Annotated in this window: 316 protein-coding genes, 1 tRNA gene and 11 pseudogenes; 182 read left to right on the forward strand and 146 right to left on the reverse strand. The window is 56.6% G+C overall.

The window, feature by feature from the left end; translation table 11 throughout:
• Window positions 1-69 precede the first annotated feature (69 nt).
• On the forward strand, window positions 70-435 hold the full coding sequence (locus KW848_RS00900; protein WP_218534752.1) for a histone-like nucleoid-structuring protein, MvaT/MvaU family: 366 nt from the start codon (window positions 70-72) through the stop codon (window positions 433-435).
• Between the two features lie 93 nt (window positions 436-528).
• Here the strand turns inward: KW848_RS00900 and KW848_RS00905 are convergent, their stop codons facing one another.
• The 4 genes from KW848_RS00905 to KW848_RS00920 all read right to left on the reverse strand — a co-directional run bounded on the left by KW848_RS00905 (window position 529) and on the right by KW848_RS00920 (window position 3,506).
• A complete protein-coding gene (locus KW848_RS00905) occupies window positions 529-1,086 on the reverse strand; it encodes an NADPH-dependent FMN reductase (protein ID WP_218534754.1) in 558 nt (185 codons plus the stop codon).
• 33 nt (window positions 1,087-1,119) lie between these two features.
• Window positions 1,120-1,560, reverse strand: coding sequence for a cupin domain-containing protein (locus KW848_RS00910; protein WP_223530927.1), 441 nt, complete (start codon window positions 1,558-1,560; stop codon window positions 1,120-1,122).
• A 179-nt stretch (window positions 1,561-1,739) separates the two neighbouring features.
• Window positions 1,740-2,855 carry an alcohol dehydrogenase catalytic domain-containing protein gene (locus KW848_RS00915; RefSeq protein WP_218534759.1) on the reverse strand — a complete coding sequence of 372 codons (1,116 nt, stop codon included), beginning with the start codon at window positions 2,853-2,855 and terminating at the stop codon, window positions 1,740-1,742.
• 69 nt (window positions 2,856-2,924) lie between these two features.
• Window positions 2,925-3,506, reverse strand: a complete 582-nt coding sequence (locus KW848_RS00920; protein ID WP_218534761.1) for an amino acid synthesis family protein — start codon at window positions 3,504-3,506, stop codon at window positions 2,925-2,927.
• A gap of 125 nt (window positions 3,507-3,631) precedes the next feature.
• Between KW848_RS00920 and KW848_RS00925 the strand changes: the two genes are divergently transcribed.
• The 3 genes from KW848_RS00925 (at window position 3,632) to KW848_RS00935 (ending at window position 6,856) form a co-directional block, all read left to right on the forward strand.
• Window positions 3,632-4,483, forward strand: coding sequence for a fumarylacetoacetate hydrolase family protein (locus tag KW848_RS00925; protein ID WP_218534762.1), 852 nt, complete (start codon window positions 3,632-3,634; stop codon window positions 4,481-4,483).
• Between the two features lie 40 nt (window positions 4,484-4,523).
• The gene (locus tag KW848_RS00930) at window positions 4,524-5,084 is read left to right on the forward strand and encodes a VOC family protein (RefSeq protein ID WP_218534764.1); all 561 of its coding nucleotides are present in this window, start codon (window positions 4,524-4,526) and stop codon (window positions 5,082-5,084) included.
• Window positions 5,085-5,209: 125 nt separating this feature from the next.
• Window positions 5,210-6,856 carry a bifunctional 3-(3-hydroxy-phenyl)propionate/3-hydroxycinnamic acid hydroxylase gene (locus KW848_RS00935; RefSeq protein ID WP_218534766.1) on the forward strand — a complete coding sequence of 549 codons (1,647 nt, stop codon included), beginning with the start codon at window positions 5,210-5,212 and terminating at the stop codon, window positions 6,854-6,856.
• 146 nt (window positions 6,857-7,002) lie between these two features.
• Here KW848_RS00935 and KW848_RS00940 read toward each other — a convergent pair whose 3' ends face one another.
• Window positions 7,003-7,686 (reverse strand): GntR family transcriptional regulator, encoded by a 684-nt coding sequence (locus tag KW848_RS00940; protein ID WP_218534767.1) that lies wholly within the window; start codon window positions 7,684-7,686, stop codon window positions 7,003-7,005.
• Between the two features lie 332 nt (window positions 7,687-8,018).
• Between KW848_RS00940 and KW848_RS00945 the strand changes: the two genes are divergently transcribed.
• From KW848_RS00945 to KW848_RS00970, 6 genes are all read left to right on the forward strand, one after another.
• Window positions 8,019-8,528: a heme-binding protein gene (locus KW848_RS00945; RefSeq protein WP_218534768.1), complete on the forward strand. Its 510-nt coding sequence runs from the start codon at window positions 8,019-8,021 to the stop codon at window positions 8,526-8,528.
• Between the two features lie 108 nt (window positions 8,529-8,636).
• Window positions 8,637-10,289 carry a DUF1302 domain-containing protein gene (locus KW848_RS00950; RefSeq protein ID WP_218534769.1) on the forward strand — a complete coding sequence of 551 codons (1,653 nt, stop codon included), beginning with the start codon at window positions 8,637-8,639 and terminating at the stop codon, window positions 10,287-10,289.
• A 24-nt stretch (window positions 10,290-10,313) separates the two neighbouring features.
• Window positions 10,314-11,666: a DUF1329 domain-containing protein gene (locus KW848_RS00955; protein ID WP_218438196.1), complete on the forward strand. Its 1,353-nt coding sequence runs from the start codon at window positions 10,314-10,316 to the stop codon at window positions 11,664-11,666.
• An 88-nt stretch (window positions 11,667-11,754) separates the two neighbouring features.
• A complete protein-coding gene (locus KW848_RS00960; protein ID WP_218534771.1) occupies window positions 11,755-12,879 on the forward strand; it encodes a YCF48-related protein in 1,125 nt (374 codons plus the stop codon).
• Entirely contained in the window at window positions 12,876-15,278 is a 2,403-nt protein-coding gene (locus tag KW848_RS00965) for an RND family transporter (protein ID WP_218534778.1), read from the forward strand. The genes KW848_RS00960 and KW848_RS00965 overlap by 4 nt, the downstream gene beginning before the upstream one ends.
• Before the next feature lie 80 nt (window positions 15,279-15,358).
• Window positions 15,359-16,120 carry a hydroxypyruvate isomerase family protein gene (locus tag KW848_RS00970; protein WP_218534781.1) on the forward strand — a complete coding sequence of 254 codons (762 nt, stop codon included), beginning with the start codon at window positions 15,359-15,361 and terminating at the stop codon, window positions 16,118-16,120.
• A 143-nt stretch (window positions 16,121-16,263) separates the two neighbouring features.
• Here the strand turns inward: KW848_RS00970 and KW848_RS00975 are convergent.
• The 6 genes and pseudogenes from KW848_RS00975 to KW848_RS01000 all read right to left on the reverse strand — a co-directional run.
• Window positions 16,264-16,470 (reverse strand): annotated as a pseudogene (locus KW848_RS00975) (hypothetical protein); the annotation flags it as partial.
• Window positions 16,471-16,987: 517 nt separating this feature from the next.
• Window positions 16,988-17,923, reverse strand: a complete 936-nt coding sequence (dsdC, locus tag KW848_RS00980) for a DNA-binding transcriptional regulator DsdC (protein ID WP_218534782.1) — start codon at window positions 17,921-17,923, stop codon at window positions 16,988-16,990.
• A gap of 48 nt (window positions 17,924-17,971) precedes the next feature.
• Entirely contained in the window at window positions 17,972-19,324 is a 1,353-nt protein-coding gene (locus tag KW848_RS00985; protein WP_218534783.1) for a D-serine ammonia-lyase, read from the reverse strand.
• A 44-nt stretch (window positions 19,325-19,368) separates the two neighbouring features.
• Window positions 19,369-20,712: a gluconate:H+ symporter gene (locus tag KW848_RS00990; RefSeq protein ID WP_218534785.1), complete on the reverse strand. Its 1,344-nt coding sequence runs from the start codon at window positions 20,710-20,712 to the stop codon at window positions 19,369-19,371.
• A gap of 480 nt (window positions 20,713-21,192) precedes the next feature.
• Entirely contained in the window at window positions 21,193-22,770 is a 1,578-nt protein-coding gene (locus KW848_RS00995; RefSeq protein ID WP_218534786.1) for a hypothetical protein, read from the reverse strand.
• A 39-nt stretch (window positions 22,771-22,809) separates the two neighbouring features.
• Window positions 22,810-22,956 carry a hypothetical protein gene (locus tag KW848_RS01000; RefSeq protein WP_218534787.1) on the reverse strand — a complete coding sequence of 49 codons (147 nt, stop codon included), beginning with the start codon at window positions 22,954-22,956 and terminating at the stop codon, window positions 22,810-22,812.
• Between the two features lie 485 nt (window positions 22,957-23,441).
• Between KW848_RS01000 and KW848_RS01005 the strand changes: the two genes are divergently transcribed.
• On the forward strand, window positions 23,442-24,896 hold the full coding sequence (locus KW848_RS01005; RefSeq protein ID WP_218534788.1) for a toxin-antitoxin system YwqK family antitoxin: 1,455 nt from the start codon (window positions 23,442-23,444) through the stop codon (window positions 24,894-24,896).
• 447 nt (window positions 24,897-25,343) lie between these two features.
• On the opposite strand, the pseudogene KW848_RS31600 reads toward KW848_RS01005, so the two are convergent.
• Window positions 25,344-25,466 (reverse strand): annotated as a pseudogene (locus tag KW848_RS31600) (AbrB/MazE/SpoVT family DNA-binding domain-containing protein); the annotation flags it as partial.
• Between the two features lie 101 nt (window positions 25,467-25,567).
• Here KW848_RS31600 and KW848_RS01010 point away from each other — a divergent pair.
• The 3 genes from KW848_RS01010 to KW848_RS01020 are packed head-to-tail and all read left to right on the forward strand — an operon-like array spanning window position 25,568 to window position 27,832.
• Window positions 25,568-25,885: a transposase gene (locus KW848_RS01010; protein WP_123366398.1), complete on the forward strand. Its 318-nt coding sequence runs from the start codon at window positions 25,568-25,570 to the stop codon at window positions 25,883-25,885.
• The gene (tnpB, locus tag KW848_RS31605) at window positions 25,882-26,217 is read left to right on the forward strand and encodes an IS66 family insertion sequence element accessory protein TnpB (protein ID WP_223530941.1); all 336 of its coding nucleotides are present in this window, start codon (window positions 25,882-25,884) and stop codon (window positions 26,215-26,217) included. Before KW848_RS01010 ends, tnpB begins: the two co-directional genes overlap by 4 nt.
• A gap of 58 nt (window positions 26,218-26,275) precedes the next feature.
• The gene (locus KW848_RS01020; protein ID WP_218534793.1) at window positions 26,276-27,832 is read left to right on the forward strand and encodes an IS66 family transposase; all 1,557 of its coding nucleotides are present in this window, start codon (window positions 26,276-26,278) and stop codon (window positions 27,830-27,832) included.
• Between the two features lie 7 nt (window positions 27,833-27,839).
• On the opposite strand, the gene KW848_RS01025 is transcribed toward KW848_RS01020, so the two are convergent.
• Together KW848_RS01025 and KW848_RS01030 are read right to left on the reverse strand one after the other, a co-directional pair.
• On the reverse strand, window positions 27,840-28,055 hold the full coding sequence (locus KW848_RS01025; protein WP_123366397.1) for a hypothetical protein: 216 nt from the start codon (window positions 28,053-28,055) through the stop codon (window positions 27,840-27,842).
• 162 nt (window positions 28,056-28,217) lie between these two features.
• Window positions 28,218-28,307: pseudogene (locus KW848_RS01030) on the reverse strand (AbrB/MazE/SpoVT family DNA-binding domain-containing protein); the annotation flags it as partial.
• Window positions 28,308-28,728: 421 nt separating this feature from the next.
• Between KW848_RS01030 and KW848_RS01035 the strand changes: the two are divergent.
• The 4 genes from KW848_RS01035 to KW848_RS01050 all read left to right on the forward strand — a co-directional run bounded on the left by KW848_RS01035 (window position 28,729) and on the right by KW848_RS01050 (window position 31,335).
• The gene (locus KW848_RS01035; RefSeq protein ID WP_218534794.1) at window positions 28,729-29,160 is read left to right on the forward strand and encodes a hypothetical protein; all 432 of its coding nucleotides are present in this window, start codon (window positions 28,729-28,731) and stop codon (window positions 29,158-29,160) included.
• 313 nt (window positions 29,161-29,473) lie between these two features.
• On the forward strand, window positions 29,474-29,779 hold the full coding sequence (locus KW848_RS01040; protein ID WP_207282913.1) for a hypothetical protein: 306 nt from the start codon (window positions 29,474-29,476) through the stop codon (window positions 29,777-29,779).
• Between the two features lie 654 nt (window positions 29,780-30,433).
• Window positions 30,434-30,919 carry a hypothetical protein gene (locus KW848_RS01045; protein ID WP_218534795.1) on the forward strand — a complete coding sequence of 162 codons (486 nt, stop codon included), beginning with the start codon at window positions 30,434-30,436 and terminating at the stop codon, window positions 30,917-30,919.
• A 200-nt stretch (window positions 30,920-31,119) separates the two neighbouring features.
• On the forward strand, window positions 31,120-31,335 hold the full coding sequence (locus KW848_RS01050; RefSeq protein ID WP_218534796.1) for a hypothetical protein: 216 nt from the start codon (window positions 31,120-31,122) through the stop codon (window positions 31,333-31,335).
• Between the two features lie 206 nt (window positions 31,336-31,541).
• On the opposite strand, the gene KW848_RS01055 is transcribed toward KW848_RS01050, so the two are convergent.
• Window positions 31,542-31,925: a hypothetical protein gene (locus KW848_RS01055; RefSeq protein WP_218534798.1), complete on the reverse strand. Its 384-nt coding sequence runs from the start codon at window positions 31,923-31,925 to the stop codon at window positions 31,542-31,544.
• Window positions 31,922-33,391, reverse strand: a complete 1,470-nt coding sequence (locus KW848_RS01060; RefSeq protein WP_218534799.1) for a PAAR domain-containing protein — start codon at window positions 33,389-33,391, stop codon at window positions 31,922-31,924. The genes KW848_RS01055 and KW848_RS01060 overlap by 4 nt, the downstream gene beginning before the upstream one ends.
• A 379-nt stretch (window positions 33,392-33,770) precedes the next feature.
• Between KW848_RS01060 and rmuC the strand changes: the two genes are divergently transcribed.
• From rmuC to KW848_RS01085, 6 genes and pseudogenes are all read left to right on the forward strand, one after another.
• Window positions 33,771-35,915 carry a DNA recombination protein RmuC gene (gene rmuC / locus KW848_RS01065; RefSeq protein ID WP_218534801.1) on the forward strand — a complete coding sequence of 715 codons (2,145 nt, stop codon included), beginning with the start codon at window positions 33,771-33,773 and terminating at the stop codon, window positions 35,913-35,915.
• A 189-nt stretch (window positions 35,916-36,104) separates the two neighbouring features.
• Complete coding sequence (locus KW848_RS01070; RefSeq protein ID WP_218534803.1) at window positions 36,105-36,515, forward strand: hypothetical protein; 411 nt, start codon at window positions 36,105-36,107, stop codon at window positions 36,513-36,515.
• Between the two features lie 352 nt (window positions 36,516-36,867).
• Window positions 36,868-38,451: a DUF3696 domain-containing protein gene (locus KW848_RS01075; RefSeq protein WP_218534805.1), complete on the forward strand. Its 1,584-nt coding sequence runs from the start codon at window positions 36,868-36,870 to the stop codon at window positions 38,449-38,451.
• Window positions 38,444-39,325, forward strand: a complete 882-nt coding sequence (locus KW848_RS01080) for a hypothetical protein (protein ID WP_218534807.1) — start codon at window positions 38,444-38,446, stop codon at window positions 39,323-39,325. Before KW848_RS01075 ends, KW848_RS01080 begins: the two co-directional genes overlap by 8 nt.
• A 131-nt stretch (window positions 39,326-39,456) precedes the next feature.
• Window positions 39,457-39,639: pseudogene (locus KW848_RS31610) on the forward strand (ParA family protein); the annotation flags it as partial.
• Window positions 39,640-39,805: 166 nt separating this feature from the next.
• Window positions 39,806-40,021, forward strand: a complete 216-nt coding sequence (locus KW848_RS01085; RefSeq protein WP_218534809.1) for a hypothetical protein — start codon at window positions 39,806-39,808, stop codon at window positions 40,019-40,021.
• Between the two features lie 88 nt (window positions 40,022-40,109).
• On the opposite strand, the gene KW848_RS01090 is transcribed toward KW848_RS01085, so the two are convergent.
• A complete protein-coding gene (locus KW848_RS01090; protein ID WP_218534810.1) occupies window positions 40,110-41,012 on the reverse strand; it encodes a hypothetical protein in 903 nt (300 codons plus the stop codon).
• 262 nt (window positions 41,013-41,274) lie between these two features.
• Between KW848_RS01090 and KW848_RS01095 the strand changes: the two genes are divergently transcribed.
• Window positions 41,275-44,037, forward strand: a complete 2,763-nt coding sequence (locus KW848_RS01095) for a UvrD-helicase domain-containing protein (protein WP_218534814.1) — start codon at window positions 41,275-41,277, stop codon at window positions 44,035-44,037.
• Between the two features lie 1,380 nt (window positions 44,038-45,417).
• The gene (locus tag KW848_RS01105; protein ID WP_009043509.1) at window positions 45,418-45,798 is read left to right on the forward strand and encodes a hypothetical protein; all 381 of its coding nucleotides are present in this window, start codon (window positions 45,418-45,420) and stop codon (window positions 45,796-45,798) included.
• A gap of 114 nt (window positions 45,799-45,912) precedes the next feature.
• Here the strand turns inward: KW848_RS01105 and KW848_RS01110 are convergent, their stop codons facing one another.
• The 5 genes from KW848_RS01110 to KW848_RS01130 form a co-directional block, all read right to left on the reverse strand.
• A complete protein-coding gene (locus KW848_RS01110) occupies window positions 45,913-47,097 on the reverse strand; it encodes a hypothetical protein (RefSeq protein WP_218534819.1) in 1,185 nt (394 codons plus the stop codon).
• Between the two features lie 103 nt (window positions 47,098-47,200).
• On the reverse strand, window positions 47,201-47,410 hold the full coding sequence (locus KW848_RS01115) for a hypothetical protein (RefSeq protein ID WP_218534821.1): 210 nt from the start codon (window positions 47,408-47,410) through the stop codon (window positions 47,201-47,203).
• A 79-nt stretch (window positions 47,411-47,489) separates the two neighbouring features.
• Window positions 47,490-48,356 carry a patatin-like phospholipase family protein gene (locus KW848_RS01120; protein ID WP_218534823.1) on the reverse strand — a complete coding sequence of 289 codons (867 nt, stop codon included), beginning with the start codon at window positions 48,354-48,356 and terminating at the stop codon, window positions 47,490-47,492.
• Window positions 48,357-49,131: 775 nt separating this feature from the next.
• Window positions 49,132-49,926: an NYN domain-containing protein gene (locus KW848_RS01125; RefSeq protein ID WP_218534825.1), complete on the reverse strand. Its 795-nt coding sequence runs from the start codon at window positions 49,924-49,926 to the stop codon at window positions 49,132-49,134.
• Between the two features lie 217 nt (window positions 49,927-50,143).
• On the reverse strand, window positions 50,144-51,490 hold the full coding sequence (locus KW848_RS01130) for a hypothetical protein (RefSeq protein WP_218534833.1): 1,347 nt from the start codon (window positions 51,488-51,490) through the stop codon (window positions 50,144-50,146).
• A gap of 196 nt (window positions 51,491-51,686) precedes the next feature.
• Between KW848_RS01130 and KW848_RS01135 the strand changes: the two genes are divergently transcribed.
• The gene (locus KW848_RS01135; protein ID WP_218534835.1) at window positions 51,687-51,902 is read left to right on the forward strand and encodes a hypothetical protein; all 216 of its coding nucleotides are present in this window, start codon (window positions 51,687-51,689) and stop codon (window positions 51,900-51,902) included.
• Window positions 51,903-52,177: 275 nt separating this feature from the next.
• Here the strand turns inward: KW848_RS01135 and KW848_RS01140 are convergent, their stop codons facing one another.
• Window positions 52,178-52,732, reverse strand: coding sequence for a hypothetical protein (locus tag KW848_RS01140; RefSeq protein ID WP_218534837.1), 555 nt, complete (start codon window positions 52,730-52,732; stop codon window positions 52,178-52,180).
• A gap of 177 nt (window positions 52,733-52,909) precedes the next feature.
• Between KW848_RS01140 and KW848_RS01145 the strand changes: the two genes are divergently transcribed.
• On the forward strand, window positions 52,910-54,181 hold the full coding sequence (locus KW848_RS01145) for a hypothetical protein (protein ID WP_218534838.1): 1,272 nt from the start codon (window positions 52,910-52,912) through the stop codon (window positions 54,179-54,181).
• Window positions 54,182-54,365: 184 nt separating this feature from the next.
• On the opposite strand, the pseudogene KW848_RS31620 reads toward KW848_RS01145, so the two are convergent.
• The 6 genes and pseudogenes from KW848_RS31620 to KW848_RS01170 all read right to left on the reverse strand — a co-directional run.
• Window positions 54,366-54,449, reverse strand: a pseudogene (locus KW848_RS31620) (serine recombinase); the annotation flags it as partial.
• Between the two features lie 54 nt (window positions 54,450-54,503).
• Window positions 54,504-55,754, reverse strand: coding sequence for a hypothetical protein (locus KW848_RS01150; protein ID WP_218534840.1), 1,251 nt, complete (start codon window positions 55,752-55,754; stop codon window positions 54,504-54,506).
• A gap of 1,404 nt (window positions 55,755-57,158) precedes the next feature.
• The gene (locus KW848_RS01155) at window positions 57,159-57,371 is read right to left on the reverse strand and encodes an AbrB/MazE/SpoVT family DNA-binding domain-containing protein (RefSeq protein ID WP_256364983.1); all 213 of its coding nucleotides are present in this window, start codon (window positions 57,369-57,371) and stop codon (window positions 57,159-57,161) included.
• A 77-nt stretch (window positions 57,372-57,448) separates the two neighbouring features.
• Window positions 57,449-57,730 (reverse strand): hypothetical protein, encoded by a 282-nt coding sequence (locus KW848_RS01160; protein WP_218534844.1) that lies wholly within the window; start codon window positions 57,728-57,730, stop codon window positions 57,449-57,451.
• 92 nt (window positions 57,731-57,822) lie between these two features.
• Complete coding sequence (locus tag KW848_RS01165) at window positions 57,823-58,746, reverse strand: Kiwa anti-phage protein KwaB-like domain-containing protein (RefSeq protein WP_218534845.1); 924 nt, start codon at window positions 58,744-58,746, stop codon at window positions 57,823-57,825.
• 3 nt (window positions 58,747-58,749) lie between these two features.
• Window positions 58,750-59,328, reverse strand: coding sequence for a hypothetical protein (locus KW848_RS01170; RefSeq protein ID WP_218535380.1), 579 nt, complete (start codon window positions 59,326-59,328; stop codon window positions 58,750-58,752).
• Between the two features lie 1,466 nt (window positions 59,329-60,794).
• Here KW848_RS01170 and KW848_RS01175 point away from each other — a divergent pair.
• Window positions 60,795-61,484 (forward strand): hypothetical protein, encoded by a 690-nt coding sequence (locus KW848_RS01175; protein WP_218534846.1) that lies wholly within the window; start codon window positions 60,795-60,797, stop codon window positions 61,482-61,484.
• Window positions 61,481-62,575 carry a serine protease gene (locus KW848_RS01180; RefSeq protein WP_218534847.1) on the forward strand — a complete coding sequence of 365 codons (1,095 nt, stop codon included), beginning with the start codon at window positions 61,481-61,483 and terminating at the stop codon, window positions 62,573-62,575. The genes KW848_RS01175 and KW848_RS01180 overlap by 4 nt, the downstream gene beginning before the upstream one ends.
• Before the next feature lie 654 nt (window positions 62,576-63,229).
• Here the strand turns inward: KW848_RS01180 and KW848_RS01185 are convergent.
• From KW848_RS01185 to KW848_RS01195, 3 genes and pseudogenes are all read right to left on the reverse strand, one after another.
• Window positions 63,230-63,793, reverse strand: coding sequence for a hypothetical protein (locus KW848_RS01185; RefSeq protein ID WP_218534848.1), 564 nt, complete (start codon window positions 63,791-63,793; stop codon window positions 63,230-63,232).
• 300 nt (window positions 63,794-64,093) lie between these two features.
• Window positions 64,094-65,263, reverse strand: coding sequence for a hypothetical protein (locus KW848_RS01190; protein ID WP_218534849.1), 1,170 nt, complete (start codon window positions 65,261-65,263; stop codon window positions 64,094-64,096).
• A 740-nt stretch (window positions 65,264-66,003) separates the two neighbouring features.
• Window positions 66,004-66,970, reverse strand: a pseudogene (locus KW848_RS01195) (endonuclease).
• Window positions 66,971-68,338: 1,368 nt separating this feature from the next.
• Here KW848_RS01195 and KW848_RS01200 point away from each other — a divergent pair.
• The 6 genes from KW848_RS01200 to KW848_RS01225 all read left to right on the forward strand — a co-directional run bounded on the left by KW848_RS01200 (window position 68,339) and on the right by KW848_RS01225 (window position 75,699).
• Entirely contained in the window at window positions 68,339-69,838 is a 1,500-nt protein-coding gene (locus tag KW848_RS01200) for a DUF3375 domain-containing protein (protein ID WP_218534852.1), read from the forward strand.
• A gap of 2 nt (window positions 69,839-69,840) precedes the next feature.
• Window positions 69,841-70,587 carry a DUF4194 domain-containing protein gene (locus KW848_RS01205; RefSeq protein ID WP_256364984.1) on the forward strand — a complete coding sequence of 249 codons (747 nt, stop codon included), beginning with the start codon at window positions 69,841-69,843 and terminating at the stop codon, window positions 70,585-70,587.
• A complete protein-coding gene (locus KW848_RS01210; RefSeq protein ID WP_218534854.1) occupies window positions 70,584-73,895 on the forward strand; it encodes an ATP-binding protein in 3,312 nt (1,103 codons plus the stop codon). Before KW848_RS01205 ends, KW848_RS01210 begins: the two co-directional genes overlap by 4 nt.
• A 6-nt stretch (window positions 73,896-73,901) precedes the next feature.
• Window positions 73,902-75,053, forward strand: coding sequence for a Wadjet anti-phage system protein JetD domain-containing protein (locus KW848_RS01215; RefSeq protein WP_218534855.1), 1,152 nt, complete (start codon window positions 73,902-73,904; stop codon window positions 75,051-75,053).
• 190 nt (window positions 75,054-75,243) lie between these two features.
• Complete coding sequence (locus KW848_RS01220; protein ID WP_218534856.1) at window positions 75,244-75,429, forward strand: hypothetical protein; 186 nt, start codon at window positions 75,244-75,246, stop codon at window positions 75,427-75,429.
• Window positions 75,430-75,438: 9 nt separating this feature from the next.
• Window positions 75,439-75,699: a hypothetical protein gene (locus tag KW848_RS01225; RefSeq protein WP_218534859.1), complete on the forward strand. Its 261-nt coding sequence runs from the start codon at window positions 75,439-75,441 to the stop codon at window positions 75,697-75,699.
• A 451-nt stretch (window positions 75,700-76,150) separates the two neighbouring features.
• On the opposite strand, the gene KW848_RS01230 is transcribed toward KW848_RS01225, so the two are convergent.
• The 3 genes from KW848_RS01230 to KW848_RS01240 form a co-directional block, all read right to left on the reverse strand.
• Window positions 76,151-76,765 carry a hypothetical protein gene (locus KW848_RS01230; protein WP_218534861.1) on the reverse strand — a complete coding sequence of 205 codons (615 nt, stop codon included), beginning with the start codon at window positions 76,763-76,765 and terminating at the stop codon, window positions 76,151-76,153.
• Window positions 76,766-76,846: 81 nt separating this feature from the next.
• A complete protein-coding gene (locus KW848_RS01235; protein WP_218534863.1) occupies window positions 76,847-77,293 on the reverse strand; it encodes a hypothetical protein in 447 nt (148 codons plus the stop codon).
• A 207-nt stretch (window positions 77,294-77,500) separates the two neighbouring features.
• The gene (locus KW848_RS01240; RefSeq protein ID WP_218534865.1) at window positions 77,501-77,902 is read right to left on the reverse strand and encodes a helix-turn-helix domain-containing protein; all 402 of its coding nucleotides are present in this window, start codon (window positions 77,900-77,902) and stop codon (window positions 77,501-77,503) included.
• A gap of 462 nt (window positions 77,903-78,364) precedes the next feature.
• On the opposite strand from KW848_RS01240, the gene KW848_RS01245 reads away from it, so the two are divergent.
• The 5 genes and pseudogenes from KW848_RS01245 (at window position 78,365) to KW848_RS01265 (ending at window position 85,852) form a co-directional block, all read left to right on the forward strand.
• Entirely contained in the window at window positions 78,365-78,700 is a 336-nt protein-coding gene (locus KW848_RS01245) for a hypothetical protein (RefSeq protein ID WP_256364985.1), read from the forward strand.
• Between the two features lie 652 nt (window positions 78,701-79,352).
• Window positions 79,353-80,510 (forward strand): PD-(D/E)XK nuclease family protein, encoded by a 1,158-nt coding sequence (locus tag KW848_RS01250; RefSeq protein ID WP_218534867.1) that lies wholly within the window; start codon window positions 79,353-79,355, stop codon window positions 80,508-80,510.
• A gap of 176 nt (window positions 80,511-80,686) precedes the next feature.
• Window positions 80,687-81,790, forward strand: coding sequence for an HNH endonuclease (locus tag KW848_RS01255; protein WP_218534868.1), 1,104 nt, complete (start codon window positions 80,687-80,689; stop codon window positions 81,788-81,790).
• 6 nt (window positions 81,791-81,796) lie between these two features.
• Window positions 81,797-81,979, forward strand: a pseudogene (locus KW848_RS01260) (transposase domain-containing protein); the annotation flags it as partial.
• A 342-nt stretch (window positions 81,980-82,321) separates the two neighbouring features.
• A complete protein-coding gene (locus KW848_RS01265; protein ID WP_218534871.1) occupies window positions 82,322-85,852 on the forward strand; it encodes an RNA-directed DNA polymerase in 3,531 nt (1,176 codons plus the stop codon).
• A 54-nt stretch (window positions 85,853-85,906) separates the two neighbouring features.
• On the opposite strand, the gene KW848_RS01270 is transcribed toward KW848_RS01265, so the two are convergent.
• Entirely contained in the window at window positions 85,907-86,155 is a 249-nt protein-coding gene (locus KW848_RS01270) for a hypothetical protein (protein WP_218534873.1), read from the reverse strand.
• Between the two features lie 154 nt (window positions 86,156-86,309).
• On the opposite strand from KW848_RS01270, the gene KW848_RS01275 reads away from it, so the two are divergent.
• The 6 genes from KW848_RS01275 (at window position 86,310) to KW848_RS31635 (ending at window position 93,187) form a co-directional block, all read left to right on the forward strand.
• Complete coding sequence (locus tag KW848_RS01275) at window positions 86,310-90,860, forward strand: NACHT domain-containing NTPase (RefSeq protein ID WP_218534876.1); 4,551 nt, start codon at window positions 86,310-86,312, stop codon at window positions 90,858-90,860.
• 25 nt (window positions 90,861-90,885) lie between these two features.
• Complete coding sequence (locus KW848_RS01280) at window positions 90,886-91,890, forward strand: hypothetical protein (RefSeq protein ID WP_256364986.1); 1,005 nt, start codon at window positions 90,886-90,888, stop codon at window positions 91,888-91,890.
• Window positions 91,877-92,164, forward strand: coding sequence for a DUF5677 domain-containing protein (locus tag KW848_RS31625; protein ID WP_309140061.1), 288 nt, complete (start codon window positions 91,877-91,879; stop codon window positions 92,162-92,164). Before KW848_RS01280 ends, KW848_RS31625 begins: the two co-directional genes overlap by 14 nt.
• 6 nt (window positions 92,165-92,170) lie before the next feature.
• Window positions 92,171-92,401: a hypothetical protein gene (locus tag KW848_RS31630; protein ID WP_256364987.1), complete on the forward strand. Its 231-nt coding sequence runs from the start codon at window positions 92,171-92,173 to the stop codon at window positions 92,399-92,401.
• A 373-nt stretch (window positions 92,402-92,774) separates the two neighbouring features.
• A complete protein-coding gene (locus KW848_RS32360; protein WP_375154704.1) occupies window positions 92,775-93,098 on the forward strand; it encodes an antitoxin Xre-like helix-turn-helix domain-containing protein in 324 nt (107 codons plus the stop codon).
• A complete protein-coding gene (locus KW848_RS31635) occupies window positions 93,095-93,187 on the forward strand; it encodes a hypothetical protein (protein WP_224791233.1) in 93 nt (30 codons plus the stop codon). Before KW848_RS32360 ends, KW848_RS31635 begins: the two co-directional genes overlap by 4 nt.
• Window positions 93,188-93,514: 327 nt before the next feature.
• On the opposite strand, the gene KW848_RS01290 is transcribed toward KW848_RS31635, so the two are convergent.
• Window positions 93,515-93,721 (reverse strand): hypothetical protein, encoded by a 207-nt coding sequence (locus KW848_RS01290; RefSeq protein WP_218534877.1) that lies wholly within the window; start codon window positions 93,719-93,721, stop codon window positions 93,515-93,517.
• Between the two features lie 212 nt (window positions 93,722-93,933).
• Between KW848_RS01290 and KW848_RS01295 the strand changes: the two genes are divergently transcribed.
• A complete protein-coding gene (locus tag KW848_RS01295; RefSeq protein WP_218534878.1) occupies window positions 93,934-94,236 on the forward strand; it encodes a nucleotidyltransferase family protein in 303 nt (100 codons plus the stop codon).
• Window positions 94,237-94,354: 118 nt separating this feature from the next.
• On the opposite strand, the gene KW848_RS01300 is transcribed toward KW848_RS01295, so the two are convergent.
• Window positions 94,355-94,717, reverse strand: coding sequence for an MbcA/ParS/Xre antitoxin family protein (locus KW848_RS01300; protein ID WP_218534881.1), 363 nt, complete (start codon window positions 94,715-94,717; stop codon window positions 94,355-94,357).
• A gap of 453 nt (window positions 94,718-95,170) precedes the next feature.
• On the opposite strand from KW848_RS01300, the gene KW848_RS01305 reads away from it, so the two are divergent.
• Window positions 95,171-95,695, forward strand: a complete 525-nt coding sequence (locus tag KW848_RS01305; protein WP_218534888.1) for a hypothetical protein — start codon at window positions 95,171-95,173, stop codon at window positions 95,693-95,695.
• Window positions 95,696-95,825: 130 nt separating this feature from the next.
• On the opposite strand, the gene KW848_RS31640 is transcribed toward KW848_RS01305, so the two are convergent.
• Both KW848_RS31640 and KW848_RS01310 read right to left on the reverse strand, forming a co-directional pair.
• Window positions 95,826-96,134 carry a hypothetical protein gene (locus tag KW848_RS31640; protein ID WP_256364988.1) on the reverse strand — a complete coding sequence of 103 codons (309 nt, stop codon included), beginning with the start codon at window positions 96,132-96,134 and terminating at the stop codon, window positions 95,826-95,828.
• Between the two features lie 85 nt (window positions 96,135-96,219).
• On the reverse strand, window positions 96,220-96,771 hold the full coding sequence (locus tag KW848_RS01310) for a site-specific integrase (protein ID WP_218534889.1): 552 nt from the start codon (window positions 96,769-96,771) through the stop codon (window positions 96,220-96,222).
• A gap of 30 nt (window positions 96,772-96,801) precedes the next feature.
• On the opposite strand from KW848_RS01310, the gene KW848_RS01315 reads away from it, so the two are divergent.
• The 5 genes from KW848_RS01315 to KW848_RS01335 all read left to right on the forward strand — a co-directional run bounded on the left by KW848_RS01315 (window position 96,802) and on the right by KW848_RS01335 (window position 104,083).
• Window positions 96,802-97,050 carry a hypothetical protein gene (locus tag KW848_RS01315; RefSeq protein WP_218534890.1) on the forward strand — a complete coding sequence of 83 codons (249 nt, stop codon included), beginning with the start codon at window positions 96,802-96,804 and terminating at the stop codon, window positions 97,048-97,050.
• A 483-nt stretch (window positions 97,051-97,533) separates the two neighbouring features.
• A complete protein-coding gene (locus tag KW848_RS01320) occupies window positions 97,534-98,958 on the forward strand; it encodes a Shedu immune nuclease family protein (protein ID WP_218534892.1) in 1,425 nt (474 codons plus the stop codon).
• A 95-nt stretch (window positions 98,959-99,053) separates the two neighbouring features.
• A complete protein-coding gene (locus KW848_RS01325; protein WP_218534896.1) occupies window positions 99,054-100,787 on the forward strand; it encodes a hypothetical protein in 1,734 nt (577 codons plus the stop codon).
• A gap of 622 nt (window positions 100,788-101,409) precedes the next feature.
• Entirely contained in the window at window positions 101,410-103,023 is a 1,614-nt protein-coding gene (locus tag KW848_RS01330; RefSeq protein ID WP_256364989.1) for an ATP-dependent endonuclease, read from the forward strand.
• Window positions 103,016-104,083, forward strand: coding sequence for a UvrD-helicase domain-containing protein (locus KW848_RS01335; RefSeq protein ID WP_218534900.1), 1,068 nt, complete (start codon window positions 103,016-103,018; stop codon window positions 104,081-104,083). Before KW848_RS01330 ends, KW848_RS01335 begins: the two co-directional genes overlap by 8 nt.
• A gap of 981 nt (window positions 104,084-105,064) precedes the next feature.
• Here the strand turns inward: KW848_RS01335 and KW848_RS01340 are convergent.
• Window positions 105,065-106,378 (reverse strand): site-specific integrase, encoded by a 1,314-nt coding sequence (locus KW848_RS01340; protein ID WP_256364990.1) that lies wholly within the window; start codon window positions 106,376-106,378, stop codon window positions 105,065-105,067.
• Between the two features lie 1,536 nt (window positions 106,379-107,914).
• Between KW848_RS01340 and KW848_RS01345 the strand changes: the two genes are divergently transcribed.
• The 4 genes from KW848_RS01345 to KW848_RS01360 are packed head-to-tail and all read left to right on the forward strand — an operon-like array spanning window position 107,915 to window position 113,199.
• On the forward strand, window positions 107,915-109,168 hold the full coding sequence (locus tag KW848_RS01345; RefSeq protein ID WP_218534901.1) for a site-specific integrase: 1,254 nt from the start codon (window positions 107,915-107,917) through the stop codon (window positions 109,166-109,168).
• Between the two features lie 11 nt (window positions 109,169-109,179).
• Window positions 109,180-110,700, forward strand: a complete 1,521-nt coding sequence (locus KW848_RS01350) for a site-specific recombinase (protein WP_218534903.1) — start codon at window positions 109,180-109,182, stop codon at window positions 110,698-110,700.
• Window positions 110,687-112,795, forward strand: coding sequence for a hypothetical protein (locus KW848_RS01355; protein WP_218534904.1), 2,109 nt, complete (start codon window positions 110,687-110,689; stop codon window positions 112,793-112,795). Before KW848_RS01350 ends, KW848_RS01355 begins: the two co-directional genes overlap by 14 nt.
• A 41-nt stretch (window positions 112,796-112,836) precedes the next feature.
• Entirely contained in the window at window positions 112,837-113,199 is a 363-nt protein-coding gene (locus KW848_RS01360; protein ID WP_256364991.1) for a hypothetical protein, read from the forward strand.
• 266 nt (window positions 113,200-113,465) lie between these two features.
• On the opposite strand, the gene KW848_RS01365 is transcribed toward KW848_RS01360, so the two are convergent.
• Window positions 113,466-113,735, reverse strand: a complete 270-nt coding sequence (locus tag KW848_RS01365; RefSeq protein ID WP_218534906.1) for a helix-turn-helix domain-containing protein — start codon at window positions 113,733-113,735, stop codon at window positions 113,466-113,468.
• 110 nt (window positions 113,736-113,845) lie between these two features.
• Between KW848_RS01365 and KW848_RS01370 the strand changes: the two genes are divergently transcribed.
• The 4 genes and pseudogenes from KW848_RS01370 to KW848_RS01380 all read left to right on the forward strand — a co-directional run bounded on the left by KW848_RS01370 (window position 113,846) and on the right by KW848_RS01380 (window position 117,465).
• Window positions 113,846-114,256 (forward strand): hypothetical protein, encoded by a 411-nt coding sequence (locus KW848_RS01370; protein WP_218534907.1) that lies wholly within the window; start codon window positions 113,846-113,848, stop codon window positions 114,254-114,256.
• Window positions 114,257-114,467: 211 nt separating this feature from the next.
• On the forward strand, window positions 114,468-115,307 hold the full coding sequence (locus tag KW848_RS01375; protein ID WP_218534909.1) for a hypothetical protein: 840 nt from the start codon (window positions 114,468-114,470) through the stop codon (window positions 115,305-115,307).
• 295 nt (window positions 115,308-115,602) lie between these two features.
• Window positions 115,603-115,876: pseudogene (locus tag KW848_RS31645) on the forward strand (hypothetical protein); the annotation flags it as partial.
• Window positions 115,877-116,364: 488 nt separating this feature from the next.
• On the forward strand, window positions 116,365-117,465 hold the full coding sequence (locus tag KW848_RS01380; RefSeq protein WP_218534910.1) for a low temperature requirement protein A: 1,101 nt from the start codon (window positions 116,365-116,367) through the stop codon (window positions 117,463-117,465).
• A gap of 228 nt (window positions 117,466-117,693) precedes the next feature.
• Here the strand turns inward: KW848_RS01380 and KW848_RS01385 are convergent, their stop codons facing one another.
• Window positions 117,694-118,509 (reverse strand): CmcJ/NvfI family oxidoreductase, encoded by an 816-nt coding sequence (locus KW848_RS01385; RefSeq protein WP_049810806.1) that lies wholly within the window; start codon window positions 118,507-118,509, stop codon window positions 117,694-117,696.
• 319 nt (window positions 118,510-118,828) lie between these two features.
• Window positions 118,829-120,136 (reverse strand): OprD family porin, encoded by a 1,308-nt coding sequence (locus tag KW848_RS01390; RefSeq protein WP_218534911.1) that lies wholly within the window; start codon window positions 120,134-120,136, stop codon window positions 118,829-118,831.
• 753 nt (window positions 120,137-120,889) lie between these two features.
• On the opposite strand from KW848_RS01390, the gene KW848_RS01395 reads away from it, so the two are divergent.
• Window positions 120,890-121,873 carry an LLM class oxidoreductase gene (locus tag KW848_RS01395; protein ID WP_015095116.1) on the forward strand — a complete coding sequence of 328 codons (984 nt, stop codon included), beginning with the start codon at window positions 120,890-120,892 and terminating at the stop codon, window positions 121,871-121,873.
• A 51-nt stretch (window positions 121,874-121,924) separates the two neighbouring features.
• On the opposite strand, the gene KW848_RS01400 is transcribed toward KW848_RS01395, so the two are convergent.
• Together KW848_RS01400 and KW848_RS01405 are read right to left on the reverse strand one after the other, a co-directional pair.
• A complete protein-coding gene (locus tag KW848_RS01400; RefSeq protein WP_218534912.1) occupies window positions 121,925-122,236 on the reverse strand; it encodes a putative quinol monooxygenase in 312 nt (103 codons plus the stop codon).
• Between the two features lie 83 nt (window positions 122,237-122,319).
• On the reverse strand, window positions 122,320-123,327 hold the full coding sequence (locus tag KW848_RS01405) for a zinc-binding alcohol dehydrogenase family protein (protein ID WP_218534913.1): 1,008 nt from the start codon (window positions 123,325-123,327) through the stop codon (window positions 122,320-122,322).
• A 109-nt stretch (window positions 123,328-123,436) separates the two neighbouring features.
• Here KW848_RS01405 and KW848_RS01410 point away from each other — a divergent pair, with 109 nt between their 5' ends.
• The 3 genes from KW848_RS01410 (at window position 123,437) to KW848_RS01420 (ending at window position 125,986) form a co-directional block, all read left to right on the forward strand.
• Complete coding sequence (locus tag KW848_RS01410; protein ID WP_218534915.1) at window positions 123,437-124,327, forward strand: LysR family transcriptional regulator; 891 nt, start codon at window positions 123,437-123,439, stop codon at window positions 124,325-124,327.
• A 554-nt stretch (window positions 124,328-124,881) separates the two neighbouring features.
• On the forward strand, window positions 124,882-125,625 hold the full coding sequence (locus tag KW848_RS01415) for an SPOR domain-containing protein (RefSeq protein WP_218534918.1): 744 nt from the start codon (window positions 124,882-124,884) through the stop codon (window positions 125,623-125,625).
• Between the two features lie 70 nt (window positions 125,626-125,695).
• Entirely contained in the window at window positions 125,696-125,986 is a 291-nt protein-coding gene (locus tag KW848_RS01420; protein ID WP_218534919.1) for a DUF6388 family protein, read from the forward strand.
• Between the two features lie 104 nt (window positions 125,987-126,090).
• Here KW848_RS01420 and KW848_RS01425 read toward each other — a convergent pair whose 3' ends face one another.
• Both KW848_RS01425 and KW848_RS01430 read right to left on the reverse strand, forming a co-directional pair.
• The gene (locus KW848_RS01425; RefSeq protein ID WP_218534921.1) at window positions 126,091-126,945 is read right to left on the reverse strand and encodes an AraC family transcriptional regulator; all 855 of its coding nucleotides are present in this window, start codon (window positions 126,943-126,945) and stop codon (window positions 126,091-126,093) included.
• Between the two features lie 188 nt (window positions 126,946-127,133).
• Window positions 127,134-128,105 carry an XdhC family protein gene (locus tag KW848_RS01430; RefSeq protein WP_218534923.1) on the reverse strand — a complete coding sequence of 324 codons (972 nt, stop codon included), beginning with the start codon at window positions 128,103-128,105 and terminating at the stop codon, window positions 127,134-127,136.
• 90 nt (window positions 128,106-128,195) lie between these two features.
• Here KW848_RS01430 and KW848_RS01435 point away from each other — a divergent pair, with 90 nt between their 5' ends.
• The gene (locus KW848_RS01435; protein ID WP_218534924.1) at window positions 128,196-128,981 is read left to right on the forward strand and encodes an alpha/beta fold hydrolase; all 786 of its coding nucleotides are present in this window, start codon (window positions 128,196-128,198) and stop codon (window positions 128,979-128,981) included.
• Here KW848_RS01435 and KW848_RS01440 read toward each other — a convergent pair.
• The 9 genes from KW848_RS01440 to wrbA form a co-directional block, all read right to left on the reverse strand.
• Complete coding sequence (locus KW848_RS01440; protein ID WP_116579520.1) at window positions 128,974-130,326, reverse strand: MFS transporter; 1,353 nt, start codon at window positions 130,324-130,326, stop codon at window positions 128,974-128,976. The two genes, KW848_RS01435 and KW848_RS01440, sit on opposite strands and share 8 nt — an antisense overlap.
• A 101-nt stretch (window positions 130,327-130,427) precedes the next feature.
• A complete protein-coding gene (locus KW848_RS01445; protein ID WP_116579521.1) occupies window positions 130,428-131,231 on the reverse strand; it encodes an enoyl-CoA hydratase/isomerase family protein in 804 nt (267 codons plus the stop codon).
• Window positions 131,232-131,250: 19 nt separating this feature from the next.
• Window positions 131,251-132,789 (reverse strand): AMP-binding protein, encoded by a 1,539-nt coding sequence (locus tag KW848_RS01450; protein WP_008060979.1) that lies wholly within the window; start codon window positions 132,787-132,789, stop codon window positions 131,251-131,253.
• Window positions 132,790-132,794: 5 nt separating this feature from the next.
• Complete coding sequence (locus KW848_RS01455) at window positions 132,795-133,295, reverse strand: (2Fe-2S)-binding protein (protein WP_008060977.1); 501 nt, start codon at window positions 133,293-133,295, stop codon at window positions 132,795-132,797.
• A 2-nt stretch (window positions 133,296-133,297) separates the two neighbouring features.
• Window positions 133,298-134,104 carry a xanthine dehydrogenase family protein subunit M gene (locus KW848_RS01460; protein ID WP_218534925.1) on the reverse strand — a complete coding sequence of 269 codons (807 nt, stop codon included), beginning with the start codon at window positions 134,102-134,104 and terminating at the stop codon, window positions 133,298-133,300.
• Window positions 134,101-137,100 (reverse strand): molybdopterin cofactor-binding domain-containing protein, encoded by a 3,000-nt coding sequence (locus KW848_RS01465; protein WP_218534928.1) that lies wholly within the window; start codon window positions 137,098-137,100, stop codon window positions 134,101-134,103. Before KW848_RS01465 ends, KW848_RS01460 begins: the two co-directional genes overlap by 4 nt.
• A gap of 132 nt (window positions 137,101-137,232) precedes the next feature.
• On the reverse strand, window positions 137,233-139,473 hold the full coding sequence (locus tag KW848_RS01470; RefSeq protein WP_218534929.1) for a bifunctional diguanylate cyclase/phosphodiesterase: 2,241 nt from the start codon (window positions 139,471-139,473) through the stop codon (window positions 137,233-137,235).
• Between the two features lie 465 nt (window positions 139,474-139,938).
• Entirely contained in the window at window positions 139,939-140,547 is a 609-nt protein-coding gene (locus tag KW848_RS01475; protein WP_218534931.1) for a dTMP kinase, read from the reverse strand.
• A 307-nt stretch (window positions 140,548-140,854) separates the two neighbouring features.
• The gene (gene wrbA, locus KW848_RS01480; protein WP_008155417.1) at window positions 140,855-141,457 is read right to left on the reverse strand and encodes an NAD(P)H:quinone oxidoreductase; all 603 of its coding nucleotides are present in this window, start codon (window positions 141,455-141,457) and stop codon (window positions 140,855-140,857) included.
• A 928-nt stretch (window positions 141,458-142,385) separates the two neighbouring features.
• On the opposite strand from wrbA, the gene wecB reads away from it, so the two are divergent.
• Genes wecB through KW848_RS01515 form a run of 7 tightly spaced genes read left to right on the forward strand, consistent with a single transcriptional unit; the run spans window position 142,386 to window position 153,054 of the window.
• Window positions 142,386-143,624, forward strand: a complete 1,239-nt coding sequence (wecB, locus tag KW848_RS01485; protein WP_218535353.1) for a non-hydrolyzing UDP-N-acetylglucosamine 2-epimerase — start codon at window positions 142,386-142,388, stop codon at window positions 143,622-143,624.
• Between the two features lie 41 nt (window positions 143,625-143,665).
• Entirely contained in the window at window positions 143,666-145,879 is a 2,214-nt protein-coding gene (locus KW848_RS01490; protein ID WP_218534932.1) for a hypothetical protein, read from the forward strand.
• Window positions 145,880-145,891: 12 nt separating this feature from the next.
• A complete protein-coding gene (locus tag KW848_RS01495) occupies window positions 145,892-148,006 on the forward strand; it encodes a glycosyl transferase family protein (protein ID WP_192409317.1) in 2,115 nt (704 codons plus the stop codon).
• Entirely contained in the window at window positions 148,003-150,546 is a 2,544-nt protein-coding gene (locus KW848_RS01500; protein ID WP_218534933.1) for a bacteriophage N4 adsorption protein A, read from the forward strand. Before KW848_RS01495 ends, KW848_RS01500 begins: the two co-directional genes overlap by 4 nt.
• 8 nt (window positions 150,547-150,554) lie before the next feature.
• Window positions 150,555-151,208 (forward strand): alginate O-acetyltransferase AlgF, encoded by a 654-nt coding sequence (locus KW848_RS01505; protein WP_218534935.1) that lies wholly within the window; start codon window positions 150,555-150,557, stop codon window positions 151,206-151,208.
• On the forward strand, window positions 151,205-152,194 hold the full coding sequence (locus tag KW848_RS01510; protein WP_218534937.1) for a twin-arginine translocation pathway signal: 990 nt from the start codon (window positions 151,205-151,207) through the stop codon (window positions 152,192-152,194). The genes KW848_RS01505 and KW848_RS01510 overlap by 4 nt, the downstream gene beginning before the upstream one ends.
• Complete coding sequence (locus KW848_RS01515; protein WP_192409313.1) at window positions 152,161-153,054, forward strand: hypothetical protein; 894 nt, start codon at window positions 152,161-152,163, stop codon at window positions 153,052-153,054. The genes KW848_RS01510 and KW848_RS01515 overlap by 34 nt, the downstream gene beginning before the upstream one ends.
• Window positions 153,055-153,073: 19 nt before the next feature.
• Here KW848_RS01515 and KW848_RS01520 read toward each other — a convergent pair whose 3' ends face one another.
• On the reverse strand, window positions 153,074-155,683 hold the full coding sequence (locus KW848_RS01520) for an EAL domain-containing protein (protein ID WP_218534939.1): 2,610 nt from the start codon (window positions 155,681-155,683) through the stop codon (window positions 153,074-153,076).
• A gap of 400 nt (window positions 155,684-156,083) precedes the next feature.
• On the opposite strand from KW848_RS01520, the gene KW848_RS01525 reads away from it, so the two are divergent.
• Window positions 156,084-160,910: a glycosyl hydrolase family 28-related protein gene (locus tag KW848_RS01525; RefSeq protein WP_218534944.1), complete on the forward strand. Its 4,827-nt coding sequence runs from the start codon at window positions 156,084-156,086 to the stop codon at window positions 160,908-160,910.
• A gap of 873 nt (window positions 160,911-161,783) precedes the next feature.
• On the opposite strand, the gene KW848_RS01530 is transcribed toward KW848_RS01525, so the two are convergent.
• From KW848_RS01530 to KW848_RS01540, 3 genes are read right to left on the reverse strand one after another with little or no spacing between them, the layout of a single operon-like run.
• Window positions 161,784-163,133, reverse strand: coding sequence for a TolC family outer membrane protein (locus KW848_RS01530; RefSeq protein WP_218534945.1), 1,350 nt, complete (start codon window positions 163,131-163,133; stop codon window positions 161,784-161,786).
• A 2-nt stretch (window positions 163,134-163,135) separates the two neighbouring features.
• On the reverse strand, window positions 163,136-164,488 hold the full coding sequence (locus KW848_RS01535) for an HlyD family type I secretion periplasmic adaptor subunit (RefSeq protein ID WP_111451667.1): 1,353 nt from the start codon (window positions 164,486-164,488) through the stop codon (window positions 163,136-163,138).
• Entirely contained in the window at window positions 164,481-166,202 is a 1,722-nt protein-coding gene (locus KW848_RS01540; protein ID WP_111451668.1) for a type I secretion system permease/ATPase, read from the reverse strand. The genes KW848_RS01535 and KW848_RS01540 overlap by 8 nt, the downstream gene beginning before the upstream one ends.
• Before the next feature lie 529 nt (window positions 166,203-166,731).
• Between KW848_RS01540 and KW848_RS01545 the strand changes: the two genes are divergently transcribed.
• Complete coding sequence (locus tag KW848_RS01545) at window positions 166,732-171,339, forward strand: DUF5801 repeats-in-toxin domain-containing protein (RefSeq protein WP_218534947.1); 4,608 nt, start codon at window positions 166,732-166,734, stop codon at window positions 171,337-171,339.
• Window positions 171,340-171,483: 144 nt separating this feature from the next.
• Here the strand turns inward: KW848_RS01545 and KW848_RS01550 are convergent, their stop codons facing one another.
• The 8 genes from KW848_RS01550 to otnI all read right to left on the reverse strand — a co-directional run bounded on the left by KW848_RS01550 (window position 171,484) and on the right by otnI (window position 180,844).
• Complete coding sequence (locus KW848_RS01550; protein ID WP_218534950.1) at window positions 171,484-172,227, reverse strand: LuxR C-terminal-related transcriptional regulator; 744 nt, start codon at window positions 172,225-172,227, stop codon at window positions 171,484-171,486.
• Entirely contained in the window at window positions 172,227-172,358 is a 132-nt protein-coding gene (locus KW848_RS31655) for a hypothetical protein (protein ID WP_256364992.1), read from the reverse strand. The genes KW848_RS01550 and KW848_RS31655 overlap by 1 nt, the downstream gene beginning before the upstream one ends.
• A gap of 346 nt (window positions 172,359-172,704) precedes the next feature.
• Window positions 172,705-174,084 (reverse strand): TolC family outer membrane protein, encoded by a 1,380-nt coding sequence (locus tag KW848_RS01555; RefSeq protein ID WP_218534954.1) that lies wholly within the window; start codon window positions 174,082-174,084, stop codon window positions 172,705-172,707.
• 2 nt (window positions 174,085-174,086) lie between these two features.
• Window positions 174,087-175,400, reverse strand: a complete 1,314-nt coding sequence (locus KW848_RS01560; protein ID WP_218534955.1) for an HlyD family type I secretion periplasmic adaptor subunit — start codon at window positions 175,398-175,400, stop codon at window positions 174,087-174,089.
• Window positions 175,381-177,165, reverse strand: a complete 1,785-nt coding sequence (locus KW848_RS01565) for a type I secretion system permease/ATPase (protein WP_218534958.1) — start codon at window positions 177,163-177,165, stop codon at window positions 175,381-175,383. The genes KW848_RS01560 and KW848_RS01565 overlap by 20 nt, the downstream gene beginning before the upstream one ends.
• 299 nt (window positions 177,166-177,464) lie before the next feature.
• A complete protein-coding gene (locus tag KW848_RS01570; protein WP_111449924.1) occupies window positions 177,465-178,700 on the reverse strand; it encodes a saccharopine dehydrogenase family protein in 1,236 nt (411 codons plus the stop codon).
• A gap of 27 nt (window positions 178,701-178,727) precedes the next feature.
• The gene (gene nspC / locus KW848_RS01575; protein WP_008157394.1) at window positions 178,728-179,825 is read right to left on the reverse strand and encodes a carboxynorspermidine decarboxylase; all 1,098 of its coding nucleotides are present in this window, start codon (window positions 179,823-179,825) and stop codon (window positions 178,728-178,730) included.
• A gap of 236 nt (window positions 179,826-180,061) precedes the next feature.
• Window positions 180,062-180,844 carry a 2-oxo-tetronate isomerase gene (otnI, locus tag KW848_RS01580; RefSeq protein WP_218534960.1) on the reverse strand — a complete coding sequence of 261 codons (783 nt, stop codon included), beginning with the start codon at window positions 180,842-180,844 and terminating at the stop codon, window positions 180,062-180,064.
• A 407-nt stretch (window positions 180,845-181,251) separates the two neighbouring features.
• Here otnI and KW848_RS01585 point away from each other — a divergent pair, with 407 nt between their 5' ends.
• The gene (locus KW848_RS01585; protein ID WP_218535362.1) at window positions 181,252-181,899 is read left to right on the forward strand and encodes an MliC family protein; all 648 of its coding nucleotides are present in this window, start codon (window positions 181,252-181,254) and stop codon (window positions 181,897-181,899) included.
• A gap of 88 nt (window positions 181,900-181,987) precedes the next feature.
• Here KW848_RS01585 and KW848_RS01590 read toward each other — a convergent pair whose 3' ends face one another.
• The 5 genes from KW848_RS01590 to KW848_RS01610 all read right to left on the reverse strand — a co-directional run bounded on the left by KW848_RS01590 (window position 181,988) and on the right by KW848_RS01610 (window position 187,994).
• On the reverse strand, window positions 181,988-183,172 hold the full coding sequence (locus KW848_RS01590; protein WP_218534970.1) for a patatin-like phospholipase family protein: 1,185 nt from the start codon (window positions 183,170-183,172) through the stop codon (window positions 181,988-181,990).
• 100 nt (window positions 183,173-183,272) lie between these two features.
• Entirely contained in the window at window positions 183,273-183,737 is a 465-nt protein-coding gene (locus KW848_RS01595; RefSeq protein ID WP_111449927.1) for a MaoC family dehydratase, read from the reverse strand.
• 191 nt (window positions 183,738-183,928) lie between these two features.
• Complete coding sequence (locus tag KW848_RS01600; protein WP_218534973.1) at window positions 183,929-184,999, reverse strand: AI-2E family transporter; 1,071 nt, start codon at window positions 184,997-184,999, stop codon at window positions 183,929-183,931.
• A gap of 78 nt (window positions 185,000-185,077) precedes the next feature.
• On the reverse strand, window positions 185,078-185,713 hold the full coding sequence (locus tag KW848_RS01605; RefSeq protein WP_008146422.1) for a response regulator transcription factor: 636 nt from the start codon (window positions 185,711-185,713) through the stop codon (window positions 185,078-185,080).
• A gap of 4 nt (window positions 185,714-185,717) precedes the next feature.
• Entirely contained in the window at window positions 185,718-187,994 is a 2,277-nt protein-coding gene (locus KW848_RS01610) for a PAS domain S-box protein (protein ID WP_218534974.1), read from the reverse strand.
• A gap of 230 nt (window positions 187,995-188,224) precedes the next feature.
• Here KW848_RS01610 and KW848_RS01615 point away from each other — a divergent pair, with 230 nt between their 5' ends.
• The 6 genes from KW848_RS01615 to phaR all read left to right on the forward strand — a co-directional run bounded on the left by KW848_RS01615 (window position 188,225) and on the right by phaR (window position 195,961).
• Window positions 188,225-189,847 (forward strand): acyl-CoA synthetase, encoded by a 1,623-nt coding sequence (locus KW848_RS01615; RefSeq protein ID WP_111449931.1) that lies wholly within the window; start codon window positions 188,225-188,227, stop codon window positions 189,845-189,847.
• A gap of 124 nt (window positions 189,848-189,971) precedes the next feature.
• Entirely contained in the window at window positions 189,972-190,301 is a 330-nt protein-coding gene (locus KW848_RS01620) for a DUF485 domain-containing protein (RefSeq protein ID WP_111449932.1), read from the forward strand.
• Window positions 190,298-191,968, forward strand: a complete 1,671-nt coding sequence (locus KW848_RS01625; RefSeq protein ID WP_218534978.1) for a cation acetate symporter — start codon at window positions 190,298-190,300, stop codon at window positions 191,966-191,968. Before KW848_RS01620 ends, KW848_RS01625 begins: the two co-directional genes overlap by 4 nt.
• A 64-nt stretch (window positions 191,969-192,032) precedes the next feature.
• Window positions 192,033-193,805 (forward strand): acyl-CoA dehydrogenase C-terminal domain-containing protein, encoded by a 1,773-nt coding sequence (locus KW848_RS01630; protein WP_218534980.1) that lies wholly within the window; start codon window positions 192,033-192,035, stop codon window positions 193,803-193,805.
• 129 nt (window positions 193,806-193,934) lie between these two features.
• A complete protein-coding gene (locus KW848_RS01635; RefSeq protein ID WP_218534982.1) occupies window positions 193,935-195,203 on the forward strand; it encodes an OprD family porin in 1,269 nt (422 codons plus the stop codon).
• A 209-nt stretch (window positions 195,204-195,412) separates the two neighbouring features.
• Entirely contained in the window at window positions 195,413-195,961 is a 549-nt protein-coding gene (phaR, locus tag KW848_RS01640) for a polyhydroxyalkanoate synthesis repressor PhaR (RefSeq protein WP_192408535.1), read from the forward strand.
• A 35-nt stretch (window positions 195,962-195,996) separates the two neighbouring features.
• On the opposite strand, the gene phaP is transcribed toward phaR, so the two are convergent.
• Window positions 195,997-196,566 (reverse strand): TIGR01841 family phasin, encoded by a 570-nt coding sequence (gene phaP, locus KW848_RS01645; protein WP_218534987.1) that lies wholly within the window; start codon window positions 196,564-196,566, stop codon window positions 195,997-195,999.
• Between the two features lie 255 nt (window positions 196,567-196,821).
• On the opposite strand from phaP, the gene KW848_RS01650 reads away from it, so the two are divergent.
• Window positions 196,822-199,359: a DUF3141 domain-containing protein gene (locus KW848_RS01650; RefSeq protein WP_218534988.1), complete on the forward strand. Its 2,538-nt coding sequence runs from the start codon at window positions 196,822-196,824 to the stop codon at window positions 199,357-199,359.
• Window positions 199,360-199,384: 25 nt separating this feature from the next.
• Here KW848_RS01650 and KW848_RS01655 read toward each other — a convergent pair whose 3' ends face one another.
• Complete coding sequence (locus tag KW848_RS01655) at window positions 199,385-200,422, reverse strand: AraC family transcriptional regulator (protein ID WP_218535364.1); 1,038 nt, start codon at window positions 200,420-200,422, stop codon at window positions 199,385-199,387.
• A gap of 342 nt (window positions 200,423-200,764) precedes the next feature.
• Between KW848_RS01655 and phbB the strand changes: the two genes are divergently transcribed.
• The 5 genes from phbB (at window position 200,765) to KW848_RS01680 (ending at window position 206,751) form a co-directional block, all read left to right on the forward strand.
• Entirely contained in the window at window positions 200,765-201,511 is a 747-nt protein-coding gene (gene phbB, locus KW848_RS01660) for an acetoacetyl-CoA reductase (protein ID WP_111449940.1), read from the forward strand.
• A gap of 57 nt (window positions 201,512-201,568) precedes the next feature.
• A complete protein-coding gene (locus tag KW848_RS01665) occupies window positions 201,569-202,747 on the forward strand; it encodes an acetyl-CoA C-acetyltransferase (RefSeq protein WP_218534990.1) in 1,179 nt (392 codons plus the stop codon).
• Window positions 202,748-202,845: 98 nt separating this feature from the next.
• Window positions 202,846-204,549, forward strand: coding sequence for a class I poly(R)-hydroxyalkanoic acid synthase (phaC, locus tag KW848_RS01670; protein ID WP_218534996.1), 1,704 nt, complete (start codon window positions 202,846-202,848; stop codon window positions 204,547-204,549).
• Window positions 204,550-204,693: 144 nt separating this feature from the next.
• On the forward strand, window positions 204,694-205,347 hold the full coding sequence (locus KW848_RS01675) for a hydrolase (protein ID WP_008146861.1): 654 nt from the start codon (window positions 204,694-204,696) through the stop codon (window positions 205,345-205,347).
• Window positions 205,348-205,410: 63 nt separating this feature from the next.
• Entirely contained in the window at window positions 205,411-206,751 is a 1,341-nt protein-coding gene (locus KW848_RS01680; RefSeq protein ID WP_218534999.1) for an OprD family porin, read from the forward strand.
• A gap of 9 nt (window positions 206,752-206,760) precedes the next feature.
• On the opposite strand, the gene KW848_RS01685 is transcribed toward KW848_RS01680, so the two are convergent.
• From KW848_RS01685 to fdnG, 7 genes are all read right to left on the reverse strand, one after another.
• Window positions 206,761-206,856: transfer RNA gene (locus KW848_RS01685), tRNA-Sec, on the reverse strand.
• Between the two features lie 6 nt (window positions 206,857-206,862).
• Window positions 206,863-208,770 (reverse strand): selenocysteine-specific translation elongation factor, encoded by a 1,908-nt coding sequence (gene selB, locus KW848_RS01690; RefSeq protein WP_218535001.1) that lies wholly within the window; start codon window positions 208,768-208,770, stop codon window positions 206,863-206,865.
• Window positions 208,767-210,191 carry an L-seryl-tRNA(Sec) selenium transferase gene (gene selA, locus KW848_RS01695; protein ID WP_218535003.1) on the reverse strand — a complete coding sequence of 475 codons (1,425 nt, stop codon included), beginning with the start codon at window positions 210,189-210,191 and terminating at the stop codon, window positions 208,767-208,769. Before selA ends, selB begins: the two co-directional genes overlap by 4 nt.
• 76 nt (window positions 210,192-210,267) lie before the next feature.
• Window positions 210,268-211,194, reverse strand: coding sequence for a formate dehydrogenase accessory protein FdhE (gene fdhE / locus KW848_RS01700; protein ID WP_218535007.1), 927 nt, complete (start codon window positions 211,192-211,194; stop codon window positions 210,268-210,270).
• Window positions 211,195-211,198: 4 nt separating this feature from the next.
• Window positions 211,199-211,852 (reverse strand): formate dehydrogenase subunit gamma, encoded by a 654-nt coding sequence (locus KW848_RS01705; RefSeq protein WP_192408513.1) that lies wholly within the window; start codon window positions 211,850-211,852, stop codon window positions 211,199-211,201.
• The gene (gene fdxH, locus KW848_RS01710) at window positions 211,849-212,784 is read right to left on the reverse strand and encodes a formate dehydrogenase subunit beta (protein WP_218535010.1); all 936 of its coding nucleotides are present in this window, start codon (window positions 212,782-212,784) and stop codon (window positions 211,849-211,851) included. Before fdxH ends, KW848_RS01705 begins: the two co-directional genes overlap by 4 nt.
• A complete protein-coding gene (gene fdnG / locus KW848_RS01715; RefSeq protein WP_218535013.1) occupies window positions 212,785-215,850 on the reverse strand; it encodes a formate dehydrogenase-N subunit alpha in 3,066 nt (1,021 codons plus the stop codon).
• A gap of 243 nt (window positions 215,851-216,093) precedes the next feature.
• Between fdnG and KW848_RS01720 the strand changes: the two genes are divergently transcribed.
• From KW848_RS01720 to KW848_RS01745, 6 genes and pseudogenes are all read left to right on the forward strand, one after another.
• Window positions 216,094-217,248 carry a MalY/PatB family protein gene (locus tag KW848_RS01720; RefSeq protein WP_218535020.1) on the forward strand — a complete coding sequence of 385 codons (1,155 nt, stop codon included), beginning with the start codon at window positions 216,094-216,096 and terminating at the stop codon, window positions 217,246-217,248.
• A 300-nt stretch (window positions 217,249-217,548) separates the two neighbouring features.
• Window positions 217,549-217,986 (forward strand): annotated as a pseudogene (locus KW848_RS01725) (SDR family oxidoreductase); the annotation flags it as partial.
• Window positions 217,987-218,066: 80 nt separating this feature from the next.
• The gene (locus KW848_RS01730; protein ID WP_218535022.1) at window positions 218,067-218,678 is read left to right on the forward strand and encodes a Yip1 family protein; all 612 of its coding nucleotides are present in this window, start codon (window positions 218,067-218,069) and stop codon (window positions 218,676-218,678) included.
• A 45-nt stretch (window positions 218,679-218,723) separates the two neighbouring features.
• The gene (locus KW848_RS01735) at window positions 218,724-220,067 is read left to right on the forward strand and encodes a sodium:proton antiporter (protein ID WP_218535023.1); all 1,344 of its coding nucleotides are present in this window, start codon (window positions 218,724-218,726) and stop codon (window positions 220,065-220,067) included.
• Between the two features lie 188 nt (window positions 220,068-220,255).
• Window positions 220,256-220,552, forward strand: coding sequence for a hypothetical protein (locus KW848_RS01740; RefSeq protein ID WP_218535024.1), 297 nt, complete (start codon window positions 220,256-220,258; stop codon window positions 220,550-220,552).
• Window positions 220,553-221,033: 481 nt separating this feature from the next.
• The gene (locus tag KW848_RS01745; RefSeq protein ID WP_218535029.1) at window positions 221,034-221,510 is read left to right on the forward strand and encodes a hemerythrin domain-containing protein; all 477 of its coding nucleotides are present in this window, start codon (window positions 221,034-221,036) and stop codon (window positions 221,508-221,510) included.
• A 746-nt stretch (window positions 221,511-222,256) separates the two neighbouring features.
• On the opposite strand, the gene KW848_RS01750 is transcribed toward KW848_RS01745, so the two are convergent.
• The 4 genes from KW848_RS01750 to KW848_RS01765 all read right to left on the reverse strand — a co-directional run bounded on the left by KW848_RS01750 (window position 222,257) and on the right by KW848_RS01765 (window position 229,246).
• The gene (locus KW848_RS01750; RefSeq protein WP_218535031.1) at window positions 222,257-224,179 is read right to left on the reverse strand and encodes a PAS domain-containing sensor histidine kinase; all 1,923 of its coding nucleotides are present in this window, start codon (window positions 224,177-224,179) and stop codon (window positions 222,257-222,259) included.
• Window positions 224,180-224,266: 87 nt separating this feature from the next.
• The gene (locus KW848_RS01755) at window positions 224,267-225,175 is read right to left on the reverse strand and encodes a zeta toxin family protein (RefSeq protein WP_218535033.1); all 909 of its coding nucleotides are present in this window, start codon (window positions 225,173-225,175) and stop codon (window positions 224,267-224,269) included.
• 127 nt (window positions 225,176-225,302) lie between these two features.
• Complete coding sequence (locus KW848_RS01760; RefSeq protein WP_218535035.1) at window positions 225,303-227,582, reverse strand: ATP-dependent DNA helicase; 2,280 nt, start codon at window positions 227,580-227,582, stop codon at window positions 225,303-225,305.
• The gene (locus KW848_RS01765) at window positions 227,579-229,246 is read right to left on the reverse strand and encodes a VRR-NUC domain-containing protein (protein WP_218535039.1); all 1,668 of its coding nucleotides are present in this window, start codon (window positions 229,244-229,246) and stop codon (window positions 227,579-227,581) included. The genes KW848_RS01760 and KW848_RS01765 overlap by 4 nt, the downstream gene beginning before the upstream one ends.
• 209 nt (window positions 229,247-229,455) lie before the next feature.
• Here KW848_RS01765 and KW848_RS01770 point away from each other — a divergent pair, with 209 nt between their 5' ends.
• On the forward strand, window positions 229,456-229,680 hold the full coding sequence (locus tag KW848_RS01770) for a YgdI/YgdR family lipoprotein (RefSeq protein ID WP_111449962.1): 225 nt from the start codon (window positions 229,456-229,458) through the stop codon (window positions 229,678-229,680).
• A 119-nt stretch (window positions 229,681-229,799) separates the two neighbouring features.
• On the opposite strand, the gene KW848_RS01775 is transcribed toward KW848_RS01770, so the two are convergent.
• From KW848_RS01775 to KW848_RS01840, 14 genes are all read right to left on the reverse strand, one after another.
• A complete protein-coding gene (locus KW848_RS01775; protein WP_218535040.1) occupies window positions 229,800-231,653 on the reverse strand; it encodes a polyurethanase in 1,854 nt (617 codons plus the stop codon).
• Between the two features lie 95 nt (window positions 231,654-231,748).
• Window positions 231,749-233,437 carry a polyurethanase gene (locus KW848_RS01780; RefSeq protein ID WP_218535041.1) on the reverse strand — a complete coding sequence of 563 codons (1,689 nt, stop codon included), beginning with the start codon at window positions 233,435-233,437 and terminating at the stop codon, window positions 231,749-231,751.
• Window positions 233,438-233,460: 23 nt separating this feature from the next.
• The gene (locus tag KW848_RS01785; RefSeq protein ID WP_218535044.1) at window positions 233,461-236,508 is read right to left on the reverse strand and encodes an autotransporter serine protease; all 3,048 of its coding nucleotides are present in this window, start codon (window positions 236,506-236,508) and stop codon (window positions 233,461-233,463) included.
• 224 nt (window positions 236,509-236,732) lie between these two features.
• Window positions 236,733-239,690 carry an autotransporter serine protease gene (locus KW848_RS01790; RefSeq protein WP_218535048.1) on the reverse strand — a complete coding sequence of 986 codons (2,958 nt, stop codon included), beginning with the start codon at window positions 239,688-239,690 and terminating at the stop codon, window positions 236,733-236,735.
• A 36-nt stretch (window positions 239,691-239,726) separates the two neighbouring features.
• Entirely contained in the window at window positions 239,727-241,091 is a 1,365-nt protein-coding gene (locus tag KW848_RS01795) for a TolC family outer membrane protein (RefSeq protein ID WP_218535051.1), read from the reverse strand.
• A gap of 2 nt (window positions 241,092-241,093) precedes the next feature.
• Window positions 241,094-242,428 carry an HlyD family type I secretion periplasmic adaptor subunit gene (locus tag KW848_RS01800; RefSeq protein WP_218535052.1) on the reverse strand — a complete coding sequence of 445 codons (1,335 nt, stop codon included), beginning with the start codon at window positions 242,426-242,428 and terminating at the stop codon, window positions 241,094-241,096.
• Window positions 242,425-244,200: a type I secretion system permease/ATPase gene (locus KW848_RS01805; protein WP_218535053.1), complete on the reverse strand. Its 1,776-nt coding sequence runs from the start codon at window positions 244,198-244,200 to the stop codon at window positions 242,425-242,427. Before KW848_RS01805 ends, KW848_RS01800 begins: the two co-directional genes overlap by 4 nt.
• Window positions 244,201-244,388: 188 nt before the next feature.
• Complete coding sequence (locus KW848_RS01810; RefSeq protein ID WP_111449969.1) at window positions 244,389-244,814, reverse strand: AprI/Inh family metalloprotease inhibitor; 426 nt, start codon at window positions 244,812-244,814, stop codon at window positions 244,389-244,391.
• Between the two features lie 67 nt (window positions 244,815-244,881).
• Window positions 244,882-246,339: a serralysin family metalloprotease gene (locus tag KW848_RS01815; protein ID WP_218535056.1), complete on the reverse strand. Its 1,458-nt coding sequence runs from the start codon at window positions 246,337-246,339 to the stop codon at window positions 244,882-244,884.
• A gap of 421 nt (window positions 246,340-246,760) precedes the next feature.
• Window positions 246,761-247,210, reverse strand: a complete 450-nt coding sequence (locus KW848_RS01820) for a hypothetical protein (protein ID WP_218535058.1) — start codon at window positions 247,208-247,210, stop codon at window positions 246,761-246,763.
• A gap of 182 nt (window positions 247,211-247,392) precedes the next feature.
• On the reverse strand, window positions 247,393-248,478 hold the full coding sequence (locus KW848_RS01825) for a polyamine ABC transporter substrate-binding protein (RefSeq protein ID WP_192408490.1): 1,086 nt from the start codon (window positions 248,476-248,478) through the stop codon (window positions 247,393-247,395).
• Window positions 248,479-248,525: 47 nt separating this feature from the next.
• A complete protein-coding gene (locus KW848_RS01830) occupies window positions 248,526-248,867 on the reverse strand; it encodes a cupin domain-containing protein (protein WP_218535060.1) in 342 nt (113 codons plus the stop codon).
• 47 nt (window positions 248,868-248,914) lie between these two features.
• Window positions 248,915-250,318 (reverse strand): FAD-binding oxidoreductase, encoded by a 1,404-nt coding sequence (locus KW848_RS01835; RefSeq protein WP_218535062.1) that lies wholly within the window; start codon window positions 250,316-250,318, stop codon window positions 248,915-248,917.
• Between the two features lie 50 nt (window positions 250,319-250,368).
• Window positions 250,369-251,184 (reverse strand): AraC family transcriptional regulator, encoded by an 816-nt coding sequence (locus tag KW848_RS01840; RefSeq protein WP_218535064.1) that lies wholly within the window; start codon window positions 251,182-251,184, stop codon window positions 250,369-250,371.
• 263 nt (window positions 251,185-251,447) lie between these two features.
• On the opposite strand from KW848_RS01840, the gene KW848_RS01845 reads away from it, so the two are divergent.
• Entirely contained in the window at window positions 251,448-251,720 is a 273-nt protein-coding gene (locus KW848_RS01845; RefSeq protein WP_111449976.1) for a DUF1652 domain-containing protein, read from the forward strand.
• 66 nt (window positions 251,721-251,786) lie between these two features.
• Here the strand turns inward: KW848_RS01845 and KW848_RS01850 are convergent, their stop codons facing one another.
• Window positions 251,787-254,261 carry a UvrD-helicase domain-containing protein gene (locus KW848_RS01850; RefSeq protein ID WP_218535066.1) on the reverse strand — a complete coding sequence of 825 codons (2,475 nt, stop codon included), beginning with the start codon at window positions 254,259-254,261 and terminating at the stop codon, window positions 251,787-251,789.
• Window positions 254,262-254,541: 280 nt separating this feature from the next.
• On the opposite strand from KW848_RS01850, the gene KW848_RS01855 reads away from it, so the two are divergent.
• Window positions 254,542-255,237 carry a pirin family protein gene (locus KW848_RS01855; RefSeq protein ID WP_123364433.1) on the forward strand — a complete coding sequence of 232 codons (696 nt, stop codon included), beginning with the start codon at window positions 254,542-254,544 and terminating at the stop codon, window positions 255,235-255,237.
• Window positions 255,238-255,299: 62 nt separating this feature from the next.
• Here the strand turns inward: KW848_RS01855 and pgm are convergent, their stop codons facing one another.
• From pgm to KW848_RS01875, 4 genes are all read right to left on the reverse strand, one after another.
• Window positions 255,300-256,946, reverse strand: a complete 1,647-nt coding sequence (gene pgm, locus KW848_RS01860; protein ID WP_218535069.1) for a phosphoglucomutase (alpha-D-glucose-1,6-bisphosphate-dependent) — start codon at window positions 256,944-256,946, stop codon at window positions 255,300-255,302.
• A gap of 112 nt (window positions 256,947-257,058) precedes the next feature.
• On the reverse strand, window positions 257,059-258,459 hold the full coding sequence (locus tag KW848_RS01865) for a PLP-dependent aminotransferase family protein (RefSeq protein ID WP_218535073.1): 1,401 nt from the start codon (window positions 258,457-258,459) through the stop codon (window positions 257,059-257,061).
• 67 nt (window positions 258,460-258,526) lie between these two features.
• A complete protein-coding gene (locus KW848_RS01870; protein WP_218535074.1) occupies window positions 258,527-260,014 on the reverse strand; it encodes a hypothetical protein in 1,488 nt (495 codons plus the stop codon).
• A 574-nt stretch (window positions 260,015-260,588) separates the two neighbouring features.
• Entirely contained in the window at window positions 260,589-261,611 is a 1,023-nt protein-coding gene (locus KW848_RS01875; RefSeq protein ID WP_218535077.1) for a zinc-dependent alcohol dehydrogenase family protein, read from the reverse strand.
• Window positions 261,612-261,880: 269 nt separating this feature from the next.
• Here KW848_RS01875 and KW848_RS01880 point away from each other — a divergent pair, with 269 nt between their 5' ends.
• From KW848_RS01880 to KW848_RS01895, 4 genes are all read left to right on the forward strand, one after another.
• Window positions 261,881-262,798, forward strand: coding sequence for a LysR family transcriptional regulator (locus KW848_RS01880; RefSeq protein WP_008156370.1), 918 nt, complete (start codon window positions 261,881-261,883; stop codon window positions 262,796-262,798).
• Between the two features lie 312 nt (window positions 262,799-263,110).
• Window positions 263,111-264,364, forward strand: a complete 1,254-nt coding sequence (gene mexE, locus KW848_RS01885) for a multidrug efflux RND transporter periplasmic adaptor subunit MexE (RefSeq protein WP_008156373.1) — start codon at window positions 263,111-263,113, stop codon at window positions 264,362-264,364.
• A 12-nt stretch (window positions 264,365-264,376) separates the two neighbouring features.
• A complete protein-coding gene (locus KW848_RS01890; protein WP_218535079.1) occupies window positions 264,377-267,559 on the forward strand; it encodes an efflux RND transporter permease subunit in 3,183 nt (1,060 codons plus the stop codon).
• Window positions 267,556-268,977, forward strand: coding sequence for an efflux transporter outer membrane subunit (locus tag KW848_RS01895; RefSeq protein WP_192408479.1), 1,422 nt, complete (start codon window positions 267,556-267,558; stop codon window positions 268,975-268,977). The genes KW848_RS01890 and KW848_RS01895 overlap by 4 nt, the downstream gene beginning before the upstream one ends.
• Before the next feature lie 218 nt (window positions 268,978-269,195).
• Here KW848_RS01895 and KW848_RS01900 read toward each other — a convergent pair whose 3' ends face one another.
• The 3 genes from KW848_RS01900 to KW848_RS01910 are packed head-to-tail and all read right to left on the reverse strand — an operon-like array spanning window position 269,196 to window position 272,503.
• Window positions 269,196-270,161 (reverse strand): HlyD family secretion protein, encoded by a 966-nt coding sequence (locus KW848_RS01900; protein ID WP_218535081.1) that lies wholly within the window; start codon window positions 270,159-270,161, stop codon window positions 269,196-269,198.
• Window positions 270,162-270,165: 4 nt separating this feature from the next.
• Window positions 270,166-270,366 carry a DUF1656 domain-containing protein gene (locus KW848_RS01905; protein ID WP_192408439.1) on the reverse strand — a complete coding sequence of 67 codons (201 nt, stop codon included), beginning with the start codon at window positions 270,364-270,366 and terminating at the stop codon, window positions 270,166-270,168.
• Window positions 270,356-272,503: an FUSC family protein gene (locus KW848_RS01910; RefSeq protein WP_218535082.1), complete on the reverse strand. Its 2,148-nt coding sequence runs from the start codon at window positions 272,501-272,503 to the stop codon at window positions 270,356-270,358. The genes KW848_RS01905 and KW848_RS01910 overlap by 11 nt, the downstream gene beginning before the upstream one ends.
• 204 nt (window positions 272,504-272,707) lie before the next feature.
• Between KW848_RS01910 and KW848_RS01915 the strand changes: the two genes are divergently transcribed.
• From KW848_RS01915 to KW848_RS01945, 7 genes are all read left to right on the forward strand, one after another.
• Complete coding sequence (locus KW848_RS01915; RefSeq protein ID WP_111449989.1) at window positions 272,708-273,763, forward strand: lipopolysaccharide assembly protein LapB; 1,056 nt, start codon at window positions 272,708-272,710, stop codon at window positions 273,761-273,763.
• A gap of 115 nt (window positions 273,764-273,878) precedes the next feature.
• Window positions 273,879-275,381: an ATPase domain-containing protein gene (locus KW848_RS01920; protein ID WP_218535083.1), complete on the forward strand. Its 1,503-nt coding sequence runs from the start codon at window positions 273,879-273,881 to the stop codon at window positions 275,379-275,381.
• A gap of 14 nt (window positions 275,382-275,395) precedes the next feature.
• Window positions 275,396-277,048, forward strand: coding sequence for an ATP-binding protein (locus tag KW848_RS01925; protein ID WP_256365008.1), 1,653 nt, complete (start codon window positions 275,396-275,398; stop codon window positions 277,046-277,048).
• A 382-nt stretch (window positions 277,049-277,430) separates the two neighbouring features.
• A complete protein-coding gene (locus KW848_RS01930; RefSeq protein ID WP_218535088.1) occupies window positions 277,431-278,402 on the forward strand; it encodes a hypothetical protein in 972 nt (323 codons plus the stop codon).
• A 71-nt stretch (window positions 278,403-278,473) separates the two neighbouring features.
• The gene (locus tag KW848_RS01935) at window positions 278,474-279,553 is read left to right on the forward strand and encodes a hypothetical protein (RefSeq protein ID WP_218535089.1); all 1,080 of its coding nucleotides are present in this window, start codon (window positions 278,474-278,476) and stop codon (window positions 279,551-279,553) included.
• Complete coding sequence (locus tag KW848_RS01940) at window positions 279,543-280,646, forward strand: mandelate racemase/muconate lactonizing enzyme family protein (protein ID WP_218535090.1); 1,104 nt, start codon at window positions 279,543-279,545, stop codon at window positions 280,644-280,646. Before KW848_RS01935 ends, KW848_RS01940 begins: the two co-directional genes overlap by 11 nt.
• A gap of 58 nt (window positions 280,647-280,704) precedes the next feature.
• Window positions 280,705-281,943, forward strand: a complete 1,239-nt coding sequence (locus KW848_RS01945) for an acetyl-CoA carboxylase biotin carboxylase subunit family protein (RefSeq protein ID WP_218535097.1) — start codon at window positions 280,705-280,707, stop codon at window positions 281,941-281,943.
• Window positions 281,944-282,074: 131 nt separating this feature from the next.
• Here KW848_RS01945 and KW848_RS01950 read toward each other — a convergent pair whose 3' ends face one another.
• The 5 genes from KW848_RS01950 to KW848_RS01970 all read right to left on the reverse strand — a co-directional run bounded on the left by KW848_RS01950 (window position 282,075) and on the right by KW848_RS01970 (window position 288,601).
• Window positions 282,075-282,452 carry a response regulator gene (locus KW848_RS01950; protein ID WP_008146959.1) on the reverse strand — a complete coding sequence of 126 codons (378 nt, stop codon included), beginning with the start codon at window positions 282,450-282,452 and terminating at the stop codon, window positions 282,075-282,077.
• Window positions 282,453-282,529: 77 nt separating this feature from the next.
• A complete protein-coding gene (locus KW848_RS01955; protein ID WP_192408434.1) occupies window positions 282,530-283,711 on the reverse strand; it encodes a hybrid sensor histidine kinase/response regulator in 1,182 nt (393 codons plus the stop codon).
• Window positions 283,705-284,298, reverse strand: a complete 594-nt coding sequence (locus tag KW848_RS01960) for a chemotaxis protein CheB (protein ID WP_218535098.1) — start codon at window positions 284,296-284,298, stop codon at window positions 283,705-283,707. Before KW848_RS01960 ends, KW848_RS01955 begins: the two co-directional genes overlap by 7 nt.
• A complete protein-coding gene (locus tag KW848_RS01965; RefSeq protein WP_192408432.1) occupies window positions 284,295-285,110 on the reverse strand; it encodes a protein-glutamate O-methyltransferase CheR in 816 nt (271 codons plus the stop codon). The genes KW848_RS01960 and KW848_RS01965 overlap by 4 nt, the downstream gene beginning before the upstream one ends.
• On the reverse strand, window positions 285,110-288,601 hold the full coding sequence (locus tag KW848_RS01970; RefSeq protein ID WP_218535103.1) for a response regulator: 3,492 nt from the start codon (window positions 288,599-288,601) through the stop codon (window positions 285,110-285,112). Before KW848_RS01970 ends, KW848_RS01965 begins: the two co-directional genes overlap by 1 nt.
• Window positions 288,602-288,862: 261 nt before the next feature.
• Between KW848_RS01970 and KW848_RS01975 the strand changes: the two genes are divergently transcribed.
• The 13 genes from KW848_RS01975 to KW848_RS02035 all read left to right on the forward strand — a co-directional run bounded on the left by KW848_RS01975 (window position 288,863) and on the right by KW848_RS02035 (window position 307,392).
• A complete protein-coding gene (locus tag KW848_RS01975) occupies window positions 288,863-289,222 on the forward strand; it encodes a response regulator (protein ID WP_218535107.1) in 360 nt (119 codons plus the stop codon).
• Window positions 289,223-289,384: 162 nt separating this feature from the next.
• On the forward strand, window positions 289,385-290,890 hold the full coding sequence (locus tag KW848_RS01980; RefSeq protein ID WP_218535110.1) for a PhoPQ-activated protein PqaA family protein: 1,506 nt from the start codon (window positions 289,385-289,387) through the stop codon (window positions 290,888-290,890).
• Window positions 290,891-291,256: 366 nt separating this feature from the next.
• Window positions 291,257-295,063 carry a hypothetical protein gene (locus tag KW848_RS01985; RefSeq protein WP_218535112.1) on the forward strand — a complete coding sequence of 1,269 codons (3,807 nt, stop codon included), beginning with the start codon at window positions 291,257-291,259 and terminating at the stop codon, window positions 295,061-295,063.
• 77 nt (window positions 295,064-295,140) lie between these two features.
• The gene (locus KW848_RS01990) at window positions 295,141-296,436 is read left to right on the forward strand and encodes a glycosyltransferase (protein WP_218535114.1); all 1,296 of its coding nucleotides are present in this window, start codon (window positions 295,141-295,143) and stop codon (window positions 296,434-296,436) included.
• A 139-nt stretch (window positions 296,437-296,575) separates the two neighbouring features.
• Entirely contained in the window at window positions 296,576-297,439 is an 864-nt protein-coding gene (locus KW848_RS01995) for a phospholipase (RefSeq protein WP_218535117.1), read from the forward strand.
• Window positions 297,440-297,517: 78 nt separating this feature from the next.
• Window positions 297,518-298,423 (forward strand): AraC family transcriptional regulator, encoded by a 906-nt coding sequence (locus tag KW848_RS02000; protein ID WP_192408425.1) that lies wholly within the window; start codon window positions 297,518-297,520, stop codon window positions 298,421-298,423.
• Window positions 298,424-298,767: 344 nt separating this feature from the next.
• Complete coding sequence (locus KW848_RS02005) at window positions 298,768-300,078, forward strand: sugar ABC transporter substrate-binding protein (RefSeq protein WP_218535118.1); 1,311 nt, start codon at window positions 298,768-298,770, stop codon at window positions 300,076-300,078.
• A gap of 175 nt (window positions 300,079-300,253) precedes the next feature.
• Window positions 300,254-301,180, forward strand: a complete 927-nt coding sequence (locus tag KW848_RS02010; protein WP_046055095.1) for a carbohydrate ABC transporter permease — start codon at window positions 300,254-300,256, stop codon at window positions 301,178-301,180.
• A gap of 10 nt (window positions 301,181-301,190) precedes the next feature.
• Complete coding sequence (locus KW848_RS02015; RefSeq protein WP_111450004.1) at window positions 301,191-302,021, forward strand: carbohydrate ABC transporter permease; 831 nt, start codon at window positions 301,191-301,193, stop codon at window positions 302,019-302,021.
• Between the two features lie 165 nt (window positions 302,022-302,186).
• A complete protein-coding gene (locus KW848_RS02020) occupies window positions 302,187-303,290 on the forward strand; it encodes an ABC transporter ATP-binding protein (protein WP_111450005.1) in 1,104 nt (367 codons plus the stop codon).
• A gap of 16 nt (window positions 303,291-303,306) precedes the next feature.
• Entirely contained in the window at window positions 303,307-304,779 is a 1,473-nt protein-coding gene (locus KW848_RS02025) for a mannitol dehydrogenase family protein (protein WP_218535120.1), read from the forward strand.
• 158 nt (window positions 304,780-304,937) lie between these two features.
• Complete coding sequence (xylB, locus tag KW848_RS02030; protein WP_218535122.1) at window positions 304,938-306,434, forward strand: xylulokinase; 1,497 nt, start codon at window positions 304,938-304,940, stop codon at window positions 306,432-306,434.
• 13 nt (window positions 306,435-306,447) lie between these two features.
• The gene (locus KW848_RS02035; RefSeq protein ID WP_218535124.1) at window positions 306,448-307,392 is read left to right on the forward strand and encodes a carbohydrate kinase; all 945 of its coding nucleotides are present in this window, start codon (window positions 306,448-306,450) and stop codon (window positions 307,390-307,392) included.
• A gap of 109 nt (window positions 307,393-307,501) precedes the next feature.
• Here the strand turns inward: KW848_RS02035 and KW848_RS02040 are convergent, their stop codons facing one another.
• Entirely contained in the window at window positions 307,502-308,803 is a 1,302-nt protein-coding gene (locus KW848_RS02040) for an OprD family porin (RefSeq protein ID WP_218535126.1), read from the reverse strand.
• 241 nt (window positions 308,804-309,044) lie between these two features.
• Here KW848_RS02040 and KW848_RS02045 point away from each other — a divergent pair, with 241 nt between their 5' ends.
• From KW848_RS02045 to KW848_RS02085, 9 genes are read left to right on the forward strand one after another with little or no spacing between them, the layout of a single operon-like run.
• Window positions 309,045-311,099 (forward strand): type VI secretion system tip protein VgrG, encoded by a 2,055-nt coding sequence (locus KW848_RS02045; RefSeq protein WP_218535127.1) that lies wholly within the window; start codon window positions 309,045-309,047, stop codon window positions 311,097-311,099.
• On the forward strand, window positions 311,090-311,953 hold the full coding sequence (locus tag KW848_RS02050) for a DUF4123 domain-containing protein (RefSeq protein WP_218535128.1): 864 nt from the start codon (window positions 311,090-311,092) through the stop codon (window positions 311,951-311,953). The genes KW848_RS02045 and KW848_RS02050 overlap by 10 nt, the downstream gene beginning before the upstream one ends.
• 36 nt (window positions 311,954-311,989) lie before the next feature.
• Entirely contained in the window at window positions 311,990-315,229 is a 3,240-nt protein-coding gene (locus KW848_RS02055) for a hypothetical protein (RefSeq protein ID WP_192408416.1), read from the forward strand.
• Window positions 315,230-315,245: 16 nt separating this feature from the next.
• Window positions 315,246-316,226, forward strand: a complete 981-nt coding sequence (locus tag KW848_RS02060) for a tetratricopeptide repeat protein (protein ID WP_218535129.1) — start codon at window positions 315,246-315,248, stop codon at window positions 316,224-316,226.
• A 5-nt stretch (window positions 316,227-316,231) separates the two neighbouring features.
• Window positions 316,232-317,203, forward strand: coding sequence for a sel1 repeat family protein (locus tag KW848_RS02065; protein ID WP_192408625.1), 972 nt, complete (start codon window positions 316,232-316,234; stop codon window positions 317,201-317,203).
• Window positions 317,204-317,208: 5 nt separating this feature from the next.
• Window positions 317,209-318,177: a tetratricopeptide repeat protein gene (locus tag KW848_RS02070; RefSeq protein WP_192408414.1), complete on the forward strand. Its 969-nt coding sequence runs from the start codon at window positions 317,209-317,211 to the stop codon at window positions 318,175-318,177.
• A gap of 12 nt (window positions 318,178-318,189) precedes the next feature.
• On the forward strand, window positions 318,190-319,164 hold the full coding sequence (locus KW848_RS02075; protein WP_218535130.1) for a tetratricopeptide repeat protein: 975 nt from the start codon (window positions 318,190-318,192) through the stop codon (window positions 319,162-319,164).
• Between the two features lie 34 nt (window positions 319,165-319,198).
• Window positions 319,199-320,167, forward strand: coding sequence for a tetratricopeptide repeat protein (locus KW848_RS02080; RefSeq protein WP_218535131.1), 969 nt, complete (start codon window positions 319,199-319,201; stop codon window positions 320,165-320,167).
• 5 nt (window positions 320,168-320,172) lie between these two features.
• Window positions 320,173-321,147 (forward strand): sel1 repeat family protein, encoded by a 975-nt coding sequence (locus KW848_RS02085; protein WP_218535366.1) that lies wholly within the window; start codon window positions 320,173-320,175, stop codon window positions 321,145-321,147.
• Between the two features lie 109 nt (window positions 321,148-321,256).
• Here the strand turns inward: KW848_RS02085 and KW848_RS02090 are convergent, their stop codons facing one another.
• The gene (locus tag KW848_RS02090) at window positions 321,257-321,553 is read right to left on the reverse strand and encodes a hypothetical protein (RefSeq protein ID WP_218535133.1); all 297 of its coding nucleotides are present in this window, start codon (window positions 321,551-321,553) and stop codon (window positions 321,257-321,259) included.
• 508 nt (window positions 321,554-322,061) lie between these two features.
• Here KW848_RS02090 and KW848_RS02095 point away from each other — a divergent pair.
• The gene (locus KW848_RS02095) at window positions 322,062-322,331 is read left to right on the forward strand and encodes a DUF2790 domain-containing protein (RefSeq protein ID WP_008149978.1); all 270 of its coding nucleotides are present in this window, start codon (window positions 322,062-322,064) and stop codon (window positions 322,329-322,331) included.
• A gap of 92 nt (window positions 322,332-322,423) precedes the next feature.
• Window positions 322,424-322,819 (forward strand): hypothetical protein, encoded by a 396-nt coding sequence (locus KW848_RS02100; protein WP_218535134.1) that lies wholly within the window; start codon window positions 322,424-322,426, stop codon window positions 322,817-322,819.
• Here the strand turns inward: KW848_RS02100 and KW848_RS02105 are convergent.
• Window positions 322,816-323,085 (reverse strand): DUF1652 domain-containing protein, encoded by a 270-nt coding sequence (locus KW848_RS02105; RefSeq protein ID WP_111450020.1) that lies wholly within the window; start codon window positions 323,083-323,085, stop codon window positions 322,816-322,818. The genes KW848_RS02100 and KW848_RS02105 overlap by 4 nt on opposite strands.
• Window positions 323,086-323,391: 306 nt before the next feature.
• Here KW848_RS02105 and eco point away from each other — a divergent pair, with 306 nt between their 5' ends.
• Entirely contained in the window at window positions 323,392-323,874 is a 483-nt protein-coding gene (gene eco / locus KW848_RS02110) for a serine protease inhibitor ecotin (protein WP_218535143.1), read from the forward strand.
• A 29-nt stretch (window positions 323,875-323,903) separates the two neighbouring features.
• On the forward strand, window positions 323,904-324,209 hold the full coding sequence (locus KW848_RS02115) for an NIPSNAP family protein (RefSeq protein WP_074876451.1): 306 nt from the start codon (window positions 323,904-323,906) through the stop codon (window positions 324,207-324,209).
• Window positions 324,210-324,233: 24 nt separating this feature from the next.
• Here the strand turns inward: KW848_RS02115 and ilvA are convergent.
• Window positions 324,234-325,229 (reverse strand): annotated as a pseudogene (gene ilvA, locus KW848_RS02120) (threonine ammonia-lyase, biosynthetic); the annotation flags it as partial.
• Between the two features lie 248 nt (window positions 325,230-325,477).
• Here ilvA and KW848_RS02125 point away from each other — a divergent pair.
• Window positions 325,478-325,813, forward strand: coding sequence for a DUF2834 domain-containing protein (locus tag KW848_RS02125; protein WP_218535147.1), 336 nt, complete (start codon window positions 325,478-325,480; stop codon window positions 325,811-325,813).
• Window positions 325,814-325,940: 127 nt separating this feature from the next.
• Here KW848_RS02125 and KW848_RS02130 read toward each other — a convergent pair whose 3' ends face one another.
• On the reverse strand, window positions 325,941-326,864 hold the full coding sequence (locus KW848_RS02130) for a magnesium transporter CorA family protein (RefSeq protein ID WP_218535149.1): 924 nt from the start codon (window positions 326,862-326,864) through the stop codon (window positions 325,941-325,943).
• 7 nt (window positions 326,865-326,871) lie between these two features.
• On the reverse strand, window positions 326,872-328,446 hold the full coding sequence (locus KW848_RS02135) for a RimK family protein (RefSeq protein ID WP_256364995.1): 1,575 nt from the start codon (window positions 328,444-328,446) through the stop codon (window positions 326,872-326,874).
• Window positions 328,447-328,538: 92 nt separating this feature from the next.
• Here KW848_RS02135 and rimI point away from each other — a divergent pair, with 92 nt between their 5' ends.
• Window positions 328,539-329,636, forward strand: coding sequence for a ribosomal protein S18-alanine N-acetyltransferase (gene rimI, locus KW848_RS02140; RefSeq protein ID WP_218535158.1), 1,098 nt, complete (start codon window positions 328,539-328,541; stop codon window positions 329,634-329,636).
• A gap of 189 nt (window positions 329,637-329,825) precedes the next feature.
• Here rimI and KW848_RS02145 read toward each other — a convergent pair whose 3' ends face one another.
• On the reverse strand, window positions 329,826-330,977 hold the full coding sequence (locus KW848_RS02145; protein WP_218535170.1) for a PQQ-dependent sugar dehydrogenase: 1,152 nt from the start codon (window positions 330,975-330,977) through the stop codon (window positions 329,826-329,828).
• A gap of 51 nt (window positions 330,978-331,028) precedes the next feature.
• On the reverse strand, window positions 331,029-331,385 hold the full coding sequence (locus KW848_RS02150) for a hypothetical protein (protein WP_192408404.1): 357 nt from the start codon (window positions 331,383-331,385) through the stop codon (window positions 331,029-331,031).
• 203 nt (window positions 331,386-331,588) lie between these two features.
• Here KW848_RS02150 and KW848_RS02155 point away from each other — a divergent pair, with 203 nt between their 5' ends.
• The gene (locus tag KW848_RS02155) at window positions 331,589-332,449 is read left to right on the forward strand and encodes a Ku protein (RefSeq protein ID WP_218535176.1); all 861 of its coding nucleotides are present in this window, start codon (window positions 331,589-331,591) and stop codon (window positions 332,447-332,449) included.
• Window positions 332,450-332,567: 118 nt separating this feature from the next.
• Here KW848_RS02155 and lpxO read toward each other — a convergent pair whose 3' ends face one another.
• Entirely contained in the window at window positions 332,568-333,467 is a 900-nt protein-coding gene (gene lpxO, locus KW848_RS02160; protein WP_218535189.1) for a lipid A hydroxylase LpxO, read from the reverse strand.
• 496 nt (window positions 333,468-333,963) lie between these two features.
• On the opposite strand from lpxO, the gene KW848_RS02165 reads away from it, so the two are divergent.
• Together KW848_RS02165 and KW848_RS02170 are read left to right on the forward strand one after the other, a co-directional pair.
• Complete coding sequence (locus tag KW848_RS02165; RefSeq protein WP_008149954.1) at window positions 333,964-335,553, forward strand: ABC-F family ATPase; 1,590 nt, start codon at window positions 333,964-333,966, stop codon at window positions 335,551-335,553.
• Window positions 335,554-335,800: 247 nt separating this feature from the next.
• A complete protein-coding gene (locus KW848_RS02170) occupies window positions 335,801-336,988 on the forward strand; it encodes an MFS transporter (protein ID WP_218535191.1) in 1,188 nt (395 codons plus the stop codon).
• Window positions 336,989-337,110: 122 nt separating this feature from the next.
• Here the strand turns inward: KW848_RS02170 and KW848_RS02175 are convergent, their stop codons facing one another.
• Window positions 337,111-338,148: a dienelactone hydrolase gene (locus KW848_RS02175; protein ID WP_111450029.1), complete on the reverse strand. Its 1,038-nt coding sequence runs from the start codon at window positions 338,146-338,148 to the stop codon at window positions 337,111-337,113.
• Between the two features lie 180 nt (window positions 338,149-338,328).
• Window positions 338,329-338,940, reverse strand: a complete 612-nt coding sequence (locus KW848_RS02180) for an FMN-dependent NADH-azoreductase (RefSeq protein ID WP_046055117.1) — start codon at window positions 338,938-338,940, stop codon at window positions 338,329-338,331.
• Window positions 338,941-339,069: 129 nt separating this feature from the next.
• Here KW848_RS02180 and KW848_RS02185 point away from each other — a divergent pair, with 129 nt between their 5' ends.
• Window positions 339,070-339,978 (forward strand): LysR substrate-binding domain-containing protein, encoded by a 909-nt coding sequence (locus KW848_RS02185; protein WP_111450031.1) that lies wholly within the window; start codon window positions 339,070-339,072, stop codon window positions 339,976-339,978.
• The gene (locus tag KW848_RS02190) at window positions 339,975-340,334 is read left to right on the forward strand and encodes an MmcQ/YjbR family DNA-binding protein (RefSeq protein ID WP_111450032.1); all 360 of its coding nucleotides are present in this window, start codon (window positions 339,975-339,977) and stop codon (window positions 340,332-340,334) included. The genes KW848_RS02185 and KW848_RS02190 overlap by 4 nt, the downstream gene beginning before the upstream one ends.
• Here KW848_RS02190 and KW848_RS02195 read toward each other — a convergent pair.
• Together KW848_RS02195 and KW848_RS02200 are read right to left on the reverse strand one after the other, a co-directional pair.
• On the reverse strand, window positions 340,331-340,759 hold the full coding sequence (locus KW848_RS02195) for a DUF1294 domain-containing protein (RefSeq protein WP_218535193.1): 429 nt from the start codon (window positions 340,757-340,759) through the stop codon (window positions 340,331-340,333). The two genes, KW848_RS02190 and KW848_RS02195, sit on opposite strands and share 4 nt — an antisense overlap.
• Window positions 340,756-341,586: an undecaprenyl-diphosphate phosphatase gene (locus tag KW848_RS02200; RefSeq protein ID WP_218535195.1), complete on the reverse strand. Its 831-nt coding sequence runs from the start codon at window positions 341,584-341,586 to the stop codon at window positions 340,756-340,758. The genes KW848_RS02195 and KW848_RS02200 overlap by 4 nt, the downstream gene beginning before the upstream one ends.
• A 294-nt stretch (window positions 341,587-341,880) precedes the next feature.
• On the opposite strand from KW848_RS02200, the gene KW848_RS02205 reads away from it, so the two are divergent.
• The 9 genes from KW848_RS02205 (at window position 341,881) to KW848_RS02245 (ending at window position 350,566) form a co-directional block, all read left to right on the forward strand.
• Window positions 341,881-343,515 carry a methyl-accepting chemotaxis protein gene (locus tag KW848_RS02205; RefSeq protein ID WP_218535197.1) on the forward strand — a complete coding sequence of 545 codons (1,635 nt, stop codon included), beginning with the start codon at window positions 341,881-341,883 and terminating at the stop codon, window positions 343,513-343,515.
• A 262-nt stretch (window positions 343,516-343,777) separates the two neighbouring features.
• Window positions 343,778-344,341, forward strand: coding sequence for a nicotinamide riboside transporter PnuC (gene pnuC / locus KW848_RS02210; RefSeq protein ID WP_111450036.1), 564 nt, complete (start codon window positions 343,778-343,780; stop codon window positions 344,339-344,341).
• On the forward strand, window positions 344,338-344,862 hold the full coding sequence (locus tag KW848_RS02215) for an AAA family ATPase (protein ID WP_218535376.1): 525 nt from the start codon (window positions 344,338-344,340) through the stop codon (window positions 344,860-344,862). The genes pnuC and KW848_RS02215 overlap by 4 nt, the downstream gene beginning before the upstream one ends.
• Window positions 344,863-345,191: 329 nt before the next feature.
• On the forward strand, window positions 345,192-345,629 hold the full coding sequence (locus KW848_RS02220) for a hypothetical protein (RefSeq protein ID WP_218535206.1): 438 nt from the start codon (window positions 345,192-345,194) through the stop codon (window positions 345,627-345,629).
• Window position 345,630: 1 nt separating this feature from the next.
• Entirely contained in the window at window positions 345,631-346,203 is a 573-nt protein-coding gene (locus KW848_RS02225) for an adhesin (RefSeq protein WP_111450039.1), read from the forward strand.
• 51 nt (window positions 346,204-346,254) lie between these two features.
• Window positions 346,255-347,721 (forward strand): heme utilization protein, encoded by a 1,467-nt coding sequence (locus KW848_RS02230; RefSeq protein WP_218535209.1) that lies wholly within the window; start codon window positions 346,255-346,257, stop codon window positions 347,719-347,721.
• 62 nt (window positions 347,722-347,783) lie between these two features.
• Window positions 347,784-348,464: a C39 family peptidase gene (locus tag KW848_RS02235; RefSeq protein ID WP_218535211.1), complete on the forward strand. Its 681-nt coding sequence runs from the start codon at window positions 347,784-347,786 to the stop codon at window positions 348,462-348,464.
• Between the two features lie 34 nt (window positions 348,465-348,498).
• Window positions 348,499-349,239: a hypothetical protein gene (locus KW848_RS02240; protein ID WP_218535213.1), complete on the forward strand. Its 741-nt coding sequence runs from the start codon at window positions 348,499-348,501 to the stop codon at window positions 349,237-349,239.
• 46 nt (window positions 349,240-349,285) lie between these two features.
• Window positions 349,286-350,566 carry a hypothetical protein gene (locus KW848_RS02245; RefSeq protein WP_218535215.1) on the forward strand — a complete coding sequence of 427 codons (1,281 nt, stop codon included), beginning with the start codon at window positions 349,286-349,288 and terminating at the stop codon, window positions 350,564-350,566.
• Window positions 350,567-350,622: 56 nt separating this feature from the next.
• Here KW848_RS02245 and KW848_RS02250 read toward each other — a convergent pair whose 3' ends face one another.
• Window positions 350,623-351,948 (reverse strand): sigma-54 dependent transcriptional regulator, encoded by a 1,326-nt coding sequence (locus tag KW848_RS02250; RefSeq protein ID WP_192408391.1) that lies wholly within the window; start codon window positions 351,946-351,948, stop codon window positions 350,623-350,625.
• Window positions 351,949-352,289: 341 nt separating this feature from the next.
• Here KW848_RS02250 and KW848_RS02255 point away from each other — a divergent pair, with 341 nt between their 5' ends.
• The 3 genes from KW848_RS02255 to nhaB all read left to right on the forward strand — a co-directional run bounded on the left by KW848_RS02255 (window position 352,290) and on the right by nhaB (window position 355,669).
• The gene (locus KW848_RS02255) at window positions 352,290-352,559 is read left to right on the forward strand and encodes a hypothetical protein (protein WP_008149930.1); all 270 of its coding nucleotides are present in this window, start codon (window positions 352,290-352,292) and stop codon (window positions 352,557-352,559) included.
• 239 nt (window positions 352,560-352,798) lie between these two features.
• Window positions 352,799-354,088 carry a hypothetical protein gene (locus KW848_RS02260; protein ID WP_218535217.1) on the forward strand — a complete coding sequence of 430 codons (1,290 nt, stop codon included), beginning with the start codon at window positions 352,799-352,801 and terminating at the stop codon, window positions 354,086-354,088.
• Between the two features lie 78 nt (window positions 354,089-354,166).
• Complete coding sequence (gene nhaB / locus KW848_RS02265; protein WP_192408389.1) at window positions 354,167-355,669, forward strand: sodium/proton antiporter NhaB; 1,503 nt, start codon at window positions 354,167-354,169, stop codon at window positions 355,667-355,669.
• 118 nt (window positions 355,670-355,787) lie between these two features.
• On the opposite strand, the gene KW848_RS02270 is transcribed toward nhaB, so the two are convergent.
• The 3 genes from KW848_RS02270 to gnd are packed head-to-tail and all read right to left on the reverse strand — an operon-like array spanning window position 355,788 to window position 359,106.
• Entirely contained in the window at window positions 355,788-356,609 is an 822-nt protein-coding gene (locus tag KW848_RS02270) for an HAD family hydrolase (protein WP_218535226.1), read from the reverse strand.
• Complete coding sequence (gene zwf / locus KW848_RS02275; RefSeq protein ID WP_218535228.1) at window positions 356,606-358,129, reverse strand: glucose-6-phosphate dehydrogenase; 1,524 nt, start codon at window positions 358,127-358,129, stop codon at window positions 356,606-356,608. The genes KW848_RS02270 and zwf overlap by 4 nt, the downstream gene beginning before the upstream one ends.
• Window positions 358,126-359,106 (reverse strand): phosphogluconate dehydrogenase (NAD(+)-dependent, decarboxylating), encoded by a 981-nt coding sequence (gene gnd / locus KW848_RS02280; protein WP_046054127.1) that lies wholly within the window; start codon window positions 359,104-359,106, stop codon window positions 358,126-358,128. Before gnd ends, zwf begins: the two co-directional genes overlap by 4 nt.
• Before the next feature lie 272 nt (window positions 359,107-359,378).
• Between gnd and KW848_RS02285 the strand changes: the two genes are divergently transcribed.
• From KW848_RS02285 to KW848_RS02295, 3 genes are all read left to right on the forward strand, one after another.
• Window positions 359,379-359,561 carry a DUF6026 family protein gene (locus KW848_RS02285; RefSeq protein ID WP_008149922.1) on the forward strand — a complete coding sequence of 61 codons (183 nt, stop codon included), beginning with the start codon at window positions 359,379-359,381 and terminating at the stop codon, window positions 359,559-359,561.
• Between the two features lie 177 nt (window positions 359,562-359,738).
• On the forward strand, window positions 359,739-361,976 hold the full coding sequence (locus KW848_RS02290) for a TonB-dependent siderophore receptor (protein ID WP_218535230.1): 2,238 nt from the start codon (window positions 359,739-359,741) through the stop codon (window positions 361,974-361,976).
• Between the two features lie 93 nt (window positions 361,977-362,069).
• Complete coding sequence (locus tag KW848_RS02295) at window positions 362,070-362,273, forward strand: hypothetical protein (RefSeq protein WP_218535232.1); 204 nt, start codon at window positions 362,070-362,072, stop codon at window positions 362,271-362,273.
• 48 nt (window positions 362,274-362,321) lie between these two features.
• On the opposite strand, the gene KW848_RS02300 is transcribed toward KW848_RS02295, so the two are convergent.
• The 5 genes from KW848_RS02300 to KW848_RS02320 all read right to left on the reverse strand — a co-directional run bounded on the left by KW848_RS02300 (window position 362,322) and on the right by KW848_RS02320 (window position 365,847).
• Window positions 362,322-362,813 carry a GNAT family N-acetyltransferase gene (locus tag KW848_RS02300; protein WP_111450052.1) on the reverse strand — a complete coding sequence of 164 codons (492 nt, stop codon included), beginning with the start codon at window positions 362,811-362,813 and terminating at the stop codon, window positions 362,322-362,324.
• Between the two features lie 113 nt (window positions 362,814-362,926).
• Window positions 362,927-363,508, reverse strand: coding sequence for a DinB family protein (locus KW848_RS02305; RefSeq protein WP_218535238.1), 582 nt, complete (start codon window positions 363,506-363,508; stop codon window positions 362,927-362,929).
• A gap of 16 nt (window positions 363,509-363,524) precedes the next feature.
• Window positions 363,525-364,643, reverse strand: a complete 1,119-nt coding sequence (gene zapE / locus KW848_RS02310; RefSeq protein WP_218535240.1) for a cell division protein ZapE — start codon at window positions 364,641-364,643, stop codon at window positions 363,525-363,527.
• Window positions 364,644-364,736: 93 nt separating this feature from the next.
• Window positions 364,737-365,078 (reverse strand): nuclear transport factor 2 family protein, encoded by a 342-nt coding sequence (locus KW848_RS02315; RefSeq protein WP_111450055.1) that lies wholly within the window; start codon window positions 365,076-365,078, stop codon window positions 364,737-364,739.
• Between the two features lie 52 nt (window positions 365,079-365,130).
• Window positions 365,131-365,847, reverse strand: a complete 717-nt coding sequence (locus tag KW848_RS02320) for a YafY family protein (RefSeq protein WP_218535242.1) — start codon at window positions 365,845-365,847, stop codon at window positions 365,131-365,133.
• 203 nt (window positions 365,848-366,050) lie between these two features.
• On the opposite strand from KW848_RS02320, the gene KW848_RS02325 reads away from it, so the two are divergent.
• Entirely contained in the window at window positions 366,051-367,103 is a 1,053-nt protein-coding gene (locus tag KW848_RS02325) for an aldo/keto reductase (RefSeq protein WP_218535244.1), read from the forward strand.
• Between the two features lie 115 nt (window positions 367,104-367,218).
• On the opposite strand, the gene speB is transcribed toward KW848_RS02325, so the two are convergent.
• On the reverse strand, window positions 367,219-368,178 hold the full coding sequence (speB, locus tag KW848_RS02330; RefSeq protein WP_192408383.1) for an agmatinase: 960 nt from the start codon (window positions 368,176-368,178) through the stop codon (window positions 367,219-367,221).
• Window positions 368,179-368,199: 21 nt separating this feature from the next.
• Window positions 368,200-369,291, reverse strand: a complete 1,092-nt coding sequence (locus KW848_RS02335; RefSeq protein WP_218535246.1) for a polyamine ABC transporter substrate-binding protein — start codon at window positions 369,289-369,291, stop codon at window positions 368,200-368,202.
• A gap of 102 nt (window positions 369,292-369,393) precedes the next feature.
• On the opposite strand from KW848_RS02335, the gene KW848_RS02340 reads away from it, so the two are divergent.
• The 3 genes from KW848_RS02340 to KW848_RS02350 all read left to right on the forward strand — a co-directional run bounded on the left by KW848_RS02340 (window position 369,394) and on the right by KW848_RS02350 (window position 372,499).
• Window positions 369,394-370,287 (forward strand): LysR family transcriptional regulator, encoded by an 894-nt coding sequence (locus tag KW848_RS02340; protein WP_218535248.1) that lies wholly within the window; start codon window positions 369,394-369,396, stop codon window positions 370,285-370,287.
• Window positions 370,288-370,495: 208 nt separating this feature from the next.
• The gene (locus tag KW848_RS02345) at window positions 370,496-371,968 is read left to right on the forward strand and encodes a nucleobase:cation symporter-2 family protein (RefSeq protein WP_218535250.1); all 1,473 of its coding nucleotides are present in this window, start codon (window positions 370,496-370,498) and stop codon (window positions 371,966-371,968) included.
• A gap of 57 nt (window positions 371,969-372,025) precedes the next feature.
• Window positions 372,026-372,499, forward strand: a complete 474-nt coding sequence (locus tag KW848_RS02350; protein WP_218535252.1) for an LEA type 2 family protein — start codon at window positions 372,026-372,028, stop codon at window positions 372,497-372,499.
• 156 nt (window positions 372,500-372,655) lie between these two features.
• On the opposite strand, the gene KW848_RS02355 is transcribed toward KW848_RS02350, so the two are convergent.
• Window positions 372,656-373,579, reverse strand: coding sequence for a carbon-nitrogen hydrolase family protein (locus tag KW848_RS02355; protein WP_218535254.1), 924 nt, complete (start codon window positions 373,577-373,579; stop codon window positions 372,656-372,658).
• A gap of 85 nt (window positions 373,580-373,664) precedes the next feature.
• On the opposite strand from KW848_RS02355, the gene KW848_RS02360 reads away from it, so the two are divergent.
• Window positions 373,665-374,600, forward strand: coding sequence for a LysR family transcriptional regulator (locus KW848_RS02360; RefSeq protein ID WP_218535261.1), 936 nt, complete (start codon window positions 373,665-373,667; stop codon window positions 374,598-374,600).
• Here the strand turns inward: KW848_RS02360 and KW848_RS02365 are convergent.
• On the reverse strand, window positions 374,575-374,826 hold the full coding sequence (locus tag KW848_RS02365) for a hypothetical protein (protein ID WP_008155229.1): 252 nt from the start codon (window positions 374,824-374,826) through the stop codon (window positions 374,575-374,577). The two genes, KW848_RS02360 and KW848_RS02365, sit on opposite strands and share 26 nt — an antisense overlap.
• A 165-nt stretch (window positions 374,827-374,991) precedes the next feature.
• Here KW848_RS02365 and KW848_RS02370 point away from each other — a divergent pair, with 165 nt between their 5' ends.
• On the forward strand, window positions 374,992-375,309 hold the full coding sequence (locus KW848_RS02370) for a YqjD family protein (RefSeq protein WP_111450066.1): 318 nt from the start codon (window positions 374,992-374,994) through the stop codon (window positions 375,307-375,309).
• Window positions 375,310-375,403: 94 nt separating this feature from the next.
• On the opposite strand, the gene KW848_RS02375 is transcribed toward KW848_RS02370, so the two are convergent.
• Complete coding sequence (locus KW848_RS02375) at window positions 375,404-376,444, reverse strand: Ldh family oxidoreductase (protein WP_218535264.1); 1,041 nt, start codon at window positions 376,442-376,444, stop codon at window positions 375,404-375,406.
• Between the two features lie 230 nt (window positions 376,445-376,674).
• Here KW848_RS02375 and KW848_RS02380 point away from each other — a divergent pair, with 230 nt between their 5' ends.
• The 3 genes from KW848_RS02380 to KW848_RS02390 all read left to right on the forward strand — a co-directional run bounded on the left by KW848_RS02380 (window position 376,675) and on the right by KW848_RS02390 (window position 383,170).
• Entirely contained in the window at window positions 376,675-381,480 is a 4,806-nt protein-coding gene (locus tag KW848_RS02380; protein ID WP_218535378.1) for a dermonecrotic toxin domain-containing protein, read from the forward strand.
• A gap of 98 nt (window positions 381,481-381,578) precedes the next feature.
• Window positions 381,579-382,583, forward strand: a complete 1,005-nt coding sequence (locus KW848_RS02385; RefSeq protein ID WP_218535267.1) for a FecR family protein — start codon at window positions 381,579-381,581, stop codon at window positions 382,581-382,583.
• Window positions 382,584-382,798: 215 nt separating this feature from the next.
• Window positions 382,799-383,170, forward strand: a complete 372-nt coding sequence (locus KW848_RS02390; RefSeq protein ID WP_111450070.1) for a fe2+ zn2+ uptake regulation protein — start codon at window positions 382,799-382,801, stop codon at window positions 383,168-383,170.
• Between the two features lie 19 nt (window positions 383,171-383,189).
• Here KW848_RS02390 and KW848_RS02395 read toward each other — a convergent pair whose 3' ends face one another.
• A complete protein-coding gene (locus KW848_RS02395; RefSeq protein ID WP_008024801.1) occupies window positions 383,190-383,378 on the reverse strand; it encodes a hypothetical protein in 189 nt (62 codons plus the stop codon).
• Window positions 383,379-383,915: 537 nt separating this feature from the next.
• On the opposite strand from KW848_RS02395, the gene KW848_RS02400 reads away from it, so the two are divergent.
• The 5 genes from KW848_RS02400 (at window position 383,916) to KW848_RS02420 (ending at window position 391,023) form a co-directional block, all read left to right on the forward strand.
• Window positions 383,916-385,157: an MFS transporter gene (locus KW848_RS02400; RefSeq protein ID WP_218535275.1), complete on the forward strand. Its 1,242-nt coding sequence runs from the start codon at window positions 383,916-383,918 to the stop codon at window positions 385,155-385,157.
• 21 nt (window positions 385,158-385,178) lie between these two features.
• Window positions 385,179-386,309, forward strand: a complete 1,131-nt coding sequence (locus KW848_RS02405) for an acyl-protein synthase (RefSeq protein WP_218535278.1) — start codon at window positions 385,179-385,181, stop codon at window positions 386,307-386,309.
• Window position 386,310: 1 nt separating this feature from the next.
• Window positions 386,311-388,713: an aldehyde dehydrogenase family protein gene (locus KW848_RS02410; protein WP_218535286.1), complete on the forward strand. Its 2,403-nt coding sequence runs from the start codon at window positions 386,311-386,313 to the stop codon at window positions 388,711-388,713.
• A gap of 67 nt (window positions 388,714-388,780) precedes the next feature.
• Complete coding sequence (locus KW848_RS02415) at window positions 388,781-390,070, forward strand: AMP-binding protein (RefSeq protein ID WP_218535288.1); 1,290 nt, start codon at window positions 388,781-388,783, stop codon at window positions 390,068-390,070.
• Window positions 390,070-391,023, forward strand: coding sequence for a GNAT family N-acetyltransferase (locus KW848_RS02420; protein ID WP_218535291.1), 954 nt, complete (start codon window positions 390,070-390,072; stop codon window positions 391,021-391,023). Before KW848_RS02415 ends, KW848_RS02420 begins: the two co-directional genes overlap by 1 nt.
• On the opposite strand, the gene KW848_RS02425 is transcribed toward KW848_RS02420, so the two are convergent.
• Window positions 391,012-391,938, reverse strand: a complete 927-nt coding sequence (locus KW848_RS02425) for a LysR family transcriptional regulator (protein ID WP_218535293.1) — start codon at window positions 391,936-391,938, stop codon at window positions 391,012-391,014. The two genes, KW848_RS02420 and KW848_RS02425, sit on opposite strands and share 12 nt — an antisense overlap.
• Before the next feature lie 118 nt (window positions 391,939-392,056).
• Here KW848_RS02425 and KW848_RS02430 point away from each other — a divergent pair, with 118 nt between their 5' ends.
• The 5 genes from KW848_RS02430 (at window position 392,057) to KW848_RS02450 (ending at window position 396,209) form a co-directional block, all read left to right on the forward strand.
• A complete protein-coding gene (locus tag KW848_RS02430; RefSeq protein ID WP_218535295.1) occupies window positions 392,057-393,052 on the forward strand; it encodes an aldo/keto reductase in 996 nt (331 codons plus the stop codon).
• 198 nt (window positions 393,053-393,250) lie between these two features.
• Window positions 393,251-393,697, forward strand: a complete 447-nt coding sequence (locus KW848_RS02435) for a DUF411 domain-containing protein (protein ID WP_033055117.1) — start codon at window positions 393,251-393,253, stop codon at window positions 393,695-393,697.
• Window positions 393,697-394,131 carry a YqaA family protein gene (locus tag KW848_RS02440; protein ID WP_218535297.1) on the forward strand — a complete coding sequence of 145 codons (435 nt, stop codon included), beginning with the start codon at window positions 393,697-393,699 and terminating at the stop codon, window positions 394,129-394,131. The genes KW848_RS02435 and KW848_RS02440 overlap by 1 nt, the downstream gene beginning before the upstream one ends.
• A gap of 85 nt (window positions 394,132-394,216) precedes the next feature.
• Entirely contained in the window at window positions 394,217-395,242 is a 1,026-nt protein-coding gene (locus KW848_RS02445; protein ID WP_218535299.1) for an alpha/beta fold hydrolase, read from the forward strand.
• Between the two features lie 13 nt (window positions 395,243-395,255).
• The gene (locus KW848_RS02450) at window positions 395,256-396,209 is read left to right on the forward strand and encodes a D-2-hydroxyacid dehydrogenase family protein (RefSeq protein WP_218535302.1); all 954 of its coding nucleotides are present in this window, start codon (window positions 395,256-395,258) and stop codon (window positions 396,207-396,209) included.
• 120 nt (window positions 396,210-396,329) lie between these two features.
• On the opposite strand, the pseudogene KW848_RS31665 reads toward KW848_RS02450, so the two are convergent.
• Window positions 396,330-396,449: pseudogene (locus tag KW848_RS31665) on the reverse strand (SAM-dependent methyltransferase); the annotation flags it as partial.
• Between the two features lie 107 nt (window positions 396,450-396,556).
• On the opposite strand from KW848_RS31665, the gene KW848_RS02455 reads away from it, so the two are divergent.
• Genes KW848_RS02455 through pncA form a run of 4 tightly spaced genes read left to right on the forward strand, consistent with a single transcriptional unit; the run spans window position 396,557 to window position 399,107 of the window.
• Window positions 396,557-397,093, forward strand: coding sequence for a tetratricopeptide repeat protein (locus tag KW848_RS02455; RefSeq protein ID WP_218535305.1), 537 nt, complete (start codon window positions 396,557-396,559; stop codon window positions 397,091-397,093).
• A gap of 54 nt (window positions 397,094-397,147) precedes the next feature.
• Window positions 397,148-397,645 (forward strand): sigma-70 family RNA polymerase sigma factor, encoded by a 498-nt coding sequence (locus KW848_RS02460; protein ID WP_218535379.1) that lies wholly within the window; start codon window positions 397,148-397,150, stop codon window positions 397,643-397,645.
• Entirely contained in the window at window positions 397,642-398,418 is a 777-nt protein-coding gene (locus KW848_RS02465; protein WP_218535318.1) for an anti-sigma factor, read from the forward strand. The genes KW848_RS02460 and KW848_RS02465 overlap by 4 nt, the downstream gene beginning before the upstream one ends.
• Before the next feature lie 50 nt (window positions 398,419-398,468).
• Window positions 398,469-399,107, forward strand: a complete 639-nt coding sequence (gene pncA / locus KW848_RS02470) for a bifunctional nicotinamidase/pyrazinamidase (protein WP_218535329.1) — start codon at window positions 398,469-398,471, stop codon at window positions 399,105-399,107.
• A 179-nt stretch (window positions 399,108-399,286) separates the two neighbouring features.
• Here pncA and KW848_RS02475 read toward each other — a convergent pair whose 3' ends face one another.
• Window positions 399,287-400,588, reverse strand: coding sequence for an ATP-binding protein (locus KW848_RS02475; protein WP_218535331.1), 1,302 nt, complete (start codon window positions 400,586-400,588; stop codon window positions 399,287-399,289).
• 4 nt (window positions 400,589-400,592) lie between these two features.
• Window positions 400,593-401,294 (reverse strand): response regulator transcription factor, encoded by a 702-nt coding sequence (locus tag KW848_RS02480; RefSeq protein ID WP_074876325.1) that lies wholly within the window; start codon window positions 401,292-401,294, stop codon window positions 400,593-400,595.
• A gap of 276 nt (window positions 401,295-401,570) precedes the next feature.
• Here KW848_RS02480 and KW848_RS02485 point away from each other — a divergent pair, with 276 nt between their 5' ends.
• Together KW848_RS02485 and KW848_RS02490 are read left to right on the forward strand one after the other, a co-directional pair.
• Window positions 401,571-402,728: an efflux RND transporter periplasmic adaptor subunit gene (locus tag KW848_RS02485; RefSeq protein WP_192408353.1), complete on the forward strand. Its 1,158-nt coding sequence runs from the start codon at window positions 401,571-401,573 to the stop codon at window positions 402,726-402,728.
• A gap of 15 nt (window positions 402,729-402,743) precedes the next feature.
• A complete protein-coding gene (locus tag KW848_RS02490; protein WP_218535333.1) occupies window positions 402,744-405,842 on the forward strand; it encodes an efflux RND transporter permease subunit in 3,099 nt (1,032 codons plus the stop codon).
• Window positions 405,843-405,936 lie beyond the last annotated feature (94 nt).

Below are 405,936 nucleotides of genomic sequence, written 5' to 3' on the forward strand. Positions count from 1 at the left end.
TTGAGCGATGAAGATGCAGTTGGTTTAGCTCTTTCCCATGCTTATCTAGATCACTCGTAGAGGTGCTATATGTCGAAGCTTGCAGAATTCCGTCAACTCGAACAACAATTGGCCGCACAACTCGCAGAGCTTGAGTCGATGAAAAGCGATTCTGGCCTAAAAAAAGAGATGGAATTTGAGAGCAAGCTGCGTACTCTGCTAGGTGAGTACAGCTACAGCCTAAAAGATGTAATCAAGCTGCTTGATCCACAGGCCGGTCGTCGTGCTCCAGCAGTCGAATCCAAAGCTGGCACTCGCAAGCCACGCCAAGTGAAGATCTACAAGAACCCTCACACCGGCGAAGTCGTAGAGACCAAAGGCGGCAACCACAAGACTCTGAAAGAGTGGAAAGCAGAACACGGCTCCGCGACCGTCGAGTCCTGGCTGACCAAATGATCTTGGTTTGAGTACAAAAGGCCCGAGAGGGCCTTTTTTGTTAAACACGACGAGTGAATAGACTTAGGTATTGGTATCGTCCCGGATAGCCTTCTACGAGGCTGCTTTGATTTCACTAATCAAGTCATCAACGGCGGCAAGCATGAACTCAATCGTTTTTTCATCAATGAATCTGCCGTCCTGGATCTTTTCATTGACGCCCGGAATGACTATCTGAGGGCCGCGAATGACTCTGGAAAGGGTCGCTGATAGCGTCTCTCTCAATTGTGCCTGGGCGCGCACCCCGCCAAGCACGCCTGGTGAAGACGTCATGATGAGCACGGGTTTATTTTTCAACGGTGAGTTGAAGCCCGGGCGAGATGCCCAATCCAGTGCATTTTTCAGCACGCCTGAAGTGCCGTAGTTGTATTCAGGCGAGCAGATGATCAAGCCATCGGCTTGTTCGATAGCATCTTTCAGTACCGCCACCGATGCAGGCAGCATCTGCGCTTCGAGATCGGAGTTGTAAAGGGGGATCTCATTCAGTGCGAAGAGACTCATTTCTACCTGATGGCCCAACCGATTGGAGAGGGTCTTGAGTACCGCTGTATTGGTTGATTGTGAACGCAGGCTGCCTGAAATACCGAGTAGACGATAAGCGACAGTGGCCATAAAAATCCTTCAGAGAGATGGATAATCAAAAAACTACACGACCTGTTTCTCTGGAGATGACACGCCGATCATCACAAACAGTGCTCGGGCAATCCCCTCACTTTTGTTGCGCCACGCGTGTCGTGTGCCATTTTGAATAACGATGTCTCCCGCCTTTACGAGACGGCTTTGACCGTTATCCAGTTCCAGCCACATCTCGCCCTCCAGAATGATTCCGTAATCGATGGTGGCGGTGGTGTGCATACCCGGGTTTTCCGGTTCAAAACTTTCGATCAAGCCAGGCAAAGCCGCCCCCAACTCTTCATAGGCCCGCACACCATCCACGGGGTTCTGCATCACCGAGTCCGGTGGGAAATCGAACATGGCGATGCTGGTGCCGCCCTGAGGAGGAATCAGTGAAGAGTTGCCTAGCGTGGGATCACGTTCCTGTTCGAGGCGTACCGGATTTGCTGGGGTCGCCCACAACTGCGCCATGGCATGTCCAGGGATTGAGGCAAAAGATTGAGCTCTTGGGGCGTAGTCATCTGAAACGAACACGGAGTTCCCTTGTTCGTCGTGACCGGTCACGATTCTTCTTATTTTCATTTGGATTACTCAACGAGCAGTCAAAGAGGCAGCGAGGGAAGGGCGAACCGCTCCCCTCGCTGCGTGCATCAAGGACAAATGACGTAGTTGCTGAAGCCGCCATGGCGGTTTTCGATACCGGTAATCGCGTTGTTGACGTCTTCTAGCTTGAAGGCCGTATTTTCAAAAAATGAAAGATCCAGCACACCAGACTCAACCATGTCAGCCATAGCTTGTCCTTGACCAGTGGTGAACCAGGCAGATCCACTGATCTGGATGTCGTTGTCCATGATCCAATGCAGGTCGATAGGGACTTCACCAGCGATAGCGCCAATGTTCACTAAGTGTCCGCCACGATGCAGAGATTTGAGAGCTTGGGTCAGGCTTTCGTGCGGTGCGCCTGGGCCCAAGGCATCAATAACCACATCCACTCCCTCGCCATGCGTAACCTCGTGGGCCCATTCGTTGGTAGGAATAGTACCGAGCGTGTGAATTTCAATTCGCCCAGGAGCTGCGAGGTCTTTCACCTTCTGAAACAAATCTTGATTGCGGGCAGTGCCGAGAATTTTACGAGCACCTAAAGCAAGCGCCAGGACGACGGCACCGAGACCAAGCGTCCCGCTAATCCCGTTGATGAGTACGGTACTGCCAGGGCCAACATTCGCCTTGAGAAGCGCCTTGTAAGCGGTGCCCATGTAACCCAAGCGTGCAGCCGTTTCAAAACTGATATTGTCAGGCAGCTTGACCAAGCTGTATTGGGGCGCAGGGATGTACTCGCAGAGGCCGCCGTAAGGGTAATCTTCGAACATGCGGGGACTTTTTGGTGTGAAACCGAAGTAGCCGTTGAAGGTATAGGCAGTGCACGCAATGGTGTTGCCCGCACGGCATGCCCGGCAGGAACCGCAGTATCTGCCAGGGTTAACGTACACCCGGTCACCCACCTTGAAGTCGTAGACCTGAGCACCTACTGCTTCGACGACACCTGATGGGTCGAGCCCGAAAATGGCAGGAAGTTTTGGCAGCGGATTTTGAGGGAACCACTTAACCCAATTTGTCAGAATGTTGTGCAGGTTTGGGACGATCCCACATGCCTTCACCTTGACCAGCACCTCAGTAGGGCGGATTTCGGGTACAGAAACTTGCTCGATGACCATGGGTTTGCCGCCTTCGTACAGGCGTGCAGCGCGCATTTTTTTTGCAGTCATGATGTTCTCCAACACATATTGTTTTTGTAGTGGTATCTAACCTTTGGAGCACGCTTCAAATCTAAGGCACTAACGCAGTCCGTCTTCGCCCTTTACGTCGGAGGCAGCGAGACCGCCCAATCGTGCATGTATCCGTCCGCCTGTAGCCATGGCTAGGCCAAAGGCAATTTCGCCACGGCGAGGGCCATCCCATACAGTCATTTCAGCAACGCCGAAATGGCTACGAACGTATGCAGCTTGGATATGCCCTAGTGGGATCATCACTCGGCAGCCTGGGCCGCCAATAGTTTTGGCCGCAGGGACGATCGCCTTCGGGTTGCCTAGCGCTTCGCGCATTGCCCAGCCACCTGCTTCGTGCCATACGGCGCCGTGCTCTAACTCACCGTCTTCACCAACGATTGCGCCCTTGCCATATGCCTGTACGTGTTTAGCTCCGCCCAGGGTATGGATCAGTTGCTCCGAAAGCTCTGCGCCTAAAGCTCGCAGTTCCTGCATAAACGGCAGCAAGTCTTCTACATACTTACCTGCGTAAGGATTGGCGACCACCGCCGTGGCTACTGCAATCCGCAGCGGGGCTGACAAACGAGGCCCGCCCTCGTGGAATACCTCTTCAACGTCCAGCTTGACCTTTCGAACCATCACAAGCGACATGCGTAACCTCCAGAACCGAGAGCCTCATGGGCTCGCTATTTTTTTAAGCCGGCCTTTTGCATTATGCATTTAATGATGTATGGTGCAAGAAGTTAGTTTTTATGCACAAAAATAGGAGAGGCAAGATGAAGCTGATTTCGTACCGTAAAGAAGGAGAAGCCCATTTCGGTGCCGTGGCCGGTGACGGAGTGGTTGAACTGACCAACCGTTTCTCGGAAGTGCCAGATCTCGCGACTTTTCTGAGCAACCCGTCCTTGCTTCAGGAGGCGCGCAAGATTATTGATGCTGCGCAGCCTGACTACCCATTCTCGAGTATCCAGTTGGAATCAGTGATACCCAATCCTGGAAAGGTGATTTGCGTAGGCATTAACTATGTTGCTCACGCTGAAGAGGCGGGCCGAAAGGTCGGCGAGTTTCCAGTGATTTTTCAGCGTTTCGCCGAAACTCTTTTGCCCCACGGCGAACCACTGGTTAGACCTCAAGTCTCAGAGCAATTTGATTTCGAGGCCGAATTGGCGGTTGTGATCGGGAAGGGTGGTGCACATATCGATCCGGCGGACGCGATGGATCACGTTGCGGGTTACACCTGCTTCAACGATGCCAGCGTCCGCGATTGGCAGTTCCATACGCACCAGTACGGTATGGGTAAGACCTTCAGAAAAACGGGTGCTCTGGGGCCTTGGCTCGTTCCGGCATCGGAAATTTCAGACTACCGAAAGCTGGTTGTGCGGGGGGTACTTAACGGCGAGCAACTGCAGGAAGGCAGCCTTTCGGAGCTGGCATTCGACATTCCTCATTTGATTTCGTATGTATCGAAAGCGCTTCCATGGAACCCTGGAGATATTCTGGCAACTGGTACTCCGAGCGGCATTGGCTTCAAACGCAATCCACCGATTTTTCTGAAGCCTGGTGATGTTTTTGAAGTGGTGATTACTGAGATTGGCACGCTGTCGAATGGTGTTATTGACGAAGTCTAAGCGTTGCCCTCTACACAATCATAAAAATTGGAGGCTCCAAATGTCCGCATTACCTAAAATCAATTTCACCCACTCCGGCGTGTTTTGCGAAGACCTCGACCGGATGGTTGATTTTTACTGCCGCACCTTGGGTTTCATCGTAAGTGACAAGGGGGTCGCTTCTACAGGTCACCGTTTGTTCTTCATGACTCAGAACCCTGAGTTACATCATCAGGTCGTTCTCTTTGACGGAAAACCAGTCGACCTACCGTTCAACCCGATCAATCAGCTTTCGTTTCTCCTGGACTCCCTCGACGACCTGAAAACGTACTATCAATTCGCCAAGAAAAGCGGAATTGAAGGGATTGCACAGGTGGATCACGGCAACGCTTGGTCGATGTACTTCAAAGATCCTGAAGGCAATCCCATCGAAATGTATGTCGATGCGCCGTTCTACACCGCACAACCTTGCAAGGAACCGCTGGATCTCGAGATGCCGACTGAGGCTATCCTCGCCCAGACCGAGGCTATGTGTAAGCGCCGTCCCGGTTTCCAGACTCGCGAGCAATGGAAGGAATCCATACGGGCGAAGATCGAAGAGCAGCGCGTTCGTATCGGCTAATGACATTTGGAAGGGCTATATAGCCTGCTCCAATCAGTGGTCGTTGAAGCCTGGTTGATGGGGGCGCAAAAGTCTGCTCATCAACCAGAAGTCGCAGTAGAGAAAAACAAAAAGCGGAGTTGACGATGGACTACGATGTCATCATTGTTGGAATGGGGCCAGTGGGTGCTCTGTGCGCAAATCTCGCCGGCATGTGGGGGCTAAGCGCTCTCGTCGTGGATAAGTCCGAGACGGTGTACACCAACCCTAGGGCTATGGGTTTTGATCACGAAGTGATGCGTGTGTTCGGCAATATTGGGTTGGCCGATGACATTGCTGAGCATGTCATGCCGTATCGTCCTTCGGAGTACCGTACCACTGGTTCTCAGTTGATCAAACGCATTGATGCCGCCAAACCTCCCTATCCGCTGGGTTGGGCGCCTAACTATGTCTTCTCACAGCCCCCCGTCGAGCGCGCCCTACGCAGTAAAATTGCGGATATGAAGTCGGTCACCGTGGAACTCGGTTCAGAGGTTCTGTCGGTAGATTCCAAAGGTTCACAGGCGGTTGTTCGCATCCAGGCCAAGGATGGAACCGAGCGCACAGTCACTGCGGACTATGTGTTGGCGTGTGACGGAGGCACCAGTCCAATCCGTACCCGTCTAGGGTTGAAAATGGAGGATCTAGCCTTCGACGAGCCATGGCTCGTGGTTGACGTAATCCTCAACGAAGGGGCGGGCGAGCATCTACCAAAGACCAACGTGCAATTTTGCGAGTTGGCCAGGCCATGTACCTTCGTCGTCGGGCCGGGTCAGCATCGACGTTGGGAATTCATGATTAACCCTGACGAACAGCCGACGGAAATCTCACAACCCGAAGCGATCAAAAAGCTGATCGCCCGCTGGTTACCTGAGGGCGACTATCAGCTGTGGCGTGCGTCTGCCTACCGATTCCATGCACTGATTCTGGAGCAGTGGAAGTCCGACCGGGTGTTTTTCCTCGGGGACGCAGCGCACATGACGCCCCCCTTTCTGGCACAAGGCATGTGCCAAGGGATTCGCGATGCATTGAATTTGGTTTGGAAACTGGCGCTGGTTAAAGAAGGCTTGGCTGCTCCGGCGTTCCTCAATACCTACCAGACCGAACGCATTCCTCATGTCCGCCAAACCACGATGGCGGCAAAAGAATTCGGCGGGGTGATTTGCGAGCGTGACAGCGAGAAAGCAGCGATCCGCGATGCGCGCTTGATCCAGCAAATGACGGAAAATCCGGGAGGCACCATCAGGCAATCGCTGATTCCTGGTTTGAACCAAGGCTTTATCGCCAATGTTCCGCCTGCCGGTGAGCTGTTTCCGCAACCGATGGTCATCAACCATGCCGGCAAGAAGGCACTGCTGGATGAGTTTACCGGACAGTCCTTTCGAGTGGTCATTGCGCCAGGGTTCGACGCCAGCGCGCTATTAAGATGTCTGCGAAGTAGCCAATCGCTGAAAGGTCTGCCTATCCAGGTCGTTCGGTTAGTCAGTTCCCAACAGTCTGGCACACGCGCTGTTGATGATTACGAAGAGGTTGACGGCGTGCTGGCCGAATGGCTGGAGCGTCGTGGCTGCAATGTGGTCATCGTGCGGCCGGATCACTACGTTTACGGCGGGGCAGTCACTGTCGCCTGGGCGATGGAGATGCTTGAGGGCATGGAGCTTGCGTTGTGGTGCAAAGAACCTGAACAGGCTCTGCAGAATAGTGGCGGCGCTTGCGATAAGACGATCAGGTTTGCGCAAGCGATAACCTTGTAAGGAGCAGTACGCCCTTTGCTTCGTACTGCCCACGAAAGCAGTTGCGAGGTGAAGGGTTTTTTTGTGGGATACGTTAAATGCAGCTGTCGATGACGCGTGACAACGTCATCGAGCCGGAAACCCGAAACCCGTGGCAGGTCGATGATTTACTGAAGCGTAGCTTGTTGACGCTCGATGGCTTCTACGGTTCGACCCAAGGTGTTTTGGATGTGATCGCGTAAGAGCGTCACAGCTTTTGAGTCTCGTGCCAGAGCAGCATCCATCAACTCTTGATGCTCATTTCCTTTATGTCTTGGAGTGATCCGCTGCTTGGCGGAAAAGCGCCTGTAGCGCTCTGCTCTGTCGAATAGAGAGTCGATCATCTTTAGCATCAGCGGTGATGGACATGCCGCAAACAACGCGAAGTGGAAGGCCTTATGCCGGGTAGACCACTCATCGTCGAGTGCGAGTACGCCACTTCCCAGTTTTTTCTCAATCAGATTCAAACGGTGAAACGCACCCAGTACATCGGCTTCCCAGGCATCGTCGCCAAACTGGATGGCATCACTTAGCGCTTCGCACTCAAGCAGGCAGCGCATCCGCGTAATGTCGCGGAAGTCGGTAGTGGAGATCGGTGCGACCCTGAACCCCTTGTTGTCGCTGGCTTCTACGACACCGTCCTGGGTCAGTCGATTAAGCGCTTCACGAATGGGGGAGCTGCTAAGCCCATAGGTTTTGGACAGTTCGGCAACCTTGAGTTTTTCGCCCGGGGCCAGTTCGCAGCAAACAATCGCTTTTTTCATCTTCGTCAGCGCGACATCGATTAGCGGACTGCCGGGGGAGGTGATCATGGTCGGAGCTTCCTGGAATTTGCATTAAACGGATTTTATGCGCAAAACACCATTTGGTGCAAATGGCTAGTGCCCGAATTGCGCATAAATTTCCCCGCGCTGCAAGCGTAAAATAGTAAGCGACTCTGCCGAACGCTCTAATTTGCTTTCTACCTCTGCAGCGTCCACCTGTATCCCTTCCCGATTCTTTCCTTACCTCCTGAACGTGCCGTCGTTTGAGCCCCCAACCGGGTGGCACCGTATGCCTTCTTCAAATCTCGCCCGTATCTGCGCAACGGAATACTTGCCCTCGAGAATCTTCTTGACTTTAAATTTGCTCAGGATTACGTTTTGTGCACAAAGATATGTCGAGTGCATCAAATGTACTTTTACGCATTGTTGTATTGGCTTACATCGATCCCGAACTCAAGGTTCAGAGGCGTGTGATGAAAACGAAGCAGGTTCTCGAGTTGGCAGACGCTGAATTGATGCTCATGGCGGCCATGGAAAAAGCCACCAAGGAGAGCTGGAAGGTATCCATGGCCGTGGTCGATGAGGCGGGTTGCTTAATGACGTTCAGAAGGCTTGATGGCGCATCCGTCTCGTCTGTCCAAACGGCCATTGATAAAGCCCGCAGCGCCGCGCTCACTCGCCGGCCCACCAAGTTTTTCGAGGAGATGGTCGCGGCTGGCCGGGTAGGCGCTTGGATGATTCACGGCGTCTTTCCGATCGAAGGCGGGCTTCCGATTCTTGTCGAGGGTGAGGTCGTAGGTGGGGTCGCCGTAAGCGGGTTGAAGTCGCAACTGGACATCGTCCTTGTGGAGGCCGGCTTACAAGCGTTGGCCGTCCATCAAGAACGATAAGGCGGGTAAGAAAGGAGCTCAGAGCGTTACGCAGCACCCTGATGTATTCGCAGCCAATGCTGTGAGTGGATGACCTTTTTACAAAAACAAAAAAACAGGAACATCTTCATGAAAATAGCCAACCAACGGCTCTGCCCGTTGCCGGTTTCCAGCATTGCCTGCGCGGTCAGCGCAACGGTATTGCTGAGCCTCTCAACGTCATCGCAAGCCTTTCAGATCGACACAGGTAACCCCGATCTTTCGGCGACTTGGGACAACACGATCAAGTACAGCAACGCCTGGCGTGTAAACAAACTTGATCACAAGGTCGCGGTTGGCCCAGGCACTTCCAACAGTAATCCCAACCTGGACGACGGCGACCGAAATTTTGATCGCGGGCTCATCTCCAATCGCCTGGATGTCTTGTCCGAATTTGACATCAAGTACAAGGACGTCGGCGCGCGTCTCAGTGCTGCTTCTTGGTACGACACTGTTTACAGCCACGACAATGATAACGACTCGCCTAGTACCGCCAACTCCGTGAGCGTCGATCACGATGAGTTCACCAGCGACACCCGCCGCATCCATGAACAGAATACCGAAATCCTCGATGCGTTTGTCTACGGCTCTAAGGAGATCGGCAGCACTTCGTTGTCTGGGCGGTTGGGGCAGTTCACGCAAATCTATGGCGAAAGTCTATTTTTCGGGGCCAACGGTATCGCTAACGCGCAGTCCACTGTCGATCTGGTGAAGCTTCAGTCCGTCCCCGGTTCCCAGTTCAAGGAGATCCTGATGCCCACCAAACAGGTGTCAGGTAACTGGCAGCTGAACGATACAGTCAGTGTCGGCGCTTACTACCAATTTGAGTGGAACAAAACTCGTCTTCCTGCGGCGGGCAGCTACTTCAGCGGCGCGGATTTTGTCGGCGAAGGAGGCGAGCGTGTATTTTTCCCCACGGGTGCGCTACTTCACGGCAAGGACATTGAAGCCAAGGATTCAGGCCAGTTTGGCGCTCAACTGAAATTTGCTATCGAAGACTGGGAGTTTGGTCTCTACGCGGCTAAGTACCACGAAAAAACTCCGGTGTTTTACTTCCGACCAGCAGCTTTGGTGCCTGGAGCAGATGACACTTTCGTCAACGTTTATCCCGAGGATATTAAGGTCTTTGGCGCAAGTTTCAGTACCTTGGTCGGTGAAGCGAACATTGCGGGTGAGACGTCAATCCGGGTCGATACACCGCTGGCAGGTGTTGGTGGAACGATTATTACCGGCTTGGAATCTGACAACGATTCCAAGCCGGCTTACCCCATTGGTCGCTCGTGGCATGCCCAAGTGTCGATGGTCAATGTGTATGGCGGATCGGCACTTTGGGATGGTGCCTCACTCATCGGCGAGCTTGCATTCAACCGTCGGTTGAGTGTGACAAAGAATGCCGATCAGCTGGATCCCAACACAACGCGTGATGCCTTCGCACTGCGGTTCACCTTTGAGCCTCAGTACTTCCAAGTCTTTCCTGGGATCGACGTTCAAGCCCCAATCACCATTGGCTACAACCCGTCCGGGCGCTCTTCAGTCACACCTCAAGCATTTGGCCCTGAGCATGGTGGGGATCTGACACTAGGTCTCAAGGCTGATTACAAGAAGCAATGGTATGCGTCCCTGAGCTACACCAATTTCTTTGGCGAAGCGGGGCCTGTCATCAACTCCTCCAACTCATTCACCTACCAGCAAAACATGAAAGACAGAGACTTCGTGGCGTTCTCGATCCAGCGAACCTTTTAAGCAAAGTAAAGGCGGGCCCTGATAATGACAAAAATTAAATTGCTGCTGCTTTCCACCCTGTCTATCTCAATGTGTGCCAGCACCGCATTCGCGGCAGTGAGCCCTGAAGAGGCGGCGAAGCTCAAGACCACATTGACCCCCATGGGCGCCGAAAAAGCAGGAAATGCTGACGGCTCCATCCCCGCCTGGACAGGCGGGTTGACCAAGGAAGTGGCAGGGGCAAAGTTGGGCGATATGCCGGCGGATCCGTTCCCAGGCGAGAAGCCGGTGCTGCAGATAACTGCCAAAAACGCTGGGCAATACGCGGACAAGTTGAGCGAAGGCACGAAAGCCTTACTGGCCAAATATCCCGATACTTTCCATTTGGATGTATACCCGACCCACCGTACTGCCGCAGCACCTGATAGCGTTTATCAGAACACGTTCGCCAACGCGACTCGTTGCAAAACGACCAGCAACGGTTTGTCAGTAGAGGGCTGTTACGGCGGAATTCCGTTTCCTATTCCGAAAACAGGTAATGAGGTCATCTGGAATTTTCTGCTGCGTGTAGAGGCAGAATCCATTCAGATGGGGTATGCCAACGTCATTGGTAATGCTGACGGAACCCGCACGCTCGCAAGCCGTGGCGTCGAAAATTGGCAATATCCGTATTACTACAAAGACGGCAGTGCAGATAAATGGTCGGGACAATATGCGCTGTTGCGCTTTTTGACCAACGAGCCACCCTTTAAGGCTGGTGAGTCGCTGGTGACTCACGACAGTATCAATGTGCAAGAACCACGTGAGGCCTGGCAGTATTTGGTAGGCCAGCGCCGAGTGCGCCGTGCTCCCACTGTCGGCTATGACACACCCGATTTTGTAGCGTCGGGAGCTAACTACTTTGATGAAGTGCATGGCTTCATCGGCCATCCGGATCGCTATGACTGGAAGCTCGTTGGCAAAAAAGAAATGTACATCCCGTACAACGACAACAAGTTCAATGCCGAAAAACGTGACGACGCTTTCGTGGCTAACCACCTCAATCCAGACAAGGTGCGCTGGGAACTCCATCGTGTCTGGGAGCTTGAGGCCACTGTTGCACCAGGCAAGCGCCATGCAGTACCTAAACGCAAATTCTTCATCGATGAAGATAGTTGGACGGTCTCTCTGGCGGATGGTTACGACGCCGAGGGCAAACTGTGGCGCGTCTCCCAGGTGCTTCCCTTTGTTGTCCCTTCGATCCCAGCAGTAGTAGTAAAACCGGTGGTGATCTACAACCTGCAAGCCAAGACGTACAGCGTCGTGCAAAGCCTCAACGGCGAAACCTATAGCGTAATTCCGCGCAAGCCCGAGAACTTCTTTACCGGTAACTCGGTAGCGTCAGGGTCAGTGCGCTGAGCCTCGAAACAGCTAATTCACACATGGGTTACTTGGACGCTGGGTCACTGACGCGGTGTCCAAGGAAACGCATCATCGAGGCTCACAAATGAGTAATCAAACACTAAGGTTAAACTCAGGTCTTCCGCTCAAGGCACTGTTGTTGGGCGCGTCGGTCGTGGCGGCGTTCCTGAGCACTTCAGCATCCGCACAAACCGATGGCTTGCCAATGCAGCCATCGATAATCAGTTCAATGGCGGCTCAATCGGTCATGCTCAGCGTTGCGCGGGCGGGGCATCGCTTGGTAGCTGTGGGCGAGCGCGGGTTCATTATTGTTTCCGATGACAATGGCGTTAGCTGGTCACAAGTTGGTTCCCCTGTCAGCGTGACGCTGGTCAAGGTTCGGTTCATCGACGATGTCGAAGGATGGGCCGTCGGGCATGCTGGCGTCGTTCTACACACTCGAGATGGCGGACTGAGCTGGAACAAGCAACTGGATGGCGTCCAAGCGGCCGAAATCGAACTCCAGGAAGCCAAGCAGGCAACTGAAGGTTCCGACGACGCTGAAAAGATGCAAGAGCGTTTAGCTCAAGCACAGCAACTCGTGGACGATGGCCCCGACAAACCGCTGCTCGATACGCTCTTTCTGGACGCCAAAAACGGACTGGTGGTGGGCGCTTACGGTCTGGCGTTTGTCACCCATGATGGCGGGCTCAGCTGGCAGTCGATCCGTTCTCGTATCGATAACCCAAACGGATTGCATCTCTACAGCATCGAACGGGTGGGAGGGGATCTCTTCATTGCCGGCGAACAGGGCACTCTGTTTCGGTCAAGTGACGAGGGAAAAACCTTCGAGCCGCTGACATCACCTTACGAGGGAACGACCTTCGGGCTCCAAGCGACAAACAGCAATTCCATTGTGGCATTTGGGCTTCGCGGCAAAGCATTTGAGTCTAAGGATCGCGGCGATACTTGGCAGCCCCTCGACACCTTACAGCCCGTCACTTTGACCAGTGGGTTGCGTCTTGCCGATGGATCGGTGCTGCTCACCGATGAGTCGGGAAGAGTGTTGCGATTCGCAGATGGCAATGCCAAAGCAGCTGTCCTCCAAATTGCTCAACCCAGTTATTTCACAGGCATGGCACAAGCCGCGAACGGCAACCTGATCATCAGTAGTGCGCGCGGCATGCTTTCGTCCGCAGTTGCAGTGGACTTGCCGGAGCACGATCAATGAATAGCTATACACGTTCTGCGGAGCATCACACCATCCCTCAGCCAGATGCTTTCGATCCTTCGTCTGGCACCTTGGTTGAAAGGCTTCTATTCAATAATCGCAGCATCATTTTGGGCATTTGCGTGTTGCTCAGTTTGATACTGGGTTATCAGGCATTGAGCCTGAAGCTTAATGCCGCCTTCGAAAAAATGATCCCAACAGATCACCCATATGTGCAGAACTACCTGAAAAACCGGGGACAGTTGGGGGAGGGTGGCAACACTTTGAGGATTGCGGTTGAGGCCAAACAAGGCAGTATTTTTGATGCTGCCTACCTCGAGACGGTCAAGAAAATCAACGATGAGGTGTTTCTACTCCCCGGCGTCGACCGCTCATACATGAAGTCTTTGTGGACTCCGGCAACTCGTTGGATCGGCGTGACTGAAGAGGGTTTCGATGGCGGGCCAGTCATACCTGACGATTACGATGGCTCTGCCAAGAGTCTTGATCAGGTTCGGCAAAACGTTGATCGGTCGGGCGAAGTAGGTAGGCTTGTAGCCTCCAATTTCAAATCCAGCATCGTACTGTTACCTCTGCAGGACATTACGTCGGACGACGGCAAACCTCTGGACTACAACGCTCTTTCTGGCCAGCTCGAACAGATCCGAGCCAAGTACGAAACCGATAACATCAAAATCCACATCACTGGCTTTGCCAAAGTGGTGGGCGATCTGATTGACGGCATGCGGCAGATGCAGCTGTTCTTCGCCGCGACATTGATAATTTGCGGCATCGTGCTGTTCTGGTACACCCGTTGCGTACGCAGCACATTGTTGGTGTTGCTGTGCTCGATTGTCGCGGTTGTTTGGTTACTGGGATTACTGCCCACCTTGGGGTTTGATCTCGATCCATACTCGATCCTCGTCCCGTTCCTGGTGTTTGCGATCGGATTGAGTCATGGCGCCCAGAAAATGAATGGCATCATGCAGGACATTGGGCGCGGAGCCGACAAGCTCGTGGCCGCACGTTTCACCTTTCGCCGTTTGTTTTTGACTGGGCTGATGGCACTGGTGGCGGACGCCGTAGGTTTTGCCGTGTTGATGATCATCAAAATTCCAGTCATTCAGGATCTAGCTGTTGCCGCGACGATTGGCGTTCTGACGCTGATCTTCACAAACTTGATTCTGCTACCGATTCTGTTGTCATACACAGGTGTCAGCAAAGCCGCTGCACAGCGTGAAGCGGCGAACGACAAGTTCTCGCAGCTAGATACTCATCACACCCGCCATCCATTTTGGGCTTTTCTGGATCGATTCACCGAACGCAAGTGGGCTAGCGGAGCAATCATTGTCGCCGTGATTCTAGGAGTGGCAGGCTTTGCGGTGAGCCTTCATGTGAAGATCGGCGATTTGAATCCCGGGGCACCGGAACTGCGTCCTGAATCGCGTTACAACAGCGATAACCGCTTCATGGTCAGTAACTTTTCCGCCAGTAGCGACAAGTATGTTGTGATGGTAAAAACGCCCCAATACTATTGCGCCAATTACCAAACCTTGGTGTCAGTCGATGCGCTGGAAGCGCAGCTTCAGCAGTTGCCGGGTGTGGTATCCACGACGTCTTTAGCAGCGCTGAGTAAGCAGGCAGCTGCCGGCATGAATGAAGGCAGCATGACCTGGTACGAGATACCCCGTAACCAGGGATTGTTGAATGCAATCATCACCCGAGCGCCGCGAGAGCTGTTCAACCAGAATTGCGATCTGCTGACGGTGTATGTCTATCTGAAGGATCACAAGGCAGACACGCTCACCAGCGTGGTTCAAACCGTCGAACAGTTCGCGGCGACCCATAACTCGGATCAGATCCAGTTCCTCAATGCGGCAGGCAATGCCGGCATCGAAGCGGCTACCAATATCGTGGTGAAGCGTTCGAACGTGCAGATGCTGTTCATGGTGTACGCCGCTGTCATCGCGCTTTGCTTCATTACGTTCAGATCCTGGCGTGCGGTCGTGTGTACGGTTCTGCCGCTGATGCTGACCTCCATATTGTGCGAAGCATTAATGGTGGGGCTGAACATCGGAGTGAAGGTCGCGACGTTGCCCGTGATCGCCTTGGGGGTGGGTATTGGTGTGGACTACGCGTTGTACATCCTCAGCGTAACACTCACCAATCTGCGAAATGGCTCAAGCCTGTCGGATGCTTACTACCTGGCCCTGCTTTCCACGGGGAAAGTGGTGGTGATGACTGGGATCACGCTGGGCATTGCCGTCCTCACCTGGGTGCTGTCACCTATCAAGTTCCAAGCTGATATGGGCATCTTGCTCGGGTTCATGTTCATCTGGAACATGGTGGGCGCGCTGGTATTGGTTCCGGCATTGGCGCACTTTCTGCTCAAGCCAAAATCCCTTCCTGAAACAGCGTAATTTCCAAATACGAGTGCGGATTCAGTAGCGCTGAATCCGCACTCGTTGTGCATCTAAAACACGATGGCTTGATTAACTCAATGATCAAATATGCAGCGAACCTCACCTTGCTCTTCACCGAATGGTCTTTCGAGGATCGATTTAGCGCCGCACGGGACGCTGGCTTTGAGGCTGTTGAGTTCAGTTTTCCTCGCGACATGGCGGCAGCAGAAATAGCTGGAACTTTACGTCGCACAGGCCTTCAACAAGTATTGGCAACAGTTCCTCTACGACCTGGTAGTAAAGGGCTAGCTGCTCAGTCCGGAATGGCTAGGGACTTTCGTGAGGATTTTGACCGGGGACTTGAATATGCCGTCGAAGGAGGAAGTCCACTGCTTCACGTGCTATCTGGAGTGGTTGAGCAGAAAAATTACGCTGTATCAGGGGGGCAGTTTGACGACAACATGCGCTGGGCCATCGAGGAGGCTGGACGTCATGGCGTAAAGGTTGTGATTGAAGCCATCAATCAAAATTCAGTGCCAGGCTATTTCATTCGGACACTGGCGGGAGCCGTCAGCTGGACGCAGAGACTTGAAGGGCTAGGCCTGATCTTGGATCTTTATCATGCAGCGATGGAACGGTTGGATCCTCTTGCTTGCCTCGATCTCCTTCTTCCTCAATCCGACCATTTACAGATTGCCGGATACCCAGGACGGCATGAGCCAAATATCGGTAATTTGAACCTAGCTAGAGTTCTTGATTTGATAAATTCACATTCTTATACAGGGTGGGTTGGGTGTGAGTATCAACCTGCTATCGGCACACTCGAAGGTATAAGCTGGCGTGATCGTGTCGTCGTTTGATAATGAGACCCGGCCATGGTTTCGCAAGGCCGGGTACTGATGGGCGTGCCCATAGTTAAGCTGCGGTATGAAGTGGCGTCAACGAGGAGCTCGATCCTTCGGGCCGATGGGCCCTGCTGATCTATACGCTGGTGAGCTTCTCTCTCAGGCGTCATCAGCACCGCAAGCGTCATATTGATGAACTCTTCGTTCTTGCTGATTGTGTCCAAAGCACCACGAACGTTGTCGGCGACCTCCGCTGATCCGTGCTGTTCAACCCAAAGCGTTAGCTCCATGATTGCTGCTTCGAGAGCCAGCTGATTTTGATTGATCTTGAAGAGTAGGGAAGGGAGCAGGTCTGCGTTGGACATCGCGATTCCTCCGTGGAAGCGTACAGCGTAGCAGCACGAGATCGGATAGAACGGACGGACACCGTCGAGTCTTGGCTGACGAAGTGATTTTGATTTGAGTACAAAAGGGCCCGTGAGGGCCCTTTTTTATGGGTGCGCCAGGCATGGCGCGTTGCGCGCAAGCGCAACCAGCTTGGCTGTGGTGGCCTCGCTGGTGACTTGGAGGTGAAAGTCCTCTACACACCCGGCAAGGGGAAGTTGTTGGCGCCGACGCCAAATTGATCCAGTTACCGAGATGCCACTGACCCAGTCTGATTCCTCGCAAACCGTTTCCTGTGCTGGAATTTTGCTGATTGGAGTTGGGTCAGGCTAGCGTCGGCACGTAGGTCAACTCAGCGTTGGTGCCAACACACTCGTAGAATTGTGCTCAGCAAAGCCTCACGAGTTCCTGATAGAACTAATGAGTTGATCGAGTGTTGGAGCGACAAGCGTTCAAAGAGCGGGACTCAGATGTTCAGCTACAGGCAGTCTCAACGTTTCAATTATCCGTTTGCTCGATGAGCCAATCGATCAGCACCTGAAGCCTTTTGGGCATCGTTTCGTGAGTAGGATGAACTAGGTAGTAGCCATAGTTAACTGCTTCTCTAAATCCACCGAACGGAAGTACGAGTTCGCCATCCTGAATTCGTTTGCGAACCAGTTGCTCCCGGCCAATCGCCACACCTGCATGATTGATTGCGGCCAGGGTGCTCAAATCCGAGCGGTCAAACGTCATGAAGCGACTGGGGAGTTCGGTGGGCTCGCCAACCGCGTCAAGCCATAGACGCCATTCCGCATCGAACGAAATGTTGTCCCACGCCGCGACATCATGCAGTGCAGTGCATTGCGACAGGCGCTCGGGATGTCCTACCAGACCATGTGCCTCGGCGTATTCTGGGCTGCACACTGGCGCAATTCGCTCTGGCATCAGTCGAACGCTTTCAAGGCCAGGGTGCTCACCGTTCGAATAGCAAAGCACCAAGTCAATACGTCGGGTTCGATAGTCGATCGGTTCATTGCCAACCCGAACATCCAGTTGAATCCCTGGATAGCGTGCAGTGAAATCGGATAGCCTCGGAACCAGCCAGCACTGTGCTACCGAAGGTCTGGCATAGAAGCACAGTTGCCCTTCAATCTGAGCGTGCGAACGCTCCTGCACAGCCTCGGATAACTTATCCATGGTTTGCTGCATGACCTTGAAAATCCGCTCACCATCATCGGTCAGCTCGACCTTTCTAGGCAAACGGTGGAAAAGTTTGAGCGATAGCTCCTCCTCCAGACGAGCTATCCGGTGACTTACTGCGCTAGCGGTCAGGCACAGTTCCTGCGCTGCGCGGGCGAAACTGAGATGGCGGGCGGCGACGAGAAAAGTATGCAGGTTGGACAGATGGGCTCCGTTAAGCTTCGAAGCTTTCGTAAGACCAAGTTCTGGCATTGCTGTACCCCTTCAAGTCAACCGCCGTCGACGAACGATGCGTTGTCGTTACTGCGGAGGATGTTGCAGAGCGCGGCCCTTATCAAGGTAGGTAGTGAACTCTGCGGCGGGTACCATGCTTCCGCCTGTTCCCCAAATCAAATGCGTTGCGTTGGCTAACTTAGCGGTAGAGACACCGATGCGCTCCAGATACTTCTTATTTTTGAGTACCCGCACAACGCCTGGCGCACCTGCCAAAGCCGATGGTTCCAGTTTTACATTTTCAAGCTCGTGGGCCAGGAACATCAGGCGATAAAGCTCTTCATCCGTGACGGTATAGTAACCATCGATAAGTCGCTGCATCGCCTTTCCTACGAAGCCGGAGGGGCGGCCAACAGCCAACCCGTCAGCTGCGGTGACGTTGTCGATGCCAAAGTCCTGAACACTCACCTCGTCATGCAGTCCGGTATAAACCCCGAGCATCATGCATGGGGAGTGGGTCGGTTCTGCGAAAACACAGTGCACTGCATCGCCAAAGGCAAGTTTCAATCCAAACGCAACGCCTCCAGGGCCTCCGCCAACACCGCAGGGCAGATAAACGAAGAGAGGATGATCGGCGTCCACTCGTACATCCGCCAATTCGAACTGTCGAGCCAGGCGCTCGGCTGCAACCGCATAGCCCAGGAACAGATGTGGCGAGTTTTCATCGTCTATGAAGTAGCAGGCAGGGTCATTTTCGGCTTGCAGGCGCCCGTTTTCGACCGCAACGCTGTAGTCGGACTCGTACTCGACCACAGTCACACCACTGGCCCGTAGCTTATCCTTCTTCCATTGGCGGGCATCCGACGACATGTGGACAGTTGCCTGAAAGCCTAACTTGGCGCTCATGATGCCTATGGATAGTCCAAGATTGCCCGTGGAGCCGACCGCAATCTTGTAGCGGCTGAAGAACTCAAGCGCAGAGTCGCTGGCCAATGCCTCGTAATTATCGTCCAGCTTGATCAACCCTGCTTGCAGGGCGAGGTCTTCAGCATGTTTGAGCACTTCATGGATACCCCCTCGCGCCTTTATCGAGCCAGAGATAGGCAAATCGCTGTCTTTCTTGAGCCACAGAGAACCGACGTCCGGAAGGCCGGCTTCACTCAGAAGCCTTTGCTGAAATTTTCTCAGTGGCTGGATACTGGACTCGATGATCCCGTGCGCCGCTGCCGTTTCTGGAAACACCTTGGCGATGTAGGGTGCGAAGCGGCGGAGGCGTTCACTGGCATCTTTGACGTCGTTATGGTTCAGGCCTACATCCCCAAGTGCGGTGGACACCGATGCAATAGCTGGATTGAACCATGTGATTTCCTGAAGTGAGACCAGCTCCTTGATAATGGGATGGCTTTCATACCAGGCGTCTAGTGTTTTACCTTGAATCATAGGAACTTCCTTTCGATAAGTTGTAGGTGAAGAGGGAAGGTTCATCACACAAATCTGGAAAGTATTAGCGTAAATACCAGCGCGGTAGAGGAGGCGAGCACGGTGGCGCCAGTGAATTTTTTGATGGCCTCAGACAAGGGAATACCCAGGTATTCTTTTACGACCCAGAACGCAGAGTCAGTGACATGCGTCCAGCCGATTGCGCCTGCACCGATGGCGATAACAAGTATCTCAGGGCTGTATTCAGGGTGCTGACCCAAGATGGGCAGAACCATGCCAGCGGTGCTAATCATGGCGACCGTGGCGGAACCAACAGCGAAGTGCATTAACCCAGCGATCAGCCATGCCAAAATGATCGGATTGATTTGGGACTGCCCTAGCACGTCCGCCAGAACCTTCCCAATACCGCTGCCTACCAACATGTCGTTGAACGCGCCGCCGGCTCCGATAATCAAGAGAATGCCAGCTAGCGGCGGGAAGCAGCGGTTGGTTAGATTGAGCAAGGCGCCCATGCCAAGTCCACGTCGCAGGCCAAGCGACCAGTACGCGAAGCAAATCGACAGCGCGAGAGCAATCAGCGGGTTGCCAATGAACGAAACCCACTCAAGCGTCATTGAACCTTTCATTAGCAAAGGTGCAGCAAGTGTCTTGCCTACCATCAGTGCCAACGGCAGAAGCACCGTCACCATCGCCATACCGAAGCTTGGTGCCTTACTGTCGTCGATGACCGCTTCGCTACGGGCAGCCAGAAACTGAGCTTGCCCCTCAGGGGACTCCCGAGTGCAGGTCAGCTTCACCCAGATGGGCCCGGCAATAACCGCCGTTGGCAAACCGACGATAAGTCCGTACAGAATCACCTTACCGATGTCGGCATTTAGCATGCCTGTAATCGCAGTGGCGGCTGGATGCGGAGGGAGAATGCAGTGGACAACCATCAGTGAGATGGCCAACGGTACTCCCAAATACAGCACGTTGATCCTGGTCTGACGGGCGACGACATAGATCAGTGGAATGAGGAGGACAAATCCGACCTCGAAGAAAACTGGAATACCTGCAATGAAGCCGACCAGCATCATCGCCCAAGAGGCATTCTTCTCACCCAGCACTCTCAAGAGCGTGGTAGCAATGCGTTTGGCGCCGCCAGACTCCTCAAGCAGCTTGCCGAGAATGCTGCCTAAACCGATGATGCCGGCAAGGAAACCTAGCGTGCTGCCCATGCCTTTCTCAAAAGCCGAGACGATTGCTGTTGGGGCCATTCCTGTCCCAATCCCCACTAGCAGGCTTGCTGCGATGAGGGATAGGAACGGATGGACACGGAATTTACCGATCAGGACTACGATCAGTAGGATTGACGCTCCTAGGGTCAATAGGGAATACGTAGGGGTCATGTTTGGATCTGCTCCATCGCAGTTCACATCCTTGCGAGTTATTGTTAGTTGTTTGCGATGGATTAAATTTCAGAGCTATAGCTGGTACAAACGATGATTCCTCAGGCTGTAGATGACGCTCCGTCACCTATCGTTTTTACATCTCACCTCCTAGGAAGAGGCATATCGACACTGCAGCGGAATGGACGAGCACCACCGTTCATGGGCTGGTTCGAAACGCCCTTTGGAAATGTTGAGGACAAGGATGGAAACGAAGGCCGTCTTTGATCTTCTTAGCAGAATGGAGTGGGGCGTTCTGGCTACTTGTTAGGCTGTGGAGCTAAAGCTACTACGGCTATCGCTCCTTCGGGCTTAAGCCCGGCTCGACCCCAAGCCTTCACATGCCTTGCCCGGGCAGCGGCAATACGGCCATTGTCCGTCACGAGCGGTGTGTGCCAACCAAAGGGCTGACACGTTTTTTCGAGCTCAGGGCGTGCGAATTCACAAGCTCGTATATTGCATCTGGGTGAGACCCAGAATGCCGAAGGCGTTTCGCATATTTTCTTCTGTGGGCTCTTTGTCTCTTAGGTATCGAATCGAGATTCCTAAGAAGCATGCCCATTGAGCGCCTTGCTTGAATGGCAGCCACCGTTTGTTTTTGGCCATCACTTCTAGGTACTGATTCACCAGAAGGTATTGCATCTCACCGGCACTGTATTTGGCGTGCTCGAAAGCACGAACATAATGTGTGGAGGCCGCTTCGTAATCACCAGTCCGATAGCACGCGACCCCGCGCAGCCAATGGGCAATCCAAGGCAAGCGCGCGGCCACTTCAGCATAATCCGCTCTGTCGCAGAATCGATTTACATCGTTCAAGGTAGCTTGTGGATTTTTTTTGATCGCGAGAGCGCTTTCTACATAGGTGTCCAAATTTGCAGGTTTGCGCAGCTGCCAGCGTGAAATTATGTCTAGATGAAGTCTTGCGGCGTAGGCTCCATATCTAGCCTCCGTCCACACGATGACTGGTGCTGGCACACCTCCTTTTTCATCCATGTGCGGCCGCTGTAATTCTTTGGCCATGGTTCGTTTAGACTCGAAAAACGCCCAAAAACCAGGAGCCATCTTGATACCTAGATCCACCCTGGTCTGGGGCTTGCTATGCGGATCTTGCTTCAAGACTTCCTCTGCCAGATTGACCATGTACTCGTGGATCTCAGTGCTAATCCAGCCTGCGTAAAGCTGAATCTGGCCGATAACCTCTCGCAGGTACTCGTGCCCAAAAGCGTCTCGAATGTCTAACGCAATACATGTGGTCATTCGGGCGATGGTTGCGCACGTCACGATCGCCTTCTGAAGCTCGGGGTCTACAGGTTTACCCTCGGCAGCCTGAGCTTCGAAGGACTCATCAAGGTTTCTAACCAGTACGGGTAAAGACGGCGGTCGCTTCGCGCTCGTCCAGCTACGGGCGGCTTTTTCATTGCGCTTGAGCTTATGGGCCGGGTCATCGACCCCAACAGGGTAATGAAATGTCGCCAGACTCTTTCCGCACGATGCATGGGCCCATGCAAGCACCTTATCGAGTGGCGTCACCAGACTCTCACCAGTCTCTGTCGGCAAGAACCAAAACGGCTCTGGTGGCTGTGCTGATGCGTAGATATACCCTTGAAACCTTATCCACTCCCTAGCAAGGGATCGCACTGCCACGTCGATCCCGTGGGTAGTCAAAAAATAACGCACGGTATTGGCTTTTGTCATGAACGTGCCTTGCGTCTTGATCATCGTGGTGTACGACTCATAAAGATCACTAAGCAGCTCGCTCATCTGTGTAGCACGGAAAGGGCAGCGGATATAACGGCAGAGGGCATCGGCATGGAGCTGCAGGATTTCATCCATTGTTCGCTGCAGGTCGCAGTCTTCTTTGGCCAGTCGCTGCATACGCTTCTGGTAAGTTTTGGCCATGACTTCGTCAAACTCAGTCTTGTCCAATCGATCGCGAGCTTTTCTAGGCATGATTCCAGAAGCGTCAACCAGATATTTCACCACATCGCCTAGCGTTGGTGAGGTGTAAAGTCTGTCCATCTTTTCGTCCTTGTGTGGGCGTCCTTGCCCGTTGAGAATTTACTTCTGGTTCGGGTTTAATTGCTTGCCGCGATTCCCATTTACGTGGTCATTTGTCTTGTTTGATCCCGTGGTACCTCGATTGGTATTCAGCGCGTCAGAGCGTTGATTTTGTTGCGTGTGGTGCTGAGGGTTCTTCTGGTTCATGTAACGATCTCCTGTGTTGGAGAGCGCAGGTTAACGAGCACCCCCTGGCCTCGCTATGTCGAAAATGGCGACGTGTTTTTTCCATGAGGGAAAGCAGTGGCTCGGCTGGAGACCATTTGCGAGGAGGAGGCTATTGCACACACACACACACTCCCGCATACGGCTTCTTACCCCCGTACCCCACCGACACCTACTGCCTGTGACCGATGCTCATTGATAGGATGGGCCAAACAGCAAAGGTAAGCGCAGCGTGCAAGCGTAATAATAGAGCCGCGTCGCGAAGGCGGCGCTGGAGAGGCGACAACGTTTACGACCGCCGTTTCCAAAGGGCACGCAACCAGCCTCATTTCTTCTCAAGGTTTTGGTGTCACTGACGTTAAGGATGTGTACGCAAAGCGTTCCTGAGGGAGCCAAGCTGCGCAAACTCGGGACTTATAAGCCCCATCACGGCCAGAGGGCCGTTGTATACCAAACAGGAGTTTCAGGTGAGATTTATCGCAGGTCGCGCTTTCGCGATTGGTGCCATTGGATTGGCCACCCTCAGCCTCACTGGCTGCAACGAAGAAATTGACGCCCGTCAAACTAAAGAAATACAAGGCCTCTTGTATAAAATCCACGCCGAAGATCCGTTCACCGGTCGTGTCACGAATTACCCCATTTCAGTTCTAGGGCTCTTCAATATCGGCACATGCATTGTCGACTTCAAAAAAGGGCTTCCCGATGGGGACATGAAGTGTGCGGACAACGCAGGCACAGTGGTTGCTACCGGTGAATTCAAGGCAGGTAAGAAGGACGGCAAGGCCGAGCGCTTCGATCCCAAGACCAACAAAAAGGTGGTCGTTGAACACTGGAAAAACGGTCGGCAAGATGGCGTTCAGGAGCAGTACGACGCCCAGACCGGCGAGAAAATTCTAGAGGTAAGCTACACCGAAGGCCGTAAGGATGGTCGTGAACGTGCTTGGGATAGTGCTGGCAAGGAAAAAATTGCAGACCTCGAATGGAAGAACGGTCTGCAAAGCGGGTTCGACAACCGGGGTACCCAGCACCGCAATTACGTTAACGGCAAGAAGCAAGGCCTGCAGCAGGACTACAGCATCGATGGCAATCGCTGGTACCTAGCCAGCGAGAACATCTACGATAACGATGTAATGGATGGTGTCCAGAAGCAAATGGACGCTCGGGGCAATGTCACAGAGCTTAGTGTCTTCGACCACGACAAGATTCGCTCTCGCACCGTAGATAAGTACAGCTACACCGGAGCGCACGTACATCACTACACTGGTCTCGCAATCATTCCAGATGCAAATCGCTACATGGCAAGCGACCTCAGCAAAGATGGCGTTGAGCAGTATTGGGACGATCAAGGCCACCTGATTCGCGAGCTGCAATGGAGCAAGGGCATCCTGCAGAGTGCAGTGGCTACGGTATGGGCCGGTAATAAGCAGGACAGCCAGTTCCAAGGCATCGGGGTTCGTACAACACTACCAACCCAGAGCGTTGTCAAAGAGGGGCAGGAGAGGGTGTTCAGCGATAAGGGTGAGCTGCAGGCCGTTATCTTCTGGAACAACGGTAAACCTACTCAGATCCTTGCCGCACTGGCTCCGAGCTTGAGCGCGGAGCATCCAGGGAAAATGGCTCTGATAGATGAAGACCGCTATGGAAACGGCGTTACCAGCACCCCTGATTTTGAAGAAGCAAGTCGCTTTTCAGGGCAGGGAATACGGGGAGAAAACTTGCAGTTGGTGGACATGCCGGCGCCGGGCCAAACATCTGCTGCAGGGGCGACACTAGCATCCTCGGAACCTGTGGTCGCAATACCAGGTATCAGCGGAGATTCGGACACTTGCGTCCAGCGGAAGGTTGATGCAGTTCACGCGGAAGATTCCGAGGCATTGATCCCTGCGGATATGCTCGAGGAGTTTGAGCAAGACTGTAAATAATCTGGAGCTTCGACTTTGCGGCACTTGGTTAAGGTGCTGCAATCTCAGGCAGAGGTAAGGATGCCCCCCCAAGGTAGTTTGAGCAGCAGCGTGCTCTCTCATCCTGACTATGGAGGCCCATTTACGTCGTTAGCGGCTCACCTTGGAAGCAGTGGGAGCCTAGCTCAACATAGCTCGGCTCCCCACCTCCCCTTGCCCCTAACAACCAGCCCGCTACGAGCGCAAATGTTGTGCGCCCGGCCTGATCAACTCTGTAGTGATATTCGATAGGCGACTTGTAGGACTTCGGAGCTAAAGCTAATTTGGCTATCGCTTCTTCGGGCTTAAGCCCGGCTCGACCCCAAGTCTTCACATGCCTTCACTCCACAGTAGGCCCACCACGATTGATTCAAGAAGCGCATTGCGGCTGTTTCATTTCTCCTGGGCGTTTTCAAGCTGTCCGCTATCTCATGCTTCCGTGAACTCGTCTATTCGATCCGCGATTTGAGGCTTTTTTGATAGGACAAGGCAGCGCGTGTTGCCAACAAATTCTTCTATCAGGTACACAGCGTCGCCGACATCCAGTTCGAGCGTAAGCGTCCGGCCAAGTCACCTTCCGAATTTCAGCATTAAGGGCGATGGTGTCCGCGTATTTTTAAGTGGACGCGATAGCCCTTAACGTCAGGATTTCCATGCGCCAACGAAGCTCTTATCCAAAACCCTTCAAGGCCCAGGTTGTTCAGGAGTGCCTGCAACCGGGGGCGACACTATCCAGCGTCGCCATCAGTCACGGCATCAACGCCAACGTAATCCGCAAGTGGCTGCCGCTTTATCGAGACCAGCCGCCAGTGGTGTTGCCGGCTTTTGTCCCGTTAAGAGCCAGCCCCAAACGGCCGGAAGAAGCGTCGGCGACTATCGAGCTGCCGCTTGGCGAGCAAACGCTCACAGTCAAATGGCCAACTTCCGATCCCGAAGGATGTGCTCGGTTTGTCCGCGGACTCACCCAATGATCCGCATTGACGCCATCTGGCTCGCCACCGAGCCCATGGACATGCGCGCCGGTACTGAAACTGCGCTGGCCAGGGTGATTGCGGTGTTCGGTGCGGCGAAGCCGCACTGCGCTTATCTGTTTGCCAATCGCCGGGCTAATCGCATGAAAGTGCTGGTACACGATGGGATCGGCGTTTGGCTGGCGGCACGCCGGTTGAACCAGGGCAAGTTTCACTGGCCAGGCATACGACAAGGTTGCGAGGTGGAGCTGGATATCGAGCAGCTTCAGGCTTTGGTACTCGGCCTGCCTTGGCAACGCGTTGGAGCCGGCGGCGCGATCACTATCCTTTAAAAGGCTGTAACGCCTGGGCCTGCTGCCGCAGGCGATCTGCTTTGGTAAAATCCAAGGCATGACTTCGACGCCCAACCTCGATCAAATGACTCCGGATCAACTGCGTGCATTCGCTGCGCAGTTGCTATCGCAGGTCGACACGATGGGCAAGAAGATCCATCGGATCGAAACAGTCAACGAACAGCTCACCTATGAAATCGCAGTGCTCAAACGGCACAAATTCGCCAAGCGCAGCGAGCAACTGAGCCCTGACCAAGGCAGCTTGCTCGACGATCTGCTCGACATTGATATCGCAGCCATCGAAGCTGAGTTGAAGGCGGTCAATCCGTCGGCTGCACCGGCCGAACCACGTCAACAACCCAAACGTGCGCCGTTGCCGACGCAGTTTCCACGCACGGTGATCCGTCACGACCCCGAGAGCACGCAGTGCGCATGTGGCTGCCAGCTTCAGCGCGTCGGCGAATACATCAGCGAGAAGCTCGATTACACGCCGGGCGTGTTCACGGTCGAGCAGCACATACGTGGGAAGTGGGCCTGCCGGCAGTGCGAAGCACTGATCCAGACACCGGTGCCGGCTCAGGTTATCGACAAGGGCATCCCGACCGCAGGCCTGTTGGCGCATGTGATGGTGGCGAAGTTTGCCGACCACTTGCCGCTGTACCGGCAGGAGAAGATTTTTGGTCGGGCCGGTCTGCCGATTGCACGCTCGACACTGGCACAGTGGGTTGGACAAACTGGTGTGCAACTCCAGCCGATAGTTGATGCGCTGCGCGATGCCGTGCTGACCGAGAGCGTCATCCACGCCGATGAGACCCCGGTTCAGATGCTCGCGCCCGGCGAGAAGAAAACTCACCGAGCCTACGTCTGGGCCTACAGCACGACACCATTTTCGGCGCTGAAGGCCGTGGTGTACGACTTCAGTCCAAGCCGTGCGGGCGAGCATGCGCGCAACTTTCTCGGTTCATGGAGCGGCAAGCTGGTGTGCGACGACTTCGCTGGGTACAAAGCCGGTTTCGAGAAAGGCATGACCGAAATCGGCTGCATGGCCCACGCCCGCCGCAAGTTTTTCGATCTGCACGTGGCCAACAAAAGTCAGCTGGCCGAGCAAGCCCTGCACTCGATTGGCGGTTTGTACGAAGTTGAACGGCAGGCACGAGACATGAGTGATGAAGATCGTTGGCGTATACGTCAGGAAAAGGCTGCGCCCATAATTACCACGCTGCATGACTGGATGTTGGCCCAGCGCGATCTGGTGCCCAACGGATCGGCCCCAGCCAAAGCCCTCGATTACAGCCTGAAACGCTGGGTAGCGCTGACGCGCTACCTGGACGATGGGGCTGTGCCCATTGATAACAATCAGGTCGAAAATCAGATCCGCCCATGGGCACTTGGGCGCTCTAACTGGTTGTTTGCCGGCTCGCTACGCAGTGGAAAGCGGGCGGCGGCGATCATGAGTTTGATCCAGTCTGCGCGCATGAACGGGCATGATCCGTATGCTTATCTCAAGGACGTTTTGAATCGCCTGCCGACGCAGCGGGCGAGTGACATCGGCCAGTTACTGCCGCATCAATGGATACCTGCTCGAACTATGCAAGTGTCTTCTCCTCCTGCTTAGCCATTCGCTAAGCAAGCACGAACTGCTTCATCGCTGCCATCATTGCAATGACCAAAACGGCTAGCCCAATCGCAGACGTCCATTGCGCTGAAGGGCTTTCTGAAAACCAGGAGCCTTTAGCAGGGTATTTCCCTAGGGTAAGGGCCTTCATCAAAGGCCAGCCGATAGGGAAGCAAATCGCTTGGAAAACAAAGTCAGCCAGTACACCCAATAGTTCACTCACAGGCCAGATCCCGCTGAATTACCAGTCCTTAAAGCTTAATCATGCTGCTCCAACCTGGCGATGACAAGGGGGAGCCGATGGGCAAACGATACCGAGCAAACTGCTTGCATATCAGTTGATATCTGGCGGAATGACGCAAGGTGACTTGGCTGAACGCTTACGTTCGAGCTCCTGCAACGCTTCGTCCGGAATTCGAATCGCACCGTCACCATCCCATTCTTCGATCATGATTTTCTTAGGTGGCTTTCTCACGTGTGGTCTCCATGGCTTCTGGGTCGGCAATGGTAACGTGCTTTTGCGTAAAGACTCAGAGTGCAGCGAGCAACGTTCGAGTTGTACACGCTCCAAGGTACTTAACAGGTCGATAGGATCAGTTACGTAGCCACGGAAACCGGCACTCATGTAGCGATCTTGCTACAAGCTGAAAAGTCCTGATCACTGGATGGGTGGGTAATTGCACGGACTTGCCCACCTATTTGCATTCGACCTGACCAGTCATTTGCATCGGATTTGACCAGCACGATTCGTGGACATGACCGGCAGAGAACGACCCATAGCTGCCAGTCGCGGTAGACAGGCAGTGATCGATTTCCACGAAGGCTTTACCCCCACTGTACCTGGGATTTGATTAGCTACGCTTGGTGTATGACAAACAGCACGGACGGTGGCGAACATGCAAAAAAAGCTGTTTCTTTTCGATGATTTCTCAAAGAGTTGGCGGTTGATCAAAAGCTTGGTGTGTTCCTTATTTTTGTTGTGCGTCATCTGGGAGACGGCTTACGCAGCAAAGCGTTCCTCCGAATCGAGACCGGAGTTGTCGGCTGCCTTGGTGGGACGATATGTGGATAGTGGAATCTGTAGTAATGAGGAAGAGTGCCGTGCGTTACAGGTAATGTTGGATCGCGGTGGGAATGATGGGTTTAATATAAATTTTTACCGAGTATCTAATCCAGGGCTGGCTCAGTTATTGATTTCAGATATCTTGAATTATTGCGCAGCGCATCCTGGGGCCACAGCGAACGTTGCTTTTTATCCTGATGAAAAAAGGGTTGATTCCTTTTTTTTCACTACAGCCAAGCCTAAATGGACATTGGAGGTTAGATAAATAAAACCCTACCGTGAATGTGCGAGCATTGGATGATTTTGCCCGACATTTTCTGGCAATGATTGGCCGGAAATAGCCATTGGCGACAGACAGCAAACGACCCATTGCGGTCGGTCGCCGCTTTTAGAAAACTAGGGGCGATATACAACCTGCCACCCTCCAAGGGAGGCTTGTCGACGAGCTGACTCTTTTACAAAGGCCTCCGCCGCTGGTCTACGCTGAGAACTCAGCGCGCTTGAGCTAGGCGCAGGCTTCAAATGGCGTTGGAACTGTAAGGGAATGATCCAGATTCAATCAACGAAGGAGAGATTGTATGCCGCAAGCTTATCGAGGAAGAAACAACGTAAACCCCCAATTTTCAAGGGTTCAAGATATCCTCGCGAGAATAAACGCGCAAATCACTGGGGTGGGACAAGAGGTGACAATTGGAATTGCAAAGAACGACCTGCTTATTGAGTGCGGCCGCCTATGGATGGCCCAGCTTTTAGTACCCGGCGGAAGAACCTACGGCTATTATGCATCAAACTATAAAGACCCGGAGCGTGGTTGTCAGGCCAATTACCTTATTTATTTGAACGGATCAACCATATTGAACGCTCATGTAAGTCAAATGCCTTAGCCGGAATTGGGGGCGTCTTTGCTCCGGTGGCCACGGCCATGATGTGTAAGCGTCCAGCAAACGCGCCACATCAGGCTTGCCGTGTGAGGCAATGAACAAGAAATACTTATGTACATAGAGTTGGGGGGGCGAGATTCGCGCTTTTGAAATGGGTATGCGTCTTTAAACAATGAACTGCCCCCGAGTCCGTCATTACCACGGCCGTCCGCTGTAGGTCGAATGGCGATGGCTCGTCTGAGCCTTCGCAAATCAATCAGACTTCGGTGTGTTCCGAAATTGGCAGCGCATCGTCGACTTCAATGCCGAGGCAATCATCGAAGCCTACCAAGCAGTTCGTCTTCTGAAGTTGATTTTAGCGCTGCACCCTAAAGTTAAAGCAAACCCTCCAGAAATTATTGATTGGCTTCGAGGCGGTAAGATCCGTGATTTTAGGTCAGTTAAAACGATTGTCCGCGTCACTCGTAAATGCCTTCTCCTCTAGCTCATCGATGACCGCTGTGCGTCGATTTCGGCCTGTCACGACTCGTTGCATTCGACCCAATGCTGCCGGTCAGATCCCGTGGATGTCGGACAAATAGCCCAAACGCCTATGGCATTCCCAGGCTGGTGTTTGAGAGGGTAACCTGAGTACCTTTCCATCTGTGTGGTACTGATATGGACATCAATCTACTGACCGAATCGATGCTTGGCCGCTGGCGTGTTCCCTCGGGTGTCTGGCAATGCGAATTCCAGTTCGGCAGCCGATTGATTTACGTCCAACACCACAATGACGAGCCACCTTGCGCCAGGCTCTCCGCCGCGCAACGCGCGGTCAACGCTGCGTGGGATGATTTGCCCCAGGCACTGAAGTTTGCCGAACGGCACTGTATAGCAAAGATGCCCGAACTGATGCGGTTATACGAAACCCACATGCCCTGGGAATCTCCGTTGTTCGTGTACTCGATCCACTTCGATCTCGACAAACCTTACCCTAGTTACGCCATTTCCAAGAACCCTGACTTCGATTGGGATCGCATCCTGATCGACAAAGATGAACTGTGCCAGGATCACAGTGTTTGCATGGAGCAGTATGAGGCAAGGGATGACTTTTGGATTTACGTCAGGCGCGTGGGGTTTCAGCAATTCGAACTTGGGGATTAGCTTGGTAATCAACTATGGCCGATAACTGCCGGTGATGTTTGCTAAAGGTAGGGGGCAAACCCGATACAAATGTCCGGTTAGGTCGATTACAAATGGTCAAGTCAGTGCAATCACCCAGGTGACAGCGGATCTGAAGAAGTGGCTCCAGTCAGCCGCGAGATGATCTAGGCTTCCCGCATTATCAATCAAGGACGATAGACATGTCAGTTAACTCAGAAGCCAAGATCGCCACGGCGGATGCGCTTACATTGCTCCTGCATAACCAGCACGCCCTAGCCGCTGCTATAGAAGAGGTCACCAAGTGGCTCTCTGAAAATGGTGTGGGAAATGTTGCCGCTAACGCGATGACAGCCATGGAAACGCTGGATACGAATGCTCAAGGGATCACTGACGCAATCATGCGACTACGCCTTTGATCGCTGACAGCCAGAGAGTAGCAACCTACAAGCTGTCCCGCTCGCCAGGTTTTGGCAGTGCCCGTCTTCGCTGGATGTCGACTTAGGTGCTAGGCGGGCAACTATCTTACTTTCTCAGGCTGGTTCACAGATCGCCCCCCGCCCTTAGTGACCGCTAAAGCGGCAGAGCTAGGGACTGGTAAAATCGAACGGGGTGAGCCGGGGAGCTACTTGAGTACCCCAGACTTTCCTACAGCGACAAGCAACGCCAAAGCAGCGAATAACCCTATAACAGTCCATTGCAAGGCTACGAGCTTGCGTCTGAGTGGCACGGGAAAATTGTTTACATCTTCGGCATTGATGCTGCCGCGCTTCAGATAAAAGCCGGGAAACGTAATGAACCCAGAAACCCCACCAACCAGTAACAACTTACCCCAAGGGCCGCCATGCCTTAGCGAAGCCATACTCATGACTGAAGAGCTGTTCTTGAGACATCCAAGCATCACGTCCATTTTGGTGTAAGCCATGTACAACGCAACCCCGATCCAAATGAACATGCAAACAATCACTAAGCCGCAGAGGCCGCCAACAACAAGTTCAGCGGTGTTCATTTCGCAATCTCGTAAATCACTTCGCCAGTCATTTCACCGCCCAGTCCTCCAAGAGTGCCAGCAGCATAAGAGCCCACAGCAACCGCTATAATACCGCACGCCAGTGTTGCTAAGCCGCCAGTTGGGACGCCTAGTCCAACACAGAGTCCACCGACTACCGGAGCTGTTAAGGCTGCACCCGCTGCTGCCCCACCTACAACTCCACCGGCAAAGCTGCCAGTCTCAGTGTATTTGATTCGGGCACATGCCTCGGTGTTTCCGGCTGTACACACGTCTTGGACTTTCAGGTAAGACGCGCCACCACCAACGGCAGTGCCAATCCAGCCACCGTATTTGATGACTTTTGCCGCTTTGGCCACACCTTGAAAGTGCGTGGCGTATCCCGGTATTTGTCCCGGTGCACCCGCCTTAGTCCATTGGTGAACCAAGCTTCGACTGGAGATTCCCAATGCACTTTTCAAGTCGGGATGATCCGGGAAGCCAATGCCCTTACGGGTCATGGAAGTCAGCTGCGTATTGAGTTGTGCAAGCAAGCGTTTGCGTTCAGCAAAAAATTCCGGCGAGCGCAAATTGCCGTCGGTCTGAAAAGCCCGTTGGTGAAGTAATTCAATATCACGCAGAACGTTTTTCACGTCTTCCAGATTCTTGGCGAACATGGATTGGCCAATGCCAATGGAGGTCGAGCCTTGAGCCAAAAATGTTTCGATTTCGTCACGGTGTCGGTGCAGGAAGCTGGCCTCTTCGGCACTAAGGGGCCCGAGTCCATCATTGACCTTGCTCGCCGCTTCCATCAAGACGGCTTCTTCTCGGGTGCATTGCAGGTTTTTCGGGTCACTCAGTACGACAAGATGACCGGGTTTGGCACCGTTCGATAGTTGTGGATTGAGCGTACGAAACTTATCCAAGACTGCTTGAGTTGGTTTCTCGAACAGCGACGCTTCCAGTGCATCACGAGACATGGACTGTTGGACGATATGGAAGCCGGGTTCAGCCTCTTGTGAAGTGCTGGAAGCTGGCTCTTCTGTCGTAGCTGTTTTCTCCGTTGTAGGGCCTACCAGAGCATTTGCAGCAACGGCCTTCTCTGTCAACTTAGGATCAGCCAGCAGGGTAGCCATACGTTCATCATCTACAGAGCCATCAGGACGTATTGCCCCAAGAACAGCAAAGTTGATGATTGATGCACCGGGAGCAGCCCCCATAACAAAACCACCGCCGACATCACCTGATCCGGTGATGATAGTTCCACCATGGCTGGTAGGGCTGCCCAAGTGAGCCATAGGACGGCCATTTACCTGGATGGAGGGGAATCCGGTGGTAATAACTGCACCACAACCACAGGTATCGCCAACACGGGCAGAGCCCATGAAGTTGATATTGGTATCAGCAGAAGCAGATGCTATTGGAGTTGTGCCGTGTCCCGGTAATGGGCAGACATGCTTGTCACCCAATCGAGCAGAGGAAATCATTCATCGTCCTTGTGTCGAGCATAAAAAATGCCTCCGTCAGTGGAGGCGAAAAGCGTTTGTAGGCGCCGCAAGACTACCGCATGTGATGGTGAGTGGTCTGTAGGAAAAATCTGAGCTTTTGTCACTCGCTCGCCTGAGACCTAATCCAAGCTGTCGCACGTCATTGAAAAGCGTAAGCATCTAGCCGTTGATTTCAACTGGCATGAGGCCGCTAGAGATTTCATTACAGGACTGATCGCAGGATCTCGTCATTTGAGTATCAAGCGCGACGCCATTCATCATTTGGTAGAAGACATTTTTATCCTTGGGGTCAGCTACGCTAAAGACCTGAGACCTCATTCACCTTCAATAATTACAACTTGGACGTAGGAGAATGGACATGGAAAACTTGGTGATTCGCATCGTATTACCGTTAGTGACCTTTATTGTGGCCTTCATTTTGGCCTGGGTGATCGCCAGTTGGCGTGCCCAGCGCTACAACCAACAGCTACAGACTGATCTGGAAGTGACACGGGCCGATCTGACGCGAGTTCAGGCAGAGTTGTCGGAACATCAGGCCACAACTGGCAGCCTGTCTGGAGAGAAAGCAGCACTGGATATTGCTTACGGACGGTTGGAAACGGAACGGGATAGCAGCAAGACACGGATCGACCGTCTTGAGGGTGATATGGTCGCCCAGCAAGCTGAGATAGATCGCTTACGACAATCCGAACAAGCGGCCAGAGAGACGAGCTCGAAAGCACAAGAAGCGGCCGACAAGCTGAAAGACCAGATAGCCAGTAACAGTACCGCCTTCAAAGAACGTCTCGAAGAGAAAGATCAGCGCATCTCAGGGTTGGATCAAAAGCAGATCACCGCAGAACTGCAACAAGCCAACACGGCGAAGCTGCTGTCCGAAAGTCGTGAGGCACTGAAACAAGCCCAGACCCAGCTGGAGGAGAAACTGGTCGCTCAAGAGCGTTTTGAACGTGATTGGACTGCCCAGAAAGCCGAACTCGAAAGCCTGCGTAAGACAGAAAAACAGGCCCGTGAGGTTGGGGCCACGGCACAGGAAGCGGTGAATAAGTTGAAAGAGCAACTTGTCATCAACGGTACGACCTCCAAGGAGCGTATCGAAGAGAAAGATCAGCGCATCGTGCAGTTGGATGAAAAGCTGGCGACCGCCGACGCAGCGCAAAAGCATACTGCTGCTCAACTGGCTGAGATTCGCGAGACGCTAAAGAAAGCGCAGACGCAATTGGAAGAAAAACAGGAAGCACTCACCAACTACAAAGGGTGGTGGGAGCAGTGCAAGATCGAATTGAAGACCACACAAGACAGATATGCGGAACTGGACAACACCCATGGCCGGCTTAAAACTTCCTTGGCTGAAAAGCAGCAGCACTTTGACGCGCAGTTGAAGCTGCTGCAGGAGAATCGGGAGGAACTGACCAAAGAGTTCGAACGCCTCGCCAACGAGGTTCTAGAGCGCAAAGGCAAAGCATTTAAAGAGCTGAACCAGGAAAGCATCACTAACCTGCTTAACCCTCTTCATATCGAAATGAAAGGTTTTAAGGCGAAGGTGGAGGATATTCACGCTAAAGATGCGGAGCAGCGCGTCGAGCTCAGAACTGAGCTGAAGAACCTACAAACACTCAACAAGGAGATTACCGATCAGGCCGACAAGCTGACTACCGCCCTGCAAGGCCAGAAGAAGGTGCAGGGCAACTGGGGTGAGCTGATGCTGGAGAACGTACTAGACAATTCAGGCCTTCGACTCGGTATCGACTACAAACGGGAAGTCAGCTTCACCACTGAAGAGGGCCGGCAACGTCCCGATGCAATCATCTACCTGCCACATAAACAACACCTGATCATCGATGCCAAGACATCGTTAATGTCCTACACCCAGTATGTAAATGCCGATAACGACTTGGAACGCGGTCAAGCGTTGGCGGCCCATACCAAGGCGGTAAGTGACCGGGTCAATGAGTTAGCCGATCGAGATTATTTCAAGCTGCCTGGCCTGAACTCACCTGAGGTAGTGATTATGTTTATCCCTATCGAATCCGCCTACGTCGAAGCCCTTAAGTACGACGAAACCCTGTTTCAGCGGGCTATCGAGCGTAACGTGCTGGTTGCCACGCCCACCACCCTGTTGACCAGTCTTAACATCGTCCGTCAGCTGTGGCGGTTCGAAGATCAGAACAAGCACACCGCTGAGCTGGCCAATCGCGCTGAGAAGTTTTACAACAAGCTCAATGGCTTCCTGACCAGCATGCAGGGAGTAGGCAACCAGTTGAACAGAGCTCGTGAAAGTTACGACAAGGCCTTCGGTCAGCTGTACATCGGAAAAGGGAATCTGATTAAACAAGCCGCCGAGTTTAAAGATCTGGGTGTGTCTGTCCAGAAAGAGCTGCCAGCTGATCTGGTCGAACGTGCAAACTTGGAGCTCAGCAGTGCTGTCGAAGAACTCGCAGAGATTGAAGCTACAGTATTGATAGCCTCATCTGACTCCATCCAACCTAATAGTTCACACCAATAGGAGGTGATAGACACACGAATGATTCAGCTTGAAGACTGGATGGTGGCCGTCTCCAAGGCGAGCTGGTTTCCATTGGTCTTGCATTGCAGGCAAGGGAGATTTCAGGACGTCAGGAACGTTATACGACATTACTGTCACATTTAAATGCGACAGCAAGGTCGCCTAATTGTAGTTAGAGGTATAGGAAATATGAAATTTCGCCCCACTTCCTTAGAAGATGAGAACAACAAATTAACCGAAGAGCTCTATGTTGCACGAGAAACTATTTTCTATTTAGTTTCCACGCAAGCTCAAAAAGCTTTAGAAGGGTGCTTTGTATGCAAGTCATACGCGGACACTGTAAGGTGGAGAAGAGAGTCTATTGAAAGACTACTTTTAGTAGCTGAACCTAAGTCGGCAGGCGAAATGGACGAATACGCCAGCATCACGGATCGTGCTTTTTGCCCCCTTTGCGGGGGGAGCGCAGACATTCCTTATGGTGGGAAAGGCTATGCTTTTCCTGATGGTTTACGCCGACACCTTGCAGGTTCGCACAACTCGCGTCAATGCGCTGTTTTTGAAGCCATTCATAGCCTGTGCCGGTCACATATACGCAAATAATCAAGGGACATAGCGCCTACAAAAGCTCTAACAATGCGCTCAACGCCGCTCACTTAGTTCGCTGACCGCCCAAAAGCTGTGCTTTGGGCCGCCCGTTCGCTTAACACTTAACGAATATCAGAGTCAGTTTTCTATTGCTTCATCAAACAATGATAATTTTCTTGTTCATTGTCATCTTGCGCTTTGATTGTTAGTGCTAAGCCACAAAACTCTATTGTTCGAAAACTTAACTAACACTGACGCCTCATATGACCAATATCTCCTTTCCTTGCAAAAAAGAAATGTCTATCTACACTGTGGATACATGACAGGAAACGTTTTGCTATAAATAAAAATAGCGCAAGGGGTAGATATGAAAATTGGAGCAAAAAACTTTCAGGGGATAACACGCTATCAAGAAATTGAAATCGAAAAACTTTGCTTGTTGTACGGAAAAAATTCTTCTGGAAAAAGTTCAATACTTGACGCGATTCGAGTAGGAAAAGACCTATACAAAAAAGGCAGTTCCGCACTACCAGGAAAATGGGTGTCCTCGATGCTAGGCACCCCAAGAGAAGATGAAGATGAAGATGAAGATGAAGATGAAGATGAAACAATTCTGCTTTTCGAAGAAAAAAACTCTATCAGTTTTAATGACTGGTACAGAGATACTCTCAGAACATGCTTTTATCCACAAGAAGACTTCCTCCCTCTGAAACTATTAGAAGGCCCTTTGTATCAAGTAAAAAAAATCGCCATTCAGATAACATGGACGTCCCCAAACAGTTGTCCAAGTATCACCGGTTACAAGGTGCTTTTTGATGGAAGCCCAGTTCTAACCTGGAACAGAGGCAACAACAGAATCGGGAAGGGAACCATCCACAAGAATCACGACTTCATAACAAATGTAACCATCTTCTCCGAAGATGATCCTTGGGCAGCTTCATCCATATCCAGCAGTTGCACCCAGAACACTAGCGAAGACTTTAGCTGTAATTTCAATATTTATTCATTCGACGAATCGGTCAACCTTGCATTAGATAACGAAGAAGATTACCTGTTTTCCAAACAAGATGATCTGGCGCTTTTCTTGTTCATGTTCCTTGTCTCTGGAACATCCTACTGGCTAAGCCAAGCATTAAATTTTAACGAAGTTCCAGAGGTTCGCACAATTAACAATATATCATTTAGTCAGAAAGATTTGTTATCCAGTAATACTGACAAGTCGAGACATCACGAGGCGATCCTGAACATATTTGCACTCGAGTCCGAACTCGGCGAAGACAAGGAGTCTTACAGGCAGTACATTGCTCAAGTAAATGAGTTTCTTTCCAGCGAGAAATACTTGAACTCTGGGTTTAAAATAGAAACAGAACTCAGATACCATATGACTCGGAAATTAATAGATGAGTACCGCGAAGCATCACCAGATAAGATAGCCGATTTTTTGAGTGGCCTCGATCCCGAACACATAACCACAAAACTAACTCTAAGAGACATAGCGCGCAATTCATTAGTGGATCTTGATGACGTAGGAGTAGGAGTATCCCAAGTAATACCGGTAATTACTGCTGCCGTAATAGGGCTAAATACCTATATCCAACAGCCCGAGCTGCACTTGCACCCAAAAATGCAAGCAAGCATCGCTGACGTATTTATTGCCGCATTAAATATACAGCAAAATCCCTACCAGGAATCACCAACATTTATACTTGAAACACATAGCGAACTTCTCGCTCTACGCTTGCTAAGAAGGATTTGTGAAACCAATAGAGCACAAATTAAAGACCACAAGCTAGAGCTCCACCCAGATGACGTATCCATAATATATGTAGACAAAAACGACAAAGGAGAAACCACTCTAACTAAATTGCGGATATCTGAAGCTGGAGATTTCCTAGATCGCTGGCCGGATGGTTTTTTCGCTGAAAGAGATGCGGAGCTATTCTATGATTAACCAAAAATTTGCTCTCAATCCTGAAGTGCAGCTTGAGCCATTAGAGCTAATACTAATTTTGAGCAAGTTCGGACTAAGCGAAGGAAGATTCATATCTCGCCTGCCAGATGGCTGGCGACAGCAGGTCATACAGGAGTTCGAAAAGAGAAATCTCGGAACAATCGAAATGGTGAGAATTAGAAGGCACTTGCAGAGCCTCAAGGAAAGATGCGGAATTTTAAATGTCTCTATAGAGTACAAGGAAGAGCTATCCTGGCTTAAAAATGCCCTCCAAGCAAAAACCAAAGGTCTGATAGATGATATTATCAGCGATGATATCAACCATGGTCTTTCTGCAAAAGACATCATTGATAGTGATTCGCTACGCGAGTGCAGGGACACAAAAATCACTTGGACAGCCGATGAGATGATAAAAGTTTCAATGCCTCTGCTTAGTATGAGCGAGGAAATTTACATAGTCGACCGATACATAAAGCTCCGAAGCAAAGAGCCAGACGGATACTTAGCATTTTTCAAAAAGATTATTGAGGCGACGCAAAGCAAGAAAACAAAATTAATAGTCTATTGTGCCCAGGGAAGTTTTAATCAAACAAATTCCGAGAGAAATCTTCGTGAAAAAATCAGTCCACTACTCAGTTGCAGGCAATCGATTGAGTTTTTTCTCCTTCCTGACGATGTTATTCCGCATGAACGATTCATTATTTCCATAAAAGGCGGAATTTATTTTGACAAAGGATTTCATTCCAGCATAGACCCTAGTGAGCGACACTTGGTTGGCTATTACTCAAAAAGCGCACATGAAGAGCAATGGAAAGAATTTGTCGAAAACCGAAGCAACCTTAAAATAGAAAAGCACATCATAATCTCTGGTTAACCAAATGTTGAAAGGCGATATTAATGTGGCCCAGCCCATGTTGGCGATGTTTTTAGTTCGTTCTCCGGTTTTTTGGTATGGTCTTAAATCCGAAAAGTATTAAGAAAGAGCTGAAAAGCCTGGAGTCGAATCATCAAAATCTCGTTGATGGGTTGTTGGCCGAAGGTTTACCTGTGCTGCCGGTGTACCTAAGCAGCTCCATTAAGATGCGCGAATCTCACGAAGTTTCAGTACCTATCATCCATTTGGCCCCTCGGCATAAGCTTTCTCGGGAGTTTTTTGGTTTGCTGGACGCTCTGGAACGAGCCGCTTAGCTTTATCAATGACGGGTTGCTACAAGCGTAATCGACCCCTCAGGTTGTCCTTTCAGCTAGCGTCAAATGAGCTGGAGCCGGTGATTCAAGCCAGTTCGTGCAGCTGAAATACTGACGAAACATTCTGGCCATATGATTCGCGTCACTGAAATCCAGGGAGTTGGAGATGAATCGACCATCAAGAAGCATGCGCAAACTGCTCGACGCCGTTGCCACCAACAATGAGGCAGCGGCACTTGATGTGATGCGTGCTGCTGAGCAGCTCCAGGACGAGGTGTTGCGTCAACGATTGCTCAACCTGATTCACCGACTCAACCAGGACGCTATTGACTTACGAGCGGCGCGTGACGATATCCAGGGCGGAGCCGTAAAGCTCGCGTGATGGGTCTCGGTGACGTCTCTTTGTCTGTATGCCGCACTGGTCTCTTGGGCCAAGGGCGTGCTGACCCGTCCCGAGCTATCCCGGTTGGTCAGCGGGGGGAACTCCGGGTGAGTAGTAGGTAGATCACATTGCGATAGGGGTCGAAATACAAGCAGGAATGTGGTGATGAGTCCGCAGGTATGAACGCCCTCATCTGTTCGCGCGTCCTGAGCACGAGCTTCCAGTCCATGAAAGCTTCCATGTAGCCCCGCCCCCAGTTGTCCGGTGTAAAGTTTGCAATCAGGAGTTTACCTCCTGGATTCAGTTTCCCCATCAGCCAAGCTGTAAGCGCCATTGCCTGGGCGCGATTGAGGTAGTCATAGATGCCAATACTGTAGATGAAGTCGAATCCATCGTAATCATCACTTTCAGGCAGCTTCTTGACATTGCACTGCCACTTGATGATTTCCGACCAAGTTAGAGTGGCAAGCTTCAGCGTCTCTAAGTCATTATCAAATGCGACAAAGCGATGGATCCGCTGTCGGGTCTCGGGTTTGAGAAGCTCCAGTTCTCGGCAGTGGCCACAAGCGACGCTCATGATAGAAAGCGTTTCCCGATGGGATGCTAGCCGTTCAATCAAGCCTGCAATGTGCTCACGGCGCCAGCGTACGCTCAGTGCATTTGGGCTTGAGGTGACAACCTCGAATATTAATTTTCCGATCGCGCTGGAATCGGGAGGCGGATTCTGAAAGTAGGCGTAATCCAGCATTACAGCATCCCCTGGGTAGCCTCTGGGCTTTTCGAAAGCTCGTGAGGTGTAGGGGTCTTCCTGGAGTAGTTGAAAAATCGGATGTTCACGACATTGATGGACTATGTCGTCCCGCCAGAGCGTGTCGGGCAAACTTTGGCGGTACTCCGTTAGCAGCTCGGTCATGCAAGTGATGGCGTGCATATGGTCGCCACCGAGAATTTCTTGCTGGAAAATATCAAGTTCGCTAATCAGGCCTCTCATCATCAACCTCCGCTGTGCCGCAAAGTAGGTGAGCCACTGTATAGATTAGTAGAACCGGTGCGGTGCAGTACCTCATACAGCTTTGCCCACAGGGTAGGAGAGATCGCTTCTTTGCGACGTAGTATGTCGTGGCTATTTTTTGAGTTCAAAGCCACCAGAATGCTGTCAAAAAAACTGGGCGGCTTCTGTTTTTCTTGGCTGACGTTCAGACGCAGCCTGCTGCGATACACTGACCAACAATTTTTTGGTCACGGAAAGACGTATGACGCAGGAATGGGCTCCATCGGACTGGGGGCGACGCATAACGATGTCGTCGCAATGGCGATTACGTCTAGGCGACGAACAGTTGGAGCTGAGGGTACTGGAGCAGGTGCAGGAAATCCCAATTGAGGATCTTCCGCTGCTACGAATACACCAAGGTCTGTTCTGGACGGATCTGACATTTCGCGCAGGTCAGCCAAATAGTACCCGCGTGGATGGTCTGCCCAACGCACAAACACCGGCACTGCAGGAAGCTCTACGACAGCTACTTGTTGATTCCCGTCAACGGCGGTTCGGTTCCTACTACGCCCAAATTTGCAGTTGGTTAGCTGACGCTATTCAACTGATCGATACGGTGCGTGTCAAACACCACTGGATTACTCATCTGGCACAGCAGTCTGTACTGAGTAACCGTCCTAATATGCGAATTAGCGACGATGCTTTGTGGGAATTATTCAGAACACCGGAGGTACAGGTAGCCATCTCTGATCGAGCCGGTGTGGTCGAGCGAGATCTAAAGCGCTGGCAATATGATTGGCCTGCAGTTTGGACGCGCGAAAATGAGCAGCATGTTCTGAACGAGCTCGTCGAGTGCAAAGACCTATTCGACCGAGTGGAAAGCAAGCCGCTAACGGAAGAGCAGGCGCGGGCTGTGATCTGCTTCGATAACCGTGTTCAAGCGATCGCTTCTGCTGGGTCTGGGAAGACGTCGACGATGGTCGCCAAGGCTGCCTACGGCATTCACCGTGGTTATGTCGAGCCAGCGTCGATTGTAATGCTCGCGTTCAACGACGCAGCGTCGAAGGAACTGGAAGAAAGGGCTGTGTTGTCGTTCAAACGCCTGGGTATGGATGATATCACCGTCCAAGGGCTGACTTTTCATAAGCTAGGTCTTTTGATCATCGGCAAGGCGAAAGGGAGGCGGCCGAATGTGCCAACGTGGGCAGTAAAAGATGTGGCATGCATGGAGAAGCTAACCGAACTTGTCGACCAGCTGAAGGATCGATCAGAGATATTCAGAGTTAACTGGGATCTCTTTCGGCTGGTGTTCAATCGCGACTTGCCTGCCGTGGGGCAGAGCTCTGTCGCTGACGTTTGGGACAAGGAAGGTGTAGGCCAGTTAACTACCCTCCAAGGTGAACACGTCAGCAGCCAAGAAGAGTGCATTATCGCGAATTGGCTGTTCTACAACGGTGTGGAGTACAAATACGAAAGAGCATACGAATACGACACTGCTACTGCAGATCATCGTCAGTATTACCCCGATTTTTTCTACCCTGAAATCTCCCTCTACCACGAACACCTGGCGTTGAATGCTGATGGTCAGCCTCCTGCCCATTTCGAGAAATATTTAGAAGGAGTCGATTGGAAGCGCAATCAGCACCTGCGACGGGGAACAGTGCTCATTGAAACAACCTCACACCAGATGAGAACTGGGGAGCTGTTCGAGCACCTTGGGAAGGCTCTAACGGATAGAGGAATTCAGCTAGATCCCAATCCAGATCGACCTATTCCAAAGGAAGGTCGAAAGCCTATGGAAAATGGCGAACTAATCGGTTTGGTTCGCACTTTCATTCGTCACGCCAAGAGCAATAGTTTAAGCCCTGGCATGATGGCCGAGCGGTTGGATGCACTTTCAAATCAAGGATTCAAGTATCGGTACAAGATGTTCTTGGACATTGCCTTGCCCGTGATCAGCGCGTGGGATGCAGCCCTAAAGCTGGAGCATGGGATCGATTTTGAAAGCATGATCAACGAAGCTGCAGAATGTCTCGAGCAGGGTTATGCAGCCCCGTATGATCTTGTTATGGCTGATGAGTATCAGGACGCCTCTCGTGCACGCGCTCGCTTTTGCCGCGCCTTGGTAGCCAAGCCTGGCAAGTATTTTTTTGCAGTAGGCGATGATTGGCAATCGATCAATCGGTTTGCAGGGGCCGATGTTTCTGCAATGACGAAGTTTCGAGAATGGTATGGACATGGTCAGGTGCTGCGATTGGAGCAGACCTTCCGTTGCCCTCAAGAAATCTGTGACGTCTCTAGTAAGTTCGTATCCAAGAATCCCGCTCAAATAAAGAAAATCGTCCGATCTGAAACCCCTCCAAACGGGCCAGCCATACAGGCATTCCAGGTTGATGGAAGGGGGCAATTGAGCGGTGCCGTCGGCCGTTACCTAGCAGACCTGTACGTTCGCCTTGTAGATGGCAGTATTCCTCTTGGTCGAAACGGAAAGGTCTCGATTTTCATTCTCGGGCGCTACAACAACGATGAGGTCTACGTTCCTGAGGGATGGAAGCAGCGTTATGGCGATCGCATCGATCTGGCATTCAGGTCGATTCATAAATCTAAAGGTGCCGAAGCCGACTATGTGATCCTGCCTGCAATGCTGCAGCGTGGGTTTCCGAATCTTAGAGAGGATGACCCTGTGCTTACGCTGGCCATGCCCGAGGGGGACACATACCAGCACAGCGAAGAAAGGCGTTTGTTTTATGTAGCGCTGACGCGGGCCCGGAGGTCGGTGGCCATGTTTACGGTCAAGGGCCATTCCTCACCATTTCTTGATGAGTTGGTGGAAGAACACGCTATCCAAGTCTTCGACACTGAAGGGGAGATTGTTCAAGAGGATCGGTGTCCAGCATGCAAGTCAGGCGTGATCATCATGCGTAATGGTCGCTACGGAGAGTTCCGCTCCTGTTCCGGCTTCCCAAAATGTAGCTATAAACCAAAAGCTCACCAGCCGCATCGAGCTACCAAAGCTTTCCGATGAACTACTATCCTGCCTCTCGTAGGCGGATGTGGTACGGCTGCACGGTTACCGAGAGGCGCAAGTCAAAAGCTTCAAAGCCGCTTCTAATTGTTCAATTTTTGATGTGCGTAAAAAGTCCACTAGGCGATCACTCTGGGCCTGATGCACGCCGAGCGACCGGCACAAGTCAGCCTTGCGCATATCTCGCTCCATCATGGCGTTCCATAGCCTCACCCGATCCACGCTGCTCGACCCATAGCGTGAGCTCCATGATGGCGGCCTCAAGGGCGAGTTGGTTTTGATTGATCTTGAATAGCAGGGAAGGGAGTAGGTCTGAATTTGGCATCTTGATTCCTCCGTGGAAGCGGTCAGCGTAGCAGCACCAGAATTTTTTAGGACTGGAGGATCTTTCCAGTAGAGCAGAGCACGTCACATCAGCTTTTGCGATGTTGCGAACCATTCCTGGGCCGCTTGTGCTTGTCATCGGAAACTGACTGCGGTCGCTTGCGATGGTGGCTCATAGCCGCTAATAGTGAGGAGGTGCTTGGAGAGGGCGTGAAGATGATTTCGAGATTTGTTGTTGTCCCTGCAATCCCAACGGAAACGGGATCAATGCGTAACGGATCGCGCTTCTACTGTCAGACTGCACCTATAGGCTTCAACCTCTATGACAACGAGGAGAAGCTTCGGCTGAAGACAACCTATCAGACCCGAGAAGAAGCCGAGGGAGAGTGTCAGCGGCTTAACCTTGAGATGCTTCAAAGAGTCCTTTCGGAACGGGAATCCGTGACTGCGCTATAGGCATTCACTCCCGCATAGTCATTAGGCGCCCGGTTTCCGAAACGAGTGGCTCAGGAGCTCGCGTAAGCACGACCTACACCACTTTGACGTGGATGCTCGGCATTTAGGAGCGAGCAAACAGTCTCTGCCTCCGTCCTGATTTTGAAAACGCCATGCTTGCTGGCTGAACCTCCTTCGACAAGATCAACGACCCTGTATCGCTTACTGCCATCTTCCATTCCTGTGGTCTCGATGACTCTGAATCTTGCGTGCATGGTTGCTTTCCGTGCATGACATTGGTGACCTACAAGTACCGCCAATACGAGACGATTTCAAGAACGGCGCAGGTTTCAGCTGAGACAATTTATGACGGTGCACCATGCTTTCTCATCGCATGAAGCACGGTTTAGCAGGAGGTACCGAGTTGGGCTATGTTTCCTATAGTCGATACTTCGGGCCAGCAGGGCCGGCTATGGGCGCATCGTTCGAGGGTTCTGACGACGATCAGACGCTTGATGCCAAAAAGAGGCGGAGAGTTGATTCTGGCAAGCGAAGAGCAGGCATTTTTTTGCGATTTACTCTGATACGCTGCTGAAACACTCGCTTACAGGAGTTGTTCGCATGATTGGCAAGTTAATTTCGACTGGTTTCAGTTTGGCCACCTTGCCCGCCCGCCTGACTTTTCGCAGCGTCCGCGCCTTGGCCATGACGCCTGCCGAAGCCAGCCGACTACTGGCGGACATGCGTCAGGCATCGGATCAGGCGGTGCAGGAACTCCAGGGGCTGTTGGCCAACGTCGATGCGGACATGACCCACAAAACGGCGCACCTCAGCGCTGCCGACAAGCGCCTGGCAGCCGAACTGGCCCTGCACGCCGCCGAACAACACCTGAACATGGCCGCGATCAACATTCTGCGGGCCGTCTGGCTGACGCTTCACTCGACGCCGAACTTGCCGCCAAGCGAGCTCGATAAGCGGCTTGAACAGACGCGTAACGACTAACAGACCGTCCGGCGGATCGGTCGATCCGAGCGAGAAATGGGAGCTCAGCATCCTTGAATCGGCACTTCATGTGCATGTGGGGTTTATGGAGCGCTTACATTCCTGCGCGTTCTTTCATTCAGACCACCAGTCTTTTTCTGCGCGCATCACATAGCCGTTGAACCAGCTCTCGATAGTGACGGCTAGCGATGTGACGGAGGAAGTATCTGGGTGAAGTGGGTCGAGTAGGTTCGCTTGCGATGTAGCCCATACCGCCCACAGCGCAGTTTGTTGCTGGGTTTGCTCTGAGGTATTGGCATTGGCATCGCAGGTGGCCTGGATGAAAGATCTCAAGCGCTGAGACTGCTCCCAACGCTTTGTATTTTTCACGAGTCTGTGACGCAGGCGTCTATGAATTTCTTCACGCTTGACGAGCTCAAGTCGTACCGCTTCTTGAGCCATTCGCTCACGACGATCCTCTTCATTCTTCAAGCGCAGCGCTTTCACGGATTCAGCTATCGAACCGAAACCATCAAGGATGCTTGTAAGCTTTTCCTCGATTTTCCCGGTCTTAGTATCCGTCCAGTTTTTCCGCTTTCCGTATTCCGCGCGTGCATCAATCTGCAGGCTTAACTCTCCGGTGGAAGACCATTCAAACTGGGGCGAACGCAGCATCGAGAAATTAGGTTCCCATCGAGCATTGCGTTTAGGGGCGGGTGGAGGCGGGGGCGGGATAACGTGTTTTTTCAAGCGCTCCACAAATTTGATGCCTAGGTGCTCGCCGTTGACCGCTACCAACGTTTTGTCGTCCGAGATCTTCCACTGGAAGCCGAGCACTTCACTCTCTTTTATTAGGGTGTCGAAGATCAGTGCACAGCGCTCAATGAGTCCGATAGAGATTTTGGCATCAAGCACATTTTTGCCCGTGGTCTCGAGATGGCCTTCATGGGGCTTGGCTGTGTAAACGCATTTCAACCACTTGCTCACTAGGGAGTGAGGCGCAAGGAGGGTATGAGGTACTTCGATTGCTGAACGGACTGCTTTCGGCTGAACGGGATCTGCGCTGCGAACTGGAAGCGTAGTTCGATCCAATACCGTGAAGCTGATGGGGTGTTCATTGGTGGGAGGATTAGGCTTGCTAGGGCGTTTAAAAATTGGCTTTGCCCAATGTCCTCGAGGGGGGAGGGTCAGGCCAGCTTTACGACATGCTTTGGAAAGCGCGACGTCTGATATACCGATTTCTTGTGCCAGTTTCAGCACAGGTGTTTCCCACACTTGGTCGAACAGTTCCCTGGGAGTGAAGGTCACGATCTTGTACATAGACTCATCCGGAGTTTGGCATTCCGGTATCAGCGTAGATTCCCTCAAGCCAATCTCAAGTTGAAGCCTGCAGGTGCTCCTTTCGAAAATCTGAGGGGAGACGTCACTCGGGAGCCATCAGCACCGCCAGAGTCATACTGATGAACTCTTCGTTCTTGCTGATGGTGTCCAACGCATCTCGAACGTTGCCAGCGACGTCTGCGGAACCGCGCTGTTCCCCCCAGAGTGTTAGCTCCATAATCGCGGCTTCGAGCGCCAACTGGTTTTGATTGATCTTGTATAGCAGGGAAGGGAGCAGGTCTGAATCTGGCATCGCGATTCCTCCGTGGAAGAGGTCAGCGTAGCAGGAGGAAAAATGAGGGGGGGAAGGGCTCTTAGGTAATTCACATCACTCAATGCTCATGGGCATGTGAATGGATGGTCAGGGCACCAGGTACCTTGGTGCGTTCGAGCCCCCCACGTTCCAGCCACCGGAGGGTCTGCTCATAGGCGCGCTGCAGCAAAGACTCGGTCTGGTCAAAGTTGAACACTGAGACATCCACAGGGCACAAGGGCGGGACGATGTGCAGGCTGGTGAGAGTGCGGAAGTGTTCGATGTCGCTCACCAGTTGGCGCATGCTCATCAGATTGACGGTGTGCAGGGCTAAGGCGACCAAGCCTCGGGGCGGTTGTGTTAGGGCGCAACTCACGCCGGTGGGGATTACCACGACGTTGGTGGCTCCCAAGGCTACGGCAGTCGAGATAGGTGTATTGCTTGACACGCCGCCGTCAACCAGGAACTGATCGGCGATTTGTACGCAGGGGAACACCAGCGGGATAGCAGCGCTGGCCAGTAACGCCTGTTTGAGTTCGCCACTGGACAGAACAGTCTCGGCACCACTGAGCAGGTCGGTGGTGACGATGTAGAGGGGCAGCGTCGCCTCTTCAATGCGATGAATGGGCAGTGCCTGATCCAGCAATCGGTTCAAGGCCGCCGGCTGCAACAGAAAGCCACGCCGTTTGATCAGTCCCCTACAAGTATCGAGCCAGGAGAGGGGGAAGATGTCAGATTTACCTAGCCCGAGCCAGAAACCGGCGAGGGCCTCGACGCCATCTGAATCGGGCCTTGCGGCAAAGTAGGCACCATTGATAGCGCCTACCGAAGCGCCAACCACAATATCGCATCGAACATTGGCCTCAACCAGGGCCCGCAACATGCCCACCTGCACCGCACCCAAACTGCCGCCGCCAGCGAATACGATTGCGGTTTTGGTCGCCATGGTCGAAGTCTCTGTGCGGCAATGCGTCGAATCAGTGTAGCTGACGGGTCAGCATTCCTTTCGGGTGTTCGCTACATGATCGAGACGTCTCAAGCTTGGAGTTCCGGATGATGCCGAATCCCAATGGAAACGGGATCAATGCATAACGGAATCCACTACTACTGTGAGACTGCGCCCTTAGGATTGAGGGTTTATGACAGCGAAGAGAAACTACGTTTGAAGACTACATATGAGGCCCGAGAAGGTGCCGAGGTTGAGTGTCGACGACTTAACCTGGAGCGCTTTCAAAACGTGCTTTCGGAACGGGAATCCACGACTGCGCTATAGGCATCAATCAGTCCAACAAAGTCATTGGCGGTTGGAGTTCAGAAACGAGTTGATCATATGCTCAGGGACGTACGACCAACACCACTCTGACGCGGACGCTCGGCATTCTGCAGCGAACAAACAGCGTCTGCCTCCGCCCTGGCCTTGAACACACCATGCTTGCTAGCTGAACCTCCTTCGACTAGATCAACGACTCTGTATCGCTTACTGCCGTCTTCCTGGCCTGTGGTCTCGATGACCCTGCTTGGGTGCATGGTGCGTTCCCTGCTAAAGATTGTGTTCTGGGAGTACCGATATGACTCCATGAATTCAACAATTATGCGGGACTGAGCTGAGACAATTTATGACAGCGCAACGCGCTTCTCTTTTCCCCGACCGCTAACGTCTATCTAACAATACTTAAGTCGGCGCACGTCTATGCCATCCATGGCTTCACATGCCTAATCGGTCATTTGCTTGGTTGCTTGTGACGAGCGTACATCACTGCCGTGCCCCCTGAAGTGGCTCTGGCCTGCAACTCAAACGCCTGCGTGTAGCCTTTGATGAGGTCGCTCAGTTTTTTGTAGCCATGAGTGCGTGGGTCAAACTCTGGACGTAGTTTCGTAATGTTCGCGCCCAGCGCGCCTAAATGTGCCCAGCCATCCTCGTCAGCAATGTCGTCCATGATCTTGGCGATGAAGCCCACCGGTGCTTTAGGCTTTTTAGAAGGCTCAGCAACCGCTGGTTTGGCCACATCGGGGGCAGCAGCGAAAGCGGTACTAGACTCACCGTTGGTAGTCGCAACGACATCCTCACGGAGTAACTCGATGTAAATGAATTTGTCGCATGCTGCCACGAACGGCTTGGGTGTTTTCTCTTCGCCGAACCCGTAAACGGTCAACCCTTCTTCACGTAATCGAGAAGCCAATCGAGTGAAATCGCTGTCGCTCGATACTAGGCAAAATCCGTCGAAACGGCGGGTGTATAGCAAGTCCATGGCATCGATGATAAGCGAGCTGTCGGTGGCATTTTTGCCTTTGGTATAGGCAAATTGCTGGATGGGCTGAATCGAGTGATCGAGCAGGACTTTCTTCCAACCACCGAGATGGGGGCCAGTCCAGTCGCCGTAGATGCGCTTGACGCTGGCGACGCCGTACTTAGCAATTTCTTCAAACAGGCCTTCGACGATTGCTGCTGGGGCATTGTCGGCGTCGATCAACACTGCGAGGCGTTTCTGAGCGTTATTGGATGTATGCGTGGCCATGGTTCATCCTTGAGTGAAAGCGTAACCATACCTGTAAACGAGGGGCTAATCTTGGCTTCGATCGCTCGTATTCCCACCCACTAAGGGCCCGGATCAGCGGCGTTGTGCTGCCAGATTTAAAGTGTTCCAACTCGTCACTCGGGTGACCTGTAATTACTCGCAGTAATCCAAGCTGTCGCAAGTCATTGAAAAGCGTAAGCGCCTACAGCTCTTAAACTTACTTCCAGTCCAAGCCATCCACCGCAAACTCAATCGTCTGAGCGCCTTCCTGGTAGAACTGAGCCTCGATGTAGACCTTGTCGACCTTACGCAGCTCGCTGACAAAGCTGTTATAGCCCCTGATGAAGATGTAGGTGCTGTCGTTGTCGCTCGGCTCGCCCGCAGAAAACCGCTTAGGCTTTCCGTTCCCGAAACGCACCGACACATCGCAACCGTCGTATGAATTGCAGAGGAACTGGCCTTTTTGGATTTGCAGAATCACGTCCTGACCCCAACGCGGGTGCTTGCGCAGTTGGAGCATGGCCTGTTGCGCTCCGCGGTAAGGGAAGTCGAACGACAATCTGTTGGTCGACTTAATGAAGGCCGTCGTGACCGGCTTCTGGCTCATTGAATCCTGCATAGTCTCATACTCCCAAGCTTCTCCGGCTATCCTGCGCTGCTGAAACTCACTGGCCTTCTTGATCTCATGAGAAGCCGCCGCGAGTTTGTCCGTGTACTCCTTGTTGCCTGGGTAGAGCGCCAGTAGGGCCTTGTAGGTCGTCTCCTGGCCGGCGTAGTCGTCCTTGCCCAGTTGCGCGAGCTTGGCCTTTAGAGAGGCGGTCTGCTCGTCTCTGGCGATGTCCTTAGCCTTTGCATCGACTTTGGCGAACATGGCGTCTACGTCGGAATCACCCAGACCGTTGTACTTTTGCAACAGATTCTTGGCCTCAGAGATCTTCTTCGCATCCAGCAACTGCTGAAACTGGGCAATGATGGCTGGCTTGTTTGCAACTAAATAGTCCGTATTCGCCTTCTTCTGCTCGACCTTCTTTTGAGCCGCTGCCGACTCCGCCGCCGTATTTTGCACAGTGATTTCATCACTCATGTGATTGGAGAACAGGAGCATCCCTGCGACCCCGAGCACAACGGCACTGATCGCACGAACCGGGGGCTGGAGATCAAACTGAAATTTCGCCATGAGCATGTCGCATAACGGTGGTAGCAACAGAACAGTCGCGACCATGAGCGGTATCGCCGCCAGCGGATCTTCGAAGATGACCCCCAGCGTCCAAAGAGCGAAAAGCAGACCGAAGATCCAGTAGAGAAACGTTCCAATGAACGACTTGGCCTTATCCGCCAATGGAACAGATTTAGGGCCAGCCGGTTGCACCGGAAGGTCGACCCTCGCCGGGTCTTCAGCCCAGGACTGCTTAACATCCGGGGCATCCGTCTCGTCGATATCGAAAACCATTGGGGCTGGCACGATCAACAACGACTGGCAATGTGGACATTTGCCTTGCTTGCCGGCCATCTCTATAGAGACCTGAATCGGCTTGCTGCACTCATCGCATTTGAAATTGATCATGTTCGTCCTTGAAAGGAACTAAACCCAGCACTTCAGACTAGGTGATGGCTATATGCTGGTCAATTGCGCGGGGGGCGCCCCTTCAGCTAGCGTCAAACCCGCTGGAGCGGTGATTCAAAACCAGTTCATGCGACTGAAACACTGACGAAACATTCCGGCCATATGATTCGCGTCACTGAAATCCAGGGAGTTGGAGATGAATCGACCATCAAGAAGCATGCGCAAACTGCTCGACTCCGTCGCCACTAACAATGAGGTAGCGGCGCTCGATATGATGCGCGCAGCAGAGCAACTCCAAGACGAGGTGCTTCGTCAACGATTGCTTAACTTGATTCACCGACTCAACCAGGACGCCAATGATTTGCGAATGGCGCGCGACGATATCCAAGGCGGCGCCATAAAGCTCGCGTGACCGGTCTCGGAGGCGTTTCTTAGTCGCTCCTTCGGGCCAATGAGGCCCGGCCAGGCATTTGATTATTGCTATCGCTTCTTCGGGCAAGGCCCAGCTGGCTCCACGTAATGCTTTAAAAGGTCAGAACACAATATTGAGTGCGGCAGATAGCCACGCTGTTGCTTACCTTCCAGTTGAGCAGCTTGAGTCTGAGTGACCCCAGCCGATAATGAGACTGCGACAGCAACTGTGCGCTTACCTGTTCCAGCATGCTAAAAACGCGATGCTTCGACCTTCTAATGCCTGAGGAGGGCGTCATCAATGACTTTCCATTGGCCAGTCTTTTCATCACGCACAAAATTTTGCTGGGCGGGGTAATCGCGTCCAACGGTTCGAAATAGATGGACAATGTGTTCAAGTGGAATGAAGTAAAGCCGGCGATGTCTCATGGTATCCGATGCCAGGAAGGCGCCCTCGGCTCCTGATTCAGCTAGCGTCAACACAAAGACGAAGCTGTGGATCACCTGATTGCAGATGAAGCCAACGTCTTTTCTATCCGCCACTCCTTTATCAAACTCGTAGTGTTCGTGAATATCGCTACGATTGAAGTAGTCCACGCTAGCGTCTTGTCGCACCGGATAAAAAGTCAAATCGTATGTAAGATGTTTAGTGGCCTCGGAGAGCTTGAACGTCTCAAGAAGCTTGCGCACTGCATAAAATCCAATAAACATTTCTCGTTCAGCACTGGCTAGATCCCTCTCGCTTAACTCGCCATCTTTGATCAGTACCTTTTCTAGCCAGCCAGCAGAGCGGACGAGAGGCTGTTTCCAGTAACGAGATTCGTAAATCATAGCGACTCCTAGGCCTAGGAAGCTTGAGATAAACCCGACGAAGTGGGCAATGGGGATTTTCGGCTTTTACAGCCAAGCATGATCTAGGCTCTTGAGCTATACATTTAACAAAGACTACAACAACTCTGCTGTTATAGCCCGCAGGCCCTCCATTTGAACGAAGATGCAAGGACAGCCATGAATCACTGGATCGAAAGGGTTGAGGATAATGAGGTTTTTAAAGCGGTAAGCGATTTCGAGGACACATTAGTAGTCGCCAAGGAAGCGTGCCAAGAGGAAACGGCACACATTGACTCATGGGGGCGAGCGTACGCGGTTGTGCAGCACCTTCGAGAAGTCATATCACAAGTGAACCCTCTATTGGTAAATCCAGCTAACTTAAGTGGCATTTCAAGTGGGTTGATGCAAGCCCAGACTGAAATTCAAAATTTTACGTCCAACAAAAATGCTGGACATTGGATTAACGCCCATTCTCATTTAGACACCGCACTTGCTCATGCGGCAGCCATACCTCGTCTATCGATTACTGGTCTAGATGATATGCGCAAAGAAGCCTCTAGCTACCGAACTTCTATTTCGAAGTTTCTCGAGACGATTAGAGATAACGCTGAAGGTATTACGAAAGCACAGGCGGATTTACAGGAAAAAATTACTGAAGCTATCACTGAAATCACCAATCAAAAATCAAGGCTCGACAATGCGATATCTGCCTTCCAACAGCAGTTTTCAGACTCGCAACAAACTAGGCAAACCGAGTTTTCGAGTGCTGAACAAACTCGATCCGCTACAGCCATAAAAAATGAGGAAGATCGGAAACTTCTATTTGATGAGGTACAGAAATTACGTAGTGATGAAGCGAAAAACTCAACTGCCGCAGCCACAGCGATACATGAAGATCTCGTAACCGAGCTAAAAAACAGTTCTGCCAATGTCGTTAGTGCGCTTGAAGCACAGAAGGCTCATGTGCAGAAGCTAGTGGGAATCATAAGTGATACAGGTATGGCGCATGGTTTTCAAAAGACAGCTAATGCGGAAAACAAAGAAGCAAAAACTTGGAAAGCCATTGCGGCTTGGTCGCTTGTTGCCTGGATTGTTATCGGATGCATATTTTTTGCCCTAACCTACGATAAAGATTTGACCTTAGCAGCCGTAGCCCGACAGTTCCTGATCTCTACTCCTTTTGTCCTTCTCTCTGGTTTTGCGGCGATGCAGGTAGCTAGACACCAGAAGAATGAAAGACAAATGCGCCAAACGGAACTGGAAATTGCTTCGATAGATCCATTTCTGGCGACACTAGATGATGCGGATCGTAACGAGGTAAAACGGGAGTTTGCAACTCGTTATTTTGGGCAGAGGGAGGTTAATGAGAAGGCTGAGCCGACTCCCTCGAGCTTAATTGAGCTGACGGGGGCCTTAGTCAAAATAGTGCAAGAGTTGACCAAGAAATAATAAAACGTCTGGGGGGGGAGCGAAGACTTGAGCTAGGTAATAGCGAATCTAAAAGCGATTGCGGGAAGTGAACTGTATTGAGACATTAGACTCGATGGAATAGTCGCTTTTTCGGGCGCCCAAGCCCGGCTCACGCTGTCAGGCAAGCATCTCTTTCACGATGGAAGCGACATTTCTAGCATCGTCTATAGATGCCATCGGCTTTAACCTTTGCAATGTCCTGTGCCTGACGCTCGCGGCGTCGTTCGTAATCCTTGCGTGCGATTGACGGAGAGATGGCCCTGATTTGCGACGTCCCGGTCAGAGCCGATAGGGATAGAGCTTATTGGCTATGCAGCTGGTCAATCACTGCCAAGTAGCGCTGGAATGGCTCCGCAAGACGTTTGGGCAAGGTACGGTGCCAGGTTCCACGTCGATACTCATTCCAGACGTCTTCTTCAGGACGATGGTTAATGATACCGAGCCGGTTCTTGTAACCCACCAAGGCATTGCCCTTGCCAGCTAGTAATGCGGCGATGGCAATGTGCATGAGGTGGCTTGGCACGTCCTGCGGTGTCCTGGGGCGATCCAAGGTGATCGTCAGGCAGCGGTGCTCGTGGAACTCACGCCAATCCGGCCCCGCGATGTCGCCGAGGTTGGCAACTTGCTTGGCTGCTGACTCGCTTTTGCCGTTGACGACTCCCAGTAGAACTGTAGGGCTCTGAAGCCCGAGTGCCGAACTGACCTTGGCTAGGGTCGCTTTTACCCGCTCCAGATGCTCATCAGCGGCAAATACAATGAACTGGTGCCGGAAGTCATCCCCCTCGATTAGCGTAGAGGGCAACTGAACATAAAGTGGATAGAGCAGGTCATTCAGGTAGATGAACGTCTTGCGCCGGCCCTCATCATCGCTGGACTTCGTTGCTGTCAGCGCCTGCCGGGCCCACTGCGGTGTCAGCTGATCCAGACTCATGTCGGTGATGTCGATGGATATGAGTGGAAAGCCCATTGAGCGACTTGCCAGAGCCTTTCGCCCATCAAATGCGTGGCCAAGCTCAATTTCGATACCCGCCAGCACCATCGGATGCCGAAGAATGGGCTTGCCAAGCACCGCCACATCAAGGCGATATGAGTTGCCAAACGGAGTCTTGATGTTCTGTTCTTGGGTAACGCCATTAGCCCCGAGCAGGAGATTGCCGGACAGGTGATACTGGCTAATCGTTTCATCCCTGTAGTACCAGGGCATAGCCAGCCCTGCGTCGAGTCGGCGCTGAAGCTCATCGGCTATCAGCTGCTTGGCTCGCCTGTGCTCCTCGCTTTCGCCAATATGACGTTGTCGAGCTTGTTCCTGGCTGTCGAAATAGTCCGCGGCTCGAACGCCGCGTTTGCCAGTGTACGTTCTGAAATAGCTGCGTGTTTTCAGCTTTCCATCATCATTGAAACAAGGGCTCACCCAGCTTACGAGGCGGTGGGGTTTGTCAGCAGTGACCAAGGGCCACATCTTTCGATAATGCTCCCGGCTTTTAATCTCGTAAGCCGTAATCGGAGTTTGGAAGAGGCCTTTCCGTGAAAAGACCACCAGCGCGTCATCCATAGCAATGCAATCCGAAGAGGTGTAGCTAGGGAGAATAGCGCTTCGCTATCAGGCCTTAAACGCTTGAGTTTGGAGAATGTGAAAGTGGTGGGCTAGCACCGTAACGATACGTCGACGAAGCTACGGCAGCTTCATCAGCGTTGGCTTCTTGTTTTACATCCTTCAGGATTGCTGGCTCAGCGTGGTAGACGGTGCTTCCCATCATGATGCGTTGGCCGAGCGCGACGTCCGTCAGTACCTGGCAGACTTCGCGGGTGGCGAGAGGAGAGGTTGTATTCAAAATGCTCTGCGTTCGAGTCGTCGCTTGAGCTACGTTTCGAGCGTCATCAATGCCTCAATGATATGTCCCTTGCTTTCAAAACACCTTATCCGAACACGCCCTTGCATCTCTAATAGCAGCAACGACACTCTTTCTGACTGAATCATCCTCTGAGCCCCAATTAATGCTTTCCTTGTCTGATGCCATTCGCCTGACTGCAACAGGTGAGCCGGAGGAGAGGGTTCTGACTGAAGGATCTTGAGCTGGGTCTTTTGGCCATGATGTCATCTTGAAAACGGCTACATCTGAGCAAACTACACGAAGGGGTGCTGGCTCCGGCACCATTTGATTTGAAGAACGGTATGTTGGAGCGGGGCCTTCGACTGGTACTTGGTCTTCGTACACAATCGCGACATACCACGAGCTCCTCCTTAAATCCGAGTTTGATGCCCAGCTAATGTCGAATGGAACACTGTATTCGGTATCCTTTGGCAGGGTAGCGACTGAAACCTTAGAGCCGGCACTAGACAAAGCGATCCAAGCTCTTTGTGTGTCACGTAGCCCAGAGTTCTTCACAATGAGAGAAGCAGTGTATTTTTTTGTTGTTCGATCTGAGTACGAATACTCTAACTCCTCAGAGATCGATGTTTCTCCGGAAAGAATTGATATGGATGGGCGCCCAACGCGATCTGATCGCTATAGATTTTCTGAGCAAACGCCTGAGAAGCTTCGGCCACGCTGGTGGCGCTCTGGGTAGCCTGAAAGGAAAGAAAGGCAGCGTACGCCGACATTGTTGTCGCTATAACTGAAAGCACACCCAGCACGCTCGTGCTGGAAAAACATCTCCAGGCTATCCCAACCCATCTGGCGACGACTAGCAACGATTTTCGAAAAGTTTCCACACGTAACCCTTATTCACAGAATTGCGTGCTGTATCGGCAAGTTGAATGCTGACTTGATGACTGGAAAGCGGTAGGTGGATTGGAGATGGAGCTGATTGTGTCCATTAAGCAGTTGTTGGGCCGCGCCTTTGGCTGTCGCTCCTTCGGGCTACGGCCCGGCTCGCCGTCATGTAATGCGTCTATGTATCCGTCCTGCTGGCGAATGATTCCGCATCTCGGCCAATGAAGCGCTTTATAGCTTTCTCATTTTAGCTGTGCGCTATCCCAGGCTTCAGTGAGCTCGTCTATTCGATCCGCGATTTGAGGCCTTTTTGATAGGACTAGGCAGTGCGTGTTGCCGACAAATTCCTCTATCAAATACAACGAGTCGCCAACATCGAGCCCCAGTTCCTGCAGCGCCTCATCGGGAATTCTAATTGCACCGTCACCATCCCATTCTTCGATGATGATTTTCATAGGTGGCTTTATCACGTGTGGTCTCCGTTGCTATGAACCGGCAAGCCGTTCCCGCCTGTAGATTCTCAGTGGCACGTTTACAGATCAGGATAATCATCAAGCTTAGGGCTAGGAGCGCCTCCGCCCTCCGGTTCGCGCTTAGGCGTATGTATCACTCCAGCTTCGGCGTCTGCACGCATCTGCTCGAGCTCTTTGTGAAATGCCTTATCCTGAACCGTGGGTTTGCTGGTGTACGGCTTTCGGTCAGGTACAGGCTGGGCTGCGTAAGTCGTTACCGCGTCTGGATCGTGCTGCAGCTTTTCTTGAACTTGCGATTCCAGCATTGCACGGAGCGCGTCTTTGTCGGGACGGTTCAGCAATTTGTTACTCCTATTCGTAAACCAGGCACTAACGATTCGATTGGTGCATTGACCAGATGGTGAAGGTACCAAGCCTACTCGGCCGCAACATTTCATGCGATAGGGTTAGCCGAGGGTACGTCAAAGTCGTGCCCGGTCAGCTCCGAATGAAGCCGGTGATTCAACAGAACTTGAATGATTGCGCGCACCGACTCGACGGAAGGAACAATCTTGCCATTGTCGTCGAATATTATATTCCACTGCCGCTCGCGGTTGACTAGACGCAGTTTTTCCATGAAGGCTACGTCGTTGTAGTACGCACGTTCCTGTACCACCGCCATCCTGCGCAAGTGCATGGTATTGCTGCCGACATGGTCAACCAAGACGGCCATGTCAGAGAAGATGGCCTGAAAGCCTGCGTCAGCCCGTAGCTCGGTGAACGAAGTGACGTAGGTTTGTTTGTACTCCAGGATCGATTCGAAGTTGCCTTTGTTCGTGACCAAAATATCGGTATTGAGAGCGAAGAAATCAAACCGTTTGGGAATGATGAACGCTTCATCACCTGCCAGGTCGAGCTGGTTTCGGTTGAGCACAAGGTTAAGAACATGTGCCCGTTTTTTCACCTTCCAGTCGTTCCCAAGTCGGCATACGCAATGGAGCGTATCCGTGCCTATGGTCAGGCGAACGAGATAGCCTAGGCTTCCTTCCAGATCCGAGATGGCCTCAATGAGATGCTCCTCGGGTGGGTTGCTGACGAGATCCTCCAACTGCGGGAAAATCGTCTCATCGGATTCAAGATAGAGGCAGGAGCTCTCGTTAATCGTCGCGATGAGGCTGTAATCATCGACCTCAGTACACCGATCGATCCATTGTCGGGCAATTCGCTTGAGCTCAATCTCCAGTTCGGGTGTTGCAACCACCGAGGATGCTCGGAATTTGGCGGTTTTGCTGTTGCTCTTTTTGAACGCCCAAACGCTCACTGTAGCGTTTACCAGATCTAGACCCCGTAGCTTATTCAACGCTTCAACTGCAGCCATCGCTTACTCCTTTTTTGTGAGAACGTATATTCCATGGATGACACAGGAGCTTAATTTGTCTCCCGGGTAAATCTTTGTCTTCGCTAGCGCAATCACGCTGCGCTCCTTGCCGGACGTAATCACCTCCAGCTCATGTAGTTGCCAGCCAATCGCCAAGAGCAGCGGATTCATGAGGATTTGTCCTGATCGATAAGTGATGAGAAACATCCAGATCAAGAACACAAGGAAGCCGTAGAACTTGCCATCGCTGCCTAGATCAAGGCCCATGAACGAGACAACGTAGGGAAAGACGTAATTGATGAGGTCATTGGGAACAGTCTTCGCTTCCTTGACCGTTAGCTCATGGTCGGCCGGCAAGCTTTTAAGCACCCAAGTGAAGAAAGCGAGACTGATCAGGCATATGGTGAATAGGGTCAGCGAGCGACCTGGGTTCATCAGGGCGGGCAGGGTGCAATCGTGAAGCGACCAGCAGATTGATTTCTTCCAAGTAGCGTCAGAGACGTCTTGGAGCAGCAGGATCACGCTCAGCGGGAAGTAGGAGCCTAGGAACAGGAAAATAGCCGGAAGGATCTTTACCTTCATTTCGCCCGCTCCTTGGTGTGCTGATCAGTGACGCTCGATTACCTACTATGGCTCTGTGCCACTGAAAAGGAAAACGAAGAATCACTATTCCCATGTCGGGCCAGATGTCATCGATCAAGCAGTACTACTTAACCCACCAAATCCTGGAATCATTTGGATCACCTTGCAGGCTAAAAATTCCTAGTATCCAGTATTGGATGCAGATTTCGGGATGACTGAAGTGGCCAAACCCTCACCTGCCGTTTTGAATGGAGACTCAGAGGGCACCGAGCAATCGTTCGCGCTGTTCTCGTTCCCTGGCGCTCAATAGCTCGACAGGATCTGCTCCGTCGCGCTGCCAGAGTTCAAGTGACCCGACTCGGCCATCTGGCGACCTGCAGTACTCACAGTAGTACAGGGTGTCACAGTCATTGAAGAGGGGAGTACCCAACCATCAGTACTCACGGGCATGAGGCCATGATAGATCTCGCTCCAGGACTGGATGGAACTTCGCATCATTATGCGTTTGCCGGCAGCGACGTCCGTCAGTACCTGGCAGACCTCTCGGGCGGTGAGGGGAGAGGTTGTGTTCAAATCATTCTGCGTTCGAGCCATCGCTTGCCCAGAGCTAAGCTGCACAAGGGAGGTGGCGAGGGCGCACTGGCGACTTATACAGCGACCAAGACGACATGATCTTTGTGGAGGGTCGTCCAGTGTCACTTGATAGCGCAGAGATCGTTACGGAGCAACTCAAGGAGCTTGAGCAAGTCCTGAGCAACCTTAAGACCATGATCAATCGCAATAAGCTTATCGAGTCGCAGAGCTTGAGCCTGTAGGGTGAGACTCTGGTCAAGCGGGTGAACTCCGTTTGGCTAAATTTGAGAGAACAACTCGCGGAATCATGTGCTTGCTGGTCGGTGACCCAAAAGCGGCTGACCGTGATGGCTGTCAGTAGTCCCGTTGGCTCAATATCAGTTCTAGCGACTTACCCAGGCGACCATGCCCGTTACATCCGTAGTGTATTGCCATCCTTGTGTTTGAAACCGGCGATCTGCTCACAGTCTTCCAATTTTTTAATTGCCCTGCCGCACGAATCCGCGCGCCAGTGAAATGATGAGTCAAAGTCAATAGACATGACGTAGGTGTGTGATTCAATTGGATGGTTTGTGATAAACCGCTATAGCAATAATTCCGAATAGTTGTAATTGCAATGTTGCGCCTTGAATGTCGATCTGGGGCATGTAACTTAGAGGGCGTTGTAAATCTAGCGTAACAATCTGGCCAGCTAATTTAATATTTCATGGGGGCGATTTGCTGTACTAGACTTTTTGAAAGTCATCAGAGGAGGACTTGTTATGATCTTAGCCTTCGAGGCGCCCCGTTATGGGCGCGGGTGGATGTGCATCTTGTTGTTAATCATATCGGGATGTCAGGCAGAGCAACATGAAGCCTTATACTCTGAGTCCCAGCCCGTTGGAGCTGCAGCGATGACTGACGAAGCGGCTCAACCAGACATGATGGCCAACGTCCAAGCGCAGGGGCGGGTAACGACCGTTAATGGTGTTGGGAATTTTGATAGCAAAATTACACCTTATGCTTTCGTACTATCTACTGCAGTGTGGCAAAAAGGATCAGACGGTTTCACTAATATTGATGTGTGTTGGGAAAATCCGGATGCCCAATATGATGCTGAGCAAGCCCTTGTCCGAAAAGCTGTAGAGGCAACATGGCAGGCTTACTCCAGAATTAAATTCGCAGGGTGGAAAAAATGTGTCAATGGGAACTACGGTATACATATTTTAGTGGAAGATTCTGGGCCACATACCAAAGGCCTTGGCAGTAAGCTTAACCAAGTTTCTAATGGCATGGTGTTGAACTTCACATTTAAGAATTGGAGTCAGACATGCAGTCAAAGCAAGAAGATGAGAGACAAATGCATCTACTCAATAGCAGTGCATGAGTTTGGGCATGCCATAGCTTATGCCCATGAGCAAAATAGATATGACACACCTGGCGAATGTGCGATCCGCCGGCAAGGAAGTGATGGCGATTTGCTATTGACTTCTTATGATCCAAGCTCGGTTATGAATTACTGTAACCCTGTCTATAATAATAATGGGGTTTTAAGTGAGAGGGATAAAATTGGCCTTGCAATGGCATATGGTGCGCCAAAATGAAATTTATTTATACCACCGCTTGGATGGCACTTCTATTGGGCATAGTTGTAGGTTTTGGAAGTGCTCAGGGCATGACCCCAGAGGACGTAAGAACTGCTAACAAAAATGCAGTGGTGATGATTAAAGTTAGTGGTTCTGGAGAAAACGGTGTTCCTTACGAAAATACCGGTACTGGCTTTATCGTGACGCCCGTAGGGGAGGTCTTTACGACATATCATCTAATTCTGGATGAAGCAAAAAAGCCTTTGTCGAATTTAAATATTTTGGGCGCGCCGGGCTCCCGATATGGGGTATACACCGAAATGGAGGTTATCAGTAAAGATGAGGGCTTAGATTTCGCTTTGATGAAGTTTAAAGGTAATAAAGATGACTATGTAGCTACAAAAATATGCAATGGATACAATATTGGAAGTAACGCAGATTTGATTGCTATGGGCTACCCTCTTACTATGGAGCTATCGTTGGTTAACGGTAAGTTGAGTAATAAGAACGGCCCGGGTGGTTGGTATCAAACACAGACCCCTTTTGCTCCTGGGTATAGCGGCGGGCCGGTTTTTGAAAGTGAAAAAGGGTCAGTTGTAGGCATGATAATGGGTGGTAATACACAAGTGCAGAGCCTCAATTTTTTTATGCCTATGCATAGAGTTGCAAATTTTATTGCGGTGCTTTCCACCCCTCCGGCTTGCAATCCTGACCTTAAGACTATCTCTATTTCTGAGGGGAACTTAAATTTTAATCAAAGCGGGTATAATTTTTCTTCACATGAAATTGTTCCTTGGAATTCCATAAGAGGTGACATTTTAGTAAGTAGAAATACCGCGGATAGCGTAGGTAAGCCGATGTTTTTTCTGCCATTTGATGCACCGCCTTATAACTCCGATCAGGATGGCCAAGCTCATAGCGGTATTCTTGAGATCCCCGGAGACTCATATGGGAGAAATGCCGACTGTCCTACATCTGGATACACTTATCATTGGTATCCTGCTACAGTTGGGCAGTGGTATTGCGTTCGTAATCGGAGTGGTAATCAATACTATAAAATCAAGGTTGAAGTCGTTAACGAGAATTTCATTGCTATCATGACAGAGTAGCTTTTTTTCATATATCTCTTTATGGATATGAAAAAATCGAGCAGACCTCCCTCGTCGTGGTCAGGTTTGGCAGGAACATGGTGATCCAAAGGAAAAAATACGCTGGCTCCGTAGGCAGCGCCGCTGTGCAGCTGGCCATCTTGGCCTGAGCCTTCTAATGCTGCGACAAGGCGACCGTTACACAAAATCCGCGAAGTAGAGTGCGGGTCGAAGCGGTGCCTCATTCATTCCGACCACCAGTCCTTTTCTGTGCGCATCGTAGTCGTTGAAGCAGCTCTCGATATTAACGGCGAGCGATGTGACTGATGAGGTAACTGGGTGAAGAGGGTCAAGCTGGTTCTGCTTGGGCTGATGCCTAAGCCGCCCATCGTGCAGTTTGTTGCTGTCTATGCTCTCTCTGAGGTAGCCGCACTGGCATTGCAGGTTGCCTGGATAAATGCTTTCAATCGCGGAGCCTGCTCCCAACGCTTTGTATTCCCAACGAGTTAGGCGCCTATAGGGCTCTTCACGCTTTGCTCGCTCAAGTCGTAATGCTTCTCAGCTATTTGCTCACGACGAGCCGCTTCAATCTTCAAACATATAGCTTTCACCGATTCGGCTATCGCCTCGAAGCCGTCGAGAATGCTCGTCAGCTTCTCTTAGAGTTGATCTCATTCAAAAAGCATCAGCTCGGTAATTTTTGATTTTTTCCAGCAAATCGTCCGTCGGTTTCCAGAAAGTATAATCTTTGTCGCTTTTGAGCCCATTTTTGAATGCGAGCCAACTTTCAACTTGACGCTCCAGCACTGGTTTTAAGGGCTGTCTGACCCACACTGCGTGTATATGATTTGCGCCATTCCACCCATCAGTACCATTTTTACGGTACCAAGCGACAAATCCATTTGCCGAAAGCGCGGTGAGAATCCTCTTAATTTGATCATCCTCCTCGCCCTTTAAGCATCGAATGCTAATATCAACCGCGCCAGTGTATAAGATACCATTTATCGTTTTGTCAGCTCCGTGGACGTTTTCCGCCTTTTTGGCTGTATTAAGTGCCTGTGTTATTCGGGCAGAGAGCCCAAGATTAGCCAGCTCGGCAGCGGCATCAGGGTAGAGTCCTCCAGGATGTGGTCGGCTTAGATCACAACCCTCTCGCGGTGCCCAATTTTCTTCATGGGCGTTCGTACAATACGGTACCAACAAGATCAGGCTTGCTAAGCATGCTCTGTAGTAAGACATGAGTTTTCCTTGAGTGCCTTAAATTGGTGTCAGTATTGCGGGAAGTCCACGCTGCTGAACCAAGTGCCCTTGTTGTTGAGCGACTGCTTCCACTCGCTTACGCATTGGGTGACTTTTGGTATGGACGTGTAATCTATGTCGGGGTTTGAGCTAATCGACATGCTTGTGATTTTTGGTTTAAGGCCGTTGTTAGCTTCGGATTTTGTATAGAGCTTGTCGACAGTTGCAGTTATATAATAAGGTTGGCTACCGATGGTTTGGACGAAACCTACTCGATTTGAGGATACAGCTGTGTGGCAATTAGGGGGGGGTGACATTTTGTAGTGATACATAATCTGCTATGGTTTTGATCCGCAGATTGGTGTCGATGTCATTGACCTTTATGTTGCGTGTTGCAAGAGTGCCATACTCTGCGCGGTTAAGATATTTCACAAAGTAGGTGTCTACAGTTTCAGTTGGAGGAGCGAGTTCGTCGACGATGGTTTTGAAAGTCAACTCTCGCTGCGGATCCCTTAGTGGATGGCCTAAGCAAAGCTCTAGAGTTCGAGGAGACAAGAAACGGCGGTGCTGTTCTAAAAGATATGCCTCCAATAGGCGCTGCACGTCATAAGAATTTAGCTTTTCCGAGTAATTTAATTTGAGGTTGTCGCATTCGTTTTGAATTGTGGAAAAATTACCAGCGGCGTAATTAATACCCTCCTTTGTGCGACGCTCTTTCAGTTGAGAAATTACTGTAGTGTTACTGTCTAGCTGTAAGCTCATAATGCGGTCAGCATTTTTGTCATCTAATAGGGAGTTCTTTTTGGTGAGATATATGTCGGCCAGATAGTATTTCTCTGATCCGATTTGCGCAGATAAAGAGATCTTACTTTTTCCGTCATTGTCTGGAAGTAGAAATGTTATTGTTTGACTGTCTGTAGTGCTAGCCGAACTGGCGATTGCGTTGTCTACTATTGAAGTCAGCTCTTTGGTTGCTGGTTTGGCTATGATCGCGGCAGCTACATTGGTGGCTGCGCTCAGATATTTGAATGCGTCGACTGCGTTTTGCAAAGATGTGACTTTTTCATTTGTCGCGTAGGATAATATTAGTTTGTGCTCTTTGTTAAGTTTTTCGAGTAACAGGTATCCGGTTAGGTTGCTGCTTAGGATATATTCCTTTTTGCAATTTCGACCGTCTTGTTCATATTTTGCAGTTAACAGTGGGGCTCCGTCGTAAGTCAGGAGGAGCATGGTCTGATTGCTTGCGCCAATGACTTTTCGTCCGATCGCACTCAAGAAGCTGTCGTTGCAAAATCCTAGAAGATCTGGACTTGTGCCAGTAGCCCTTACATACATAGAGTCATTCAGTTGTTGTGGAATACTTAAGCTTGGGATCAACTGAACTGTCTCAGATAGGGAGAACCACCCTGCGAATGAAATTGTGGGGCATGCCGTCAGAACCACGATCATGGCAGTCGTTGAAAGTTTCATTCTTGGCCTTCCCCATAAAAGATTGAACGACATTCACTTAATGATCTATACCTATAGACGATGGTTAACTGGCCTGCAAGGTTCCGCGAAACTAAATTTCCTGAGCTTACTTTCGGCGATGCACAAAAAATAGCGTTCTGCTGTCGCTGTAGCATAGTATATTAACGTGCAGGCAACATAAGTATTGCAGCAAGATTTTTACCTTTCGCAGAAATTTTTTGTCGTTTGTAATAGATGGCAGAAAGTAGCAATTGCTGTCGCTTCGCGGGAATGGTGAACCATCGATAACTGGGCGCGGTCGTCAGGCCTCTGCCACTACAGCCTAGCGTATCACGCCTCTTTTTTCCCTACGCCAGTTGAAGTTCTGGCTTCACGTACAGCAGTGGAGTCGATCCGCTCCTTGCCTCCGACGATTGACACTGACGGTTGGGTACCTATTGGTAAGCGTCCGGCAGACAAGTCTTCCAATCCCGATGCTAAGCATCTGAATACCAACCTGTCCGGGGGGAAGGGCAAAAAGGTCATTCATCAGACTGTATGAAGACACTCGAGCGATGGCTCCAACAAGCGTCCTGATATATTCGGAGTATTTGTTTTTGTGCTGGAAAAGGCCTTAAGCGCTTGGTTGAACTTCGTCGCGCACTCCGCTTTCTAGTCGTTCTTTCGGCCGTTGAGGCCCGGCTCGTTGTAGGACTATCGAGCCGGACACTCCATAACGTTCCGTCAACACAGAAGTACAGCTACTTGCAGTTGCCTGCCTTTCGATATCCCGCCGCCTGAGCCTCAGATTCAGAATCAAAAGTTATTTGGTTTTTAGCAGACACCTGACCATACCCAGGGCATCCCATGGAGAGGTGATAGATCTGGCTCTTTCGGTTACCAATGATCGAACCCACTACGGCTGCGCTCGCAAGGGATGGCTGAACTGATGACCGTGGAGGATTGACTGAAACGTCGCTAACCACTCCATCACCAACCGCCTTGTATCCTTGCAACCATCGACGCTCGCCAGTTACGAATGGATTGGAGTGCCCCATGATTGCTGCAATGCGTCGATCCCGCTCTTTTTCCCAAGACGAAACGGGGTACTGCTTGTCCCAGGCCATCAGTAGCTGTTGCTGCTGACGAGACATGTTCAGGTTGTATCGGTCGAACATGTAAAAGGTTGTCCTGGCTACCAGCCCCTTAACCTCGTCGCGCGGTTCCGCAGCACGTTGATCGAAATCAACCCGCGTCTTGCACTGCCCATACTGCGGCGACACCCCCGGATGCCATGCCGTAGTTGAAATTGCTACGGTCGCCATTCACCTCCCCAACAGATGGGTAAAGGTTGAACAGGTCTGCTTCCATTGCTCGGAACACAGGATCATCGTCCACACAGTGCTCTCTACCACCGTTCTTCCAGCATTGACGTTGGTTGCCGAATGTCCAGGCTGGAACTATGTGTTCCCACTCAGTCCGCTCTGCCCGATTCTCTTGCTTTCTGGCCTTAAGGCCACATGACTCAGCATCGATACGACCACCTGATTTGCCAACCCACGTCCATTTGCACCCGCAATAAAGTTCGCCCATGGAGCTGTTCGCTTGGTCGAGGTAGATCTTCTGCTTTGCGACGACCTTGGCTTCGGAAAAGGTCGAGGGAGGGCTTGAGAAGGCGGGGGTAATTACCGAGAGGGCTAGCGCTACTACGGAAAGCAGTTTTTTCATTGGAAAGCTTAAGCAATTGAGAAGAAGCGAAGTATACGCACGACTCAATGTCCACCGAAGGGCAACTGCCCAATGCGAAGATGCATGTGCGTCGTGGAGCGTAGGTTGGGCCGTGTCGGCACTGGTCATGCCGAGCTCCATGCGTATGTGGTGGGGGGGGGGAAGATGGCCGGCTGCCGCTTCGGCACAAGGGCGCGGAGTCAGCACTTTGAGCTAGGAAATCGTGGCAGCACAGTCTGATTCAGTTAGCGATAACAGCAGCGCCAAGAAGCCACCCAATAAAAATTATTTTGGCAGTGCCCCTTGAATCAAAAAAACGAAATCGGAGTTCTTATTTGATAGCAAAATAGAAGCAGAGATCTTGGAGCCTCCACCCAATTTGGGCATTCATAGTTTCAGGTCAGTCGACTCGATTGACTTCCGCTGCTTTTGCCTAGAACACGTTTTTTTGTACTGAAAAATGACGGCCGGAGTGAGTGGATACTTGGCTCGGCGATGGAGAAGGGCAGCTCGCATGTTCGCGACGTGAGTCGCGGCTAGCTTTTCAAGCCACTCGAAAAATCAAAACCAGGTCGGGTGCCCGAGAACCTCCGGGGTTTGTTTTTTGTGTATCAGTGACGCCGCATGGCCGAGAGGGCCGACGACGTACAGGAAGAAGCGAATGACCAATAATGACAGTCAGAGTTAGGTTTCATTGGCGCTTGGATCTGGCGCAAGAAAGTAGGCTATGGGAATTAGCCAGGTCACATCTTGGCGCTGCAGCACTTCAACAAGCTGTGGTAGACCTTCTTCTCAGCCATGGGCCGCTAAAAGTGCGAAGTAAAGTGGAGTATCTCAGCCGAGAATGGTTGAGTGACGAAAATCTTCAGCTGTTGAAGAACGCCTTGGTCGAAGCCGACTTGGCGCTTCCCCATCTCGACCAACCTCCAGAAAAGGTCGCGCTCTTGTCGTGCTACAGCCAACACATCGCACAGGGTCTTCTGTGTCTAATGCCTTTGCGTAAGCTTTCTCGAGATCTACGAGGTTTGCGGCTTGAGTACGAATTGGGCATCTGAAAATGTGAGTGTTCGCATGGTGCAAACATCTGCGCGTACGATCGATATGTCTTTTTGGACACATCCAGACCGACGGTGCTTCCAGGGGGGGTAGGACGCGCCCATACGCCTAGATAAGGCATCTCGCAGCTCAGTTTCCCAGCTTTTTCTTGGTCATCGGACGGTCGAGTGCATCTGGGCAAGCTTTGGCTGAACTGAAAATTTGCTAGTTCAGCCGAACCGTCTACGCTTGACCGGGCAAATAGCGTAGCGGTGACCTATTTCGCAAGCAGCACAACATCTTCGCCGCGTTCACCTATGGGGTACCAATCCCATGGAAGAAAATCTTCTGCAGAGAGCGGAGCGTTTCACAGCGCTTCGCACCCATCATCCCGCGTGGTTATTGTTGGCGTCGCGGTATGCGCCCTTGGTTCTTAGCAGCCTACGAACGCTATTTGAGCCCGGCCAAGAAGGCATCGACTTAGACGATGCCCTGCACTCGCTAGCAGAGGCCCTGACCAATAGTGCAGATCAAGAACTCTACCAAACCGAACCTGGTTCTGAGCTTCAACAAGCAAACCGAGAGCTTGGAGAGTGGATTAAACGAAAGCTGGTCGTCGAGCGCAACGGACGGCTATATGCGACCGATGCTTTGGAGTCAGCGTTTCGCTTCGCAGAGATGCTCGATAATCGAGTAATGACTTCAACTGCATCCAGGCTTTCAGTGGTTCAGCGTGAGATTGAGAATCTCGAGACGAACCTCAATTCTGATCCCAAGAGCCGTGCGTTAAGCCTGAAACGACGTATTCGAGAACTGCAGAGTGAACTCGATCAGGCTAAGGCCGGCCACATCCCAGTATTTGATGAAACGAAGGCGATTGAAGGGATCCGGGAGATCTACGCGCTCGCGACTAGCTTGTGGGCAGACTTTCGGCGAGTAGAAGACTCCTGGCGCGACGCAGACCGAATGCTTCGGCAATCGATCATCAGTGAGCAATGCCACAGAGGAGAGATCGTCGACAACCTTCTGGACGGTCAGGATGCTCTACTCAACACGCCAGAGGGCAAGGTTTTTGAAAGCTTCCAGCAACAGCTATGGGCGCCTGTAGAGCTTGATCAAATGAGGACGCGTCTGCGCAACATTATGCGCCATCCCGCCGTTGCTCTAGCGCTGCACAGATATCAGCAAAACGAGCTACTACGTTTGGTTCCCCGTTTACTCCAAGAGTCAGAGGCCGTACTGCGAGCGCGAGCGCGAAGCGAGCGTGATGTCAAAAGCTTCGTCAAAACTGGACTTGTCGCTGAACATCACCGTGTCGGTCACCTGCTGAACGAATTTTTGAGCTTGGCATTAATGCTTAATTGGCAACGCCAGGCAGTCAGGCATTTGCCGGTACCAATTCGACCAGTTGGTATGGCGCTGGCTAGGGTGCCCGCAATAGAGCGCCTCCGGTTCAAAGGTATCGCTGAAGACAGTGCGCCAGATTTGGATCTGAACACACATCCGGCAGCCCTAGATGAGATTGAAGAAGAGTTCTGGCAGTCATTCGATGGATTGGATCGAGACGCTTTCGTACGTGAAACGCTGATGATTTTGGCAGAGCAGGGAAAACCTCTATCCCTTGCTGAATTGGCGTTGTTGCTTCCTCCAACACATGACCTGGAGTGCTTCACACTGTGGATTACGATGGCCAGGGAGGCGGGCATCGTCATCGATGCCGAGGAAGTACAGGTGCTTGACTTAGCGGACACTGAAGAACGCTGGTGGCGGTTTTACCTCCCCTTCACCCAACTTGAGTCCGAGAAGCTTCGGGACATCAAATGGGAGCTCTGATCATGCCGAGTATTTTTGATGAATTGACAAGTAAATCTGAAAATCAGGAAGGCTTCGACGAAGGCATGGAGCAGGAGCAGGATACCGAGGAGCCAGATGACCAGCTTGTTGGAAATATTGATGATGAGCTGCGAACCACCCGGGTCATCCGAGAGGTTGTCCAGAAGCTCTATAAAAATGGAGACATCGAAGAGGTCGAGGATCCAGGTCTCTACAGGGCCGCGGTTGCGAATGCGGATTTGGTTGAGCGGATTTTGGAGCCGTTTGATCTCAACATCCAACTAGACGAGCTAAGAGGCTTAGCTTTTATTACCGTGCGGCAGGAGCCAAATGACACTGCAGATGGGTGGACACACCCGCTAGTTCGCCGACATACCTTCACGCTCGAACAGACCCTGCTGATTGCATTGCTGCGACAGCACCTGATAGCGTTTGAGATGGAAAGCGGAGTAGGCGCCGGCGTTGCGCAAATGACCGTAGACGACGTGGTTACTCAACTCCACGCATACCTGGGTGAGCCAGGCAGCGACCTCAAGGATCGAGGCCGTGCTACAAGTCTCTTGGAGCAACTGAAAAACCATCACCTCGTGACCACGATCGACAGCAACGACCGTTTTACAATTCGCCCGCTTATTGCTCACGTTGCGAACCCGGAAAATCTCACTACGTTGATCCGATGGTTGGAGACTTATGGTACGAGTCTCGATCGATCTACCCCTGTAGATGAGGAAGGGGAGGAACGGCCATGATTAATTCGAACGGCAGTTACGTCTTGACCGCTATGGAGTTGTTCAACTGGGGGAGCTACAACGGCCTTCACCAAGCGCCCATTGATCCCGCGGGAACGTCGCTGATTGGCACCACTGGTAGCGGAAAGACAACGTTCATTGATGCCTTCATGACACTGATTTGTGCGAACCCGCGCTATAACCTCGCCTCAACAGGGGGCGTGGAGAGCGACAGGGATTTGGTGTCGTACGTGCGAGGGGTGTCAGGGCCTGGAGAAAGCCAGAATGCCAAGCATCAGAGCGCTCGTCCAGGACGAACCATATCTGGAATTTGTGCAACATTCCGACGCGCAGACGATCTTGTTCGCTTGGCTGCGCTGTTCTCGTTCGAAGGCACTAGCTCAGCCGCGACCGAGCTCGAAAAATGTTGGATTCTCACGCAAAACCCAGAGCAAACCCTAGAGTCCTGGCTACTTGCTTATCACGGTGAAGGCAAACGTGGGTTGGGTGGAATTGAAAAAAACGTTCAAAGTTTCTGGGTGCATTGGACTCGAAAGGAATATTTGGCACGGGTGCGTGCTCTGTTTCAGGTGGGAGACAACGCGTTTTCCTTGTTGAATCGTGCCGCCGGCATCAAGCAACTGACAGACATTGACTCGATCTTTCGAGATTTGGTGCTGGACGACCGTTCTGCCTTCAATCGAGCTGCAGAGGTGGTGAAGAGTTTCGATGATCTCAGTGAGATACACCAGGAGCTGGAGACTGCCCGTGCGCAACAGAAATCGCTTAAGCCAATCGCTGACTGCTGGGAGACTTACAAGTATCAGGCCGATAGCCTGCGAGAGTTGAAGACTGTAGAAGTGGTGGCTCCAGTGTGGTTTGCGGAGCAATCCCATCAGCTTTGGTTGGCAGAAATGACCAGGCTGGATATTTCAACGAAGGAATCAGCATTAAGACTACAGCGGCTGGTTAATCAGCGATCCGAGCTGAAACAGCAGTGCGATTTGCATATGCAGGCCTACCTTCAAAAAGGTGGCGCCAGCATTGATCAGCTGCGTAAGCGAGTGGAAGAGTGGGAGGCTGTTCGTGAAATCAGAGTTAACCACTCCGCGCAATACCAGTACCTTGTGCGAAAGCTGGGGCTACCGGACGAGCTTTCTTCCAACTCACTTGCCGCGAACAAAACGCAAGCCATCAAGCAGTCTGCTGCGCTAGTAGAAGATATCAAGGCGCAGCGTAGTCAGACATTCCAGCGAGGGATTGTCGAGTCGGACATGCGTGCTCGACTTCTGACAGTGCGCGAAGAAATAAATGAAATCAAACAACGACCAGGGTCAAACCTACCCGGCCAGTTTCATCAATTCCGCAGCCAATTGGCAGCGCACCTCCACGTCGATGAAGGAGAGCTGCCGTTTGTAGCAGAGCTTGTTCAAGTCAAACCTGAAGAGAACGCGTGGCGAGGGGCTATCGAGCGAGCAATTGGAGGGCATCGACTCCGTGTTTTAGTCCCCTCGACCATGGCGAAAACAGCTTTGCAGTGGATTAATTCGCGACACAATCATTTGCATGTGAGGATTCTCGAGGTCGCTCCTGAGATTGATGCCCGTGCTTTTTTCCAAGATGGGTATGCCCGGAAACTTGTCTTTAAGGCACATCCGTTTCGCAAAGCGGTAGAGGCACTGATTGCCGCGAATGATCGCCATTGCATCACCGATGCAGATGATTTGCTCGCTACACCTCATGCCATGACCAAAGAGGGTCTGATGTCCGGCAGAGAGCACTACTTCGAGAAAAAAGATCAACGCCTACTCAGTTCTGACTGGTTCACCGGCTTTGACAACCGAGATCGACTGGCTTATCTGGGGCAAGAAGCTGCAACTGCTGACCTGCAGCTTGCCGCTGCCGTTGATGCTGTGCTTGCGGCTCAGGATCTACTAGGCAGACTTGAGGAAACCAATTCCACCTACGTGATGATCAAAAACGTTGAGTTCGACCTGATTGACCTCCCAGGTGCAGAGAATCAACTTATCGATCTCCAGGGGCAATTGGATTATCTGACCCGCCCGGACACCGATGTCGCGCTGGCAAAAGCGCTTCTCGATGACGACACGGCTCGATGGAATGCGGTTGATGAAGCTCATGAAGCCGCGAACGTCGAATATGCTTTGTCGCTGAAAGACCATGAGAAGGCGAAGGCAATGGTCGTCAAGACATCCAGCCAAGCGGAGGCCGGAATGACGCAGGAGGCGCGAACCGCAGCCGGCAAACACCTTCCAACTATCACTACCGATGAACTACAGGATCTCTTCGATATAGAGCGCAAGGGCTACGAAAAACTAAGCGAACGTATCAGTGACGCGACCGAACAGTTGGGCGAGCTGCAGAAAGAGCTGGTCAAAAAAATGTCCGATGCCAAGGGTCGAGATACAGGAGCACTAGCAGACGTAGGTCGTGACCTGATTGACGTGCATGCTTACATCGAACGCTTGCGAGTGCTAACTGAAGAAGCATTGCCCGAGAAGGTGGAGCGCTTTCTTAGCTACCTCAATCGCTCCTCAGACGACGGTGTCACTCAGCTATTGAGCTACATCGATCAGGAAGTGATACAAATTCAAGAGCGGATAGACGAGCTGAACGGCACATTACGTCGAGTTGAATTCCAGTCAGGTAAATATCTGCGCCTTGTGACCAGTAGAGTCGTGCATGACAGCCTTCGCGCTCTGCAGGCCTCGCAGCGCAAACTCACCTCCGCGCGGTTTGTTGACGATGTTGGAGAGACTCACTATCGGGCCTTGAAAAATCTAGTAGAGGATCTGAAAGACGCTTGTACGAAAAGTCGGAATATTTCATCGAAGGCAATGTTAGATCCAAGGTTCCGGTTGACATTTTCAGTATCTGTAGTGGATGCAGCTACTGGGGTTGCAACAGAAGGGCGCAAAGGCTCACAAGGCGACAGCGGCGGTGAGAAAGAAATTGTCGCGTCTTACGTCCTTACAGCATCGCTGGGCTACGCCCTATGCCCTACCGGAGAGACCAGGCCGTTGTTCGGCACCATTGTATTGGACGAAGCATTCTCCAAGAGCTCGCCAAGTGTCGCCGCGCGGATCATTGCTGCTCTGAAAGAGTTTGGTCTGCATGCGATCTTCATCACCCCAAATAAAGAGCTACGTCTCTTGAGAATGCATACGCGTTCCGCAATTGTCGTTCACAAAAAAGACGGTCGATCGACGCTGGTCACGATGAGCTGGGAGGCGCTTGAGAAATACCATCGTGCTAAGAAGCAAGAGGGTGATGCGCCTGGCGATACCAATCCCGAGGAGCCTCGATGAGCAGCCATGAAATCACCAGACGAGCTTCGTCACCAACTGATCAAGTATTGGGATCTGCCGAACGTACGACTTAGGCATCTCCTGAGTTCGTCTGCATGGCCAATGGTGCTAAATATCGGCAAGCCTGCAGCACGAATTTTCAACGCTGAAGTAACTACGGCGCAGAGGCATGTCGAAGCATGGCGACAGGTGACGGTCGGAAAGATCGAATGGACACGTGTCGCATATCGAAGCGGCGCTGAATCGATCTGCCTCCCCACCAAATGGTACCTGCGCAACCCTTCCGAATGGATTTCAGGAACATCTGATCCAAGGGTCAGCGCAGAGTTTGCTGCACTAGGACACCTGGTGCAGCTTGCCCCAGAAGGCTTCCATCAGCTGCTCATCACTCGAAGGGGCTTGTGGAAAAACAAGTCGAGCGAGGAGGTAATCCAGGCCGCCAAGCTGGCCCTTCAACTATTTCCAGGGTGCGCGCAAGGGCGTCCACTCCGGCTGCTCTCTGGGTATGGCGTGGATACTAAATTCTTCGAGCGCAACGAATCGCTTTTGAGAAAGATGCTTGACGTCTTGTACGAAGGTGAGGCGTCAGCACAGGGGCTCTGTGGCTTTCTTGATGCATACGACGACACCAGTCACTGGGTGCTCGTCACACCATTGGATCAAGGTCTTTTGCCATTCAAGCGCCAAATGGTAACGACCTCTGAGCTAGCCGAGGCCAGGTTACCTGGCTCGCGACTCCTGATTGTGGAGAATCAAAAATGCCTTCATCTGTTGTGTCCGCTACCAGAGACTATTGCGGTTTTGGGATGTGGGTCGGATCTCGCGTGGTTGGGGACTGCCCAGCTCGAAGACAGATCCGTAGGCTATTGGGGAGACCTCGATACTTGGGGCTTGCGTATGCTTGCTCGAGCTCGTTTGAGGCATAAGGGTGTAATACCCCTGTTGATGACTGAGGCGGTGTATGACGCACATCAGTCCAAGTCAGCTGTACGTGAGCCCGTCAGAGCGCAAGACACACCGCCAGTTGGCCTCACTTCAGCAGAGGCCGCGCTGTTTTCACGACTTGTGAATAGCGACAAAGGCCGCCTCGAGCAAGAGTTCATTCCGCCGTACGAGGTTCACACCGGACTCAAAGAATGGGTGTTTCGGGGAAAGTAGGGTGGTTTAGAGGCCAAGCTGGTAGCTTCTTAACCGAATGCGGTTGAAGGGTTTCAGGCGGCTGCCGAGTATAAGCTCCGAGCTATCGGTGGGCTCCCTGGGGCGAGCCATTGATCGGTAAAAAATCTCGCTTATTACCCAGGAACTAACCTTATTTAGTTGGTCTGTCTCAATTAGAGGTAGCGCCGCTATGTCCGATCCATTCACCGCAAAGTATCACAACCCACGTACCGGCAACGAAAGCTCCGGAGCGGCTGCTAGGGAAGGGCGTATCAAGACATTAGGGGGCGTTGGTCAGATCATCAGCGATACCGTAATCAAGACGCTGATTGCCAATGCTGACCAATCTCCGGCTGCAAAGAAAGCTTCGAAGTGAGAGCCGGTTATGTCGGGTAAAGTCCTCGAATTCAAGGCGCCGGCAATAGCGGGACAGAAGAAAGCTGCCGTTTCTCCCGCTGGAGCTAGGTTGGCGGATTCCATCCTTCTGCAACTTTTGGAGGAGGCTGACGCGCCCGCGGGGAATGAAAGCACGCCTGCACAAATCTTTGATATCAGCCAGCGGATGAAGGGTGGCCCACTTCAAATCGGCAGTCAGATGCTGTTACGCCTAACCGCACCCTACACGATGACATTCTGGCTGAGCTAGGGTGCGCGCGCATGCCCAATCTCCCTGCTTGGCGGAGCTTTAACCCGTTGCGATTACTTATCATCATTCGTCCGCACTGAAATCGTAGCTCCCCGTGGCTATAAAGGTATCGGCGTGCACGTTTTCCAGTTTGAGAACTTGACGGCAGTAGAGCAGGGGACACCTTGAGCTCCTTCGTCGAAACGTCGCTTGAGTCACCTTATGGCAATCAAGACATAGATAGAGCTCTGTTGCTGGCGCCGACTGCCTTGTCAGGATGGAGAAACAGCTTGAGTAGACGTCCAGTAGCGAAAGGGAGGTAGGCGATGCCCTCGGTTATCTCACGAAATGCTTAAGCGTCAAGTCAATGGTCTGTAACGTGCTTTTCGCTAGTAACGCTTGCTGCGTTGGGAGTGGATGGGGGCAGCGGTGCACCATGCATGTCACCGCCCGATTACCTGCTACCAAGAAGTCAGACTGGTAACGCTTCGCGCTCAGGATTCCACAGTCGCTCAATCGCCCAGAGCGACTGATTTCCTTGGAAAGTACGTATGGCCGAAATGTAAGCGTCGTAGGTGGTGCGATCAAACGTTGTCCAGGTTTTGCTCATGTCCTTTGCAGTTTTGAGCTTTCGACGAAAAACTGGAAGGTCGCTTTCCTGGTCAATGGAGTCCGAGGAGTCCAATGCCTTCAAAAGCACTGCGTCCAGTGGCGGATGCATTGCCTTCACGTGTGGATGGTCATGGTAACCAGCGCAGACGATTTTCAACTTCAAGTACATGTTTACAAGCTTCTGTGCACGGCCGTAGGTGCACACTAAGGCCTTGCAAGCGTCAGGTTCACCTTTCGCGCGCTTCGTGTAGTTGACGCCTTGAGAAGCATCAATCACCGCTTGAATTCGCTGGTGAATGAAGTCATCCATTTCCTCTGGAGGAGGCAGTTGATTGGCTGTGTTGATTGCACCCAAACCAGATTTTTCAATCAGGTGTTTTGCCACCGCAATGGTATGGCCAGGCCCTTGCCGAGAGTAGGCTCGACCGGCGCCCCAAACAGCTACACGGTGACGGTGCTCATGAATGTCATACATGCTGAATTTCCCCAATTCTCATTGAAATGCTGCACCGCCTACGCCTAGGGTAGGTGTCGTGCTTCGGACGCTCGCGCTTGCTTATTTAATTCGCAGTTCGAAGTTAACTAAGCCGTCTCTGGATTCGAGCCTGGTGATTTCACAGGATTCCAGAGCTACTCCGGAAAGGCGTTGCAGGCTGGATCGGAACTCCTTCTCGATATCACCTAAAGTGAGCGTGCGAACAGCTTCAGCGAATGTGCGTGCGATCATAGGCGGCTGTTCTATTGCAACATCGCCACCTTCAGACTGCTCAGCTAACGAGCGTGCGTACTGGATCAAAGGGGCCAGGCGTGTTTTTTGGCCACTGTCCAAACTTACCCAGCGCTGAATTCCAGCAACACTACACTGGCTGATTTCGGCAATTCGTGACTGAGGAAACCCCGTTTTTTCTTGGATCGCCGAAATCAATGCCCGAGTACCCTTGATTGTTTTGCCGTCTTGCGAGGGTTTAAGCGCATCGATAGCTGTACTGATATTCGAATTCATGTGAATCACTCTATGCTGACTAGGGCTTTTCATAAGCCTACACTAGGTCTAGCTAGGCAGTCAATTGCTGTAGGCGTAGGTGTGTTGTACGTATGTTTTTTTGGGGGGGAGGGTTACGAAGGGTCGCTGGAGGCCACGCTGTCCATCAGATCAGACGCGCACAGATGGCAATTAGAGCAAGGGGAGAGAAAGCGCCAAGGGCAGCATCTATTCAGCGAAGCGGAATTCAACTTGCTGGGACGTCGTCGCCGAGCGATTCCTTGAGGGCTTAGTAGAGGGGCGCGGCACTAGCAACTCGTCAGACGGAATCTTCAAGTCCTTGAGAACTCCCGCCTGGGCTAGATCCGCCAGCTCTTCTTGAGTGCTACGCAGCAAAGCTTTAACGGACTGCCCCGATTCGGTGCTGAGGGTAATGGCAACCAGGGTCAGAGGATTCACATTGAGCGGGCCACTCAGAGCAGTAATCATCTCCAGCGTGGGACTTGATTGGGCTCGTTCTAATTTCGAGACGTATGTTCGACTGCTGACTTCGGCAAGGTTTCTCTGAGTCAATCCCTTGCCGGCGCGCATTGCTTTAAGCACAGCAGCAAAAGCAATTTTGAGCGACATAAGCACGTTCCTGATATGAGCCAGTCCCTTTGAGCGTCGATACGCTGGAGAGAGCCATTCTAGAAGATGGAGAAGCCTATCACGGTATCGTTGTGCTCCATGCTCGTGACCACCGAGATGAACCTTGCCCCCGCATTGTTGAAGGAATACACATTTGTCTATTCACTTGGCCATGAACACCTCAGTCACGAGTACGAATGATCACGCATGTGATGGAGATGTCTCCCCTTAATGCCCTTCAGGGGATTGGTTATCGCCAACTCATCGCGATCCTGCGAAGCATGACCAGTGCCAGAGGCAACTGATCTCCTCATTTGGTGGGGGCTGCTGAGTTTTTGCATTCATCGACATCGATGGTGGCTTTTTGCCTTGTCATCACTACACCTCAAAACAACCTGCAAAACACAGAATACCGAATCAAGGATTGATCAATGTTCACCCCCCCCTCACTCGAGTCGCAGCTTGCGCAGTCCTGTCCATGATGTGCTCCGCCAGAATCTGGCGGACAGCCGAACCTGTTCCGACCCACAGGTCAAGGAGGCGCTGGCTCTCAAGGCTCAAAACGCCCGCAACAGCTACGTCGACATGCTCAACCGACAAGGCCGCAACGTCTGGGCCAAAGTTTCAGGCATCCACGAGGTCGAGAGCATTTCGACCCACAAGGAGTCGGGGCGCAAAAGATGCTTCGCCAAGGCGTCCGTGGAGTCCAACATGGGCATGCTGGCGCAGCCGCTGTGGATGACACCTAGACCCTGGGCCAATACGATGAAGGCAAGCAGTACACTGACATTCACGTGATGTCGGCAGACGAGCGCCAAAGTTTCTCTCGCAATCGCTGATTTTTTGGGCACTACCCATGATTGCAAAGGGGGGATCGACTGAGCTCAACAAAAAAAGGTGACTGTTGCCGTACCTGGCCGGAGTGAGTGCATTGTTTGTCAGTCGACTGAGCTCGGATATTGAGCCTCACTCCCCAGCTCATGCTCCCATAACCGCTGCATATTCGGTCTTGAATACCCAAGGCCGGCAACCACTTCGCTCCTGCTTAACCCCTTGCTTTTCAGGGCTTGAATCGCGCGTCACTTATCTCTCGCTGCCACCAGTCTGGGAGATTCGAGCTGCCTGGGCGCGTCGGCGAAAACCTCATCGGTTAGATGACTTGGCCGGACGGATACCCAGCAAAGCGGTTTGGGCTCAAATACGTAAATTCTTCAACGGGCCATATTTCGAATAGAACGTGAGAGACGCGTTCAGTGGATGGAAGAGCGGTTGCGATGGCGCGCTCGAAGGGGGAGAAGATGATCAGCTAAGGTTTAAATAATGCATGGTTCTCGATGCGTCATTTGGACTTTATTGCTCCGGGAGCTTTCTTGAGATGGCATTATGCCTCTTGCTTGCTCTAACATCCCAGCCACAGCGAACATCTCGATCACCTAAAAGGATTCATGGTATGGACGCCTCAGAGCAACTGGAAGTCTTGCGTACCAGTTCTGATTTTGCCGCTTTAAGCCTCTATACGAAGGCTTTCGACCTTTTCAAAGTGATGGGTGTGAGTTCCAAAGAGCTGGTTCATTCCAACATTTTGGCTGCGCTTATGAATGAGCGCGAAGCACATGGTTTGGGCGCGTGGTTCAGGGATGCTTTTGTTGCCTCTCTTTCCCAAATGCCATGCATGGGGCAGCCATTGTCACTGCAGGTGCTGGAAGGCACGAAAGGGGCCAAAGCCAAGATTGCTAGGGAGTTGGCACATATCGATGTCTTGCTCGATTTTCCGACCCGGCGTCTCGTCATTGCGATAGAAAACAAGATTTGGGCTGCTGATCAGCACAACCAAGTTGCGCGCTATCAAAAAGCGCTGTGCGAGCTCTACCCGAACTACGAGTCTCGGGCTCTAGTTTATCTCACCCCGACTGGTAGGGAATCTCCCACTCTCGACTTAAGTTCCAGTGTGCCGGTTTACTACCAATCCTATGGCGAACTAGCAGCGCTTCTGCGTCAATCCCCGTCCAGCATTCCAGCTGCCGCCCACTTTATCGACCAGTTCATCACTAACGTGGAAAAAACAATGTCAGGTAACTCCGAGCTGAACCGCCTGTGCTGGGAAGTATTCCAACAGAACGAAGAAGCGTACACACACCTCGTGAAGCATTATGAATATTGCAAGGCGCGCAAGATGACTGAGCTATTTCGCTGTCTACAGGAGCGTTTGGGCAGTGACGGTTTGTTTGTGGAATGTGCAAGTGAGATGGAGACCAGATTTTCAGCCAAATCAGACAAGCAACAGTATGACCTGGATGTACGATTGCGCGGTTGGCCTGATGGTGTGTGGGTCAAGATCTATAAGCACACCTGGCTTGGAGTGTTTCCTTTCTTCAGTGGCCGTGATTGTGAGGGGCTGACTCATCGACTTCCCTCATTCACCCAGCCTGCGCATGCCGTTCCGGACTGGGCAGATCTGTATTTTGCCTCGACCCGCTATGTGGTCAAGGAGGATCGCTGTGTGCTGGATCAAGGTGACAAGGCAACGGAAAGTCATCTCGATGAAGTGTTGACTCGTGTGCATGACTGCATTGTTGAAATCAGTAGGGCGCTAGAAACCACTAATTAAAAACGGTCGGGGAGGTTAACCGTTGTCGGCACCTTTCTCTTCTGGTCGCTTTGGACACCTATCAATGTTTTTCAAGAACTGATGCCTGTGTCTGTGAGTACGTTACACACGACGTGGCGTCTTCCAATGTGCTCACAAGCGGGGAAATGCCCGATTTCGTAGGAGCGAGGAAACGAATGGCACTTTTCATTCTGAAGCCTGTTTTTTGGAATACTAATCAGTACCTGGCACCATCAGGAGTCATTGGCTCCGGTGGTTATCCCAAGGAGAATGGTTATGGCCATGAAGAGTGGAACAACTCCCCAAGGATGCACCTATCGCGCGGAAAACAGCATTTTCGCGTTTTTCATACGGAAGGGTTAGGCGCAGCTCCGCTCGACGAAAATTCTGGTCAAACTTTCGTATTCCTGACCGCATCTCATGATGGAATCCAGCAGTTAGTGGGTATTGCGGGGAATGCTTTCGCACTCTCTCATGATCAGCATCGGCAGCAACGTGAGGAAATTGTCCAAAAGTTATCGCTGCACGACCTTTGGGAAGATGCCTGGGAAATCAAGAATGTCCAAAAACAGCATCGGAATAACCAGCGTCAATTTCTTAAAACCTGGGAAAAGGATCTGCATTGGATTCCGAACTGGATCTGTCCAGAAGAGTTTTACTGGTGGTTTGACGAACCGGTGACACTCGATCCTCGGAGGATTACCGGGAAGGAACGGTTGCTTGGAATGTATAGCAGCTACACCGAGCTTGACCTCCCAACAGTCGGTCGAATCATGGATGCGATTCCAGCTAAGCAGCGCAAAGAGATGTGGGTGAGGCTCAGTGATGCCATTCAGTGTGCTCCGACTGAGCCCTTAGCCGCTGAGGACATGTTTGACGGCAACGACCCGGTCACGGAGGTTCTCACCAGGATTAACGCACGGCGCGGTCAGGGTAAGTTTCGAGAGGATCTGATGCGAGTATGGGGCAACGCCTGTTCTGTAACGGGATTGGACTGCAGAGAAGTTCTTCGTGCTTCTCATGTTATCCCATGGGTTGATTCAACGCCTAAGCAGCGCCTCGATAGCAACAATGGTCTTCTCCTTTCGGCGAATCTCGACGCGCTGTTCGACAAAGGGCTTATTACGTTCGACAAGATCGGCCAAATGCAGATCTCTAAGCGTGTCGATGCCAAACATCGGAGGGCATTGGGCCTACCCAAGCCACTGCGGTTCGTTCCTAAAGAACTCGTTGCTTACCTCAAATATCATCAGGATGAGGTGTTTCAGGATAGGTGTTGACCCACGTCCATTTGCAGCCGCAAACGGGCGGCAGCGATCATGAGTTTGATCAAGTCTGCACGGCTGAATGGCCATGATCCGTATGCCTATCTGAAGGATGTTCTCACGCGCATGCCGACACAGCGGGCTAGTGAAATCGATCAGTTGCTGCCGCACAACTGGCAACCGGTTTGGTTGCGCGGGGCGTGATCCCGGAGCCACAGCTTCACAAAACAATTTAAAGGATTATTGATGAGCCTCGTGGATTCACGGTACGACAGATTATGGCCTCGCGGCTCTGCACTCCAGGATGAGGTTGTTCTAGCGCAGGCTTGGAAGAAAACTCACACTTTCATACGACGCCATAATTGGTACGCGGATGTGCTGGAGCTGGATGCGTCAGCGGTATGCTTGTCCCGAAACCTGTCAAAATGGTCTCGTTCTATCGCTTCTGGAAGCTATCGCACAGCGCCAGCGTGGCTCGTACCTGCCCCCAAAAACGGTCTTTGGTGCTTCCGTTCTGAAGATCAGGGAGGCTGGGGGCCGCGAGAAATGTCTGAAGGTAAAGCTCCTGTCTTGCGACCGTTGGCTCATATTGGTATCAGAGAACAGACGGTCGCTACTGCAGTGATGTTGTGTTTAGCAAACTGCATCGAGTCTGCGCAGGGGGACACGTCGCAAGAGCCAGCGGAGGCATTAGCATCTAAGGTTTACAGCTATGGCAATCGTCTCTTCTGTAGCTGGTCGAGTGATCACCTCAGCGCCAAGTTCGCCTGGGGGAATTCCGACACGTACAGCCGATACTTCCAAGACTATCAGCGTTTTGCAGAGCGACCCATTGCCATAGCAACGGCTGTTGAGGCTGATGAGCAAAACGTATTTATCGTCAGCCTCGATCTGCGCTCATTTTTTGACAACATAGATATTGACCTACTCGTTTTGAAGATGCGGGAAGAGTATGCGGCGTTTGTGAAAAACATGGGAGATGAGCGGTATGAGTCCGATGAGCCTTTTTGGGAAACGGCGCGCGAAGCGCTGAAGTTTCAATGGCGCCCGGAAGACGAACAACTGTCGGGGCTTTTCAGGGATAACACATTGCCCGAGGGTTTGCCTCAAGGTCTTGTGGGGAGCGGTTTTTTTGCGAACGCCTATCTTCTAACTTTTGACCGTGCGATGGGTAGTTTTACCGACCGACGAGCCGGACGAAAAAGTTTCCGAGTCCATGACTATTGCCGATACGTTGACGATCTGAGGCTCGTCATCTCGGTCGACACAAAGGTGGATGAGGTAGTAGACCCGGTTGCACTAAGCAGCGAAATCAGTGATTGGGTGCAAACGCTTCTTAAAAAGCACACAACACCTGCAGGGAGACCCAAAGCTTTCTTGCAGCTTAATGCATCGAAAACTCAGCTTGAGCCGTTAGCTGAGGTAGGCAGTGAGTCTGGGACTGCTGCCCGAATGAAGGCGCTTCAGCAGCAAATGAGCGGGCCCTTTGACTTGGACTCTTTAAAGCAAACAGAGGCAGGTCTCAATGGACTGCTGTCCCTGGCCGAGCTTGGTCTGATTGAGGACGCCGGTACGCCTCAGGTGAACGATGCACTGCGACTTGCTTCGGTAGCTAAGCTGAAGTTAGAAGTGCGTGACGACACGTTGACTAGATTTTCGGCTTATCGGCTTGTTCGGTCACTACGGATGCGGCGAAGCATGACCGACCTGTCGGAGTTCGACGACGCGAAGAATTCCAAGGATGTGAAGGAAGGACTCACTCATGACTATCAAGCCGTTGCACGGCGGTTGATTTCAGCATGGGCTGTCAACCCTTCATTGGTTCAAGTTCTGAGGTACGCACTAGATCTTTATCCCAGCACAGACCTACTTGAGTCCGTTGAGCAGGCATTGATGAGCAAGATCGAGACCTCCTCATCGGATGAGTTCGGTCGACGCGTTGCCTTCTATGTACTTGCGGATCTGTTTAAGGCAGGAGCTACCGAGACGGGTAGGCAAGCTGAACTTGACTCGACCTTCAAAGTGGCCGACGTAGATGCTTATCGGCACGCCCTGGCGGATCTGGCGAATCGTATATTGAGCATGAAGAACGTCCCTTGGTATGTGCAGCAACAAGCAAGCCTACTTTTGGCCTCGCTGCGCAAGACCGCAAAGTTGACGGGGGATGCGCCGGAACTACGGTTCTATCGAGTGCTTAATGCATTCGTAAGGAACCGGGCAATCGGTAACGAAGTGACTGCGCTAGAGGAAATTGTCGTATCGCTCGTCGGACACCAACTCCTCGGCGATATCTCTCACTACGAAAGGTGGTTCATTAGGTTTAGCGAAGAGAGGCCCAAAGCCGCCGTTACGAACGCTTGGAAGGTTATTGCCCAAACATCCCCTGATCTATCTACGGCGCTGTTGAGCTCTAGTCGCACTGGAATGCAGGGGCTAATCTCGCGGGCACCGCGCTATCTGCGTCTATATGCGTTGGCAAAATGGTCGGATAGTTTTGACCTACCACCAGTTCGGACATGGCTACCACTTCTCACAGTCATTACGCACCCTAATGGACTTTTCAGCCAAGAAAACGCGCTACTCGTGCTTGCACGAGCAATTGGTCGGGACGAGTCAATCAAGGGATTTGACCCTGAGCAACTGACACCGTTGAACGTCGAGGTGCAGAGCAAAGATTGGTCTCAGCTCAATAACCCAAGAGACGCTCATCTTGAAGCTCGTGCAGTCATCAATGTGAAGACTACGGACGGCACTTATGACACGCCATCTTGGTGCCGACCGAAAGATGCTTGGATGTACGCATTTGGTCGGTTGCTTCGTGCAGCAGCTACGGGCGAACCAGATTTTACCGCTCGTCATTGGCTAGCCCGTGAGGACTCTGGTTGGTATTCCGGGCTTCGCAGTACTTGGCAGAAAAGGCGCATGGGTATGCTTCATACCGCCGAAGGTTTAGGCGGCACCACTGCGGCAATAACCCCATGGTTTTCGAACCTGCTGCTTCATCTTCTCAGATGGCCAGGCATTGCTGGGGATGAAGACCCTGAGTTTGCAACTATGCTCAAACGTCGCGATTTCCGATCCGCCGTGTCCAAACGTATTAAGGCCCAATCGGTTATTTTTGGAGCAAGTAGCAGGCTACCCATCTACCGTTATCCGGTCGAGTGGCCTCTGAACCGCAGCCGTGGTCTACGTGTCGTGATGGTTCAGGGATTGATGCCTATGCATGCACATTTTGAGAGCGGACTTGATGGTCTTGAGGTGCCCGGCTACAGAGAGAAACATCGAAACCATACTGCTGCGTTACTACATCTGACTACTAAGCATCTAGCCGCACGGGACTACGTGCTGGGGCGCTCCCAGAAGCCGCATTTTGATTTGGTAGTGTTCCCCGAGCTAAGCATTCACGATGACGATCAAGACCTTATGCGCGCATTTTCAGACGCAACCGGTGCGATGCTGTTCTACGGGTTACTTGGCGCGAAGGAGCCAGGAACAGGCGAAACAATCAACACCGGTCGATGGTTAGTCCCTCAGCGGCGCGCAAACCGTCGTTCTTGGGTGCAGGTCGATCAAGGTAAATTCCACCTCACGCCTGAGGAAGTTGAACTCGGAATCAAATCCTGGCGGCCTTATCAAGTGGTGATAGAACTGTCTGACCCATCGAGTTCAGGCGATATGCCCTACCGCTTGACCGGATCCATCTGTTTCGACGCAACAGATTTAGCATTGGCGGCAGACCTGCGAGATGAAAGCCACATGTATGTCGTGTCGGCCATGAACAAGGATGTGAAGACGTTCGATGGGATGGTTGCGGCGTTGAGGTACCACATGTACCAGCATATTCTGATCGCAAACATCGGCGAGTTCGGTGGCTCGACGGCCCAAGCTCCTTACGATAAAGAGCACCGTCGATTGATTTCCCATTCTCACGGCAGCGAGCAGATAGCCATTTCAATTTTCGACGTGCGCATGGAGGATTTCGGCCCAGAGCTAGAGGCCGCGAATCCCGGTATAACCCGGATGCAACCGGTAACCACCCGAATTGGAAAGGCCCCACCTGCGGGATTGAAACGATGAAAGCTGCACCGCGTCGGCAGGCGCTTAAGAATAACGTTCAGGTGCACACAGGGATCATGACCAGTCAGCCGTACCGACTGGCTCAAAATCATCATCGCCGTCGCTCGTTTTTTCCGCTGCGTAACTTGGCAGGGTGCTTACCCTGAGGGTGTAGTGTTGGTTCTCGAGTATGGACGCACGCTCCAGAACTTTAGGTTCAGAAGGGCATCCATCAATCACGCTTGAGTAATGAGTGTTGGTGACTTCAAGCAGCTCACTCAAGCATGCAGCGGTTTCTGGTGCGACCATGCCAGCGAGGAACACTGTCCTCCTTACAAGCTCATCTGCTCGAGCCAGAGTCGATATAGGAATCGAATCGGGAAGGGAGGGGAGGCGAGTCCGCCAGCACCTCGAAACGGATACACTCATCTCTAGGGATTCGACTATCAAATCTTAAAGTTCTAACAATGGACACCTCATGGATTACAGACGCATCAGGGGCATGGATTCAGGACAGCGCCTCGCCTTTGAGGAGCTCATTTGCCAGCTAGCAAGACGCGAACCGCCAGCCGCTGACGCAGAATTTAGGCGAATAGAAGGTGCCGGGGGGGACGGAGGGATTGAGGCGTACTGGTTGCTCAGTGATGGGAGTGAGGTCGGTTACCAAGCGAAATACTATTTAAAGTCCAGTGAAATCGACTGGGCCAATATCGACGACTCGGTTGAGCGTGCTCTCGAATCGCACCCATTACTGACCACATATGTGGTCGCCCTACCTTGTGACCTGACGCATAAAACGGGCCGCCAAGGAGGCGGCAAAACAGGGTGGGAGCATTGGGATACCCATAAGGCAAAGTGGGAAAAACTCGTCCCTCAAGATAAACACGTAAACTTCATCGCTTGGACAGCCTCAGACATCACTGACCGTTTGATCCACCCAAGCGCTGAAGGCCTCCGAAGTTTTTGGTTTGGAGAGATCGAGCTTTCGCCACGATGGTTTCAAGACAAAATTGATCTTGCCATCAGGTCACTGGAAGAACGCTACCATCCTGAGGATCATGTTGAAGTAAGCATCGAGCGACTGTTCAAAGTAGCGCTCCATGACGAAACTATCGTCGCTGAGATCCATGAACACATTGCCAAAACAATTGACACCATCGACCTGGAAAATATCGAGAGGTTACTAGGTGCTGAGAGCACGCCTATAACAGACGAAATCAGAGGTGAAGCACAAAGACTTGAGGAGCTGGCCTTAAGGATCAACGCTGACCCATGGAGCGCCTGGCCAATTGCGGATTGCCTGCAGCGGGTAAGCAACATATCGAAATACGTATATGAGCTCCTCGCCGTTAAACGCACGGTGCAAGAAGGCAAGCCTAAGTCAAAAACTGAGCACGACCACGATTCTAGCAACCTAGAATACAGGCTGGGGCGGATCGGCAATGAGGCCTATGCGCTCAGCTCGCTTCTAGAAAACCAATACTTTTCCGGCGAGAAGGCTCGCACTATTCTCCTGTATGGAAAAGCTGGCACCGGAAAATCTCATCTTCTCGGCAGCATCGCCCAGGAGGCAATTTCAGAAGATAGAAAAGCCATACTGATTTTGGGTCAGCACCTGACAAGCGATAACGTCTGGCGTCAAATTACGACGCGGCTAGAGTTGGGCGATACCACGGCTGATGTCTTCCTGCAAACTCTAAGCGCTGCCGCTGAAGCTACAGGAAAACGAGGCCTACTTCTGATCGATGCCATCAACGAAGGAGCCGGTCGAAGACTCTGGCGTGGTGAATTAGCAGAGTTCATCACCAGGGTGCAAAAGTACCGCAATTTAGTATTGGTGATCAGCTGTAGGACTGAATACAAGAAGGCTGTGATCCCTGAGCCTCTACTCACGAACCTGCCGTCATTCGAGGTTCGCGGTTTCGAGACAGCAAAAGAGCAGTCCAGAGCCGCCAAAATCTACTTAGGCAAACGCGGGATTTCCCAGCCAACCAGCCCATGGCTATCTGCAGAGTTTGTAAATCCGCTTTTTCTGCGAAGTGCGTGCATCGCCCTTGAAAGAGACAACAAGAAGTTTTTCCCGCAAGGTTTGACGGGCACCAAACAGGTATTTGGTTTCTACCTAAAGAGCATTGCACGCAACCTAGGCGTTGGTCAGGATGGCACCGACGATCTTGTAAGGCCCACGACCCAAGCTCTCTCAGCCATAGCGCTGGAGATGGCTTCCAAGCGCCGAGACTACGTCCCGCGTAACGAGGCTATTCAAATTGTTGCTGGTAAATTCTGCGACCATCCAGCCCCAACAGACACAAACTGGTTGGGCGTTCTTCAGCGAAATGGCCTTTTTAGAATCGACCCAGGCCCTCAAACCAGTGAGGATCTATTCGACAACTCGGAAGACATAGTTAGATTCAGTTTTCAACGGCTGCAAGATCACTTGATGGCCGATGTATTACTGAAAAATATCGATAATCCTTCAGAGGCGTTGGAGAGCGGCTCACTTAGCTTTATTCATGACAGTGAACGCCTAGACTGGGAGTGGGCCGGATTAGCGGGGGCTCTCGCCATACAGCTGCCTGAGCGATTTGGCGAAGAGCTTCTAGATCTCTTGCCAGGTGACGTAAATATTTGGGCGAATGATTACGATCTTCGCGAGTCATTTATCGAAAGCCTGAAATGGCGAAGCAATCAAGCGTTTAGCGTGCGCACCCTAGAAATATATGATGCATTCCGATCACACTTCGATGGTTATTTCGACGTTGTTATTCAGTTAAGCGCTAGCGCAGACCATCCCTGGAATGCAATGTTCATGCATCGGAAGCTATTAAGTTTGAAGATGGCAGAACGCGACGAGTTTTGGACACGCCAGATTAACGATCTTTCCCTGGAGGAGGGAAGCACAGTCCGACGTCTAATCGATTGGAGCGCACATGAACAGAGCGATCAAACAGATCCGAAGATTCAGCACCTCTGCGCAATAACCTTGACCTGGTTCACCTCGAGCTCATTCAGGGAACTACGAGACAAAGCGACAAAGGCCATCGCCTCCCTGCTGCGTTGCAACCCAGGCCTGTACAAACAGCTGTGTAAGGATTTCCACACCGTTGATGACCTGTACATTCATGAGCGGCTTCATGCCGCCGCTTACGGTGCCTGCTGCGTAGATCCAGGCAAAGAACGGTTGTCTGCCTTCGCTGAGGTCGCCTACAAATCCGTTTTCGACCGAGAAATCGTTCCGCCGTCGATACTCTTGAGGGATTCAGCGCTAGGTATCATCGAGTTGGCCCACCTTCACGGCTGCGTACCTGTAGGTATTGATGTTCAGAAAGCCCGTCCTCCTTATGGAACGAAGGCTATTCGACTTTCCGTCACTGAAGAGGCGCTTAAAAAGGTCGCCGAAAAGGCCGGAGACTCGCAGATAAGTCGTTCCTGCACTGGCTGGATCGGCGACTTTGCAAATTATGAAATAGAACCTAGAGTCGGTTCTTTCCTAAACGTTTCCCTGAAGCAGCCTGAGCCGTTCACGTCATCTGAGACCTATGAGCGTTTTGAACAGGAGGTGATCAAGCATTGCGCGGAAAGGACTGAGATCCTTCGGTTGATGCATGTGTTCAGCCACAACCCCTTTCGAAATCTTCTCAACCGTAACCGCGACGATGAACCCGACGAGAGCCTGGAGCACTTCAAGCAATGTGAAGCTCTGCTGCTCTCTGTGCTGAGTCGCTCTGAAAAGCTGAGGTACAAAAAGGAATACAAACCGCGCTTTGGCGTCTCAACGACCCGGCCCGAGAAGTTGCCACACATAAATACCACAGCGGTACAGCGCTGGGTTGCCAAGCGAGCCTACAGCTACGGCTGGACAAGCAAGCTGTTCCCTCATGATCAAAGCTTCCGCCATACGCATGGCCGCGAACGCCCTGCCGGCGAGCGAATAGGTAAGAAGTATCAGTGGATGGCTCTCGATGAGCTTATCTGTAGCTTGGCTGATAACAACTGGATGTACGAGAGGGCTTCCCACGGATCGCGTCAGTACGCTGGCCCGATTGATATTGGGTTCCAACGGGACATAGATCCGACGGTTTTGCTAACCGACGACACGAAGTCCACGCAGGGCAGATCGATCCCGAAGTACGAGATCTCAATGCGCCAGACCACAGAAGACGAGTTGGGCAAGTGGCCGTTCGAGGCAGATCCCTCTCTGGACAAGAAAGGCCTCATTGCCAGGGAGGATTCTGAGGGCCGTAGGTGGGCGGTTCTGCATGAACACCGCTCTGTGTCCGAATACTACAAGGACAAATCCAAACGCGAACATGGGCTAAGAAAGCAGGAATGGCGATTCCTGCTGCCAGTGATCGTGAGGCAAGAGGATGAGAAGACACTCATCAAATATCTACTTGCCAAAAAGGACATAGATGTTGACCGCTGGTCGACTCGTGACGCTACCGACGCCGGTTATCTACTGGAAGCTCCCTGGCGGTCTGTGTGGGATCAAGAGCAATGGTCGATCATGGATTTCCACGATATTGGGGAGGTGGAAGTTGCCTATCCTTGCTACCGATATTACTGGGAGTCGCACTTGGACGCCTCTCTCCCCGAAGGGGCTCAAGCGCTGATACCTGCACCTTGGCTAGCTCACCGGCTTGGCCTAGTACCCCACCATGATGATCCGAATGTTTACGTAGACAGCTCCGGCAACCCCTATTTTGTAAGTGGTCGAAGCCCTAATGATGGCTCCCATGCGTTCCTCGATCAGAATCTATTCAATGCTTTCCTCAAGGAAGATGGACTGTCATGCGTGTGGATTTTCGTCGCAGAACGAGGAGCCTGGCCAGGTGGTGGAAATTGGCATGCATCCTGGCGTCGATCCGAAGGATTCATGTGGCTCAAAAACGGCAAGCCTGAAATGCATCACTGGAAAGAGGATTTCGACAAGGGGGAAGCAGAGGCGCCGCTTGACCCCGAGTCCCGAGCTTGGGCACTCCAAAGGGCTGGTCAGCTAGGTTTGCAGACGCATATCGGCAAGAGTTAGAGATCACATGAACGAGGAAGATCTCATGTCTAAGAAGAAAAAACCGCATCGCAGTAACAGGAACACAACGCCGCTTGCTGGCCACAAAAGGGTTGGCAAGGCGCTGGTGCCTCCTTTCATGCAAATTCCCGGCATAAGCTTCGCCTCGTGGTCTAATGTCCGCCTTCCAGAGATGCTCTGGGCCTGCTTGGTCATCACCGTTATTCCTAGGGCAGAAGCGCTGGAGCTTTTCCGGAACATCGCATCAATCGGTCTGCGCTACCGGAAAGGCCCAGAGGAAAATGCAACTGGGTGGACACTTAGGCATTCCGATCTTCCAAATCAGCCCCGTCAGCTTATTGATGGAATTGTGGGCTTAGTGCGCCAGAGCCATACAGGGATCCAAGCTCTCCGTCCGCTGCTCCTCCTTGAAGACCTACCGGGGTTTGCCTGGTGGAAAGCTGCGCTTGCAGTTGAGCCCAATGAAGATGATTGGCAGACCCTCGGGCAAGCTGTGCAGACCACCTTTGACCATCAGTCCCAAGAAGCCACCGACGTCCGCTGGGTCAGCATCCTCTTCAGAATGGCATTGGGTGAAATCCATATGCCGGAAGAGGAGTGGTACGAAATCGCGGAGTATCCCAACAGAGGTGATATGCGGTCAGTACGACCTTCCATTCGTGCGATGGAAATGACCTTCGCCGACGACGCTCGTAGTCCATGGCCAGACTCATTTTGGAACTACGTGATGCGGCACACGGCCTGTATACCCGCACCACTCGAATCGAGAGAGAGAACGACTCAGGATCTTGGCGATATCCGACAGGTGCTCCCTAGAGTGCGAGAAGCTTTACTTGAGCACTGGCACACGTCCTTGAACACCACAGGTTTAGATCCGAAACACGACGGCGTCTTTGGGTTCGGTTTCTTCGCTCTGGCCTGCCTGGCCGAGATGAGTAGGCCCGCTGAGCGCAGCGATTACCGGAAGGCTGCTGCTTCGCTCTCTCACAGAATGCCGGATTTCCCTGGCCTACCTGGTGCGATGTGGTAGCGACGAGATGTGGAAGAAATTCCGCTCCTATGGTGCCGGCCAGGCCAAGCTAGCCCTCCTGAAGCACGAGGAGATGTCTGGGCAGAAGCCTCGATTCGTGACCCACGAAACGCTGGAAGCCTTGGCAAACGAAGACTACTTCCAGGAATACGTGGAGATCGATCTGGGCCACTGGTGCGGGAAAGACCTTCGCCGGCTGGCAGAGGAGTCAGGCACGAAGGACGATTACGACCGTTACTACGGTTGGGCCTCGGGCTTCGTCCATGGCCAGTAGGGTGCGATGCGGGACAGTAACTTCACCCATTGCCTGAACCCGCTGCATCGGTTCCATCGCATTCCGCTGCCGTTCCACCGCATGATGGAGCCCACCACAGATGACGCAGTCCACCTGGTCAACCGCATTCTCGATGATGTGAACGCAGCATACCCAGGCTTCGATACCCGCTTCGAAATTGAGAAGGTGCCAGGCGAAGAGGAAGAAGATGCAGAGGCTCCTGCTGAGCCCGCATAGGGCTGGTAGAACTGTCCACGGCTGATCGGCGCCGAACAGTTCAGGGGCGCCGAGACATCCGCAGTACCGCTCAAATGTTCGCGTCGTAAGCCTTGATCGCTGCCGCCACTGACGGGTGGCTGCCCACGCAGGCTGCTTTTTCCGCAAAGAGCTCTGCCAACCGTCTCAACCAACCTACCTTCAATCTCACTACCTCATGCTCCACCTATCCGAGGGCGATTACCTTTTCCCATCCCCCAAGAGATCCGCAGCGCCCAATGTCGAGGCCCGCGTTGGCCGTGCTGTTATCCTCCTGGTCTCACGAAGCGAGCATCGAAGCGGGGCTTGTCACTCCGCATGGAGTTCGCACCACGAATAGATATGGATTTGAGAAGTGAATTTCGAATACCAACCTGGCCCATCAGTCTCTGGGAGTATTTGGGAAGCCCTTGGATTGCCTTCACGCGGAACAAGACTCCATGACCTCATTCACGAGGGTCTATCTTTTGAGCTACTTGATCAGGTATCGAGCCTACTGCAGATGCGGCGAGCGGATACCTCCAAGGCGATCTGCATGTCTCTCACAATGTTGGCGCGTAGGGCGAAAACAGGTCACTTGAACACAGCTAAAAGCGATCGTCTGGTCGCATTGATAGCTGTGTTTGAGCAAGCCCGTTTCCTATTTGAGAACGTGCCGCCGCTGCGAAAAAATGGATGAATTCTTCAGTTCGTGGTCTTGGCTTGAGGCGTCCGCTCGACATGCTGGGGACTAGGGTGGAAACGAACGCGGTGTTCGATCTCATGTGACGATTAGAGATGAGAGTGCTTGTGTGAGAGTGTCCGTGCTCGTTTTTTGCGGCTAATCCGGAAATATGCGCTTAACGTAAATCAGGTATGGATATACAGTTTTCTCAATGGCATAGACGGTGCCAATCCTGGTCGTAGCCTCTGGGGGACGCCAGCACGGATCGTGATGCAAATCGAAAAATGGGGCTTTTTTTTGCCTGAAAATCGAGTATGAATTTGGTGGCCCCTGCGCAATGCACCATAAGGTCGCTGAGCACGATGTAAGCTGTCCTGCCATCGCTCCTTCGAGCCAACGGCTCGGCCCAGCACACCAAATGAATCAAACGGTCATCGCACGAATCGTTTGAGTGACTGCCGATTCGCTATTACTTTTTCTCGAATCTCGTCGGGATCAATCGACATGCCACCCTCAGGTGTCACGCGCAAAGATTTCAGATTGTTGAGAGCAGCTATGAACGCGCGATCTCTCACTTGCTCTGAGCTTGGTCTTTTGTCTTTCAAGAAAAGAGCCATGCATCGCTCGAACATTTTCATACCGCGCTCCGTTGTCCATGAACCATGGAACGCATCTTCAGCGAAGGGGCGGAAAATGTCCTGGCTTTTTCGTCCAGCCTCTCGTGTGGCCTCGGCAGTTGAGCCCGTGTGCTCCTCGTGTGTGAGTGACGGAGGTGCCAGCGCTGACAAGCTAAATGTCACTCACGCAGCGTGGTCTATGTCGGCTGCATCACTACACGAGAGCCCCTCAAATGAAGCCTTCTGATGCCATCAAAGGTAAGGCAGATGAGATCAGAAAGATCATAGAGTCCTACGGATTTGTGGCGCCCGGGATTTTTGGATCGACAGCGCGCGGAGAGGATAGGGAGGGAAGTGATCTCGACCTGCTGGCGACCATCCCAGAGGGCATGGCCGGTCTGATTTCGCTGTTTGACATCGCCGATATGCAAGATGAGCTCGAGCAGATGCTCGGAGTGGTTGTAGATTTCAATGTCGAAAACAACATGCCAGAAACCTACAGGGCGTCGATTGAGCCTGAGATGATCAAGCTGTAGTGGGGCGTCATTGGCGTTCGATAAGAGCGAACCCTAGTCAACTCGAGACAGTCGTAGAGTTGAAAGCGTTGCGGTTGGTCGTTCTGCATTGAGCACCCGGCTGGCTCAACCGGACGCATTAAATGAGTGAGCGAGTAGCAGCCAAGTATTGGACAACTTGCTCGAGTCCTGTTCGGCATGTGATGAGATCACGCGGTCGACTACTCAGACCACGATTCCTGCTACTTAGCCAGATCTTTGCATTTTGCTCGGTTCCTACGAGCGCGAGCAATGACTGATACAACTCAACCAAAAGCAAGGCCCGGCTCCACGCTTCAGTGTTGGGTTGCAGTTCCTGTCCATGGCGTAGAAGCATTACCGGGGAAACATGCTCGCCCAGGACGGCTGATAGCTCATCGTCATCAAGCCCCAGCCCTTCGCCAACGCGGATAAATGCTTTGCCAAGCACACCGTTTTTAGCGCTCGATGTGACTGATTTCATGCTCCACCATATGACCTGTGATCTGGTTTGTGATGACCGAATTTATTAACCTAACTCCATCGACCAGTATGGCCGCTTCTGACCCAAAATCGCACCATCGACAATAAGCATCTTGGCCCCAGCAGCTAGGCGATCAATGGCCTGTAACGTAGTTTTGTGCGCTGTAACACTGCTTACGTTACAGCGCAAAAAGTTACGTTACAGAGCGCGTCAGAAAGCAAGCGGAGCGCGCAGGCCGACGGCCGTAGGCGTGCGGATGGACGCCCGGAGGGCCAAGACCAGCGCCTTGCGCAAGGGCTTGGTTCACGACAGCCCACCCCTGAAAGGGGCACGCACAAACCACAATCGATTAAAGCCCTTTTGATAACAGCCACCAAAAATATTTCACACTTTCGCTAAAGTTTTTCTTCAAAACATCCGTTGTTATTTTTAACAATGACGAAATGGTGATTTGTGAGCAAAACTGAAATGCAACCGGCAGTGTTTTTTGCGGAGCGCGAATTTACGTGCTGGCGAGAGCGTGAGTGTAAAGACGTGTACCCGTGTCAGGTGTCTAGGCAGGGTAGTGATAGTGTGAGGTTGAAGCTAGATGATGTATCCATTAGGTTTTCAAAGGGCGTAGCGCAGGAAATTGCGCATTGCCTTAAAGATGCTTTTTTGGTGAATCTTGGTAACCAGGTGAACGTGTTATTTACTTCAAAGAAGCGCAAAAGTAAGTTGGAGAGAAAATTCCATAAAGACGTGTCGGGTCGCTGGAATTATATGGCTGACGGACGATTCAAGTGCCAGCAGACGGAGAATGAAATTTACTTCAGCAAGCTAGTCAAGATTCCGGGCGATACGATGGAGGAACTAGGAATTTACACAGTTGAAGATGGGGGAGTAGAACTCGTTTTTGACTTCATGTGCTATTCGTTCAGTATGCAGGATGCTTTTTGGCTTGCTGAGAGTTTAATGGACGCCAACAGGTATGAGTGACCGGGTACCTTGGAAGCCATTTTCATCAGGGCAGATCGATAGCGGTATTGATCCTAACGGATCACTCCTGTGCCAGTGGAGGCTCGATACGCAGGTCTCGCAGCGTGTTCGATCAATGTCTGATGGTGGATCAGATACGACGAAGCAGTTCTTCTAACTGTCGATGCTCGTCAGGTAAAAGAAGCTCGACAGGATCTATGGCATCCCGTGAGCTAAAGTCGTACTTTCGGCCGTCGGGGCTGTAACAGCTATCGCAATAGTCAAGCTCACCGCAATCTTCGAAAAACGTGATCACCCACCTATCTACTTCGACGGTCATCAATCCACAGTAAATCTCGTTCCATGTGATCTCTGTGATTCGGCGCATTGAGCGTGAACCGACAGTAACATCACGGAGTACCTGGTGAACCTCTTGAGCGGTGAGCAATCTTGTATCCATGGTGGGATAGCCTGAAAACTGTGACGATTGAAAACTCCAGTGTCTAGCCTAGACGGACTGTGCCAACCGATCTTGAAAGGCGGCTTTAAAGGATTTCCACTTTGGGCGCTGATGGCTTCAACGCAAGGCCGCCAAAAGAGGAGCCCGCATCAACGTACCTCAGCGCTGACTTGATGTCCTTCCAGCCGACGTAGCCCATCAGCGACTTGATATCCCAACCATTAGCGGAAGCCCAAGTGGCAAACCCGCGCCGCATTGAGTGGCTACTGTAGATGTCCGATGGCACACCCGCCTGCGCAAAGATACGACGCAGCATTGGGATCAGGCTGTTGGAGTTGATGCCCCCATCAGCAAGGTTGCCCCAGCGATCGATCTTTCTGAACACAGGCCCATGGGCAATGCCAGCCACGGTGATCCAGTTGATGTAAGCCTGGACTGGACACAGTTTCTTAAGGGCAGGAGTGTGGAAGGTCGTCCCCTGATGCTGTCGATCGCCTTTGGTGTAAGGCAAATAGAAGGTGATGCCGGCGCCGGCTTCTGCTTGAGTATGCTCGACTTGTAGTCGTGCCAGTTCGTCCCCGCGAAACCCTCGCCGAAAACCAATCAACACCAAGGCTATGTCGCGTCGACATTTCATCACGCTTCGGTAACAGGTGATCTCAACGCTTTGGCCATTGCGTCTGCTAGAGAGGAGGACGCTAAAGAGCAGCTTATCGCCCAACTTGCCCACTCCCACGAGGAATCAGCCTCACTGCGCGAATCCGGCTATCAGGCCGATACAAAAGCCAAGAATGCACAGACGCTGCTGGAGACGACTCAGCATGAGGTCGATCTACTGCGGCAAAAGCTGAAGCAACTTCAACGTGAAAAGAAACCATCGCGGAGCGAGCAAGCGGATGATCAGGGCCAAGAGTGATTTGCATCGATATGAACCACACGCTTCTGGATTTCGGGACGCACTTCAAAGGCTCAGGGAGCATGCTATGGCAGGACACCTGCAAGTGCGGGGGAAGCGATGCCCAGGCGACATTCTGAAGGGTGGGGCATTAACAAGCTTGCGCGCGAAATAAACCAGCAATCATCGTGATTAGTGAGAAAGGTGTGCGCGAGTTCGTCTAGATCAAAGGTACGCGCCAAACCACTTTCAAGTCCTGCCATCTCTTGAGATCAAGCTTTTTCCGAATCAGCCTTCAACTGGGCCGACCTAGATAGGATAGAGAGCTTCTGTTTGATGTTGCCATGACGACGGCTAGCCTTCAGCTTTTATCGCAGCCACAGCGATGCAGTACCTAGATTGAACGCAAAAAGTGTAAGTTCCAGAATTTGGGGGTGATGGCATCTTAGATATGGTAGGTGTATTTACGAGTCTAGGAATAGGGACGCGAGCCAGGGGGCAATGATGACAGGAGTAGAATCGCAAGAAGAGGCAGTGGTTTATGACGGAGAGGAGGTGATGTCTCCCGATTACAAGGTATCCGTCGGGATGACAGAGGGCGGTCAGTATGTGGATCTACACATGCAGCTTTTTGACCGGACATCACCAGACGGTTGGACGTCCTTGGACGAAGGCCATTGGCATCATGTCGCACGTATTGAGCCGGGCTGGATCTCCAGCTACCCCATCTACACTAACCCACACACCCTTCGTTATCGAGATTCCAAACACGGCGGTGTTACGTGCATTTGTCACGAAACCCGCACAAACGACGCGCCGCCTACGGACATCGATGGCGTATTGCTTCACATCGCTCGTGAGCTGGATGGAAAACTTTATGAGTCGTGCGAAAGCGGCCTCGGTTTAGTGAGACAACTAAGCCCGTTCTGGTCGTGTCTGCGCATGCTTCCCGATATCCATACCCTGCTCATTGTCAGACAGGGAAGCCCAAGTTGGGTCGAAGGTACAGTCACGATCGCAGAGTCCGATCTTGACGAGTTTCGACGTACCTTCTTGCGGATCACCCGAGTTCGGCGAAAGAACGAGTTATTGGTAAAGAAAAATTGGGTGGTTAACAAGCTGCTTTCCAAGCTGATGCCCGATCGAATTATAGATTCCCTGCCTAACGCTCTCACACCAACCGACCAGATGGCTCCTCTCAGGAGAGCAACCGCGCAGACGGCCTCATACGAGCGCCGCAGTCGGCTAACGGAGGTGAAACACGAAGTTTCGCTTCTGGCACAGGAGGTTCCTAAGGCACTCATCGAACTGCACGCTGAAATTGAACGGGTGACTTTGTCCCAGATGATCCAAAAACTGCAGCAGATGCTCGATCAAGGTCACCCCGAAGCTCACTGGCAGCGCTTCTTTGAGGACAACACTTTTATCCTCTCCATGGTTTTCGCACGACCGGTAACACTTCTACGTAAGCAATTCCATGCACGAGGCTCCCAGTTGGATGGTGCTGGCGCCCACATAGGTGATCTGCTGTTCACACACGGTAGAGAGCTGGCGCTGGTCGAGATCAAGACACCTTCAACACCCCTAATGCGTGCTAAACCGTATCGAAATCAGGATGTCTATGCTCCACACCTTCAGCTGAGCGGAGCCATCACTCAGGTGCTCCACCAACAAAGCCTCATGCGTACAAATTGGCTCGTCCATCGACAGGCTCGCGATCTACAGGAGAAACATTCAGACACTGCACAGTGTGTAGTGATAATAGGCACGACACCAACTGAGGAGGCTCGTAGACTCAGCTTTGAACTCTTCCGTAGCGCCTGCAAGGACGTTGAGGTAGTGACGTTCAACGAGCTGCTCGGGAAACTTCAATTGCTGGCAGAGCATTTAGCACCAAAGGTTCATGAACAAAAGCCCTCCATTTTTTAGCCCCATTAGGCGTTCAGTGATTATTCGGTGGTGATCCAACCACAAAGTTTAACTCTTAGTGATCAGGCAACCGCATTCCAATGACGAGACCCTTTATGAAGGAACATGATTCCGCCACAGAATTCACGCTGGCATACCTTAAACTCCTGGAACAGCATCTCAACGTCACCTGGAATGAAGAGGGTGTCCCTATTTGCGTCATTGACTGGATCTCAGACGAATCGATTGAAGCTCTTCGAGCCGATTTAACTCATCTGATCACGAGCGACCTGGAAAGTGAAGCCCGGAATGCTGCCGCCACTTACGGGCTCAACCATATTCAAACAGTGGGCTTTGGTCTTGCCCCGGATTTCGATCAGTTCGTCAAACTCGGCCTGATTTATGGTGAACGGGTTGTCCTGTGGGACGTCATTCACAGTCGTATCCTGTCGCAAAACAACCCGGTAGATCGTAAAGGACTGATTGGTCAGATCGCCTGCGAACTGCTTATGTTGCGGGCAGTGGTTCTGCAGGGTGGGGTGGTGGTATTAGCTCATCCTATTGTTTGGAGCCCAGATGCGGCAGAGATCGATGCTGAGCTGCGTGCGAACGGCCCTGCTCCAGCTTCGAGCCTTGGCTTGGCGATGGCCTTTGCAGCAATTCATGAAGGTCTTCAGCTGCACCCGTATACGTTGTTGTCAGACACCACACGGCAGGAACTGACGCCGACCATCCACGCAACTGATCACGAACTATTTTCTCGCGAAAACTTCAGATTCCAGCAGTGCCTTTCTACGGTGCTACAGGATCATCGCGTAGCCTTTGTAGAAGACGTACCTACTGATACGTTCTACAGCATCCTGTGCAAACACGAGATGCTTCGTCAAAAGCTCAGGCAGCACTTTCAGCCAGCGCTAACCGGTCTTTCGCCTCAGCAAATGGGCCAGGTAAATAGTGCTCTCGTCGAAGATTTGTTTGATCTATTTGATAAACGCAACGCGGACATGAAGCAGTACGTCGCAGATGGAATTGATGCATCCGTAGCATTCCTCACGGCTTCAGCATCCGCCACCCTGACAGGCCAACCATTTTTCGTCGCATTGGGCGCCCTTGGCTTGCCCGCGTTAGCGTTAATTACCGCGGCTCGTAAATGGGCACACAAGCCTGAAAAGAACGTCATGATCCAAGCCTTCCGGACTTTGGAAGAATCGGCAGCACAAAATCGCACGATAGATCCAGTCGATATTCAAAATCGCTTGAACACAATGAAAAAAGGCTTGGCCAGTCTGAATGATCACTATCGGGAGTTCATGAGCTATGGCTGGACAGAAGGCCGACATGATTATTTGATGAGCGTGTCACCTGAAGTGGCTAAGGCAATTCTGGCTCTGCTAACGCCTGATGACATCAATAGGATCGTCAATGCACGACAGTTTCAAGCTGATTACATCGGAGATTATCTGGAATATATCTCAGAATTGGATGAAGCTATTCATTGGGCTCATCTGGAAAAAACCTTTGAGTCCGAGGATGGCTTTTTGCTCTATGACGGCGATGCTCATGTCACTGCCATGGAAGAGAAGCAAATTCCAATGTCGCTGTGGCATCTACTACTGGATAACCTGTCATCCCTCTCCACCGACCATGATCTCACGCATGTTATCCATTTTCAGACCGAGCACGCCGACGACCAGGATGAAAAGCGCACTGCATTGATCGCCTTAGCAAAAACTTTGGAAGAAGAGGAGAGAACCGAGCTTATTGACTTAGTGCGACAGGGAAATGATGGGGAAGCACCTGCATGGATACGTACCGCGCTCCGCTCTAAAGATCCCGCATTCGCTGAGTAAAGACCTGTACGCTGCAGCTCGCCATTGCGTGAGCGTGCAAGTCCTATGTCAGTATCTCTTTCAAAACATTTGAGCCACGGTTACTGCTTAACTCACGTAATGCTCACTAAAACGAGCATTACGACTGTTTCGGCGGATTATTTCTCTCAGATAGACCAGAAGCAGAGGTGAACCGGCCGCGCGGAGGGAAAGGCTGCGCTCCAAGCTGTCGCTAACTACCAACTGGAAGTATCGATACCTGGCCACTAGGCGAAGGTGCTCCACGTTATTCAGAATAGTTGTCGTTCTGCCGGGCGCTTTACCATCCAACCATCACTGGACACCAGCGCACACACATCGCACGTATTCGCATCCCATGCCCCAAAAATGATTTTTCGATCTTGATGGTTCACAAGCGACTAGCTCCACGTCCAGTTGCTGCACGCCTCCCTAAAGAATGCATCAATGACTTTCGGTTAAGGAACGATTTGATTGGCATACACAAAACCCGATGCAGGATAGAGTATTGGCAAATCGGAAACGAAGTTAAAGGCTGTGGCTGAGTCAACAAATTTACCGCTTCGCATACAGCATCAGCTCACCGCGCCGTCAAAGCGCCATCCAACAACAATTCGTCAAAGGAATGTCGACCGTGATCACCAAAATCCGAATCCGTGGTTACCGTATTTACAAGGATTTCCTACTCAAGCCAAACCCTGGCGTGAACATCCTGGTCGGAGACAACGACGCCGGGAAATCCACTCTAATGGAGGCCATCTCGCTAGCGCTCAACGGGCGGATCGGTGGGCGGGGGATTCTGGATGAGCTCAACCCTCATTGGTTCAACACCGAGATGGTGGCTGAATTTCTTGCCCTCAGGAATGTAGGGAAGAAACCTAAACTCCCGGAAATCCTGATTGAGCTCTACCTGCAAGACACACTGGAACTCCAAGCGTTGCTCGGTGCCGTTAACGCGGACGTCCCCACGAACGCCTGCCCTGGAATCGTACTGTCGATTGCCCCCAATGAGGAGTATCAGGACGAGCTGGATGAATGGCTGAAAGCCCCGTCTGCACTGCTCCCCGTCGAGTATTACACCTACGAATGGCGCTCCTTCGCTGATAGTGAACTCACACGACGGCCACGGGCACTTTCGGTGGCCACCATCGATTCTCGCACGGTCAAATCCGCCGCCGGCGTTGACTACCATCTCCGCCAGATCCTGAGCGACCACTTGGAAACATCCGAGAAAGCACAGATTTCGCTGGACTACCGCGGTATCAAAGCATCCATGACGGATGGTGCGCTGGCGCCGGTGAACAAGCGACTTTCCGGTCTGGGCGCTGCGCTGCAGTCAGAGCCTATGGCGCTAGCAATGGATCAGACGTCTCGTACGTCTTGGGAAAGCGTTGTTACTCCACATGTCGACGGACTCCCATTCGCAATGGCAGGCCAGGGGCAACAGGCTGCTATCAAGATCTCGCTCGCGATGAAGCGTCATTCCTCGAAGGCGAACATCGTGATGATCGAGGAGCCCGAAAACCATCTATCTCACACGAGCCTAACGACCCTACTCAATCGCATCGAAGATCTGGCCACGGAAGAACAGCAGTTATTCATTTCGACTCACAGCACATACGTGTTGAACCGGCTCGGCCTCGACGCATTGCTGCTTCTTCACCGCAACAGCGCGTCCAAAATCACAGAACTTCATCCAGATACAGTGAGCTATTTCCAAAGGCTGCCTGGCTACGACACCCTCCGCTTGGTACTCGCCAAGAAAGTCGTCTTGGTGGAAGGCCCGTCCGACGAAATCATCTTCGAGCGCGTCTACAAGGATTGCTTCGGTCACGGCCCAATGGCCCACGGCATAGATGTCATCAGTATGCGTGGGCTGGCATTGGCCCGATGCCTTGAGCTTTGTGCTGCAATCAACAAGCCTGTAGCGGTGATGCGCGACAACGACGGCATTGACCCAACCGAACTACGTAAACCAGTTGAAAAGTGGCTGCAGGATAAGCGCAGAGATCTATTCATCGGTGCCGTGGCCGACGGTATTACACTCGAGCCTCAGCTAATTACGGCGAATGGCGAGCCCCAGTTACGCAAGATGCTTGGAGTTAATGCGGGAGCGACCCTATTGATTTGGATGGCGCGTGAGAAAACAGAAGGTGCAATTCGACTGGCTGAATCGGCTGAGGTGCTCAGCCCACCGGCCTACATGAAGGCCGCGGCGGAGTTCATCCACAATGCCTAACCTTCTTACCTTGGCTGTCGCTGGTGGTAGAAAAACTCAAGGGCTGGTCGATCACTGCAAAGCCATACCTACCGAACGGCGCGTGCTTGTTGTCACGTTCACCCAGACCAATCAGCAGGAACTGATCCATCGCCTCGGCTCCCAAGCTGGCGATCGCCACAGCATCGAAGTGCTTGGCTGGTACACATTCTTGCTTCGCCACTTTGCAAAGCCGTTCCTACCATTCAAATTCCCGGGTGAGCGGGTAGGGGGCTTCAACTTCGAGGGCCGTCCCAGCATGTTTGCGAAGGACAGGCAAAGGTTTATGGATGGTAGCAACCAAATCTACGCATGCGAGCTCGGCCGCCTCGCGCGGGAGCTTATGGCGGCCACCCCGGCGTTGATACGCAGACTTGAGTGTCTCTACGACGAAATTCTGATCGACGAGATACAAGATCTCAGTGGCTACGATTGGGAAATCGTCCATGAATTGCTTGAGTCGCGGATCGACGTCCGCATGGTTGGTGACGTGCGCCAAGCGGTGCTCTCAACAAACCCACGGGGACAGAAAAATAAACAGTATGGGTATGCAGGTGCACTTGAATGGTTCCTTGTACGCGAAAAGGGAGGGCTGCTTAGCATTGACTATGCGACCACGACTTACCGCTGCCGAACCGAGATTGCGACGTTCTCTGACACCATTTTTGATGAGTCATGGGGTTTCCCAGGAACGACATCTGAGAACCACGTGGTGTCTGAACATGATGGCGTTTACCTGGTGCACTCAAAACATGTCGACCAATACGTCGAGCGATACCGACCTCAGTGCCTGCGCAGCACCATAGCTTCTGGTAAGGAGTTCGCTTTGGACTTCATGAATTTTAAGGTATCAAAAGGCACCACGTTCGAGCGTGTGCTGATCATGCCAACGGCGCCGATCAAGGCCTTCATCCAGAAGCAGACTTATCTGGAGTCAACGTCCGCGGCTGCCTTTTATGTTGCTGCTACGCGGGCCAAGCAAAGCCTGGCGATCATCATCGACAAACCTGGAAACTCCAAACTACCGGTGTGGGTGCCGTAATAGAAAGGAGCAGGGCGCTCATGAGGGTAATGATCTCATGGCAGAGCGAAAGCTCATTTTCCAGTGGCCCCTTGGGTATCGATGAATACGCGGTGGCTACTGTGAAGCGGGTTCAACGCTGTGCGTAGCGTTAATTTCGCAAGAGATTTCAGAGTCTGAAGCCTCGAGCAGGGGGCTCGTATCGAGCGCCGACTTCGTTGAGAACTCCAAGCTATGACCACCACGCTGGAACAGGCAAGCGGAGCGCGCAGGCGTGAGGATGGAAGTCCGCAGTGTCAAGACGAACGCCTTGCGGGCGGCTTGATTCACGACAGCCGAGTTCGGAGAGCCACGCCCACAGGATGAGTTTTCAGGATTTTGGTATGAAGGGGGGCAGGAGCTTCTGGAAGTTTGCAATATTGCACAACAATTCATCTGACGATTTGCTGCACGTAAGCCTAATAAGAGGAGTGTTGCCTAAACCACCTACCCACCTATCCCAGCAGTCACTGAGGAGGAGCAATGTCAAGGCAAGATAGCGTTCAAAATGAAGTCGTGTGGCTGATGCAGAGATTCAGCGCACGGGCAAAATAGTATAGATAGCTCAACTAAATAGTCATTTAGTTGAGCTATAAAGGCTTATTAGAAATAACCCCGTAAAGAGCAGGGCAGGCCTGCTAGATCCTAACCACGCCACGCAAAGAAACGTTGGTAGGCACTTTTAGGTTTTTTTGCCTCCAAAATGCTCCAGAGCAAGTATCGTTCGATACAGCTTCAGTAGTTTGAATAGCGCGTAGGTTCGGTATGCTTAATCAAAAACTGCTTCACCAGCAGGTAGCTTTTTGTCGGCAGACTGCTAGCTGGGCATTGGTTGAGAAAACCCTGAATTACAGAGAGCTCGCCATCGAGGTTGTCGGGGTCTAGCAGTGAAAAATCTTGTAGCGTTTCGAAGCAAGGACGGGGGATTGAATCCATGATTTTTCTACCAGTTGTCTCTGAAAATTAGTCGCGATTTTTCAAACCCAGTTTTTTAAGCGAGTACGAGCGCTTATCTTCATAACTGCTGTAGTAGATGTCCTGAGTTGTGGACAAATTGTTGTGACGTAGATCCATCTGCAAGTCCTTGGGGTCTCGCCAAGGGGCATCGAGTGTCGCAGCCGTATGCCTTAGCCAGTGTGTGGAGGCCACCCGCAGAGCCTCGATCTCGCCAGGTTGGCGATCTTCGTTCACCATTTCATCAACAGCGCGGTCAAATAACTTCTGGATGATCGAATGAACCATTCGAGTGGATAACCCTGGACGACCATTCAAGGTCGCAATCAGAGGGGTCTGTTCATTAGGTAATGGCAGTTCAGATAGCCCCATGAACCGCCGGTAGCGCTTCAGGTAACGATCAATGTATTCCGGCCTTACAGCTACCTTAGCGGCTTTGTCACCCTTACCAATGAGGTGGAACCACCAGTTGCCTTCATGATCTGTCTTGAAGGAACCCATTGTGGGCTGCCAATTCACCCGACCACAGATATCTGAAACGCGTAGGTACATCGAAAATAACGTCGCGGCGATGAACAGAGTGCGTTCATGCTGTTCAGGAGCCGTTGCTGCCATTTTTTCAGCGGTGGTCAGTACGAAGTCCCATTGAAGTGGCGTGAGGGCGCGTCCGGTTTGCTCCATTGAGCGCGACGCTTTGAAGCGCGATTTCTGTTTGATCGCCCTGAAGGGATTCGTCGACGTCAGTCCCTCATCCAGACCGTATTCGTACAAGCTGCTACAAACCGAGAAAACTTGGGAAATGCTCCCTCTGGATGGTTGGTACGGTACGCCAGTAACTGGGACTTCAAGATCAGTTGCATTACTTATGCGATTCGCGGTCTTCAGCGAGAATGGGTGCCAGCGTGGATTTGGGCATAGCTCTATATCTTTGTCGGATGCCACGATCAGAAACCTGCTGCGTGTCACGGGGCCAAGCCAACCTATGGGTGGAGCCATGCAGAACTCCAAGAAGGCTTCGGCGTCTGCGCGACGCAACTCCATCAGGGGCTTCTTTCTGATCAACAATGTCCAAAGCAGCAGGCGCTCGGCATGGGTGCGATATGAAACGAATGTCGCCTCGACGTTGGAATATGAACGCAGAAAACCACGGACGGCTTCGAAACCGTCCACGGGTTTCAGATGCGCATCAAAGTTCGCCAGATAGTTCATCACCAGCGGTAGGCACGGGGCGGGTTCATCGCTAGTGTGATTGACGAATTCCTTATAGGTGTTGAACAGCGGATACGGCCCCGGCATCTTGTTATCCTTCACGGGATACTGCATTGCAGATTTCCGATTCTGGGAGTTATCGGAAGTAGGGGGCGTATCCTTCCGTTTGTTCGAGGCGAGTGTGTCCGTCTGCCTGGATGAATCGCTCATCGCATAGCCCTAACCATTTGATCGATGGCATGTAGGTTATACATGGCAAACATGTCTTTGCAAGTTTTCTCTTTCAAAGCTTGACTGAAGGCCAGACAACTAAAGACTAATTAGTTATATATTGACAGTTTTGACTGAGCCCTGGCTGAGAAACGCCGACTGCACGGCCACAAGCCGCAAACTGTGCGGGTTCCGTGCTCAAACTACCCAGCTATTGAGAGGCGCCAATAGCGCTTTAGATAGGGGGTTTGGTCTTCACTACAACCATAACTTAAGGGGCCATTTTTTAAAGATTCAGCCATTTTTAAAAGTGTTATAGCTGCACCATCCTAATAACACGCACTGCACGGTAGCAACCGCCATAATTAGTGGGTCTGACCAGTTTTAAAGGTTTCGATCATTTTTAAAAGCTTTTTTAAATGAGGGGGGGGGTATCTTGAGCAACCAATTGTCAGCCCATAAGAAATACTCTTGAAATCAAGAACTGTTAGTGATTTTATAATGAAGCTTCTTCGAAGCTTCAGTCTGGAATACACCTTTAGATACGCTCCTTTCGTCTATATAGCGCTATTCTCCGTGCTTGAATCTCTCTGAGCTGACATATCGGTCGCTCGCTCCAATGTTTATCCACGCAACGCACGCCGGTGTTGCACGCCCTCAACCAAGCTTAGCCTTCATGGCGCAGGCGAAGTTTAGACTACCTAGGCGTAGCTTCCGGGTTGCCGCCCTGATATTCGATCTTTCTGGATCTTCGCGTACCGGTCGATGAGACTGGAGCGTTCTGATGCGAACGATCGAACCTACGCGGCCAAGCACATATTGCGAACGCTTTTTAGGTTTCAGAAAATCGCAAACCATCGTTTTCATTGGGCTACAGACGGGGTCATTTTTAAAGGTTTCAGCCAGTTTTAAAAGAGGTCGTGCATTCGGGCTCTTTATTGCACTGGGGCAACATGCTCGAAATGGGCGCTTACCAGGACGCGTGGAAGCATTTCTACGCGGCATACGGCGTCCCGAACTAACAAAAAAGTAGTCATACCATGGGTTAGGGCCTATTCCGCCAGATTAAAAAGCACTGAAATGGCGTTCTACGAGAGTGAAGAATGTTCGCAGAGGCACGGCCTACAAGGCTTTCGAAACAAAAATGGGTGGCGCCACTTAAGGCGCCATCTTTAAGGGGGGGCCACAATATCTCTATGATTTAAAAGCATTGTCATTTGCTAGGGGTTTTTGTCATCTATAAAGGAAGCGCACATTAACCGGGCTAATCTTGAAATATCTTGTTACGTGTAATGTATATTATGTTAAACGACAGGTCATGTCATAGATGTTCATGAGCTGCCTAAGCCACTGATTCGACAAACCTGCTTCTGGCGTCCACGCTTTCAACGGGCCATGTACTTCGTGTTCATGGTGAGACATTGAATGAGGTGGCTGCCGATGAAGCTGATTCAGTGCCGTTACTCTTCTGGTCAGCGTGTACCGCTGCTTGTGCAGGATGGTCAGGCGGCGCCATTGCCCAAGCTAGTCCCATTCATCTACGTCCAGCTCAAGCTCAGGCATCGTGCATACAACACCGCCGCAGCGCACCTGCGTGCGATCCAGGCTTTCTACACCTATGCCAAAAGCCGGGAGCTGGATATCGATGAGGCCATCTTGGCTGGCCGTTTTGAGGCGATTCTCGCCTTGTTGGATGGTTACGCCATTTGGCTCCAAAGCGGCCGTCAGGCCGATAATCTGGTCGCCCGAATCGGCACAGCTGCAACGGCACCTTTTCCGCAGGTCGATCCGCGTACTCGTGACCAGTACCTGCGATTGCTGAAGCAATACCTGTCCTGGTGTGTCACCCGTTACATCCCGCGCGCCCGTCAAAACTCAACCACCCTGGCTAACATCGAGGTGGTATTTGCAGATGTCGCCGACGTCATTGAACGACGCTTTGAGAGCCATATCATCAATGTTCGTCCCGACCACACTCGTTACCGCAGCCTGACAGATACGCAACTCCAGATCATTCGCACACTGATTCGCCCGGGCGCTGCGGAGAATCCGTTTCCGGAACGATTGCAGTTGCGCAATTGGCTAATGATTGAATTGCTGTTGGAGACCGGTATCCGTCGCGGTGAGCTTCTGAAGCTCTACACCACGGATATCAATCAGGGTTCACAGCATGCCTATGTCAGCGTCAATGATCGCGAACATGACCCAGGTGACCCGCGCGCTGAAGAGCCTGCGCTGAAAACGCACGGACGGACCGTAGGTATCTCCGCACAGTTGTATGAGGTCTATGAGCGCTATATCCAGAGCGAACGGCGCCCACTGCGTGACGGAAAACCGATGAAATTGCTGTACCGCTATCTGTTCATATCTGACAGAGGTCGCCCGCTGTCGATTCGCGCGTTGTCTAACGTCCTTGATCGGCTGTTTTTGACCATTGAACTGGCTCATCCGGGGTTGTTGCCTACACTTTCCGCGCATGACTTTCGCCACACCTTTGCCGACCACTTTTTGGCTTACCTGGTCGAGAAGCGTGGGCATGACCTGGAGCGGGCCACGGACGAACTCCGGCGAGTCTGCGGTTGGTCTGAGACTTCAACGATGCCACGCCGTTATGCAAGTCGTTATCTAGCCGAGTCGGCCAACCTCCACAATGCCCAGCGTGCCTCGGCAGCCTGGAGCCGATTTGACAGTTAAGGAGGTTCGCTGTGACTAAATCAGTTGGCCAAGATCATGCTTCACCCTCCTCCTCTTTTGCGGGTTATTTGTTCCAAGGGCCGGCTCAGGTTGCTATTCGAACACGTACCAATGATCAGCCACGATACGTCGATACCCGGCTGAAGGTGTGGACGTGGTACGACGGTGGACTCGCAATGAAAATCGATTGGGCTGCACTCCAATTGAATTCGGAGCTAATCGAAATAGGTAAAGGCTTTATGGCCTATGCACTTGAGAAATATGCGCCTCGAACCGCGGTAATGTTCGCAGATACCCTACGCTTTTTATCTAGTACAAATCTCGCGACCGGACTTCCTTGGGACACCCATCAACTGGTCACTGCTCTCGAAGAAATCAAAAAAACGAGGACAGTACTTATAGGATTTCGAAGGCTTTACCGTTGGGCAATGGATAGAGGAATCAATGGCTTCGATCCAATCACCTACTTAGAAATCAAGGATGTGAAATCAGATCGGGTTGACCCGTATGCGCGAATTTTTCTCTCGCAGTCTGGTTTAGACCTTGATGAGGAAGTTCGATTGCTCAAACGCATTGAACGAGAGGTTTCATCTAACTCTTGGGAGGAAGCCCAGTTTAATATAGTGCTTCACTTAGGGTTCGAACTCGCACCACGCTCGATTCAATTCCACTCGCTTGATATCGCGGATTTTGAGTTCATTGAAAGCGCTGATCTTGAGAGGTACTACACACTGTGGCTACCCATGGCCAAAAAGGTCGGCCAACGCCGACCTGAGCGACGGCCCCGCAAAGTTACCTCCCGACTGGGTGAAAAAATCTCACGCCATATCTTGGAAATTCAACGCCGGTTTGGCAGCGACTGCGGCCCCTTATTTGTAAATCCTAACGGAAGGCGCCTATCGGTAACCGAAATAGGTATGGGCCTTAAACAGGAGCTGCGTGAAGCAGGAATAGACAAGCCGAACCAGGTAACTATGTTGCTGCGTCATCACCTCGGGCAAGGTTTGGCGGATCAGGGAACTCCGGCAACCATGATTGCCGAACTGCTCGGCCACAACAGCACGGTTGCGGCGCGTGCTTATGTTACGGCAACCCCCAACATTGCCCGGATTAAAGAGAAAGCACTCGGTAAGAGCCCCTCCTATCAGCGCATTATGCGCAGTTTATTAACCGGGGAAATCGTCCAGCGTCGAAATACAGTCGCAGAAAGAGCCATCCACGGCGTCATCGATACGCAGTACATCGGGGACATCGGTGCCTGTGCCCTGCCAGTTCATACGCACTGCCCCTACAATCCCGTGTATGCCTGCTACACCTGCAAGAAGTTTCATCCCTTTGCTGACGGCCGCCATGAGCAGGTGAAAGAGGCGTTGCAACGAGAAGCCCAACGGTTCATTGACATGGCAGAACAAGCCGGTGACCTCATTCACAACCGGCCCCTCGCCCAGCATCAGACAACCATCCTGGCGGTAAGCGCTACCATCGAGCGCTGCCGGCAGCACACGGAGGATGCCGCAGATGACGCTGTCTAGGGCAAGGCAGAGCCTCGATGGCTTTATTACACAGGAACAAGCGATTTTTCAGTCGTTACCAATTTCAACACCGTGGGCGTCACCGGTGTGGGGCGTCGGAAGTTGGTTACCACAACGGGATAACCAACATGCTCTTACCTTCGAAACGCATCGGCAAGCCCTAGAGAAGACAGGCTATCCCGCCCCGCCTAAGGGACCACTCCCCTGCACTTTCCAAGATTTTAGCAAGGCCTTGATTGTGTATCTGCAACGCACCCGGAACCTGAAGTTTTCGATGGTCGCGGCCTACAATATTGCCGTCCGGCGGCTTTACAATCCCTTGTTTGAAAGACGCGTGCCCGACCCCACACAGTTGACGCGAGGCGATTTTGATCGGGTCGTAGCCTTTCTCCGCGACAGTGGCTACAAGAACCTTTACGACGCGATCTCTCATCTTCAGGTAATAGCGGATACGATTGATAATCTGCAATTAACCGAGATCGCCATCCACTTTGAGCATGATGCAAAACCAGAGAAACGCCGCCACGACTACATTTCATTGCACGATCCTGATCGTGCGGTAAAACAGCGTAAATCTGATGAAAAGTTGCCTTCTCGCGAGGCGATGGAAGCCTACGCCTTATGCTCGAACCACCCGCTCACTGAGGGCGAAGAAATTTTGCTGCGTGTGATCGATTTGTTGATCGCGACTGGGCAACGGGGTAATGAGGTAGCAGTAATTCCCTATGACTGTTGGGTCGAAAGACCAATCAAAGGGACAGCAGGAAAGGTAGTTGTAGATGCCAATGGTAAACCCATAGTCGAATGCGGGATCAGGTACTTTGCGGAAAAGCAATTTCAATCCCGTGTTCATTGGTTCGCAGAAAGCGACGTTCCTTTAGCCAGGCGCGCGGTCGAACGATTGAAGATGCTGACCCAAGAGCAGCGAGAGCTCGCTAGGTGGCAAGAAGCCCATCCAGGGCGTCTCTGGAACTACTCACCACAAACAGCAATGTCAGAGATTGAGGTTCTAGATTGGCTCGGGTTTAGCGAGAACCGAGATACCCTTAGGAATCTCTCTGTGTATTTTTCCCGAAACGGAGTTCAACCCATAATTGAGACTAGCCATCAGTATAATGCGATCAAGCGTAGATATTTGGCCGGTGATATTGAGCGCCTACTCGTTCCCAAGCTTCATGGCCATGCAGTATTAGCAGAAAATATCGGTGGCACTCTTCGTATTGTCCTTAGAACCAGCGAAACACTTGCTATCGCTTTTGATGGTCAATTTCGGCTCGGTGGACGTGAAGCGAATGTGTTTCGTGTCTTACCGCGAGGGGTCACCCTTCGGGACATCAATAATGCGCTGGGTGCCAATGAAGCGTACTCGTCCATTTTTTCCCGCCGATCATTAACCGAATCCGATGGAGCTCCGATTCGGCTAACAAGCCACCAACCTCGACACTGGCGGAACACTATTTACCACCTGACCGGCATGAGCGACGTTCAGCAAGCGTTGGCCCTGGGGCGAAAACGTCTCGACCAGAATGTCTATTACCAGCACACAAGTATTGAAGAAAACACTGCTGACCATCAGGAGTTCTTGGCGTTCAATAGTCATCACGAGCGTATCGACTTTCTACATAGCGGCATAAGAGATAAGCGCATTCAGGGCGCCTTGACCGACAGTTACCATGCTTTGCTGTCAGATAAAGGCACGACCACAGCAGAAGCATTCCTTACCGTACACGCTACGGCGCTGCATGTGACACCCTTTGGAGGTTGCATTCACGATTTCTCCCAAGCGCCCTGCCCTAAGCATCTTCAGTGCTGGAATGGCTGCTCGCATCTCCATCTGATGGGCACTCCATCGGAACGGACCAACCTGGAGAAACAAGCCGAGAATCTTACGACCGCAATTAATATCATGCGCGATGCCGGCGCCGGAGAGGCAGGCAGCGATGTATGGCTGGCGGACCAGGAGGACAAACTCAACAATCTAAAATCCGTCCTCGCACGCGACACCAATGCAGGTGTGCAACGCGTGTTTCCAAATGGGCGTCCAATGACGGTTGCGGACACGGACAAACGACACAGTTCGGTTTCAGATGATTAGGGGCGACCATGACGCGACGACAGACGTTGAGGGGCGGCACGTTGGACGAGGCAATCGACGCCCTTCTCGCCCAAATGGTTAGCTTGGGATTGGAGCTCGCGCCGATCTCACGCCCCGAAGTGCAGCGTCGATTGGGCCTGACAAGCCGCGCGACCTTAGTAGGTGATCGTGGTCGGCGGATAGATTCCGCCCGTATCGCACAACTGAAGGAAAGCGGGTTAGATCCGGACGGTGCCCGCCGGCGGAGAAGCTACGAAGAGCGCATTGCTCATCTACAGGCGGAAAATGCCGCCTTGATTACACAGCGCGATAGGCTCTACGAAGCGCTGTCCGTGATCGTGCATAAGTGCCTATTGAAAGGGTTGGATGTCGAAGACGTAATGGAGCCGTTACGGAAACGATGAGCGGATGATTACTAACGTTTGCTCTGCACGGGTTTGACTGACCGGGCCATCCAGGTTTGAGCGAGTATTTGAATGTGTCAGACAGCTATTGACGCCACGGAGGTGAGGCAAAAGCTTCTGACTCCGGACTGGCTGCTTTCTAGCGTTTGGTGTTCAAACGCTTCCCAGTATTGCGGGCCAGGAGACACCTGCAGCTCGATGACGTCGAAGACCTCGGCACGGCGCACCGGCCTCAGTAAGTCAAAGCCCTGTATGAGAGTTGCGTACTACCTGAGATCGCTGCGGACCTGCTCAAGGATATCTTCCAGTTTAATGTCTGGGTCTTTCTTGAGGTAGCAGGCGACGATGACGGATACCGGATGCACCCCAATTGTGCCCGCCAGCTCGTCGACCTTCTCTATGGTCGCACCTTTGATACCTCTCTCCAGCGAGCTCAAGAACGTGCGGCTGCTGACTAAAGCAAAATCCTCCTGTGTTAATCCTCTGCTGATACGTAAGGCGCGAAGCGCTAACCCGAACGCTTGTTTTACTTCCATTTGCTTTACTCGCAAATGGAAAGATAAAGCCTTTTATGCACTCTATAGAGCTACAATCTATAGTGTTCATTTTGGGGTTTTTCATGTTTAGAACCTATCGGCGAGACGTAATGAGTTTTTCTTCCCTGCTTGAGCCGGATCTCCAGCTGTGGTCGTGCGTGGAGCAGATCATCCCGTTACCTTGGTTTTATGTCACGGCCCTCAAATGCGGTGGCGATTCCACATCGCGACACATGCTCATGGTTTCCGACGTCCAAACGTTGGAATATCTGAGTTTGTCCAAGTCAGCTGGTACGGCAATCGAGTCAATTCTCCTCGCCACACCGCCTGCCATGAATGGCAAAGAGAGATGGCTAATGGAGCAGCTCACAGAGATAGCATACGTTCCAAAGTCAAAGGGCACGGTCCGTCACTACCGATTCAAGGTCAAAGAGGGCGCGGTTTACACCAACTCATGTGACCCTGGACTGGAGGTAGAGCAAGGTAACATCAGCAGGGTCGTGATCTCGCTGTGCTCTTGATTTATGCCACTCGGTTCGCCCATCGTGCGCCTGAGGGCATCGGCCCGCCCGATTGGCCGGACGGTTCTCCACTACCACTTGAAGCCCGGCAGCCAGCCAGGCTCGAGCGATGACCTCTTAGTGATCTATCCGAGCTCCGATTATGGGCTGTCTCGCTGCTATTATTTGGCCTGCTGGTCACGCCTCTTTCCAATCTTGCGCGGATGATTCAATGAATACAGATGGACTCCCAGAACTGACGGATATCGGTATCAAATGCTTCCTTGAGTCAGCTCCGCTTTACTCCAAGAGAAGTTTCAAACTGCCGCCGGAGCCGCGCGAGGACCTGCGTATCAATGAGATCGACTCATTTTGCGAATTTTGCGAACAGAAACGTCCGTTTCATGACAGCACTTTGCGCAGTGATCGTGTTGTTGGTGCGAAGGCCGCACTGATGGCCTTTCAGCCGTTGAGAACTGGAAAGGCTGGTTTTTCTTTCACCTGCGTCTCGTGTAAAAAATCAAACAGAATCTATCTGCTTGAGCAGACTGTCGAAGATGAAACCATAACGATTCAGAAGTACGGCCAACTGCCGCGTGCGGGAATACCGCGAGACAAAACGCTGCAAAAATTCTTTAAGGAAGATCGCGATAACTACGAAAAAGCAGTGATCTGCCTAAGTTATGAGTACGGTGTCGCTGCCTTCGCCTACTTTAGGCGGATCGTGGAAAACAACATCAACCGTTTACTGGATCTACTACAGGAGGATGTGCAATCGTCCGGAGGGGACCAAGAGACTTTCACTGCGATTCAGTCTCTGCGCGATGAATCGCCAATGAGCGAAAAAATTAAAATCGCCAACCTTGCGCTTCCCGCGCATCTGAAGCCGGATGGTCTCAATCCTTTGGGCAAGCTGTATCAGGTTTTGAGCGAAGGGGTACATAACCTTCCCGAAGGGGAATGCTTAAAGAAAGCAAAGGCTGCAAGTGAATGCTTGGCGTTCCTTGTGAGTGAGCTGGCGTCGCGCAAAGAGCATCGAGCGCGCTTCAAGAGTTCGATCAGCCAATTGTAAGATCAGTCAAAAGCGGGTGAAAGCCCAGCGCAAGCCAACACCAGGACAGGACGACATGGCTCAACATCCTGAATCGCCCCAGGTTACCGACGAACGACGTCTGATAAATTCATGATCAAAAATACCGCCAGTGGTAAACCACCAGCTAATCAGCAATTGAGGCTATGGAATCACCAGAGTGATCGAGCAACGCTTCGATATCCGAATTCGCAGGGGCAAATCGATCGGCAATGAGATGACCGCGCGTTTACGGTGAAGGCGGATGGGCAACAGAACGAGCACGCGAGGCCTTGCTAAGGAAACCGAAAACGCGTTCAGCGACTACGGCACCCGACAATAGCGACTATAGTCATTGGTGAGCCAGAGCGAATCCTGTCGCCGCTTTACCCACCTGGCCCTCTATCAATACCGCGAAAGCACAGCGGACGTCGTCGTGCTTCTTGACGCGGAACGTGAACGTCTAGCTGCCGAAAACACTCAGGCTCAAGCTGAGATCAGGGCATCGTTGCCTTTATAAATCCCTTGATGGTGGATGGAGTTTTCCCGCCGGGCAATTCGTTTCCCGCTGAGCACACCCCAACCATCCATCTATCAGGGCTCAAGCAATGAACGTTTGCATTCGATGATATTTCAATACGGGAGATTGAAGAATCCACGGTGCTACCAGCGACAAGCATCGCTCATAAAGCAGTGGCACGAAAATATCAGCCCAGCGAACCGAGGACATAAAAAATGGCGATGTTAATTTTTGACAGTTCGGAAGATTCCATAGTCGAGGCCCGTGTCCTGGTCGAGGCGCTGAATGAATGGTTGGCGGAACAGCAGCCCAGTTGCCCGCTAAGGTCCGCCCGTGCGCAATGTTGCTATCGGCCCGATGGCACGCTGGATTCTGTATTGACCGTACTAACAAACGTGGTGGTGGACTAGATCAGGTGTTGCACTCAGTTTTTGCGACCGCCCCCCAAGGTTGACGCCTATACCCGTCCACCCGGCCACCCGTTCGCTTATCCGTTAGTTTCCTTCTACATTAAAGAGGTGCACACGGAGCCAGCAGCGAATGAAATCTTTGAAGTATTATGAAAAAAATCGACACGCCACATGGTTAGAGTTGTTTTTTGACCTGATTTTTGTTGTTGCAATTGGCAAGGTTACGCATACTCTCGGACATCTTCATCACGGCCACTTTGAACAGGAGCAATTATGGACATTTTTACTGCTTTTTGTTCCATTATGGTGGATCTGGTCCAGCCACACGATTTACTCAAACAGGTTTGATACAGACAGTAACCTTCACCGCTTGGCAACATTATTTTTAATGTTGCTGCTCATTGTGCTGTCTGCACGGATTGGGGAAGAATTGGAAGTAAATTATACGCTTGTTATTGCCTGCTATTTTGGTATACGTGCCATCATCAGCATTATGTACATTTCGTCCATAAGTAAATTCGATCACCGTAGCGAATTCTCCTCCAGGCTTGGCTTCGCCCTGTTAGTTAGCGCAGTTGTTAGTCTTTCATCCATTCTTTTTGACCCACCTATGCGTTACCTTGTCGCTTACATTGGGATTCTTCTTGATATTCTGCTCCCTTTATTTTCTTGGAGTAAGCTAAAGCCATTGCCAGCACATACAGAGCACTTGGTTGAACGACTAGGTTTACTCACCCTCATCTTATTGGGCGAGTCGGTAATTAGCCTTTCTGGAGGGTTATCTAACATTCAATGGGATCGTTATAATGTGATGGCGGCAATCACCGGATTTATCATGATTTGCAGTATCTGGTGGATCTATTTTGATAGCTTTTACCTACTGAGCAAAAATGAAAGTAGTATGAGTGGACACTCCTTAATCTACTCGCACCTTTTTCTATTTATGGGGCTAGCACTCCTCGCAAATTTGATCAGACATGCGATCTTGAATGACATTGCAATGCGCGATTTCCAGATTATGTCAATCATCGGCATGGCCTTATTTTTCCTAGGCAAGCAATATGGCTATTTCATAGCCGTACCTAAAATAAGGAAATACATACTACAAAACACCTTGATCGTGTTTTCTCTAGGTGGGTTGGTTATATTCCTACCCCGCGTCGAGTACATATTGGTCGGCCTAACAGCAACCATGATCTGCTATGTTTTCCTTAACTTCAGGTATCGTTGAATCTTTATAATTAAGCCATATCACGGGTGGATCAGCTATCCGCGCGCACCAAAGACTGAGCAGCTGATTGTCGAGGACTGGCGCACTGCGGATCGTGCAGAATGTGGTTAGCTGTTCAAACCCTTCACCCAGTCGCTATACATCCCTACCAACGAGAAGCGGATGGTCGCCTGGTAAAGCACGGGGGCAAACACCGTGCGGGGGGAAGCCCGCGCCAAGTGGCAAAATCTAATCGAAGAAGGCCAGGGTGCGAACTTCGATACTCTCTCGCGGCGGCGCTCCCGGCGGCGTATTGGGGTCTTTGAAGGCGGTATGGGGCGTGAAGCGGGCACGGCCGTCGTGACGTGAGTCATACCCCTTGATCAGCAAGACTTCGTCACGGCGCATGTCCGGAAAATAGTACCAGCGCTGTTGCGGATTGTAGGCCAGGTGGTAGATCTCACCGATACGATCCGGATAGACCAAGTCGGTGGCCAGAAGGTCATTGGGGTCGAGCGTCGAGGCGTCCAGCACGGCCAGCGGTGAGCGCTTGACGGGCCCGCTCATCGGGCGCCAGAGGTTAATCTGGGCCACCGACACCAGTGCGGCGGCCTGATCCTGGCCCAGCACGTCGCGAATACGCTCAGGTCCCGAGCGGTCGGTGTAGTCATTATGCACACGGCTGGCTGGGCCGCGAATATCCCGCCGCTCGGCGTCGCTGCGCCTAGTGTGGTCGAAGATGACGACCCGGCTCGCGCCCGTCAACTCCTTGATCAAGGCCTTGACCTCGTCATAGTAGACGCTTTCCACTGAGGTATCGTCGTAGAGATCGTCGACCACCGTATCCTGCCGATGGAGTTTAAACCCCTGCTTGTCCAGAGAAAGGCTGTCTGCCAACGGACGACCGTTGTGTATCGTGACCTCGCGCTCCTCCTGCTCAGCAAAGTAGTGCGGTTCACTGTTACCGGTCAGAGCCTCGGTATGCACATAGGGCTTCGCATCGTGCTTGACCAGGTAGGTCAGTTTCGTGATGACGCTAGCGGGCATATCAGTTGTGTGCTTCAAGTAACACCTCCCGGTCTGCTGACCGCATCCGGCGTGGTGTCACCGTGGCGGCGCTGTAACTTGTACGTAGACACCCTCGCGCTCAATCGTATGCCTTCGAATGGACACTATCAAATTTAGCCCGAGGTGCATGGCTCCCGACTGGTAAAAAAGGACCACTGTTACCTCGGCATCGACGACCAGCTTGACCATGACTGGCGCGTCGCACTCCGGGTCTGCGCCGATCATGAGCATCCGATATCCCGGCCCGCCCTTTACATTCGTTTGTCTGCCATGACGGGTTCGGACGTTGGTTGAATCAAACTTCCCGCACCACTATCTAGAAAAGCGGAATGCTATAACTCACAAAAACACGATTCTGATCTACGTTACGAGATGCTTCGCTGTTGGACTTGCCGTTACGCCAGCCGAACCCTACGCCTTTGAGCGCTCCGGATTGAAGGACGTAGTCCAGACTAATGTCTCTTTCCCATTCCTTTTGGTTGTTGCCTGACGTAGTTTTAATATTATCACCGGAGAGGTACATGACAGAGCCTTTCAGGCCAGGGACACCCAGAGCGGTGAAGTCGTAAGCATACTGACCGAAAGCTGTGCGCTCGCCTGCGCGGGTGAAAGTTTGGATAAGGCGGTCTGTATACAAGTACAGGCTTGCTCCACCGGCGCCCTTGTCAGTCAGGCTACCCTGATTGAGTTGAGTGAAGTTGCTGCCATCTGACACACTTTGGTACCCCGCAGTAATCGCGTGACCACCCAGTGTGTAAATCAACGCGGCACTCCAGGTACGGTTGTCGATCTCTCCACTACCGTTTTTGGTGTAGCCACTCATTCTGTAGCCTGACGTCCCGGAGCTATTTGCCCCTGACGAGTCAGTTTTGAAATAGCGCAGGTCGGTTTTAAGGGACTGATTGTCCGAGAGGGCAAGGGTGTGAATTAATCCCATAAAATGCTGCGTATAGTAGTTGTCGAGGCTGGCGTAGTAGTACTGAGCTGTCAGATTCTTGGTAACGTTCCAATCGCCCCCGGCGAAGTCAAACTGATTGCTTTCCCGCGTACCACCGGCAACGGCCAACCCCGTCTGATCGCTCGAACCACGTCCTGTTGCATGTTCGATACGACCTCCAGTCAAGGTCAACCCTTTGAACTCGCTCGAGGTGATTTGACCGCCCTCGAAGGTTTGTGGAAGCACGCGCCCGTCGTTGGCGACCAGAATTGGGAGTTTCGGAATCAAAGTGCCGTAGCGAAGTTCAGTTTTCGACATTTTGACTTTTACGGTCAGCCCCAGCCGGCTCCACTCGTCGACGGCACGGTTGTCACTGTCAGAAGGCATCATGCTGCTACCGACATGCCGTCCTTTGCCACTGTCCAAGGTAACTCCCAGCAACCCCAGGCCATCGACACCAAAGCCAACCATTCCATCGGTATAGCCCGATTTGAAGTCCAGCGTGAAACCCTGCGCCCATTCTTCGGTTTTGGAAGGTGCGGCAACGCCATCGCGGTTGTCGTTATTGAAGTAGAAGTTTCTCATTCCCAAGGTGGCTTTGCTGTCACTCAGGAAGTCCGCATGCACCTGAGCACTCAGGGTAATACTAAGAAGCACCGAACTTGCAGTTATTGTTTTTCCACTCATTTATATAGCGCTCCATTTGTTATTTTAAAGTAATAGAAGCAACGCAAGATTTTCAGGTGCGCGTTTTTTATTATTCTTAATATCCTGCTGAAAACGAGAAATCGACGATGCCTCGCCCCTCCTGCATCAAGTTAATATTGTTAATGCAAGTTCCAAAGTCGCTCATCGCACCTGTTTCTGTTATGCAGCGCGATAGCGATAGAGCGGATTGTGTGAGAAAGGCGCAGGGAGTGCCTTGCCTGGGGAAATGGAGTTCTGCGTTGCGGTCTGAAAATTTATCTTATCGTCTGAATTTCAGGATTGGGGCCGGACCCAATTGTCGGTCGAGTACCCAAAGGCTCAGCGGGCTGACCTGACGACTGTCCTCTATAGCAACCCGCGGCGCGGCGATCACGACGTCCAAGGCCCAGACTGCAGTGTAATCATCTGCAACAGGTACCGAGACGGACGACGAACATGGCGGTTCCCCGCAATGCCGCCTACGCTTGCTGGATGGTCCCCATGCGTTTGCTCAGGCGATGTATCGGGTTGGTACGATCTGATTTATTTTGACCGTCCGCTCAATGCTAATCTGGACCTGCCCGCGCGTATCGCCAGCAACTGGCCCCTCACTCCGGTCGACCCGACCAGCATGTACGGCGCAACGGGCAAAGATTGCACCCACTACCCCACCTGTCGTTCCCAAGCGACCGATGCCGCAGCACCTCTGGAAACAGGGGCGCTGTTCACGCTCTCCCATTGAGGAAGATGAGTATGTATCGGCCGAGCACGATTCCTTATCAGGAGCATCGAGGGTTCAGCCGAACCTTCACTCCGGGTCATTTGAGCCTGGGATTGTTCTTTCCTTTGGAGGCCTTCGATGGGGACACGCCGAACATGCTCAACCAGGTCGCATTGGCCAAACGAGCAGAGGCGCTGGGCTTCTGCGCGCTCTGGTTTCGCGATGTGCCTCTTCGGGACCCTAATTTCGGTGATGTCGGCCAAGTCTTCGACCCCTGGGTTTACCTGGGCTATATGGCCGCTCATACGTCGGAGATAGCGCTTGGCACCGCATCCATTGCCATCCCGTTACACCATCCTCTGCACACGGCCAAGGCATCAGCCAGCGTCGATCAGTTGAGCGCAGGTCGCTTGATTCTGGGTGTGGCTTCCGGCGATCGCCCAGTGGAGTTTTCGGCTTTTGGCATCGATCCCGAAAGGCGCGGAGACATCTTTCGAGAGCACTACGAGGTGATTCGCCAAGCCCACAGCACCAGCTTTGAGCCCATTCGCTGGAGCGGTGGTGAGATGCAGGGTGCAGACCTCATTCCGAAACCCACAACCCAAGTCATTCCAATGTTCGTGACAGGCAATAGCCGCCAGTCACTGGATTGGATCGCGCGCGAAAGCGTCGGATGGATCAACTATCCACGCCCACCGAACATGCAGCGACTGATCGTGGAAGATTGGCGGCTGGAGGTCATGAAGCAATGTGGTTCCGTCTATAAGCCCTTCACTCAGTCGCTTTACATCGACCTCGATGAGAACCCGTCCACGCCGCCCACTCGCATTCATTTGGGGTTCAAACTTGGACACTACCATCTCCGGTTTTTGCTGGAGTCGCTTGAGGAAATCGGAGTGGACCACGTTATCCTGAATCTCAAATACGGAAAGCGCCCTGCTGCGCAAGTCATTGAGGAGCTGGGGACTCACATCGTTCCGCAATTCGGAGTACAGCCACGTCCTGAAGCGAATTGATCCGCCGGCCGCCTCCACGCCGGCTGAGGTGGTGCGGTTCAACTGGTTGAATCATAAGGCCAATACCTGCTCAAGGAATATCAGTTGCAACGGCTCTTCGAGCAGGTCATCTGCCGTGGCGGCAAAGCGCTGAAAGTAAGGCATCGAAAAATGCGCATCCAGCGCCGTCTGATCCCTGAAAGCCTCGCGCATGTAGAACGTGTCCTGCTTGTCGCGCAGCTTGAACAACACATAATCGAGATTGCCCGGCTCTGCTCGGGTCGGCTCTACCAGCGCCAGCAGTTCTTGTTTCAATGCCAGTTCTTTGCCTGCTTTGGCCTTGAGCACGGCAATCGGTACCAACACGTTACTGGACGAATTCATCGTCAACGCTCCAACATTAAAAAAATGGCAAGTGATGCCGCAGGCGGTTCAGCGGGCCCGCAAGCGCCCCGCCTGAAGTGAAATCAGAAACCTTCGAGAACGATCTTGCCCCGGGCCTTGCCGCTCTCGACTAGCGCATGGGCACGACGGATGTTTGCCGCATTGATCGCACCGAAGTGCTCGCCCACAGTGGTTTGCAGAACTCCTTGGTCAATCAGAGCGCTGACCCGATTGAGCAGGTGATGCTGGTTGATCATGTCCGGGGTTTCATACAGCGAGCGGGTGAACATCAGCTCCCAATGCAACGACAGCGACTTGCGCTTGAGCGGCATCACGTCAAGGCTGTCGGGATCGTCAATCACACCCAGACGCCCTTGCGGTTTGAGCACGTCGATCAGTTGTGCAAAGTGCTGTTCGGTGTGAGTCAGGCTGGCGACATAGTCGATTTCCGGCACGCCGAGCGCTTGCAACTGTGCGAGCAGTGGCTGGCTGTGATCGATCACGTGATGCGCGCCCAGCTGCCGCACCCAATCAGCGGTTTCCTGGCGTGAGGCAGTTCCGATGACGTTAAGGCGGGTCAACTGTCGGGCCAGTTGCACCAGCATCGAACCGACGCCCCCAGCCGCTCCGGTGATCAACAGGTACTTGCCCTCCCCCGAACCCTCGACGACACCGAGCCGGTCAAACAACAATTCCCAGGCAGTGATCGAGGTCAACGGCAACGCTGCCGCATCGGCGGCACTCAATGACCGAGGCTTGTGCCCGACGATCCGCTCATCGACCAGATGGAATTCGCTGTAGCTGCCGGTGCGGGCAATCGAGCCGGCATAGAACACTTCATCGCCCGGCTGAAACAACGTCACTTCAGAGCCGATCTCGCGGACAATGCCTGTGGCATCCCAGCCGAGGATTTTCGGTTCTTTTGTGAAAGTTCCGGCGCGCACCTTGGTATCGACCGGATTCACTGACACCGCGCGAACTTCAACCAGCAGATCCCGTGGACCAGGCGTGGGCACCGGGAGGCTGATGTCGATCAATGCGTGTGGATTGTCGATGGGCAAAGCGTGTTCGGTAAAGGTGATGGCTTTCATAAACACTCGCTGTCTGAAGGGTGATGCACTCGTTTGCAGCCATCTTCGACTTCCCAAGTACAAAGAAAAACAAGCAGAATGCGCCAACACTTTCACTGCAGGAGTGAAAATGATCCGCATCGATGATCTTGGTTTATTCATCCGCAGCGCCGCGCTGGGCAGTTTCACCGCAGCGGCGCTGGAGGCTGATCTATTGCCTGGTCAGGTCGCCGCCGCCATCAAACGTCTGGAGCGCGAGCTGGACGTACGCCTGTTCGCCCGCACCACTCGCAGCCTGCGATTGACTGCCGAAGGCGAGCAATATCTGCCCACCGCCCACTCAGTGCTTGAGACCCTGCAGCAAGGCAAGGAAAATTTGCGTGGTAAGAACGCCACGCTGCGGGGCGTCCTGCAGGTGACAGCACCCTCCGATCTGGGGCGCAACATACTGCTGCCGTGGCTGACGCTGTTCCGCCGTCAGCATCCAGAATTGACGTTGCGTTTTTTCCTGTCAGACCAGATGGCCAATCTGTTTCGCGACCCGGTGGACGTGGCGATTCGATATGGCCCGAATGAAGACGCCAACTACGTGGCACTGCCGCTTGCACCGTGGAACCAGCGGGTTCTGGTTGCCTCGCCGGAGTATGTGAAACGCTGCGGTTCTCCCCAAACGCCGGATGACTTGAGCAAGCATCACTGCCTGCTCTATCTGCAAAATGGCCGGGTCTACGACAAGTGGAACCTGGGCGGGCAAACCGTGCAGGTTTCAGGGCCACTGTTCAGCGATGACGCCGATGTCGTGCGACGCTGGTCGTTGGACGGTGACGGTATCGCCTACAAATCCTGGCTGGATGTCAGTGCCGATATCGCCACTGGGCGCCTGCTTGTGCTGCTGCCGGATTTTCCTGGCGAAGCTTCGCCGTTGAGTCTGGTGTGCCCGCATCGCAAGCAGATCAGCCCTGCGGTTTCCCAGCTTTATACGTGGTTAAGTGGTCAGTTTTCTGCGCTGAAGCGCAGTTGAACCGAATGACGACAATTGATGCTTGTTGAGCATCCCTCGCTTCGTGGTTCGGCGGATCAATGCGCTCACCAAGCACAATGTCCGGATCGTTCACCAAGAACGCTCCAAGGTAGGAATGACACCTGAAATGTAGCGCAGGACACCGCCATCGTTTGAAAGGGTGACAAAAAATTCAATAGCTTCTCCCTGTCCGTACCGTAAAGGGCCGGCTAATAGTCCTTTCCTTTATAGCAAGTGCATAGGTATGACCTAAATCTTTGGCCAGTTACTTCGGCCACAAAATTTACCTTAAATACAAGTGTTTTAATAGGCCAGCATAACAACCCATCTGATACTATTTTTTTTCGCTCACCTGAGCCTTTTTCGTCAACCAGCATTCTATAAAGTGCAAGCCCGATGTTCTTTAAAACAACAAAAAAGAAGCCAACTTATTTTGGCGCTTGGGCACACTGACGCGCTCAAGAATCCAGACCATCCCAGGATAAACAATAGAACCATGCTTTATCAGAAAGAAATGGGACAAATAACTATTCATTTGATTTGGAGATGGTGCCGTGCGAAAGCTTGGCTTGGGTTTCCTGGTAACGGGCGTTGTAGGGCAACTATCAGCATTATTATGGACGTACACATCCATAGGACCACTTTGTGAAAACAATGTCGACAATTCATACATCCAGAAAAACGTGACAAAGCTAAAACAGCTCATCGATGACACCACTAATGAAGTTGTAACAAACCTCACTACGAAATATTCCGACGGGCTCACGCCCCTTGCGGAAAACGAATCCCCCATACCCGACTCAACGGAGGCTCACACCGCACAGTTTTTGATCGAAAATCCAGACGAATCGCCAGTTTTTTCGCTGCCTTCACTGCCCACACAAGCACGCAATTGGACAATTATCCTTAGCGGCCTGATTGCTTCTACCGGCCTGCTCCTGGTGCACTTCGCCCGCAAAAAAACCTCTGATCCGCAATGGCACGTCTTTCGCTCCGTGCCTGGGTCGCTAATCACGCTGGAAAGCCCGTGCTTAACGTGTGGTAGCTATATTCTCCACGCTAAAAAAGAAGCTTCAACCACGCCTTCATCCGGCTTGTGGGTGATCGAAATAGCGTTGAACACACCCAGCCGTCATCGTGCCACAAATGCCATTAAGCAACTGGAATTACCGGTAGCGCGTAAAGAAAACAACTTTGTCGTCATCGGCCCGTATAGACAAAAACAAGACGCAGCTCGAGTCGTGAAAGAGTTGAGTGAAAGTCATGGCGTTCGAGGATGGATGATGGCAGGAAATTGACATAGTCCGATTTAGCGCTGGGCCGACCTCGTACAACCCGCCACATTTTTCATGCCACAAGAGAATATTCATGATCGCAAAAGAATTCAGAGCCGAACTCGCCCTGAAGAAATTCCTGGACGCCAACTTATGGCTCCAGCTTGAACTCAGCGAGTTGAACTACAGCCTCGCTGAAAGTTGCGGGCTGTCGCCCAAAGAATATCGCCAGAAATTCCTGCAAGAAGCATTTGAAACAGAAGCAGACGCTCATGACTGTGATTGTTGGGACTTCACTCTCCAATGGGTAGCCAACACTAATGAAGAGCTTGAGTTGATGCGTGAAGAACGCATGAAAGAGATTTATGAGTTTCTGGACGATTAGTCCACTCTATAACTTTCGTAGCCTATACACGCCTCCAATGCTGTAGATAAACGACTAACTTCACCGACGGGAGTATTGCCCAATACCCCCGCCCTTCTCTCGATTCAAACCGTCGGATAACAATCCACTACACGCCGATACTGGCTGGGTGAAGCTCCGATGTGCTGACGGAAAAACCGTGTGAAATGACCTTGCTCGGAGAACCCGAGGTTCTCCGACAACAGGCCCAATGTTCCACTGCGCTCACGCTCAAGCCAGGCAAAAGCCCGGCGCATGCGCGCGTCGTTAAGCAGCAGGGTCGGCGTCATGCCGGTATCTTTCTTGAACAGCGCAAAAAAGTGCGCCCGCGACAGACCACAAGCCCGTGCGGCGTTGTCGATCGGGTTCGGATCATCGAGGTGCTCAAGCAACCAGGCGGTGCCACGGCGCACGCGTGCGTCCCGGAACTCACCTGAGTTCGGCGCACCCAGTAGCGACAAATGCCGCCAGCTGGAAAAGTCCTCGATCAGCTCGATCAGGAAATCAAACAGCATGAATTCCATGCGCTCTTTCGGAACAATCCCGCAGCCATGCGCTTCGGCGACCAAGATGTCAGCCAAGGTGCGATTACGACTCGACAGCTCGATGCACGACTGGGCAAAAAAGTCCGGCCGACCGCTGAGCGCCAGCGACTGCTGGGCAGTGGCCAGCCAGGCGGGCTCGATGTAGAGCGCCAGGATCAGGGTGGCACCGGCATCCGGCTGCGGATCGTAGAAATGCGGCTCCCAGGCGTTGACCAGCACCGCCGTGCGATCGCTGAGCGGTACCCGCCGACCGTTAACGTTGAAGTAAGTGTCTTCGCCAGACACTTTGACCAGCACATGGCATTCGGAATGGGTATGGGTGACCAGCGAATGATCCATATTCAGCAAGGCGACCCGGCCAAACCTGCCGTGGAAAACCCGTTGGGCAATCGACATCAGATTCCTCCGCTCGCTTGAAGCGATATCGTTATCGGCCTCAATGCATATCATCGGGGCGTCTATCTATTTCTCAAGTCCGGCGATCGCTCTATGGTTCAGCAACACTTGGCTGGCCACTATCGCGCGCGAATGACCGAGCGTCTATATCGACTTTCGCAGGCCCCACGCTCGTCGGGAAAACCGCCTTACAAGGCATGGCGCTCTTTCCCGTGATAAACGCGCAGGATATCGGCCACCACCGCCAGGGCGATTTCCGCCGGGGCCTTGCTGCCCAGATCGAGGCCGATGGGCATGTGCAAACGGGCGATCTGTTCATCCGTCAGACCACCGATGCGTTTGAGCCGCTCGGCGCGTTTGGCCGAGGTTGCCTGAGAACCCATGGCGCCAATGTAAAACGCCGGGGTGTGGACTGCTTCCATCAGCGCCAGATCATCGATTCGCGGATCGTGAGTCAGCGCCACTACCGCGGTCGCCGCGTGGCAACCTCCGGCGGCAATGAACATTGAGGGCAGCACACGTTGCATCTCCACGCCTTCAAGATGTACATGCAGCATCTCTTCCCGGGGGTCGCAGGCGATAACTTCGCAGCCGATGGCTCGGGCGAAACTGGCGCAAACTTCAGCGACCGGCGAGAGCCCTGCCAGAATCAGGCGTAATGCCGGGCCAACGCTGATGCGCACCCTTTCGTAGTCGACTTGTACCCGTTCGCTGCCGTGGCCCGCGTCCGGATCCAGGCGCAAGGCACCGCTGCTCAGCTCGATATGGCGCTGCAGACGTCGCTGACCGAGTAACGCCGCTTGCAGACTCTCCAGGTGTGCGATCCATTCAAGGCTGGCAGCGCGGTGTTCGACCAGCACTATCAGCACGCCACCACAGGGCAACCTCAGGCGGTGGCGTTGCTCGACGCTGTCGCCATAACTGACGATCTGTGCCGGTTCGCGTAATTCACCGCGCGCCAGACTTTCGAGAAACTCCTCTTCGACGCAGCCACCCGACAGCGAGCCGACGTGTTCGCCCGAGCCGTTGGTCACCAGCATCGCACCCGGCGCACGCGGCGCCGAGCCATAGGTGGAGAGCACCGTGCACAGCCACTGTGCCTGCCCAGCGCGAGCCCATTGCAGTGCCTGGTCGATCACCTGAACATCGAGATGACGCATGTTTTCTGTACCTCAAGCAAAGCGTGGTGCTGCATGCAGGGTTACGTTTACGGTAACCTGCGAGCAACCTTGTTCAATCGTTGATTCAACATGTCGCCACAACAATTTTTGCAACTTGGGCCGCTGCGCCTGGAATATCGCCAAATCCCTGCGGCTGACCCATCGCGACCGACGCTTGTGCTGCTGCACGAAGGCCTCGGAAGCGCCGATCAATGGAAAGACTTCCCCCAGCGCCTGGCCCAGGCCAGCGGTTACGGTGTAGTCACTTACAGCCGTCAGGGTTATGGGCAATCGAGCCCGGTAACCCTGCCGCGTCCGCTGAACTACCTGAGCAGCGACGGCCCTCGTGAACTGCGGCAACTGCTCGATGCCTTGCAACTGCCGCAAGTGGTCTTGCTCGGTCACAGTGACGGCGCATCCATCGTCCTGGCCTATGCCGCCGCCAACGATCCGCGCGTGTTGGGCAGCATTGCATTGGCGCCTCACGTGATTGTCGAGACCGAAAGCCTCGATGGCATTCGCCATACCACTGAGGCTTGGCATCAGGGCGAATTGCGCGAACGCCTGGCGCGCCACCATGGGAGCAATGTCGACGGTGCTTTTCACGGCTGGAGCGACAGTTGGTTGCACCCGGACTTTTCCCTGGACGATCTCGAAACGCAGTTGGCTTATATCGAAAAACCGCTGCTGGTCATCCAGGGTCGCGAAGACCACTACGCGACGCCCGAGCAACTGGCAGTCATCCAGCGACAGGTGCCTGGACCGTGCCGCTGTGCGTTGCTGGATAACTGTCGGCACTTTCCCCAGACCGAAGCGCCCGAGCAGACCTTGCAGCTGATCTGCGAATTCCTGGAGCACCTCCCCGCGTTTATTTGAAATTGCCTTGGGTTTCTGGAATCACCACACTGCCAATCAGGTAGATCACAGACAGACCGACGGCAAAAAACGCCAGTACCATGGGGATCTGCGCGGGGCTGCTGCTGACCAGAGACACAAAGGTCGGCATGGTTCCGCCGAGGGCGAAACCGATGTTCCAGGACAATCCGGTGCCGCTGGCTCGCAGCTCGGTGGCAAAGCGTTCGTTGAGGAAGATCAGGATAGGCGCGATGATCGCCCCGCCCATGAAGCCTATGCCCATGCAATACAGCGCAGTGCGGGTCAGCGAACCCGGCTCGGCGACCCCATGGAACATCATGGGCAGGCCCACCAGGTTGATCACACCCAGCAGCATGAAGGTCTTCTTGCGACCGATCAGGTCACTCAGGTAACCGAAGGCCAGTGCTCCGACAATGGTTGCCACCGACCCATACATGAGCAGCTGCGAAGTCTGCGTATGAGGCACTTTGGCGACCACGTTGAGCAATGTCGGCAGATAACCGCAGGCCAGGTAATAGGTGGCACCGCCGCCGAAGGTAATCAGCAGATTGACCAGCATCACGGCGCGGTACTCACGACCGAACAGACGCTTGAGTGGCGACACGACCACGACCGTCGGCCCCTTGGTTTTGCGGGCCTGTTGCAGTTGCCGCCAGACCGGGCTTTCATCCAGGTAACGGAACATCACCAGACCGAAAAATGTGCTGAGCAGGCCGCAGAAGAACATGAAGCGCCAGCCCCAGACGTCGAATTCGCCCCCCGGAAAGATCTCCGACAACACCAGATAAGTGAATGACGCCAACAGCGCGCCCATGCCGGCACCGGCGCCACCGATCAACCCGGACATCAAGCCGCGATAGCGCGGCGAGATGGATTCGGTGCCGATGGTGTGAGTGGAAGCGACGATGCCGCCAACGAAAATGCCCTGAATCACCCGCAATACCAAAAACAGTATCGGGGCCAACACCCCGACCTGGTGAATGGTTGGCAACACGCCAAACAGTGCCGTGGAAATACCGACGCCGACCATCGATACCATCAGCGCACGCTTGCGACCGTGTTTGTCGGCATACGCGCCAAAGATCGCCGAGCCCAGCGGACGTACCAGCAAGGCCACGGCGAACGAGGCGTACACGGCGGCCAGCGACAGTGTCGGGGTGTCCGAGGGGAAGAACAGGCGGCCGATGATCGGCGCCACATAGAGCAGAATGAACAGGTCAAACAAATCCAGCGCCCAGCCGAATGTCGAGGCAAATGCCGCGAGCAAAGCCTTGCCCGGTGGAATCTGCGGCGTATCGATAGCGGCGCTGGTGGGTGATGCAGTTATTGTTGTTGTCGTAGTCATGGTTGCCTCACACAAGCGGTGAATCAAAAGGAGCGGCAGGCCCTGCTCCGTAAGGCGTACGCCGTTACCAACATACTCCCGGGCCTGTTCGCCGGTACGATCTACTCGCCGATAAATACGGCCTCACGCTTGCTGTGAAACGCTTCGACGCCTTCCTTGAAGTCCTTGGAACTGCGCAGACGGCTGTAGCAGTGACCTTCCATTTCGATCGCGACGGTCAGCGGCGCGTCTTCGTTGTCGTTGATCAGTTTTTTCGCCGTGCGCTGAGCCAGCGGCGAGAAGCGCCGCAGTTCATCGACCAACGCATCGACGGTGCTTTCCAGTTCGGTATCCGGCACGACCTCGGTCGCGATACCCCAGGCGTAGGCCTGGTCGCCGGTAATGCGTTTGGCGCGCATCACCATGTGCTTAGTGCGGGTGATGCCGATGATTTTCTGCAAGCGCGCGGAGCCACCCGAGCCCGGGATCTGACCCAGGTTCTGCTCAGGCAAGGCGTAGCGAGTGGTTTGCGAAGCAATACGGAAATCGCAGGCCAGGGACAGTTCGAAACCGACGCCGAAGGTGTAACCACGGTTGGCGACGATCACCGGTTTTTCGCAACGTGCCGGTGCCGCGACGTTCCAGGCCAGCTTCGAAACGTGCTCGGGCGAGGCTTCGAGGAAACCCTTGATGTCGCCGCCGCTGGAGAAGTGTTCACCCACCGAGCGCAGCACGATGACGCGCACGTCTTTGTGTGCATCGAGGGCTTCGAAGACCAGGCGCAATTGATCGCGCTGCCCCATGGAAATGACGTTCAATGGCGCCCGGTTGAGGATGATGTCGGCGCGCTCGCGGGACACATCGACTTCAACCTGGAAGCCATCGAACTGAGTGTCGAGAAATTGCTGGATCGCTTGTTGTTGCATGAGAGTGTCCTCTGGATGATTAGCTGATGGCCTTCAAGGCCTGTTCCTGGAATTGGGCCAGCAGCACGCGCCGCAGCACCTTGCCCACTGGAGACTTGGGAATCTGATCGATGAACTGGTAACGCCGTGGCCGCTTGAATTTGGCCAGGCCCGAAGCGATGCAATGGGCATCGAGGTCTCCTTCCGAGACCTCGGCGCGCGGCTTGATAAACGCGGCAATGATCTTGCCCCACTGCTCGTCGGGCAGACCGACCACCACCACTTCTTCCACTGCCGGGTGCAGAGAGAGCATGTTTTCGATTTCCGCCGGGCTGACGTTTTCGCCGCCGGTGATGATCAAGTCATCGACACGCCCCGTGACGAACAGATCGCCCTCCAGATCGAAGTAGCCGATGTCACCGGTGAAATACCATCCGTCACGTAATGCCTTGGCGGTCGCTTCGGGGCGGTTCAGGTAGCCTTCGAACGCCTCGTCACTCGCCAGGTCGGCGATGATCTGGCCCTCCTCCAATGGGTTGACCTGCACATCCGCCGTTTCAGCATCGATCGGCACCACGCGCACGCGCTGGTTCATTGCACTGCGCCCTGACGAACCGGGTTTGCGGTTGGCTTGCTGGTCGATGGTGAAGGTGTAGATCTCCGAGCTGCCGTAATGATTGACGAACAATTGCGGCTGGAACGCCTGCTCGACACGACGCATCAAGCCGTCGCTCATCGGCGCACCGGCAAAGCCGATTTTCTCCACACTGGCAACTCGCTCGCGAGCAAAGGCCGGGTGTTCGATGAGCATGTGGTAGAGCGTCGGCACCAGGTAAAGGTTGCTGACTTTTTCCCGCTCGATGGCCTGCAGCGTGGCTTCCACGTCGAACTTCGGCACACAGACGAAATGTCCGTCGATCAACGCCATGGACAGCAACGAACGCACGCCCATGGTGTGGTAAAGCGGCATGACACCCAGCGTGCACTCGCTCTGGCGGTAGAGGTTTTGCGCCACGTGGGCAACCGCCGCGGCGCGTTCGCAACGGTGCCGACGGGGCACGCCCTTGGGCTTGCTGGTGGTTCCGGAGGTGTAAAGCAGCAGTGAATAGTCTTCGGCGTCGGCCTGCAAAATGATGCCGGAGGGGGTCTGCGAACACAGTTCCTCGAAACTCAGGTCGGTGTTGGCGGCACGAAGTCCGGCGGCGATCCGAGGCAGCCTTGTGGCGGCGCTGCAACCGGCCACGGCGGTCACGGTAGCGTCGTCGTAAGCCACTGCCCGGATTTGCGCATCTTCGATGCAGTAACCCAGTTCATCGGCCGTCGAACGCCAGTTCAACGGGGTCATGACGATGCCCGTAAACTGACAGGCCCAATGCAAGGTTGCCATCTGCCAGCGGTTTTGCATTGCTACCAGCAGTCGATCACCGCGTTGCAGCCCAAGGCATTGCATGCCCCAAGCGGCGCTCTGGATATCGACGAACCAGTCTTCATAGGTTTTCTTCAACGCACCGTCACTGACCGCCACGGCGTGCGGCCGGCGTTCAACAGCAGCGAGGAAACTGCGTCCGAGATCGAACATTATTGTTATACCCCTTTGTTCGTTTGGCGCTGGGCAGCGACTTCGAGCACGGCCTGGACGATGCCGGTGTAGCCCGTGCAGCGACATAGATGCCCCGAAAGCATGTCGCGTACCTGGGTCTCGTCCGGGTTGGGTACCCGTTCCAGGAAATCCACGCAGGACATGAGAATGCCCGCAGTGCAAAAGCCGCACTGCAAGGCGTGATGACGGCGAAAGGCTTGTTGCAGGTCGCTCAGAGTGTCGTCGTCGGCCAGGGACTCGACGGTCTCGATACGCCGCTCGTGTCCCTGTACTGCGAGCATCAGGCAGGAACGCATGGCGACTCCGTCCACCAGCACCGTGCAGGCACCGCAGACACCGTGTTCGCATCCGACATGGACACCGGTGGCACCGAGGTCGTGGCGCAGGAAGTCGCAGAGTTGGGTCCGCGGTTCGGCTAGCGCTTCGCGGGAGCGGCCATTGAGTTCCAGGCGAATCGGAAAGGTTTGGTCGGCAGTTACACGCATGTTCAGACTCCTTCGATCAGCTGATGACCCAGCTCGCGAATCAGTTGGCGGCGATAGGCAGCGCTGGCCTGCACGTCGTCTTGAGCGTCGAGCGACCAGGCGGTTTGATTGAGCGCGTCCGGCAGCGCCGCACCACGTGGCAGGCTGCGACGTTGCGGACGGTCGGCGACCCCGCCGATGCCGAGTTCGACCTGGTCCGCGCCGATGGCCGCGGCCAGGGAGACAATTGCAAAGTCGCCGTGGCGCATGGCGATTTCACGGAAGCGATAGGTGATGCCTTCGCGCTTGAGCGGAAAACGCACCTCGACGACCAGTTCATCTGCACGCTTGTCGGTGGTGAGAATGCCTTGGAAGAAGTCGGAAGCCTTGACGATGCGCTTGCCTTTTTTCGACTCGAGAACGATCTCGCCGCCCAGCGTCACCAGGCACAGCGGCAACTCGGCGCTGGGGTCGGCGTGAGCCACCGAACCGCAGACGGTGCCGCGATTGCGCGTCTGGAAGTGACCGATCCAGGGCATCGCCAGTGCCAACAGAGGAACCTCGTCCATCAGGGTCGAACGCGCCAGCAGCTGCGCCTGGCGTACCCCTGCGCCTACCGCCAGGCAATCCTTGCGCAGTTCGATATAGGTCAGCTCAGCCACATGATTGATATCGATCAGCAACTTGGGTTGAGCCAGGCGCATGTTCAGCACCGCCATCAGCGACTGGCCACCGGCAATGATGCGAGCGTCCTGGCCGTACTCGGCGAGCAACTCAACCACCTGACGACGGGTGTCAGCCCGAACGTAATCGAAAGCAGCCGGTTTCATTGCGCACCTCCCTTGCCAAACAGCGCGCCAAGCGAGGCCCGCAGTCGCGCCCACCAGCCGGTGGAGATGGCTTGGCCGCTGACCCGTTGCGACAGGCGAGTAAAGATTTGTCCGATGATCACTTTCGAGGCCCCTTGCAACATTCGGCCGCCGACCGCAGCGACTTTGCCGCTGACCGCCACCTGGTATTGGTATTCCAGACGTGTGTGGCCATTTTCCAGTTGGACGAAACGAACCTTGGCCTGACCCTGGGCCGAACCCATCGAGCTGCTGCCGGAACCGGACAGACGCAATGAATGCGGCGGGTCCAGATCACTCAGGGCAACCTTGGCCTCGAAGCGCGCACGGATCATGCCGACGCCGACGGTGACGTCTGCGCGGTAACGGTTTTCGCCTTCAAGCACGAGGTCGTGGCAACCGGGAATGATTGCCGCCAGCGTCTGCGGGTCGAGCAAGGTATCGAAGACCTGTTGCGGCGCAGCAGGAATCACCACCGAGTCGTTGGCCCGCAGTGCCGGTCCACCGGCAGCTGCCGCGTCCAGGTTTTCATCGGGCTCCATACCGGCGGGCCGTGGCGGCTCGTCGATCCCGATGAGCGTGCGTACTTTCGATGGCGTCAGTGGCAGACGGATGTCCGAGCGGCCAAGGGCGTCGGCCACCGCGTTTGCGATGCACACCGGCGTGCTCATATTGTTGCCCTCGCCCACACCCTTGGCGCCCAGTGGGGTGAATGGCGATGGCGTTTCCATGTGCAGGATCACCGGTTCGATCACTTCCGGTGCGGTCGGCACCAGATAATCGGCGAAGGTCCCGGAGAGGAAGCTGCCGTCCTCGCCATAGGCGAACTCTTCCATCAGCGCCGCGCCCAGGCCCTGGGTGAAGCCACCACGAATCTGGCCATCGACCAGCGCCGGGTTGAGCAGGCGGCCGGCGTCATGGCAGGTGATGTAGCGATCAATGTGGATCTCGCCGGTCATGCGGTCGATTTCCAGACCACAGATGTCGAAGACAAAGCCGTAGCACAGCGAGCTGTTGACCTGATCCTGGTCGTCCGGGGCCACCAATTGCGGCGGGCTCCAGAAGGCGGTTTCGCGCAGTCCGCCACTTTCACCTTCCGGCAGCAGGCCCGGCGACCAGTGGGTCGCACCAGCAATCCGATGGAATGGCGCCACCGCCCCGCCATTGACCACAAAAATCTTGCCACCGGCGAAACGAATATCTTCGGGACTGGCCTGCAATTGCTCGGCGGCAATCGCGGCGAGGCGATCGCGGATCTTCAGCGCGGCCTTATAGGCGGCACCGGCCACAGCGCCGGCGAAGCGGCTGGAATAGTTGCCAGATGCAATCGACCAGGCGTCCTTCTGGGTATCCAGCTCGACGTTGACCACGATGGATTCCAGCGCGACGCCTAGCACTTCGGCGACGACCTGAGCGACGGTGGTTTGATGGCCCTGCCCTTGCGGTGCCGAGGACACGTGCACACTGACGTCACCCAACGGGCCGACGTTGATGGTGGCGGTTGCGACAGCGCCGTTTTTCGGACCGGCCTTGCGCCGCTCTTCGGGCGTCATCGCGGTGGTGATGTAACCCATGTTGGAAATCGAAGGCTCGATGACAGCGGCATAGCCAATGCCATAGATCCGGCCTTCGGCACGGGCCTGATCACGACGTTTGAGCAACTCGTCGAGTCCACCGTCAGCCGCCGCCAAGGCAATGCCTGCCTGGTAATTGCCGGAATCGAGCAACGCACCGGCGGCCGCGCGATAAGGGAAGGCATCGGCCGGCACCAGGTTGCGGCGGATCACGTCCAACGGATCAAGGTTCAATTGCACGGCGATGTGTTGCAGCAGCCGCTCCAGGGCGAAATACACCTGCGGGCCACCGAAACCACGGTTCAGGCCGGATGGGGTTTTGTTGGTCAGCACCACTCGGTTGCGCACTTGCAAATTGCGGATCGCGTAGGCGCCCGTCAGGTTGCCGTGCATGCGGTAGAACGTCGCCGGTTCAGGCGCTCTCAGGTAGGCACCACAATCGTCGATCTGGTCATAACGCAAAGCGGTAATGCGGCCATCCGCTTCCACCGCCGCTTCAATTTCGGTCACCCGATTGGTCGCCGAAGAAGCCCCCTGCAAATGTTCCAGACGGTCCTCGACCCACTTTACCGGTGCGCCGACCTTGCGTGACGCCAGGCCCATCATCACCACGTAAGGGAAAACCCCTTGCTTGATGCCAAAGCTGCCGCCGGAATCTTTCGGTGTGCGCAAACGCAAGCGGTTGCCGGGCACATTCAGTGCACGGGCCATGACCGTGTGCAACGCGTAGGGACCCTGGAAATTGGCCAACACGTCATAAATGCCGGTGGCGCGCTCGTACTGAGCCAGCACCACATAGCATTCAATGGGTGTGCAGGAACTGCGCGGAAACTTCACTTTAAGCGAGACTTTGTGCGGCGCCTGCTCGAAGGCCTGCTCCGGCTCGCCATAACGAAAGCGTCGTTCGTTGACCACGTTGCTGCCGACGGCTTCGTGCAGGATCGGCGCCTGTTCGGCGGTGGCCAGTTCGGGGTCGATGATCGGGGGCAGCGGCACGTATTCAACGCGCACACCTTCGATGGCGTCCTCGGCCAGATAGCGGCTCTCGGCGATCACCACGGCCACAGGCTCTCCGACGTAACGCACCTTGTCGACGGCGACGCACCAGTGCTCCATCGGCTGCCGCACCCCCACCGGGAACGGTAGCGCCCAGCGTTTGACGTCTTCGCCGACCAGTACGCCGTGCACGCCTTTCATCAGCAGCGCTTTGGAAAAGTCCACCGAGGTGATCCGCGCATGAGCGTGGGGTGAACGGATGATCGCCGCGTGTAGCGTACCCGGCGGGATCGCAGCGTCATCGGCATAGCAGCCAAGGCCGCGCAACAATGCGGCGTCCTCGACACGGGTCTGACGGGCGCCGATGTGGCCGGTCTGGCTTTCGGTAGCAGGTTGGAAACTAGTCATTTTTCGCGGCTCTTGTTGTTTTGCAGCGCGATAGCGTTAGAGCCGAGTGTGTGAGAAAGGCGCAGGGAGCGCCTTGCCTGGGGAGAGGGAGTTCTGCGCTGGGGTCTGAAAATTTGCCTTAGCGTCTGATTTTCAGGTCTGGGACCCGACAGAATTGCCGGTCAGAGAGGGGGAAGCGGGATGGCTCAGGAACGCTTCGATTTCTGCAAAGGGCATCGGTTTGGCAAAGTAATACCCCTGAAAAATATCGCAGCGACTGCCCTCCAGGAAATCCACCTGAGCAGCCGTTTCCACGCCCTCGGCGACCACCGTCAGGCTGAGGTGATGGGCCATGGAAATGATGCCTTGGGTGATCGCTGCATCGTGATGGTCAGTAGCGATTTCCTGGATGAACGAGCGGTCAATCTTGATCTTGTCGATGGGCAAACGCTTGAGGTAGCTGAGGCTGGAAAAACCGGTGCCGAAATCATCGAGCGCAAGATGCACCCCCAACGCCTTGAGCCGGTGCAACGTGTCGATCGCCTGTTCAGCGTTATGCAACAGAAGCGACTCGGTGATCTCCAGCTCCAACTGCTCACCCCGCAGACCATGTTTGTCCAGGGTAGCCTGGACACACTGGACGAAATGGCCACGCTGAAAATGCATCGGCGAAATATTCACGGCCATCGAGATGCCCGTGATGCCCTGCTCGCCCAGCTGGCGCAGCTGCGCGCAAGCCGTATCGAGTACCCACAGGCTCAGCGCGATGATCTGGCCGCTGTCCTCTGCCACCGGCACAAACACCGCGGGTGAGATAAATCCTTTTTCCGGATGCTCCCAGCGCAGCAACGCTTCGATCCCGACCACCCGGCACGTGCGCGCCTCTATCTGCGGTTGATAATGCAGCTGTAACGATTGAGTTTCGATAGCTTTTTGCAGGTCATTGCGCAGGCTCGCGTGCTCACAAACGCGCTGATTAAGATCGCTGGTATACCACTGAAAGTTGTTGCGCCCTTGCTGCTTGGCTTTGTACATGGCCATGTCAGCCTGCTGGATCAGCTGCATCGGCTGCTCGATGTGACCATCGCTCAGGGTGATACCGATACTGGCACTCACGTGCAGGTCAATGCCCTGGACACAGTAGGGTCTGGCAATGCTGGCCATCAAGCGCTCGGCCACCGGGACAACGTCCTCATCACGAAGCAGGTCTGGCAGCAGAACGATAAATTCATCACCGCCCATGCGCACGATGGTATCCCCGGGACGAACCTGCTCGGTCATACGCTGCGCCACCTCAATCAGCACCTGATCGCCAAAGTAGTGCCCGGTCGAATCGTTGATGGATTTGAATCCATCCAGATCAATGCACATCACCGCCAGACGACGCTTACGCCGACGACTGATGTGACAATCCAGAACAAGCCGGTCTTCAAGCGAAACACGGTTGAGCAAACCGGTCAGCCGGTCATGGCTGGCGTTGAAGCTCAATTGGCGCTCGAAATGCTTCTGTTCGCTGATGTCCCGGGCAATGCCAAATACCCCGACGATCTCTCCGTTGACCATGATCGGCAGGTTGGAGATGTCCATGGTCAACAGTTTTTCACTCTCGTCGCGAACCCGTGCCTCGAAGCGCTGGGGCGCTCCGGCGCGGGCTGCGGAAAAGTGCTGACTGACCCGTTGCAGGTCTTCTTCAAGCACCAGATGGGAAAAGTGATGACCAATGAAATCGGTTGCTGTGTGCGGTTTCAGCTTCAGGCCTGCTGGATTCACACTCTGGATGTTGCCGACCAGATCGAGGGCGAACACCGGATTGGGGTTGTAGGTGAACAATGAACGAAAACGCTGTTCGCTTTCCTCCAGACGTTGGCCGTCACGCTCATGGAGGATCGCGATGACTGCCAGTTGGGCCGCGCAGGCCAGTTGTTGAATCTGCGCCTCGTCCGGCGCATGGGCGCGGTTCTGGTACAGAGCAAATGTGCCCAACACGCTTCCTTGATGGGAGAGCAACGGCACCGACCAGCAGGAACGCAGGTTATGCCCCAGCGCCAGGCTGCGGAAACGCTCCCAGTTCGGATCCTGGGCGATGTCTTCGGTGACCACCAGTTCGCGCCGGAACGCTGCGGTGCCGCAGGTTCCTTCGTGTGGACCAATGGCCATGCCATGAATCGCCTCGCTGTATTCCACCGGCAGGCTGGGCGCCGCGCCGCTCAGCAAGCGTTTGCCCTCGGCATCAGTGAGCAGGATAGAGCAGAAGGTTTCGGGGGCCTGATCGTCAAGCATCTGGCAGATGGCGCAGAGTATTTCGCTCAGATGATGGTCGGTCGCGATCATGCCGAGAATGTCACGTTGAGACTCGGGGAGTGCCTTGCTGTGAAAGCTGGGACGAGTATTCACGGTGATTCCTGAAGACTCTCGAGGTCGTCCGGTCTTCAGAGAGCCTGAAATAGTGGGCGGCCGATCACTGTCCACTAGTGCGTCGGACGCGCACTCTATAGAGCACCGGCTAACTAATAAAAGGCTCAGATTCAACACAAAAAACAGTATCAGATTGCCGCCGTTGAGCTGGAATGGTCGGGGTGTTCGGCCGTTTCGATGTTCTGCTGGGCCGGACAGTTCGGAAGCTGCTGCCCGGTTTCCATGAACATCGACCGATGAACATTTCCACGCCAATAGCCTTCGGACCTGCGGCAGTACATAGTAACGGCCTGCTTATGAACATATGACATGGCCCACTTGTTAAATCATGTATTGCTCTATAGCTGCGCATAGGTCCTGTCCGCTTTCCTCTAGGCATTACATCTCCAGCAATCGATGACAGGCACCCAGATCAAAGCGTCAGCCCGCTACCGCTGTGGCGCATCAAAGGACTCTATAGATCTCAGAAACCACCTGCATCGTTGCGTCTTCGATCGTTCCTTCATTTCGGCATAAAACCCAGTCGTGATCTGCAATCGCTTGCTCGAACGCTTGGGTACATGCGACATGTTCTTCCAGCTTATGGATCACCGTACTGCTCAACCCACGCCGTCGTGCCGCTGCCCTTGCCCATGAAATTTCAGGATTAGTGACAACCCCGACATGCAGGTCTGGCACTCGCACGTTTCGATCAATGTTCAACTGCAGAATCTCTGCAAACGGGATTATCCGGCGAAACGCGGCATCAGACGGGTACCAGCGATCGATCAATATGATGCTGCCTGGTGGCTGTTTAGCCAGCACGTGCTGGGAAATCCAGGTACGGCTATCAGCAAAACGCTCACAAACTTCCAACTCCAAATCCCGGGTGGGATTTCTGACGAGTTTGTTAACGAGGGTCATTGTTTCCCCCCTATGGGGATCGCTTTTTCTCTCGCAAAGTCGGATCACCTTTTTGTTGTCTGCTCTCAGTGCTTTCGTAACGGCCTCCAACAGTGTGGTTTTGCCGGCTCCCTTGGGCCCATCTAGAGAAATAAACAGCGGAGGATTCATTCTTCACATAACGATTGATATACGGTTTTTTTTGCCCGGTTCGTTCGCTGAAACCGCTTGGCGCGACTATGCGAATCGAGTGGAGGGCCCTTATGAACAGACATTGATGAGCACTCTAACGTATCTTGCCGGCTGATTGCTCCACCGAACCTTCCCAGTCAGGCAAAAGGCGAATGAGTCAGTTTGACTAACGGGATTAGGAGCGGCCTCGCTAGAGCGTCGCTCCTCTGAAAACTCCGCCACGGCGTTACACAGGCCAGCGAAGCTGGACCCCTGTCCTGCAGCATGTGCCCATTGACGTGCTGCGTTAACCCGCGATCTTTTTTGCAAGCTCAGCGACGTGTTTGCCTTGGAAACGCGCAATATCCAGTTCATTTTGTGACGGTTGCCGTTTACCGTCGGCGCCTGCCAGGGTGGTCGCGCCATAGGGCGTACCGCCGGTGATCTCGCTCATGTTGGTCAGCCCTGCGCAGGTGTAAGGCACACCCACGATGACCATCCCCTGATGCAGGAGTGTGCTGTGGAACGACGTAATAGTGGTTTCCTGACCACCGTGCTGGGTGCCGGTCGACGCAAAGACACTGCCGATTTTCCCGACCAGCGCGCCGCTCATCCACAATCCGCCGGTCTGGTCGAGAAACGTGCGCATCTGTCCCGCCATATTGCCAAAGCGCGTCGGTGTACCAAAGATGATGGCATCGTAATTGCCCAGCTCGTCAGGTGTCGCCACCGGAGCCTTCTGGTCAAGTTTGACGCCGATGGCTGCTGCCTGTTCGGCCGGGATGGTTTCGGCGACACGCTTGAGCGTCACGTCGGTGCCGGGGACGGATCGTGCGCCTTCGGCCACTGCGCCAGCCATCGTTTCGAGGTGACCGTACATTGAGTAATAGAGAACCAGTACCTTCGCCATGATTTTTTCCTCGATTAGTGCCATTCGATGGATCAGGGAGATCTTGGATTACACCGCTGCCAACGACCAACAGCGGCAGGGCTTGGTCACGAACAAAACTGCGGCTCACACCTACCCGACTGCAGAGACTTTGACGGCATGCGGACTTAACACTAGCAGCTCCATATGCTGCCTGCCGGCAGGCTGAAATGCTTTTATTGCCCTTCCCCACCCCAGAGCAGGACCAGACTTGCTTGCGCATCCTCCGGTGGTTGGGAATACCCAATCTACTCTTGCGCCGAGGTAACCGGCATCCTCGCCCCGGCGCCACATGCGCAATCCCGGTACAAGATGCCTGTCTCAAAGATCCCCTTCTTCGAGTTATCTGCCTGACCAATATAGGCGCAGGGCTTATCAATAATTGAAGGCAGAGGGAAAGTTCATTTATTAGTCCGAAATAACACTTATTGCATCATGACAATATACAGGCGTCAGTTCAGTGACTATCATAACCCTCACGCTAGAAAGCCAGACCGCAAGCGCATTGATCGCGACCGTTATAATGAATGAATAATTCATTAAAGTTGACGAGCGGGGATAAAATAAATAATAGCCATAAAAAACAATGAGTTAAATGAATAGTGATAATCAGAAAAACCTTCTTGAAATCATGGAAAAACTAAACAAGACCGATCACAAACATAAAAGTTTCAACCGTTAATCATTAAAACGAATTACACATATAACGCTTTGAAAGATTCGCTATCAATGCTAATAATCCGGCCGGTTCCGGGTTCTTGGGCAGCGCACCACCTCACATAAAGTGAACATCTGATCTCACGCTGATTATCCCGGTCTTTACTCAATTCAAATAACGATGGCGCGCTAAAGTTCAATAAAACTTGGGCCGTTGTTGTGCTGCGCACTAAAACTGCGCAAGGAAGACATCATCGCTCGCCATCATTCAAGGATTAAAATCCTTTCGATCTTTGGTACCCGTCCAGAAGCCATCAAGATGGCGCCTTTAGTCAAAGCCCTCGCTGCGGAACCAGGCATTCATTCGCAGATATGCATCACCGGCCAACATCAAAGCATGCTTAAGCAGGTGCTGGATCTGTTCGACCTCAAGGCCGATTACACCCTCGATGTGATGACGCCGCACCAATCGCTCAACTCGTTGACCGCGGCGCTTTACGGGGCGATTGACCCCGTGCTGGAAATGACCCGCCCGGACCGGGTGCTGGTACACGGCGACACCACTTCGGCCATGGTTGCCTCAATGGCTGCGTTCCATCGACGCATCCCGGTTGGTCACGTCGAAGCCGGACTGCGAACCGGCGATATCTACAGCCCATGGCCGGAAGAAATGAACCGCCGCTGCATCGACCTCAGTGCGGACATGCTGTTTGCACCGACCCACGAATCACGCCAGAACCTGCTCGACGAACGTCTTCAAGGTCGCGCTTTCGTGACCGGCAATACGGTGATTGACGCTTTGCAGATGACGGCGCGGCGCATTGAGCAAGACGCTGACCTGCGGGCAAGCCTGGACCAACAGTTCTCGTTCCTGCAAGCCGGCCGCAAGGTTCTGCTGGTGACCGGGCATCGCCGGGAAAACTTCGGCGAAGGCTTCCTGGATATCTGCAAGGCCCTGAGCCATCTGGCCCGACGCACGGATATCCAGATCGTCTATCCGGTGCACTTGAACCCCAATGTCATGGGCCCGGTCACCGAGCAGTTGGGCGATCTGCCCAACGTGCACTTGATCAAGCCGCTGGACTACCTGGCCTTCGTGCGCCTGATGCAACGTGCGCATGTGATCCTTACCGACTCCGGTGGCGTGCAGGAAGAAGCGCCGTCGTTGGGCAAACCGGTGCTGGTCATGCGCGATGTGACTGAACGCCCCGAAGCTGTCGCCGCGGGCACCGTTCGGCTGGTCGGCACCTCGCCGGACTCGATCATCGCTGGCGTCAACGCACTGTTCGATGACGACCTGCTGTGGCGCCGATGCTCCCAGGCGGCCAACCCTTACGGCGATGGCAAGGCCAGTGCGCGCATCGTCGATGCCCTGATGGGGCGCCCGGTCGATGATTTCGTCGTAACTGGGGTGCGGTTGCCAAAGTTCCAGCACCAGCCGTCAGGGCTAGCTGTACCCGAGAAAAGTCTCCCGGCTTTCACATCTTTATAAACCAAACCGCTCCTCCCCTTATCAGCTCGAGATCTACCTGAATGAAGTCTTCCGTTGCCATCCATACGGGCACGCTCAGCGCCCTCGCCTGTGGCGTGAGCCTGCTCGCGCTCATGCCGACTTTCGCCCTGGCCGCGGACAGCCCGCTCACCCAGGCGATCAACCGACTCAACGCCGACACGCGACAAGAGCGTGAGATCCGCTTGAGCGATCTGGGGATCGATGCACCGATCATCCTCGGCTCCACCGACGCCCGACGCGAGCTGTATCTTCCCGTTCCGGCGGGCGTGCCGCTGACGGATGCCACACTGAATTTCGACGCCAGCTACCTCAATGGCGAAGGCGGTCGCAACACGCTGCTGTTGTCGCTGGACGGTTATCCGGTGCGCGCGCAAGGGCTCAGCGAACCCCAGGGTGACGCCAGCGCCACGCTCGGCGTGGATAAGAATGCGCGCGAAAACGGCTCGTTGCGCCTCGGAGTTGCCTGGTCGTCAATCGTGTCCCGTGTGCTGTGCGAAGACGAACGCGCGATCGGCAATGTATTGCGTATCGAACCGGACACCCGCCTCAATTACAGCTACGACGCCAGCCAGTTACAGGACGTCGGCGCCGCCTGGACGGCATTGCCCGGCAAGCCGGGAATCATGGTCGCGCCGGGCACCTTGTCCGCCGACAGCTACGATGCGGCCTGGCGTCTCGGTGTCGCATTGGAGCGGATTGGCAAGCACAGCCGCGTTCTGCCCTTCCCCGCCGTACAGGACACAGTCGACCTGACCAGCCTGCGCATCCCGGCCGAACTGCTGGCTATTCCAGCGTTCGCCAGCCTCAATGGCAAAGGCCCGCTCGTTCTGGCCAACCCGGCGCAAATCGGTGCGCTGTTGATGTTGGGCCAGACCCCGAACGTCCAGGCGGATCTGGCAATCAACGACCCGCAACTGCTCAAAGCCGTCAACGAATCGCTGGACGCGCTGCAGAGCCAGCTTCAAGGCCTCGACGCCACAGCCGCCAACGCCTTCACGCAATGGCGTGAGCGGCATATCAATGCAGGTCTGGCCGCCACCGGCACTGACAACGTGCGCCTGGCATTGCTGGGCACCCGCCCGGTGCTGATGATCGCGCCGCAAGCAACCGGTAAGGCGCTGGCCCTGTTCAGCACGGCCTGGAACGCACTGGCACGCAGCCGCCAATTGACCGTCAGCGAAGCACAAATGCCCTTGAGCGCCGACGGTCGTGTGGCCTTGTCGCGCCTGGGTGGTAACCCCGGCGCCATTGACGTGCTGGCCAAATCCGACTGGAGCACTTCGTTCCCTCTTGGCAGCGTGGCTTACGACGGTCGTCTGCCGGTGAAGGCGGTAGTCGATGTGTCTGCCGCACCCGGTGCCTCGGACACCGCGCCGGTGGCCTCGCTGTTTCTCAACGATTACCTGATTGGCGCGCAACAGCTCGTGGCCAACGGTGAACAGCAACGCATCGAAGCACGAATCCCTCGTTACGCCTTGGGTTCGAAGAACGTTTTGCGCGTGTCGTTCCAGCGCCAGCCCGTCAGTGATCGTTGCCTGGAAACGCCACAGGCCTTCCCGGTCTCGGTGCTGCCGACCAGCCACATCGTGCTGGATAAAACGGCCCTGGGTGATGACTTCTCCGGCATGGCCGCGCGCTTTGCCATGGACGCGCAAATCCTCGTGCCACAGGCCTACCTCGAGCATCCAGCGAGCAGCTTGCCACACGTGATTTCGGTGGCTGACGCTGCCGGTGTTTCGCCGCTGCGGGCGCAACTGAACGTCAGTGCCGACCCGAAAGCCTTGGTCGCACCGGACAAAGCCTTCCTCGCCTTCGAGCTGCCGATCAAGGACAGCAAAGAGTCGGTGCAGGTCGATGAGCAGGGTCGCCTGCGCATCAATCACAAGGATCAGGTGCTGCTGGACGTGCATCCCCTCAACCACCTGGCCTCGTTGCAAGTGGTGGATGCCGGCGGCCAGCACGGTCTGGTCTATCGCGCCCTGGGCAATGACACGCCCCGCTTTGCCAGGCAGATTCTGCTGACCCGCGGCGACGTGGCCATCCTCGGTGACAACGGTGCACTGACCACCTTCGACACTCAGGACCCAAGTGGCAGCCAACTGATCGACAACGAAGAACCCAAGGGCCTGGACGCCTGGCGCAAGCCGTCGTTGTTGTGGCTGATTCCGGGTGGAATCCTGTTGGCCCTCATCCTGTTGCTGGCCGGCCGTAACGCCCGTCGCAATCGCCAGTAACGGAACCTTCCGATGACGTCGCTTTATTGGCCCTATTGGCTGGCCCACTACTATAGCTTCCTGGAAATCTCGACCATCGTGATCGCGGTGCTGATCCTGATCTCCAGCCTGGACGATTTGTTCATTGACCTGTGGTACTGGTCTCGCCGCCTGTTTCGCAAGTTCACCGTGGATCGCAAATACCGGCCGCTGACCGCCGAGCAACTGATGGCCCGGGATGAACAGCCGTTGGCGATCATGGTCCCAGCCTGGCTGGAATATGACGTCATCGCACCGATGATCGAGAACATGGTGTCGACCCTGGATTACCAGAACTATGTGGTCTTCGTCGGCACCTACATCAATGACCAGCGCACCATCGATGAAGTGGAACGCATGCGTCGGCGCTACAAGCAGCTGCATCGCGTGGAAGTCCCGCATGCCGGGCCAACCTGCAAGGCCGACTGCCTGAACTGGGTGATCCAGGCGATCTTCCTGCACGAGAAAACCCACGGCATGACCTTCGCCGGCGTCGTATTGCACGACAGCGAGGACGTACTGCACCCGCTGGAATTGCGGTTGTTCAATTACTTGCTGCCGCGCAAGGACATGATTCAGCTGCCCGTGGTTTCGCTGGAACGCAACTGGTACGAATGGGTGGCGGGCACCTACATGGACGAATTCGCCGAATGGCATGGCAAGGATTTGGTCGTGCGTGAAAGCATGACCGACACGGTGCCGTCTGCCGGGGTTGGCACCTGTTTCTCCCACCGTGCCCTGCGAGTGCTGGCCGGGGAAACCCAGAACCAGCCGTTCAACACGGACAGCCTCACCGAGGACTATGACGTCGGCGCACGCCTGGCCAAGGTCGGCATGAACGCGATCTTTGTGCGCTTTCCGGTGCAGTTTCGCGTGCTGCGTAAATCCTGGTTTCGCAAACCTTACGAGTCGACCCTGAAGATGCCGTTGTGCGTGCGGGAATTCTTTCCCGACACATTCCGTACCGCATTCCGCCAGAAAGCCCGCTGGACGCTGGGCATCGGCCTGCAAGGCTGGGAGCAAATGGGCTGGAACGGTTCGCTGGCCAATCGGTATCTGCTGTTTCGTGACCGCAAGGGCGTGGTGACGGCGTTCGTCAGCATCATCGCCTACGTGATTCTGGTGCAGCTGCTGGGCCTGGTCATCCTGCGCCAGAGTGGCCTGTGGGATGTGAGTTTCCCGACGCCGTTTGAAACCAACGGCTTCATCAAATACCTGCTGCTGGCGAACGGTATCGCGCTGGCCTGGCGTATCGCGCACCGCTGCTATTTCACCACCGTGTTGTACGGCTGGCAGCATGGATTGCTGTCCATCCCGCGCATGGTGGTGGGCAACTTTGTCAACTTCATGGCTGCATCACGCGCCTGGCGCATGTTCATCGTCGGCAAGGTAATGAACCGCAAACTGGTGTGGGACAAAACCATGCACGACTTCCCGTCCACCGACCTGGTTGCCTTCGCACCGCGCAAGTTGGGCAGCGTGTTGCTGTCCTGGCAGGCGATCAACGAAACCGACCTGCAAAGCGCTCTCCACGAACAGAAAACCCGGCACATGCCATTGGGACGGATCTTGCTCAGCAATGGCTGGCTGGACGACGAGACACTGGCGGAAGCCATCGCCTTCCAGAACGATCTGCCGCGGGTGTTCGATGTGGCCAACAAGGCACAGGCGTCGCCCCCTACCCTGGACGATGAATTCGCTCTGCGCTGGCGCGTGGTGCCGGTCGGCTTGAATGCCGACGGCCGAGCACAACTTGCCGTGGCCAGCCCGCTGCCGGCCGAAGGTCTGCAACAAGTCAGCGAGGTACTGGGCAGCGAACCGGTGCAGCTGATTGCCCGGGAAAGCGAAATCGTCGCGCAGTTACGTCAACTGAACGTGCGCGAAGGCCAGTCCGTGCCGGATGCTCGCGCGCCACTGCTGGGTGACTTGTTGATCGAAATGGGCCTGCTGGATCGCGACGTATTCAATCGCACCATGTTGCAGTACCGCCCGCAGCGTCACGGACGCATCGGCGACTATCTGGTCGACAGCGGCGTGCTGCCCCGCGCCACCATCGAAAAGGCCGTGGCGCGTCAGCACAGCCACTACCCTGCGGAGCTTCCGGCATGAAACGCCCCTTCCTGTCCCTCATGGCCACGGGGCTAAGCCTGTTACCTGGGCTTGCTCTTGCCGAGACGTTGCCGCTGCCATTGACCGGCCCGGCCTATGTCTCTGCCAACGAGGCCTACAGCGCCTACGCGCGCAAAGATTACGACCTGGCCATCGCCAAGGCCCGCGAAGCCTTGCGTCAGCGGGCTGACATCACCCGTTTGAACACCTTGATTGAGCTGGCGCAGCGCGACAAGGAACTGCGTGATCATCCCAAACGCTACCCCCAATCGCGTCAGGCCCCCGGCTTCGGCGCCGCGGCCCAGGCGTTCAAGGCCTACGATCGCGATGACTTCGGCACGGCTGCCCAGGCATCACGCAAAGCCATCGCCCAAGCGCCCAAACGCATGGATTACCGATTGCTGCTGATCGAGTCTTTGCAGCGCCAGCAGCACTTGCAGGAAGCGGATCAAGCCACCACCCAGGCGCTTGTGGTGTTCCCGGACGACGATACCTTGCTGATGCGTCGCGAAGCGATTCGTCGTCAATTGGCCGCTCCGCTGGCGGTTGAGGGTTATCGTGCCCTGGAGCAAGGCCAGGTGTCCCTGGCCGTGGACCAGGCCAGAAAAGCCGTCGCCTGGGCTCCGGAAATCGGCGCCAATCAGCAACTGCTGATCAGTGCCCTGCTCGCGGCCAAGGATTATCCAGGGGCCGAACAGGCCGCGTCAGGCGCTTTGGCGCAAGACGATGGGGAAATCGCTCCGTGGATTCTGCGCAGCTACGCCCGTGATCGTCAGGGTAAAACCCAGGCGGCCGAGGCTGACCTGAAGCATGCCCTGGCCATCGATGGTTTGCTGGAAGCGGAAAACCGCGACATTCGCTTCTTCGCCGCCGATGCCGCACTGGCCCACGGCGAGCCTCAACAAGCGCTCGATCATCTGCAGCCATTGGCCGACGATGAAGGCGGTGAAGTGGCCCGTCGACGCACCAATGCCCGCTTGGCGTTGCGGCAGAAAAACAACGGCGCGAACGTTATTGCCCACTTCCCTGCTCCGGCCTTGAACTGTCAGGAAACGGCTTTCGGCCTGGTCTGTGATATCTGGCCGGGCAACCAGCGTGATGGCGGAACCGACATGGCCGGCCAAGCCTACGCGGCCCTGGCCCGCAAAGACGCCGCTTCGGCGGTGGTTCTGGCCAACCAAGCCATTGTCCGCGCGCCACAGAATCCGGCGTACCGCCGACTGCTGGTGAGCGCCCTGAGTGATCAGAAACGTGTGCCCGAAGCCATCGCGGCAGCCAGCGAAGGTCTCAAGTTCACGGGCGATGACGCTCGTCTGCTCGCCCAGCGCGGCCGTCTGCGTCAGCAATCGGGTGACGATGCCGGGGCGCGCAAGGACTTTACCCAGGCACTGGCACTGGCCAGCCTTCCCGCCTACGAAGAAGCCAGTCTGTATGCCGCCATCGGCCAGCGCCGAACCGCGCGCGAACGGTTGCAACAAGCGCGGGACACGGGCGAGCTGGAATCGATGAGCGACCTGCAGATCGCTTATTTGTCGGTCCAGGCCGGCGACGATGACGGTGCCCACACTTCGTTCCGCAAGGCCGATGCCGACACCCGACTCACGCCGACAGCAACGCAGGATGCGGCGTACACCGCCATGCGGGTCAATGACGACGAGCAAGCCGTCACCTACTTCAAACGAGTCATCGACGCTAAAAATGCCGGTGAACTCGACATGTCCCCGCAGAAACTGTTCGACACCCGTCGCGCGGTGGCCGATGTGTCGCGCACCTGGGGATTGACCAACACCACCAGCTATCGCGGCAACAGTTCGAGCAGTGGCCTGAGCTCAGCCCCGAGTAGCGGCAGCAACAGCAATGACAGCCTGCAAAACAGCACCGAGCTTTCCTGGCGCCCCTTGGGCTATCGCAACGCACGTTTTGTCGAACTCTACGGACGCATCACCGACACGCTGTGGAGCAAGAACGGCGATTCGGATACCGGTTTCGATGCGCTGCAAGGCGCCGTGGGTGTCCGGATCAAACCCTTCACATCGCTGAACGTGATGGCCGCCGTCGAGCGTACATTCCCCTTGGGGTCGTCGGACGTCGACGGTGACTGGCTGGTGCGTCTGGGCTACGGCTCAAGCATCGGCACCGATCTGCGGGTGGATGCCTCCAGCTGGTGGACCTCGCAGTTGTTCGCTGAAGCCGGTCATTACGTCAACGACTCGCGTGACTACTTCAACAGCGAATGGCAGATGGGTCGCAGCTACGCCATCGGCGGTGCAGGCTCGCGCTGGGTGAGTTTCCCCCACGTCGTGGCCGCGTTCGACTACGACTCCAAGATGAACAGCAAGACGGACACCGACGGCAGCACGGACTCATCATCGGGCAAGGCCGGCGGCGTTGGTATCGGCAACAACGTCCGATACTGGTTCCGCGAAGATGCGTACAACGCCCCCCGCTCCTATGTGGACTTTTCTTTGCAGTACCGCGTGAAGGTGCTGGGCGATGATCGCGCTGAAGGCGTGTTCGCTCGCCTGACTTATTCCTATTGAGGACTTGCATGAACGTTCGAATGTGTTTGTGGCTAGGTCTTGGCCTGGTCCCGATGTGGGCACAGGCCGCCCCTGAAATCGCCCAGCTGTATGCGCCAAAACTGCCCGAGGGTTCCGCCTGGGTGCGAGTGGTCAATCCCGGTGATACCGCCATGCAGGTCCAGGTGGGCCAAGGCCCGGGTTTTGCCCTTGCCGCACAGACCGCAGTGGCCAGTCCCTTTCAGGTCGTGGACTCGCGACAGCCGTTGCACGTGACCGTCAATGGTCGCGAGATAAAAGGCCTCAGCGCACCAAAAGGTGCGTGGGTCACGCTGATTCTCGACAGCGACCCGGCACGGGCGCCACGTCTGGTCATCGACCCGCCACTGCGCGGTAAAGACCTGCGCGCCGAACTGAATGTCTACAACCTGGCCAACGGTTGCGACAAGGCCGAGGTCAAACTCGCCAACGGTGCTCCCGTGTTCAACCAGCTGCCGTTCAACGGACAAGCCCAGCGCACGATCAACCCGGTGCAGGCGACGCTGGTTGCCAGCTGCAATGAGAATGCGAGCGTGCCGTTGAAGCTGGCGCCCTTCAAGGCCGGGGATCGTTATAGCCTGTTCCTGATCGGCTCCCGTCAGGCTCCACGGCTGATTGGCCTTGTCGACCAGACCGCCCCATGAACCTTCAATCCAGACCCGAACGTTTTATCCGTCGATTGTCGATGACCGCCATGATCGCTGGCCTGCTGTCGAGCCTGCCAGGCACCGGCGTTCAAGCAGCCTCGGCGGTGATCACCGGCAACGATGGCTGGTTATTCCCGGCCTGGGAAAGCCTGAGCAAGGTCGACAACACCGGTACTGCCCGCAGCATTGCCCTGGTCAGGGAACTCCAGCAGCAACTTCAACGCGAACACATTGGGCTGGTCGTGCTGGTGGTGCCGATGAAAGCGCCGTTTTATGCTCAGCGCCTGCCCGTCGATCAACCCTTGAGCGTGGCCGTGATGCAGCGTTATGACCACCTGCAAAACGACTTGACCCAAGCAGGCCTGACCACGCTGAACATCAAGCCAATCCTGCACCGGACCGAGCAAGGCAAACAGACCGCGTTTTACCGCGCCGACTACCACTGGACAGCCTGGAGCGCCGAAAACACCGCAGACGCCACGGCGCAACTGATTACCGAGCGCTATCGCCTGCAAGGTGACCCCGGTGGTGGCGCGGCGCTGGGCCAATGGTTCGACAGACGCGCGTTCGGCGATCTGGCCAGTAATTTTCTGCCCGCAATCAAGCGCAAGGCGATTGGTCGCGACATCTACACCGTTCGCCATCAGGCCGAAAACGACTTGCTGATCGACGATGCGCCGGCACCGGTCCAAGTGATCGGCAACAGCTTTGTCCAGCCTTACCTGGGGTTTACGCAGAAGCTCTCAAATGCCTTGGACCGTCCCGTCGCACTGACCTGGAACCCCGGCGACGTCGGTCCGTGGGCTACGCTGCTGCAATACTTGGAGTCGGCGGATTTTGCCGAACACAAGCCGCAAGTGATCGTCTGGCAATTCAACGAGGGCCAGTTCCACCTGGGCCCTGATGCAGCAGCCAACTGGAACGCCAAAGGCGTCACCTCGCTGAGCCAATGGCATCAACGTCTCCAAAAGGCACTTCCGTGAACATTTTCGGCTACACCGCCAGTCGTGCGACCGTTGCGGCCCTGTTGTTTGCCGTCACCGTCGGCGCAGGCACCAGCATGCTCTACGTGACGAAGACCAAGGCCCTGGCCCCGGGGCTTGTCGGCATCGTCTGGCAGCCGGACAACAAGACCGTCGGTATCAGCGGACACTGGGAAAAACTGGGAGCGCGTGAGCTGCTGGTGCAATGGACAGTTGTCGACGATCAGGCCTTCGTTCCCGGTACTGGCCTGCCCGCCGTACCGGTGCTGCCCGATTGGGCGCGCATCGCCAAGGCACCCTGGGCGCAGGATGTGATCCTGGGACTGGCGGGTTATTTCAGCGAGAACCGCTCACGGGACAACATCGAACAGCTGGCCGCCGTCTCGGAACGGATCGCCAAATTGCCTACGCCGTTACACGTGACCGGCTGGTATTTCCCGGCTGAAGTCGACCCCAGCTGGACCCGTGCCAAAGAACTGCCCGCGCTGCTGGCCAAGCTGCCGCGACCGTTGTGGATCAGCGTTTATGACGGTGCCAATATCGGCCCCGTCGCCACCGCCGAATGGCTCAAGCAATGGCTGCCGGATGACATCGGCGTGTTCTTCCAGGACGGTGTCGGCGTGTACGCCCGCACGGCACCGGTCGCGCGAACCTACGCCGACGCCCTGAGCCAGCGTCTGGGCAAAGATCGTGTGCGGATCATCGTTGAAGCCTTCCGCCCCAACTTTGGTGGCGGCTTCCGCTCTGCGACCGCTGCCGAGCTCAAGCCGCAACTGGCGGCCTATGACGGATATCCGCTCTACCTGTTCGACGGGCCGCACTACGTGACGCCAGAGTTGGTCGAGCAACTGGTGCAGTAAAGCGTGCGCCGCTGACGTGTCAACTTTCAGCGAAAGCGCTTTCGGCCAGCGTTCGCAGCCCTGAATGCTTCGCGTGGACGCCAATCAAGTGTCCAATCGCCTGCGCATCCATAGGCCGGCTCAAGAAATACCCTTGAACCTCATCGCACCGGGCATCCTGCAAGGCCTGAAGTTGCTCGATCGTTTCCACCCCCTCCGCCGTGACTGTCAGCGACAGTGCCCTGCCCAGCCCGACGATGGCCTCGATAATCGACTGATCGTCACCGCTGGCGGCCAGCCCGGAGATAAAGCTGCGATCGATCTTCAACCCGTCGAAAGGAAATGAACGCAGGTAGCTCAATGACGAGTACCCAGTGCCGAAATCGTCCATTGCCAGGCGCACACCCAAGGCTTTCAAGTCGTGCATGATCTGCAGTGCGCCCTTGGCGTCGTCGAGCATGACATTCTCCGTCAGTTCCAATTCCAGCCGGGCTGGATTCAAACCGGTCTGCGTTAACACCGCCTGAACCCTGGACACCAACTGCCCACGCTGAAACTCTGTCGGCGACAGGTTCACCGAGACAAAGAGCTCTTCGGGCCAGGTCGACGCGGCCCTGCAAGCGGTGTCCAGTACCCAGTTGCTCAGCGGCAGAATCAACCCGGTTTCTTCCGCAATGGGAATGAAAACGTCGGGCGACAACAGCCCTCTCACCGGGTGCTCCCAGCGTACCAGCGCTTCGGCACCGGCCATGACCCTGCCGGCAATCTGATAGCGCGGCTGAAAGTGCAGACGCAACTCATCATGTTTGATCGCGTGACGCAGATCGCTTTCCAACTGACGACGATCGAGGATTCGAGCATTCATGTCGCCCGCGTAAAAACGCCAGGTGTTGCGTCCAGCATCCTTGGCTTCATACAGCGCGATGTCGGCATAGCGCAGCAACTCATCGGCCAGGGTGGCGTCAGCCGGTGCCATGGCAATGCCGATGCTGGCACTGATAAACACCTCATGCTCATCAATCTGGAACGGCTGTTCGATGCAATCGATCAAGCGCTGGCACAGGTGCTCGACCTCATCCTGAGAAACCATATTCGCCACCACCAGCACAAACTCATCGCCACCGATTCGCGCGACCAGGTCATCGGAGCGCAAGCACTGCCCTAGCCTTTTGGAGACCTCGTTGAGCACCTGATCGCCTGCGGCATGCCCGAGCAGATCATTCACCGGTTTGAAGCGGTCCAGGTCGACGCTGAGCATGACCAACGGATCACTCAGGGTCGGCGCAGCCTTGAGTTTGCCATCGAGGAATTCCTGCATACGGGCGCGATTCGCCAGGCCCGTCAGCGCATCGTGTTGCGACAGGTATTCGATCCGTCGGCGGGCCGCCACTTCTTCGGTGATATCGCTGGCCGTGCCGCGATAGCCCAGCCCCTCCATTTCTCGCACGGAAAGACGGAAAATCCTGGCTTGCCCGTCCCCTGACAGATAACTGCATTGCAAGATGGCGTTGGCCCGTCGCGAGTGGTTTTTCAACCACTGGGAAAGTGGGCCCTGATCAGACACCAGCAAGTCATCGATAGGACGACCAAGGCACTCGGCCCTGCGCAGTCCCGTCACGGTTTCGAAACGCTCTGACAGGTAGGTGAAGCGCAACCCGGTATCGATTTCCCAAATCCAGTCGGAGGACGCCTCGGCGACATCACGAAACCGCGCCTCACTGGCCGCCAACGCCGTTCGACTGACCTGCAGGGAGGTGTAACTGGCATCCATCACTTGCGCAGCTGCCGTGGTACGGCGCTGAAAAAGCCAGGTCATCAGTCCGATAATCAGCCCCGCGATACCGATCAGCGGCAACACCACGATCATCAACCGATGCCCCGGTTGCGCCGGTGTCCACTGCAGGGTGCCCGCCGTACCCCTTTCCCCCAGGCGCAAAAACGATGTGCCGAGCGCTGCACTATCACCTGAGGCCACGCGCAATTGAGCAATCCCGAAATCACTGGCCATGGTGCTCAATCGGGCAGCATCGAGCCTGGAGACGAACAACAGTATTGAGGCTGGCCTGTCATCCGTTTCGACCTGGAGGTTGGTGCCAGGCGTCAGGGGCGCGGCAGCGACCAACACCGGGGTGCCGTCAACATCGAGAAACGCCTTGATGGGTGTTTCGCCTTCGACATCAATGCGTGCACGTTCGATGAGCGCGGTGATGGGTTGTTTCAGCCAGTCTTCAGCGGTGACCGATTCCAGCTGCCCATTGATGACCGAGTACACCGTACGATCGGTCGGATCGATCACAAACACACCCTCAAACCCGAAGTCCTTAAACAGCGACGAGCCGGCATTCTGGCGGACAAATGCCCAGTCGATATCCACCTTCCTGTGCAGGTGCTCATAGGCATCGCCCCAGAATGCGTAGTCCTTGATCGTCAAAAGAACCGACTTCTCCAGGGATTGCACGGCCTTTTCCGCATAGAAGCGACTGCGGCGCTCGGCGTCCTGGTTTTGCTCGAAGGCGATGTAAACAATCAAGGTGCTGGCCAACAGGAAGATCGATAACAACAGACAAGAGAAGGCCATCAAAGACATGCGGGTCAGGGAAAGATTGGAGGTTTGCTTCTGCGGCAGACGGGCAAGTGGCTTGCTTTTCATAGGGCTTCCAGGCGGTACAACGACTACAGGCCTTATCGGCCCGACTGTCGATGCCTTGACCCGCTATCGCCTTCAACCGCTCAACGGTCGGGTCTTGCGAGACAAGCCAACCCTGAAGCTTCAGTCCACTTTTTCTGACTCTGTTTGCGGCGGCCGGGCTTTCGAGCGCGACGCCGGTAATCGCGGAACCTGTGGGAGCGGGATTGTTCGCTAGCTGAATGAGCGTCAACAGAACGTTGTTTTCTCGAAATACCGCATAACCACTGATCAGTTTGTTCGGTTTTTTGACACTTCCCCGATGTGCGGTCACAACTTTTGCGCTCCGCTAGGTCATAACACGGTGGCTGTCGATGGAATATTGGCATCTTTCGAGGTTTTAGGCTGATACGGAGATAAGCTCATGATTTTTAACGTACAAAATTTTGGCGCCAAAGGAGATGGCATCACCGACGACACGGCGGCGATACAAAGTGCCATTGATGCAGCGGCAGCCGCAGGTGGGGGGCAGGTGTATATGCCGACCGGAACTTATATCGTTTCGGGAGGTGTGGAACCCTCCGACGGCTGCCTGATGCTCAAGAGCAACGTCTACCTGTACGGCGATGGCATGGGCGCAACCACTGTCAAAGTGGCTGACGGCTCCGACACCAAGATCACGGGGGTCATCCGCTCCGCCTATGGCGAGGAAACCCATGACTTTGGCGTCAGCAACCTCACCATCGACGGCAACCGTGATCACACTACGGGCAAGATCGACGGTTGGTTCAACGGCTACATTCCCGGCCAGGCAGGCTACGACTCCAACGTCACCCTCGACAGCGTCGAGATCAAGGATTGCTCCGGGTACGGTTTCGACCCCCACGAGCAGACCGTCAACATGGTCATCAAGAACAGCGTGTCCCACGGCAATGGCCTGGACGGCTTCGTTGCTGACTTCCTCAGCGACAGCACCTTCGAAAACAACGTCGCTTATGACAATGACCGCCACGGCTTCAATGTCGTTACCAGCACCCACGACTTCACCATGACCAACAACGTCGCCTACGACAACGGCGGCAATGGCATCGTGGTGCAGCGCGGCAGCGAGGACATTCCCTCCCCCAGCAACATCACCATCACCGGTGGTGAGGTGTACGGCAACGGCGCCGAAGGGGTGCTGATCAAAATGTCCAGCGAGGTGACGGTCAGCGGCGTCGATATCCACGACAACACCAGCGCCGGGATCCGCATCTATGGCAGCAACCACGTCGAGATCATCGACAACACGCTCAGCAACAACTCCCTGGGCAACCCCGTACCGGAAATCATCATCCAGTCCTACAACGACACCCTGGGCGTGTCCGGCAAGTACTTCAACGGCAGCGATAACACGATCCAGGGCAACATCATCACCGGCAGCAACCTGTCGACCTACGGTGTTGCAGAGCGCAATGAAGACGGCACCGATCGCAACGCCATCATCGGCAACACCATCAGCCACACCAGCAACGGTGCCACGCTGGTCTATGGCGACGGCAGCTACGTCAGTGCCACGGTGCCGATGACCACCGTGCAAGGTACGGCTGGCAACGACACCCTGCTGGGCGGTGCCGCCAGCGAGATTTTCTATGGCGTTGGCGGCAACGACACCATCAATGGCGGTGCTGGTGGCGACATTCTGGTGGGCGGCGCGGGCATCGACAAACTCACCGGCGGTACCGGTGCCGATACGTTCCGGTTCGTCGCTCAGTCCGACAGTTACCGCAACGCAACCGCAAGCTTCGATGACACCATCACCGACTTCGACGTCACCCAAGACAAGATCGACCTCGCCGGCCTCGGTTTCACCGGCCTGGGCAATGGCCGTGGCGGCACCCTTCAGGTCAGCTACAGCGCCAGCAACGACCGCACTTACATCAAGGACTACGATGCCGACGCCAGCGGCAATCGCTTCGAGTTGATTCTCTCGGGCAACCTGGCCAGCACCCTGACCGCCAGCAATTTCATCTTCAATCGTGTGATCACCGGCACCAGCGGCAGCGACTCGCTTTTGGGTAGCGACTCGGCCGACACCCTGCTCGGCCTGGCGGGCAACGACAGCCTCAGTGGCGGCGCGGGCGACGACAAGCTCGACGGCGGTGCCGGCATGGACTCCCTCACCGGCGGCTCTGGCGCGGACATCTTTGCGTTCTCCAATCGCCTGGACAGTTACCGCAACTACAACACTGGCGGTGCCAATCTTAGCGACGTGATCACCGATTTCGATATCACCGCCGACAAGATCGACCTCTCGGCCATTGGATTCACCGGCCTGGGGGATGGCAAGAACAACACCGTGTACGTGGTGCTCAACAGTGCCGGCACCAAGACTTACATCAAGTCCCTGACCGCCGACGCCAATGGCAACCGCTTCGAAGTGACACTGGACGGCAACTACCTCAACAAGCTGACCAGTGCCAATTTCGTCTTCGCCACGTCGCCAACGGTCAACCATGCGCCGGTGGTGGCAACGGCGTTGCTGGATCAGAACGCGACCGAAAACACCCCGTTCAACTACGCGGTGCCGGCCACCAGTTTTACCGATCCGGATAACGACAGCCTCAGCTACACCGCGACCCTGGCCGATGGTAGCGCCCTGCCCGCCTGGCTGAGCTTCAATGCCACCAACCTGACCTTCACCGGTACGCCGACCAGCACCGCCTCCGGCAATTACAACGTGCTGGTCAAAGCCACGGACCCGGCCGGTGCATCGGTCAGCGACAGTTTTGCCCTGGCGGTGGCTGATGCGCCCGCCAACACCATCACCGGCACCAACAACGCCGAAACCCTCAATGGCACAGCGGGTGCAGACCTGATCCTCGGTCTCGGTGGCAACGACACCATCAAGGCCGGCACCGGCGCGGACATCGTCGATGGCGGCGCCGGACGCGATTCGATGTACGGTGGCGACGGTGCCGACACCTTCCGCTACACCAACGTACTCGACAGCTACCGCGACTACGACACCGGCGGTGTCACGGCCACCGACACGATTTATGATTTCACCGTTGGCGTCGACAAGATCGATGTTTCGGGCCTTGGCATTCTCGGCCTCGGCGATGGCAGCAATGGCACGTTGTACATGACCCTAAACGCGGCCGGCGACAAGACTTACATCAAATCCGCCGAGACCGACGCCGATGGCAATCGCTTCGAAATCGCCCTCAGCGGCAACTACCTCAACACCCTGACCGCCAGCGATTTCGTGTTCGGCGAGCGCGCCCAGCAGGACATCCTCTACCTGCCCGTCCTCGGCCAATCCAATGCACGCCTGCTGCGCATGACGGAGGATGACAATCAGTCCGGCACCTCGATGCTGGTCAACGACCTGGACCGCTACACAACCTATGACGTGCGCAGCCAGTTCAACGACGCGGATGGCAACGGCATCGACATCGCGGTGGGCGGCAGCACGGTCACTGGCCTGTCGACACTCAGCGCCGAGGAACTCAAGTTGTGCTGGTGGCTGACCGACACCAACCAACCCGGGCCTGCGTTGTTGCGCGCCGTGACGCTGCTGCGGGACCAGCTCACCGAACTGCAATCCATAGACAACGTCACCATGGGCATCATTTGGGGCCAGGGTGAGGAAGCCGCCCAGGAGATCGGCCGCGCCACGGACAAGGCAGCGGCAGCAGCGGCCTACAAGGCCGCGACCCTGAAGGTGTTTGATTACCTGCATACCCAGTTCGGCAGCTTCAGCGTGTACCTGATGGAAACCGGTCACTACGAGCAGGACGCAGCGCGTATCCGTGGTTATTCGGAGGAGAAGATTGCCTCCATCGTCGAGGGGGTTGGCTATGTCCGCGCCGCCCAGGAAGCCATCGCTGCCGAGCGCTCCGACGTAAAGCTGGCGGTGGACTACACCGACCTCCCCTTGCGCCACGAAGTCGATCCGCAGGCGTATCCCGACGACGTCTGGCACCTGCACGAGGAGTCAGCGGAGATCGTCGGCCAGCGCCTGGCCGACTACATTGCCGGTGACCTCGGCTTCCAGGGCAACCCTAACGACAACAACAGCGTGCAGGACATTTTCGACAACGCTCATAACATGATTTCCGGCACCGACCAGGCCGATACCCTGGTGGGCACTTTGGGCAACGACACGATCGATGGTCACCTGGGCGCCGACACCATGACCGGTGGCGATGGCAACGACATCTATGTGGTCGATAACGCGTCCGACCGCGTCGTGGAAACCAACACCTCGACCTCGCAGATCGATACGGTGCAGGCCTCGGTCAGCTGGACCCTGGGTGCCAATCTCGAGAACCTGGTGCTCACCGGCACGTCGGACATCAACGGTACCGGCAATGAGCGGCAAAATTTCATCACCGGCAATGCCGCCAATAACGTGCTCAATGGTGCTGCAGGGGCCGACAGCATGAGCGGCGGCGATGGCAACGACACCTACTATGTCGACAACGCCGACGACATCGTGATCGAGACCAACAGCAATGCAGTGCCTGGAGGGATCGACAGCGTGCACAGCAGCCTGGCGGCCCATACTCTCGCCAACAACGTCGAGCGTCTGTATATCGATAGCACGGGCGCCGCCAATGGCACGGGCAACGCGCTGGACAACACGCTGTTCGCCGGAGCCGGCAACAACGTGCTGGACGGACGCGATGGCAACGACACAGTGTCTTTTGAACGCGCCCTGTCCGGGGTTACCGTAAACCTCTCGACGTCAGCGCAACAAAACACCGTGGGCTCCGGGCTCGACACCTTGAAATTTTTCGAAAACCTGACGGGAAGCGCCTACGCCGACAGTCTGTCGGGCAACAGCGCCGCGAACGTTCTGAACGGTGGTGCGGGCAACGATACGTTGGTGGGTGGTTCGGGCGATGACCGGCTGATCGGCGGTGCAGGCACTGACAACCTCACCGGCGGCACTGGCGCGGACACCTACGCGTTTGGTGCGTTGTCGGACATGGGCGTCGGGGCTTTGCGCGATGTGGTCAACGGTTTCAAGACCACCGAGGGTGATCATCTGGACTTCACCGGCCTGGACGCCAACCCGCTGACCGCCAATATCGACGCCTTCACGTTCATCGGCAGCAACGCCTTCGACCCTGCCAACGCCACCGGCCAACTGCGCTTTGCCGATGGCATTCTCTCCGGCAGTGTCAACGCCGACGCCACCCCCGAGTTCGAATTCGAACTGGTGGGCGTCAAGGAGCTGCACGCCAGCGACTTTACAGCCTGACGTTGTGGGAGCGAGCCTGCTCGCGATGACGGCGGTACATTCAGCATTGCTGCAGGCTGACCCACCGCTTTCGCGAGCAAGCCCGCTCCCACAAGGGACTTGCAGTGCCACAAAAATCCAAGACAACCGCAGATCAAATGTGGGAGCGGGCTTGCTCGCGAAGGCGGCGGCACATTCAGCATTGCTGCAGGCTGACCCACCGCTTTCGCGAGCAAGCCCGCTCCCACAAGGGATTTGCAGTGCCACGAAAATCGAGGACAACCACAGATCAACTGTGGGAGCGGGCTTGCCCGCGAAGGCGTCGGCACATTCAGCATTGATGCAAGCTGAACCACCGCTTTCGCGAGCAAGCCCGCTCCCACAGGGGGATTTGCAGTGCCACAAAAATCGAGGACAACCGCAGATCAAATGTGGGAGCGAGCCTGCTCGCGATGACGGCGGCACATTCAGCATTGATGCAGGCTGATCCACCGCTATCGCGAGCAGGCTCACTCCCACAGGGGACTGGCAGTGCCACGAAAATCGAGGACAACCACAGATCAAATGTGGGAGCGGGCTTGCTCGCGATGACGGCGGCACATTCAGCATTGCTGCAGGCTGACCCACCGCTATCGCGAGCAGGCTCACTCCCACAGGGGACTGGCAGTGCCACAAAAATCGAGGACAACCACAGATCAAATGTGGGAGCGAGCCTGCTCGCGATGACGGCGGCACATTCAGCACTGATGCAGGCTGACCCACCGCTATCGCGAGCAGGCTCACTCCTACAGGGGATTTACTGTGCCTGAAAAATCGAGGACAGCCACAGATCAAATGTGTGTGGGCCTGCTCGGCACATAGGCATCAGTCTTGAACCTGGTCGCGACCCGCCGCTCAGAACAGGTTCTGCACCTGCTCCAGGACGCCGCGGCTCATCTGGCCGGTGTGGGTGTGCAGGCTGACATAGCTTTGCAGCATGTCGAGTTTGGTGTTGAGCAGGTCTCGGCGGGCCTGGAACACCCGCTGCTGTGCATCAAGAATATCCACCGTGGAACGCACTCCACCCTGAAAGCCTTTTTCCGTCGAGGTCAGGGCCCGCTGATTGGACTCCACCGCCCGCTGCATCGCCTTGCTCTTGGTGAACCCGGCCACGACGCCCAGATAATCGGCTTCGATGTCCTCGGCCAACTGTTGACGCTGCACATCGTAGTCGGACTGGGCACCGGCCAGTTGCGCTTCGGCCTTCGCCACCGAGGCGCGTACCGCCCCGCCGCGATACAACGGAATATCCAGCTGCACCCCCACGTAATAGCTGTCCTGGCGCGGATCGAGTTCCTGGTACTGACGGGTTTCCCGGCGGGTTAGCTGGGTGGTCAGCGACAAGGTCGGATAATGCCCGGCGCGTTGACTGTCGGCTTGCGCCTCGGCGACTTTCACCGCTGCCAGCCGGGCTGCCAGCTCGGGGCTGGCGTCACGGGCAACCGCCGTCCAGTACGGCAAATCCTGCTCCGGCGGGATCGGGCTACCGGCGGCGAGTTCTTCGCGCATCGGCTGGATGTCATCGATGGGCACGCTGGCGCGACCGGACAATGCCCGCAACGCGGCCACGCGGCGGGCCTGGGCTTCAGTCTCCTGGGCTTCGACAAGATCGAGCCGCGCCTGGGCCTCATCAATATCGGTGATCGCACCTTGGCCGCCCTGATAAAGCTTTTTGCTCTGCGTCACCAATCCACTGATGGCAGCCTTTTGCTGGGCGATCAACTTGATCTCGTTTTCAGCCCGGGCGACGTCGAAGTAGCCTTTGGCGACCCGGTCGTACAGGGTCTGGCCGGCAACGTCGAATAGCTGGTTACCCAACTGCCCCCGCGCCTTGCCCTCCTGATACGCCGCCCAGCGCCCCTTGTCATACAGCGGTTGTTGCGCCGCCAGGGTGACGTTGTTTGCCTGGTAATCATTACTGTTGACGTAGCTGCGGTCGTCGCCGCCATCGATACGCCCACCGTAGCCGTAGCGCGACGTCAACGACACTTGCGGATAGAGGCCGCCGCGGCCAATCGCCTCTTCCTGCTTCGAAGCATCAAAGGCATGGGCCGCCGATTGCACGGTCGGGTCATTGGCGCGCGAGGCGTCGTACGCCGCGGTCAGGCTCAGGCCTTTTTCGGCGGCCCATACGGGATTGATCGCGGCCCAACTGATATACAAACCCAGCAACGCACGGGAGCGATAGCGACAACGATCGGTCATGCTCATTCCTCTTTGAAGGCTGCAAGCAAGCGTTCACGCAAAGGTTTCATCAGGTAATTCATCAAGGTGCGCTCCCCCGTCACCACCGTGACATCGGCGAGCATGCCGGGGCGCACCAGCAGGCCGGCGGCCTGGAGCGAGGCGACAGTGTCGGCGGGGATTTCGACCTTGGCGGAAAAGTACGGCTGGTGCGTCTGTTCATTGATCAACTGGTCCGCCGACACCGTAGTCACCGTACCGGTGACCGTCGGCGTATCCACCCGTTGCAGCGCGGTGAAGTGCACATGCACCGGCAGCCCCGGGCGCAACTTATTGGCCATCAGCGGCTCAAAACGCGCGGTGATCGCCATCGGCGCATCCAGCGGCACCACCTGCATCAGGGTTTGGCCGGCCTGCGCAACCCCCCCGACCGTATGAAGGCTCACGTCCATGACCTGCCCGGACACCGGCGCACGGATCGCACCGTTGTCGACTTCAAACTGCAAGGCACGAATCTGATCGGCATAACCTGCCGCCTCGGCAGAAACCTCGCTGAGCTGGGTTTCGGCATCGCGGCGAAATTCCTGCTGCGCCTGCAAGGCCTTGAGGCGACTTTCGTTGATCGCCTGGCGGGTCCTGCCCACATCGCCCACCCCGGAGGCAATCTGCCCGGCCAATTGGGCTGCGTTGCGCTCGGCCTCGAAAAGTTTATTGCGCGGAACGTAGCCTTCACGGGCCAAATCACGCAGGCCTTCCAGCTCCTGCTGCTGGAAGCGCATCTGCGTGTCGTAGTTGCGCTTGACGCCTTCGTAGCCGAGCAATTGCTGCTGCAATGCCACGGCTTCGTGTTCGATGATCTGCAAACGGCTGCCCAGCTCTGCGCGGCGAGTCAGAAACAACTGGCTCTGCAAGGCCATGGCGGCCTTGACCCGCGGCTCATCGGCATGTTCCAGCAGTTCAGCGGGCCATTGGATCTCGGCCGAGCCCAGGCGCTCGGCAATCAACCGCGCTTCGACGCTGCGATCGTTGAGCAACTTGCCCAGCGTCACGTCCCGTTGCGACTGCGCCTGCACCGTATTGAGCTGCACCAGCAACTGCCCCTGGCTGACGCGGTCGCCATCGCTGACCAGCAGTTTTTCCACCACCCCACCGACCAACGACTGCACAGCCTTGCGTTCGCCCGCCACCACCACGGTGCCGCTGCCCACGACACCCTGGTCGAGCGGCGCCAGGCAGGCCCAGAGCAGGAAGCCGCCCAGCGTCAGGACCAGGAAACCCACACCATAGCGTGCCGCGCCTCCGGCGTCGGTACTGGCGCAGGGCAATGTTGTGGCGCCGCGCACGCTCAGCCGCTGCTCAGGGGTCAGATCATGCATCTTCGCCAGTCTCCTTGACCGCGGCCGGTCTAGGCCCCGGCATCAATGCCTTGAGCACCTGGTCCCGTGAACCGAATGCTTGTTGAGTGCCGTCCTTGAGCACCAGGATGTAATCGACCACGGCCAGCACATTAGGCCGGTGGGTAATCAGCACCACGGTGCTGCCAGCAGCCTTGATCGCAGTGATGGCCTGCACCAGCGCCAGCTCTCCGGCTTCATCGAGGTTTGAGTTGGGCTCATCGAGCACAATCAGCGACGGGCGCCCATAGAGTGCGCGAGCCAGCCCGAGGCGTTGCTTTTGTCCACCGGACAAGCCAAGCCCGCCGGGGCCCAGAGGTGTGTCGTAACCCTTGGGGAACCTCAGGATCATCTCGTGAATGCCGGCGTGACGCCCGGCGGCGATGATCTTGTCGGCATCCTGCTCGCCGAAGCGGGCAATGTTGTCGGCCACACTGCCGTCGAACAGCTCGATGTCCTGGGGCAGGTATCCAAGGTGCGGACCCAGGGCGTCGTGGGACCATTGACTGATCTCGGCGTCGTCCAGGCGCACCGACCCGCCCAACGCCGGCCATACCCCGACCATCGCCCTGGCCAGCGTTGATTTACCACTGGCGCTGGGGCCGACGACGGCGAGCACATCACCTTTGGCCAGGCTGAAATTGATGCCACGCAGGATCGGTTGCGAGGCGCCGGGCGGGCCGACATACAACTGCTCCAAACGCACTGCGCCGGTGGGCGGTGGCAAAGGCATTCGCAGACGCTCGCGCGGATGCTCGGCCAGCAGTTGGCTCAGGCGCTGGTAGCTCTGGCGGCCGGAGTTGAATTGCTTCCACGAGCCAATGGCGATTTCCACGGGCGCCAGGGCACGCCCCAGCAGCAGCGACATCGCAATCATCATGCCCGCCGACAATTGGCCTTCAAGCACCAGCAACGCCCCCAGGCCCAGGGCCAGAGACTGTCCGGAGATGCGCACGAAACGGGTCATCGAAGTGATACGCGCGCCGCGGTCGCTGGCATGGGCCTGGGCAGCAATGATGCGTTGCTGCAGCAGGCTCCAACGCTGGCGCAACGGCCCGAGCATGCCCAGGGCCTGGATGACTTCGGCATTGTGTAACGTGCTGTTTACATAGATCGACGACTGCACGCCCAGGCGATTGGCTTCGCCCAAACGCGTGCGAGTCGCCAACTCGCCCCACAGCGCCAGACCGATCAGCACCAGGGCCAGAACCAGCGTCAGCACGCCGAACCAAGGATGAAAGATGAACGCCACCAGCAGGAAAATTGGCAACCACGGCGCATCGAGCAAGGCGATCAGGCCCTGGCCGGTGATCAACTGCCGCAACGTCGCCAGATCGGTGAGTACCTGCGCCGGGTTGGCGTTGTGCTCGCGCAGACTGCGGGCGAAGGCGGCGTCGAAAATCCGCTCGCCCAAGGCATCGTCCAGCCCCGCGCTCATGCGAATCATCACCTCACCGCGTACCCACTCGATCAGGGCGCTGAACATGAACAGTCCCAGGGCGATCAAGGTGAGCATGAACAAGGTGGTTTCGTTGCGGCTGGTGAGGACCCGGTCGTACACCTGCATCATGTAGAGCGACGGCACCAGCACCAGCAGGTTGATCACCCCACTGAACAGGGCCAGCGACCAAAACACCCGGCGATAGCTTAATAAAGCGGCATCAATGTCATGACGCGGATCGAGAAGCAAACCCATAGAGTGACGCCCGCAAAAGAAATAGTCGGTCCAAGACGCAATCCATCGCTGGTTTTTTGCCCTAAGGCTTTAGAGAAAACACTAAACGCAACCTGATGTGCCGCTATCAGAGACGATCCTCGTCGCTACAGGCGCCATTTACTGACCGCGCAACCACGGGTTAGTGCCGGTTCGATGGGCGGGGTTTGCATGTGGGTGACGGGCGGGGATGTTGCACGGCAAGTGGACGAGCGCTTCGGCAAGCAGGACGTCGTGTACCTCCGTCAAAAAAGCTGCCCCCGACCCGGCCACCTGAGCCGACTCAAATTCTGCTGGACGCGCTGGAGGTTAAAGCCCGGGCGGCTTTGAGCACCGGCAGTACGTCCTCATTCCTCATCCCGTTGCTCCTCTCCCAAGTAGTCTGAAACTCCCACCCCGCCTGGGAGTATCGGCCGATGCGCAATCCCCGGCGCTTACACATAGTTGCAAGCTATAGCAGTACAAAGTCTACGGTCAGGCCTCGATGGCCCTAGTTGCTCTGGAGAAAATCATGGCTAATCAAAAGAAAAACTCATCGCTAACAAGCAACCAGGCCGATAACACCGGTGCCGATCCGTTACCCATCAGCCATGGCGTCAACGCAAACGACGCCCCCCCATATTCTCCGACCGTCACCACCAACCTGAGCGACTACGCGCCTGGCAGCACCGCCACCATTACGGCCAGCGGCTTCGCCGCCGGCAGCACAGTGATGCTCGAAGTGGAACACGCCACCGGCGCCGGCGCGGATAACCTATGGGGCACGCCCGACGACGTGCTCGATACCGACACCGGCGAGGGACACGAGCCCTGGTATGTGACCGATGGCGGTGCCGGCGATCTTGACGGCCAAGTCAACGGCAGCGTCACGACCTCGTGGTACGTGAATCCAGACGACTCGGCTGGTGCGACGTTTCTGCTCACCGCGGCCTCTTCGGGTGACGATCGTGTGTTCGGTACGAGTGACGACACAGTGGCGACAACGTCATTTACGGACAGCGGTCTGAGCGTCGTGGCCACCAGCGCGAACGTTACGCTGGACGAAACGGCCGGGTTGCAGAACGCCGCCGCCACGCCAAGCCCTGCGGGAGACGCTGACGACAACGACATTCTGGTGACCTCCCTGCCCTCGACCTTCTCTGCCCGATTGACTGCACTGGGTGCCGGTACCGCAACGGGTGCAGCGTTGAGTGGCTATACCGGTGCCGTGGGCAACACGGGCAGCAATGCGTTCACCGTCACCGCTGACCCCGGAGCCAGCATTACCAATATCAGCTTCGTCGACAGCGCTGGTGCACCGCTCAATGGCCTGGACAGTGGACTGGATACCCTCAATGGCACCAGCATCTTTCTCTATACGGATGCGAACAACGACAACATCGTTCTGGGCCGAGCCGGTGGCTCGACCGGCGCGATCGTGTTCGCGGCCTATATCGAAGAAACCGGATCGCCGGTTTCGGGCGGCAAGATCTGGACCGTGGAGTATCAACCGCTTAAGCATCCAGATACTACGAACGCCGATGATTCGCTCAATCTGCTGAATAAGGTGTTCATCGGAGCCAGTCAGGACCTGGAGTTCAGTCTGGCCGGTGTGCCCTCCGGTGCGAACCTGTTCCTGATGTTCACGAAGGCGAACCCGACAGTTGTCGATGTCGCGGGTGTCTTGCGGATCACGGATCCCACCATCATCGCCACTGGCAAGGACCCCGCAGACGAGTCAAGCGGCGCCAATATAAACACTGGCGACACGATCATCACCAGCCAGGCGGCCAACCCGACCACCTTCGGCACCAACAACCAGATGATTACGGAACAGGAAGGCATCCGTTTTTCATTCGTCACGGGTGCCAGGCAGGATGTGACCATTCCCAACCTGAGTCCGACCGAAGCAGATGTTGAGTCCAACATCGACTTTACCGACGTCTTCAATGCGAAGATGGCCAGTTTCGACGTCGTGCAGTTGCAAAGCGGCAAGAGTGCCGTGGTAAAAGTCAGTGCATTCACTACCGCTGCTGAACCTGGCGTGAATTTCATCAACGGCTATGCGGGTGATACGTCAATTGCCATCACCAATGTTCGCGTCTTCAATAGCGCCGGGGTGGTGATCGAGAATTCAAACGGATCGGTGAATGATCCGGCCATTGGTATCACCTTATCCGGTGGGGTTGCTACCATCACCGGCGTTTTGGCCGGGTACCAGATTGAATACACCACAGCGTCGGATCACAACCGCGTGCTCGTCGAGAACGGGGCAGCCCTCGACGCCAAGGGTAATAACCACGCCGATTTTGATGTGGGTGGCTTCACATTGGTCCAAGCCTCTATTTCGAAAACTGAAATCGGCTCCAAGATGCTGTTCGAGGACGACGGGCCGAGCATCAGCACCACCGGCACCGAGCCGACGCTGACAGTGGACGAGACCGTCCTGGCGACTAATGCCACGCAGAACTTTGCCGCCAACTTCACCTCGGCGTTTGGCGCCGATGGCGCGGGCACGCTGACCTATGCGCTCGGCGTGGTGGCGGGTGCCTCCGGGCTGGTGGACACGGCCACGAATGAGGCAGTGAACCTGTCGCTCAACGGCGCCGTGGTGGAAGGCCGTACGGCCACGACCAACCTGTTGGTGTTCACGGTCAGCGTGGCCGCCAATGGCGACGTCACGCTCGACCAAATACGCGCGGTGGTGCATCCCGATGCCAGCAATCCCGATGATTCGAAGAGCCTGACGGCGGACAACCTGGTGACGCTGACGGCGACCAAGACCGATGGGGATGGCGACAGCGCCCAGGCGGCCCTCAACATCGGCCAGAACCTGGTGTTCAAGGACGACGGACCGAGCGTCAGCACCACCGGCACCGAGCCGACACTGACGGTGGACGAGACCGTCCTGGCGACCAACGCCACGCAGAACTTTGCCGCCAACTTCAACTCATCGTTTGGCGCCGATGGGGCCGGCACGCTGACCTATGCACTGGGCGTGGTGGCGGGTGCCTCCGGGCTGGTGGACACGGCCACGAATGAGGCAGTGAACCTGTCGCTCAACGGCACAGTGGTGGAAGGCCGTACGGCCACGACCAACCTGCTGGTGTTCACGGTCAGCGTGGCCGCCAATGGCGACGTCACGCTTGACCAGATACGGGCGGTGGTGCATCCCGATGCCAGCAATCCCGATGATTCGAAGAGCCTGACGGCGGACAATCTGGTGACGCTGACAGCGACCATAACCGACAAGGACGGCGACAGTGCCCATGCCGCCCTCAACATCGGGTCGAACCTGGTGTTCAAGGACGACGGGCCAAGCATCAGCACCACTGGCACCGAGCCAACGTTGACGGTGGACGAGACCGTCCTGGCGACCAACGACACCAAGAACTTTGCCGCCAACTTCAGCTCGGCGTTTGGCGCTGATGGCGCCGGCACGCTGACCTATGCACTGGGCGTGGTGACGGGTGCCTCCGGGCTGGTGGACACGGCCTCGGGCCAGGCGGTGAACCTGTCACTCAACGGTGGCGTGGTGGAAGGCCGCACGGCCTCCTCCAACCTGCTGGTGTTCACGGCCACCTTGGCCGCCAACGGCGACGTCACGCTCGACCAGCTCCGAGCGGTGGTGCATCCCGACGCCAGCAATCCCGATGACTCGAAGACTCTGTCGGCGGACAATCTGATAACGCTGACGGCGACCAAGACCGATAGAGACGGTGACAGCGCCCAGGCGACGCTCAACATCGGCCAGAACCTGGTGTTCGAGGACGACGGCCCATCACTCGCGTTCGGCAACCTGATCGGAACCGGTAGCGTCCTTCCACAATACGGGTTCTGGGACAAGGCGGCAGGTGCCGACGGGCTGGGTGCAGCCGGTCTGGATATTTCGTTGGTGAATGACCAGTTCACTCTCGTCAGGCCAGACAACACGACCACGACCGGGACCGGCACGCTCACCGAGCAGTCGCCCTCACCGGACGCCAATGGCGCGTACCATTTCGCCGGGACGTTGACCGGCGATTTCGACAATAACGCCTCCACGGCAAATACCAGCGTCGACTACACGCTGACCGCCTATGACAATGGCAGCTATACGCTGGATTTGGTGCAAGGCTTCAGTTCGACGATCGTCCAAAGCACTAACGATGGCTCGCTCGGTGCCGGCGGCCCGGATCCCGTGCGCACATTGTTAATCCCGGCGCAGGATCCGCCGACTATCCCTTCGCCATCTGAGGAGATTGTCTTTTTTGGTGTTAACGCGACCACTAGCTCAAGCGACATATTTTCCGCCATCGGACTGGGAGCGCACGACCTCACCGAAACGCAAATAGAAGCCGGCGGGTTTACATTCATCGGCACCGCGAACATGAACGTCAGCACGTCCGGCATCGGCATTGCCAACAACAACCTGGATGGCAACGGGACGGCAGGCATCAATGCCGGTGACGAGAGTTTCGTCATCAATCCCGAGACCTTGTTGACGGGCATGAAAGTTTTCATCGACAACTCGGTGCAGGGGTACAACCCGGCAACGGAGGAGCTGTACTACAAGATCTTCTACGATGACGGCACGACTTCGGCTCAGACGAAGGTGCTTGCCGCTGATCTGACCTCGGAGGCTGGAGGAAAGACGTCCTTCGTCATCGATACAGCGGACCCGAAACTCATTGATGCGGTTCAACTCACGATGGGCCTGGGCGTGATCAAGATCCCGACGATCGAGTTCATTCAGGAGACCGAGAACCTGGCCAGCGATGTCAAGCTGACGTTCAACGCGACGCTGACGGACAAGGATGGGGACTCGGCGACGAGTACGTTTGACGCCAACCTGTTCGCCAACGACTTGGCCGGCGCACAGTTCGACTTCACCCTGATTGGCACGGGCGGTGAGCGTGATGCCTTCAACGTCGATTTGTCAGCCACTGCGAACCGGTATCAGGTCACCGGCTTCGATGCGAGCGCAAACCTGCGAGACACGCTGGTGCTCAACGGCGATCAGAACTCCGTTGTCCAATCGATCGACAACTCCGGCGCAGACAGCATCGTGACGATTGCCGAAACTGGCGGACAAGTCACGACCATCACCTTGGTCGGGGTCGATCTTCTGAGTACCGACATTGTTCATGGCAGTGCCTGATACAGCGAGCGCGTGAAAGGATGCGAGGGTGGCGAAAACCACCCTCGCATTGTTTTTTGCAGTTCCAATATGAGATCCGCGCGGATCGCATCCGTGGTGAACTCTCGAGCACCACAAGGCTTAAAGAACGTGGCGGGGTATCAGTCAGAGCGTCTTGTTTTGACGTGAAGCCAAATCCATTTCCACCCACGTGGACTCGGGTGGTTTTTCGTTGTTGGTGAGCCCGTGCTTCAGCGCATACATCAGCAAGTCGATGCGGTTGATGAGATTGAGCTTTTGATAAATGTTGCTGAGGTGGTTGTGCACAGTGTGCTCGCTGATGCCCAGACGCCCGGCGATGCTCATGTATTTGGCGGACGGATCCCCCACGATGGCGCGAATCAGTTCTCTCTCGCGTAGCGTCAGCCGTGCCTGTTTCGCCTGCTCCAGATTGCATTTCAAGTGTATATGTCCGGTCGCGGCATAGCCGGAAAGCCCACCGGCCCAGGCTCTATCCAGTCCGACGTCGCGGTGGTGGACCGTGATGATGGCCTGGATGATCGATTCCGTCGGGTCTTCCGCCAGCACGATGCCGCGTGCGCCCGCCTCTATTGCCTGGGCAACGGGGACGGCTTCGTACAGGCCCTTGAGCACCAGTAACTTCATTTCGGCGCTGCGGGTGAGCTCCGCGACGACCTCCAGCGGGTTCAGCGCATCTGGAAAGAAACTGAAAAAAATGACATTGGGACGCAACTGATCGGCAAGATCCAGCGCATTGGTATAGGTGGTGGCCTGGCCGCTCACTTCCATCTGAGGTTTCCTGGCATTGATCAAGTCGTGAAGCCCCATGAGAACGAGGGGACGACAATCGATCAGCATCACGCGTATTGGTTTTCTGTGGGTCGTCATTACTTTACTGACTCCCTTGAAAAATGAACCGTGACCTCCATCCACTGGCCTTCCTGGATCAGCAACTCGCTCACTTCGTCACCGTGATCGAAGACAGAGACAATAGGAATAACAATCAACAGCTTGCACATGTGGATGTGCTCCCTCGAACCGCTGAACTGAGTTTAGGCCAGCCCAGCGCGCTGCCCGCCCGCCCTTCCCATCAGTTGTCGCCTCAAACCTCATTCGGGTAACCCCGTCGATGTTCCCAAGGGTGCCCTCCCCCCCAAGAAATCAAGGTCTTAGGCTCGCTGCGGGAGACCTGCAACCAAAGCCGGAATTCGATCAAAATCGTCAACTAACCGACAAGTGGCGTGAAGCCAGCACAAATTAAACTCTGGCGTCAATTTTTCGGCGAAACCTGCCTCGCCGAGCCATGGGAATGCTCCCGGTAAGCGTCCAGTTTGGGTGGGAGCCACAGTTGGTATTGCGGCAGGATCAGGGGGATGTGAGGTTTTGGCTGGAGCTGACGGGGCTCAACCAGGCATTAACGCTTTCGACACTTTCGGCAGGCGGTTTTCCCGCCCAGCGATTGAGCGTGAGGACATTGGTGACGAAGTCGTATTGGGTCTTGAGCAGATCACGACGAGCCCGGAATTCGTTGCGTACGCTGGTCAGCACATCGACGGCATTGACCATTCCGTAATTGAGCGCTTTCTCTGCCGCCACTCTGGACAGCTGTGCCGAGGCCAGGGCATTGCGGCTCGCACTGATCTTTTCTCCACTCGAATTGGCGGTCAGGTAAGCGCTGGTGATCTCTTTGACCACCCGGCGCCGGATCGCTTCCAGTTCCTGCTCGGCGGTAATCTGATCCTGGTAGAGACCACGGACCCGCGCCGAGGTCGAGCCGCCGCTGTACAGCGGCACCTGAACACCAATTCCGGCGACATAGCTGTCGGTGCGCGGCGTCAGGGTATTGTTGTAGCCTTCGTTTGTCTCTTGTGCGCTCAGACTCAGACTCAAGGTCGGATAGTGCCCGCCCTTACCGCTACGCAACGCAGCGCCCGCCGCTTCGACACCGCTTTCGTTGGCCTTGAGCGCCGGGTTTAGCGCCATACCCTCGCGCACCCAGGTTTCAAGGCTTTGCGCCGAAACCCGTAGTTGCACGTCATCGCGAATCCGGTTGAGCTTCTCCTTGACCGGCCGGCCGACGATCTCCGCCAGTGCCTCGCGACTGATACTGGCCTGGTTGCGGGCATCCAGTTCCTGCGCCGCGAGCAAATCGACCCGGGCCTTGAGGTCGAGCTGATCAGTAACCAATGCCAGCTGCTTTTCGTACAACGCATTGACTCGGTCCAGACTCTTTTGCGTGGTTCGACGTTCCGCCCTCACCAATTCCAGTTCATCTTCGGCTGCCAACGCGGCGAAGTAACGCTGCGCCAATTCCACTGTGGCCTCGGCCTGGGCTTCCAGCGCTTGCGATTCGGACTGTTTGGCCAGGCTTTTGAATTTTTGGTAGTTCTCCCACGCGGCCTTGTTGTAGAGGTACTGACGCAACACCAGGCTGTAGCTTTCGCTATCGTAACTCTGCTGCACCAGGTCGTTTTCCTGGCGAATCAAGTTCGACCCGGCGTTCAGCGATACTTGCGGCAACAGCGCTCCCATGGCCTCGCGCTGATGTTCCTGGCCCGCCTGCGCTTGCGCATAGGAGGCCAATACCCGCGGGTCCTCCAGCCGCGCCTCGCGATACAACTGCATGAGGTCGGTAGAAAACGTCGAGGCACTGACCCCGGTCGATGTTGCTGCAGGGGTTTGCGCCAGCGCGGCACCCGCTGCAAGCATCAACAGACCGCTCAGCAGAACTGCCGACGCGCGCACGGTTATTCCTCGATCAACGATTGAGACATGGCATCGCGGGCCGGCTGCAACAAATACTGCAACAACGTGCGTTGACCGGTGATGATCAATACGTCCGCTGGCATCCCCGGCAACAATTTGCGCTCACCCAAGGTGCGCACGCCTTTCTCGGTGACCCGGACCCGCGCCAGGTAATAGGCAGTCCCGGTCTTTTCGTTGGTCAGCCGGTCAGCCGATACGCTGCTGACTTCGCCTTCGATCACCGGAGTGGTCGAGCTTTTGAACGCGCCGAAACGGATATCGGCACGCTTGCCGATGGCGATACGATCAATATCCACCGGCGCCACCTGGGCCTCTATCACCAGCTCGGAAACCGATGGGACGATGTCCAGCAGCGGCGTCGCCGGGCTCACGACACCACCAATGGTGTGTACTTTCATGCCAATCACCATGCCCGCTTCGGGTGCACGGATGACGATACGACTGAGCCGGTCTTCCAGGGACGAGGTTTTCTCTTGCAGGTCGTACATCCTGGTCTGAACCTCGGCCAGCTGCTTGACGACATCTGTATTGAAATCCTTGTCGATTTGCAGAATCTGCAGCTGTGTTTCGTTGATCTGCAGACGAGTCTTGTTAATAGCGGAACGGTGATCAGCCACCTCCGACCTGAGCATCCCCAGCTTGCGTTCCTGATCGAGCAGACGTTGTTTGTCAACGAACCCTTGCTTGAGCAGGTCGGTCAATTCAACGATTTCACTGCTGTAGGATTGCTCCAGATGAACCTTGGCACTAATCATCGATTCCAGTCCCTTGATCTGTTGATGCAACTGCCCAATGCGTTCGCGCAACACCGCCATCTGGCCCAGCCGCGAGCCCTGCCGAGCGTTGAATACTTGGGTCTCGCCCTGGCGCGCTTCCACTCCTCGCAGACTGGCGGGATCGGCTATCTCCCCAAAGCTGACCGACGACTGCGTGTCGCGCTCGGCTCTGAGCCTTGCCTCCATGGCTCTGGTCGCGATCAGCTGGCCTCGGGCTATCTCGTATTCGAAGCGCAACTGGGTATCATCAAGAATGATCAGCGGATCATCACGCTTGACGATGTCACCGTCATGGGCCAATACCGCTTTGACGATGCCCCCTTCCAGATGCTGGACCGTTTTGCGGTAAGCCTGCACGGTGACCACCCCCGGCGCGAAAGCCGCACCGTCGAGGGGCGCGAGCGCCGCCCAGGTGCCGAACAGGCCGAAGGTCACCCCTACAATGCCAAGGCCCAGGCGACGTGCTTTACGATCAGATACCGGCAGGTCGGCGAAGCTTTCAATTTGACGACTGGGCATCAAAGGGTTCATCGGCATCACCCTTGCTGGAATTGACCGAAGCCATGCTGGCGCCTGCTTGCATGGCGTGCTTTTGTAGCTGCTGTTGCTGTGCGTTGAGTTCGGCCAGCACCTGATCGCGTGGCCCAAAGAGACTGATAACCCCTGCGTTCATCACCATGAGCCGGTCAAGCTGCGACACGATGTTGGTTCGGTGGGTAATGACAAACAAGGTCGCGCCGGTCTGCTTGAATTGCTGGATGGCCGCCGCCAGGGCGCGATCACCGACTTCGTCGAGATTGGAATTGGGCTCGTCGAGAATAATCAGCCGCGGGGTGCCATACAGGGCACGGGCCAGCCCGATGCGCTGGCGCTGCCCTCCCGACAGCATGAGGCCCTCGCTGCCAATGACAGTGTCGTAGCCATCGGGCAACTGTAAAATCATTTCGTGAACGCCTGCGGTCCTGGCAGCCAGAATGACTTTCGCCGAATCGACCTCGGCGAAGCGGGCAATGTTCTCGCCGATGCTGCCTTCGAACAATTCAATGTCCTGGGGCAAGTAACCTATATACGGCCCAAGCTCATTTTTGTCCCACGCGCTGATGTCCGCGCCATCCAACCGGACCACCCCATGCTGCGGCGCCCATACCCCCATCAGTGTTCTGGCCAGGGTCGACTTGCCGGCGGCACTTGGACCGATGATTCCCACCACGCAGCCGGCAGGTACGCTGAAGCTTATGTTTTTGATGATCGGGGTTTTCGAGCCAGGTGCCGAAACAATCAGATTCTCGACCTGCACATGCCCCTTGGGTGCAGGCAAAGACATACGTTCAGGTTGCGCCTGTTGTTTATCGAGGATGTCGTTGAGACGGCGGTACTGCGAGCGGGCCGCAATGAAGCCCTTCCAGCTGCCGATGATCAGATCGATGGGGGCCAATGCGCGCCCTAGCAGCACGGACCCGGCAAACACCAAGCCGGCCCCCACCTGATGGTCCACGGCCAGGTACGCCCCCAGGCCAAGGATCAATGATTGCACCAGGATCCGGAAGGTCCTGGAAAGCGTGCTGACTATGGCACCTCTATCGCTCGCCTGGGCCTGCAGCAACAGGACGTTTCTTTGACGACGCCCCCAACGGTCCATCAGGGTTTCAAGCATGCCCATGGACTCGATGACTTCAGCGTTGCGCAGATTTTTCGTGGTGTAGAGCGTCGCGCCAATATGTTCCTTGTTAGCCTGGGCCAGTGCCGGCCCCGTCAGCCTCTCATTGATAAACGCGAGCATTAACAACAACAGCGCGCTGCCCGTCGCTACCCAGCCAAACCAGGGATGGAACATGAACATCACAGCGATATAGATAGGCAACCAGGGCGCATCGAAAAAGGCGAACAATCCATTACCGGAGAGAAACTGTCTCAAGCCCGTCAAGTCGTTGAGCGACTGGGCCGAAGCATCCATGCCGCCGCTGTCCAGAGCCCGTTTGAAACTGGCCTTATAGACTTGGCGACTCAGCAACACATCCAGCCGGGTACTGACCCGAACCATGATGCGCGAACGAATCCATTCCAGAGAGCCGAGCGTGACCACCAGCCCGGTCATGATCAGCGTCAGCATTGCCAGGGTTGTCAGACTTCCGCTGGTTATCACTCGCCCATACACCTGAAGCATATAGAAGGTGGGAACGAGCATTAACGCGTTGATGAAAAAGCTGAAAAAACCAACTGAAATAAAGCTCTCTCTACAGGCTTTCAACGCATGTTGCAGGCTGTTTTCAGGTGTGCTTCGCATTGAAACCCCTGCTCGAGAAGCCATCCATTGTGGAGCTTAGATCATGCCGAACCACTACGTACGGCAATCGGGCGGATCGCCTCAGGCAACGAGTATTGCCCCTGCAACAACCCGGCGGTGAAGAGCGCGCAAGATACCGGCGACATTGAGGCCAAGATGGATTTCAGTGGTTCCCGCCAAAACGAAAAAAGGACCCGAAGGTCCTGATTTCAATGATTTACAGAATTCAATGGAGCTCTGTAGATCTATAGCTGGAGCGGGAAACGAGACTCACCTGTATTTCGCGAGCCTCAAGCGTTTCAGCTCCACGGACGATCTCCATTTTCGTCCTTGATGCGGGTCGGCAGGCCCATCATATCCAGCGCCTTGAGGAACGGCTCAGCCGCAAGCTCCTCGACGTTGGCCATGCGCTGCACGTCCCACTCGCCACGGGCGACCAGCAAGGCTGCGGCCACGGGCGGCACGCCTGCGGTATAGGAAATGCCCTGGCTGTCAGTTTCCGCGTAAGCGTCTTCATGATCAGCCACGTTGTAGATGAACACTTCGCGCGGCTGGCCATCCTTGGTGCCCTTGACCAGATCGCCGATGCAGGTCTTGCCGGTGTAGCCGGGCGCCAGCGAGCTCGGATCAGGCAGCACGGCCTTGACCACTTTCAGCGGCACGACTTCCAGGCCCTCGGCGGTTTTGACCGGTTGCTCGGAGAGCAGGCCAAGGTTCCTGAGTACGGTGAACACATTGATGTAGTGCTCGCCGAAGCTCATCCAGAAACGCACGTTGGGCACGTCGAGGTTCTTCGACAGCGAGTGCACTTCATCGTGGCCGGTCAGGTACAGGTTCTGCGCGCCTACGACCGGCAGGTCGTCGGTGCGTTTGACTTCGAACATCGTGTTGCTGGTCCACTGACTGTTCTGCCAGCTCCACACTTGTCCGGTGAATTCGCGGAAGTTGATTTCCGGGTCGAAATTGGTGGCGAAATACTTGCCATGGGAACCGGCATTGACGTCGAGAATGTCGATCGAATCAATGCGGTCGAAATACTGTTGTTGCGCCAGTGCTGCATAGGCGTTGACCACACCCGGGTCGAAGCCCACGCCGAGAATGGCGGTAATGTTCTTCTCTTTGCACTCTTCGAGGTGGTTCCACTCGTAGTTGCCATACCAGGGCGGCGTCTCGCAGACTTTGCCCGGCTCTTCGTGAATGGCGGTGTCCAGATAGGCCACGCCGGTATCGATGCAGGCGCGCAGCACCGACATGTTGAGGAACGCGGAACCGACGTTGATGACGATCTGCGATCCGGTTTCGCGGATCAGCGCCTTGGTCGCTTCGACATCCAGGGCGTTCAGCGAGAAGGCCTGGATGTCGGCAGGCACTTTGAGGCTGCCCTTGGCCTTGACGCTGTCGATGATGGCCTGGCACTTGGAGATGTTGCGCGACGCGATAGCAATACGACCGAGTTCATCGTTGTGCTGCGCGCACTTGTGGGCCACCACCTTGGCGACACCTCCTGCACCAATGATAAGCACGTTCTTCTTCAATTTTTCTCTCTCTCCTTCTCTGCCAGCTTACGAAAGGCTGGACATGTAGTCGTTGTAACCAAACTCACGAACCACCTCGACTGTACCGTCGAGTTGTTTCACTACGATGGACGGCATTTTCAGGCCGTTGAACCAGTTCTTCTTGACCATGGTGTAACCCGCTGCGTCGATGAACGACAGCCGATCCCCGATAGCCAGCGGACGATCAAATTGATATTCACCGAAAATGTCTCCGGCCAGGCAGGATTTGCCGCACACCATGTACGTGTGCTCACCCTCGCTAGGCGCCAGCTTGGCATTCAGGCGATAGATCAGCAGATCGAGCATGTGCGCTTCGATGGAGCTGTCCACAACCGCCAGGTGCTTGCCGTTGTAGAGGGTGTCGAGCACGGTGACTTCCAGCGACGCGCTCTGCGTGATGGCCGCTTCGCCCGGTTCGAGGTAGACCTGCACGCCGTATTTTTGCGAGAAGGCCTTGAGGCGCGCGCAGAACTCGTCCAGCGCGTAGCCTTCACCCGTGAAATGGATACCGCCACCGAGGCTGACCCACTCGACCTTGTGCAGCAAGTCGCCGAAGCGTTCTTCGATGGTGCACAGCATTTGGTCGAACAGGCCGAAATCACCGTTCTCGCAGTTGTTGTGGAACATGAAACCAGAGATCTGCTCGATGACCTGTTCGATCTTCACCGGGTCCCACTCGCCCAGACGGCTGAACGGCCGCGCAGGGTCGGCCAGCAGATAATCCGAGCTGCTCACCTGCGGATTGACCCGCAGACCGCGCACCTTGCCTGCTGAAGCCTCAGTGTAGCGCTGCAACTGACCGATGGAGTTGAAGATGATCTTGTCGCAGTTTTCGAGCATCTCCTCGATCTCGTCGTCGGCCCAGGCCACGCTATAGGCATGGGTCTCGCCTGCGAACTTCTGTCGACCGAGCTTGAGCTCGTAAAGCGACGACGACGTGGTGCCGTCCATGTATTGCTGCATCAGGTCGAACACCGACCAGGTGGCGAAGCACTTGAGTGCCAGCAGGGCCTTGGCCCCGGACTGTTCGCGCACGTAGGCGATCTTCTGCATGTTCGCCAGCAGCTTTTGTTTATCGATGAGGTAGTACGGCGTTTTGATCATTTCGAGGCGCCTCCGGCAAGGCCAGCCAAAAAAGGATGCGCATTGTGCCTTCACTGGCTACATATCGAAAGAGCAGGAAGCGCTCTCCACGTGAAACGCGGCTCAATTTAAGTACCAGGCTTCAAACAAGCCTGAGTGACGGCCTTTGTCCCCGGGCCCGTCACATCGCCGTGCTAATGATCCGGCTACAGATTCACTACTATGTTTGACCGTTAGCTTTACCGTCAGCTTTGCGCTTAGCGCGCCTTCCAGTCCCGCAACCACTGCAAGCCGGCAGACGTGTTGCCACGCGGCCGATATTCGCACCCTACCCAGCCGTCATAGCCCAACTGGTCGATCAACTCGAACAGGTAGGGATAGTTGATCTCTCCCAGGTCCGGTTCATGCCGGTCCGGCACGCCAGCGATCTGGATATGGCCGATGCCATCGAAGTCCCGACGCAGTTTGGTGGCCAGGTCGCCCTCGACGATTTGGCAGTGATAACAGTCGAACTGAACCTTCAGGTTACTGGCGCCTACTTCCTTGCAGATGGCCTGGGCCTGGTCCTGGCGGTTGAGGAAAAACCCCGGCATGTCTCGTGTATTGATCGGCTCGAGCAATACCATGACATCTGCCTTCGCCGCTTGGGCGGTGGCGTAGGCGAGGTTTTCCAGATAAATGGCGTGATGCCGTGCGCGATCACGTTCGGAAGGTAGCAGGCCGGCCATGACATGGATGCGCGAGTTGCCCAGCACGCCGGCGTACTCCAGGGCGCGATCGAAACCGCTACGAAATTCACTTTCACGGCCCGGCAACGACACCGTGCCCCGCTCGCCTGCCGCCCAATCACCGGGCGGCGCGTTGAACAGAGCCTGCACCAGGCCGTTGTCGCTCAAGCGTTGCTTGAGTTCTTCAGCGCTGTAGTCGTAGGGGAACAGATACTCCACCGCTTCGAAACCATCGGCGGCCGCGGCGGCGAAGCGATCCAGAAACGCATGTTCCGGGTAGAGCATGCTGAGGTTGGCAGCGAAACGAGGCATGGTAGTTCCTATGGATGGCTTTTTTTGTAGGAGCCGAGCTTGCTAGCGATAGCGATCTCAAGGACGCCATCGCCGGCAAGCCGTGCTCCTACAGGTCGAGTTCGTTAAACAAACGGCCAGATCAGCAGGGTAATACAGAAACCCGCCATGTGATTCGACGTGAGATCGAGGGTCACAATCAGCGGGCTGATGATGCCGGCGGTGGTCACCAGCGCCGAGAGCTGCTACAGAGCCGAACGCAGGCTTCGCCAGCGGCTACAAGGCATGGGTTTCTGCGCCCGGCGGTGTGGCAAGTTCTGAGCACTGACTTACACTGCGATACACCCAATGCGAACGAATGAATGTTCAACAGATCGATAGGTTCCATGGCGATCCGGGGATCACGTAATGATCTGGGTGAAGCCAACATGAAAACGGTCACGAGCCTTTTCTCCTGTCTGCTCGCTGCCAGCGTTTGCGCGGCGACGAGCACCTGCGCAAATGCTGCGTCGTTCAAGACCAGCTTCGACTGCGCCACGGCAAGGGCCGCCGTCGAAAAACTGATCTGTCGCGACTCGCAACTGGCGCAGATGGACATCGAATTGACGCGTCTTTATCGCCTGGCGCTCACGGATCAACGTTCAGTACCGCGGCCAGACAAAGTCTTGATCGACCAGCAGTTCTGGATCGACTCCCGTAATCAGTGTGCGTCCACGTCTGAGCCCAAGGCGTGCACGATCCGAAGTTATGCCGAGCGCGCGTACCAGCTACGCCAAGGTTCGGCCATTGTGAGAACCAAGGATCCAGACAGGCTCACCGAAGGCCCGTTGGCGTTTCGTTGTACCGGGTTTAACGCGCTAATTTCCGCCACCTTCTTTAATACGCAGCCAGGTGTCGTGTACCTGAAATGGGCGAACACCTCGATCACCCTGAACCAGGTGCCGAGTGATTCGGGAACCCATTACACCGGCAAGGATTCCCAGGGGAACTACCGCTTCTGGCAAGACGGCAACGGGGTGATTTTCCAGAAGCCAGGTTCAGGGGCGATGAGTTGTACGGCTGAGCCGGTCAGCTGATTTCGCCGAGACAAGTACGCGAGGCCGTGGCGAGGGGATTTATCCCCTCGCCACAACGGCACGCTTCTGGCACAGCGCCACCCCTCTCTCACGTACTCGGCGATTTATGCCACGGATAGCCTTTCGCGCTGAGTTCAAAGGCGTATTCGAACAAGCGCTTCATGTACTCGCCATCAAATCTGTGATTGCGGGAAATATCGAAGTCGGAGCCGATGTACGCCAGATTGAAGTCCGCGCCATCCTGCTGTGCAATTCGGTAAATCCGATCCAGATCACTGATCCCCTGGGTCTGGATCAATGCGCTGATGGCGCGACCGCCGATGCTCAAGGTGCGACGCTTGGTTCCGGACCACTGCAGTTCCAGTTTGCCGTTGCGAATGACATAGAAATGCCGTTCATCACGCATACGCGCCCCGGTCACGCGGTTCAGCGCCATCACGGTGCCGGGTGGGTAAAGGAACACCTGCGTCAGGACGCCTCCGTCCACGTGCATTTCCTGAAACTGTTGACCGTCTACCTCCACATCGATCATGACGGGTGAAACGGCGCCGGGAATACTCATCGATGCGATCATGATATTGCGAAACAGGTCGAGCGCGCCGGGTGCCTGGCTTGAGGCAATAGCGCCCATGTTCCAGGTAACCGGGCGTCCTGAATCAAGGTCGGTGGTGCCGATCATCAGCAGACGTCCTTTGGCGTATTCCGCCGCGATCGCCGCAAGCACCTCGGCGGTGACGTGCTGTGCAATCAGCCGCGACAGTGGCTTGCTGTGCGCCATACCATCACTGGCAAGACGGGTCAGCATATTGCGCGGGTGGAAAATGTCTTTTGGACCGACTGCATTGCAGATACCCAGAATGACACCATCGTACTGAGGCCCCAGGTAGGCAAACGGGGCGACCAGGGCGCCAGCGCTAATGCCGGTGACGACTTTGAACACGGGACGAGACCCATGCAGGGTCCATCCCGCAATGATGCCCCCCGCGAAGGTGCCGGCATCGCCGCCCCCCGAAACGGCCAACATGCTGGCCAGCGGCAGGGTGTCGTTGGGCATCCCTGCGCTGGCGAGTGCCTCGGCTTCTCGAAGGTTGGCCTGACTCACGTCCCGAATGAACGGCGTCAGATCCTGGTCCAGCCAGTAGCGGGCATCCGGAATGCCAGGGATGAGCGCTTTTTCGGTTAACGTTGGCGGCACCGCATCCCGGCGTTGCAGGCACGCTTGACGCAACATGTTCAGCGTTGAGGCGCTAGGTCTGAGCAGGAATGTTTTCAAAACGCCGCCTCCGGCCCCTGCAATCGACAAAGAACGCGCTCAATGTAACGGCAAGACGCCTTGCCGAACACGCACGCTCCCCACACCCATGACTACGTTCTCAATCAGGCGCCGGTCTTCTGAAGACCAGCAGTTTGCCGGTGGCTCGCTGCACGACCTTGTCGTTTTGATTGAGTGTTTCCATGAACAGGGTCACCACGCCCCGATCTGGTTTGGAGCTGGATGGTTCGATGGCCTGCACGGTGCATTGCAGGCGCAACAGATCGTCCGGGTAGGTCGGCGTAGGCCAGCTCAACTCGATGCTCAGGCCGATGATCCCGTCTGCCAACGGCACGCTTTCCACCAGCAGCTTCATGGTCAGGGCTGCGGTGTTCCAGCCACTGGCTGCCAGACCACGGAACAGGCTCAGCTCGGCGGCTTCAGGATCGAGGTGAAACGGTTGCGGGTCGAACTCCTGAGCGAAGGCCAGCATCGACGCTCGATGGACACGCAAGCTGTCGCTTTCGAACTGCTGACCCAGGCTCAGGTCATCGAGGTAGAGTTTTTCCCAGGAATGGATGGTCATGATTCAACCTCTTCAGGCGTAGCTGATGTCGCTGAGGTCGCGAAAGAGTTCCCAGGGCGCTGATCGCTCGGTAGATGATGATTTTGTGCCGTCATGGTGGCAGCCCTGCTCGTCAGGGCGAGTGGCCTGAACACCTTTTATGCTAGCGCATGCCCGGGCAGTCATAACGTCGGCGGGACGTCCGGTCTGTTCTACGGCTGATCCTCCACCCATTGCCAGAACAACTGATAGCCGACCGCAAGCACCACCGGGCCGATGAACAGACCGAGGATACCGCTGGTGACCATGCCGCCCAAGGCTCCGATCAGCACCACCGGCATTGGCACATCGACACCGCGCCCCAGCAGCAAAGGCTTGAGTACGTTATCCACCAGGCCGGCAACGAACACGTAGATGGCAAAAACAATGCTCGCCGTACTGGCCCCTTCGGTGGCGAACACATACACAATCACGGGCACTGTAATCAGCGTCGCCGGTAATTGCATGATGCCGAGCAGCAGCACCGCCAAGGCAAGCAGCCCGGCGCCGGGAACGCCCTTGACCACGAAACCGAGGCCGACCAGCAGCATCTGGATGAAGGCGATGCCGACGACCCCCAGCGCCACCGCACGAATCGTAGCGGTACACAGTTCGGCAATTTTCGGTCCTTTGCCCGGACCGCTGATGCGGGACGCGATCTGTATCGCACTGCGCGTGCCGCTCTCGCCATAAGCCATGAAAATGCCGGCGATGATCAACGCACAGATAAAGGTGAGGAACCCCATGCCGACGCCGGCGAGTTTGCCCAGAAAGCCGATGCTGAATTGCTTGATCTGCGGCAGGTACTTCGCTGTCAACTCGGGAAGATCGGTTGAGGCCTGCAGCCATATGGCAGAGATAGGCTTGCCCACTAAAGGCCAGGCAGCAACTGAATCGACGGGCGGCGGAATATGGAAGTTGCCGTCCTTGACGATGGTCCTGGCCTGATCGATCGAATCAACCAGGGAGGTGCCCAGCAGATAGACGGGCACCATGAGAACAACGATGGAGAAAAGCACGATCAGCGTCGCAATGAGCCCGTCTTTGTGGCCCAGCGGCTCCCGCAGCCGCTGTTGCAGCGGGTAAAGGGTGATCGCCATAATCAGCGACCACAGCATGAGGTCGCGGAACGGGCTGAAGATCTGAAAGCAGAACAGCACCAGTACGGTAATCAAGCCCGCACGGATCAAAACATCGAGCAGATTGCGTGTGAACGCCTTCTCGGAGCTGGATGTGGGCACCATTGCTGCCTCCTTGCAGATCGCTGCAGAGGGATGGGATCGGTAAGCCCAGCATAGACGCCAAATGGAAAACGCGAGCAATCACCGCAGCTTCAGCGGATCAACCAGTTCAGCGGCGATGGCCATGCCCACCAGATCCGGCAAGGTATTGGCCTGCATGCGTTTCATCACCCGCGAGCGATAAAGGTCGACGGTTTTTGCGCTCACGCCCAGTTGTTCAGCGATCTCACGGGTGGTGTAACCCTGGACCAGCGGCAGCAAGACATCGCGCTCCCGTGGGGTCAGTGTCAGCAAGCGTGCCTGCAAGGCTTCGTGACCCTGATTGCCCGAGCGGTTTGCTGCGCAGTTACTGAGCGCCTGTTGCACGCTGTCCAGCAGCAATTGCTCGTTATAGGGCTTCTCGATGAAGTCATGGGCGCCCGCCTTGAAGGCGCGAACCACGATCGGCACGTCCGCGTGCCCGCTGACGAAAATGATCGGCAGGTTCAGCTCACGTGCACGCATTTCTTCCTGCACGTTCAAACCGCCCATGCCGGGCATGCGAACATCGAGCAGCACACAGGCATCGAGCGTGGCATCACAGGCATTGAGAAACTCCACGCCACTGGTAAACGGTAAGGCCTTGAGGCCGACCGATTCCAATAACCAGACCGTTGAGTCGAGCATGCCTTGATCGTCGTCGACCACATACACCACGTGCTCCGTCACACCTGCCATTACGTTATTCCTGTTGTTGTTTTATTGGGCCGGCCAGCGGCAAACGGCAGCACATCAGCAACCCGACAGGTTGGCGTCGGGCCTGCAATTCGCCACCGAAACCTTCGATGATGCTGCGGCTCATGGACAAGCCAAGTCCCAGGCCATCGGCCTTGCTGGTATAGAACGGGGTAAATATCTGCTCCAGTTCCGGCTCGCTGACGCCCGGTCCCTGGTCTTGCACACTGATTTCCACGGTTGCACCACCGCCCTGCTCCGCAGCCATCACGATCAGTGAAGGTTGCCCCGGATGTTGTTCGCGGTTGGCGTCGATGGCATTGCGCAACAGATTGAGCAGCACCTGCTCCAGCAGCACCCGGTCGGCATAAATCGGCGGCAGATTATCCGGCAGGCGATCCTCGATTGTCACTTGGCAATTACTCGCTTCCCAGGCACATAAACGCACGGCCTCGCGGGCGACGTCGGTGAAATTCAGGGCCTGCATCCGGCGTTGTCCCTTGCGCAGAAATGCGCGCAATCGTCTGATCACTTCTGAAGCATGCGTGGCGTGATGGGTAATGCGTTCCAGCCCTTGCGCCACTCGGGCGGCGGCCTGGGGATTGGAATCCAGCGTCTGTAAATAGCGCTGGCTGGCATTGGCGTAATTGACCACCGCCGCCAACGGCTGGTTGATTTCGTGTGCGATGCCCGAGGCCAATTCACCCAGGGTGACCAACCGCGCGGTGTGCGCCAGTTCGTCCTGATGACGGCGCTGTTGCACCTCACGCAGTTCACGCTCGGTCATGTCCCGCGCCACCAACGAGTAATAGCGTTCGCCACCGGCCGAACGGTGCGCCAGCAGCACCAGCGACACCGGCACTGAAGTGCCGCCACCCGGTGGCTGCAACCGCGCATCGGTGCTCCAGACACCGTCGCGTTCGGCGCTGCTCCAGCCATCACGCTGCAGACGTGCCAGGTCGCTACTGGCGAACAATTGCGCCAGGGCCGGCATCGGTTGTTGCTCGTCGATCCCGAGGATGCGCCGCGCCGCCGGGTTGAGGTAAGTGACTTGCCCCTCGGGGTCGATGAACAACACCGGATCGGTGTTGGCCTCGACGACCTCCGCCAGGCGCCGCTTGTTCTCCTCGGCTTGCACCCGGGCGGTAATGTCCCGGGACACGCTGACCACTTCCACCACCGTCCCGGTGTAGGTTTCACGAATCGCCCGGCTCGCGGTTTCGAACCACAGGTAATGCCCGTCACGATGGCGAATGCGATAGGTCATCGTGTGATAACCGTCCTGCTCCAGGGCATCTCGCGCACGCTGCATCAGGCTGGCCAGGCCCTGACCATGGAACAAGCCCTGGGCCATTTGCCCGCGTAACTCTTCCGGCCAGTAGCCGAGCAATGTCCAGGACGCGGGCGAGGCATCGAGAAAGCGCCCGTCCGGTGTGTGTCGGGAAATCAGGTCGGTGGTGTTTTCGATGATCAGCCGGTACAACCGGCGTGCCGTGGCCGCTTCACGCTCGGCCAGTACTTGTGCCGTGGCATCACGGCAACGGGCAAGCACGCGGTTGTCCTGGGGATCGGGGATAAACGTCCAGATCAGGATCTGCGCTTCGAACTGGGCTTCGACCCCTTCGATGGCGCGTTGCTGGTCGAGGCAGGCACGGACCAGCACCCGGTGATTGACCGGTAGAAAACCCAGCACATCAGTCAGCGGCTTTTCAGCGAGCAGTGCCAACAGCGCGGCATTGAATTCCAGCGGTCGGCCTTGCGCATCGAGCAACAGGCTCGGTTGTGGATCGTGGCCCAACAGCGGCGAGCCGCGCAGCATACCGTTGACGCTGCTCAGCAACGTTGTCAGCAAGTCTTGCACCCAACCCAGCCAATCAAGACTCACGCCCTCGCACACTTCCACCAGCAACAGCCCCGGCTGCCCCGGTTGCAAAGCCAGATCAAACACCTGGCCATGGCTGATAGCGGCCCGGCGCAGTCGCCCGGCCAACCAGCAATCGAGTTGACGCACTTGCGCCAGGTCCAGCCGCCCCGCCTCGACCAGCCGATCAAACAGCCGCTGATCGCTGGCCAGCGAAGGGTCGCCCAGGCCCGGTGGAAAATGCTGGGCGGCGCCCTCGTGGCTGTAAATCCGCACATTGGCTTGCCAACTCAGATAAACCGCCCGGCGCACTTCGGGGCAATCCTGCAACGCACGGCACAACGCATCGGCCCGGGCGGCCAGGGACACGCCCTCGCGCTGCAGGCGCAACCAGCTGTGCAATCGAACGGGGGTCAGGGTCATCACAGGTCCGCTTCGTTGGGGAAGCCAAGGATATACCGGCCTTGGTGGTGTGACTGTATTGATTTAGATCCGCAAGAATCAAATATAGTACAAATCCTATATGACGTAGGTTGTACTTCCATATCGGAGGCTGAATGTTATATAAAGCAAACCGGACATAAAAGGTGCCCTCAGCGGCAACGCTGCCAGGACATCTATAGAGCTAACAATCAGCCACCGAGTACCCGTACATGTCGATCTATGAACAAGGGCTAGGCCCTGCGGCTGTCAATCATATTGCCTTGTCTCCGCTCAGCTTCATCGAGCGCACCGCCAGCGTTTATCCAGACTACCCCGCCGTCATCCATGGCTCTATCCGCCGCACCTGGGCGCAGACCTACACCCGCTGCCGCCGTCTGGCTTCGGCGCTGGCCGGTCGCGGGATCGGCAAGAACGACACGGTGGCGGTGATGCTGCCCAACATTCCCGAGATGCTTGAAGTGCACTTCGGCGTGCCGATGATCGGCGCGGTGCTCAACCCGCTCAACGTGCGCCTGGATGCCGAAGCCATCGCCTTCATGCTGCAACATGGCGAAGCCAAGGTGCTGATTACCGACCGCGAGTTCCATGATGTGATTCACGCTGCCATTGGCATGCTGGATCACCCGCCACTGGTGATCGACGTCAATGATCCAGAATACGGTGAAGGCCAGGCGGTCAGCGATCTGGACTACGAAGCGCTGTTGGCCGAAGGCGACCCGGCTTTCGCCTGGCAGTGGCCGGCGGACGAATGGCAAGCCATCTCGCTGAACTACACCTCAGGCACCACCGGCAACCCCAAAGGTGTGGTTTACCACCATCGCGGTGCATACCTGAACTCGTTGGGCAACCAGATGACCTGGGCCATGGGCAACCACCCGGTCTACCTCTGGACCCTGCCGATGTTCCATTGCAACGGTTGGTGCTACCCGTGGATCATCACCGCCATGGCCGGTGTGCATGTGTTCTTGCGCCGTGTCGATCCACAGAAAATCCTCACGCTGATCCGCGAGCATCAGGTCACCCATCTGTGCGCCGCGCCGATCGTGCTCAATGCTTTGGTCAACATGCCGGAATCGGCGAAAGCGGCGATCGACCATCCGGTCAACGCCATGGTCGCCGGCGCCGCACCGCCGGCCAAAGTGATCGGTGCCGTGGAAGAAATGGGCATCAAGGTCACCCACGTCTATGGCCTGACCGAAACCTATGGTCCGGTAACGCTCTGCGCCTGGCATGCCGAATGGGACGAGTTGCCGCTAGACGAACGGGCGCAAATCAAATCCCGTCAGGGCGTGCGCTACCCGACGCTCGAAGGCGTGATGGTCGGCGACTCGAAGACGCTGGAGCCGACCCCGCGAGACGGTCAGACCATCGGTGAGATCTTCATGCGCGGCAACACCGTGATGAAGGGCTACCTGAAGAACCCGACCGCCACAGCCGAAGCGTTCGAAGGCGGCTGGTTCCACACCGGCGACCTGGCGGTGTGTCATCCGAATGGTTATGTCGAGATCAAGGACCGACTCAAGGACATCATCATCTCCGGCGGCGAGAACATTTCCACCATCGAACTGGAAGGCGTGCTCTATCGCCATCCTGCCGTCATGGAAGCGGCCGTCGTCGCCCGTCCCGATGAGAAGTGGGGCGAAACGCCCTGTGCGTTTGTCACGTTGAAAGCTGATCACCAGGACGTTCGCGAGGCCGACATCATCAGTTTCTGCCGCGAACACCTGGCCGGCTTCAAAGTCCCGCGCACGGTGATTTTCACCCTGCTGCCGAAAACTTCCACCGGCAAGATCCAGAAGTACGTTCTGCGCGACAGGGCTAAAGCGCTCTAACCCGAACCAACGTTGTACCCGTCAAGCGGCAGGTGCTTTTACCTGCCGTTTCGGGCTCGTGCACGCCGAATTCGGCGCTGCCCTGCCCCCACACACTGATAACAAAAACAATGTGGAGCCACCCATGATCGACATCCATTCAACCGATACCCAACGCTGTGAGCGCATTCGGGCCAACCCGAAATTCCTACAATTGGTGAGCAGCCGTTCGCGCTTGGCCTGGTCGCTGAGTGCTGCGGTACTGGGTACTTACTACGCGTTCATGCTGGTGGTGGCGTTTGCCCCGCAGTGGCTGCATGCGCCGCTCGCCGAACATCGGATGTTGACCCTGGGCATGCCGGTCGGCGCGGCGATCATCATTTTTTCCTGGCTACTGACCGGTTGGTACGTCTACAGCGCCAACACGCGTTTCGATGCACTGGGCGCCGCCATTCTCGAGGAGAGCAAGTCATGAACCTGCTGCGTAAACTTCTCCTCGCCGCTGCCGGGCTGTTGCCGGCTTCTTTTGTACTGGCTGCGCCCGCGCTGGGTGCGGTGGAAAAACAACCGCTGAACCTGCACGCGATCGGCATGTTCTTTGTCTTCGTGCTGGGCACGTTGGCCATCACCTGGTGGGCCGCGCGGCAAACCAAATCCACGTCGGACTTCTACACCGCAGGCGGTGGCATCACCGGGTTCCAGAACGGTCTGGCGATTGCCGGTGACTACATGTCCGCCGCCACGCTGCTGGGGTTGTCCAGCCTGGTGTTCGCCAAGGGCTACGACGGCTTCATCTATACCATCGGCTTCTTCGTCGGCTGGCCGATCATCACCTTCCTGATGGCTGAGCGCTTGCGCAACTTGGGGCGCTACACCTTTGCCGACATCGTGTCTTATCGACTGGACCAGAACAAAGTGCGGATCTTCGCTGCGTTTGGTTCGCTAACGGTGGTGTGCTGCTACCTGATCGTGCAGATGGTCGGTGCCGGTCAGTTGATCAAGTTGCTGTTCGGTCTCGACTACCCGGTTGCGGTGGTGATCGTCGGTGCACTGATGCTGGTGTATGTGATCTTCGGCGGCATGATCGCCACCACTTGGGTACAGATCATCAAGGCTGTATTGCTGCTGGCTGGCGGCACGACCCTGGCGTTCATGGCCATGTCGCAATTCGGCTTCAGCTACGAAACCCTGGCCACCAAAGCCGTCGAAGCCCATGCCAGTGGCTGGAACATCATGGGCCCCGGCTCGATGCTCGCCGACCCGATCAACACCGCTTCGATGTCGCTGGGCCTGGTGTTCGGGATTGCTGGTCTGCCGCACATCCTGATGCGTTTCTTCACCGTGCCTAACGCCAAGGAAGCGCGTAAGTCGGTGTTCTACGCCACAGGCTTCATCGGTTTCTTCTTCCTGGTTGTCTGCACCCTGGGCTTTGCCGCGATGGTGATCATCGGCACCGACCCGCAGTACTACGTTAATGGTGAAGTCGGCGGCGCCTTGATCGGCGGTGGCAACATGGTCGCCATGCACCTGGCCAAAGCGGTCGGTGGCAACCTGTTCTTCGGTTTCCTCTCGGCGGTAGCCTTCGCCACCATTCTGGCGGTGGTCTCCGGGCTGGCCCTGGCCGGGGCTTCGGCGATTTCCCATGACCTCTACGCCACGGTGTTCAAGAAAGGCAAAGCCAGCCAGAAACAGGAAATGCGCGTGACCCGCATGGCCACCGTGGGCCTGGGCATCATTGCGATTCTGCTGGGCATTCTGTTCGAGAAGATGAACGTCGCGTTCCTGGTGGGCCTGACCTTCGGCATCGCCGCGTCGACCAACTTCCCGGTGCTGATCATGGCCATGTACTGGAAAGGCCTGACCACCAAAGGCGCAATCATCGGCGGTTTCGCCGGCCTGATCTGCGCGTTGGTGCTGGTGATCCTCTCGCCAGCGGTCTGGGTCACCGTGCTCGGCCATGCTCACGCGATCTTCCCGTACGACCACCCGGCGCTGTTCTCCATGCCGCTGGCGTTCTTCGTGATCGTTGTGGTGTCGAAACTCGACCGCAGCGTGCGGGCCGACAAGGAACGTGACGCCTACGCCGACCAGTTCGTTCGCGCCCAGACCGGTCTCGGTGCCGCCAGCGCTTCCGCTCATTGATTGAAAAGGCACGGCCTGCTCCAGCGGCGCCGTGCCCATCGCACAACCTTTTGAGGTTCACGTTATGCCCGAATTCAACGCCCCGCTGCGCGACATGCGCTTTGTCTTGCATGAAGTGTTCGACGCCCCGGCCCTGTGGGCACGCTTGCCGGCCCTGGCCGACAGTGTCGACGCCGCCACCGCTGACGCCATTCTTGAGGAGGCGGCCAAAGTCACCTCGCACCTGATTGCGCCCTTGAACCGTAGCGGCGACGAAGAAGGCGCCCAGTGGGTCGATGGCCAGGTCAGCACGCCAATCGGTTTCAAACAGGCTTATGCCACCTACATCGAAGGCGGCTGGGTGGGTCTTTCCGGTAACGCCGATTTCGGTGGTATGGGCATGCCGAAGATGCTCGCCGTGCAGTTCGAAGAAATGCTCTACGGCGCCAACTCAAGCTTTGCTTTGTATTCGGCGTTGAGTTCCGGTGCCTGCCTGGCACTGGATGCCCACGCCAGCGACACCTTGAAAAACCTCTACCTGCCGCCGATGTACGAAGGCCGCTGGGCCGGATCCATGTGCCTGACCGAGGCCCACGCCGGCACTGACCTGGGGATTATCCGCACCCGCGCCGAACCTCAGGTCGACGGCAGCTTCAGCATCACCGGCAGCAAGATCTTCATTACCGGTGGCGATCAGGACCTGACCGAAAACATTGTCCATCTGGTGCTGGCCAAACTGCCGGACGCACCGGCGGGGCCGAAAGGCATCTCACTGTTCGTCGTGCCCAAAGTGCTGGTCAATGCCGACGGTTCCCTCGGCGCTGCCAACGCCGTGAGTTGCGGCTCCATCGAACACAAGATGGGCATCAAGGCCTCGGCCACCTGTGTGATGAACTTCGACGGCGCCAGCGGTTGGCTGGTCGGCGAAGCCAACAAAGGCTTGGCGGCGATGTTCACCATGATGAACTACGAACGCCTGTCCATCGGCATTCAGGGCATTGGCTGCGCCGAAGCGTCCTATCAGAGCGCCGTGGCTTACGCCCGTGAACGGGTTCAGAGCCGCGCGCCGACCGGTGCCATTGCCCCGGACAAAGTGGCTGACCCGATCATCGTCCACCCCGATGTACGCCGCATGCTGCTGAGCATGAAAGCCATGACCGAGGGCGGCCGTGCGTTCGCCAGTTATGTCGGCCAGCAACTCGATCTGGCGAAGTTTTCCGATGACGTCCAGGAACGGGACAATGCGCAAACCCTGGTCGCGCTGCTGACGCCGGTGGCCAAGGCATTCTTTACCGACACCGGTCTGGAAAGCTGCATCAACGGCCAGCAAGTGTTCGGTGGCCATGGCTACATCCGCGAATGGGGCCAGGAACAATTGGTCCGTGACGTGCGCATTGCGCAGATCTACGAAGGCACCAACGGCATTCAAGCGCTGGACCTGCTCGGACGTAAAGTGCTCGCCGACAAGGGTTTCGCGCTGCGCCAGTTCACCGCTCAGATCCGTCATTTCGCCCTTCAGCCTGACGCGCCCTACTCCACTCAACTGTTCGATGCCGTGCAGCGTCTGGAAGACCTGAGCGACTGGCTGCAGGATCAGGCCGCGACCAATCGCAACGAAGTCGGCGCCGCATCGGTGGAGTATTTGCACCTGTTCGGTTACGTCGCCTACGCCTGGCTTTGGGCACGTATGGCGCAGGTCGCCAAGCAAAAGCTGCACGACGACGAAGGGTTTTATGGCGCGAAAATCGCCACCGCCGACTTCTATATCCACCGCCTGCTGCCGCGCATTTTGAGTCTGGAGCAATCCATTCGCGCGGGCAGTGCCTCGTTGTTTGGCCTGAGCGCCGAACAGTTCTAACGATTGAACCGCACGCGGCGCCGCGCTCCTGTCTTTTTGGCGTTCGCGTTTTTTTATCGATAAGCCCTCGCCCACCTGGCGAGGGCCGCGGGACCTGTCTTTCCATAATAAAAACAAAGGGGCTTCACCATGGACCGCAATACCCGCACCCTCGCTACCCGACTGTTGCTGGCCGGCGGCGTCATCAGCCTCTCGGCCCCCGCCGCTGCTGACTTTGTCAAAGACAGCAAGGCCAGCCTTGAGCTGCGCAACTTCTATTTCAACCGCGACTATCGCCAGGACAACGCCGCCCAATCCAAACAAGAGGAATGGGCCCAGGGTTTCCTGCTGCGCTATGAATCGGGCTTCACCGAAGGGTTGATCGGTGTCGGTTTCGACGCCATCGGCCTGCTCGGCGTCAAGCTCGATTCCAGCCCGGATCGCGCAGGCTCCGGCCTGCTCAAACGTCACCGCGACACGAGCAAAGGTGCACAGGACGAGTACGGCGAACTGGGCCTGACCGCCAAAGTGCGTGCCTCGAAAAGCACGCTGAAACTCGGCACGCTGCTGCCGAAACTGCCGACGGTACTGGCCAACGACTCACGGCTGTTGCCACAAACCTTCAAGGGCGGTCAGTTGACCTCGCTGGAGCTCGAAGGCCTGACCCTGGATGCCGGGCGACTGACGCAGGTCAATCAGCGCGACTCCTCGGATTACGAGGACATGGGCATCACCCGCACCGGCGCCAAAGGCATCACCACACGTCATCTCGACAGCGACAGCTTCGATTTCGCCAGCCTGAACTACAAATGGACCAGCAACCTCGCCACCGGCTACAGCTATGGCCACCTCGACAATTTCTACAGCCAGCATTTGATCAACCTGACCTATGTGTTGCCGGTGACGACGGGCCAATCGCTCAAGACGGATCTGCGCTTCGCCCGCTCCACGGATGATGGCGGCAGCAATGTCGATAACAACGCCATCGGCGCAATGTTCACCTACAACCTTGGCGGGCATGCGTTGGGCCTGGGTTATCAAGGCATGAGCGGCGACACCGGCTACGCCTACGTCAACGGCACCGATGCCTTTTTGGTGAACTTCGTGCAGATCGGCGACTTCGCCAGCAAGGATGAAAAATCCTGGCAGGCGCGCTACGACTACAACTTTGCGGCCATTGGCGTTCCGGGCCTGACCTTCATGACCCGCTATCTCACCGGTGACAACATCGATCTGGGCGGCAACCGCCCGGAAGGCAAGGAATGGGAACGGGATACCGACATTGGTTATGTCGTGCAGAGCGGGCCGTTGAAGAATGTCGGGGTGAAGTGGCGTAACGCGACGGTGCGCTCGACCAATTTCGGCAGCGATCTGGATGAAAACCGGTTGATCGTCAGTTACACCTTGCCGATCTGGTAAGCCGATTCAATTTCTCTGAGGGGGGCATGCTACCGGCGGGCTCCCCTTTTTTACGACTCGGGAATCTTCGGTGTGCTGGAGGGCCCCATCGCGGGCAAGCCCGCTCCCACAGGGTTCTTCTTTGAATGCAGAATTTGTGAACAACAGACATCACTGTGGGAGCGGGCTTGCCCGCGATGGCGGCCTGAATTACACCAATGTAGGTTAAGATGCCTGCAAACCAGGCCCGCCGCGAGACGCCCCGCATGACTGATACCACCCCCCGCCTGATCAAGAAGTACCCCAATCGCCGACTGTATGACACCCACACCAGCAGTCATTTGACGCTGGCGGACATACGCCAGTTGGTGGTCGACAAAGTTGCCTTTCAGGTGGTCGATGCCAAGAGCGGCGAGGACCTGACCCGCAGCATCCTGCTGCAAGTGATTCTGGAAGCTGAAAGCGGCGGTGAACCCATCTTCACTACCGAAATGCTGATGGGGATTATCCAGTTCTACGGCCCTTATCAAGGCGTACTCGGTAGCTATCTGGACAAGAGCATTCAGACCGTGATCGACATCCAGTCCCAGACCGGCGCGCAATCGTCCGAGGCCTGGAGCGACTTCATGCATCAACAGGCCCCGGTGATGCAGGATCTGATGCGCCAATATGTCGACCAGTCGAAGGCGCTGTACCTGAACACCCAGAACCTGTTCGGCATGTTCGGCGGCAAGCCGGATACCAAAAACGGGCCGAAAAAAAATGGCGATGGGGAATAAACCCATCGCCATTGTTGCCGCTGATCTAATGCGACTTACTTATTACCGCTGGTAGCCTTGGCGCTTGCTTCTGAAGTCGCTTTGGTGGCCGCGGCAGTGGCTGCTTCGAAATTGCTTTGAGCGGCTTCGGAAGCCTGTTTCACGGCTTTCTGTGCGCTTTCAAATGCTGTACCGGCATTTGCCAGACCCGACTTGAACGCGGCCACAACAGGCTCGGAACCGGCCGGTGCATTCTTGCTGATGGCTTCAACGAACTCTTGCACCTGCTGGGTGCCCGCTTCGACCTGGCTCGAGGTCAACTTGGCGATGTCCGACTGGGTACCGACGATCAGCGCTTGAACCTGACGGTTGAATTCGGCCAGGCGTTCGGTCTGCGCGCTCGGCTGGGTGAAAGAAGCCTGCAGCTCGGCGAAACCTTGTGGATCACGCACGGCCAACAGTTTGCGAACACCTTCGAACTGCTCTTCGGTGGAGTCGCGCAGGGCCTTGAACTGCAACTGGCTGAGCTGTTCAACGCTGGCGAAGACTTTGCCGCTGATTTGCTGCAAAAGGTCGAGGTTGGCTTTCTGAGCGGTTTGCAGTTTTTCCGAATTGAAAAAAGACATGCTTGAATCTCCTGGTACTGGAAGGCCCTGATGGACCAGAGGACGCGATAGCGATCCGGCCAGTCATCGCGTTAGCCTTGATATTGCAGTGCACAAAACCATTTGGCAACGTGTATTTTTGTGCGGTGCAAAATAAACTTTGCTAAAGCCCTCCTTGTTAGCTGTAAACTCCTGCTCATCGAACGGCCAGGCTAGCCCTCTTTAACTAAAGGGGTCTGATGGGCCGGTTCCCATGCACAGCGTCAGGAGATCACGATGGGTCAGGAATTAAATATTGCGCTGCAAGATGAAGAGTTCTCCGAACCCGCCGGCTTGTTCGAACACCTGAATCATCTGCAACGCCTCAATACCCGCAACGTCCTCGACGCCGTGCAGAAGCGCCAGGCAAAAACCTTCGCGCCTTTAAACCTTGGACAACTCCGACAGCCAACGCCTGCTGACTGGCAGGAATACTTCACGGACCTCGGCCAACGTAGTGTGTTGTTCTGGGACACCTTGCGTCAGCGCGGCGACAACACCCTGGCCCACGAACGCGCCGGGTATCCACTGCTGCTCAAGTTCAATCATGAAACACTGGTCGCCGGTGAAGACCTGCCCCGCCCGGTCAACTATTCGTTGTTGCAAATCCTCGGCGGCCCCGGTCAGCGGATCGACAGCAAAAAACAGCCGGTGATCATCATCGATCCCCGCGGCGGTCACGGCTCGGGCATCGGCGGGTTCAAACAGGATTCGGTCATCGGCGAAAGCCTGAGAGCCGGCCACCCCACCTACTTCATCTCCTTCAGTCACGCGCCCCGCCCAGGGCAAACCCTTGCTGATATCACAGACGCCCAAGCGCGGTTCATCGAAGTCGTCAGCGCCCGGCATCCAGACAGCGCCAAACCAGTCGTCATTGGTAACTGCCAGGCGGGCTGGGCGTTAATGGGCCTCGCGGCCACCCGTCCAGAGCTGCCAGGGCTGATCATCGTCAATGGTGCGCCGTTGTCGTACTGGGCCGGCGTCAACGGCCGCAATCCAATGCGCTACACCGGTGGTTTGTTGGGCGGTGGCTGGATGGCACGCCTGGGAAGCGATCTGGGCAATGACCGTTTCGACGGCACCTGGCTGGTGAGCAATTTCGAAAACCTGGACCCGGCCAACACCTTTTGGGGCAAGTACTACCACCTGTTCAGCGAAGTCGACAGCGAGGCGGCACGCTTTCTGGACTTCGAACGCTGGTGGGGCAGCCCGACCCTGCTCAATGGCGAAGAGATCGAGATGATTGTCGACGACCTGTTCATCGGCAATCGGCTGTCCGGTGGCCTGGGCCGCAAGAGCAGCGGGCTTGACCTCAAGCTGATCGAAGTGCCGGTGGTGGTGTTCTGCTCGTATGGCGACAACATCACCTCCCCACAGCAGGCACTGGACTGGATCACCGACGTCTATCCCAGCGATCTCGCGTTGCAAAATGCTGGACGCACCATCGTTTACCTGCGACACGCGAGCATCGGTCACCTGGGCATCTTCGTGTCCGGTGACGTGGCGCGGCGTGAACACCGTGAATTGCTCGGTGCGGTCGATGCGATCAATGCGCTGTCAGCCGGGCTGTATGAAATGCTGATCGAAGACCTGCCAGAGAATTCGGCGACGCCGTATGCCGTGCGTTTCGAACGCCGGCGTATCGCCGACATCCATGGCCAGGTGCAACCGCCCCGCGATGACGATCGCGAATTTGCGCTGGTCCAGCGCGTGTCCGCTATCAACAACAGTGCGTACGACGAATGCATACGCCCGTGGTTGCGCCAGTTGATCAATGAACCAAGTGCCGAAATGCTGCGCCGGGCACATCCTTTCCATCAGCAGCAAGTGGCCTGGAGCAGTTTGAACCCGGCGCTTTGGTGGCTGGCAGGCAGTGCCGCCCAAGTGAGCAAGGATCGTCACCCCGCCAGCCAGAACAACCCGTTGCTGGTCTGGCAGGAACTGTTTTCCAACCAGATGCAGGATGCCTTGAACGGCTATCGCGACCTGCGTGATGCGGCTCAGGAAATGTGTTTCTACGGCGTGTATGGCGTGCTCAACAGCCTCGCTGGCAATGCCCCCGGACGAAATCTGCAGGAACATGCCGAGCAGCACGACAAGGTTTTGATCGAGCGCTTGCAGGATGCCCTGCCCCTCGGCGGCCTGATGGAAGCCTTGATACGGATCCTGTTCCTGCTGGGCCGCGACAGCGACGAGCCGGGCAAGGAAAGTGTCGAAAAATTGATCCTGCAACTGCAGGCGCTGCTCCAGGACTACAGTGCCGAGCCGCTTGATTTGCGCGAAACCCTGCGCCTGCAAAAACTGCTGGTCGCCACCCATCCGCAAGAAAGCCTGCACAGCCTGCCCTTGATGCTTGCAGAGGTCGAAGAACGCCAGCAAGTGTTGGCGGCTGTCGCCAATTTGTTGCCGGAACTGCTGACCAGCGGCGCAGACAACCTCTTCTGGCGGGAACTGCACACGCTGCTCGACGTGCCGCTGCCAGGTTTCAGCCTGACCCAACCACCCGGTGAAGCCGATGCCATCGAAGGGAAAGTCCCGGCGGTAACCCCTGAGCCGATCAAGCAGATCACCCCGGTGGAAATCCCCAGGCCAATCAAGCAGAAAACCCCTGTGGTCATCCCTGAGCCCGTTAAGCAGGAAGCCCCAGCGCTAATCCCCGAGCCAATCAAGCAGAAAATACCCGCAGTGACCCCAGCCCCCATCGCCAAGGTTGCCAGTCCTGTGCGCAAACCTGCCAAGGGCAAGAAAGGCGTGAAAAAACCTCCGGTGAAATAACGTTGAACTTTGACGGGAGGCTGCGTCAGACCGACGCGGCCTCCTTGATTTCAAACGATTCATCGGCCCGATACTGACCGGGTGTCATGCCAAACCAGCGGCTACAGGCTTTGTTGAAACTGCTGTGATCATGAAAACCAAGGAGATACGCGACATGCTTCATGTTGAAGTGAGAATGGCGCAGGTAGAAATCAGCCAATTGCCGGCGCACCGCGTTCTGCACGTCCTTGAATTGCGTCCCTTCCTTTTCCAGCGCGCGTTGCAACGTCCGCTTGCTGATGTTCAATGCCGCTGCGATCGACTCCATGTCGCATTGCCCCTGGCCCTGACTCAAGCGCTCGGTAATCAATGCGCGAATTCTGCTGACAATGCAAAAACCAAACAGCAGGTCCAGTTGAGCCTCGGCAAAACTGTCATGCAGCACCGCCAACGCTTCATTGGCCATGCTCAACGGACGCATCAGTTCCTCACTGTCAAACAAAATGCTGTCGTAAGGCGCGTCGAAATGCAGGTCGCAGCCAAACAACCGACGATGCTCGGTGGTGTCTTCAGGTTCGGGATAGGTGAATCCCACGCTCAAGGGTTGCGGTGCGTTGCCGCCCGCCAGCTTACGGCAGAAACCCAGCAATGAAGCCAGCGCTGCATCGGTGTATTGGCGAGGTTTGATCGAGCCTTTTTGTTGATGATCAAGGCCGGAAAGTCGGTAATTCTGCTGTTCCGATGTAAAGAAAAGGCTGAACCCGGTACCAATCAACGGACTGAAACGGACCAGTCGTTCAAGGGCGTTTTTCAGATTCAGGCTGGACATCATGGTGTAGCCGACGATCTGAAAGCTGCCGGGGTGGAAACTTCCATAGGCCTTCAAGCCAATGTCTGGATCCCCCGAGGCCTGAGCGGCCAGATCCCATAGTCGATAGATAGCCCTTCGCTCGCAAAACGCTCCTGGTTTGTTCGCGAGTTTCATGTCTAGTTCAGCCTCCTGGCACAGACTGGCAACATCCAGTCCTTGAGCCAAGAGCGTATTTACCAGCACGCTGGCATAGCCTGAACTCATTCTATACATGGCGTCCTCAATGACCTGTGGAACCGAACATCCTGTCCGGGGCCGTGACTGATCTGCGATGAAACAAATACTAACGGGTGGTTCAGTTGCCAATATTGATCCCAGTATAGGTACTCCTCACTTTTAACCACTATTTCAGACCACTCGTCACCTTGCAGCAGCTGCCGAGCCCGCGAGGCTGTAGTGAGAGGATTGTGGAGAGGCGACGACAGAAAGCTCAGTTTCGCCTCGGACATGGCGCCTTTGGACACCAGACCGTCACCTCTCAACACTTCCGCACGCCCTGCCAATACCGAACAATCCCCCATCTTGCCGCGCAAAATACAAAAAGGAAGAGAGCATATGAAGTCGCTTGGTCGTATTGCGTTGGTCACGGGTGGTATGGGTGGAATTGGCACTGCGATAAGCCAACGCCTGTACAAGGAAGGATTCAAGGTCATCGTGGGCTGCAGCTCCGATTCCGCCCGCAAGAAAGAATGGATGGCGAGCCAACAGGAGGCGGGTTATCAATTCGAATGCATCTATGGCGACATCACCGATTGGGAATCAACACGCAACGCGTTCGAGATGGCGCGTGAGCAATTCGGCCCGATCGATGTCCTGGTCAACAACGCCGGGATCACCCGTGATGCGTCCTTTCGCAAGCTGACGCCCGAAGACTGGAACGCGGTCATCGGCACCAACCTGAGTGGCCTGTTCAACACCACCAAACAGGTGATTGAAGGGATGCTGGCCAAGAAGTGGGGACGGGTCATCAACATCTCCTCGATCAACGGTCAGCGTGGTCAGTTCGGTCAGACCAACTACAGCGCGGCCAAGGCCGGTATCCATGGCTTCACCATGGCGCTGGCCCGGGAAGTGTCCGGCAAGGGCGTGACCGTCAACACCGTTTCCCCAGGCTACATCCAGACCAGCATGACGGCGGCCATTCGCCCGGACATTCTCGAGACCATGATCGCGGCCACACCGGTCGGGCGTCTCGGTCAACCAGAAGAAATCGCCTCCATCGTGGCCTGGCTGGCTTCCGATGAATCGGCCTACAGCACCGGGGCCGACTTCTCGGTCAACGGCGGCATGAACATGCAGTAGACCTGTCAGGGCATGGATGCCCTGCTTTCGCTCGACAACATCTTAATGAGGTCACGCATGAACGAAGTCGTAATCGTTGCCGCTACTCGTACCGCCATTGGCAGTTTTCAAGGTGCCTTGTCCGCGATTCCAGCCACCGAGCTGGGCGCAGCGGTCATTCGCCGTTTGCTGGAAGAGACCGGTCTGGACGGCTCGCAGATCGATGAAGTGATCCTCGGCCAGGTACTCACCGCAGGCTCGGGGCAAAACCCGGCACGTCAGACGGCGATCAAGGCCGGCCTGCCCCATACCACCCCTGCCCTGACCCTGAACAAGGTTTGCGGCTCGGGCCTCAAGGCGGTCCAGCTGGCCGTCCAGGCCATCCGTTGCGGCGACGCCGAACTCATCATTGCTGGCGGCCAGGAAAACATGAGCCTGGCGCCGTATGTTCTGCCCAAGGCCCGCACCGGTTTGCGTCTGGGTCATGCGCAACTGCAAGACAGCGTGATTCAGGACGGTTTGTGGGACGCCTTCAACGATTACCATATGGGCATCACTGCCGAGAACCTGGCGAAGAAATACGAACTGAGTCGCGAAGACCAGGACGCTTTCGCCGCGGCTTCGCAACAGAAAGCCTCTGCCGCCATCGAAGCGGGTTACTTCAAGCGTGAAATCACCCCGATCCTGATCCCTCAGCGCAAGGGTGAGCCGCTGGTCTTTGACACCGATGAACAGCCGCGTCCGGGCAGCACGCTGAAGGCGCTGGGCAACCTCAAACCCGCGTTCCAGAAAGACGGCAGCGTGACCGCCGGGAACTCGTCGACGCTCAACGACGGTGCCGCCGTACTGTTGCTGGCCAGCGCCGCCAAGGCCCAGTCCCTCGGTTTGCCGGTTCTGGCACGCATCAAGGCTTACGCCAGCGCTGGCGTCGACCCCTCAATCATGGGCATCGGCCCGGTACCGGCCACCCGCTTGGCATTGACCAAAGCCGGCTGGAGCCTGGACGACCTCGACCTGATCGAAGCCAATGAAGCGTTCGCCGCGCAATCACTGGCCGTCGGCAAGGAACTGGGTTGGGACACCAGCAAGGTCAACGTCAACGGTGGCGCGATTGCCTTGGGTCATCCGATCGGCGCATCGGGCGCGCGGATTCTGGTGTCGCTGTTGCACGAACTGATTCGTCGCGACGGCAAAAAAGGCCTGGCCACGTTGTGCATCGGTGGCGGCCAGGGCGTCAGCCTGGTCATCGAGCGCTAGAAGAAACACAGGACTGCTTGCTTGACTGCTAACGCGGCGCCGAAGTCCGGCGCCGCGGTTTTTTTCTGCCAGGTTTACTGATGTGGGCAAGGAGTTCCATGGACAATAACGCGCATACCTTCAACACCTTCTGGTCAGGCCAGGTTCCGTTCATTGCCTCCTTTGCAGTGCAACAACTACGTCTCTGGGTCAGCACCAATCCGTGGTTTACCGGCCAGGACTACAACGAGTGGTTTGACCTGCCGCGCGGCACCCTGGACAGCCTTCAATCGGACTACCAACAGCAATGGGGCGAACTCGGCCAGCAACTGCTGACCGGTCAGCCATTCAGCTTCGACGATCGACGTTTTGCCAGCGGCAACTGGAGCCAGCCCCTGTTCGGCTCGCTCGCAGCGTTTTACCTGCTCAACGCAGGGTTTCTGCTGAAGCTGCTGGACACGTTAGCGATCCCGGACAAAAAGCCGCGCCAGCGCCTGCTCTATCTGGTGGAACAGGCCATCGCGGCCGGCGCGCCCAGCAACTTTCTGGCCAGTAATCCCGATGCGCTGCAACGGGTCGTCGACACCCAGGGCAGCAGCCTCCTCACCGGCCTGTTGCACCTGGCCAGCGACCTGCAAGAAGGCAAGATGCGCCAGTGCGACGCCGGCGCCTTCAAAGTCGGTGTCGATCTCGCCAACACCCCCGGCGAAGTGGTGTTCGAGAACGAACTCTTCCAGCTGATTCAGTATTACCCGCAAAGCGAAACCCAGTACCGGCGCCCGGTGTTTGTCGTGCCGCCGTCCATCAACAAGTACTACATTCTCGACTTGCGCCCGGACAACTCGATGGTTGCCCATTTGTTGAAACAAGGGCACCCGGTGTTTCTGATGTCGTGGCGTAACTTCGACCAGGAGCACGCTGGCACCACTTGGGATGACCTGATCGAAACCGGCATCCTCAAAGGCCTGCAAGTGACCCGCGAGATCAGCGGCGAGCAGCGGCCCAATTGCGTCGGCTTCTGCATCGGCGGCACCTTGTTGAGCTCGGCGCTGGCGGTCCTGGCGGCGCGTGGCGACCGCGAGATTGGCAGTGTGAGCCTGTTGACCACCTTCCTTGACTACCTCGATACCGGCCCCATCGACATCTTCGTCGACGAACAACTGGTGGCCTACCGCGAGCGCACCATCGGCGGCCAGGATGGCCCCATCGGCCTGTTCAAGGGCGAGGACATGGGCAATACCTTCTCGCTGCTGCGTCCCAACGACTTGTGGTGGAACTACAACGTCGACAAATACCTCAAGGGCCAGAAACCGATCCCCCTTGACCTGCTGTTCTGGAACAACGACAGCACCAACCTGCCCGGGCCGATGTACTGCTGGTATTTGCGCCACACCTATCTGCAGAACGACCTGAAATCCGGTGAGCTGGACTGTTGCGGGGTCAAGCTGGACCTGCGCGCCATCGATGCTCCGGCGTACATCCTCGCCACCCATGACGATCACATCGTGCCGTGGAGAAGCGCTTACGCCAGCACCGAGTTGCTCTCCGGGACCAAGCGTTTTGTACTGGGCGCATCAGGGCATATCGCCGGGGTGATCAACCCGCCGGCCAAGGAAAAACGCCACTACTGGACCAACAACCGGGTCACCAAGAACCCGGAAACCTGGTTCAAGAACGCCCAGCAACATTCCGGTAGCTGGTGGAATGACTGGTTCGTCTGGCTGGCTGAACAGTCTGGCGAACGCCAGCCCTCGGTACTGCATACCGGTAACGCGCAATACCCGGCGATTGAGTCGGCGCCTGGGCGTTATGTGATGCAGTGACCGACAGCCCCGCGCCTTGACCGACAGCGCGCGGGGCCGTCCTTCAGCGTCCTCGCAAAAAAACCAAACACAGCACATCGGTTCAATATTCCCGCCTGAATCTACGCAACCATGGCCTCCTCACTCACCCGTAAGGACATCGCCATGGCCCTCGCAAAAGCTGTTCCCGGCAAAACCCTGCTGACCCCGTCCGACCACACCCTGATCATGATCGATCACCAGTCGCAGATGTCCTTTGCGACCAAGTCAATTGACGCCGTCACCCTGCGCAACAACGCTGCACTTGTGGCCAAGGCCGCGCGGGGCTTCAAGGTCTCGACCATCCTGACCACCGTCGCCGAGAAGAGCTTTTCCGGGCCGATCTTCGACGAAATCAAGTCAGTGTTCCCGGAACACAACGTCATCGACCGTACCAGCATGAACACCTGGGAAGACGAGCGCATTGCCGTCGAAGTCAACGCGTTCGGCAAACAGAAAATCGTCCTCGCCGGTCTGTGGACCTCTGTGTGCATCGTGGGCCCGGCACTGTCGGCCATCGACCAGGGTTTCGAGGTTTACGTGATTGCCGATGCCTGTGGCGACGTCAGCACCGAAGCCCATGAAATGGCGATGCAGCGCATGATCCAGATCGGTGCCCGCCCAATGACCTCGCTGCAATACCTGCTTGAACTCCAGCGCGACTGGGCACGTACCGAAACCTATGACGAAACGGTGAAAACCTCGATTGCGAACGGAGGCTCCTACGGTCTTGGCCTGATCTACGCCAAAACCATGTTCGGTGCCTCGGAAGGCCATTAAGCGCCGTCTAAAAACAAGCGACTCCAGACATTCTGGAGTCGCTGTCCTCGTGATGAATAAGCCATGAAGCTTTGCGCGCAAGAACTGAAACTCGCGTTGCCGTTCTGGGTGTCGGTGCTGTTCGCGGGCTCGGCCGGGGCTGCTCTGGCTGATGAACCGACGCAACCCTCCCAGGGCTTTCTGGACGGTGCATCGTTGTCGGTGCTCAGTCGAAATTTCTACCTCAACAGTGACTATCGGTCACCGTCACCCGCGGACAAAAACTATAAACAGGAGTGGGCTCAAGGATTTATCGGCGCTTTTGAATCTGGATTCACACCCGGCACATTTGGATTTGGCCTGGATGCCCATGGGTTTCTGGGGCTCAAGCTCGATGGCGGCAAGGGCCATTCCGGGACTGGACTGCTGCCCGTGGATGCTGATGGCCGCAGTGAAGACAACTACTCCAGCGGCGGCGCGGCGTTGAAAATCAAGGCCTCCCGAACCACAGTGGCCTTCGGTGAAATGATGGTGGAAACCCCGGTGTTCGACACCGCAGACAAACGCCTGCAACCGGAGTACGCCACGGGTTTTTTGCTCAACAGCCGTGAAATCGACGGTATGAATCTGCAGGCCGGTCACTTCACCGCGTTCAAGAACCAGGACAGTTCTTCGAGCAAAGACGACTTTTACGGCTACGGCGCCAACACCGAGGCCGGTGGCATCTCGTTTCTCGGCGCTGACCTGTTCACCCAGAGTCCCGTCGGCGGCGCGCTCTACGCTTCCGAGCTGACCGACACCTGGCACCAGTACTACGCCAACCTGCACCTGAAACAATCCGGCATGTTCCTCGATGCCAATGTCTATCACACGCAGGACACCGGCCAGGCGTTGGCCGGCGCCATCGATAACACGGCATTCAGCCTGTCGGGCAAATACACTCACGATGCCCACGGGTTCACGCTGGCTTATCAAAAAATCAATGGCGACACGCCCTTCGATTTCGTCGGTGGCGACTCCATCTACCTCGCCAACTCGATCAAGTACGCGGACTTCAACGGCGCTCATGAACGTTCCTGGCAAGCACGCTATGACCTTGACCTGGGCCCCTACGGGATTCCCGGGCTGAACTTCATGACCCGTTATGTGAAAGGCAGCCAGATCGACGGCACCCATGCGCCCAAAGGTGGAGCCTACAACCCGTTCGACGAGACGCTCGGTGAGTACGTTCCTCAACAAGGGGACGGCGGACGGCATTGGGAGCGGGACATAGACCTTCGTTATATCGTGCAGTCCGGCTCGGCCAAAGGGCTGTCCGTGCAGCTGTCCCATGTTTCGCATCGAGCCAACACAGCCCAGGCGGGCGATGATATCGACAGGGTTTATGTGGTCATCCAGTACCCGTTGAGCTTCGGGCATCTCTGATGGGGAAAATGGCGGAAGGCAGCCGGAGTCGAACCTGCCCGGGAACGGATGCCGTCCCCAACCGGGTTTGAAGCCCGGCCGCGCCACCGGGCGCGATTGCCTTCCTTGAAATCAGTGGTCGGTGCGTTGGGCCAAGGCATTGTCGAGGCGGATGTGGCGCTTGTCGCCAAACCGTCGCGTCAGGCCGATCCGGTCGAAGTATTCGAGAATCTGGATGCTGCGCTTGCGCCCCAGGCCCACCGCATCACGAAACGCCGTGACCTGAATCACCGGGTTTTGCGCCGCCAGTTGCACAAGCATAGCCGCCAATCGGCGGATCATCGTGTCGGTGTAGAACAGGTCACGGACGACTTGATGCACCAATCCCAACCTCGCCATTTTGCACAGCAGCAAGCGCACGGCCGCCTCGTCATGGCCAAGGTCGCGCACCCACGGCGGATCAAAACCAGCCTGTTCGAACAATGGCTGCAAGTGTTGCCACAAGGCGTCGTCGTCTTCGCTCAAACGCACCTGATGATCGGGTAAATGCAACCATGGCCCGCTGGCGGCAATGGCCGCGCTGGCGAGTAATTCGTCGAGCAGGCTGATGAACGTCGCACGCTCCAGCGCTGTGCCGCTGAACCGCCGCAGGCGATCCCGGTCCGGGCCCATTTGATCCGGTTCCAGTTGATGAAAACGTGCGAGGTGTTCCAGCAACAGTGCTTTCAGTGCTTCCCAGCGGGCCGCACTGAACAGCAACGGGCCTTGGCGGGTGTCGATCAGGCGCACGTCATCGGGCAAAACCCAGGTGTTGCGGGGGCGGTTGAACTGACGCTCAAGACGCCGCGGGTCGAGCCCGGTGTCGCTGTTGGCCAATAATGCCGGCAGGATCTCCTCCAACTGATTACCTGTGGCGAGGGCGTATAACTGCGCCAACCGTTCGGGGCTGCGGCGTTGTCGGGTCGGTGCAAACGGGTCGAGCACCCGCGCGCCGCCGAGGGTGCGTTGGGCGCTCTGGTCCCGCAGGATCAAGGGATCGCCCTTCACGGCCTGCACCGGCGCATTCAACAGCAGTTGCGCGAACATCCGTTCACCCGGCAAAAGGCGAGTGCCTTCCAGCAACGCCACCCGGCCGGTCACGTCCTGAGTCCCCACGTGAACATGCACAGGGTGAAAGTGCTCGAAGGCTTTGGGTTCGCTGGCCAACAATTGCAGGTCGATATCCACTCGCTGGGTTGGCGCGTACAGCCACTCGGACGACAGCCACTGACCGCGATGGATCTGCTCCAGGGCCAAGCGTTCGGCACTCAGGTTCAACGCCACTCGCTGTCCGGCCATGGCGATCTCGGCAGCCTGACTCTGCGCATGCAAGCCACGCACGCGAACGGGTTTGCCCAGCGGGCCGAGCATCAGCGTATCGCCCACGGCCACCACGCCAGACAACGCAGTGCCGGTCACCACGATACCGACGCCGGCCACGTTGAAGGCTCGGTCAATCGCCAGGCGAAAACCGCCGCTGGTGCTGCGTTGAAGAACTTCACGTTGCGCCGCGAGCAAGGCCTGACGCAGCGTCTCGACGCCCTCCCCGGTCACGCTCGACAGCGCAATCTGCGGCGCGTTGGCATAGGGGCCCGGGGCCAGCAATGTCTGGATCTGATCGCGAACGGCTTGCACCCTGGACGGTTCGACGCGGTCGCATTTGCTGATCGCCACCAGCGCTCGAGGGATACCCAGCAGTTCAACGATGGCCAGGTGTTCGCGAGTCTGCGGCATGACACCATCGTCGGCCGCGACCACCAGCAACACCAGATCAATGCCCTGAGCCCCCGCCAGCATGTTGTGGGTGAAGCGCTCATGACCGGGCACGTCGATAAAACCGGTCAGGGGCGCGTGGGGTTCCAGCGCCGCGTAGAGGTAGCCGAGGTCGATGGTCATGCCGCGTTCACGTTCTTCCCGACGCCGGTCGCCGAGCAGGCCGGTCAGTGCCTGGAGCAAGGCCGTCTTGCCGTGGTCGATGTGCCCGGCGGTGCCGACGATCACGCTACGGTTCCTGCCATTTGATCGAGTTGCGCCAGCCACGCCGGTTCATCGTCCAGTTGCCGCAGGTCCAGCCACAACGCATCGTCATCAATGCGCCCCAGCACCGGAATCGGCAACGCACGCAGGACCGCTTCCAGACCCTGCAGCTGCCGCCCGCGAAGACGTTTGGATACGTGCGGTCGCAGGCATAACGCGGCACTCGGCAATCGCGCCACCGGTTGGCTGCCGCTGCCGATCATGCCCAGCGCCGGTACTGCGCTGACGCTCCAGCCGTCGCCCAAGGCTTTGGCCAGCGAGGGTTGCAGGCGTTCAGCCTGGGCGAGGATGTCCGCCTGGGGTCGGGTCAGCAGGCGCAAACTCGGCAACCGTTCGGCCAGTCGATCAGGGTCGCGGTACAGGCCCAACACCGCTTCGAGGGCGGCCAGGGTCAGTTTGTCGACCCGCAAGGCGCGTTTGAGTGGATTCTTCTTGATCTTCGCGATCAGGTCTTTGCGGCCGACAATCAACCCGGCCTGGGGGCCACCCAGCAGTTTGTCGCCACTGAAGGTGACGATGTCGGCGCCATCGATCAGCGCCTGGCGCACCGTCGGTTCGGCGGGCAAGCCCCAGCGCGTCAGGTCCAGCAGGCTGCCGCTGCCGAGGTCTTCAAGCAATGGCAAGCCGTGTTGATGCGCGAGTTGCGCCAACTCGGCGGTCGGCACCCGCGCGGTGAAGCCTTCGATGTTGTAGTTGCTCGCATGGACGCGCATCACCAAACCGCTACGGGGGCCGATGGCCGCCTCGTAATCCCGGGCATGGGTGCGATTGGTGGTGCCGACTTCGTGGAGCCTGACCCCAGCCCTGGCCATGATGTCGGGAATGCGGAAGGCGCCACCGATTTCGATCAGTTCGCCCCGGGAAATGATGCCTTCCTTACGCGCGCCCAGGCTGTTGAGCGCCAGCAACACCGCCGCGGCGTTGTTGTTGACCACCGTCACCGCCTCGGCGCCGGTCAGCTCGCGGATCAGGCCTTCGATCAGATCGTCACGGTCGCCGCGCTTGCCGCTGTTTAGATCGAATTCCAGGTTAAGCGGATAACGGGCCGCCCTTTGCACCGCTTCGATGGCTTCCTCCGGCAACAACGCTCGCCCCAGATTGGTGTGCAGCACCGTACCGGTAAGATTGAACACCCGGCGCACGTTGCTGCGATGCTGACTGGCCAAGCGTTCACCCGCCCTGCCCGCCAACGCTTCAGGCGCGACTTCAATGGCGTCGAGTTGCCCGAAAAGGACCGGTTCACGCAAGTCATCGAGCAATTGCCGCAGGCTGGCCAGCAGCGCATCTCGCCCGTAACGTTCGGCCAATGGCTGACAGGCGGGATGGCGCAGCAAACTGTCGATAGAAGGCAGCCGCAGGGTTGAGCTGGCGGATCTGGAAGACATCAGGCGCTCCCGCAAACGTTGACCGTCGCGCCTGAGTGTAGTCGCTGAGCCCGGAGGGATAGCTTAAAGGGCTCGCTCAGTCACCTCCCGGTGCCAGCAACAGATTAGGCGCCGGACGCTGGTAGCCTTCCTGCTCCAGGCGCATGTCCAGTAGCAGGCTGGTCAGGTCCGTCGACAGCGCTTCGGCCTCGGCGTCGTTTTCCAGGTAAAGCAGTTTCAGGTAGCTGCGACAGCCCGGACAGACCTCCGCGCGCAACGGGGCCTGGTTGGCGGCGTGGCGGTCGTCATCGAGGCTGACGTATTCAAGGCCTTTGCTTTGTTCGCAATACACGCACTTGACCCGCACCACATGCCATTCGCAGGCACACAACGAGCACACCAGATACCGCAAGCCGTTGTACTTGCCGCGATGACGAATCACCCCGGCCATGGCCGGCGAACCACAGGCCGGGCACTGACTGAGACTGTCACCGGGCTTCAACGCAAGGTCCGGCGTGCTCAGCAACCAATGACTCCAGGCCACCTGCAACGTTGCGCCGAGAAACGGCACCACGGCGGCGGGCAGCAAGGCGAACTGGCCGCTGACCAGCGCAATCGCCCAGGCCTTGCGTTGCCCGACGTTGGCGCTGCGCAAGGTCGCCACGGCTTTTTCCACGGCCGGTTGCGGCGGTGGCTGGTAACGCTGCAATAGCGCTTCGAGGTAAGGCAGCCAATGGTCTTCGCGCACCAGACTGTCGGCTGCGAACGGCGGCAAGCCATGTTGCTGGCACACTCGCCTACGTTCGGGATCGGGCATGGCGGTGACAGGCGGATCGTCCAGCAGACGCTGCTGCACGTGGCACAGGCCGGTCACCAGCCGCAGGTAATCGGCCAATGGATGGCCGTCGACCAGACGCTCCAGGCGCAAGGCGCGCAAGGTGAACAGGTTGTTCGGTGGCAGGTGCAGAAACGGCGGCGAACTCGCCGCCGCTTCGATCTCGCCAGGCTCAAGAATCGTCGCCAAGGGGTTATCCTTTTTTGCTGATTGGCCGGTCGGGGTGTTCGTCGCGGGTCACTTCGCGGTACCAGAGTTCATGGTGTTTCCTCGCCCAGGCGCGGCTGACCCAGCCATGCGTCATGGCGCTGACCGAACCCTTGATCCAGATGCCAGCGTAGATGTGAACGATGATGCTCAGCACCAGGATCAAACCCGCCAACGCATGCAGCAGCATCGCCCAACGAATGCTGGTGATGCCGAAGTACTCGCTGAAATACGCGCGCCAGATCACCAAGCCGCTGAACAACAGCACCAGCATGCAAATCAGCAAGGTCCAGAACAGCAGCTTCTGCCCAGGGTTGTACTTGCCGATGGGCGGCACGCCCTCTTCCTCGTTCTTGATCACCCGCCCGACGCGTCGCAGCCACAAGCGGTCATTGCTGATAAAGAAGTTCGCCCGGAAGAATTGAATCACCAATCCCAGGAACAGGACGAACATCACCACGCCCATGAACGGATGCAGAATGCGCGTCCACGGCCCACCGCCAAACAGATTGCTCAGCCAGAACAGCGCCGGGTGGAACAACGCCAGCCCCGACAGCGCCGCCATGAAGAAGAAAATCGCCACCAGCCAGTGATTGGTGCGCTGGTTCGAGGTGTAGCGCAGGATCTGTCTGCGGATCATGGTCTGTCCTCCCCGCGCGGATCAAAGGTGTGTACCGACGGATCGACTTCATGCACCGCAGGATCAACGGTGGTCGGCAGTTCGTCCTCCTCGACCAACTGCGGCCCGACCCGTACGTAGTGGAAGAACCCGGCCAGCACGGCCAAGCCCATGGCCAGTAAGCCCAACGGTTTACTCACGCCTTTCCACAACTCCACCAGCGGACTGATGGTCGGAGCGCTCGGCAGGCCGGCATACAACTTCGGCGTGTCGGCGTGGTGCAGCACGTACATGACGTGGGTGCCGCCGACACCTGCAGGGTCATAAAGACCGGCGTTGTCGAAGCCACGACTCTTGAGGTCGACGATCCTTTCGGCCGCGTGTTCTTTCATATCATCCTTGGTGCCGAACACAATGGCGCCGGTCGGGCAGGTTTTGACGCAGGCTGGCTCCAGCCCCACCGCCACCCGGTCCGAGCACAATGTGCATTTGTAGGCCTTGTGATCCTTCTGCGAGATTCGCGGGATATTGAACGGGCAACCGGTGATGCAATACCCGCAGCCGATGCAATGGTCCTGGTCGAAATCGACAATGCCATTGGCGTGCTTGATGATCGCCCCCGGACTCGGGCACGCCGCCAGGCAACCGGGCTCGGCGCAGTGCATGCAGCCGTCCTTGCGAATCAGCCACTCCAGGTTGCCGGCGTCGGTTTCATGCTCGGTGAAGCGCATCAAGGTCCAGGTTTCTGCGCTCAGGTCCTGTGGGTTGTCGTAGGTGCCGAGGTTGTGGCCGACATCGTCGCGCAGCTCGTTCCATTCCGAGCAGGCGACCTGACACGCCTTGCAGCCAATGCACTTGGTGGTGTCGATCAGCTTGGCCACTTCCTCTTGATTGCGTACCGAGGACGGGACGGTCGTGGTGGCCGAACGGGCGATGATGTCTTGGCTGGCCATTTAGACTTTCTCCACGTTGACCAGGAATGACTTGGATTCCGGGGTCTGAGTGTTGCCATCGCCGAGGAACGGCACCAGGGTGTTGGTCAGGTAACCGTGACGGGTGGCGCCAGTGAATCCCCAGTGCAACGGGATACCGATCTGGTGCACCACCTGATTGTTGACCTGCAGCGGACGAATCCGCTTGGTCACCACCGCCACTGCTTCTATATGCCCGCGCTTGGAACTGACACGCACCCGGTCGCCGGCCACGATGCCTTTCTCCTTGGCCAGCACTTCACCGATTTCGACAAACTGCTCGGGCTGGGTCACGGCATTGATGGGGCAATGCTTGGTCCAGAAGTGGAAGTGTTCGGTCAGCCGGTAACTGGTCGCCGCATAAGGGAAGTCCTTGGCCTGCCCGAGGGTTTCCCAGACTGAATCGAAGATCCTCCCGGCCGGGTTGCTGGTCGCCTGCTTGTTGTTCGGGTGCATCGGATTGATGCCAATGGGCGTCTCGAACGGCTCATAGTGTTCAGGGAACGGGCCTTCGTTCATCTTGTCGAGGGCGAAGAAACGCGCCACGCCTTCGGGGTTCATGATGAACGGGTTGATGCCCGCTTCCGGTGGGGCATCGACCTTGTAGTCGGGCACGTCGGTGCCAGTCCAGGCCTTGCCGTTCCACCACACCAGACGTTTGTTCGCGTCCCATGGTTTGCCTTGAGGGTCGCAGGAGGCGCGGTTGTAGAGAATCCGCCGGTTCATCGGCCAGGCCCAGGCCCATCCCAGGTTCTGTTTCATGCCGAAAGGATCGCTATTGTCGCGCCGGGCCATGTTGTTGCCCTGCTCGGTCCAGCTGCCGCAGAAGATCCAGCACCCGGAAGCCGTGCTGCCATCGTCCTTGAGTTGGCCAAAGCCGGACAGCTGCTGACCGGCCTTGACCACCGCACCTGAGGCGTCAGTGACATCGGCGATGGCATAGCCGTTAAATTCCCGGGCCAGCTCTTCCGGTGTCGGGTCTTCCGCCGTCTTGTAGGGCCAGTCGAGCTTGAGGATCGGCTCGGCCCAGGCACCGCCGTTGGCCTGGTAACGCTTGCGCAGGCGCAAGAACAGCTCGGCCATGATCTTCACGTCCGTGCGCGCCTGCCCTGGGCCATCGGCGCCCTTCCAGTGCCATTGCAGCCAGCGACCGCTGTTGACCAGTGAACCGTTTTCTTCGGCGAAACAGGTGGTCGGCAGACGAATGACTTCTGTCTGGATGCTGGCCGTTTCCACATCGTTGTAAGGCCCGACGTTACGCCAGAACTCTGAGGTTTCGGTGGCCAGTGGGTCCATCACCACCAGCCATTTGAGTTTGGCGAGCGCCTTCATCACACGGTTCTTGTCCGGTAATGCGGCGATCGGGTTGAATCCCTGGCACATGTAGCCATTGACCTCGCCCTTGCCCATCATGTCGAACATTTTCAGGATGTCGTAGCCGGGAATGTCCAGCTTGGGCAGCCAGTCGTAGCCCCAGTTATTCTCAGCAGTGGCGTTGGCGCCGTACCAGGCTTTCATCAGGCTGACGTGAAACTTGCCGTAGTTCTGCCAGTAGGACATCTGCCCGGGACGCAGCGGCTTGAGTGCGCGCTTGGCGATATAGGCGTTGTAATCCTGTTCGGCCTCAGACGGCAGGGTCAGGTAACCGGGTAGCAGGTTGGACAGCAAGCCCAGGTCGGTCAGGCCCTGAATGTTGGAGTGCCCGCGCAGGGCGTTCACGCCCCCGCCCGGCATGCCGACGTTGCCCAGCAGCAGTTGCACCATTGCCGCGCTGCGAATCATCTGCGAGCCGGTCGAATGCTGGGTCCAGCCCAGCGCATAGAGAATCGTCATGGTTTTGCCCGGTTGCGAGCAGGTGGCGATCTCTTCCCAGATTTTTTGCATCGCGTCCGTGGGCATGCCGCAAACCTGACTGGCCAGCTCCAGGGTGTAGCGGCTGTAATGCTGCTTCATCAATTGATAGACGCAGTGCGGGTCCTGCAAGGTCGGGTCGACTTTGGCGAAGCCGTCCTCGCCGATTTCGTAGCCCCAGCCGGACTTGTCGGTGTAGGTGCGTTTGTTAGCGTCGTAACCGCTGAACAATCCGTCCTCGAAGCCGTAGTTGGCTTTGACGATGAACGACACGTCCGTATAGGCGCGCACGTACTCGTGCTGGATCTTGTCTTCAGTCAGCAGGTAATTGATCAGCCCGCCCATGAAGGCGATGTCGGTTCCGGTGCGGATCGGCGCGTAATAGTCGGCCACCGAGGCGGTACGGGTGAAACGCGGGTCGACCACAATCAGCCGCGCCTTGTTGTGGGCTTTGGCTTCGGTCACCCATTTGAAACCGCAAGGGTGCGCTTCTGCTGCGTTGCCGCCCATCACCAGAACCAGATTCGCGTTGGCGATATCGGTCCAGTGGTTGGTCATGGCACCACGGCCATACGTCGGGGCAAGACTTGCCACCGTCGGGCCATGTCAGACACGTGCCTGGTTATCGAACCCCAGCATGCCCAGACTGCGAATCACCTTGTGGGTGATGTAACCCGCTTCGTTGGACGACGCCGACGCCGCAAGGAAACCGGTGGTCAGCCAACGATTCACCGTTTTCCCCTGAGCGTTCTTCTCGATGAAGTTGGCGTCACGGTCAGCCTTCATCAGGTCAGCGATGCGATCCAGCGCTTCATCCCAGGAGATTCGCGTCCACTCTGTGGTGCCGGGCTTGCGCACCTGTGGGTACTGAAGACGGTTGGGACTGTGAATGAAGTCGAGCAGACCGGCACCTTTGGGGCACAGGGTGCCGCGGTTGACCGGGTGGTCGGAATCGCCTTCGATGTGGATGATGTTTTGCGCGACGTTCTTGGCCGCATCGCCCTGGCTGTACATGATCACGCCGCAGCCGACCGAGCAGTACGGGCAGGTGTTGCGGGTTTCATGGGTGTGGGCAAGCTTGAAGTGGCGCACCTGCTCGGCGAAGGCAGTCGCGGGGGCCATGCCCAGCGCGCCGAGGCTCGAGCCCGCAAGGCCGATACCAGCGACCTTGAAGAACTGACGACGGTTGAGGTCCATCGTGCACTCCTGTCAGGTGGAAACCCGGTATTTTTGCCGGGTTTTTCTGGACAATCATGGTGGCGGCAGTCTGGCTGCCGACACTTAAAACTGTAGACAATGTTAGAACTGACTGTGTGAAAACCGACCATCGGGCAACACCGCAGCCTCAGCCATCACACCCAACCTGTGGGTGCTCGCTCCCACAGGGGCTTGGCGTTTATCATGACCCCACGTTCAACCACGCTTTTTATGAGACTGAGCATGACTTTCGATTTTGATCAGGTGTTCGACCGCCACAACACCGGCAGTACCAAATGGAGCCGTTACCCGGCCGACGTGTTGCCGATGTGGGTGGCCGACATGGACTTCTCCGCACCGCCGGTGATCATCCAGGCCCTGCAAAAACGTCTGGAACACCCGATGCTCGGCTACAGCGTGGCCCAGGATGACTTGCGCAATGCCATCGTCGCCGACCTCTGGAACAAGTACGCCTGGCGCGTATTGCCTGAGGATTTGATTTTCCTGCCGGGCGTGGAGTCGGGGTTCAACATGGCGCTGAATGCGCTGGTCCAGCCCCAGCAGAACGTTGTGGTCCAGGTTCCAAACTACCCGCCACTGCGCCATGCGCCGGGTCACTGGGGCTTGAACAAGGTTGAACTCGAATTCGACGCGTTGGCGGACGGCACTTACGCCACGCCACTCGATGCCTTGAATCGGGCGCTGACCGGTGGCGGTGCGCTGCTGCTGAGCAACCCGCACAACCCGGTGGGCAAAGTCTTCCCGCGAGAAGAACTGCAAGCGGTCGCCGACATTTGCCTGGAGCAGGATGCCTGGATCATCTCTGACGAGATTCATGCCGAGCTGTGTTTCGACGGGCGCGTGCACATTCCGACAGCTTCCCTGAGCCCGGAAATCGCCAAGCGCACCATCACGCTGATGTCGGCGAGCAAGGCCTACAACATTGCCGGTCTGAAGACGTCTTTCATGATCATTCAGGACTCGGTTTTACGTGCAAAGGTCAACCACGCCCGCTGCGGCATGGTCGACAGCGTCAACCCGCTGGGCATGGAAGCGACGCGCGTCGCCTACAGCGAAGGCGGTCCTTGGCTGACCGGGTTGAAGGCGTATCTGCAAAGCAATCGGGATTATCTGGTGGACTCGGTCAATACGCGACTGCCGGGGGTGACCATGAATATCCCGCAAGGCACGTATCTGGCGTGGCTCGATTGCTCGGCGCTGGGCCTGGATAACCCTCAGCAGTTTTTCCTTGAACAGGCCAAGGTCGGGTTGAGCCCTGGTCTGGATTTCGGCGATGACAGCAAACAGTTCGTGCGCCTGAATTTCGGCTGCCCACGGTCATTGCTGGAAGAAGGCATTGCGCGGATGGAGCGCAGCTTGCTCAATCGCAAGGCCTGACAAAACCTCAGCAACACCACAAATCCCTGTGGGAGCGGGCTTGCCCGCGAAGGCGGAGTGTCAGTCACCATTGATGTTGAATGTGACGACCTCTTCGCGGGCAAGTCGGATCGCCGCACCGCCGCTCCCACAGGGTAATCTGTTTGATTTGAGAGATTCGACAGCCCCTGAAATCCAACCGAACTCAAGGCAAAACACCAGGGTCAATCCTTTGACTCCTCTGCCTTGAGAACGGAGATTTCGCAATGACTGCCTATCCACCCCCCCCCTTCCCGAAACAAAGCCAGCCAGTCCCCGGCTCCCAAAAGAAAATGGGTGATGACCTTCGACGTCAACATCACCGCCATTTTCAGGCTCTGTCAGGCCGCGTTGAAGCACATGAAACCCGGCAGTTCGATCATCAACACCCGTTCGGTCAATTCCGACATGCCCAAACCGACCCTCCTGCCTTACGCCACGACCAAGGGTGCGATTGCCAACTTCACCGCTGGCCTGGCGCAGATGCTGGGGCCGGAGAACATTCGGGTGAACTGCGTGGCACCGGGGCCGATCTGGACGCCGCTGATTGTCTCGACCATGCCCGATGAAGAGGTTCAGAACTTCGGCGGTCAAACCCCACTCGACCGGCCGGGTCAACCGGTGGAAGTGGCGCCGATTTATGTGTTGCTGGCGTCGGACGAGGCCAGTTACATCACGGGGCAGCGCTATGGAATCACCGGTGGCAAGCCGATGCTTTAAGTTGAACCCGTCGCCATTTCCAGAGCTCCACATTCTTATAGGCCCTCCAATGGCGGGCCTTTCGATATCTGGAGGTCATCATGTCCGCACCTATCGTCAAGCTGTTCACCCAACCGAACTACGCGTGGACGGATATCCGCAAGGAAGAGGAAGCGCATCCATACCACTACCTCGCTCATTTACTGTTGCTCGCCATGATCCCTGCTGTGTGCCTGTTTATCGGGACCACCTACATCGGCTGGAGCCTGGTCGAAAACGAAACGGTCAAACTCAGCAGCGCCAGCGCGCTACAACTCTGCGTTCTGCTGTACGTGACCATCGTCGCCGGCGTGGCGCTGATGGGGCTGTTCATCCGCTGGATGTCGCGCACCTTCGACGCGCGGCCGACCGTCAACCAATGCATCGGTTTTGCCGCTTACACCGTGACCCCGTTTTTCCTCGCAGGCTTCGCCGGTTTGTACCCGAGCCGCTGGCTGGCGATTGTGGGGCTGGGCGCGGCGTCGATCTATTCGACGTTTCTGCTGTTCGTCGGCTTGCCGACCTTTATGCATGAGCGCAAGGAACAAGGCTTGCTGAATGCCACTTGCGTCTGGGGCGTCGGCCTGCTGGTGCTGGTCACCCTCCTGGTCTCGATGATCCTGCTATGGTTCAACGTATTGACGCCTGAATACCTGCGCACGACCGTCGGTTGATGGCGCAGGCCCTGCATCGCGGCATGCACCCGGCGAGTACCGAGCATGAGCTTCATTTTATGGGTGGCGGTGTTGGGTGCGGTGCTGCTGACGCTGGCGCTGACCTCTTCGTACCTGCGCTGGATGCCGGTGACCACGTCGGCGGTGTGTCTGGTGCTGGGCGCAGCCATCGGTCCCGCCGGGCTTGGACTGTTGAAACTGGACACCGAAGATGCGTCCACCTGGATGGAGCACCTGACGGAAGTCGCCGTGCTGTTTTCGTTGTTTGTCTGCGGTTTGAAGTTGCGCTTGCCGCTCAGGAACGAAAACTGGCGCATTGCCTACGGCCTGGCTGGCCCGGTCATGGTGTTGACCATTGCCGGGGTCAGCCTGTTGCTGCATTACGCTTTCGAATTGTCCTGGGGCGCGTCCGTGTTGATCGGCTCGATTCTGGCGCCCACCGACCCGGTGCTCGCCGCCCTGGTGCAGGTCAACGACGCCCGGGATGACGACAGCGTGCGCTTCGGGCTGTCGGGTGAAGCCGGGCTCAATGACGGGATCGCCTTCCCGTTTGTCATCCTCGGCCTGCTGCTGGTGCAACACGACAGCAACCCCGGCTGGCTCAGCGACTGGGTGTTGCGCAGTCTGTTGTGGGCAATCCCGGCCGGTTTGCTCACCGGTTACTGGATGGGCCGCGGTATTGGCCGCCTGACCTTGTTAATGCGCATCAAAAATGACGACAGCACCCTTTCCCCGAATGATTACCTCGCCCTCGCCTTGATTGCCCTGGCGTATGTCGGGGCCGAGTGGATTCACGGTTACGGCTTTCTGTCAGTGTTCGCCGCCGGCTTGGGTTTGCGCCACGAAGAAGTCAAATCCACCGGCGACGACGAGCTTCCTGCCGAGCATCTGGTTCAGCCTGTCGTGGGACATCAGAACGTCGAGCCGCAGCACGCGGTTCATGGTGATACCGCAAGCCTTGAAGACACGCAGGTTGCCGCGGGCATCATGATGAGCGACATGCTCGCCTTTGGCAGTCTGGTGGAACGGGCCATGGAAGTGTTTCTGGTGACGCTGCTCGGCGTGGTGCTGATGGCGCATTGGGACTGGCGTGCGTTGTCGATCGCCGGCGTGTTGTTTTGCCTGATACGACCACTGAGCGTCGTCGCCATGCCGTGGGGCAGTTTGCTCAACGGCCACCAGCGAATGTTGATTGGCTGGTTCGGCATACGCGGCATCGGCAGTCTGTATTACCTGTTTTATGCCCTGAACCACGGGTTGGGTGAGTCAATAGCAACGCTATGCACCGACCTGACGTTGTCCGTGGTCGCGCTCAGCATCCTGCTTCACGGAATCAGTACTCAACCGATCCTGGCTCAATATGAACGGCAAAAAAAACAGATTTTTTGATTTGGTCGTGAGTATTTACGGCATGAATTATCGAATTTCTTCACTGATAAATTTGAAGTCCTTGAGCGACCCCGCAGGTCACAACCTTAATCCCACTCGGCTTTTGCACGGTCGGGACATGCCAGGTTCGGTTCCCCTGCGGCATCGATACCTATCAAGAAGAACCTCGAAAAAATCAGGTGTTGGTCATGGTTCACTATTCCACCTCCGATGAAATCAAAGCTTGCCGGGCTTTGGCCCTGGAACGTAATCATCAAATGTTTGAAGAGGCCCAGGCGCTCAGCCGTAGTGCCTTCGCGTTACTCGAGGGCAGCGACATGGATGTGGAACAGTTCGATCGTTATCGGGCCTTGCGTAGAAAGGCCGACTTGAAGTTCAAGGAAGCGATCGAGCACTTGCGGCTGCTCAACGAAGATTTCCCACCTGTCTCGATATCCACGCAAAACGCTCATCGTCCGCTCCAGCAACCCGAATCCATCTCCTGAGCGTTGAAAAGCCCGGCGACTGCGCCGAATGCTGTTCACTTAAGCGCGGCGTCCACATTTGTGGCGAGGGGATTTAGCGAAACGTCGCACCGCCCCGTTCGGCTGCGAAGCAGTCGTAATCCAGACAACTTAGTCTGTCTGAAAAGACGCTGGGGCCGCTTCGCAGCCCAACGGGGATAAATCCCCTCGCCACAGGTTCTAGCTCGACTGAAGAATGTCTTAAGTGAACAGCATTAGGCGCAGTCACCGAGCTTTTTTATTGTCTGAAACATCAATGTTCCACTGCGAACTGCATGAGTCAATTTCCGGACTCATGCAGGCTGCATGCCCCCAGTTCGCCATCAGTCACTTCAACTTATTGTTTTGTAAACACGTTATCGCACTGGCAAAAACCGGCACGACAAATGCTCCAGGACAATGAGCGACTTTCGGCCTTGAGACCGTTCGCGCTCACCCCCAGACATGTTGGAGAGACTCGACCATGAATGCCATAGACCTGTTGAAAGCCGACCATGAACGTGTAAAAGGCATCCTGACCCAATTAAGCGAATCCACCGAGCGTGGTGTTAAAAAGCGCGGCGAGTTGCTGGCCAAGCTGGAAATGGAGATCGCCATCCACACCCGTCTCGAAGAGGAAGTCTTGTACCCGGCGTACAAGAAAGCCGGGGGCAAGGAGCAGGACGTCATGTATTACGAAGCCAAGGAAGAACATCGCGCCGTAGATTCGCTGGTGCTGCCAGACTTGAAGGTCACCGACCCGTCCACGCCGGAATTTGCCGGTCGGGTGAAAGTGGTCAAGGAGCTGCTGGAACATCACATTGAAGAGGAGGAAACCGAGATGTTTCCTCAGGCCAGGAAGCTGTTGGGCAAAGCCACCCTGGAAGAGTTGGGTGCGCAAATGGAACGTTTGAAAGTTCAGTACAAGAAAGAGATGAGTGCAGGCAATCTGGCGGCTTGATGCTGGAGGAATGGCAAGGCACTGTAATGCTGTTCGCTTAAGGTTGGGGGCATATCCGTTTCTGCGGTAACGGCGGCTGGCGGTTTCGCTTTTACAGCGAGTCACTTGGAAAAGCCCCAAGTAACCAAGGGCTCTTGCCCCGCCATTCGGTGCCTCGCTGTGGCTCGGCATGCCGTAACGAAGGCATTGCTCCGGGGGCCCGCCGCCATCGGCCATCCATGGCCGGGGGCGGCTACCGCGGCATCCTTGCCGCGGTGCCCCCTGCGCAACGCCTGCGTTCGGCCTCTGGGAAAGGGGCAACAGATCAAAATCAAAAGCCAAAGCAACGGCAACGGCAACGGCAAGATCAACAGCTTCGCGAGCAAGTCGAATCGTCGCACCGCCGCTCCCACAGAAAGCAGATCGGCGTACAGCTTTTGCTTCTCACCACTCATCAGGCCGAGCGTTAGCTCGCCTCCAGCTTTTGATCTTGGGGTGCACCCCCCATCGGGAGGCCGAGTGGAGGTTCTGCGCAGTGGGCAACCCGGCATGGACGCCGGGTTAGCCGCCCCCGGCCATGGATGGCCGATGGCGGCGGGCCCACGGAGCAGGACCGGAGCGAGGCACCGAACGAAAGGGGCAAGAGCCCTTGGTTTCTTGGGGCTTTTCCAAGTGACTCGCTGTAAAAGCGAAACCGCCAGCCGCCGTTACCGCAGAACCGGATATGTACCCGACCACAAAAGCGGCCAAACACCGAGCAAGCGTTGTCACTTCATGGTCGAGGCAATGATTTCCACCAGATTAAGTTGGGTAAAAGGTTTGGACAGCCGCGGCAGTCGGGTCGCGAAACCTTCCAGACGCTCGGCGTAACCAGTAGCAAGGATGATCGGCAGGTTCGGCTTGATGATCCGGATAGCCTGCGCCAGTTGCGCGCCATTCATCTGCGGCATGGCCATGTCGGTGATTACCAGATCAATCGCCTGTTCGCTGTCGAGCATTGCGAGCGCCTGCGCGCCGGACGCTGCACTGATCACTCGATGCCCCAGGTCCTCGAGCAACAGGCAGGTACTGGTCAATACCAGGCTGTCGTCGTCCACCACCAACACACACAGTCGGGGCACCGGCGGTGCGGCTTGCTCCTCGGCAACAGGTTGGGCAACTGAACCCGCGGCGGCGACGGGTATCCACAGTTCGGCGGTTGTGCCTTTGTCCTTCAGGCTCTTGAGAACGAATCGGCCGCCCAATTGCTCAATAAAACCATGAACCATCGACAGCCCCAGGCCAGTGCCTTTGCCAACGCCCTTTGTGGTGAAAAAAGGGTCCGTTGCCGATGCCAGCGTCGCGTCATCCATGCCCTCGCCCGTGTCGGTGACACTCAGGCAGACATAACGACCGGGCGCCAGGGAAAGATGCGCCTTGTCCAGAACAGCATCAGTCTGGGCACTGATCACGATTTTTCCGCCATGGGGCATTGCATCTCGAGCGTTGGTCACCAGATTCAGTACCGCCAGTTCGAGCTGATTGATGTCGGCCTGGACCGGTTCAAGTTCTGGCGAAAAGCGTGTTTCGAGCATCACCGAAGGCCCAAGTGAGCTGCGCAACAGTCCGGTAATCCCTTGCACCAGCGTCGGGATCTCGACAGGTTCGGACTTGAGCTCCTGGCGTCTGGCAAACGCCAGCATGCGCTGAGTCAGGGTTACGCCACGCTGGGCACCCTGGGTAGCGTTGTCCACCAATCGGGTAATTCTCGAATCGTCGCCGACGCGTTTGCCGATGATTTCCAGATTGCCAAGGATGACGGTCAGCAAGTTGTTGAAGTCGTGGGCAATGCCACCACTGAGTTGACCGATGACCTGCATCTTCTGCGCCTGAAACAGCGCTTCGCGGGTTTGCTCCAAGGTCTGCTGGGCTTGTGTGACTTCGGTGATATCACGGGTGATCTTGGCAAAGCCGAGTAACGTGCCGGTGTCGCCCCAAATCGGGTCGACCACGACATGCGCCAGGAACCGCGTACCGTCCTTGCGCATGCGCCAGCTTTTGTTTTCGAATCGCCCCTCACGTACCGCAATGTCCAGAGTCCGTTGTGGTTCGCCGGCCTCGCGATCTTCCGGGGTGTAAAACATCGAAAAATGCTGGCCAATGACCTCTTCGGGCAAGTAGCCCTTGATGCGCTGAGCCCCAAGATTCCAATTGGTCATGCGGCCATCCGGGGTGAGCATGTAGATGGCGTAATCAGTGACACTTTGAACCAGCAGGCGGAATTGCTGCTCGCTTTGCTTGAGGATCTCTTCAGCCATCTTGCGGTCGGTCAGGTCCCGGGTGATCTTGGCAAACCCAAGCAACGTGCCCGACGGGTCAAGAATCGGATCAATGACCACGTGGCACCAGAAATGCGTGCCGTCCTTGCGAACCCGCCAGCCTTCCCCCTCGAAACGCCCCTCCCGGATCGCCGTATCCAGTGCCTGCTGGGGCAAACCGGCACGGCGATCCTCTTCGGTATAGAACCGCGAAAAATGCTGACCGAGGATTTCAGACTCCTCGTACCCCTTGAAACGCCTGGCGCCGGTGTTCCAACTGGTGATGATGCCATCGGGATCAATCATGTAGATCGCGTAGTCAATCACAGCATCGATCAACAGGCGAAAACGACTGTCGTCGATGGCGCTGGCTTTGGTCCGATCCTCGTTCATTGATGCCTCTTGGTACGACCGTTTTTTTGGAGTATGCGACAAACCACGCATTTGGAAAGCCGGAAAAACGGTACTCCTCGCCCAACGTTATCGATTCACGTGTTTGACGATGTAGGCGTACAGATCGTTGTAGACGAATTTCGGAACATGCGAAGCATAAGTCGCCATCTTGAGCAGCGCCAGGTGGCACTCTTTGATGACTTCATCGCGATCGCTCGCCGCGAAGACGTGGTTGTCGATAATGTTCGAATAGATGCTGTACGCAAAATCCACCTTGGTTGTCGTTGTGGTGACGGAACCGTCGGCAGCTTTGGAGTAAGTACTCTGGGCAATCAAGGTTCGCTCGTTCAACACGCCGAACCCGCGTTCATACACATTGACTTGCGAGCCGCTGACCGCTTTTGCAGCCGTCTCGAAGGCCAGGATGATCGCAGGCGCATAATTCATGCTGGCATCCAGTTTCGATACCGTGAGAAACCGTTCCATTTCCTGGTCTTCAAGGCTTTTGAACGCTCGTTTAATGCTCGACACATGAGCAAACTCTTGAGTGCAACCAACGATGTGAGTTTCGAACTGATAACCGGCGGCGGTCGCCGACGGCGGGAAGGTCGCGAATGCGAGGCTATCGAACGCACATTCCATGATGATGTTGAATTTGCGGCTGAAGGCTTGCTTATAGATTTTCGTACTGACTTCGCGAACAAATGCCTCGGTATGCTCATACGCATGCAAGACGCCGAGTTTGATCATCTCTGCGTATTGGGGGTGTTTCTTGCGGTAGTCGGGCAGGTAAAGACGAACATAATTGTTGTAGCGATTTGAAGGCAGCAGGGTCTTTTCCAGCAGGTAGGTTTTACCTGACCCTTGCAGCCCGGCAACGACCAGGATTTTGGGGGTTGCCTCGGCCGTGATGCCGCTGAACAGCGTCGCTTTTATTTCATTGAATGCTGCGGTGACCTGCTCAGGGGTGTACGTGTATTGCGGTGCTACTGACATATCTTGATTTCCTTATCAAAGATTCAGCTGAAAGTGATGACGGGCTCTTTGAATAAAGACAGTATTCGCTGCTTGTTCAAATGGGCGTGTCTTTCAAGATATGTCGATGTTTTTAAAGTAAAAAATCCTACTCGATAGTGTGAAAAATCCTCGGAGCAATCGACCACCAGCGCGGCAATAACTGCTTGACCTTGCTGTCGCCAAACCGGTCATCGATCAACATCACCACCCCTTGGTCCTGCTGGGTGCGGATCACCCTCCCTGCCGCCTGCACCACTTTCTGCACACCGGGAAACAGGTAGGTGTAGTCATAACCGGCACCGAAAATGGCTGCCATGCGCTGTTTCAACTGCTCGTTGACCGGGTTGAGTTGCGCCAGCCCCAGGGTGGCGATAAACGCTCCGATCAGGCGCGCGCCCGGCAAGTCGATGCCTTCGCCAAAAGCCCCGCCCAACACCGCAAAACCGACACCCTGACTTTCGGCGGTGAATTGATCGAGAAAGTCCTGTCGCTGCCCTTCCCCCATGCCCCGGGACTGCGACCACAGATTGATATGTGGATGTTTCTCGGCCAGCAACTGCGCCACTTGCTGCAAATAATCAAAGCTGCTGAAAAACGCCAGGTAGTTGCCGGGACGCTGGCTGAACTGCCGGGCAATCAGCTCGACGATCGGCGCAAGGGATGACTGGCGATGGACAAACCGCGTGGAGATCTGGCTGACGATGTGCACTTGCAGCTGATCGGCCTGAAAGGGCGATTCAACGTCTATCCACACCGTGTTCGCCGGCGTACCCAGCAGGTCGGCATAGTAGTGGCGAGGGCTCAGTGTCGCGGAAAACAGCACGGTGCTGCGTGCAGCCGTCAGGCGTGGGCGGATGAAGCCGGCGGGCACCACGTTGCGCAAGCAAAGCTGCGACAGGTTGCGTTGACGGTCCAGGTCGCGCTTGCTGATGTCGAACAGGAACTGTTCATCAAACAGCTCAGCCACCCGGCTAAATTGCAGCATGTCGAAATAGAAGTTCTGTAACGCCCCGTCCAGGCCTTGCGGATGATCGTTCAGGTAATCGCCGATGCTCGCGCTGCACGATGACAACGCCTGGAGCAGTTTTTCCGGCGCCTTGTCATAGGCCTGATAGGCGCCGAGTTGCAGGTTATGCAGGGCATTCCACTCACGGTTGACCCGCTGCAAGGATTTTTTCAACGCCTCGGGAGCGGTTTTTCGTACAGCGTTGAGGGTCGATTGGTCGAGGCTGGCGCTGTACATCTGCCGGCCGCGTTCCACCAGGTTGTGCGCTTCGTCCACCAGCACCGCGACGTTCCAGTTATTGGCCTGGGCCAGCCCGAACAGCAGCGCGCTGAAATCGAAGTAGTAGTTGTAATCGGCGACTACCACGTCTGCCCAGCGGGCCATTTCCTGGCTCAGGTAGTAGGGACAGACGTCGTGTTGCAGGGCGACCTCGCGCAAAGCGTTCTGGTTCAGCAGGGACAATTGGCTGGCCGCCTGGCGAGCGGCGGGCAAACGATCATAAAACCCTTGGGCCAACGGGCAGGATTCGCCGTGACAGGCTTTGTCCGGATGCTCGCAGGCCTTGTCCCGGGCGATCATTTCGAGCACCCGCAAGGGTGGCGCATCGGCGCTGTCGAGGATCACTTGCGCGGCGTCCAGCGCCAGTTTGCGCCCCGGGGTTTTCGCCGTGAGGAAGAACACCTTGTCCAGTTGCTGCGGCGCCAGGGCCTTGAGCATCGGGAACAGCGTGCCGACGGTCTTGCCGATCCCCGTGGGCGCCTGCGCCATCAAGCAACGACCGGTGCTGACCGCCTTGAACACCGACTCCGCCAGATGACGTTGCCCCGGTCGAAAGTCGGCATGGGGAAACGCCAGGTGTTGCGCCGCCCGATTACGCCCTTCGCGATGAGCCATTTCCTGCTCTGCCCAGTGCAGGAACAAAGCGCAATGTTGTTCGAAGAACAGCCTTAGTTGCGCGGAGCTGAATGCCTCGACCAGGCAGGTTTCCTTTTCATTGACGATGTTGAAGTACACCAGGGCCAGATTGATCTGCGTCAGCTGCAACTTCTGGCACATCAACCAGCCGTAAATCTTCGCCTGCGCCCAGTGCAGCTGACGGTGGTTGGCCGGTTGCTTGCTCAAGTCGCCGCGATAGGTTTTGACTTCTTCCAGGCAGTTTTGCGCGGGGTCGTAGCCGTCAGCCCGGCCCTTTACCTTCAACGTCTGATACAGGCCTTCAAGCGCGACTTCACTCTGGTAGCCCTCGCTGCGCCGGGACGCCACCGTACGGTGCCCGACAATCCCTTCCAGCGCCGTCGGCGAAGGCGTAAAACGCAGGTCGAGGTCACCGACCTTGGCGGTGAATTCACACAGCGCCCGCACCGCGATGCTATAACTCAAGCGCCCTGCTCCGCCCATTGCACGTAGCAGACGGCAATCGGCATCTGGTGCTCATGGCAGAACTCGAGCCAGCGCAATTGATTGTCTTGGAGGCGATCACCGGGACCTTTGACTTCGATCATCCGGTAGGTTTTGTCCTGGGGCCAAAACTGGATCAGGTCCGGCATGCCGGCGCGATTGGCCTTGATGTCCAACAGCAGTCGATTGAACCAGTGCTTGAGGTGTTCGGCCGGCAGGCAATCGAGTGCCTGATCGAGCAATTCTTCGCTCAGCACACCCCAGAACATGAAGGGCGACTGCACGCCCCACTTGCTGGCATAGCGTTCTCGAATCGTCTGGCGGTAACGCCCGTCATCGAGTTCAGCTAGGCAGCCCTGGAACAGCTCCGCGCGGCGTGCGTGAAAGTCCTCATTGAGCAGATCCACCGGCCCACGCTGGAACGGGTGGAAAAACGCCCCCGGCAACGGCGCGAAAATCGCCGGCCAGCACAGCAGACCGAACAGCGAGTTGATCAGGCTATTTTCGACGTAATGCACCGGCGCCGACTCTTCCGTCAAATGCGCCTGAACGTAACTTTCCACCGACAACGCCGGGTCGGTTCTGGGCAGTTGCAAGTCCAGGCGCAGCATTTCCCGTTGGGACGTGCGCTTTATCACCGGACCGCCCAACTTGCGCCGCAGCCTGGGCAGCACACGCAACAATTGTTGCTGCTCGGCGGCACTTTCCGGCGATTGCTCCACCGCAGTGGCCAGGTCCATGGCCAGCTGATATTCACCGCAGCGCTCCAACACGCGAATCAACCGCAGGCGCGCGCCGGGATAGGCACACTCGCGGTAGATCGCCAGTGCGGTAGAGAAATCCGCCACACGCTCGCAGTGCTGACCGATCTGGAACAACAGTTTTTCGCGACGTCTTTGCAGCCAGGGATTGCTCAGCACCAGCCCTTTGATCTGCTCGACAATGCCTTCCACGGCTTCGCCGGCCTCGAAATGTTGCTGACATTCATGAAGGAAGAGGCAGGCGTCCACGTCGTCGCGGCTGCGCAGGCCTCGGGAGTCGGCGCAGAACTCGACTTTTTCATAGGTAAAGATGCCCAGGTCCGCCAGCACGAACTCGGACCAGTCCTGGTAAAGATTGCCAAAAAACATCAAGCGCAGCCGGTCGCACAGGCCCATGATGGTCAGGCTGAACAATCGATCATCCAGCGATGGGCACCACTGGCCGAAACGTTGGACCTGGGGAAACTGTTCGCTCAGTGCGGGCAGCCAATCGGTCTTTTTCCCCTTGGGTTGATCGATGGTGGTGCCAAAACACTGGAGAATTTCCGCCTTGAGCAGCACCTCGAACAGCGCTTCGATCGACAGCGGCGATTGCTCATCGATCCAGCCCAGCGCCAGCAGTGGGCCGGCGGCAATGGCGATGTCGCCGATCTCGAGGTAATGCAGCTTGCTCGCCCGGAAATGAATCCCCTTGCGCATCACCATCCGGACCAGCAGCGCCCTGGACTCACGGGGCAACCGCTTGAACTCGCGGGTGAAGTGTTGCTCTTCGACGCTCAACACATCGGCATAACGATGCTCAAGCCAATCAAGCACTTGCATGAAGTTGTTCAAGTAATAGAACGGATCGTCGAGAGGATTTGCAGTCACAGGAAAATGGGCCATGGCGAGCGAGTACTGGTTATGCGTACAGATACCAGCTGCGCCCCGCCTGGTGCAAACGGAAAAGGATAAGCGGCGACGTTATTCGGTAATTTTTCGAGTGGCTATGAACTTTCTGCCGCTCCATTGCACCTAACCGCGATAGAGGTACAGCGAAGATTGATTTCGTTCGTGGCAGTCGCGCTGTTTTTTTTGAAGGATGAGAGGTGGTTATGAATATCAAGACTCTGGGTTTGCCCTTGGCGGTAGCGGCCTTTCTGGCCCTGGCCGGTTGCTCGACGCCAACAGTTGTGACGCTGCAGAACGGCACCCAGTATTTGACCAAGGACATGCCGAAAACCAAGACCAAGGACGGTTTCTTCGAGTTCGAAGATATTTCCGGGGCGAAAGTGAAGGTCAAGGCCGATGACGTGAGCACGATTCGTCAGGAAGACTGAAGACCGAGTCATCGTTCTTCGCGAGCAAGCCCGCTCCCACATTGGATCTGTGGCGTTCACAAATCCCCTGTGGGAGCGGGCTTGCTCGCGAAGAGGCCCTTACAGGCAGTAAATCACCCTCAGGCGATAACAATCCCTCCACTGGACAAGCTATCCAGCCCAACCCCAACCAACGTCACCGAATCCCCCCCAAACGTCAGCACCGTGTCGTGCCCCACCGCCGTGGCATGCGCCCGATAGTCATCGTTCGGCGTCACACCCTGAACCCCGACAAACACCAGTTTGTCGCTGGCCTGGTAGCCAACCACCCGGTCCTGACCAAACGCGCCGCTAAACAGGAACGTATCGATTCCGCCTCCCGACTCCAACAAATCATTGCCCGTCCCGCCGACAAACACGTCGTTACCGTTGCCGCCGAGCAAATGATCGTTGCCGTCCAGCCCGAACAACCAATCACCACCGGCATGAGCCGTGAGCGTATCGGTGCCGGCCCCGCCCTTCACCGTTGACGCGTACTGAGTCAGGTTGGTGCCCGCCTTAAGGCCGTCGGCTGTGACGCTGTGGATCACGTCATCCTTGAACAGCCCCCACAGAAACCCCGGTTCCTTGGTCACAATGCTGCCGATATCGCGGGTCATGCTGATGCCGCCATTGGCGTCTCGGATGTACAGGTTGCCCGCGCCGTCGTTGGCGAAGTCGAGATTTTTCACCGACTGCTGCACGTCCAGCACGTTGTTGCCCTTGCCGCCCAACAGGATGTTGTAGCCACCACCGTCGCGGAAGGTGTCGTCGCCATCGCGGCCTTCCAGATAGTCGTTGCCCCGGCCACCCTGGATCAGATCGTTGCCGTCACTGCCGATGATGAAGGTGCTGCCCTTGTGGGTTTCAGCGTTGCGATTCAGATCCTGAACCCACGTGTTGGCGCGCGCCGAGTCCGACAGATTGGCAACGATGATCGTCGAGTCTTTGCTGGTCAGGTCGTAGAACTTCGACTCGATCACCCGGTTCATGCCGTCGCCATAGGCGGTGGGCAAGTGCGAGATCCAGGTCGGGATGTTGAGGATGGAAAATGGCAGCACATTCCACGCGGTCGAAGCGTAGTGGTCATTGAAGCTGACGATGTTATCGGTCGCCGAGACCTTGGCGGCATCGTGCACGCCCACCGATGACAGGTTGAACGATGAACCGTCGAGGGCGCGGTACACCGGGTCGTTCTCGTAACCGACGTTCAGCACTTTATCGGTGCTGCTTTGGGTCGGCGAGGCGTAGGCGATGTAGTTGGAATCCTGGTAGAACCCGCCCCACTTGTCGCTGCTCAAATCCGCCAGGCTGTTGACCGCCAGCCCGCCGAGGCTGTGACCGCTGACCAGCACGTCCTTGCCCGACAGACCATTGGCCCGGGCAAAGGCCGCCACATCGTCGAGCAGATTACCGAAGGCTTCGCCGACGTAGTTTTTCGCATAATCCTTTGGCCCCAACGCCGCCAGCAGATCATTGATCACATCGCCGATGGAGTCGCTGATCTGGCTTTCTCGTGGGCCGCTGGTGCCGCGAAAAGCGATACCGATTTCGCTGAGATGACCCTGCGCGTCGTACTTGCCGAGGATCTCCACCTGAGCGCTGGTGTACCCGGCCTTTTCTCCGAAGAACGTTCCCCGTGCATCGACCTTGCCGGCATAGCCCAGTTGCGTGGCGGTGATCGGCGTCCAGCCGGCTTTCTGCACCGCGTCCAGTGCGGCTTTTTCCGAGTCGGGGTTCCAGGGGATTCCGGGAATGACGCCCTGGGAGTCGGTGCCACCGATCAGTGCGGTCACCAGTGTCGCCGGCAAGCCAAGGCCGAAGCCGTTGTGCTGATAGCCAGTGGCAAAGCCGTTATCCAGGTTGTGGTAGGAATACAGCGTGATTGCCATCGCGTCGGTAAATAACGCTTTGGAATCAGCTGTACCGAAGTTTTTGTAGTCGTACACACCCATTGGTATTGCCTCTCTCTTTGTTGGAATTGTTAGAGATAGCTCACAACCAGGACGCCCGATCACGAGGCGCCCCGGAGCATTTAGTGCATGCAGCCTCAGGCAAACGTAATGCCTGAAGCCGACAGGTTATCCAGTCCCACCCCCACCAGCGTCACGGCAAAGTCGCCAATTTTCAGCACCGTGTCCTGGCCCGACTGCGAAGCGTGTTGTTTGTAGTCATAGCCCTGCCCTGCGCCCTGAACGCCCATGAACAGCAGTTTGTCGCTGCCCTGGTAGCCATTGATCGCGTCGAAACCGAAAGCGCCGCTGAACAGGAACGTGTTGTTGCCACCCGAGGCCTGCATCACGTCATTGCCCGCGCCACCGACAAAGGTCACGTGGCTTTTATCGCTGCGCAGCAGGTCGTCGCCGGCATTGCCGAACAACCAGTCGCCATCGACGCTGGCTGCCAGCGTGTTGCCGTAGGCATCACCGTTAAGCGAGTGGTTGTACTGGGTCAGCCCACTGCCGTTGAGCAATCCGTTGGCGGTGACGCTGTAAGTCACCTCCTTGCTCCCCCACCATGAGCCCGACTCTTTACTGACCAGCGCGCCGATGTCGCGGGTCATGCTGATGCCGCCATAGGCATCACGCACGTACAGCGTGCCGTCGCCGTCATTGGCAACGCTGAAGTTCTGCAACGGCTTCTGCAATTCGAAGGTGTTGCTGCCCTTGCCGCCCAGCAGGAGGTTGTAGCCACCGTCATCGCGGAACCGGTCATTGCCGTCGCGGCCTTCGATGAAGTCATTGCCGGCGCCGCCCTTGAGCAGGTCGTTGCTGTCAGTGCCGATAATGAAGGTGCTGCCGGTGTGAGGTTCGCCGCTGCGACCAAGGTCCTCGACCCAGGTCTTGCCCCGGGACGCTTCTGCCAGGTTGGACACGATCAGCGTCGAGTCCTTGTCGGTGAGGTCGTAGAAACGCGAGTCGATTACCCGGTTCAACCCGTCGGCATAACCCAACGAACCGTGAGCCGACCAGTTCAGCGGGTTGAGGATGCTGAACGGCACCAGGTTCTGTGAGGTGGACGCGTACTGGTCATTGAAGTTGACGATGTTGTTGGTCGCCGAGTCCTGGTGTCCGTCGTGCTTGCCCAGGGAACCGCTGCTGAACGTGGTGCCGTCGAGTACCCGAAATACCGGATCGTTCTCGTAGCCGATGTTCAGCACGTTGTTGCCGGTAGCGCTCTGGGTCGGCGAGGCGAAGGCAACGTAGTTGGCCTCCTTGAAGAAACCGCCCCAGTTGTTGCCACTCAGTTCGGCGAGGCTGTTGACGCCCAGCCCGCCCAGGCTATGGCCGCTGACCATGACGTCCTTGGCGTTCAGACCATGGGAAATCGCAAACTCGGCAACGTCCTTGAGCAAGTTGTCGAAGGCATTCTTCGCGTAGTTCGTCGCGTAATCCACCGGGCCGACGGCGGCCAGCAGGTTGTTTTTCATGTCGCCGAAAGTGTCGCTGTAACCCAGGCCGCCGGTACCACGAAAGGCAATGCCGATACCGATCAGTTTGCCCGCCGCATCGTACTTGCCGAGCACTTCGGCTTCGGCGCTGGTGAAGCCGTCCTTCTCGCCATAGAAGGTGCCTTGTGCGCCGACCTTGCCTTGATAACCCAGCTGCGTGGCGCCAATCGGCGCCCAACCGGTCGCCGGCAGCGGCTGACCGGTTGGCGTGTACGCATATAGCGTCAGCGCGATGGCATCGGAGTACAACGCCTTGCCGTCAGCCTTTTTGTAATCAAACAGTCCCATAGGTTTGCTTCCTTTGCGTTAAATCAGAACTGCCAGTCGAGCGTCAGACCCACACCGTGGTCTTTCTCGTTAGAACCAAGCAGTCCGTTGTAATCCAGGCTCAAACGAACGTCCTGCGCCACCGCCAGACCGGCACGCGCCCCCACAACGGCGGCGTTGCGATCCAGGGAAACGCTCTGCACGCTGAACGCGGTGTTGCCGTTGGCGAAGGCCAGATGATCTTCGGAACGGGTGTTGCTCAGGTTGTGCTGCCAGCCCAGCGTGCCGGACAGTTCCAGCTGCTGTTTGTCCGACAGGGCAATCGCTTTGCTCGCCCGCAGGCCGAGGGTCGAGAGCACGGCGTCGCGGTTGTCTTCGCCGCCCTTGAGCGCAGCGGCATCACCTTTCTCGGTAAAGCTGTCGCTGTTGAGGTGCACGTAAGCCAGGTTGGCGAACGGTTCCAGCGCCAGCGGTTGCAGGTCCAGGCGATACGCCGCTTCGGTAAACAGTTGGGCGGTTGTCGCATCGCGTTTGGATTTCTGTTTGCCGCTGACGTCGCCCAATTGCAGGTCACGCTTCACGTCAATGCGGTGCCAGCTGTAAGCGCCGCCGACGCTCAGACGCAGTGCATCGATTTCATGGCCCAGATAGGCGCCCAAGTGGTAGCTGTCGACGGAGGCTGACGAATGCGTGCCATCGCCCATGCTCAACGAACTGTCGCTGTAACCGGTCACGAAACCCAGCCGCGTATCTTCAGTGATCAGCCCGTCGACACCAGCCAGCAAGCCGCCGATGGAGCTGTTGGAACTGGCGTTGTCATGCCCGCCATCGCTCTTGCCCCAGGCGCCAAGGACTTTGACCCAGGCGTTGCTACGGTCATCGGTGGGTGCCGCCGCGTTGAACAGATCACGCTCGCGCAGGCGTTCGCCGACGGCATCGCGCAGGTAACGGCTGTCGTTGATCAGCAGCGTGCCGATTGCCGGGTGAATCTCACCCGACAGTTGCTGGAAGGCTTGTTGCGCGACGGCAGCGGTCGGCGAAAGCAGCAAGGTTTCATAGAGCGGATTGCCAGCGCCCAGTTGCTCGGCGGCTGCGGCGACGGCGCGTTGATTCGGTGTTTGGCCGACGCTGGCGAAGGACGCTGCATTGCGCTCTACCGCCAGCTGGATGCCATTGGCCGAGTAGTCGAGTGTGCCTCCGATGAACAGATAATCCGGTAGCACGGCACCGAAACGCCCTTCGATCCCGCCGGCCGCTTGCAGAATGTTGTACTGATGACCAAGCAAGGATTTCACTTCGCTGGTGGTCAGCAAGGTCGGACTGTTTTCCAGGGACAGGCTGACGGTAGCGCCTTCGATCACGGCTTTACCGCCCGCCACGATCTGATCGCTGCTGGTCGGCGATAGCTCCACGGCGTAGGTCGAGCCAGGTTCGAAGGTCACGTCGCCCGCCACTTGTAAGGTGCCGATGGAGTTGCCTGGTGCTACGGTGCCACCGCTTTTCGCGGTCAATGCGCCGATGCGGCCATTACCGCCGAGGACCCCGCTGTCGTTGACGGTGACCGCCGAGAGCAGCGAGCCGTTGATTGCCAATCGGCCCTGATTGACCAGCGTCGGACCGGTGTAGGTGTTGGCGCCAGTCATGACCAGCGTGCCGATGCCTTGCTTGGTCAGGCCACCATGGCCGGAAATGTCGTTGCGCCACGTGTCGAGGCCGCAGTGCACGTCATTGCACATGCGTTCGGTCGGTTTGCCTGCGTCGATGATTGCGCCGATGCCTGGCAAATCCGCGACAAACTGGCTCGAACCGTAGGCACCCTGGATGCGGAACTCCTCGGGAATGTCTTGCTCGGTGACAAACATCGCCGGGCCATCGATGCCTTTGCGCAGGTTGATCATGCCCCAGCCGTACAGCGAATCGACACCTGGCGCACCGAGGTCGGTGGCCGTGGTGCGCAACACGCTGGCGACCTGGGCGCCGGTCATGTACGGGAAGCGTTCCATCAGCACAGCCATGGAACCGGCGACGTGCGGCGCCGCCATCGAGGTGCCGTTGTAGTTGGCGTAGCCGGTGGTCAGGTTGTCGGCGTCGGTACCGCTGATGATCGAGCTGTAGATCTTGCTGCCCGGTGCGGACACGCAAAAGCTGGCGGTGTAGCCGCAGCGTGATGAGAAGGTGCTGATGTTGTAGGGGTTCGGGCTATTGAGGTCCGGGTTTTTCTGCAATGCGGCCACCGTGACCCAGTTCGGCGCGATGTCCGGGACGAAATAGCCCAGGCCGGCAATGGCGTCCGGGTTGTTGAGATTATAGTCGTTGCCGGCCGCGAAGATCGTCACGATACCGCTGCGGGCCGCCGCGATGGCGCCATCGTAGGCTCCGCCCGGTTTGGTCCCGAGCAACGGACGGATCTCGTTGAACTGCAATTGCGCGTCCTGCACGGTGAAATGCGGGTAGGCGGGGTTGCGTCCGCCGAGGTCGAAGCGATCGGTGATGCCGATGCCCCAACTGTTATTGATGATCCGCGCGCCGCTGGCGATCAAGGCATCCCAACCGGCCTTGTAGACCGCACCGTCGTTGCCGCGAATGATGCCGTCTTCCGGGCCCGGATCTCCGTTGTCCGCACTGATGATTTGCGCGCCAAACGCCACGCCATGCATCGGGCCGCCATCGCGACTGCCGGCAGCGATACCGGCAACGTGGGTGCCGTGGGCACCATACTCGCCGTCGGAATCGATCGTGGGCGAACCGTCATAACGAAACGCATCGCCGGCTTTGACCGGGATGTACGGGTCGGTGTATTCGCGGATGCCGCTGGTGACCAGGTTGATCACTTTGTTCGGGCCGGAGAATTCCGGATGCGCGGCGTAGACCGGTTGGTCGAAGATCCCCAGCTTCACGCCTTTGCCGGTGTAACCGGCGGCATAGGCCGTTTGTGCGTTGACCGCTCCCAGGCCCCAATCAGCGTTGAATTCAGTGCTGCGCCAGCTGTTGGGATCGCCTGCTCTACCGTTTTCCACGTAAGGCGCCGCTTGCGCGGTACCGAGGGTGGCCAATGCGCAGAGCAAGGCAAGGTTGTTGTGCTTGTTATTCATCCAGCTACCGTCCTTAGTTGTGTTGCCAAAATCCTGGTGGCTATAGGGCTTGCCCCAGTTCCTGTCAGTTGAAGTGCGAGACCTGTGGGAGCGGGCTTGCTCGCGAAAGCGGTGTGTCAGGCGACATCAATGTTGACTGTGCCGCCGTCTTCGCGAGCAAGCCCGCTCCCACAAGGGATCTCGCTTAACCGACAACCCCCTTCTCACAATTGGTGTTCACAGGGTTAAAACTGCCAATTGAGGCTGAGGCCTACGCCATGGCTTTTCTCGCGGCTGGCCAGTTGGCCGGTGTAATCGAGGTTCAAGCGGATGTCCCGGCTCAGGGCCAGGCTGGCATGGGCGCCCACCAGCGCCGCATCACGCACCATCGGCGAGCTCTCTACGGAAAACGCTGTGCTGCCGCCGGCAAACGCCAGGTGCTCTTCGGAATCGGTACGACTCAGGTTGTGCTGCCAGCCGAGGCTGCCGCTCAAGTCCAGTTTCTGCTGGCCGGACAGGTTCACGGTTTTCAATGCGCGCACGCCCAACGTGCTGAGCACGGCGTCACGCGTGTCGCCACTGCTTTTCAGTGCGGCGGCGTCGCCTTTCTCGGTGAAACCTTCGGTGTCGAGGTGCACGTAAGCCAGGTTCGCGAAGGGTTCGAGCGCCAGAGGTTGCAGGTTCAGGCGATACGCCGCTTCACCGAACACTTGGGTGGTCCCGGCATCGACCTTGGCTTTCTGCTTGGCGCTGACGTCGCCGTATTGCAGGTCACGTTTGACGTCGGCCCGATGCCAGCTGTAGGCACCGCCGGCACTCAGACGCCAGGCCCCCGACTCGCGGCCGGCATAAGCACCCAGGTGATAGCTGTCGACCTTGGCCGATGAGTGAGTGCCGGAGCCCATGTTCACCGAGCTGTCGCTATAGCCGGTGACCAGGCCGATCCGGGTTTGCTCATCGAGCGCCCCGTCGACCCCGGCGAGCAAGCCGCCAATCGAGGTGGTGTAACCGGCGGTGTCATGGCGCTCATCGGTCTTGCCCCAGGCGCCCAGCGCTTTGATCCAGCCATTGCTTTGAGTGCCTTGGGCGTCAATCAGCCGCTCGCCAACCGCATCACGCAGGTAGCGGCTGTCGTTGATCAGTACCGAACCCAGCGCCGGATAGATTTCCCCCGACAACTGCTGAAACGACTGTTGGGCGGACGTCGCGGTGGGCGACAGCAGCAGGCTTTCGTAAACCGGATTGCCCGCCCCAAGCCCTTCAGCGGCGGAGGCTACGGCGCGCTGGTTGGGCGTTTGGCCGACACTGGTGAAGGTCGTGTCGTTGCGCTCGACACTCAGTTGAACACCCGTGGCGGCGTAATCGAGGCTGCCGCCGATGAACAGGTAGTTGGGCAGCACCGCGCCGAACTGACCTTGAACGCCGCCGGCCGCTTGCAGGATGTTGTACTGATGACCGAGCAGGCTTTGCACTTGTTGAGTGCTGAGCAAGGTCAGACTGTTTTCCAGTGACAGGCTGACGGTCGCGCCACTGACCGTGGCCGTGCCGCCCGCGACGATCCGGTCGCCATCGGTCGGCGATAGCTCCACCGCATAGGTCGAACCCGGCGCAAACGTGACGTCGCCGCTGACCTGCAAGGTGCCAATGGAATTGCCGGGGGCAACCGTAGCGCCGCGGTTGGCGGTCAGTGCACCGATGCGTCCCGATCCGCCCAGCGTGCCGCTGTCATTGACGGTCACTTGCGATGCCAGCGAACCGTTGACTGACAGCAGACCGCCATTCACCGTGGTCGGCCCGCGATAAGTGCTGTTGCCGGTCAGCATCAGGCGTCCGGCACCGGACTTGATCAGGCTGCCTTCGTAGACCCGAGTGGCGGCGGCGAGATCCCGGGCCGTGCCCACCGCATAGTCGGTCCGATCCTGCTGGCTGGCACCGACCGGTACACCGTTCTCCCAACCTTTGGTTTTCAGTGTCTGTTGCCAGGCACTGTGTTCCGCTGCGTCTTCGCTCTGGCGCTGAATCAGCGCCTTGTCGGTGATGTCATTGCTCCAGACATCGCTCTGCCCTGCCCCCAGATTGGCGTCGAAACGCCCGAGCAATTGCCCCGGCCCGTGCATCGCCCGTTCGAGGTTAGCCACGCCCCAGCCGACGCGGGTATTCGGCGCCTCGGTGATCGAACCGTCGAGTTGGGTGGCAGTGGTCAGCAGGGTTTCCAGCGCCTGCTGGTTGTTCATGTACGGATAGCGTTCCATCACCAGCGCCAGGGCACCGGTGGCATGCGGCGCGGACATGGAGGTGCCGGACTTGATTGCATAGCCTGCGCCGGGAATGGTGCTGTCGATCTTCGCGCCGGGCGTGGTGATGCACCAATACTTGGCGATCCCGCACTGGTTGTATTTCTGTTGGTTGCCTTGATCCAGCCCCGACACCGCCAGCCAGTGGCCTTCCAGGTCCGGCTCAAAATACGGCAAGGCTGAACGCACGCTGGCGTTGGGGTAACCGCTGTTACCGGCGCTGAACACGTTGATCACGCCGCGCCGGGAAACGCCTGCGGCCTCGTCGAGCCAGGTGCCTTTGTTCCAGTGCTGGGCGTAGGCCGCCTGCAGATCGTCGAGGGTCCGATAGCTGACATCCGGTGGCTGGCTGCCCCAGCTGTTGTTGATCGCTCGCACACCGGCATCCGCCAACGCGTTATAGACCGCTTTGAAGTAGCGTGGATCAGGGTTGGGGCCGAACAGGAAGCTGTCGTTCTTGTTGGTGTTGCCAACATAGACCTGCGCGTCGTAGGCCACGCCGTGCATGCCGGTGCCGTCGCGCGAGGCACCGATGGTGCCGGCGACGTGCGTGCCATGGGAGTCGTTGTTGGCGTTCAGTGTGCCGTCGACATTGAACCGGGAGCCGTCAACGTAGCTGCCGCTGGCGGTCACCCCGTGGTAACGGTCGGTAGCGAATTCGGGATGGGCAGCATCGAAGCCTGAATCGAGCTCGCCGATTTTCACGCCTTTGCCCGTGATGCCGGCGGCGTAGGCTTGATCGGCTTGCATACGGGCGAGTCCCCAGTCGCGCTGGAACTCCGCCGTGCGCCAACTGGCGGCATCGCCGGGTGTGCCGGTTTCCAGGTAAGCGGCTTGCACCGAGACCGGCATTGCTGACACCAGGAGTAATAGCGTGCCGACCGACATCGGCTTGATCTGTACGTCCATGTTCACTTCTCGCTTTTTTTGTTTTTTTTGGGGCATTTATTGCGTTCTCGGACCTTGGCCGAACGCCTCGTCAACCTTGGCCAAATCCTGCTCATTTAACGTCCCGGCGTAGTAATGCAGCTTGGTCCAGGCCATCAAGTAGTCGTAGCGTGCCTGTGCCAGATCGCGGCGGGTGGTAAATAGTTGTTGTTCTGCATTCAATGCATCGAGGTTGACGCGCTCACCGCCCAAAATGCTTTGCTTGGTCGAAACCACCAGCGCTTCGGCAGACGTCAGGGCTTTCTGATAAGCGCGCAACTTGTTCACGCCCGACAGGCAGGCGCTGAACTGGCGACGCAGTTCAATCAACGTTTGCCGGGTTTTGCCGTCCAGTTCGTACTCGGCCTGCTCCATGGTGCGGCTGGCCTGGCGAGTCGAGGCCGAGACCCCGCCGCCGGCGTACAACGGCACGCTGACTTCAATCCCGATGGTGTTGGTGTCGTAACGCTGGTTGTAGGTGTTGCCGCTTTCCGACTCGTTCTGGCGCACCGAGGCGTAGGCGCTGACTTTGGGCAGGTGCCCGGCGCGGTTGCGTTCGACTTCATAACGTGCGACTTCCACGGCATGGCGCTGCGAAGCCAGGTTCGGGTTGTTGGCCACGGCCATCTCATACCAGGTGTCGTAATTGGCCGGCTGCAGAGTGAAGGTCTGGAAGCTCTGATCCAGCGGCGCCAAATCCCCGATGTTGATCGCCGGCACGCCAATCAGCGCGCCCAGCTCTCGTAACGATGCGTCCTGCTCATCACGGGCTTCGATTTCCTCGGCCGTGGCCAGTTCATAGCGGGACTCGGCCTCAAGGATGTCGGTCCGCGTGCCCTCGCCCTGCCGGAACATGTGCTCGTTCTGCTGGAACTGTTGCTCAAAAGCCTTTTTCTTGGCTTGTGCGATGTCGATCTGATCCTGAGCGAACAGCGCCTGGGTGTAATGCTCCAGCACCCGAACCAGCAATTCCTGGCTCTTGCCGCGAAAGGCTTCGTCGGCAAACAGCGATTGCGCCACGCCTTTGCGGTACGACGCGTAAGCCTCGTAGTCGAGCAGCGGTTGTTGCAGGGTCAGGGTCGAGCCGTAACTGCTGTAGTTGCGATCATCGGTGCGGTTTTGCCCGCGCTCATTGAGCGCGGTGGCCTTGGAGGAGTTGCGCCCCTTGTTGTAGTTGTAACCGATCCTGGGCAACAGCCCGGCGCGGCCGATGGCGCGGTTTTCAAGGCCGGCATCGCGTTCCTTGATGGCGCCGAGAAACACCGGATCATTGCGCAATGCTTGTTCGTAGATGTCGAACGGTCCCATCGCCAGCACACTGTTGCAGGTCAGCAACGCCAGGGTCGCTGCGAGCATGGAAAGCTTATTCATACAGCGGAACATCCTTATTCCTCAGTCAACGCGGAACCTGCCCGGTCGAGCAGCGGTTTGAACAAATAGTTGAGGAGCGAACGTTCACCGGTGCGCACGAACATTTCCGCCGGCATGCCAGGCTTGATCACCAGACCGTTGAGTTTTTCCATGGCCTGATTACTGACGCTGCTGCGCAGGACGTAATACGGCGCACCGGTTTTCTCGTCGATCATCTGGTCGGCGGAGATCAGGCTGACTTCGCCGGGCACCCGCGGCGTGCGGCTCTGGTTGAACGCGGTGAACAAGATGTCCACCGGCAAGTGCGTGCCGACCTTGTCGACCAGGTTGACCGGCAGGTGCCCTTCCACCTCCAGACTCGTCCCCTGAGGCACGATCTCCAGCAGGGTTTCGCCCTGACGCACCACCGCGCCCACGGTGTGAACCCCGAGGTTGATCGCAATGCCATCGGCGGTGGCGATGATCTCGCTGTGTTGCAGATCGAACCCGGCGGAAGTCAGTTGCTCTTCCAGCGTCATGCTTTTCAATTGCGCATCGGCCAGTTGGGTGCGGACCTCTTTCTGGTATTCCTCGATGTGCTGTTGCAGTTTCAGCCGCGATTCGAGGATGCCCTGTTCGACACGGCCGCTGTCGCCGCTGTTTTCCGCCAATTGTTGCTGAACCTGTGACAGCTGACGCTGGTACTCCATCAACCGATTACGCGGGATGTAACCGTTATCCGCCAGGGGCTGAAGGTTGCTCAGCTGTTGTTGCAGAGAACTGGCCTGGGCAGTCAAGTCCGTGCGGGCGCGGCGCATGCCGGCCAATTGCGCGCTGGCGCCTTCGATGCTCGCGCGCAAGGCAGCCTGTTCGCGGGAAAACGCTTCACGGCGGCTGCTGAACAACTGCCGTTGACCTTCCAGCACCAAGGCCAGGCGCGGGTCAGGATTGTTGCTCAGTTCAGCGGGGAAACTCACCTGTTTGAGGTTGTCCCGTTCACTCTGCCACCGCGCCAGACTGGCCCAGGCCATGCGGTATTGCGCTTGCAGCGATTGCACGTCAGCCGCGACTTGGGTCTGGTCGAGCTGGAACAATGGCTGGCCCTGCATCACCACTTGACCCTCGCGCACCAGTATCTGGCTGACCACGCCACTGCTCATCGATTGCACGGCTTTGCGCTTGCCCGACACCACGACCGTGCCTTGCACGGGAATGCCTTGGTCAAGCGGCGCAAGACTGGCCCAGGTGAAGAAACTGCCGGCGCCGACGATCGCCAGAATCCAGCCCATTCGGACGAAGAAACGCGCGTCGCGCTCAGGGCGTTCTGCGATGTAGTCGTGTTCCATGGTGGCTTCGCTGATGTTGCTCATACGCCCGAATTCCTTGTCGAGGGCTGATACTGCCGGCTCATGCTGAGCCCGCCCGGTGCTGGCGCGGTTTTCTCCCGCGGCGGCTCCTGATTGGCGGCGAGTGCCTTGAGCACGTCCTGGCTTGCACCGAAGGCTTGCAGGCGCCCTTCGTTGAGCACCAGCAGCTTGTCGGCCTGGGCCAGTGCCGAGGAGCGATGGGTCACCAGAATCACGCTGGTGCCTTGGGCTTTCATTTGCGCAATGGCGCTGGCCAATGCGGCTTCGCCCACGGTGTCGAGGTTGGAATTGGGTTCGTCCAGCACCACCAGGCGCGGGTTGCCGTACAACGCCCGCGCCAGTGCCACACGCTGCTTCTGCCCCCCGGACAAACCGCTGCCGTCCTCGCCGAGCACGGTGTCGTAGCCTTGCGGCATGCGCAGAATCAGTTCGTGAACGCCGGCCTGCTGCGCGGCTTCAACGATTTTTTGCGGGTCCGCCTCGCTGAACCGGGCGATGTTTTCGGCGATGCTGCCGCTGAACAGCTCGATGTCTTGCGGCAGATAACCGATGTAGGGACCAAGATCGTCGCGGTTCCAGCGATGAATGTCCGCGCCGTCGAGCCGCACCGTCCCGCCCAGCGTCGGCCAGACGCCGACCAGCACCCGGGCCAATGTCGATTTGCCAGAACCGGAGGCCCCGAGCACGCCGAGCACTTCCCCGGCACCGAGGCTGAAATTGACCAAATGCAGCGTGGCGCCCCGTTGCCCCGGCGGCGCGGCACTGACCTGTTCGAAGCTGATCTGCCCCTTCGGCGCCGGCAGCGCCATGGCTTCGTCACTCGGTGGAAAGGCTTGCAGCAACGAATCAAGACGACGGTAAGCGAGCTTGGCGCCGCTCCACTGCTTCCACACGGCGATCAACTGATCGATGGGGCTCAGGACGCGACCCATCAGAATGGAACCGGCGATCATCATCCCGGCCGTCATATCCCCCTTGATCACCAGCAATGCCCCCAGCCCCAGCACCAACGATTGCAGGCACAGGCGCAGGGTTTTGCTCAGGGAGCTGATGACGGCACCGGTGTCGCTGGCCTGGTTCTGCAAGCCGAGGAAACGTGAATGGACCTGGAACCAGCGTGTACGCAACGCCCCGAGCATACCCATGGCCTGAATGGTTTCGGCGTTTTGCAGGTGACTGGTGGCCAGTTGGCTGGATTTCTGGGAAAACCCTGCGGCTTCGCCCAAGGGCTTTTTGGTCATTGTCTCGTTGAGGCAAGCCAGGCCGATCAACAGCACCGTGCCCACCGTCGCAAACACGCCAAGCCAGACATTGAACAGGTAGATCACGAACAGATAGACCGGAAACCACGGCGCATCGAAGAAGGCAAACAGCGCAGGCCCCGTGACGAATTGGCGAATTTGCGTCAGGTCCCCCAAGGCTTGCCCGGCGTTGCCCTCGCCCCGAAACAGATTGCGCTCGAATGCGGCCTGATAAACCCGCAGGTTGAAGCGGCGCTCCAGTTGGCTGCCGATGCGGATCACGATGAAGCTGCGCACGATCTCAAGCAAACCGATGAAGGCAAAGAACCCGACCACCATCAACGACAGCATCGCCAGGGTGGTTTCATTTTGCGACGACAGCACGCGGTCGTAGACCTGAAGCATGTAAATCGACGGGACCAGCATCAGCACGTTAATTAACGCGGTAAAACTACCGACGCTGACCAGGATGCTCTTGTAGTCGCCCAGCGCTTTGAATAAAGGTGCGGTGGCCGGGCTCTTTGCCATCTTCATGGGTTATTCCTGAGGTGTTATTCCACGCCCTTTTCTGGCGAAGTTTCCATTAACTGTCCGCGCAGGGGCGGATATAGGCCTTGCGATAGCGCTTACAAACTAATAACAACTTTTCGTGGGCGACAGAGCGCTTCCACTAGTTGTGTTGTGCTTATGCCCGCAATGACTAGCGCTCTATTCGAATTGTGTTATTGCACCTGGCGCACAAGTGTTATGACCAGATCGGATTTCAATGTGGCTTTATACGATCCGTCGCGTTGGCGGCTGAGAAATAGAATCTTCGAACCTTCTTTGCCGGTGATCGCCAGGCCATCCGGCTCAGGGAACCAGCCAATCGCAGATTCACCATCCAGCCAGGCGCTGAGACAATCGGCGCCCTCGCCCAGTGTCTGTTTCGGTTGAAAGTCGATGACACAGACGTTGGACGGTTTGTCCTGCAACGCCTGGGACTCTGGCGAGTCATCTTTGGCGATCAGGGTCGCCTGCCATTTGCCGGCCAGTTCCGAGGGGTCTGCTAATTTCAGGCTGCTCGCCATGGCTACATCTCCAAAAATCATCATGAACGTCGCCAATAGCCACGCGGTTGTTCTGCAGGTGAAGCGGTTATGGATCATAAGGCGCGTTACTCCAATCAAGGGGCAGAGAGCAGCGCGTCTGCGCCGCTCTCCTTTTCACCTCACATCACGCAGCGATGTCGGAGTAAGCCGCCTGGCCCACGGTGCTGACCAGGAAATCAGCCACCCCATGCCCGGAGAAGTCCACTGACAACAGGCTATTGCCGCCCGAAGAGGTCAACACCGCATCGCCTGCCGCACCGGTGAACGCGTTCACGAAATGCAGGCCAGCGCCGTTGGTGATGCCGGTCAGGTCGATCTTGTCCAGGCCGCTGACAAAATCGAGGATCTGATCGATAGCACCGGGTTTGGAATCGCTGCTGGCGGCGAACACGAAGGTGTCCGAACCGGCGCCACCCCACAGTTTGTCTGCGCCGCCCGCGCCGAAGAGGATGTCGTTGCCGGCACCGCCCTTCAGTTCGTTGGACACGCTGTTGCCGATCAGCAGGTCGCTGCCCGAACCGCCGATAGCGTTTTCGATGGTGACGCCCTTGGCGATGGACACGTTACCCACCATGCCGCCAACGTCGGAGAACGAGGCCTCATTGAGGTTGATCTTCTGGTTTTGGGTGAAACCGGAGAAGTCCAGGGTGTCCTTGCCGCCCGCATCCCATACCGAAAACACAACCTTGTCCGACGACGAAGTCGCGCTCAGGAAGTCGCGCCCGGCGTTGGAGTTGAAGCCGTAAGTGGTGTCACCGGTACGGGTGGTGGTGTTGGCGCCGTAGAGCTTTTGGATGGCCGCGATATCGTCCATCAGCGGACCGGACGAATAAGCTTCGACACCGCCCTTGCTGAAGTTCTGGCTGGTATTGCTTTCACTCCAGTAGCTCATGACGCTGTAACCGCGGGTGTCTTGCCCGTAGGACGCGTCGTTGTAGGTCGGAGCACCCTCGCCGGCGTTGTAGTCGCCAGGATGGGCAAGGCCCAGGGTGTGACCGATTTCGTGGGTCAGGGTTTGTCGGCCGTAATTGTTCAGGTCCGGCGTTTTGTTTGGCGTGTAGCTGCTGTTGGTCAGGTACCAGGAAGTACCGTCGTAACCCGCGCCCGTACCAGGCAGATAGGCGAAGGCCGCCGCGCCATCCTGGCCGCCGCTGTAGTTGCCGAAGGTCATGTGACCGTCGCCACCCGTGGCCTTGTCGGTGAACGTGACATTGGCCACGTCGGCCCAGGATTGCATGGCCAGCACGGCCTGGCCTTTCTGCTGAGCGCTGAACTGGCTGAACCCGGTAATCCCGTGCTTGTTCATGGTGCTCGACGACGCAGAGGTCAGGAACGTGTAGGTGAGTTCGATTTTGCCGCTGCCGTCCTTGTCCTGGTAGGCAGCACCATCGCGCAGCAACTGGGTCGCTGCCTGGTCGACGGAGAAGGAGGGTTTGCCATTGACCGTGAGGTTACCGCCCCGATCATACTGATGGCTGAAGCTATTGATCTGGTTGAACGCAGAACTGGATGCAGCCAATGCTTGCAGTGGCTGGAACGCCTGTGCGGCGGTATCAATAGCGTTGTCTTTTACTTTCGACATAAACACACTTCCTTGTTTAGCTATGGAACAGTTTTTTGTCAGACAGCAACGATCTCTGGCGAGATCGTCCTATCACTCGCCCAATGAAGGCGAAAGAAAACTGACACAATTTGAAATCAAACGTCTACATTTTTTTTGACGTCAAATTGAGTTGTTCCTGCAAGTACCCGGAAACAATGCCTGTGCTGTCGAAATATTGTTTGTTAGATGGCGATTTGCGCAAATTGTCTGACGATTTGTTATTTAATTATTAAATAGAGGTAAGTTGCTTTTTGTCGATGGGGTCTCACTTTGCTGAACTTATTAATATGGGTGCCATCGCATTGCCATCAATCAATTAAACGTTTGGTGAGTACTGCGTGTAACAAGGTCGCGGAAGGAATTACCGACCAGATAAATCCCGCCGCTCTCCACTGATAGATCAATCCTGAAGCTTTTTGCGTCCAGGCGGCACATCGATGCCTTCTATCGCATACACCACATTGACATCAACGTACCTGCCGTTCTTGGCTCTCGCGCGGAACGCCATGCGCCCGTTAATGCGAAGTGGTTCGCCAGTGTGCCTCTCAATCTCGATGAACCCCTTCTCTGCTTCAAAAACGGGACCAAAAGGTTGAATGATGTAGGATGCGCTTACTACCTCACGGCTGTTCACATCGTATGTGCCGCCAGGTAAGTCATTGTTATCAAGAGTAAAACTAATTGATTTGCCGGCCCCGGACACCTCTCCTTGCTCCCCGTCAACCATTATTCCCCAAACATGGAGTTGGCCTTGCGGTTCTGCCCTACCCACGTGCGTAGCCAGATATTCGATCTCTTCGGCACCCTCTTCGGTGACCGTCCCCTTCATGACATCCGTTTGCGTAGACATAACAAATCCTCGATTAAAAATCAGTCCTCCCTGACGACCATCAGCCGTCAAAGCATTGAACCAATCGCACGAGAGCTTTGTGACTGTCATAAATGACAGTTAGTTATACTTTTTCGTGATATCAGGCAGCTCGGTTTCCATGAACGGAAGCTAGCGCTTCCGTTCTGAACACTTCTAATGCTTCAACTCCCCGTCCGAATCTTGTTCCAAACCCGCGTCCGAACCCGGTCAATGTTCAGCGGCATCGCCTCCAGCGCAAACAATTTCCCCATCATGTCCGGGCTCGGGTAGACCTTGGTGTCATTCTTGATCGCCGGGTCGATCAGGCTGTCGGCCTGTTCGTTACCGTTGGCGTAGTGCACGTAGTTGCTGATGCTGGCCATGACGTCCGGGCGCAGCAGGTAGTTCATGAAGGCATAACCGGCCTTTTCGTCCGGGGCGTCTACCGGCATGGCGACCATGTCGAACCAGATCGCGGCGCCTTCCTTGGGAATCGAATAGCCGATGTCGACGCCGTTCCTGGCTTCTTTCGCGCGGTTTTCAGCTTGCAGAATGTCACCGGAGAAGCCGACGGCCACGCAGATGTCGCCGTTAGCCAGGTCGCTGGTGTACTTGGACGAGTGGAAGTAGCTGACATACGGGCGGACTTTCATCAGCAGCGCTTCAGCCTTTTTGTAGTCTTCCGGGTTTTTGCTGTGATGCGGCAGGCCCAGGTAGTTCAGGGCCGCCGGCAACAGTTCGGGCCCGTTATCGAGGATGGCCACGCCGCACTTCTGCAGCTTTTGCATGTTTTCGGGTTTGAAAATCAGGTCCCAGGAATCCACTGGCGCGTTATCACCCAACACAGCCTTGACCTTGGCGATGTTGTAACCGATGCCGGTGCTGCCCCAGAGGTACGGGAAGCCGTGTTCGTTGCCGGGGTCATTGGTTTGCAAGGCCTTGAGCAGCGCCGGGTTGAGATTTTTCCAGTTCGGCAGTTGGCTCTTGTCGAGCTTCTTCAGCGCCACGCCTTGAATCTGCCGCGCCATGAAGTGGTTGGACGGAAACACCACGTCGTAGCCGGATTTGCCGGTCATCAATTTTCCGTCGAGGGTTTCATTGCTGTCGAAGACATCGTAGCTGAACGCGATGCCGGTTTCTTTCTGGAAGTTTTTGGTGGTGTCCGGGGCGATGTATTCCGACCAGTTGTAGATCTTGACGGTTTCGGCCGCATGGCCGAGGGTCGCGAAAAGCGCAAGGGGAGCCAGAGTCAGTGTCTTTCGGATCATGAGTCGATTCCTGATGGGTTTGTTGTTGTTGGCAGGCAATCAGAGGATCAAAAAATCAAAACGTAGGTCTTGCGCACGGTTTCCTGGATATCCCAGATACCGAGGCTGTTGGCTGGCAACATCAGTGCATCGCCGGCTTCTATGTGCAGGGTTTCACCGTCATCGGGGGTAAATGTGCAGCGCCCCTGGATGAAGTGACAGAACTCCTGGGCGACGATCTGCCGTCGCCAGCGTCCGGGCGTGCATTCCCAGACGCCGGTTTCGACGCCATCGTCGCGTTCAACGCTGGTGGTCGAGGCCACTGCCACGGGCAAGCCCAGTGGTACGGCGACCGGATTCGACGCTTCCAGCTCCAGGGTTGCGGTGTTCTTGAATTGCGTGATGCTCATGGGAGTACCTGTCGATCGATTGAGCCTTTAGATGAAGAACGCACCATTTACTGCATGAAACCTTCCATGAAGCCGGCAATACCGGTGGCCAGTTTGCGACGCCAGGGTGCGGTGGCCGGGTTGGCCAGGGTCTGGTCTTCATGGACGAAGCTGCGGATGATCGCGTTGTAACCAAGCCAGCGGCAGGGCTCCGGCTCCCAGGCCCGGAGCGCGTCGAGCCCTCCCTGAATGACCCACGGTTGACGCACCAGCTCGGTATCGCGCTGCAGAATCAGGTCGGCCAGCGTCCGGCCGCCCAGGTTGCTGGCACCAACGCCCTCCCCGCCATAGCCTCCCGACAAGGCGATGCCGCTGGCCTGATCGCACAGCATGTGCGGCTTGAAACGCCGGGACATTCCCAGATTGCCGCCCCAGGCATGGGTAATCCGCACGCTCTTGAGTTGTGGGAAGAGTTCGCCAAACAGATAGCGCCGCAGCTCTACTTCGCTGGTGGTCAAGTCGAAGTCATGGCGCAACTTGGCAGCAAACTGATAACCGCCCCGAGCGCCGAACACCAACCGGTTGTCAGCCGTGCGCTGACCGTAAGTGACCTGGCGACTGTTTTCGCTGAAGGCCTGGCCGCGACTCAGGCCGATTTCATCCCACGTGGCAGCGGATAACGGCTCGGTGGCCACTATCAAGCTTTGCACCGGTAGCTGATAACGCCCCAACGGTGGCAAGGTGACTGAGTAACCTTCGACCGCCGGCACGATCCAACGGCTACGAACCGAGGCTTTCGCCGTGTGCAGGCCACCCGATTGCCATTGGGTGACCGGGCTGTTCTCGTAAATCCTGACGCCCATTTTCTCCACCGTCCGAGCCAGACCTCGCACCAACTTTGCCGGGTGAAGGGTCGCAACGTGCGGTGCATAGATACCGCCATAAGGTTTGGCGACTCTGATCTGTTGCGCCAACTGCTCGGGGTTTAGCCAGCGGTAATCACTTTCGGTCAATCCCTGGCGATAGAGCGTGTCGAGATAGTGCCGAAGGCTGGCTTCCTGTTCCGGATAGCGGGCAGCGCAATACAGCGCCCCGCCTTTGCGGTAATCGCAGTTGATGCCTTCACGTTCGAGGACCCTTCCGACTTCATCCGGAATGCCGTGCAGTAAATCGAAAGAAGCCCGGCGCTGTTCAGGCGACAAGTCGGCGAGCAAGCGGTCTTCGCCCAGCACATTGCCCATCAGCCAGCCGCCGTTACGCCCCGAGGCGCCAAAACCGGCGGTTTGCGCTTCAACGATGGCAATGCTCAGGTCGGGCGCCTGGCGTTTGAGGTAGTACGCGGTCCAGAGGCCGGTGTATCCGGCGCCAATGATGGCGACGTCGACGTCCAGATCCTTTTCCAGCGCCGGACGCGCCAATAATGGCTCGTCGAGTTGATCCATCCACAAACTGATAGTGCGCCACGCCGACATGCAAGACTCCGCCACTCAAACTTCGATGGCGTCGATCCTAGTGCGTGGACTCAGAGGCTGTCTTGCGCGCGTGCACGCAAAGAAATTTGTTTTACGTAGGCCTTGGGCGACTGGCCGGTGTGCTGACGGAAGCAGCTGTAAAACGCCGACAACGAATTGAACCCGGCGGCAAACGCCAGTTCGTCGATACGCAGTGGCGGCGTGGCGTTATCCAGTGCCGTGAGCAAATGCTGCAGGCGCGCCTGGTTGACGTATCGGTAGAAGCTCTGGCCAAGCACCTGATTCAGCAGATAGGAAATCTGATTGCGGCTGTACCCGCACTCCTTCGCCACCCGTTGCAGGTCGAGTTCGGGATCGAGATAAGGTTGTTGGCGCTGAAAATATTGCTGCAAGTCTTCAGCCATGAAACTCAGTTGGCGTGCAGACAGCCCGAGCCGACTGACCGCCGGGCGTTGGCTGCTGGCGGCTTTGCTGGAGGGCTGTTCATGCACCAGCGAGGCGTATTCGTTGACCCGCCAGATCAGTCCGTCACGTACGGTAATCGCCTCGCTGGCCCTGAATGACACCAGGCCTTCACCGCCGCGCAGGGTTATACGGTACTGAATGAACGCCGTGTTGCCGTCCAGACGAATACGGTCCGAGTGCTCCAGGGCCTCATCGGGATCGCGGGGCATGCTGTTGCGCACATATTCACGTAATTCGGACAGCCCCATCACACGGTTCTGGAAAAAATCGCTGTACTGGATCTCTGGATGATAGAGCGCCATCACCCCATCCAGGTCCCGGTGTTTCCAGCGCAAGTGATAACGCATCACCGTGTCGCCCGTGGCCAGGGTTTGCAGCGGACCATCATCATCGGCGTGCATAAAGGACTCGGCGAGAAAAAGCCGAGCTTGCCGAAATTCCGTCTCAGCTTCAATGACCAACCATTGGTGGCCAACGGCGGAACACCGACCATTTCCATGACCTGCATCAAAAAAACTGAACCAATCGCTAAACGGCCTGAAAAAACCACATTGTTTTCACATTTGGCTGCTACTTTTAAAGGCAGTCACCGGTTGAGCCATTGAAGGTTCTTCCCTCCTAACATGAGCTAAAGGAAGCGCTCGATGAATAAGGCGGGCTATATATGAATAGAGGGTTCAGCAAAGTCACCTTTCCAAACGCCTGCCAGCTGATGCGCTGGCATTTTCATCCCATGGGTTTCGAGGCGAGCATGGATGCGCCGGGCAGCATGATTGCCCGTCTATTTGACCGTGCCAGTGGCGAGACCATGATCGCCATCGCCGGAATTCCTTGCGCGACAGTAATGAATGCTGCGGATGTAGAACGAATAATCGAAGCGGTGGAAGACGAGCTTGAGGCTTTCATTCCGCCAGCCGCCCTCAGGAGCTATGCCTGAAGGCTGTACCTTCAACAACAAGCCCACGTTAAGTGGGCTTTTTTGTGCGCGACGATTTTTTACGGTTCACGCCGATGTCTTGCCCTGTCGGTGGTCGGCAAAGAACGCCTTGCCCTTGCCGATCCGATCGGACGCTTTAGGCAGGTTGGCCGCCTGGGTGTCTTGCCCATCGACATACCAATAGCAATGACTCACCGCCCGAGTGATGCCGACGTAAGCCAGTCGCAGGATCTCGTCTTTCTGTGCGCTGTCGTACGCTTCGCTGTCGCCTGACTTACCCAGACCTGCCATGCGGTAGACCTGGTTCTTGTACGGTGAACTGGTCAGGTGCTGACAATCACCCAGCAGGAACACGGCGTCGGCCTGAAGTCCCTTGGCGCTGTGATAAGTCAGTTGCTTGAGCCTTCGCGCTTCATACGGCAAGCTAGAATCCACATTAACTACAGACTGAATATGCTCTTCTATCAACAACTTATCGCTGCTTTTTCGATAAAGCATCAAGATTGAATCGCCCTTTTTGTAATGCTCCATCAGGCGTTTGGCCATGCCTTGATCGTCACGATCGAGAACGTTAACCGGCAGTAATGCCTTCGGCTCGCCACTGGCCTTGGCCTTCTTGCCCGCAATCGCCGGCGCCGCACGAACGATATGTTCGGCAGCATCGATGATGTGCTGGTGACTGCGGTAGTTGTCGCTCAGCATGACTTTGGTCGTGCTGGGTGAAGGGAATTCCTTGTTGAATTCCATGAAGTACGTCGGCGAACTGCCCCGCCAGCCGTAGATGGATTGCCAGTCATCGCCGACACAGAGCAACGACGAACGTTGTGCGCCGCGCCCCACGTGCATGGCCGGCCCCCGACTGCGGATTTCCGCCAGGCTCGCGCGAATCCAGGAAACGATCTGCGGCGATACGTCCTGAAACTCGTCGATCATCAGGTGCGACATCGGCCTGAGCAGCTCATCGCTCAGCAGCTTCAGGTTTTCCGGCGAATGTTCACTGAACAAGGCGAACATCCGGTTATAGGTCATCACCGGTGGCTTCTGATCGAGCAGATGATCTTCCAGCGCTCGCCAGTACAGGCTCAAGGCCTCGAAGAAAAACCGGTCGGGGTCGTCCTTGGCAAAACTCATCTGGCCCACGGCATTGGGTACATCCAGGCCAAGATTCTCGATAAATCCGGCGGCAGCGACAAAACAGTCCAGTAACGGTGCAGAGCTGAGCTCGCCCTTGACCTTGTAATCGAAGCCCGGCCCGGCACTGGCATCGCCTCCAAGAGACGCCAATACACGCTTTGATGACTCGTAACTATCAAGCCATATCAATGGTTTACGACAGAAAGCTTGAAACAGGGTGCGTTTTACAGCCCATTCCGCGCGCACGCTCAATTTGGCATTGGGGCGGCTGACCTGCGGGTTTTCCCGGGGATCGAATCCCAGCACCACCCAAGCGTCCAGGCTCGGAATATAGCCATGACAATGAAATGTCGAGCCGTTGATATCGAATGTGTGGCGCTTCGGCTCGATGCCTTTGATTGGCCAGGCACCCGCGCGAAACCACAAATCTTCGATAGCGTCGCAGAGTTCTTCATCACGCTTGGCGGCCAGTTCGGTCACGGCCATGCGTTTCTGCACGTCCGGGTGATCGCGCTCCAGCTCCTTGAGTTGCAGCGCATGACGGGACAATGGCTTGATCAATTCGCGAAAGCGCTCATCACGGGTGTGCAGGCTGTGATAACAAGCGTTGAGTTGTTGGCGCTGGGCGTCGTTGATGCGCAGATCGAAAGGATTGCTGTCGACCTCCTCATCGCCGCTTTGCGCACGGTGACTGAGGTTTTCGAAGGCTTGCAGCCGCTCGAAACCCGGCAGACTGCGAACCATCGGCAGGATTCTTGAATGGAAGGTGCGCACCAGATCGCGCGCCTCTTTGAAACTGAGCGACCGGCCCCAGAGTGCAAACAGCTCGATCAGTTTGTTGATGAAGTCTTTGCGCGATTCACGGGTAAAGGTCACCACCGTCATCGAACTCAACTCGAACCCCAGATAATGGGTCAGCAGCAAAATACGCAACACCAACGTGGTCGACTTACCGGCACCCGCGCCGGCAATCACCGAGGTCGACGGCGTGTCACTGAAGATCATTTTCCACTGCGCGGCGCTGGGCTGGGCGTGCGGTGGCAGCAGTCGAGCGACATCCGTCTTCATGCGCTTCTTCAACTCAGCGCTCAACGGCAGACGCCAATCGTCGAACAGATTCTCGTCAACGTTGGGTGGCCGGTGTTCAGTCGAGCGCGAGTCGCGGATCAACAATACCTGCCGGCCTTCCTCCAACCCTTCAAGTTTGCCTTCCTTATAGCCGTAATCCACCCCGGCACTGTGCCCGCTGCGAAATCCGTCGGCCTGGCCGTGCAGCCAGGATGCCCGGTGTTGTGCGCGCAGACGCGTCAGGCCATGACCAAAGAACCGGGCGGCCAGACGCTTGAGCAGCGGCATCTCGGCCAGGGGACGAAGTTCAGGAGGAAGATCGGGGGTGTGTTGCGGCACGCGGGCTGACTCCAGGGTGTGAGGCTGTTGAGGGCTATGGTGTCTGCATTTGCCGTTCAGTTCTAGTGAAATGCTTACAGGTCATTGGCTTATGCGATGAAGTGAAGGTTGGGTGAGAATCTTTCGAGGTGATTTGATATCAAATTATTCGATTGTATTGAGGCATTTTTTACGCTTTTTATCGATCAATGCCTGATAGATGATGCTCCCCATCAACCACCGGTTCGCGTTTCGTGGCTCAGTAGCTCTGCCCCATGACGAACCTTTTCAGGAGACGATCATGCTTGAACTCAGACCCTTCAAATCCCTGGGCGGCGCCAACCATGGCTGGTTGGATGCTCATCACCACTTTTCGTTCGCCGAGTACCATGACCCAAAACGCATGAACTGGGGCAACCTGCGGGTGTGGAACGACGACGTGATTGCCTCTGGCACCGGGTTCCCGAAACACCCGCACCGGGATATGGAAATCATCACTTACGTCCGTGAAGGCGCAATCACTCACGAAGACAACCTGGGCAACAAGGGTCGTACCGAAGCGGGCGACGTTCAGGTCATGAGCGCCGGCACCGGGATCGCCCACAGTGAATACAACCTGGAAGCCACGGAGACCAGGATCTTCCAGATCTGGATCATCCCGAACGAAACCGGTTTGGCACCGTCCTGGGGCGCGAAGCCCTTTCCAAAAGGCCAGCGTGAGGGTTTCGTGACGCTGGCGAGCGGTAAGGCCGGCGACGATCAAAGCCTGCGGATTCGAGCCGATGCGCGATTGGTGGCCGCGAACCTGAAGGCCGGTGAATCCGCCGAGTATCGCCTGGACAATGGCCGTCGAGCCTATCTGGTACCGGCCACCGGCATCATTGAAGTCAATGGCTTACGTGCACAAGCTCGAGACGGCATTGCGGTTGCCGATGAGCAAGTGTTGCGGGTGACCGCCATCGAAGACAGTGAAATCGTCCTGGTGGACCTGGCTTGATCGGGTAAACGCGGGACAAAAAAAGGGGCGACCGTCATGGCCGCCCCTTTTTACATTCTGGATTACTTCGCAGAGATTGCGCCGTCCACCAGTGTTTGCGCTTCTGCCACCAATTGTTTGAGGTGTTCGTCACTGACGAAGCTTTCAGCGTAGATCTTGTAGATGTCTTCGGTGCCCGACGGACGCGCCGCGAACCAGCCGTTCTCGGTCATGACTTTCAGACCACCGATCGCCTGGTCATTACCCGGTGCATGACTGAGGATGCTCTGGATTGCTTCGCCCGCCAGCTGGGTCGAAGTGACCTGGTCCGGCGACAATTTGCTCAGCAGGGCCTTCTGCTCAGGGTTGGCCTTGGCATCGACGCGCACCGAGAACGGTTCGCCCAGTTCGTCGGTCAAGGCGCGATAGGCCTGACTTGGGTCGCGGCCGGTGCGGGCGGTCATTTCTGCGGCCAGCAGTGCCGGGATCAAGCCGTCCTTGTCGGTGCACCAGACGCTGCCATCCTTGCGCAGGAACGAAGCGCCGGCGCTTTCTTCGCCGCCAAAGCCCAGAGAACCGTCAAACAGGCCGTCAGCAAACCACTTGAAGCCGACCGGCACTTCGTACAGGCGACGCCCCAGACGTTTTGCCACGCGATCGATCAAGCCACTGCTGACCACGGTTTTACCCACGGCCGCATCGGCGCGCCACTGCGGACGGTTCTGGAACAGGTAATCGATCGATACGGCAAGGTAGTTGTTCGGCGCGAGCAAACCACCGGACGGGGTCACGATGCCATGGCGATCGTGGTCCGGGTCGCACGCGAAAGCCACATCGAAACGCTCTTTCAGACCGATAAGGCCCTGCATGGCGTGAGTGGACGATGGGTCCATGCGGATCTGACCATCCCAGTCGACCGTCATGAAGCGGAAGGTCGGATCGACCTGTTGGTTGACCACTTCCAGATCCAGGCGGTAATGCTCGGCAATCGCCGACCAGTAGCGCACCCCTGCTCCGCCCAGCGGATCGACACCCAAACGCAGCTTGGCATCACGGATGGCGTCGAAGTCGATCACGTTGATCAGATCGGCAACATAGGTATTGAGGTAGTCGTGACGATGGGTCGTGCTGGCCTTCAGCGCCTGCTCGTAGCTGATGCGCTTGACGCCAGCGAGCTTGTTGCTCAGCAGTTCGTTGGCCTTGGCTTCGATCCACTTGGTGATGTGGGTATCGGCCGGGCCACCATTGGTAGGGTTGTATTTGTAGCCACCGCTTTGCGGCGGATTGTGCGACGGCGTGATGACGATGCCGTCCGCCAGGCCCGACGTGCGTCCGCGGTTGTAACAGAGAATGGCGTGGGAAATGGCCGGTGTCGGGGTGTATTCGTCACCTTGGGCGATCATTACCGTCACGCCGTTGGCGGCCAGTACTTCAAGGGCACTGGCGCCGGCCGGGGTGGACAACGCGTGGGTGTCGATGCCGACGAACAGCGGACCGTCAATGCCTTGGGCTTCGCGGTACAGACAGATTGCCTGGCTGATCGCCAGAACGTGCCATTCGTTGAAACTCAAGTCGAACGAGCTGCCTCGGTGCCCGGATGTGCCAAACGCTACGCGCTGGGTCGAAATGGCGGCATCGGGCTGACCGGTGTAATAGGCCGTTACCAGTCGCGGGATGTCGACCAACAGTTCTACCGGTGCCGGTTTGCCCGCAAAAGGACTGAGTGTCATGCAAAACCTCTGAAGTAGAGTGGTTCAGGAATAGGAACGCAGTTTACTGGCAGTTTGACCGTAGCGCGATGGGATCGATCCATGAGAGTCGCGCAGGGTGTGTGACCCCGGTTCAATCGATCGATTCCAGACGCAAGGCGTCCCCTAACAAGCCCATTGCCGCGCCAAGGTCGTGATCACCGCCGAAGGTGTGACTCAGGCGCAAGTGTTGCGCATGCAAGCCCTGGAGGCTGAACAGCTCTCCCGGCGCGATCACCACCTGATGCTTGAGCAGACGCTGGAACACCCGACGTACATCGACCTGGCGCAGAGAACGAACCCACACGGTCGCCCCGCCCTGAGGGTCGACAAAGTGCAAGGCATCGCCCAGACGCTCCTGCAACAGCTGCGTCATCTGCACCTTGCGGTCCTTGAGCATCCGCCGTAATACCTGAAGGTGCTGATCGACACGTCCATTGCCGTACAGGCGGGCGATGGCTTTCTGGCGAATCGGTGACAAGCGGAACGACCGCAGCAGAAAGTACCGTTGCAGTTCAGCACTGAAATGCCGCGACAGCAGATAGCCGTATGGCGCCTCCGGTCCGATGATTTTCTCGAAGGTGGAAAACACGATCAGCCGATCAGGGTCCAGCAAGTCGCGAAACCGCTGGCCGTCCGGTTCGAATCCGAGTTCGCCGTAGCAGTCGTTTTCCAACACCCAACTGCCATGTCGCTCCAGCAACTGCGCGACGGCTTGTCGGTTGTCATCGGGTGCCCGGCTGCCTCGCGGCATGTTCAGCCCGGATGAAACCATCACCAGCCGCACCGGCTCGGTCTCCAGCAGCTCCTTGAGCCATTCGACGTCCAGGCCACCGCTCGATTGCACCGCCAGCTCGATCACTCGCACCTGCGCAGCCTGGAGCAACCGCAGAATCGCCCAGTCGCACGGCGACTCGACCAACACCGTGGCGTCCTTGAGATTCAACACCGCGATCAGAATTTCCAGCACGCCACGCAGGTCAGCGCCAATATAGACATCGTCGGCGTGCCAGCAGCGCAGCGGCGAGGTGGTGTAGCGCGCTGCCAGGGCAATGCGCAATTCCAGCTCGCCGCAAGGTTGCGATGTCGGTTGCGGCTGACGCGGATACTGACGCAGCAGTTCTCGTTCCAGCAGTAACAACGGACTGTCGAGGGGTTGCAACAACGCCGGTTCATCGGCGCTCAAGACCAGCATTCCGGGACGTCTGGCGTTGACATAAACGGTTTCCAGCAGGTCGTTGCCACTGCTGAGCGTGCTGATGGAGGACACCGGTAACGCGTAATAGCCGGACTTGGCCACCGAATAAACGCGCCCTTCCTTCTCTAGCAGCGAATAAGCGTACTGAATGGTCGAGATAGACACGCTCAGACGCTCCGCCAACTGTCGCAACGAAGGCAGACGGACTCGCGTGTCACTGACCGGTTCGTTGATCAGGTTAGTCAGATATCGGTACACCGCCTGATACGCGAAGTCAGTTTCTCGTGGCCCTTTCATGGGCGAGGGCCGAATGCCGTATGAACGTCATCATGCATCGTCAAGAAATCTGTCAAGCCACGCACTTTCAGCGCCCCGCTGACCATTCATCCGCCACCGCCGTGTCGTCGTCATAGTCGGTTGCGGCTTGCACACCCGCGCCGTCGATTTCCAGCGCGCCGACCCTACCTTCATCCGCAGACACCGGGCCCATGCGGTAAAGCTTGCCGATCAAGCTGACAGGCAACCCGCTGACGTCGGTCATCCATTGCAGAACCTGCTCTGGCACAGGATTGCCCTGCATTGCCCGGTGCAAATCAGGCATCGCCACGAGCATGCCGGGGTGGCACTGGCGCAGAAAAAACTCAAGCGCCGCGCCATTCTCGACGAAAGGTGAAAAGAGCAGGCACACCAGTTGAGCCTCGCTCAGGCCAAGGTTTTTTTGAGCCTCGGCCGCTGCCAGCACGCGCTGCTCGCCCAACGTCGCCGGATTGCCGAACGCCTCTACCGCTTGTTCGCACAACCGTTGCGCCAGTTGTTTGCGCCGCATCATCACCAATGCCCGCTGCAGGAATTCGGCGACACCCGTCTCGTAGCCGCGGTCCTGCACGAAGCACGACTGCAAACCCCGTATGTGTGCAGAGATAGAAAGGCTGACGTACTCGTTGTCGCGGAGCTGGGCCGCCAGTTCGTCAGGTTGAAAACCTAGAAACTCGGTGAGCAGTGGCCAACGCTCTTCCAGGTTGCTGACCAACAAGTCGTGAATGTCGATGTACGTGGCGCGACGACAGGTCTCGAATTGTTCGGCCGGACGCCACGCAACCTGGTCATGCTCAGCATAAAAAGCGCGGTAGCAGTCACTGCCCAATTCATCGAGCAGCGCGAAAAGCGCCTCGTAGCCGGTTTCATGGTGATTCGAGGTCTTGAGCCCGGCCTTGGCGGCAGCACGTTTCAAGCCGTCGAGAAACTGCTTCTGCTGACGAGGTGAGTCGCTGCTGATCAATGCATCCACGCCGCTGTCCCAGCGAGCTATTTGCCCATAGAACTCGCCGGTAGCCAGATACCCGTCGTCCCACAGATCAAGCGGCCCGTTCCAGGCGCGACAATGGCCCACCATCAAAAGATTGAGCCGATTCGACTCACGGCCGCCTTCGGAAATCGGCGCCAGGTGGTTGAACGGCAGGACTTCCCGGTTATCAACCATCAACACTTCGACCCGCGGATCGTCGTAGAGGAACAAGGCGCTGTAGCTGCGATGGATGTTTTCCAGGGCCGTCGGGCTTGCGTCGTTCAAGCGCAAGGATGCCACTCGCAACTGAAATGTCGCTGGCGCCCGGCCGGCGATACTCAGCTGCGCGGCGCGCAGCAGCGCCAGGGTGTAACAACTGTCGCGGGACCCGGACTGAATCGCCAGGACCTTGTAATCGCCAATACGCTCCATGCCCCCCGCGGCCACCACCAGTCGCTGAATCATCAGTTGCAATGCCGTGCGCTCGGCGCGCGAGAAGAAACTCAGCAATCGCTGCAGCACTTGCTGATAGACATAGTTCATCGCTTGGTCATGGATATTGGTCATCTTTATTTACCTGATGCTTGTAAGTTCGATATCGCGCCAACAACGACACGCATTGCGCAATGGGTTGCTTGCCACGATTGAAGTACTGGACGCTATTGCCAAATGCTAGCACTTAAGCTTTTAGTAATTATTTGAAATAACTAGAAGTCTCCCCTACTCCCGCCAGAGACAGGTGGCCGCCAACCCCTGTAGAGCCGGCCTTTTGCGACTGCGAGCGACATCCTAGGAAATGTCCGACAGCGTCCCACAGACAATTAGCACAAGAAATAGAGAAAGAAGTCACCCATGTTTTTTTGGCAACTGCGCAACGACGAACTATTGGTCGGATATGTATTAACAGTGCGTATTGAAAAGTATCAAGCCGATACCCAGCCATGACTCATTCCTTGAGATGAAAGTAATCATTCAATTATCAAGGCTTATATGATGATTAGAAGATACAGATTGCGAGCAAAAACCAGTTCAGTTGCTGAACTGCCCCATTGACGGGGCAATGGGATGTCTCATTTTGGAAGGTGCTGAAAACAGAAGAGTCCGTGAGGGCACGGACTCTTGCAGAGGGGCTTTGAAGGGCTTATGCAGGTACGACCTGGAGGGCGACCCGTTCGCGGCATGGGCATTCGTCCATGTAACGGTGTGCTTCTACAAACTCGGCAAACGGGAAGACCCGAGTCTTGAGCGGCAGCAGCACGCGGTCGGCGGTCATCTGGTTGATGTCGCGCAAGGCGCGTTGCAGTGCGACCTGGTCCTGGATGATGCCCAGTTCAGGCTTGCCAGTAAAGTTGCCGATGCAGTGCACAAAGAACTGGATGTTCTTCTGGAACGCTGCGCAGGCCGGGAACGGCGTCTGGTTGCCACCTTGCAGCCCGTACAACACCAGGCTGCCACGAGGCGCAAGCACATCGCCAAGCAACGACATCTGTGGACCGCCGAGACCGTCGAACACAACGTCCACGCCACGGTTGTCGGTGATCTTGTTGATCTGCATCAGCAGATCCTGTTCTTCGGTGACGATGACTTTCTCGGCACCCAGGGACAGCAGGTTTTCACGCTCTTCTGCGGTCTTGGTCGCGGCAATGACCCGGATACCCAGAGCCTTGCCCAATTGTACAAAGGACGGACCGGCACAGTGACTGGCATCGGTCACCAGGGCGAATTGCCCGGGTTTGACCCGTGCCAGATCGACATAAGCGAAGTAAGCGATCAGCAGCGGCGTGTAATGCACGCTGGCTTCGATCGGGCTGAGCACGTCCGGGTAGCGGGTCAGTGCCGAGCGAGGCAGGACGATCTGTTCGCCGTAGACCGGATAATCGTTCGGGCTTTCAGCCGGGAAGCTGGCGACCTTGTCGCCGATTGCCAGATCATCGACGCCCTCGCCGAGCGCCGTCACGACACCGGACATTTCATGGCCAAGGCCTGAAGGCAGACGAGCGTGGGACGAGGCCAGGTTCTGGCGCCAGAGAATGTCGTACCAGCTGATGCCAATCGCCTCGACGCGCACCTGCACTTCGCCCGGCGCAGGGAGAGCGGCCGCATGCTCTTCGCATTTGAGCACCTCGGCTGGACCAAACTTGTGAAAACGGATCGTGCGGGACATCGCAAACCTCGTCAAAGAAACCTCTAATGCCATGAACTCTATCTGGGCTTTCTACCCAAGACTATCAGTGGCTATTAATAGTCGACATGCCTGTCATTGATTCCGCAGCGCCGGCGACATCGTCAAATGCCGTGAAAACCGAAGCAGCCCTTTTCAGGAAAACTGAATTACTCGGTGCAGAGTAGCAGCCTTTCCCCGTAATATTCATGCCGGCCATTGTTCTCATATGGCCGCTCTCGTCAAGCTTGATGACTCTGCCAGGACTCCAGATGAATCGTAATGACCTGCGTCGTGTCGACCTGAACCTGTTGATCGTTTTCGAAACATTGATGCATGAACGCAGTGTGACCCGCGCTGCGGAGAAACTGTTCCTCGGCCAGCCGGCCATCAGTGCGGCGCTCTCGCGCCTGCGCGGGCTGTTCGATGATCCGTTGTTCGTGCGTACCGGCCGCAGCATGGAACCGTCCGCCCGGGCGGTGGAAATCTTCGCCCTGCTCTCGCCTGCACTGGATTCGATTTCCACCGCGGTCAGTCGTGCGGCGGAATTCGACCCGGCGACCAGCACCGCGGTGTTTCGCATCGGTCTGTCGGACGATGTCGAGTTCGCGTTGCTGCCGATGCTGCTCAAGCGCCTGCGCGCCGAATCCCCAGGGATCGTGCTGGTAGTGCGCCGGGCCAACTACATCCTGATGCCGAGCCTGCTGGCCTCGGGCGAGATTTCCATCGGTGTCAGCTACACCGCCGACCTTCCGGCCAACGCCAAGCGCAAAGTACTGCGCCGCAGCATGCCGAAGCTGTTGCGGGCCGACACGGTGCCAGGGCCGTTGAGCCTGGATGATTTCTGTGCACGGCCTCATGCTCTGGTGTCGTTCGCCGGTGACCTGAGCGGCTTTATAGATGAAGAACTGGAAAAGCTCGGACGCAAACGCCATGTGGTGCTCGCGGTGCCGCAGTTCAACGGACTCAGCACACTCATCAGCGGGACCGATATTGTCGCGACCGTGCCGGATTACACGGCTGAAGCGCTGACTGCGGCCGGCGGTGTGCGGGCTGAAGACCCGCCGTTGCCTGTGCGCAGTTTTGAATTGCACATGGCCTGGCGTGGGTCGCAGGATAATGATCCGGGCGAGCGTTGGTTACGCTCGCGAATTCAGATGTTCTTTGGTGATCCGGATAGTTTGGCCTGATCCTGATTATGTGTGAGGGCTTCTGGCCCTTTCGCGAGCAAGCCCGCTCCCACAGGGGAATGCATTCCAAATGTGGGAGCGGGCTTGCTCGCGAATAGCCGCAACACGGTTTCGAACCTTACCTTTGCACTCCCCGCAACACTGAATTGTCATCAACCTGATTGATAGCCGCCTAACGACAGGTGCACGCTAGAGAGCTTGGCTGTCGCTTATATCATTCCGAATGATAGTTACCTTTAGCTCATTCGATTCGTGCGATACATCCTCGCCGAGCATCATCCGTCCATTCTCAATACATTGGCGGATGCATCCATGGAACAATCACTCAAACATTTACGCTTCCCGTTGGCCCTGTTGGCCGTACTGGTGATGAGCGCCTGCGGCAAGACTCCGGACACGGCCGCCACTATGCCCGCAGCCAAGGTCAGCGTGGCCAAGGTGCTGGAACAACCGGTTAACGAGTGGGACGAGTTCACCGGGCGCCTCGAAGCCCCGGAAACCGTAGAAATACGTCCACGGGTCTCTGGCCAGATCGATGAAGTGGCCTTTACTGAAGGCGCTTTGGTCAAGAAAGGCGACCTGTTGTTCCAGATCGACCCGCGTCCATTCCAGGCCGAGGTCCGCCGCCTCGAAGCTCTGGTCGCCCAGTCCCGCGCCAACGCCACCCGCAGCGAAAACGAGTCCCAGCGTGGCGAACGTCTGCGCACCAGCAACGCGATCTCCGCCGAGCTGGCCGATTCGCGCACCAGCGCTGCTCAAGAAGCCCGCGCCGCCGTCGGTGCCCTCCAGGCGCAACTGGACCTGGCCAAACTGAACCTGAGCTTCACCCGTGTCACCGCGCCGATCAGTGGCCGCGTCAGCCGTGCGGAAATCACCGCCGGTAACCTGGTGACCGCCGATACCACCGCGCTGACCAGTGTGGTGTCCACCGACAAGGTCTACGCCTACTTCGACGCTGACGAGCGTGTGTTCCTCAAATACACCCAGCTCGCTCGCCAGGGCAAACGCGGTGCGACCACGCCGGTGTACCTCGGCCTCTCCAACGAAGACGGCAACCCACACCAGGGCGTGATGAACTTCGTCGACAACCAGGTCAACCCGAAAACCGGCACCATTCGCGGTCGTGCCGTGTTCGACAACAGCGACGGCGCCTACACCCCAGGTCTGTATGCCCGTCTGAAACTGGTCGGCAGCGGCACCTATTCTGCCGTGCTGATCAACGACGAAGCGGTCGGTACCGATCTGGGTAAAAAGTTCGTGCTGGTGATGGATGCCGACAACAAGACTGTTTACCGCTCGGTCGAGCTGGGTCCGAAGATTGAAGGTTTGCGCATCGTGCGCAGCGGGCTGAACAAGGACGACACCGTCATCGTCAAGGGTCTGCAACGGGTTCGCCCTGGTTCACCGGTCACCCCAGAAGTGATCCCGATGGCCAGCGAACAAACCCTCGCGGCACTTGCACAACAACGACAAGCGCTGGAAGCCAGCAACCTGCCCCAAGTCGCACCTGCCAAGGTCGCGCCGGGTTCGGTTGTGAAACTGGCTGCTGCGACTCCACGCGGTTAAGGGATCTCTACGATGAATTTTTCCCAATTCTTCATTTCACGGCCGATCTTTGCAGCGGTACTTTCGCTGCTGATCCTGATCGCCGGCGCCATCTCGCTGTTCCAGTTGCCGATCAGCGAATACCCGGAAGTGGTACCGCCGACCGTTGTGGTTCGTGCGAACTTCCCGGGTGCCAACCCTAAAGTCATCGGTGAAACCGTGGCCGCTCCATTGGAGCAAGCCATCACCGGCGTCGAGAACATGCTGTATATGTCCTCGCAGTCCACCGCTGACGGCAAGATCACCCTGACCATCACCTTTGCGCTGGGCACCGACCTGGACAACGCACAGGTACAGGTGCAGAACCGCGTGACCCGGACCGAGCCGAAACTTCCAGAAGAAGTGACGCGCATCGGTATCACCGTGGACAAGGCTTCGCCCGACCTGACCATGGTTGTGCACTTGACCTCGCCGGACAAACGCTACGACATGCTCTACCTGTCCAACTACGCCTTGCTCAACATCAAGGATGAGCTGGCGCGTCTGGGCGGTGTCGGTGATGTGCAGCTGTTCGGTATGGGCGATTACTCGCTGCGTGTATGGCTTGATCCGAACAAGACCGCTTCGCGCAACCTGACCGCCACCGATGTCGTGACTGCGATTCGTGAACAGAACCGTCAAGTGGCTGCCGGTGCACTGGGTGCGCCACCCGCGCCGAATGCCACAGCGTTCCAGCTGTCGGTCAACACGCAAGGTCGTCTGGTTTCTGAAGAAGAGTTCGAGAACATCATCATTCGCTCCGGCGAAAACGGTGAAATCACTCGCCTGAAAGATATCGCTCGCATTGAGTTGGGTTCCAGCCAATACGCATTGCGTTCGCTGCTGAACAACCAACCGGCAGTGGCGATCCCGATCTTCCAGCGCCCTGGTTCCAACGCGATCGAAATCTCCAACGAAGTGCGCGACAAGATGGCGGAGCTGAAAAAGGGCTTCCCGGAAGGCATGGACTTCAGCATCGTCTATGACCCGACGATCTTCGTGCGTGGCTCCATCGAGGCGGTGGTTCACACCCTCTTCGAAGCGCTGATCCTCGTTGTGCTGGTGGTGATCCTGTTCCTGCAAACCTGGCGCGCCTCGATCATTCCATTGGTGGCGGTGCCGGTTTCGCTGATCGGTACGTTTGCCGTGATGCACCTGTTCGGCTTCTCGCTGAACGCCCTGTCACTGTTCGGCCTGGTATTGGCCATCGGTATCGTGGTGGACGACGCCATCGTGGTGGTGGAGAACGTCGAGCGAAATATCGGACTGGGATTGACGCCGGTCGAAGCAACCAAACGTGCGATGCGAGAAGTAACCGGCCCGATCATCGCGACGGCGCTGGTGCTGTGTGCGGTGTTTATCCCGGCGGCCTTCATCTCCGGGTTGACCGGGCAGTTCTATAAACAGTTCGCCCTGACCATTGCGATCTCGACTGTGATCTCGGCGTTCAACTCGCTGACCCTGTCGCCTGCCCTGGCCGCAGTGTTGCTCAAAAGCCATGACGCACCGAAGGACCGTTTCTCCAAGGTCCTCGACAAGATCTTCGGTGGCTGGCTGTTCCGTCCGTTCAACCGCTTCTTCGACAAGGCCAGCCATGGTTATGTCGGCACCGTGGGCCGGGTTATCCGCAGCAGCGGCATCGCCCTGCTGCTGTACGCAGGCCTGATGGTGCTGACCTTCTTCGGTTTCGCCAACACCCCGACCGGTTTCGTACCCGGCCAGGACAAGCAGTACCTGGTGGCCTTCGCGCAACTGCCGGATGCCTCGAGCCTGGACCGTACCGAAGACGTGATCAAACGCATGTCTGACCTCGCCCTGAAACAGCCAGGCGTGGAAAGTGCCGTGGCCTTCCCGGGCCTGTCGATCAACGGTTTCACCAACAGCCCTAACGCCGGCATCGTGTTCGTCACCCTGAAACCGTTCGACCAGCGTAAAGACCCGAGCATGTCTGCCGGTGCGATTGCCGGTGCCTTGAACGGCCAGTACGCCGGGATTCAGGAAGCCTACATGGCGATCTTCCCGCCGCCGCCGGTACAAGGCCTGGGCACCATTGGTGGTTTCCGTCTGCAGATCGAAGACCGGGGCAACCTGGGCTATGACGAGCTGTACAAAGAAACCATGAACATCATCACCAAGAGCCACAACGTGCCGGAACTGGCCGCCCTGTTCACCAGCTACACCGTGAACGTGCCGCAAGTCGATGCCGCCATCGACCGCGAAAAAGCCAAGACCCACGGCGTGGCCGTCAGCGACATCTTCGACACCCTGCAGATCTATCTGGGTTCGCTGTATGCCAACGACTTCAACCGCTTCGGTCGCACCTACCAGGTCAACGTTCAGGCTGAACAGCAGTTCCGTCTCGAACCGGACCAGATCGGTCAGCTGAAAGTGCGTAACAACAAAGGCGAGATGATCCCGCTGGCGACCTTCATCAAGGTCAGCGACACCTCGGGCCCGGACCGCGTGATGCACTACAACGGCTTCATCACCGCAGAAATCAACGGCGCGGCAGCCCCTGGCTACAGCTCCGGCCAGGCTCAAGCGGCCATCGAGAAACTGCTCAAGGAAGAACTCCCGAACGGTATGACCTACGAGTGGACCGACCTGACCTACCAGCAGATTCTGTCCGGTAACACCGCACTGTTCGTGTTCCCGCTCTGCGTGCTGCTGGCGTTCCTGGTACTCGCGGCGCAATACGAAAGCTGGAGCCTGCCACTGGCGGTGATCCTGATCGTACCGATGACCCTACTGTCGGCCATCACCGGTGTGATTGCTTCGGGAGGCGACAACAACATCTTCACCCAGATCGGCTTGATCGTACTGGTGGGACTTGCCTGTAAGAACGCGATTCTGATCGTCGAATTTGCCAAGGATAAACAGCAGGACGAAGGCATGAACCCGCTGGCTGCGGTGCTCGAAGCTTGCCGTCTGCGTCTGCGCCCGATCCTGATGACTTCCTTCGCGTTCATCATGGGTGTTGTGCCTCTGGTGTTCTCCAGCGGTGCCGGTGCCGAAATGCGTCATGCCATGGGTGTGGCAGTGTTCTCCGGGATGCTCGGGGTGACCTTCTTCGGTCTGTTGCTGACGCCGGTGTTCTACGTATTGATTCGTAACTTTGTGGAGCGCGGTGAAAAGCGCAAAGCGGCCAAGGCCCTGAAACTGGAGGCGCAACAATGAGTCTGAAAGCCTTCCTGCCGAGCCTTCTGGTACTGGCCCTGAGTGCCTGTGCCGTCGGCCCGGACTATAAGACCCCAGCCACTGAGCCGGCCAACATCACCACCGCCACCGATGGCAGCGCCGGTCAGAAGAACTTCGACCGCTCGCGTTTCGAAGGCATCTGGTGGCAGCAGTTCGAAGACCCGACCCTCAACCAGTTGGTGACTCAATCGCTGAAAGGCAACCGTGATTTGCGCGTGGCCTTTGCCCGCTGGAAAGCAGCGCGAGCGATTCGTGATGACGTCAGCAATGACGCCATGCCAACCATCACCAGCCGGGCCAGCAGTGACCTGGCCAAGGGTCAGATCCCGGGCCAGACCACCAAGCGGGTCAATAGCGAACGCTACGACCTGGGCCTGGACATGGCGTGGGAGATCGACCTGTTTGGCCGTATCCAGCGCAACCTGGAATCCGCCGACGCCGAACAGCAAGCGCTCGAAGCCGATCTGTACCAACTGCAAGTCTCGATGATTGCCGAACTGGTGGATGCCTACGGTCAACTGCGCGGTGCGCAGCTGCGGGAAAAGATCGCCCTGGCCAACCTGAACAACCAGCAGGAATCGAGCAAGATCACCGTCAGCCTGCGTGATGCCGGCGTCGGCGATCAGCTCGATGTGGTTCGCGCCGATGCACGCCTGGCGTCCGTCGAAGCCAGCGTGCCGCAATTGCAGGCCGAACAGGTTCGGCAGAAAAACCGCATCGCCACTCTGTTGGGTGAACGTCCTGACAAGCTGACCGTCGACCTGAGTCCAAAAGACTTGCCGGCGATCGCCAAGGCCCTGCCGATCGGTGATCCGGGTGAACTGCTGCAACGTCGCCCGGACATTCTCAGCGCCGAGCGCAAACTGGCCTCCGCCACCGCCCGAATCGGCGTGGCCAAGGCTGATTTGTTCCCACGGGTCAGCCTCAGCGGCTTCCTCGGCTTCACCGCCGGGCGCGGTTCGCAAATCGGTTCTTCGGCGGCCAACGCCTGGGCACTGGGCCCAAGCATTACCTGGGCGGCGTTCGACCTTGGCAGCGTGCGCGCTCGTCTACGGGGTGCCGATGCGGATGCCGAAGGCGCCTTGGCGACCTACGAGCAGCAAGTACTGTTGGCGCTGGAAGAATCGGAAAACGCCTTTAGCGACTACGGCAAACGCCAACAACGCCTGATCTCGCTGATCCGTCAGAGCGAATCCAGCCGCGCCGCGGCCGACCTCGCCCAAATTCGCTACCGCGAAGGCACGGCGGACTTCCTCGTCCTGCTCGACGCCCAGCGTGAGCGCCTGGCGGCCGAAGACACTCAGGCCCAGGCCGAAGTCGATCTGTATCGCGGCATTGTCGCGATTTACAAAGCCCTGGGCGGTGGCTGGCAACCAGAGACGGTCGCCAGCAAGTAAAGTTTTAACGAGCTCCTTTGGTTGGTCGCAACCAGCCAATTCCTTTGCCCTGCGCCTCATTCGGTCGCGGGGCTTTTTTTTTGCCGATCCCGAATTCCACACATATCCCTGTGGGAGCGGCGGTGCGGCGATCCGACTTGCTCGCGAATGCGGTGTGTCAGTCGACATAATCTCGCCTGACACACCGCATTCGCGAGCAAGCCCGCTCCCACAGGGGGTTAGCGGCGTTCTTGAGTATTGCGGGTTTCCAGGATTGTTACGGTGGCCGTGGTCCCGGCACGCAGTCGGTTTTTGGCTGCGTAATCGGCGTCGATCTGTATCCGCACCGGCACCCGTTGTGCCAGTTTGACCCAGGTGTAACTGGGGTTGATGTTGGCCAGCAGGCGACCGCCGGGCAGGTTCTCCCGGTCGGAAATGGCGAAGGCAATGCTTTGCACGGTGCCGCCGAAGGTTTCGCCGCTCATCAATTCGATCCTGACCCGGTCGCCCTCCTCGATTCGCGGCAGCTTGGTTTCTTCAAAGTAGCCGCTGACATAAAACGAGTCGCTGTCCACCAGCGCCAGCAGCGCGCCACCGGCCGCGGCATAGTCACCCTGACGGGTCAGCAGGTTGGTGACGTAACCACTGACGGGCGCTTCGACCCGCGTGCGCTTCAAATCCAGTTCGGCCTGGGTCAATGCGGCGATTGCCAATTGCACATTGGCCTGGGCCAAACCGAGGTTGGCCTGGTTGCGCAGCAACTCGGCCTGCGCCACCGCCACTTCCGTGCTGGATTTCTCCCATTCTTCGCCAGAAATGGCGAAACGCTGCTTGAGCGTGCGCCGTCGGCGTTCTTCACTCTGACGCTGGTGGAGCAGCGCTTCACTGGCGACAATCGTTGCCTCGGACTGACCAAGGGCGGCTTTCGCCACTTCCACCGAGCGTTTGGCATGCTCCACCGCCAGGACATAGCGCGCCGGGTCGATCTCCAGCAGCAACTGGCCTTTCTCCACGTGCTGGTTGTCCTGCACGCCGAGGCCGACGATGCGCCCCGAGACATCGGCGGACAAGGTCACCACATCGGCACGCACCCGTGCATCGCGGGTCCAGGGCGCACGGGTGTAATGCTCCCAGGCAAACCAGCCGAGAACAAAAGCCAGCAATACCACCGCCACCGTTACGAGTCGGGCAAGGATCTTCTTCAACGCATCAAGCTCCCATCACCAGAATCAGCGTTGCGCAAACGCAGGCGTACAACGCGCCTTCGAACAAGGCTTCATGCCAGACGAACCGCAGCACGCCAGCACGGCGCAAGATCCAGTCCAGCAGCAAGTAAATCGGCAAGGCCAGCAATAACGCCTGGGCAATCGGCGGCAAGTAGACGCCACCCAATTCGAAATCAATGGGCAAGGGCTGGCACTCCTTCCGTTTCTGCGGGTTGAAAGTGTTGGCGATGTCGCTCCAGAAACGACACCACGATCAACAACGCCACGCGCATCCTGAAGACCGACCACAGGTGTTCATGAACGTCTAAATGCAGGTCGTCCATTTCATCACCCAAGACACGCAGCTTTCCGAGCAACTGCTCAAGGTCAATCCCGGGCCGCCCGGCAATCAATCGTCCTGTCTCACGAACCGCCGCCAGCAAACGGTTTTGCTGATCAGTACTGAGCAAGGTGTTGCTTTGCCCCTGTTGCCTGAGTTGGTTCAACGCCACACCCAGCGCCATGCACCCGAGACTGACTTCGAACAGCTCGCTCGATTGCTTGTCGTTGGTGGCCGGCAACAGTCCCAACATCATGGTCAGGCGGTCGACCATGCGACTTTCAAACGCAAATTGCTGCTCATCGGTGGCCGGCGTCTTCAGCAATGCGTGGACCTGCTCACAGTTCTCATTGAACAGTCTACGCATCCGTAAATCGGGCCTGAACGGGAAGATCAAGGCGTAGACACTGAGCGCCAGCGCGGCTGCGCAGACATACGAACCGGCAAACTCGAACCACTGAATGGCACTGTTTTGGCCGATTTCCGTGTTTTGCGGGCCCAACAACAGCATTGTCGTCAGTCCAAGACCAATGCCTGTGCCCGTGGTGGCCGGACTGGACAACCCCACCGCGACGGCATACAGCAATGGGGTTAACAACAAGGCGAGTAACTCGAAGTCACTGATCATCGGTATCAGCAGGAACAGATACAACGCCGAGACCACCAAGGCCAGACCCAGCCCCCTGGCGAAGCTTTGGCTGGCCAGCAACGGCCTTGGAAAAGTCGCCATCAGCGAACAGAGAATTCCCGCCACGATCATCCCGCCACGCGCTCCGTCCCAGGCGGTCTCGATCCAGATCAGGCCGGCCACCAGCAACGCGGTAAATGCGCGGATCGCGTTCATTGCCGCCAACGTGAAATCCAGGTGGAGCGGATTCTCCTGGCCGCGAAACATGCTGCTGGCCGCACGCCCTTCCTGAATCGCGTCGCTCAGCTCCAGAATCTGCCCCAGTTGCTCCAGCATCCGCGCCTGCTCCCAGCGCAGTGACCAGGCCAGTGAACGCAGCGTGGCAGGCATCGTCTCGGTCAGTTGTTCTGCCTTATAGGCTTGATCATCGAAACGCTGTTGCAGCGCCGCGAAAGGGTGCCGCGCTTCGGTCGACAGTGAGCGCCCTTGCAGGGCCAATTCATCGAGAAACGCCAGTTCTTCGCCACGCAAACGCTGTATCTCTTCGGGCAACGCTCCTTTCCAGCGCTCGGCCAGCAGTTGCCGCTGGTGACGTAGCGCCGTCAGCCGCGAGGTTAGCAGCACCAGCTGATTGCCCAGCAGTTGCACCAGACCATTGGCGCTGCGCAATCGGGGTGCGTCGTAATACAAATGCCGCCTTACACCTTCCAGGGCGCTGATGGAGCCGAGCAGTTGCATCTGCCGCCGATGGAAATCGGCCTCGCTTTCTTCGGTTCGAATGACGGCAGCAGCGTGGGTCGCGAGCAGCTTGATGACCTGATCGATCTTGGCGAAGTAATCCCGGGCCACCGCTTCCGGTCGCGCGGTCAGCAGACTGACCACGCACACACAAGCCACCGCCAATAGCGTCTCGGTCACGCGGGTGACGGCTAGAAGGAACGTACCGCCCTGATCGGGTACCGCCAGCAGTGCCACGACCACTGCCGTGTACCCGCTCAAAACAAACGCCTGGGAACTGGTGTAGCGCAACAAGGTGCCGCCGGCGGTACACAGCGCCAGCCACAAGGCCAGGGTGAGGATGAAAGGCAGGGGCGCCTGGGGAAAGATCGCCATGATCAACACCGCCACGACCGCCCCTAGCGTGGTACCGATGACCTGGCCGAAACTTCGGGCCAGGGCCATGCCACCCAATGGCTGGCTGACGATGACCACCGCCATGATCGACCACTTGGGTTGTTCAAGGTCGAACAGGAACGCCAGATACAACGTCAGCAGCCCGGCCACGATGGTCCGCAGAGCGAACAACGCCACGCCGGACCCGGGGTTGAGTATCGCCTTGAAGTACTGAAGCAGCGGTTGCATGGGAGCGCTCATTGAGTCATCTCCAGCAAGCGTAGTCACTGCCAAGGCGCCTCGACGGGTTTCAATATCGACGCAACCTGTAGGCAAAATCATTGAAAAGCCAGCCAGCCTCGAATTGCCTGACTAACGAATTGAACTGAGTCTGGGTTTGACTCACAGCCTTGGCTGACCGAAGCTGGCACCTTTGCAACAGCTTGCCAGCTCCCGGATTCCTGCATGCCCCAGTCTCGCCGCTACCTGCTCATCAGCCTCTGCGTCCTGTTTGCCATCGGCCTTGCCTGGTTTTTCCTGCGCAGCACACCCCCTGCCGTGCCGGAGGCGATCAAGCGTGGCTACAGCGAGGCGCTGAATCAGGCGCGCGCGGGCCAACCGGGTGCAGCGCGGGTTCTTTACCAGCAATTGGGCCGCCCCGATATATCGCCCAAACGCCGCGTCTGGTTGCATGCCGAACTGCCCAACTACCCCAGCTCCGTGGCCCTGAAACTGGCGGATGCGGACTTGCAGCATGAATCACCGGACGTGCGCATCGCGGCGATCAAAAGCATCAGCGGTCTGGTGCCCAGCGGTCAGCGCAGCCTGCTGCTGGGCCCGTTACTCGATGACAGCGAACAGCGCGTCCGCTATGCCGCCGTGAATGCCTTGCTGGGGCTATCGCCGGACGATCTCGGTTTGTACTTCGGGCCGCTGGAGCAAGCCATTGATGCCTGGGAACAGGACCTGAAGAGTCAACCGGAAAGCGCCGACAACCAATATCAACTGGCTCGGCTGCATCTGCACAATGCCGAATTGAAAGAGGCGCAGCAGGCGCTGGAGAACACCTTGCGTCTTGCGCCCGGCAACCTGCCCGCGCTGGTGATGCAAATCGACGTGCTGGATCGCCTGGGCCAAAACGATGCGGCCCGGCAACTGTTGGCCAAGCAACTGAAGGCTCAGCCCGACTCGGCCTACCTGCAACATGCCCTGGGACTCTGGCTGTTGCATCACGGGCAAAGTGAGTTCGCCCTCCTCGGCCTTTCCAAAGCCGTGGAGCTGGAGCCGGACAACAAGGATTACCGCTACGACCTGGCCACCACGCTACACGCTGAACAGGAACTGGAAGCAGCGCAGAAACAACTGCAGGAGATCGTCCAGCGCCACCCGGCCGACCGAAGAGCCCGGGTACTGTTGATCAACTACTGGAAAGAAAGCGGCCAGCTGCAAAACGTACAGATTCTGTTGGCGCAACTTGAACAACTCAATCCCGACGACCCCGCCTTGCAGCAAGGGCTTTAACAACAGCAAAAATTTCGTTGAACTCGTCGTCTCGGCCAAGGGTCAAGAGAACAGGCAGTCCATTCAGGCGCTACGGCCTGCTGCCTCGTTTCCCCTAGTCATGAGAGGGCATTTTTTGTCTACATCAAACGAGTTGATCAGTGCAAAAGCCGCCTCCGGCATCGAAGGTCTGGATGACATCCTGGCCGGTGGTTTGTCCCGCGGGCATGTGTTTTTACTGGAGGGGGAACCCGGAACCGGCAAAACCACCGTCGCTTTGCATTTCCTGCTGGCCGGCGCTCGTGCCGGCGAACGCTCGTTGTACATCACGTTGTCGGAAACCGAGCGGGAGCTGCGACAGGGTGCGTTGTCCCACGGCTGGGAGCTGGATGAAAACATCCACATCTTCGAGTTGACGCCCCCGGAAAGCCTGCTCAATGCTGAGCATCAGCAGAGCTTGTTGTATTCCTCGGACCTTGAACTGGGCGAAGCCACCAGGCAGATTTTCGAAGTGGTCGAACGGGTCAAGCCGACCCGCGTGGTGCTCGACAGTCTTTCCGAGATCCGTCTGCTGGCCCAAAGCTCATTGCGCTACCGTCGCCAGATCCTCGCGATCAAACACTACTTCGTGCGCTATGACGCCACGGTGGTGTTGCTGGACGACCTGACCACCGAATCCCTCGACAAAACCGTGCACAGTGTGGCCCACGGCGTCATTCGCCTTGAGGAACTGACCCCAAATTATGGCGCCGAGCGCCGGCGAATCCGTGTGGTGAAGTACCGTGGCCAGAAGTACCGTGGCGGGTTTCATGACTTCACCATCATGGGCGATGGCGTTCATGTGTTTCCGCGCCTGGTGGCTGCCGAGCATCGCGGTCGCTATATCCGTCAGCAACTGTCCAGCGGCATCAGGGAAATGGATGCCTTGCTCGGTGGCGGGATCGAGACCGGGTCCAGCACGTTGATCCTCGGCCCGGCCGGTACCGGCAAATCGCTGATCTCGATGATCTTCGCCGCTGCCGCCGTGGCCCGTGGCGAAAAAGCCGCGCTGTTTATTTTTGATGAAGAGCTCGGGTTGCTGTTCGAACGCATGAAGAACATTGGCATCGACCTCCAGGCGTTGCAAGACACCGGCAACCTGCTGATCGAGCAAGTGGACGCGGCCGAGTTGTCCCCCGGGGAGTTTTCCTACCGGGTTCGTCGCTGCGTCGATGAGCGCAACATCAAAACCGTGGTGATCGACAGCATCAATGGCTATCAGGCAGCGATGCCCGAAGAAAACTCCCTGGTACTGCACATGCACGAGTTGCTGCTGTACCTCAATCGCCAGGGTGCCGCGACCTTCATGACCGTCGCCCAGCATGGACTGGTCGGTGACATGCAGGCCCCCGTGGACATCACCTATCTGGCCGACACGGTCGTCCTGCTGCGCTACTTCGAGGCACTGGGCAAGGTGCGCCGGGCGATTTCGATCATCAAGAAACGCACGGGCAGCCATGAATCGACCATTCGTGAATACCGCATCAGCGCTCAGGGCATGACCATTGGTGAACCGCTGGATGCATTTCAGGGGGTATTGCGCGGTGTCCCGACCTATCTGGGCGCCAGCAATCCTCTGCTTGAGGAACAAAGCCCGTGATCGCCCGGGAAGCGATGTCCGAGCGTGCAATCATTCTCGCGCCGCTGGGTCGCGACAGCCAGATTGCGCTGATGATGCTCAATGAAGCGGGTTACGACGGGGTCATTACTCGGGACCTGGTGGCGTTGTGCAGCGAACTGCAGCAAGGGGCAGGATTACTGCTGATCTCTTCCGAGGCCTTGCTGGGCGGTGATCTTGAACCGCTGCTCGGGCTGATCGAGCAACAGCCGGCCTGGTCCGACCTGCCGATTGTATTGATGACCTACCATGGCGGCCCGGAACAGAACCCGGCGTCGCGCTACGGCCCACAGCTGGGGAACGTGACCTTTCTTGAGCGCCCTTTTCACCCGGTCACGTTGATCAGCCTGGTGACCACCGCATTGCGCGGTCGTCGACGACAGTACGAAGCCAGGGACCGGCTGATCGATTTGAGTCAAAGCGAATTGCGACTGCAAAACACCCTCGAAACCCTTGAACAGCAGGTTGAGGAACGCACCGCCCAGCTGCGACACAATGAAGAAGCCCTGCGCCAATCGCAGAAGATGGAAGCCGTCGGCCAGCTCACCGGTGGCATTGCCCACGACTTCAACAACATGTTGACCGGCATCATCGGCAGCCTTGAGCTGCTGCGCCGACGTCTGGCCCGTGGGCGCACCGAGGATCTGGACAGCCTGATCGACCTCGGCGTGACCTCAGCCAACCGCGCGGCGGGCCTGACCCACCGCCTGCTGGCGTTCTCCCGGCGTCAGTCGCTGGACTCCAAACCCGTGGAGATGAATACCCTGGTGGTGTCCATGGGCGAACTGCTTCAGCGCAGCATCAACGAAACCATTCAGCTGGACATGCAGCTGAACGAGCAACTCTGGGTGGCCGAGGCTGACCCCAATCAACTGGAAAGCGCCCTGCTCAATCTGGTGATCAATGCTCGGGATGCGATGCCCGATGGCGGCAAACTGGTGGTAAAAACCAGCAATCAGTATCTGGACCGCGACTTCACCGAGACGCAAAGCAACCTTCAACCGGGTGATTACGTGGTGCTGAGCGTCACGGATACCGGGTGTGGCATGCCGCAAAGCACCGTCAACCGGGCCTTTGACCCGTTCTTTACCACCAAGCCTATCGGTCAGGGCACAGGCCTTGGATTGTCGATGATCTATGGCTTCAGCAAGCAATCACGCGGCCACGTCGCCATTCACAGTGAAGTAGGCGAAGGCACCACGGTGAGTCTGTTTCTGCCGCGATTCGACGGTGACCTGCCTAAGGACAGCCCGGTGAACGTCCAGCACGCTCCGTTCGCGCGCAATGGCGAAACGGTGCTGATCGTCGAGGACGATCCGGCGGTGCGGGTGTTGGTCAGTACAGTCTTGAGTGACCTGGGCTATGCCTTCGTCGAGGCGGGCGATGCGGACAGCGCGGTGCCGATTCTCGATTCCGGGCAGCGTATCGATCTGTTGATCAGCGACGTTGGATTGCCCGGCATGAATGGCCGGCAACTGGCGGAAATCGGCCGGCAATACCGGCCTGATCTGAAGGTGTTGTTCATCACCGGCTACGCCGAGCACGCGGCGGTGCGCGGTGGCTTCCTTGATCCAGGCATGCAGATGATCACGAAGCCCTTCACCTTCGACCTGTTGACGGCGAAGGTGCGGGAGATGATCCGCGTGTGAGACGTCTGCGTCCATGGGTCAGGTTCACTTTTCACCCCCATAGGGGTCGCTGACTGCTGCGCTAGAGCGGTGGAACAGTAGCTGACAGCGGATCGCAGGACTGAACCGGCCTCTTCTTGGCACGGCCAGTACCCTTCTTTGATAGCCCCGAATCTGATTCGCGCCGTAATATTTATACATTAATTTTGTATTGCCTAAATTTCGCCTTGGGGTCCAATCTTAGAAGCGATGTTAACGGCGACGAACTCAAAGAATATAAACACGCAAGTTAAACCACCTGGTTTTCTGTTTAATTTTGTATTGCACCATGGCGCAATACAAAATCTGTATGCGCTGCGCGAGATATGGATATCTCCAAAATTCGTTTTAAAAGGAACTTTAAATGGAATTGACTCCGAAGTTCATACACGACCACCTTCGTCATGAGCGAGTTTTCACGCGAGACGTAGGATATATCTGTGACCCAGTTGAAGTCTGGTGGACAAATCACCAGCCCGACCTGTCAAATCACGCTTTGAAGCTTCAGCTAATTTCCCTGTTCAGCGATACATTGCGTGAAGACGACAAGCGTTACTTTGATAGTGTCGGAAAGAATGGCGTCTCAGCAGTATGCTTGACAGGCGTGTTCCGAACGGACAATTACCGCCTCGCCTTTATAGTTCACGAAGCATTGTGCGAACTTTTCCATCTTCGGGACATCAAGTATCCTTATGAAAATCATAAAGCGATATTCCTCAAAGAAAATGCCGAAAAGTATCGAAACTGGGGAAATGGCTATGGTGACATCACGCCTCATTCCGATGATCTGTACGAAGTTGAATCAACCGATCTTCTCGCACTAACCGTCTGTCGCGATGAGACATGCACGCCAACACAGTGTTTTCTTGCTAAGAATATTATTGACTGTCTCAGTGATACAGAGCTGAAGCAACTTGCGCAAATGAGCGCACGCTTTCGATCGGGAAAAAACGTTGAACTTTTGAAAAGTCATGAGAGAAAACTGATCCAGTACGATCCAACCTACGGAATACAGGTTTACCTCGACTTCCGTATTGATACTGATATCGGCGCGCGCATGGTGCCAACCAACCCTGTCGACAGTCAATTGATTCGAATCATAAGGCAGCGAATACCGTCGTGGACCCCGATCTGTTCAGCCGCTACCACGGGTACCTTTCTTATTTTAGCGAACCATAAGGTGCTGCATGCCCGTCCCATTTTAAATCTGGACATCCATACCGCAGCCACTCATGCACGGAGGATAAAGCTCAACGAAACACCCCGCCTGTTGTTTCGTAGCAAAGGACCGAGACACAATTTGTCTTTATCACCCGGATATGACGCGTATCTCTAAAGCAGTCAGAAGTACGGCCCTCGCTTGAATTTCAGAACCACATCGTTGTATGCCTACCATAAGGATATCCAATGAAAGGAGCCTTCATCGTTCGACTCATTATTGCGACTTCGTTCTACACGATTCTGGGTCGCGCTACCGTCTGGTTTGATCCCATTTCGAATGCGATACTTGTTTTCGGTAGCCGCTTTTTTCTGGTTTTTTCGCCGTTCTTTTTTACGCACTTCAGGGCTAACGCAATCCTGGCAGCCACATTGTTAGCCGCGTTGGGTGCTGTATTGCTCTTGATCCCAGGCCAGATATTCCTCATTGCGGGAGCGATATGTCTGGCGACCGGTGTTAGCGTGGCGGGTTATCTGATTAGAGCGTACGCCTCCGAAAACATCGGTGCAGCGGCGCGAAACAAGGTTGCAATAAACTCAGGTGTCATCCTGGCCGGCATCGCTCTTTCAATTCCAGCCCAAAGCAACACTGTAATAGCGCTGACAAGCTTCATACTTCTGTTACTGGCGGCGTATGTGGCTCGAAGTATCGTTTCCTCCCGGACCCGTGTCGAATTACCCGCAGGAAGCACTGCGTCCAGATCCATTCAATTGGCATGGGTGCTCCTGGGTTTAACAATGGGCATCAAACTGTACAGCCCGTTTACCCTGCTGCCCCAATATATCGTGTCGACAACTGGATCACTCGCCCCGTGGTATGGAATGGTTGTCTTGGCCAGTAGCGTGTTCATCGTCATTCTTCAAAAACCAGTTATCAGCGTTATGGGCAAGTTCACTGGTGACAGAGTTTCGATGATCACCACGTGGCTGGCAATGTTCTGCGGCCTCTGCGTAATAGCGCTGCCCGGGCCTTTCCATGCAGCGACATTCACCGGCGCACTTGTATGGGTAATGATGCTCTCGTTAGTTGAATGTTTTGCCAGCTACCTGGACGTATTTGGAGCGAAAGACAACTGTCTTTTTATCAAAGAGCTTGCGGTCGGGGCTGGTGGAGGACTAAGCGCCCTGGTCTCACGTTACGCCCCTCTGGAAATATCTGGCCCAATCCTGGCATTGACCGGGATGGCTTTCATCGTTGTTGCGGTGATGATCATTCTAAATTCAAGCTCGGCTTATCGACCGAAACTCAGGAAATACGATGCGAATTAACAGAGTGTCCATCAGTTTGCTGCGCATCCCCCTTCGAAAACCGTTTGTGTCATGCCTTCGCCGTGTTCAATACATCGAGGACGTGGTCATCGAGATAGAGACGGATTGCGGCTTGCGTGGCTACGGAGCAGGTACACCCTCTTTGCGAATGAACGGCGAAAGCGTCGATTCGATAATATCGGCAGTGAGAAACGTATTTGCACCCACCTTGATGGGCAAGGATGTTTCGAAGTTTGAAGCGATCCTAACGTCGCTGGATCATTCCATTGCCGGGAACACAGCCGCAAAAGCATCAATCGACATAGCGCTACACGACCTTATGGCTCAAGCCGCCGGCCTTCCGCTTTATCGTTTCCTGGGTGGTGACAGCCAGCAGATAACGACGGGCATCTCGATTTCCCACAACACGCTTGATGAGATGGTGAGCGATGCTGCTGCCGCTGTCAGCAACGGTTTCACTACCTTGAAGCTTAAACTTGGCTCCGAACAGGGTATTGAGGACGACCTCCGACGGGTTCGAGAGATCCGTCGCTCGGTTGGGGGACATATTGAAATCGGAGTCGACGCCAATCAGGCATGGAGTGAAAACGATGCGCTGAGATTTGCCGAACATGTCGAAGCTACCGCAATGAATCTCTCTTTTATAGAACAACCTGTGCTATTTACCGAGAGGTCCTGCCTTGGTCGAGTCACCGCCGCCTCGCGTGTTCCTGTGCTGGCAGATGAGAGTTGCTCATCGCTACTTGACGCAGCCGATTTGGTAAAACACGGAATTGTAGACGGGCTCGCCATAAAACTGATGAAGCTGGGGGGTATCCGCTCCGCAAGATCGGCTTACGACCTCGCTCGCCTGCACTCCAGGATTTGTGCGGCGACGTGTCTCATGGAGTCTCCCATCGCGATAGCTGCAATGGCGAGTTTTTGCTCAGGCAGGAATTTCAGATTCATTGATCTCGACGCTATGGCGTTGATCACTCGCAATCCCGTAATCGGTGGCGCGACGATGTCGATAAATACGCTTCTCTTGAGTGATAAGCCGGGTCTGGGAATACAACGAATCGAGGGCTTGGAGCCGGTGCTCAGTATTAGCTGACGTGCGGCTATCGGAGTCGAATACGTTCATTGCGCCTCAATCAAAGGATAAGACCGACATGGAAAAATGCTTGATCGTCGTTGGATACAACAACGTCCGTATTTACGACATCCCCAAAATTCAACGAGCTTGCCATCAACTCTTCGACGCGAAGTTATTACTTGTGACAGAAAAGATCGAAGAAGCCGATCGTCACGCCGCCGATGAATTAGTCGCGTGCCCCCTTGGGAATGACGCCGTAGAAACGTCGACTCGATGGGTGTGCGCAGAGCTTGATCGGCTTGAGCTCAAACCCATCGGCATCCTGCCATTTTCAGACCGTGGCGTGCTGCTTGGCGCCACACTGGCCAAGCATTTCGGGCTTGCTGGAGTAACGCCGCACGATGCACTTGCAGGCCTCGACAAGCATGCGTTTCGCAACCGGGACGCACAAAGTAAAGCTCACGCTCCAGCGTACAAACCTGTTCGTTGCGTTCATGTACGATCAAAGGCGCAGTTCCAGAACGCTGTAGCTGAGCTCGGTGGGCGAGCTTTCGTCAAGCCGGTGAACGAAGGAAATAGTCGTGGTTGCCATGTCGTCCCCTCCATCGAGCACTGCGAAATCATCTGGGCAGACTTAAGGCAATATCACGACAGTGGAATTATCGTCGAAGAATTGATCGAGAATGCTCAAGAGTACAGTTGGGATTACGTGGCGGGATGCTCGTGGATAACGGAGAAACATACAACAACGGGGCTATACCGCGCAGAAGTACAACAAATTGTGCCTGCACCATTGCCAGAAGATATCCGTCGTCAGGTTGACGCCGCCGGGAATCACATGCGGCGACTGGTTCCAGACGGCGGCGCCTACCACAACGAAATATTCTCGCGCCCCGGACTCACTGCCGCAGTAGAAACAAACATGCGGCCAGCCGGCCTGCACATTTGGGACTTGGCTGCGTTGTCGTTTAAAAATCTGGATCCCTGGGAGATCTGGGTGCGGTGGGCTGTCACTGGCGTTGTCGACGAGAGGTCGCCAGATCCTCTGTGCTACTCCGGTATTCGGCTGATTAAAGCACCGGTGTCAGGGGTTTTGACTGCGCTTCCGGACATTGGGCAAATCGCGGCCGAGCTCGGAATCGACGTGCGAGATTATCGATATACGAAACAACCTGGAGAGCGCGTCACGGATATCCCTCAAGACAACTCAGACTTTTTGGGTGAAGTCATAAGCTGTTCCACTGAGTACACAGATCTCTGCGCGCAGCTGCTTGAATTGACGTCGACGATTGAATCCAGGATGAGCTTCGCTTGATGGGTGCACTCTCCCACTGGTGAGTCGCATCCGCCGCGTCTGCGATCTTCTGATTTTTCAAGTATTTCAAAAGATCGCAGTTCACGGCTGCCCCCACCTGAAGGTTTGGTGCCGAAATCCCCCGACAGGTCTTACGAGAGCATTTCCTGCATAAGCTCCTGCAGCACATCCAGATCAAACGGCTTGGCCAGGATCGGCGCCTTACGGGTGATCGGGCTGTCCGTCTCGCGGATCTCCTGCGGATAACCGCTGATAAAGATCACCTTGAGCTCCGGTCGCAGCTTCACGGCAGGTTCCGCAATCTGCACGCCAGAGATCCCGCCCGGCAGGCGGAAATCGGTGATCATCATGTCCAGGTGCGGTTTGCTCGACAGAATTTCGAAGGCCTGCTCGCCGTTTTCGGCCTGCAATACCCGGTAGCCCTCACCCGACAGATAGGCAGACAGCACCATCAAAATCGAGGGGTCATCTTCGACGATCAATACGACGTCTTGTGCATCTTCACTCATGGGAAGCCTTTGTTCGGTCAATAGCTGCTGATACGACCGTGGGGTCGATCAGAGGTTGCGTTTATCTGGCTGTTTTCCTACAGCGGCAGACAAACGCGAAACAAGGCGCCTTCGCCAATCCGGCTTTCGACGGTAATAAAACCGCCATGGGCGGCCACAATCTGCTCGGAAATAAACAACCCCAGGCCCAGCCCCGCGACAGCGTGTTTAGCCGTGACGCGTTCGAACTGCTGGAAAATACGCTTCTGGTTCTCTTCGCCGATGCCGATCCCCAGATCGCGCACTTCCACCCAAGCCTGACCACTCTCACTGTACACCTTAACGGTGATCGGACTCTTGGCGCCGTAGCGCAAAGCATTGGTCAGCAGGTTGGACATCACCTGTTCAATGCGAAATTCGTCCCAGCTGCCCAGCACCGGTTGCTCGGCCTCCAGGGTGACCGAGGACTCGGCAGCATCGATCTGTGGTGCAAAGTTCTGCAACAAGTCGCGAACCAGCGCCGACAGATCGAAGCGCGTCGGTCGGATCGACAACTTGCCCGTGCGAATGCGCGACACATCGAGCATGTCCTCGATCAAGCGAATCAGGCTTTTGATCTGCCGCTCATCGCGATCGACCATCGCGTGCATTTTGTCCAGGGTGAACGCCGCCGCGTTGTCCCGGGCCAGGTGCATCTTGCGCAACTGGGTTTCGAGGATAAGGCCATTGAGTGGCGTGCGGACTTCGTGGGCAACGATGGACATGAAGTCATCGCGCATGCGCACCGCTTGCTCCAGTTCCAGCTGGGTACTCTGTAACTGCTTGAGCAGCGCTTCCTGCTCGCGGCGGCTTTGCTCCAGCTCTTCGACCTGTTGTTTCATCGCCTTGCTTTGGCGATACAGTTCGACGAACACGTTGACCTTGCTCTTGACCGCATGGATATCCAGCGGCTTGTAGAGGAAATCCACGGCGCCGCTTTCATAGCCCTTGAACGCGTAGTTCAGTTCACGACCGCCCGCACTGACGAACACGATCGGAATGTTCTTGGTCTTTTCCGTACCGCGCATCAGCTCGGCCAGTTCGAAGCCGTTCATGCCGGGCATTTGCACGTCGAGAATGGCCATGGCGAACTCGTGTTGCAGTAACAGCGACAAGGCTTCGTCGGCGGACAAGGCTTTATAGACGATACGGTCTTCGCGCTTGATCAACGCTTCGAGCGCCAACAAGTTCTCCGGCAAGTCGTCGACGATCAGCAGTTTGGCCTGGATATTACTTAGCATGCGATTCGTTCCAGCTCGACAAGCAGACGGCCGATGCCGCGAATAGGGAGAATATGGTCCGGCTGGTGTATATCAAGCGCCGCCCGGGGCATGGTCGCGACCTGGGCTTCGTCCGGGTCCTGAACGATGGTCATGCCTCCACGACGCTTGACCTGGGCCAGGCCGCGGGCACCATCACGGTTGGCGCCGGTCAACAACACCGCGGCCAGCGTTGAACCGTAGGCATCGGCGGCTGACTCGAACAGGTAATCGATGGCCGGTCGCGAATAATGCACGCGGGCTTCCAGGCTCAAGGAAAAACTGCGGTCCTGCTCCACCGACAAGTGATAACCCGGAGCCGCGAAATACAGCGTTCCCGCTTCGACCAGCGTCTTGTCGCAGGCTTCCCGCACAGGCATGGCTACCCGCCGTGCGAACACCTCGACCAGATGACTGCGACGTACGTCCGGCAAGTGCAAAACCACAATGATCGGCAGTTTGAAGCCCTCTCGCAGTGAGCCGAGGATATTCAGCAATGCCTCCACTCCGCCGGCCGAGGCGCCGATCACAATAGCCTCTATAGAAGGCAGATCCGCTGCACTGTTCATGATTTTCGGTAGACCCGTTCTTGTTTGACCAACGGTTCGAACTGGTTGCCGTAAGACGAGAAATCAAGGGTTTCCTTGCTGCCCAGCACCAGAAATCCTCGATGGCAAAGGGAATCATGGAACAAACCGAAAGCACGATCCTGAAGCTTTTTATTGAAATAAATCAAAACATTACGGCACGAAATCAATTGAGTTTCTGAAAAAACACTGTCAGTCGCCAGGCTGTGATCGGCGAAGGTCACGTTCTCACACAGGGTCTTGTCGAAAATGGCGTAACCGTAAGCCGCCGTGTAGTACTCGGCGAACGAACCCTGGCCACCTGCCTGCTGGTAGTTATGAGTGTAGGCGCGGACACTCTCCATGGAGAAAATCCCTTGCTTGGCTTTATCCAGCGAGCGCGGATTGATGTCGGTGGCATAGATGATGGTGCGATCGAGCAAGCCTTCTTCGCGCAGCAGAATGGCCATCGAATAGACCTCCTCACCGGTGCTGCAACCGGCAATCCAGATCTTGATCGAGGGGTAAGTCTTGAGCAGCGGCACCACTTCCCTGCGAATCGCCAGGAAATGCGAAGGGTCGCGGAACATTTCGCTGACCGGGATCGTCAGCAGTTGCAACAACTGCATGAATGCCGCCGGGTCGTGCAGGACCTTTTCCTGCAACGCTGAAATGGTCGTGCACTCGAACTGGCTCAACGCGTGATTGACCCGGCGTTTGATCGAAGCACCGGAGTAATCGCGAAAGTCATAGCTGTATTTGAGGTATATCGCCTCGATCAACAAGCGCAATTCGATTTCAGTGTTCTTTTCCACTAAATGCGTTCCATCTTCGGCAACCACACGCGAATCAGCGAGAACAGGCGATCCAGGTCGATGGGCTTGGCCAGGTAATCGTTGGAGCCCGCTTGCAAGCAGCGCTCCTGATCGTCCTTCATGGCCTTGGCCGTCACCGCAATGATCGGCAGCTTGCGCCAGCGCGGGTCCTTGCGGATCTCGATAGTGGCTTCGTAGCCATCCATCTCCGGCATCATCACGTCCATCAACACCAGATCGATGTCCTCGACTTCATTCAGTCTTTCAATCGCTTCACGGCCGTTCCGGCCGATGACCACGACTGCACCCTTTTGCTCCAGGGCACTGGTGAGGGCGAAGATGTTGCGTACATCGTCGTCCACCAGCAGCACCTTACGACCCTCGAAGACCTTATCGCGGCTGCGCGCGGTCTTGAGCATTCTCTGGCGTTCATGGGACAACCCGGATTCGACTTTGTGCAGAAAGAGTGTCACCTCATCGAGCAAACGCTCTGGCGAGCGCGCCCCCTTGATGATGATCGAGCGCGAATACTTGCGCAGCTCGGCTTCTTCGTCCCGGGTCAGGTTGCGCCCGGTGTAGACGATCACTGGAGGGAACGAGCAGATATCTTCCGTGGACATGCGCTTGAGCAAGTCGTTGCCGAGCATGTCCGGTAGCTTCAGGTCGATGATCATGCAATCGAAAATCGTCGTGCGCAGCAGGTCCAGCGCATCTTGTGCCAGGCCAACGGCAGTGATCTCGATGTCCTCGTCACCGATCAGCCGGGCAATGCTGTCGCGCTGCAAATCATCGTCTTCGACCAGCAGGACGCGTTTGACTTTCTGGGTCAGCTTGGCCTCAAGGCGGGCAAACACGTCCTTGAGTTCTTCGCGGGTGGTCGGTTTGACCGCGTAACCAATGGCCCCCATGTGCATCGCGGCTTCGACCCGGTCTTCCACGGAAATCACATGCACCGGAATGTGTCGGGTTTCGGCGTGTTCCTTCAGGCGTTGCAACACAGTCAACCCGGAATGATCCGGCAGACGCATGTCCAGCAGAATGGCGTCCGGGATGAATTCCCTGGCCAGGTCGTAACCCTCGTCCGCCCCGTGCGCCACCAGGCACTGATAACCAAGCTCATGCGCCAGGTCGTAAAGGATATTGGCGAAGTTCGGCTCGTCTTCCACCACCAGAATGCAACGCGTGGCGAATGGCGCTTTGGTGCGATCGTCGTCGAAACGCGGAATATCGACTTCGGCAATCAACGGCACCGGCGCGGCGGGCGTTACTCTCGGTGTTATGGCAACCGGCGTGGCTCTCATCGGTTCGACAGGCTCTTCGCCCGGTTCAACGTATTGCTGCGGCAACACCAGGGTGAACACACTGCCCTGCCCCGGCTCGCTGGTGACGCTGATGGAGCCGCCGAGCAAAGCGGCCAGGTCACGGGAAATCGACAAGCCCAGGCCGGTGCCGCCGTAACGACGATTGGTGGTGCCATCGGCCTGGCGGAAGGCTTCGAAAATACCGTCCTGCTGATCCGCGGCAATGCCAATCCCCGTATCGCGAATGATAAAGGCAATACCGTCGGCGGGCTGACTGGCAACTGTCAGGCTGACTTCGCCTTTTTCGGTGAATTTCACCGCGTTGGACAGCAGGTTCTTGATCACCTGCTCCAGACGCTGGCGGTCGGTGAAGATCATCATCGGCGCACCGGCCTGCACTGCGACCTGGAAATCCAGTTTCTTGTCGGTCGCCAAGGGTTGGAACATCCCGCGCAAACCATCCACCAGACGCGCGACACTGGTGTTTTCCGGTCGCATCTCAAGCTTGCCGGCCTCGACCTTGGAAATGTCGAGAATGTCGTTGATCAAGTTGAGCAAATCATTGCCGGCGGAATAAATCGACTCGGCAAACTTGACCTGCTCGGCGCTGAGGTTTTCCTGAGGGTTTTCTGCCAGCAACTTGGCCAGGATCAACGAGCTGTTCAGCGGCGTGCGCAACTCGTGGGACATGTTGGCGAGGAATTCAGACTTGTACTTGCTCGAGCGCTGCAACTCTTCGGCGCGTTCTTCGAGCTGGATCTGGGCCTGATTGAGCTGGGTGTTCTTCAGGTCCATGGCGTCGCGCTGGTCCGCCAGGATCTGACCCTGTTCGGCGAGTTGCTCATTGGTTTGTTCAAGTTCGACCTGCTGGGTCTCCAGATGCACCTGAGATTCCTTGAGAATCCGCGACTGCTCTTCCAGCTCTTCGTTGGCGGTCTTGAGTTCTTCCTGCTGGACTTGCAGCTCTTCATTGAGCTGCTGGGTTTCAGCCAGCACTTCCTGCAGACGCTGGCGATAGCGAGCGGCCTCGATGGACGTGCCGATGTTGCCGGCAATCAGTTCAAGCAATTCGACATCGCGGTCCGTCAGCGGGCGCAGGAAACCCAGCTCGATCACACCGTTGACCCGATCGTCATCACTGGTCGGCACCACCAGCACACTGTGCGGCAGACCTTCACCCAGGCCGGAGCTGACCTTGAAGTAACCGCTCGGTACGTCATCGAGACGGATCAAGCGAGCCTGGTGCGCTACCTGGCCGACTATGCCTTCATCGTTGTAAATCTGCTGTTCGCGCGCTTCCTGCTCGCGGGAGAAACCGTAAGAAGCAATGCGCTTGAGACCGCCATGGTCTTCGCGGACATAAATGGCAGCGACGGCGGTGCCCAGGTACTGCGCGCAGAACTGCAGAATGTTGCGACCCAGCAGATTCAGCGACAGTTGCCCCAGCACTTGTTCGGCCAGTTCAGTCTGGCCATTGCGCAGCCAGGCTTGCTGTTCCAGACGCTGGGCACTGGCCTGTTGCCTGGCGAGGGTGGCGCTGTAGCTTTGCGAAAGATTGAGCAAATCCCGACGACCAATATAGGCCAGCAAGGCGCTGATCCCGGCGATGAATAACAGGTAAAGGCTGATGCTCCAGATCGTGGTACGGCGCACTTCTTCGTTGCGCGTGGTGCGCAACTGTTGCTCCATGTCGATCACGTCTTCGAATTGCTTGCGGATCTCATCGGTCAGCCGCTTGCCGCGCCCGGCCTTGACCGCGCTGCGGTAATCGCCGCTGGATCGCTGCAATTCAATCAGGGACTGCGCGTAAGTGGCCCACTCATTCTGCAAGGCCTGGAGCCGGTGCAGACGATCGGTCTGCACCGGGTTGTCCGCGGTCAGGTCGAGCAAGGTATTGAGGGCGACAGCGATTCGCGGCTTGGCCGTTTCGTAAGGTTCAAGGAAGTGCTCGTCGCCAGTGAGCAGGAAGCCGCGCATACCGGTTTCCAGATCGACGGTCAGCTTGATCGATTCATTGGCGTTATTGATCACCCGGTCAGTGTGCTCGACCCACTGGATCATCGACAGAAGGTAAGTAATCAGCGAAACAAAGAACACTGCACTGAGCACGCCGACACCTAACGGCAGGCTGAGGTTGCGGCTCAGGAGTTTGCGGAATCGTTGCTCATCAACCGAAGACGCGGATGTCATGGGGGGAAACCTTGTCGAACTGTTGAAAACCAAGGAGTTTGCCCCAAAAGCGCCGGTTTGATCCAACTATCTGATACCTTTCCGCGCAAAATCCTACATTCTACTGCTACACCGCAAAGGAGCGGTTATCCTTGCCGGCACTTGGGCGGCTATTCTTTTTTCTACCGCGTGGGAACTTGTCGGGTTCCGTCACTTACTCAAGCAAGAGCCCGGCGATTTCGATCGACCGACAACCGCGAATTCATCCTCTGAGAACCCACTATGTCCGCCACCGCGTCCATCATCCTTGTAGTCGAAGACGACGCCATCGTGCGCATGCTGATTGTCGATGTGCTGGAGGAACTCGAGTTCAAGGTGCTCGAGGCCGATGGCAGCGAACAGGCGCTGGAGTTTCTCAACGATGAAGACCAGTACATCGATTTGATGATGACCGACGTTGGTTTGCCGGTGATGGACGGCCGTGAATTGGCCACCCAGGCGCGGATGCTGCGTCCCGAGCTGCCCATCCTGTTTGCCAGCGGTTATGCCGAAAGCATGGATGTGCCCGAAGGCATGTCGGTGATCGGCAAGCCGTTCTCTATTGATCAGTTGCGCGACAAGGTCAAAGGCATGCTGGCTTGAGAAAGTTGTCTGGGGCTGTGGCCCCTCCATTTCTGCATAAACCGACGCAAGGCTGCATTTTTCGGCGTTTTTCGGCTCTGACCTGTCAACTCTGACAGTAGAAAAGGCCGCCCGCCTGGCGTTTGATTGGACCGGTGATCCCACTCATAAGGAACCGAGTCCATGCCGAGTCGAACCGAACGCTACGCACGTTATTTGAGAATCAGCGGATTGTCGTTGATGCTCATCGCCGGATATGGTTGCCAGTCAGCCTCTTCCGACAATCCCCAGCACTGCTTTGAACAGAGCGGACAGGCGTTCAGCGAAGTATTGAGCTGCTATCGCAAAGCCGCAGCGACGCAACCGCTGCGCTACATCAGCAAGGGGCAAGAGCAACAGCCCGGCGTCAACATCCGGCGCTTCGAGCTGATGTCACAGTCCTGGGGCCAGAGCGGTCAAGTCGCCCCGGCAGACTGGATTCACGGAGTCGACCTGTACATTCCCGACCACGTAAAGGGGACGCGCGCCGTGCTGGTCGCCAACGACGGCGTTAATAACCCTTTGCCCGGTGGGTCCCCGGGAGCACCCAATAACTTTTCGCAGCAAACACTGCTCAACATTGCCCGGCAAACCGGTTTGATCGTAGTGGCTGTCAGCAATGTCCCTAACCAGTATTTGACCTACAGCGATGACGGCGTGCGGCGCATAGAAGATGACAGCGTTGCCCGCAGCTGGGACCTATTCATGCAGGCCCCGGAACAACAACCCTTTATGTCGCTGCATGTGCCAATGATGGAAGCGCTGGTCAAGGCCATGGACCTGGCGCAAAAGGAAACGCAGCCAGGCCAGGTGGTGAGTTTTCTGGCTACCGGCGCGTCGAAACGCGGTTGGGCGGTATGGCTGTCTGCCCTTGCGGACTCACGCGTCGATAGCATCGTGCCGTTTGTCATAGACGTCTTGAATACGGACAAAGTGTTCGACCAGACGGCTCTGGCTTACGGCGGTAACTGGCCTCTGGCGTACTTCGACTACCACTCGCAAGGCGTGATCGCCCAACGCAAGAGCGAGCCGTTCAAGAAGTTGCTGCAAGTCGAAGATCCGATGAACTATCGAAATCTATCCGGCTACATCGACCGCTTGAAGATCCCGAAATACATCGTCAACGCCAGTGGCGATGACTTCTTCATCCCGGATGCTTCACGCCAGTATCTTATGGATCTGCCGGGTGACAATACACTTCGGGTCATTCCCAATGCCGCCCACGATGTGCGGGCGTTTGTTGAAGCGAACCTGATTCCTTACATCAAGCGGCGGCAGGCCGGCAATACCGCACCGAGGTTAAAGGCACAGGAACAGCACCTGGACGCCACATCGACCACGTTGCAACTGACCTTGTCCGAAATGCCAATCAGGATGACCCAGTGGACAGCCCACAACCCAAAGGCCCGGGACTTCAGGTACAACTGCGGCGTGCGCTACACCGCAGCACAGTTGCCGGCCTCCACGGAAGTCCATGCGACTCTCCGTGCTCCCAAGGTGGGTTGGAGCGCAGCGTTCTTCGAGGCTGAGTACGCAGACGGCGTTATCGAAACGACGATGGTCAAGGTTCTGCCGGATACGTATCCGAATCAGGCACCACCCGCCGATGAGGCGTTTTGCAGAACACTACCCCCCACCCTGGGTCAGTGAATCAAGACACGACAATCTCGACCGTTTTGCTCAGTGGAGTTGTCGTGTTTCCTTAACTGTTTTTGGTCATTCATTTTCTTGCGCCTGCCGCCGGAGCGTTCAGCTCAGTGCCACGCTTGCTGTCGCTTAATACAACATCAATAACTTACCTCCCCCTGAAACTGATTCTTCTCTCCAATAGTTTGCCGCCTTGCCAGCAAACATCGTCTATTTATTACCCTTAGGCCGTGTGCCTTCGCGAATGAACACAACTTATAAAAATTCGCTATCGAAATACGCATTAACACAACGCTCTTTGCTTCCCAGATCGAATTAAAAGAGTATTTCCGCCAACTTTCAACCCACACAAAGTCAACGGATTTACTTATGAGCAGTATCATCACCTCACCCCCTCAGACACCTGACTACTTTGAACTGACAAAAACAATTCGAGGCGAACAAGAGGATTTTATTCGCGCACTTGAAATTATCATTCAGGGCGCAGAAGACAATGAACCTGTCGATCTTTCGAACATCCATATTCCCCACCGCCCAGGCACTCCGTTTGATGAGGCCTATGAGCCAGGAAGAGTGCTTCTGGAAAAAATGGTTCACACTTCCGACTTTTCCAAGCTCAGCGAAGCCCTGACTATTTTTGACAAAGAAACTTGCCTTAGAGTCAATGTGCGCGGTGATCTCGATGTTCGCCGACACACCCCTTGGATAAGCCTGAGGGATGAATTTAGATATTTTCCTGGTCTCGAACATTCATTATCAGTGATAGGTGAATTGGCAGAGATGGCGGGCGGTTATATTTACTTCAACGACCCTATTAGCGTTGAACAGTGGCTAACCTTCCATCAGTTCAATATCCCGAAGACGGTGGGCGAAACAAAAAACCTGATCAGGTTTCTACACCTCGATTTACCCGATGCCTCTCCGGTTGGTAACTACTGGCAAGCAATCTCGGGCGCTGAAAGCTCCCCGTTTTTGCTGAGCGCAGCGGAACGTGAGCGAGTGATGGCGCTCACCCGTGAGGTGTTCAAGCACCCTCATGAAATTCTGGAGGAGCTCGCTCGACCAGTCATTTCAGATAAATCCATCGAACAGGTGGAAGCGGGAGCCGGTTACCTGCTGGACCAGATCCTGGAAACCGAGAGAGCAATAGAATATGGACGCGAATACCTCGCCGCTGTGGAGTGGTATGGCACCGATGATGGACAAGACGCCTGTAAAGAACACGTACAGTCGTTGCTGTTGGCAGCGGTCATCCTTGGATTTGATTCATCGGCTGGCCAAACACGAAATCAGATCGCAGGCTATGACCTCTATCAGCCTGGTAACGTTGATCGTAGTCCCCTCGCTGTTCGTGGGGATCTTGAAGATCACCTCGCCGGATTGAACAAAGAGGCAGGCCGTGCGACACCGCTGGCTTCGTTTATCCTCCTTGCGGGTATCGCGCCTGAATTTCTCGTCAGGGACCTGCCCGAGTCATTGCGACTGGGCTCCCCGGCCTGGGTCACATTCAGTCAGGCCGTAGCGTTGGCCGAGCTCAATGACCCCGGATCGTCTCGGATGATGACGTACAGTCAGCTGCTGGATTTTGCGGCGCTTGAGCCTGTGACTTCAGAACTCTCGCTGCTACACAGTGTTGTGGCGATCAACCCTATTATCAACTGGGCAGCATTAAATGGAGTGATTTCGGCTGATACGCATGGCAATTACAATGAACACGCATTGCATGTTGCGACTTCCGCCTTCAGCGAATATATCGGTCACTTCGATAGTGTTATCCATGCACTCACCAGCCCTCTGCCTTCCCGGCAGGCCCTCGCACTTTCACAGTTGCAAAAAGAACTTCCGGGGTGCGACTATCTCGACAAAAAAATTCTGGTACAGGCAGGGAAAGGATTTTACGCCAATCGCGGATCATCACTAAAGATGTCGATGGTGGATTTGCACATGTCTGATGATCTTGCATTAGGTGAGTGGAACCGAAGTGGCACCAGCATTTATAAGTCTTTCCCGCAAATCACATCGTTGTATCCCGTGAGTGAGCTGTTTGAGCCCGCATTCGATGCCTACTATGAAAAACTTGAAGCCGGTGTCGTCACTAATATAAAACTCGCTCTGGCACAGTTGCCCGATCAGGACCGGATCGCACTTCAGGTGGGCGAAATCAGTTTTTATACGATTCGAGAGTCGGTAGCGGCCCTGCACAGCACGCCAGCCAGTTCAGTCGGTCTTGTCGGCGTGAACACCAAACCTGCGCAACGGACAGAGAGACAGATCGACAAAGACGCGGCCATCTGCCGTTACGGAATAGTCCTCTGTGCGACTTACCAGGGCCGCGTCAGCTGTTATGAAGTGTTCACTCTGCGCGGCGAATGTCGAAAAAATACCAGGCTGGGTCGCTTACTTGTCGACTCGGGCAAATTAAATTCAACTTCCCGGTTGGACTTCAAGGGGAACTTGACTGACCCAAGTCCGGCGGTCGCCCCCTTTCACTTGCCGATTGATTTCGTCGCTTACAGTCAGGGAGTTGCACCTCGAGACGATATTTCCAGTAAGGCGGTGATCGAAAAACTCGGAGTACTGTCTGCCCCGTCGATACTTCCACCCTTGTGCAGTAGTCCATACCATAGCTTTTGCACCGAACAGTTTGAGGCTATCGCTCGCTTCATCTTCAAGCACCGCCCCTTCGCGACGTATGAAGAGCTGTACCGCAATGCCGAGGGTAGAACGGCGCTGGAGCTTGAGCGAGAAAAAGCCGAGCGCATAGGCACCTTCATCATTGATTTGATTGTGCCATTCAAAAAATGCATTGAGGACCTCTCTTCGGATGACAAGACGCGCCAGGCTGAAGGTGCCGTCGGGTGCATCATCGATGGGCTTGCGATTCTCGCGGTGGTGATCGGTGTCCCTGCACAGTTTGCGAACGCAGCAGCCAAGACCGCCTCCCTGGCCGCAAAAACCGCCCACTTGGCCAGGATTGGTGTCGGTGTGACGCTCTCAATCCTCAATCCTTTGGATGGCACGCCTCAATTGTTGTTTGGTGGTGTCAATCTGCTTAAAAAGGGTTTCCTTAAATTGAGCAAACAGGGAGCGGTTGCCCTGGACAACGCGACGTTTCAGCTGCAACGGCTCACGGGACGCGCACAATCCTATGACCTGTTCAGGGCGGCCAATCGTACGGATGTCAGGCAAGGTACATGGCAATCGCTGGGAGACTCTGCTGAAGCTGTCTCAATTTTGGCTATTCGCCACAAGCACCAGTGGTATGCCCTCAATCTGCGGACTGGCGAACCGTGGGGCCCCGCTTTGAAGAACTTTCGTGTCACCAATGATTTGGTGCGAGTACCCGGCTTGCATCGAGTCATGCCTAAAAGCTATGCACGAACCGTCATCACCAACGCGTTACCCATTGCGGGCCAAAAAATCGACTTTGCAATTGACGTACTGGGCAAGCGAATTCACGACGGCGACAGCAAATTCGTACTCAAGGCGTTCTTCGGTTCGGACTCGGATGAGGTGATCGAATGGTATCTGGACGGTCTCAAAATCATGAGAGACGATCTCAAGACTGTCTCGATCAGTAACTTCACGGTTGATGGATCCAGCGCAGGGGATGTAATGGGCGGACTTTACACCAATCGCTACAAGGCTTGGCAAGCCTCTACGAAGGCAGATCAAGCACACGAACAATTCATAGTGTTCTATGCCGACCAACTAAATCATTACTACCGACGCATGAAATACGACGACAGCAGAATCGCTGACATATTGGTGCACGAAATGTCTCATGGCGGGCCAGGCACTCTGGATTTTTTCTACGCAGACAAAAGTCTTAGTAAGTCCTCGGGGCTGGGTGACACGGAAGTATCCGAATTGCTCAATCTGGCCAAGGGTAGTGAGTATATTGCCCCCTCCAGCAGGCTTGCCGGTAAAGATGTCGGAGTGCTGCTCAACCCATCGGAGGGTGACATCGTGCCGTTTCTAAACGAGGCGCCCGGTTTACTTAATGCTGACTCCCAAGCCGTTGTTACTTCGTTACTGAGTCAGTCGGTGACGAATGCTCCGGCTTTTCAAGCCAATCTCTCCCATCTACGCGCAATGTTGAAGGAAGCCGGAAACAAGCGCATTACCGGACCTATACGGCTGAATCTAGGACAGGGTTCCATTCCCGTGAGGTGAACTTCAGTTCGGTCTGCTGTGATTTAATGGCGCCCCCTCTCTCGCGCCCATCTACCTACATCAAGGAATACCGGTTCATGACCCAGCCCCACGCAACCAAAGTCCTGGTCATCGGTTACGTCTGGCCCGAGCCCCGTTCTTCAGCGGCCGGTGGGCATATGATGCAAATTCTCGAGACTTTCTTGCAGCAAGGCTGGGACATAACTTTCAGTAGTCCGGCCAGCTCCGGTGAGCATCGGGCAGACCTGACGGTGTTGGGCATTCGCGAAGTTCCGATCGAATTGAACAACAGCAGTTTCGACACGTTCATCAGTGAACTGGCCCCGGATATCGTTTTGTTCGATCGGTTCATGATGGAAGAACAGTTCGGCTGGCGAGTTGAGAAGCACTGCCCGGATGCCTTGCGCGTGCTTGAGACTTCCGACCTGCAAAGCCTGCGAGATGCCCGCCATCAACGCCTCAAGGAGCGTTTGAAGGCGAGCGACGACACCAATGACTTCAATGAGCTATTCGCGCCAGCGTTACGTGAAGAGTTTGAGCTCATGGCCGAGACCGATCTGGCCAAACGGGAAATCGCAGCGATTTATCGTTGCGACCTGAATCTGATGATTTCTGAAGTAGAGATCGAGTTGCTGGTCGAGCAATTCAAGCTGCCGCGCCACTTGCTGCACTGGTGCCCGCTGATGGTCGATCTACCGAGCGTGCCACCGGTTTCTTTTGAAGACCGCGCGCACTTTCTCAGCATCGGCAACTTCCGACATGCGCCGAACTGGGATGCGGTGCTCTGGATGAAAACCACTATCTGGCCGCTGATCCGCGAACAACTGCCAAAGGCTCAATTGCACATTTACGGTGCCTACACACCGCCCAAAGCGACGGCATTGCACAACCCCGGCCAGGGTTTTCATGTGATGAATTGGGCGCAAGATGCATTGCAGGTCATGTCTGGCGCGCGGATTTGTCTGGCCCCCCTACGCTTCGGTGCCGGAATCAAAGGCAAAATTGTCGACGCCATGTTGTGTGGCACGCCCACCGTCACAACGCCAATCGGCGCAGAAGCGATGCATGGCGAACATCTCTGGCCGGGGGCTGTGACCCGAACGGCACAGGCGTTCGCCGAGTGCGCGGTTCAGCTGTACAAGGACGAGGCTCTGTGGACGGATGCCCAATCCCAAGGGAAGACATTGCTGGCCGATCGTTATCGACAATCGGAGCATGGTCCGGCACTGATCGAAAAACTGTTGCATTGCCAACAACATCTGGCACAACTTAGAAACGACAACTTTATGGGAAGTATGTTGCGTCATCACCATCACAAAAGTACGCAATACATGGCGCAATGGATTGAGGCAAAGAATCGGAATCCGCGATAGAACTTACGCCAACAACAAACATTTTGCATTATCACTATTATTGACCGAACCTGACACTCAACTTTATAAGTACCCAGCCAAACTTACTTAAGTTCGGCGCCATCAACCCTTCTTATAAATTAATGCAAGGATGCATTAAATGAGCAACTACGCCAATAACAACTGGATGTCCGCCACGCCAGCCATTAACACTTTATCCCTCAGCGAACTGACGCTGCCTGGCACTCATAACGCCGGCTGCGACTGGAAAGCGCCCTGGCCTTTTTTCGGCCCTCCCCCCCACTGGGTGGCCTGTCAGCATGAATCGTTCTATAGCCAACTGTGTCATGGGTCTCGAGTACTTGACGCCCGCCTGATCTATGACGCCGCTGCCCCGGGGTTAGGAAAATTCATATTTACACATGACAGTCATCGCTCTAATCGCACGCTGGGAAACCTGATAACCGACCTAAATAGATTCCTTATGGAAAATCCAGATGAGTTTGTCATTGTGGACTTTCACCAACTCAAGAATGGCGAGCATCCATTTGACTTCAAATACTTCAACGACATGATGTTGAGGTTTATCGACCACCGGATGATTCCTGTCCAAAACCAGGGCCTGAGCCTTGAGAGACTCAAGCAAATCAGCCCACTGCAAAGGATACTGGTCGCCGCTCCATGGCACAGCGCTCTTGATCGGACTGTATTTCACGAGCAGATCAGGCACAAATGGTCTGGCAGCGGTATCACTAACGCCGCTGATTTGAAGCAGCACATTATTAATGTACTGGAATACCCGCCAGGCACAGGGGCACCGTGGTCACTTTCCGCCACCAGTTACAGCGCGCTCGGTGGCCCCGTGGATATTCATGACGAGCTTGATTCCTGGTTCGATCCGAATACCAGCGACTGGGCGTCAAAATGCAACATCATCAACGTCGATTTCATTGAAGAGTCCAACATCGTCTCTTATTGCCGAACGGTAAACCTGATGAAAGCGCGCGATCGGGTCCCCCGTTAGCGAAAGTCGTGGCAGGCTGGCACAGCAGGCGCCAAAAGAGGCATGATCGAACAGCGATAACAAGAAAAGCATCCTGACATGACCCGAACAGCCCGCGTGACAGACCCCTCCTACGAATTGATGGACGACCACAACGGGTTGTCCATCATCTACCGTCAGCACGGATTCCCTTGCCCGCTGGTGCGTTGGCATTTTCACAAGGAATACGAACTGCATCTGATCGTTGCCAGCTCCGGCAAAGTGTTCATCGGTGACTACATCGGTAATTTCTATCCGCAATCGCTGTTCCTCACCGGCCCCAACCTGCCCCACAACTGGATCAGCCAGGTGGCCGAAGACGAAGTGGTGCCCAAGCGCGACATGCTGGTCAATTTCACGGACGAGTTGTTCGACAGCGGCCACTTGGTGTTTGCCGAACTCAAGGCACTGGCGCCACTGTTGGAGCGCGCCCAGTACGGCATCGAGTTTCGCTGCAAGCACACCATCCGCCAGGCCATGACCTTGATGCAGCGCATCGCCGATACCCAAGGCGTGACGCGTCTCGGGCACTTTTTCATTCTGCTGGAGTTGTTGGCCGCCTCTGACGACTATCAGCTGCTGTCCGGGGCCACGACGCCGCAATTGGCCGACGAGCACAATATCGATCGCACCAACCGGGCGGTGGATTACATCTTCGCGCATTACGCTCGGGAACTGCCGCTGGAAGAAGTCGCCGAGCACTTGGGCATGAAGCCGACCTATTTCAGTCGAGTGTTCAAGCAAGCCACCGGCCGCTGCTTCATCGAATTCGTCAATCGCCTGCGCATCAGCAAATCCTGCGAGCTGCTGGCCGATGGCAACAAACCGGTCACCGACGTGTGTTTCGAGTCGGGCTTCAACAATATTTCCAACTTCAATCGGCGCTTCCAGCAGCTCAAGGGCATGACGCCATCGCATTACCGACGGTTGGCGGTGCAGCGGTTGACCGAACAAAACCTTGGTTAACCACAAATCCCTGTGGGAGCGGGCTTGCTCGCGAAAGCGGTGGATCATTCAACAGTGATATTGACTGACACGACGCCTTCGCGAGCAAGCCCGCTCCAACAGGTCAAGACCTGTTTTAGCACTGAAAACCTGTACGTATTCAATAGGCTTTAACCGCTGAAAACCCGTCCCCTGCACCTCTCCCCTCAAAGTCCAGTGCAAAATAGTATCGATTGAAGTGCGATGGATGATTTGTCACGTCATCAATTGAAGGCTGTAATCAGTGCACATTCTTCCTGCCGTCGGAAGACACAAAAACAATAACTGTCCTTCTGTACCCGCTGGGTGCAGAAAAGGAGTGCACGATGCAACCTTCTGTAAAAGCTCTGCTTGCCCTCACCTGCATGACCCTCAGCAGCGTCAGCCTCGGCGCCCAGACCCTGACCATCGCCACCGTCAATAACAGCGACATGATCCGTATGCAAAAACTCTCGAAAACCTTCGAAGCCGAGCATCCGGACATCAAGCTCAATTGGGTGGTGCTGGAAGAAAATGTCCTGCGCCAACGCCTGACCACCGACATCGCCACTCAGGGCGGACAGTTCGATGTACTGACCATTGGCATGTACGAAGCCGCACTCTGGGGTGCCAAAGGCTGGCTGGAGCCGATGAAGGATTTGCCGGCGTCTTATGCCCTCGACGACGTGTTCCCATCGGTGCGTGAAGGCCTGTCGGTCAAGGGTTCGCTGTATGCCCTGCCGTTCTATGCCGAAAGCTCCATCACCTATTACCGCACCGATCTGTTCAAGGAAGCCGGGCTGACCATGCCCGAGCACCCGACCTGGACCCAGATCAGCGAATTTGCCAGCAAACTCACCCAAAAGGATAAAGAACAGTACGGCATCTGCCTGCGCGGCAAGGCCGGTTGGGGCGAGAACATGGCACTGATCACCACCGTCGCCAATGCCTATGGCGCGCGCTGGTTCGATGAGCAGTGGAAGCCGGAATTCACCGGCCCCGAGTGGAAGAACGCGCTGAACTTTTACGTCGACACCATGAAAAAATCCGGCCCGCCGGGTGCGTCGAGCAACGGTTTCAACGAAAACCTCGCGCTGTTCAACAGCGGCAAATGCGCGATCTGGGTAGATGCCAGCGTCGCTGGCTCCTTCGTCACCGACAAGACCCAAAGCAAGGTCAGTGACCACGTCGGCTTCACCTACGCACCGCACGAGACCACCGACAAGGGCTCGGCCTGGTTGTATTCCTGGGCACTGGCGATTCCGACCAGTTCCAAGGCCAAGGACGCGGCGAAAACCTTCAGCGCCTGGGCCACTTCCAAGGAATACGGAGCGTTGGTTGCCGAGAAAGACGGCATTGCCAACGTGCCGCCAGGTACCCGCGCATCGACGTACAGCGATGCCTACATGAAGGCTGCGCCGTTCGCCAAGGTGACCCTTGAATCGCTGAAAGCCGCGGATCCGAGCAAGCCGACCCTCAAGCCCGTGCCGTACATCGGCATCCAGTTGGTGACCATTCCTGAATTCCAGGCCGTGGGCACCCAGGTCGGCAAATTGTTCTCGGCAGCACTGATCGGCCAGACCACGGTCGACCAGGCCCTGACCGCTGCCCAGTCAACCACCGAACGTGAAATGAAGCGCGCCGGTTACCCCAAGTAACCCCCTTTGCGGGTAACCCCCGCTCCCACTGGTGAAACACAATCACTGTGGGAGCGGGCTTGCTCGCGAAGACGGCGCTTCATCCAGCATCAATATTGCCTGACACACCGCTTTCGCGAGCAAGCCCGCTCCCACATTAGATCTTCATAGGTCTGCATGAATCGGTTCTATCACCATGAATATTTCAACTGCCAAAGCTCACATGGACATTCCCCAACCGGTGCGTAAAAGCCGGTTGGCCAACCCCGGCTGGTTCCTGGTCAGCCCCTCGGTGGCGTTGTTGCTGCTGTGGATGATCGTGCCGCTGGGCATGACCGTTTACTTCTCGCTGATCCGCTACAACCTGCTCTACCCCGGCGAAAACGAGTTCGTGGGACTTGAGAACTTCAGCTACTTCCTCAGCGACTCGGGGTTCCTGCCCGGCGCCACCAACACCTTGCTGCTGGTCGGCAGCGTGCTGCTGATCAGCGTGGTGTTCGGCGTGTTGATCAGTGCGCTGCTGGAGGCCAGTGAGTTTCTCGGTCGCGGCATCGTGCGAGTGATGCTGATCTCGCCATTTTTCATCATGCCCACCGTCGGTGCGCTGATCTGGAAGAACCTGATTTTCCATCCGGTGTCGGGGATTCTCGCCTACGTCTGGAAACTGTTCGGCGCGCAGCCGGTGGACTGGCTGGCGCACTACCCGCTGCTGTCGATCATCATCATTGTGTCCTGGCAATGGCTGCCCTTTGCGATCCTGATCCTGATGACCGCCATGCAGTCCCTCGACCAGGAGCAGAAGGAAGCCGCGCGCCTCGACGGTGCCGGGCCGATCGCGATTTTCTGGCACCTGACCCTGCCACACCTGGCCCGCCCGATTGCCGTGGTGGTGATGATTGAAACCATCTTCCTGCTCTCGGTGTTCGCCGAAATCTTCACCACCACCAACGGCGGCCCCGGCTACGCCTCGACCAACCTCGCGTACCTGATCTACAACCAGGCGCTGGTGCAGTTCGACGTCGGCATGGCGTCCGCCGGCGGTTTGATCGCAGTGGTGATCGCCAACATCGCCGCCATCGTGCTGGTGCGCATGATCGGCAAAAACCTGACAGACAAAGCCTGAGGCCTGCGCCATGACCCTTCAACAATCCCGCCGTCTGCAAAGCCTGCTGCTCGGCACCCTGGCCTGGGCCATCGCGATCCTGATCTTCTTCCCGATCTTCTGGATGGTGATGACCAGTTTCAAAACCGAAATCGATGCGTTCGCCACGCCGCCGCAGTTCCTCTTCACGCCCACGCTGGAGAACTACCTGCACATCAACGAGCGCAGCGACTACTTCAGCTTCGCCTGGAACTCGGTGGTGATTTCCTTCAGCGCTACGGCTCTGTGCCTGCTGATCGCAGTGCCGGCGGCCTACTCCATGGCGTTCTACGAAACCAAGCGCACCAAAGGCACGCTGCTGTGGATGCTCTCCACCAAGATGCTGCCGCCAGTGGGCGTGCTGATGCCGATCTACCTGCTGGCCAAGAGTTTCGGCCTGCTCGATACGCGCATCGCGCTGATCGTGATCTACACCCTGATCAACCTGCCGATCGTGGTCTGGATGATTTACACCTACTTCAAAGACATCCCCAAGGACATCCTCGAAGCCGCGCGCCTCGACGGTGCCACGCTGTGGCAGGAAATGGTCCGGGTGCTGTTGCCGATCGCCAAGGGCGGTCTGGCGTCCACGGTGCTGCTGTCGCTGATCCTGTGCTGGAACGAGGCGTTCTGGTCGCTGAACCTGACCTCGTCGAAAGCCGCGCCGCTGACTGCGTTGATCGCCTCGTACTCCAGTCCCGAAGGGTTGTTCTGGGCCAAGTTGTCGGCGGTGTCGACCCTGGCCTGCGCGCCGATCCTGATCTTCGGCTGGATCAGCCAGAAACAATTGGTCCGCGGCCTGTCGTTCGGCGCCGTGAAATGAAGATCGCCGACTCAACGCGACCACTGAGGGAGCGAGCCTGCTCGCGATGGCGGAGTGTCATTCAACAGTGATGCTGACTGACACGGCCTCATCGCGAGCAGGCTCACTCCCACAAAAAAAGCCCGCACGGCTCAACTGAATAACAACAAGTGGAGGCCCATCATCATGGCCAACCTGAAAATCAAGAATCTGCAAAAAGGCTTCGAAGGCTTTTCCATCATCAAGGGCATTGATCTCGAAGTCCGTGATAAAGAATTCGTGGTGTTCGTCGGCCCGTCGGGCTGCGGCAAATCCACCCTGCTGCGCCTGATCGCCGGTCTGGAAGAAGTCAGCGGCGGCACCATCGAACTCGATGGCCGCGACATCACCGAAGTCAGCCCGGCCAAGCGCGACCTGGCAATGGTGTTCCAGACCTACGCCCTGTACCCACACATGAGCGTGCGAAAAAACATGTCGTTTGCCCTCGACCTGGCTGGCGTACCGAAAGCCGAAGTCGAGAAGAAAGTCGGCGAAGCGGCGCGCATCCTCGAACTGGGGCCAATGCTCGAACGTAAACCGAAACAGTTGTCCGGCGGTCAGCGTCAGCGCGTGGCCATCGGCCGGGCCATCGTGCGCAATCCGAAAATCTTCCTGTTCGACGAGCCACTGTCCAACCTAGACGCCGCCCTGCGGGTGCAGATGCGCCTGGAACTGCTGCGCCTGCACAAAGAACTCAAAGCCACGATGATCTACGTGACCCACGACCAGGTCGAGGCCATGACCATGGCCGACAAAGTCGTAGTACTCAATGGCGGCAAAGTCGAACAAGTCGGCTCGCCCCTGGACCTGTATCACCAGCCGGCCAACCTGTTTGTCGCCGGGTTCCTGGGCACACCGAAAATGGGCTTCCTCAAGGGCAAAGTCACCCGCGTCGAAAGCCAGAGCTGCGAAGTGCTGCTGGATGCCGGCACCCGCATCACGTTGCCGCTGAGCGGCGCCAACCTGAGCGTCGGCGGCGCGGTCACCCTGGGCATTCGCCCGGAGCATCTGAATCTCGCGCAATCCGGCGACTGCACTTTGCAGGTCACCGCCGACGTCAGCGAACGCCTGGGCAGCGACACCTTCTGCCACGTGGTGACCTCGTCCGGCGAAGCGCTGACCATGCGCGTTCGCGGCGACCTGGCCAGCCGTTATGGCGAGTCGCTGAGCCTGCACCTGGACGCCGAGCACTGCCATTTATTCGATGCCGACGGCGTGGCGCTGACCCGCCCGTTGCGTGCTGCGGCCTGATTTTAGAGAGCATCTGATGAAACTGAATAAACAGAACCTCAACCGCCTCGCGCCCGAGGTGGTCCTGCCCGCTTACGCCCTGAGCGACACCCGCCAAGGCATTGCGCACATCGGCGTCGGCGGTTTCCACCGGGCGCATCAGGCGTATTACACCGATGCGTTGATGAATACCGGCGAAGGTCTGGACTGGGCGATTTGCGGCGTCGGCCTGCGCGCCGAAGACCGCCGCGCCCGGGACGATCTCAAAGAGCAGGACTACCTGTTCACCCTGTTCGAGCTGGGCGATACCGACGACACCGAAGTCCGGGTCATCGGCGCGATTCGCGACATGCTGTTGGCCGAAGACGGCGCGGCAGCGCTGATCGCCAAACTCGCCAGCCCCGAGATCCGTATCGTTTCGCTGACCATTACCGAAGGCGGCTACTGCATCGACGACAGCACCGGCGAGTTCATGGCCCAGCTGCCGCAAATCCAACACGACCTGGCGCACCCGAACGCACCGAAAACCGTGTTCGGTTTTCTCTGCGCCGCACTGGCCAAACGCCGTGCAGCCGGCATACCGGCGTTCACCTTGATGTCCTGCGATAACCTGCCGCACAACGGCGCGGTCACTCGCAAAGCGTTATTGGCGTTCGCCGCCCTGCGTGATGCCGATCTGCGGGACTGGATCGCCAGCAACGTGAGTTTCCCCAACGCGATGGTCGACCGCATCACGCCGATGACCAGCACCGAACACAAGCTGCAACTGCACGACAAACACGCCATCGACGACGCCTGGCCGGTGGTCTGCGAACCCTTTGTGCAGTGGGTGCTGGAAGACAAATTCGTCAACGGTCGGCCGGCCTGGGAAAAGGTCGGCGTGCAGTTCACCGACGACGTCACGCCTTATGAAGAGATGAAGATCAAACTGCTCAACGGCAGTCACCTGGCACTGACTTATCTGGGGTTTTTGAAGGGTTACCGCTTCGTTCACGAAACCATGAACGACCCGCTGTTCGTGCGCTACATGCGTGCCTACATGGACCTGGACGTGACCCCGCAACTGTCACCCGTGCCGGGGATTGACCTGACCGAGTACAAAAACACCCTGGAGGCGCGCTTCTCCAACCAGGCGATTGCCGATCAGCTGGAGCGCGTGTGTTCGGACGGTTCGTCGAAGTTTCCGAAGTTCACGGTGCCGACGATCAATCGATTGATTGCCGATGGACGAGAGACGACGCGTGCGGCATTGGTGGTGGCCGCTTGGGCGTTGTATTTGAAGGGCGTGGACGAGAATGGCGAGACCTACAACATTCCTGATCCGCGGGCGGCGTTCTGTCAGGCGTTGGTGGCGGATGATGCGTTGATCACGCAGCGGTTGCTGGCGGTTGAGGAGATTTTTGGTACGGCGATCCCGCATTCGCCCGAGTTTGTGGCGGCGTTTGAGTGGTGCTGTAACAGCTTGCGGGATGTCGGTGTGTCGCGGACGTTGGAGCGGGTGTTGGCGTAAGTACGACGGTGAACCTGCTGCCGTCTTCGCGAGCAAGCCCGCTCCCACATTAGATAGCTGGCGTACGCAACATTTGTGGCCACCTCAGGTCAAGTGTGGGAGCGGGCTTGCTCGCGAATGGCTTCACCGAGATCGACCTGACACACCAAGGATCTTCCATGGCAAACCAACAACTATTCCTCGGCATCGACTGCGGCACCCAAGGCACCAAAGCCATCATCCTCGACGCCGTCACCGGTCAGGTGCTGGGCCAGGGTGCCGCCGCGCACAGCCTGATCAGCGGAGCCAACGGCCGCCGCGAACAAGACACCACCCAATGGCTGGAAGCCTTCGCACTTGCCACCCGCCGTGCATTGCTCGCGGCAGAGGTCGATGGCCAGGACATCCTCGGCATCGGCATTTCCGGCCAGCAACACGGGCTGGTGCTGCTCGATGATCAGGGCCAGGTGCTACGTCCGGCCAAGCTCTGGTGTGACACCGAATCCACCCCGGAAAACGACCGCCTGCTGGCCCATCTGGGTGGCGAAAAAGGCTCGCTGGAACGCCTCGGCGTTGTGATCGCGCCGGGCTACACCGTCTCCAAACTGCTCTGGACCAAAGAACAACACCCGCAGATTTTCGCTCGCATCACGCGCATCCTGCTGCCCCACGACTACCTCAACTATTGGCTCACCGGCCGCAGTTGCAGTGAGTACGGCGACGCCTCGGGCACCGGGTATTTCAACGTGCGCAGCCGCCAATGGGACTTGCAGCTGCTGCGTGATATCGATGCCACCGGGCGACTGCAAGCCGCGCTGCCGGAGCTGATCGACGCTCATCAATCCGTCGGCACGATCCTGCCGAGCATCGCCGAACACCTGGGCATCAACCCGCAGGCGCTGGTCTCCAGCGGCGGTGGCGACAACATGATGGGCGCCATCGGCACCGGCAATATCAAGCCCGGCGCAATCACCATGAGCCTCGGTTCGTCGGGGACGGTGTACGCCTATGCCGACCAGCCGAAAGTCAGTCCGGACGCTTGCGTCGCAACGTTCTGCTCCTCCAGCGGTGGTTGGCTGCCGCTGATCTGCACCATGAACTTGACCAACGCGACCGGAGTGATTCGCGAGCTGTTCGAGCTGGATATCGAACAGTTCAACGACCTCGTCGCGCAAGCCCCCATCGGCGCCGAAGGCGTGTGCATGCTGCCGTTCCTCAACGGCGAGCGCGTCCCCGCCCTGCCCCATGCCACCGGCAGCCTGCTGGGCTTGACCATGACCAACCTGACCCAGGCCAACCTGTGCCGCGCCGTGGTGGAAGGCACGACCTTCGGTTTGCGTTATGGGCTGGACCTGCTGCGTCAGAATGGCTTACAAAGCCGCAGCATTCGCCTGATCGGCGGCGGCTCAAAAAGCGCGGTGTGGCGGCAGGTCGTCGCTGACATCATGAACACCCCAGTCATCTGCACCGAACAAAGCGAAGCCGCGGCCCTTGGCGCCGCGATTCAGGCGGCGTGGTGCACGTCCTGGGAAAACGGGCATGAAGACAGCCTGGAGGATCTATGCGAGCGCTGCGTGAAGCTCGATCCAGCCAGTGAAACCTTGCCGATCGCAGACAATGTGGCGGCCTGTCAGCAAGCCTACGAACGCTATCAACAGCATGTCGCAACCCTTTAAAGAGTGAATAACTATGTATCTGGTGTGTGGCGAAGCGCTGTTCGATTTCTTCAGTGAAGACGACGCCAGCGGCCTGGCTTCAAAAGTGAATTTCAAGGCGATTGCCGGCGGCTCGCCGTTCAACGTGGCGGTGGGTTTACGCCGTTTGGGGGTGGATGCTGCGTTGTTTGCCGGCCTTTCCACCGACTATCTTGGTCGGCGCTTGCAGCAGGTGCTGCAGGATGAAGGCGTGCGCGCGGATTACCTGGTGGATTTCGCTGCGCCTACAACCCTGGCGATGGTGGCCGTCGGTGCCAATGGTTCACCTCATTACAGCTTCCGGGGTGAAGGCTGCGCGGATCGTCAGTTGAAAACCGAGCATCTGCCGGAACTGGGCCCTGAGGTACGCGGCCTGCACATCGGTTCGTTTTCGCTGGTGGTGCAACCGATTGCCGACACGCTGTTGGCATTGGTGCAACGGGAAAGCGGTAAACGCTTGATCAGCCTTGATCCCAACGTACGGCTCAACCCTGAGCCGAATATCGACCTGTGGCGTTCGCGTATTGCCACCTTGGTTGAGCTGGCCGACCTGATCAAAGTCAGCGATGAGGATTTGAGCCTGTTGTACCCCGAGCAGGATCCGCAACGGGTGATTGAAGGCTGGCTGCAGCACCGCTGTCAGTTGGTGTTTCTGACCCGTGGTGGCGAGGGGGCGACGGTGTTCAGCCGTCAGCATGGCTCCTGGTCGGTACCGGCGAGTTCAGTGAAAATCGCCGACACCGTGGGCGCTGGCGATACGTTCCAGGCGGCGTTGATTACCTGGCTGACGGAGCAGCAGCTGGATTCGGTTGAGGGTGTGCAGCAGCTGAGTCGTGAGCAGATTGATGCCATGCTCAAATTCGCGGTGCAGGCGGCAGCGCTGACGTGCAGCAAGACCGGGCCGGATCTGCCTTATCGCCATCAGTTGGATCTTCGCTGAGGCTGATGGCCCCTTCGCGAGCAAGCCCGCTCCCACATTGGATCTCGGTCAAAATGTGGGAGCGGGCTTGCTCGCGAAGGCGGTGTAACTCACACCGCCAGCCTCACTGTCAGAGCACCGAAAAGTTGTAACTCACAATCAACCGGGTCTCATCCACATCCCGGGCAAACTTCTCGTAGTTGGTCCGGTACGTCGCATTGCGCAACCGCAGGCTGACATCCTTGAACGTCCCGCTCTGCACCACGTACTTGAGCTCGCTGTCGCGCTCCCATTCCTTCCCTTCCTGATCACTGCCCAGCACCTTGATATGGTCACCGTTCACGTAACGGGTCAGGAAACTCAGCCCATTAATGCCAATCGCCTTGAAGTCATAGTCGTAACGCAGCTGCCACGAGCGCTCCTGTGCAGCAGCGAAGTCGTTGACCTGTACATAGTTGACCAGGTACGGATTGGTCCCATCCAGATACGGCATCGAATTGTCGCCGTTCATGCGCTGCCAACCGGCGCTGAAGGTGTGGCCGCTGATGGCGTAAGCAAGCATGCCGCTCAGGGCACGGTTGTCGATGGAACCTGCACGAGCAGCGCCGCTGTCGGCACTCTTGAGCAATCGAAGGTCAGCCTTGAGCACGCCCTCGCCCAACGGCTGGTTGGCCAGCAAGCCTACAAAGTGCTGACGGTAAATGTCCTCCAGCTCGGCATAGTGATACTGGCCGGTCAGACGCTCGTTGATCTTGTAGTCGAAGCCGTACATGTCGAAATGATCGGCGGTGACGTTGCAGGCATAACGCTTGTTCTTGCAGTGCACGCGGATGTCCTGGGAATCGGTGGAATCCCGGGCGGTGTACTTGTCCAGCCGCGCCGCCATAAAGGTCAGGTCCTTGACCTCGTTGGACGTGAGCATTGCGCCGTTGAACATCGTCGGCAACAATCGACCGTCGTTGTACTTGAGCAACGGCACGTCGGGCAGCAATGCGCCGTACTTCAACACACTTTGCGAAACGCGCACTTTGGCGGTCAGGCCCAGTTTTGCGTATTGGTCTTTCGACCCACGCGGATCCTGCCCCGTGGACGGCAGCAAACCACTGTTGCTGCTGTCGGCGCTGGAATCGAGCTTGAGCCCCAGCATGCCCAAGGCGTCGATACCGAAGCCGACGGTGCCTTCGGTGTAACCCGATTGCAGATTGAGGATAAAACCTTGGGCCGACTCTTCACGTTTCGAAGCGCCCTGCTCGGTGGACGTGTGTCCATCCCGGAAGTCGCGATTGAAATACACCGTGCGCGACTCGAGTTTCGCCGTGGTGTCGTCGATAAAACCGCTCGCAAAGGCCGACTCGGTAAAACCGGCGCACAGGACTAAAGCGCCGAAGCCGAGTGACTGGCGCGCGGTGATGAGAATAAAGGGGGGACGCATGAAAAAAAGCTCCAACAGTGCAGCGTTTGCGCAAGGCGCAATAAGCCAGAAAATAGCCTTCAGCCCGGACAAGTAACTTGCCAGGATTAAGTGGACACACAGAAGTGAGCGGCGATGATGGCAGAAGGCTGTTACAGGCTACAGACGACTTTAGTCGGTAAATGACCATTCGTTTCCTTGAACGAGGCGCTTTAATCCTGCACCATCCGCCCCAGCTTATTCAAAGGACGGAATTAAAGGCATGCTGGACGCGAACGCAACCCATATTTCCCTGACGCTGGAAGGCGTTTCCGTTGACCTTCAGGTACTCAGCTTCGTCGGTCGCGAAACCCTCAACCAGCCGTTCTGTTTCGACATCGAACTGGTCAGCGCGCGCCCCGACCTGAAACTCGAAGAGTTGCTGCACAAGCCCGGCTGCCTGACCTTCGGCGCCACCGGCAAAGGCATCATCCACGGCCTGGTGTACCGCATCGAGCAAGGCGATTCCGGCAAAAGCCTGACCCGCTACAGCATCAGTCTGGTGCCACAACTCGCCTACCTGCGCCACAACCATGACCAGCAAATTTTCCAGCATTTAAGTGTGCCGAAGATCATCGCTCAGGTCCTCGAAGCGCGCGGCATCCTGGCCGATGCCTACAGCTTCCAGCTCGGCGCGATCTACCCGGAACGCGATTACTGCGTGCAGTACGACGAATCCGACCTGCATTTCATCCAGCGCCTGTGCGAAGAAGAAGGCATTCACTTCCACTTCCAGCACAGTGCCAGCGGCCACAAACTGGTGTTCGGCGATGACCAGACGGTGTTCCGCAAACTCGCGCCCGTGGCCTATCAGCAAGACTCCGGCATGGCCGCCGAGAAACCGGTGATCAAGCGCTTCAACCTGCGCCTGGAAACCCGCACCACCCGCGTCAGCCGTCGCGATTACGACTTCGAGAAACCGCGCATCCTGCCCGAGGGCTCCGCCAAAAGCACGTTCGCCCCGGACCTTGAAGACTACGACTACCCCGGCCGCTTCACCGACCGCGAACGCGGTAAGCAACTGGCAACCCGCGCCCTGGAACGCCATCGCAGCGAATACAAACTGGCCGAAGGCAAAGGCGACGAGCCCACCCTGGTCAGCGGCCACTTCATGGCCCTGAGCGAACACCCGCGCGCCGAGTGGAACGACCTCTGGCTACTGCTGGAAGTGGTGCACGAAGGCAAACAGCCGCAAGTGCTCGGCGCAAACGTCACCAGCGACGTCACCCAGAACAAAGACGATTTCCACCAGGGCTACCGCAACCGCTTCCTCGCCACCCCGTGGGACGCGCACTTCCGCCCTGCCCTCGAACACCCGAAACCCAAAGTCCTCGGCAGCCAGACCGCCATCGTCACCGGCCCTGCGGGTGAAGAAATCCACTGCGACGAATACGGTCGCGTCAAAGTCCAGTTCTACTGGGATCGCGAAGGCCAGGCCGACGACAAGACCAGCTGCTGGCTGCGCGTCGCCACCGGCTGGGCCGGCAGTGCGTACGGCGGCATCGCCATCCCGCGCATCGGCATGGAAGTGCTGGTGTCGTTTATGGAGGGCGACCCCGACCAACCGCTGATCACCGGCTGCCTGTACCACAAGGAAAACGTCGTCCCCTACGACCTGCCGGCGAACAAGACCCGCAGCACCTTCAAAACCCTGAGCTCACCCGGCGGCAGCGGCTACAACGAGTTTCGGATTGAAGACAAGAAAGGCGCAGAACAGATCTACCTGCACGCCCAGCGCGATTGGGATGAAAACATCGAGCATGACCAGAAGATTCGTGTCGGTAACGAGCGACACGACACGGTCGAGGCCAATGTTTTAAGCGAGTTCAAGGTTGAAGAACATCGCATCACCCACCTCGACCGCAAGACTGAAACCCGAGCGGATGATCACCTCACCGTTGGCGTGACTCAGCATGTGAAGGTGGGGACGGCGCAGTTTGTCGAGGCCGGCCAGGAGATTCACTACAACGCTGGGGAAAAGGTTGTGGTTGAGGGCGGCATGGAGCTGACGGCCAAGGCTGGCGGGAGCTTTGTGAAGGTGGATGCGGGGGGCGTGACCATTAGTGGTGCGCAGGTGAAGGTTAACTCGGGGGGTGGGCCGGGGTCGGGGACGCCTGCTGCGCCGTTGTTGCCGGGGCCGATGAAGATGGCGGATGCCGATAAGGCCGGCAAAGTCCCGATACCGCTGCCAAAACGCCTGAACGAGTCCGGCATCACGCCGTTGTGCGGCAAACAAAGCAACGGCGCCTGCAGCCGTAAGGATTGCACATGCATGTAAAAGCGTTGAACGCCCTCCTCGCCGAACCCCGCCATTCGTTCGAGCAACTGCCGAGAGAACCGTCGAGCCAGACACTGTGCTTCATCATCGACCGCACCCGCCAGCCTGAGGCCACGAGCCGCCTCTACCGCGTCGGCGAACCGATGAACTCCCAAGGCTTGTTCATCGGCACTGATTTCGCCGAGATCGCCGCTGACGGCCCCTTGTGGCTCAACGCGCCATGGGGCAGCCGCCTGGCCGCCGAAGCCGCAAAGCTTTGTGAAGAAAACTTTTCCGGCATCGCCCTGACCACTGACGACCCAGCCAAAGCACTAACCCATGCGCGCTGGCTGTTACGCGCCAATGACGGCTCCGGCGGACAAAGCCTGCTGAGCTATCACAAGCCAAGCCTGTGGGCCGCACTGGCCTACACCGCCGGCGAAACCTCGCATCAGCTCTTTGGTCCGTGGCATCACGTCTACACCCCGGCGCCGACTCATTTCGGTGCTGGCAACGGTAATTGGTTGAGCTGGCGCCCGGTCTCGGAACTCGAATGGCTGCGCGACGCCTCAGCGTTCAACATCCCGGACGATGCACCAAAGGTTCAAGAGCGATTGGGCTGGATCTACTGGGTCGATGAGCAATACGCCGCATTTGGCGAGCCGACTGACGAAGAACTGCCCAACATCGCGGAAAACCTCGATGTGCTGGTCAATCACAACATCTACGAAGGCCGGCATTTGCTCAAACTGGCCCACATCGCCAATGGCCCGCTGCTCGAAACACAGCCCCAGGCCATGGCCATCCTGCAATCCAGGGAAGAGTCGTTCATCAAGGTTGAACAGCTGAAGCAACTCGCTACCAGCGCCGCCTGATGAACCCGTCCGTGTAACGAATGAATGGAAGCATTTATGGAATCCAATACCAGTGCTGTACCTACTGCACCAACAGCCGAAGAAACCTGTGCGAAGCCGCCACGGGATCTCGGTGAGCAGCCCAATGCACCTGATGAAACGCCCGGCTCTCATGACAAAGTAAAAACGCCGTGTTCAACAACCTACGGCAGCGCGATTTACGACACCGAAAATGAATCGTTCTGGCTACTGCCGGAACGCACGACTTCGGCGCTTAAAGAAGCGGCCAATGACCTGGACCAAAAAGTAAGTTCAAGCAAGTCTGCCGAGGAGCGCAAAAAAGGCCTCTACAGCACAGGGTTGCTTGAATACTTCCTCGAACCCAAATTGGGCAACTTTCTCGCGGGCGAAGAGCAAGTGCGAATGCTCGAGATTGAAGCGCAATACCCAAGCATCAGTGACCTGGATGCCACGTTGCTGGAGGCGCAGCAACAGAGAAAGGCTGCAGCGCCACCGGCTCCGGCTCCCTCGACGCCTCTAACCCGACTTGAACAAGATGACATCAAAAAGTCCGAGTGGATGGCGGCGCAACAAGACGCAACGCGGGTGCACAGTGTTCATGCTGAATGGCAAAAGTTGAAGCGCACTGCCATCGTCGCCGCTAAAGAAAAGGGTTACGCCTACGAAAGTGGAAGTCTGTACTCCCCTGAATCCATTGCAGCGCGCGAGGGCGTTCAGAAATACCTCAAAGCTCGAGAAACCTTACTCAAAGAAAAAGACCTGGCCACATTAGGCTCGGCTGAACTCGCGCCGCTGCTGGCTAATGACAAAAAGCGACTAGACGAGGTCGCGACTTGCGGGGCGAATAACCAACTCCCTCTTTGTACGTACGTGCGCGATCAGGAAGCACAGCGTTTAAAAAGAAAAGCGATCTATGTTGCTTACCTTGAGTCCATTACTAGTGTTGCTCAATACGGAATTGCCTTACCCGAATTCGCCCTGATTCCTGCGAGCGGTGCTTCGGTCGAAGGTGGCGTCGACCTGTTCAAGCAATACCTGGCGCTTGAGAAAAAGCAGACCGAGGTCAACGAACGACTTAGCACAAAATATAAAGGCTGGATCGAAGCAAGCGGCCGGCAGGCCAAAGCGCCGGCCAACCTTGTTTCCCTCGAGCGCGCCGAATGGGACCGTCTGCAGGCAGATAAAGAAAAGTTACGACTGCAAGCCGAGAAAAACATGGAAACCGCACCTGTTCGTCGACATCTGTTGTGGGAGCCCGAGCAGTTCCAGGCCAAGCCGATGGATCGGCTGGTCAAGGATGGTTTTCCGCTTCATGAAATGAGCATGCTGGATGACCTCAAGAAACCATTGACCTACCTGAGCATGTATTCGCTTCCAAGACTTCAGGCCACCGTCAAGAACGACTGGAAAAAGGTCGGCGCCAAAGTCAAAGACTTGACCAAACGCCCAGGTAACAGCACTGGCAAAGCCGCCACCGACAGTGAATTGAATTTGTTCGGCCAATGGCTCGAACAGGAAGGCGCTCTGCGGATCAAGGACCAGGAAAGCGACTGGTTTTCCCCCGAAGGCTGGTTCGAGATCGAAAAGTTTTACACCTTTCTGCAAACCAAGAATTACAAAGTCACTGCCCTTGATAGTGCCGGCAGCCGCAAGGAATGGGGTGTACGCCTGCAACAGGTGTTGTTCAAAGACAACGTGCGCAAGACCTTTCGCATTTTTGATATCAGCCCCCAAGCGCAACTGGTTCGCTGCCTGACGTCGTCATCCACTGAGATCATTCACGGGTCAACAAAAGTCGAAGGCCCCGCTTTTAGCCTGGCGGAAGGATTTAAAGCCTCGGCCAAAGCGTCATTCGGCGTCGACCTCGCCCGTGGTGAAGTCGAACTGTTTAAAGTCGATCTGCCTGAACGCAGCAAAGCCAAAGAAATCACGTTTACCTATCTGGACGGTAATAGCGTCCAACAAACACTCAATCTCGGCCGGTTTTCGTTGTATCTCGGCGCCAAGGCCTGGGGCTATGCCGGCGCCTCGCTGCTGCTTTCCTCCGAGATAGCGCTGGACGTTGGCAACGCGGGATTCCATTTGGCTCCGCCAGAACCCGTGGTACGGACTGGAGACAAACGCGATTTCGTCCACACCGAAACCAGCGATCAAATCAAGGGAGTCAATAAAAACCTGCAAGTACAGAATGGAGGCAAAGCCGCCTTCAATTTATTCGCCGGTTTGCAATCGGGAATCATGGTGACCGGCGCCTTGAACTGGGCCCCGCCTTCCGAAGTCGCCCTGCTACAACGGGCACCCACATCGGGGTCCAAAGACTCGATGAAGACCAACGAGTGGTTCAGCCTCGCTCGTTTAACCGCCGAACTAAATGTGGCCGCAGGTTTGGGGATAAAGGGCGAAGCGAGTATTTCGTTGTATGACGGCCGGTTGATTCTGGTACTGAAGGCTTCGTTGGTAGCCGGCCCTGGTGTGGGTGGGGCTTTCAAGTTTGAAGTAGGTTACGACGCAGTGACAGAGTTGATCAACTTGTTCCGTAGAGAGCTTTATAAAAACAAGCAAAATCCTTTCTTTGCCATCGATAAAAATACAAACGATTACATGTCCAAGCTAAATGCCTTGGCCATTTGCGGCTTTGATATCCCTATGGTCTATATCATGGGAGTGGATGCAGTCATGGCCCTTTATGAGAGTTTGACCGCTACCGGCAAGGGAGGGCCGATTGCAGATACTATTATTTATTATGCGAACCAAGCAGAATTGGAGGAATGGTGCGTTAACGCGATTCCGGGTGCTTTGGGCCCGCTATTAATGACTTTAATTAGCCCTGCAGACGAATTCAGTATTAGCAGTACCAATTCATCGGGCGATACAGCGAAAGAAGAACGCAAATACGACAAAAGCGAAGCGCACTTGATACAACAAAAAGCTATTGAGCGTATTCTTAGATGGATATTAGATAACGCAAAAAAACAGAATACCGTCGATAAAGCCCAGAGTCAGTTCGAGGAGATCTGCATGTGCATGAATCGCTTTGGACTAAAGCCAGCGAACGAAAGGCAATTTTATTGTGATAATCGACTGGCGCTTGATAACTTTATGTCAGATGCAGTTCTAAGGCTTGCCGATCCAGAAAACGACAAAATGCGTACACGATATGCTCAACATGTGAAATTATTAGGCTCAAATAGTGATAATTACTGCCAGCGCAGTCAATTTTATGGCCGAACATATATACCCGCTGGCAAAGCCAAATACATTGCTCCAGACCAGTAGAAACTGAGGACAACACATGCGCCAAAAATTCACACTCGCTACTGCAGTTTTTTCGCTGCTTTTTTCTTGCCAATTGTTTGCAAAACCTACAGCTGAATTGAATGCAGCCAAGCAAACGGGAATAGTTCTTTACAATCAGTACAAGATGGCGCCTGCAATACAGTATTTGACGATAGCCGCAACAGGTGGGGATGCGGAATCCCAGTACTATTTAGCTGAATCAATTAGAAATACAAAACGCTACATGACCGAGGACGCTCAAAAGTGGTACGAGGAATCAGCAAACCAAAATAACGTTTATGCGATGATACAGCTCGGACGAAGTGATGATAATCTCTGCGTCAACATGGGCAACTGTCCTGAAAGTACAAAAACACCGGCGCAATGGTTGAAAGGCGCGCTAGATTTGACGAAACCTGTTGCTGAAAGTGGTGATCCCGAAGCGATGTACTTAATGTATGAACTAACGCTTAAGGATGAATGGCTGGAGAAATCTGCAAATTCTGGATATGCATTAGCTCAATACTGGATGGCAATTGGAACTAGGCAAGGAGACGGTTTCTTCTTGCCGTGGAAGCGGCATGAGGCAATTGGAAATTGGCTGAAACTATCTGCAGAAGGAGGATACCCCCCTGCAATGATGGAATACGCTGCGTTTATTTATGAAGATCAAGGTGACTTAACAGTCGCTCGCCATTGGATTGTCGAAGCAGCTAAAAAAGGGTACAAATCAGGCGTCAGTAGTTACGGCGCATATTCAGCCCATTCACCATCGCTTTATGACTTCCCATTAGATAGAGTTAAAGGTTATGCATTGACCTCGCTACTATCTGAACTTGACGGCGGCGGAGATGTACAGGTTTACGTAAATGAAACCCTTCCGGAAATTGCCGAAAAAATGACACCGGATGAAATTTCAGAAGCTAACGATTTTGCAAAAAACTGGAAGGCCACTCATCCCCCTCTGTCGTTTTTCCCGGAAAAATTGAGCCGTTAACGTTGATAAAGAAAAGTCTATTTACCGCATTGTTGATTATTGCGTTTGCAAATCCAGCATCCGCCGAACTTTCCTCGGAACAGCTATCAGCAAAAACACAAGGGATTACTTTCTACAACCAATACAAAGCTGTTTCTGCCACCCCCTTCCTGACCATTGCTGCGGAAGCCGGCGATCACGAAGCACAATATTATTTGGGTGAATCGCTCAGGAGGAAAAATCATTATATGAATCCTGAAGCACGAAAATGGTATGAGGCCTCTGCCGCACAGGGGGATCTTTACGCCATGATTCAGCTTGGGCGTAGCGAAAAAGATCTATGTACGTTTTCAAATGATTGCCCTCCTGATCAAAAAAAGCCCATTGAGTGGTTGAATCAAGCTAAAAATATAGCCATGCCCAAAGCAATTCAGGGTGATGCGGAGGCTATGTATATATTGTACGAGTTAACTTTAGACGACGCCTGGCTTGAAAAGGCTGCCATGGCAGGTAATGCACTTGCTCAATACTGGATGGGGGTAGGTTACCAACAAGGTGAAGGTTTTTTCCTGCCATGGAAACGTGGAGAGGCCGTGGCAAAATGGTTTAAAGCTTCCGCCGAAGGTGGTTATCCAAAGTCAATGATGGAATACGCCGCAATACTATTTGAAAGTGGGGATGTTGAAGGTTTTCGGCATTGGAATGAACAAGCAGCGCTGGTCGGTTACGCGGATACGGTTTATGGATACGGATCTGATATAGCGCATGAACCCGACACCTATGGATTCCCGTTCGATATCATAAAGGGCTATGCGCTTGTATATTTACTCTCCGAGCTTGATGGTGGTGGCGGAATGCAAGTCAATGTCGAATACAAACTTCCTCTAATCGCTGCAAAAATGACACCTGAACAGATAATAGAAGCTAAGGAGTTTGCAAAAAAATGGAAGTCCACCCATCCACCCCTATCATTTTTTCCTGACAAGTTGAGTCGCTAATTTCAATGAGCACCCACTTAGCATGCGCGCTATTAATTACTGCCCTTTCAAGTAGTGCATTCGCGCAAACATCCGTGGAACAACAAGCAGCAAAAATACAAGGAATAACTTTATACAATCAATACAAAGCCATTTCCGCAATCTCATACCTAAAGCTTGCAGCCGAAGGTGGAGATGATGAGGCTATGTATTATTTAGGCGAAGCCATAAGAAAAAATAATCGCCATATGAATACTGAGGCACAAAAAGCTTACGAAGACTCTGCGACTCTAGGAAATGTCTATTCAATGATAAGGCTTGGTCAAGCGACTGATGACTTATGCATTGCAATGAATAATTGTCCTCAAGGAAATAAAGCGCCCAAGGAATGGATGAACTTAGCTAAAAAATCTGCAAGTCTAGAAGCCGGACGTGGAAATGCGGAGTCAATGTACCTAATGTATGAGATATCCGGCGATGACAAATGGCTCGAAAAGTCGGCACAACATGGTTTTTCTCTCGCGCAGTTTCGCTTAGCCACAAAATATCAAGAAGGCGGCGGATTTTTTCTACTTTCAGCAAGTCGATTAGACGCTGTGGAGCGCTGGATGAAAGCTTCAGCGGAAGGTGGCTATCCACCAGGGATGATGGGGCTAGCAGCAGTTTCAGTTGAAAAAAATGATCTTGAAAGTTTCAGATTCTGGAGCGAAAAAGCTGCTGCCTCAGGATATGTCGAGGGAGTGTTCGGATACGGCTCCTATTTGGGAGAGGATCCGTCTAATTATGGGTTCAAATTAGACCTTGTTAAATCATACGCTCTGCTTTCTCTCCTTTATGAACTTGACGGAGGAGGACATGTTCGACGAGATGTTGAGGACGTGCTACCGGACATCGCGAAAAAAATGTCACCAGAGCAAATGAAAGAAGCTAAAGTTTTTTCGGAGAACTGGAAATCCAGCCACCCTCCGCTGTCGTTTTTCCCTGACAAGCTATGAAGCATTAACACTATGAGAGCGTATTTTTTCATAGCCCTCTTCGCGATCGAAATATCTATCCAGGTTAACGCACAGCCTACGTTGAACCTGAATTCCACGAAAGCGCAAGGCATCACACTTTACAATCAGTTCAAAACAAGTGCAGCAGTGCCATTCCTTGAATTAGCAGCACAATCAGGTGATCACGAAGCCCAATATTATTTGGCTGAGTCACTTAGAAAGAAAAACCGCTACATAGATGCCGAAGCACGGAAGTGGTATGAGGCTTCGGCAGCGCATGGTGATGTTTACGCAATGATTCGGCTAGGTCGCAGTAGGATCGACCTTTGTCATCAAGTGGAAAATTGCCTCGCAGGACAAAAGACACACGCCGAATGGTTGGTACAAGCCAATAACACAGCTTTGCTCAACGTGGAAAAAGGCGACCCTGAATCCATGTACCTGATGTATGAGATCTCTCTGGATCGGGCTTGGTTAGAAAAGTCCGCTAACGCCGGTTATTCAATAGCGCAGTACTGGATGGCTGTCGGGGAACGCCAGGGAGAAGGCTTCTTTTTTCTCCCGGGAAAACGCCAGGAATCAGTTCGCAACTGGTTGAAACTCGCCTCAGAAGGTGGGTATCCAGCGGCCATGATGGATTATCTGCAAATCTTGTTCGAAGAGGGTGACATGGCAAGTATTCGTCACTGGTTGCGGGTCGCAGCAGAGACCGGTGAGCAGCGGGCTGTGAGCAATTATGGCGCTTACATCGCACACATGCCCGACAAGGTCGGCTATCCCTTGGATTTGGTGAAAGGTCATGCCCTTTTTTCCTTGTTAAAAGAACTAGATGGCGGCGGCGCCATACAGGATTACGTCCAGGAAAAGCATAAAGAAATTGCCGAAAAAATGACGACTGAACAGATCGAAAATTCAGAGAAGGTGGCGCAAGAGTGGAAAGCATCGCACCCTCCCCTATCGTTTTTTCCTGACAAGTTGAGTCGTTAACTTGGAGAAGAATATTTCTTGCACGCGGACTGTTATGAGAAAACTCATTATCGGTGCATTATTCGCTTTAGCTTTATCAGGTTACGCAAACGCGCACCTTACTCAAGATGAGCAATCAGCCAAATCGCGAGGAATATTGCTGTTCAACCAATATAAAAATGCGCAACTTGAGTTGCGTATTGCAGCTGAAGCTGGAGATGCAGAAGCACAGTTTTATTTAGCCGAAAGACTACGCAAAGAAAAGCAGTTCATGACCGCCGAAGCTCAAAATTGGTACGAGGAATCAGCAAACCAAAATAACGTTTATGCGATGATACAACTCGGACGAAGTGGTGATAATCTCTGCGTCAACATGGGCAATTGCCCTGAAAGCACAAAAACACCAGCGCAATGGTTGAAAGGCGCGCTAGACTTGACGAAACCTGCTGCTGAAAGTGGTGATCCCGAAGCGATGTACTTAATGTATGAACTAACGCTTAAGGATGAATGGCTGGAGAAATCTGCAAATTCTGGATATGCATTAGCTCAATACTGGATGGCAATTGGAACCAGGCAAGGAGACGGTTTCTTCTTGCCGTGGAAGCGGCATGAAGCAATTGGAAACTGGCTGAAACTATCTGCAGAAGGAGGATACCCCCCTGCAATGATGGAATACGCTGCGTTTATTTACGAAGATAAAGGTGACTTAACAGTCGCTCGCCATTGGATTGTCGAAGCCGCTAATAAAGGGTACGAGTCAGGCGTTAGCAGTTACGGCGCATATTCAGCCCATTCACCATCGCTTTACGACTTCCCATTAGATAGGGTTAAAGGCTATGCGTTGACCTCGCTACTATCTGAACTTGACGGTGGCGGAGATGTACAGGTTTACGTAAATGAAACCCTTCCGGAAATTGCCGAAAAAATGACACCGGATGAAATTTCAGAAGCTAACGATTTTGCAAAAAACTGGAAGGCCACTCATCCCCCTCTGTCGTTTTTCCCGGAAAAATTGAGCCGTTAACATTGATAAAGAAAAGTCTATTTACCGCACTGTTGATTATTGCGTTTGCAAATCCAGCATCCGCCGAATTATCCTCGGAACAGCAAGCAGCAAAAATACAAGGAATAACTTTTTACAACCAATACAAAACTGTTTCTGCTACCCCCTTCCTGACCATTGCCGCGGAAGCCGGCGATCACGAAGCACAGTATTATCTGGGAGAGTTGCTCAGGAGGAAAAATCACTATATGAATCCTGAAGCTCAGAAATGGTACGAGGCGTCAGCTGCCCAAGGTGATCTTTACGCAATGATTCAACTCGGGCGAAGCGGCGACGACTTGTGCAAGACGATGCAGCACTGCCCCGAAGCAAAAAAATCTCCTGCAGAATGGCTGACTCATGCGACCGATCTTGCAAAGCCTAAGGCGGAGCAAGGTGATGCACAAGCGATGTACATTATGTATGAGTTGACATTGGATCGAGCCTGGCTCGAAAAATCTGCTAATGCTGGAGATGCCACAGCCCAGTTCTGGATGGCTATTGGCGATAAACAAGGCGAAGGTTTTTTGCTTCCATGGAAGCGCAAAGATGCTGTTGGAAATTGGTTTAAAGCATCGGCTGAGGGTGGTAACCCACGTGCAATGATGGAATATGCAGCCTACCTTTATGAAAATAAGGGTGATCTAGAGTCCGCTCGCCATTGGATCAAAACAGCCGCAGAAAGAGGATATGAAAGCGGCGTGAGTAGTTATGGTGCTTATTTGGCTCACGCGCCTGCGTTGTTTGATTTTAAGCTTGACCTAATCAAAGGCTACGCTATCACTTCCCTCCTTAAGGAACTGGACGGCGGCGGAAATGTTCAAGCCTATGTTGAGGAAGTACTTCCAGAAATCGCAGCAAAGATGACTCCCGAACAACTCAAAGAAGCAGAAGAATTTGCAGTTAAATGGAAAACTACACACCCTCCGCTGTCGTTTTTTCCTGATAAGTTGGGTCGTTAAAATCGCTGCACATTCAATACGTGCGAGTCCCCAACACCGCAGAAAGCAGCACAGACGCCGTAATTGATTCTCGTACTGTGCTGCTCGTAACCTTAAAGTAAAGCGTCAGTCAGACCGGCGCCTTCCACCCAATCATCTGCTGCTGCGCTACCAGCAGTAAATCGGACCCATCCTGCGTCAGCAGATAAAGCGCGTGAGTAATGTGTGGAATATCTTGAACATCACCGTTCTTGAAGCATTGGCAATGGAGCGTTTCAAGTAACTGGCTGGCGGCTCGGACGCGCTGTAAAGCGGCTTCGAGTATGTCTTGGGGATTGGCCTCGGTGTCGATGACCATTGGGCTTGTCTCGGTAACGCTGCTTTTGATTGAGCGATAGCGATCGGGGAATGCATTTAGCGTTGGCATAGTAATTACTCGAGCATTAATTAGTAATCGCCAGCACCGTGACCAAACGATGGAGGCGGCTGTGTACAGGCTTGGTCAACCGCTAACACTCAAAACGGCTCGCCCGAAAGCGTCTTGCACACAGCCACCATTGCAACGCACTACGAGACGTAGAAGTCCGCAGCGCGAATGATGGCACATATATGCGCAGTGTTAATCAGGTGACCAAACCTGTTCGCTGATTTTGCAGCGAGGTCAAACAGTAAACGCTGGCACCTCGCCGACGAAAGACGACAAAGAGTCCAAGCGTGTAGGACCTCGCCGAAGCTCCCCCAAGTTTTTTTACCTACATGAAACCTCTGTCAGAAACCTCCTCACGACAGGCGGCATTCAGTCGGGTTAACCATCGCTTAACCCCGCGGTCCAAAACTTTACTGGACCGCACGCCCTCAGAGTTCTCTGACGCCCAGTGCGGCAGGTTCGACGCCAATACGTCGAGCTGACTTCCCTCCCGCACCGGAGATCGTTCATGAACATGCGCACCTTGCTGATCACCACCGCCCTCGCCTGCACCGCGTTTGCCGGTCTGGCCCAGGCCAATGACACTTCGAGCTCCCAGGCGGTGCCGTACCACTACGGTATGCCGCTGCACGTGGGCAAGGTCATTACCTTGACCGAACCGTCGACGCTGGACTGTAAGGTGGTCACAGCGGACATGAAGTACATCGATAGCGCCTCGGGCAAGCCTGCGGAAATCTCCTACCGTAAACTTTCCGACGCCTGCAGTTATCAGAACTGACGGAAAGGTCTGATTCAACACTTTGCGGTATTCCCGTGAGGGGTTCTGGCGCTATGCTCTAGCGCCTCCCCTCACTGCCGCAAGGATTCGCCATGCAGTTATCGTTTCGTGCCTTGTCGACTTTTACCGCCGCGCTGTGTTTTCTGCTGGCCTTGGTCTGGGGTTTGATGCCCGACTGGTTACTGTCAATCTGGGGTCTTGAATACTCGTTGGCGGTGGGCGTTGTCGCGCGGCGCAGTGCAATGCTGTTCGCGGCATTGGGTGTGATGTTTTATCTGGTTCGAAACGAGTCGCCTTCGACCACCCGCCATGCGCTGAGCAACGGTTTCATGGTCGGCTGCTGGGGGCTGGCAGCATTGGGCTTCGGTGAATGGCTCAATGGCCATGCCGGTCCGGGCATATTGCTTGCGGTGATGGTCGAACTGGCGCTGGGTCTGGCGTTTCTCCAGACCAGGCGCGTGTCGATGGAGCTCGAAACCGTGGGTTAAAGCGCTTTGCGGTCTGGATGCAGCGTCTGGGCAATGGTTTGGTGCTGCATGTCAGAGCGCAGTCCAGCGATCAGGTCATTGATTTCTCGACAACCATTTAGCCGTTTGGCATTTATTCCTGTTTTTATTAGATCAAGGTGATCGGTTTCACGATCGGAATACACCTTGACGGTCATCGACAGGTCCGGCGACAGCGTGCATTGACAACGTTTCGGCAAAAAACTGCTTTCAATGATGTTGCGAAGTTCCAAGGCAGAAAGAAACATGGCGACCCTCTCCTTATTGTGAGACTGCCAATCAACGATCGATACTGACGCAATGACATCCCCGGTCAGCTCAAGACCAGCTAGAGCATAAAACATGCCCGGGATTTCGCCCTGCAGCTCATCGGCAAATCAACGATTTAGCCAAACGACTGCTAAATGGCCTCATGCAATCTGCAAGAAAGGCGTTGCTGTGTCCCTGCAATCCGCATACATCTCGCGACAAGTTTGCATTGGCCGACGACGCCAGTAAGAATGCGGCCAATCAATTCAGTATCCGCTGACCCCACTCGCACGCAAGGAGGCATCATGGGTTCGTTGATCCAAATCAATACCGTTGGGCTAATAGTTGCTGGGCTGTCGTGCGCTGCGCACGCCGCGAAACTCGAAGAAGTCGCGCCGTTCCCCAAACCCGAGAGCGGTTTCACCCGCCAGGTCATTCACCTTGCTCCACAGGCTCAGGAAGACGGCTACCAGGTCGAAATCCTCGCCGGCAAAACCCTGACCGTCGACTGCAATCGCCAACGCCTGGGCGGCATTCTCGAGGAGAAAAACCTCGAAGGCTGGGGCTACCCGTTCTACCGACTGGAAAAAGTCATCGGCCCGATGAGTACACAGATGGCCTGCCCGGACGGCAAGAGCAAAAAGGACTTCGTGCCGGTGGTCGGTGACGGTTTCATGCTGCGCTACAACAGCAAACTTCCGATCGTGCTCTACGTGCCCAAAGACGTCGAAGTCCGCTACCGGATCTGGTCGGCGTCGAGCAAGGTCGAGAAAGCCGTCCTGGAATAACCGTTCTGTCCCGTTACAGGAGCGCCATTTTGATTACCTGCCACGTCAAATATGTGATCGATCCGTACCAACTCAGCGAATTCGAAGCCTACGCCAAAGCCTGGCTCGGCATCGTCGAGCGTTTGGGCGGTACGCACCACGGGTACTTCCTGCCTTCCGAGGGCGCGAGCAATATCGCCTACTGCCTGTTCAGTTTTCCTTCGTTGGCGGACTACGAAAGCTACCGGCATATCGCGATGACTGACGCCGAAAGCGCCGCGCTGGTGGCTTCGCTGGTGGAGAAGAAGTTTATCGTCAGCTATGAGCGGACCTTCCTGCGCCCGCTGCTGGCCTGATACTGCTCACGCCGGGGCGCCGCTCAACGCGGCGCGCTCGGCCACATGGCGCAAACTGTCGAAATTGATATTGGCGCCCGAGTCGATCGCTACCAGGGTCTGACCACGGGCACCGGTTTGCGCCACGTACTTCTTGATTCCGGCCACGGCCAAGGCACCGGAAGGTTCGGTGATCGAGCGGGTATCGTCGTAGATATTCTTGATGGCAGCGCAGAGCTCGTCGTTGCTGACCGCCATCACCTCATCTACGCAAAACCGGCAGACTTCGAAACCATAAGCACCAATCTGGGCAACCGCGACACCGTCGGCGAAAGTGCCTACGCTCGGCAGGACAACGCGCTCGCCGGCCTGTAATGCCGCGGACAAACACGCGGAATGCTCCGACTCGACGCCGATGATGCGGACTTCAGGTCGCAAGTATTTGACGTACGCCGCGATGCCGGCGATCAGTCCGCCACCACCCACCGGGACAAAGATCGCGTCCAGTGGACCTTGATGCTGACGCAGGATTTCCATGGCGACGGTGCCCTGCCCCGCGATCACATCCGGGTCGTCGAAGGGCGAGACAAAGGTGCGACCGGTTTGCCGTGCCAGGTTCAGCGCATAGTCCAGGGCAAACGGAAAACTCTCACCGTGCAGCACGGCGTCGGCGCCCCGGCTGCGTACACCGAGCACCTTCAGTTCGGGCGTCGTGCACGGCATCACAATGGTCGCGGCGATCCCCAATTCACGCGCCGCCAGCGCCACGCCCTGGGCATGATTGCCCGCCGAAGCGGTGATCACACCACGAGCCTTCTGCTCATCGCTCAACTGCACGAGTTTGTTGTAGGCGCCGCGGATCTTGAAGGAAAAGGTCGGTTGCAGGTCTTCGCGCTTGAGCAGGATCTGATTGCCGAGCGCCTCGGACAACGCTGGCGCCGGTTGCAGCGGCGTACGCACCGCGAGCTCATACACGGGCGCGGCGAGGATCTTTTTCACGTATTGCTCAAGCAAGGTCTGCTGGGTGGTGGTGCTGCTCATGGTCGTCTCCTGACGTTGATCAGAACCCAGGAGGCAGAAAGTAAAAACCCGCCTCTAGGGCGGGTTGGGTGCTGCAGTCGTGAGCTAGCCCGCCAAATAAGGAATGGCGGTAATAATGCTTGGCTGGCAGCGCAATACAGTGGAAGTCATGCCCGGAAATTAGCCGGGCGCTGATGGCAAGTCAATGGTCAATTTTACTCGGCCTCTGTAGGCTGACGACTCTGCTCATTGTCCCAAGGAAGGAAACCATGAAGTCTGTCGCCCTGCCCCTCATTGTCCTGATCGCGTTTGCCGGCTACACCGTTTCGGTGATGCTGCAGGCCGAACAGTCATTGATCGACTTCGGCATCAGCCTGATGTCGCGCCCCGACACGGCGCAGGTGGTGATTGATTTGTACCTGCTGGCGACGCTCGCGGGCATCTGGATGTACACGGATGCGCGCAAGCGCGGGCGGTCTCGGTTGTCGGTGATTCCTTATCTGCTGATTACGGCGATTTTTGTATCCATCGGGCCATTGTTGTATTTGGTGGTTCGGGGGCTGCAAAGCCGTAAAGATTCTGTCGATGCGAGCCAAGGAATTTGATCCCGGAATTGTTGTGATTTTGAGATGGCCTTCGCGAGCAAGCCCGCTCCCACAGGGGGCTGGTGAACGCCACAGTTCCAGTGTGGGAGCGAGCCTGCTCGCGATGGCAATCTCACAGCCACCGAAGTTACTTAGCCAAGCGCCTCAGCCCAAGCACCATCACCCCCGCACCTAACGCCATCGCGGTCAGAAACAGCGGATACGAAACCCACCACGGCACGCCCGCCGTCATCATGCTGAACTCCGACATGCCGCCGATACTTGCAATCAGGTTCAGCGGCAGAAACACCACATTGATCAACGTCAGCTTGCGCAGCAGGTTGTTCATGCTGTTGTTCATCAGGTTGCCCCGGGCGTCGATCAGCCCGGAGAACACCGTGGAGTAGATTTCCGCCTGTTTGTAGCACTGGTTGTTTTCGATGATCAGGTCGTCGATCAGGCCAATGGCTTCAGCGCTGAAGTGTTCCTTTTCCGCGTGGTTGCGCAGCCGGGTCAGCACCGCGCCGTTGCTGTGGATGGCATTTATGTAATAGATCAGGCTCTCGCTGAGGTTGAACATCTGGATCAGGTGCTGGTTTTCCATCGACGCATTGAATTTTTGCTGCAACTCCCGGGCAACCAATTTGATCACCTTCAAGTGGCCCAGGTAGTGATGGATGTTGTTGAACAACAAGTCCAGCAACACATCCAGCGGCGTGTTCAGCCGCTGCCGAGTGCCGAGCCCGTGGAGCGGCGAGTCGTCGGTGGCGATCACCAGCAAACGGCCCGGCGAGAACAGCAAGCCGCAGGACGACACCTCGAAGACCAGGCTCCCGCCACCAGAATAGTTTTCCGGGCGTTTCCAGATCAGGAACAGGTTGTCGGGGTGAAACTCGATACGCGACACCTCGTCGGGGTCCAGGGCCGAGGCCAGCGCGTGTTCATCGAGCTTGAAATGGCTGTGCAGCAGGTCCCGCTCGGCGGCGTCGGGGTTGCTGAAGAGCATCACTTCGGCGTCCAGCCGTTCGACTTTGTGCAGGGCGCCGTGGATCAGTTGAAAGCTCTTGATCATCGGCCGTTCACCAGGCCTGGCCGCGGCGCTTGAGTTCCAGGCGACGGACAAACTCCTCCAGCACCAGTGAATACAGATCGTCCTGCAAGTAAGCGTCTTCGATGCCGGCGTCCATGTTCGGGTTGTCGTTGACCTCGATCACCACCACTTTGTCGCCGGACTGCTTGAGGTCGACACCGTAGAGGCCATCGCCGATCAGGTTCGCGGTCTTCACTGCCAGTTCCACCACCGCCCGCGGCGCTTCGTGAACCGCCAGGGTTCGGCATTCGCCGTTGATGTCCTGACCCTTGGCTTTGTGGTTGTAGATCTGCCAATGGCCCTTGGACATAAAGTACTGGCAGGCAAAGATGGGTTTGCGGTTGAGCACGCCGATGCGCCAGTCGTATTCGGTGTAGAAGAATTCCTGGGCCAGCAACAGCACCGAATGCTCGAACAGTTCGGCCGTGGCGTCGAGCAAGGCTTGCTGGCTTTCGACCTTGATCACGCCCCGAGAGAAACAACCGTCGGGGATCTTCAATACCAAGGGGAAACCGAGACGCTCGCCAACCCGCTCAAAGTCTTCCGGTCGCTCTTTGTAGAGAATCTCGGTGGCGGGCATGCCCAGTTGATGGCTCTTGAGCAGATCGGTCAGGTACACCTTGTTGGTGCAACGCAGAATCGACGCCGGGTCGTCCATCACCACCAGCCCTTCGCTCTCGGCTTTCTTGGCAAACCGGTAGGTGTGGTTGTCGACGCTGGTCGTCTCGCGGATCAGCAGCCCGTCGTATTCGGCGATACGCGCGTAGTCCTTGCGCTCGATCAGCTCGACGTCGATGCCCAGCGTCTTGCCAACCCTGACGAAGTTGTCCAGCGCCTTGGCATTCGACGGCGGTAACGCTTCCTGAGGATCGTGCAGGATGGCCAGGTCATAACGGGCCAAACGCCGGGAACGTGGCACGCGCCATATCTTGCGACTGAAACTGTCGAGTGAGTGGGCGAACTGATCTTCCTGATCTTCGCGCAACTTATGTAAGGCACCGGACTTTATCCCTTCAATGTGCCAGCCGTTAGCTCGACGAAACTCAACTAACAATATCGGGCACGGAAAGACTTCAAACAACTGTCGCGCCAGATCCTGTAACGGCTCGATATGAGTCTTGCCAAAGTACAGCGTCAGGGTAAAGCCTTCGGTATCGCTGTAAAGATGATGACTGAGGGCTTTTTCCAGGGTTTTATCCAGATCATCCAGGGCCAGGCCGTACAAGGATTTTCGAGTCAGTTCGCTGATGGTCCGCACCGACGGAATCACCTTGTGCCCACGGGCTTCGGCCAGCAGCGAGCAGTAGTAGCCGTGCCCCAGGTACTTGTAGCTGCGGCACAGGTTGATCACCTGGACCCGCTTGCCTCGCTCGTTGTCACGGGTTTTTTCGAGGTATTCCTGAGCCGTCACGATGTCTTCACTGGGGAAGTAGGAGGCCCAGTCTTCCTTGCGTTCGACGATGATAATCAACTGGCTGGAAGTTCTGACACCGTCATTTAAATAAGTTGCTGCCGGCAAAGTTTGCTCGGATACTTCGCGCCAATGACCCTGTACCGCTGACATAGTGATTGATCCGTTGGAGAACAAGACCTTTCCTATTAAGCACGAACTTTTTAGAAAGTCCCGTTTCGTTACGCAACTTTTACGGTGGTCATATGAATCTGGTTTTTCGCTTGGCGGTGGTTGAAGACTTGCCGGCACTGCTGGAACTCGAACAACACTGTTTCACCACGGATCGGCTTAACCGTCGCAGTTTTCAATGGATGATCACCCGGGCCCATGGGCAACTGCTGGTGGCCCAGCGTGGCGAGCACCTGGTCGGTTACGCCGTGGTGCTGTTCCACCGGGGCACTTCGCTGGCGCGCCTTTACTCGATTGCGATCGCCACCGAAGCGCGCGGCAGTGGCCTGGGCAAACAATTGCTCCAACACATCGAGGCCTGCGCCGTTGAACACGACTGCGCCTACCTGCGGCTGGAAGTACGCATCGACAACCCGACAGCGATTGCCCTGTATGAGCGCAACGGTTATCGACGCTTTGCCCTGATTCATGACTATTACCAGGACCATGCCGACGCGCTGCGGCTGGAAAAGCGCATCCTCCAGCACCGCGACTCGCGCAACATCAAGGTGCCCTGGTATTCGCAGACCATCGATTTCACCTGCGGCCCGGCCTGTCTGCTGATGGCCATGGGCGCGCTGCAAGCGGATCGCGTGCTGGCGCGACGCGAAGAACTGCAGATCTGGCGCGAAGCGACCACCGTGTTCATGACCTCGGGCCATGGTGGCTGCAGCCCTCAAGGCCTGGCGCTGGCGGCATGGCGACGGGGTTTTGCAGTGCGTCTGCAACTGAGCATGGCCGGGCCCCTGTTTCTCGATGGCGTACGCGATGCGCATAAAAAAGAGGTAATGCGGCTAGTACACGAGGAGTTCACCACGCAGCTACAAGAGACTGATGTGGAACGAGTGATCGGCGGACCACTGAACCTTCCACGGTTACTGGACGGTGGCGGACAACCGCTGGTGCTCATCAGCAGCTATCGACTGACCCGCTCCAAATCGCCGCATTGGGTGATCGTCACCGATTGCGATGAAGAGTTCGTCTACCTGCATGACCCGGATGTCGATCACAGCCAGCATCGCCAACCCATGGACTGCCAGCATTTGCCGGTCAGCCATGGGGAGTTCGACAAGATGAGCAGCTTCGGTCGAGGCAAGTTGCGGGCGGCAGTGGTCCTGTACGCCCGATCATGAGCTTCAAAACCCCTGTAGCCGCTGGCGAACTGTGGCGAGGGGATTTATCCCCGTTGGGCTGCGAAGCGGCCCCAGTTTTTCCAGCCACACTGCGTCCAATGAATTACGACGGCTTCGCCGCCGAACGGGGCGGTGCGACGTTTCGCCAAATCCCCTCGCCACAGTTCGCCAGCTGCTACAAGGGATGCGTTACTTCAGGCCAATCCTGTACAGGGCTCCGTCGTCCTCATCGGTCAGTACATACAAGTACCCATCGGGCCCCTGCCGCACATCGCGAATGCGCTTGTTGAGTTCGCTCAGCAATCGCTCTTCGTGAACGACCTTGTCGCCATCGAACTGCAAGCGGATCAACTCCTGGCTCACCAGCGCGCCGATAAACACGTTGTGCTGCCAGGCCTTGAAGCGGTCAGCGTCGTAGAACGCCATGCCACTGACGCCGGGGGACTTCTCCCAGACATGGTGCGGGGCGACGGTGCCTTCGGCGGTCTTGCCCTTGGCTTCCGGGATCGGCTGGCCGGAATAGTTGATGCCATGGGTTGCTACCGGCCAGCCGTAGTTCTTGCCTCGCTCGATGATGTTGATTTCGTCGCCACCCTGGGGACCGTGTTCGTTTTCCCAAAGGGTGCCGGTCCAGGGGTTGAGCGCCGCGCCTTGCGGATTGCGCTGGCCGTAGGACCAGATTTCCGGGCGTACGCCGGCCTGACCGACAAAGGGGTTGTCATCCGGCACCTGGCCGTCCGGGTAGATCCGCACGACCTTGCCTTGCAGCTTGTCGAGGTCTTGAGCGGTCGGCCGGTCGTTGTTCTCGCCAAGGGTGATGAACAGATAGCCGTCGCGGTCGAACACCAACCTTGAACCGAAGTGGTTTCCGACTGAAAGCTTGGGTTCCTGGCGGAAGATCACTTTGAAATCCTTGATGGCCGTCAGGTCGTCAGACAGACGTCCGCGACCAACCGCCGTCCCGGCCTTGTCGCCCTCACCGCCACCTTCGGCATACGACAAGTAGACCGTGCGGTCTTGATTGAAGTCGGGCGACAACGCAACATCCAGCAAGCCGCCCTGCCCCTTTGCCCAAACCTTTGGCACGCCACTGAGCGGAGCGGACAGTTTACCGTCGGCGCTGACCACCCGCAGGTTGCCGGGCCGCTCGGTCACCAGCATCCCTTGGTGATCGGGAAGAAACGCCAAGGCCCAGGGATGTTCGAGCCCCGTGGTCATTGTCGTCACCTCAAGGGTGCCCTGTTCGCTTTTGAAATTCTGGGGTGGCGCTGCGAAAACGGGCGCCGTGACGGTGATCAGTGCGCTGGCACACAGCGTGGCCAGAAGGGTTTTACGCAACATGCACGATTCCTTTTGTCGTTCGAATGGCTGGCAAGAACGCTGTCGTGCCGTTCAACGGTTGCTGGTGTCTGCGTCTCGATGAGGTGGATTGGGAATGAATTTCGGTGGGGTGGCGGGAGGCGAGCGATCCTGGGGATAGCGGTTGCCGACGCCACCATTGTCAAGCGTCGGAGGGCGCGGCACAGGCACTGTGTTCGGCCCACGGATGGCCGGCGCGCTGGGTTGCGTGCCTTGCATGCTGTTGGGATTGGCCCGGCGAATCGGACTGTTGTAAGGGTTGCTGGCATTGCCTGCCGGGCTCTGGGCCAACAGCAGTGAAGAAGGAGACGGCGCGGTGTCGGCCTGGGCCAGATTGCTCAGCATGCCACTCAACGCCAACGCGGTGCAGCCGAGCACAAATCTGTTCATGGGGAGCCTCTCGACATCAGCGTGGATAGAAACTTCGTTATCACGCTACGCCCGGGGTTCGGATTTGTTAACTAAAACCTCCCCGGCAAGATGTAACACGAAGTTGAGGACGCCGCTGATCCCCCACTGGACCGGGCCTCAAGCCACTGAAACTTTTGTACCGGGCCACAGGTCACCTGAACATCACTCGCGAGAAGACGACCATGGCACGGGCAATCTGGAAAGGCGCGATCAGTTTCGGTCTGGTGCATATCCCTGTGGCGCTGGTCTCGGCGACGTCCTCGCAGGGGGTGGATTTCGACTGGCTCGACAGCCGCAGCATGGACCCGGTGGGCTACAAGCGCATCAACAAGGTCACCGGCAAGGAAGTGACCAAGGAACACATCGTTAAAGGTGTGCAGTATGAAAAGGGTCGGTATGTGGTCCTCAGCGAAGAGGAAATCAAGTCGGCGCACCCGCTGTCCACTCAGACCATCGACATCTTTTCCTTTGTCGACAGCGAGCAGATCCCCCTGCAAAACATTGATACGCCCTACTACCTCGCGCCGGATAAACGCGGTGGCAAGGTCTATGCGCTGTTACGCGAAACGTTAAGCAAAACCAATAAAGTCGCCCTGGCTCATGTTGTGCTGCACACGCGTCAGCACCTCGCCGCGCTGATGCCGCTGGAGTCGGCGATGGTATTGGTGATGCTGCGCTGGCCCGCCGAAGTACGAAGTCTGGATACGCTTGAGTTGGGCAGTGACGTCACCAAGCCCGAACTGGCCAAAGGTGAACTCGATATGGCCAAACGATTGGTTCAGGACATGAGCGCAGACTGGAATCCCGAGGATTATCGCGACAGTTTTGAAGACAAGATTATGGCCTTGGTTGAGAAGAAGGCTAATGAAGGAAAAATCGAAGATGTGGAAACGGCGACTGGCGAAGAGGAGCGTAAAACCGCAGACGTTATCGATCTGACTGAGCTGCTTAAACGTAGCCTGGGTGGCAAGAACACGGGTAAAACGAAACCGGCCGCGAAACCCGCCGCGCAGAAAAAAGCCACGAAGACTTCTCGTGGCTGATTGAAGGTTTGCGGTAAATGTTATGGCCCCTTCGCGAGCAAGCCCGCTCCCACAGTTGACCGCGATCTAATGTGGGAGCGGGCTTGCTCGCGAAGAGGCCATACGCAGTGAAACATCCTTAGATCAAGACGAAAATCGCCACCAATCCGCCAAAAATCGCCCACTTTTCGAGGTAGTAAAGCTTGCGGTTGCGCTTCTTCAGCGCTTTACCGCGAAGTCGAATCTTGTAGATTTTGGCGAAAAAGCGGTTGATACCGCCGGTCTTGTCACCCACATCGTTCGGTGCGCCCGCCGCCGACATCACATGACGGCTGAACCAGCTGTTGAACGCCGCCGCCCAGCGATACTTCATCGGCCGCTCAACGTCGCAGAACAGAATGATGCGGTTCTGCCCGGTGGTGTTTTCAGCGTAATGAATGAAGGTCTCGTCGAACATGACCGCTTCACCGTCGCGCCAGTGGTAGTTCTCGCCATCGACGTTGATGTAGCAACCGGCATCGTTCGGGGTTTCCAGGCCCAGGTGATAGCGGTAGGAACCGGCATACGGATCGCGGTGACGGACCAGTTTCGAACCCGGTGGCAACTCGGCGAACATCGCCGCCTTGATCGAGCCGATGCTTTGCACCAATTCCGTTGTGCGCGGACAAAGTTTCATGGCCGAAGGATGGCTGTCGCCGTACCACTTCAGGTAGAAACGCTTCCAGCCCGTCTTGAAGAACGAGTTGAAGCCGACGTCGTCGTATTGATTCGACCGCTTGATCTCCCCGGCCCTGAGCAGGTTCTGGCCCTCGGCGCGAATTTCTTCCCAATGGTCCTGCAACGGACTCAGATCAGGAAACTCGGCCGGGTTGAGGTAAGGCTTGTTGGGGATTTTCGAGAACAGATAAAGGAAGCAGTTGATCGGCGCCAGAAATGTCGAGTGGTCGCTCAGTTGACGGCCCAGTTTGTGGCGCACGCGTCCGCGCAGGTGGACGTATGCAATGGAGACAACGTAAACAGCAACAATGATCAATTTCACAACAATCGTCACATGTCAGAAGTGAACAAGCTGCGTCCCTTGCCAGCCAATCGGCCCAAGGGTCTTGTGCAGCGTCTGAATTAAGAACAGCAGTCCCGAATGGCGCGTTCTTGAGCCTATGCCGCCTGTCGGCATCAGGTGATAGATGGCATTTTAGCCACAGTTTGTAACCAATAGTTAACCTTCAACGGTGAAAATATGTCCACTGGTGCTGCCAAAGTGGCCGTGCGGCCTTAACGCCCTATCGTTTAAAGAGCCAGACCAGTACAATCGCCGCCAAACATTACGCGCCCCCCTTGGTTGACGACGGGAATGAACCCCGTCTCAGCGCACTTCGACTCGGGCCAAGCGCTCCATATGCTGCTGTCCACTTATTGCCAGATGGACCTTCCGCTTCTGACCGGGATGCATTTCCTGTGGTTCGAATAACGGAAACGGGTACTGAATCGGTACTGCCGCAACCCTAGCTACTCTGAATGCTTCGCAGGAAAAACCTTTGATCTCTACAGCTAACATCACGATGCAGTTCGGCGCCAAGCCGCTATTCGAAAACGTTTCGGTCAAATTCGCCGCGGGCAACCGCTACGGCCTGATCGGCGCCAACGGTTGCGGCAAGTCGACTTTCATGAAAATCCTCGGCGACGACCTCGAGCCGTCCGGCGGCCAGGTCATGCTCGAGCCGAACGTGCGTCTGGGTAAATTGCGCCAGGACCAGTTCGCCTACGAAGAATTCACCGTGATCGATACCGTGATCATGGGTCACGAAGAGCTGTGGAAGGTCAAGGCCGAGCGCGACCGCATCTACTCGCTGCCGGAAATGACCGAAGAAGACGGCATGGCCGTTGCAGAACTGGAAACCGAATTCGCCGAAATGGACGGCTACACCGCCGAATCCCGTGCCGGCGAACTGTTGCTGGGCCTGGGTATCGGCATCGAGCAGCACTTCGGCCCGATGAGCGAAGTGTCCCCCGGCTGGAAACTGCGCGTATTGCTGGCCCAGGCGCTGTTCTCCGATCCTGAAGTGTTGTTGCTCGACGAACCGACCAACCACCTGGACATCAACACCATCCGCTGGCTGGAAAACATCCTGACCCAGCGCTCCAGCCTGATGATCATCATCTCTCACGACCGTCACTTCCTGAACAGCGTGTGCACCCACATGGCTGACCTGGATTACGGCGAGTTGCGCCTGTTCCCGGGCAACTACGACGAGTACATGACCGTGGCGACCCAGTCCCGCGAGCAACTGCTGTCGGACAACGCCAAGAAGAAAGCGCAGATCTCCGAACTGCAATCGTTCGTCAGCCGCTTCTCGGCCAACGCCTCGAAAGCCAAGCAAGCAACCTCCCGCGCCAAGGCGATCGACAAGATCCAGCTGGCCGAGGTCAAGCCTTCGAGCCGTGTGAGCCCGTTCATCCGTTTCGAACAAACCAAGAAGCTGCACCGTCAGGCCGTTATCGTCGAGCGCATGGCCAAAGGCTTCGACGGCAAGACACTGTTCAAGGACTTCAGCTTCCAGGTTGAAGCCGGCGAGCGCGTGGCGATCATCGGCCCGAACGGTATCGGTAAAACCACCCTGCTGCGCACCCTGGTCAACGAACTGACCCCGGATGCCGGTACTGTGAAGTGGACCGACGCCGCGGAACTGGGCTACTACGCCCAGGACCACGCTCACGACTTCGAAGACGACTGCAACCTGTTCGACTGGATGGGCCAATGGACTCAGGGCGGCGAGCAAATCGTTCGCGGTACCCTCGGCCGTATGCTGTTCTCCAACGACGAGATCCTCAAGTCGGTCAAGGTCATCTCCGGTGGTGAGCAAGGTCGCATGCTGTTCGGCAAGCTGATCCTGCAAAAGCCGAACGTGCTGATCATGGACGAACCGACCAACCACTTGGACATGGAATCCATCGAGGCGCTGAACCTGGCGCTCGAGAACTACCCGGGCACGCTGATCTTCGTCAGCCACGACCGTGAGTTCGTATCGTCCCTGGCCACCCGCATCATCGAGTTGAGCCCTAGTGGCGTGATCGACTTCAGCGGCACCTATGACGACTACCTGCGTAGCCAGGGCGTTGTGTTCTAAGCACCGGCTGAAAATGGAAAGCCCTGTCCTGGTGACGGGGCTTTTTGCATTCAAGGGTGAAGGGATAGTTTGGTTCAGAAACCTTCGCGAGCAGGCTCGCTCCCACAGGGAAATGCGTTCCAACTGTGGGAGCGAGCCTGCTCGCGAAGAGGCCCTCAAACCCTACGAATATAGTTAGCCTGCTTTCTTTTATTTTGCGCCCGCGCCATGATGCAGTTCTCCTACCGCCGCCCGCGAACGAGCCCTCATGTCTGCGCAGCAACAGCCACCACAAAGCTCCATGGCGATCACCCTGCAGATCGTCTCCATCGTCTTTTATACCTTTATTGCCTTCCTCTGCATTGGCCTGCCGATTGCGGTATTGCCGGGGTATGTCCATGAACAGCTGGGTTTCAGCGCGATCATCGCGGGGCTGACCATCGGCTCGCAGTACCTGGCCACCCTGCTCAGCCGCCCGATGGCCGGGCGCCTGTCGGACAGCATCGGCACCAAGCGGGCGATTGTTTACGGGTTATCGGGGATTGTGTTGAGCGGCGTGCTGACGTTGATTTCAACGCTGCTGCAAAGCCTTCCGTTGCTGAGCCTGTTGATCCTGATCGCCGGCCGCTTGTTGCTGGGGATTGCCCAGGGCTTGATCGGGGTCGGCACCATCAGTTGGTGCATGGGTCAGGTGGGCGCGGAACATACTGCACGATCGATCTCCTGGAACGGCATCGCCTCCTACGGCGCCATCGCCATTGGTGCGCCGCTGGGCGTGGTGATGGTCGGTGAGCTGGGGTTCGCCAGTCTTGGGATCGCGCTGTCGGTGCTGGCGCTGGCGGCGTTGTTGCTGATTCGAAACAAACCCTCGGTGCCGGTGATTCGCGGCGAGCGCCTTCCGTTCTGGGCGGTGTTCGGGCGCATTGCGCCGTTCGGCGCGAGCCTGAGCCTCGCCTCCATCGGTTACGGCACGCTGACCACCTTTATTACCCTGTATTACGTCAGCCGTGGCTGGGCCGGCGCGGCGTACTGCCTGACGGTGTTCGGCGTGTGTTTCATCCTGGCGCGATTGTTGTTCATCTCCAGCATCAGCCGTTTCGGTGGGTTCACCTCGGCCATTGCCTGCATGAGCATTGAGACGGCGGGCCTGGTGTTACTGTGGCTCGCGCCTTCGACCGGTTATGCGCTGATTGGCGCAGGCCTGACCGGATTCGGTCTGTCACTGGTCTATCCGGCGTTGGGGGTCGAAGCGATCAAGCAAGTGCCCAATTCCAGTCGCGGGGCGGGATTGAGTGCTTACGCAGTGTTTTTCGATCTGGCCTTGGCGATTGCCGGGCCGTTGATGGGCGCCGTGGCGTTGAATCTGGGGTACACGTGGATATTCTTCAGCGCGGCGTTGTTGTCGGTGACTGGCCTCGGCTTGACCTTGTTACTGAAACGCCGCGCAATGGCCTGACACCGCAACCCACTGTGGGAGCGGCGGTGCGGCGATCCGACTTGCTCGCGAAGGCGGTGTATCAGTCAGTATTAATGTCAACTGAACCACCGCTTTCGCGAGCAAGCCCGCTCCCACATTATTTATTGATCGGCGGTCTGCATTCCGGCCCGGGTCGGTTTGCCCAGCGCATGAGAGAAGAAACGCCCGGCTTCGGAAATCATGTTGCGATGAATGTCTTTGCGATCGACGCCATCGGCATCGGTACACAGCGCCGGCATGGCGATGATCTGCTCTTCGTTGCAAGGCGCCAGGAACACGAAGTGCCCTGCCCCGACCAGCAACTTGAAGTCCGGTGCGATCGGCAGTTTGCGCGCCAGGGCGGCGGCATTCTTGTCGAACGCCACCAGTTTGTCGCCGTCGCCGCTGTAGAGCAGCACCGGCACATGCACATCGGCCAGGGTATGACGGCCAAACTTCAGGCTCAGTGGCGCCATGAGCAGCAAGGCGCGAACCCGCGGGTCAGCCACCGGCTGCAAGTCATCACGGTCAGCAATCAATTCGCCTTGGGTGTTGCAGGCATCGCGGTCGTCCGGGCGTTCCTGACAGTAGCGGCGCAGACGGTCCAGGTCCGGTGTCGCGCCGGACAGAATCAGCGCCGTCTCCCCGCCCGCCGAATAACCGATCACACCGACCTGATCGGCATTGACGAAGGGCGCGAGCATTCGGTCGCCCAGTGTCGCGGTAATGGCTTCGGAAATCTGGATGGGCCGACCGTAAAGGTTACTCAACGTACCAAGGCGGCTATGGTCTTTGGAGTTGTCACCGGGATGGATCACCGCCACCACCACAAACCCTTTGCGTGCCAGCGACGTGGCGAGGTCGTGCAAGGCCAGCGGGGTTCCGATGTTGCCGTGGGACAGCATCAGCATCGGGAAACGACCGATGGCAACTCGGGTGTCTTCGCCCGCTTCGACCGTGTAGCCCTCGAGGATGCTGGAGTGTTCCTTCTCGCTGGAGGGGTAGAAGGCGATGGCGCGCATCGGCTGCAAATCCAGAGGGTCAAGAAAACTCATCTCATGGAAGCCGACGCTCCAGTGAGGATGCGGCGCAGGCGCGGCGTGCACTGAGTTCAGGCTGCTGAGCAGGCAAATCAGTAAAATTGCACAAAGACGCACCATGGGATGCCCCACCTTGTTACTGGACCGGAGACGGTAACCCTCGATTGCATAACCCGGGCCACTATTTAATGAAATTCCGAAATAGCCAGAAACAAAAAACTCCGTATCTGACACTTGCGTGATCAGAATACAGAGTTTTTTGGGTATTGCCCGAGCTGTTTGATTTTCTTTACACACACCTTACGCGGCGGCGAACAACTGCTCGCTGATTTGCGTGTGAGCGTCGCTCATGGCTTTGGTGCGGACTTCGTCACCATAGGCAAGGCCATGGGCGCGGACGAACTCGATGTCGGTGATACCGATGAAGCCGAACAGCACCTTCAAGTACTCTTCGTGAGCAACGCCAGTCGCCTGACCCGCATGCAGACCGCCGGAAGTCGAAACGATGACGACTTTCTTGCCACCGCACAGGCCTTCAGGACCGGCTTCGGTGTAACGGAAGGTCTGACCGGCAACGGCGATGCGGTCGATCCAGGCCTTGAGTTGGGTCGGGATGGTGAAGTTGTACATCGGAGCTGCAATCACCACGGCATCGGCGGCGAGGAATTCGGCCAGGGTGGTGGCACTCAGCTCGGCTTCGTGTTGCTGCGCGGCGTTGCGCAGTTCAGCGGTGGTGCCGGCGGCAACCAGGGTCGTGGCGGAGAAATGGCTGATGGCATCGGCGGCCAGGTCGCGGTAGGTCACCACGGCCGTCGGCTCGGCGGTTTGCCAGGCTTTAACGACTTCGCTACTCAGCTGACGGGAAGCCGAGTTGTCACCAAGAATGCTCGAATCGATATGCAGCAGTTTCATGTGGGATCTCCAGGTGAGGATCGCCACGAGGCGATCTGATGGGGAGAATCCTACAGACGAAACTAATAGCTGATTAGTCGGCAACAATGCGATAGTTCGTCCCACTGATAGAACAATCGAGCGTCCACCATGCAAGACCTCAATGATCTCTACTACTTCGCCAAGGTGGTTGAAGCCGATGGCTTTGCCGCAGCCGGGCGTTTGCTCGGAATTCCCAAGTCGCGGTTGTCGCGGCGCATTGCCGAACTGGAAGAACGCCTTGGCGCGCGCCTGCTGCAACGCACCACCCGACAACTGAAGCTGACCGCCGTGGGTGAACGTTACTTGCGGCACTGTCAGGCAATGCTGCTGGAAGCCGAGATGGCCGATGAAGCCGTCGCCAGCATGTCGAGTGAACCTCGCGGGCGTTTGCGGGTGTCTTGCCCCGTCGGGCTGGCCCACGAAATTCTGCCGACAGTGATCAGCGATTTCCTTGAGAAATATCCTCATGTTCAACTGGAGGTCATGTTGCTCAACCGCCGCGTCGACCTGGTGACCGAGGGCGTCGATGTGGCGCTGCGGGTGCGTGAGTTGGGCGATGAGGATCCGCTGTTGGTCACCCGACGTTTGCGCCAGGCGCAGATGGCGATGGTCGCCAGCCCCGGATTTTTGCACGGCCGTGAAATCAACCACCCCGAAGACTTGAAAAACCTGCCCGTGCTCGGCGCCCTGGAAGCCGATCGCCTGGTGCATATCCGCATGCTCGACCAACAGGGCAAAAGCTGCGATCTCACCCTCGAGGCGCGATTGGGCATCGATGACTTTATCGTGCGCAAGGCCTGCACCCTCGCCGGCCAGGGTTTTACCATGCTGCCGATGATGTATTGCGAGCAGGAACTGGAAAACGGCACGCTGGTGCAGCTGCTGCCCGACTGGTCGTTGCCTGGCGGCTGGCTGCAAGCGGTCTACCCTCATCGGCGCGGGGTGATGCCGGCCGTACGCGCCTGGCTCGACCATTTGATCGAATCATTCAATGCCTGCGGGGACCGACTGATATGAAGGCTGGACGTATGAGCGAAGAGGATGTCGCGCAATTCTGTCTCGCGCTGCCGGGTGCGCGGGAAGACTACAAGTGGGGTGGCGTGCGGGTGTTTTCGATTGCCGGGAACAAGATGTTCGCCTTGCAGAATCTGCGGGGCGAATCCCTGGCCTTCAAGGTCGACAAGGACGTGTTTCTCGGTCATTGCGACCGCCCGGGAATCCGCCCGGCGCCGTATCTGGCGCGAGCTCAGTGGATCATCATGGAAACGCCCTACCCGTTGGGCCCTGAAGAGCTGCAAGGCTTGTTGCAGCGTTCCCATCAATTGGTGGTGAGCAAGTTGCCCAAGCGCACCCAGGTCGGACTGCTGCTTTAAAGCAGCGCGAACAGATGGGCGCCGAGAAACAGCTGGTCGATCCAGAACACCTGATGCATCAGCACGATGATCCAGAACACCAACTGAAACGAGAGCTTGCGCGTCTTGTGCCGAAACAGCTGCTGGGCCAGTAAGGCGCCCGGCCAGCCTCCGGCGAGTTCCACCGCATGCAACACGTTCTCCGGTGTGCGCCAATGGTCGGCGCGCGCCTTGCGCTTGTCGCTCCAGTACAGCAAGAACGCCAGCAGGCTGACGACCCCGTACGCAGCCAGGGGAATCACCGAAACCCCACGCAGCCACAACGACATCGAGCCAAACAACGGCAGCGCGCACAGGAGCGCAAACACCAACAGTTTCAGCTGGAGATTGCGAACCTCTCCTGCGGGCTTGCGTCCGGGGTTGTTGCGCGCACTGGCGTCATTCATGGCTTGACCGCAGTCCAGTCAACCCAGCCGAACTGCCAGGTGGCCAGGATGACCAGGCCGAACGCGATGCGATACCAGGCAAACGCCGCATAGCTATGGCTGCCGATGAACACGAGCAAGGCTCTGACGGCAATCATCGCGAAGATGAACGCCGTGACGAAGCCGATGGCGAACACCGGAAAATCCGACGGGACGAACAGGTGGCGGTATTTGAAGCCCGAGTAAACCGCCGCAGCGACCATGGTCGGCATCGCCAGAAAGAACGAGAACTCGGTAGCGGTCTTGCGCGACAGCCCGAACAACAAGCCACCAATGATCGTCGAGCCGGAGCGTGAGGTCCCGGGAATCATCGCCAGGCACTGGGCGAAGCCGACTTTCAGGGCGTCTTTCCACGTGATCTCATCAACGGTTTCGGCATGCACTTCATGCTGACGCTTTTCGGCCCACAACATGATGATCCCGCCCACAACCAACGCCGTCGCAACGGTGATCGGGTTGAACAGGTACTCGTGGATCAAATTGGAAAAAATCACCCCCAATACCACGGCCGGCATGAAAGCAATCAACAGGTTTGCAGTAAAGCGGCGAGCGCCGGGCTGCGTTGGCAAACCGGTCACCACATCGATGATCTTGCGGCGGAACTCCCACACCACCGCCAGAATCGCCCCCAGCTGAATAATAATGTTGAAAGCGATGGCCCGCTCGCCACCGAAGTTGAGCAGGTCAGCCACGATGATCTGGTGGCCGGTACTGGAAATCGGCAAAAACTCCGTCAGTCCTTCTACAACCCCAAGAATCAATGCCGAAAAGGCAGTCCAAAGATCCATCAATCCCCCAAGAAGCAATGCGCCACGGCATGCCCCGTTAATATTTTTTCAGAACGTTGACTGCGGTCAGCGTCGCTGCTGCGCCGCGCGCATAGAATCCAGACGAAACCATAAAAATTCCGTGAAAAATCGACTGGGATTCAGGTTTTTCCATGCGGGGCCGAAATCCTATCAGACAAGTCTGATTAACGCTGCCGCGTTATTGGACTTGGGTCGGATATGACTGATTGGCAAAGTGTGGTTGGATGCTGGCGATCATTTATTACAAGAAAAAGAAACCGGAGTGACAGCGTTATGAACAGCTTGCGCAGTATGTCGATCAGCCGACGTTTGTGGCTCATCTTGATCGTGGCCGTCCTGATGCTATTGACGTTGGGCGTCTTGATGCTCAAGCAGATTCACGATGACCTGTACCACGCCAAGGCTCAGAAAACCCAGCATGTGGTGCAAACCGCCAGCGGCATTCTGACCTATTACCACGACCTCGAAACTGCCGGCACCCTCACCCGCGACGCCGCACAGAAGCAGGCACTGAGCGCCGTTCGCGGCCTGCGCTATGACCAGAATGACTACTTCTGGATCAATGACCTGACGCCGGTGATGATCATGCACCCGGCCAACCCGAAACTCGATGGCCAGAACCTCTCGGCGATCCGCGACCCCGACGGTTTTGCCCTGTTTAACGAAATGGTCGCCGTCGCCAAGACCAAGGGTGCCGGCACCGTCGACTATCGCTGGCCGAAACCGGGCGCCAGCGCGCCGGTAGAGAAAACCTCCTACATCAAACTCTTCGAGCCCTGGGGTTGGGTGATCGGTTCGGGCGTGTACATCGATGACATGCAGGCCGAGTTCTATGGCCAGGTGTGGAAGGCCTCGTTCGTGGGGCTGGTGATTGCCCTGATCATGGTGCTGCTGGTCATCCTGATTGCCCGCAGCATCGTGCGTCCACTGCAGGAAACCGTGAATGCCATGGCCAACATCGCCAGCGGCGAAAGCGACTTGACCCACAGCCTCGATACCCATGGCCAGGATGAAGTCACGGAACTGGCACGCCACTTCAACGCCTTCACCGCCAAGCTGAGATTGGTGATCAAAGAACTGCAAGTATCCGCCAGTGCCCTGGGCCAGTCGTCCAGTGAACTGGGCAACGACGCCGCCCAGGCCCAGCAACGCAGTCAGCAACAATCCCAGCAAATGGAACTGGTGGCCACAGCAATCAATGAAGTGACGTATGGCGTGCACGACGTCGCGAAAAACGCCGAGCACGCCGCCAGCGAAATGCGCGATGCCGAGTCTCAGGCGCAGCAAGGTCAGGTCAACATCGATGGCAGCCTGCAACAGATCGACAAGCTGTCCTCCACCATCGATCAAGCGGTGGAAGTCATTCGTACTCTGGCCGCCGAAAGCACGCAGATCGGCAGCGTTCTCGAAGTCATCCGTTCCATCGCCGAGCAAACCAACCTGCTGGCCCTCAACGCGGCCATCGAAGCCGCCCGGGCCGGCGAGCAAGGTCGCGGTTTTGCGGTGGTGGCCGATGAAGTGCGATTGCTGGCCCAGCGCACCCAGAAGTCCACGGCCGAGATCCAGTCGATGATCGAACGCCTGCAAAGCCACTCCGAAGCAGCGGTCAAAGTGATCGGCGACAGCAGCCGTGCATCGCAGTTGACCATCGAGCAGGCCGGCCTGGCCGGCGCAAGCCTGAATGCCATTGCCCAGGCGCTGCGCAACCTCAACGGGTTGAACGCCTCCATCGCCAGCGCGACCTTGCAACAGGCGCATGTGGTCGAGGACATCAACCAGAACGTCACCCAGGCCGCCGGTTTGTCCCACAGCACGGCGCTGGCGGCTGAACAGTCGAGCGTGGCCAGCGTTCACCTGAAGGAATTGAGTGAGCAGTTGAACGGGCTGCTCAAGCAGTTCCGGGTGTAACGACAGTCCCTGTAGCAGCTGCCGAGCCCGTGGCGAGGGGATTTAGCGAAACGTCGCACCGCCCCGTTCGGCGGCGAAGCCGTCGTAATCCATTGGACGCGGTGTGGCTGGAAAAACAGGGGCCGCTTCGCAGCCCAACGGGGATAAATCCCCTCGCCACGGGCTCGGCAGCTGCTACACAGTGTGTGTGTGTACGCCGGTTCTACTTGGCAGCGCCTGCCGTTACAATCCGCACCCTCTTCGATTTTCCCAAGGTACCTCCATGTCCGGGCTTGAACTGTTTGCCGCTGCCCTCGGTGTCATTGCCGTCTGGTTGACGGTCAAACAGAACCCCTGGTGCTGGCCGATCGGTCTGGTCATGGTGCTGCTTTATAGCTGGATCTTTTTTGAGGTGAAGCTCTACTCGGACATGCTCCTGCAGGTGATCTACGCCGCATTGCAGCTCTATGGCTGGTGGCAGTGGACACATGCGGGTGACGCACACCAAGGTCGGCAGGTCAGCCTGCTCGACGGTAAATCGGTTGCTATCGGTCTGATCATTGGCGCGGTCGGCAGTCTGTTGCTGGGCGCTGCAATGGCGAACTGGACCGATGCCGCACAACCCTGGCTCGATGCGGCACTCACTGGCTTCAGCCTGGTGGCGCAGTTATGGATGGCGCAAAAACGCGTTCAATGCTGGCCGCTGTGGTTCACCCTGGATGTGATCTTCGTCGGGCTGTTTATCTACAAAGGTCTGTACCTGACCGCCGGGCTCTACGCGCTGTTCGCCCTGATTGCCGTGCAAGGCTGGCGAGAATGGCGGGCCGATCCGGCGTTGCGTACATGAAGGTGCTGGTGCTGGCAGGGCCGGAATCCAGCGGCAAAAGCTGGCTTTCGAGTGAGATTCACGCCAATTTTGGCGGCATATTGGTCGGTGAGTACGTTAGGCACTTCATCGAAAGCGAAGCCCGCGAAACCTGCTACGATGACATTGCATCAATAGCACATGGCCAGCTGAGATGGGAGGACGAGGCACGCGCCCGGCAGCCGCATTTGCTGATTCTCGACACTCACTTGCTGAGTAACATCCTCTGGAGCCAGACCTTGTTTGGCGCTTGTCCGACATGGATCGAGCAAGCATTGCTGGCACGGCACTACGACCTGCATTTGCTGCTGAGCCCTGAAACCGTGGCCTGGCATGACGACGGGCAACGTTGCCAACCGCAACTGGCAGAACGCCAGGTGTTTTTCCAGGCCAGCCGCCAATGGCTTGACCTGCACCACCGGCCTTGCCAGGTGCTGCAAGGTGATTGGCAACAACGCAAGGACGCGGCATTCGAGGCTGTGACGCACTTGCTCACGACCTGACAGCCCCCCGCGCCCTGCCGAAAATGTCCACTCCTGATACATCTACCCCTGCGCAAACCCGCGAGCTAAAGCGGCTCAAGCACTCCTGCAAGAAAATGTTAAGCCTCTGATACAACCTGCCTTCAGCGCCCTTAGCGAGCAATACCGCCACCCTCGACGGCGTTTTTGCGTGGCCCTGTCTCAGTGGCGTTACACAATTTTTTGACTACCTCGACAATTAAATCCAACCACCTGTTTTCAAAAGAAAAACAAAAACCGGCACACCTTCTGCTCTCTTCCTCGCAACGCTGATAAGGGCCAGCGCTCCACTCACAGAAGGAATTGCCGCCGTGGGGAAACCTGATAACAACTTTTTTAGCCTCCTGCTGATCGGATGTGCACTGGGCTCGATTGTCTGCATGCCGGTACAGGCTGACAACGGCATCATTATTATCAAACGGGATGTTCAGCCGCGCATGGCAACGCGTGCGCCAGTGATGCCCGATCCTAGCCCCACGACCGCCAATGCCAACCCGTCCAAACAGATCATCAGTCAAACGAACGAGTTGAGCGACGGCGACTTTGCCGGTGTCTCCAGTGGTGCAGGCATCTCCCGCCTGATCACTCAAAACACCAACAACCTGGGCGGCAATATCAGCAACCAAAGCCAGCTTTCCAACCTCCCCGCCGGACGTTCGGGAAATGCTGGCGGCGGCATTGCCAACATGGTCAATTCAAGCGTCCAGCAAGGCCTGGGTGCTCTGAAAGTCATAACGGGAGACCGTTAAGATGAATCGTACGCTGCTGATTATCGCCATGTTTTGCAGTGCATCGACCTTCGCCCAATCCCCCGTCATCGATAACGCCAACATCGACGGTTCGGGCGCCCAGTACCAGGGCAACCTCGGGGTCAATCAGGCTGCCGGCGACCTGCAGCAGCAGGCGAACGCCCGGGCCATCGCCGTTGGCCATGGAGCCAGCGCGACCACACAGATTCGCCAACGGCTGCGTACGGTGGTCGACCCCAGGATCGATGCCCGGTCCAGCATCCAAGGCAATTCCTTCAGCCACGGTAACGGCGTACTGGGTGTCAACCAGAGCGCGGGCGCCAGCAACCAGCAAGCCAATGCCCTGCGGATAAGCATTGGCACACAGCCGCAAAGCATCGACGACAGCGTCCTCAGGCAACAGAACGTGACGCTGATCACCAACTCCGATCCAACTGACTCTGCACCAGGCTATCGCCAGGTCGCTACCAGCGATCAGGCCTTCACCGGTAGCCGTGGGGTGATCCAGTTGAATCAGAGCGCCGGGGTGGGAAACCGAACGGCCAACACCCTGAGCGTACGGGTCACGGACTGACCCAAACAGGTAGGTACAACACTTAACCTAAAATAAGTACGGAGAACCACCATGAAACCTTCGATGGCAATAAAACCTCTGGTTTTTGCAATCGCTGCGGTCTTGGCTGTTGCTGCACAAGCTGGACAGAACGATCGGCGTGGCCACCATGGTCATAACAACGATCACCACACTCCTCCTCCAACCTGGATCCATACCGACGCGACCGCCAATGCGAACGATAGGCAGTCCAACACCGGCAACCGCATCTACAACGAAGGGACTCAGAACTCAGCCGAGATGAGCAGCTCTGGCTCAGGCGCGAGCGGCAACGTGGGCGTCAACGTCGCAGCAGGCGCCGGCAACCAACAAGACAACGCGGCCGCCATCGCAAACGCTGGCTCCACCTCCAGCCTCGATAACAGCTTCGTGTTTGGCAATTCCGAAGCTACCGCTCGAGTCACGCAATACAGCAGCAACAACAAGGTCTGGAACTACGGCGTCACAAACTCTGCCGTGATGAGTGGATCGGGCGATGGCAGCAGCGGCAACATGGGGATCAACATTGCTGGCGGCGACCTCAACCAACAGAAAAACACCATGGCAATTGCCAACTCCAATGCTCCGTTGGGTAACGCATCAGCCACCGCCTCTGCCAATCAAGGCGGTCCTGGCCTGACAGTGGATAACAAAGCTGATCGGACCTACACCGTGGATACGCTAACGTTTACCAAAACGGCCAGCGGTAGTTTCTCTAAAGACAAGTCGTTCGAGGCCAGCGGCAGTGAAAGCGCTTCTTCGAGTTGGGCCGCGGCCGGTGCCAAGAGCGCTAATTCCAGCGGTTCCCTTAGCGTTGATATAAGCGGTTCGAAGAGCAGCAATGCGAGCGGTTCCAACAGCAGTACTGCGAGCGGTTCTAACAGCAGTTCTGCAAGCGGTTCCAACAGCAGCAGTGCAAGCGGTTCTTCGAGTTCATCGTTGAGCGCTTCCTTGAGCGCTTCCCTGGACGCTGCTGCCGCGGCTTCCAGTTCCGTTACCTTCAATAATGGCAATGGCGATCGTACCCGCAGCAGGAGTGCCGACGCATCGCTTACCGCATCGCTTGACGCATCGCTTGACGTATCGCGCGATTCCTCGTACGACAGATCTCGCGATTCTTCGTTCGACAGATCTCGCGACTCCTCGTACGACAGATCTCACGAATCCTCGTACGACAAATCGCGCGATTCCTCGTTCGCAAAATCGTTCGATAAGTCGTTCGAGAAATCGTCCGCCTCTTCGTTCGAAAAATCGGGCTCGAAATCGTCTGAATCCGAGTTCGCAAAAGCGGGAAGCTTCAGTGAGAGCAGTTCATTTGATCTGAGCAACACCTACTCCTATCAAGTGCTGACTCCAACTGGCTGGGCTAACCCTGTAACCAACACTGCAACCCTGAGCGGTTCGGTGAATGGTGGCAGCGGCAACCTGGGCGTCAACGTGGCTGCCGGTGTGGGTAACCAACAAAGCAACTCGTTGGCCATTTCCAACCAGTCGTTCTAATTGCTGTCTCTGGAGGCCCCCTTACGGGGGCCTTTTTCAACACCACCAGAAGGCATCCCACCATGCGCATTATCGCCTTGGCATTTTTGCTTTGCGTGGCCAGTGTGATCGAGGCTGCACAACTGCCGCTTGCCGTCCTGCCGGGCGGCGCCTTGGTATATAAGCCGATCCAGAGCATACGCGAGCGTAAATTTGCCGACCTGGTGCAACAGAAAACCGACTTCAGTTGCGGCGCAGCTGCGCTGGCGACGATATTGCGCCAAGCCTATTGGCTGGACGTGAACGAAGAACAAATCATCGAAGGCATGCTGGCACACTCCGATCAGGATCTTGTCCGCGTCCAGGGCTTTTCCATGCTCGACATGAAGCGCTACGTGGAAAGTCTCGGCATGCGCGCCCGTGGTTACCGGGTAGCGACGCAAACGTTGAGCGAGATCAGAATTCCGGTTGTGGTACTCATGGATATCCGTGGCTACAAACACTTTGTGGTCATGCAACGAGTTCATAACGGCTGGGTATATATCGGAGATCCGGTACTCGGTCATAAACGTTACAAAGTCGAAGACTTTGTAAAAGGCTGGAACGGCATCATCTTTGCCGTCATCGGTCAGGGCTACGACAAAGCCAATGCGTTGCTCGACCCACCCCTGCCGCTGACCGCCAAGAACCGCATCAACACCTTCAGCCCGGTGCAAGACGCAGAGTTGATGGATTTCGGATTCATCCAGAGTGACTTCTTCTAATAACAAGGGAGCACGACGCTCCGGGAGCATTCCAATGAAGACTCCAATCTGGCTGGCCGTGGTTTGCCTGGCCGCCAGCCTGCCGACCCAGGCACAGATGTTCAAACCCATTGAACTTAACGATCACGAACTGGCAACCCTGCGAGGCCGCTATGTCATGCCGGGACGGATCATCAGTTTTGGCATCGTCATGACCAGCACTTGGCAAAACGCCAACGGTGAAGTGATCGGGGCAACTTCCTCGATGCAAATTCAACAATCGACCATCCAGCCACAGTTCTATGTGTCGATCATCAATGAAAAAGGTAATGGCTCAGCAAGTTCGCAAGGCACCGGCACCGTCACTGGCGGCAGCGGCCTCAGCAGCACCGAAGGCGTCACTCAAGTCGTGCGTGCTGCCGGCGACCATAACACTGCCTACAACAACGTTGATATCAACGTTACACGGGCTGACCAGGCGCCAACAACGCAACAGCAGGGCCAGGCATTGACCGCAGGTTCGACGTTGGCCGACGCCAATGGCGCGGGCGCGCTGAGCATTACCTCGACCCGTAACGGTGTGCAACTCAACATCGTGGCCAACAACAATCAGGGCAGTACCGTACAACGTCTCGCCCAGGGTGGACTGATGCAAAACACAACTTTGCTCGGCGGTGGCAACCAGGTCCGCAACCTGACGTCCCTCAATGTCGTGCTGCGTGACAACGTGGCGACAGGCGGTTCGCTGAACGGCAATCTGGACCAGCTCAAAGGTCTTCGCACCCAAGGATTCTGATCTACGCTCAGTTTCACCAGATGAAGTCAGAAGGGACGGCTAACCCATGCACCGATCGTTGACGTTCAGAGCCATCGTTTGTTTGAGTAGCCTGGCCCCGGCGACACTGCTATACGCAGCACCGGACCCCCAGGTCGAGATACTAAAACAAGAACTCATGGAGTTGAAACAGCGTTACGAAGCACAACAGAACGCGCTGATGGTACTCGAGCAACGCGTTCGCCAAGTCGAAGAAACACCTGCGACACCGCCTCCCAAACGCCTGACCAAATCCCCCGCCGAAGCGCCCAAGGGTGGCCAGACTTTGGCCGCCGGTGCACCGGGAACCACAGGCAGTTCATACGGCCAATCGCTCAAGGATGATTCGGAGCCTGCACAAAGCGTTTCCAACCTGTATGACGAAGCCAGCGGCTTCTTCGGTGGCGGCAAGTTCAGCTTCGAAACCGGCGTGACCTACACGCACTACGATACCCGTGCGCTGACGCTCAATGGCTTTCTGGCACTGGACTCGATTTTTCTTGGCAACATCGATATCGACCGCATCAAGGCTGATAACTGGACCCTGGACCTGACCGCCCGCTACAACACAGGGCAACGCTGGCAGTTCGACATTAACGTTCCTGTGGTTTATCGCGAATCAACGTATTCCTCCGGTGGCGCCGGTGGCGCCGGACCGGTGACGTCGGACGCCACCGTTACCCGCGACCCGACCATCGGCGATGTGAACTTTGGTGTTGCTTACAAGTTTCTGGATGAGTCGGTCAACCTGCCCGATGCGGTCGTTACATTTCGCGTCAAGGCGCCTACCGGCAAGGATCCATACGGCATCAAGCTGGTCCAGGAATCGAACAACGATAACCTCTCGGTACCTGAGGACTTGCCGACCGGCAACGGTGTCTGGTCGATCACCCCGGGTATCTCGCTGGTCAAGACCTTCGACCCGGCCGTGCTGTTCGGCAGCCTGGCCTACACCTACAACCTTGAAGACTCTTTCAGCGACATCAGCCCTCAGGTCAACTCCAAGGTGCCCGGGGACGTGAAACTGGGCAATTCCTGGCAGGTTGGCGGCGGCATTGCATTCGCCTTGAACGAGAAGATGAGTATGTCGTTCTCGTTCACCGACCAGTTCGCCCGCAAGAGCAAAATCAAGCCGGACGGTGGCGATTGGCAGTCGATTACCAACAGCGATTACAACTCGGCCAACTTCAACATCGGCATGACCCTGGCAGCAACCAATAACCTGACGATCGTTCCCAACCTGGCCATCGGCCTGACTGACGACTCGCCAGACTTTTCCTTCAGCCTGAAATTCCCGTACTACTTCTAATCCGCCACCCACAAAAAACCCGCTTTTTCGGCGGGTTTTTTTGATCCTGCAATCGCTCAACGTATCTGATGCTTGTGCAACAAACGGTAGAAGGTAGGTCTGGATATCCCCAGCACCTTGGCGGCGATGCTCAAATTATCGCTGTGGCGGTTAAGTACATCGTACAAGGCCTGGCGCTCTGCCCGGTGCTTGTAGTCTTCCAGTGTGCCTATCGGCGCGGCAATGGCCTGCGGTCTGATCAGCCCCAGGTCTCGCGCTTCGATCTGCCGGCCTTCGGCCAGTACCAGCCCGCGACGTACCCGGTTGGCCAGCTCGCGCACATTGCCCGGCCAGTCATGCTTACCCATGGCAATCAAGGCGTCTTCACTGAAGCTGCGCGGACGTCGGCCGGTTTCATGGCTGTAGAAATGGGAAAAGTGGCTGGCCAGCATCGACAGATCACCATTGCGCTCACGCAGGGGCGCGGTCGCGACCTGCAACACGTTCAGGCGGTAATAAAGATCTTCACGAAAGCGTTTTTTCTCGATCGCGGCTTCAAGGTCGACATGGGTCGCGGCCAACACCCGCACATCCACGGGAATCGGCTGGCTGCCGCCCACCCGCTCGATGTGCTTTTCCTGGAGGAAACGCAACAGGTTGGCCTGCAGCTCCAGGGGCAGATCACCGATTTCGTCGAGAAACAGCGTGCCGCCGTTAGCCGCTTCGATCCGCCCGATCTTGCGTTGATGGGCGCCCGTAAAAGCACCCTTCTCGTGGCCAAACAGTTCGGACTGGATCAAGTGTTCGGGAATTGCGCCGCAATTGATCGCGACAAAGGGTTTGCTGTGACGTTGGGATTGTCGATGGAGCGTGCGGGCGACCAGTTCTTTACCGGTACCGCTTTCACCACGGATCAATACCGGAGACTCGGTGGGCGCCAGCTTGCTCAGCAACTTGCGCAGTTCGCGAATGGGTTTGCTGTCGCCAAGCAGCTCGTGTTCAGGCTGATCAATGTGAACCGTGCCCTGCCCACGCAGGCGGGCCATTCCGAACGCGCGGCCCAGCGTCACCTGAACCCGGGACACATCGAATGGCAAGGTATGGAAATCGAAGAACCATTCGCAGACAAAGTCCCCGACATTTTGCAATCGCAGGACTTCCTGGTTGAGTACGGCGATCCACTCGGTACCGCTACGGCTGATCAGCTCTTTGACGGCTTCCGGGTGTTCGAGTTGAAAAGGCTGCAAACGCAATAGGCCGACATCGCAGGTTTTGTTGGCAACGTTTTCCAGGGTGCAGCTCTCAACGTCCCAACCGGCAGAGCGCAAACCCGGCAGCAGACGGTAACAGTCGTCGCAAGGGTCCACTACTAACAGACGTCGTAAGGCAGGCACTTCGATCATGACTGTTCCTTGGCGCCAAATTTATGAAATATTATTAAAAACAGTCGTTTGGCGGATCTGGATGTAACGTTAGCAATAATTTGACGCGGCCTTGTACCGTTTGACTATAGAACGGTTGCGTTATTAGTTATAAGAAGCGTTTAGTCAGTTACCTAATGAGTCCTTCCTTTCATTCAGCTTTCAAATCCTGTCCGAACCTTGAGCCAATGAAAGAAAGTTGATATTTCTTTTAATTGTATGTGACCCGCCCCCCGGTTGCGGGCATCAGTACAAGTAACCAGCCGATCGGTAAGCCCAACCGACGGCACATCACTTGATTGGGCATACAGAGAGAAAAACCCATGAACGCCCCGCTCCGCATCAACGAAGCTCTTTTGATTGCCGACCGCGCATTCCAACCGTTCCAATGCGTGGCCTGGGCCCCACAAGACGGCAATGGCGAACTCAGCCTGACCGTTATCGATCGCACCAACACCCGCAGCATCGGCCGCAAGCAGATCCCAAGCAGTGCCTATACCGATCCTGCGCAACTTGAATGCCTGCTTGAAGCGGCACGTGCGGAATTGAGCGAGGAGGGTTACAAACTCCAATCGTGGTCGATGCCACACTAAATATTTTGCGGGTTACCCAACGGTAACCCGCGCCCTCCCCCGATAATTATTCGAAACTGCACACGCCTAACTACTTGGCAGGCTTGTCAGTGGATCGAAAAGACACTGTTCTGGCACACAGCGACCCTCCGCCTGTTAGTTATGACAGTTGTGCATTCAGTCGTTCAGGGATTGAATGTTTCCTTATACAGTCGCCACCCAAACTCTCGGTTCAGGACGACTCGCAAGGAGCTGCGTGCATGTCAATCCAGACCGCGTTTGCAATACCGGCAACCCTGAGTGACGCCGGGAAACTCGATACAACCTTTGCCTCGTCCGGCAAAACCCAGGTGTATTTCGCTGGCAGCCTCTCAAGCATGGCCAACGGGGTCGCGATTGATTCACGTGGCAGGCTGTTAGTCGCGGCCAAGGTCGGAACGCCAGGCGGCAGTCGCTTCGGCCTGGCTCGCTTGCTCGAGGACGGCTCGGCGGATCTGGCGTTCGGCAATCAAGGTAGCGTCATCGGGCAATTTCAACACGGCTTCGAGGCCATGGCCGGCAAAGTCCATGTACTGCCCGATGGGCACATTCTGGTGGCCGGGCTGCACTACGAAAATGCTCACCGGACACTGCCCGCCCTCGCCCTGTTTGATCAGCACGGTCGGCCGGCTCAATGTTTTGGCGACAATGGCCGTTGCGTCGTGCGCCTGCCGGGCGATCTTTCACAAGGCGTGCGTGACACCTGGCTCCCCCCCGGCATACCGGGCGCTGAAGCCTGTGATGTCTGCGTGCAGGAAGATGGTCGAATCCTGCTGCAGGCCAATCATCACTTCGAGCTGTCCGATCATGTTGGCATGCTGATACGGCTCAACACCGACGGCTCTTTGGACAACACCTTCAACGGTCGTGGCTTCGTGATTGTCAGGCACTTGTTGATGAACACCTGGCTCAGCAGCCTGATGGTGCAACGAGACGGCCGGATCCTGGTGGGCGGGTCGATCAACTTCCCTGAAGAAGGCCTGCTGGCCCGCTATCACATCGACGGCAGGCTCGACGACTGTTTCGCCGTGGACGGTTTCATGACCTTCAAGGCACGGGGGTATAGCGCTCAGGTCAGCCAGATCGTCCAACACGAAAATGGCGATGTGCAGTGTTTTGGCAGCAGCCGCGACCCGATGCATTGCCTGGCACTGAAAGTACACAGCAACGGCCGCCCGGACATTCATTGCAATGGAGGCCAGGCCCGATTGCTCGAAATCGGTCACAGTGGCTGCCAGTGGACCGACGCAAAAGTACTGCCGGACGGCAGCGTGGTCACAGTCGGAGCCACGATCGGCGGCGTCGAGGCGGATTTTATTCTGGCGCGGCATCTGCCCGACGGGCAACTTGATCGCAGCTTCGGCAATGGCATCGGCTGGGTTCGCACCCGCCTTGGCCGCAGCCTGGATACCGCGACTTCAGTGACCATGCAGGCCGATGGAAACATCGTCGTCGGAGGTTATTCACTGGACGGCAACTATCGAGCGGTCGTCGCACGCTATCTCGGTTAGGCCCGCACAGTTTTCCTACACTTGATCTTCCCTTCTGCTTACGGCAAGTTGCGCGCTTCTTAATACAAGGAGTAGCCGATGCCCGGTTCAATGGCTCAGGCGTTCGCGCACAATTTTCTCGGGCATTCACCCCGCTGGTACAAGGCAAGCATTGTCGGTTTCCTGATTCTCAACGCAGTGGCGCTGTGGACTGTAGGGCCGGTGGTGGCTGGCTGGCTGCTGGTGCTGGAGTTCATCTTCACCCTGGCCATGGCGCTCAAGTGTTATCCGTTGATGCCCGGTGGCCTGCTGCTAATCGAAGCACTGTTGTTGAAGATGACCACGCCCCAGGCACTCTACGACGAGCTGGTGCACAACTTCCCGGTGATCCTGCTGCTGATGTTCATGGTGGCCGGCATCTACTTCATGAAAGACCTGCTGCTGTTTCTGTTCTCACGGCTGCTGCTCGGGATTCGCTCCAAGGCGCTGCTGGCGTTGCTGTTCTGCTTCCTGTCGGCGTTTCTGTCGGCGTTTCTCGATGCCTTGACCGTGACCGCCGTGATCATCAGTGCAGCCGTCGGCTTTTACTCGGTGTATCACCGCGTCGCCTCCGGCAATGATCCACGTCAAGACAGCGAGTTTGGCGACGACCAGCATCTGCCCACACTCCATCACGCCGACCTCGAACAATTCCGCGCCTTTCTGCGCAGTCTGCTGATGCACGGTGCCGTGGGTACCGCACTGGGCGGAGTTTGCACATTGGTCGGTGAGCCGCAAAACCTGCTGATCGGCCACGAGATGGGCTGGCACTTCTCTGAGTTCTTTCTGAAAGTCGCCCCGGTGTCATTGCCGGTCCTGGTGGCAGGCCTGGTGACCTGCGTCCTGCTGGAGAAACTTCGCTGGTTCGGTTACGGCACGCTGTTGCCGGACAACGTGCGTGCGGTTCTGGCCAATTACGCCGCCGAAGACAATGCCGAACGCACCTCGCGTCAACGTGCAGCGCTCATCGTGCAGGGTTTGGCAGCGCTGATTCTGATTGCGGGGTTGGCGTTCCATATTGCTGAGGTCGGCCTGATCGGCTTGATGGTGATCGTGCTGATCACCGCCTTCACTGGCATCACCGACGAACACCGTATCGGCAACGCGTTCAAGGACGCCATGCCATTCACAGCGCTGCTGGTGGTGTTTTTCGCAGTGGTGGCGGTGATTCACGATCAGCAACTGTTCACGCCACTGATTCAGTGGGTGCTGGCGCTGCCAGCGGATCAACAACCGGGCATGCTGTTTATTGCCAACGGCTTGTTGTCGGCCATCAGCGATAACGTGTTCGTCGCGACCATTTACATCACCGAAGTCAAACAGGCCTTCATCTCTGGCCACATGAGCCGTGAGCATTTCGAGACACTGGCGATTGCGATCAACACCGGCACCAACCTGCCGAGCGTGGCGACGCCCAATGGTCAGGCTGCGTTTCTGTTTCTGCTGACCTCGGCGATTGCACCGCTGATTCGCCTGTCGTACGGGCGGATGGTGTGGATGGCGTTGCCGTACACCGTGGTGATGGGTGTTCTTGGCTGGTATGCAGTGAGTTTCTGGCTGTAAACCTGGAACAAAATGTGGGAGCGGGCTTGCTCGCGAAGGCGGTCTGACATTCAACATCTACGTTGTCTGACACACCGCCTTCGCGAGCAAGCCCGCTCCCACAGGGGTTTTGCATGAGTTATCGAGGGAGGATGTAGCGCTCGATTGCCTGGGCCGCACCGTCCTCGGTGTTGGCGCCCGTCACCACGTCCGCCTGGCGCTTCACCGCCTCTTCTGACTGCCCCATCGCGATCGACAAGCCTGCGCGGTGAAACATCGCCGGGTCGTTGCCGCCATCGCCCAGCGCCGCGGTCTGCTCCAGCGGCACACCGAGGAATTCGGCCAGTGTCACCAGCGCCGCCCCCTTGTTGGCTTGCATCGCGGTCACGTCCAGATAAATCGGCTGTGAACGGGAGACCTGTGCCTGGCCCTCCACTTTGGGCAGCAGGAGCGCTTCCAGCTCAATCAACAATTGCGTGTTGTTGCTGGTGGCGACGATCTTGTCGATGCGCTCCAGGTACGGCTCAAAACTCTCGACCACCACTGGCGGATAACCCAGGCCGTGCTGTTCACGAGGCACCATTGGGCCGTTCGGATCTTTCAGCAACCAGTCGCCACCACTGAACACCCAGATTTCGATGTCCGGCCGGTCGGCAAACAGCGCCAATGCCGTCAGCGCAGCCGTCGCCGGCAGGTAATGTGCGACCAGCAAACTGCCGTCCGGATTGACGATGGTGCCGCCATTGAAGGCAGCCGTTGGCAAGTCGACGCCCAGGGCTTCGATCTGCTGCAACATGGCTTTGGGTGGACGGCCGGTGGCCAGGCTGAACAACACGCCCGCCTCGCGCAAGGAACGGACCGCTTCGATAGTGCGTTGGCTGAGACTGTGATCGGGCAACAACAAGGTGCCGTCCATGTCACTGAGCAGAAAACGGATGGGATGCGACGTTGTATCACTCATCCGAGGCCGTGCCAGACGCGACCATCGCGAGTCAGCAGATCTTCTGCAGCCTGTGGGCCGTCTTCGCCAGCGGCATAGCTCTGCACGCTCGTGTCCTGCTGCCAGGCGTCGAGGAACGGCTGTACGGCGCGCCAGCCATTCTCGATGTTGTCGGCGCGCTGGAACAGCGTCTGATCGCCGGTCAGGCAATCGTAGATCAGGGTTTCATAGCCGGTGGACGGCTGCATTTCAAAGAAATCCTTGTAGGCAAAGCCCAGTTCGATATTGGCCATTTTCAAGGCGGGACCGGGCCGTTTGGCCAGCAGGTCGAACCACATGCCTTCGTTGGGTTGAATCTGGATGCGCAGATAGGTCGGTTGCAGTTCATCGACCTCGGTATCGCGGAACTGTGCATACGGCGCTGGTTTGAAGCAGATGACAATCTCGGTATCGCGCACGCTCATGCGCTTGCCGGTGCGCAGGTAAAACGGCACGCCGACCCAGCGCCAGTTGTCGATCATGACTTTCAGCGCGACGTAGGTTTCGGTATTGCTGTCGGGCGCCACGTTGCTTTCCTGGCGATAACCCGGCATTGGCTTGCCGTCGATTTCGCCGGGCGCGTATTGGCCGCGTACCGAATTGACCAGCGCTTCCTCCACCGACCAGGGGCGAATCGCGCCGACCACCTTGGCTTTCTCGCCGCGCACCGCATCGGCGCCAAAGGCGGCCGGCGGCTCCATTGCGACCATCGCCAGCAATTGGAACAGGTGATTGGGCACCATGTCCCGCAAGGCGCCGGTGTGTTCATAGAAACTGCCACGGGTTTCCACGCCAACGGTTTCGGCGGCGGTGATTTGTACGTGGTCGATGTAGTGGTTGTTCCAGAACGCTTCGAACAGGCTGTTTGAAAACCGGCTGATCAAAATGTTCTGCACGGTTTCCTTGCCCAGATAGTGATCGATCCGGTAGATCTGGTTTTCCGTCATCACCTTGAGCAAACAAGCGTTCAAGGCTTCGGCCGTTGGCAGATCGGAACCGAAGGGTTTTTCGATTACTACCCTTCTGAACGCTTCCGGCGCCTCTTGCAGCAAGCCGGCGGCGCCGAGACGACGCACCACTTCGCTGAAGAAACGTGGCGCGGTGGCCAGGTAGAAGACGGCGTTGCCAGTGCCGCTGGCGGCGATTTTCGCCGCCAGGGCTTGATAGGTGCTGTCGTCCAGGAAGTCGCCCTGGACGTAGCTGATGCCTTTGGCCAACTTGGCCCACAAGTCCGGATCAAGGGCTTGATCGCCCTTGCCGACCTTGGCGGCCACTTCGGCCCGAATGAAGTCTTCGAGTTTTTTCGCAAAGGCTTCATCGGTGATGGCGTTATGGTCAACGCCGATGATCCGCAGTCCATCCCCAAGCAGACCGTCACGACTCAGGTTGTACAGCGCCGGCATCAGCAGACGCTTGACCAGGTCACCATGGGCACCGAACAGAAACAGCGTGGTCGGTGGTGCGGGTTCTGCCTTGGATTTATTGCGGATCAAGCGGGTCATTTTTTCGAAGTCTCCACGTGGCCGCCGAAGCCGAAGCGCTGGGCCGAGAGAATCTTGTCGCCAAAGGTGCCTTGCCCGCGCGAACGGTAGCGGGAGAACAGCGAGTTCGACAGCACCGGTACAGGCACCGATTGCTCCATGGCGGCTTCGATGGTCCAGCGACCTTCACCACTGTCAGCGACCGACCCGGAGTAACCGTCGAGTTTCGGATCGCTGGCCAGCGCGTCGGCGGTCAGGTCGAGCAACCAGGACGACACGACGCTGCCACGACGCCAGACTTCGGCGATGTCGCCTACGTTCAGGTCGAAACGCTGGTCTTCCGGCAGGTTGGTGCTGGCCTTGGTCTTGAGGATGTCGAAGCCTTCGGCGAAGGCCTGCATCATTCCGTATTCGATGCCGTTGTGGATCATTTTCACGAAATGGCCCGAACCCGCCGGGCCTGCGTGGATGTAACCGCGCTCGGCGCGATCGTCTTCGGACTTGCGGTCCTTGGTGCGAGGGATGTCGCCCAGCCCTGGTGCAAGGCTGTCGAACAGCGGATCAAGGCGTTTAACCACCTCGGCTTCGCCACCGATCATCATGCAGTAACCACGCTCCAGGCCCCAGACGCCGCCGGAGGTACCGACGTCGACGTAGTGCAGGCCTTTCTCCGAGAGGGTTTTCGCCCGGCGGATGTCGTCTTTATAGAAGGTGTTGCCGCCGTCGATGATGGTATCGCCCGCTTCGAGCAAGGTGCTCAGGGTGTCGATGGTGTCTTCGGTCGGTGCGCCGGCTGGCAGCATGACCCACACCGCACGTGGCTTGGCCAGGCCAGCGACCAGCGCCGGCAGGTCGATGACGCCGGAGGCGCCTTCTGCGGCCAGGGTGTCGACAAAGGCGGTATTGCGGTCGTAAACAACGGTGGTATGCCCGTTGAGCATCAGGCGCCGCGCAATATTTCCGCCCATGCGGCCCAGTCCAATAATCCCGAGTTGCATGTTCTGATGCTCCCTACTACAAATAATGTGTGTCAAAGGTTATAGCCCAACGCGACTAATGAGGGTTAGTCCAGAGCGCTGGCACATAGTTTCCGGGCATTGTGCCCGATCCAGATTGATAACGTCGGTAATCGCGCCGAAGACACAACGACCATTAAAAATAAAAAAGTTCCCTTCCGGGGCAAAAGAAATCAAAATCGCAGCCGATAGTAAGTCAGCACCCGATGGCGGGGGCAGGTTTACAGTTGAGGCAGCCATTTGCGAGGTGAGCAATGGGCACAGTACAAGCAGCACGGCCAGCACAAACCCTTTACGTCACGATTCGTCGTGATGAATTGCGCCAGTTGAAAGACGAGCGTGACCAGTTGAAGCAGGAGCTCGCGCAATTGCGCTTGTTGACACAAAGCAATCAGGCCCAGCCTTTGCCCGTCACCCACCGTGTGCCTCACGCCTGATCCCCTCGCTTGATTCGGAAGCAGCCCACTGCTGTTTCCGACCTGCCATCCCCCCTTTTTGACAAAACCCGGCACTCGCGAAAGTAATAATTATTCTCGTTTGCAGCTAAATCCTGTCCCTCCCCTTCGTCTTTGAACAAACGGAAATTTTCCCTCGAAGACAAGGAGTCGGCCGCGATGTTCGCGCCTATCACCCGTTCCATGACTTTTACCCTGGGCCTGTGCAGTACCGCCCTGTGCCCCGACTTGCTGGCCGAAATCAGCCCTGATCAAGAACCCGGCCGCACCCTCGAGCTGGGCGCCACCCATGTCACCGCCCAAGGTTTGGGCAGCACTACCGAAAACACCGAGTCGTACACCACGGGCGCCATGAGCACTGCGACGCGCTTGAACCTGTCGATCAAGGAAACGCCGCAATCGGTGTCCGTGGTCACGCGTCAGCAAATGGACGATTTCAAACTCGGCACGCTGTCCGAAGCCATGAGCCAGACCACCGGCGTGGTGGTTCAGCACAACGATTCGGACCGGGTCAGCTATTCGTCCCGGGGATACTCGATCAGCAATTTCCAGATCGACGGCATGCTGAACACCTTCACCTACATGAAGTCCGATTCCGACACCATTATCTACGACCGTATCGAAGTTGTTCGCGGTGCCACCGGCCTGACCACTGGCGCGGGCGACCCTTCCGCCACCATCAACATGGTGCGTAAACGGCCGACGTCGCAGTGGCAAGTCCAGACCGGGGTCAGCGGCGGCAGTTATGACGACTACTACAGTTACCTGGATGTCGGCGGTCCGCTGGCGTTCGACGGCCGCTTGCGCGGACGCAGCGTGCTGGCCTATCGCGACAGCGATTCGTTCCGCGACAAGTACCAGCAACAACGGGAGGTCGGTTACGGGATTCTCGAAGCCGACCTGACCGATGACACCGTGTTGGCCGTGGGTTACGACTATCAGAACAAACATGTCCACGGCACGTCCTGGGGCACGGTGCCGTACTGGAACGCTGACGGTGGCAAGGCCAACCTCGGACGCTCGACCAACATGGCCACTTCCTGGAGTTCCTGGCCGCTCAAGGACAAAACCGCGTTCGCCACGCTGGAACACCAATTGGGTGCCGGGTGGCAGGCCAAGGCCGCCTACACCCATCGCGAGAGCGACACCGACGGCAAGATCTACTACGGCGGCGCAGGCTTCCCTGAAGCTGATCGCAGTGGCATGAGCGCCAACGTCAGCCACATGCTCAGTACGCAAAAAATGAAGGCTTATGACTTCAACGTGGCGGGCCCTTACTCGCTGTTCGGACGGGAACACGAAATGATGATCGGCTACGGCGAGGCCGAGCGCCGGGAAGATTCCCCCCATATGGTGGACGGCCCCAGGGCGGCGGATTATGAAAACATCCGCGACTGGAAATACATGGGCGACATCGCCAGGTTTCCCGACACGGTCACCCGCCTTTCAGGTTCAAAAGACAGCACCCGCCAGAAGGCCGGTTACCTGGCCACTCGCCTGAGCCTGACGGATGACCTGCACGCCGTACTCGGCAGTCGTTATGGGAGCTGGAAGGTGTCGAGCAAGACCAACAAGTACGACAACAACCTGCAACTGAGCAGCGTCGATGCCACAAGCCAGGAACACAACGACATGTGGACGCCCTACGCCGGGCTCCTCTACGACCTCACCCCCGAATACACCGCGTACGTCAGCTACACCGACATCTTCAAGCCGCAAGACAACCGCGACAGCCATCGCAAATACCTCGAACCGGTGGTGGGCAGCAACTATGAACTGGGGCTCAAGGGCAGCCTGCTGGAAGAACGTCTGAATCTCGCCACGGCGCTGTTCTGGAGCAAACAGGACAACGTTGCCGAGCTCGACGATTCGGTGCCACCGGACCCGGTCACCGGTGAGGAGTTCTTCAAGTCAGGCGGTAAAGGCAACAAGGTTCAGGGCTTCGAAGCCGAGGTCTCGGGCGAGGTCATGGCCGGCTGGAACATGACGGCCGGCTACACCTACACCCACGCGGCCAATGGCGAAAAGAAACGCGCCAATACCAACCAGCCGTTGAATATGTTCCGGCTCTCCACGGCCTATCGTCTGCCCGGCGACTGGCAGGCCCTGACCGTGGGTGGCGCAGTGAACTGGCAAAGCGATGTGTTCCGCGCCGCCAGTCGCCCGGTGAGACGTAGTGCCGACGGTGCGGTGATCACCGAAAGGAGCAATATCCGGCAAGAGGCCTACACCGTGGTCAAGCTGATGTCGCGGTATGAGTTCGACAAGCACCTGTCCGCCTCGCTGAACGTCGATAACCTGTTCGACAAGAAGTATTACGACAATGTCGGGTTCTATAACGGTGCGTTTTGGGGTGACCCGCACACCGTGACCCTGAGCCTGGACTGGAAGCTCTAGGCGCAGGTTCCCATTTGACGGAATCGGCGGATAATGTCTTTTCGACATTGCTTCATGGACGAAAGGACCCGACAACTCGTAGTGGGGCACACCATGAAACGTACAACCATGATCCTCGCCGGCCTGATGCTGATCAGTTCAACCGCTGCATTCGCCGAAGGTGGCGCTGAACGCATGCGGTACTACTTTGAGAGCCTGCGGTTCAGCCAAGCGGCGAATCAAAGTCACGCCAGCACCGCTGAACTCAGGGTTCCGAGTGATCAAACCGCGCAAGTGACAGAGCACTACAAACCGTAACGACAAAGGGCGTCCTGATGGACGCCCTTTTTCATTGCTCGTATGACCTTAAAGCGCCTTGGTCCAGAACAGCATCCGACCGTGCGCCGGGTCGAACATGCCTGCAGCAAAACCGAACTTGCCATAGGAAGCCTGGGCGATTGCATTACCTTCCAGTACCTCTAGCGTGATTTTGCAGCAGCCGCGCTGGCGAGCGATGTCCTCGACCTTTTGCAGCATCTTCTGGCTCAACCCCAAGCCGCGAAACTTCTTCACCACCGCCACATCGTGCACATTGACCAATGGCCGACAGGCGAAAGTCGAGAAACCTTCAAAGCAATTGACCAACCCGGCCGGCTCGCCACCGACAAACGCCAGAACGCTGAACGCGTGGGGACGCTTGGCCAGTTCCGCCGGCAGTTGCTTCAATAAGTCGGCGGGCAACGAGTGGCCGCCACCCATCGGGTCTTCGGCGTAAGCATTCAACACCAGCCCAATCGCCTCGGCATGCACCGGATTGGTGTAACTGGCCTGAAGCACAAGAATTTCTGCGGATTCCATTTCCACCCTCGTTCACACATTAAGTTGCCCCAGTGCATCTCGCACTGAAAGGCCGCCCGACAATATCGCGAGCACAGTCGTGTCGACAACCGGGTCCTGATGTAATTTTTCGCTCAAGCGCCCCAGATCAGCGCCTCGGTCCACCCCAGCTCGGCAAAATCCTCGGCCCTCAGGCCTGACTCGCCAGCACAGAAAAACTCGTCCAGTTGCGGTGGTTTGACCGAGGTGCCGCTGAGTATGGCGTGAACTTGCCCGCGATGATGAATCTGGTGCTCGAACAAATGGGACAGCAGACGCAAGCGACTGTCATGTTGCGGCGTGTCCCTGGCGATGGTCACGATCTTCCCCAGGTCTGCATCGCGCATTTGCTCGCAGTAGGCGATCAGTCGACGGTCCACCAGCGCTTGTTCGCGCTTGAGGTCTACCGCTTGTGTAAACGGCTCATCCAGATTGAAAAACACGTAGCACTCGGGATGCGGGTCATCGCCGCGCAACTCCCGCTCCAGCGCATCCACGTAAAACCAGTCGCAGGTCAGGATGTGATTGAGGGTCGCGCGCAGACTGGGAAAGAAGCTGACCCGCGGTGCCGCCAGATCGGTCGGGCTCAACTGGCTCCAGGCCTTGGCGAGGCGATGATTGGCCCAGGCGTTTTGATAGGCCATGGTCAGCAAATGGTGCGACAGAGGCTGATTCATGTTCGCGGCTCCTTGTTCAAGCTTCGGCGAAACGTTGCAGCTGCATTTCCTGTAAACGGCTGAGGGTGCGGCGGAACGGAAACTCCAGATAACCCTCGGTGTACAACGATTCCATGGGCACCTGCGCTTCGAGGCACAGCGGCACTTTGCGGTCGTAGCACTCGTCCACCAGGGCGATGAAACGCCGTACACCGTCGTCATGCACCGACAATTGCGGCAGCTCGCGATCGCCCGCCACCACCCGCTCGACGCCATCTTCAGTGCCTCGGGCGATGCGCCCTTCGCGCTTTTGCGCGCTGAGGTTGGGCACGTCACTCAACAGAATAGCGCTGAAGGTGTCGCACAGGGCGATGAAATCCATGGCGGCAAACGGCTGTTCACAGAGATCGGCGTAACGAGTCCAGAGTACGGTTGGACTGGCCTGCACGACATTGAGTGAGCGGTAGCCCACCTTGATCGGGGCACTCGACACCGATTGGCCGACGCTAAGTGCCTTGAACACTTCACCCAGCGCGCTGGGTTGCCCCGGTGCCGCCACCCAGTAACGTTGCAAACCTTTGCCTGGGTGCAGGCGATGATCTTCGCCGCCATCCACCGCAATCACCTGCATATGTTTCTTGATGGCCTCGATGGCGGGCACGAACCGGTCGCGGTTGAAGCCATCGGCGTACAGCTGGTCCGGTGGCTGATTGGAGGTGCAGACCACCACCACGCCCTGCTCGAACATCACCTGAAACAAACGCCCGAGAATGATCGCGTCGCCAATGTCGTTGACGAACAATTCGTCAAAACACAGGACCCGCACTTCCTCGCTCAGTTCGCGAGCCAGCGCCTTCAACGGGTCGGCGGTGCCGGTCAGTTGAAACGAACGCTGATGCACCCAGCCCATGAAGTGGTGGAAATGTTGGCGGCGGGCCGGGACCTTCAGGCTTTGATAAAACTGGTCCATCAACCAGGTCTTGCCGCGCCCGACCGGGCCCCAGAGGTACACGCCAGTGATCGGCGTGCGCCCTTCATGCAGCGCCTCATAGCATTTCTGCAGCGCCCACACGGCATGTTCCTGGGCTTCGTCCTGGACGAAGCCCTTCTGTTCGATGGCCTGTTGCCAGGCGCTTAAGGGGGAGTCGACATTCATGCGCGGCAGTATACGTCCATGTAGCAGTGCGTTGTGGCGAGGGGATTTATCCCCTCGCCACAACGCAGCAGCTACAGGGGATCTCGCTGTCGATTAGAGGGAGATGTCTAGCCGGGCGATCTTGCCCTGTTCATTCAGGCGGAACATGTAGCGCAATTCCAGAGGGCTGCCGGGAAACGTTCCGGAGATCAGGTTATGCACCAGCACCTTGCCGGTGCGCAGTTGCACGTCGAGCACTTCAACCCGTGGCTGGTAACGCTGGGCGGTGTCTTGCATCCATTGCGCGATGGCCTGGGTGCCGACCTGGTGCTGGCCTTCATCGAACACGTTGGCATCCTCAGCGAAAAAACTGGCCACCCGTGAGGTGTCGCGGGCATTGGCGGCTGCAATGTAGGCGGCGATGGCGGGTGCCAGTGAAGAGGCGATATTGGACATGGTTACGGCTCCTTGTTTGTTGATTCTGGAGCCATGCTAAAACAAGCCTGTGTCAGTTCTTGTCAGGAGTGAAGCGCCCTGCTTCGTCCAGTTGCATCTGTGTGCGCCAGGTGCGCAACAGGTCGCTGCGCCGCCCCGGATAACGCTCGCCCTGCTCGTTCGCTGCCGAGATCCGGTCGGTGCGAAAGGTGCGATAGGCGCTGCGTAATTCACACCAGGCGACGATGATCCGCACCTCGTTCAGAAACCCCAGGGCCAGCGGCCAGATCAGCCGCTGACTCGGCACCTGGTTGGCGTCCGCGTAATCGATGTGCAGCTTGGCCTGATCGCGGATGGCCTGGCGAAATAGATTCAGTGGCACGGCGTTGGGCGCAAAGCCATAGCCGGGCGGTCCCGGCAACACCGTCGGGTTGTGTAACGCGTCCAGTGCTTCAGGCGCCAATACCGCCGCAATCTTGGCCAGCGCATCCGCCGCAGCCTTGCTCAACACCTCATCCCCACGCTGATCCACATAACGCAACCCCAGCACGATGGCTTCGGTTTCATCGGCGTTGAGCATCAACGGCGGCAGAAACAAACCGCTGCGCAACACGTAACCGATCCCCGCTTCGCCATAGATTGGCGCGCCAAGGGCGGTGAGTTCGGCGATGTCGCGGTACAGCGTGCGTTCGGAAATCTCCAATTCGCCGGCAAGTGTCGCCGCAGTCACCGGACGACTTTTGCCACGCAGCACTTGCAACAGGGTCAGTAAACGAGTGGTACGCGACACGATCGGCAGGCTCTGTCCGTAAAAGTTGTCGGAGCTTAGCAGAGGACCCTGTCAGAAAGTGGCAGTAGCCATGAGGCCGGTGGTCGGCCTTTCTCTTGTGAATGTAAAAGCGCCTTGACGGTAAATATTACTCGCATCATATTAAATACATGTCGACAGACATTTATATTCGACCCCACGTCTTTTCCTTCAGGAGTCATCCCATGCATTACAAAGTCTTCGGCCGTAAAACCGGCTTGCGGGTCTCGGAACTGGCGCTGGGCGCCGGCAATTTCGGCACCGGTTGGGGTCACGGCGCCGAGCGCGACGAAGCCAAACGCATCTTTGATGGCTACCTGGAGGCCGGCGGCAATTTCATCGACACCGCCAACGGCTATCAGGCGGGCCAGTCGGAAACCATGCTCGGCGAGTTCATTGCAGCGGAACGGGATCGCCTGGTCATCGCCACCAAATACACCCTGGGGACCACGCCGGCTGCGGGCATTTCCCACACCGGCAACAACCGCAAGAACATGATTCGCGCCGTGGAAGAAAGCCTGAAACGACTCAACACCGACCACATCGACCTGTTCTGGGCCCACATGAGCGATGGCGTGACGCCCATGGAAGAAATCCTGCGCGGTTTCGACGATCTGGTGCGCGCCGGCAAGATTCATTACGCCGGGCTGTCGAACTTCCCGGCGTGGCGTATCGCCCGGGCCGATTTGCTGGCCGAGATTCGCGGGTTCTCGCCGATCGCGGCGATTCAGGTGGAATACAGCCTCGCCGAACGCACCGCCGAACGTGAACAACTGCCGATGGCCGAAGCCTTGGGCCTGGCCACTACGTTATGGTCACCGTTGGGTGGCGGGTTCCTCACCGGCAAGTACCGCACCAACGATGGCGACAACCGCGCCGCCAAACTCGGCATGCTGATCCACGCAGAGAAAAGCGCCCGTGAAACCGCCCTCCTCGACACTTTGCTAGCCGTCGCAGCAGAACTGGGCGCCAGCCCCACGCACGTGGCCATTGCCTGGCTGCGGGAAAAAGCCAAGCGTTCGACTACGGCGCTGATTCCGATTCTCGGCTCGCGCACCCGTGAACAATTGGATGCGACGCTGGGGGCGTTGAATGTGCAATTGAGTGCTGAACAGTTGTCGCGGCTTGATGGGGTCAGTGGTGTGGCGATGGGCGTGCCCCATGAATCCATTGCCGGGTCGATGGCGCGATTTACCGGGACGGAAACACTGGACCTGCCGATCATCCCAGTGGCCTGACACAGTTCAAAATGTGGGAGCGGGCTTGCTCGCGAAAGCGGTGTGTCAGTTGATATAAATATTGGCTGACACGGCCCCTTCGCGAGCAAGCCCGCTCCCACATTTTGACCGTGTGTTACCTGTCGACTTTGTGTTTAGCCGCATACAAACACAGCATTTCCATCGCCAACGTCGCCGCCGCCAGTGAGGTAATGTCCGCACTGTCGTAGGCCGGCGCCACTTCCACGACGTCCATTCCCACCAGATTGATCCCGCGCAAGCCACCCAGGATCTCCAGCGCCTGCACCGTGCTCAGGCCACCGCACACCGGCGTTCCGGTGCCTGGAGCGAAAGCCGGATCAAGGCAATCAATGTCGAACGTCAGGTACACCGGGTGATCACCGACCCGCGCCCGAATGGCCTCGACAATCGCATCAACACCGCGTCGATGCACTTGCCGCGCATCCAGCACTTGAAAGCCCTGGTGATCGTCATTGGTGGTGCGCAAACCGATCTGCACCGAACGCGAAGGATCCACCAACCCTTCCTTGGCCGCGTGCCAGAACATCGTGCCGTGATCGACGCGTTTGCCGTCTTCGTCCGGCCAGGTGTCGCTGTGGGCGTCGAAGTGGATCAACGACAGCGGACCATGTTTACGCGCATGGGCCTTGAGCAGCGGATACGTGATGAAGTGATCCCCGCCGAACGTCAGCATCGCGCTACCGGCGTTGAGAATGTGTTCGGCATGGGCTTCGATGCTTTCCGGCACCGACTGCGGTGTGCCGTAATCGAAATCGCAATCGCCGTAGTCGATGACTGCCAGATGATCGAACGGGTCGAAGGCCCATGGCCAATGGCGTTCCCAGGCAATTCCGGTGGACGCGGCACGAATGCCCCGTGGTCCGAAACGCGCACCGGGGCGGTTGCTGGTGGCGGTGTCGAACGGGACACCGCTGACCGCTACGTCGACGCCGCGCAAGTCGCGACTGTAGCGACGACGCATGAAACTGGTGATACCGGCGTAGGTACTTTCGGCGGCAGTGCCGTAGAGGCTGTCGCGGGTCATGGCCTGATCGTTTTGCATCGGGACGTCCATCAGGTACTCCTTGTTATTGGCTTATTGGCGGCTACGGAAAGTGGTCCACAAGCGAGTGCGTTGGCGCAGGTCCTTGAGGCTCATGCTGCGGTCGGCGTACAGCAAACCGCGAACGTCGGCGGGTGGGTAAATGTCCGGGTCGGTGCGCACCGACTCATCCACCAGCGGCGTTGCAGCCTGGTTGGCCGTGGCAAAGAACAGTGTGTTGGTCAGCGCCGCGACGGAGTCCGGGCGCAACATGAACTCGATAAAGGCGCGGGCCGCTTCGGGGTGAGGCGCGTCCTTGGGGATCGCCAGGTTGTCCTGCCAGACCAGCGTGCCCTCTTTCGGAATCCGGTACGCCACTTCGAACGGCTTGTTGGCCTTGCGTGCCTGATCGGCGGCCATGCTGGCGTCACCGTTGTAGGTCAACGCCAGGCATACACTGCCGTTGGCCAGATCGCTGATCTGCCGACCGGTCGCGACGTACAGCACATTGGGTTGCAGCTGATGCAACAACGCATCGGCAGCTGACAGATCAGCCTTGTCGGTGCTGTAGGGATTTTTACCCAGGTAATGCAGCGCCAGTCCGACTACTTCCTGGGGCGAATCGAGAATGGCAATGCCGCAGTCCTTCAGTTTGCTGGCGTACTCAGGCTTGAACAGCAAATCGAGGCTATTGAGCGGCACATTCGGCAAGCGCTGTTTCACCGCTTCGACATTCATCCCCAGGCCCAGGGTGCCCCAGGTGTAGGGCACGCCATAGCGGTTGCCGGGGTCGACGGCGGCGAGTTTTTCCAGCAAATCCGGATCGAGGTTGGCGTAACCCTTGAGGCTTTCGTGGGGAATCTCTTTCAACGCACCGGCGGCCAAGCCACGGGCCAGCACACTGGACGACGGCACGACCACGTCATAACCGCTGCCCCCGGTGAGCAACTTGGTTTCGAGCACCTCCGAGGAATCGAAGGTGTCGTAGCGCACGTGGATGCCGGTTTCCTGCTCGAACCGCTGCAAGGTTTCAGGCGCTACGTAATCGGACCAACTGTAGAGATTCAGGACTTTTTCCTCGGCCTGGGCTGATACGGCCATGGCGAGGAACAGCGCGGGTAAACACAGCTTGAACGTGGGAGCCATGACGGAACACCTGAGCAGATGAAGTGGATGCAGAATGCGTCGTCGGATACATTGCAAAAATACCAAGTTAGTTATCCTGACTTTATCCAGGAGTAATGTTTGATGCTCAGCCAGCTCCACGAGCTCGATCTGCAACTGCTTCGCCTGTTCGTCAACGTGGTGGAGTGCGGCGGTTTCAGCGCGGCTCAGGGGGAGTTGGGCTTGAGCCAGTCGAGCATCAGCCAGCAAATGGCCAAACTGGAAACCCGGCTCGGCTATCGCCTGTGCAGTCGCGGCAAGGGTGGTTTCAAGATCACGCCCAAGGGCGAACAACTGCTGAGTGCGACTCGCAGCCTGTTCGAGTCCATCGAAGCCTTCCGTCATCAATCCAATGGTGTGGCCGGGCGCTTGATTGGCGAGGTTCGTTTGGGGCTCTCCGAAGCGCTCGATCAATCCGTGTTGCAACGGGTGGCCGATGCGATTCGGCGCTTTCGTGAACGGGACGAATCAGTCCGCATCGAATTGATCAGCGCCATGCCCGGCGAAATGGAACGGTTGCTGCTGCAACAACGACTGGACCTGGCGATCGGCTATTTCTCACAAGTGCAAAGCGCTTTTGACTACCGCGAACTGTTTACCGAAACCCAGCACCTGTATTGCGCCGCCGGCCATCCGTTGTTCACCCATGATGCGCCTGACGATCAAGCGCTACAGGCTTGCGATCGGGTCGATCACCCTTACCGCTTCCTGCGCAGCGACGAGCCCTTCCAGGGGAAGAGGTGTTCGGCGCGCTCGGAGCAAGTCGAAGGCACCCTCGCCTTCATTCTCTCTGGCAAGCATGTCGGTTATTTACCCGAACACTTTGCCCGCAGCTGGGAAGACAAAGGATTGCTGAGCGCCGTGCGCCGTGACGATATGAGTTTCGACGTGGCGTTTCATCTGGCCCGCCATCGCGCCCAGGTGCCGGGGGATGCACAGAAAGCTTTTGAAGAGGATTTGTTGGCGGCGTTCACTTGAATCCTGCGAGGATCCTGTGGGAGCGGGCTTGCTCGCGAAGGGGCCGGCATATCCAACATTGATATCGACTGATACGCCGCCTTCGCGAGCAAGCCCGCTCCCACAGGATCGTGCTGGGTATGTGGCTCATCGCTCGCCACAAAATAGTCTTTCTGGCATCCTGCGCCTCCATTTTTGACCCGGCCCGCCTTCTGGCATGCACACCACCATGACCGCCTCTGAAAAAGCCCCTGCCCCGCGCAATAACGACCTGATCTACGGCCTCGACGATCGCCCGCACCTGACCGCCACCGTCTTCGCCGCCCTGCAACACGTGCTCGCCAGTTTCGTCGGTATCATCACCCCGACCCTGATCATGGGCGGCGCCCTCGGCCTGCAAAGCGAAGTGCCATACCTGATCAGCATGGCGCTGTTCGTTTCGGGGCTGGGCACGTTTGTTCAGGCACGACGTTTCGGCCCGATCGGTTCCGGCCTGCTGTGTCTGCAAGGCACCAGCTTCTCATTCATCAGCGTGATTCTCAGTGCCGGTTTCATGGTCAAGGCCCGGGGTGGCGGCACCGATGAGATCCTGTCGACCATCTTCGGTGTGTGCTTTTTCGCTGCCTTCATCGAAGTGGTGTTGAGCCAGTTCATCGGTAAATTACGGATGCTGATCACCCCGGTGGTGACCGGCACGATCATCACGCTGATGGGCCTGTCGCTGATCAAAGTCGCCATGACCGACATCGCCGGCGGCTTCGGTGCGGCGGACCTCGGCGCGGCCAGTCACCTGGTCCTGGCAGCCTTGGTGCTCGGAACGATTGTGGTGTTGAACCGGGTCGATGTGCCGTTCCTGCGCCTCGGTGCGATTGTCATCGGCCTGACCCTCGGCTATCTCGTGGCCTGGCTGATGGGTGACGTCAATTTCGCCAGCCTGCCCGAAGTCCCCCTGATGAGCGTGCCGGTGCCGTTCAAGTACGGCTTTAACTTCGATTGGGTGGCGTTTGTGCCAGTGGCGGTGATTTTCCTGGTGTCACCGCTGGAAGCCGCCGGTGACTTGACCGCCAACTCGATGATTTCCCGGCAGCCCGTCAAAGGCCCGATCTACATCCGCCGGATCAAGTCCGGCCTGCTCGCCGACGGCCTCAACTCGGCCATGGCCGCCGTGTTCAACAGCATGCCGATGGTGACCTTCGCCCAGAACAACGGCGTGATTCAGCTCACCGGCGTGGCCAGCCGCTACGTGGCGTTCTTCATTGCCGGTTTGTTGGTGGTGCTGGGGTTGTTCCCGATGATCGGCGCGGTGCTGCAACTGATGCCCAAACCGGTACTCGGTGGCGCTGAACTGGTGATGTTCGGCACCGTCGCCGTCGCCGGGATCAAGATCCTCGCCGAAGCCGGCCTGCATCGACGCAACATGCTGATCGTGTCGATTTCCCTCGGCATGGGCCTGGGTGTCGCGGCGGTGCCGGAAGTGCTGCGCGAGTTGCCGAAGGCGCTGCACAACATCTTCGAATCGCCGATCACCGTCGGCGCGTTGTGCGCAATCGTGCTCAACATCTTCCTGCCCGAGGAATTCATCGAGCTGGATGAAGATGACTTCGATCCGGAAGCCTCGATCCTGCGGGTCATGGAAAACCCGGATGTCCCGGCCAAGGGTGAACCCGTCTCGCCTGCCGCTGTCGCACCCTTGAACCGCTAGAAAATGCTCGAGGCCGAGCCACTGGTGGTTTGGCCTTTTCTTTAAGAGAGCACGTTCATGCGCAGTGTCCACGCCGTTGTCCTTTTCCTGTTTTTGCTCTCCCTGAGCGCCTGCGCCCTGCTGCCCAATCGCGACCCACTGAACATCAATGTCGTCGGTATCGAGCCGTTGCAAAGCCAGGACATGGAAGTACGCTTTGCCGTGAAAATACGCGTGCAAAATCCCAACGAGACCACCATCAATTACAACGGCGTCGCCCTGGACCTGGAAGTCAACGGCCAGCCACTCGCCTCCGGCGTCAGCGATCAATCGGGCTCGATTGCACGTTTTTCCGAAACCGTGCTGACCGTTCCGGTGAGTGTTTCGGCGTTCTCGGTGCTGCGCCAGACCCTGGGTCTGAGCAAAACCCAAACCCTCGACAACCTGCCCTACGTCCTGCACGGCAAACTCGCGGGCGGCGTGTTCGGCACCCTGCGTTTCGTGGACACTGGAAAACTCAGCCTGCCAACGTCGACGACCGGCACCTGGTAAATCACGACTCAAGGAGCGAACTCTATTCATGAACACAACAGGTGTGGACGCCACAAATCAAATGTGGGAGCGGGCTTGCTCGCGAAGAGGCCGGCACATCCAGCATAGATGTTGAATGTTATGGCCCCTTCGCGAGCAAGCCCGCTCCCACATGGGTTATGTGTTGAAACGCACGCCAGGTTTGGCCCGCTCATCCACCGTTAGCTCAAACACGTCCGGGCGCGCGTAGTGCCCGACCACGTCGTAGTCGTAACGGGCGCGGATCAGGTCATCAGTGTCGATTTCTGCGGTGAGCAAACCGGCGCTGTCACGCAGCGGCCCCGCCAGAATGTCGCCCATCGGCCCGACGATCACACTGCCACCGGCAATCAATGGGCGGTCCGCCGGCCAGTTGGCGATCTCCACGCCCAAGGCGTGCGGTGAATCCTGAACCTGACAGGCGCTGACCACAAAGCAGCGTCCTTCATGGGCGATATGGCGCATGCTGACCTGCCACATTTCCCGCTCATCCACGGTTGGCGCGCACCAGACCTCCACGCCTTTGGCGTACATCGCGGTGCGCAGCAGCGGCATCATGTTTTCCCAGCAAATCACCGCACCGATCCGCCCGACCTGACTGTCGATCACCGGTAACGTCGAGCCATCGCCTTTGCCCCAGATCAACCGTTCGGTGCCGGTGGGCATCAGTTTGCGGTGCTTGGCGACCAGCCCGGCCTGCGGATCGAAATACAACGCAGTGCAGAACAAGGTGCTGCCGGCGCGTTCGATGACACCGATCACCAGATTGGCGCCGGTGCGCACCGATAACCCGGCCAACGCTTCGGTTTCCGCGCCGGGCACGTCGATCGCATTGGCAAAGTACCGGGCAAAGGCTTCACGCCCTTCCGGCAGGCGATAACCCAGCTGAGTGCCAAAGCCCTCGCCTTTGGGGTAACCGCCGAGCAACGCTTCGGGCATGACCACCAGCGCAGCGCCGGATTCGATAATCGCGTTTTCCCAAGAAAGGATCTGTTCCAGGGTCTCGGCCTTGCCACCGGGCAAGGCGCCGATTTGCAGTGCAGCAACGATTGACTTGGGCATCGCAGTAACTCCGAAAGCATTGAGGTGTTGCTCATTCTCCGGCGCCACGGGATCATGAATAAAGCCCCGTTTACTGCTGAATGATATGAACCAGATGAATATCGCCACCGTCGATCTCAACCTGCTGAAAGTCTTCGAAGCGCTCCACGAGGAGTCCAGCGCCAGCCGGGCCGCGTTGCGTCTGGGCGTGACGCAATCGGCGGTCAGCGCGGCACTGCGAAGGCTGCGCGAGGTGTATGGCGATCAGTTGTTCGTGCGCACAGGCCGCGGACTCGCGCCCACGCTCAAGGCCAACCAGTTGAAACCGGTGGTCAGCGACGCCCTCAACAAATGCCGGCAGAGCCTGGCGATGGTCGATCCGGCCGCCCACCATTACGACGGGCGCTCGGTGACCGTGGGTATGTCCGATGATTTCGAAATCGCTTATGGCCGCCGGCTGATCGAAGAGATCGCCCGCGTCGCGCCGAAGCTACGGCTAATCTTTCGTCAGACCCACAGTCAGATCGTCGCGCAAGCGTTGATGGAACGCAGCATTGATCTGGCGATTACCGCCGGTGGGTTTGCCGAGCGCTTGCTCAGCCGTCAGGTGCTGGGAGAAGGCGGCTATCTGTGCCTGGCGGACCCGCTCAGCCTGGCCGTGGGGCAGCAGACCCTCAGCCTTGATGAGTTCGTCGCCCGCGAGCACATTCTGGTGTCGTCGGGCGGCTTTATCGGGATCACCGATGAAGGGCTGGCGGCGCTGGGGTTGACTCGGCGGGTATGTGCTTCGACCACACACTTTGCCGCGTTGCCGCACTTGCTCAAGGGCAGTCAGGCCGTGGCGACCATTCCGGCCCATGCAGCCCAAAGCATTGCAGCGCTCAGCGGACTGGCACTGCTGCCCTGCCCTCTGGCGTTGCCGCGATACCCGATCGAACTGGGCTGGCGCACCAGTACACAGCTCGATCCGGTGGTGCTGAAAGTACGGGAAGCGATTGTCGCGAGTTTTGCGAACGCTACTTGGCAGCCATCAGGCGATTGACTTCGCTGCGCACCATGTTCGCAAATTCCGGGGGTGACATGCCGTCAAGTTCGGCACGGACCCACTCGGCCCATTTGCCTTTGCGCTTGGCGCGTTCACCGAACAACCGCGCGGCTTCGCCCTTGGACTTGCCCAGGTTGCTTTGCCATAGATCGAACAGACGGGATTTCTCATCTTCCAGCGCAGCGCGCTCGGCAAGGGGTTTGTCGGCCAGATTGAAGCTCATGGGAGTTACCTGCTGCGTAAAATAGACGACATCTTACACTGTAGGAAGAAATGTCCGACTCAGGATTTTTCGTCAAGGTGGGGGCAGTGCGAAAATCCACTGCAACTTTTTCGCTGACGACAGACTCCACTGTTCACTGTCCATTTATCTGCAAGGAGTACCTCAATGGCCCGCAAAACCCGCGCACAAATCGCCGAAGATCAAATCAAGGATCAGGCCTTCAGCGAACTTCAGTCTCTGATCGAAGAATCGGAAAAACTGCTCAAAAACAGTGCCTCGCTCGTGGGTGAAGAAGCGGACACGCTTCGTGGGCAGATCGCCCAGAAACTTCAACAGGCTCGGGACTCCGTCACCCGCGTTCGTGACCGGACCAAACCGGCGGTCGAAGCCACTGAAACCTATATCGGTGGTCACCCGTGGCAAACCGTGGCGATCTCTGCCGGTTTCGGCCTGGTAGTCGGGTTGTTGTTGGGTCGGCGTTAAGCGACCCCGTTTTAATCAGTACCCAGCAAAAAGGCGAGCACGCAGCTCGCCTTTTTCATGCCCGGCTTTTATGCAGACTGAGAGTATGCAGGACTCAGAGCCCGGCCAGTTCCCGCAGATCCGCCAACGTCTGAGCATCGAGCTTAATGCCTTCAGTGCTGGACTTGGCCCGTTGTTGATGACGTCGATCCCCCGGCAAACGCTTGAGCCCCACACCGTGCATCTGCCGGACCAGCTCCTGACTGCGCTCGGCAAAATTCTGCCCGGCCGCCTTGCTCGGGTCGATCACGATCAGCAGTTGGCCCGTCCACGGCGTCTTGGCCCCCGGATGGTTCGACCAATCGAACTCGAAGGAAAAATTGCCGCCGGTCAACGCCGCTGCCAACAGCTCGACCATCATCGACAGCGCCGAACCTTTATGGCCGCCAAACGGCAGCAACGCGCCGCCCTCAAGAATCGCTTTCGGGTCCTGGGTCGGCTGGCCGAGACTGTCCACCCCCATGCCTGGCGGTAAACGCTCGCCCTTGCGCGCGGCGATCTGCACATCGCCATGGGCAATGGCGCTGGTCGCCAGGTCGAAGACAATCGGATCGCCGTCAGCCCGGGGAGCGGCGAAAGCAATCGGGTTGGTCCCGAACAGCGGACGATCGGCGCCGTGCGGCACCACGCAGGTCATGCTGTTGACCACGCTCAGCGCCACCAGGCCTTCATAGGCGAAAGGCTCGACATCCGGCCACAAGGCGGCGAAATGGTGGGAATTACGAATCGCCAGCACCGCAATGCCGGCACTGCGGGCCTTTTCCACCAGCAAGGCGCGTGCTGCCGCCAAGGCCGGTTGGGCGAAACCATTGCCGGCGTCGACCCGGACAAAGCCCGAAGCCACGTCCTCGACCACCGGCACAGCCTGGCCATTGACCCAGCCGCTCTGGAGCGTCGACACGTAACCGGGAATGCGGAACACGCCATGGCTATGGGCGCCATCGCGTTCGGCGCCGGCGCAGTTGAGGGCCAGTGTCCTGGCGACATCGGCGGAGGTGCCGTGGCGCTGAAAAATCTGCTCAAGCAAAAGAACGAGCGCGTCGAAATCGAGCGTTTGAGTGTTCGAACTGACGGCCACTTCGGGCGTTGCGGTCATCTGAAGCTCCAGTTTTATTATTGAGTACGGGCAACAGGGTGAAACGGGTTGCAGGGCAACCCAAAACAGTTGTCGATTAAGCGCTGTTCTACCGGCGTCCTGTCAAGTCTCGCCAGCCTGTTTGCATCAAGCAATATGTACCGCACCCGAGCCTTCCATTGACCGTACTGTTTTTCCTCAATCCAACGGCCTGCGATTACCCGCCGATCGCAGCACTTCGAGGAAAAACCATGTCTGCTCCCCCACTGCCGTATTTTTTCGACGAGGCAGCACTTGCATCCAAAGCCAAACAGCCCGGTGAACGCGAAAAGGCACTGTCTTTCACGCTTGATGACCTGAAGTGGTTGAATGCTGTTTATCTGGCGACGCATGCAGCCCGTATCGCCAACAGCGAGCCCATGCACGTCGACCAGCTGCTTTTAAGCGTACCTGATGCGCCAGGCATCCTCCTGGCCGGCGCTTTTGCCATGAGCCGGCCCAACGATGGAGAAGTCACGCTCTACACACCGTGGAAAGGCCTGATCAAATTCGCAGACATGAAGGGCCTCAAAAGCAAACTCAAGGAATGGTTGGCACAGCCCACTGGGAAGCGTGAATTATTGCGTTTTCTCTCCATCGAACAACGCAGCGCTTTACCCGCCGCCACCGCGCCAGACATTGCCACGCAAGCCATCGCAGGTGCGGTGTTCCAGACCCAGGAGCTCACCCTCGAGCGCAATCAGGCTCAGAACATCAGGACGATGATGGGCGAGTTGCTCAAGCTGCCAACGCTGCAATCGATGCTGGACGAGACCCTCAAGACCGCGCTGCATGAACCGTTCCCCACACTGGACCAGCGCCTTACCCGACTGAAGAGCTTTGTCATCGGCAGCGATGACCAGCAATTGCTTTCCTCGCATTCACTGAGCGATACCCTGCTGCATTACTACCTGACCCATCAGTGGCCCACTGGCGATACCAGAGTTTTTTCCAACCCCCGGCACAGCGTGAGCAGGGCCGCCGATAACCAGGCCTGGGAAAGTGCAGTCAAAGAGATCGCACAAACGTTGACCCCGCGCTTGCAAGACCTGCTCAAGACGTTCTGGAACACACCGATGAACGATGGGCAATCACGCCGGAAGGTTTTTGCCGAGGGCTTGCGCGATACCTTTCACCTGAAGCTTTTGCTTCAGCGTCAGCAACGTGTTTTAACGACGCAGCAATACCTGCGGCTGATGAACCTCAGCCTTGAACCTGACATCGACGATCCTCTTCGTGCCGAAAAAGTCCGTGTCACCGCCCCCTTCAAGCATTACGTGGAGCTCGCCTCCACTGTGATGATCGGCAGCAGCGACGCGTTGGATTTTCTGTACACCCCTTCCAGAGGCATCGAGGCTGCGAGCGACCTGCTCGCTGTCGGGAAAATCGTCGCGCAGATGTTGAAAACCCAAAGGCATGAAGACACGCTGCTCAACTTCATGTCGTTAGACGAACGCGCTACGTTTCTTTCAATGAAGCCGGATGAACAAGTGATTGTCGGTGAACCGATCATCGGCCCGGTGTTTGAACAGTTGATGACCGACATCCTTGGCAAGCAACGCGAGAATCTGGCCTATGCGCTGAGCGAATACCGTGAAAGCGAAGGCACGCAGGATCCCCGAGCCTTGTTCGACAAGGCACTCGATGTCCGCGGACTGATCGACGATCGCCTGCTGGCTGCCGATGCCGAAGGACGCTGGAGCACACACGCAGACCGGCGCCTGAGCGCGCAACCTGCCACTGTTCACGGCGAGTCGGCCAAAGAGCATCAGGCCCTTCTTTCCACCGTTAAGCGGCCGCTCGACCTACTGCTTGAAAACCAGCCGGTCATTCCCGCGACAACTCGAACGATTGCCGAAGCGCAGCGCATCTTCAATTCCTCGCTTGGGAGCCTGCAATCGCGCTTCACTCAAACCCTGTCAACGGCATTGCGCAGCGAGTTGAAGCTGCACAGCGTCATGCGCACCCTGAGTGCGACGGAACAGGCAATCATCAGCACCGTGCTTGATACCCCGGCACGCCTGCAGCGAGCGGCATTGAACGGGTTTTTGCCGGACGTATTTTCCTTGGCATTGAAGGCAAGTGGGACCACCGCCCCGTTGAAACTGGCCAGTTGTTTTGTGCTGACGGAACGTGGAGGCCTGGACCCGAAGCATTCGGGCAAGGCGATTTTGTGGACGCCGGCCTTGGGATTTGAAGCTTTCAGGGCATTGACTCCGTTGCTGAACGAGCTCAATCGACGCCTCAAGGACACCGATGATCGCCCCTCCCTTCTGGAGAACCTTGGACGCAGCGAGAGAGTGGCTGGGCGGACTTACACCCTGGCGTCGCTGCAACGAATAGATGAGCATTTTCTCGATCACGTGCAAAAGCCCTATGTCCAATTGGACCAGGCGTGCGTCATCCGTGCGCTGGCCACGAAGCTTCCCGCGGCGCCCCTGGCCAGTCTCCTGAAGCTGGTGGCATTGCGCCAACCGATGACCGGGCTAGACCGCGCGACGGACATTGCCCAATCCCTGATCACTCAGCAAAAACTGCCGGTATGGCTGGCCAAGGCGTCCATTCAAGATCAGATATTGCACGGGGAGTTGCTTCAGCAATACCTCAACAACGTAACCAACGATCAGGACTACCTCACCGGCATAAGCTCCCTGGCACGCACGGCGCACGATGCACTTGAAAAACAACTCAAGGCAGATACGTTCGACATTGATCCGGATAAGGTCCAGATACAGATCGACAAGCGCTCAAGGTCTGCAGCCAGCACCCAAACCCTGACCGATTTTGCACTGACCCATTTCAAGGATCTGGACAAAATCCATTTCAAACTGGTGTCGCTTGATAACACCGCGATCCCTCAGGATATGGACCAAAGCTACATCAGGGACCTGGTACGAAACTTGAAGCTGGGTGAACTTCAACAAAAGACATTGAACGAAGCCTTTGCAGCCACCCAGGCGAATGCCAAGGACCGCAGGAAGCGTTTTTACACGCAATTACCCTGGCAACTGATGCATTACGCCCACACGGAAAAATTGCAGGAGCGCCTCAGCGAGACCGGGTTTGATCTGATACGCCAAGTCATGGACATGCCTGACGCTATCGCCCGCGCGGCAGTCGACGGTGCCCACGCGATCATCCGCCCACTTGAGCTCCTGGGCATCAAGCGTGAACAGGCGATCAAGGTGCCAGGCGTCTATCTGATTGGCTCATCGGCTGACAGCTCCGCGCCACAGGTCCTTGTCGCGCCTCATAGCCCCGGTCACGGGGTGAAAGAATATAAAAATGAAACACAACTGGTGACCGAACTGAAGACACGCGGCGATCTGCTCGACTGGGTACTCATGAACCTCCCGCAGCCTGAACGGATACTGCTTGAACTCAGGATGGCGACCTCCAATAGCCGCCTCGCCGAGGTGAGGCTGGCGTCCAACCCGATCAAGGGCAATCTGTTCGGACATTTGTTCAACGACAATGCCGATTTATTGGCACGATTGCTCGGTTGTCAGGCCGATGACAAAAAGCAGAGCGAATGGGCAACCATCAAGCATGTGCTGGGTGAAGATCTGCAAGGGGCATTTACGTTCGTGATGGGCAAGCTTGCCTACCCGATTACGGTGTGGCGCAGTTACCGAGACATCAAGCAGTCCGCCGAAGACCTTCAAACGCACAAATGGGGAGCGGCGTTAAAGGAATTTATCAGCGGCATCGCACAACTCGCCACGTTGCGACTGTCGCTGGAATCGCAAGCGAAGCCATCTTCAACGTTAACTGCACCGGCGCCAGCAACGCCCGATACCCGCTTCAAATGGCAGGATGTCGCCATTACAGCCCCCGAACGTACGCAGTTGAAGCGTCATGAAAGCCTGGATGTGGACCTGAATTCGCTCACATTAAATTCGAGTCTCGGCCTCTATACCCATCCGACGACAAATAAAACCTACGCACCGGTTGAAGGAAAGGTATATCCGGTCGCAAAGCGCGGCACACACTGGCGCATCGCCGACACCAACAATCGCGGTCCCCGGCTGAGTCTGAACGTGTCGAAACAATGGGTTCTGGATAGGCAAACGCCAGCCCCCCGCTTCAGCATCAGCGATCGGTTGCGCACGGCCTCTTCGGTTTGGGAGGGCATGAACATCGAGGCCAATGGAATGCGCGAAATCCGTCGACTGTTTCCGCAAAAGGCCCGCCAGATTGACCAAGCGCTGGACCTGGCAACCACCTATGCCTGGAACTGCTTTCAAAACCTGCAGTTGCTGAAGTCTTCCGACAAAACGGTGACACCCGTGCATCAACTCATCATGGATTTTATTGATGTGCCGCAAGTGCAGTCCACGCATGTGGAGCAGCTTGAAAAAGTCATGACTGACATTTTTGCGGCCTTGTTGGACCCCTCACTCAGAAAGCCGAAGTCCAGTCGTTTTGCAATCGGCAGGATGCTCGATGGCGCGGCAACAACATTCGGCTTCATCGTTCCAACGGATGCAAAGCAGAAAATCTATCTGGCAGAAAAGTTCTTCGACACCGGTTTCGAGTTCTACCGCAAACATCTTTCCGAGCCTGCCTTCCCTATCAAAACCCATGCTCAAGCAGTCACCCTTATTCATGAGCTTTCCCATATCGTCTGCAAAACCGAAGACATCGCTTACCTCGACTCCAGCAGGCCATTTCCCCATCTGATTGGACAGGCCAGCGCAACTGCCAATGACCTCAAGGACGCGTTGACCACGCTTCAGGAAACCGCACTCTCGATCAAGACTCCCCTTACCCAGCTGTTCATGACCGAGGATCCTGACACCGGTGTGTGGGAGAACCCGGGCAGCACTTCATATGAAAATACTGATCGGGTAAAGGCGCATCTATTGACCTTGACCGGGGGAGAAAACCTGAGCGTTGCCCGCAAGATTTTCAAGCGAGATCCATTGGTCAGACTCAAGGTGCAACTCGGCAACGCCGACAGCGTTTCATGGCTCATCAGCCATATGGGGCGCCAACTGCACACCAGCACCCCGTGAATCAGAACAATAAATTCTCAGTTGATGGGTAATTGCCATGACGGTTGTTCTCGCAGACTTCCCCTCAAGGTTAGAATGCGGGAAATCAGGATGGGTCAATGACCGACAACTCACTCTCGCAAGCCCAGGATGAGGCAATCACCGATGCCGCTGCGCATTGGTGCATGCGTCTGCACGCCATCGATTGCACTGCTGAAGAGCGGCTGGCATTCGAGCAATGGCATGACGCTCATCCGCTTCACGCGTTCGAGTACGAGGCGATGCTGGAGATCTGGGATGTTGCGGGGGGCCTGCCACAACCAACAACTTTGGTGGCCCCGATGGTCCGCGCCAAACTTGCTATGCCTTGGCGCACCTTCGGTATCGCCGCCACGGTTTGCGCCATGGCGTTGCCGCTGGCGGCCTATAGCGGCTGGAACCTGGGCTGGCTACCCAACTCCTACCAACATTTCGAGGCGAACGACAATGTCCGCCAGGTCACCCTGAGCGATGGCAGTCAGGTGGAATTGAACCTGGGCAGTGAGCTGACGTTCAGCAACTACAAGGATCAACGTCGGATCACGCTGAAAAAAGGCGAAGCCTTCTTCAGCGTCAGCCATGACACTGAACACCCCTTCATTGTCAAAGCGGCCGAAGGCAGGATTCGGGTCACCGGAACCCAATTCAACGTCTGGATATATGAAGATCAGGTACGGGTGAACCTGATAGAAGGTTCGGTGCTGGTGAGCAGTAATGACGCCGTTGCGGGTGACGGTTTGCGCCTCGAGCCAGCAATGCAGGCGAGCTATAGACGCGGCGACATCACTCCCCGGATCAGTCAGACCTACGACAATGACAACTCGCAGGCCTGGCGTAGCGGAAAACTGGTGCTCGATGATCTGGTGCTGACCGACGCATTGCCATTGATCAATCGCTACTTGAGCAAGCCGGTGATGGTAGCCGACCACAGTACCGGCTCGATTCGCATCGGCGGCATCTACAACATCAAAGAGCTCAACAACCTGGTGGCTTCCCTGCCCAAGGTATTGCCGGTCTACCTGACCCGCAACAAAGATGGCAATCCGGTCCTCAATTCCATTCCGCAACAAGCCCCGAAAAGCTGAAGGCCGCGACCCTTTGCGGGGTGCGGCCTTCAAAACGAAACACAGGACAAAAATTTAGGCTGTGAAAGGCGCTTTTCACGGGCATCTCACAGGCCGCTGACGTGACGGCGACAAATTTTCTACATTCGGGACTTCATTATTTGCCCTGCTCGTACGTCTTATTGAGTGAGAGCACCCATCACATTTCCTGGCCGGCTCGGAAAAGGAGTTTTTGCATGTACAACTCGCAACTGCCAACGGACGGTAGCAATGCGCCAAAGGGCTCTGCCATGGGCTCAGGTGTTTTCAGTCAACGCAACGAGCGCAATGGCAACGAGCGGATCAGGCTGCTGCTCAAAAGCTATGGTCTGCGAACCAGTCTGATCCGCCTGAAAGTCATCGACGCCTTGCTGACCGCCGCCGAAAGCGACCGTAGCCTTGGCGTGCGCGGCGTACACAGCCACTTGCTGGACCTGGATATTCCCCTGTCCTTTCTCAGTGTGCGGGAAGTGTTGAAACGCTTGTGCAGCGAGGGCGTGATCACCCTCAATCCGGACAAAAGCTACAGCCTGCATCCGCACGCTGCAGCCATGCTCCAACGCGAGTGATCCGCGCAAGATGCGTCGTTCAGGGTTTGACCTTGCGGCGCATCACACCATTGATCACCACCACAATCACCGCCACGCCGATGGCGATGTACTGAAACAGCTTCTCGCTGATGACGCCTGCGTTTTGCAGATACGAAAGGCCAAACATGATCCCCAATACCACGAGGGAGATCAGAATCGAGTATTTCAAACGTTGCGACTGAGTCATTGCGAGTTCCTGAACCTGAAAAATGTATCCGATTTGTATCAGAGCGCGTGCCGAGCCCTACCTTTCTCCGGTGATAGGACGCTACAAAACGGGATCTCATGTTACAGCCGATCACTAGATTTGGCTTTATTGCCCCGTGAGGATTTTGAAATGTTCCGTCGAATCGCACTGCCGATTCCCCCTGCTCGCTCTCCTGGCCCTGAGCAGCTGCATCGTTTCCCCCCAAGTTAGCTGGCACGGCGGTCACCATTACGACCGTGGCGGGCCGGGGTATTATCGCCATCGATAGTGTGAAGTTGAACCCTCATTCGTAAGCTAAATACCCCATCCGATGACTGCTAAATAAATGCCCGCCCTGTCGAGGGCATTTTTCGTACGCGCATATTTACCTCTTCCTATCCATCGAATATCGAAACATAACGAAAACTATCGAAACCTTGAGTATCAATAGTTCATTGGAGCTGTTCATGTTCCGTGATTAATCTCGGCGCGTTGCAAAAGACTCGTTATTAAACTTCGCGCAAGAATAGAGACGCCATGCACAAGCCTTTAATCAATATCAGCTCCCGACATCTATTGGGCTTTTGCCTTGCAATCACTTTTTTCGAACTGCTGACCTATATGGCCAGCGACATGATCATGCCGGGCATGTTGACCGTTACCCATCAATTGGATGCCAGCCCTGATCATGTCCCCTACGCCTTCAATCTTTATCTGGCCGGCGGCATTCTTCTGCAATGGCTTATCGGCCCGCTGTCCGATCATTTCGGCCGCCGGCGGATGTTGCTCATCGGTTGTGCGGTATTCGCCCTGGCCTGTGCCGCTGCGTTCAACGTGCAAAGCATTTATGCGTTCAACGGCTTGCGACTGATGCAGGGCATGGGGTTGGGGTTTGTCATTGCGGTCAGCTACCCGGCCCTGCAAGAAGTTTTCTGCGAAGCCGACGCGGTCAAAATCATGGCGTTGTTGGGGAACGTTGCGCTGCTCTCCCCGCTGCTGGGGCCATTGCTCGGCAGTCTGCTGCTGGAATGGTTGTCTTGGCGGGAGCTGTTTTTACTGCTGGGTATCGGCGGCGTGATGGTTTGGCTCGGTCTTTATTTGTTCATGCCGGAAACCGTGGGCACCTTGCGCCACGACGGTCAGCGACTGGAAGCCGTGCGCTTTGAATGGCACAGCACCGTGTGCCGCTATGTCGCGTTGCTGACTAACCCGCCATTCCTTTGCGCCGCAGTCGCGCTGGGCGTGATGAGCCTGCCCTTGATTGCCTGGATCGGCTTGGCGCCGCTCTTGCTGATCCACAACCAGGGGCTTTCAACGCTGCACTATGGCCTATGGCAAATCCCGGTGTTCGCGGCCGTCATTCTCGGCAATCTGATCCTCAACCGACTGATTGCCAACGTTGAACTGCCACAACTGATTCGCTACGCGCTTTGGCCGTTTTGCGGCGGGCTCATCGCGTTAGTCGCCGTCAGCGTCTACGGTGCTTCGACAGTCGTGCTGATCAGTTGCCTGGCGCTGTACGCCGTTGGGCTTGGCATGAGCAACGCCGCACTGTACCGGCTTGCGCTGTTCGCCAGCGACGACAGTAAAGGGCTGGTCTCGGCCATGATCGGCATGATCTCGATCGCCGTCATGGGCGGCGGCGGCTCGCTTATTGCGGCCGCCGGTGCCGGTGACAGCCACGATTCCTTCGCTTGGATGGCGGGTATCGCGGGGCTTCTGAGCCTGGCACCCCTACGCCTGTTTCTGCGGCGCTCTCACATCGCGCTTGCCGTCTGACACCACATAGTAGGTCTTTTGATGATCCATTTACCCCACACCGATGCGCTCTGCGCGTTAACGCAACCCTATTGCCTGGATTCCGTACCCGAGGGCCTGTTCGACCAGGCGATGGGGGAAATCAGCCTGTTTCATTGTCACCACACGCCTGGCTACGAACGCTGGCTAAACGCTAACGGGCTCGATGCAAAGGACCTGGAGACACTGGATGACTGGTCCAGGTTGCCACCGATTTTCGCCAACTATTTCAAACGTCGCTTGTTGTTTGGCCCCACCGGCGAAGGCGCGCTGGAGCTGACCTCATCGGGCACCAGCGGCCAGAAAAGTCGCATGCGCTATGACCCTCGCAGCATGGCAGCGGCTCAAGGCATGGTGAGCCACATTTTCCGGCATTACGGCTGGGATACTCCGCACAGCCCCTGCAATTATTTGCTCCTGAGCTACGAGCCCGAGGCTGCCATCACCTTGGGCACTGCTTACACCGACCAGTTTCTCTGCAGCTATGCGCCCGTCAATCGGGTCGTCTACGGATTACGCCGGACGGGTAAAGGTCACGAGTTCGACCTGTTTGGCGTAATTCGCGCCTTGCAGGAGTTTGCCGACGAGGGATTGCCGGTGCGGATTCTCGGATTTCCGGCGTTCCTTTCCCATGCGCTACAGCACATGGAAAACACCTGCGCACCGAATCTTGAGCTTCCCGCTCAGTCTTTGGTGTTTTTGGGGGGCGGCTGGAAAACCCAGGCAGCACAAGAGATTCCCCTGCTTGAGCTGTATGCCCGAATCAATCGGCAATTAGGTATCGACCTGTCCCGCTGTCGGGATGGCTACGGTGCCGTCGAGCATGCCGTGCCCTATATCCAATGTGCCCGCCATCATTTTCATGCCCCCATTTACTCGAAGGTTTTCGTGCGCAACCCATCCGATTTCACGGTCCAGCCATACGGCCAGCGCGGCTTGCTGGAATTCGTCTGCCCGTACATTTCGTCAAGCCCTGCTCACGCTGTGGTCATGGGCGATCTGGCGACATTACACCCCGGCGCACATTGCGGATGCGGCCTGACGACCGATTGGTTCGAGCTGCACGGACGCGCTGGCACCACCGCCAGTCGCAGCTGCGCCATGGCGGCTTCCGAATTGTTGGGAGGGGCTTGATATGTACCTCATCAATGGCCAACTGCGTGACGACGTCACCCCGCAAATCGCCCTCGACAGCCTTCGAAAACAATTGCCCGGGTTGCTTTCTGCACCGATCGACAGCGAGACCGTCATCGAAGCCGCGGCTCGTTTCGCCACGCAATTACAGACTCGCAGCCTTAACCTGCCTCTGGACGACGATCAACGTCAGGGGCTGATCGAGTTCTGCCAGCGCAGCAACCTGAACATGAAGCTTGAGCGAGAACTGGGTTCGCAACCCCGTTCGCTGAGGCGTATCGACTACCAGCAGCCACACTTTGAAAGCTGGCACCCCTTGGGACTGGTGGTGCATGTGACGCCAGGCAATGCGCCGATGCTCGCGTTCTGCGCGGTTCTCGAAAGCCTGCTGGCCGGTAACATCAACTGGTTACGCCCCAGCACCAGCGATGCGGGTTTGACTGCGCAATTGCTGGCTGCCTTGGTGAAGTGCGACACCTGCGGCAGGCTTGCCGAGTTCGTCGCGGTGCTGCCCGTGGGCACTTCCCGGATAGCCGAACTCTGCGCTCAGGCCGATGGCGTATCAGCCTGGGGCGGTGAAAAGGCGCTCAAAGCGATTCGTCAGCAGATCCCCGCCGGATGTCGCTGGATCGATTGGGGGCACCGGATCAGTTTCGCTTATCTGTCGCCTGACGCGGCCAGCCCTTCGGCGCTGGATGCGTTGGTGGATGAGGTGTGCAGTCTGGATCAACAAGCGTGTTCCAGTCCGCAATGGGTGCTGGTGGACAGCAATGATCCGGCCATCCTGCAGGACCTGGGCGAACGTTTGAGCGAAGCCTTCAAGCGTCGTGCATCGCACTGGCCGGCGCTGGTGCCCACGAACCAGGAAGCGTGCGAGATCACCACCCGCACGGCCATGGCGCAACTGGATTACTGTTTTGCGAACCAGAGCGGCCAGGTCTGGGCCGGCCGCGGATGGCGGATCATCTGGGAACATCATCAGACGCTCGCGCCTTCGCCGCTGTTTCGTACGGTATTACTCAAGCCCGTACCGCAACACTTGATCGCCGAGACGCTGTTGCCCTGGCGCACGGTCCTGCAAAGCTGCGCACTGATTTGCTCTGCAACAGAAACGCCAGGACTTGTGCGAACGCTGGTCAACGCTGGGGTCACCCGTATTGCGCCTTGCGCGGGGATTCATGACGGCTACGCCGGTGAGCCGCATGATGGTGTCTATGCGTTGACGCGTCTGAGTCGCCGTCTCTCGGTGAGTCTGGCACCTGATGTGCTGACGGGCCGTGCAACGCTCGACCCGGTCCCCTCCGCCCCCGACACCACCCATGCGCCGATCATGGACAAAAACGCCTTCGCGACCCAGCCGATGGGCACCGCAGCGCAATTGTATTTTCGCTCTGGAGGCAGCAGCGGCACGCCGGCCCTCGCCGGTTTCAGCTATCGCGACTTTCAACGGCAGATGCGCGCAGCGGCCGACGGCCTGTTCGCCGCCGGGCTCGACCCTGCACAGGACCGGGTCATGAACCTGTTTTACGGTGGCAGCCTGTACGGGGGGTTCCTCAGTTTCACCAAAATACTGGAACAGATGGGCGTCACACATTTCCCCATGGGTGCGCCCCAGGACGATGACTTCAGCGAAATCGCCCAATTGATCGTTGACCAGCGTGTCACCGTGCTGATTGGCATGCCGAGTACCTTGCATCGTCTGTTCTTCAACGAGCAGGCTCGACTCCGCAGGTACGCAGGTATCAGCAAAGTGTTCCTTGGCGGCGAGCATCCGGGTCAAACCAGCCTCAGCCTCATGGAAAGCTGCGGGGTCTCGATGATCCGCTCGGCGATCTATGGTTCCGTCGACGCAGGCCCCTTGGGGCATGCGTGCGCAGCCACCGCGAACGGGGTGTTTCACTTGATGTGCGATACCCAGCATCTGGAAATCGTGCAGATCGAACAGGATGAACCGGTTCAGGCCAATGAGATCGGTCGCCTGCTGTTTACTTCACGAGCACGGCAAGGCCAAACAGTGCGCCGGTATGACGTTGGAGACACCGGTCGCTGGATACCCGGAGCCTGTCCGTGTGGGCTGGACTCACCCCGCTTCGAACTGCTCCAGCGCCACGGCAAACTGGTGCGAATGGGCACGGAGTTCATTTCGCCCTCGGCTCTGCAGGATAGCGTCGGCGCGCCCATTCAGCTTGTTCTGGACCACACCCCTGATGGCGTCGAGCGACTCAACGTTCTAACGGATGCAGACATCAACCAGGTTCGCAACGCATTGCTGAGCCATGAAGCGCTGGCCAATGCCGTAAACGCCAACCTGGTCACTGTCGAAGTTCAAGTGTGCATGGAACAAGCGTTCAATCGAAACAAACACAGCGGCAAAACACCGTTGGTGATTGATAAAAGAAAATAAAAATACCGCCAACTACTCACAACTTGTTTTTTAACCGTCTAGACGCCTGATAAAAAAAGAGAATCCAGTGAAATCAACTTATTCGCTCGAACAACTGCTGTCTTATATACGGCGACATTCAAACTTCTACCGCCAGCAACTGGAACACTTACCGCCGCAGGGCATTACGTTACAAGATCTACCGCTGACCAACGCCGTGGACTATTGGGCTGACAGCCATGACTTGAGTCATTGGCCGGTCCTGACCGGAAAGGTCGATGATGCGCTGGTGTTTAAAACCGGCGGATCGACCAGCCAGGGCAAACTGACGGTGTATACCTATAACGAATGGCAAGCACTGGTCAGTACGTTCGGAGAAAGTATCTCCTCTCAGCTGAACGACGGCGACCGTGTCGCCAATTTGTTCTTTTCCGGTGATCTTTACGCCAGTTTTCTGTTCATCCACGACTCACTGGCGCACGTCAGGCGATCGATCTGCGAGTTTCCATTTACCGGGCAAGTCGAGCTGGAGGTATTGGCCGATGCGATTGATCAGCATCAGATCAACGTGCTGGTCGGCGTCCCGGCACAGTTGCTGCGGTTCGCTGCCTACCTGAACCAGCATCAGCGAGTACTGTGCGGGGTTGAAACGTTGCTGTATGGCGGCGAAAGCCTGTTTGCCCAGCAGGTGGCAATCCTCACCGACGTATTTCCCAACGTGCGCATTGCGTCCATTGGCTACGCCAGTGTAGACGCCGGCCTTATCGGGGCCAGCGGCCGCGACTGCGCCTTGGGCGAGCATCGGGTGTTTGAACCACAAACCTTGCTGGAGATCGTCGATGAACTCACCGGCGAAGTCATCGAAGAATGCGATCGCACCGGACTGTTGGTGGTGACCAGTCTGACCCGCCGGCTCATGCCACTGCTGCGTTACCCAGTAGGCGACCGCGCGTGCTGGCGCGAGCCCGGCTCAACCCCAAATCGCAAATTCGCCCTCAAGGGGCGTAGCGTGCACAGCCAGCGAGTGCGCGTCGGGGTGCTGTCGCTGCTGATCGATGACATCCAGCAGATCGTCCAGCGCATTGCCCACAACGACCAATGGCAATTGCTGATCGAACATGACGGCTACAAAGATATTTTGAGTGTGAAGTGGGTGCCCTCGGCGCTATCAATGGCCACCGTACCGGTGTGCCGAGCGTTGTACGCGGCGCTGGTTGAACACTATCCCGCCATCGAGAAACTGTGCCGCGAGGGCCTGTTGGAGTTGCGAGTGTTGTCCTGTGCGGTCACCGCATTGAAGCTTCACCCACGCTCCGGCAAACAACTGCGGGTCCTGGACTTGCGCGTGTATGACGCACTGTCGCCGGAGCCCGCATGATGCCGCATTTGATTTTTCGACCCTATCGGCCATCCGACGCATGTGCCGTGAGCCAGTTGTTTCGCGAGGTCTATGGCGATCATTACGTGCAACCGGATGTTTACTTGCCGAACATGATCAATCAGCACAATGCCGAGGGGCGCTGGAAGTCGATGCTGGCGGTGGACGACGTACGCGTTTTAGGGCATGCCGCGTTGTGCCATGACATACCCGCGGACACCACCGAGCTGGCCCTCAGTGTGGTGCATCCCGCCGCGCAGGGGCAGAGTATCGCGACCCGCCTGGGACGGGAGTTGCTGTCGCGGTCAGGTTCCATGGGGTTCAAGAGCGTCTCGATCAAACAAGTGACACACCATCCCTACACGCAACGCATGGCAGCAAACCTCGGCTTCCACAGCACGGGTTTGCTTCCTGACTACGTCCCTTCGCCCTTCGCTGAGCCGCTGCCGGAAACCATCGTGATGGGTTGTCATGTCGTCGAAGGACATACGCGTCCACTCCCCGACATCCCATGGCCTGACAGCTGCCGGGGGTTTATGCAGCACCTGTGTTCCGTGTTCGGGACTCATCCGGACACGACGCCGTTGTCTTCTCTGCCCTTGCAACTCAAGCAACACCATAAAAGATTCGACATGGTCATCCAGCGTTTGACCAAACGTCTGCTTGAGCAGATCCGGCAGTTGCCCGGGCACTGGCTGATCTCGACCAAACTTCAGTTGTCACGGCACTTTGCCCAGGACTTTCGCAATTTGGCGGCCCTTGGCTTCACCTTTACCGGGCTGATGCCTGCATCAACCCCCCATGGGTGGTTCGCACTGTTTCATCGAGGGGTACAGTCTCGACACCTCAACCTGCACTGCCCGCACATGCAACGCTTGCATGACGATTTACAGCAAAACGCCAACATGCAAAGTAGCGCCGAAGCGCTGAACAGAGCCCGCTCAGCCGCGTGAGTCTTTTCGATAAAAGTCATTGCCCGGCTGCGCACAAAGCTCCACCAGCCAGTCGACAAACACCCTCACCCGCCGGGACAACTGGCGGTGTGGCGGGTAAAGCGCCGCCAGTGGCATCCCCGGTGTCGGCACCGTCCTGAGAACTTCACACAAACGGCCTTCGCTCAGCTGGCGGGCTACGTGGTAATACGGGGTCTGGACCAGACCATACCCCGCCTCACAAGCGGCCAGGTAACCATCGGCGCTGTTGACCGAGACTTGCTTGGGCAGATTAATGAGCTGAACCTGATCATCAACCATGAATTCCAGCCCAAAACGCTTGCCATTGCTGCTGGAGAAGTACTCCACCATCTGATGGCCTTCAAGGTCAGCCAGACACTGAGGCGTTCCGAATCGCTTCAAGTAGTCGGGGCTGGCACACGTGACCTGGTCCAGCATGGCCAACGGCCGCGCCACCAGTGAATCGTCCAGTGAGTCGCCGCCCCGCAGCACACAATCGACGCCTTCGCGTATCAGGTCGACAGGCCGGTCGTTCAAGCCTATTTCCAGCTCGATCAAGGGATATCGAGCAGTAAACTGCGGTAATGCCGGGATCACCATCAAGCGTCCCACGCCCGCCGGCATGTCAACGCGCAACAGCCCCTTGGGGTTATTGCGTGCAGCGCTGAACACCGTTTCGGTTTCCTCCAAGTCTGCCAGCAACCGTACGCAACGAGGGTAATAGGCCGCTCCATCGAGCGTCAGGCTTATCTGCCGCGTCGTGCGTTGCAGCAACTGCACACCGAGATGCGCCTCTAGCTGCTTGATCAGAATGGTCACTGAGGCCCGGGGTAATTGCAGGCTATCCGCCGCCTTGGCGAAACCGCCCAGCTCGACGATTCGGGTGAACACGCGCATCGCGTTAAAACGGTCCATTGCTTCTGCTTACCGGCTGATTATTTAGAAATGACGAACAGTGATAGCAGTTTTAGCCGGTTTATCTTGTTTCTGTCGAGGTCAACAATGGACGCCACATTCACAGGGAGCTGATTTCATGCAAACACGTCAACTGGGAAAAAACGGTCCACTGGTCAGCGCGATCGGTCTGGGCTGCATGGGCATGACCGATTTCTACACGACGGGCGTGGACATCCGCGAAGCCACCGCCACTCTGCACCGCGCGCTGGAGCTGGGGATCAACCTGCTCGACACCGCCGACATGTACGGCCCGCACACCAACGAGGAGCTGATCGGCAAGGCCATCGTCGGCAAGCGCGACCAGGTGTTCCTGGCCAGCAAATTCGGGATCGTCCGCGACCCGGGCAATCCGGTTGCGCGGGGCGTCAACGGCCGACCGGAGTACATTCGCTCCTCTATCGACGGCACCCTCAAGCGCCTCGGTGTCGAGACCCTGGATTTGTACTACCAGCACCGCATCGATCCGCAGGTGGCCATCGAAGAAACCGTCGGTGCCATGGCCGAACTGGTGAAAGCCGGTAAGGTTCGGTACCTGGGGTTGAGCGAGGCCTCGGTCGCAACGCTTGAGCGGGCACACAAGGTTCATCCGATCAGTGCGCTGCAAAGTGAGTATTCGTTGTGGAGCCGTGACCAGGAGGAAAACGGTTGTCTGGCTGCGTGTCAGCGCCTGGGGGTTGCCTTCGTCCCCTACAGCCCTTTGGGCCGTGGCTTTCTCACCGGCGCGCTGAAAAGCCCTGATGATTTCGCGGCAGACGACTACCGGCGCTTCAGCCCGCGCTTTCAAGGCGAGAATTTCGCCAAAAACCTGTTGCTGGTGCGCCAAGTGCAGGACCTGGCCGCAGAAAAAGGCGTGACCGCCGGCCAACTGGCGCTGGCATGGGTACTGGCTCAGGGCGATTACGTGATTCCGATTCCGGGAACCAAACAGCGTAAATACCTGGAAGAAAATGTGGCCGCGCTGGATGTGAAGCTCAGCGGCGAAGACTTGCAAGCGCTGGAAGCGATATTCCCGGCCAATGCCACGGCTGGCTTACGTTACCCGGAAGAAGTCATGGAGTTGCTCGAGCGATAATCCCGCCTTACCCTGAGCGCAGGCGCTCAGCCGCCAACCTGACAATCTTGTAATGTGCGCCTCATCTGACTGACAGCTTTGATCTACGATGATCAAGGCTGCCCAGTTTTGTATTACTTCGAAACACTCCTTGAATGCCTGGCCAAAAAAAATGGTCAGAATGCATTTTTTTGGCCGCAATTCGAGACGAGATTCCCCATGCGAACCCACCTGCGTCTGGTCGCCCTGAGCGCCCTGTTCATTTCCTCCCTGGCCCAGGCTGCCGACCTGATCCCGATCGAGGTTCACCGCGATGCCAATTGCGGTTGCTGCAAAAAATGGATCAGCCATCTGGAAGCCAACGGCTTCAAAGTCGACGATCACGTCGAAGCCAATATGAGCGAATTCAAGCAACAGCACGGCGTGCCTCCGCGCCTGGCGTCGTGCCATACAGGCTTGATCAACGGCAAATTCGTTGAAGGTCATGTCCCCGCCGATCAGGTGCTGGCCTTGAGCAAGCGCAACGATCTGTTGGGCGTTGCCGCCCCCGGCATGCCCATGGGTTCACCCGGCATGGAAATGGACGGCATGAGTGATGCGTATCAAGTGATCGGTCTGAAAAAAGACGGCACTGACGTCGTGGTGGCGGACTACCCCGCCCATTGATGTTCGGTGCGTACATCGGGCTGTTCTTCGTCGCATTCGGCGCAGCCACCCTGCTGCCCTTGCAGTCCGAAGCGGTATTGGTGGGGCTGTTGCTCAGCGGCAATTATTGGCTCTGGTCGCTGCTCGCCGTGGCGACATTGGGCAATGTTCTGGGGTCACTGCTGAACTGGTGGCTGGGGCGCGGTATCGAGCGGTTTCGTGACCGGCGCTGGTTTCCGGTCAGCCCGCGCCATCTGGAAAAAGCCCGAGTCCATTATCAGCGTTACAGTCATTGGTCGTTGCTGCTGAGCTGGGTGCCTGTGATCGGTGATCCGCTGACCCTGGTGGCCGGCGTGATGCGCGAGCCGCTGGGGCGATTCCTGCTGATCGTGACCCTTGCCAAAGGCGCCCGTTATGGTGTGCTGGCCATGGCCACAGTGGGCTGGATGGGTTGAACGATCATTCACGGCGATTGCCTGTGTTTAATGTCGCCCTAATCACGCCGATCCAGCATCGGCCGATTTCCAATGGAGTTCGCCCATGTCCCTCATCCGCTTCCGCTGGCTGCCCGGCCTGCTGCTGACCGCTGCATTGCCTGTCATCGCCCACGCCGAAGGCCCGGAATACGGGCCGGAGCTGCAAGGTTTCAAGTATCCCTACACGGTCAAGCATTTCGCCTTTGAGTCCCAGGGAAAATCCCTGCAAATGGGTTACATGGATGTCGCCGCCCACGGCAAGGCCAATGGACATAGCGTGGTGTTGATGCACGGCAAGAATTTCTGCGGTGCCACCTGGGACAGTTCGATCAAGGCCCTGAGTGAGGCCGGTTACCGGGTCATTGCCCCGGACCAGATCGGTTTCTGCACCTCCAGCAAACCCGACCATTACCAGTACAGCTTCCAGCAGCTGGCGACCAACACCCAGCAATTGCTCAAGGCCCTGGGCATTCAAAAGGCCAGTGTTCTCGGGCACTCCACCGGCGGCATGCTTGCCACTCGCTATGCGCTGCAATACCCCGATCAAGTCGAACAACTGGCACTGGTCAACCCCATCGGCCTGGAAGACTGGAAAGCCCTCGGCGTGCCCTATCGCACGGTTGATCAATGGTATGAGCGCGAGCTGAAACTCACCGCCGACGGCATTCGCACCTATGAACGCAACACCTATTACGGCGGCCGCTGGAAGCCGGAATTCGATCGTTGGGTAGACATGCTCGCCGGGCTGAACAAAGGACCGGGGCATACGCAGGTGGCGTGGAATTCGGCGCTGATCTACGACATGATCTTCACCCAACCGGTGTACTACGAGTTCAAGGACCTGAAGATGCCGACCCTGCTGCTGATCGGTACATCCGACACCACGGCCATCGGCAGCGACATTGCACCGCCCGAGGTCAAGGCGAAACTCGGTCACTACGACGTCCTCGGCAAGCAGGTAGCGAAACTGATTCCCCGGTCAACGCTGGTCGAATTCCCCGGCATGGGCCACGCGCCGCAAATGGAAGAACCGGCGCAATTCCACCAGGCCCTGCTCGCCTGGCTGAACAAAACCAACCCCGTTCATTGATGAGGTAAGGCTGATGGCAGTGCAGATTGCGGTGATTGATGACTGGCAGGACGTGGCCCGTGACGTGGTGGACTGGTCGGTGCTGGACGACATCGGTGAAGTGAGCTTCCTCCATGACTACCCTGCCGACAACGAAACCCTGGCAGCACGACTGGGCGAGTTCGAGGTGATCTGCGTGATGCGCGAACGCACCCGGTTCGATGAGGACCTGCTGCGGCGCTTACCGAAACTCAAGCTGCTGGTTACCGGCAGCATGCGCAACGCCGCCCTGGACCTGAAAGCCGCTGCTGCGCTGGGCATTCAGGTTTGTGGCACTGACAGCTACAAGCACGCCGCGCCGGAACTGACCTGGGCGCTGATCATGGCGGCGACCCGCAACCTTGTGGTCGAAGCCAACGCCCTGCGCGCAGGGGGATGGCAGCAAAGCCTGGGTGGCGACCTGCACGGCAAGACCCTGGCGATCCTGGGTCTGGGCAGCATCGGCACTCGCGTTGCCCAGTTCGGCCAGGTGTTCGGCATGCGGGTGATTGCCTGGAGCGAGAACCTGAACGCCGAACGCGCAGCCGAAGTCGGCGCGACCTACGTCAGTAAACAGGAACTGTTCGAACAGGCCGATGTGCTGTCGGTCCATCTGGTGCTCAGCGAGCGTAGCCGTGGCTTGGTGGACGCCCAGGCGCTGGACTGGATGAAACCCTCGGCGCTGCTGGTCAACACGGCACGCGGGCCGATTGTCGATGAGGCAGCGTTGATCAAGGCGTTGCAGAAACGGCGACTGGCAGGCGCTGCACTGGATGTCTTCGAGCAGGAACCCTTGCCGCCTCATCATCCGTTCAGAACCCTGGACACCGTGCTGGCCACGCCCCACGTCGGCTATGTCAGCCAGCAGAACTACCAGCAGTTTTTCTCGCAGATGATTGAGGACATTCAGGCCTGGTCTGCGGGAGAACCGATCCGCGTACTGAGCTGATACCGAGTCATCGTTCTTCGTCGGAACGCCGCCCGGAGCAAGCCCGCTCCCACATTGATTTTGTGAACGACACAGATCAAATGTGGGAGCGGGCTTGCTCGCGAATGACCTCCCACCGATTTAACTGCCCTTCACCGCTACAAACGCCACCGTCTCATAAGGAACCGTCACTACGTCCCTTCCACGAAGTTCAGGCTCCCCGGCAATCAGCGCTCTCAACTGTGCATCAACCTTCGCCCTCGATCTGAGCTTTCCTAGCACAGACCGCCAGAAAGAAATGAATAATTGTTCAGCCTGTGGTGTTCACCTTGCATCGCCCCTGAGAACTAACCTGTGGAGCATCGCCCATGAACACCCGTTTCTCTGCGTTAACTGTCCAGTTGCTGTTGGCAGTCGCATTGTCCAGTTCGCTGGCGTTCGCCAATGGTGGTGGCGATGACGCCCCCGCAAAACCCAATTGCCCCAAAGGGCAGGTCTTCGACTCCCGGTCGCAAAAATGCCTCAAGCAAACCAGCAGCCTGGTCCCGGACGCCGACCGCACCGATTACGCCTATCGCCTGGCCAAGGACGGCCGCTATGAGGAAGCGCTGGCTCTGCTCGACACCCTCAAACAGCCAAACACCGCCAAGGCTTTGAACTATCGCGGCTACGCCACGCGTAAACTGGGGCGCACCGACGAAGGCATCAGCTATTACCTGCAATCGGTCAAACTTGACCCGCACTACGCGCAAGTTCGCGAATACCTCGGCGAAGCGTATGTGATCAAAGGTCGGCTGGACCTCGCTCAGGAACAGTTGCAGCAGATCAAATCCATCTGCGGCAGCACCACCTGCGAGGAATACCAGGACCTGGCCGAAGCCATCAATGATTCATCGCAAACCTGACACACCGAGCAGACGGAGGTCGCCATCGCCAGCGATCAGGCAATACGGGCAGAACTGGGCCAGCACCTGGCGCGTTTATGGCGCTACGGCCTGCTGCTGTCCCGGCAACGGCATGTCGCCGAAGACCTGGTGCAGGCCACCTGCGTGCGGGCGCTTGAACGTGCCGGGCAGTTTGTCCCGGGCACCCGCATGGACCGCTGGTTGATGAGTATTCTGCATTCGATTTGGCTCAACGAAGTTCGCTCCCGAAGAGTGCGTCATGGACAGGGGCTGGTGGATGCCGACAACGCCTTGTCGTTCGATGGTGAATACGCGGCGCAAACCCATGTCCTCGCAGCTCAGGTGATCCGGCGTGTGGATGCCCTGCCCGAATCCCAGCGGGAAACGGTGTTTCTCGCCTATGTCGAAGGTTTGTCCTACCGCGAAGTGGCCGAGGTGCTGGACGTGCCCATCGGCACCGTCATGAGTCGCCTGGCTGCGGCACGCGCGAAACTGGCCGAGTACCCGCCATTGCACACCGTGCCGAATCCTTACACTGGAGAACGTCGATGAACGATCATGCACGCCCGACGTTCCCCTCGGATGAGCAACTGGTGGCCTATCTCGACGACCAGCTCGACAGCGAACAGCGCACCCGCATCGACGCGGCCATCCTTGAAGACCCAACGCTCAACCTGCGCCTGCAATGGCTGGCCCGCAGCAGCCTGCCATTCAAGGAGGCCTACGATGAATTGGGCCGACAGGCGCCCGTGGACCGCTTGCAATCGATGCTCGACACCTTGCCTTCACCTGAACGCCCGGCCATGAATCGGCGCTGGTTTCTCGCCGCGGCCGCCGGATTGGTGGTGAGTAGCGTGGTGGCGGATCGGCTGTTCCTCGGTTGGCAGTTGAGCCAGCAAAAGAACAACTGGCGCGCTCTGGTGGCCGAGTATATGTCGCTCTACGTGCCGCAAACCCTGGACCACTTGCCCACTGACGAAGCCGCTCAGCGGGTGCAACTGCGGACCATCGATGCGCGTCTGGGCCTGAATCTTGTGCCGGCACAACTGGCCTTGCCACGCTCCGAGTTCAAGCGCGCGCAAATCCTCGAGTACGACGGGGTCGCCATTGCCCAAATCACCTATCTGGACCCGGCGCACGGCCCCATGGCGCTGTGCGTCACCCGCTCCAACAGCGGCAGCCGGCATTTTGCCCAGGAGCGCCGGTACGGGATGAACATTGTCTATTGGGCTGACATGCAACATGCCTGGATGTTGATCGGGCATAACCCGGTGGCGGAACTGGAGGACATGGCGAAATTGTTGAGAGGTCGGCTGAGCGCGTGATCCGTTTTGTCACTATGCTGGGTGTCTCATTTCCAAGGAGGAGCCTACCCATGCCTATTTCTTCACGCACAGCCTTGCTGGTCATCGACGTACAGAACGACTTCATCCCCGGCGGCCATCTACCGGTGCCGGAGGGCGATCGGATCGTCCCGCTGATCAACCGCCTCGGCGCCCGGTTCACCCAAGTCATCATCGCCCAGGACTGGCATCCGGCCGGACATGCGTCCTTCGCCTCCAGCCACCCAGGCCGCGCACCTTATGACGTGATTCAACTGCCTTATGGCAAACAGACGCTCTGGCCGGACCATTGCGTGCGAGCCACGCCCGGTGCCGAGTTGCACAAGGATCTGGACCTGCCCCACGCCCAACTGATCATCCGCAAGGGCTGCAACCCGGACATCGACAGTTACTCGGCGTTTCTTGAGGCGGACCGCACGACCACCACAGGCTTGGCCGGGTACTTGAAGGAGCGCGGTGTCGACACGGTTTATCTGGTTGGGCTGGCACTCGATTTCTGCGTGATGTTTTCTGCGCTGGATGCGCGGGCGGCGGGGTTTAACGCGTTTGTGGTGATGGATGCGTGTCGGGCGATTGATCTGGAAGGCTCTCTGGCCTCGGCGATAGAGCGGATGCAGGTGGCTGGGGTTGGGTTGATTCCATCAACCGAAGTGCCAGATTACCCCCTGTAGCAGCTGTGTGGTGAGGGGATTTATCCCCGTTGGGCTGCGAAGCGGCCCCTTTTTTTCCAGCCACACCGCGTCCAATGGATTACGACGGCTTCGCCGCCGAACGGGGCGGTGCGGTGCGACGTTTCGCTAAATCCCCTCACCACAGCCTCGCAGGCTCGACAGCTGCTACAAAGAGTGCGTCAGGCTGAGGTGGGCAACCACAAACGGAACCGTGCCCCACCCAACGGCGAGGCTTCGACCGTTAGCGTGCCGCCCTGAGCTTCCAACGCCCGCCGACTGATTGCCAACCCCAGACCAAACCCGCCCGTGGCGCGATCCCGACTGCGATCCAGCCGATAGAACGGTTCGAAAATCCGCTCCCGCTCCTCATCCGGAATACCGATCCCGTCATCGTCCACCCAGATTTCAGCCCCCTTGGCACACACCTGCACACCAATCTGAATGCGTTTTTCGCAGTAGCGCATCGCATTGCGTAGCAGGTTCTGAATAGCGCGAGCCGTCAGCCTTGGGTCGAGGATGAAGCGTTCAAGTTGTCCGTGCAGGAGCACATCGATAACGATGTCCGGGGATTCCAGTTCTTCGTCGACGCTACCAAGGATGCTGTCGATAAACTCATCCAGCGACACCTCGACCCGCTCCGGCAGCCGCGCCGGGTTTTGCAGGCGGCTGTAGGACAACAGTTCCAGCACCAGCTCATCGAGTTCGCGAATGTGCGCGACCAGACCTTGCAGACGCTCGCGACTGGCAGCAGGCAAATCGTCGGACAGCGCCAGCGCCAGGCCGAAATCCAGTCGTGTCAGAGGCGTGCGCAATTCGTGAGAGACGGCATTGAGCAGGTCCCGCTGCTGGTTGAGCAGATTCTCGATATCGCCAGCCATGGTGTCGAAGACGTTGGCCAGGCTACCGATGTTGGAGCTTTTGGAAATCTGTGTGCGCTCGCTCAAGTGGCCCTTGCCGAAACGTTCAGCCGTACCTTTGAGGCGTTCCAGGTCGCGCCAGTGCGGGCGCAACCACAGCAACAGACAGGCGAGCATGGTCGCGCCGATCAGCACGTTGATGCTCCAGTACAACAGGCTGACGTCCATCGGGTCCGGCGGCACGACCATCTCCACCACCGTCCGCTCGTTCAGCGGCGACACCGCCAAGGTGCGCCAGCCCCAGTCGCCAATGCGCACGACGTTCTCGCCACGCTGCAAACGCTTGCGCTCATCAGCGGTGAAATCGGCATCGTCGTTACCGGTCAGGACGATGTGCAGCGGCTGGAATTCCTTGTCCATCTCCGCGGCCAAGGCCGGCCACTGCTCCGGGGGCACGGCGTGAAACTGTTTGACGATGAGGGTTTGCAGCCCGCGGGAATAGTCGAGGTTGTAGGTGACAAAGCGTTCCTGGAAGACCTTGATCACCACGTCAGGCACCAGATAGATCGCCGCGCTGTACGAGACGATGGTCACCAGATACAGGCGAAACAGGATTCTGAACATCGACTCAGCATTCCCACTCGGAACGGCTGAACAGGTAACCCTTGCCCCACACGGTCTTGATCTTGCGCGCCTCGCCGGCGTGGTCGTCGAACTTGCGCCGCAGCTTGGAAATCGCCACGTCTACCGAGCGGTCGGTGCCATTGAACTCGATGCCGCGCAGGCGTTGCAGAATCTGGTCGCGACTGAGCACTTCGCCGGCATGCCGGGCGAGTACCACCAGCAGGTTGTATTCACCGCTGGACAGTTCGACCAATTGCTCGCGCCAGGTCACGGTGCGCTCGGACAGGTCGATGCACAGATTGCCCATCAGAATGCGGTCGTTGGCCGTCTGCGGTTCAATCAGGCTGCTGCGCCGCAGCAACGTTCGCACTCGGGCCAGCAATACGCGCGGTTCGCAGGGTTTGGTGACGTAGTCGTCGGCGCCCATTTCCAGGCCCAGCACCTGATCGTGACTGTCGTCGCGGGCGGTGAGCATCAGGATCGGCAACGTGGCCGAGTCGGCGCGCAGCAAGCGGCAGACTTGCAGGCCATCGAGCCCCGGCAGCATCAGGTCGAGGATCACCAGGTCCGGCGGATTGACCCGCGCACGTTCGCGCACATGGTCACCACGGCTGATCACGCTGACGCTATAGCCGTTGCGTTCCAGGTAACTGGCAATCAATTCGGAGAGCGCGGTGTCGTCTTCGACCAGGAGGATGTTGGGCATGGGTGTTTCCAGGGAGTGCAGTGGTGCCTGGTCCGGCCTCTTCGCGAGCAAGCCCGCTCCCACATTGGATCTGTGGCGTTCACAAATCCAATGTCGGAGCGGGCTTGCTCGCGAAGGCGACCTGGCAGGCGCAAACGTAATCAAGCCGTCAAGGATATACGCCCTCACGCCCGCCTGAGTAAAACCCTTACACAATTTCACACAGCGCCTACAAAGCTTCACCGCTACCCTCGTCGCCTCCCCGTAGGATGCGGGGGGTCATTATTGGGGTATTACATGTCAAAGAATCTGCTTGCCAGGCTCAGCCTGATTGCACTGGCGGTGACGCTGAGCGCTTGTGACAAGGCCTCGACGGCCGAAGAACAGGCACCTCTGGCCACGGTTCGCATTGAAACCATCCAGGCCCGCCCCCTGTCGATCACCAGTGAACTCAGCGGGCGGATTGCCGCGCCACGCATTGCCGAAGTCCGCGCCCGGGTTGCCGGTGTGGTGCTGCAACGGGCGTTCCGTGAAGGCAGTGATGTGAAAAAAGGTGAAGTGTTGTTCCGTATCGACCCGGCGCCGTTCAAGGCCGACCTGGACAGCGCTGAAGCGGCGCTGCGCAAAGCTGAAGCCAATGCGTTCCAGGCGCGCTTGCAAGAGCAGCGTTACGCGCAGTTGATCGAAGGCAATGCCATCAGCGGTCAGGACTATGACAACGCCCGGGCCAGTGCCCGGCAAACGGCTGCCGACGTCGCCGCGAACAAAGCCGCCGTGGAACGGGCGAAACTCAACCTGGGTTACGCCACCGTCACAGCGCCGATCTCCGGGCGCATCGGCCGCGCATTGGTGACCGAAGGCGCACTGGTCGGGCAGAACGAAACCACACCGCTGGCATTGATCCAGCAACTGAACCCGATTCACGCCGACCTCACCCAATCGACCCGCGAACTCAACGACCTGCGCCGGGCGTTCCGTTCCGGCCACTTGCAGCAGGTCGGTCAGGACCAGGTAAAAGCCACGCTGATCCAGGACGACGGCAGTCTCTATCCGTTGCCCGGCAAGTTGCTGTTCGCCGACATCACCGTCGACCCCGGCACCGGGCAGATCATTCTGCGCAGCGAATTCCCCAACCCGGACCTCGACTTGCTGCCGGGCAGCTTCGTGCGCGTGCGTCTGGAGCAAGCGGTCAACCAACAAGGCATCAGCGTGCCGCAACGGGCCATCCAGCGTGACAGTGCCGGTATTGCCCAAGTGCTGTTGCTCGACGCCGAGCAGCGGGTCGGCCAGCAACCGGTCGAACTGGGCGCCGTGCAGAACGATCGCTGGATTGTCACCAGCGGCCTCAAGCCCGGCGACCGCATCGTCACCGAAGGCCTGCAGCACGCCCGTCCCGGCGAAAAAGTGCAGATCGACGACACCCCTCTTCCACTTGCCCAGGCTTCTGGTCAGTAAGCAGGACGCTTCTTTATGCCGCAGTTCTTTATCGATCGCCCGGTGTTCGCCTGGGTGGTTGCCCTGTTCATCCTGTTGGCCGGCGCCCTGGCCATTCCACAGTTGCCGGTGGCGCAATACCCCAACGTCGCGCCGCCGAAAGTCGAAATCTACGCCGTGTACCCTGGTGCTTCGGCGCAAACCGTGGACGAAAGCGTGGTCAGCCTGATCGAGGAAGAACTCAATGGCGCTGACCATCTGCTGTATTTCGAATCCCAGAGCAGCCTCGGCAGCGCCACCATCACCGCCACGTTCCAGCCGGGCACTGACCCGGAAATGGCGCAGGTCGATGTGCAAAACCGCCTGAAAGTGGTCGAGTCGCGTCTGCCTCAAGCGGTGACGCAGCAGGGCTTGCAGGTGGAGAAAGTTTCCGCCGGCTTCCTGCTGCTGATCACCCTCACCTCCAGCGACGGCAAGCTCGACGACGTGGCGCTCAGCGATTACCTGGCGCGCAACGTGATGAACGAGATCAAGCGTCTGGACGGCGTCGGCAAGGCGCAGTTGTATGGCGCCGAACGGGCCATGCGAATCTGGATCGACCCGCAGAAGTTGATTGGTTTCAACCTGACCCCGGCCGACGTCAACGCCGCCATCGTCGCGCAGAACGCTCAAGTCTCTGCCGGCAGCATCGGCGATTTGCCGACCCGCACCACCCAGGAAATCACCGCGACCATTCTGGTCAAAGGCCAGTTGTCGACGCCGGAAGAATTCGCCGACATCGTCCTGAAAGCCAATCCCGATGGCTCCACTGTGCGCATCAAAGACGTGGCGCGTGTCGAGATCGGCAGTCAGGAATATCAGTTCTCCACTCGCCTCAACGGCAAACCGTCGACCGCCGTCAGTGTGCAACTGGCACCGGGCGCCAATGCCTTGAGCACTGCCACGTTGGTGCGGGCAAAGATGGACGAACTGGCGCGCTACTTCCCGGCTGGCGTGGAATACAAGATCCCGTACGACACCTCGCCCTTCGTCAAAGTCTCGATCACCAAGGTGGTTTACACCCTCGGCGAGGCGATGTTGCTGGTGTTCGCCGTGATGTTCCTGTTCCTGCAAAACATCCGCTACACGCTGATCCCGACCCTGGTGGTGCCGGTGGCGCTGATGGGCACCTTCGCGACCATGTTGGCTCTGGGGTTTTCGATCAACGTGCTGACCATGTTCGGCATGGTGCTGGCAATCGGCATCCTGGTGGATGACGCGATTGTGGTGGTGGAGAACGTCGAGCGAATCATGGCCACCGAAGGCCTGTCGCCCAAAGAGGCCACGCGCAAGGCGATGAAGCAGATCACCGGGGCGATCATCGGCATCACGCTGGTGCTGGTCGCGGTGTTCATTCCGATGGCGTTCATGCAAGGGTCGGTCGGGGTGATTTACCGGCAGTTCTCCTTGTCGATGGCGACGTCGATTCTGTTCTCGGCGTTCCTCGCCCTGACCTTGACCCCTGCGTTGTGCGCGACGCTGCTCAAGCCGATTGCCAAGGGCGAACACCATGAGAAGCGCGGGTTCTTTGGCTGGTTCAACCGGCGTTTCGAGCAACTGACCGAGCGGTATCAGGGCTGGGTCGCCTATGCGTTGAAACGCACGGGCCGTTACCTGCTGATCTACGGCGTGCTGCTGATCGGATTGGGCGTGTGCTTCAGCCGCCTGCCCTCCTCGTTCCTGCCGGTGGAGGATCAGGGTTACACCATCACCGACATTCAGCTGCCGCCGGGTGCAAGCAAAAACCGCACGGTGCAGGTGGTCGAGCAGATCGAAGCCCACAACGCCACTGAACCCGGCGTCGGCGACAGCACGGTGATTCTCGGTTTCAGCTTCTCCGGTAGCGGGCAGAACGCCGCGCTGGCGTTTACCACCCTCAAAGACTGGTCTGATCGGGGCAGCGACGACTCGGCCAGTTCCATTGCCGACCGCGCCAACATTGCGTTGAGCCAGATCAAGGACGCGGTGGCGTTTGCAGTACTGCCGCCGCCGGTGGATGGCCTGGGCACCTCCAGCGGTTTCGAGTTCCGCTTGCAGGACCGTGGCGGTCTCGGCCATGCCACGTTGATGCAGGCGCGCAGTGAATTACTCGCTGCCGCCGAGAAAAGTCCGATCCTGATGAACGTGCGCGAAAGCGCCTTGGCCGAAGCGCCGCAGGTGCAACTGGAAGTCGACCGCAAACAGGCCAACGCGCTGGGCGTGTCCTTTGCCGACATTGGCAACGTGCTGTCCACCGCCGTCGGCTCGGCCTACATCAACGACTTCCCCAATCAAGGGCGGATGCAGCGTGTGGTGGTGCAGGCTGAAGGCGATCAGCGCAGTCAGGTCGCCGATCTGCTGAACATTCACGTGCGCAACAGCACCGGGGAAATGGTGCCGTTGTCGGCCTTCGTCCAGGCCAAGTGGACCCAGGGCCCGGCGCAATTGACACGCTACAACGGCTACCCGGCGATCAGCATTTCCGGTGAACCGTCGCCCGGTCACAGCACCGGCGAAGCCATGGCGGAAATCGAGCGTCTGGTGGCGCAAGGGCCGGCGGGGTTGGGGCAGGAATGGACCGGGTTGTCATTGCAGGAACGCTTGTCCGGCAGCCAGGCTCCGATCCTGCTCGGTTTGTCGTTGCTGATCGTGTTCCTGTGTCTGGCCGCGTTGTATGAGAGCTGGTCGATTCCGACTTCGGTGCTGCTGGTGGTGCCGCTTGGCGTGCTCGGCGCGGTGCTGGCCGTGACTTTTCGCGGGATGCCCAACGACGTGTTCTTCAAGGTTGGAATGATCACTATCATCGGGCTGTCGGCGAAGAACGCGATCCTGATCATCGAATTCGCCAAGAGCCTGTACGACGAAGGCCACGACCTGATCGACGCCACGCTGCAAGCTGCGCGCCTGCGACTGCGGCCAATTGTGATGACGTCGCTGGCGTTCATTCTGGGTGTGGTCCCGTTGGCGATTGCCACCGGGGCCAGTTCGGCGAGCCAGCAAGCCATCGGCACCGGAGTGATTGGCGGGATGATTACGGCGACGCTGGCGGTGGTGTTTGTGCCGGTGTTTTTTGTGGTGGTGATGAAATTGGTCCGTAAGCGGCATAAAAGTAACTGAGCAAACACAAATCAATTGTGGGAGCGAGCCGGCTCCGGGCGGCGTTCCGACGAAAGCGGCGTAACAGTCAACGGATATGTTGAATGTGATGGCC

The sequence above is a fragment of the Pseudomonas sp. PDM25 genome, from assembly GCF_019219045.1.
In the GTDB taxonomy this organism is placed as follows: domain Bacteria; phylum Pseudomonadota; class Gammaproteobacteria; order Pseudomonadales; family Pseudomonadaceae; genus Aquipseudomonas.

What these genes read in the sequence shown, in the direction of transcription:
- KW848_RS01835 (WP_218535062.1), bottom strand. Translation starts at nt 250,318, where the DNA reads ATGTCGGCGTGGCGCACTATCAGTTTGTGGATGGATCAACTCGACGAG.
- KW848_RS02400 (WP_218535275.1), top strand. Translation starts at nt 383,916, where the DNA reads ATGCACAAGCCTTTAATCAATATCAGCTCCCGACATCTATTGGGCTTT.
- KW848_RS01155 (WP_256364983.1), bottom strand. Translation starts at nt 57,371, where the DNA reads ATGAAAATCATCATCGAAGAATGGGATGGTGACGGTGCAATTAGAATT.
- KW848_RS01505 (WP_218534935.1), top strand. Translation starts at nt 150,555, where the DNA reads ATGAACGTTCGAATGTGTTTGTGGCTAGGTCTTGGCCTGGTCCCGATG.
- pncA (WP_218535329.1), top strand. Translation starts at nt 398,469, where the DNA reads ATGCCTATTTCTTCACGCACAGCCTTGCTGGTCATCGACGTACAGAAC.
- KW848_RS01770 (WP_111449962.1), top strand. Translation starts at nt 229,456, where the DNA reads ATGAATATCAAGACTCTGGGTTTGCCCTTGGCGGTAGCGGCCTTTCTG.
- KW848_RS01775 (WP_218535040.1), bottom strand. Translation starts at nt 231,653, where the DNA reads ATGGGTGTGTACGACTACAAAAACTTCGGTACAGCTGATTCCAAAGCG.
- KW848_RS00935 (WP_218534766.1), top strand. Translation starts at nt 5,210, where the DNA reads ATGGACTACGATGTCATCATTGTTGGAATGGGGCCAGTGGGTGCTCTG.
- KW848_RS01230 (WP_218534861.1), bottom strand. Translation starts at nt 76,765, where the DNA reads ATGTATGACATTCATGAGCACCGTCACCGTGTAGCTGTTTGGGGCGCC.
- phaC (WP_218534996.1), top strand. Translation starts at nt 202,846, where the DNA reads ATGGACAATAACGCGCATACCTTCAACACCTTCTGGTCAGGCCAGGTT.
- KW848_RS01615 (WP_111449931.1), top strand. Translation starts at nt 188,225, where the DNA reads ATGTCGATCTATGAACAAGGGCTAGGCCCTGCGGCTGTCAATCATATT.
- KW848_RS01475 (WP_218534931.1), bottom strand. Translation starts at nt 140,547, where the DNA reads ATGAATCCTCCGCTGTTTATTTCTCTAGATGGGCCCAAGGGAGCCGGC.
- KW848_RS01830 (WP_218535060.1), bottom strand. Translation starts at nt 248,867, where the DNA reads ATGAGCATCACGCAATTCAAGAACACCGCAACCCTGGAGCTGGAAGCG.
- KW848_RS01200 (WP_218534852.1), top strand. Translation starts at nt 68,339, where the DNA reads ATGGAAGAAAATCTTCTGCAGAGAGCGGAGCGTTTCACAGCGCTTCGC.
- KW848_RS01150 (WP_218534840.1), bottom strand. Translation starts at nt 55,754, where the DNA reads ATGGATGACGCGCTGGTGGTCTTTTCACGGAAAGGCCTCTTCCAAACT.
- KW848_RS01320 (WP_218534892.1), top strand. Translation starts at nt 97,534, where the DNA reads ATGACAGGAGTAGAATCGCAAGAAGAGGCAGTGGTTTATGACGGAGAG.
- KW848_RS01815 (WP_218535056.1), bottom strand. Translation starts at nt 246,339, where the DNA reads ATGTCGAAAGTAAAAGACAACGCTATTGATACCGCCGCACAGGCGTTC.
- KW848_RS01255 (WP_218534868.1), top strand. Translation starts at nt 80,687, where the DNA reads ATGGCACTTTTCATTCTGAAGCCTGTTTTTTGGAATACTAATCAGTAC.
- KW848_RS01145 (WP_218534838.1), top strand. Translation starts at nt 52,910, where the DNA reads ATGAATCACTGGATCGAAAGGGTTGAGGATAATGAGGTTTTTAAAGCG.
- KW848_RS01990 (WP_218535114.1), top strand. Translation starts at nt 295,141, where the DNA reads ATGACCCAGCCCCACGCAACCAAAGTCCTGGTCATCGGTTACGTCTGG.
- KW848_RS02180 (WP_046055117.1), bottom strand. Translation starts at nt 338,940, where the DNA reads ATGAAACTGCTGCATATCGATTCGAGCATTCTTGGTGACAACTCGGCT.
- KW848_RS02455 (WP_218535305.1), top strand. Translation starts at nt 396,557, where the DNA reads ATGAACACCCGTTTCTCTGCGTTAACTGTCCAGTTGCTGTTGGCAGTC.
- KW848_RS02075 (WP_218535130.1), top strand. Translation starts at nt 318,190, where the DNA reads ATGAGAGCGTATTTTTTCATAGCCCTCTTCGCGATCGAAATATCTATC.
- wrbA (WP_008155417.1), bottom strand. Translation starts at nt 141,457, where the DNA reads ATGGCGAAGGTACTGGTTCTCTATTACTCAATGTACGGTCACCTCGAA.
- KW848_RS01600 (WP_218534973.1), bottom strand. Translation starts at nt 184,999, where the DNA reads ATGGTGCCCACATCCAGCTCCGAGAAGGCGTTCACACGCAATCTGCTC.
- KW848_RS01915 (WP_111449989.1), top strand. Translation starts at nt 272,708, where the DNA reads ATGCCCCAGTCTCGCCGCTACCTGCTCATCAGCCTCTGCGTCCTGTTT.
- KW848_RS01405 (WP_218534913.1), bottom strand. Translation starts at nt 123,327, where the DNA reads ATGAAAGCCATCACCTTTACCGAACACGCTTTGCCCATCGACAATCCA.
- KW848_RS01950 (WP_008146959.1), bottom strand. Translation starts at nt 282,452, where the DNA reads ATGAGTGAAGATGCACAAGACGTCGTATTGATCGTCGAAGATGACCCC.
- zapE (WP_218535240.1), bottom strand. Translation starts at nt 364,643, where the DNA reads ATGAATGTCGACTCCCCCTTAAGCGCCTGGCAACAGGCCATCGAACAG.
- KW848_RS01000 (WP_218534787.1), bottom strand. Translation starts at nt 22,956, where the DNA reads ATGAACCAGAAGAACCCTCAGCACCACACGCAACAAAATCAACGCTCT.
- KW848_RS01650 (WP_218534988.1), top strand. Translation starts at nt 196,822, where the DNA reads ATGGGTCAGGAATTAAATATTGCGCTGCAAGATGAAGAGTTCTCCGAA.
- KW848_RS01040 (WP_207282913.1), top strand. Translation starts at nt 29,474, where the DNA reads ATGCCGCAAGCTTATCGAGGAAGAAACAACGTAAACCCCCAATTTTCA.
- KW848_RS01550 (WP_218534950.1), bottom strand. Translation starts at nt 172,227, where the DNA reads ATGACGACCCACAGAAAACCAATACGCGTGATGCTGATCGATTGTCGT.
- KW848_RS01785 (WP_218535044.1), bottom strand. Translation starts at nt 236,508, where the DNA reads ATGAATAACAAGCACAACAACCTTGCCTTGCTCTGCGCATTGGCCACC.
- KW848_RS01205 (WP_256364984.1), top strand. Translation starts at nt 69,841, where the DNA reads ATGCCGAGTATTTTTGATGAATTGACAAGTAAATCTGAAAATCAGGAA.
- KW848_RS01635 (WP_218534982.1), top strand. Translation starts at nt 193,935, where the DNA reads ATGGACCGCAATACCCGCACCCTCGCTACCCGACTGTTGCTGGCCGGC.
- KW848_RS02100 (WP_218535134.1), top strand. Translation starts at nt 322,424, where the DNA reads ATGCAGTTATCGTTTCGTGCCTTGTCGACTTTTACCGCCGCGCTGTGT.
- KW848_RS01265 (WP_218534871.1), top strand. Translation starts at nt 82,322, where the DNA reads ATGTCTGAAGGTAAAGCTCCTGTCTTGCGACCGTTGGCTCATATTGGT.
- KW848_RS01705 (WP_192408513.1), bottom strand. Translation starts at nt 211,852, where the DNA reads ATGATCCGCAGACAGATCCTGCGCTACACCTCGAACCAGCGCACCAAT.
- KW848_RS00920 (WP_218534761.1), bottom strand. Translation starts at nt 3,506, where the DNA reads ATGTCGCTTGTGATGGTTCGAAAGGTCAAGCTGGACGTTGAAGAGGTA.
- xylB (WP_218535122.1), top strand. Translation starts at nt 304,938, where the DNA reads ATGGCAAACCAACAACTATTCCTCGGCATCGACTGCGGCACCCAAGGC.
- KW848_RS01105 (WP_009043509.1), top strand. Translation starts at nt 45,418, where the DNA reads ATGATTGGCAAGTTAATTTCGACTGGTTTCAGTTTGGCCACCTTGCCC.
- KW848_RS01175 (WP_218534846.1), top strand. Translation starts at nt 60,795, where the DNA reads ATGACTGACGAAGCGGCTCAACCAGACATGATGGCCAACGTCCAAGCG.
- KW848_RS01370 (WP_218534907.1), top strand. Translation starts at nt 113,846, where the DNA reads ATGAGTTTTTCTTCCCTGCTTGAGCCGGATCTCCAGCTGTGGTCGTGC.
- KW848_RS01765 (WP_218535039.1), bottom strand. Translation starts at nt 229,246, where the DNA reads ATGGCCCATTTTCCTGTGACTGCAAATCCTCTCGACGATCCGTTCTAT.
- KW848_RS01445 (WP_116579521.1), bottom strand. Translation starts at nt 131,231, where the DNA reads ATGCAACAACAAGCGATCCAGCAATTTCTCGACACTCAGTTCGATGGC.
- KW848_RS01085 (WP_218534809.1), top strand. Translation starts at nt 39,806, where the DNA reads ATGAATCGACCATCAAGAAGCATGCGCAAACTGCTCGACGCCGTTGCC.
- KW848_RS02375 (WP_218535264.1), bottom strand. Translation starts at nt 376,444, where the DNA reads ATGACCGCAACGCCCGAAGTGGCCGTCAGTTCGAACACTCAAACGCTC.
- KW848_RS01625 (WP_218534978.1), top strand. Translation starts at nt 190,298, where the DNA reads ATGAACCTGCTGCGTAAACTTCTCCTCGCCGCTGCCGGGCTGTTGCCG.
- KW848_RS01275 (WP_218534876.1), top strand. Translation starts at nt 86,310, where the DNA reads ATGGATTACAGACGCATCAGGGGCATGGATTCAGGACAGCGCCTCGCC.
- pgm (WP_218535069.1), bottom strand. Translation starts at nt 256,946, where the DNA reads ATGACACTCAGTCCTTTTGCGGGCAAACCGGCACCGGTAGAACTGTTG.
- KW848_RS02150 (WP_192408404.1), bottom strand. Translation starts at nt 331,385, where the DNA reads ATGAACAGATTTGTGCTCGGCTGCACCGCGTTGGCGTTGAGTGGCATG.
- KW848_RS00995 (WP_218534786.1), bottom strand. Translation starts at nt 22,770, where the DNA reads ATGGACAGACTTTACACCTCACCAACGCTAGGCGATGTGGTGAAATAT.
- KW848_RS01565 (WP_218534958.1), bottom strand. Translation starts at nt 177,165, where the DNA reads ATGCGAAGCACACCTGAAAACAGCCTGCAACATGCGTTGAAAGCCTGT.
- KW848_RS01390 (WP_218534911.1), bottom strand. Translation starts at nt 120,136, where the DNA reads ATGAGTGGAAAAACAATAACTGCAAGTTCGGTGCTTCTTAGTATTACC.
- tnpB (WP_223530941.1), top strand. Translation starts at nt 25,882, where the DNA reads ATGATCCGCATTGACGCCATCTGGCTCGCCACCGAGCCCATGGACATG.
- KW848_RS01845 (WP_111449976.1), top strand. Translation starts at nt 251,448, where the DNA reads ATGAATAGAGGGTTCAGCAAAGTCACCTTTCCAAACGCCTGCCAGCTG.
- KW848_RS01820 (WP_218535058.1), bottom strand. Translation starts at nt 247,210, where the DNA reads ATGTCTACGCAAACGGATGTCATGAAGGGGACGGTCACCGAAGAGGGT.
- KW848_RS02440 (WP_218535297.1), top strand. Translation starts at nt 393,697, where the DNA reads ATGTTCGGTGCGTACATCGGGCTGTTCTTCGTCGCATTCGGCGCAGCC.
- KW848_RS01535 (WP_111451667.1), bottom strand. Translation starts at nt 164,488, where the DNA reads ATGCATGATCTGACCCCTGAGCAGCGGCTGAGCGTGCGCGGCGCCACA.
- KW848_RS02340 (WP_218535248.1), top strand. Translation starts at nt 369,394, where the DNA reads ATGCTCAGCCAGCTCCACGAGCTCGATCTGCAACTGCTTCGCCTGTTC.
- KW848_RS01720 (WP_218535020.1), top strand. Translation starts at nt 216,094, where the DNA reads ATGACTTTCGATTTTGATCAGGTGTTCGACCGCCACAACACCGGCAGT.
- KW848_RS00965 (WP_218534778.1), top strand. Translation starts at nt 12,876, where the DNA reads ATGAATAGCTATACACGTTCTGCGGAGCATCACACCATCCCTCAGCCA.
- KW848_RS02130 (WP_218535149.1), bottom strand. Translation starts at nt 326,864, where the DNA reads ATGATCAAGAGCTTTCAACTGATCCACGGCGCCCTGCACAAAGTCGAA.
- KW848_RS02480 (WP_074876325.1), bottom strand. Translation starts at nt 401,294, where the DNA reads ATGCCCAACATCCTCCTGGTCGAAGACGACACCGCGCTCTCCGAATTG.
- KW848_RS02300 (WP_111450052.1), bottom strand. Translation starts at nt 362,813, where the DNA reads ATGGAATCCGCAGAAATTCTTGTGCTTCAGGCCAGTTACACCAATCCG.
- KW848_RS02245 (WP_218535215.1), top strand. Translation starts at nt 349,286, where the DNA reads ATGCACCGATCGTTGACGTTCAGAGCCATCGTTTGTTTGAGTAGCCTG.
- selA (WP_218535003.1), bottom strand. Translation starts at nt 210,191, where the DNA reads ATGTCTTCCAGATCCGCCAGCTCAACCCTGCGGCTGCCTTCTATCGAC.
- KW848_RS01945 (WP_218535097.1), top strand. Translation starts at nt 280,705, where the DNA reads ATGGAAAAATGCTTGATCGTCGTTGGATACAACAACGTCCGTATTTAC.
- KW848_RS01985 (WP_218535112.1), top strand. Translation starts at nt 291,257, where the DNA reads ATGAGCAGTATCATCACCTCACCCCCTCAGACACCTGACTACTTTGAA.
- KW848_RS01680 (WP_218534999.1), top strand. Translation starts at nt 205,411, where the DNA reads ATGAAGCTTTGCGCGCAAGAACTGAAACTCGCGTTGCCGTTCTGGGTG.
- nspC (WP_008157394.1), bottom strand. Translation starts at nt 179,825, where the DNA reads ATGATCAAAACGCCGTACTACCTCATCGATAAACAAAAGCTGCTGGCG.
- KW848_RS02430 (WP_218535295.1), top strand. Translation starts at nt 392,057, where the DNA reads ATGCAAACACGTCAACTGGGAAAAAACGGTCCACTGGTCAGCGCGATC.
- nhaB (WP_192408389.1), top strand. Translation starts at nt 354,167, where the DNA reads ATGCCCGGTTCAATGGCTCAGGCGTTCGCGCACAATTTTCTCGGGCAT.
- KW848_RS01895 (WP_192408479.1), top strand. Translation starts at nt 267,556, where the DNA reads ATGAGTCTGAAAGCCTTCCTGCCGAGCCTTCTGGTACTGGCCCTGAGT.
- KW848_RS01060 (WP_218534799.1), bottom strand. Translation starts at nt 33,391, where the DNA reads ATGATTTCCTCTGCTCGATTGGGTGACAAGCATGTCTGCCCATTACCG.
- KW848_RS01520 (WP_218534939.1), bottom strand. Translation starts at nt 155,683, where the DNA reads ATGAAAAGCAAGCCACTTGCCCGTCTGCCGCAGAAGCAAACCTCCAAT.
- KW848_RS02395 (WP_008024801.1), bottom strand. Translation starts at nt 383,378, where the DNA reads ATGACTCAGTCGCAACGTTTGAAATACTCGATTCTGATCTCCCTCGTG.
- KW848_RS01805 (WP_218535053.1), bottom strand. Translation starts at nt 244,200, where the DNA reads ATGAAGATGGCAAAGAGCCCGGCCACCGCACCTTTATTCAAAGCGCTG.
- KW848_RS02235 (WP_218535211.1), top strand. Translation starts at nt 347,784, where the DNA reads ATGCGCATTATCGCCTTGGCATTTTTGCTTTGCGTGGCCAGTGTGATC.
- phaP (WP_218534987.1), bottom strand. Translation starts at nt 196,566, where the DNA reads ATGTCTTTTTTCAATTCGGAAAAACTGCAAACCGCTCAGAAAGCCAAC.
- KW848_RS00950 (WP_218534769.1), top strand. Translation starts at nt 8,637, where the DNA reads ATGAAAATAGCCAACCAACGGCTCTGCCCGTTGCCGGTTTCCAGCATT.
- KW848_RS02135 (WP_256364995.1), bottom strand. Translation starts at nt 328,446, where the DNA reads ATGTCAGCGGTACAGGGTCATTGGCGCGAAGTATCCGAGCAAACTTTG.
- otnI (WP_218534960.1), bottom strand. Translation starts at nt 180,844, where the DNA reads ATGCCTCGTTTCGCTGCCAACCTCAGCATGCTCTACCCGGAACATGCG.
- KW848_RS01110 (WP_218534819.1), bottom strand. Translation starts at nt 47,097, where the DNA reads ATGTACAAGATCGTGACCTTCACTCCCAGGGAACTGTTCGACCAAGTG.
- KW848_RS01840 (WP_218535064.1), bottom strand. Translation starts at nt 251,184, where the DNA reads ATGCACGCCGATGATGATGGTCCGCTGCAAACCCTGGCCACGGGCGAC.
- KW848_RS02285 (WP_008149922.1), top strand. Translation starts at nt 359,379, where the DNA reads ATGGGCACAGTACAAGCAGCACGGCCAGCACAAACCCTTTACGTCACG.
- KW848_RS01290 (WP_218534877.1), bottom strand. Translation starts at nt 93,721, where the DNA reads ATGAAAATGTTCGAGCGATGCATGGCTCTTTTCTTGAAAGACAAAAGA.
- KW848_RS01365 (WP_218534906.1), bottom strand. Translation starts at nt 113,735, where the DNA reads ATGGAAGTAAAACAAGCGTTCGGGTTAGCGCTTCGCGCCTTACGTATC.
- KW848_RS02260 (WP_218535217.1), top strand. Translation starts at nt 352,799, where the DNA reads ATGTCAATCCAGACCGCGTTTGCAATACCGGCAACCCTGAGTGACGCC.
- KW848_RS31635 (WP_224791233.1), top strand. Translation starts at nt 93,095, where the DNA reads ATGAATTCTTCAGTTCGTGGTCTTGGCTTGAGGCGTCCGCTCGACATG.
- KW848_RS01610 (WP_218534974.1), bottom strand. Translation starts at nt 187,994, where the DNA reads ATGACCCTGACCCCCGTTCGATTGCACAGCTGGTTGCGCCTGCAGCGC.
- KW848_RS01210 (WP_218534854.1), top strand. Translation starts at nt 70,584, where the DNA reads ATGATTAATTCGAACGGCAGTTACGTCTTGACCGCTATGGAGTTGTTC.
- KW848_RS02325 (WP_218535244.1), top strand. Translation starts at nt 366,051, where the DNA reads ATGCATTACAAAGTCTTCGGCCGTAAAACCGGCTTGCGGGTCTCGGAA.
- KW848_RS02080 (WP_218535131.1), top strand. Translation starts at nt 319,199, where the DNA reads ATGAGAAAACTCATTATCGGTGCATTATTCGCTTTAGCTTTATCAGGT.
- KW848_RS01735 (WP_218535023.1), top strand. Translation starts at nt 218,724, where the DNA reads ATGAGCTTCATTTTATGGGTGGCGGTGTTGGGTGCGGTGCTGCTGACG.
- KW848_RS01880 (WP_008156370.1), top strand. Translation starts at nt 261,881, where the DNA reads ATGAATCGTAATGACCTGCGTCGTGTCGACCTGAACCTGTTGATCGTT.
- KW848_RS01180 (WP_218534847.1), top strand. Translation starts at nt 61,481, where the DNA reads ATGAAATTTATTTATACCACCGCTTGGATGGCACTTCTATTGGGCATA.
- KW848_RS02485 (WP_192408353.1), top strand. Translation starts at nt 401,571, where the DNA reads ATGTCAAAGAATCTGCTTGCCAGGCTCAGCCTGATTGCACTGGCGGTG.
- KW848_RS01745 (WP_218535029.1), top strand. Translation starts at nt 221,034, where the DNA reads ATGAATGCCATAGACCTGTTGAAAGCCGACCATGAACGTGTAAAAGGC.
- KW848_RS02380 (WP_218535378.1), top strand. Translation starts at nt 376,675, where the DNA reads ATGTCTGCTCCCCCACTGCCGTATTTTTTCGACGAGGCAGCACTTGCA.
- KW848_RS01335 (WP_218534900.1), top strand. Translation starts at nt 103,016, where the DNA reads ATGCCTAACCTTCTTACCTTGGCTGTCGCTGGTGGTAGAAAAACTCAA.
- KW848_RS02410 (WP_218535286.1), top strand. Translation starts at nt 386,311, where the DNA reads ATGTACCTCATCAATGGCCAACTGCGTGACGACGTCACCCCGCAAATC.
- KW848_RS01250 (WP_218534867.1), top strand. Translation starts at nt 79,353, where the DNA reads ATGGACGCCTCAGAGCAACTGGAAGTCTTGCGTACCAGTTCTGATTTT.
- KW848_RS01115 (WP_218534821.1), bottom strand. Translation starts at nt 47,410, where the DNA reads ATGCCAGATTCAGACCTGCTCCCTTCCCTGCTATACAAGATCAATCAA.
- KW848_RS02055 (WP_192408416.1), top strand. Translation starts at nt 311,990, where the DNA reads ATGGAATCCAATACCAGTGCTGTACCTACTGCACCAACAGCCGAAGAA.
- KW848_RS31655 (WP_256364992.1), bottom strand. Translation starts at nt 172,358, where the DNA reads ATGTGCAAGCTGTTGATTGTTATTCCTATTGTCTCTGTCTTCGATCAC.
- KW848_RS02450 (WP_218535302.1), top strand. Translation starts at nt 395,256, where the DNA reads ATGGCAGTGCAGATTGCGGTGATTGATGACTGGCAGGACGTGGCCCGT.
- KW848_RS01430 (WP_218534923.1), bottom strand. Translation starts at nt 128,105, where the DNA reads ATGCGTCATCTCGATGTTCAGGTGATCGACCAGGCACTGCAATGGGCT.
- KW848_RS02445 (WP_218535299.1), top strand. Translation starts at nt 394,217, where the DNA reads ATGTCCCTCATCCGCTTCCGCTGGCTGCCCGGCCTGCTGCTGACCGCT.
- pnuC (WP_111450036.1), top strand. Translation starts at nt 343,778, where the DNA reads ATGTCCGGGCTTGAACTGTTTGCCGCTGCCCTCGGTGTCATTGCCGTC.
- KW848_RS01440 (WP_116579520.1), bottom strand. Translation starts at nt 130,326, where the DNA reads ATGACTACGACAACAACAATAACTGCATCACCCACCAGCGCCGCTATC.
- KW848_RS02385 (WP_218535267.1), top strand. Translation starts at nt 381,579, where the DNA reads ATGACCGACAACTCACTCTCGCAAGCCCAGGATGAGGCAATCACCGAT.
- KW848_RS01865 (WP_218535073.1), bottom strand. Translation starts at nt 258,459, where the DNA reads ATGAAAGGGCCACGAGAAACTGACTTCGCGTATCAGGCGGTGTACCGA.
- KW848_RS00970 (WP_218534781.1), top strand. Translation starts at nt 15,359, where the DNA reads ATGATCAAATATGCAGCGAACCTCACCTTGCTCTTCACCGAATGGTCT.
- KW848_RS01870 (WP_218535074.1), bottom strand. Translation starts at nt 260,014, where the DNA reads ATGACCAATATCCATGACCAAGCGATGAACTATGTCTATCAGCAAGTG.
- KW848_RS01910 (WP_218535082.1), bottom strand. Translation starts at nt 272,503, where the DNA reads ATGAGCGCTCCCATGCAACCGCTGCTTCAGTACTTCAAGGCGATACTC.
- KW848_RS01655 (WP_218535364.1), bottom strand. Translation starts at nt 200,422, where the DNA reads ATGTATAGAATGAGTTCAGGCTATGCCAGCGTGCTGGTAAATACGCTC.
- KW848_RS01450 (WP_008060979.1), bottom strand. Translation starts at nt 132,789, where the DNA reads ATGTTCGATCTCGGACGCAGTTTCCTCGCTGCTGTTGAACGCCGGCCG.
- KW848_RS00910 (WP_223530927.1), bottom strand. Translation starts at nt 1,560, where the DNA reads ATGGCGCAGTTGTGGGCGACCCCAGCAAATCCGGTACGCCTCGAACAG.
- KW848_RS01605 (WP_008146422.1), bottom strand. Translation starts at nt 185,713, where the DNA reads ATGGCAGGTGTGACGGAGCACGTGGTGTATGTGGTCGACGACGATCAA.
- KW848_RS02155 (WP_218535176.1), top strand. Translation starts at nt 331,589, where the DNA reads ATGGCACGGGCAATCTGGAAAGGCGCGATCAGTTTCGGTCTGGTGCAT.
- eco (WP_218535143.1), top strand. Translation starts at nt 323,392, where the DNA reads ATGGGTTCGTTGATCCAAATCAATACCGTTGGGCTAATAGTTGCTGGG.
- KW848_RS01810 (WP_111449969.1), bottom strand. Translation starts at nt 244,814, where the DNA reads ATGATCCATAACCGCTTCACCTGCAGAACAACCGCGTGGCTATTGGCG.
- KW848_RS01510 (WP_218534937.1), top strand. Translation starts at nt 151,205, where the DNA reads ATGAACCTTCAATCCAGACCCGAACGTTTTATCCGTCGATTGTCGATG.
- KW848_RS00900 (WP_218534752.1), top strand. Translation starts at nt 70, where the DNA reads ATGTCGAAGCTTGCAGAATTCCGTCAACTCGAACAACAATTGGCCGCA.
- KW848_RS01080 (WP_218534807.1), top strand. Translation starts at nt 38,444, where the DNA reads ATGATTAACCAAAAATTTGCTCTCAATCCTGAAGTGCAGCTTGAGCCA.
- mexE (WP_008156373.1), top strand. Translation starts at nt 263,111, where the DNA reads ATGGAACAATCACTCAAACATTTACGCTTCCCGTTGGCCCTGTTGGCC.
- KW848_RS01925 (WP_256365008.1), top strand. Translation starts at nt 275,396, where the DNA reads ATGTCCGAGCGTGCAATCATTCTCGCGCCGCTGGGTCGCGACAGCCAG.
- KW848_RS02190 (WP_111450032.1), top strand. Translation starts at nt 339,975, where the DNA reads ATGAAGGCTGGACGTATGAGCGAAGAGGATGTCGCGCAATTCTGTCTC.
- KW848_RS01935 (WP_218535089.1), top strand. Translation starts at nt 278,474, where the DNA reads ATGAAAGGAGCCTTCATCGTTCGACTCATTATTGCGACTTCGTTCTAC.
- KW848_RS01235 (WP_218534863.1), bottom strand. Translation starts at nt 77,293, where the DNA reads ATGAATTCGAATATCAGTACAGCTATCGATGCGCTTAAACCCTCGCAA.
- KW848_RS01090 (WP_218534810.1), bottom strand. Translation starts at nt 41,012, where the DNA reads ATGAGAGGCCTGATTAGCGAACTTGATATTTTCCAGCAAGAAATTCTC.
- KW848_RS02205 (WP_218535197.1), top strand. Translation starts at nt 341,881, where the DNA reads ATGAACAGCTTGCGCAGTATGTCGATCAGCCGACGTTTGTGGCTCATC.
- KW848_RS02040 (WP_218535126.1), bottom strand. Translation starts at nt 308,803, where the DNA reads ATGCGTCCCCCCTTTATTCTCATCACCGCGCGCCAGTCACTCGGCTTC.
- KW848_RS01220 (WP_218534856.1), top strand. Translation starts at nt 75,244, where the DNA reads ATGTCCGATCCATTCACCGCAAAGTATCACAACCCACGTACCGGCAAC.
- KW848_RS01940 (WP_218535090.1), top strand. Translation starts at nt 279,543, where the DNA reads ATGCGAATTAACAGAGTGTCCATCAGTTTGCTGCGCATCCCCCTTCGA.
- KW848_RS02215 (WP_218535376.1), top strand. Translation starts at nt 344,338, where the DNA reads ATGAAGGTGCTGGTGCTGGCAGGGCCGGAATCCAGCGGCAAAAGCTGG.
- KW848_RS01960 (WP_218535098.1), bottom strand. Translation starts at nt 284,298, where the DNA reads ATGAACAGTGCAGCGGATCTGCCTTCTATAGAGGCTATTGTGATCGGC.
- KW848_RS01355 (WP_218534904.1), top strand. Translation starts at nt 110,687, where the DNA reads ATGACGCTGTCTAGGGCAAGGCAGAGCCTCGATGGCTTTATTACACAG.
- KW848_RS01675 (WP_008146861.1), top strand. Translation starts at nt 204,694, where the DNA reads ATGGCCCTCGCAAAAGCTGTTCCCGGCAAAACCCTGCTGACCCCGTCC.
- KW848_RS02405 (WP_218535278.1), top strand. Translation starts at nt 385,179, where the DNA reads ATGATCCATTTACCCCACACCGATGCGCTCTGCGCGTTAACGCAACCC.
- KW848_RS02345 (WP_218535250.1), top strand. Translation starts at nt 370,496, where the DNA reads ATGACCGCCTCTGAAAAAGCCCCTGCCCCGCGCAATAACGACCTGATC.
- KW848_RS00955 (WP_218438196.1), top strand. Translation starts at nt 10,314, where the DNA reads ATGACAAAAATTAAATTGCTGCTGCTTTCCACCCTGTCTATCTCAATG.
- KW848_RS02370 (WP_111450066.1), top strand. Translation starts at nt 374,992, where the DNA reads ATGGCCCGCAAAACCCGCGCACAAATCGCCGAAGATCAAATCAAGGAT.
- KW848_RS01540 (WP_111451668.1), bottom strand. Translation starts at nt 166,202, where the DNA reads ATGGGTTTGCTTCTCGATCCGCGTCATGACATTGATGCCGCTTTATTA.
- KW848_RS01955 (WP_192408434.1), bottom strand. Translation starts at nt 283,711, where the DNA reads ATGCTAAGTAATATCCAGGCCAAACTGCTGATCGTCGACGACTTGCCG.
- KW848_RS01140 (WP_218534837.1), bottom strand. Translation starts at nt 52,732, where the DNA reads ATGATTTACGAATCTCGTTACTGGAAACAGCCTCTCGTCCGCTCTGCT.
- KW848_RS01490 (WP_218534932.1), top strand. Translation starts at nt 143,666, where the DNA reads ATGAAGTCTTCCGTTGCCATCCATACGGGCACGCTCAGCGCCCTCGCC.
- KW848_RS31640 (WP_256364988.1), bottom strand. Translation starts at nt 96,134, where the DNA reads ATGGATACAAGATTGCTCACCGCTCAAGAGGTTCACCAGGTACTCCGT.
- KW848_RS01380 (WP_218534910.1), top strand. Translation starts at nt 116,365, where the DNA reads ATGAAATCTTTGAAGTATTATGAAAAAAATCGACACGCCACATGGTTA.
- KW848_RS01455 (WP_008060977.1), bottom strand. Translation starts at nt 133,295, where the DNA reads ATGCGTGTAACTGCCGACCAAACCTTTCCGATTCGCCTGGAACTCAAT.
- KW848_RS02365 (WP_008155229.1), bottom strand. Translation starts at nt 374,826, where the DNA reads ATGAGCTTCAATCTGGCCGACAAACCCCTTGCCGAGCGCGCTGCGCTG.
- KW848_RS02475 (WP_218535331.1), bottom strand. Translation starts at nt 400,588, where the DNA reads ATGTTCAGAATCCTGTTTCGCCTGTATCTGGTGACCATCGTCTCGTAC.
- KW848_RS01890 (WP_218535079.1), top strand. Translation starts at nt 264,377, where the DNA reads ATGAATTTTTCCCAATTCTTCATTTCACGGCCGATCTTTGCAGCGGTA.
- KW848_RS01345 (WP_218534901.1), top strand. Translation starts at nt 107,915, where the DNA reads ATGAAGCTGATTCAGTGCCGTTACTCTTCTGGTCAGCGTGTACCGCTG.
- rmuC (WP_218534801.1), top strand. Translation starts at nt 33,771, where the DNA reads ATGGAAAACTTGGTGATTCGCATCGTATTACCGTTAGTGACCTTTATT.
- KW848_RS01070 (WP_218534803.1), top strand. Translation starts at nt 36,105, where the DNA reads ATGAAATTTCGCCCCACTTCCTTAGAAGATGAGAACAACAAATTAACC.
- KW848_RS01595 (WP_111449927.1), bottom strand. Translation starts at nt 183,737, where the DNA reads ATGACCATCCATTCCTGGGAAAAACTCTACCTCGATGACCTGAGCCTG.
- KW848_RS01780 (WP_218535041.1), bottom strand. Translation starts at nt 233,437, where the DNA reads ATGGGACTGTTTGATTACAAAAAGGCTGACGGCAAGGCGTTGTACTCC.
- KW848_RS02360 (WP_218535261.1), top strand. Translation starts at nt 373,665, where the DNA reads ATGAACCAGATGAATATCGCCACCGTCGATCTCAACCTGCTGAAAGTC.
- KW848_RS02420 (WP_218535291.1), top strand. Translation starts at nt 390,070, where the DNA reads ATGCCGCATTTGATTTTTCGACCCTATCGGCCATCCGACGCATGTGCC.
- KW848_RS02225 (WP_111450039.1), top strand. Translation starts at nt 345,631, where the DNA reads ATGAATCGTACGCTGCTGATTATCGCCATGTTTTGCAGTGCATCGACC.
- KW848_RS01855 (WP_123364433.1), top strand. Translation starts at nt 254,542, where the DNA reads ATGCTTGAACTCAGACCCTTCAAATCCCTGGGCGGCGCCAACCATGGC.
- KW848_RS02200 (WP_218535195.1), bottom strand. Translation starts at nt 341,586, where the DNA reads ATGGATCTTTGGACTGCCTTTTCGGCATTGATTCTTGGGGTTGTAGAA.
- KW848_RS01325 (WP_218534896.1), top strand. Translation starts at nt 99,054, where the DNA reads ATGAAGGAACATGATTCCGCCACAGAATTCACGCTGGCATACCTTAAA.
- KW848_RS00940 (WP_218534767.1), bottom strand. Translation starts at nt 7,686, where the DNA reads ATGATCACCTCCCCCGGCAGTCCGCTAATCGATGTCGCGCTGACGAAG.
- KW848_RS02020 (WP_111450005.1), top strand. Translation starts at nt 302,187, where the DNA reads ATGGCCAACCTGAAAATCAAGAATCTGCAAAAAGGCTTCGAAGGCTTT.
- KW848_RS01800 (WP_218535052.1), bottom strand. Translation starts at nt 242,428, where the DNA reads ATGAGCAACATCAGCGAAGCCACCATGGAACACGACTACATCGCAGAA.
- KW848_RS02250 (WP_192408391.1), bottom strand. Translation starts at nt 351,948, where the DNA reads ATGATCGAAGTGCCTGCCTTACGACGTCTGTTAGTAGTGGACCCTTGC.
- KW848_RS01395 (WP_015095116.1), top strand. Translation starts at nt 120,890, where the DNA reads ATGTATCGGCCGAGCACGATTCCTTATCAGGAGCATCGAGGGTTCAGC.
- KW848_RS01795 (WP_218535051.1), bottom strand. Translation starts at nt 241,091, where the DNA reads ATGTTCCGCTGTATGAATAAGCTTTCCATGCTCGCAGCGACCCTGGCG.
- KW848_RS01495 (WP_192409317.1), top strand. Translation starts at nt 145,892, where the DNA reads ATGACGTCGCTTTATTGGCCCTATTGGCTGGCCCACTACTATAGCTTC.
- KW848_RS01075 (WP_218534805.1), top strand. Translation starts at nt 36,868, where the DNA reads ATGAAAATTGGAGCAAAAAACTTTCAGGGGATAACACGCTATCAAGAA.
- KW848_RS01190 (WP_218534849.1), bottom strand. Translation starts at nt 65,263, where the DNA reads ATGAAACTTTCAACGACTGCCATGATCGTGGTTCTGACGGCATGCCCC.
- KW848_RS01165 (WP_218534845.1), bottom strand. Translation starts at nt 58,746, where the DNA reads ATGGCTGCAGTTGAAGCGTTGAATAAGCTACGGGGTCTAGATCTGGTA.
- KW848_RS01330 (WP_256364989.1), top strand. Translation starts at nt 101,410, where the DNA reads ATGTCGACCGTGATCACCAAAATCCGAATCCGTGGTTACCGTATTTAC.
- KW848_RS01980 (WP_218535110.1), top strand. Translation starts at nt 289,385, where the DNA reads ATGCCGAGTCGAACCGAACGCTACGCACGTTATTTGAGAATCAGCGGA.
- KW848_RS01095 (WP_218534814.1), top strand. Translation starts at nt 41,275, where the DNA reads ATGACGCAGGAATGGGCTCCATCGGACTGGGGGCGACGCATAACGATG.
- KW848_RS01460 (WP_218534925.1), bottom strand. Translation starts at nt 134,104, where the DNA reads ATGAAACCGGCTGCTTTCGATTACGTTCGGGCTGACACCCGTCGTCAG.
- KW848_RS01500 (WP_218534933.1), top strand. Translation starts at nt 148,003, where the DNA reads ATGAAACGCCCCTTCCTGTCCCTCATGGCCACGGGGCTAAGCCTGTTA.
- KW848_RS02090 (WP_218535133.1), bottom strand. Translation starts at nt 321,553, where the DNA reads ATGCCAACGCTAAATGCATTCCCCGATCGCTATCGCTCAATCAAAAGC.
- KW848_RS01170 (WP_218535380.1), bottom strand. Translation starts at nt 59,328, where the DNA reads ATGAAGGTAAAGATCCTTCCGGCTATTTTCCTGTTCCTAGGCTCCTAC.
- KW848_RS02015 (WP_111450004.1), top strand. Translation starts at nt 301,191, where the DNA reads ATGACCCTTCAACAATCCCGCCGTCTGCAAAGCCTGCTGCTCGGCACC.
- fdxH (WP_218535010.1), bottom strand. Translation starts at nt 212,784, where the DNA reads ATGGCCAGCCAAGACATCATCGCCCGTTCGGCCACCACGACCGTCCCG.
- KW848_RS01435 (WP_218534924.1), top strand. Translation starts at nt 128,196, where the DNA reads ATGTCGCCACAACAATTTTTGCAACTTGGGCCGCTGCGCCTGGAATAT.
- KW848_RS01995 (WP_218535117.1), top strand. Translation starts at nt 296,576, where the DNA reads ATGAGCAACTACGCCAATAACAACTGGATGTCCGCCACGCCAGCCATT.
- KW848_RS02005 (WP_218535118.1), top strand. Translation starts at nt 298,768, where the DNA reads ATGCAACCTTCTGTAAAAGCTCTGCTTGCCCTCACCTGCATGACCCTC.
- KW848_RS01280 (WP_256364986.1), top strand. Translation starts at nt 90,886, where the DNA reads ATGTCTAAGAAGAAAAAACCGCATCGCAGTAACAGGAACACAACGCCG.
- gnd (WP_046054127.1), bottom strand. Translation starts at nt 359,106, where the DNA reads ATGCAACTCGGGATTATTGGACTGGGCCGCATGGGCGGAAATATTGCG.
- KW848_RS01185 (WP_218534848.1), bottom strand. Translation starts at nt 63,793, where the DNA reads ATGTCTTACTACAGAGCATGCTTAGCAAGCCTGATCTTGTTGGTACCG.
- KW848_RS01240 (WP_218534865.1), bottom strand. Translation starts at nt 77,902, where the DNA reads ATGTCGCTCAAAATTGCTTTTGCTGCTGTGCTTAAAGCAATGCGCGCC.
- KW848_RS00985 (WP_218534783.1), bottom strand. Translation starts at nt 19,324, where the DNA reads ATGATTCAAGGTAAAACACTAGACGCCTGGTATGAAAGCCATCCCATT.
- KW848_RS01010 (WP_123366398.1), top strand. Translation starts at nt 25,568, where the DNA reads ATGCGCCAACGAAGCTCTTATCCAAAACCCTTCAAGGCCCAGGTTGTT.
- KW848_RS01875 (WP_218535077.1), bottom strand. Translation starts at nt 261,611, where the DNA reads ATGTCCCGCACGATCCGTTTTCACAAGTTTGGTCCAGCCGAGGTGCTC.
- KW848_RS02175 (WP_111450029.1), bottom strand. Translation starts at nt 338,148, where the DNA reads ATGGTGCGTCTTTGTGCAATTTTACTGATTTGCCTGCTCAGCAGCCTG.
- KW848_RS00930 (WP_218534764.1), top strand. Translation starts at nt 4,524, where the DNA reads ATGTCCGCATTACCTAAAATCAATTTCACCCACTCCGGCGTGTTTTGC.
- speB (WP_192408383.1), bottom strand. Translation starts at nt 368,178, where the DNA reads ATGGACGTCCCGATGCAAAACGATCAGGCCATGACCCGCGACAGCCTC.
- KW848_RS02255 (WP_008149930.1), top strand. Translation starts at nt 352,290, where the DNA reads ATGAACGCCCCGCTCCGCATCAACGAAGCTCTTTTGATTGCCGACCGC.
- KW848_RS01295 (WP_218534878.1), top strand. Translation starts at nt 93,934, where the DNA reads ATGAAGCCTTCTGATGCCATCAAAGGTAAGGCAGATGAGATCAGAAAG.
- KW848_RS01630 (WP_218534980.1), top strand. Translation starts at nt 192,033, where the DNA reads ATGCCCGAATTCAACGCCCCGCTGCGCGACATGCGCTTTGTCTTGCAT.
- KW848_RS02185 (WP_111450031.1), top strand. Translation starts at nt 339,070, where the DNA reads ATGCAAGACCTCAATGATCTCTACTACTTCGCCAAGGTGGTTGAAGCC.
- KW848_RS01135 (WP_218534835.1), top strand. Translation starts at nt 51,687, where the DNA reads ATGAATCGACCATCAAGAAGCATGCGCAAACTGCTCGACTCCGTCGCC.
- KW848_RS02095 (WP_008149978.1), top strand. Translation starts at nt 322,062, where the DNA reads ATGAACATGCGCACCTTGCTGATCACCACCGCCCTCGCCTGCACCGCG.
- KW848_RS01045 (WP_218534795.1), top strand. Translation starts at nt 30,434, where the DNA reads ATGGACATCAATCTACTGACCGAATCGATGCTTGGCCGCTGGCGTGTT.
- KW848_RS01050 (WP_218534796.1), top strand. Translation starts at nt 31,120, where the DNA reads ATGTCAGTTAACTCAGAAGCCAAGATCGCCACGGCGGATGCGCTTACA.
- KW848_RS02045 (WP_218535127.1), top strand. Translation starts at nt 309,045, where the DNA reads ATGCTGGACGCGAACGCAACCCATATTTCCCTGACGCTGGAAGGCGTT.
- KW848_RS02230 (WP_218535209.1), top strand. Translation starts at nt 346,255, where the DNA reads ATGAAACCTTCGATGGCAATAAAACCTCTGGTTTTTGCAATCGCTGCG.
- KW848_RS01035 (WP_218534794.1), top strand. Translation starts at nt 28,729, where the DNA reads ATGCAAAAAAAGCTGTTTCTTTTCGATGATTTCTCAAAGAGTTGGCGG.
- KW848_RS01515 (WP_192409313.1), top strand. Translation starts at nt 152,161, where the DNA reads ATGGCATCAACGTCTCCAAAAGGCACTTCCGTGAACATTTTCGGCTAC.
- KW848_RS02170 (WP_218535191.1), top strand. Translation starts at nt 335,801, where the DNA reads ATGTCTGCGCAGCAACAGCCACCACAAAGCTCCATGGCGATCACCCTG.
- KW848_RS01665 (WP_218534990.1), top strand. Translation starts at nt 201,569, where the DNA reads ATGAACGAAGTCGTAATCGTTGCCGCTACTCGTACCGCCATTGGCAGT.
- KW848_RS01525 (WP_218534944.1), top strand. Translation starts at nt 156,084, where the DNA reads ATGATTTTTAACGTACAAAATTTTGGCGCCAAAGGAGATGGCATCACC.
- KW848_RS01740 (WP_218535024.1), top strand. Translation starts at nt 220,256, where the DNA reads ATGGTTCACTATTCCACCTCCGATGAAATCAAAGCTTGCCGGGCTTTG.
- KW848_RS00925 (WP_218534762.1), top strand. Translation starts at nt 3,632, where the DNA reads ATGAAGCTGATTTCGTACCGTAAAGAAGGAGAAGCCCATTTCGGTGCC.
- KW848_RS02390 (WP_111450070.1), top strand. Translation starts at nt 382,799, where the DNA reads ATGTACAACTCGCAACTGCCAACGGACGGTAGCAATGCGCCAAAGGGC.
- KW848_RS01620 (WP_111449932.1), top strand. Translation starts at nt 189,972, where the DNA reads ATGATCGACATCCATTCAACCGATACCCAACGCTGTGAGCGCATTCGG.
- KW848_RS02105 (WP_111450020.1), bottom strand. Translation starts at nt 323,085, where the DNA reads ATGTTTCTTTCTGCCTTGGAACTTCGCAACATCATTGAAAGCAGTTTT.
- KW848_RS01125 (WP_218534825.1), bottom strand. Translation starts at nt 49,926, where the DNA reads ATGGCCACGCATACATCCAATAACGCTCAGAAACGCCTCGCAGTGTTG.
- KW848_RS02355 (WP_218535254.1), bottom strand. Translation starts at nt 373,579, where the DNA reads ATGCCCAAGTCAATCGTTGCTGCACTGCAAATCGGCGCCTTGCCCGGT.
- KW848_RS00915 (WP_218534759.1), bottom strand. Translation starts at nt 2,855, where the DNA reads ATGACTGCAAAAAAAATGCGCGCTGCACGCCTGTACGAAGGCGGCAAA.
- KW848_RS01425 (WP_218534921.1), bottom strand. Translation starts at nt 126,945, where the DNA reads ATGTCGATTGCCCAACGGGTTTTCCACGGCAGGTTTGGCCGGGTCGCC.
- KW848_RS01310 (WP_218534889.1), bottom strand. Translation starts at nt 96,771, where the DNA reads ATGAAATGTCGACGCGACATAGCCTTGGTGTTGATTGGTTTTCGGCGA.
- KW848_RS01750 (WP_218535031.1), bottom strand. Translation starts at nt 224,179, where the DNA reads ATGAACGAGGATCGGACCAAAGCCAGCGCCATCGACGACAGTCGTTTT.
- KW848_RS02315 (WP_111450055.1), bottom strand. Translation starts at nt 365,078, where the DNA reads ATGTCCAATATCGCCTCTTCACTGGCACCCGCCATCGCCGCCTACATT.
- KW848_RS01970 (WP_218535103.1), bottom strand. Translation starts at nt 288,601, where the DNA reads ATGACATCCGCGTCTTCGGTTGATGAGCAACGATTCCGCAAACTCCTG.
- KW848_RS01790 (WP_218535048.1), bottom strand. Translation starts at nt 239,690, where the DNA reads ATGGACGTACAGATCAAGCCGATGTCGGTCGGCACGCTATTACTCCTG.
- KW848_RS01530 (WP_218534945.1), bottom strand. Translation starts at nt 163,133, where the DNA reads ATGACCGATCGTTGTCGCTATCGCTCCCGTGCGTTGCTGGGTTTGTAT.
- KW848_RS01020 (WP_218534793.1), top strand. Translation starts at nt 26,276, where the DNA reads ATGACTTCGACGCCCAACCTCGATCAAATGACTCCGGATCAACTGCGT.
- KW848_RS02060 (WP_218535129.1), top strand. Translation starts at nt 315,246, where the DNA reads ATGCGCCAAAAATTCACACTCGCTACTGCAGTTTTTTCGCTGCTTTTT.
- KW848_RS01410 (WP_218534915.1), top strand. Translation starts at nt 123,437, where the DNA reads ATGATCCGCATCGATGATCTTGGTTTATTCATCCGCAGCGCCGCGCTG.
- KW848_RS02195 (WP_218535193.1), bottom strand. Translation starts at nt 340,759, where the DNA reads ATGAATGACGCCAGTGCGCGCAACAACCCCGGACGCAAGCCCGCAGGA.
- dsdC (WP_218534782.1), bottom strand. Translation starts at nt 17,923, where the DNA reads ATGCCAGAACTTGGTCTTACGAAAGCTTCGAAGCTTAACGGAGCCCAT.
- KW848_RS01545 (WP_218534947.1), top strand. Translation starts at nt 166,732, where the DNA reads ATGGCTAATCAAAAGAAAAACTCATCGCTAACAAGCAACCAGGCCGAT.
- KW848_RS02025 (WP_218535120.1), top strand. Translation starts at nt 303,307, where the DNA reads ATGAAACTGAATAAACAGAACCTCAACCGCCTCGCGCCCGAGGTGGTC.
- KW848_RS02000 (WP_192408425.1), top strand. Translation starts at nt 297,518, where the DNA reads ATGACCCGAACAGCCCGCGTGACAGACCCCTCCTACGAATTGATGGAC.
- KW848_RS00990 (WP_218534785.1), bottom strand. Translation starts at nt 20,712, where the DNA reads ATGACCCCTACGTATTCCCTATTGACCCTAGGAGCGTCAATCCTACTG.
- phaR (WP_192408535.1), top strand. Translation starts at nt 195,413, where the DNA reads ATGCCTGCAAACCAGGCCCGCCGCGAGACGCCCCGCATGACTGATACC.
- KW848_RS01300 (WP_218534881.1), bottom strand. Translation starts at nt 94,717, where the DNA reads ATGAAATCAGTCACATCGAGCGCTAAAAACGGTGTGCTTGGCAAAGCA.
- KW848_RS01340 (WP_256364990.1), bottom strand. Translation starts at nt 106,378, where the DNA reads ATGCAGTATCCCGTGAAGGATAACAAGATGCCGGGGCCGTATCCGCTG.
- KW848_RS02070 (WP_192408414.1), top strand. Translation starts at nt 317,209, where the DNA reads ATGAGCACCCACTTAGCATGCGCGCTATTAATTACTGCCCTTTCAAGT.
- KW848_RS02295 (WP_218535232.1), top strand. Translation starts at nt 362,070, where the DNA reads ATGAAACGTACAACCATGATCCTCGCCGGCCTGATGCTGATCAGTTCA.
- KW848_RS01215 (WP_218534855.1), top strand. Translation starts at nt 73,902, where the DNA reads ATGAAATCACCAGACGAGCTTCGTCACCAACTGATCAAGTATTGGGAT.
- zwf (WP_218535228.1), bottom strand. Translation starts at nt 358,129, where the DNA reads ATGACCCGCTTGATCCGCAATAAATCCAAGGCAGAACCCGCACCACCG.
- KW848_RS02435 (WP_033055117.1), top strand. Translation starts at nt 393,251, where the DNA reads ATGCGAACCCACCTGCGTCTGGTCGCCCTGAGCGCCCTGTTCATTTCC.
- KW848_RS00960 (WP_218534771.1), top strand. Translation starts at nt 11,755, where the DNA reads ATGAGTAATCAAACACTAAGGTTAAACTCAGGTCTTCCGCTCAAGGCA.
- KW848_RS02270 (WP_218535226.1), bottom strand. Translation starts at nt 356,609, where the DNA reads ATGAGTGATACAACGTCGCATCCCATCCGTTTTCTGCTCAGTGACATG.
- KW848_RS00905 (WP_218534754.1), bottom strand. Translation starts at nt 1,086, where the DNA reads ATGGCCACTGTCGCTTATCGTCTACTCGGTATTTCAGGCAGCCTGCGT.
- KW848_RS01825 (WP_192408490.1), bottom strand. Translation starts at nt 248,478, where the DNA reads ATGATCCGAAAGACACTGACTCTGGCTCCCCTTGCGCTTTTCGCGACC.
- KW848_RS01375 (WP_218534909.1), top strand. Translation starts at nt 114,468, where the DNA reads ATGAATACAGATGGACTCCCAGAACTGACGGATATCGGTATCAAATGC.
- KW848_RS01120 (WP_218534823.1), bottom strand. Translation starts at nt 48,356, where the DNA reads ATGGCGACCAAAACCGCAATCGTATTCGCTGGCGGCGGCAGTTTGGGT.
- KW848_RS02145 (WP_218535170.1), bottom strand. Translation starts at nt 330,977, where the DNA reads ATGTTGCGTAAAACCCTTCTGGCCACGCTGTGTGCCAGCGCACTGATC.
- KW848_RS02035 (WP_218535124.1), top strand. Translation starts at nt 306,448, where the DNA reads ATGTATCTGGTGTGTGGCGAAGCGCTGTTCGATTTCTTCAGTGAAGAC.
- KW848_RS01730 (WP_218535022.1), top strand. Translation starts at nt 218,067, where the DNA reads ATGTCCGCACCTATCGTCAAGCTGTTCACCCAACCGAACTACGCGTGG.
- KW848_RS01400 (WP_218534912.1), bottom strand. Translation starts at nt 122,236, where the DNA reads ATGAATTCGTCCAGTAACGTGTTGGTACCGATTGCCGTGCTCAAGGCC.
- KW848_RS01465 (WP_218534928.1), bottom strand. Translation starts at nt 137,100, where the DNA reads ATGACTAGTTTCCAACCTGCTACCGAAAGCCAGACCGGCCACATCGGC.
- KW848_RS01755 (WP_218535033.1), bottom strand. Translation starts at nt 225,175, where the DNA reads ATGTCAGTAGCACCGCAATACACGTACACCCCTGAGCAGGTCACCGCA.
- KW848_RS02240 (WP_218535213.1), top strand. Translation starts at nt 348,499, where the DNA reads ATGAAGACTCCAATCTGGCTGGCCGTGGTTTGCCTGGCCGCCAGCCTG.
- KW848_RS01975 (WP_218535107.1), top strand. Translation starts at nt 288,863, where the DNA reads ATGTCCGCCACCGCGTCCATCATCCTTGTAGTCGAAGACGACGCCATC.
- KW848_RS02335 (WP_218535246.1), bottom strand. Translation starts at nt 369,291, where the DNA reads ATGGCTCCCACGTTCAAGCTGTGTTTACCCGCGCTGTTCCTCGCCATG.
- KW848_RS02010 (WP_046055095.1), top strand. Translation starts at nt 300,254, where the DNA reads ATGAATATTTCAACTGCCAAAGCTCACATGGACATTCCCCAACCGGTG.
- KW848_RS01130 (WP_218534833.1), bottom strand. Translation starts at nt 51,490, where the DNA reads ATGATCAATTTCAAATGCGATGAGTGCAGCAAGCCGATTCAGGTCTCT.
- KW848_RS02490 (WP_218535333.1), top strand. Translation starts at nt 402,744, where the DNA reads ATGCCGCAGTTCTTTATCGATCGCCCGGTGTTCGCCTGGGTGGTTGCC.
- KW848_RS02350 (WP_218535252.1), top strand. Translation starts at nt 372,026, where the DNA reads ATGCGCAGTGTCCACGCCGTTGTCCTTTTCCTGTTTTTGCTCTCCCTG.
- KW848_RS02125 (WP_218535147.1), top strand. Translation starts at nt 325,478, where the DNA reads ATGAAGTCTGTCGCCCTGCCCCTCATTGTCCTGATCGCGTTTGCCGGC.
- KW848_RS01930 (WP_218535088.1), top strand. Translation starts at nt 277,431, where the DNA reads ATGGAATTGACTCCGAAGTTCATACACGACCACCTTCGTCATGAGCGA.
- KW848_RS02290 (WP_218535230.1), top strand. Translation starts at nt 359,739, where the DNA reads ATGTTCGCGCCTATCACCCGTTCCATGACTTTTACCCTGGGCCTGTGC.
- KW848_RS31630 (WP_256364987.1), top strand. Translation starts at nt 92,171, where the DNA reads ATGCGGGACAGTAACTTCACCCATTGCCTGAACCCGCTGCATCGGTTC.
- KW848_RS01560 (WP_218534955.1), bottom strand. Translation starts at nt 175,400, where the DNA reads ATGCCCAGTCGTCAAATTGAAAGCTTCGCCGACCTGCCGGTATCTGAT.
- KW848_RS02305 (WP_218535238.1), bottom strand. Translation starts at nt 363,508, where the DNA reads ATGAATCAGCCTCTGTCGCACCATTTGCTGACCATGGCCTATCAAAAC.
- KW848_RS02050 (WP_218535128.1), top strand. Translation starts at nt 311,090, where the DNA reads ATGCATGTAAAAGCGTTGAACGCCCTCCTCGCCGAACCCCGCCATTCG.
- rimI (WP_218535158.1), top strand. Translation starts at nt 328,539, where the DNA reads ATGAATCTGGTTTTTCGCTTGGCGGTGGTTGAAGACTTGCCGGCACTG.
- KW848_RS02425 (WP_218535293.1), bottom strand. Translation starts at nt 391,938, where the DNA reads ATGGACCGTTTTAACGCGATGCGCGTGTTCACCCGAATCGTCGAGCTG.
- KW848_RS01585 (WP_218535362.1), top strand. Translation starts at nt 181,252, where the DNA reads ATGAAAACGGTCACGAGCCTTTTCTCCTGTCTGCTCGCTGCCAGCGTT.
- KW848_RS02465 (WP_218535318.1), top strand. Translation starts at nt 397,642, where the DNA reads ATGAACGATCATGCACGCCCGACGTTCCCCTCGGATGAGCAACTGGTG.
- KW848_RS01225 (WP_218534859.1), top strand. Translation starts at nt 75,439, where the DNA reads ATGTCGGGTAAAGTCCTCGAATTCAAGGCGCCGGCAATAGCGGGACAG.
- phbB (WP_111449940.1), top strand. Translation starts at nt 200,765, where the DNA reads ATGAAGTCGCTTGGTCGTATTGCGTTGGTCACGGGTGGTATGGGTGGA.
- KW848_RS01055 (WP_218534798.1), bottom strand. Translation starts at nt 31,925, where the DNA reads ATGAACACCGCTGAACTTGTTGTTGGCGGCCTCTGCGGCTTAGTGATT.
- KW848_RS01420 (WP_218534919.1), top strand. Translation starts at nt 125,696, where the DNA reads ATGATCGCAAAAGAATTCAGAGCCGAACTCGCCCTGAAGAAATTCCTG.